This is a genomic window from Pantoea sp. BRR-3P (assembly GCF_039621635.1).
Taxonomy (GTDB): Bacteria; Pseudomonadota; Gammaproteobacteria; order Enterobacterales; family Enterobacteriaceae; genus Pantoea; species Pantoea floridensis.
The window spans coordinates 517676-979048 of sequence record NZ_CP155066.1; the positions used below are offsets into that span (position 1 = coordinate 517676).

A 461373-nucleotide genomic window follows, 5' to 3' on the forward strand; every position below is an offset into this window, starting at 1 on the left:
AATATGATGGTGAGCTGATTTCCCTCACCCTAACCCTCTCCCGCACGCGGGAGAGGGAATGTTTAGGTGGTGAGCATTGTTAAGCATGTGCTGGATCGGCTCCTTCTCCCGCGAGCGGGAGAAGGTTGGGATGAGGGCCAAGCCGCACCGTCCTAGAACCGACGATAGCTGCGCTGCGCCTGGCTCACTTTGTACAGATAACGACGCGATTCCGCCGATGGATGGTTAGTGGTCAGCGTCTGATATACCTCGGCTGGCGACATACCGTTAATCGACGAGAAGGCGCGATCTTTGTCGCTGGAGAACACGCGCAGCACGCTGCCCGCACCGCCGTTATACGCAGTGATCACCGCATAACGACGCGAGACCGGATCCTGAATCCCACCCAAATAGCTTCTCTGCAGCAGCGACAAATACGCGGTGCCCGCATCAATATTATTCTCAGGGTCAAGCAGATAGCTGCGGCTCGGCTTGCCGCCTTTGCCCTTCATGCGGAACACATCGACGCCGGCAGTATGCTGCACCACCTGCATCAGACCCAGCGCATCAGAATGGCTGACCGCATAGGGGTTGAAACTCGATTCAATCTGCATAATCGCCAGAATCAATGAGGCATCGACGCCATATTGTTCCGCCGCTTTACGCACCATCGGCAGATATTTGTGCGCACGCTTATCGAGGTGGTTCGGCACCATCGGAATGGTCACCGACCAGATGACATGCAATCCGGAAGTGCGCTTCTGCAGTTTGTTCTGAATCAGATAGTCAGCAAAGTTGCCGGCGCGGCCCTGCCAGCGAATCGGCTGGCCGGTGTTATCCAGCACCTGGCCGTACAGCAGCGGCTCTTTACTGATTTGAATATCGTTGGCATCAGAGTAGAGATCGACATTACCCGGGTCTTCGCCAATCAACAGCGTGGTGATGATTGCCTGGCGCAGGCTGGCCATCGGATCGGTGCCGGAAATGGTCTCAATGGTGATGCTACCGCTGTCAAAGTTGATGTGACTGCGGGTGTAATAACCATCGCTATATTTGACGTAGTCTTTCGGTCCGGCGATCAGAACCTCATTGATGCCCCAAATATTTTCAATGTTGTGGGCGAACTGACCCATCAGGATATCGAAACCGTTGGTGTCCTTGACCCACTCTTCATGATACTGCGATTTTTTTTGTCCGGAGCAGGAGACCAAAAGTGGTGCAATCACCAACAGTGCTATCAGTTTTTTATTCATTGTTAATGCGTGCCTGACTCGAAAAAGAGGGCTTCAAAGGGAAGCCCTGAACGGTTATTTTTCTGGCGGGGTGTAACCTTCAATGTGCACGTCTTTGCCTTCGAACAGGAAATTCACCATCTCCTTCTCCAGCACTTTGCGATCTTCCGGGTTCATCATGCTCAATTTTTTTTCATTGATCAGCATGGTCTGCTTGGACATCCACTGCTGCCAGGCTTCTTTGGAGATCTCATTGAAGATGCGCTTACCCAGTTCGCCAGGATAGAGCTGAAAGTCCTGGCCTTCAGCGTCGCGTTGCAGATAAGTACAAAAAATGGTGCGGCTCATTACTCTTCCTCTTCGGTCACGCCCGATCGACGCGTAAGCTGCTGGGGATGGCGCAGTTCATGCAACAAGCGCTCAACCGGCGCTGCCAACCCCACTGACGGTGGTTGCGCTAAGTTATACCAGAGACCGCCCGCTTCATCCATCAGCGACCCAGCGGAAGGCCACGCTAGCCACATAGGCACAATGTCTAAGTGGAAATGGCTAAAGGTATGACGAAACGCCGTGAGCTGCTGTGGCTTAGCCTGAATGCCACGCTCGCTTAGCCAGTCAGTTAGCGCTTGCTCACTGGTGAACTGCGGGAAGCAAAATAGCCCGCCCCATAAGCCGACCGGCGGACGCTGCTCTAGCCACACATCGTCGCCATCCTGCATCATCAGCATCCAGCCGCTACGTTCCGGCAAGGTCTGCTTCGGCTTCTTGCCGGGATAGTTGGCCCAGCTGTTATTGGCATAGGCCACGCAGCGGCTGTTCAGCGGGCAGATTTCACACTTAGGACGTGAGCGAGTACATACTAATGCCCCAAGGTCCATCATCGCCTGATTGAACTGGCTAACGCCTTCTGCGGGCGTAACCTCTTCGCTGATCTGCCACAGACGTTTCTCAACGTCTTTTTTGCCCGGCCAGCCGCCAACCGCGTAGCAGCGCGCCAGCACGCGCTTCACGTTACCATCCAGAATCGGGAAATGCAGGCCCAGCGACAGCGATAACACCGCGCCCGCAGTCGATCGACCAATACCCGGCAATGCCGCCACATCATCAAAGTTGCGTGGGAACTCGCCGCCGTGCTTCTCCACCACCTGCTTAGCCGCTTTGTGCAGATTGCGCGCCCGCGCGTAATAGCCAAGGCCGGTCCACAGATGCAGCACTTCGTCCAGCGGCGCGGCGGCCAGATCGCTGACCGTCGGGAAGCGCGTCATAAAGCGTTCAAAATAGGGAATAACGGTGGTCACTTGCGTTTGTTGCAGCATCACTTCAGAGAGCCACACTTTGTATGGCGTCTTCTCCTGCTGCCACGGCAGGGTTTTGCGACCGAAGCGCTGATACCAATCCAGCACTTGTTGCGCGAACGTCGGCGCTTGCATCATAAGAAGGAAATTTTCCGTGTTTACTCTACAATCAGGCAGGAATTCCAGCACAGAGACATCAGGGTGTAAACCGGAACATTGCAAAGGCTTGCTTCTGCTTTCTAACTTTGCATAATGCCCGTTTCCCAGAACAGGCTAACCAGCAGGCTTCAACATGATTAATGACGTCATCACCCCAGAATTTGATGAGAACGGGCGGCCATTACGCCGTATCCGCAGTTTTGTGCGCCGCCAGGGGCGCTTAACGAAAGGACAGCAGCTCGCGCTCGATAATTTATGGCCGGAGATGGGCGTTGAGTTCCAGCCGGAACCGCTGGATCTGGTGACGCTGTTTGGTCGTGACGCGCCGGTGGTGCTGGAAATTGGTTTCGGCATGGGCGCTTCGCTGGTGACCATGGCGCAGAATAATCCGCACCAGAACTTCCTCGGGCTGGAAGTCCATGCGCCGGGCGTTGGCGCTTGCCTGGCCTCAGCCAAAGAAGCGGGCGTTGAGAACCTGCGCTTGATGTGTCACGACGCGGTGGAAGTGCTGCAGAAGATGATTCCGGACAACTCGCTGCGTATGGTGCAGCTGTTCTTCCCGGATCCGTGGCACAAAGCGCGCCATAACAAACGTCGCATCGTACAGGTGCCGTTTGCTGAGCTGGTGATGCGTAAGTTGAAGCTGGGCGGCGTGTTCCACATGGCAACCGACTGGGAAGCCTACGCCGAACACATGTTAGACGTGATGAGCAGCATCGACGGATATAAAAATCAGTCGGAAAGTAACAATTACGTGCCGCGTCCCGAAACGCGTCCGTTAACCAAGTTTGAGCAGCGCGGGCAGCGACTGGGCCATGGCGTATGGGATCTGATGTTTGAGAGGGTAAAATAATGGCCGTACAGCGTAGCCGCCGTTTGCGTAAAAAACTGCATATTGATGAGTTTCAGGAATTGGGTTTCTCCGTGGCCTGGCGTTTCGCCGAAGGCACAACTGAGGAGCAAATTGATGCGACTGTTGATCAGTTCATTAATGAAGTGATCGCACCGAATGGTCTGGCGTATGACGGCAGCGGTTATCTGGTGTGGGAAGGTCTGGTTTGCCTGCAGGAAACCGGCAAGTGCACCGATGAGCACCGCGAGCTGGTGCGTAAATGGCTTGAGCAGCATAACCTTTCTGATATTCAAGTAACTGAACTCTTCGACGTTTGGTGGGACTAATCTTTAATGGTTGATGCGTGTTGGTGGCCATCAATGGCCACCTTACGAAATCCGTCGTAGGGTCGCCATTTTTGGCGACCTTTTTATTGTTCAGGAGATTTCATGGTTCGTAAGGCACTTATCGCCGCGCTGCTGCTGGCGGCAACTCAGGCTCAGGCTGCATACGAGTGCAGCGTCAAGCCACAGGATGATGTGATTGTTAAACCACAGAGCGTGCAGGTGGTGGGCAGCAACGGCAACCTTGAAATCACGCCGCAGGGCGATGTGCAGTTTAATGGGCAGAAGGTCAGCGTTGACAACGCAACGCGCCAGAAAGCCATTGATTATCAAACCGCGCTGCGTCGCGATTTGCCGTGGATCGACAGCGGCGCGACCTCGCGTCTGGAACGTAGCCGCGTGGCGCTGGACAAAGTGATTGTTGAGAAGCTTGGCGCTAACAGCAACGTACGCAATCGTCTCACCAAACTGGATGGCCAGCTCAAGCAGCAAATGAACCGTATCATCGAGCATCGCCCGGATGGATTAACCTTCCATCATCAGGCCATCGATCAGGTGCGTGCAGAAGGCGAGAAGCTGGTGCAGAGCACATTGGGCGGCATCATGCAGGATAGCCTCAACGAGATGGGCAGCAGCCAGGCGGCGAACGGCAGCAATCCGCTGCAGGCCATCATGGGCAACCTTGGCGGCTTACAGCAATCGGTGCAGGCGGAATGGAACAAGCAGGAACAGGATTTCCAGAATTTCGGCCACGAAGTGTGTAATCGCGTCACCGTGCTGGAAGATCAACGCAAAGGGTTGATGCAGGGCGTTAAAGGTTAACAAAGCAAAAGGCCGGTTTCCCGGCCTTCTGTTTATTCATCTTCGCTTAAAAACAGCTCCAGCAGCGAGTTCAGGAACAGCTTCCCTTTCTCAGTAATCTGCCAGTATTCAGCACTTTCCACCACGTATCCCGCCGCTATCGCGGCATCAATTTGCGGGCGAATCACCTGCTCATCCATACCGGTATAGCGACGGAAATCCGCGCGCGGAGCGGCTTCCAGCAGACGGAAACGGTTCATAAAGAATTCGAACGGTTTGTCGTTTTCCGCCACCTCGTGCTGCTTATCGAGATAATTGCCTTTCATAAAGCCGCGTGGATGGCGCGTTTTTACGGTGCGCACGATGCGGCCATCCGGCTGCGTCAGCTTGCCGTGTGCGCCGCAGCCAATGCCCAGATAATCACCAAAGCGCCAGTAGTTTAGGTTGTGCTCGCAGCGATAGCCGGGTTTAGCGTAGGCCGAGGTTTCATATTGCTGATAGCCAGCGGCGCTCAGCAGCTGATGGCCTTGCTCAAAAATATCCCACAGCGCGTCGTCATCCGGCAGTTGCGGTGGACGCGAGCCAAATAAGGTATTCGGTTCGATCGTCAGCTGATACCACGACAGATGCGGTGGATTGAGGGCAATCGCCTGGCGCAGATCGTCCAGCGCCTCTTCCAGCGACTGATCCGGCAAGCCGTGCATCAGATCGAGGTTAAAGCTGCGCAGACCTAAGCCTTCCGCCAGCTGCGCCGCGCGTACCGCTTCTTCCGGTCCGTGAATGCGGCCCAGACGCTCCAGCTTTTGCGGGCTAAAGCTTTGCACGCCAATCGAAATACGGTTAATCCCCGCGCGCTGATAACCGCTGAAGCGATCGGCTTCCACGGTTCCGGGATTGGCTTCCATTGTGATTTCTGCGTCGGCAGCCAACGGCAAACGCGCGCGTACGCCGTCCATTAGCATCTGCATCGCATTGCTGCTCAGCAGGCTTGGCGTACCGCCACCAATGAAGATAGTGCGCACCTCGCGCCCCGCGGTGAGCGGCAAATCCTGTTCGAGATCGTTCAGCAGGTGCTGCACATACTCTATGTGCGGCACCTCGCCTTTTAACGCGTGAGAGTTGAAATCACAGTACGGGCACTTCTGCACACACCACGGAATGTGGATGTACAGGCTTAACGGAGGTAATTCAGGCATTGCGCATCGCTTCCAGCAGCAGCGTCAATGCTTTACCACGGTGAGAGACGGCGCGCTTTTCGTCTTTACTCAGCTCAGCCGCCGTTTTACCTAATTCAGGGACATAGAAGATGGGATCGTAACCAAAACCGCCTTCGCCAGCGGCTGCGCGGGTGATTTCACCGGCCCAGCTGCCGTGAAACACCAGCGGCGTAGGATCGGCCGCATGACGCACATACACCAGCACGCAGTGGAACTGCGCCTGACGTTCAGCGTCCGGCACCTTTTCCAGCGCCACCAGCAGTTTATCCAGATTTTGCTGGTCGCTGGCGTCAACGCCCGCATAGCGCGCGGAGTAGATACCCGGCGCGCCGCCCAGCGCATCGACCGCCAATCCGGAATCGTCGGCAATGGCTGGTAATCCAGTTATAGCAGCCGCATGACGCGCTTTGAGAATGGCATTTTCGATGAAAGTCAGGCCGGTTTCTTCCGCTGACTCCACGCCGAGTTCAGTTTGCGCCACAATATCGAGTCCGAAGGCCGCTAACAGATCGGCCAGCTCACGAACTTTGCCCGGATTACCGGTCGCGAGAACAACTTTTTGCATAACAGTTCCAGATTAACGAATTACAGCAAATACCAGAGACCTGGGAACAGGTCCATGCCGAGGAAATTCAGCGCGTACAGCACCAGAATCACAATCATGGCAGAGAAATCGATGCCGCCCATCGCGGGCAGAATACGGCGAATTGGTGACATCAGCGGTTCAGTCAGCTGCAGCAACACCTGATCCATCGGGCCGCGCCCCTGGCTGATCCAGCTCATCAGCGAACGAATGATGATCACCCAGAACACCAGATAACCGGCGGATTTTATTAGCGACAGCAGGCCAACCAATAAATTGGTGGGGTCCACTGAGAACACGCCGACCTGAATCAGCAGCAGCAGCGGATATTTTAGCGTAGTCAGCACAAACGCCAGCAGCAGCGATGCAGTATCAATCGGGCCAATCGCCGGAATGATACGGCGCAGTGGCTTGATAATCGGTTGGGTGATCTTCACGACAAACTGCGCCAGCGGGTTGTAGAAGTCACAGCGCGACCACTGCATCCAGATGCGCAGCAGCAGCACCATCACGTACAAATCGATCAGCGTTTTGACTAAAAACGTCAGTGTTAACATGAGGTTCCTCAATTATTGTTGTGAAGGTCGCGCATAATCCCGCGCGCCAAAAATGGCGGTGCCAATCCGCACCATGGTGCTGCCTGCGGCGATTGCCGCGTCCATATCGTCGCTCATTCCCAGAGAAAGCGTATCGACGTCAGGATAATCCTGTTGTAAGGCATGAAACGCGGCGGCCATCTTTTCGCAAACCGCCAGCTGACGTGCGTATTCTGTTTCTGGCGCTGGTATGGCCATCAGTCCTCGCAGGCGCAGATGCGGCAATGCGGCGATGTGCTGCGCCAGCTCCGGCAGCGCCTCCAGCATGATGCCAGATTTGCTGTTTTCGTCACTGATATTTACCTGAATTAACACGTTGAGCGGCGGTAACGACGCCGGGCGCTGATCGTTCAGGCGCTGCGCGATACGCTGTCGATCAACGGTATGGCACCAGGCAAAGTTTTCCGCCACCAGACGGCTTTTATTGGATTGTAACGGACCGATAAAGTGCCATTGCAAATCAGGATGTGCGGCCAGTTCGGCCACTTTTTCAACCCCTTCCTGCACGTAATTTTCACCAAACGCGCGTTGCCCCGCATTGATGGCTTCTGCGACCGCGCTCGCAGGCTTGGTTTTGCTCACTGCAAGCAGCGTAATTTCTTCTGGCGCGCGCCCGCAACGTGCGGCGGCAGCGGCGATACGCTCACGCACTTGCTGTAAGTTGTGCTCAATGGAAGTCATAGTCAGGAGAAGTTAAATGGAGTTGGATGAAATGGTGGCGCTTAGTGTAAAGCATAACGCCGCCGATCTGCACCTTTGCAGCGGACATTTGCCGCACTGACGCCGACAAGGCGTGCTGGAGCCGATCCCGCAGCAAAGCGAGCTGGCAGGCGGCTGGCTGGAAAGCGTTATGCAGCAGTGGCTCACGGCACCGCAGCAGGCCGAGCTGGAGGAAAATGGCCACGTAGACTTTGCCATGACGCTGACCAGCGGCGTGCGACTGCGCGCCAACCTGTTTATGCAGCGTCACGGTTTATCGCTGGCGCTGCGGCTAATTGCCAGCAGTGCACCGGATCTCAACAGCCTGCATTTGCCCGAAGTGGTGAGCCAGCTATTACAGCTGGAGGAGGGGCTGATTTTGATTACCGGCTCCACCGGCAGCGGCAAATCCACCACGCTGGCGGCGATGGTGGATAGCCTTAATCGCCAACAGGCGCGGCACATCCTGACGTTGGAAGACCCCGTCGAATTTGTTCATCACAGTCAGCGATCGTTAATTCAGCAGCGCGAAGTAGGCGCGCACTGCGCCTCGTTTCAACATGGGCTAAAAGCCGCGCTGCGCGAAGATCCCGATGTGATTCTGCTCGGTGAACTGCGTGATAGCGAAACTATCCGCCTGGCGCTTACCGCGGCAGAAACCGGCCATTTGGTGCTGGCGACGCTGCATACGCGCGGTGCAACCCAGGCGGTGGATCGGCTAGTAGACGTGTTTCCCGCCGAGGAGAAAAACCTGGTGCGTACCCAATTAGCGGGCAGCCTTAAAGCGGTGCTGGCGCAACGTTTAGTGCCAGCAAAGGCGGGCGGACGCATTGGTTTATTTGAAGTGCTGGTGGCGACGCCGGCGGTGGCGAACCTGATCCGCGAGGGGAAAATGCACCAGCTGCCTGGCGTATTGCAAACCGGTGCGCAGGCCGGGATGCAAACCTTTGCCCAAAGCGAGCAGGCGCGTCAGCAGGCGGGGATGATTTGAACAGGGGTTGTAGCGGTCGCCATGAATGGCGACCCTACGAAAGTCACCCGTAGGGGGCGCATTTATGCGCACCTGGTTTTTGAATGCGTTTTAATGCGTATCGAACCAATCTTCGAGAATAATCACCGCCGATTGGGAATCGACCTGGCCTTTTTGCAGCGCACGAAAACCACCGCGTTCAAACAGGTCGGCACGCGCCTCAACGGTGCTCAGGCGTTCGTCCTGCAGCTCGACGCGTACGCCAAAGCGACCGTGCAGGCGATTGGCAAACTTACGCGCGCGCGCGGTGAGTTCTTGTTCGGTGCCATCCATATTCAGCGGCAATCCAACCACTACATAATTGGGTTGCCACTCTTTCAGCAGCTTTTCGATCAGGTTCCAGTCTGGCGTGCCGTCTTGCGCTTTCAGGGCCGTCAGCGCCCGCGCAGTGCCCGTAAGCTGCTGACCAATGGCAACGCCGATACTTTTGGTGCCGAAATCGAAGCCCAGTAAGGTTTCACTGGCCATCAGGCGTGCCCTGCATCGGTGGCGATATTGTGTATATCCACGCCTAAACCGCGCGCGGCTTCGCGCCAGCGCTCCGCAATGGGCGTCTGGAACAGAATGTTGGTGTTAGCCGGTGAGGTGAGCCAGGCGTTCTCCAGTAGCTCATCTTCAAGCTGACCTTTCTCCCAGGCACAATATCCCAGCGCGACCAGTACGTTATCTGGCTGCGAAGTGGTCCCGATCGCTTCCAGCACATCACGCGAGGTGGTAATGACGGTGGTATCGGAAATACGAATGCTTGAGGAGTAGATGCGCTGCGCGGAGTGCAGGATAAAACCACGATCCTCCGCCAGCGGACCACCGGCAAAGACCGGCTTATCCAGTTTGATGGCAGGGTCACGTTCGGATGCGCTAATTTTAAGCTTTTTAAGAATGCCTTCGACCGTCAGGTTTTCCATTGGTTTGTTTACGATCAAACCCATGGCGCCATCTTCATTGTGCTCGCAGATATACACCACGGAGCGTTTGAATAGCGGGTCCTGCAGCGACGGCATCGCAATTAAAAAATGATGCTGTAAATTCATTATCACTCGTATACCAAAAATAACCGACGCAGCCGCGACAGCGCCGGTTTTGGGTGTTCACGGAGCTTACACTCCGACGGCATCAGCCCAGGCGTTTCTCAATGGCATCCATCAGCATGCCAGTGATTGATATCGGGAACGCGGCCTCGATTTCACGTACGCAGGTTGGGCTGGTTACGTTAACTTCAGTCAGTTTATCACCGATGATATCCAGGCCGACAAAAATCAGCCCCTTGGCTTTGAGCGTTGGACCGACGCGACGCGCGATTTCCCAATCGCTATCGCTGAGCGGACGCGCTTCACCTCGTCCACCGGCGGCCAGATTACCGCGTGTTTCGCCACCTTGTGGAATACGCGCCAGGCAGTAAGGCACCGGTTCGCCATCCACGACCAGCACGCGTTTGTCACCCTCTTTAATCGCCGGCAGATAGTTCTGCGCCATGCAGAAGTTCTGGCCGTGATTGGTCAGGGTTTCGGTGATCACGCCAAAGTTCGGGTCATCCTGCTTCACGCGGAAGATGGACGCGCCGCCCATGCCGTCCAGTGGTTTCAGGATCACATCACCGTGCTCCTGCCAGAAGGCGCGCAGCTGCTCTTTGTTGCGCGTCACTAAGGTATCTGGCGTCAGGTCGGCGAACCAGGCGGTATACAGCTTTTCGTTGCAGTCGCGCAGGCTTTGCGGTTTGTTGACGATCAGCGTGCCTTGCTCTTCCGCGCGTTCCAGCAGGTAGGTTGCGTAGATAAATTCGGTGTCAAACGGCGGATCTTTACGCATCAGCACGACGTTGAGATCGGCCAGCGGAATAAGCTGCTCGTTACCAAAGGTGTACCAACTCTCGTAGTTCTGCTCAACGCTGAGCAAACGGGTGCGCGCGTAAGTCACACCACCGCGCAGGGAGAGATCGCTCATCTCCATGTAATGAATTTCGTAACCACGGCGCTGTGCTTCCAGCAACATGGCGAAGCTGGTGTCTTTTTTAATGTTGATGGACGAAATAGGGTCCATAACGATGCCAAGCTTGATCATTATTCTCTCCTCAAAGGGGTATTCAACCAAAAGTATCGCTTAACCGAGGTCGCCAAACCTCACCTGAAGTGCCGTGATGGCGGTGAGCGCGGTGGTTTCGGTACGTAACACGCGTGGTCCGAGCAAAATATCGGTGAAACCCTGCTGCGCAGTCATGGCAATTTCATCGGCAGATAAGCCGCCTTCCGGGCCAATCAGCAGACGAAGGCGCTCAACCGGCTGCGGCAGCGTATTAATGCTGTGGTTCGCGCGCGGATGCAAATTCAACTTCAGGCCTTCATCGGCTTCCGCACACCAGGCAAGCAGCGTCATCGGTTCGCGAATTTCTGGCACGCGATTGCGGCCGCACTGTTCACAGGCGGCAATCGCAATTTTCTGCCATTGCTGAATCTTTTTTGCCAGTCGCTCGGCATCCAGCTTTACGCCGCAGCGTTCAGAAAACAACGGCGTAATCACATTCACGCCAAGTTCGATCGATTTCTGGATGGTGAATTCCATTTTTTCACCGCGCGACATCACCTGGCCGAGGTGCAGATGCAGCGGGGATTCGCGGTCATCCGCCTGACTGGCAAGGACCCTTACTTTTACACGCTTTTTATCAGCCTGGGTGATTTCAGCGTGAAAAGTCAGATTACTGCCATCAAACAGTTCGATCTGCTGACCGGCCGTCATGCGTAGCACGCGTCCGACATGGTTAGCGGCGTCTTCATCAAGGAAGACTTCGCTGTTAACTTCGAGAGGTTCGGGATGATAAATGCGAGGTATACGCATGCGGTTCCTGCCAGCGTTATGCCGTGTCAGCGGACACGGCGCAATCGAAAAAAGCTAGTGTAGGGTAGCGCTTTCAGCGCTGGCAAGCCTGCTGAACGTAGGAATTATGATTTCCCTGTATTTTAGCGATGCGATTATCGCGCTCACACTCCCACTGCGTCACCGGATATTGCTTGTCCCAGGCGGTGAAAAGCTGGGTTTGCTGACGTGACAGGCGCAAATGATATTGATCGCGCATATAGAAGTAAGTGCGGGCAATCGCTCCGCGTGCCCGCTCTGGCGGTTGCGCCAGCTTCTGCTTGAAATCGACTTTCATGCTGCACTGGCCATACTGTTGCTCGCCTCCGTTCCACTGGCTGTACTGGAAGTTATTGCGATCGCCATTCACTTCGCCAATTGCCGGTTGCAGATTATGCAAATCGCTCTCGATACGGCGGTAATCGGCATCTTTACTGCAGCTTTTACGCCCGCCGTTCTGCCAGCACTGGCGCTGATGGCCGAATTCCCACGCCGGCATAACATGCTCCCACTCAATGCGCTCGGCGCGATTGGCGTTCTTACGCACGCTGTAGCCGCAACTGCTCAGATCCGGTACGCCTTTTTTGCCGTGCCAGCTGATTTTGCAGCCGCAGTAGAAGTCCGCAGGTGCATCAGCATTGATTTGTGCGGCATAGGCTTTGGCCTGCTGAAAGTTGTTTTGATGATAATTAGTGAAACTGAGGCTATAAGCACTAAGCGGAGCAACTAATAGGGTAAGAAACAGCAATGTTTTGCGAGACATATTCCAAAAATTAACCTGGTCCTGAAAAAGGGCGGCAGGGTAACAGAATGATGACGAACGGGATATGAGATTTCTGGACTAGGTTGCTGAGCTATGTTGCTAAAAACTCACCGGGTTGCAGCAGGGATTTGCAGTGTACGCAACGATATTCGCTTTCGCCGCGCAGCACACGGTTGTGACGACGCACAGTCAGCTGGTGCTGCTGACAGCGGCAGCGATAGGGGAACGTATTGCTGCGCACCGAGTCGATTTCAAACTGGTGGGTGCGACGTGCCGGGACACCGAGCACGCTCTCCATCATCCATTTCCACTCTTTGCCGTGCGGGGGCACGCGGCCAAAGGTTTTCCACACCAACAGATGCGCCAGTTCGTGCGGCACCACTTCATCAACAAACGCCTGTTGGTTCTCAAGCAGCAGCACAGGATTAATGCGGATTTCCCACTTTTCCAGCCATGCGGTGCCCGCCGCCGTGCCGCGCTGCTGATAAACCAGGTTGGGCTCATCAAAGCGACGCTCAAGTTTTTCATTCGCCAGCTGTAAAAAATGGCGCAGCGAGCGCATGACGGCTTGTTGTATGGCGATGGGAAGGCGCGGTGTTTTCATGTGGGGCAGCATAAAAGGTTGCAGCGGTTGAATCAACTTGTAGGGTCGCCATTAATGGCGACCTGGTGTTTGGTTAAATGTGAAGCGGTCGTCATAAACGACGACCCTACGAAAATTCCGCACCATAAACGTAGGGGCGCCATTTATATGGCGACCGCACGGTTATGTGGCGCGATGCGCAGTCCAAACAAAAAAAGGGCTGCCCGTTGGCAGCCCTTGCATTCGCTTAGCGGGATTATTTCTGCCCGATATCGCGCAGTTTCTTGCCTGACATCAGATTGCGTTCGATGTGTTCCAGCGAGACGTTTTTGGTCTCTGGAATCAGCGTCAGCGTCAGCAGAATGAAGAATACGTTCAGACCGGCGTACACCCAGAAGGTTGGTGCATTGCCCAGCGTATTCAGCATGGTCAGGAAGGTGGCACCGACAATCATGTTAGCAATCCAGTTGGTCGCGGTAGACACCGTAATACCAAAATCGCGGCCTTTCAGCGGCTGGATTTCTGAACACAGTACCCAAATCAGCGGACCGGCAGACATCGCAAAACCAACGATGAACATCAGCAGCATCGCAATAGCGAAGTACTGCGCTTCCGGCGAGTGAATGCCAATGTGCAGCATGGTACCCAGCACGCCCATACCGACGGCCATGACCAGGAAGCCGAGCAGCAGCGTAGGCTTACGGCCCCAGCGATCCACCAGACCAATCGCGATAAAGGTGGCCAGCACGTTCACCAGACCGACAATCACCGTGCCCCACATTTGTTGCGTGGTGTTGGCAAAGCCGGCGATTTCGAAAATTTTCGGCGCGTAATACATGATGACGTTCATACCGGTGAACTGCTGCATGACCTGCAACAGCACGCCGAGGAACACCGCGCGGCGGAAATTGCTGTTGCTCTGGAACAGCTGCCAGCCTGACTGTTTAATCTTCAGGCTTTCACGGATTTCATCCAGTTCGCGTTTTGCTTGTTCGCTGGTATCACGCAGACGCGATAACACACGTTCCGCACTGCGGAAATCCCCTTTGGCGGCCAGCCAGCGTGGGCTATTCGGCAGGAAGAACACGCCAATCAGCAGCAACACGGCAGGAATGGTGATAATGCCGAGCATCCAGCGCCATGCGCCAGCGTCACTGAACGCGGTATCGGAGAGATATGCGGCCAAAATACCGATGGTGATCATCAGCTGGTAGAGCGAAATCATACTGCCGCGAATTTTCTCCGGAGCGATCTCAGAGAGATACAGCGGAGCGGTATAAGACGCGACACCCACCGCCAGACCGAGCACCACACGTGCGGCGATCAGCATTTCTGGGCTGGTTGCACCCGCCGACCACAGCGAACCAATAACGAACAGAATGGCACCCGCCATCAGGCTCTTTTTACGACCCAGACGCGATGACATCCAGCCGCTACCAACCGCACCCACTGCAGCACCAAACATCATTGAGCTGACAATCCACTCTTGCTGGTGCGCAGTAACGTTAAAGTCTTTCGCGATGAAAGGCAGAGCACCGGCGATAACGCCGATATCCAGGCCAAACAGCAAGCCGGCCAGCGCCGCTAAAAAGCAGACGAACAAGGTCATGACCTTATTCGACGTTCTGCCCTTGTGATTATTATTAGGCATGATGCCTCCAAAGTTTATCCATCGTTGTTGTTATCAATGTTATGAAACCTGTCAGCGGAAAAAAGTGAGAGCGATCACACCAGTGTAATCGGTTACACACGCCGGAACCCTGCAATCCAGCATTTTCCGCCCGAAATAGTTACGTAACCAGTAAGGTATAGCACCCTTTAAGTTTCTGACATCGCACTAATTATCGGCTATCAGACGACGCTGAAAATAACGCATTTTCACAGCAATAACTACGCTGAAAAATCTCTAAATTGCCGATTGTTAAAGGATTTCAAAATGTAATCGTTAACACTAAGTTGTAAGCGGGGTGAAAGAAGTGTAGACGCTAGTTGAAAAGGAACAATGTGCGACAAAGCGTTATTTGCTGGGGCGTGAGGCACGCTGGTGGTCATAAATGACGCCCCTACAGTATGCTTTTTAATGCAGGTGCGCATGAATGCGCACCCTACGAAAACCCGGCGATATCCATGTAGGGTCGCCATTCATGGCGACCGGTTACACCTTCATGCGCTCATGGCATAAAAAAGCCCGCCAGAGGCGGGCTCGATAAACGATCTGATTCCTGAGCTTACTTCAAACCCGCCGCTTCACGCAGCTGCGCAGCTTTATCCGTCTGCTCCCATGGGAAGTGCTCACGACCAAAGTGACCGTATGCTGCCGTCTCTTTATAAATCGGCTTCAGCAGATCCATCATCTGAATCAGACCGTATGGACGCAGGTCGAAGAACTCGCGCACCAGTAAAGTCAGCTGTTCAGTTGGCACTTTTTCGGTACCGAAGGTTTCAACCATGATGGAGGTTGGCTCAGCCACGCCGATGGCATAGGAAACCTGGATTTCGCAACGGTCAGCCAAGCCAGCCGCGACGATGTTCTTCGCCACATAGCGCGCTGCATAAGCGGCAGAGCGGTCAACTTTTGACGGATCTTTACCTGAGAATGCGCCGCCACCGTGACGTGCCATGCCGCCGTAGGTATCCACGATGATTTTACGCCCGGTCAGGCCGCAGTCGCCCATTGGGCCACCGATCACAAAACGACCGGTTGGGTTGATGTGATATTTGGTGCTGGCGTTGATCCACTCCGTCGGCAGAACCGGCTTAATGATCTCTTCCATCACCGCTTCACGCAGATCGGCGGTGGTCACCTCTTCAGCGTGCTGAGTAGACAGCACAACCGCATCGATACCAACAATTTTGCCGTCATCGTACTGGAAGGTAATCTGGCTTTTCGCATCTGGACGCAGCCACGGCAGTGAACCGCTTTTACGCACTTCCGCCTGACGCTGCACCAAACGGTGCGCATAAGTGACCGGCGCTGGCATCAGCACATCCGTTTCGTTGCTGGCGTAACCGAACATCAGGCCCTGGTCGCCCGCGCCTTGCTCCAGCGGATCGGTGCGGTCAACGCCCTGGTTAATGTCTGGAGATTGCTTACCAATTGCGCTCAGTACCGCGCAAGAGTTGGCATCAAAGCCCATATCGGAATGGACATAACCGATTTCACGTACGGTATTACGGGTGATCTCTTCGATATCAACCCAAGCGCTGGTGGTGATTTCACCGCCAACCAGCACCATACCGGTCTTAACGTAAGTTTCGCAGGCCACGCGTGCTTTCGGATCCTGTTCCAGGATCGCATCGAGCACGGCATCGGAAATTTGGTCAGCGATTTTATCAGGATGTCCTTCTGATACGGACTCAGATGTAAAAAGGTGTTTAGCCATTCTGTTCTTTACCTTACAAATGGTTTGAATACGACTGCGTAGCGCAAGCTGGGCCAGGCCGACTCGACGCCCCTTCAGGCAAAGCCGCAAGCAGTAGGAAACGGGAGCATTGGCTCACACCGCCTGGATGTTAATCAGTTTAGATGGAAAACCATCTGGACGGCTATTCTAGGTTACTCAGTGAGCACTTTTCCAGTGCTTTTTCTGATCCCGCATTTTCCGCAACATTACAAGTGGAATAATTTCCTGACACCCCACGCAGTTAGCTGACAAAGATTTTGCATTTTCGCGCATCTGGCGGTATAAAACGCCGCTGCTGTTGCAGCGCAAAAAGGATGACGCCGCTGTGCGTCGCGCCGTCAGATGCCGTTTACTCTGACTTTCACCCAAGCCGTTTTTCGCATGCTGTCAGCAGGCGATGGAGGTGATTAAACTCAATGAACCACTCTTTCACTCTCTTTGGTTCACAGCGCGGCTTCAGCGCGCAGGCACTCCTTTCACATTCCCAATCTGTTCTTTTCTCCTGTCGATGTTTTGCCCGTTGCGGTAATCAGCCCGACACGAGCGCCGGTTAACATTTCTCTGCATCTATTACTGCATTTCGCTGTCTACTGACCGTGGACGTCTCAGGCTATTTTGCCCCGACTCCGGCGCGGTGTTTTACACTTACAGTCAGCATTGCACGTTGCAACCTTACAGAGGCAGCAAGCAGGATGAGGCAATTTTTACCCGGCGTCACCATGACAAAACTCGGTAACAAATTCATATTTCAACGGAAAATTGAGGTCCGCGATGTCTGACGACATGAAGAATATCAAGGGTTCGTCAGCTGGCGAACAAGGTTCACTCCGCTCCATGCAGGAGGTGGCAATGAACGATCAGGAAGCAAGCAGAATGCTGCGTACCTACAACATTGCCTGGTGGGGAAATAACTATTACGACGTCAACGAGCTCGGGCACATCAGCGTGTGCCCCGATCCGGATCGGCCGGAAGTGCGCGTTGACCTGGCGAAACTGGTTAAAGAGCGCGAGGCCGACGGACAACGTCTGCCTGCGCTGTTCTGCTTTCCGCAGATCCTCCAGCATCGCCTGCGTTCGATTAACGCCGCTTTTAAACGTGCGCGTGAATCCTACGGCTATAAAGGTGACTACTTCCTGGTTTACCCCATCAAGGTTAACCAGCATAAGCGCGTGATTGAATCGCTGGTCAACTCTGGTGAACCTTTGGGCTTAGAAGCCGGTTCGAAAGCCGAACTGATGGCGGTGCTGGCACATGCGGGTAAAACCCGCTCGGTGATCGTCTGTAACGGCTACAAAGACCGCGAATACATTCGTCTGGCACTGATTGGTGAAAAGCTTGGGCATAAAGTCTATCTGGTGATCGAGAAGATGACCGAAGTGCGCCTGGTGCTGGAAGAAGCCGAGCGCTTGAGCGTGATACCGCGTCTCGGTATCCGTGCGCGTTTGGCTTCGCAGGGCTCGGGAAAATGGCAGTCGAGCGGCGGCGAGAAATCCAAATTTGGTCTGGCGGCATCGCAGGTGCTGCAGCTGGTGGACATCATGCGCAAGGCCGGCCGTCTCGACAGCCTGCAGCTGCTGCACTTCCATCTCGGTTCGCAGATGTCGAACATTCGCGACATCGCCACCGGCGTGCGTGAGTCGGCGCGTTTCTATGTTGAGCTGGCGAAGCTGGGCGTTAACATCAAATGTTTTGATGTGGGCGGCGGTTTGGGCGTGGACTATGAAGGTACGCGTTCGCAGTCCGATTGTTCGGTCAACTACGGTCTGAATGAATACGCCAACAACGTTATTTGGGCGATTGGTGATGCCTGCGAAGAGAACGGGCTGGAACATCCAACGGTAATCACCGAATCCGGCCGTGCGGTAACGGCGCACCATACGGTGCTGGTATCCAACATTATTGGTGTGGAACGCAACGAATTCAGCACGCCAGTGGCGCCGGATGTGGATTCTCCGCGTCCGATTCAGAGCCTGTGGGATACGTGGCAGGAGATGCACGAACCTGATGTCCGCCGCTCGCTACGCGAATGGCTGCATGATAGCCAGATGGATCTGTTCGATATTCACACCGGCTACTCGTCAGGCACCTACGATCTTGGCCAGCGCGCCTGGGCTGAGCAGCTTTATTTGAGCATCTGCCACTATATTCAGCAGCATCTGGATCCGAGCAACCGCGCGCACCGCCCGATTATCGATGAGCTGCAGGAGCGGATGGCGGATAAGATTTACGTCAACTTTTCGTTGTTCCAGTCGATGCCGGATGCATGGGGCATCGATCAGCTGTTCCCGGTGCTGCCGCTGGAAGGGCTGAATAAAATGCCTAAGCGTCGCGCGGTGTTACTGGATATCACCTGTGACTCCGATGGCACCATCGATCACTACGTCGATGGCGATGGTATTGCGACCACTATGCCGATGCCGGAGTACGACATCGATAATCCGCCGATGCTTGGCTTCTTTATGGTGGGCGCGTATCAGGAAATCCTCGGTAACATGCACAACTTGTTCGGTGATACTGAAGCGGTTGACGTGTTTGCTTTCCCGGATGGCAGCGTAGAAGTGCAGCTTTCCGATGAGGGCGATACCGTGGCGGATATGCTGGAGTATGTGCAGCTGAATCCTAACGATCTGATGACGCTGTTCCGCGATCAGGTAACCCAGCAGACCGATATTGATGAAGAGTTACGCGCACAGTTCCTTTCCGAATTTGAAAGTGGATTGTACGGCTATACCTATCTTGAAGACGAGTAAGTCATCGTGACTTAGCCGAGCTTCGTAAGAAGCTCGGTTCTTTTCTGGCAATATCCTCACTTCACAGCTTCTTTTTTATTAATTTGTGAAGGCTATCACCCTTCAATACTTTGTAACGTCCTGCCCACTTATCTGCATTAATAGCGTTCTCGCTATCTCATTCTTTTTGCTAATAAAGCGAATCGTCTTGTTCATTCCTTGCAGCAATATCTTTTCATTAGCCGCTGATTTGTCAGCCATTGAACAGGTAATCTGTTATGAAACAAGCTTCATGTATAATGAAAATTTAAACATTAAGAGTTGAATAGTCACTTTGGGTAACTTTGTTTTCTGGTATCTTTTGGAATCATGGATTCTGAATGTCATTTAACGCATTTTAAGTCAAAAATAAAAATCAATAGATATTGCTTTAATTTTTATTATTAAAATTCAATTAGGTACTATTTTTCTTGCCTGTCAAGGTGAGCGATAACTTAAATTTTTCTAGGAATTATCTGATCATTATGTGAAATTTAAAGAAATTTACCTGCGTTATTGATTGGTTTAAACGATTAAAGGTGCCAGCAGTGTTTACTGAAAACTATTTCTCAAAGTGTTAGTTGTACGTTAACCTTCAGTTAAGGTATTAAGTTTTATCAATGTTTCCCTTACTTATTACATGAGTAATCCTGACAGTTTAGTGCTATCAGGCTGTTGCAGTAAGGAGCATGAAATGAGCAATCCACCGAAGAATCTCTTCATATTGGAGCCGGTGTACGATTTATCCGGTCAGGTGATTGCCCAAGAGTTATTAACGCGTTTTATCGATGACGCAGAGATCAATAATAAGCGTAACCCCAAAAGGGATGCAGGTTTCTTCAGTCAGCTTTCTGCTGACGTTAAATGGCAGTTATTCCTCCACCAGATCGAAAAACTTATTCAGCTATACCAGAAAGGGTTTGATCAGATTGTCAGTGTCAATGTTGATCGCGATATCGTAGCCAGCATTTTTAAAGATGATGAAATACAAGCAAAACTGGCTCAACTGACGCAACTGCGTCTGGAAATATCAACATTTTTCACCGCGCGTTTTAATAGTGCCGATCTGCTCATTTTAAAAGGTGTTGCGAAAGTGACGCCCGCCCCTTTATGGCTCGATGACTTTGGTCCGGGTTATTCCAACCTGAACATGCTCGATAGCGGAATATTTGAAATCGTCAAGATTGACAAAAGTTTTTTTTGGCAATTTGGCGACGGTCGCACCTTTGACATTCTGCTTGGCCATCTCAACGACTTATGCAACGGCGTGATCGTTGAGGGTGTTGAAACCCAACACCAGCTCGACCTGCTGTCGCACAAAGCGATTTTAGGCATGCAGGGCTATTTCTGGCAGAGCGTCTATCTCGATGATTTTATAGCGTAATTCTGATTGTTGTTGGATGGGTTTTATCCATTGGGAATGTGAAATATGTCTAAGTCTGGCCTCCAGGCATTTCATGTCATCTGTGCCCGGCCGGATGAAAATAAAACTATTTATCCCGTGGTGATTTTAAGAAATAAATCCAATCAGTTATCAGGATGGCGGCTAAGCAAAACTCAACGCGATTTCATCATGAGTTTGTATGAGATCGATCAAGAGAAGAAGTGAATAATCTTGATGATTATTCGCTGTAAAAGCCGGTATCTGCGGATGCCGGGTATTTTTATGGAATGAATATCTGCGCGGGATCTCGATAACATGAATAATATCTCAGTAACCCCAAAAGGTGGGACGATTGCTTCTGAGCTGAGTGGTAATCAAGTTAATTTGACCGCTCCGAGTGTGGTTCAGTTGCATCTTAATCAATCTGATATTAAGTCTTTCACACGCAATGGTAATGATTTAGTTGTTACAACAAAGTCTGGTGAAGTGGTTGTTATTCATAATTTTTACAGCCCGAATGGCGATAGCGATCTGGTTCTGTTAGACGATCGCGGCGCGATGTGGTGGGTTGAAGATCCCGGTACAGAAGGTTTCCATTACGTCTCTATCGATAGCACTGAAGGCCTGTTAGCCGAAAACACCACTAACGACGGCACCATCGCCGCCTTTGGTATCGGTGGCGCAGCCCTGGCCGGTTTAGGTGCACTGATTGCAGGTGGCGGCGGCGGTGGCGGGGGGGGGAATTCCACGCCGGGCGACAATGAGGGTGGCAACAATGGCGGTAATAACGGCGGAAATAATGGGGGTAATAACGGCGGTAACAATGGCGGGGGCGATACCACAGCGCCAGGCGCCATTAGTGACCTGGTGATCGGTGACAACGTTGGCCCGTATCAGGGCACGATTGGCGCTGGTGCCATTACCGATGACAATACCCCAACCCTGAGTGGCACCGCCGAAGCGGGTGCGATTGTTAGCGTTTACGATGGCACCACGCTGCTCGGTACCGTTACCGTAGGGGCCGATGGCCGCTGGAGCTTTACCACACCTGCGCTGGCAGACGGCCAGCACAGCCTAACGGCAACGGTGACGGACGCTGCCGGTAATACCAGTGCCGCTACAAATCCGGTGGATTTCACCGTTGATACCGTACCACCCGCGATTACTGGTGTGAGCGTGGAGAACAATAGCGGCTCTACCGTGCTGCCCGTGACCAACGGCGGCGCAACCAACGACACCACGCCAGTGCTCAGGGGCACGGCCGAAGCGGGCAGTATTATTACCATTCGTGATGGTGATACCGTGCTTGGCAGCGTTACCGTAGCAAGCAATGGCACATGGAGCTTTACCAGTCCAGCCCTCGATCAAGGCAGCCACACGCTGAGCATCACCGCCACCGATGCGGCAGGTAATTCCAGCCCCGCTACCACCATCACCTTTACCGTTGATACCGACGCGCCCGCCGCTGCGACGGGCCTCTCTCTTGGCGATGGTTCGGGCACGATAAATAACGGCGGCACAACGGATGACAGCACGCCAACGCTCAGCGGGATAGGTGAAACGGGTGCCACAATCAGCGTGTATGACGGGCAAACGCTGCTCGGCACGGCGGTAGTCGACGCGAATGGCGCCTGGAGCTTCACGACGCCAACATTAAGTAACGGCGCTCATAGCTTTACCGTCACCCAAACCGATGCGGCCGGTAACGTTGGCCCGGCTTCTACGGCCTATGGCGTGACCATTCAGGCGGATGCCCCTCCGGCCACCACCTCACTGGAAATCACCGATGACTCCGGCAATACGCTGGTCCAGCTCGGCAATGGTGCCAGCACGCACGACAGCACGCCAACGCTCAGCGGTCTGGCCACGGCGGGGGCACTGATTACCCTGTACAACGGCAGCACGGTGCTGGGAAGCGTCGTTGCGGGTAGCGATGGACAGTGGACATTCACACCCGCCGCGCTCGCGGATGGCTCTTATGCGTTCCACGCCTCAGTGGAAGACACCTCTGGCAATGTCACCCAAACGCCAATCATCACCATCACCATTGATACCATCGCCCCGGCCGCGGCCGGTGATTTACAACTGAGTGACAACGCAGGCAGCACGGCAGAGCCTATCGCTTCTGGCGGTGCGACCAATACGACTACGCCGGTGCTGAGCGGGACGGCTGAACCCGGCAGCACTGTCACCGTGCGCGATGGCGACACCGTGCTGGGCAGTGCTACCGTGGGCAGCAATGGCACGTGGAGTTTCACTTCACCCGTGCTCTCTGAAGGTGACCACAGTCTCACTACCACCGTCACCGATCCTGCGGGTAACGTGGGGCCGGCATCCGATCCGATCAACTTCAGCGTGGATACCCAGCCACCAGCGGCAGCCAGCAATGTGGTGGTAAGCGATGATGTCGGTGCTTCCACCGGCCCGCTGACCGCTGGCGCGACCACCGATGACAGCACGCCAACCTTAACCGGTAATGGCGAGGCGAACGCGATCGTTAAAATTTATGATGGCAGCACGCTGTTGGGCAGCGTTGCGGTGGGCAGCGACGGTAGCTGGAGCTTTACCACACCCGCGCTGAATAATGGCCCGCATACATTAAGCGTGACGATGACCGATGCGGCAGGCAACGTCAGCCAGGCGACGACCGGATTTGGTTTCACCGTGGATGCTGGCGTGCCGCCCACCAACAGTACGCTTGAGATCACCGACGACAGCGGTAATACCTTGAAAGTCCTGTCCGAGGGCGCCAGTACGCACGATACCACGCCAATCCTCAGCGGATTGGCCTCGGCAGGGGCGGTTGTCACACTGTACAACGGCACGGAAGTGCTGGGCAGCACCACGGCTGGAGCCGATGGGCAGTGGAGCTTCACGCCAGCCGCGCTGATCGACGGCACGTATGCCTTCCACGCAACGGCGACCGATACCGCCGGTAACGTAACCGATTCTGCTACTCTCACCATCATCATCGATACCGTGGCACCGTCCGCGACAGGCGATCTGCAACTGACCGCTAACAGCGGCAGCGTGGTGACACCGATTGAGTCAGGCAGCACCACCAACGACAACACGCCAATATTGCGTGGTACCGCGGAGCCGGGCAGCATCGTCACTGTCCTCGACGGCACGACGGTGCTGGGAAGCGCGACGGTAGGCAGCAACGGCAGCTGGAGCTTTACCTCGCCAACGCTGAGTGAGGGCAATCATAGCCTGACCACCACGGTCACCGATGCCGCCGGTAACACGGGCCCAGCTTCAACGCCGATTACACTCACTGTTGATACCACCCCGCCGGCGCAGGTGGGCGACCTGGTGATTGCGGATAACGTCGGCGCAATCCAGGGGCCCTTAATCTCCGGTGATATCACCGATGACCGTACCCCGACCCTCAGCGGCACCGGTGAGCCGAATGCCACTATCAGCATTTACGATGGCACGACGCTGCTGGGCATTACCAGCGTGGGCGCAGATGGCAGCTGGAGTTTTACCACGCCAACGCTGAGTAATGGCAGCCACACGTTCACCGTCACGGCCACCGATACCGCAGGCAACGTTGGTCCGGCCACGCCACCGGTAATCGTGACCGTGAACGCGGATATTCCACCCGCGAGCGCGTCACTGGAAGTTACTGATGAGAATGGCAACACCGTTGCACAGCTTACTGACGGTGCCAGCACCAATAACGACAGCCCGGTTCTCAGCGGTTTGGCGGGCGCGGGCAACATTATCACCTTGTATGACGGTAATACGCTGCTTGGTAGCACCACGGCCGACAGTAATGGTCAGTGGATTTTCTACACCCAAAACCTGTCCAATGGCGCGCACGCGCTGCACGGCACGATTACAGATGCGAACGGCAACGTCACCGATACGGCGACCATCAACATTACCGTTGATACCCTCGCACCGGATGCGGCGAGCGGTGTTGAACTGACCAATGACACCGGCAGCATCACGCAGCCGATTATCTCCGGCAGCGCCACCAATGACGCCACGCCAGTGCTAAGCGGTACGGCGGAAGCAGGCAGCAAAGTGACCATCCTTGATGGCACCACCGTGCTCGGTACGGTTACCGTAGGCGGCGATGGTAACTGGAGCTTCACGACTCCAGCGTTGGGCGACGGTAATCACAGCATCACCACCACCGTGACCGATGCGGCCGGTAACGTCAGCCCCGCGAGCGCGCCGATTGCCTTCAGTGTGGATACCAGCGCGCCAGCCGCAGTAAGCGGCCTTGTCGTGACCGATAATGTCGGCAGCAGCACGGGTCCGCTGACCTCGGGCGCAACCACCGATGACAGTACGCCAACCCTTACGGGTACCGCCGAAGCGGGATCGGTGGTGCGGGTTTATGACGGCACTACGCTACTGGGCTCGACGACTGTCGGCGGCAACGGAAGCTGGAGCTTTACGCCAGAGGCGGCGCTGACCAACGGCCAGCACAGCCTGACCACCACCGTGACCGACGCGGCAGGCAATGTCAGCCCGACTTCACCGGCCTTTAGCCTTAATGTTGACGCCGGTGTTCCGGCCACCAACAGCTTGCTGATCGTGACGGATGACAGCGGCAGCACGTTGGTTGAACTGCCAAACAACGCCAGCACCCACGACACGACGCCGATTTTGAGCGGGCAGGCGGGCGCGGGTGATGTAATCACGCTATACAACGGTACGACAGTTATTGGCAGTGTGGTAGCAGGAACCGATGGTCAGTGGAACTTTACTCCAGCGGCTCTGGATGACGGCACGTACGCCTTCCACGCCACCGCCACCAATGCCACCACCGGCGTGGTAACGGATACGCCAACCATTACCATCACCATTGATACCGTGGTGCCGACGGCACCCGCTGACGTGGGGCTGACCGACGGCTCAGGCGATCCGATCCCACAAGGCGGCAGCACCAATAACAACACGCCGACCCTGACGGGAACCGGCGAAGCGGGCAGTACGGTGACCATCTCAGATGGTACCACCGTGCTTGGCACCACTACGGTGGATAGCGACGGCAACTGGAGTTACACCACGCCTGCGCTGAGCGATGGTAATCATAGCCTGACATCTACCGTTACCGATCCGGCTGGCAACACCAGCCCGGCCTCTTCACCTGTGACGGTGACGGTTGATACTCAACCGCCAGCCGCAGCAGGCAATGTCCACTTCAGTAACGAGGACGGCACGCCGATTGCGGCGGGCGGTTCCACCAATGACACAACGCCAACCTTAAGCGGCAGCGCGGAGCCGGGCAGCATCGTAACGGTCTCTGATGGCACCACCGTGTTGGGTACCGCCACCACCGGCAGCGATGGCAACTGGAGCTTTACGCCAGACAATGCGTTAAGCGAAGGACAGCACAATCTCACCACCACGGTTACCGATACGGCGGGTAACGTTGGCCCGGCTTCTTCCGTGGTGATTGTGATTGTTGATACCACACCACCGGCTGCGGCTACCGATCTGCAGCTCGCGAACGATAGCAGTGGTACGCCGGTACCCGTGGCCGAGAACGGTGCCACCAACGATGTGACCCCCGTGTTGAGCGGTCGCGCGGAGCCGGGCAGTACCGTCACCGTTTCTGATGGCACGACCGTGCTCGGCACCGCCACCGTCGGCAATGATGGCAGCTGGAGCTTTACCTCTCCGACACTTGGCGATGGCCCGCATAGCCTGACCACCACCGTGACCGATTCTGCCGGTAACGTTGGCGCGCCAAGTGCGCCATTGACCTTTACCATCGATACCACCGCACCTGCCGCACCCGGTGGTGTGCAGCTCAGTAACGATACCAGCGGCACGCCAGTACCGATTAGCTCCGGCGCGGCGACCAATGATCCTACGCCGGTGCTGAGCGGAACCGCCGCAGCAGGCAGTACGATTACGGTCTCTGATGGCGGCACCGTGCTGGGCAGCGTTACCGTGGGCAGCGGCGGGGAATGGAGCTTTACCACCCCAGCGCTGAACGAGGGCAACCATAGCCTGACCGCGACGGTGACCAGCCCGGCAGGCAACACCAGCGCCCCATCGGCACCGATTTTGGTTACCGTGGATATCACGCCGCCAGCAGCGGCGACCGATTTGCAATTGAGCAACAACGAAGGTGGCACATCCGTGCCGATTGCGGCAGGTGGCACCACTAACGACACCACTCCAGCGTTGAGCGGTACGGCGGAAGCGGGCAGCACCGTGACGGTGCTGGATGGATCCACCGTGCTGGGTACCGCCACCGTCGGCAGTGACGGAAGCTGGAGCTTTACTCCGACGACGCCGCTCACCGCTGGCGAACATACGCTTACCACGACGGTGACCGATGCGGCAGGCAACGTGGGCGCAGCGTCCTCGCCTATCACCGTAAACATTGACACCACTCAGCCGCCTGCGGCAGAAAACGTGGTGCTCAATAATGACGATGGCAGCACGCCGGTGCCGATTGCCTCCGGCGGTGCGACCAACGACACCACACCGGCGATCAGCGGTACGGCAACCGAAGGCAGCATTGTCACCATACGTGATGGCAACACGGTGCTGGGCAGCGTCACCGTCGGCAGCGATGGAAGCTGGAGCTTCACCACACCAACGCTGAGCGAGGGCGCACACAGCCTGACCACCACGGTGACCAGCTCGTCCGGTAACGTTAGCGAACCATCAACGCCGATTGCCTTTACCGTCGACACGCAGGCACCGGCAACGTCAAGTGAACTGCAACTCAGCAACGATGGCGGTACGGCGATTGCAGCAGGCGGGGTCACCAACGACAGCACGCCAGTGCTAACGGGCAGCGCAGAAGCCGGCAGTATCGTCACGGTACGTGATGGCAACGCCGTATTGGGCACGGCTAACGTTGATAGCGAGGGCAACTGGACCTTCACGCCCGCGACGCCGCTGGGCGAGGGCAGCCACAGTCTCACCACCACGGTAACCGATGCGGCAGGTAACAGCAGCGGGGCTTCCACGCCAATTGTCTTCACCGTGGATACCACGCCACCCGTCGCGGCCACCGATCTGCAACTCAGCAATGACAACAGCGGCACGGCGGTGCCAATTGATACCGGCGGCCGTACCAACGACACCACGCCAGTGCTGAGTGGTAATGCCGAAGCGGGCAGCATCGTCACGGTGCTTGATGGCACCACGGTGCTGGGCAGTACAACCGTAGGGACCGATGGTCAATGGAGCTTTACGCCTGCAACGCCGCTGGACACAGGTTTGCACAGTTTCACCACCACGGTAACCGATGCGGCCGGTAACGTCGGTCCGGCATCGGCGGCCATCGCGGTGACCATCGATACCACGCCACCGCCTGCTGCGGCTGACGTTGTGCTCAATAACGATCAGGGCACGACGCCAACACCCATCGCCTCCGGTGGTGCAACCAATGACACCACTCCGGTGTTGAGTGGTTCTGCGGAAACCAACAGCATCGTCACCGTGCGCGATGGCAACACGGTATTGGGCTCAGTCATTGTTGGTAGCGATGGCACATGGAGCTTCACCACTCCGGCCCTGAGCCAGGGCCAGCACAGCCTGACGGCGACGGTAACCGATGACGCAGGCAACATCAGCACGCCTTCCCCAGCCATCACCTTTACCGTGGATACCGAAGCGCCGTCTGCGGCCATTGGTCTGCAGCTGAGCAATGATTCAGGTGAAACGGCGATACCGATTGCCGCAGGCGGCGCGACCAATGACACCACGCCACTGTTGAGCGGCAGCGCCGAAGCGGGCAGTACGGTCATTATTTCTGATGGTAGCAACGTACTGGGCTCCGTAGTGGTTGGCGACGACGGCAACTGGAGCTTCACCTCGCCAGCCCTCGGTGAGGGTCCACATAGCCTGACCACCACCGTGACCGATGCGGCGGGTAACGTTAGCGCACCATCCGCCGCACTGGAATTTAACATCGATCTTACGCCACCGGCGGCACCGAACGATATTACGCTGAGTAATAACAATGGCAGCTCGCCCGTCGCCATTGATGGGGGCAGCAGCACCAACGACGCCACACCGCTTATCACGGGAACGGCTGAAGCCGGTAGCACGGTAACCGTGCTGGATGGCGGCACCGTGCTAGGCACCGCGATTGTAGGCAGCGATGGTAACTGGAGCTTCACTTCGCCGCTGCTGGGCGAAGGCGGCCACAGCCTGACGGCGACGGTGACCGATCCTGCAGGCAACGTGGGCCCGGCCTCTGCACCGGTTACGTTTAGCGTTGATACCGTTGCACCGGCTGTGGCGACTGACCTCGTGCTGAACAATGATAATGGCAGCACGCCGGTACCGATTGCCAACGACGGCACGACCAACGACAGCACGCCAGTGTTGAGCGGTGTGGCAGAAGCGAACAGCATTGTCATCGTCTCTGACGGCACCACCGTGTTAGGAAGCGCCATCGCCAATGCACAGGGCGACTGGAGCTTCTCACCGACGCTGACCGATGGCACACATAATCTGAGTGTCACCGTGCGCGATGCCGCAGGTAACACCAGCGCACCGAGCGCCACCGTGACGGTGACGGTGGATACCGTTGCGCCGCCGGCCGCAACTGAGCTGACGCTGACCAATGATGTAGGCGGTGCGGCCATCGCCATTCCAAACGGCGGTCTGACTAACGACAACACGCCAGTGCTAAGCGGTGCGGGGCAAGAAGGCAGCATCATTACCGTCTCCGATCAGAATGGCGTGCTGGGATCGGTCGCCGTCGGCGCTGGCGGTACATGGAGCTTCACCCCGCCTGTGGCGCTGGCTGATGGCTCTCACACGCTGAGCGTGACGGCAAGCGATGCCGCTGGCAACGTCAGCGCACCGACCACCATTAACGTGGTAGTGGACGCCACGCCGCCGGCCGTCGCCGCAGAGATTATCGTCAGCAATGATGATGGTGCCTCACCGGTTGCTATTGCTAATGGCAGTATCACCAATGACAACACGCCATTCCTTACCGGCACGGCAGAAGCGGGCAGCACGGTAATTATTCGTGATGGTGACGCGATTCTTGGCAGCGCTTCGGTGGGCAGTAACGGCCAGTGGAGCTTCGCCTCACCGGTGCTGGGTGACGGTCCACATAGCCTGACCACCACGGTGGTTGATGCCGCTGGTAACGTGAGCCCGGCCTCAACGGCAATCGACTTCAACGTCGATACCTCGGTGCCTGCCGCCGCAACGCTGGAAGTCAGAAACGATGATGGTTCGACGCCAGTGCTGGTACCGAATGGCACCAGCACCAATGACAACACGCCGCTGCTGAGTGGCAACGCCGAAGCGGGTAGCGTGGTGACCATTTACGATGGCAATGTGGTGATAGGTTCAACCACCGCGATTGCCGATGGCACATGGAGCTTCAACTCCCCGACCCTGACCGATGGTTCGCATACGTTGACCGCAACGGTTACCGATGAGGTGGGTAACGTCAGTGCTCCGTCGGCCAGCTTTACCGTGCTGGTGGATGCCACGGCTCCGCAGCCGGCGGAAGGTCTGCTGCTGCAGAACAATAACGGCGGCACGCCAGTCACCATTGCTGACGGCGGCATTACCAACGACAGCACGCCGGCGATCAGCGGTACGGCGGAAGCCAATGCCATCGTCAGAGTCTACGACGGCACCACGCTGGTGGGGTCGGCGGTGGCAGACAGCGACGGCGCATGGAGCATCACCACCACGGCGCTGGCCGATGCGACTCATACGCTGAACGTCACCGTGACGGATGCTGCCGGTAACGTCAGTTCCAATGCTGCGGTATCGCTAACGGTGGATACCTCAATACCAGCAGCGGTACTGAGCTTTGCTGTCTATAACGACGCCAGCACCACGCCGGTACAGGTAGCGGATAATGGGAATACCAACGACAACACGCCAGTCATTAGCGGGACCGGTGTGGCGGGTACAACCATCAATATCTACGACGGCAATAACCTGCTCGGCACCACCACGGTGGGCGATAACGGAGTCTGGCGCTTCGTAACCGCAGAGCTGGGCGAGGGGCAGCATAGTTTCACCGTCTCGGTGACCAACGCAGCGGGTACCACCGGTGCGGAAGCGATACCGATTACGATTAATATCGATACCGTGCCACCGGTGGCGGTCACCGATGTGGTGATCACCGATAATGTCGGCACCAGCACCGGTGAACTTACGCAAGGCCAGACTACCGATGACAACACGCCAACGCTAAGCGGCTCAGCCGAGAGCGGAAGTGTGGTCTCCATCTACGATGGCACCACGCTGTTAGGCAGTGTGACGGCCGTTAACGGCGCGTGGAGCTTCACCACCGCCGCGCTGAGCAATGGCAGCCATAGCTTCACCGTAACGGTGAAAGATGAAGCTGGCAACGTGGGCCCGGCCTCGCCGGACTTCACCATCATCATCGAAGCCGGTTTACCGCCGGCCACCACCACGCTGGAGATTACGGATAACAGCGGCAGCACGCTGGTCGAGCTGACAAATGGCGCTTACACCAAAGACAGCACGCCAGCACTGAGTGGACTGACTGAAACAGGCAATATTGTCAGGATTTTCGATGGTGAAACCGAGCTGGGTAGCGTCACCGCCGATGCCAATGGGCAGTGGAGCTACACGCCTGCAGCATTGACGGAAGGGGCTCATGCTATCTCCGTGCTGGTGACGGATGCCACCGGCAACAACGGTGTCCAGTCAGATCCGATTACCATCAACGTTGACATCACGGCGCCCGTGGCGGTGACCGACCTTGAGGCCGCCAATAACAACGGCAGCACGCCGGTGCCGATTGCCAACAACGGCATCACCAACGACAGCACACCGCAGCTCACCGGTACGACGGAAGCGAACGGCATTGTCACCGTTTACGATGGCAACACCGTTATCGGATCGACCACGGCGAATGGCAGCGGGGAGTGGAGCTTTACTTCTCCAACCCTTAATCAGGGTAACCATGCGCTGAGCGTAACGGTGACCGATGCCGCAGGTAACGTCGGACCTCGCTCTGAGGTGGTGAATCTCACCGTGGATACCGTGGCACCTAACGCCTCAACGCTGCTGGTCACCAATGATGTGACCAGCACGACGGTGCCGAACGGAGGTGCTACCAACGACAACACGCCAACCCTGAGCGGTACGGCGGAAGTCGGCAGTGTGATCACCGTGTATGACGGTACGACGGTGCTGGGTTCTGTGGCTGCCGGAACGGGCGGCGCGTGGAGCTTCACCACCGCCGAACTGGGTGAGGGTAGCCATTCATTCAGCGTGCGTGTCACCGATGCTGCGGGTAATACCAGCGTGGCATCAAGCACTGCTACAGTGGTGGTCGATACGGTGGCACCAGCGGGCATCGACGACCTTATCGCGGTGAACAACAACGGCAGCTCGCCGGTGCAGATTGCCGCAGGCGGCACCACCAACGACAGCACGCCAAACTTGAGCGGTACGGCGGAAGCGGGCAGCATCGTTAAAATTTTCGATGGCAGCACGCAGATTGGTTCGGTGACGGCGGGCAGCAATGGCGCGTGGAGCTTCACGTCGCCAACGCTCTCAGATGGTCTGCACACGCTGAACGTCACGGCGACCGATGCGGCAGGCAACGTTAGCCCGAACGCATCGGTCAGCCTCACCGTGATCACTGCGGCACCGACGCCCGTCAGCGATCTGGTGGTTTCTGACAACGTGGGCGCAACGCAAGGAGCGCTTGTCAACGGCGCCGCAACCGATGACAACACGCCAACGCTGAGTGGCACCGCGACAGCAGGCAACGTGGTGATTATCTCCGACGGCAACACGGTGCTTGGCTCGGTAGTGGCGGGCAGCAACGGCGCATGGAGCTTTACCCCGGCAGCCCTGAGCGAAGGTGCGCATCCGTTGAGCGTCACGGTGCGTGATGCGGCGGGTAACACCAGCAGCGCCACCACCTTCACCGTTAACGTGGATACGGTGGCACCCGCTAACGCCACGCTGCAGATCACCAATGACGCGACGGGCAATACGGTGCCGAACGGCGGATCCACCAACGACAGCACGCCAACGCTAAGCGGTACGGCGGAAGCGGGCAGTAAAGTGTCCATTTATGATGGCGCTACGCTGCTGGGCACGGCGACCGCCAGCGATACGGGCACCTGGAGCTTCACTACGGCTGTACTGGGCCAGGGCGCGCACCCATTGAGCGTCACGGTGACGGATGCCGCGGGTAACGTCAGTGGCAGCACCTCGGCGACCGTCACCATCGATACCGTGGCACCGCCTGCGGTGACGGCGCTGGGCGCCGCCAACAACAACGGCAGCACGCCAATCGCAATTGCTGCGGGCGGTAGCACCAATGACAACACGCCAGCGCTGAGCGGCTCGGCGGAAGCGGGCAGTATCGTGAGAGTTTACGATGGCGGCACGCTGATCGGTTCGGTCACCGTAGGCAGCAACGGCAACTGGAGTTTCACCACGCCAACCCTGGCAGACGGCCCACACACGCTTAACGTTACGGCGACCGATGCGGCGGGCAACGTCAGTCCCAATGCTTCCTTCGCCTTGACGGTAGATACCGTGGTACCTGCGCCAGTGACGAACCTGGTGATCACCGATGATGTCGGTACCAGTCAGGGCCCGCTGGCCAACGGCGCGGTCACCGATGATGCCACGCCAACCCTGAGCGGCACGGCAGAAGCGAACGCGATTGTCACTATCTACGACGGCAGCACGGTGCTGGGTTCCGTTACTGCGGGCACCAACGGCGCCTGGACCTTCACCACGGCGACGCTCAGCAACGGGACCCACCCGCTGAGCGTGACGGTGAAAGATGCCGCGGGTAACACCAGTGCGGCCACCACGCCGGTTTCCATCACCGTGGATACCGTGGCGCCGACCGCCTCAACGCTGGTGATCACCAATGACGTCACCAATACCACGGTGCCGAGCGGCGGTGCCACCAACGACACCACGCCAACCCTGAGCGGCGTGGCGGAAGCGGGCAGCATTGTTAAAATTTTCGATGGCGGCACCCAGATTGGTTCGGTGACGGCGGGCAGCAACGGCGCGTGGACCTTCACCACCGCAGCACTGACGCAGGGCACGCATCCGCTGAGCGTGACGGTAACGGATGCCGCCGGCAACGTCAGCGGCACTACCTCGGCGTCGGTGATTATCGATACCACGCCGCCGGCAGCGGTTACCAACCTGGTGGCCTCGAACAACAACGGCAGCACGGCGGTGACCATCCCGAATAATGGTGCCACCAACGACAGCACGCCGCTGTTGACGGGTTCTGGTGAAATCGGTGCGAAGATCAGCGTCTACGACGGCAGCACGCTGCTGGGCACCACCACGGTGGGCAGCAACGGTACCTGGAGCTTCATTGCTACCACGCTGAGCAACGGAACGCACACGCTGAACGTCACGGCAGCCGATGCGGCGGGCAACGTGAGCCCGAATGCGTCAACGACGTTGACCATCGATACCGTCGCCCCTGCGCCGGTGACGAACCTGGTGATCACCGATGATGTCGGTACCAGTCAGGGCCCGTTGGCTAATGGTGCAATCACCGATGACGCCACGCCAACCCTGAGCGGCACGGCGGAAGCGAACGCGATTGTCACCATCTACGACGGCAGCACGGTGCTGGGATCGGTTACTGCGGGCACCAACGGCGCATGGACCTTCACCACGGCGACGCTCAGCAACGGGGCCCATTCGCTGAGCGTAACGGTGAGCGATGCAGCAGGTAACACCAGTGCAGCTACCACGCCGGTTTCCATCACCGTGGATACCGTGGCACCAATAGCTTCAACGCTGGTGATCACCAACGACGTCACCAACACCACGGTGCCGAGCGGCGGTGCCACCAATGACACCACGCCAACCCTGAGCGGCGTGGCGGAAGCCGGCAGCATCGTTAAAATTTTCGACGGCAGCACCCAGATTGGTTCGGTGACGGCGGGCAGCAACGGCGCGTGGACCTTCACCACCGCAGCACTGACGCAGGGCACGCATCCGCTGAGCGTGACGGTAACGGATGCCGCCGGCAACGTCAGCGGCACTACCTCGGCGTCGGTGATTATCGATACCACGCCGCCGGCAGCGGTCACCAACCTGGTGGCCTCGAACAACAACGGCAGCACGGCGGTGACCATTCCCAACAACGGCATCACCAACGACAGCACACCGCTGTTGACCGGTAGCGGTGAAGTTGGCGCGAAGATCAGCGTCTACGACGGCAGCACGCTGCTGGGCACCACCACGGTGGGCAGCAACGGCAGCTGGAGCTTCATTGCTACCACGCTGAGCAACGGTGCGCACACGCTGAACGTCACGGCAACCGATGCGGCGGGCAACGTGAGCCCGAACGTGTCGACCACGCTGACCGTCGATACCGTCGCGCCGGCGGCCAGTACGCTCACCATTGTTGACGATGCGGGCAGTACGCCTGTGACGCTGACCAATGGCGCGTACACCCGCGACACCACTCCGGTGCTGAGCGGCACCGCGGAAGTCGGCGCAGTGGTGACCATTTTCGATGGCAGCACCGCGCTCGGTTCCGTCACGGTAGGCGCAGGGGGAAGCTGGACCTTCACCACCGCCGCGCTGGCAAACGGTGCGCATCCGTTGACCACCACCGTGACGGACTCGGCGGGCAACGTCAGCACCGGTAATACAGCGGTAACGGTGAACGTTGATACCGTGCCACCTGCTGCAGTGAGCGGTCTGGCGATTGACGCGACAGGTACCACCGTAACCGGTAGCGGCGAAGTCGGCGCGACGGTCACCGTGCGTGATGCCAGCGGGGCATCGCTGGGTACTGCGACGGTAGGCGCGGGCGGTGCATGGTCGGTTAACCTGACCACAGCCCAGACCACCGGTGCTTCCCTGTCGGTTATCCAGACGGACCGTGCGGGTAACGTCTCAACGAGCACACCGCTCACCGGGGCGATTCGTATTGTGGCCACCAATGACACCAACGAGGTGGACTACAGCACCACGCAGGCGACGGTCAACAACGGTACCACCAGCGTTTCGCATGTGGCACTTGCCAACGTGGGATTGGGCAGCGTCCTCAATGCTACCGTGCTCTCCAACGGTAATGCCTATGTGTTTAGCGTCGGCAATGACGATACGCGCAGCGTGACCCTCAACGGTTCGGTGGGCGGGATCAGTCTGATCTCAACCTACTCCATGTACCTCTATGAGCAGCAGACCAATGGCACCTGGCTGTTGATCAATACCCGATCTAATTACCTGTCAACCGGCTTGATTTCTCTGGGTACGCAAACCGGCGCCAACGTGACATATAGCAATCTGGGCACCGGCACCTATGCCGTGGTGATTGGATCCAACGTGAGCGTCAACCTGCTGCCGACCACCACCATCAGCACGGTATCCGATTTCACCACGCTGGCGGTAACGGTGGCGGCAACGGTGACAGGTAACCTGCTGACCAACGACACCAGCTCCGTCGCCGGTACGATTCCGACGGGGACGGCGATTACCACGGTGTCCGGCAGCGTGGTGGGATCGAGCGGGAACACGGTGATCAACACCACGTACGGTACGCTGACCATCGACTCGCACGGTAACTACACCTATGTACTGAAGGCCGGTCTGGATATCGACACGCTGCCTACCGCGGACACCTTTAGCTACTCGGTAAGGGATGCCAGCGGTGCGGTGACCTCGGCAACCTTGACGGTAAACCTGCATAACGGTGCGTCAACCAGCTCGCTGGTGACCACCAACAGCCTGTTTACCGAAGCGGCAAATGACCACGATGCCAGCGGCAGCATCTACGGTTCGTCAACCGCCAGCCATAGCGGAACCTTGAGCATCACTAATGAACACGGCGATATCACCACCGTGCACAGCGTGGGCACAACGACGGTTGCGGGGGACTACGGGGTGCTGACGATTGCGGCCAACGGCAGCTATACCTACTCGCTTAATGCGGGCGTGGATGGACAATCTATCACGCACAAAGAGGTGTTCAGTTATACCCTGGCGGCCAGCGATGGCACCATCACCACGCAGTCGTTCACCATCGAGCTACACCCAACCATCACAGGCACCGCCGGGGCTGACACGCTTTCTGGTGGCGCTTACGACGACACCATCACCAGTGGTGCCGGCGCCGATACGTTGGTGTATCACTTACTGGCGAGCGCCGATGCGACCGGCGGTAACGGTCACGATACCTGGACCGACTTCAATGTTGCGCAGGGCGACAAAATTGACGTCAGCAACTTGCTAATCGGCTGGAATGATTCCACAAGTAATATTAATGATTTCGTGAAAGTGGACCATACTTCAGACGGTAATACGGTGCTCTCAATTGACCGTGATGGTAGCGGTACGGGTTACAGCGCAACGCAGCTGATTACGCTGGAAGGCGTGAACGTTTCGCTGGAGGAGTTGCTGCAACAACCGCACCAAACCCACACGGTCTAGTAACTCGGTGAAGCAGGGATGCAGTAAGGGCACAAGGATGTGCCCCTTTCTCTTTAATGACTGGTGGACTATCGATGGAACTGATGCACTCAGGCGCAACTTTTCGCCGTTCGTTTAAGCTCAGCGTTCTCTGTGCGGGCATGGCTTTACTTTACAGTTCTCAACTTTTAGCGGCCAGTGACGCGTTAACCCGCGCGGGGCAGATCACCTCGGCAGGTTTAGCGCAACAGCAAGAACTCCCTTCATTAACCGGTGAGGTGGCCGAACCCGCACTGGCAAACGTACCCGACTTTCTCACCATCAATCAGGCAGTACAGCGCGCTGTCCAGTGGCATCCGGATATCGCCGAGGCCGTGGGCAAGATGCTGGAACAGGCCAATCAGGTTGATGTGGCGAAAGCCAAATATTATCCGCAGATCAGCGCCGGTATGAACAACGGCTACAGCAACGCCTACAGCGAGAAGGGCTTCAGTCCGTCGTTTGTGCTGTCGGTGTCGCAGATGCTGTATGACTTTGGCAAGGTGAGCAGCTCGGTACGCTCCGCCGAAGCCGGCGTGGCGCAGGAGCAGGCCAACGTATTGGTCAGCATTGATACCGTCGCGCACGATACCGCTGCGGCATTGGTGGAAGTGCAGGGTTATCAACAGCTGGTGACAATTGCCCAGCAGCAGCTGGCGGCGCTGAGTAAAATTGGCGATCTGGCGCGGCAGCGTAATGAAGAGGGCGCGGCTTCACTCTCCGATGCCACGCAAACTGACGCGCGTATCGAAGGTGCGCGCACCACGTTAATCCAGTATCAGGCCAATCTTGACCGCTGGCGCGCCACGCTGGCGACCTATCTCGGCTGGCCGCTGGTGAAGAAGGTTAGCGATGATTTCCCCGCCAAACTGACCCAATCCTGTCAGGTGGCGAAAGCCGATGACAAGCTCAATCCCTCGGTATTAGCGGCCTGGGCGCAGGCTAATCAGGCGCAGGCCAAGCTCGATAATGCCAATGCGCAGAACATGCCAACCATCTCGCTGGAGCCGCAGGTAACGCACTATCTCAACAATCATTACTCCGGCAGCGAGACGCTGGATCGCACGCAATATTCGGCGTTTGTGAAAGTGGAAATGCCGCTGTATCAGGGCGGCGGTATCACCGCCAGCCGGGATGCGGCAGCCAATGCCTTGCAGGCCGCCAATGCGGCCGTCAACTCGGCGCGACTGAAAGCGCGCCAGCAGCTGAGTGAATCGCAGAACGAGTCGTAAAGCCTGTCGCTGAGCCTCGCGATTATGGGACGGCAGCAGTCGCTGGGCGAGAAAACCCAGTCGCTGTATCAGGATCAGTATCTGCAACTCGGCACGCGTCCTTTACTGGATGTTTTGAACGCCGAGCAGGAAGTGTTCCAGACGCGTTTCACCCTGCAGCAAACCATCAGCCAGTTACGCTCACTGCAGCTCGATTGCCTTTACAGCACCGGACATATGCGGTCAGCGTTTGCACTGAATAATCAGCGGATCCAGTCCGTGGAGATCCAGCCATGACGCAATTACAGATTCCCGATGCGCCCGACAGCGCCTCCGGGGGCAACGTGCCCTTACACGGATGGGCCACCGCCATCATCCTGATTGCCACCCACTATCGCTTGCCCTGTTCGCCGGGCATGATCATGGCCGCCGCCGAATGGCAGGGCAAACAGACGCGCGACAAAGCGCTGCGCCATCTGGCGCGTCAGGCGGGTTTATCGCTGCAGCTGTATGAAGAGAATAAGTGGGAGATCACCAGCTGGCGGCTGCCGCTGGCGATAGAGCTGGCCGATGGCCAGGTGGGCGTGATTACCCAGTTTGATGGGGACGATGAAGTGCGCGTGCACTTCGCCGGTGATGAGCAGCCCGCGCCGATTGCGCTGGCAACGCTGCTACCGGAAATCCGCTTTGCCGCCGCGCTGCGTCCGGTTACCGCGGCCAAGGACAGTCGCGTCGATCGCTATCTCGCCGGGGTAAAGCCGGACTGGCTGCGCCGCCTGGTGCTGCACGATCTGCGACCTTACGGCTACGTGATGCTGGGATCGTTCCTGATCAACCTGCTGGCGCTGGTTGGCATCATCTTCTCGATGCAGGTGTACGATCGCGTGATTCCGGCGCAATCCTATCCAACGCTGTATGTGCTGTATATCGGCGTGATTATCTCGGTGGTGTTTACCTACATCCTGCGCGTCGGGCGCGATCACGTGACCGATCTGCTGGGTAAGCGCGCCGATATGCGCGTTTCCGATCGGGTATTTGGTCACGCACTGCGGCTACGCAACAGCGCCGTACCGCGCTCGACCGGCACCTTTATCTCGCAGCTGCGCGAACTGGAGTCGATCCGCGAAATGGTCACCTCCACCACGGTGACGGCGATTGTTGATATGCCGTTCTTCCTGCTGTTCCTGCTGGTGATGGCGATTATCGCGCCGCAGCTGGCGTGGATTGCGCCAGTGGCGGTGCTGTTGATGGTGCTGCCGGGCGTGATGAGCCAGAAAAAGCTGTCAAAACTGGCGCAGCAGAATCTCAAGGAGTCGACGCTGCGTAACGCGGTGCTGGTGGAGAGCGTGCAGGGGCTGGAAGACATCAAGCTGATGCAGGCGGAAGATCGCTTCCTGCAACAGTGGAACAGCTACATTCGCATCACTGCGCAATCCGGCGTCGAGATGCGCAAGGTAATGCACTCGCTGATTACCTGGGGCGTGACGGTGCAAGGTTTGGTGTATGCCAGCGTGATTGTGATTGGTGCGCCGATGGTGATCGATGGCGATATCACCACCGGTGCGATTGTTGCCGCCTCGCTGCTCTCGTCGCGCATGATTGCGCCGATGGCCACGCTGTGCGGCGTGCTGGCGCGTTGGCAGCAGGTAAAAGCGGCAAAAGGCAGCCTTGATGCGCTGATGAACTTGCCAGTGGAAAACAGCAAGGAGGAGACGCGGATTCACTCGCCGGTGCTGTTTGGTCACTACCAATTTACCGACGCGATGTTTCGTTACTACACCGATTCGCTGACCATCGCGCTGCGCATCAAAAGTCTGACCATCAAGCCCGGCGAGCGGGTTGCGGTGCTGGGGCGCAACGGATCGGGTAAATCAACGTTGCTGCAGGCGATGATCGGCGGCATCGATCTCGTCGGCGGCGAGCTGCGGCTGGATAACCTCAGCCTGCCGCATATTGATGTGGCGGATGTGCGGCGCAACGTCGGCCTGCTGACGCAAAATGCGCGCCTGTTCCACGGCACGCTGCGTGAAAATCTCACCCTCGGCGCGGCGCACGCCACCGATGATGCGATCTTCGGCGCGCTGACCGTGAGCGGTGGGGCAGATTTTATTCGTCGTCTGCCGCTCGGCCTCGATCATCCGATCATGGAAGGCGGCACGGGATTGTCCGGTGGCCAGCGCCAGTCGCTGCTGCTGGCGCGCATGCTGTTGCGCGATCCCAATATTATCCTGCTGGATGAGCCGACGGCAGCGCTCGACGATCACACCGAGAAAGAGTTTATTGAGCGTCTCGGTCAGTGGTTGAACGGCCGCACGCTGATCGTGGCGACGCACCGCGCAGCGATCCTCGCGCTGGTGGATCGTGTGCTGGTGCTGAAGGAGGGACAGCTGGTGATGGATAGTCCGAAAGAGAATGCTCTGCCACCGCCGCGCGCCAGTGGCGGCCAGCCGGAGGCGCAAGCATGATAAAACAACTCCCGGCACGACTGCGGCTGGTGACCGCAGCAGAAGTGGATTCCTCCGACGATCTGTTGGGCGAGCTGCGATCCGAAACTCACTACACCGGCGCAGTGCGCCTGATTGTCATCAGTACCGCGTTGATCCTGATTACGGTGATCTGGGCGTGGTTTGGCGTACTGGATGAAGTTTCTACCGGCACCGGCAAAGTGATTCCCAGTTCGCGCGATCAGGTGTTGCAATCGCTGGAGGGCGGCATCCTGACTGAACTCTATGTGCATGAAGGCGATCAGGTGCAGGCCGGGCAAATCGTCGCGCGCCTTGATGCCACTCGCTCGCAATCCAACGTCGGAGAGAGTGCGGCACGCTATCGCGCTGCGCTGGCTGCGGCTGCGCGTCTGACTGCCGAGGTGAACGATCAGCCGCTGACGTTTCCGGCGGAGCTGGATAAATTTCCCGATCTGAAGGCCTCAGAAGCGCGGCTGTACAAAACCCGCCGTGCACAGCTCGCTGATGCCACCGCGCAGTTTAATCAGTCACTGGCGCTGGCCAACCGCGAGCTGGCTATCACTCAGCGGCTGGCGAAAACTGGCGCCGCCAGTAGCGTAGAGGTGCTGCGCCTGCAGCGCGATAAGTCGGATCTGGAGCTAAAGCTTACGGATATGCGGTCGCAATATTACGTGCAGGCGCGTGAAGAGCTGGCAAAGGCCAACGCCGAAGCTGACAGCATGGGACAAGTGGTGAAAGGGCGGGAAGACACGGTAACGCGTATGACCATTCGTTCGCCGATGCGCGGCATCGTGAAAAACATCAAAGTCTCCACCGTTGGCGGCGTAGTGCCACCGAATGGCGAGCTGATGAATATTGTGCCAATGAACGATCGCCTGCTGATTGAAGCGCGCCTTTCACCGCGTGATATCGCTTTTATCCATCCCGGCCAGCGCGCGGTGGTGAAGATCTCGGCTTATGATTACGCGATTTATGGCGGCCTTAACGGCGTGGTAGAGAGTATCTCGCCGGATACCATTCAGGATGAGGTCAAACCAGAGATTTACTATTACCGCGTGTTTATTCGCACCGATAACGACTATGTGCAGAATAAAGCCGGAAAACGCTTCTCCATCAGTCCGGGAATGGTGTCTACGGTGGATATCAAAACCGGTGAAAAGACGATAATGGATTACCTGATCAAACCGTTTAACAAAGGTAAGGAGGCGATGCGCGAACGCTGATTTACGCGGGTCGCCAGGGACGGCGACCTAACAATACCTCTACCCATTCAAGCCTGTTTCTTCTTCCCTCTTCAGAATAAATCAATCCTTTCAATAAGAACGGCCTCAAAGCTTGCTAAAGGCGACATAACTGTCAGGTAACCGCACTTTTAGCTACGCGCAAAAAGCATAAAAATAGCGCCTGTTCGAATTTTCGACTGATTACACATTACGTCTTATGTATCAATGCCGTCACTGGGATGAAGGGGTTGCTACAGAATCTGCAACACCTTCACACACAGGAACTGGTATGTCTGCAACTCGCGTCTCCGCTGGTTCGGCGCAGAGCGTCGAGCCGATCGCCTCTGTCACCGCTAGTGAGACAGGCTCCATCGGCATATTTTCCTCCGGCATTTGGCGCATTCCGCATCTGCGCACTTTTCTATCACAGCCGTGTCACAAGCTCTCTGCGCGCCGCGCGATACCTGACGACATCACCACCGTTGCGGTGTGGGGCCATCGGCCCAGCGCGCATAAGCCGGTGGAGATGGCGCTGGCGTCAGGTAAACCCATCTTGCGGCTGGAAGATGGGTTTATCCGTTCGCTGGATTTAGGCGTAAATGGCGCGCCGCCGCTCTCGATGGTGCTGGATAGTGAGGGCATCTATTACGATGCGCGCCAGCCCAGCACGCTGGAGCGATTGATCCAGGATCGTACTGGCAATCAGGCGCTGCATGCTGACGCACAGCAGGCGATGGATATTATCGTCGCGGGGGATTTGTCGAAATACAATCACGCCCCGGCGTTTAGCGCGGGCGAAATGCTAAAGCGCGAAATCGTGCTGGTGGTGGATCAAACCTTCAACGATGTGTCGGTGCAATATGGCAACGCGTGTGCAGAGCATTTTGCTGCGATGTTACAGGCTGCGCTGGATGAAAACCCGCGCGCTATGGTGTGGGTGAAAGTCCATCCGGATGTGTTGCAGGGCAAAAAAGCCGGCTATTTCGCCCATCTGCAAGCCTCTGCGCGGGTGCATCTGATGGCGGATAACGTTAGCCCGCAGTCGCTGCTGCGTCACGTCTCGCGGGTGTATGCGGTGACGTCGCAGTATGGCTTTGAAGCGCTGATGGCGGGTAAACCGGTGACCTGCTTTGGTCAGCCGTGGTATGCGGGCTGGGGCTTAACCGACGATCGCCATCCCAAGGCGCAACAGCTGGCGCAGCGTCGTGGCAACGCCACGCTGCATGAACTGTTTGCTGCCGCTTATCTGCGCTACTGCCGCTACATTCATCCGGTGAGCGGTACAGCCGGGACGCTGTTTGATGTGCTGAACTGGCTACAGTTGCAGCGCCGTCATCAGCAGCAGCGCCACGGACATTTATGGGCGCCGGGCTTAACGCTGTGGAAATCGACCATCCTCAAACCTTTTTTGCGTACGTCGGCTAATAGCTTGAGTTTTGCGCCGCGCAGCCGTCAGGCCACAGCCTGCGTGGTGTGGGGCGTGCGACATGAACAGCGCTGGCAGGACAAACTGCGCGGGCGGCATCTGCCGATCTGGCGTATGGAAGATGGCTTTTTGCGTTCCTCCGGTTTGGGCTCGGATCTGCTGGCGCCGCTGTCGCTGGTGCTGGATAAACGCGGCATCTATTACGATGCATCGCGGCCGAGCGATCTGGAAGAGTTGCTGAATAACAGCGATCTCACCCCGGCGCAGCGGCTGCGTGCGGAGCAGCTGCACCAGCGCTTAGTGGCAACCAAAATCAGCAAATATAACCTTGGTGCGGAGTTCATCCTACCGGCAGCAGCTAAGGGCAAACGCGTGCTGCTGGTGCCGGGCCAGGTGGAAGATGATGCTTCGATTGCAACCGGCACCTTCGCCATCAATACCAATCTGGCGCTATTGCGTACCGTACGTGAACGCAATCCTGACGCGTTCATTATTTATAAACCCCATCCCGATGTGCTTGTCGGCAACCGTAAAGGTGATATTGCCGCCGAAGAGGTAGCGCGCTTAGCGGATTATCAGGCACTCGATGCCGATATTATCCAGTGCATTCAGCGCGTTGATGAGTTGCATACCATGACCTCGCTGTCTGGATTTGAAGCGTTACTGCACGGCAAGCAAGTGCACTGTTACGGCATGCCGTTTTACGCCAACTGGGGCGTGACCGTTGACGAATATCGCTCCAGCCGTCGCCAGCGTCAGTTAACGCTAGCGGACCTGGTTTATCAGGCGCTGATTGCCTATCCCACCTATATCCATCCGGTACGACAGAACGCGATAAGCGTGGAAGAGGCGGTGACGTGGTTGCATGAAGCGCCGCGAGCGCAGATGCAGCTTTGCAGCGGCAAAAAAGGCTATGCCATACGGCAATCACGCAAACTGGCGATGGTGCTAAAAGTCGCGCTGCGTAAATATCAATTTTAAATGAAGGTAAGTGATGAAAGGGAATGCCTTTAAAAAACTGATGGCCGGTAAAAAATATCTTTTACTGCAGGGCCCAATGGGACCTTTTTTTAACGATATTGCTGAATGGCTGGAATCTCACGATCGTGAAGCCGTAAATGTGGTATTTAACGGTGCCGATCGTTTTTACTGTCGCCAGCGTAAATATCTGCCTTATTTAAAATCAGAAAAACAATTTCCGACATGGCTGCGCGATACGCATCAGGAATATAATTTCGATACGATTCTTTGTTTCGGTGATTGTCGGCCTATGCATTTGGCGGCTAAGCGCTGGGCACAGGCGAGAGGAATTCGTTTTATTGCGTTTGAAGAGGGCTATTTGCGTCCGCACTTTATTACGGTAGAAGAGGGCGGCGTGAATGCCTTCTCATCATTACCGCGCGATCCCGAGTTCTATCGCCAATTACCTGAAATGCATGCGGTGCAGATTGAACCCTTCCAGCCTTCCACCCAGAAGCGCATTGGCCACGCCATGTGGTATTACGCCGTCGGCTGGTTTTATCGCCATGAATTTAAAAACTATCGCCACCATAAGTCCTTCTCACCCTGGTATGAAGCCCAGTGCTGGGTAAGGGCTTACTGGCGTAAGCAGTGGTACGGCTGGCGTCAGCGCAATGTGTTATCCCAACTGCAGTCCAGCCTGGATCAGCGTTTTTTCCTCGCGGTTTTGCAAGTCTACAATGACAGTCAGATTCGCAATCATAGTCCGTATGAAGATGTGCGCGATTATATTAATGAAGTGATCTTTTCATTTTCAAAGGGCGCATCGCGTGATGCGTTTTTAGTGATTAAGCATCATCCCATGGATCGCGGGCACCGCTTATATGCACCTCTGATTAATAAGTTGTGCAAAGATTATGGCGTCGCGGGCAGAGTCATCTATGTTCACGATTTACCTTTGCCTGAACTGCTGAATCATGCAAAAGCCGTTATCACCATCAACAGTACCGTTGGCATCTCGGCATTAATCCATGGAAAGCCGCTAAAGGTCATGGGCAACGCGTTTTATGATATTCAGGGATTAACCTATCAGGGACAGCTGAATCAATTCTGGAATGCCAGCTTTAAACCGGATATGGGATTATTTAAGAAGTTTAGAACTCATATCATTGCTAATACGCAGATCAATGCGGTTTATTACGGTGGTGATAAACCGCGTGGTGAAGGGGAAAGAAGCGTGGTCTTCAGGGAGATGAATGAAAGAATGGATGTGGCATGATTTTTTTAAGTGAGCTCCGCAACCTATGCGGAGTTTTATTGTAATTAGACGGCACACGCCCCTCTGAAAGAATTCTGAATTAACTAATGTTTTCAATAAGAAAGAGCTCAAACCTCATGAAAGGCAGCATAACTGTCAGGTAACTGCACTATGAGCTACGGGCGAAAAGCATAAAAATAGCGCCTGTTCGAATTTTCTACTGATTTGAAATGACATCTTATGTATCAATGCCGTCACTGGGATGAAGGGGTTGCTACAGAATCTACACCACCTTCATTACAGGAAATGGTATGTCTGCAACTCTCGTCTCCGATCATTCGGCGCAGAGCGCCGAGCCGATCGCATCTGTGCGCCACACTCTGCAAGAGCAGGGCGCAGCGCTGCAAAACCTGGCACAGCAACTTGATGATGCACAGTATCAACGCGCTCTAAGGCTGATGATGCAGTGCCAGGGACACGTTATCCTCTCAGGAATGGGTAAATCCGGCCATGTGGGTCGCAAAATTGCCGCAACGCTGGCCTCTACCGGCACACCGGCTTTCTTTGTTCATCCAGCGGAAGCCTTCCACGGCGATCTCGGCATGATTACCCCTTACGATCTGATCATTTTGATTTCCGCCAGCGGTGAAACAGATGAAATCCTTAAGCTGGTGCCGTCGCTAAAGGCCTTTGGCAATCGCATTGTAGCCATCACCAATAACGCCGCATCGACGCTGGCGAAAAACGCCGATGCGGTGCTGGAACTCAACATGCGCAGCGAAAGTTGCCCCAATAATCTTGCGCCTACTACCTCCACCACGCTGACCATGGCGATAGGTGATGCGCTGGCAATTGCGCTGATGAAACAGCGCTGCTTTATGCCGCATGACTTTGCACGCTATCACCCTGGCGGTTCACTGGGGCGTCGTTTACTGACGCGTGTTGCGGATGTGATGCACACCGTTGTGCCGACGGTGCTGCCAGATGCCAGCTTTACCACTGTGATTCAGCGCATCACCAGCGGATGTCAGGGCATGGTGGCGGTAGCTGATAACCTTGGCCAACTTGTTGGCATTATCACCGATGGCGATCTGCGGCGTTTCATGGAGCGTGAGCCCACGCTGCACAACGCGACAGCAGCCCAGATCATGACTCATGCACCAATAACCGTCTCACAGGACATCATGATTTCGGAAGCCGAAGAGATGATGCAAAAACACCGTATCTCCGTGCTGCTTGCCACCAACGAACAGCAGCTGGTCACGGGCCTGGTGCGCATTTTTGACTGAACTGACGTTCTGCCAACCTTATTAAAATGAAAGATACATCAATGTTAATTGAGAAACTTAAAACCGCTGCGGCGCCTGTGCAGGCTTATGTGACGCTGGCAAATATGCAGAAGCATTTGGCCAAAATCGTCATTCTGCTGCCAATGGCGCTGTTGCTGATCTATCTGGCGGTATTTAGCCAGCCACGATTTATGAGCGAATCTAAAGTAGCGATTAAACGCGCCAGCGATATTGATGGTAATAGCCTGAATGTTGGGCTACTGCTTGGTGCTGCGAATCCTAGCTCGACCGAAGATGCGCTTTATCTCAAGGAGTACATCAACTCTCCCGACATGCTCACCGCACTGGATAAGCAGCTCAATTTCCATGAAGCCTTCAGCCACAGCGGCCTTGATTTCCTCAATTATTTGGGCGCAGAGCAAACCACCGAGCGCTTCCTGCGTTATTACCGCGATCGCATCAGCGTGGCATATGAAGATAAGACTGGATTATTAAGCATTCAGACGCAGGGCTTTAGTCCTGACTTTGCGTTGCGATTTAACGAGGCGATGCTGAAAGAGTCTGAACGTTTTATCAATGAGTTATCGCACCGCATCGCGCGCGACCAGCTCAATTTTGCCGAAGCGGAGATGGAGAAGGCGCGTAAGCGTTTGGATAGCAGCAAAGCAGAGCTGTTGGCCTATCAGAATAGCCACAGCGTACTCGATCCACAGGCTTCTGCGTTGGCCGCCAGCACCCTGGTGAACACCTTGATGGGGCAGAAGATTCAGATGGAAGCGGAGCTGCGCAATCTTCTAACTTATTTGCGCGATGATGCACCGCAGGTGGTCAGCGCACGAAATGCGATTCAGTCGCTTCAGGCGCAGATTGAAGAAGAGAAAAACAAGATCACCGCGCCGCAAGGCGACAAGCTAAACAGCATGGCACTGGCCTTCGAAGAGATTAAAGCCAGAGTCGAATTTGATACGCAGATTTACAAGCTGGCGTTGACCTCGATTGAGAAAACTCGCGTGGAAGCGGCACGCAAACTGAAAGTGCTATCGGTGATCAGTTCACCGCAGCAGCCGCAGGAAACCACCTTCCCTAATTATCCTTATCTGATCGCCTGCTGGTTACTGGTGAGCTGCCTGCTGTTCGGCACCATCAAACTGCTGCTGGCGGTGATTGAAGACCACCGCGATTAATGCGGTCGCTGAATGAGTTTGTGATGAAATTACTAAAACCTTTATTACTGATTGCCGCCAGTTTAGCGGCACAAACCAGCGCGGCGATTGACATTAACGCCGATGCCAACCTGACCGGTGCAGCCCCATTACCGCAGTTTATTACCGGACAACAGCCCGCAGTACAGAACAACAGCGGCTTTGATAATACGCCGCCGCCAATGGCACCCACGGTGTTAAGCCGCATGTTTGGTGCGCAGTTGTTTAACGGTACCAGCGCCGATAGCGGTGCCACCGTTGGTTTCAACCCGGGATATATTCTTAACCCTGGCGATAGCGTGCAGATTCGGCTGTGGGGTGCTTTCACCTTTGATGGCGCATTACAAGTTGATCCTAAAGGCAATATATTCCTGCCTAACGTTGGGCCAGTGAAAGTGGCGGGCGTTAGCAACAGCCAGTTAAATTCGCTTATTACCGCGAAAGTGAAAGAGGTCTATCAGGCTAATGTGAGCGTTTACGCCTCGCTGCTGCAGGCACAGCCGGTGAAAGTCTACGTGACTGGTTTTGTGCGCAGCCCTGGCTTATACGGTGGCGTCACCTCGGATTCCCTGCTTAATTATTTGATTAAAGCAGGCGGTGTTGATGCCGATCGCGGCAGCTATGTGGACATCAGCGTTAAGCGCGGGAATAAAGTACGTTCAAATGTGGATCTTTACGACTTCCTGCTCAACGGCAAACTTGGGCTAGCGCAGTTTGCCGATGGCGACACCATCGTAGTTGGTCCGCGCCAGCATACCTTTAGCGTGCAGGGTGATGTGTTCAACAGCTATGACTTTGAGTTCCGCAACAGCAGCATTCCAGTGACGGAAGCGTTGAACTGGGCACGGCCAAAGCCGGGTGCCACTAACATCACCATTATTCGTCAACAAGGGTTAGCTAAGCGCAGCGAATACTATCCGATTGGCACCGCAGCAGGTCGCATGTTGCAGGATGGCGATACGCTGATTGTTAGTACCGATCGCTACGCCGGCACCATTCAGGTACGCGTTGAGGGTGCGCACTCGGGTGAGCATGCCATGATCTTGCCGTATGGCTCGAGCATGCGTGCGGTGCTGGCGAAGATTCGCACTAACAGTATGTCGCAGATGGATGCGATCCAGCTTTATCGCCCTTCAGTGGCACTGCGTCAGAAAGAGATGCTGGATCTGGCGCTGCGTAAGCTGGAAGAGGCTTCGCTCTCAGCACAATCAGCAACCAAAGAAGAAGCCAGTCTGCGTATGCAGGAAGCACAGCTGGTGAGCCGCTTTGTGGCTAAAGCGCGCACCGTGGTGCCGAAAGGCGAGGTGATTCTCAATCCAAAAGATCTCGACAATGTCTTATTAGAAGATGGTGACGTGATCAGTATTCCGCAGAAAACCTCGCTGGTGATGGTACATGGCGAAGTGATGTTCCCGAATGCGGTGAGCTGGAAAAAAGGCCTGCGTCCGAAGGATTACATCGAGATGTGTGGCGGCCTGACGCAGAAATCGGGTAATGCCAAAATCATCGTGATTCGCCAGAACGGCGCGGCGGAAAACGCTGAGGATGTCGACCAGCTTAACGCGGGCGATGAGCTGATGGTGCTGCCGAAATATGAGTCGAAGAATATTGAAGTGACGCGCGGCATTTCCACAATTCTTTATCAGCTGGCAGTAGGCGCGAAAGTGTTGCTGACGATTTAAGGAGTGCATATGAGCAAAGCAGTGATAGTGATCCCCGCCCGTTTTGGCTCCTCGCGCCTGCCGGGGAAGCCGCTGCTGGATATTGTCGGCAAACCGATGGTCCAGCATGTCTATGAGCGAGCGCTTCAGGTAGCGGGAGTGGCTGAAGTGTGGGTCGCGACCGATGATGAGCGTGTGATCCAAGCGGTAGAGGGCTTCGGTGGTAATGCGATTATGACGCGTGCCGATCATGAATCCGGCACTGACCGCTTGGTCGAAGTGATGCAGAAAGTTGCTGCAGATATCTACATCAATCTGCAGGGTGATGAACCAATGATTCGTCCAGAAGATGTGGCGCATCTGGTACAGGGAATGCGAGATGATGCGGAGCTGCCAGTAGCAACTTTATGTCACCCCATCTCTGCTGAAGAAGCACTGGAAGTCAGTTCGGTAAAAGTGGTGGTGAATGCGCGTCGTGATGCGCTCTACTTCAGCCATTCACCGATCCCTTATCCGCGTCATGTCGATAAAGCGCGTTATCTGAAACATGTTGGTATTTACGCCTATCGCCGTGATGTGTTGCAGAACTACAGCAATCTGTCGGAGGCCATGCCTGAGCAGGCGGAATCACTGGAGCAATTGCGTTTAATGAACGCAGGGATTGCGATTCGTGTCTTTGAAGTAGCGCCTACCGGACCAGGCGTTGATACGCCTGCGTGTCTGGAAAAAGTGCGCAAGCTAATGACGCAGGATCTGTCAGAAAACACATGATTGGCATCTTCTCTTCCGGCGTCTGGCGTATTCCTCAACTGGAAAATTTTCTGGCTCAGCCGTGCCGAAAGCTATCGGTATTACGCCCGATACCACCGGAGATTGATGCTATTGCAGTATGGGGCCATCGACCAAGCGCAGCCAAATCGGTTGCGCTAGCTAAGGCCGCGGGTAAATCGGTCATTCGGCTTGAAGAGGGTTTTATCCGCTCATTGGATGCCGGGGTTAACAGTAGGCAGCCGTTGTCTATTGTGGTTGATGACATCGGTATTTATTACGATGCAAATCAGCCGAGTGCGCTTGAAACATTGATTCAAGACAAAACCGGTAATGCGGCTCTAGCCGATCAGGCGCACGAAGTGATGCAAAACATCGTGGCCGATCACCTGTTGAATAGTAACCAAGTATCGGTGTTGGCGGCGGGCGAAACACTGAATTGCGAACGGGTGCTGGTGCTTGATCAGAGCTACAACGACGTATCGGTAACGTACGGCAATGCCTTAACCATTCAGAAACCTTTCTTGAGTACTAAGTAAAATACAGTGCGTTTTTCTAATCGTTATATTAGTGCGACTGCCTGTGTTGTCTGAGGAATAAAGGGCGAGTACCGTTGGTGTAATACAGCAAATCAACGTTTACTGCCACTGTAACGTATGGAATATGGGTTTTTACGCTCATCAGGCTTCGGTTCAAACTTATTACCTCCGCTGTCTCTGGTGCTAGGTGAGCGGGGCATCTATTACGACGCTTCCCGTCCCAGTGATTTGGAAACGCTGTTAAGCTGTTAAATAGCAGCGATCTCACGCCGGCAAAGCAACTGTGAGCGCAGAAGCTTCAGCAACGATTGGTTGCGGCAAAGCTCAGTAAATACAACCTTGGCGCTGAATTTTGCCTGCCGCCAGAAGCATAGCGCAAACGCGTGCTGCTGGTGCCTGGCAGGTAGAGGATGACGCTTCGATTGCTACCGGTACTTTTTCCATCAATACTAATCAGGTGCTGTTACGCACCGTGCGCGATCGCAATCCAGATGCTTTCATCATCTATAAACATCATCCTGATGTGTTTGTCGGCAATCGTAAAGGTGAGGTTGCGGCGGATGAGGTGGCGTGTTTGGCCGATTCTCAGGCGCTAGATGCCGACATTATTCAGTGCATCCAGAGTGCCGACGAATTATACACAATGACTTCGCTTTCAGGTTTTGAAGCGCTGCTGCACGGCAAGAAAGTACACTGTTACGGCCTGCCGTTTTATGTCAACTGGGAAGTAACGGTTGATGAGCACCAATCCAGTCGTCGCCAGCGCCAGTTAACTCTGGCTGATTTGGTGTATCAGACGCTAAATACCTATCCCACTTATATCCATCCCGAAAGATAGGAAGCAATGAGTGTCGAAGAAGCTGTGACATGGCTGAGTTAAGCACCACGGGGTCAAATGTTTTATAGCCGACTAAAAGCGGGGCGCATGGTGCGCTATTTCCGCAAGTTGATGATGTTTTGTAAAGTGAAGGTTGGGTAAGTCGAAGGTCAAGAATGCAAGGTATTGCTTTTAGGAAACTGCTGGCAGCAAAAGATAACTGCAGTTAAAGGGGGAATAGTCTCTTTTTTCACTGGTCTTGCTGAGTATCTGGAATCCACTGATAAACAAGCCATAAATACTTATTTTATTTACAAACTCCACTCGAGTTTTCCAACAGTTTAAGTGAAAACCCATAAAGATTATGCGTTCGAAATTATTTTGTGTTTCGGTAATTGCTGTTCGCTGCATCAGGAAGCCAATCAGTGGGCGAAAGATAATGGGATTCGTTTCCTAGTATTTCAAGAAGGTTATCTACGGCCATATTTTATCACTCTGGAAGAGGTGGGGTAAATGCCTATTCATTTCTGCCACGTGACCTGGAGTTTTATCGCAATCTGCCGGATATATCGGTAAAGCCAATATCCAAAATTAAACCTTCAACGGCGAAACAGATTTGGCACAACTCGTGGTATTATCTGATCGGGCACTGTTACCATCGAAATATCCCCCATTATCAACACTACAAATCATTCTGCCCGTGGTACAAAGCGCGCTGCTGGTTTCGAGCGCTTATGAAGCGCAAGATATTACTGCGTCTGCAAAGGGAGTTAAGTCAACGCTTTTACCGTGTCGTTCTTTTGTTATATAAGGACAGCCAGATTAAACATAGCAGCCCGTACAAATATATGCGTGAATATATTAATGAGGCAGTGTAGTCATTTGCGGCGCATGCGCCAAAAGATACCTATCTGGTGATTAAACATCATCCGATGGATCGCGGGTATTGTTTCTACAGCCCGCTGATTAAACAATCGAGTTAGATGTTTAGCGTGGTAGGCAGAGTGATATACGTGCATGCCTTGCCACTACCAGAGTTGCTGATGCATATGAAGGGGAGGAGTGACGATTAACAGTACGGTAGGAATTTCAGCGTTGATTCATTTTAAACCGGTGAATGTGATGGGGAAGGCATTCTATGATATCGAAAAATTGTCTTATATGAATCGATTAAACACCTTCTGGATATGTCCCTCCAAGCCAAACCAGAATTTATTGCAAGAATTTAGATATCACATGATAAGTAATGCATAGGTGAATAATTTGTATTATTTGTGCTTTGTTAAATTATGGATTAAAACCTTTATTAATAAGTAAAGATCAGGCAATAAAAATATTTTAACTGTAGCTTGATTTTAAATTTTATTTATAAGAAGGCGAGAGATGCTCGCCTTCTTATGTTAACAGCTTCAACTTGTCAATTTATACCACATCCTAAGTGACTTATGCTTTGAATCTTTAAAGAAAGAATCTCTATCCCTATTATATTTATTTAGTTTGTTTTTTTTTAAAAAAATGTTAAACAAGTGTTTTTCTAAAGTATTGAATAATTTAGATTTGAGTTGATGCTTGACTTCAGTAGATTGGGAAAGGTTCTCACCTATTTTATTTTTATTTGAAATGTCACTTTCTCGTTCAACTGATGCTTTAGGTTTATTTGAAAAAAAACTTTTAGCACCGTTTAAAAAAACGGAGTTTTGGTTAGGTTTATTACCAATAATGAACTTCTCAGTCACTCCGCCGAAGGAATCTTCAAAGGCGTATCCAACTAACATTGCAGCGTCTTTTTTATCGGTGTTATTAATAAAATGAGAGTAGACTTTTTCTCCCAAAGCCCAGTCTGAATAAACAGTGTTGAAGTTGGTTCCAAAACGTTTTATTACATCTTGAGAAAATTCAATGGTTCCACGATGGATTTCGTCAATTAGCTGACTTCTTTTTGCATGATTAGGCTCGTCCCTGAAATTTTTCAACAGGTTTCCTGACTTATCGAAACTCATCGACACTAAACTCTTCTCAGTGTGGCATATGAAAAACTCTGTCAAATGTCTATGCTTTACGGCTGTGCTAGTGTGTTCACTCGAAACAAAATCGCCAACATAAGCTTTGATTTGGTGCCCTTTATTGAGCCATGCTTCAGCTCCTTGTAATGTAGCATAGTAATAGCCATTTAGAGGCCTGTTTATTAAGTTACCTAATGAAGCTTGCATATTTGCTTTCCAGCCAATATCGACTATACCTGGTTTTTCTTCATTACTAAAACCTATAAAATCCAGATAGTTTAAGTAAGCCTCTCTTTCAACTTCACTCTGTTTAAGTATTTCTTCTTCGAGGTTTAAACACAATTTGGAAAAGTTAACCTTTGTGTTTTTATTTGAATCAAGTTCCTCAGAGTGAGAAGAAAATCCATGCTTCTGAGCAAGCTCTGCAGTTAATATGTTTTCATCGAGACCAAAGCGATAGTTAACTAATTTTGAAAGTTTTATGCCAGAACTAAATGGTTGCGATGCAACATTGAGAATGTCATTTTTATTTTTAATCGATGCAACCCGTGAAGCTCTTCTGGAGCTATAAAGATAAAAGCTTTTCGGGGCATTTATGTCATTTTGAGTAAGTTCATCGTAGACCTGTTTTAAAAGCCAACCTTCTCTAGAAAGAAAATACAAACGAGAAATTTTATCTTTCTTTGCCTGGCGACTTACCCATTGTATATAACTCATAATCATTGGGCCAATCGCAGCATAGCCGAGATTAAATGGTTTTCCCATGAATAAAGAAGTTTCTTCATTCACTGGAGTTTCCAGGTCAAACAGTTTGGCTGCAATCAAGCCAGCAATTATACTACGAGGTTTTTCTCCTGAACCTTTTTTAGAGCTAAAAATGTCACAGTAACTTTTATGCCGACTCATCCTATCAATGGCGCGCATAATACGAAAAGTTGAAAAGCCCTTAGATCTAGGTATCTTAATATCAGCATCAATATTATCTCCAATATGAAGGATTTTATTTGCTGGAATGTTAAGGTCATTTAAAACGATATCGAAAAGGCCACCTTCTTTTTTTCTTTTCCCATAACTACTGGAAACATAGAGTTTTACATAATTGTGATATCCTGTTTTTTTTAAAATTCTCTCGACAGCATGGTGGGGTAAATACATGTCGGAAATAATAGATATTGGTTTTTTACTTCTTAATGCTGCATCCCACAATCTCTTTCCTGCAGGTCTAATATCAATTAGCTCTAACTCTAAATCGATCTCAGCCTTCATAATTTTATCAGTGGTTTCAGGGTCAAGATGATAATGATTTTTTATTACCTGATAAATTTCGTTTAGAGTTATTTCATCCCTGCTAGAGTTTTTTCTCGTGTCAATTTCTGCAGCTAATCTAACTTTTGAAAAATCTTCAGTTGCTCCATTTGATATTAATAGTGCTTTGTGCTCTAGGAATTTATAAACATCCGACGGCTTTTCAACAGCTCTGTTTATTAAAGTATCAAAAACATCAAATGTTATGTGTTCAATTTCATTGTTTTTTATTATTTTTTCAACTCTTAATGCATCTTCAATTATTGAAGAGAAATTTTCATTTGAATTTTTAAAGTCTCTAGATGCGCGTTCAACATTAAAACTATCAATCACACTCTTCGCGTAACCTGAATCTAAAGATGTAAATTCGGTATAAAGTTCTATTCCTTTTTTTCCTTCTTTCTTGTTTTTTAGCATTGATTTTATCAGTGAGTCTAAGAATTCTCCATCCGTTAATATTTTGCTTGCTAACACTTGTTGCTTGTTAAGAATAAACCCTATAAGTGCCGTATAAATATCTTCTTTATTCCATTTTGAAGAAATAATATTTTCTTTGCTGATGTTTTTAAGAAATGTATCATGAGGTATAATAATGTCTTTATTCCAGATCATGCTCTGAATCGCTATGGATGAAGAACAACTTACTACTTCATCAACAAGAGGAATTAAATATTGTGAAATGCTATTAATTTCATCGAATTTTTTATTGAAAATAACATTATCCCGTGTACTATTAATGGCATGCAACACTTCCTCATTGAGAAAAGTATCCTTAACTTTAGGTGTTACATATTGAGTAACTACTAACCCTGTATTACTCTCAGACTTTTGAAGAGTGTCGAATAGAAAGTCTGCTTGAGATTTATAAGGAGTATCTGCCTGAAATGCATAATGTCCGCTTGTTTGTAACGGCAATAATTTTAATTTTTTATATTTCGCATTCGGATTTAAATCATTGTGATTAAATGGAAGAAGTTTCGAAATTGATTCTTTTGATTTAGAACAAAAGTATTTGATAAATTCTTTATTATCTTTATTTAAAGTTGCTTCAATGATATCTTCAAAATGCTTAATTAATGGTCCGTTCCTATATAATCCTATCGGATCAAAAGTAACCATGTGAGGATATGGTGCTCGACAAAATGCCCCAGGCATTTGATGTATGATCAATGATTCTGGGAATAGGCTTTCTAGAAAAGGAACAGGAGTTTCCCATAAAAGTATTACATCATAATGAGTAGATAATTTTTTATCAATATAACCTTCAATTTTTTTTGATATATCACCATATGGGTTTATATACAGTTCTTCGGATGGATCGGAGACAAGATCAATGGATTCTGCCATGTGGCTTATATTTAAATCAATAATATTTATTTTTTTTGAAAGTTTTGAACATTCTGGAGATATTAAGTTATTCGTTACAACTTCAACATCATATCCAATTTTACTTAATAAGTTTGCTTGAGGTATTAAATGATTGGTAAAGCAGTTTTTATAAAAAAGTATATCTCCTTGCGCGAACCATGGTGAATTCCATATTAATGCTTTCATTTTGTTACCTTGTTATATTAACGGTTTAATTTAAAAGTTATTGATTAATAGTGATGTTTGATAAGTAATTATTTATTTCGGCATCTATATTTTCATTAATATATATTTCATTATTTTTTTTAATGTGAATGACGGTGTTGCAATGTTTTTTTAACAAGTTCATGTTATGAGAAACAAATAAAAAATTTGAATTTGTTTTTTTTGATGAAAATAAGTTTTCGCATTTTTCTTTGAATTTAGCATCTCCAACTGAAGTTATTTCATCAACTAAATAATAATCAAATTCAAATGCCATGCTTAATCCAAATCCTAAGCGAGACTTCATACCGGATGAATAAGTCTTTACTGGCATGTCATAATATTTACCCAAATCTGAAAACTCTTCTACAAAGTCAATCTTCTCATTCAATTCGTTTTTTTTTGCATAAAGACGTGTAACAAACTTAACATTTTCTCGCCCTGTCAGGCTGCCCTGAAATCCGCCTGATAATCCAACTGGCCACGAAATAGTTTTATCGGTAATAATCCTTCCGCTGTCTGGTCGGTCAATACCACCAATCATACGTAGCAAGGTCGATTTACCTGCACCGTTGCGCCCAATCAATGCCACACTTTTACCACTCGGGATCTCAAGATTAAGATCTTTAAATACATAATGTCGTCCCGCTGGGGTGCGGTACGATTTGGTGAGATTTTCAATTTTAATCATGAGGTCAACATTGCCTCTTCTCTTGTGCGATAAAGCATCAGGCCGATAAATAAGGTTAACAACGTAAATAAACCTAGGTATTCCAGGCTAACACCGTCACTAATATATCCGGGCATCACTGCCTCACGACTCAGTTCTACAGCATGCAAAATGGGATTCCACAATAAATACGGCCAATACTCTTTTGGAACAGCATGGAGTGGGAACATAATGGCGGAGATAAAGTAGAGAGGCTTCAAGAAAATAGGTAGAAACTTTTGCGTTTCCGGGATAGTTTTTCCCAGCACCATAAAAATTAAGCCTATGCCACAGGATAAAATAATTAACAACGACCAACTTAAAACGAGTTTTAGTAAATTGGTGATTTCAAAGTATTCTCCGGACATATATACAACCAGCATAAGAAGAATATACACAGTAACATAAATTACGCTTTCCAATAATGCGCGGGCGAGAATGGTATCAATCGGCTTAACTGGTCGGTAGTTAAATAATCCCTGGTTTGCTTCTATTGCACCTACCGAGCGCGTGCTAATATTACTGAAGATAAAATAAGGAATAATACCGTTTAACAGAAATACCGGGAATGAGATATCTGGCATGGTGCGATGCATTACGAAACCAAATATCGTTAACAACACAAGTAAATGTGCCGCAGGCTCAAGTACTGCCCAAAAATAGCCTAGCCGATACTTACCAAAACGCGTGCGTATTTCCCGAAAGAACAGCGCCTTGATAACGGCTTGCTGGACTTCAAATCCACTTCTGGCCATATCTATTAAAGCTCATCATTAATTGAAATTTAATACGCTACCGCCCCAGGCTTTACAGCTACCTGTGCACTGGAACGATTCGAATTGAGGTTAATGAGTAATTTCTCAAACATGAGAGATACGCTCAAAAAACAGCCGTATTATACGTGTCTTAAAATTATTGAATTTGCGTAAGAGCTGACAGAGTTGTAAGCATTTCGGTAACTAGAGGAGCGCGTGCGGAAAAGGGATTTTAAGCAGAGAGGAGTAACTTGCTGAAATGATGCTTGATTATTAAATCAGCACCTTCAGGAATTATCATTCGCGCGCCCGAAAATGCACGCTTATCGGCTAATTGAAGCTGCTAATTGAAAATACGGCTATATTCCGGTTTAAGATGTCAAATAATTAAGTTAATTGAAAATATCTTGTCCATTATCAATATTTCTTAGTGGCTATTTTGTTAATCGGCGTTGCAAGCGTCGATTGCAGGGCGAGGCAATCTTCGCGATAATCGCGCTTAACACATCCCTTCCTCGTCGGGCTAACGACGCGGAGGGGATTTTTTTCATCTATATCCGCCATACTTCATGCTGTAGGCGCGTTGGCTGCTCTCGTTCATCCCAATCACTTACCTAAGTAAGTTCATCGGGATTCGCTCGTTTGCCGCCGTCCTGCAACATGAATTATTGAGGGTATTAAACCTAGCCTTTATAAGGAAGAGGACGATTTATGTATAACACCCTGGGCAATCAGTACGATAACTCCCTGGTTTCCAACGCCTTTGGTTTCATGCGTTTCCCGGTTAACTTCCAGCCTTACGACAGCGACGCCGAGTGGGTGATCACCGGTGTACCTTTCGATGCGGCAACATCAGGCCGTCCGGGCAGCCGTTTAGGACCCGGCGCCATCCGTCAGATCTCCACCAACCTGGCATGGGAAGGCTGCCGCTGGCCGTGGGATTTCGATTTGCGTCAGCGTCTAAATGTCGTCGATTGCGGCGATCTGGTTTATGCCTTCGGCGATTCGCAGGATCTGTCAGATAAACTGCAGGCGCATGCTGAGAAGCTGCTGGCGAACGGCAAGCGCATGCTGACCTTCGGTGGTGATCATTACGTGACGCTGCCGCTGCTGCGCGCGCACGCTAAGCACTTTGGCAAAATGGCGCTGGTGCACTTTGATGCGCATACCGATACCTATTCCAACGGTCCAACCTTCGATCACGGCACTATGTTCTTCACCGCGCCGAAAGAGGGCCTGATCGATCCACAGCACTCTGTGCAAATTGGTATCCGTACTGAGTTCGATAAGAGCCTCGGTTTTAACGTGCTGGATGCGGCGCAGGTCAACGATCGCAGCGTTGACGATATTCTGGCGGAAGTGAAGCGCACCGTTGGCGATCTGCCGGTGTATCTGACCTTTGATATCGATTGCCTCGATCCTGCACACGCGCCGGGCACCGGTACGCCAGTGATTGGCGGCCTGACCAGCGACAAAGCTACCAAGCTGATTCGTGGTTTGCAGGGCATGAATATTGTCGGTATGGATCTGGTGGAAGTGGCGCCGGGCTACGATCATGCGGATCTGACTTCGCTGGCGGCGGCGACGTTGGCACTCGATATGCTGCACGTACAGGCGGCGAATAAAGGTTAATCCTTGCGCTTGCGGCTACACTTACTGGCAGTCAATTAATCTGCGGAGGCAACGATGGGCTTACTTGATGATTTAGTTGGATCGCTGGGAAATAACAACGGAAGCGGGCAGGGCAATCAGCTCCAGCAGCTTATGGCTATCTGGAACTGGGTGCAGGAGCAGGGCGGCGTTGAAGTGTTGCTGCAAAAGTTCCAGCAGGGCGGCCTTGGGCAGGTGCTGAATACCTGGATTGGCAGCGGTAACAATCAACCGGTTAATAGCGGCGAGATTCAAAATGCGCTCGGCCAGGATCAGCTGCAGTCGCTGGCGGATAAGCTGGGTACCGATGTGAATGGTGCATCCGGCACGCTGGCGGCGCTGCTGCCGCAGGTAATTGATAAGCTGTCGCCGCAGGGACACGTCGACACGTCCAGTACGCAGGATTTGGGCGCGATGGTGGACGGCTTGTTTAAGCGCTGAGTTTTGCCAGGTTGGCATGAATGCCAACCCTACGTGTTAAGGAGCGCTTTGATGCGCTCCTTTTTTATGCGCATTACTTACCCGATGCAATCCGGTCACGGATATGTTGCGCGCGGGCTGCAGAATCAGGATGCGAATCAAACATTGTGCTCTGATGACCCTGTTCCAGCTTCGACAGTTTCTCAAAACTGGTTGCTAAGCCGAGTGGATTAATGCCGCGCTTTTTCAGCAGATCGTAAGAGTAATCATCAGCTTGAGACTCCTGGGTTTGCGAGAATTGTGCATTCACTAATTTCTCACCCATTTCACCCAGTTCCGACTGCGATAGCGAGCCAATCACGCCGCCAACCGATGCCGCCGCGCTGCGCGTTGCCGTGGTGGTGAGCGCAACCTGCATCGCTTTGCGCGTATGGCCAAGCGCCACGTGGCCCATTTCATGGCCGAGTACGCCTTCCACTTCGTTGTCAGTCATCATATCCATCAACCCGCTGTAGACGCGGATGCAACCGTTCGCCATTGCCCAGGCATTGACGTCTTTGGTGAGATACACCTTGTAGTTGGCCGGCACGCCGTTGATGTTGTCGCCCAGCGCGGCAGCGATTTTGTTCAGTCGCTGCTGATATTCACTGTTAGCGGGGGCCAGTTGGTTGTCTTTATCCATCTGCGCACAGGATTGATCGCTTAACTCCTTCACCTGTGAATCGTTCAACGTATAGGCCTGATAGGCCTGTGCGCCAGATTGCAGCAGCGCGTTGTTATCGAATCCCTGGCAACCGCTTAATAGCGAAGCCATGCCCAGAGCGAGAACGGTGGCTCTCATTTTCATATCAGCATCCTTTGAGTAACAAGGTAAAGAAAACAAACACCTGAAACAGACACAGGCGTTTAAACGCTTTGGTTATAGCTCGCAAGTTGTTCACTTGCTAGCAGACAAGGCTGGAAATGCAACCGAATCGCCGTGATTTAGCACCCTGATGCATGTACTTTTGCCCTGATTTTCATGTACATTGATGTGCGACTTTTTTCTCGCTTCGCCTTATAACTGATTAATTACAATAAGTTAAGCGTGGCGGAGCATTAATCCGACCTGGAGTAGAAGATGCCCTCTCGTAAAGAGCTTGCCAACGCCATTCGCGCGTTAAGTATGGATGCAGTACAGAAAGCCAATTCGGGACATCCGGGTGCCCCAATGGGCATGGCGGACATTGCCGAAGTGCTGTGGCGTGACTTCCTGAACCATAACCCTACTAACCCGCTGTGGGCAGATCGCGACCGCTTCGTGCTGTCTAACGGTCACGGCTCAATGCTGATTTACAGCCTGCTGCATCTCACTGGCTACAACCTGCCAATGAGCGAACTGCAGAACTTCCGTCAGCTGCATTCTAAAACTCCAGGTCATCCGGAATACGGCTACACCGCTGGCGTGGAAACCACCACCGGCCCGCTAGGCCAGGGCATTGCAAACGCGGTCGGTTTTGCCATTGCCGAGCGCACGCTGGCGGCGCAGTTCAACCGTCCCGGTCATGACATCGTAGACCATAACACCTACGTGTTTATGGGCGACGGCTGCATGATGGAAGGCATTTCTCACGAAGTGTGCTCTATCGCCGGTACCCTGAAGCTGGGCAAACTGGTTGCCTTCTATGATGACAACGGCATCTCTATCGACGGCCACGTGGATGGCTGGTTCACGGACGACACCGCGAAACGCTTCGAAGCCTACGGCTGGCACGTAGTGCGCGGCGTGGACGGTCACGACGCTGACGCGATTAAGAAAGCGGTGGAAGAAGCCAAAGCGGTTTCCGATAAACCTTCGCTACTGATGTGCAAAACCGTGATTGGCTTCGGTTCGCCGAACAAAGCCGGCACGCACGACTCGCACGGCGCGCCGCTGGGTGCCGATGAAATCGCGCTGACCCGCAAACAGCTGGGCTGGAACCACGGTCCGTTCGAAATCCCTTCAGACATTTACGCGCAGTGGGATGCTAAAGAAGCCGGCCAGGCGAAAGAGTCTGCGTGGGATAAGAAGTTTGCTGCCTACGCTGTCGCGCATCCAGAGCTGGCTGCTGAGTTCAAGCGTCGCGTGAACAACGAATTGCCGGCTAACTGGGCCAGCGAGTCGCAGAAGTTCATTGAGCAGCTGCAGGCCAACCCGGCGAAAATCGCCAGCCGTAAAGCCTCGCAGAATGCCATTGAAGCATTTGGTAAAATCCTGCCGGAATACCTGGGCGGCTCCGCTGACCTGGCGCCAAGCAACCTCACCATGTGGTCGGGTTCTAAGCCGATCAATGAAGACGCGGCGGGCAACTATATTCACTACGGCGTGCGCGAATTCGGTATGACCGCTATCGCCAACGGTATTGCGCTACATGGCGGCTTCCTGCCGTACACCGCCACCTTCCTGATGTTCGTTGAGTACGCGCGTAACGCCGCACGTATGGCCGCGCTGATGAAAATCCGTCAGATCATGGTCTACACGCATGACTCGATTGGCCTGGGCGAAGATGGCCCAACGCACCAGCCGGTTGAGCAGATGGCCAGCCTGCGCGTGACGCCAAACATGAGCCTGTGGCGCCCGTGCGACCAGGTTGAATCTGCAGTGGCGTGGAAGTACGCCATCGAGCGCGTTGACGGTCCATCGGCACTGATCTTCTCGCGTCAGAACCTGGCACAGCAGGATCGCAGCGCTGAGCAGCTGGCTAATGTGGCGCGCGGCGGTTACGTGCTGAAAGACAGCCAGGGAACGCCTGAGCTGATCCTGATCGCTACCGGTTCCGAAGTGGAGCTGGCGGTGGCGGCGTATGAGCAGCTGACGGCCGAAGGCCGTAAGGTGCGCGTGGTCTCTATGCCGTCTACCGACGCCTTCGATAAGCAGGATGCGGCGTACCGTGAATCCGTGCTGCCGAAAGCCGTTGCCGCACGCGTGGCAATCGAAGCGGGCATCGCCGATTACTGGTTCAAATACACCGGCCTGAACGGCGCAATCGTCGGTATGACCACCTTCGGTGAGTCAGCGCCGGCGGATCAGCTGTTCAAAGAGTTTGGCTTCACCGTTGAGAACGTAGTTAAGACGGCGAAATCGATTCTGTAATTTTGCGTAATAAATTGCGCCGCTACCGGTTATGCACCGCCTGTAGCGGCGCGATTCATCGCGCGCATCTGTAACATATCTCCTACCTCTAACCTGAAACGGTTCAATTATTCCTGCAGTAATAATTTCTTCATGCAAAATTTGTGACGTAGATCCAATATTCTGCCACTCAATTGATCGCAATCATTCCCGTTATTCCTCTGTTGCATTACTCTAGCTGAACCGTTTCAGTCGTGAGCGAGTTTCTACATTTTGCCTCTGCTGACAGACAATAATTCCCTGTACAAAACGGTGTGAAACGCTCAGGCTAATCGGCACGTTTTTTCGGGTGTTGTTGAAGGTAGAGATGACCGTTCGCGTAGCAATAAATGGTTTTGGTCGTATCGGGCGTAACGTGTTGCGCGCTCTGTATGAAACCGGCCGCCGGGCTGAAATCACCGTGGTCGCCATTAACGAACTGGCGGACGCCGCCGGCATGGCGCATCTGCTGAAGTACGATACCAGCCATGGACGTTTTGCCTTTGATGTGCGCCAGGAGCGCGACCAACTGTTTGTTGGCGAGGACACCATCCGCATCCTGCATCAGGCCGAAATAGAGGTGCTGCCGTGGCGAGAATTGAATGTGGATATCGTGCTGGATTGCACCGGCGTTTACGGTAGCCGCGCCGATGGCGAGGCACATTTGCTGGCGGGCGCGAAGAAAGTGTTGTTCTCGCATCCTGGCGGTAACGATCTTGATGCCACCGTGGTGTTCGGTGTAAACGAACAAGCTCTTAAACAAACTGACCGCATCGTCTCCAACGCATCCTGTACCACCAACTGTATTATTCCGGTGATCAAATTGTTGGATGATGCGTTTGGCATTGAGTCGGGCACCGTGACCACCATTCACTCAGCGATGCACGATCAGCAGGTGATTGACGCCTATCACAGCGATCTGCGCCGTACCCGCGCCGCTAGCCAATCGATCATTCCGGTGGATACGCGTCTTGCTGCTGGCATTACCCGTATTTTTCCGAAATTTAACGATCGCTTCGAGGCTATTGCGGTGCGCGTACCCACCATCAACGTGACAGCCATTGATTTGAGCGTGTCTGTGCGCGAGGCGGTGAAGGCGTGTGAGGTCAACGCGTTGCTGCAAAACGCGTCAGAAGGGGCGTTTCGTGGTATAGTTGACTATACGGAATTACCGTTAGTCTCAGTAGATTTTAACCATGATCCGCACAGTGCCATCGTTGATGGCACGCAAACGCGGGTTAGTGGTCATCACCTTATCAAAACGCTGGTTTGGTGTGACAACGAGTGGGGCTTTGCTAACCGCATGATCGACACGACGTTAGCAATGGCCGCAAGCGGTTTCAGGTAAGACGCGGACTGCGTCTGGCAAAACTTATGAGAATCAACGAGAGGGTTCACCATGTCTGTAATTAAGATGACCGATCTGGATCTTGCTGGTAAACGCGTTCTGATCCGTGCCGATCTCAACGTGCCAGTGAAAGAAGGGAAAGTGACGTCAGATGCACGTATTCGTGCTTCTCTGCCTACCATCGAAGCGGCGTTGAAACAGGGCGCGAAAGTGATGGTTACCTCTCACCTGGGTCGTCCGACCGAAGGTGAATACAACGAAGAGTTCTCCCTGCTGCCGGTTGTTAACTACCTGAAAGAAAAACTGAACGGCACCAACGTAACCCTGGCGAAAGACTATCTCGAAGGCGTAGAAGTTGGCGCGGGTGAGCTGGTGGTGCTGGAAAACGTACGCTTTAACAAAGGCGAGAAAAAAGACGAAGAAACTTTGTCGAAGAAATATGCCGCGCTGTGCGACGTCTTCGTCATGGATGCGTTCGGCACTGCGCACCGTGCGCAGGCTTCTACCCACGGCGTGGGCAAGTTCGCGCCTATCGCTTGCGCCGGTCCGCTGCTGTCTGCTGAGCTGGAAGCATTGGGTAAAGTGATGAGCAATCCAGAGCGTCCGCTGGTTGCTGTGGTAGGCGGTTCTAAAGTTTCTACCAAATTTGACGTGCTGCAGTCGCTGGTTAAGATCGCCGACACCGTGATCGTGGGCGGTGGTATCGCGAATACCTTCGTTGCCATCGATAATAAAGTGGGCAAGTCACTGTACGAGCCAGACTTCGTTGAAGCGGCGAAAAAGCTGCGTGATGAGCACGGCATCCCGGTTCCTACCGATTCCCGCGTAGGCACGGAATTCTCTGAAACTGCACCGGCAACCGTGAAAAAGGTTACCGAAGTTGCGGATAACGAAGAGATTATGGACTTCGGCGACGAAACTGCGAACGCGATGGCTGCGATCCTGAAAGACGCGAAAACCATCCTGTGGAACGGTCCGGTTGGCGTGTTCGAATTCCCTAACTTCCGTAAAGGTACCGAGATCGTGGCCAACGCCATCGCTGATAGCAATGCATTCTCTGTTGCCGGTGGCGGCGATACGCTGGCCGCTATCGACCTGTTCGGTATCGAAGATAAGATCTCCTATATCTCTACCGGCGGCGGCGCATTCCTCGAGTTCGTGGAAGGCAAAAAACTGCCAGCAGTTGCTATGCTGGAAGAGCGCGCGAAGCAGTAACTCTTTGGGGGCGGCGCTTCGGCGTCGCCTGAAGGCTAGCCCTTTTTTGGGCAATCAAATCGCAATCCCTTCGGGGATGAACGGTAACGAAACGGGACACAACCATGTCTAAAATTTTTGATTTCGTAAAACCCGGCGTTGTCACTGGTGACGACGTTCAGAAAATTTTCCAAGTAGCGAAAGAAAACAAATTCGCTCTGCCTGCAGTTAACTGCGTTGGCACGGATTCCATCAACGCGGTACTGGAAACTGCGGCCAAAGTGAAAGCGCCGGTCATCGTTCAGTTCTCCAATGGTGGTGCTGCCTTCATCGCCGGTAAAGGTTTTAAAACTGATGAGCCACAAGGCGCGGCAATCGCTGGTGCTATTGCGGGTGCCTATCATGTGCATCTGATGGCTGAAAAATACGGCGTGCCGGTTATCCTGCACACCGACCACTGCGCGAAGAAACTGCTGCCGTGGATCGATGGTCTGCTGGACGCGGGCGAAGAGCACTTCAAGAAAACCGGTAAGCCACTGTTCTCCTCGCACATGATTGATCTATCTGAAGAGTCACTGGAAGAGAACATCGAGATCTCCTCTAAGTATCTGGCACGTATGGCTAAGCTGGATATGACCCTGGAAATCGAACTGGGCTGCACCGGTGGCGAAGAAGACGGCGTGGACAACAGCCACATGGACGCTTCTGCCCTGTACACCCAGCCAGAAGACGTTGATTACGCCTACACCGAGCTGAACAAAATCAGCCCACGTTTCACTATCGCGGCTTCCTTTGGTAACGTGCACGGCGTGTACAAGCCAGGCAATGTGAAACTGACCCCAACCATCCTGCGTGATTCTCAAGAATACGTAACCAAGAAACATAATCTGCCGCACAACGCGCTTAACTTCGTGTTCCACGGTGGTTCTGGTTCTTCTGCGGCAGAAATCGAAGAATCAATCGGTTACGGCGTAATCAAAATGAACATCGATACCGACACCCAGTGGGCAACTTGGGACGGTATCCTGCAGTACTACAAAAAGAACGAAGCCTATCTGCAAGGCCAGCTGGGTAACCCGAACGGCGCTGATAGCCCGAACAAGAAATACTACGATCCACGCGTTTGGCTGCGTTCAGCGCAGGCATCAATGGTTGTTCGTCTGGAACAAGCATTCAAAGAACTTAACGCTGTCGACGTCCTGTAATTATTCCTTACAGTACAAAAAAGGCCCGAAAGGGCCTTTTTTTATGCGTCTCGTCTGGAAAATCCCACGAATTCAGGCCATTTTTGGCGCTTCGCCCTATTTTTGTTTAACCTTGTAATCGGAGTGTCGGAGTCAATCTGGCAGTTTTTTGCATTTTCCCGCGGGAAACTCAATAACAGGGCTAACAAATGGAAGACTTAAATGTCGTTAATGGCATTAACAGTGCCGGTGGATGGCTGGTACGTAATCAGGCACTGATCCTTAGCTATGCGGTCAATATTGTGGCGGCGATCGTTACCATCATCATTGGTATGTTCATCGCACGCATTATTTCAAATGCCATTAACCGCGTGCTGCTGGCGCGTCATATTGATGCCACCGTGGCTGATTTCCTCTCGGCGATGGTGCGATACGGCGTTATCGCGTTCACCATTATTGCTGCATTGGGTCGCGTTGGCGTGCAAACCGCCTCGGTGATCGCCGTGCTGGGTGCCGCTGGTTTGGCCGTGGGTTTAGCATTGCAAGGGTCGCTGTCGAATCTTGCTGCCGGCGTGCTGCTGGTGACCTTCCGTCCGTTCAAAACCGGTGAGTTTGTTGATCTTGGTGGTGTGATGGGTACCGTGCAGAACGTACAGATTTTCTCTACGACCCTGAAAAGCGCCGATGGCAAAATTGTGGTGGTGCCAAACGGTAAAATCATTGCCGGCAACATCATTAACTATTCACGTGAACCGATTCGTCGTAATGAATTCATCATTGGCGTGGCCTACGATGCGGATGTTGATCAGGTCATTGCACTGTTACAGGAAGTGGTGGAAGCGGATGAGCGCGTCTTAAAAGATCTCGGCATTCAGATTGGCCTGAACGAACTGGCGGCTTCATCGCTCAACTTTGTCGTACGTTGCTGGAGCAAAAGCAGCGATCTGCAAAACGTCTATTGGGACCTGATGAAGAACTTCAAGCGCACGCTGGATGCGAATGCAATTGGTATTCCTTATCCGCAGATGGATGTGCATCTGCATCAGGTGAAAAGCGAGCAACAGCTGCCCGCTCGCACCGAGTAATTGAGCAAGAGGCACCTGCGGGTGCCTTTTTTATTAATGAAACTAATGAGTAATTAATTCTTTCAATTTCCTCTAATACTCTCACCTCACTATACTGCACAGCATCTTCTTATTGTTCAGGAATGACACTGTGTTATCTGTTTATTTACAAGGGCTTGCCCTTGGTGCCGCGCTAATCCTGCCATTAGGTCCGCAAAATGCTTTCGTGATGAATCAGGGCATCAAGCGCCATTACCATCTGATGACCGCTGCGCTCTGTACCCTTAGCGATATTGCGCTGATCTGTGGCGGAATTTTTGGCGGCAGCGCGTTGCTGAATCAATCACCCATCTTACTGATGATCATTACCTGGGCGGGCGTGGCATTTTTGCTGTGGTATGGTTGGGGTGCGCTGCGCAGTGCATGGCAAGGTGATGTGTCGTTGGCTTCTGAAGCCGAGCTGAAGCAGGGACGTTGGCGCATTATCGCCACACTATTGGCGGTAACCTGGCTCAATCCGCACGTCTATCTCGATACTTTTGTAGTACTTGGCAGCCTGGGCAGCCAGTTGCCATCAGTGGACGCACGCCGCTGGTTTGCCTTTGGCACCGTTAGCGCGTCAATTATTTGGTTCTTTGGCCTGGCACTGATGGCGGCATGGCTGTCACCACGATTGCGCACCGTGCGGGCGCAACGCGTTATTAATCTGCTGGTTGGTGGCGTGATGTGGTTTATCGCCATCCAGCTGGCGCGCCAGGGGATAGCTGCGTTCTAATGCAGATGTAAGCCGTAAAGTGCGGGCAGCGAACCCGCACTGGCGAGCAGTTCCAGCCGGATTTGGCGAAAACGCATTTCCTGCGGCACAAGGTGATGACACAGTGAATGGTGATTTTCCTGCACTTCAACCAGTAATGTGTCATCCAGCCACAAGCGATAATGCGTGGTGCAGTGTGGCGTTATCGACTGCGCATGCCCCATCTGCACCGTCTCCATCGCATGATCGAAATCGTTATCAAATAACAAGGTGAGTTGGCGCGCCTGCTGCGGTTCCCGCCATTGCCAGCTTACATGGGGATGTGCGTCGTCCAGCGCCGGCACCCAGCAGTTTGTGTGGCGTTCCGGACGTAACTTGCCATTCAGCAAATAATCGCGATGCCACAGCTGCAGCGGCGCTTCCAGCGCAAAGGCCAGCAGGATTTGCTGCGGCGCGCGACGCGGCAACCAAAAATCAAACTCATCAATCCCGTAATCACCATCATTAATCTGACGGGTACGTTTTGCTACGCGAGGGTTGAGGCTATTAAACACCATCATCACGCCCGGCAAACGCTGGCTGGTCAGCGCCATCTCAATATCCGGATTCTCTGCAAAAGCGATAAACAGATAGCGATCGCTATCGGCCAGATAATCAAAATTCAGGCGATAAGCGCCCTGATCGTTGACCTCGATGCGTTGCGCGGCGAGCGGGCGATCGCCGCAGGTATTGGCGGGGTTGTCACTGGTGAGCAGCGACACCTGTAAGGTTTGCGCCCGCGCGGCACGCAGTTGCACGGTGATGGCCGGCAACCGTTCGCCTGCTTTTATCGGCAGCAGCAGTGCGCAGCGAGATGTCATGGGCTGCCATCCTGCATCCGCGGGCAGGGCGCGCAGCTGTAGCGTACTGCTGACCGTAACCTGTGCGTCTCGGGCTGGATTCGCCAGCGGCACGCGCGGTATAAATGCGCCCTGACGCAGCAACTGTTGCTGCAGGTCTCCCACCCGATCCGGCTGCGCCAGCTCGGCGGGCGTAAGCTGTTGCCGCTGACAGATGACGGCTGCGCGTCCCACGACTTCACCCAGTACGCCGCAGGTACACATCACGCGTGCGCTGCCAAATGCCACGTGCGTTGCGGAGATAAGGCGGCCGGTTAACAGCAAATTATCCAGCGATTGGCTATACAACGCGCGGAATGGAATGGTGTAGGTGCCTTTGCTGTGAAACTGACGACACCCTTCGTGTTGGCTATAGACGCCGTCGGCCGGATGCAAATCAATCGACCAGCCGCCATACGCCACGGCATCGTAGTGATCGCGCTGCTCAATGATGTCCTGCTGGCAGAGCAGCGTATCGCCAAGAAAACGTCGGCTCTCGCGCTTGCCGGGAATGAGCCCAACCCATTCAATGGTGAGGTTAGCGGCATCCGGGAATTCACCGGCGTTTTTGATGTAATCCCACACGCCCCAGACAATTTTCCACAGTTCCCACTTAATGGCTTCGCTTTCGTGCACGGTATCCAGCCGTCCGCCCCATTCCAGCCACCATAAATCGCAACCGTTGAGAGTAGCATTCAGGCGTTGGTAGCGCGGAATAGCGCTGATCTCTTTCAGCGCAAAAGAGGGCGGTACAAAGCGGACGGGCTGTGCGGCGCGTTTGGTGTAAAAGTAGATCGAATGCCCGAGCTTGTGGCCAAAATTTTCGCCTGGCGCCATTTTCTCGCCAAACTCGTCAACGGATTCTGCGCCGACACGATGTGCGGCACCGGCCAGATAGCCCAGGACGCCATCTCCGCTGGCATCAATAAACTGCGCGGCCGAAACCCGATAGTGCGTCTGGTTGATAGCGTTAAATGCCTGTACGGCCTGCAGGCGGCGGCCAGATTTTTCGATATCAGTAACCACAGTATTGAGCAGTAAGGTCAGTCCCGGCTGTGCCTGCACAATATCCAGCAGCACCAGATCAAACAGTACGGGATTGCCCTCTTTATTACGCCACAGATTCTCCTCCATGATCTCGCCCATGATGCCGCCTTCGCGCGCCCAGCGGTTGTTGTTGCCCATGTGAGAAGTGGCACCGTTAGCCCACAGGCGTACCTCACTGGAGGCGTTGCCGCCCAGCACCGGGCGATCCTGAATCAACACCACGCTCAGCCCCTCGCGTGCAGCGGCTAAAGCGGCACACACGCCCGCTAAACCTCCACCGGCAACCAATAAGTCTGCCTGCAGCTGTTGCTGAGGAAAGTCGCGTGCATTTTGTGATGAGAAAATTTGCATCATTTCATTCCTCTATGGCTAAGGCTAAGATTGAGTTTTACCCGCCGCAGGTGATCTATGTCTTCTCAACCCAACCAAAGCCTGATTGATGGTATTCGCTGCCTGCAATATCTGGTTTCCAGCGACAAAGCCGTAGGTTGTCGTGAATTGGCACGTCAGATGGGGATGAATAGCACGCGGGTTAATCGGCTGCTGATGACCATGGCAGCAATAGGTCTGACGACGCAGGATGAACATCGGCGTTATCTGCCTGGTCCTGGCATTCACGCGCTGGCGGCGCAGGCGATACGCGGCTCTTCGCTGTTTGCGCAGGCTTTGCCACAGCTGGAACTTCACGCGCCGCGTGATATCGTGGTTGCCCTGGGCGTACTGTGGGAAGATCAGGTGATCTATATCTGGCACTCTGAGCCCGGCGAACGTACCAGCGCCAGTCAGGCGCTGGCTGGCTTTCGTATGCTGCCTGCCTGGCAATCGGTAATTGGCGTGTCGCTGCTGGCGGCTGAAAGTGATGAGGCGCTGCAACCGCGCTTTAGCGATGGACAGTGGCAACAAATTGCTCCGCTGCTGGCGCGCAAGCGTGGTGAAGACCATCTGATTTGGCATCGTGATGACGGTGAAATCAGCATGGCGCAGCCAATCGATAACAATCGCGCGGCGCTGGCCTTTGCTAAAATCTGGCAACCTGATGAGGCGCATCTCGCGGAGCGTCTGCAACAGCTGCAAACTCTGGCGCAGGTTTTGATTAGCCCGCACTAACATGGTCAATTTTCCCCACAATAAATAGATAGCTACCGATACCAATAGCGGCCAGCACGGCGATAAACGCCAAAGCTGGTGCGAAGTTGTCGCCATCAATCAAGGCGCCAATGGCAATTGGCACCACGATGGAAGAGAGCGCACCCGTAAAGTTAAACACGCCGCCCGCCAGGCCAATCAAATGGCGCGGAGCCAGTGCGGTGACAAAAACCCAGGTGATGGTTGCCAAACCGTTGCCGAAGAATGCCAGCGACATAAACACAATGATCAGCGTCGAATCGTCGGTGTAATTGGCACCGAGGATGAAAAGCGTCAGGAACAGCCCGAGGATCACCGGTAACTTGCGTGCCACGCTGGTGGATACCCCCCGTCGCATCATGCGATCTGAGGCAAATCCGGCCAGCAGCACACCGCAGAAAGCGGCGAAGTAGGGCACCGATGCCACATAGCCACTTTTGATGAACCCCATGTGGCGATACTCCACCAGATAGGTGGGAAACCAGGTGAGAAAGAACCAGAAGGTGGCGGAGATGGTGAATTGTCCAATATAGATGCCGACCAATTTGCGGCTGCGGAACATCTGCGCTAAATCACGCCAGCGTGCTTTGGTGGGGTGATGGCCTTGCTCGCTCTGCAGTAGCGCGCCGTTATGGCGCAAGTAGTTCAGTTCTGCTGCGGAGACCCGTTTATGTTGATGTGGCTCGCGGTAAAGCCAATACCACAGCAGCGCCCAAACCATGCCCGCCAACCCGGTGATGAGAAACAGGCCGCGCCAGCCAAACGCATCCTGCACGTGGAACAGCAGCGGCGTCATACAGGCCAGCCCGACAAACTGTGCGGATGAGTAGATACCAATGGCGCTGGCGCGCTCGTGCTCCGGAAACCAGCTGGAAATCACCCGATTATTGGCGGGCATCACCGGTGCTTCAAACGCGCCGACACCCAAGCGCAGGCCAAACAGCGCGGCGAACGTGCAGGCAAAAGCATGCAGTAGGGTAATGAGCGACCAGACAAATAAGCCAACCCCGTAGACCAGGCGAGCTCCGAGACGATCAATGAGAAATCCTCCGGGAATCTGCAAGGCGGCATAGATCCAGCCGAAGGCGGAAAAGATTAACCCCATCTCCATCGGCGTGAAGCGTAATTCGCCCGCCATCTCAGTGGCGGCAACCGACAGATTGGTGCGGTCCATGTAGTTGATAATGATATTAATAAACACCAAACCCAGCATCAGAAAGCGGGTACGACCTGCTCGCATGCTGGTAGCGGTTTGGCTAAGCGGTTGTTCAGTCATTATGCAACTCCCGAATGCCGAGTGTTTCTTTAATAGAAACGATTTAGTGGGGTTTTGGCGAATCTGTTCACCAAACTTTGCGATCGCGGCGACGTTAAAACAGCAGATTGCCCGAACTTTTTGTCAATTCAAAACTCAGACCATCACGCATGGTAATGTGTTTTGGGTTTAGCCATAGTGGCGACCTGCAAATTGAATCCCTCAAGGAGGACTTTCGTGAAACTGAAAGCACTGGCGCTAGCCGCCGTAATGAGCACTGGCGCAATGTCCGGTTTAGTCCAGGCGGGTGAATTGCCAAATGGACCGCATGTGGTGACTTCTGGGCAAGCAAGTGTTGATGCCAAACCCGATATTGCGACGCTCGCTATTGTGGTTAATGTTTCCTCGAAAGACGCGGCGGAAGCAAAAAAACAAGCTGATGACCGCGTGGCGCAATACTTCGATTTCCTGCAAAAGAATGGTATTGAGAAAAAAGATATCGATGCGGCAAACCTGAGTACGCAGCCGGAGTACGACTACACCAAAGAGGGTAAGTCAGTACTGAAAGGTTATCGTGCTGAGCGTCAGGTCCAGGTGACGTTGCGTAAGCTAGATAAGCTGAACGAACTGCTGGATGGTGCGCTGAAATCGGGCCTGAATGAGATCCGTTCAGTGGAGTTGGGCGTGGCGAATCCGGACAGCTATAAAGAGCAGGCGCGTAAAGTGGCGATCGCCAATGCGACGCAGCAGGCAAATGCGCTGGCAGAAGGTTTCAACGCAAAATTGGGTTCGGTGTACAGCATCCGTTACCACGTTGCTAACTACCAGCCAATGCCGATGGCGCGCATGTATAAAGCCGCCGCCGCACCCACAGACACCACCGCGCAGCAAACTTACGAGCAGCAGAGCATTCACTTCGACGATCAGGTGGATGTAGTATTCGAAATCAAACCGAATACGCCGTAACGCTTGATATCAGGTCGCCATTTATGGCGACCTGAACATTACACCGGCGAAACATCCTGACGCAGCACGCGATGGCCATGCGCGATCAGCGCATCTGTTACGCTGCGCATCAAGCGACTTTCCGGAGCAAAACGGTGCCAATACAGCATCCGACGCTGGTACAAGCCCGGCGTTAAATCCACCAGCTCACCTTGCGCCAGCTCGCGCTCAATTTGCAGATGCGGAATCATACAGCACACGGAACCCTGGCGGGCTAACTGCACAAAGGCTTCTGATGAGTTAACGATGTGGCAGGGCACGCTGCCCGGCGACAGGTCAAAGTTCTGCTGTAAAAATGCCTGATGCATATCATCCAAGTGGTCGAATGCCACCGCCGGCGCTTTCAGTAACGCCGAGCGCGTAACGCCGTTTGGGAAATAGCGTGCGGCAAATTCTGGCGATGCGCAGAACAGATAATCCAATGCGCCCAGTTGATCCACCAAACAGCTTGGTAGCGGTTGCGGCTGAATACTCACTGCACCAACCACTTCACCGCGACGCAGACGTTCCTGGGTGCGGGTTTCATCTTCCACCTGCAAATTCAGACGCACAGGCGAATCGGCCAGCACATCTTTTAGCGCCGGCAGCAGCCAGGTTGCCAGACTGTCGGCGTTGACCGCCAGCGACAGCAGCAGTGGCGTTGTTCCGCCGTTATCGTCACCTAGCCACTCCTCTTCCAGTAGCTCAACCTGATGCAATAACGCCAGCAATTTTTGTCCCTGCTCGGTGGGACGCGGCGGTACGGTACGCACCAGCAGCGGCTGACCGAATAAATTCTCCAGCTGTTTAATACGCTGAGAAACCGCAGATTGCGTAATACAAAGTTTTTGTGCCGCGCGCTCAAAGCCGCGCTCACGAATCACAGCATCCAGCGCCTGAAGCGTTCGATAATCCGGGCGTTTCATTGTTGTTCTCTCTCGTTCAGGTGGACATTACTATGCCATAAAACTGTCAAATTGTGCTGCGGCGCTTTTTTGCGGGCTGGCTTCCAAAGACGTAAATCGGCGGTTTAACAGTCGCGCTTTTTTACGACGCCTTGTTTTATACTACGCACACTTCGATGTCGCACAGGTTTTAAACATACCATGACCCAGGATGAACTGAAAAAAGCGGTAGGTTGGGCAGCGCTAAAATACGTAGAGCCGGGCACGATTGTCGGTGTTGGTACAGGTTCAACCGCAGCGCATTTCATTGATGCGCTCGGCACCATCAAGAATCAGATTGAAGGCGCGGTTTCCAGCTCGGAAGCCTCAACCGAGAAACTGAAAGCCTTAGGCATCCATGTCTTCGATCTTAACGAGATTGATGAGCTGTCGGTTTACGTAGATGGTGCTGATGAAATCAACCCGCAGATGCAGATGATCAAAGGCGGTGGCGCCGCGCTAACCCGCGAGAAAATCGTCGCCGCAGTGGCGAAGAAATTTATCTGTATTGCGGATGCATCGAAAGAAGTTGATGTACTGGGCCACTTCCCGCTGCCGGTTGAAGTCATTCCCATGGCGCGTTCCTTTGTGGCACGTGAACTGGTGAAGCTGGGCGGCTTGCCCGAGTATCGTCAGAACGTTATCACCGATAACGGCAACATTATTCTCGACGTACATAATCTGCGTATTCTTGATCCCATCGAGCTGGAAAAAACCATTAACGCGCTGCCAGGCGTGGTGACGGTTGGCCTGTTTGCCGCGCGCGGTGCCGATGTTGCGCTGATTGGCAGCGCTGAAGGCGTGAAAACCATCGTAAAATGATCTGTCCGGCGCAGGCAGTGCGCCGGTTATTTCCATGCGCAAAACATCTTTTCTCGCCAGGCTGAAATTTGGTGACTTATGTCACAAAAGGTTCATCAGCAGCAGGTTCGTACTCTGTCCTATAGAGATGCCATGATTTTGTACGGCTTTGTGCTGTCTACGCATGGGCGCGTGCTGGTCGCCAGGCAATCGTTTGTATTGCTGCGCACGAAATATTTGATATTTTGACAGAAGGCTACCTTATGGTAGTACTCGTTGAATTCTGAATAGGGTCGGGAAATGGCAAAGGTATCACTGGAAAAAGACAAGATTAAGTTCCTGCTGGTGGAAGGCGTTCACCAGAGTGCGCTGGAAAACCTGCGTGCAGCAGGCTACACCAACATCGAGTTTCACAAAGGGGCGCTGGATGCGGAGTCGCTGAAATCCTCCATCCGCGATGCGCACTTCATTGGTATCCGTTCCCGCACCCAACTGACTGAAGAGATCTTTGCTGCCGCTGAAAAGCTGGTGGCTGTCGGCTGCTTCTGTATCGGTACTAATCAGGTTGATCTTGGCGCTGCGGCGAAACGCGGCGTACCGGTGTTCAACGCACCGTTCTCGAATACCCGTTCGGTGGCTGAGCTGGTGATTGGCGAAATGCTGCTGATGCTGCGCGGTATTCCGGAGGCGAACGCCAAAGCACACCGTGGTATCTGGAATAAAGTCGCTAACGGTTCCTACGAAGCGCGTGGCAAAAAACTGGGTATCATCGGCTATGGCCATATCGGCATGCAGCTGGGTGTGCTGGCCGAGAGCCTGGGTATGCACGTGTTCTTCTACGATATCGAAAGCAAACTGCCGCTGGGTAACGCTACACAGGTTCGCCATCTCTCTGACTTGCTCAACATGAGCGATGTGGTCAGCCTGCACGTGCCAGAAACGCCATCGACGCAAAATATGATGGGTGCTGAAGAGCTGGCGCTAATGAAGCCCGGCTCGCTGCTGATCAACGCCGCGCGCGGAACCGTGATTGATATCCCCGCGTTGTGTAATGCGCTGGCAAACAAGCATCTGGCCGGTGCCGCTATTGACGTCTTCCCGGTTGAACCTGCCACCAACAGCGATCCTTTCAACTCTCCGCTGTGCGAGTTCGACAATGTGATTTTGACGCCGCACATTGGTGGTTCAACCCAGGAAGCGCAGGAAAATATCGGCTTAGAAGTGTCTGGCAAGCTGGCAAAGTACTCTGACAACGGATCTACTTTGTCTGCAGTTAACTTCCCGGAAGTGTCATTGCCGATGCACGCAGCCAGCGCCAGCCGTCTGCTGCACATCCATGAAAACCGTCCGGGTGTATTGACGGCTATCAACCAGATTTTTGCTGAGCAGGGCATCAACATTGCTGCGCAGTATCTGCAAACCACGCCGATAATGGGCTACGTGGTCATTGATATTGATGCGTCAGAAGATGTGGCGGATAAAGCGCTACAGGCGATGAAGGCCATTCCAGGCACCATTCGCGCTCGTCTGTTGTACTGATCGAACAGGGCGCCGTTGGCGCCCTTTGTTTTTTCTGCTTACGCTTCCCATTGCCACAGTTTAGATGGCGTCAATATTGCTGGCAGCGGGACATCCCATGCCGCGACGGGGAGTGCATCCACGCGCTGGCAATCATGCGCAATGCCCACCGGAAGAAAACCATGCTGCTGCCAGTTTTGCAGCGTGCGATCGTAGAATCCACCGCCCATCCCCAAACGTTGGCCCTGGTGGTCAAACGCCACCAGCGGCACCAGCATTACATCTAATTGGTCCAGCGTGGCCAGTTGCGTGATATCTAACGGCGGTTCCGGAATGCGCAGTTTATTAGGCATAAGGGTGGTTTCGGGCGTGTAGCGAATAAACAGCAGATTGCCTGGCGAGAAAGGGTGCAGCACCGGCAGATAAACCTGCTTTTTTTGCTGCCACAGTTTGGCGATCAGCGGTCGGGTATTGATTTCACCATCAACCGATAAAAACAGCGCGATGCGTTGGGCATTGGCGATCGGCGCAATATTAATGGCGTGTTCAGCCAGCTGATCGGCGGCCTGTTCCTGCTGCTCAGACGTGAGGTTGCGGCGCAAATGGCGCACATGTTGACGAATATCGTGACGGTCGAGAAGTGAGGGCGCTGGCATGGTATCTACATCCCCGGAATAATCGCTTTTTAAAAGCGATTATATCATGCGAACCGGGGAAACAGATTTACTACTGAAGGGAGATCTCCGAGATGCCGCCGCAGGCTGTAACCCTTGAACCCTTGGTTCAAGGTGAACATGCCGTCACAACTATTAGGCTTCTCGGACGGACCGAGCATGCGCACAAATTGTGGAGCGTCACATTCTGTTGGTATGAAATATCGGCTCAGGGGACTGGCCCGCTTGCAAACATCTCAGAGAAAATGTACTTCACCGTCACTCTAGCATGAGGACCATGAAGCTTTATTCAAAATTAGGGCCCTGGCGATCGGTTATGCGACCTTGCTCAACTAACGCTTGTTCAATGGTCTGTTGCAGCATGCGGATACGTTGTTCCATGTTTGCTGCATAGTCGCGCGTCTTACCTTTCTCTTGTGCCAACTCGTGGCAGATGTTTAACGCGGCGATGAACACCAGTTGCTCTGTATTGGTGACTCTAGTGCGAACTTTTAAATCTTGCAACCGTTGATTGAGATCCTCTGCGGCCAGATTCAGCGCATCTTGCTGTTCAGGCGGACAATTCACTCTCAATGAACGACCAAAAATTTGAATATCTACTGGTTGTGCAGACATGCCACCATCCTGACTGATTACTTCGATCGCATCTCCCTTACCGGTCAATGGGTTGGGAGGAGCGAAACTATATATACCCGAGTTATAACTTACAACCCCTTTTCTGGAAACCCAGAGGCACCTGGTGGTAGCATAACACGAACTTATTCTGTCAACGACGACCAAAGCTTATGTCTTTACCGAACGCATCGCCTAGTTACAACGCGCTGGCCGCGGCCCTTTCTCAGCAGGGCGTGGGTATGACGCCAGCCGAAATGCACGGACTTCTCTCTGGGATTCTGTGCGGCGGCAATCAGGATACCAGCTGGAAAACCATGGTTCACGATCTTACCAACGAAGGCATGGCGTTTTCACAAAGCCTGTCTCAGCCGTTGCAGGCGCTGCATGAAAGCCTGGCGAATACGCTGGAAGACGAAGGCTTTATGTTCCAGTTGATGTTGCCGGAAGATGATGACATCACGGTATTCGATCGCGCGGATGCGCTGGCCGGTTGGGTAAACCATTTCCTGCTCGGTTTAGGGGTTACACAGCCTAAGCTGGAAAAAGTCACCGGCGAAACCGGTGAAGCCATCGACGATCTGCGCACCATCGCGCAACTTGGTTATGACGAAGACGAAGATCAGGAAGAGCTGGAGCAGTCGCTGGAAGAGGTGATTGAGTACGTGCGCGTAGCCGCTCTGCTGTGCCACGACACCTTCACACGTCAGCATCAGCCAACGGCACCCGAAGTGCAGAAACCGACGTTACACTAAGCGCGTCAATGCGGGTACGTTGTGGCCCGTTTTCAACAGGGAGTGCAAACATGATTACTCTGGATACGTTTCAACAGCGTCGTCAGGCGCTGATTGCCCGCATGGCGCCAGGCAGTGCCGCATTGATTTTTGCTGCACCTGAAGTGACGCGCAGCAACGATACCGAATATAACTTTCGTCAAAACAGTGATTTTTGGTATTTCACGGGCTTTAACGAACCGCAGGCGCTGCTGGTATTAATCAAAAGCGATGACACGCATAACCACAGCGTGTTGTTCAATCGTGTGCGCGATCTGACCGCCGAAATCTGGTTTGGTCGCCGTCTTGGTCAGGACGCCGCACCGGCTAAATTGGGTGTCGATCGCGCCTTGCCTTGGGATGACATCGGCGAGCAGCTGCATCAATTGCTGAATGGTTTGGACGTGGTGTACCACGCGCAGGGCGAATACGCTGAGGCGGATCAGCTGGTGTTTAGCGCGCTGGATAAATTGCGTCGCGGCTTCCGTCAAAACCTCAGTGCGCCGGATACGATCACCGACTGGCGTCCGTGGGTGCATGAGATGCGCCTGTTCAAAAGTGCGCAAGAGATTGAGATTCTGCGCCGTGCGGGCAAAATCAGCGCGCTGGCGCACACGCGAGCCATGCAGGCCTGTCGTCCTGGTATGTTCGAATATCAGCTGGAAGGTGAAATTCATCATGAATTCAATCGCCATGGCGCGCGTTTTCCCTCTTACAACACTATCGTTGGTTCTGGCGAAAACGGCTGCATTCTGCACTACACCGAAAACGAATCGGAAATGCGCGACGGCGATTTAGTGCTGATTGATGCTGGCTGCGAATTCCATGGCTATGCGGGCGATATCACCCGCACCTTCCCGGTCAACGGCACGTTTAGTGAGCCGCAGCGCGCCATCTACGACATCGTGCTCGCTTCGCTGTACAAAGCGTTGTCGATGTTCCGCCCGGGTATCAGCATCCATGACGTTAATGACGAAGTGGTGCGCATCATGATTACCGGCCTGGTCGATCTCGGCATTCTGGATGGCAATATCGATACGCTGTTTGAAGAGCAGGCGCACCGCCCGTTCTTTATGCACGGTTTGAGCCACTGGCTGGGGCTGGATGTGCACGACGTCGGCCATTACGGCACGCCAAGCCGCGACCGCATTCTTGAGCCGGGCATGGTGCTGACCGTTGAGCCTGGCTTGTATATCGCGCCAGATGCCAAAGTGCCGCCGCAATATCGTGGCATTGGTATTCGCATCGAAGATGACATCGTCATCACCGCAGACGGCAACGAAAATCTTACCGACAGCGTGGTGAAAGATGCTGACGCGATCGAAGCGCTGATGGCGGCGGCACGCCACGCATGAGTATTTTAATTGCCGGCGGCGGCATGACTGGTGCGACTCTGGCGCTGGCGATTTCTCACCTGACGCAAGGCCAGCTACCGGTCACCTTGATTGAGCGTAGCCAACCCGATAGCCGTGCGCATCCGGGCTTCGATGGCCGTGCCATTGCATTGGCGGCTGGCACTTGCCAGCAATTAGCCGATATCGACCTATGGCGTTCACTGGCAGATTGCGCTACTCCTATCACCGATATCCACGTCTCCGATCGCGGTCATACCGGCTTCGTCTCGCTCAAAGCGGACGATCATCAATTGCCTGCGCTCGGTCAGGTGGTGGAGCTTTTTGATGTTGGGCAGCGCCTTTTTCAGCGTCTGAAAACGGCTCCCGGCGTTACGCTACGCTGTCCGGATCACGTCACTTCTGTGACACGCACGCCGGATAGCGTACAGGTTACGCTCAGCAGCGGCGAACAGCTGGATGGCGCATTATTAGTAGCCGCCGATGGCTCGCGTTCACCTTTGGGCGCCTCCTGCGGCATCACCTGGCAGCGCGATGATTATCAACAGTTGGCCGTTATCGCCAATGTTGCAACGCAATTGCCGCACCAGGGCCGCGCCTTCGAACGTTTTACCGAACATGGCCCGCTGGCGTTGCTGCCGATGTCCGGCAACCGTATGTCGCTGGTGTGGTGTCACCCGATTGCTGCGCAAGCAACCATTAAGCAATGGGACGAGGCGACTTTCCTGCAAGCGCTCCAGCGTGCGTTTGGCTGGCGATTGGGGCGTTTCACCCACGCTGGGCAACGCGAACATTATCCCCTGGCGCTGCAAACCGCCGAACGTCAGGTAACGCATCGGCTGGCGCTGGTGGGCAATGCGGCGCAGACGCTGCACCCGATCGCCGGACAAGGTTTCAATCTTGGCCTGCGCGATGTGATGTCACTGGCAGAGACGTTAGCAGGGGCGTGGCGTCAGCAGCACGATCCCGGCAGTTTTGCCGTATTGCAGCACTTTGCCGCGCGGCGTCAGCCCGATCGTGCCGCCACAATTGGCGTTACCGACGGTTTAGTCCGACTGTTTGCTAACCGCTATGCGCCGTTAGTAGCAGGACGAAATCTTGGGCTGGTGGCAATGGACCATCTGCCTTGGCTGCGAAACCCACTTGCCGCGCGCACGCTCGGCTGGGTGAAGCGTTAAGCACGAACTAAGGGGCAGCAATGCAAACTTTTGATGTGGCAATCGCCGGTGGCGGCATGGTGGGGTTGGCCGTCGCCTGCGGATTACAAGGTAGCGGCTTACGCGTTGCCGTGCTGGAAAAGGCACCTGAGCCACAATTTGATCCGGCGGCTAACGCGTCGATTCGCGTTTCTGCCATCAATGCTGCCAGCGAACGTCTGCTGCAAAAGCTTGACGTGTGGTCAAGCATTCTGGCCCTGCGTGCCAGCGCCTATCACGGTATGGAAGTGTGGGATCAGGACAGCTTCGGCTCGATCAGCTTTGATGATGAACAGCAGGGGCTATCGCATCTCGGCCATATTATCGAAAACGAAGTGATTCATAGCGCTTTGTGGCAGCGTGCCAGCAACAGCAGCGATATCACGCTGTTTGCACCCGCGCAGTTGCAGCAGGTGGCCTTTGGCGATAACGAAGCCTTCATTACGTTGCAAGATGGCAGCATGATGAGCGCACGTTTGCTGGTTGCCGCTGACGGCGCAAATTCCTGGCTGCGTGATAAAGCCGATATCCCGCTCACCTTCTGGGATTATGAGCATCATGCATTAGTGGCCAATATCCGCACCGACATGCCACATGATGCCATCGCGCGTCAGGTGTTTCATGGCGATGGCATTCTGGCGTTCCTGCCGATGCAGGATCCGCACCTGTGTTCAATTGTGTGGTCGCTCTCGCCGCAGGAAGCTAAGCGCCTGCAATCCATGCCGCAAGCGCTGTTTAACCAACAGCTGTCGGTGGCGTTTGATATGCGCCTGGGCCTGTGCCAGGTCGAGAGTGAGCGCAGAACCTTCCCACTGACGGCACGTTATGCACGTAACTTCGCCGCGCACCGCTTGGCATTGGTGGGTGATGCAGCACACACCATTCATCCGCTGGCTGGACAGGGTGTGAATCTCGGCTTTATGGATGCCGCAGAATTGATTGGTGAGATCCGTCGACTGCATCAGGAAGGTAAAGATATTGGGCAGCATCTCTATTTGCGCCGCTATGAGCGCAGCCGCAAGCACAGTGCCGCGATGATGTTGGCGGGGATGCAAGGTTTCCGCGAGCTGTTTGCCGGCACGCATCCGGCGAAAAAACTGCTGCGTGATGTCGGTCTGAAGCTGGCCGATACTTTACCGGGCGTTAAACCCATGATGCTTAAACAGGCAATGGGGCTGAACGACTTGCCCAGCTGGATCCGCTAATTCACCTTGCTGACGGCGCCCAATTGGGCGCCGTTTTTGTCTATTGCACCGTAAAGATGCGCCGCTGCACCGCGATCGCGCCTCGTTTGATTTATTCTAATTTTACCCCTTTATTCGCATTAGTTTTTCTCATGCTACATCAGTGCTGCTGCCATGCTCATCCTTAAGTTTGTGGTCCTGATTCACTCAGTTTGCTGCATGAAAGTAATTTAGTCGTATTTTGTGCGAGGCTAATCACAATAATGCAGTGATTTATGCTGTTCTGTGTTCGATGAGGTGTTGAAAGGTGCTAGGGTTTCACCCTCGTTTTGCTTATGGTTAATTGCCGCATTCGGTGATAACTTCAGCACAAAGAGAACGTTTGCGTCAGCCTGATAAGGCGACGCAGGCGCGTCACACTTACTTGTTTTCACAGGATGGTTATGACTCAGCAAACGCCTCTATTCGAACAGCATCAGGCATGCGGTGCCCGCATGGTGGACTTCCACGGTTGGATGATGCCGCTGCATTACGGCTCGCAAATGGATGAGCATCACGCGGTGCGCAACGATGCCGGCATGTTTGATGTTTCCCACATGACCATCGTCGATCTGCGCGGTGCACGTACCCGCGAGTTTCTGCGCTATCTATTGGCAAATGATGTCGCCAAATTGACTCAGCCCGGCAAAGCGCTTTACACCGGCATGTTGAATGCCTCGGCTGGCGTCATCGATGATTTGATTGTTTACTTTATGAGCGAAGATTTCTTCCGTCTGGTGGTTAACTCCGCCACGCGTGAGAAAGATTTGGCGTGGATTAAACAGCATGCGCAGCCGTTTGGCGTGGAATTGACTGAGCGTGACGATCTGGCGCTGATTGCGGTGCAAGGTCCGAATGCGCAGCAGAAAGCGCAAACGCTGTTTAGCGCCGCTCAGCGAGACGCCGTGACCGGCATGAAGCCGTTCTTCGGCGTACAAGCGGAAAACCTGTTCATCGCAACGACCGGTTACACCGGCGAAGCAGGCTACGAGATTGCCATGCCTGCCACTGAAGCCGCTGCTTTTTGGCAGCAGCTGTTGGCCGCAGGTGTTAAACCGGCGGGTTTAGGCGCGCGTGACACGCTGCGCCTGGAAGCGGGCATGAATCTGTATGGTCAGGAGATGGATGAAGGCGTTTCGCCGTTGGCTGCTAACATGGGCTGGACCATCAGCTGGGAGCCCGCCGATCGTGATTTTATTGGTCGTGATGCCCTGCAAGCGCAGCGCGAAAAAGGCACCGAAAAGTTGGTTGGTTTAGTGATGACCGAAAAAGGGGTGCTGCGTAACGGTCTCACTGTGCGCTTCACCGATGAACAAGGCCAGCCGCAGCAGGGTATTATCACCAGTGGTTCCTTCTCGCCAACGCTGGGTTGCAGCATTGCGCTGGCACGTGTGCCGGCGGGAATTGGCGAGCAGGCGATTGTGGAAATCCGTAATCGTGAAATGCCAGTAAAAGTCACTAAACCGATTTTTGTTCGCGCCGGTAAGCCGGTCGCCCAGTAATTTTTTTTCAGGAGAAATGGCCAATGAGCAATGTGCCAAGTGAATTGAAATACCGCGATAGCCACGAATGGGTCCGTAAAGAAGCTGACGGCACCTTCACGGTAGGTATCACCGAACACGCACAGGAACTGCTGGGCGATATGGTGTTTGTCGATCTGCCAGACGTCGGCGTCTCCTTCGCGGCCGGTGATGACTGCGCGGTCGCGGAGTCGGTGAAAGCCGCTTCTGACATCTATGCACCCTTAAGTGGTGAAATCGTTGCGGTGAATGATCAGCTAGGCGATTCGCCGGAACTGGTTAACAGCGCGCCGTACGCCGAGGGTTGGCTGTTCCGCATCAAAGCCAGCGACGAATCAGAGCTCGACTCCATGCTGGATGCCGATGCCTACAAAGCCGCGATTGACGAGTAACCGGTAGTGGCAGAAGGTGACGCACAGCGGCGCCTTCTTTTTTTATCTGCCTGACTTAACGCCATTTTTGTAACCCAGCCCGATTCAGGATTTACTGCAAATGACCCAGACTCTCAGCCAGCTCGAACATAACGGTGCTTTCATTGAGCGCCACATCGGTCCTACGCCGGAACAACAGGCCTTAATGCTGGAAGCGATTGGTGCCCGTTCGCTCTCATCATTGATCAGTTCTATTGTGCCTGCCGATATCCAGCTGCCAGGCCCGCCTGCAGTGGGCGATGCCGCGACCGAGCAGCAAGCGCTGGCAGAGCTGAAAGCCATTGCCAGTCAGAACCACCGCTACAAATCCTGGATCGGCATGGGCTACAGCGCGGTGATCACGCCGCCGGTTATCCTGCGCAATATGCTGGAAAATCCGGGCTGGTACACCGCGTATACGCCGTATCAGCCAGAAGTGTCGCAGGGCCGCCTGGAAGCGCTGCTGAACTTCCAAACCTTGACGCTGGATCTGACCGGTCTGGACATCGCGTCCGCCTCGTTGCTGGACGAAGCCACCGCCGCCGCAGAAGCCATGGCGATGGCTAAGCGCGTCAGCAAATTGAAAAACGCGACAAAATTCTTCATCGCCAATGACATTCATCCACAAACGCTGGATGTGGTGCGTACTCGCGCCGAGACCTTTGGTTTCGAATTGATTATTGATAGTGCAGACAAGGCGCTGGATCACGACGATCTGTTTGGCGTGCTGCTGCAACAGGTGGGTACGCACGGTGAAGTGCACGATTACCGTTCACTGATTGCCGAGCTGAAAAGCCGCAAAGTGGTGGTGAGCGTCGCGGCAGACTTTATGGCGCTGGTGCAGTTAGAAGCGCCAGGCAAGCAGGGCGCAGATATCGTGTTCGGTTCCGCACAGCGTTTCGGCGTGCCGATGGGTTATGGCGGACCGCACGCTGCGTTCTTCGCCAGTCGCGACGAACACAAGCGCTCGATGCCGGGTCGTATCATTGGCGTATCACGCGATGCCGCCGGTAACACCGCGCTGCGCATGGCGATGCAAACCCGTGAGCAGCATATCCGCCGTGAGAAAGCCAACTCCAACATCTGTACTTCGCAGGTGCTGTTGGCGAATATCGCCGGTCTTTATGCTGTTTATCACGGCCCGGCTGGCCTGAAACGCATTGCTTCCCGCATTCATCGTATGACCAGCATTCTGGCTGCTGGCCTGCAGAATGGTGGCCTTAAGCTGCGCCACAACAGCTGGTTTGATACGCTGACGGTAGACGTTGCTGATAAAGCCGCGGTGCTGAACCGTGCACTGAGCTTTGGCGTCAATCTGCGCAGTGATATCCATAATGCCGTTGGCATTACGCTGGATGAAACCACCACGCGTGAAGACGTGCTGGCACTGTTCGCCATCCTGCTGGGCGATGCGCACGGCCAGGATATTGATGCGCTGGATACGGCGGTGGCGGCGGAAAACAGTGCGATTCCGGCCGGTCAGGTGCGTGAAAGCGCCTTCCTGACGCATCCGGTGTTCAACCGTCATCACAGTGAAACTGAGATGATGCGTTATATGCACAGTCTGGAGAAAAAGGATTTGGCGCTGAATCAGGCGATGATCCCACTCGGCTCGTGCACCATGAAACTCAACGCCGCTGCTGAAATGATTCCGATCACCTGGCCTGAATTTGCCGAGCTGCATCCGTTCTGCCCGGCAGATCAGGCTTCGGGTTACCTGCAGATGATTGGTCAGCTATCGCAATGGCTGGTACAGCTAACTGGCTACGACGCGCTGTGCATGCAGCCAAACTCAGGCGCACAGGGTGAATATGCGGGTCTGTTGGCGATTCGTCGTTACCATGAAAGCCGCAACGAAGGCGGCCGTAATGTCTGCCTGATCCCAAGCTCGGCCCACGGCACCAACCCGGCGTCAGCGCAGATGGCGGGCATGTCGGTTGTCGTTGTGGCTTGCGATAAACAAGGCAATATCGATCTTGGCGATTTGCGTGAGAAAGCCGCACAGGTTGGCGAGCAGCTGTCGTGCATTATGGTGACTTACCCGTCAACGCACGGGGTTTATGAAGAGACCATTCGCGAAGTGTGCCAGATCGTGCATCAGCACGGCGGCCAGGTGTATCTCGACGGCGCTAACATGAACGCGCAGGTGGGGATCACCACGCCAGGTTATATTGGCGCGGATGTCTCGCACCTCAACCTGCACAAAACCTTCTGCATCCCGCACGGCGGCGGTGGCCCGGGCATGGGCCCCATCGGCGTGAAAGCGCATCTGGCGCCGTTCGTGCCGGGTCACAGCGTGGTACAAATTGACGGCGTGCTGACGCAGCAGGGCGCAGTTTCTGCAGCTCCTTTCGGTAGCGCCTCGATTCTGCCAATCAGCTGGATGTATATCCGCATGATGGGCGCGGAAGGCCTGAAGCAGGCGAGTTCAGTGGCGATTCTGAATGCCAACTACATTGCCAGCCGTCTGCAATCCGCTTATCCGATTCTGTACGCAGGTCGCGATGGCCGCGTGGCGCACGAATGTATTCTCGATATTCGTCCGCTGAAAGAGCAAACCGGCATTAGTGAACTGGATATCGCCAAGCGTCTGATCGATTATGGTTTCCACGCACCTACCATGTCATTCCCGGTTGCGGGTACGCTGATGGTTGAACCAACGGAATCGGAAAGCAAAATTGAGCTGGACCGCTTTATCGATGCGATGCTGGCCATCCGCATGGAGATCGACCGCGTTGCCGATGGCGAGTGGCCGCTGGAGGATAACCCCTTGGTGAACGCCCCGCACACGCAGACAGAAATCGTCGGCGACTGGGCACACCCGTACACCCGCGAGCTGGCGGTGTTCCCGGCAGGCAGCGCTAACAAATACTGGCCGACCGTTAAACGTCTGGACGATGTATTTGGTGACCGCAACGTGTTCTGTTCGTGTGTACCCATGAGCGAATACCAGTAATTTAGCCGTCATACCTTAAGCTGCAGCGGCGTTGGCTGCGCTCCTTCATCCCGGTCACTTACCGATGTAAGCTCCCGAGGATGTACGAGCTTGCCGCCTTGCTGCATCTCAAATTATTTAGGCTAAAATTCCGGATATATTTTATTAAGGGCCGACTATTCGGCCCTTTTGTTTTGGAGGCAAAAATGGATCTGGCATTGGTGACGGGCGGCAGTCGCGGCATTGGACGTGCAACGGCCTTATTGCTGGCGCAGGCCGGTTATCGTGTAGCGATTAACTATCGCCAGCGTGCAGCTGAAGCGGCGAGCGTGGTGGCAGAAATCGAAGCGCAGGGCGGCAGCGCTTTTGCGCTACAAGCCGATATCGCTGATGAGGCACAGGTGATGCGCATGTTTGCCCAACTGGATGAGCAAGACGGCGCGCTGCGCGTGTTGGTGAATAACGCCGGAATTTTGTTTACCCAGTGTCGGGTTGAAGAGTTGGATGCCGAGCGCATTCAGCGCGTGTTCGCCACCAACGTCCTCGGTACCTTTATCTGCTGCCGCGAAGCGGTTAAACGCATGGGCACGCATCATGGTGGCAAAGGTGGTGCCATCGTCAATGTGTCATCTGCCGCGTCACGCCTCGGTGCGCCAGGTGAATATGTGGATTACGCCGCGTCGAAAGGGGCGATGGATACGCTAACTAAAGGCTTATCGCTGGAAGTGGCGGCGCAGGGCATTCGCGTTAACAGCGTGCGTCCAGGCCTGATTTATACCGAAATGCACGCCGATGGCGGCGAACCGGGCCGAGTGGATCGTTTAGCAAGTGCGCTTCCCATGGCGCGCGGCGGCCAGGCGGAAGAGATCGCCGAGGCAATTGTCTGGCTGGCAAGTGATGCTGCGTCATACGTGACGGGCACTTTTATTGATGCCGCCGGCGGACGCTAATTAACCTGTTTGCCATGTATGCTGTCCCTATAAAAGCCGTTCCAAAATCGTACCCGAATATTGTAGGGTCGCCATTCATGGCGACTGATACCTGTTAATGCAGCCAAATTTGCGCGCTAGCCGTTCACACCCGCTGACACATTTATTTTAGCGTACATGTGTACTCTGAAATTTATCTTCGCTACTCTGGTTGCTCAGAAATAGCACACTCGCTTTTTCCGTTGTTCAGGAATCCCCTTCCATGGTACAGAACCGAATTATTGCCGAGGGCTACTCATTGGCAGAAGAGATTGCCAATAGCATCAGCCACGGAATTGGCTGCATTTTCGGCATCATCGGCTTGGTCTTAATGCTAACGCAAGCCGTCGAATCTCAAGCTAACATCACAGCCATTACCAGCTACAGTTTGTATGGCGGCAGCATTATTTTGCTGTACCTTGCCTCAACGCTTTATCATGCAATTCCGCATCAGAGAGCCAAATACTGGCTGAAAAAATTCGACCACTGCGCCATCTATGTTTTGATTGCCGGCACTTATACACCGTTTTTGCTGGTAGGCCTTAACTCGCCGCTAGCGCAGGGCTTGATGGTGGTGATCTGGAGTCTGGCGCTGATCGGCGTGCTGTTCAAAATTGCGTTTGCTCACCGCTTTGAAGCGCTGTCGCTGGTGACCTATCTCAGCATGGGATGGTTGTCGTTGGTGGTGATTTATCAGCTGGCAATCAAACTGTCGCCGGGCGGGATTTGGCTGCTGGCAGCCGGTGGCGTGGTCTATTCGCTCGGGGTGATTTTCTACGTCTCGCGCCGCATTCCTTACAGCCACGCTATCTGGCATGGCTTTGTGCTTGGCGGCAGCGTATTGCACTTCTGCGCAATCTATTTTTATGTGATGTAACTTGCGGCCCTACATGAGAACCGCACGAACTTCGTAGGGTGCGCATTCATGTGCACCTAAAACAGCGTCAATCATTCTGCCAATGAATACGGCAGCGGCTGAATCGTCAGTTTGCCGCTTTCGTCGCCTTCCACACGCAGCACGCTTTCCGGCTCCAGATCATTGTTCATCACCACTTGCACCCACACGCTGCCGTCATCCAGCTGCACGCCAGTGAGCACAGTACCGGTACGACGCCATTTGTCGCCCATTTGCAGCTCCAGCGAGCCACCAACATCGGGTACCTTGCTGGCGCTGCCAGCCAGCCAATAAAGTGCACGTTTGTTAGCGCCGCGGAATTTAGCGCGCGCAACCATTTCCTGGCCGGTGTAGCAGCCTTTTTTGAAACTGATGGCATCCAGCGCCTGCAGATTGGTGGCTTGCGGAATCAGCTGTGCACTGGTGGCGCTTTCAATTACCGGAATACCCGCTTCGATATCCAGCGCCAGCCACTGCAGGCTGTCGTTGAACTGTGCTTCACCGGCGAGTTTCTCTTTAAGCACCTGCGCTTGTTCTGGCGTCGTCACCAGCAGAAAACGCTCAGCGGGCTGCGCAAACCACAGCAGCGTGCTCTCATCCTGCTGCACCACCGGCGTTTCCGCATCCGGGAGCGTGCTGAACAGGTTTGCCAGCGCGGCACGTGCCTGGAAACCGGCGACGCCCAGCAACACCGCATCATCATCAGCGACGAGTGTTACCTTGGCGAACACCGCATATTTCTTCAGCTCAGTCAGCTGCTGCTCGCGCAGGTTGCGACGAACCGTGTAGGCATAACCTTCACCACGATGGAACAGACGAATGTTGCTCCACATCTTCCCCTTAGCATCGCAGTGTGCGGCCGGGCGATGTTGTGTTGCATCCATGGCGGCGACATCCAACGTCAACTGACCTTGCAGATAAGAGGTGCTGTCCTTGCCCTGCACCTTAACCAGTGCCCATTCGTCGAGCGACATCAGGGTTAAAGGCAGGCGTGCCGATGCAGCAGGCTGGCGGGGAGGAAGGGTAAAAATCGACATGGGTCATTCCTGATTAATGAGGTAATAGGTAGCAATGGTAAAAGAGCAGTGCGGCTTTGCAACCTGTTTACTGAATCTGGCGCACAAATCGCGTGATGTCCTTTGCAAATCAGGGGCCGTAACGCCGTGACATTGCACAGGGATAAGCACAGCGCCTGCAGCGAGAAAAAAAAGCAGGTACACTGAGCCCCACTGTTTTTAGCCATGGAATGAGAGACATGGAAATTAATGACAAAGCCCGCGTCCAATGGGCGTGCCGCCGCGGTATGCTGGAACTGGATATCGCTATTATGCCGTTCTTTAAGTACGAATATGATTCGCTTAATGATACCGACAAGCAGGTGTTTATCGCGCTGCTGAAGAGTGACGATCCTGACTTGTTCAACTGGTTGATGAATCACGGTGAACCGGTGGATCCCGAGTTCAAACGCATGGTGAAACTGATTCAGCAGCGCAATCGTGAACGCGGTCCGGTGGCGATGTAATCTGCGGGCGTCACCCAGTGCGCGAGCACTGAATGTGGCGCTGTTTGCGCTGTGCGTGGCTTTACTGCTGAGCCTGAGCTGGCCAGACGAATGGGCGTGGTGTAAAGCGCCGATTTTAGTACTGCTGCTGGTGGAAGGCTGGCGTAACGAGCGACATCTGGTGCAGCGCGTAGGCTGTCTGGCGTTAGACGTGAACGGCGAGTGGCTGTGGCGTGAGGCGCGCTGGCGAACAGAACGTAAAGCGGATTGGCTGCCGTTTGGCGTCTTGCTGGTGCTGCGTAATCAGCAGGGTAAGCGCTGGCGGCTGTGGCTGATGCACGATAATCTGCCGCCCGGTGAATGGCGCACGTTACGCGCCTGCTGTTTTCTGCATGAGGGACAAACGCTGCCTTAAAGCAGCGCCGCGGTTTCTGTCAGAATCTGTTCGCACCACTGTTCGATGCGCTCATCACTCAATTCGAACTGATTCACATCATCAAGCGCTAAACCCACAAACTGTACGCCGTCGGCAGTCAGCGGTTTTTTACTGGTGAACTCGTAGCCTTCCAGCGGCCAGTAACCGACAAACTGCACGCCCATTGGCTGCAGCAGCTCGTGCAGCATGCCGAGCGCATCGAGAAACCATTCGGCATATTCACCCTGGTCGCCCATGCCGTACAGCGCCACGATTTTGCCGCGCAGATTCAGGGCCGGGATTTGCGGCCAAATCGCTTCCCAGTCTTCCTGCAACTCACCGAAATCCCACGTGGGAATACCCAGGATCAGCAAATCGTACTGCTCCATCAGCGACGGATCGTCATCTTTCAAATTGTGCAGCGTGACTAATTCTTCGCCGATAAAGTCGCGAATTTTCTCCGCAGTCATCTCGGTGTAACAGGTACTGGAACCGTAAAATAATCCAATATTCATGCAATTAATGCTCTGACTGAAACTGACTCGGGGGCAATTGTACCAGAAGCAGGCTACTTTCAGGCATAATGAGCACGATTTCACACGGGCGGAGATAACAGTGCAGGACAGCGATCTGATCGAACAGTTTCTCGATGCGCTTTGGATTGAACGTAATCTGGCGCAGAACACGCTCGCGTCCTACCGGCAGGATTTGCAAACGCTGATCGGTTGGCTGCACCATCACGATCGTACGCTGTTGACGCTAGAAGCGCTTGATTTACAGCAGTTTCTCGCCGAGCGCGTCGAGGGCGGCTATAAAGCCACCAGCTCCGCGCGCACCCTCAGCGCCATTCGCCGCTTGTGCCAATATTTGTATCGGGAAAAAGTGCGCAGCGACGATCCCAGCGCGCTGCTTTCTGCCCCTAAGCTGCCGCAGCGCTTGCCGAAAGATCTCAGCGAAAATCAGGTTGAACGCTTGTTACAGGCACCCAGCATTGATGTGCCGCTGGAACTGCGTGACAAAGCGATGCTGGAGCTGCTGTACGCCACCGGATTACGCGTTACCGAGCTGGTAGGGTTAACCATCAGTGATATCAGCCTGCGCCAGGGCGTGGTGCGGGTCATCGGTAAAGGCAACAAAGAGCGCCTTGTGCCGTTAGGTGAAGAGGCGGTTTACTGGATTGAATACTATATGGAACATGGCCGGCCGTGGCTGCTGAATGGGCAAACGCTGGATGTGATGTTCCCCAGCCAGCGTGCGCAACAAATGACGCGGCAGACCTTCTGGCATCGCATCAAACACTATGCGACCCTTGCCGGTATTGATAGCGAAAAGCTGTCGCCGCACGTGTTGCGCCACGCATTTGCCACACATTTACTGAACCATGGCGCCGATTTACGCGTCGTACAGATGTTGCTGGGCCACAGCGACCTCTCGACGACGCAAATTTATACGCATGTCGCCACTGAGCGCCTGCGTCTGTTACATCAACAGCATCATCCGCGCGCTTAACAAGCGGTAACAAGGATTTAAGATGAAAAAGCAGCTCACGATGCTGGCTCTGCTGGTCAGCGCATTCACTGGATTGGCGCATGCCGATGACAACGCCATTCAGCAAACGCTGAAAAAACTGGGCCTGCAACAGGCGGAAATCCAGCCCTCACCGCTGCCGGGCATGAAAACCGTGCTGACAGAAAGTGGCGTGCTGTATGTTTCTGAAGACGGTAAACATATGATTCAGGGGCCGCTTTATGATGTTAGCGGCACTCAGCCGGTTAACGTCACCAATCAGCTGCTGGACAAAAAAGTCAGCGCGCTGGCGCCTGACATGATTGTCTACAAAGCGCCTAAAGAGCAGCACGTCATTACCGTGTTCACCGATATCACCTGTGGCTACTGCCGTAAGCTTCATGAGCAGATGGCGGACTACAATGCGCTCGGCATCACCGTTCGTTATCTGGCTTTCCCGCGTGAAGGGCTGAACGGTCAGGTTGAAAAAGCCATGCGTGCCATCTGGTGCAGCGCCGATCGCAACAAAGCTTTCGATGCCGCGATGAAAGGCGATGCGCCGCAAATGGATGCGCCCGCCACCTGCAAAATCAATATCGAACAGCAGTACAAACTGGGCATCCTGTTTGGTATTCAGGGCACGCCGGCCATTCTTACCGATAGCGGTATGATGATTCCTGGCTATCAGGGACCGCAAGAGCTGAAGCAAGTGCTTGACGGCCAGAAGCGTGGCGGTTAACGCACAGTGATTCATTCTGTTGAACTCCGTCGGCGCGAAGCTGAGGCCGACGCCAGCTTGCCCGCTGATTTGCCCCCTTTGCTTCGTCGTCTCTATCTGCAACGCGGCGTGAAAGATGCGCTGGAACTGGAACGTGGTGCCAAACATTTGCTGCCGTGGCAAACCCTCGGCGGTATTGAAGGCGCGGTTACGCTGCTGCATCAGATGCTGCAAACCGGCAAGCGCATCGTGGTAGTTGGTGACTTTGATGCCGATGGCGCCACCAGCACGGCGCTAACTGTGCTGGCACTGCGTAGCCTGGGCGGTAACGTTGATTATCTGGTGCCAAACCGCTTTGAAGATGGCTACGGATTGAGTCCGGAAGTGGTTGAGCAGGCCAAAGCGCGCGGTGCAGAGATGATCCTCACCGTCGATAACGGTATCTCCTCGCACGCCGGCGTCGATACTGCGCATCAGCATGGCATTCCAGTGCTGGTTACCGATCACCATCTGCCGGGCGACACCTTGCCCGCCGCCGAAGCGATTGTGAATCCCAATCTCAACGATAGCGCATTCCCTTCGCGCTCGCTGGCGGGTGTTGGCGTTGCTTTCTATCTGATGCTGGCGCTGCGTGCGCATCTGCGTCAGCAAAACTGGTTTAGTGCCGGTCGTGCGGAGCCAAATCTGGCGGAACTGCTGGATCTGGTGGCGCTGGGCACCGTGGCGGACGTGGTACCACTGGATGCCAATAACCGCATTCTGGTGTGGCAAGGCTTAAGTCGCATTCGCGCGGGTAAATGCCGCGCGGGTATTCGCGCACTGTTAGAAATTGCCAATCGCGATGCGCGTCAGCTCGCCGCCAGCGATCTCGGTTTTGCTGTCGGTCCGCGTCTCAATGCCGCCGGTCGTCTGGATGATATGTCGGTTGGCGTGGCGCTGTTGCTCACCGAAGACATTTCCCAGGCACGCATGTTGGCGAATGAACTCGATGCGCTCAATCAGACGCGCAAAGAGATTGAGCAGGGCATGAAGAGCGAAGCGCTGGCGTTGTGCGATGAGCTTGAGCGCCAGCATACCGATCTGCCGCTTGGCCTGGCGTTCTATCATCCGGAGTGGCATCAGGGCGTGGTCGGCATCCTCGCTTCGCGGCTGAAAGAGCGCTTTCATCGCCCGGTGATTGCTTTTGCGCCTGCCGGTGACGGCACGCTGAAAGGTTCCGGTCGCTCAATTGCCGGTTTACATCTGCGCGATGCGCTGGAGCGTCTCGACACGCTGTACCCCGGCATGATGATTAAGTTTGGCGGTCATGCGATGGCGGCAGGTTTGTCGCTGCAAAGCGAAAAGTACGAACCATTCCGTGAACGTTTTGCCGCGCTTATTGATGAGTGGCTGGATGGCGAAGCGTTGCAGGGCGTGATTTGGTCAGACGGCGAACTGCATGCGCAGGAGTTTACGCTGCACACCGCTGAAATGCTGCGCGAAGCGGGTCCGTGGGGGCAGGCATTCCCGGAACCGGTATTCGACGGTAAATTCAAACTACTGCAGCAGCGCCTGGTGGGCGAACGCCATCTGAAAGTGATGATCGAGCCTATCGGCGGCGGCCCGCTGTTAGATGGCATCGCCTTCAACGTGGATACTACGCTGTGGCCAGACACCAGCGTGCGGCAGGTGCAGTTGGCCTATAAACTGGATATCAATGAGTATCGCGGCAATCGCTCGGTGCAGCTGATCATCGATCATCTCTGGCCGATGTAGGAAAAAATGAAGTCGCCATCAATGCGTTACTGGTTGTCCGTTAAGGCATGAAAAATCCTCATTACCGAGAGCACACATGGTAGCGGCGCAATTCAATGCGCGATAAATCGCGCCGCTACAAAGTGGGTGTGCTTTCGGGTAAACTAGCGCGTTAGTTTTTATCTCCTTTCACCGAATCGTCAAAAAAGACTGAAAAGCCATGTTTGAAATTAATCCGGTCAAAAATCGTATCCAGGACCTCAGTGAGCGCAGCGACGTTCTTCGGGGGTATCTTTGACTACGATGCCAAGAAAGAACGCCTTGAAGAAGTAAACGCCGAGCTGGAACAGCCGGACGTCTGGAACGAACCCGATCGCGCGCAAGCGCTGGGTAAAGAACGTGCTTCGCTTGAGGCGGTGGTTGAAACCCTGGATCATATGCGTCAGGGCCTGGAAGATGTGCAGGGCCTGCTGGATCTGGCGGTAGAAGCCGACGACGAAGAGACCTTCAACGAAGCCGTTGCCGAGCTGGATGCGCTGGAAGTGAAGCTGGGCGAACTGGAATTCCGCCGCATGTTCTCTGGCGAATATGACAGCGCTGACTGCTACATGGATATTCAGGCCGGTTCCGGCGGCACCGAAGCGCAGGATTGGGCCAGCATGCTGCTGCGCATGTATCTGCGCTGGGCCGAAGCCAAAGGCTATAAAACCGAAATTATCGAAGAGTCAGACGGTGAAGTGGCTGGTACCAAATCCGCTACCATTAAAATCATCGGCGACTACGCGTTTGGCTGGTTGCGTACCGAAACCGGCGTCCATCGCCTGGTGCGTAAGAGCCCATTCGATTCCGGCGGCCGTCGCCATACCTCATTCAGTTCGGTGTTTATCTACCCGGAAGTGGATGACAACATCGATATCGACATTAACCCCGCCGATCTGCGTATCGACGTTTACCGTGCCTCCGGTGCGGGCGGCCAGCACGTTAACAAAACCGAGTCTGCGGTGCGTATTACCCACTTGCCGACCAACATTGTGGTGCAGTGCCAGAACGACCGTTCACAGCACAAGAACAAAGATCAGGCCTTCAAGCAGTTACGCGCCAAGCTTTACGAATATGAGATGCAGAAGAAAAACGCGGACAAGCAGGCAGCGGAAGATAACAAGTCTGATATCGGCTGGGGCAGCCAGATCCGTTCTTATGTTCTCGACGATTCACGCATCAAGGATCTGCGCACCGGCGTAGAAACCCGCAACACCCAGGCGGTGTTGGATGGCGATATCGATCGTTTTATTGAAGCAAGTTTAAAAGCAGGGCTATAAGGAACCGACATGTCTGAACAACAACCGCAGAGCGCTGATGCCGCCCTTGAGTTAAATAACGAACTGAAAGCGCGTCGCGAAAAACTCAACGCGCTGCGTGAAAAAGGCGTGGCGTTTCCCAACGATTTCCGCCGTGATACCACGTCCGATCTGCTGCACGCCAGCTATGACGAAAAGAGCAACGAAGAGCTGGAAGCGCTGGGCGTCGAAGTGAGCGTGGCCGGTCGTATGATGACGCGCCGCATCATGGGTAAAGCCTCCTTCGCCACCCTGCAGGATGTCGGCGGCCAGATTCAGATCTACGTATCTCGCGACGATCTGCCAGAAGGCGTTTACAACGAGCAGTTCAAAAAGTGGGATCTCGGCGATATCCTTGGCGCGCGCGGTAAGCTGTTCAAGACCAAAACCGGTGAGCTGTCGATCCACATCTCTGAGCTGCGTCTGCTGACCAAAGCGCTGCGTCCGCTGCCGGATAAATTCCACGGCCTGGCCGATCAGGAAACCCGTTATCGTCAGCGTTACCTGGACCTGATCTCTAACGACGAATCACGTAACACCTTCAAAGTACGCTCAAAGATCATGGCCGGTATTCGCCAGTTCATGGTTAACCGCGACTTCATGGAAGTGGAAACGCCAATGATGCAGGTGATTCCTGGCGGTGCCTCTGCGCGTCCGTTCATCACCCATCACAATGCGCTCGACATCGATATGTACCTGCGTATTGCGCCAGAGCTGTACCTGAAGCGTCTGGTGGTAGGCGGTTTTGATCGCGTGTTCGAGATCAACCGTAACTTCCGTAACGAAGGTATTTCGCCGCGTCATAACCCAGAGTTCACTATGATGGAACTTTATATGGCGTATGCGGATTACAAAGATCTGATCGAGCTGACCGAAAGCCTGTTCCGCACTCTGGCGCAGGATGTTTTGGGCACCACCGAAGTGCCGTATGGCGATCACAGCTTCGATTTCGGCAAGCCGTTTGAGAAGCTCACCATGCGTGAAGCGATCAAGAAATACCGTCCGGAAACCGACCTGAGCGATCTGGAAGACTTCGATAAAGCGGTGGCGATTGCTAACTCGCTGCATATCAAAGTTGAGAAGAGCTGGGGACTGGGCCGCGTGGTCACGGAGATCTTCGAAGAGACCGCCGAAGCGCACCTGATTCAGCCAACCTTCATCACCGAATATCCGGCTGAGGTTTCCCCGCTGGCGCGTCGTAACGACGAGAACCCGGAAATCACCGATCGCTTTGAATTCTTCATCGGCGGCCGTGAAATCGGTAACGGCTTCTCGGAGCTGAACGATGCAGAAGATCAGGCTGAGCGTTTCCTGCAGCAGGTGAATGCCAAAGATGCCGGTGATGACGAAGCGATGTTCTACGATGAAGATTACGTCACCGCATTGGAGCACGGCCTGCCGCCAACCGCAGGTTTGGGTATTGGTATCGACCGTATGGTGATGCTGTTTACCAACAGCCACACCATCCGCGACGTGATCCTGTTCCCGGCACTGCGTCCAACCGGCAAGTAATCCTCTCCGATATCTCGTAGGGTCGCCATTCATAGTGTAATGCCGCTCAGTTAAGCGCTGAGCGGCTTTCGTTCGCCCTCGGCTGGGGCAGTTTCAGCTATGCCGTGCGGCGACCGAGCAGAGGGCGCCTGGCCGCGCCCTCTGCACTCCCCGGCCTTGCGCCAGCCCAACCCGCCGCTGCGCGGTGCCTTCACTCGATCGCGATTCCTGACGGACCGGCGGCGATTCGCTCCTGCTCAGCGCCGCCTCTCGCCGCATCCCTGCGGCTCGCCCTGGAATCCCTCGCTCGCTCAGCGGGCTGGGATGTCGCCTCAACACCCGCGCTGAAGCATCAATGCCTATTTCCTGAATCACCCTCGCTGTAACGCTTGTAGGGGCGCCATTCATGGCGACCTTTTTTTATTCCAGCGGCATAAAACAAAATTCCTGATGACAACCCGGCACGCTCTGTGCAGGATGGTTTTTTTCATTTTCAGGGAAACACCATGAGTGCAAAAGCGGCAACGTTAGAGGGCCGGATTCGTCAGCACTGGGATCAGCTCTCCAGCCACGAACAGCGCTTAGCCGACGTGCTTCTCGCCGCGCCCGGGCAGTTAGCCATGAACACCGCCACTGAACTGGCGCACAGCGCAGGCGTTTCGAAAGCCACCACCACACGTTTCTTTCGCCATCTCGGCTATGAGAGTTATGAAGCCGCACGCCGTCAGGCGCGCGAGATGCAGAGCAGCGGTTCGCCGCTTTATCTGCAACCGGCACCCAGCGCATCGCCGCTGGCCAGCATCATGCAGCAGCACCTGGAAAAAGAGATCGCCAACCTGGTCAACAGCTATCGCACGCTGGATAGCGAACAGCTGCAGCAGGCGGTGACGGCTATCAGCCAGGCACGCCGTGTGGTAGTGATGGGCTGGCGCCACAGCCAAACCATTGCACATTTGATCTATCGCGATCTGATTCATATCCATTCTGATGTGCGCCTGCTGCCGCGTCCGGGCGATTCGCTGGCGGAACATATGGCAGCGCTGACGGCGCAAGACGTGGTGATTTGCGTCGGGCTGCGCCGCCGTATGCCGGCGCTGGAAACGGCCATGAATGCATTAGCCGAGCGCAATGTGCCCATGCTGTATATCGCCGACGTGCTCTCCGGCAAACCGGCGCGCCACGCGCAATGGGTGATTCGCTGCCATACCGATAGCAGCCTGATCTTCGATAGCACCGCCGCGCTCTCTGGCGTGTGTAATCTGCTCTGCTCACTGGTGGCCCGACAAATGGGTAAAGCCAGTAACGATCATCTCGCGCAAATTGAAGCGCTGCACCAATCCCTCGATGAACTAGAATAGTGCGCCGTGCTGGCGCACTGCGCGCCAGAAATCTCACCAAAGCAGTGCAATCCTGCCAACTCTCTCTCCAGCAACAGCCGCCATCCCGCTCGCTTGTGAAACCTAAGAAATTAAAAATAAAAATCAAGAAACAGTTGTTTCCAGTTGATTTTATTAGCTAAAGATTGACCTGGCGTGATGCCCTCTGCGCAGTGGTGAAAAAACTGGCACAAAACATGCTCAGTAGAAAAAGACATTTCACCAACACCAGGGAAACACCATAATGAAAAAAACAGCACTGCTGATCGCCGCACTTCTTTCCGTTGGCACCGTGGCGCAGGCGCAAGCCGACACGCTGTCCGACATCAAAAGCAGCGGCAAAATCACCGTCGGTATCGATCCAACCTTTCCGCCATACGAATACACCGACGACAAAGGCGAGATCACCGGTTACAGCGTGGCGATCATGCAATCCTTCGCAAAAGATCTCGGCGTGAAACTCGAGTTTCAGAAAACCGCCTTCAGCGGCATTCTGCCGGGCCTGATCTCTGGCTCCTTCAATGCTGAAGGCTCCTCTCTCAACGTTACCGCTGAACGCGCGAAGAAAGTGTTGTTCACCGTGCCGTACAGCAAAACCGTTAACGGCGTGCTGGTGCGCGAAGCAGAGGCGAAAACCTTCAGCGGTAAAACCCTGAGTCCGGAAAGCTTGTCTGGCCTGCGCGGCGCAGTGAAAACCGCCAGCGTGCCCGAACAGCTGCTCAAGGGTTTCAACGAGCAGCTGAAGAAAGAGGGTAAAAAACCCATCGTCATTATCAACGTGGATTCGCTGGACCAAACCGTCAGCACGCTGATGACCAAACGCGCCGATTTCGTCTATGACGACATCTCAGTACTGGCGCCGGTAGCGAAAAAATACGCCGGTAAAGTGGCACAGGTGGGCGAAGTTGGTCCGTCACAGTGGATGGGTTGGGCGACGCGTAAAGAAGATGGCAGCCTGAACAAAGCCATTAGCGATCATATTCTGGCGATGCAGAAAGATGGCGAGCTGACCAAACTGCAACAGCAGTATCTCGGCACCACCTTCACCGTGCCCGCCAGCGACTTCATTCCGCAGGAGTAACTATGTGCCAGTCCAACCTGACGGTGCCCGCCGGCTTTGGCAAAACCTTTCGCGTGCGTAAAGGCCAGTTTATTACCGTAATTGATAGCGCAGGGCAGCAGGCCGCCGATTTTGTCGCGGTTAACGCCGACGATCTCAACGAAAAGCTGTCGCCGGTGCATACGCGCCAGCAGCTGCGGTCGCTGTTCTTCAAACCCGGCGATGCGCTGTGGTCGAGTGAAAACCGCCCGATGCTGCGCATTCTTGCCGACAGCATCGGCATTCACGATGCCAACGTACCGGCCTGCGATCGCACGCGCTTTAGCGTCGATTTCGGCGTGGAAGGGCATCGCAACTGCGTTGATAACCTGCTGGAAGGGATGAAGGCATTTGGGGTGACCTACTTCTCGCTGCCGGAGCCATTCAACCTGTTCCAAAACGGTCCGGTTACCGCCGATGGCCGCATGGAAGTCACCGATCCCAACAGCAAAGCGGGCGATAGCATCACTTTTGAAGCGCTGTGCGACCTGATCTGCGCGGTGTCATCCTGCCCGCAGGACATCATTCCCGGCAACGGTTTGCAGGTGACGCCCATCGACATCGTGGTCAGCGACCATTTTCACGCTCAGGAGATGAATCATGCTGTTAATGCGTGAACGTTATGAAGAAACCACCGTGCGCACGCTGGCTGAACCGGTGCAGATTGCGCCGGGCAGCGTAGGTTCGATTCGCGTGCTGCGCGGTCAGCTGCTGCGCATCACCGCGCTGGGCGAGGGGGCCGTCGCGTCGCTGTTTGGCTTTAGCCTTGCCGATCCCGCCGTATGGTTGTCGGTGCACCACACGCGGGTGTTCAGCAACAGTTATCTGCTCGGTTCCGGGATGCGTCTGGTGAATAACCGTCGCCGTCCGATGATGGTGCTGGGCAAGGACAGCGTAAAGCGTCACGACCTGCTGCTGCCCGCCTCGACCACCGCGTTTCTCGCCGAGCGTGGCTATCAGGGCGAGGGTTGCCTTGAGGGCGTGCGCGGCGAGCTGGCGCGTCTTGGTCGGGTGGTGCCGAAGCTGCCCGATCCGATCAACTTGTTTATGCACGTCAAGCTCACGCGCGAGGGCGATATTCTGCCGGAAACCAATCAGACCAAAGCCGGCGACAGCATTACCTGTCGCGTGGTGATGGATACGGAATTCATCGTCTCCGCCTGCAACACCGGCATTGAGGATAACGATAAGCCCGCGCCGCTGCTGCTGTCGGTGGCGGAAAACCTGCACGACTTTAACGCGGAGTAACGCATGGGGCTGGATCAACAGGTAGTGGCCGCGCTGCCGGAACTTGGACGCGGACTGCTGATGACGTTGCTACTCACCGTGCTGGCGTCGCTCGTCAGCGTGGTAATGGGGCAGCTTGGCTGCTTCCTGCAGCTGCGTCGCGCCTGGATCTGGCGCACCATCGGCCGCCTGTATGTCAGCGTGATGCGCGGCACCCCGGCGATTGTGCAGCTGTTTGTGGTGTTTTTCACCTTGCCGCGCCTGGGGTTGGGTGGTCAGCCGATGCTGGCGGCGGTGATTGCTATCGGCCTCAACAGCGGCGCTTATGTGGCGGAAATCCTGCGCGTTAATCGCAGTTTGGTGACGCGCGGACAGCTTGAAGCGGCGCGCACGCTGGGCCTGAGCCGTTTTCTCAGCTGGTGGTATGTGATTAATCCCCAGGTGATGCGTGCCAGCCTGCCGATGCTGGTCAATGAGTTCACCATTCTGCTGAAAACCACGCCGCTGGCCTCGGTGGTGGCGCTGACCGAGTTGACCTACGCCGGGCAAATTGTCATCGCCCGCACCTACGAAGCCACCCAGGTGCTGCTGCTGGTGGCGGCCGGATATCTGTTGATCGCCATGCCGTTGATTGCAGCGGCGCGGCGTCTGGAAGCAAAACGGAGGATGGCATAATGGATTGGCAGGCAATTATCACTTCCTTGCCGTCGCTCGCTGACGGCCTGGTGGCTACCCTGCAGCTCTGTTTAGTGGCGGCACTTTGTTCACTGCTGTGGGGCGCGCTGTTGGCCGTACTGCTGATGCGCGCCTCGCCGTTCTGGCTGCGTCTGCTCAATCTCTACAGCGGCTTAACCCTCGCGCTGCCGCTGCTGGTGGTGATCTATCTGCTCTACTTCGTGCTGCCGGAATATGACATCACGCTGTCGTCGCCGGTAGTGGGTGTGCTGGCGCTAACGCTCTACTACGCGCCCTACATTGCGCAGGTGGTTCGCTCGGCGATTGATGCGCTGCCGAAAGGGCAGTGGGAAGCGTGCCGCGTATTGGGCTTAAGCCGCCGCGAGCAGCTGCGCGATGTGGTGCTGCCGCAAACCCTGCCGCAGATGCTGTCGCCGTTGGTCGGGCTGATGATCGGATTGATTAAAGACTCGGCGCTGCTATCGATTGTCTCGGTGCAGGAGTTTATGTACGCCGCCAAACAGGCGATTTCGGATACCTACGCGCCGCTGGAGATCTATCTCACCGTGGCGCTCTGTTACTGGCTGCTCAACAGCGCGATCGACTGGCTGGCGCGCGGCCTCGAATCCCGCATGACGCGCTATCGTCGCGCCATGCAGCATTAATCTGGAGAACAACATGTCAGCTGAATTTCAGCACCGTGAAGCGATTATCATCCCGGCACGCTACGGCAAAGCGGTGCGCCTGAAGCAGGGCGAAGCGGTACAGGTGATTAACCTGCACGGTACCCAGGTGGTAGATTGCTGGGCCTATAACGCCGAGGATGTGAGCGAATATATGTGTATGGAGGCGACGCGCGTGTGGAATCAGCGTCTCAATCCTAAAGTGGGCGACAGCTTCATCACCAGCCAGCGCCATCCGATTTTGACGCTGGTGGCGGATACGTCGCCCGGCGTGCACGACACCTTTATGGCCGCCTGCGACGCGCGGCGCTATGAGCTGCTCGGCTGTACCGAACCGCATCGCAACTGCCATGACAATCTGTTTGAGGGGATGCGCGAGCTGGGCGTGACGCTGCCGCACGGTAATCTGGCGTCATTTAATATCTTTATGAATATTCAGGTGCAGCCGGACGGCATTACGCTAAAGACGCTGCCGGTAGTGACCAAACCGGGCGACTACATCGTGCTGCGCGCCGAGATGGATTGTTTTGTGGCGTTCTCGGCCTGTCCGCAGGATATCGTTAGCATTCAGGGGCAGGGCGATAATACGCCGCGTGATGCCGAGCTGCGCATTTTGACCAGCGGATTCCCGCAGGTGCAGCTGAAGGGCGCGTGGGTTCCCTCACCCTAACCCTCTCCCGCAAGCGGGAGAGGGAACTGACCGAGCGAGCATGTGGCAGGGTATTTCTTTTATTCCCTCTCCCTGTGGGAGAGGGCTAGGGTGAGGGCATCAGCCCGCAGCAAATCTACGACTTAACCACCCCATCCAGCCACGCCTGAAAACGCGCATAGGGCACATACAGCGCCACATTTTTATACAGCGTTTTACCGCTCTCATTATCGTCGATCTGGCTGCTGTAGCCGACAATCACACCCGCCAATGTATCGTCGCTGGCGTTATACACGGCGCCGCCGGACATACCTTTCACCACGCCGGCATTGGCCGCCACCACTACGCAGCTGGCCTTATTCCAGTCATTCGCCAGCGTGGTGTTGATCAAATTCTTGCCGCTTGATGACACCGGCATCGCCGAAATAAAGCTGTAGCCATACAAATTCACGTTGTCGCCAATATGGCTGTTGCGAAAAGGCGGTGGCAGATTAGCTTCACTGTTTTTGTGGTACACCACCGCGATATCACATTCAGGATGCCAGGCTTTGACCCGATACAAGGAAAACTTCGCTACGTGCGCCGCCGTCAGGCTGTAGTCACGCGTAAGAGGAATGGTGGTGCCGAGCGCACCAATACCCAGAACGGTGGGAATACCGGTGACGGTCATATCGACGCGTTTTGCTGCTTCTTTGCTGTATTCGTAATGCCCAACAGAGCAGCCACTCAGGCAGCCAACCGTTAGCGCGATGAGCCATCGCATACGCTCTCCCCTCGATTTTTGACACCCCCTAACCGGGCAATCCATTGAGGTATCGGCAGTACGCGTCCATCCTTTACTGACTGATTTATTGCCAAAAACTGTTCCACTGTGACCACCGTCACATCCTGCTACAAGCGTAGCGTGAAAACGCCAATCTGTCTCAATGGTTGGTTTCGGTCATTTTTCCGCGCGGCGATTATTGCTGTGCGGGCAAAATAGCCTTGCGCCACGCGGGGTGGTTGCGGTGCAAGGGCTATGCTTTAATAACAATGTGACGTAGTTCAAATTTTAATAAGCGTCTGTTGTAACCGTACTGCGCTCGCAGTGCGGCCCGCCTGCAAAAAATTTATTGGGAGAGTGTGTTATGCCTGTTGCATTACTGGCGCTGGCGCTGAGTGCGTTCGCCATCGGCACCACGGAATTTGTCATTATGGGATTACTGCCGGATGTGGCGGGCGATCTTCAGGTGTCGATCCCCTCTGCGGGATGGTTGATCAGCGGTTACGCGCTGGGCGTGGCCATTGGTGCGCCGATCATGGCGCTGCTGACCGCTAAACTACCGCGGAAGAAGACGCTGATTCTACTGATGATCATCTTCATCATCGGTAACGTGCTCTGTGCGTTGGCCTACACCTATAACCTGCTGATGCTGGCGCGTGTGGTGACAGCGCTGTGTCACGGCGCCTTCTTCGGCATTGGCGCGGTGGTGGCCGCCAGCCTGGTGGCACCGAGTCGTCAGGCTTCTGCCGTGGCGCTGATGTTCACCGGCCTGACGTTGGCCAACGTGCTCGGCGTGCCGTTGGGCACCTGGTTCGGTCAGATGTTTGGCTGGCGTGCCACCTTCTGGGGCGTGGCGATTATCGGCATCTTCGCCTTTATCGCGCTGATTGTTAGCCTGCCGAACAACAAAGAAGAGAAGCCGGTGCATCTGGCGAGTGAAATCAGCGCGCTGGCGAATGGCAAACTGTGGCTGTCGCTGCTGATGACGGTGTTCTTTGCGGCGGCGATGTTTGCCCTGTTCAGCTATATCGCTCCGCTGTTGCTGCAGGTGACCGGGATTAGCGATCGTGGCGTCAGCTGGACGCTGTTCCTGATCGGCGCTGGTTTAACGGTCGGCAATATCCTCGGCGGCAAGCTGGCCGACTGGAAAGTGTCGTTCAGCCTGATCCTCAGCTTTGTACTGATTGCGGTATTCTCGCTGCTGTTCAGCTGGACCAGCCATGCGCTGTGGCTGGCGGAAATCACGTTGTTCCTGTGGGCAATGGCGACCTTTGCCACCGTGCCGGGCCTGCAGATTAACGTGGTGCGCCACGGTAAAGATGCGCCAAACCTGGTTTCCACGCTCAACATCTCCGCTTTCAACGTCGGTAACGCGCTTGGCGCATGGGTCGGTGGTGCGGTGATCGAGAAAGGTTACGGCCTGACGTCGGTGCCGGTTGCGGCGGCGGCGCTGGCGGCTATCGGATTGGTGATCTGCCTCGTCACCTTCCGCAAATCGGGCGGGCAGGGCGAAGCAGTCAACGCTTAAGCTAATTGCTCGGCAATACGTTGTGGAAACGCGGCTACCTGCTGTTGCAGGTGGTCGCAGAAGTGATCGACCAGCGCCGAAGCCGGTCGATGCTGTGGCCGCACCAGGCTGACGGTAAACGGTACGGCGATACTGAAGCGCCGCATCACCACTCCGCTGGCGGCGTAATCAAGCGCCGTCAGCGGATTCACAATCGAAATCCCCACGCCCGCGCGCACCATTGCGCATACCGACGCCGCACTGTGCGTCTCCAGCACCAATCGACGATCCACCTCCTGCTCATGAAACAGCGAATCCAATAGCTGGCGATAGCTATCGCTGCGCGACAGGCTGACGTAATTCTCGCCGTGGAAATCCTGCGGCGTCAGTACCGCGCGCTGGCACAGCGGATGCTGCGGCGGCAGCACGCACACTTCATCACAGGTCAGCAGCGGCAGGCGCTCGGTGCCGGCAGGTGCATGCTGGGTTTCGGTTAGACCGAGATCGTAGCGCTGCGCCGATAGCCACTCTTCCAGCAGCGGCGACTCCTGCGGAATGATATTCAGGCTAACCTGTGGATAGCGCTGCAAAAAAGGTTGCAGCAGCGGCGGCAGCAGCGACTGCGAAAATACCGGCAAACAGGCAATCGACAGTTCGCCCTGGCGAAACTCACGTAATCCTTCGGCGGCATCCATGATGCGATCGAGACCGTACCACGAGCGCTGCACCTCTTCGTATAGCCGCAGGCCTTGCACCGTCGGCTGCAGGCGTCCGCGCACTCGCTCAAACAGCTGCAGGCCGAGCTGCTGCTCCAGCCGCGCCAGCTCGCGGCTTACCGTCGGCTGCGAGGTGCGCAGCAGCGTCGCCGCCTGCGTCAGGTTGCCGCTGGTCATCACCGCGTGAAAAATTTCGATATGTCGCCAGTTAATTTTTGCCATTGCGCCCTCAGCTAAAGCCATATCATATTTGTATAGCTGTCGCTAAAACAGATATTTTTCTGAATCGCTGCGCTGTGGCTAAATACGTTCAATGACACAGGAGAATTGACATGCCCCGTCAACTGAACAACACCGAAACGGCGTTAACCGCCGCCCATTTACTGCCGCTGGCGCAGCGTTATGTCGGTCCATTTTGGGCTTACGATGCGGCGATCATTCAGCAGCGCATTGCCCAGCTGAGCGCGTTCGACGTGGTGCGTTTTGCGCAGAAAGCCTGCTCCAATATTCACATCCTGCGGTTGATGCGTGCGGCGGGCGTTAAAGTGGATTCGGTATCGCTGGGGGAAATCGAGCGCGCCATTGCCGCCGGCTATCAGCCGGGGGGCGAAGATATCGTCTTCACCGCCGACGTGTTCGACCAGCCCACGCTGGCGCGCATCGCCGAGCTGAAGGTGCCGGTCAACGCCGGTTCAGTGGATATGCTGCATCAGCTGGGCGAACTGTCGCCGGGCCACGCGGTGTGGCTGCGCATCAATCCCGGTTTTGGTCACGGTCATAGCCAGAAAACCAACACCGGCGGCGAGAACAGCAAGCACGGCATCTGGCACAGCGATCTACCGCTGGCGCTGGCGGCGATCCAGCAGCACGGTCTGCATCTGGTGGGCCTGCATATGCACATCGGTTCTGGCGTGGATTACGGCCACCTGCAACAGGTGTGTGACGCGATGGTCGATCAGGTGGTGGCGTTTGGTCAGGACCTCGAGGCGATTTCCGCCGGCGGCGGTTTGTCGATTCCTTATCGTTATGGTGAAGAGGCCATTGATACTCAACACTATTACGGCTTGTGGAACGGCGCGCGTGAGCGCATTGCTGCGCATCTTGGTCATCCGGTAAAGCTGGAGATTGAGCCGGGCCGCTTCCTCGTCGCGGAATCAGGCGTGCTGGTTTCACAGGTGCGGGCGGTGAAAGATATGGGCAGTCGCCATTTTGTGTTGGTTGATGCCGGTTTCAGCGATTTGATGCGTCCATCAATGTATGGCAGCTATCACCATATTTCGCTGCTGCCGGCAGATGGCCGTGCATTGGGTGATGACACGATTGAAAGTGTGGTGGCCGGTCCGCTGTGTGAATCGGGTGACGTGTTTACACAGCTGGAAGGCGGCAAAGTGGAAACCCGTGCGCTGCCAGCGGCGCAGGTGGGCGATTATCTGGTGTTTCATGATACCGGCGCGTACGGCGCATCGATGTCGTCGAACTACAACAGCCGCCCGCTGATTCCGGAAGTGCTGTTTGAGAACGGCAAGGCGCGGGAAATTCGTCGTGCGCAGACCATTCAGGAACTGCTGGCGCTGGAACTGCACGGATGAAGATCGTTGCGCTCAGCGCGGTGCCGCATCATGCCACACAGATCACCGATTGGTTGTGGCAGGCGTTTGGCGATGGCACCTCGCGCGAGTTTTACGACAGCATTGTGCGCAGCAGCCTTAACGACGCTGATTTTCCGGTGACCTTTGTGGCGCTCGATGGCGATACGCCGCTGGGTACGGTGGGATTTTGGCGCTGCGATTTGATCAGTCGTCAGGATCTCTATCCGTGGGTGGCCGCGTTATTTGTTGAGGAATCCGCGCGCGGCAAGGGATTGAGCGAAGCGCTACAGCAGCATGTGATTGCGTTCGCGCGTCAGCGTGGGTATGACAAGCTGTGGTTATGGTCGACGTTTGGTGGTTATTACGAACGTTTTGGCTGGCAGTATCAGTGCGAGGCGCTGGAGTTCCCGGACGTGCGGGTGAAGGTGTACGCGCGGGAGTTGTGATGGGTTGGGGCGGTGCGCGCTGTCCCTCACCCCAGCCCTCTCCCGCAAGCGGGCGAGGGAGCCACCCGAGCGATTTAGAAGTTAAGTGCCCGAGCGATTTCAAAGTAGTGTGCAATTCAGCAACACAGCTCAAATCGGTTCCCTCTCCCGCGTGCGGGAGAGGGCTAGGGTGAGGGGGCTGTTCGAGCGATTTAGAAGTTAAGTGCCAGAGCGATTTCAGAGCAACGTGCTTATCTCATCCCGTTCCGCGATCGGTTCCCTCTCCCGCGTGCGGGAGAGGGCTAGGGTGAGGGGCTGTTCGAGCGATTTAGTAGTTAAGTGACCGAGCGATTTCAAAGCAACGTGCTTATCTCACCCCGATCCGCAATCGGTTCCCTCTCCCGCGTGCGGGAGAGGGCTAGGGTGAGGGGCTGTTCGAGCGATTTAGAAGTTAAGTGCCCGAGCGATTTCAAAGCAACGTGCTTATCTCACCACGATCCGCGATCGGTTCCCTCTCCCGCGTGCGGGAGAGGGCTAGGGTGAGGGAAACCCCGCACCCAACCCCAATCAACCCGGTCCACTCACCGAATGCCGTCTCACCAGCGTTGGGCTAAACATGTTGGTGACTTCCGGCATCTCGCTGCCATTGGCTAACGCCAGCGCCAGCTGCGCCGCCTGTTGCGCCATGGTCACTATCGGATAGCGCACCGTGGTCAATCGCGGACGCACATAGCGCGACACCAGCACATCATCGAAGCCAATCAGCGACATCTCTTCCGGCACGCGGATGCCGTTATCGCTCAGCACCGCCAGCGCACCGGCCGCCATCGAATCGTTATAGCAGGCCACCGCCGTGAATTGCTTGCCGCGCCCCATCAACTCCGTCATCGCCTGTTCGCCGCCCACTTCGTCCGGTTCGCCCCACGCCACTAATCGATCGTTACACGGCAACCCGTGCTCTTTCAGCGCATCGTAATAGCCCTGCAGGCGATCTTCGGCATCGGAAATGGTGTGGGTGGAACAGATAAAGGCGATTTGCGTGTGGCCCTGCTGAATCAGATGACGGGTTGCCAGCCACGCGCCGTAGCGGTCATCCAGCGCGATGCAGCGATTCTCAAAGCCTTTTAGCAAGCGATTCAGCAGCACCATGCCCGGCACCTGCTTCATCAGCATCTCTAAATCGTCGTCGGGGATTTTCTTCGCGTGCACCACCAGCGCGGCGCAGCGATGACGCATGAGCTGCTCAATCGCCTGACGCTCTTTTTGCTCATTGTGGTAACCGTTACCAATCAGCAAAAAGTTGCCGGTCTGCCCTGCGACTTCATCCACCGCTTTGACCATCGCGCCAAAAAACGGATCGGACACATCGCCCACCACCAAACCCAGGGTTTCAGTGGATTGTTGCGCGAGGGCGCGCGCATTGGCGTTCGGGTGATACTGCAACTGCTCCATTGCCTGCGTCACGGCGAGGCGAGAGCTCTCGCTGGCTTTGGGCGAATTATTGATGACGCGAGAGACGGTTGCGACCGAAACCCCCGCCATGCGGGCAACATCCTTAATGGTAGCCATGCGATTATCGACATCCGGGAAAACGTTTACACATGCCATCAGTGTTACGGAAAACACCCCCTGTAGCAACCCGCCAGAATGCCAGCGCTGTCGCAAAAGCACGGAAAATCAGGCGCTCACGACCGCACTTTAGCTCATTGTTCGCCTCATGGTATGCTGCCAACCATAATTACACCTGCCTGCCGGACCAAAAACCATGAAAACTCGCGTGCCGCATCTGGCGCACTGGGGCGCCTTTACCGCCGTCACTGAAAACGATCGCCTGATTGGCTGCGAACCATTTTTTGCTGATGCCGATCCGTCGCCGATGCTCAACACCATCCCTGAACTGGTCTATTCGGATAAGCGTATCCGCCAGCCGATGGTGCGCCGTTCCTGGCTTAAGTCACGCGAGAACAGCGATCGTACCTTACGTGGCCGTGAAGATTTTGTGGCGGTGGATTGGGATACCGCGCTGGATTTGGTAGCGGAAGAGAATCGCCGCGTGCGCGATCGCTACGGCGCATCGGGCATTTTCAACGGCTCTTACGGCTGGTCATCGGCGGGACGCGTCAACCACGCGCGCACGCTGATTCGCCGCTTCTATTTTCAGGGCGGCGGCGGGGTGGATCAGCAAGGTAACTACAGCTGGGGCGCAGCGCAGTTCTTCCTGCCGTATGTGATTGGCACCTATATGCCGCTGACTGGCCGCGTGACTGACTGGCCGCAAGTGGTGGAACACGCCGACATCTTTATCGCCTTTGGTGGTCTGGCGCTGAAAAACGCCCAGGTGGCATCCGGCGGTGCCGGGCAGCACAGCCTGAAACCGGCGCTGGAACAGCTCAGCGCCAAAGGCACGCCGATCGTTAACATCAGCCCGATGCGCGATGATTGCCCGGCGTTCGTCAATGCCGAATGGATTCCGATTCGCCCCAACACCGATGTCGCGCTGATGCTGGCGCTCGGATATGAAATAACGCGCCGCAACGGCATTGATGAACGCTTCCTCGCCAGCCACTGCACCGGCTGGCCGCAGCTGCGCGGCTATTTGCTGGGCGAGAGCGATGGCATTGCTAAAACGCCGGCGTGGGCGAGTGCGATCACCGGCATTCCGGCGGCGCGCATTGCCCTGCTGGCGCAGCAGCTCATTGGCAAACGTAGCTTTATTACCTGCTCCTATTCGGTGCAGCGCGCGCATCGCGGCGAGCAGCCGTACTGGATGATGATTGCGCTGTCATCAATGCTCGGCCAGCCAGGTTTGCCGGGGGGCGGCTTCTCGTTTGGTCACGGTTCGATGAATAGCGTCGGCAATCCGCGTCAGGATGGCCCGGCACCGATGATGAGCACCGGGCCGAATCCGGGCAATCTGTCGATTCCGGTGGCGCGCATCAGCGACATGCTGCTCAATCCGGGCCAGCCCTATCATTTTCAGGGGGAAACCCAGCACTATCCGGATATCCATTTGGTGCACTGGGCGGGCGGCAATCCGTTCCATCATCATCAGCAGCTCAATCGTCTGGTGGAAGGCTGGCAGCGCCCGGACACCGTGATTGTGCAGGATATTGTCTGGACGCCGGCGGCCCAGATGGCGGATATCGTGTTGCCCGCTACCACGACGCTGGAGCGCAACGACATTGGCGGCTCATCGCGCGATCGCTTCGTGCTGGCGATGCATCAGGCGATCAAGCCGCAGCATCAGGCGCGTAACGATTTCGATATCTTCGCCGATATTGCCGATCGCCTCGGCTATCGCGATGTTTTCACCGAAGGCCGTAGCGAGATGCAGTGGATTGAACATCTGTATCAGCAGTGCGCCACCGCGCATGCGCGCAGAGATATTCATTTCCCAGAGTTTGGTGAGTTTTGGCAGCGCGGGTATGTCGAGATTCCGGAAGGCGGCAAACCTTACGTATTTATGGATGATTTTCGTGTTGATCCGCAAAGTCACCCGATTCAAACCGCCAGCGGCAAGATCGAACTGTTTAGCCAAACTATCGCGGACTATCAGCTGGAGGATTTCGCCGGCCATCCCGAATGGCGCGAGCCGCAAGAGTGGCTGGGCGCGCCGCTCAGCGCGCAGTTCCCGCTGCATATGATCTCCATTCAACCGTCGGATCGTTTGCACAGCCAGATGGATGCGACCGCCAGCGTACAAGCCAATAAAACCGCCGGACATGAAACCTTGTATATGCATCCGCAGGATGCCGCCGCGCGCGCGATTGCGGATGGCGATGAGATTGAGGTGAGCAACGCGCGGGGCCGCATGCTGGCTGGCGTACGCCTTACCGATGGTTTAACGCCGGGTGTGGTGATCATCGCCACCGGCGCGTGGTTCGATCCCGGATTTGGTCGCGCGTGGCAGCCGTGGGATCGCGCCGGCAACCCCAATGTGTTGACGCTGGATATCGGCACCTCGTCGCTGACGCAGGGGCCAAACGCAATGAGTTGCCTGGTAGAAATCAAAAAACATCGGATTTGCACAAACGGTTAACAATCTCACCGCTGGTTACATTTTGCGGGTAACTGTTGCGTTTAGGCGATGGTTTCTCATCATGCCGCCTTGCTACAGTCAGGGTCCCAGAGGTATTGATGGGTGAACATCAAAAAGTTTTCTTGATTACACCGACCTGCGCAGATGCGCAGGTTTTTTTTTGAAACATAGTTTTCCTGTCAACTCGCTTTACGTTTCTTTATAACTGCTGGCATTAAGCCTGATTTTCGCCTCAGTGGATTACCATGCCTCCTATTAAAAAATTTCTGGGAAAAGACCAGATCAAAGCCCCCTTTAACCCGTTTCGTTTTCGCCTGATTTGCCTCGGCGTTTTCTGCTGTCTGGTGCTATTACTGATCTGTGTCGGCGACCTGCAACTGATTAAACATCCGATGCTGGAACACGAGGCCGATCAGCGCTCGCTGCGCACCGTCACGCTGCCCACCAACCGTGGCACCTTGCTGGATCGCGACGGTCAGGCGCTGGCGCTGAGTGTGCCAGCGCGCGATATCATCGCCGATCCGATGCGCGTGCTGGAGGCCAATCCTGATTTCACCAGCGCCAAATGGGCCTATCTGGCGGCGGCGCTCAATCTGCGTCCGGAAGATCTGCGCGCGCAAATCACCGCTAACCCGAAAAAGCGCTTCCTTTATCTGGGACGCAAGATCGAACTCGGTATCGCTAAAGACATCGCCGAGCTGAAACTGAAAGGCATCAGCTCGGTGTATAACGACAGCCGTTTCTATCCGATGAGTGAAGCGGCCGCGCCGCTGATTGGTATCGTCGGCGCCGACAGCAATGGCCTAAACGGCATCGAAAAAGGCTTCGATCATGTGTTGCAGGGCGATCCGGGCAAAGAGGTTTATCGTCAGGATGGTGAAGGCAATATCATTGCGATGATCGATTACAAGCCGCCGCAGCAGCCGCCAACGGTGCAGCTCAGCATCGACAAATTCGACCAGTTCACGCTTTACAGCAAACTGCGCGACGGCGTGCTGCTCAACAAAGCGGATTCAGGCGCGGCGGTGCTGGTAAAAATCGATACCGGCGAAATTCTGGCGATGGCCTCTTATCCGTCTTTCAACCCGAACAATTATGAGAACGCCACGCCGGCACAGATGCGTAACTCGGCGATCAACGACAGCTACGAACCGGGCTCAACGGTGAAACCGCTGGTGGTGATGGAAGGGCTGGAGCGCCATTTGGTGCGCGCCGATTCGGTGATTGATACCACGCCCTACAGCGTAAATGGCCACCTGATCCGCGACGTTGGCCACTGGCCGCGACTTACCATGACCGGCATTTTGCAAAAATCGAGTGATATCGGCGTGTCGCACATTGCGCTGGCAATGCCCGCCGAAGCGCTGGTCAACACCTATCAGGCGTTTGGATTGGGTAAACCCACCGGACTGGGCCTGACCGGCGAAAGCGTCGGCTACTTCCCGCTGCATCGTGAACGCTGGGCCGACATCGAACGCGCTACCTTCGCTTTTGGCTACGGCCTGCGCGTAACGCCGCTGCAAATTGCCCGTGAATACGCCACGCTCGGTTCGTACGGTATTTATCGCCCGCTGTCGATCACCAAGGTGACGCCGCCGGTGCTGGGCAAGCAGGTGGCCAATCCGCAGGTGGTGCAAACCGTGGTGCACATGCTGGAGAGTGATGTGCTGCCGGGCGGCACCGGCGTGAGAGCCGCGGTGCCGGGATATCGTCTGGCGACCAAAACCGGTACGGCGGAGAAGATGGGCTCCAGCGGTAAGTACGATGGCGGCTACATCAACTATACCGCCGGCATCGCGCCGGCCAGCCATCCGGAAGTGGCGCTGGTGGTGATGATCAACCATCCCACCGCGGGCGATCACTTTGGTGGATCGGTTGCCGCCCCGATCTTCGGCAATATCATGGGCCCGGTGCTGAAGCACATGAATGTGGCACCCGATGCCATCTACAGTAAGCCGCCTTCAGATAAATCTCAGTGAAATCAAAATGTAATTAAGGTGTGGAGAAAATTCACACCTCGTTTCACTTCGCCGAACACCGTTGCTTTTTGCACCTGTCTTTCACCGGCGGTTCGGTGCCAATATGGTCATCCCAGAGGTATTGATGGGTGTGAAACAGCGCTGCTTTGCAGCATCCCTGTTATTACACCGACCCACGCAGATGCGTGGGTTTTTTTTGCCTGCAATTTACCAAAACGCGTAGGGCCGTCATTCATGACGACATTTAACTGACCGCACGGTGCGGCCAATAACCAAGTCGCCATGAATGGCGACCCTACGGTTAAACCCACAAAAGGCTAAAAATCCCAACGATTTATGGCACGAAAGGTTTACCATTTTCCTTTGGAAAATATATTTTACGCAACCTTAACAACCTCGCTTAACCCGCCTCCCTACAATGGCTTTTTAGCGTCATTACCTTCGTGACTATTCCCCTCCTATCTTTTAGAGAACAACTATGCGCCTGAAACTTCTTTCTGCCAGCGTGGTGTTTTTACTGGCAGCCTGTGACCAGGGCGGAGCTAAACCCGCCGCATCCGCCACGCCGCAAGTTGGCGTGGTAAACCTGAAAGCCGAACCCGTTACGCTTGTTACCCAATTGCCTGGCCGTACCACGGCGGTGCGAACGGCGCAGGTACGTCCGCAGGTAAGCGGCGTGATTGAAAAAATCCTGTTTACCGAAGGCGGTGAAGTGAAAGCCGGCCAGCCGCTGTATCAGATTGATCCCGCCACCTATAAAGCGGCCTACGATAAAGCCATGGCAACCTGGCAGAACGATGCCATGGTGGTGAAACGCTATCAGCCGCTGGCCAATGCGCACGCTATCAGCCAGCAGACATACGATGATGCAGTTGCTGCCGCGCGCGAAGCGCAGGCCGATGTTGAAACCGCCAAGGTCAATCTCGATTACACGCTGGTGAAAGCGCCAATTTCCGGCCACATCAGCCGTTCGCTGTACACCGCCGGTGCACTGGTGACCAATGGCCAAACCGATTATCTCGCCACCATTACCCAGCTCGATCCGATCTATGTGGATGTCAGTGAATCGGCAACCGATCTGCTGCGTCTGCGTCGCGCATTAGCCGACGGTAAAATTGCCAAAGTGGCCGATAACACCGCGGCAGTGGGGTTATCGCTGGAGGATAACAGCCAATATGCCGAACAGGGCAAGCTGGCATTTTCGGAGGTAAACGTTGATACCACCACCGGCACCGTGGTGCTGCGCGCGGTATTCCCCAATCCGCATAACGACCTGCTGCCGGGCATGTACGTGCATGCCAGTTTCCCGCAGGGCATTCAGCAGCAGGGGATTTTGCTGCCGCAAGAGGCAATCATGCATGACACCAAAGGCCAGCCGTATGTCTTCGTGGTCAAAAATGACAGCACTATTGAGCAGCGCAGCATCCATACCGGCGAGATGATCAAAGGAGAATGGCTGGTGACGTCGGGCTTGCAGCAAGGGGAAAACGTGGTGGTGAACAACCTGCAAAGCGTGCGCAGCGGAGAGAAAGTCACCACTACGGCGGCCAATACCGATGACACGCCATCCGCCAACGCGGTCAGCCTTTCCATGACCGACGCAGCAGCGCAATAGGGGGCGGCATGTCGAAGTTTTTTATTGAACGTCCCATCTTCGCCTGGGTTATCGCGATTATCGTGATGCTGGTCGGCGCGATTGCCGCCATCAGTCTGCCGGTTAATCAATACCCCAATATCTCACCGCCGGCAGTGTCGATCTCCGTCACGTATCCGGGTGCCAGCGCTGAAACCACGCAAAACACCGTAGTGCAGGTGATTGAGCAGCAGCTCAATGGTCTGGATGGCCTGCGTTATCTGGAGTCGAGCAGCGCCTCAGACGGCAGCGCACAGATCATCGCTACCTTTAATCAGGGCATCAATCCGGATATCGCCCAGGTACAGGTGCAAGACCGCGTGTCGCTCGCCGAGTCGCAGCTGCCAACTGATGTGACGCAGCAAGGGATTCGCATCCGTAAGTACCAGAAAAACTTCATGATGGTCATCGGCTTGATCTCCAAAGACGGCAAGCTGACCAACGGCGATCTGGCCGACATGCTGGTATCGAAGCTAGAAGATCCGATCTCGCGTACGCCGGGCGTCGGCGACTTTATGGTGCTGGGTTCGGAATACGCGATGCGCATCTGGCTCGATCCGGCAAAGCTGTACAAATACAACCTGATGCCAAGCGACGTTACTACCGCCATCGATAACCAGAACGTGCAGGTTTCATCCGGTTCTCTCGGCGGCTTGCCGACCATTCAGGGGGCAAAAACGCAGGCGACGATTCTTGGCAAAACCCGTTTCACTACCGTGCAGCAGTTTGAGAATGTGCTGCTGAAAGTGAACAGCGACGGTTCGCAGGTGCGGCTGAAAGACGTGGCGAGCGTGGCGCTGGGCCCACAGAGCTACGGCATTGATGCGACTATGAACGGCAAGCCCGCCGCCGGTATCGCACTGCGTCTGGCGACCGGTGCCAATGAACTGGATACCGCCAAAGCGGTGCGTCAAACCATCGCCGATTTAAAAGATTCGCTGCCGGACAACGTCGAAATTCAGTATCCGTACGACACCTCGCCGGTGGTGAGCGCCTCAATTGAGGAGGTGGTGAAAACGCTGATCGAAGCGGTGGTGCTGGTGTTCTTTGTGATGCTGATCTTCCTGCAAAACCTGCGTGCGACGCTGATCACCACGCTGGTGGTGCCGGTAGTGCTGCTCGGTACCTTCGGCATTCTGTCGGCGTTTGGCTACAGCATTAACACCCTAACTATGTTCGGCATGGTGCTGGCCATCGGGCTCTTGGTGGATGATGCGATTGTGGTGGTGGAGAACGTTGAGCGCGTAATGCACGAAGAGCAGCTTGACCCGAAAACCGCCACCATTAAATCGATGCAGCAAATTCAAGGCGCGCTGTTTGGTATCGCGCTAGTGCTGTCGGCGGTGCTGCTGCCGATGGCGTTCTTCTCCGGATCGACCGGTGTCATCTATCGTCAGTTCTCCATCACCATCGTGTCGGCGATGGCGCTGTCGGTGATCATGGCGCTGATCTTCACCCCGGCGCTGTGCGCCACCTTGCTGAAACCGGCGGCAGCAGAGCACAAAACCACCGGCTTCGCCGGCTGGTTCAACCGCAAGTTCGATAGCGGCGCGATGCACTACACCCATGGCGTCAGCAAAGTGATTTCCCGTCGCGGCCTGTTCCTGGTGATCTATCTGGTCATCGTCGGCGTGACGGGCTTTCTCTTCACCCGCGTGCCGACCACCTTCCTGCCGGGAGAAGATCAGGGCCTGATGATGGTGCAGATGACGCTGCCAGTGAATGCGTCTTCACAGCGTACTCAGCAGGTGATTAACGATCTCAATGATTATCTGGAGAAGAACGAAGCCTCGGTGGTGACCACCACCTTTGGCGTGGCGGGCTTTAACTTTGCCGGTCGCGGTCAAAGCAACGCCATGGCCTTCGTACGCCTGAAAGATTGGGGCGATCGTACCCACCGCGGGCAAAGCGTGCAGGATTTAGCGAACCGCGTGATGGCGCACTTTGCCAACTACCAGAACGCTAAAATCTTTGCCATGGTGCCGCCTGCGGTGATGGAGCTGGGGAATGCCACCGGTTTTGACCTTTATCTGCAGGATACCGGCGCGCACACCCATCAGCAGATGATGGATGCCGCACATCAGCTGATTACGCTGGCGAACAACGATCCGCATCTGGCGCAGGTGCGCCTCAACGGCCTGGAAGATGAGCCGCAGTATCAGCTGGAGATCAATGATGAGAGGGCGAGCGCGCTCGGCCTGAGCATGACCGATATCAACAACACCTTGTCGGTGGCGTGGGGATCCAGCTACATCGATCAGTTCATGTATAACGGCCGCGTCAAAGAGGTGTATCTGATGGGCAAAGCGGATTCCCGCGTCACGCCGTCAGATCTCGACAAATGGTACTTCCGCAACAGCAGCGGCACCATGGTGCCATTCTCCGCCTTTGCTTCCGGTAAATGGGTGTACGGTTCGCCGCACTTTGAACGCTTTAACGGCTTAACCGCCGAGGAGATCCTCGGATCGCCAGCGGCGGGCCAAAGCACCGGCGAAGCAATGAAGGCGGTGGAACAGCTGGCGAAGCAGCTGCCGCACGGTTTTCGCGTGCAGTGGTACGGCATCTCGTATGAGGAGCAGGCGTCTGGCAACCAAACCACCCAGCTCTATCTGATCTCGATTGTGGTGGTGTTCCTGTGCCTGGCAGCGCTGTACGAGAGCTGGTCGATTCCGTTCTCGGTGATCATGGTGGTGCCGCTCGGCATCCTCGGCACCATCAGCGCGGTGCTGCTGCGCGGCCTGCAAAACGATGTGTTTTTCCAGGTGGGCTTGCTGACCACGGTGGGGTTGGCGGCGAAAAACGCCATTCTGATCGTCGAGTTTGCCAAAGAGCTGCATGAGCGCGAGGGCAAAACGCTGGTGGACGCGGCGGTGGAAGCGGCGCGGCTGCGTATTCGACCCATCATCATGACGTCCATGGCGTTTATCCTTGGCGTGCTGCCGCTCACCATTTCTAACGGCGCAGGCGCGGGCAGCCAGCACTCGATTGGTACCGCGGTGGCGGGCGGCATGATTACCGCCACCTTCCTCGCCATCTTCTTTGTGCCGATGTTTTACGTGGTGGTTTCGCAGCTGTTTGCGCGCAAGAAAAAAACATCCACAGAGGTCGTGCACGAGCGTTAAGCGGTCGCCATGAATGGCGACCCTACGTGTGAGGTGTGTTACGTAGGCTGCGCATTAATGCGCACCTGGCAAACTGCACGGCGCAAAGAGTCGCGGCATAAATCAAGCGCGCAAGAACTTGTAGCGGCGCAATTTATTGCGCATGGCCGGGATGGGCAAGATGCGGGCATCAAGGCGCGCGATGAATCGCGCCGCTACGGAAGTGTGCTCGTATTAGTAGGGGGCGCATTAATGCGCACCTGGCAAACTGCACGACGCAAAGAGTCGCGGCATAAATCAAGCGCGCAAGAACTTGTAGCGGCGCAATTTATTGCGCAATGCCGGGATGGGCAAGATGCAGGCATCAAGGCGCGCGATGAATCGCGCCGCTACGGAAGCGTGCTCGTATTAGTAGGGTGCGCATTAATGCGCACCTGGCAAACTGCACGGCATAACCTATTGAGAATATTGACAATGAACAGTAAAAATTTCCGTCTGGCGCTATTGCCGCTGGCACTGGTGCTGGCCGGTTGCTCGCTGGCGCCGCACTATCAGCGTCCGGCAATGCCGGTAGACGCTAAATACGATCAGCCAACGCCGGTCGGCAACGTTGCCGATCTGCCGTGGCAGAACTTTTTCACCGACGCCACGCTGCGCAACCTGATTCAGCTGTCGCTCGACAACAACCGCGACCTGCGCGTGGCGGCATTGAATGTTGAAGAGGCGCAGCAGGGCGTCACGGTGCAGCGCGCGGCGATGATGCCGTCGATCAACGCCACTGCCAGTCAGACCTCAGCGCATGAGCCGGCCAATCTCTATAACACCAAAAGCACCGGCGCGGTGACCTATCACGAACTCAACAGCGGCTTGAGCGTCACCTCATGGGAGCTGGATTTCTTTGGCCGCCTGCAGAGCCTGAGCGATCAGGCGCAGGAAACCTATTTGTCGAGCGCGGCTACCGAGCGCGCCACGCGCATTTCGCTGATCTCGGAAGTGGCGACGGCATGGCTGACGTTGAGTTCAGATAACGATCTGCTGCATCTGGCGCAAAGCACGGCCAACAGCCAGCAGGAATCGTATCGCATCACCAAACTCAGCTATGACGGCGGCGCCAGCAGCGCGATGGATCTGGCGCAGGCCGAAAGTACGGTACGTGCGGCGCAGGCGGATGTGGCGAGCTATACCCGTCAGGTGCGGCAGGACGTTGATGCGCTGCGCCTGCTGGTTGGCACCGATCTGCCCGCCACGCTGCTGTCGCACGCCACGCTTGATGCCCACTGGCAGTTCCCGGCCACACCCGCTGGTTTACCGTCGGATCTGCTGACGCGTCGTCCGGATATCATGGCTGCCGAGCACTCACTGAAAGCGGCCAACGCCAATATCGGTGCGGCGCGTGCCGCCTTCTTCCCCAGCATCACGCTGACGGCATCCGGCGGCTCGACCAGCAGTTCACTCGGCAGTTTACTGGGCGGCGGCACCGGCGCGTGGTCGTTTATGCCATCGATTAACCTGCCGATTTTTGACGGTGGTAAAAACGAGGCTAATCTCAATATCGCGCATATCGAGAAACGTATTGAAATTGCTGACTATGAGAAGACGATCCAGACTGCGTTTAAAGAGGTGAATGATGCGCTGGCCGGCCAGGATACCTGGCAGGATCAGCTGACGGCGCTGCAGCAGGAAGTGGGCGCCAACCAACGCGACTACGACTATTCAGAATTGCGCTTTAAGCAGGGCGTCGACAATTATCTCAATGTGTTAGTGGCCCAGCGATCGCTTTACAGTTCGCAGCAGTCATTGATTAGCGCGCATCTGGGCCAGCTCAGCCAGAAAATTACCCTGTACAAGGCGCTGGGCGGCGGCTGGCAATCCTGACAATCTTAACGAAACCCTTACGGTTCGCGTATGGAATTCGCGCGGGCATTCAGCCGATAATGCGGCAAGTGATGATTTCCCATTGAAATAATCCCCTGTTTTGCAGGGGATTTTCCATTTCCTTGTTAACCTGAAGACTCTGATGACTAACAACGCTTCCCGCTCCTCCTCTTTCCGCTGGCTGAAATGGCTGCTTCTTTTGCTTGTGCTATTGATCGTAGCTGGCGTGCTCTGGCGCGTGGTGGGCGGACACGGCGGCATGCCGCCAGGCGCGGAGAAGGGCGCACGCGGCGGACATCGCGGTGGCGCGGGCGTTAGGCCTGGTATGGCGATGACGGGCGGTGCGACGCTGGTGCACAGCGGCGTAGCCAGCACGGCGGATGTGCCGCAGTATCTCAACGCGCTTGGCACGGTGATCCCTAACGCCAGCGTCACGGTCACCAGCCGCGTGGCCGGTCAGCTGGAAAAAGTGTTCTTTACCGAAGGGCAGAAAGTCAGCGCCGGTCAGCTGCTGGCACAGATCGATCCGCGCAGCTATCAGGCGACGCTGGCGCAATATCAGGGCGATCTCAATCAAAATCAGGCGTTGCTAAAAAGCGCCCAGTTAACCTTAACGCGCTATCAGAAACTGGCGGCGCAGGATTCGCTGTCGCGTCAGGATCTCGACACGCAAACCGCCACCGTCGGGCAATACAAAGGCGCGGTGGCCGCCGATGAAGCGCAGATCGCCAGCGCGAAGCTAGATATCGACTACGCGCGCATCACTTCGCCGATTAGCGGACGCGTCGGTTTACGCCTGGTCGATCCCGGCAACATGGTGCAAACCACCGACACCACCGGCATTGTGGTGGTGACGCAGATGCAACCCGCCGCCGTGACGTTTAGCGTGCCGCAGAGCAACATCCCGCAGTTGACCAAAGCGCTGCACGGTGGACAAAGCCTGCCCGCCACCGCCTTCGATCAGGACAACACCACACCGCTGGCGCAGGGCGAGGTGCAGTTCATCAGCAACCAGATCGATACCGCGACCGGCACCATTGCGCTGAAAGCCACCTTCCCGAATGAAGATGAAACGCTGTTTGCCAATCAGTTTGTTAATCTGCGGTTGCAAATCAACATCCTGAAAAATGCCACGGTGATCCCGGCGCAGGCGCTGCAACTGAGCAGTGACGGCAGCTTCGTGTTTGTCATCAATAAAGACAACACCGTGACGCGCAAAGCCGTCACCACCGGGCCGAGCTTTGGTGACGATCGGCAGGCGATCCTGAAAGGGGTGGAACCGGGCGATCGTCTGGTGACCGAAGGCATTGATCGTCTAACCAACGGCAGCAAAGTGCAGCTGGCCGATGAGAGCAAAACCAGCGCGGGCGCGGCGAGCCAATGAATCCGTCTCGCCTGTTTATCCAGCGTCCGGTCGCCACCATTCTGCTGATGGTCGGCGTGCTGATCGCCGGCATCTTCTCCTATCGCTTTCTCTCGACTTCGGCGCTGCCGCAGGTGGATTACCCGACCATTCAGGTCACCACGCTCTATCCCGGCGCTAGCCCGGATGTCATGGCGTCATCCGTCACCTCGCCGCTGGAGCGCCAGCTGGGGCAGATGGCGGGATTAAGCCAGATGACCTCGACCAGCTCGAGCGGATCGTCAATCATCACGCTGAAATTCAGCCTCGATCTGTCGCTGGATGTCGCCGAGCAGGAAGTGCAGGCGGCGATCAACGCCGCCAATAATCTGCTGCCGAGCGATCTGCCGAATCCGCCGACGTATAAAAAGGTTAACCCGGCCGATACGGCAGTGATCACGCTGGCGGTGAGTTCCGACACGCTGCCGCTGACGCAGGTACAGGATCTGGTCAATACCCGCGTGGCGCTCAAGCTGTCGCAGATTAACGGCGTCGGCATGGTGACGCTGGCAGGCGGCCATCAGCCAGCGATCCGCGTGCAGATGGATCCGAAAGCGCTCGCGGCGCACAAGCTGTCGCTGGAAGACGTCAATACGCTCATCAGCAACAGCAACGTTAACGGCTCGAAAGGTGGCTTTGACGGTAAATATCACTCGGTGACCATCGACGCTAACGACCAGCTGCGCACCGCCGATGAGTACGGCAATCTGATTATCACTTATCAGAACGGTGCGGCGCTGCGGCTGAAAGATATCGCGCATATCGAACAGGGCCCTGAGAACAGCTTCCAGTCGGCGTGGGCGAATAACAGCCCGGCGATTGTAGTTAGCGTGCAGCGTCAGCCTGGCGCTAACGTGATTCAGGTGGTGGACAGCATCAAAGCGCAGCTGCCGAAGCTGCAGGCGGCGCTGCCGGACGGCGTGAAGATGAGCATTCTGTCGGATCGTACGCAAACCATTCGCGCCTCCATCAGCGACGTGCAGTTTGAGCTGATGCTGTCGGTAGCGCTGGTGGTGATGGTGACGTTCCTGTTCCTGCGTAACGTGGCGGCGACCTTGATTCCGAGCGTGGCGGTGCCGCTGTCGCTGATTGGCACCTTCGGCGTGATGTATCTGGCCGACTTCAGCCTGAATAACCTGTCGTTGATGGCGCTGACCATCGCCACCGGCTTCGTTATCGACGATGCCATCGTGGTGGTGGAGAACATTTCGCGGCGGCTGGAAGAGGGCGAAACGCCGATGCAGGCGGCGCTGAAAGGCTCGCAGCAGATTGGCTTCACCATCATCTCGCTGACCTTCTCGCTGATTGCGGTGCTGATTCCGCTGCTGTTTATGGGCGATGTGGTCGGGCGGCTGTTCCGCGAATTCGCCATCACGCTGGCGGTATCCATTCTGGTGTCGATGGTGGTGTCGCTGACGCTCACGCCGATGCTGTGCGCCTATTTGCTGCAGCATATTCCGCCGGAGAAACAGTCACGCTTTTCACGCAAAGGCGGCGAGGTGTTCGACAAGCTGGTGCGCGGCTATGACCGGTTGCTGACGGTGGTGTTGAATCATCAGAAGCTGACGCTGCTGGTGGCGCTGGCGACCTTTGCGCTCACCGCGCTGCTGTATATCGCCATCCCGAAAGGCTTCTTCCCGACCCAGGATACCGGCCTGATTCAGGGTGTTACCGTGGCGTCGCAGGATGTGTCGTTTAGCGAGATGTCGAAACGTCAGCAGGCGCTGGCGCAAGTGATTTTGCACAACCCGTCGGTGGAGAGTTTGTCATCGACCATTGGCATCGACGGCAGCAACACCAGCCTGAACAGCGGGCGCATCCAGATCAACCTCAAATCGTTTGGCGATCGTGATGACAAAGCCGATGTGGTGATCACGCAGCTGCAGCAGGCGGCGGCGCAGGTGGCGGGCATTCAGCTCTATCTGCAACCGGCGCAGGATCTGACGGTTAACGATCAGGTCTCGCCGAGCCAGTACCAGTTCACGCTCGATGATGCCGACAGTGAAAATCTGGTGAGCTGGACGCCGAAGATGGTCGCCGCGTTGCAGCAGCGTCCGGAGTTCAACGGCGTGGTGAGCAACCTGCAGGATCAGGGCCGCGTGGCCTACGTGGAATTGAACCGTGATAAGGCGGCGCGCTACGGCATCACCGCCGCTGATGTCGACACCGCGCTGTATAACAGCTTCGGCCAGCGGCTGGTCTCCACCATCTTTACCCAGGCTAATCAGTATCGCGTGGTGCTGGAAGTGGCGCCGCAGTACCAGCAATCGCCAGCCTCGTTTGATGATGTCTATCTGCCGGTGACCAGCAGCAGCACTTCATCCAGTGACGACAGCAGCACGTCGTCGTCATCGTCGGATGACGCCAGTACAACGACCGGCATGGTGAAACTGACGTCCATCGCCACCATTCATCAGCGCACCGGCTCGCTGATGCACATGCGCCTCAACCAGTTCCCGGCGGTGATGGTGTCGTTCAACCTCAACAGCGGTTACTCGCTGGAGGATGGACAGAAGGCGATTGCCGAAGTGACGCAGCAGCTCAATCTACCGTCGAGCATCACCCTGCGCTATCAGGGCGAAACCTCGGCGTTCCAGAGCGCCACCGGCAACACGCTGTGGCTGATTCTGGCGGCGCTGATCACCATGTACGTGGTGCTCGGCATTTTGTATGAGAGCTTTATCCATCCGGTAACCATCCTCTCGACGCTGCCGTCGGCGGCGGTTGGCGCGTTGCTGACGCTGCTGCTGGCCGGCAGCGAGTTCAGCCTGATTGCGCTGATTGGTGTGATCCTGCTGATCGGCATCGTCAAAAAGAACGCGATTATGATGATCGACTTCGCGCTGGAAGCGGAGAACAAACAGCACATGAGCGCGCGCGAGGCAATTCATCAAGCCTGTTTGCTGCGCTTCCGCCCGATTTTGATGACCACCATGGCGGCGCTGCTCGGCGCGCTACCGCTGATGCTGGCGTCCGGTTCCGGTGCCGAACTGCGCCAGCCGCTCGGGTTGGTGATTGTTGGCGGCCTGATTGTCAGCCAGGTGCTAACGCTGTTCTCCACGCCAGTGATTTACCTGTGGTTTGATGGCATCGCCCAGCGCGGCAAGCGCTATATGCAGCGCAAGCAGCAACAGGCGCGGGGCGATCGATGAACTTAACCCGGCTGTTTATCTTCCGTCCGGTCGCCACGCTGCTGCTGACGCTGGCGATCCTGCTGCTTGGTGCGCTGGGCTATCGGCTGCTGCCGGTGGCACCGCTGCCGCAGGTGGATTTCCCCACCATCATGGTCAGCGCCAGCTTAGCGGGTGCCAGCCCGGAAACCATGGCGGCCACCGTGGCGACGCCGCTGGAGCGTTCGCTCGGGCAGATCGCGGGTGTCACCGAGATGACCTCGACCAGTTCGCAGGGATCGACCAGCGTGATTTTGCAGTTTGATCTCGATCGCGACATCAACGGCGCGGCGCGTGACGTGCAGGCGGCGATCAACGCCGCGCGCAGCCTGCTGCCAAGCGCGATGGAGTCATTGCCGACCTACCGCAAAGCTAACCCATCGGATGCGCCGATTGTGATGCTGGCGCTAACGTCCGCCACGCGCACGCCGGGCGAACTCTACGACCTTGCTGAAAGCAAAATCGAGCAGGCGCTGGGGCAGGTGCAAGGCGTGGGCGAAGTGTCATTGATGGGCAGCGCCTTGCCGGCGGTGCGTATCGATCTGCAGCCGCTGAAGCTGACGCAGTACGGCATTTCGCTCGATACGGTGCGCAGCGCCATCGCCAATGGCACCACCAATAAGCCGAAGGGCATTTTGCAGGGCAGCAGCCAATCCTGGGTGGTGGACAGCAACGGCCAGCTGGATAAAGCCGCGCAGTACCAGGATCTGATCGTCAGCTATCAGGACGGCAAAGCGGTGCGCCTGCACGATGTCGCCACGGTGTACGATTCGGTGGAAGATCAATATCAGGCCGGTTTTCTGGATTCGAAGCCGTCGGTGATGGTGGGCATTAAGCGCCAGGCCGGCGCCAATATGCTCGACACCATCGATGCCATCAAAGCGCAACTGCCGGCGTTGGAGAAAGATTTGCCCGCCGATACCCAGCTGAAAGTGGTGGTGGATCGTTCGCCAACGGTGCGCGCCTCGCTGTACGACACCGAAGAGACGCTGCTGGTGGCGATGCTGCTGGTGATCGCCGTGGTGTTTGTCTTCCTGCGCAACGTACAGGCGGTGGTGATCCCGGCGCTGGCGCTGCCGGTGTCGCTGGTTGGCACCTGCGCGGTGATGTATCTGCTCGGTTACAGCCTCGATAACCTGTCGCTGATGGCGTTGATTATCGCCACCGGCTTTGTGGTGGATGATGCGATTGTGGTGCTGGAAAATATCACCCGCCATATCGAAGAGGGATTGAGTCCGCTGCGTGCGGCGCTGCGTGGCGCGCAGGAAGTGAGTTTTACCGTGCTATCGATGACCATGTCGTTGATTGCGGTGTTTATCCCCATTCTGCTGATGGGCAGCATTGTCGGCCGCCTGTTCCGCGAGTTTGCCGTGACGCTGACGGTGTCGCTGCTGATCTCGATGTTTGTGTCGCTGAGCCTAACGCCGATGCTGTGCGCGCGCTTACTCAAGCCGAAAGCGAAAGTCACTCAGCGGCCGCATCCGCTGTATCAGTTTATCGAAAACCAGCTTAATGGTTTGTTGGCGGCCTACTCGCGCGGCTTAAGCTGGGTGATGGCGCACCAAAAGCTGACGATGTTTAGCCTGGTGCTGACCGTGCTGCTCAATCTGTTCCTGTTTTCGGTGGTTCAAAAAGGCTTCTTCCCCAATCAGGATACCGGCCTGCTGATGGGCGCGCTGCGTGCCGATCAGAACATCTCCTTCCAGGCGATGAAGCCGAAAATGCTGCAGTTCACCCACATCATCCAGTCCGATCCGGCGGTGGAGAGCGTGATGTCGTCGATGGGCAGCGGCATGTTCGGTTCGCGCAACAGCGCCAACTTCTTTGTGCGGCTGAAGGATTTTGATCAGCGTGATGCCACCGCCACCGAAGTGGCGAATCGCCTGAGCATGAAAACCAGCCACATCGCCGGGGCGCAGATGTTCCTGATGGCGGCGCAGGATTTGCATATCGGCGGGCGCAGCGCCAACGCCACCTATCAGTACAGCCTGCAGGCCGACGACCTCGATCTGCTGCGCACCTGGACGCCAAAAGTGCAGGCGGCGCTGGCGGCGATCCCGCAGCTCAACAGCGTGGATTCCGATGCGCAAACCGGCGGTCAGGAGGTGGTGATCAACATCGATCGCGATCGCGCCATGCGGCTGGGCGTTAACGTGCAGATGCTCGACACCATGCTGAATAACGCCTTCAGCCAGCGCCAGGTCGCCACGCTGTACCACACGCTCAATCAGTATCATGTGGTGATGTCGCTGCAGGACAGCTACACGCGCGATCCGGCGATTCTCCAGCAGCTGTATGTGATCAACGACAGCGGCGATCGCGTGCCGCTGGCGGCGTTCGCCAGCTTCAAAGGCGGCAACGCGCCGCTGTCGGTGGCGCATCAGGGGCAATCGGCCACCAGCACCGTGGCGTTCAACCTGAATGATGGCGTATCGCTGGAGCAGGCGCAGGGATTGATCAAGCAGGCGATGGCGCAGCTCGGCTTGCCGTCCACCATTCAGGCCGGTTTTGCCGGCACCGCCGCGGCGTTTTCACAGCTCACTGCCACCATGCCATGGCTGATTATCGCGGCGCTGGCGGCGGTGTATATCGTGCTCGGCGTGCTGTATGAGAGCTATATCCATCCAATCACTATTCTCTCAACGCTGCCGTCGGCGGGCGTTGGAGCGCTGTTACTGCTGCTGCTCACCAATACGCAGCTGACGGTGATCGCGCTGATCGGCATCATCCTGCTGATCGGTATCGTGAAAAAGAACGCCATTATGATGATTGATTTTGCCATTCACGCCGAGCGTACGCAGGGCATGTCGCCGCAGCAGGCGATCACCCAAGCCTGTTTGATGCGCTTCCGCCCGATCATGATGACCACGCTGGCCGCCTTCTTCGGCGCGCTGCCGCTGGCGCTGGGCAGCGGTGGCGATGCCGACTTGCGCAGCCCGCTCGGGCTGGCGATTGCCGGTGGTCTGGCGCTCAGCCAGCTGCTGACGCTGTTTACTACGCCGGTGGTTTATCTCTGGCTCGATCGTTTAAGCCGTGCCACGCAGCGTCAATGGCTGCGGTTGCGTCATGTGGAATCCCGATAGATGAAAATGTCCCTGAAAATTACCCCCGTACTGTTGGTGTTATTGCTGGCCGGTTGCGCGGTTGGTCCGGATTATCAGCGCCCGACCATGGCGATGCCGACCCATTTTAAAGAAGCCAAAGGCTGGCAGCAGGCCACGCCGCAGGATGCCGTGAGTAAAGGCGAGTGGTGGCAGGTGTATCACGATGCCACGCTGGATAGCCTGCTGAAGCAGGTCAGCATTTCCAATCAGAATGTCGCCAACTATGCCGCGCAGTATCGTGAAGCGCAGGCGCTAACGTCGCAGTCACGCGCCGCACTGTTGCCGTCCGTTGGCTACGACGCCAGCAGCACGCGCAGCGGTAGCCGTGCCAGTACCAGCGGACAGCGCAGCGTCAGCAACAGCCATGCCGCCGATCTCAGCGCCAGCTGGGAGCTGGATTTGTGGGGTAAACTGCGCCGCACGCTGGAGGAGAACAACGCCAGCGCCGAAGCCAGCAAAGCTGAACTGGCGAATATCACCCTGAGCGCGCAGTCCGAACTGGCGCAGGACTATTTCCAGCTGCGCATCATCGACGAGAAAATTGCGCTGTATCAGCGCAGCATCGAGGCGTATCAGCGCTATCTGACGGTGATTGAAAACAAATATGCCGCTGGCAGCGAATCACGCGCCACCTTAGCGCAGGCGCAGATGCAGCTGGAGAGCGCGCGCGCTTCGGCGCAGGATTATCAATGGCAGCGCGCCCAGATGGAGCATGCGATTGCGCTGCTGCTGGGCCGCGCGCCGGCCGATTTTTCCCTGCCGGTGGCGAAGCTGGATGCCGCGTTACCTGCGATCCCAAATAGCGTGCCCTCGCAGCTGTTGCAGCGCCGTCCCGATATCGCCTATGCCGAGCGTAACGTGGCGGCGGCCAATGCGGCGGTGGGCGTGGCGATTGCCGGTTACTATCCCGACCTGACGTTGAGCGCCAGCGGCGGCGTGAGTTCATCGGCGATTAATAGCTTGTTCTCACTGCCCAATCGCGTCTGGTCATTGGGGCCGGAGCTGAGCGGTACGCTGTTAGACTTCGGTGCCACCTCGTCGAAGGTGGAGCAGGCGCGTGCGGCTTATGATGCCAGCGTCGCCAGCTATCGCCAGTCGGTGCTGGAAGGGATGCAGGAAGTGGAGGATTATCTGGTGCAGCTGAATACCCTGCAAGGCGAAATCGCCTCGCAGCAGCGCGCCACCGACGCGGCGCAGGAATCGGCGCGCGTGACGCGCAATCAGTATGAGGCGGGCATGATCGATTATCTCGACGTCGCCACTACCGAAAACAGCAGCCTGAGCGCGCAGCAGAGTTTGCTGTCATTGCAGAGCACGCAGTGGGTCAGCAGCGTGGCGCTGATCGCCGCACTGGGCGGCGGCTGGCAGGCGGATCCGCAGTAACCCAGGTCGCCATAAATGGTGTAATGCCGATCGGTTAAGCGCCGTATCAAATCACCGCACCTTCCGTAGCGGCGCGATTTATCGCGCAATGAATTGCGCCGCTACAATGTGTGCGCTCAGTAATAGGGGTTTTCATTTCTTAACTGACAAGCATTACGCCAAAGATGGCGACTCTATTTAGAAAGTGCGGACTGTGTCCAGAAAATTATCCTTACAGTTTAAATGGTCTCATGATATTTTTTGCATCAGGACGATTTTTAACCACAAGGATGAATTATGTATCATAGTAAATTGATAATCGAGGATATTCAGGCTGATAAGTTGATAGCCCTTCAACTCGAAAAAGCTTTTTATGGTGTAAAAAAGCAGGTTCTGGAGCAGGCCAATAAAATCGGTGATGGTGCAACTCGCTTATCGTATTACATATCATGCTTTACTGATAATTATCAGGATGTTTGCGCCCGATTGAAAGAAGAGGACCTAAAATTTCTTGAGGGTGTCGCAGAGCTTGTAAAACACCGCGACATTATATACAGAATGTTGCATATCTATTTCGAAGATATTTTTATATTCAAAAATCGTAGCCAGCTCGAAGCCATTAAATCAAAACTATTAAAGGCTGGCGTGATGACTTCAGCCAGTGCTTTAAACAATCAGGCGTTTGTTATTGGAATAACGACGACAGTTTGCCTTGGCACCAGTCTCAGTACTACGGCTTTCAAATGGACAGGCAAAGCAACAACGCTTGCTGTAACTGGGCTGGGATTGTACGGCATAGTCCAGCACGCGGCAGAAAGTGCAGAGCGTCTGCAATTGTTGGCCCCCATGTATTATCACGCGCTGTCTCTGCAGAAACTCGATATGATGTATTTTCTTATTGAGCCGCTATTTATGAAAGCTCGTGCATTCGATAACGATGTTGTTAGCACCATAATAAATATGGTGAATTAATTATGCTGATCTTCTTGAGGAAATGGGTAAAAGCTCAGGCTTCATACTTTTTTTGGGGGTATGTTCCACTTATTTTCATTGTTGCATTCGGAGCCTTTGCCGTAACTTATTTTCGGCCTTATGCCCTACAAGCAACAGGCATTGTCATAGTTTTAACTTTCGCTTTTGTCATCTGGTTCAATCGACCCCGTTAAGTTTTAAAAGGATTTTAATTATGTCAACCCCGGCCCATTTATGGTTAACAGACGAAAACGGCTCGCCTATTATCGGTGCATGCTTAATGCCGACACGTTTAGGTTCGATAGAAATGCGTACATTAACGCATAACGTCACGATTCCTGTGGATGCACATTATGGGAAACTCACAGGCACGAGAGTACATACTCCCATCGTGTTTCAAAAAGAATTTGACCGTACAACTCCGCTATTGTTTCGAGCGCTTTGTCAGGGGCGAATGCTAAAATCAGCCACCATAAAAATGTACCGAATCACAGAGGCGGGGATTGAAGCAGAATATTTTAATATTCTGCTCGACAACGTAAAAATCACCAGTATTGCTCCATCTCTACTGCCAACGGGTGTAACAGGTACTCATATGGAGGGCATTGAAATGCGTTATGAATCGATAACGTGGAAGTACGTTGATGGAAACATTCAGTACAAAGATAGCTGGAACGAGCGAATGATAGCTTGAGATAAAAGTGAACTATTTCGCCGTTAGCCAATATGTACGCATAACGCAGCGGCGCAATTTATTCCCCTTAAAAAGCGTCTAAACCCCGCGAAAATCACCACGCCACTTGTCGAAAAACCTGAGATCCTGCATCGTAAGAGCCATTTTTTACGATTGCTAGGGAGCTGGCATGCTACTCACCTTTTTCCGTTTCCTGTTCCGCCTGCTGTGGCGCGTGGAACTGCGTGGCGACCTCACTGCACTACACAAAGAAAAAGTGCTGATCACACCTAACCACATGTCATTTCTTGATGGGGTGCTGGTGGCGCTGTTTCTGCCGATCAAACCGGTGTTCGCCGTCTACTCGTCGATCAGCGAACAGTGGTACATGCGCCTGCTGAAGCCGATTATCGACTTCGTGCCGCTCGATCCTACCAGGCCGATGTCAGTCAAACATCTGGTGCGGATGATTAACGAAGGCCGTCCGGTGGTGATCTTCCCGGAAGGGCGCATTACCGTGACCGGCTCGCTGATGAAGATCTACAGCGGTGCGGGTTTTGTGGCGGCAAAATCCGGCGCGACCGTGGTGCCGATGCGTATCGAAGGGGCGGAATATACGCCGTTTGGTCGGCTGGCGGGCGTGTTTAAACGTCGCTTGTTCCCGCGCATCACCTTAACGGTGCTACCGGCGACAGTGATTCCGATGCCTGAAGCGAAACGCGCGCGCGATCGCCGCCAGCTGGCGGGTGAGCACTTACATCATGTAATGATGGAAGCGCGCATGGCGGTGCGTCCACGTGAAACGCTGTTCGAAGCGTTCCTCAGTGCGCGCCAGCGTTATGGGCTGATGAAACCGTGCATTGAAGACATCAATTTCAAGCCCGACAGCTATACCGGCCTGCTGAAGAAATCGCTCGGCGTGGGTCGCATTCTTGAACGCTATAGCCAGCAAGGCGAATACGTGGGCCTGCTGCTGCCGAACGCCACCGTCACCGCGGCGGCGATTCTTGGCGCGTCGCTGCGCGGACGTATTCCGGCCATGCTGAATTACACCGCTGGCGTAAAAGGTATGCGCGCGGCGCTCACCGCTTCACAGGTGAAAACCGTCTTCACCTCGCGCCAGTTCCTCGAAAAGGGCAACTTGTGGCACTTGCCGCAGGGCCTCAGCGACGTGCAGTGGATCTATCTGGAAGATCTGAAAGATACCGTCACGCTGAAAGACAAGCTGTGGATTGTGGCGCATCTGCTGATGCCGCGCCGTGCACAGGTGCAGCAGCAGCCGGAAGATGCGGCGATGGTGCTGTTTACCTCGGGTTCGGAAGGCAATCCCAAAGGTGTGGTGCATTCACACAAAAGCCTGCTGGCGAACGTGGAGCAGATTCGTACCGTGGCGGACTTCACGCCGCGTGACCGCTTTATGTCGGCGCTGCCGCTGTTCCATGCTTTCGGTCTGACCGTTGGCCTGTTTACGCCGCTGCTGACCGGCGCGCAGGTATTTCTCTATCCGAGCCCGCTGCATTACCGCATTGTGCCGGAGCTGGTGTATGACCGTAACTGCACCGTGCTGTTTGGCACCTCGACCTTCCTTGGCAACTACGCGCGCTTCGCCAGCCCGTATGATTTTGCGCGGCTGCGCTATGTGGTAGCCGGCGCAGAGAAACTGCAGGAAGCGACGCGCCAGATTTACATGGAGAAGTACGGCATCCGCATTCTTGAAGGCTACGGCGTGACGGAATGCGCGCCGGTAGTGGCGATCAACGTGCCGATGGCGGCAAAAAGTCACACGGTAGGCCGTATTCTGCCCGGCATGGATTCGCGTTTGATTTCGGTGCCGGGCATTGAGCAGGGCGGTCGCCTGCAGTTGCGTGGTCCAAACGTGATGAACGGTTATCTGCGCGTAGAGAATCCAGGCGTGTTGGAAGTGCCGGTGGCCGATAACGGCGAAGGCGAGATGGAAGCAGGCTGGTACGACACCGGCGATATCGTCAGCTTTGATGAAGGCGGTTTCTGTCAGATTCAGGGCCGTGCGAAGCGCTTCGCAAAAATTGCCGGTGAGATGGTATCGCTGGAAATCGTTGAGCAGATTGCGCTGAAAGCCTCGCATGAGAAGCAGCATGCCGCATCGTTGCGTCCGGACGGCAATCGTGGTGAAGCGTTGGTGTTGTTCACCACCGACACGGTATTGAGCCGCGACACGCTGCTGAAAGCCGCGCGTGAGATTGGTGCGCCGGAGCTGGCGGTGCCGCGCGACATCCGCGTGATGAAGCAGCTGCCAATGCTGGGCAGCGGCAAACCGGACTATGTCAGCCTCAGACAGCTGGCGGAAGAGGAGCAGGTATGAGCCAGCCGTTAAATAGGGATACACCGCTGCTATCGCGCAGCATGCTGGCGGTAATTGTGGCGCAGTTCTTCTCGGCATTCGGTGATAATGCGCTGCTGTTCGTGACGCTGGCGGTGCTGAAAAATCAGTACTATCCGGACTGGAGCCAGCCGATCCTGCAAATGCTGTTTGTGGCGACTTACATTCTGCTCGCACCGTTTGTCGGTCAGATGGCGGATAGCTTCGCCAAAGGCCGGGTAATGATGTTTGGCAACAGCCTCAAGCTGCTGGGCGCGCTAATCATCTGCTTTGGCTTCAATCCGTTCCTCGGCTACACGCTGGTGGGAATTGGTGCGGCGTCCTATTCACCCGCTAAGTACGGCATCCTGACGGAAATCACCCACGGTGAACGCTTAGTTAAAGCCAATGGCTTAATGGAAGGCTCGACCATAGCGGCGATTCTGCTGGGCTCCGTGGCGGGCGGTATTCTGGCGGACTGGAATCTGGTCGCCGCGCTGGTGGTGTGCGCCATGACGTATGCGATGGCGGTGGTGGCGAATATCTTTATTCCGCGTCTAACGGCGGCGCGTCCGGGCCAGAGCTGGCACTTTGGCGCGATGCTGCGCAGTTTCGTGGCGGCGACTAAAATACTGTGGCGCAACGGCGAGACGCGTTTCTCGCTGCTCGGCACCAGCTTGTTCTGGGGCGCGGGCGTGACGCTGCGTTTCCTGCTGGTGCTGTGGGTGCCGGTGGCGCTCGGCATCAGCGACAATAAAACCCCAACCACGCTGAATGCGATGGTGGCGATTGGCATCGTAATTGGTGCGGCGGCGGCGGCGAAACTGGTGACGCTGCAAACCGTGCGCCGTTGCATGCCAGCTGGCGTGCTGATTGGGGTGATGGTGGTCGTGTTCGCGCTGCAACAGAGTTTGCTGAATGCCTATCTGATATTAATGCTGATTGGTGCACTGGGCGGTTTCTTCGTGGTGCCGCTCAATGCGCTACTGCAGGAGCGCGGCAAGGATACCGTGGGTTCGGGTAACGCGATTGCGGTGCAGAACCTTGGTGAGAACACCGCCATGCTGCTGATGCTGGGATTGTACACGGTGGCGATCAAGCTGGGTGCGCCAGCAGTGGCGACCGGCGTAGGATTCGGTGCGATCTTCGCCGTGGCGATTGCGCTCTTATGGTGGAAAAGCCGTCGTTAAATCGTGCAGTAAATGAATGGGTCGCCATGAATGGCGACCCTACGATTGACATGTAGGGTGCGCATTAATGCGCACCTGGTTTTAAGGCGCGGGATAAGTAAACTGGCGGTGAATCGCTTCCAGCTCCTCTAACACCTCGGCGTTCAGCGTCAGATTGAAACTCTCCACGTTAACCTTCAGTTGCTCCATCGTGGTGGCGCCCAATAGGGTGCTGGCAACAAACGGCTGCTGACGCACATAGGCCAGCGCCATCTGCGAGGGATCCAGGTTGTGCTTCTTCGCAAGATCCACGTAGGCAGCAATCGCCTGCTGTGACTGATCGCCGCTGTAGCGCGTGAAGCGGCTGAATAGCGTATTGCGCGCACCGGCCGGTTTTGCCCCGTTCAGATATTTACCGCTCAAGGTACCAAACGCCAGGCTGGAGTAAGCCAACAGCTCAACGCCTTCATGCTGGCTGATCTCTGCCAAACCCACCTCGAAACTCCGGTTCAGCAGGCTATACGGATTCTGGATGGTGACGATACGCGGCAGCTCATGCTTTTCCGCCAGCTGCAGGTAGCGCATCACGCCCCACGCGGTTTCATTCGATACACCAATGTAACGAATCTTACCGGCGCGCACTTGTTCCGTCAGCGCTTCCAGCGTTTCCAGCAGCGTCACTGGCACGCTGGAATCGGTATATTGATAGCCCAGCTTGCCAAAATAGTTGGTCTGGCGCTGCGGCCAGTGCAGCTGATAGAGATCGAGATAGTCGGTATTCAGGCGTTTCAGGCTGGCATCCAGCGCTTCACGGATGTTTTTGCGATCCAGAGCCTGGTGCGGGCGAATCGATGCATCGGCACCGCGCACTGGCCCCGCCACTTTACTGGCCAGAATGATTTTGTCGCGGCTGCCGCGCTTTTTCAGCCAGCTACCAATGTACTGTTCAGTTAAACCCTGGGTTTCCGGGCGCGGCGGCACCGGATACATTTCCGCAGTATCAATCAGATTTATGCCGCTGCTAACTGCGTAATCGAGTTGTGCGTGGGCGTCGGCTTCGCTGTTCTGCTCACCAAACGTCATGGTTCCAAGCCCCAGCTGACTCACTTCCAGCGTGCTATGGGGAATACGGTGATAGTGCATGTGCCGGCATCCTATTTTCATTATGAAAGGGAATGTTGTGTCCTGTGGGACTATAGCGTGTGAAGCGGCGCGGAAGGAAGGGGGGAAAGTTCGGGAAATCGCCTGCACAGGGAGAAAACGTGTGCAGGCGATGTAATTTGGCACTTAACGCTCAATGATGGTCGAGACCTCATCACCATTGATCTGCATCTGATGGCCTTGCTCATCGGTGTACTGCACTAAACCGGTCTCTTTATCAATGGCGGGCTTACCATCGGTCATAATCATACGACCATCTTTGGTCGCCATCACGTAATCACTACTGCAACCACTCATCAATACCGCAGCCAACATGACACCCACTGCACTTACCAACCCTTTCATTCTTCTCTCCTTCCAACGACTTCAACAGCAAAAGTGTAGTAATAAATGCTTTCGCCGTTAGGAGTAATCGCATCATTCCTAAAATTTATCGGCAGAAAAGTGCATTTACATTAGAAAATGACGGGCGAGCAAAGGACCGGTGAAGCTTTTCTTTAAATAAAAACCGCGTGGCAGCGTCATGATAGGCTCGCCGTGTTGGCCAATGGCTTCCGTCAACGCTTTGCTGTTCGCCGCTTTAGGACGGATTTGTAGCCAGGCGCCGTGACGTGCGGTGATGCGCTCTACCTGACCCAGCACAATCATATCCATTAGCTCTTCCCAATCCTCACGCAGCTGCTGTTCCTCTTCTTCGCTGGGATGCCACAGCAAAGGCGATCCCACGCGGCGATCGGCTAGTGGTATGCCACGATCGCCTTCGATCGGGATCCACAGCACGCGCGCCAGCTTGTGGCGCACATGGCTGGTTTCCCAGGTGACGCCGCTGTTACCGGTAAGCGGCGCAACGCACACGAAGGTGGTTTCCAGCGGTTTGCCTTGCGCATCCACCGGAATGGTTTTCAATTCAATGCCGAGATGGGCGAAATCCTGCTCGGCTTTGCTGCCCGCGCTGGCGCCCAGATGCAGCTCTAACAGCATACCCACCCAGCCTTTGTCACGCTTCAGGTTTGGCGGAATGGGCAGGTTAAGCTGTGCCGCCAGCGCGGCAAATGTTTGGCCGGCCAGTCGCTGTGCGCGCTGCAGTAATTCCGCTTCATTTTCCGGTGGCGACGGCAATAACGGTGAGGAGTGCATGGTAAAACTCACATTGGTTGAAGAGTGAACAGTAAAAGCTGGCTGAATTTGTCCACATGGCAGATACGTGAATAAGTGTGATAATAGCATGATTCAGCGTGCTTTTTTTAGATTGATGCCCGTTAACAGCAGAAGTGCTATTAAGGTTATCCCAGCTTGTTATCGACAATGAACAGATGTTGAACCTAGTTATCCACAGAAAAGTGGGATAACCCCTGGTTATGAAGATACCTGTTTCCATTTACAGCCTTGACTTTCGCGTTTTGAACGCTTTTTTTCCTTTCTTTGACCAGGTTTAGGGCATTCTCTGTGGATAAAAACGCCGCTGATGGATCTTTAACCGATCGCCAAAAAGCAAATGTGAGTAAAGGACGATCCTCTTAGGATTTAGTCGACGATTTTTTAATAACTCGCTGAAAAATAATTTTTTTTGTGCGTTTCACTTATTGTTTTGTAAGAGTTTTCTGAAGTGGTTATTCACTTCATTCCCGTGTTCTGCACAACGCTATCCACAGAAAAGGTGAATAAGATCGGCCATAATTCCCGCTTGCTGTTTATAACTTGGCTTATCTCTGTGAGTTATCCTGTTTTTATTCCGTTATCACCCTCAGTATCCAGTGGTTTACCGCCTGTAAGGAGTGTGAAACAATCAGGCTATTCAAATTTAGCTTTGAGGTAGTCCAGTGATCGATGATGATGGCTACCGCCCGAATGTTGGTATCGTAATCTGCAACAGGCAAGGACAAGTGTTATGGGCCAGGCGCTTTGGACAGCACTCCTGGCAATTTCCTCAGGGAGGCATCAATCCGGGTGAAACTGCTGAACAGGCGATGTATCGCGAACTGTTCGAAGAAGTGGGCTTACACCGCAAAGATGTTCGAATACTTGCTTCAACCCGTAACTGGTTACGTTACAAGTTGCCAAAACGTTTGGTGCGTTGGGACACAAAGCCGGTGTGTATCGGCCAGAAACAAAAGTGGTTTCTTCTGCAGTTAATGTGTAGTGACGCGAAGATCAATGTGCAGCACAGCAGCACGCCCGAGTTTGATGGTTGGCGCTGGGTTAGCTTCTGGTATCCGGTACGTCAGGTCGTCTCTTTCAAGCGCGATGTTTATCGCCGCGTAATGAAAGAATTCGCTGGCGTGGTGATGTCTATGCAGGAGAGTGCGGGGCAGCGCAATAACGCCGCCCAACGACGTAAAAGAGGATAGGCCACGCCCTTTATGCTCACTCAGTTGCGCGAAATAGTAGAAAAAGTGGCGAGTGCTCCACGTCTGAATGAAGCACTCGACATTCTGGTAAACGAAATTTGCCTTGCGATGGAAACCGAGGTTTGCTCGGTTTATCTCGCCGATCACGATCGTCGTTGCTACTACCTGATGGCGACACGCGGACTAAAAAAGCCGCGTGGTCGTACGGTCACGCTGGCATTTGACGAAGGCATTGTTGGCCTTGTCGGACGCTTAGCCGAGCCGATCAACCTCGCCGATGCTCAGAGCCATCCCAGCTTCAAATACATTCCTTCTGTTAAAGAGGAGCGTTATCGCTCCTTCCTCGGTGTCCCGATTATCAGCCGCCGCCAGCTGCTTGGCGTGTTGGTTGTGCAGCAGCGCGAGCACCGCCAGTTCGATGAAAGCGAAGAGTCGTTTCTCGTCACGCTTGCCACGCAAATGGCCGGCTTGCTGTCGCAATCGCAGCTTGGCCAACTGTTTGGCCAATTCCGCCAGACGCGCGTCAAAGCGATTGCCGCTGCGCCTGGCGTGGCGGTTGCGCCAGGTTGGGTAGATGAAACCCAGCCGCTGCTCGATCAGGTCACTGCCGCTTCCACGCTGGACGTGCAGCGCGAGCGCGAGCGCCTGGTGCTGGCAATGGGTGAGGCGGGCAACGAATTTCGCCGCTTCAGTAAACGCTTTGCCGCCAGCGTGCAGAAAGAGAGTGCGGCGATCTTCGATCTCTATTCGCATCTGCTCACGGATGCGCGGCTGAAAAAAGATCTTTTTGACGAGATCGATCGCGGATCGGTCGCGGAATGGGCAGTCAAGACGGTGATCGAGAAGTTCGCCGAACAGTTCGCTAATCTGCAGGATCAATATTTACGCGAGCGCGCCGGCGATTTGCGCGTGCTCGGTCAGCGTCTGCTCTTTCACCTCGATGATTCGCTGGTGGGCACCAATGCCTGGCCGGAACGCTTCGTACTGGTTGCCGATGAACTCACAGCCACCACCCTGGCCGAACTGCCGCAGGAGCGTTTAGCCGGCGTGGTGGTCCGCGACGGTGCGTCAAACTCGCATGCGGCGATTTTGACGCGCGCGATGGGCATTCCAACCGTGATGGGCGCGGATATCCTGCCCGCGCAGCTTAACAAACGGCTGCTGATTGTTGACGGCTACCGCGGCGAAGTGCTGATCGATCCTGAACCGGTGTTGGTACAGGAATATCAGCGTTTGATCAGTGAAGAGAACGCGCTGAGCAAAATGGCTGAAGGCGTGGTTGAGCAATCCGGTGAGCTGAAAAGCGGCGAGCGCGTGCAGGTGATGCTGAATGCAGGCCTCAGCCCGGAACATGAACAGGCGCTCGACAGTTGGGTTGACGGCATTGGCCTGTATCGCACCGAAATCCCGTTTATGCTGCACAACGGCTTCCCTTCCGAAGAGGAACAGGTGGCGCAGTACCAGGGCATGCTGCAGCTGTTTTACGATAAGCCGGTCACGCTACGCACGCTGGATGTGGGGGCTGATAAACAGCTGCCGTATATGCCGATCAGTGAAGAGAATCCCTGCCTTGGCTGGCGCGGCATTCGTTTAACGCTCGATCAGCCGGAAATCTTCCTGGTGCAGGTGCGTGCCATGCTGCGTGCCAATGTGGCGTCTGGCAACCTGAGCATTTTACTGCCGATGATTAGCCATATTGATGAGATCGATGAAGCGCGTCGTCTGATTGATCGTGCTGGTCGTGAAGTGGAAGAGATGCTGGGGTATGTGATTCCCAAGCCGCGGATTGGTATTATGATCGAAGTGCCCTCGATGCTATTTATGATCCCGCATCTGGCGGATCGCATTGATTTTATTTCGGTGGGCACCAACGATCTCACGCAATATTTGCTGGCAGTGGATCGCAACAACACGCGCGTGGCGAACCTGTATGATTCGCTGCATCCGGCAATGCTGCGGGCGCTGCACACCATTGCCAGCGAAGCCCGCGAGGCCAAACTGGAGCTCTGCTTGTGTGGTGAAATGGCCGGCGATCCGATGTGTGTCGCGCTGTTAGTGGGCATGGGCTATCACCACCTCAGCATGAACGGCAAGAACGTGCCGCGCGTGAAATATCTGCTGCGTCATCTCGATTTCGAGGAAGCGCAGAAATTGAGCGAGCATGGATTGGCGGCGCATACGGCATCAGAAGTACGTCACCTGGTTTCAACCTTTATGGAGCGTCGCGGTTTAGGCGGCCTGATTCGCGGCGGGCGTTAACGGTTACATCTTGCCGACCTGTGTACAACCCGGCTGTGCTATTATGCGCAGCCTTTTATTGTCCCGTTTAAGGGCAGAAGAACGATGGTGAAAGATGACTAACGGCTACATTTCGTTTCCCCAATTCGATCCGGTGATTTTCTCAATCGGACCGATTTCGCTTCACTGGTACGGTTTGATGTATCTGGTGGGCTTTATTTTTGCCATGTGGCTGGCGACGCGCCGTGCTAACAAACCTGGCAGCGGCTGGAAAAAAGAGGAAGTGGAGAATCTGCTGTACGCAGGTTTCCTCGGCGTGTTCCTCGGCGGACGTATTGGCTATGTGCTGTTCTACAACCTGCCGCTGTTCCTGGAGAATCCGCTTTATCTGTTTAAGGTCTGGGATGGCGGTATGTCGTTCCACGGCGGCTTAATCGGCGTAATTGTGGTGATGCTGATCTTTGCACGTCGTACCAAACGCACTTTCTTCCAGGTAGCCGATTTTATTGCGCCACTGATCCCGTTTGGTTTAGGTGCCGGTCGTCTGGGCAACTTCATCAACGGCGAACTGTGGGGCCGCGTGGCGCCAGATTTCAAATTCGCCATGCTGTTTCCGGGTTCGCGTAGCGAAGATATCGCGCTGGCGGCCAATAATCCGCAATACCAGGAATTGCTGAACACCTACGGCGTGCTGCCGCGTCATGCCTCGCAGCTGTATGAGCTGTGCCTCGAGGGCATTGTGCTGTTCATCATTCTGAATCTGTTTATTCGCAAGCCGCGTCCGATGGGCAGCGTATCTGGCCTGTTCCTGATTGGCTACGGCGCATTCCGCATCATCGTTGAGTTCTTCCGTCAGCCTGATGCGCAGCTTGGTCTGTTCGAAGGCGGCGTCAGCATGGGACAAATTCTCTCAATCCCCATGATTCTGGCCGGTGTGATTATGATGGTTTGGGCGTATCGTCGTCGCCCGCAGCAACAAACGCGTGAGGTAAAATGAAACAGTATCTGGACTTAATGCAACATGTGCTGAATGAAGGCGCAGAAAAGGCCGACCGTACCGGAACCGGCACGCTCTCCATTTTTGGCCACCAGATGCGTTTCAATTTGCAGGACGGTTTTCCGCTGGTTACGACCAAGAAAGTGCATCTGCGCTCAATTATTCATGAGCTGCTGTGGTTCCTCAAAGGCGAAACCAACATCTGTTATCTGAAAGAGAACAAGGTAACCATTTGGGATGAGTGGGCCGATGAGAACGGCGATCTTGGCCCGGTGTACGGTAAGCAGTGGCGCAGCTGGGGCAACGCTTCGGGCGAAGAAATCGATCAGATTAGCAAAGTGATTGAGCAGCTGAAGCGCGATCCGGATTCCCGCCGTATCATCGTTTCGGCGTGGAACGTGGGTGAGCTGGACCAGATGGCGCTTGCACCTTGCCATGCCTTCTTCCAGTTCTACGTCGCTAACGGTAAGCTCTCTTGCCAGCTGTATCAGCGCTCGTGCGATATCTTCCTCGGTCTGCCGTTTAATATCGCCAGCTATGCGCTGCTGGTGCATATGGTGGCGCAGCAGTGCGACCTCGAAGTGGGTGATTTTGTCTGGACGGGGGGCGATACGCACCTCTACAGCAACCATCTGGAACAGGCACGCCTGCAATTGACGCGCGAACCGCGTCCGTTGCCGAAGCTGGTGATCAAGCGCAAACCGGCCTCCATCTTCGATTATCAATTCGAAGATTTCGACATCGAAGGCTACGATCCGCATCCGGCGATTAAAGCACCCGTAGCGATTTAACGCTATTTATCCGTAGGGTCGCCATTTATGGCGACCACTTACCAACCGCACCTCAATTCCCAACCGCACCTCAGTTCTGAATCCGCCTCGCAAAAATCTGTATCTCTCTGCACCTCTCAGCGATTTCCTGCGCAGCATTTTCCAAAGCACTAATCCTCCGCTTGTTGAGCGTCATCCCAACCGGCAAATTACCCGGCATGAACAGAAACATTCACCACGGATTTACCTTGCCTGAACTGTTATTGGTGATGGTGATTGCCGGCATACTCAGCGTGGGTGCCTTACAAGGCTGGCAGCGCTGGCAGCACTATCAACAGCTACGCGAAAGCGTTGCGCAACTGCAGGGATTTCTGCTGCGGGCCCGCGCTTACGCGAGCTGGCACAATCGCGATCTTGTTCTGTGGTTGCAGCCAGGGGAAAACGGCTGCCTTGGCGCGGGGCAAAAGCCTGCGAAAGGCTGTGCGTTGGCATCTCGTTGGCTATTCAGGCCGCCACATGCCAGCGTGCGCATTGCCGGCATGACGGGTGAAGTGGGGTTTTATGGGCGACGTGATGTGGCACGCCCTGGCAGTATCGATCTCATTAGCGATGCCGGACACTGGCGTCTAATCATCTCCGCCAGAGCGCGTATCCGCGCCTGTCAGCCGGGAGAGAAAGGATGCGAATAGCGCAAAGGGGTTTTAGCCTGCTGGAAATGCTGATTGCGATGGCGATTGGTGCCGTTTTGATGCTCAGCGTAGGGCGTTTTTTACCCCTGCTACTGGAGCAGAATCTGCGCCTGCAGCAGCGTGTGCAGCTGCAACAGGAACTGCAGCAGATCACTAATACCTTACAGAAGGCGCTGCGACGAGCGGGCTATTGTCACGGGCAGTGCAACGGTGCCGCGCTAACGCTTGCGGCGAATGGCAGCTGCGTTTTACTGCGCTGGGATGAGAACAGCAACGGGCGCTGGGAAGGTGTGGGGCACAGCGAAAGTGACTATTACGGCTATCGGCTGCGCAGTGGACAGCTGGAAATGCAGCGTGGTGTGGATGAGTGCAGCAGCAGCGGGTGGGAGAGAGTGTCCGATCCGGCCTTTCTCACCCTCGACGCCTTCAAACTTGAACGACAGGGAACACGCCTTATCCTGCAACTGGCAGGGCATGCGGCTAGCCAAAGCGTGACGTTGGAACACTGGATTGAAGGAATCAATCTATGAAGCAACGCGGCAACAGCACATTGGGTATGGTGCTGATGATGTTAATCATGGGTGGACTGACGTTGCATGCTACGCGCAGCCAGCTGTCGCAAGGGATGGTATCAGTGGCGGACGAGCAGCAGCATCACCAGGATTTCTGGCAGGCGCAGTCCGCACTGGAGTGGGGGAGCGTGCAAAACTGGCCGCAGGCGACCGGCTGGCAGTGCCAGCAGTGGGCGGCAGAGCAGTGGCAAAGCTGTTTATTACATATGGAGGATGACAATGCGTTGTTATCAGCACATGGAGAAGGGCGAGCGCTGTGGCTCTATCGTTGGGTTTCTCTACGTAACTCGCAAACCCAGCGGCAAGAACATGGCTGGATCGATTATTGCCCGCTTTCGCAGCCGGAGCTGTGTCAGCCAGAAGCAACAGGGCTTTAGCCTGGCGGAAACGCTGGTTGCGATGCTGCTGCTGGCAATGACCATCAGCACTTTGTTGCAATATCATCGGGCGCTGGCACTGGGTTTTAGCCAGCAGTGGCAGCAGCGGCAGGCCTGGCGTGCTGCGGGGCAGGCGCTGCTTGGTCATGACGTAGCGGGCTGGCAGAGCCAGCGCCAGCAGCAAAGCATCGCAGGCGGCTGTACACTTGAGCACGTCACGGTGACGGGACCGCAACAGCGCTCGGCCTCATTAGGACAGCTCAATTGCCGCTGAGATGGCCTCAGCGGTAGGCATCAATGGCGATAAACGGTAGAGTGGCTCGGCTGAGTGCGTGCAGCTAACGTACCTGCAGCTTGAAGTAGGGTGGGTATATCTTTGAAGGAGAGTTATGTTCCGGGTCTATCATTCCAATCAGCTCGATCTGTTGAAAAATCTGGCAGGTATTCTGATTGAAAACCAGCCGCTAGCCGATCCGCTTGCTGCTGAACAGGTGCTGGTACAGAGTCCCGGTATGGCGCAATGGCTGCAAATGGAGCTGGCTAACAGTTTCGGTATCGCCGCCAACATCGAGTTCCCTTTGCCCGCCAGTTTTATCTGGAACATGTTCGTTAAGGTGTTACCCGATATCCCTGAAGAGAGCGCCTTCACCAAAGCCAGCATGAGCTGGAAGCTGATGCATCGGCTGCCGACCTTGCTGGAGCAGGAGGCCTTCCAGCCGCTGCGGCACTATCTCAATGACGACGATGATAAGCGTAAGCTGTATCAGCTCAGCGCCCGCGTCGCCGACCTGTTTGACCAATATCTGGTGTACCGCTCGGACTGGCTCAATAGCTGGGAGCGCGGTGAACGAATTGATGGCTTAGGCGAATCACAGCATTGGCAGGCACCGCTGTGGTGCGATCTGGTCAGCTTTACGGAGAGCCTCGGCCAGCCGATGTGGCATCGTGCCAATCTTTATGCGCGCTTTATCCGTGAACTGGAACAGGCAAACACGCCGCCGCCAGGTCTGCCACAGCGCGTATTTATTTGCGGTATTTCCGCGCTGCCGCCGGTCTATCTTCAGGCGCTAGAAGCGCTGGGACGGCATATCGATATCCATCTGCTATTCACCAATCCATGTCGCCACTATTGGGGTGACATTCAGGATTATGCCTTCCTGGCGAAGCTGCAAAGCCGCCAGCGGCGTCGTTTACAATCAGATGAGCTACAGCCGCTGTTTCGCGATCCGGCTAGCGCCACGTCGTTATTTAACGATCTCGGCGAGCAACAGCTCACCAATCCACTGCTCGCGTCATGGGGCAAGTTGGGGCGCGATAATCTGTTTTTACTGAGCCAGATGGAATCCGCCGCCAACGACATTGATGCCTTTGTGGAATTGCCCCAAGACAATCTGCTGCACAGTCTGCAGGCGGACCTGCTCAATCTCGACGATAAAGCGGTGATTGGACTGAACGCCGGTGAACTGGCCGACAGCAGTGAGAAACGCCAGCTTGATCCGCACGATCGCTCGATCACGCTGCAGGTGTGCCATAGTGCGCAGCGTGAAGTTGAAGTGTTGCAGGATCACCTGCTAACGCTAATGGAAGCCGATCCCGAGCTCAAGCCGCGCGACATCATTGTCATGGTGGCAGACATTGACAGTTATGCCCCCTTTATTCAGGCCGCTTTTGCTAGCGCGCCGAGTGAGCGCTATTTACCCTTTGCCATTTCAGACCGCCGCGCCAGCCAGGCGCACCCGGCTATATTGGCGTTGATCGGTTTACTGGCATTGCCGGAAAGCCGTTTTGCTTCGGAAGATGTGCTGGCGTTGCTGGAAGTGCCAGCGTTGGCGCAACGCTTCTCAGTGGATGAAAGCGGGCTGCGACTGCTACGCCGTTGGGTGATGGAATCCGGTATCCGCTGGGGGTTGGATGATGCCAGTGTGGAAGCGTTGGCGCTGCCGGTGACCGGACAACATACCTGGCGTTTTGGCCTGCAGCGCATGCTGCTGGGCTACGCGCTAGAAAGTGGCAACGGCGACTGGCAGGGTATTTTGCCGTATGACGAGTCCAGTGGCCTCATCGCTGAGCTGGCGGGACATCTGGCCGAATTACTCTCTCGGCTTGAAGAGTGGCGCGCACGTCTGGCTCAAGAGCGCACGCTTGAGGATTGGTTGCCATTATGTCGCGAGCTGATCACCAGCTTCTTCAGCGGTGATGCCGAAAGTGACGCCGCACTGCTGCTAGTGGAAACGCAGTGGCAGGAGATTATTGAACAGGGTATGCAAGCGGCTTATCACCAGCCGATTCCGGTCACATTGCTGCGCGATGAGCTGCGTTCGCGCCTCGATCAGCAGCGGATTAGCCAACGTTTTCTTGCCGGCCCGATCAACTTTTGTACGCTGATGCCAATGCGCTCTATTCCCTTCAAGGTGGTGTGTTTGCTGGGCATGAACGACGGGGTTTACCCGCGCACATTAGCGCCACTTGGTTTCGACCTCATGCAGCAGCAGATGCGTAAGGGCGATCGCAGTCGCCGTGATGATGACCGCTACCTGTTCCTCGAAGCGTTAATTTCGGCGCAGCAGCAGCTGTATATCAGCTATATCGGCCGCGCTATTCAGGACAACACCGAGCGCTATCCCTCAGTATTAGTGAGTGAGCTGGTGGATTATCTTGGGCAGAGTTTCTGTTTACCCGGCGACGAAGCCTGTGAGCCTGACGTCAGCGAGCAGCATGTGCGTGAACATCTACAAACGCTACATAGCCGAATGCCTTTTGCGGCGGAGAACTTCCAACCGGGCGCATATGGCCAAAGTTTTGCGGCGGAATGGCTACCTGCCGCAACCGGCAGCGGGGTCGCGCAACCTGATTTTGTCCAGCCTTTACCGCCGGTGCCATTGGAAACGTTGTCGCTGGAGCAACTGCTGCGTTTCTGGCGCCATCCGGTGCGCGCCTGGTTCCAGCAGCGCTTAGGCGTCGCATTTTGGATGGAAGAGAGCGAACTGCCCGACAGCGAACCCTTCGCTCCCGACAGTCTGGAGCGTTATCAAATCAACGCCCAGCTGTTAAATACGCTGGTCAACGGTGACGATCCGGCGCAGCTGTATGCTCGCCATCGTGCCGCAGGCAATCTACCGTACGGCGCTTTTGGGGAAATTTTCTGGCAGAGCCAGACCGAAGAGATGCAGGAAGTGGCGGCGGAGGTGAGCGGTCAACGCCAGCCGGCGGAGAGTTGGGAGATCAATCTGAGGCTGGGCGATGTGCAATTGACCGGCTGGCTGACCCAGGTGCAAGCTGATGGGCTGCTGCGCTGGCGTCCGGGCGTGCTTAATATGAACGATGGACTGTTGTTATGGATCGAACATCTGGTGTATTGCGCGTTAGGCGGTACGGGTGAAAGCCGTATGTACGGTCGTAAACAGAGTCACTGGCGTTTTACGGCACTGGATGCCGATCGGGCATTAGTTTTGCTGAGCGAGTATGTTGGGGGTTATCAGGCGGGGTTAGTACAGCCGCTGATGCTGCTCAATAAATCGGGTGGGGCCTGGCTGGAGGCCAGCTTTGATAGCAAGGCGCACCTGCTGCTGGAAGACGAAGCAACGCAGAAAAAGGCACTTAACAAACTGCTGCAAGCCTGGCAGGGTGGTTTCCAGGTTGAAGGCGAGGGCAGCGATCCCTATCTTCAGCGCCTTAGCCGAACACTTGATGAAGAGGCTATCCAGGCGATTACCGCTGCCGCACGGCAATGGTATTTGCCGGTGCGCCTTGCGCATCAACATGATGAATAGCAATCGGGAACAGCCTCGTTAACGCTGTTCTCACTACTATAAAAAAGTTTTTCTATTTCACCGCTGGGCACACAGACAGCGGAAAAGGGTAACGTAAGGGGTTTAAATGCGGATTTACGCACGCTGGATTGGAGCGCTGCTGCTGAGCATGCTGGCGCTGAATGCCTTTGCCGATACCGATCGCGGCTGGCAACCCATTAATGACACCATTCGTAAAAGCGATCACGATCCACGCAGCTATCAGGCGATTACCTTAAGTAACGGCATGACCGTGCTGCTGGTCTCGGACGCAGAAGCACCGAAATCCCTGGCGGCGCTGACGTTGCCGATAGGTTCGCTGGATGATCCTAATCAGCAACTGGGCCTGGCGCACTATCTGGAACATATGGTGCTGATGGGATCTAAGCTTTATCCGCAGCCTGACAATCTTGCAGAATTTCTGAAGAAGCACGGCGGTAGCCATAATGCCAGCACGGCCTCCTATCGTACGGCGTTCTATCTTGAAGTGGAGAACGATGCACTGCAGCCGGCTGTCGATCGCCTGGCTGATGCGATTGCTGAACCGCTGTTGGATCCGATCAATGCCGACCGTGAACGCCACGCTGTTAACGCTGAGCTCACCATGGCCCGCTCGCGTGATGGTTTGCGTATGTCGCAAGTGGGTGCAGAAACCCTGAACCCTGCACATCCGGGTTCACGTTATTCCGGCGGTAACCTCGATACGCTGAGTGATAAGCCCGACAGCAAATTACATCAGGCGCTAACCGATTTTTATCACAGCCATTATTCGGCGAATCTGATGAAGGCGGTGATTTACAGCAACAAGCCGCTGCCAGAGATGGCCGACATTGCGGCAAAGACCTTTGGTCGCGTGGCCAATCATCAGACGGCAGTGCCTGAGATAGATGTCCCCGTGGTCACCGATGCACAAAAGGGCATCATTATTCATTACGTGCCTGCACAGCCGCGCAAGCAGTTAAAAATCGAATTCCGTATTGCCAATAATAGCGGCCAGTTCCGCAGTAAAACGGATACGTTGATTAGTTATATTCTGGGCAATCGCAGCAAGAATACCCTTAATGACTGGCTGCAAAAGCAGGGGCTGGCTGACGGTGTCAGCGCGGGTGCCGATCCGATGACCGAGCGCAACAGCGGCGTGTTTGCTATCAGCGTATCGCTCACCGATAAAGGGTTGGCACAGCGCGATGAGGTCGTAGCCGCAGTATTTAGCTACCTGGATCTGCTGCGTAGTAAAGGCATCAGCAAAGAGTACTTTGATGAAGTCTCTCATGTACTGGCACTGGATTTCCGCTATCCATCAATCACGCGCGATATGGATTACATCGAATGGTTAGTGGACACCATGCTACGTGTGCCGGTTGAACATACGCTGGACGCGCCATATCTGGCCGATCAATTCGACCCAGCCGCCATCAAATCACGTCTTGATGAGATGACGCCGCAGAACGCGCGTATCTGGTACATCAGTCCGCAGGAGCCGCACAACAAAGAAGCCTATTTTGTGAACGCGCCTTACCAGGTGGATAAAATCAGCGCCGCGCAGTTCAGTGACTGGCAGCAGCGTGCCACTCAGCTGCAGCTATCGATGCCGGCCCTGAATCCCTATATTCCGTCTGATTTCACCATCATGCCTTCCACAGGTAAAACCTACGATCATCCCGTGGCGCTCACCAGCGGTGACAGCATGCGCATCTACTGGATGCCAAGCCAGATGTTTGCCAGTGAACCCAAAGCGGCGATCACCCTGGCACTGCGTAACAAAGCCGCAATCAGCGATGCCCGCCAGCAGGTGCTGTTTGGGTTGAATGACTATCTCTCCAGTCTGGCTCTGGATCAGCTCAACTCGCAGGCATCGGTTGGCGGCATCAGCTTCTCCACCGGTGAAGATGATGGCATCGTGTTTAGCGCCAGCGGCTTTACCCAACGCTTGCCGGAACTGCTGAAAAAACTGGTGGAAGGCTACGCCACGTTTACTCCGGATCAACAGCAGCTGGAACAGGCCAAATCCTGGTATCTGGATCGATTGGAGGCGGCTGAAAAAGGCAAAGCGTTTGAGCAAGCCATTCAGCCAATGCAAATGCTCTCGCAGCTGCCCTATACCCAGCGCGAAACGCGCCGCAAGCTGGTCAAAGAGATCACGTTGAAAGAGGTCACTGACTATCGTGATGCGCTGATTCATCACGCAACACCAGAGATGATGGTGGTGGGGAATCTATCAGCCGATCGCGTTATACAGTTGGGTGATGAACTTAAACAGCAGTTGCAGAGCGATGGCCACGGCTACTGGCACAGTGATTATGTGGTCGTCGATAAGGCGATGAAGTCCAACCTGCAGAAAGCAGGTAGCAGCACCGATTCCGCGCTGGCGGCGCTGTATGTGCCGTTGGGCTACAGCGAGTATCAAAGCATGGCTAACAGCACCATGCTCAGCCAGATAGTGCAGCCGTGGTTCTACAATCAGTTGCGTACCGAAGAGCAGCTCGGCTATGCGGTGTTTGCCTACCAGATGCCGATTGGTCGCCAATGGGGGATCGGTTTCTTACTGCAAAGTAACAGCAAACAACCCGCCTTCTTACTGCAACGCTTCCAGGCCTTTTATCCGCAGGCTGAACAGCGTCTGCGCACCATGAAACCGGAAGATTTCGCCCAATATCAGCAGGCGTTGATCAACGATATGAAGCAGCGCCCGCAAACGCTGGATGAAGAGGCGAACCGCTTTAACCGCGACTTCAATCGCCAGAATTTTGCTTTCGATACGCGTGAAAAAGCGATTGAGCAAATTCAAAAGCTGACGCCAGCGGGTCTGGCCGACTTCTTCCATCAGGCGGTGTTAGCGCAGCAGGGCATGGCGATGATTTCGCAGATTGGCGGTAGCCATGATGGTGCGACCAAAGAAGATTACGCGCCATTGCCGGACTGGACAACGTGGGATGAGGTGCAGAAATTGCAGCAATCATTGCCAGTGAAGAGTGATGCGCAATGAGTTTGTTACCTGAAACCCTCAATCCCCTGACGCTGCCGCTGCGCGGTGAGCGTCTGATTGAAGCCTCAGCCGGAACAGGCAAGACCTTTACCATCGGTCTGCTCTATCTGCGCCTGCTGCTCGGGTTAGGTGGACAAAATGCGTATTCCCGCCCACTGTCGGTAGAAGAAATTCTGGTGGTGACCTTTACCGAGGCTGCTACCGCCGAGCTGCGTGGACGTATTCGTGCCAATATTCACGAACTGCGATTGGCCTGCCTGCGCGGCGTCAGCGGCAACCCGATGCTGATGCAACTGTTGCAGGAGATTCCGCAACCTGCCGATGCGGCTTCACTGCTGCTTGCTGCCGAGCGCCAGATGGACGAAGCGGCGATATTCACTATTCACGGCTTCTGCCAACGCATGCTCAATCTCAATGCCTTTGAGTCAGGGATGCTGTTTGAACAGCAGCTGATTGAGGATGAACAGCTTCTGCTGCGACAGGCGACGGCCGATTTTTGGCGTCGCCACTGCTATCCACTGACGCTGGATGTTGCGCGCGTGATTGTCAGCGAGTGGAGCGGCCCGGAGCAGTTGTTGGCAACCTTGCGTCCATGGTTACAGGGCGAGTCTCCCAGCCTGCGTCTTCCGCCTGCCGAGGGTGAAACGCTGGCCTCACGCCACAGTGAAAATCTGGCGCGTATCGCCGCCATGAAAGCGCAGTGGCTGGCGGTCGGCGAAGAGGTGCTGACGCTGGTTGGACAATCGGACGTGGATAAGCGTAGCTACAGCAGTAAAAATTTGCCGGTTTGGGTTAACAAGGTCAGCTTCTGGGCACAAAGCGAAACGTGCGATTATCAGGTTCCTGCCGAGCTGGCGCGCTTTGGCCAGCAGGTGCTGATAGAAAAGACCAAAAAGGGCCTTCCGCCACAGCATGGCTTATTTGACGCCATTGATAGCTTTATCGCGCAGCCGCTGTCGCTGCGTGATTTGGTAATTGCCCGTGCGCTGGTTGAGGTGCGTGCTGCGGTACGTAAAGAAAAGCGCCAGCAGGCACTGCTAGGTTTTGATGACCTGCTAAGCCGTCTGGACGAAGCGCTGCAGCAGCCCAGTGGTGAACAGCTGGCGCAGGCCATCCGTCAGCGTTTTCCGGTGGCGTTAATTGATGAATTTCAGGATACCGATCCGCTGCAATACCGCATTTTCCGCACGCTTTACATCAATCAACCAGCGCATGCGCTGCTGCTGATTGGCGATCCAAAACAGGCGATTTACGCGTTTCGTGGCGCGGATATTTTTACCTATATTCGGGCACGGAGTGAGGTCAGCGCGCACTATACGCTGGATACCAACTGGCGCTCATCGCCGGCGATGGTTAGCAGCGTCAATCAGCTGTTTATGCGTCTTGAAGCGCCATTTTTGTTCGCCGACATTCCCTTCCAGCCGGTGCAGTTCGCGCCACCTAATCAGCGCCTGTCGCTCAGCATCGATCAGGTTGAGCAAGCGGCATTGCGCTTCTGGCTGCAACCCGGGACAGGTTGCAGCGTGGGAGACTATCAGCAACGGATGGCGCAGCAGTGTGCGGCTGACATAAGCCGCTGGCTACAGGCTGGGCAGCAACAGCGCGCGATGCTGGGCAAAGCTCCTGCACTGCGCCCGGTACAAGCTTCAGATATCACCGTGCTGGTGCGCAGCCGTAACGAAGCCAATCTGATTCGCGAAGCGTTAAATCTGCTGGGGATTCCGTCGGTGTATCTCTCTAACCGCGACAGCGTCTACACCACGCCGGAAGCGCGCGAGCTATTGTGGCTGCTGCAGGCGGTGCTGGCGCCGGAACAGGAGCGTATGCTGCGTACGGCGCTGGCTACCTCGCTGTTTGCCTTTGATGCCTCGCAGCTGGATGCGCTGGATCAGGATGCTCGTGGTTGGGATGAATTGGTCGATACCTTTGCTCGCTGGCAGCTGGTGTGGCAGCAACGTGGCGTGTTGCCGATGCTGCGCGAGATGATGCTGGAGCGTCAGCTGGCAGAGAATTTGCTGGCATCAGACAACGGTGAACGCCGCCTGACCGATTTACTGCATCTGGGCGAACTGTTACAGGAGGCGGCAGCACAGCTGGATAGTCCGCATGCGCTGGTGCGCCATCTGGCGCAGCAGATCGCACGTCCGGATAGTCAGTCTGCCAGCCAGCAGCTGCGTCTGGAGAGCGATCGACATCTGGTACAGATTGTCACCATTCACAAGTCCAAAGGACTGCAATATCCGTTAGTGTGGCTGCCATTCGCCGCCGGTTTCCGCGAAGCCGATACCGCGCTGTATCACGATCGTGAAAGTTTTGGATCGGTGTTGGATCTGCAAGCGGATGAGGCGAGTCTGGCGCTGGCCGAGCAGGAGCGTCTCGCGGAAGATTTGCGTCTGCTGTACGTGGCGCTGACCCGCTCGATTTATCACTGCAGCGTTGGGGTGGCGCCGCTGTTTCGTGGCACGCGTAAGAAAGAGGGCGCGAGCGATGTGCACAAAAGCGCGCTCGGGTTCTTGCTGCAGCGTGGTGAAGCGGCCACGGCAGAGCAGTTGGCTATTCTGCTCAATGATATGGAGGCAGTAGGCACCGATGTGGTGCTGGCGGATGATATTCATGCCGAGCGCTGGCAGAATGATGCCGTTGCCGATAGCGAACTTGCCGCGCGTGCCGTAACGCGTGTGTTGGCCGATCCGTGGCGGGTAACCAGCTACTCCGGTTTGCAGCAGCATGGCACTCATCGCCTGTTGGATGTGATGCCAAACTTCGATGTAGAAGCAGCGGGCGAGGAGAACCATGAGGAGACGCTGGAAGCGACGTTAACACCCCACCATTTCCCGCGCGGTGCTGCACCGGGGACGTTTTTGCATGAGCTGTTTGAATCACTGGATTTCCCACAGCCGCCCTCCGCAGAGAAACTGACGCAGCATCTGCAGCAAAACGGTTACCCGCTCCATTGGCAGCCGATGCTCAGCGAGTGGATTGCACGCGTGGTCACTACGCCGCTGAATGCGCAGGGCATCCATCTGGCGGGCGTTCACCGTCACGATTGTTTGGTTGAAATGGCCTTCTATCTGCCAATTGATAACGTGCTGACGGCGCATGAACTCAGTGCATTAATCGCTCAGGATGCGTTATCGGCACAGGCTCCGCCGCTTGATTTCCGTCAGGTGCAGGGCATGCTAAAAGGCTTTATTGACCTGGTGTTTCGCTGGCAGGGTAAATACTACCTGCTGGATTATAAATCCAACTGGCTGGGTGACAGCCACGAAGCTTATACACCGCAGGCGATGGCGCAAGCGATGATCGACCACCGCTACGATTTGCAGTACCAACTCTATACGCTGGCGCTGCATCGCTATTTACAGCATCGTGTGCCTGATTACGATTATGAGCAGCACTTTGGCGGCGTGTTCTATCTTTTCCTGCGCGGCATGGATGGTAGCTCACCCAATAATGGCGTGTTCCATACGCGCCCAAGCTTCGATTTTGTTTCACAACTGGACAGCCTGTTTCGCGGGCCTGGAGAGTCTGCATGAGCGGTATGACGGCGCTTTTGGCACAGGCGGCTGAGCTGCGCTTGCTGCGGCCGCTGGATGTCCAGTTTGCCCAACTGTTGGCCGATGATGATTATCCGGCGCGATTACTCCTGGCAGCATGCCTGAGCGCAGAAGCAGGGGATGGGCATGTCTGTTTACCGCTGACGCAGCTGAGCCGCGACAACCTGTTTAATGGTCGTCATGCGGAGCTGGCGCACGCTATCTGGCAAGCTGCCGGGGAGCCGCAAGATTGGCACGCAGAACTGAGTGACTGGCCTGCGTTGCACAGTCACGATCGGGCGGCGCCGATCGTGTTGAGCGAGAATCGTCTCTATCTGCATCGCTTATGGCATAACGAAGGGCAGGTGGCACGCTTCTTCCAGTCACAGGCCACAGCACAGCAGTTTGCATCTGAGCAGGTAAGAGAAGTACTGGATCAGCTGTTTGGTATCGCGCCGGATAACTGGCAGAAAATTGCGGCCGCAGTAGCATTGACGCAAAAAATCGCGGTTATTTCTGGCGGCCCCGGCACCGGAAAAACCACTACGGTGGCAAAACTGCTGGCAGCGCTCATTCGCCTGAGTGGGGACGCACTTCGTATTCAATTGGCTGCTCCAACCGGCAAGGCCGCGGCGCGTCTCACCGAATCGCTGGGTAAGGCGCTGCAAAAGCTGCCGGTTAGCGAGGCGGAACGACTACGCTTTCCGGCTGAGGCCACTACGTTGCACCGTCTGTTAGGCGCACAACCGGAAACGCAGCGTCTGCGCTATCACGCGGGAAATCCATTGCATCTGGATGTGCTGGTGGTGGATGAAGCCTCCATGGTCGATCTCGGTATGATGGCCAATCTTATCGCCGCGTTGCCTCCGCAGGCGCGAGTCATTTTCCTGGGCGATCGCGATCAACTTGCATCCGTTGAAGCGGGCGCGGTGCTCGGCGATATCTGCCGCTGCGCTGAGGCCGGCTACAGTGCCGCGCGTGCGTTACAACTCAGTGAAATTACTGGCTGTGCAGTGGCAGGCAATGATGAGCACAGCGCTCCCGCTGTGCGCGACTCTATTTGCCTGCTGCGCAAAAGTTATCGCTTTGACGCCAACTCCGGCATCGGGCAGCTGGCCAGCGCCGTTAACGCAGGTGATGCGAAAGCAGTCGAGGCGGCATTGCAGGCAGGATTTAGTGATATCGCGCGTAAACCTTTAAATGATGCGGAGGCTTATCAGGCGATGCTGGCGGAGATTGCAGCAGGCTACCAGCCTTTCCTGAAACTGATTAGCCAGCGAGCAGATCCGGCAGAGATTATCGCGGCATTTGGTCGCTATCAGCTGCTGTGTGCGCTACGCGAAGGGCCTTTTGGCGTGCAGGGGCTGAATCAACGTATTGAACAGAAGCTGATGCAGCTGCAACTGATTCGTCGTCCCACCGGCGGCAGTCGTTGGTATCAGGGACGTCCGGTGATGGTGACGCGCAACGATAGCGCGTTGGGCCTGTTTAACGGCGATATCGGCATTACGCTGTTTGATGATGAAGGTCTACTGAAAGTGTTTTTCCCATTGCCAGATGGCAGCATCAAAGCGGTACAGCCAAGTCGTTTACCCACGCACGATACCGCGTGGGCAATGACGGTGCACAAATCGCAGGGATCGGAGTTTGATCATACGGCGTTAGTGATGCCGGCGCAGTTTTTACCGGTGCTAACGCGTGAACTGATTTATACCGCCATTACGCGTGCGCGAAAGCAGCTGACGTTGTACAGCGATGAAAACGTATTCCGCCGGGCGGTGCAGCTGCGCACCCAACGGCGCAGCGGATTGCTGGAGCGGTTGAGCGGGGAATAAACCCAGGTCGGCATAAATGCCGCCCCTACAAATGCACCATAGGGTCGCCATTCATGGCGACCTCTTCCCGATGCGCATAAATGCCGGCCCTACAAATGCACCGTAGGGTCGCCATTCATGGCGACCTCTTCCCGATGCGCATAAATGCCCACCAGCAAGTGCTAACCCAAGTCTGCCATCAGCACTTTCGAACGGCGCTGATAGTTGTACATCTGCTTTTTGCTCTCGGGCAGCGACTCAATATCCACCGGCGTAAAACCGCGTTCCTGGAACCAGTGAATACTGCGGGTCGTCAACACAAACAGCTTTTTCAGCCCCATTTGACGCGCCTGCAGCGCTACGCGTTCTAAGAGCAATTCGCCGCGCGATGAGCTGCGATAATCCGGATGTACCGCGACACAGGCCATCTCACCAATCTGCTCGTCCGGGAACGGATACAGCGCTGCACAGGCAATGGTCAGATTATCGCGCTGGATGATGGTGAATTTATCAATCTCCATCTCCAGCTGCTCGCGTGAACGGCGCACCAGAATGCCCTGCTGCTCCAGCGGACGAATCAGCTCCAAAATACCGCCGATATCATTGATGTTGGCGCGGCGAATCTGCTCGGCCGATTCCATAACAATCTGCGTGCCGATACCGTCGCGGGAGAACAGCTCTTGCAGTAACGCTCCGTCTTCCTGATAGCTGATCAGATGGCTGCGACGCACCCCGCTGCGGCAGGCTTTAACCGCACCGCGCAGGAAGCGTACGGTGCCCGAAAGGAAATCGCCATCGCTCTCCATTTCGTCAATGCGCGCCTGGGCTTCATTGGGAAACAGCTCGGAAATGATGTTACCTTCGCGATCGGTGACGCCCTGCTCGGAGCAGAAACCAATCATTTTCTCGGCCTTCAATTTGATGGCCAGCTGCGTCGCGACTTCTTCTGACGTCAGGTTAAAGCTTTCGCCGGTCACTGAAACGGCCACTGGTCCCAGCAGCACGATCGCATCATTATCCAGTTGGCGATGAATCGCCTCTTCATCAATACGACGGATACGGCCGCTATGGCAGTAATCGACGCCATCATCCACGCCTAGCGGCTGCGCAATAATAAAGTTGCCGCTCACGACATTAATATGAGCACCTTGCAGCGGCGTGTTATTGAGACTCATCGAGAGACGCGCGGTGATATCCAGCTGCAGTCGACCAGCAGCCTGCTTGACCAGCTCAAGCGACTGCGCATCGGTGACGCGCGTGTGTTTATGGTAAATCGGTTCCAGCTGTTGCTGCGCCAGGCTGGCATCAATCTGCGGACGGGCACCGTAGACCACCACCAGCCGAATGCCAAGACTATGCAACAGGCCGATATCATTTACGATGCTTGAGAAGTTCTCATGCTCGATGGCTTCACCACCCAGCATGATGACAAAGGTCTTGTCGCGGTGGGTATTTATATAGGGAACGGTATGGCGAAAACCCTGAACCAGTTCTGTACTGCGTTCCTTCACGGCAAACCCTCTTTGCATTTTTATTCGTAATTTTCGTATTTTTATGCTCTTTCGCAGATTAATGCAAGTGCCCGGCCTGACGTTACTTTACGATTTTCCTGATGCAACACTCGCTAACAGACTGCATTATCTGGTTTTTCCGGCAAGACAAGACATTTCTGACCGAACAAAGTTTTCGCTTTCTTGCCATCATTTGACGTTTTTTTAGACATAACATAGCAAGTGGAGCGGCATGTCCGAAGCTTTTACACGACGACGATTATTACAGGGCGCTGGGGCATTATGGCTGTTGAGCGTCACGCGCACTGGAGTGGCAGCCAGCCAGCATATTGTGGCGGTGCGCATCTGGCCATCCTCAACATACTCCCGCGTTACACTGGAATCGAATGTTCCCCTCAAGTACAAGCAATTCACGCTGAGTAATCCCGATCGTCTGGTTATTGATATCGAAAATATGCACATCAATCCGGTACTAAAAGGCGTGGATAAGCTGGTGCGTATGGACGATCCCTACATCAAAACCGCGCGCGTTGGTCAATTCGATACGAATACGGTGCGCATCGTGCTGGAGCTCAAGCGCAGTATTGCGCCGAAGACCTTCACTCTGGCGCCGGTGGCGGGCATTAAGCATCGTTTAGTCGTGGATCTCTATCCCAGCCAAAAGTCACAGGAGGAGGATCCGCTTCTGGCGTTACTGCAGGATTACAATCAGGGCGATCTCGAACGCGATCAGCCCGTGCAGGCTGCGCTGCCGGGCAAAGCAGGGCGAGATCGGCCAATTATTATCATGATCGATCCTGGGCATGGCGGTGAAGATCCGGGCGCACATGGTAAATATAAAACGCGTGAGAAAGATATCGTGCTGAAAATCGGGCGCTATCTGAAGGCGCTGATCGATAAAGAGCGCAACATGAAAGCCTACATGACGCGCAACGAAGATGTCTTTATTCCATTACGTGTAAGGGTCGCGAAAGCACGTAAGCAGCGTGCTGATCTGTTTATCTCGATCCACGCCGATGCCTTCACCAGCCGGGCGGCGCGTGGATCATCGGTGTTTGCACTCTCAACGCGGGGCGCAACCTCGACGGCAGCGCGCTTCCTGGCGCAGACGCAGAATGAAGCCGATTTGATTGGGGGTGTCAGCATGAGCGGCGATCGCTATCTCGATCACACCATGTTCGATATGGTGCAGCGTCAAACGATCAGCGACAGCCTGAAGTTCGGCAAAGAGGTGCTGGCGCGTATGGGGCACATTAATCATCTGCATAAGCGCACGGTTGATCAGGCTGGATTTGCCGTGCTGAAAGCGCCTGATATTCCTTCCATTCTGGTAGAAACCGCGTTTATCAGTAATGTGGAGGAGGAGCGTAAGCTGCGTACCGCGCGCTATCAGCATCAGGTGGCTGAGGCGATTTTGCATGGTATCAAGGCGTATTTTGATAAAGGGGCGGCGCTGGCGCATCGTTGAAGCGGGCGGCAGAAATGCCGCTTTTAGCGTATGGCAGAAACAAAAAAACACCCGTTAAGGTGTTTAAATGATTGGTTGCGGGGGCCGGATTCGAACCGACGACCTTCGGGTTATGAGCCCGACGAGCTACCAGGCTGCTCCACCCCGCGTCCGTCTGTCGCGTTAAGCGACAATTCACATTGTATTCTTCTTATAGACAATTGGTTGCGGGGGCCGGATTCGAACCGACGACCTTCGGGTTATGAGCCCGACGAGCTACCAGGCTGCTCCACCCCGCGTCCGTCTGACGCGTTACACGACACTTCACATTGTCTCTTCACTTAAGAAGAATTGGTTGCGGGGGCCGGATTCGAACCGACGACCTTCGGGTTATGAGCCCGACGAGCTACCAGGCTGCTCCACCCCGCGTCCGTGGATGCGCACTATACTCTGGACGCGCGGCGATGCAACTCCTTTTTGAGACAAATCACTAAATTTACAGTTAGTTGATGAATAAAGTCGCCAATCGTCGCTTTATTATACAGATGTGAGCAAGGCAGGTTGTGGTGGATTTCATTCTCTCCGCCCGTTTGCTATCGTCGCCGGGCAAACCATCGATAAAAAGAGAAGGGTATGAAAGGACATTGGGCGAAGTATGCACTGACTGGCGCATTTTTCGCGCTGTTAGCGGGTTGTAGTTCTAAACCGACCGATCGTGGTCAGCAATATATCGATGGCAAGCTGGAGCAGCCGCTCGGGCTGGTGAATCAGCCCAATGCCAAAGGGCGTCCGGTCAACGGTAAAGACTTTAGCGATCAGGTTGTGCAGATTCAAACGGCCTCTTCCGGTCTGTTCGGACGCAACAACGGCACCTATAGCGCGGTGCAAAACTGGCTGCTGTCCGGTGCCGATACGCGCCAGCTCAACCAGTTTGGTTTGAATGCTTATCAGATGGAAGGCACCGACAATTATGGCAACGTGCAATTCACTGGCTACTACACGCCGGTGGTGGAAGCGCGTTATACCCGTCAGGGCGAGTTCCAGTATCCCATCTATCGCATGCCACCACGTCCGCGCGGACAGAAACTGCCGAGCCGCGCTTCTATCTATAGTGGCGGCCTTGATGAGCGCTACGTGATCGCTTACAGCAATTCGCTGATCGATAATTTCATGATGGATGTGCAGGGCAGCGGTTATGTTGATTTTGGTGATGGTCGACCGCTGCGCTTCTTTGGCTACGGCGGCAAAAATGGCTGGGCGTACCACAGCGTCGGAAAAGAGCTGATCGATCGCGGTGAAGTGAAGCGCGAAGATATGTCGATGCAGGCGATTCGTCAGTGGGCGCAAGAACATTCGCCGCAGGAAGTGCGTTCGGTGCTGGAAACCAACCAATCCTTCGTGTTCTTCAAGCCAGAAGAGTACGTGCCGGTTCGCGGTGCCAGCGCGGTGCCGCTAATCGCTAAGGCTTCGGTTGCATCCGATCGGTCGCTGATCCCTGCCGGGACCGTGCTATTAGCGGAAGTGCCGCAGCTGAACGAGAAGGGTAAATTCAACGGAAAATATGAGATGCGCTTGATGGTGGCGCTAGATGTGGGCGGCGCGATTAAAGGCCAGCACTTCGATATCTATCAGGGCGTGGGCCCGGATGCCGCGCATCTGGCCGGATTTTACAACCATTATGGTCGCGTTTGGGTGTTGAAAGCCGCGCCGGGCACCGGTCAGCCGGTGTTTAGCAACCCACAAAATGGCAACAATGGTTCACTGCTATTGGGGTCTAATTGATGTTCTGTCTTGTTGAGAAAGGTTTGTTATGGCTGTGGTAAGCGATGCCTGGCGTCAACGTTTTGGCGGCACGGCGCGTCTATATGGGCAGGATGCGTTACAGCGTTTTGCCGACGCCCATTTTTGTGTGATTGGTATTGGCGGCGTGGGCTCGTGGGCGGCGGAAGCGCTAGCGCGCACTGGCATCGGTAGAATCACCCTGATCGATATGGACGATATTTGCATCACCAATACCAACCGGCAAATTCATGCGCTGCAGGGTAAAGTCGGCCAGGCGAAAACCGAGGTCATGGCGGAGCGGATGCGTGCTATCAACCCTGAATGCGAAGTGATTTGCATTGATGATTTCATCACGCCGGAGAATACCGCTGAACTGTTGTCCGCAGGGTTTGACTATGTGATTGATGCGATTGATAGCGTGCGTCCGAAAGCGGCGTTGATTGCCTGGTGTCGGCGTAACAAGATCCCGTTGATCACCACTGGCGGCGCAGGCGGCCAGATCGATCCCACGCAGATCCAGGTTAGCGATCTGGCGAAAACCATTCAGGACCCGCTGGCAGCCAAGCTGCGCGAACGATTGAAAGGCGATTTTGGCGTGGTGAAGAACAGTAAAGGAAAGCTCGGCATCGACTGCGTGTTTTCGACAGAAGCGCTGATGTATCCGCAGCCCGATGGAAGCGTGTGTACCTCACGGAGTACCGCCGAAGGGCCAAAACGCATGGATTGTGCCGCCGGGTTTGGGGCTGCCACCATGGTGACCGCCACCTTTGGCTTTGTGGCGGTTGCTCATGCGCTGAAGAAGTTTCTTGCTAAGGCGGCGCGTCAAACGGCCTGAGTGTGCTCGCGTGCGGCGCGTTGCACCGCATCCGCCAGCGCCTGTAAACCGCTGCTGCGCGATGCACTCAGCTGCGCGCGCAAACCTAACGTATCAAACAGCGCCAGCGGATCTTGCTCAAGCAAGTCGGCTGGCGTTTTGCCTTCTACCGCCGTCAATAACACCGCCAGTAAACCACGCACGATACGTCCTTCACTGTCGCCGTAAAAGTGCAGCGTGCCGTTGTTCAGCAGCTGGCTACTCAGCCAGACGCGGTTCTCACAGCCACTTAGCTCGATTTCCGCTGTCTTTAATTCTTCCGATAATGCAGGCAGCTGGCGGCTGAGCTGGATCAGCTGACGATAGCGATCTTCCCACTGATGAAAATGGGTAAATTTCTCTGTCAGGCTGGCTTCAGTAATCAAATCGCCAAACGGATGCGGAGCGAGCAGGGATGATGTCATGGGATTATTCACTCAGTAGGTCAATGGCGTGGTGCATGGCGCGCACCAGCGCATCCACGTCCTGCAGATTATTATAGGGGGCGAATGAGACGCGCAATGTGCCAGTGACGCCCAGCGCCGCCATTAAGGGTTGCGCACAGTGCTGCCCGGCGCGTAACGCAATACCTTGCTCGGCGAGTAGCGTAACGATATCGCTGTGGTGAATACCTTCTATATCAAACGCCAGCAGGCTGGCATTGCCACAGCGAAAGCTACGGAAGCCGGGGATCTCGCTCAATTGCTCTTCAGCCAGACTTGCCAGTTGCTGGCTCCACATTTCGGCCTTTTCGGCATGATGCTGCGCCAGCCACTCCAATGCAGCGCTTAATCCCACCACGCCCGCCACATTCGGCGTGCCAGCTTCAAAGCGCCACGGCACCGGCTGCGGTGTGAACCCGTTAAAATCAACCTGCGTCAGCATCTTGCCGCCACCCTGCCATGGCTGCATCGCCTCCAGCAATTCAGCCTTGCCATACAGCACGCCAATGCCCATTGGCCCATAAAGCTTGTGACCTGAGAACGCATAGAAGTCGATATCCTGCGCCTGTACATCGGGGGTGCAATGCACCACGCCCTGCGCGCCATCGACCATCACTTTCGCGCCCACGTCATGGGCTAAACGAATCGCCTGCGCCAGATCGGGGCAGCCGCCGGTGACGTTCGACATCTGACCCACGGCGAGTAATCGGGTGCGGGCGTTGAGCAAAGCGGGCAGTTGAGCGATATCCGGCAGGCGATCGGCACCCAGCGGCCATTTCACCACTTTTGCGCCGCAGGCCTGCGCCACCATCAGCCACGGCACCAGATTGGCATGGTGCTCGGCTTCGCTCACCACAATCTCATCACCTGCCTGCAGGCGCGGTGCCAGCCAGCCATTGGCGACCAGATTAATCGCCTCAGTGGTGCCGCGCGTCCAGACAATCTGACGATCGTCAGTCGCGTTAAGCCAGCCAGCAACCAGACCGCGCGCCTGCTCATACTTTTCCGTTAGTGCGCGGGCAGCGGCGAATTGGCTGCGATGTACGGTGCCGGCGCTTAAGCTATAAAACTGCGTGGTAGCGTCAATCACGGCCTGCGGTTTTAATGCAGTGGCAGCGCTATCAAGATAGATACCGGCATCGCTCAGCGCGGGAAACTGCTGGCGAAAGGCGCCAGGGGAAAAAATGGTCATACTCAGCCCACTCTTAATCATGTTAGGACCAGGACGAAAGCTGGCCGGTTGCCTGGCAAAGCTGGAAAAGCGCGTTATGCTAATTATTGCAAGGTTTGAACCGAAACCCGCATATCGAGTCGCGATTCTTGGTCGATTTCACTAGTGCCACCGCTGGTTGGCGCATGCGGGTGGTTTAATGCAATCAATCTGCAAGGAGATAGAAGATGAATAAACTCACCGCAGTGCTGGCCGTGTGCACCATGGCCTTTACCCTGACCGCTTGTTCCAGCAATTATGTCATGCACACTAACGATGGTCGCACTATCGTAGCCGATGGCAAACCCAAAGTTGATGATGAAACCGGTATGATCAGCTATAAGGATGCCAATGGCAACAAGCAGCAGATTAACCGCTCTGATGTCAAAGAGATGGTAGAGATGGGTCAGTAAAGACGTAAAAAAAAGCACCGCAATTTGCGGTGCTATTTAAAATCACTATGGACAGACAGGGTAAATCTACAGGAATTAAAAGCTTGATCTGCAAGCGTCAGATCAAAATGCAAACACAACATCACGACCACAAGCCAAAAGCTCTCCAAAAGTCTGCGATCTCTCGCACGTTTCTAGAAATCTTTTCGTTCCGGCTTAGGAAGTGCGGCAACTATAGGTATTTGCTGGAGCTTCCTCAACGGACAAATTATAATGTCTCGGATTAAAAAAACTAATACGTAGCGACTTTGTATAAGTTGAAGTATTACCTTATCAATCCGGATACGGAAAACCATGTCTAAACGCCTTCCGCCGCTCAATGCCTTACGCGTCTTTGATGCTGCTGCCCGTCATTTAAGCTTTACCAAAGCCGCTGAAGAGCTGTTTGTTACCCAGGCTGCTGTCAGCCATCAGATTAAATCTCTGGAGGATTTCCTTGGTCTAAAGCTGTTTCGCCGGAGGAATCGTTCACTTTTACTGACGGAAGAAGGGCAAAGCTACTATTTGGATATCAAGGAGATTTTCTCCGCACTGAATGATGCAACGCGCAAGTTACAAGCGCGTAGCGCGAAGGGCGCGCTGACCGTTAGTTTGCTACCAAGCTTCGCCATTCAGTGGCTGGTGCCTCGCCTTTCCAGCTTTAATATGGCTTATCCGGGCATCGACGTACGCATCCAGGCGGTGGACCGCGACGAAGAGAAATTAGCCGACGATGTCGACGTGGCAATTTTCTATGGTCGCGGTAACTGGCCGGGCCTGCGCGTGGAAAAATTGTACGCCGAATATTTGCTGCCGGTTTGTTCTCCGATGTTGCTCACTGGCGATCACCCCCTCAAATCGCCTGCGGATTTGGCGCACTGCACGTTGCTGCATGATGCGTCGCGCCGTGATTGGCAATCGTATATTCGCCAGCTCGGCCTGCAGCATATTAATGTGCAGCAGGGGCCGATTTTTAGTCACAGTGCCATGGTGCTACAGGCGGCCATTCATGGCCAGGGCGTGGCGCTGGCCAACAATGTGATGGCGCAGAGTGAAATTGAAGCAGGGCGTCTGGTCTGTCCTTTTAACGACGTATTGGTCAGTAAAAATGCTTTTTATCTGGTTTGTCATGACAGCCAGGCAGAACTGGGTAAAATAGCCGCCTTTCGCCAGTGGATCTTGGAAAAAGCGGCCAATGAACAAGAAAAATTCCGTTTTCGCTACGATCATTAACGCGTTAATGGCTGCACGGTAACGTGCGCAATACCTTGAGGATTCTTTGATGTCCAGTCGTGCCATGTTTGTTTTTGCTGCCATTAGCGGATTTCTGCTGGTGGCATTTGGTGCTTTCGGGGCGCATGTGCTGAGCAAATCGCTCGGTCCTGCTGAAATGGCGTGGATACATACCGGCCTCGAATATCAGGCTTATCACACGCTTGCGGTCATTGGCTTGGGAGCCGCTATGCTGCGCCGCGCCAATATCTGGTTTTACTGGAGTAGCGCCGCGATGGCGTTGGGTACCGTGTTGTTCAGTGGCAGTCTCTATTGTCTGGCGCTGTCGCATATGAAGTTTTGGGTTTTTGTTACGCCAGTGGGCGGCTTGTGCTTCCTGATTGGCTGGTTCTTGATGTTGATTGGCGCACTGCGTCTGAAACGAAAGGCAGATCGCCATGAATAAAGTTTTACTCTATTGCCGTCCGGGATTTGAGAAAGAGTGTGCGGCAGAAATCAGCGCGAAAGCGGCTGAACGCGAAGTTTACGGTTTCCCACGCGTAAAAGATGACTCGGGTTATGTGCTGTATGAATGCTATCAACCGGAAGACGCGGAGAAGCTGATCCAAACGTTGCCGTTTGCTGAGCTGATTTTTGCGCGTCAGATGTTAGTGGTTGGCGAATTGCTGCGTGATTTACCCCAGGAAGATCGCATCACCCCGATTGTCGGTATGCTGACCGGCGTGGTGGAAAAGGGCGGCGAACTGCGGGTTGAAGTGCCGGACACCAACGAAGCGAAAGAGCTCACCAAATTCTGTCGCAAATTAACCGTGCCGCTGCGTGCCAGCCTGCGTGAAAGCAAAATTCTGCTTAACTACGAAACGCCGAAGCGTCCGGTGGTGCACGTCTTCTTTATTGCGCCGGGCACCTGCTATGTCGGCTATTCTCTGCCGGAAAACAACTCGCCGTTCTACATGGGCATCCCGCGTCTGAAGTTTCCTTCGGATGCACCGAGCCGTTCGACGCTGAAGCTCGAAGAAGCTTTTCACGTGTTCGTGCCCGCCGATGAGTGGGATGAGCGTTTAGCCAGCGGCATGTACGCCGTCGATCTCGGCGCTTGCCCGGGCGGTTGGACCTATCAATTGGTGAAACGCAGCATGTGGGTTTTTGCGGTCGATAACGGTCCAATGGCGCCAAGCCTGATGGATACCGGACAGGTCACTCACTGCCGTGAAGACGGATTTAAATTTCGTCCGCCGCGTACCAACATCAGTTGGCTGGTGTGCGACATGGTGGAAAAACCGGTGCGCGTGGCCAGTCTGATGACCGAATGGCTGGTGAATGGCTGGTGTCGTGAAGCCATCTTCAATCTCAAGTTGCCGATGAAGAAGCGCTACGAAGAGGTTACGCAGAACCTGGCAATGATTGATGACGCGCTGAAAGCGCAGGGCATCAATGCGCAAATCCAGGCACGCCAGCTGTATCACGATCGCGAAGAAGTCACCGTTCATGTACGTCGTCTTTGGGCGGCAGTTGGCGGCCGTCGCGACGAGCGCTAATCCTGCTTCATACTTTGCGCTACAGCCGCGTTGGCTGCGTTTGCTCGCCCCGGTCACATACTGATGTATGCTCCCGGGGACTCGCGCACTTGCCGCCTTGCTGTAGCGCAAATTATTTCGCAGGATGCGTTTGATAACGAAACGCAGGATGCGCTTGATAACGAAACGCAGGATGCGTTTGATAACGAAACGCCAGGATGCGTTTGATAACGAAACGCAGGATGCGCTTGATAACGAAACGCCAGGATGCGTTTGATAACGAAACGCCAGGATGCGTTTGATAACGAAACGCAGGATGCGTTTGATAACGAACTGTTTCGTAGGGTCGCCATTTATGGCGACCGCTATTTAGCTTGATATCTCAACGTGTTGAGATTGCCCTGCAACACCAAATCCCGCTTTAATGTTGATACTTGCCGACAAATTTCTGCCATTTCCCGCTGTTCCTGCAATTTTCCCTGCCACTTGCTCGGTACTTTTTCCCATTGCTGATAGATCGCATCCAGCGAGCCAAACTGCATTAACAACTCGCGCGCGCTTTTTGGGCCAATCCCTGGAACGCCCGGGATTTTACTGCTGCTGATGCCGCATAATCCCCAGTAATCCGGTAACTGCACCGGTGAGACACCAAACTCCTGCTCGATAAAAGGTACATCCAGCCAGCGCTTCTGGAAGTAGTCGCGAATGCGAATATTGGGTGCCAGCAGCTGGCAGTAGCCTTTATCGGTGGACACAATCGTCGCCTGATGACCGGCATCCGCCATTTTTACCGCCAGCGTAGCGGCGAGATCGTCGGCTTCATCGGTATCGGCTACCCAGCAGCTGACGCCCGCGGCGCGAAAGGCTTCCTGTAAGGCCGGCATTTCATGATGTAAATCGTCTGGCATTGGCGGGCGGCCCGCTTTGTAATCCGGCAGAAGTTGATGACGCCAACCCGGTTGACGCTCAACGCCATCAAAAACCGCCACCACGTGCGTGGGCTGTGTGTGACCTAATAGCTGATGCAAAGCCGCAACACAGCTATCACGGCACGGCGAGCCTTGAACGGCATGCAGGCGACGAATCAGGTTTAATGCATCAATAATAAGAAGATGAAACGACATAGCGATAGCGGCAGCCCGCAGGCTGCCTTCCTGAGAGGTTATTTGATGATTTCATAGCAGGGCGTGTAAGCACTGCCCGGCAGCTTCATACGTTGCTGCGCAACAAAGCCCTGCAGCAGTTCGTCCATGCGGTGCATAAGATCCGCATCGCCATGCAGCTTGTACGGCCCTTTTTCACGAATCTCGCGGATACCCACCTCTTTAACGTTACCGGCCACAATCCCGGAGAAGGCGCGACGTAAGTCTGCCGCTAACTGCTCGGCTGGTTGATTCGGGAACAGCTTCAGGTTAGCCATGTTCTCGTGCGTTGGCAGGAAGGGCACCTGTAGATCGGGGGCGATACGAATTGACCAGTTGAAGCTGTATGCATCGCCGGTTTCGCGACGATACTCTTTCACCTGCGGCATGGCCTTCTTCATCAAACGCGCCACTTCAGCTGCGTCATCAATGATGATTTTGTAATGCTTACGCGCGTCTTCGCCCAGCGTGTTAACAATGAAGTCATCCAGCACGCGGAAGTAATCGGCGCTCTCTTTTGGTCCGGTTAGAATCAGCGGCAATACCTGATCGCGATTGTGCGGATTCATCAGAATACCCAGCAGATACAGCAGCTCCTCGGCCGTCCCTACGCCGCCGGGGAAAATCACGATGCCGTGGGCGATACGCACGAAGGCTTCGAGGCGCTTTTCGATATCCGGCATAATGATCAATTCATTAACCAGCGGATTCGGTGGCTCAGCGGCGATGATTGAAGGTTCAGTCAGGCCGATAAAGCGGCTGTCATGATAGCGCTGCTGTGCATGGCCAACCGCGGCACCTTTCATTGGCGCTTCCATCACACCCGGCCCGCAGCCGGTACAGATGTTGAGTTCGCGCAGGCCCATTTGGGTGCCGACATTACGGCAATATTGATACTCCACCGCATTAATGGAGTGGCCACCCCAACACACCACTGTGTTCGGGTATTCGCCGATATGAAGTGCGCGTGCGTTACGCAAAATCGAGAATACCTGGTTAGTGATGTGCGCGGAATCTTCGGTATCTTCTGGCTGGAAACGCTCGATCGCGGAGAGATGACCATTTACAAACAGAATGTCACGCAGCACGGCGAAGAGGTTGGCCTGCAGCGAACGGATGATACGGCCATCAACAAAGGCTTCTTCCGGCGGGTTGATGAGCTCTAACTTCACACCGCGTTCACGGCGCAACACATTGATATCAAAGTTTTCGAAGCGTGAAAGCAATTCGTGGCTGCTATCGGTCTGGCTACCAGAATTAAGTACCGCAAGAGAACAGTTGCGGAAAAGCTGATACAGGTCGCTGCTCGCCGTGCGTTTCAGCATATCGACTTCAAGTTGTGAAAGCAGATCCATCGAGCCAAGGGGGCTGATATGTGTAATCAAGAGAACTCCTTTACACGCAAATGCGTGACTGATGACGCTACGCTTAACGTATTGAGCGCAGTGACGAAAATCCCTGGTCGCGCCTGCTGTAACGATCGCGCCTTCACCAGAGTAACGTTGTCCGCCGTGAATGCTCAAGAGGAACCGCGCATCCGTGCAGCGGCCTGCGAGGCGTCTCGCAATCTGTTACTGGCGAACCAGGCGGGAAAATCCCGGAGAGAAGGGCACGTTGCTGCGCCATGGGTTGATATCCAGGCCACCACGACGGGTATAGCGCGCATAAACGGTTAAAGCTTCTGGCTGACAAAAGCGCTGAATATCATTGAAAATGCGCTCAACACACTGTTCATGGAACTCATTGTGCTGGCGGAAGGAGATCAGGTAACGCAGCAGTGCTTCGCGATCGATACGTGGACCTTTATAGCGAATCATCACCGATCCCCAATCGGGTTGATTGGTGATTAAACAGTTGGATTTCAGCAAATGGCTGACCAGCGTTTCTTCGACACTCTCGCGTCCTGTTGCCTGCGCCAGATAATCCGCATTGAAAGCGTAGTCGTGAATTTCGATATCTTGTTCGTCAATCACTTCACCGCTGAAGTGACCAATAGGCTGGCCTTCCACTTCGTTCAGACGAAACAGTGCCACGCTGACGTCGCCGTTGGCACAGGCGCTGAGATCGCGCTCTAACGTCTGGCGTACTTCGCCCCAGTCAGCGAAAACTGTCTGGTTAAAACTGTTAAGATAAAGCTTGAAGCTCTTGGACTCGATCAGGTTCTGGCTATCGGCGCGCAGTACCACTTCACCTACGGCCACTTGCGGTACGCCTTTGCTATTCAACCAGGAGAGTTCATACAGCGTCCAGATATCTGCGCCCGTAAAAGGCAGACTATCAGGGTAAAGTCCTAGCGGTTCACGGTTCAGGCTGCGCGGTACGGATTGCAGCAGCGTGTTATCGTAGCGATCGACATAAGCCGTGGGCTTGCCTAAGGTCAGGCCGCTTAGTGCCGGATCGCGGTTTTCAGAAGACATAACGGTTACCACTAAATTTCATCAAAGTGGATAAGTGTAACCCAACACCGACGAGAATATGAATGATGCAGCAAACCGCAGAGGCTCTGCGTGAGTTTACCGCCCGCTACGTAAGCCATTGGCAGCAACACACAGGGCATTTACCTGCCAGCACAGATCTACTTGGCGTTCCTTCCGAATGTATTATCAGCACGCTGAACGATCGCGTGCTGTGGCAGCCGCAGCCCTTTACTCTGCCCGCTACGCTTGAAGCAGTAGAGCGTGCGCTGGATATTCAGCTGCAGCCCGAAATCACGGCGTTCTATACCACGCAATTTGCCGGCGATATGACGGCCTCATTTGAGCAGCAGCCGGTGACGCTGCTGCAGGTGTGGAGCGAGGCTGATTTCACTCGCTTGCAGGAGAATCTGATTGGGCACCTGGTTATGAAGCGCCGCTTAAGACAAGCGCCAACCCTATTTGTCGCCACAACCGACTCGGAGAGTGAGGTGATTGCCCTGTGTAATCTTACCGGGGAGGTTATTCTAGAAGAGCCTGGTACTAAAAAGCGTGAGGTGTTGTCACAAAGCATTAAGACATTTCTTAATGATTTACAACCGGTTAGTGGATGAGCTACAGATTTTTCGCGTGGCTGCTGTGAGAGATCTCTCACGTGAGGTGTAAGAGATCGCTTGATCATTCTGCAGACTTCCGGAAACCGGAGATGTAAAAAGATTGTGAATCATGAACTTATGGTATCAATCTGAAAAACAAGACAGGACTTGATCCATTAACACCTCTTACCTGGTTGTTATTGTGATGGTTTCTGGGAGAATAGTCACCACTGGCAGGATGCTAAGGATTAAGAGACGTTCAGGAGAAAGTCAGCCAGGAGGCGGGAACGTAACGGAGTTTACGGCACATGGAAGGCTTCAGGATGAAGCAGGACACTCAGGATTGAGTCAGGGACACCTCCAGGACGGAGAATGAGAGCCACGCGGATTGTGGCGGGCCAGGATGCTAAGGATTCATGTCATGATGACAAGCGATGGATAGCGCAGGAAAAGTTGTCATGGATGAGCAGGGAGCACTGCGGTGGCTGGAATGCTGCGAACGAAAACCGGGAGCACTGTAACAACAGTGCTCCCTTTTTTTATGCGTTTTTTGCGCATCGCGCGACTGATGATATGCTTGCCGCCCAATTTTTCTCTGGAGGTGGCGCATGTCGTCGCAAATGATTATTCAGCGCCTGCAGCAGGTCGAAACGGTGATGCGCGAGCACGACCATTGGCAGACGCAATCGCCTGAGGCGAATGCCTTCGCCAGTACCGAGCCTTTCTGTCTCGACACCATGGAGCCGCTGCAGTGGCTGCAATGGGTATTGATGCCGCGTTTTTATGCGCTACTCGAGAGCGGTGCTCCACTGCCGCAAAACTTCGCTATCGCACCCTATTATGAAGTGGCACTGCCGAACGATACGCCCGGTTATGCTGCATTATTATTGGTTCTCAATGAGTTTGACGCGCTCTTCCAGGACGCTGCTGTCTGATGCTCGAAATCCTCTATCAAGATGAATGGCTGGTCGCGGTGAATAAACCGGCTGGTTGGCTGGTGCATCGCAGCTGGCTCGACCGCAACGAAAAAGTGGTGGTGATGCAAACGGTGCGCGATCAAATTGGTCAGCACGTTTTCACTGTGCATCGTCTCGATCGTCCAACGTCCGGCGTGCTGCTGATGGCCTTATCAAGCGAGGTTGCCCATTTACTGGCGCAACAGTTTGAGCAGCATCACATGCAGAAAACCTATCATGCGGTGCTGCGCGGCTGGCTTGAAGGTGGTGCGACGCTGGATTATCCGCTGGTGGAAGAGCTGGATAAGATTGCCGACAAATTCGCCACGCAAGAACCCGTAGCACAACCAGCAGTAACGGATTATCAGGCGCTGGCGCACGTTGAGATGCCGGTCGCAATCAGTCGTTATAACACCGCGCGCTATACGCTGGTGGAGATGGCGCCACATACCGGCCGCAAGCATCAGCTGCGTCGTCATATGGTGCATTTACGGCACCCGATTATTGGCGACAGTGCACATGGCGATCTGCGGCAGAATCGTGGCGCGGCGGCGCATTTTGGGCTTAACCGTCTGATGTTGCATGCTAGCGCGCTCAGCTTCACGCATCCGGTAACCGGTGAGCCGCTAATAATCCGTGCCGGATTGGACCGCGTCTGGCAGCAGATGCTCGAGCAGTTTGGCTGGCAGGATCAGATCCCTGATGTTCCCAGGGTTGAGTTTGCCCTTGATGCAGTCCAGGATAAGCCGACAGAATAAAGGGAGCGGCAAGATGGCAAAGATTGGCATTTTTACAGGTACGGTTTACGGCAATGCGCTGCTGGTGGCTGAAGAAGCACAGACGGTGCTGGAAGAGCAGGGCCACGAGGTGAAGGTATTTGAAGATCCGTCGCTGGCGGATTGGCAGGCTTACAGCAAAGACGTGGTGCTGATCGTGACTTCAACCACCGGTCAGGGCGACTTCCCGGACAACATTGCCCGCCTGTATGTCGCGGTGCGTGATGATCTCGGTTATCAGCCTGAGCTACGTTATGGCGTGATTGGGCTGGGCGACAGCAGCTATGACAATTTCTGCGGTGCCGGTAAAACCTTCGATGTCACCTTGCAGGATCAAAGCGCCAAGCGTGTTGGAGAGGTGTTGCTGGTGGATGCGACGGAACATCCTGAGCCAGAATCGGTAACGTCACCGTGGGTGGAGAGCTGGGGTAAGTTGCTGTAATTGCTTTGCCCTCGCCCTAACCCTCTCCCGCAGGCGGGAGAGGGAACCGATCGCGGATTGGTATGAGAGATGCACTTCATTTCGACTTCGCACGGACTGCTCCCTCGCCCGCTTGCGGGAGAGGGCTGGGGTGAGGGGCAATCACGTCACCGGCGCAGGATTAAACACCGCCAGCTGATTGCGGATCCCCCATCGATCTGACCACGTTTGTTTGCGCCCGCTGGCAATATCCAGAATCAACTCAAACAATCGCCAGCCGACCTGCTCAATACTCTCTTCGCCCGTCGCAATGGTTCCGGCATTGATATCCATCAAATCATGCCAGCGTTCGGCCAGCGCATTGCGCGTCGCCATTTTAATCACCGGAATCGCCGCCAAACCGTAAGGCGTGCCGCGCCCGGTAGTGAACACTTGCAACGTAATACCCGATGCCATCTGCTGCGTGCCGCATACGAAATCACTGGCGGGCGTCGCGGCATAAATCAGCCCGCGCTGGGTTGGACGTTGGCCTGGCGACAACACCTCGACGATCGGACTACGGCCCGATTTGGCAATCGATCCCAGCGCTTTCTCAACCACGTTTGCCAGCCCACCTTTTTTATTACCCGGTGAGGGATTTGCACTGCGATCGGTCTGGCCCTGGCTGAGATAATCGTCATACCACGCCATCTCTTCCAGTAGCCGCTTGCCGACGGTTTCATCCACCACGCGTGGCGTCAGCAGATGAATGGCATCGCGCACTTCAGTCACTTCCGAGAACATCACCGTCGCGCCGCAGCGCACCAGCAAATCAGAAGCAAAGCCTACCGCCGGATTCGCCGTTACACCAGAGAAGGCGTCGCTGCCGCCGCACTGCGTGCCGATCACCAGCTCAGAGGCCGGGCAGGTTTCCCGCTGGCGTTGATTGAGCTTTTTCAGATGACGTTCGGCGACCTGCAGGATTTCATCCACCATCGCTCCAAAGCCCACCAGTCGCTCATCTTGCAGACGCACAATGTTGTTATCATCGAGCGAAATGGCCTGCACGTCCGGCGTACCGGTCAGCAGACGCTCCGGCTGTAATTTTTCGCAGCCGAGGCTGACGATCATCACTTCACCGCCAAAATTAGGATTGAGCGCGAGATTATGAATGGTGCGAATCGGCACCACCGCGGCAGGCGCATTGATCGCGACCCCGCAGCCATACAGATGATTCAGCGCCACCACGCCATCGACATGGGGATAACGCGGCAGCAAATCTCGTTCAATGATCTGCACCACGTAATCCACTACCCCAGCCACGCAGTGCACGCTGGTAGTGATACCGAGCAGGTTGCGTGTTCCTACGCTGCCATCGGCGTTGCGATAACCCTCAAAGGTATAACCCTCCAGCGGTGGCAGGGCGGGCGGCACATTGTTTGCCAGCGGCAAACTGTTGAGCGGCGGCGCTTCGGGTAGCGCCACCAGCGATTCTTCAATCCAGCTGCCTTGTGCAATCGGGCGTAGCGCGTAGCCAATCACTTCACCGTAGCGCAGGATAGCGCCATCCTGTGGGATATCGCTCAGCGCGACTTTATGCCCCTGCGGCACATGTTCGGTTAGCTGCAGTCCGTCGTCGAAACGTGTGCCGGACGGCAATCCCTGATTATTGACCACGATCGCCACGTTATCGGCATCGTGTACTTTGATATAGAGCGGTTTTTCAGTCAGAGGACGGTTCATTGCTCACCTTCCAGTTCGTCGCGCGGTACATAGCGGCGCGGTTTAAAAATGCTTCCATCACGTCATCGTTTTTTGCCAGCCTCAGTATATGCAGGGGTATTGGCCTGCGCATTGTGCAACTGACTGGCTTTAAGGGGATTTATCACGGCAAATTGGTTCGTTTAACCAAAAGCAAGTGAAGAGACTCACAAAGTATCGTTAGCTTGTGCGTTTAATGAGCAACTTTACGGGGTAACGAACCGTTCCGTGAGCCACGCCGCAGCGTTATGTGCAGATGCCACAAAAACAGTACTAATAACCCCGAATCCTCATGCGTTCTTCCAGTGTATCGCCGCCTGGCTGTTCCTATACTGATTCTCGTTCTTCAACGTTAGGTTATTCGTCACGACGCATCATCGTATTGCCACTATAAAAATCGCCGTGTTTAACCCAACTTCTCTCTGATACCCAACGCGATGTGTATGCAGTCAGAGCGAATGTAGCTCACGCTATATTTCAGGAGTGCATCATGAATAGTTTCAGCCAGACAGCGGAAGCGGTGCAAAAGCGCACCAATGCCCGTTACTGGATTGTGGTGATGTTATTTATCGTTACCTCGTTCAACTACGGTGACCGCGCCACCATTTCGATCGCCGGTTCGGCGATGTCTAAAGAGATCGGTCTCGATTCAGTCGGATTAGGCTACATCTTCTCAGCGTTCTCATGGGCTTACGTTATCGGTCAGATTCCGGGCGGCTGGCTGCTTGACCGCTTCGGCTCGAAACGCGTCTATTTCTGGAGCATCTTTACCTGGTCGCTGTTTACCCTGCTGCAAGGGTTTGTCGACGTGTTCAGCGGCTTTGGCATCATCGTTTCGCTGTTTATGTTGCGCTTTCTGGTGGGGCTGGCAGAAGCACCTTCCTTCCCTGGCAACAGCCGCATTGTCGCGGCCTGGTTCCCGGCGCAGGAGCGTGGCACAGCGGTGGCCATTTTCAACTCGGCGCAATATTTCGCCACGGTAATCTTTGCGCCAATCATGGGCTGGCTGGTGTCAGAAGTGGGCTGGGCGCACGTGTTCTGGTTCATGGGCGGATTGGGCATCATCCTCAGCTTCATCTGGCTGAAAGTGATCCACGATCCCACCGATCATCCGGGCGTCAACAAAGCCGAACTGGAGTACATGGAGCAGGGCGGTGCGCTGATCAACATGGATGCTAAAAAAGCCGAACGCAAAGTGAGCTGGAGCGAGAAGTGGTTCCAGATTAAACAGCTGCTCACTTCCCGCATGATGCTGGGCATCTACCTCGGCCAATACTGCGTCAACGCCTTAACCTACTTCTTTATTACCTGGTTCCCGGTATATCTGGTGCAGGCGCGCGGCATGTCGATTTTGAAAGCCGGCTTTATTGCCTCGATTCCGGCGGTATGCGGCTTCCTCGGCGGCGTATTGGGCGGAGTGATCTCCGATTACCTGATGCGTAAAACCGGCTCGCTGAATATCGCACGTAAAACGCCGATTGTGCTCGGCATGCTGCTCTCCATTTCGATGGTGATGTGTAACTACACCGACACCGAATGGGTGGTGGTGTTCTTCATGGCGCTGGCATTCTTCGGGAAAGGCATTGGTGCGCTGGGGTGGGCGGTGATGGCGGATACCGCACCGAAAGAGATCAGTGGCCTAAGCGGCGGTCTGTTCAACATGTTCGGTAATTTCTCCGGCATCGTCACGCCGATTGCCATCGGGTACATCATCGCCACCAGCGGATCGTTTGAAGGCGCGCTGATTTATGTCGGTATCCATGCCTTTGTCGCCGCGTTTAGCTTCCTGGTGATTGCGGGCGATATCAAACGCGTCGAACTGAAAACCCGAGCATAAGGACGGACTATGACTACGCAAAGCACGCCGGTGATCACCGAAATGCAGGTGATTCCGGTTGCCGGTTACGACAGCATGCTGCTGAACATCGGGGGCGCGCACAGCGCCTGCTTCACCCGCAATATTGTGGTGCTCACCGATAGTGCGGGACATACCGGCGTGGGGGAAGCGCCCGGCGGCGAAACCATCTACCAAACGCTGGTTGAAGCGATTCCGCAGGTTAAAGGCCAGCAGGTGGCACGCATGAATCGCCTGGTGCAGCAGGTGCACAAAGGCAATCAGTCGGCGGACTTTGATACCTTCGGCAAAGGCGCCTGGACCTTCGAACTGCGCGTCAACGCGGTTGCTGCGCTGGAAGCGGCGCTGCTCGATTTACTCGGCCAATGCCTTGGCGTACCGGTGGCAGAGCTGCTTGGTCCGGGCCAGCAGCGCGATGAAGTGACGGTGCTGGGTTATCTGTTCTATCTCGGCGATCGTCGTAAAACCGACTTACCGTATCTGACCGGCGAAGGGGCTAGCCACGATTGGTATCACCTGCGTCATCAGGAAGCGTTGACGCCGCAATCCGTGGTGCGTCTGGCGGAAGCGGCACAGGACAAATACGGCTTCAAAGATTTCAAACTCAAAGGCGGCGTGCTGCCCGGTGAACAGGAGATTGAATCGGCGGCGGCGTTGAAAAAGCGCTTCCCCGATGCGCGCATCACCGTTGATCCCAACGGTGCCTGGACGCTTGATGAAGCGATTCGCTTATGTAAGGGCATGGGCGATGTGCTGACCTACGCCGAAGATCCGTGCGGTGCCGAGCAAGGCTACTCCGGGCGCGAAATGATGGCTGAATTCCGCCGCGCCACCGGTTTGCCGGTGGCTACCAATATGATCGCCACCAACTGGCGCGAGATGAACCACGCGGTAATGCTCAACTCAGTCGATATCCCGCTGGCCGATCCGCACTTCTGGACGCTGAGCGGTGCGGTGCGCGTGGCGCAGCTGTGTGATGACTGGGGCTTAACCTGGGGTTGCCACTCCAACAATCACTTCGATATTTCGCTGGCGATGTTCACCCACGTGGGCGCGGCTGCGCCTGGCAAACCCACCGCCATTGATACGCACTGGATTTGGCAGGAAGGCGATCAGCGCCTGACCAAAGAGCCGCTGCAAATTCGCAACGGCAAAATCGCCGTGCCGGATAAGCCGGGCCTTGGCGTCGAGCTGGATTGGGATCGCCTGCATCAGGCTAACGCGCTGTACACATCACTGCCGGCTGGCGCGCGTAATGACGCCACTGCGATGCAGTATCTGGTGCCCAATTGGTCATTCGACCGCAAGCGTCCGGCCTTCGGTCGCGATAAAGTCTAAGGAGCAGGAAATGAGTCAGACACCGAAAATTACATCGCTGCAGGTCATCCCAGTGGCCGGTTACGACAGCATGTTGCTCAATCTGAGCGGCGCACATTCGCCGTTCTTTACCCGCAACATTGTCATTATTAAAGATAACGCCGGGCATATCGGCGTGGGGGAAATCCCAGGCGGCGAAAAGATTCGTCAGACATTGGTCGAGGCTGAAGCGCTGGTGGTGCAGAAAACCGTCGGCGAATACAAAAACATTCTCAATCTGGTGCGCAGCACCTTTGCCGACCGCGACGCCAGCGGGCGCGGTAATCAAACCTTCGACCTGCGTACCACCATTCACGTGGTGACCGGCATTGAAGCGGCGCTGCTCGATCTGCTGGGTCAGCATTTAGGCGTTAACGTTGCATCACTGCTTGGCGATGGCCAGCAGCGCGATCGCGTTGAGATGCTGGGCTACCTGTTCTACGTCGGCGATCGCAAGAAAACCGCGTTGCCGTATCAGAGCCAGGAAAATGACAAATGCGATTGGTATCGTCTGCGTCATGAAGAGGCGCTCACGCCGGAAACGGTAGTGCGTCTGGCGGAAGCGGCCTACGAAAAATACGGCTTTAACGATTTCAAATTGAAAGGTGGCGTGCTGCGCGGTGGCGAAGAGGCTGAAGCGGTAACGGCGCTGGCGAAACGCTTCCCGCAGGCGCGCGTGACGCTTGATCCCAACGGTGCCTGGTCACTGAACGAAGCGATTCTGCTCGGCAAGCAGCTGAAAGGCGTGCTGGCCTATGCGGAAGATCCGTGCGGTGCTGAGCAGGGCTATTCCGGTCGTGAAGTGATGGCTGAATTCCGCCGCGCCACCGGCATGCCGACCGCCACCAATATGATTGCCACCGACTGGCGTCAGATGGGCCACACGCTGTCGTTGCAATCGGTCGATATCCCGTTGGCGGATCCACACTTCTGGACGATGCAGGGCTCGGTGCGCGTGGCGCAGATGTGCCATGACTTCGGCCTGACGTGGGGCTCGCACTCTAACAATCACTTCGATATCTCGCTGGCGATGTTCACGCATGTGGCCGCCGCCGCGCCGGGGGCGATTACCGCTATCGATACGCACTGGATTTGGCAGGAAGGCAATCAGCGACTGACCAAAGAGCCGTTCCAGATTAAAGGCGGCATGGTGCAAGTGCCGCAGAAACCGGGACTGGGCGTCGAGCTGGATATGGATCAGGTGATGCAGGCCAACGCGCTATATCAGCAACACGGTTTGGGCGCGCGCGATGATGCGCAGGCTATGCAGTTCCTGGTACCGAACTGGACCTTTGATAACAAGCGTCCGTGCCTGGTGCGCTAACTTTTCCGGCTCCCCGTGCGGGAGCCTGCTGTAACCGACAGGAGTGAAAACAATGAGCAATGCCTGGCCGAACAATTTTCGTCGCCGTTTGCTGGCAGGAGAAACCCTGATTGGCAGCTGGTGTGCGCTGGCTAATCCACTCACCACCGAAGTGCTGGGACTGGCGGGCTTTGACTGGCTGGTGCTGGATGGCGAACATGCGCCGAACGACATCACTACCTTTGTGCCGCAGCTGATGGCGCTGAAGGGCAGCCACAGCGCGCCGGTGGTGCGTCCGCCGTGCAACGAACCGATTATCATCAAGCGTTTGCTGGATATTGGTTTCTACAACTTCCTGGTGCCGTTTGTGGAAACCGAGGAAGAGGCGATTCGCGCGGTGGCTTCCACCCGCTACCCACCGGCTGGCATTCGCGGCGTATCGGTTTCGCATCGCAGCAACATGTACGGCACGCTGCCGGATTACAACAGCACCATCAACGACAACATTACCGTTCTGGTGCAGATCGAAACCCAGCAGGCAGTAGACAACATTGATGCCATCGCTGCGGTGGATGGCGTTGATGGCATCTTCGTCGGACCGGGCGATCTGTCGGCGGCGCTGGGCTATCTCGGTCAACCGGCACATCCTGAAGTATTGAAAGTGATTAAACACGTATTTGAACGCGCCAAAGCCGCGGGTAAACCGAGCGGCATTCTGGCGCCGGTTGAAGCCGATGCACGTCGCTACCTGGAGTGGGGCGCCAGCTTTGTGGCGGTCGGCAGCGATCTGGGTGTTTTCCGCAACGCCACGCAGGCGCTGTGTGACAAATTCAAAAAATAACTGACGTAGGGGAAAGGCAATGAAAATTGGATTTATCGGCCTCGGTATCATGGGCAAACCGATGAGTAAGAACCTGGTGAAAGCCGGTTATACGCTGGTGGTGCGTGACCACAATGCCAGCAACGAAGCAGAATTAGTTGAGCTGGGTGCGACCGTGGCCAAAACGGCTAAAGAGGTAGCCGAGCAGGTTGACGTGGTGATTACTATGGTGCCGAACTCACCGCAGGTAAAAGAAGCCTGCCTGGGACCCAACGGTATTATTGAAGGCGCGAAGCCTGGCCTTATCGTCATCGATATGAGCTCCATCGCACCGTTAGCCAGCCGCGAAGTGCACGATGCGCTGGCGGCGAAAGGCATCAAAATGCTCGATGCGCCAGTGAGCGGCGGCGAGCCGAAGGCGATTGAAGGCACCTTGTCAGTGATGGTTGGCGGTGATAAAGCGGTATTCGACCAGTGTTACGACATCATGAAAGCGATGGCGGGTTCGGTGGTACAAACCGGCGACATCGGCGCGGGTAACGTCACGAAGCTGGCCAATCAGGTGATTGTGGCGCTGAACATCGCGGCGATGTCGGAGGCGCTGTCGCTGGCAACCAAAGCGGGCGTAAATCCGGAACTGGTGTATCAGGCCATTCGTGGAGGCTTAGCGGGCAGCACCGTGCTGGATGCCAAAGCGCCGATGGTGCTGGATCGTAACTTCAAGCCGGGCTTCCGTATCGATTTACATATCAAAGATTTGGCCAATGCGCTGGACACTTCACACGAGATTGGCGCGCATCTGCCGCTGACTGCCGCGGTGATGGAGATGATGCAGGCGCTAAAAGTGGACGGACAGGGTACGTCGGATCATAGCGCGCTGGCCTGCTATTATGAAAAATTAGCAAAAGTTGAGATCACCCGGTAGTGCATGCGTCCGGCGTCTGCGGATGCCGGGCGGCTCGCTGCCATAGCAAGGACGGATGTCCGTCATCAACCGCGCTGGATTGCCTATGAAAATTGTCATCGCACCGGATTCATATAAAGAGAGTTTATCCGCCCTGGAAGTGGCTTCGGCGATTGAAGCGGGTTTCCGCGAGATCTTTCCTGAAGCTGACTACGTGAAAATACCGGTTGCCGACGGTGGCGAAGGCACGGTTGAAGCGATGGTGGCGGCAACGCAGGGAAACATTGTCCGGCTGACGGTTACAGGACCGCTCGGCAAACCCGTGGATGCGTTCTACGGCTTATCAGGTGACGCGCGCACCGCGTTTATCGAAATGGCGGCGGCCAGCGGGCTGGAACTCGTGCCGGCCGCGCAGCGCGATCCGCTGATTACCACCTCATTTGGCACCGGTGAGCTGATTAAAGATGCGCTCGATCGCGGTGTCGACCACGTCATTATCGGCATTGGCGGATCTGCCACCAACGATGGCGGATCCGGCATGGTGCAGGCGCTTGGTGCGCATTTACTGGATGAGCATGGCGAGCAAATTGCCTTCGGTGGCGGCGCGTTGCCACAGCTGGTGCGGATTGATATTGAGCAGCTTGATCCACGCATCAAGCAGTGTCGCTTCGAAGTGGCCTGCGATGTCACCAATCCATTGACCGGTGATAAAGGCGCCTCGGCGATATTCGGCCCGCAAAAAGGGGCGACGCCAGCGCTGGTGCAGCAGCTGGACCAGGCTTTGGCACACTACGCCGACATTATTCACCGCGATTTGGATATTGACGTGCTGCATATTGACGGCGGTGGTGCGGCGGGTGGCATGGGCGCGGCGTTGCACGCATTTTGTCAGGCCGAGCTACGCAGCGGTATTGAGATTGTTACCGAAGCATTGGGTTTGGCCGAGCAGGTAAAAGATGCTGATTTGGTGATTACCGGTGAAGGGCGCATTGATAGTCAGAGCATCAACGGCAAGGTGCCGATTGGCGTGGCTAAAGTTGCGAAGCAGTTTAACAAGCCGGTGATTGGTATTGCCGGAAGCTTGACGGCTGACGTCAGCGTGGTGCACGAACACGGGCTGGATGCGGTGTTTAGCGTACTGTTTAGCATCTGCACGCTGGACGACGCGCTGGCTAATGCCGAGCAGAATGTGCGGCTCACGGCGCGCAATGTGGCGGCGACGATAAAGGCGGGGCAGGGGTTATGATGGTTTTTCCTGTTGCCCTCACCCTAACCCTCTCCCACAAGTGGGAGAGGGAACCGTTCGGACAGGCGATGTATTTTGCACTCAAATTCAACTTCGTATAGGACGGCCCCGTCGGCCGCTAGTGGGTGAGTGAACCGTTCGTAGAGGTGAAGTATTTTGCACTCATCTCCAACTCCGCATAGGACAGTCCCCTCGCCCGCTTGCGGGAGAGGGCTGGGGTGAGGGGAAACGTGGCACAACATTAACCCAACGCTAACAGCTTCCTCGCCTCACGCGCGACGTTCGCCATCTCATCGCTTAACTCCAGCAGCTCCGGCTCAAGCGCCTCGATATCGCTCTCATGATGCAGACTCTTCTCCAGCTGCTGACACAGCTGTTTCAAACGCGGTACGCCGCTGTAGCTGGCGCTGCCGTGCAGCTTGTGAATAATCTCGCGCAGGCCAACCACATCGTTCCTCGCCATCGCGCTTTCAACGCGCTCTTCCACTTCCGGCAGGAAATCGAGCAGCATTTGCAGCAGGTCGCGGGCTAAATCGGGTTTATTCGCGGCCTGACGCAGTGCCAGCGCCCAATCCAGCGACGGCGCAACATCCGGCCGCAGCGGCTGTGGCGCCGCGCGAGGTGGCGCATAACGCTGCAGTAACTGGCTGAGTTTATCTTCATCAATCGGCTTGGCCAGATAGTCATTCATGCCAGCATTAATCAGCTGCTCACGCTCGCCATCCAGCGCGTGCGCGGTAACGGCAACAATCGGCGTGGTGGCATGCAGCGGCAGGCTGCGGATGATTTCGCTGGCGCGAATGCCATCAATATCCGGCATTTGAATATCCATCAAAATCACATCCAGTTTGTGCAGGCGTGCCTGGCGAATGGCCTGCTCGGCGTTATCACACAGAATAATGTGCTGTACCTGCTCCTCCAGCAGGGCGCCAATCAGTTTCAGATTGGCGGGATTGTCATCCACCGCCATTACCGTGAGCGGCTGCCGCGTTCCTCGCGGCTGCGCATCACGCTGCCAGTCATCTAAATCCAGTAACATTGGCAGCAGGCGCGTGAGTGATACCGGTTTCGCAATGCAGCCCGCAATGCCGCGAGCCCGCAGATCGTCGGCAAACAGCATCATTTCGCTGGGCAGCGCCAGCAGCACGGAATCAGCGCGCGCGTGCAGCTGTTTTATTAAGGCATCGGATAGCGTGGCAGGATGGGTCTCTGAAACCGGCAATCCCATCAACAGCAGCGGGAAGTGCGTATCGGGCATCTCTTCCAGAGTGGTGAAATGCTGCACCTGTAACGGCGTGATGCTCAGCATCTCCTGCACCGCTTTGGCGACTGCAGGATGTGGCTCAATATAGGCGAGCGGCGTGGCGCGTAAATCGCCCAACATGCGCGGAATGGTGGGGGCGTTCGGATTGAGATCGAGATGAATGTGTACCCAGAACGTCGAACCCTGATTTTGACGGCTGTGGAACGCAATCTCACCGCCCATTTCACTCACCAGTTTTTGCGTGATAACCAGGCCTAAACCGGTACCGCCGTGGCGGCGTGTAATGCTGGCATCGGCCTGGCGGAATGCCTGGAACAGCTGCGACTGCTGCTGTTCAGAAATGCCGATACCGGTGTCATGTACCTGTATTTCCAGCTCGACACGTGTCGTGTTAATGCTGCGCAGTTCAACGCGCAGATCAATATGACCGTGCTCGGTAAATTTGATGGCGTTGCCAATCAGGTTGATCATGATTTGCTGTAGACGCAGCGGGTCACCAATCACATTGTCTGGCACCTGTTTTTCCAGGCAGACGGTGATTTCCAACCCTTTGTCATGCGCGGAGGGTGCCAATAACACCAGCGTTTCATCCAGCGTGGCGCGTAGCGGGAAGGGAATGGATTCCAGTACCAGCTTGCCGGCTTCCAGCTTCGAGAAATCCAGCACATCGTTGATGATACTGAGCAAATTATTGGCCGAGCGCTCAATGGTGCTCATGTAATCGCGCTGGTTGGTACTCAGCCCGGTTTTTAGCATCTGACGGGTAAAACCGATGACGCCGTTGAGCGGCGTGCGTAACTCGTGCGACATATTGGCAAGGAACTCGGACTTAATGCGCGCCGCTTCCTGGGCGCGCTTCTTCGCCAGATCCAGCTCAACGTTTTGAATCTCCAGCTGTTCCAGCGTTTCACGCAGATCGTAAGTTGCCTGATCGATATTCTGCTGCATCTCTTCGTGATAAGCCGTAAGCGACATCGCCATGGCATTAATGCCGTTCTTCAGGATGCTCAGTTCACCCAGCATGTAGCCATCGACGCGGCTATCGAGCTGACCGCGGCGAATGCGGTCAACGGTGGTCACCATATTACGAATCGGCCCGGTGACATCGCGCATCAGGCGATAGGCAAACAGCATGGCGATGCACAAGCAAAACAGCAGCAGCAGCGTGGCAACAAATACCTCTTTGTACTGCTCCAGCCGCACCGATTGCAGATCCAACTCGATGGCCACATAACCTAACGGATTGCCCGCAGGTTTAGCATCTTCGCCCGGGAGTTCATCTACCGAGTAGCGTTCAGAAATAATCGGCGTGCGCAGGATCATCAAATTGCCCTGGCGCTCAACGGAGACGCTATCTTCCAGCGTGGAGATGTCCTCTTTTTGCAGCAGTGCCAGATTCTGATTGTTATTCGAGGTGACGTAGACGTGATTATTGTTGTCGAAAATGGTGATGGCACGGACAATATTAGAGTGGCGACGATGTAGCAGGCTCACTAACTCGCGAATGGCATCGCGATTGTGCCACGTCATGCCGTATTCACTGGAGACCGCCAATGGTTCGATAATATTCGCCCCGGCGTCCTGCACTTGGTGTTGTAATTCGTTATAGCGGTGAACCACGAAGAAGGTACTGAGCAGCAGGCCAATCATCAGCGTTGGCGCCAGTATCAAAATCATCATTCGCGCCCGCAGGCTATATTTGGTCATAATTGTGGCCTGGCGACTCCTGGCATTTTTTATCCCTGTGCAACGGCCGTGATTGGCTGCACACCCAATAAAATAGAGATTTCACAATACTATGGCGCAATTTTACTCGGCAAAACAGCGTGTGGCGACAAAGCAACGCTTATCCGTCACCATCGAAGACCTTGATCCCTTTGGACAAGGTGTTGCGCGCCATAAAGGCAAGGCGATGTTTGTTAGCGGTGCGCTGCCGGGTGAACAGGCGGACGTTACGGTGCAGGAAGATAAGCGTCAGTATGCGCGCGCCAAAGCTACCAAGATTATCAATCCTAGCCCACAGCGTGAAAAACCGCGCTGCGTTCATTTCGGCGTGTGCGGCGGTTGCCAGCAACAGCATGCCTCGGTGGCGTTACAACAGGAGAGCAAAGCGCGCGCATTAAGCCGTATGTTGAGCCGTGATGCGCCACTGCCGGTTACCGTTGATGAGATTATCAGCGGCGATGCCTGGGGCTATCGCCGTCGTGCCCGTTTAGGGGTGCAGTGGCAGCCAAAACAGCAGCGTCTGCAAATGGGTTTTCGTCAGGCGGCCAGCAATGATTTGGTTGAACTGAAGCAATGCCCGGTTTTGGTGCCCGAACTTGAAGCGTTGTTAGCGCCGTTGTACCGCTGTCTGAGTGAACTAAGCGCGGCTCGACGTTTGGGCCACGTTGAATTGGTGCTGGCAGACAATGGTCCGCTGATGGTACTTCGTCATCTTGATGCGTTATCGCTAGGCGATCGTGCAAAGCTGGAACGCTTTTCGCATGAGCAGCAGGTAATGCTCTATTTGGCTGATGGCAGTGACACTTTGCAGGCCCTGAGCGATCGCGAACCGTTTTATCGTTCTTATGATTTACCTCTCACTTTTAGCCCGCAAAATTTTATTCAGGTGAACGATAGGGTGAACCAGCAGATGGTGGCAAAAGCCATTGAGTGGCTGGATTTACAGCCAGAAGATCGCGTGCTGGATCTGTTCTGTGGCATGGGAAATTTCACTTTGCCTGTGGGAAAATTCGTACAAAATGCAGTAGGTGTGGAGGGTGTTGCAGCATTAGTGCAACAGGCAGCGTATAATGCATCCCAGAATAATCTTGGGAATGTTCGCTTTTTCCAGCATAACCTGGAAGAGGACGTGACGCGTCAGCCTTGGGCGACGCAGGGATTTAACAAGGTGTTACTGGATCCAGCACGTGCTGGGGCTGCGGGCGTAATGGCGCATGTGGTTAAACTTGCGCCGGAACGTGTGGTCTATGTTTCCTGTAACCCAACAACACTTGCACGCGACAGTCAAACATTGCTGTCAGCGGGCTACCAATTGGAAAGGGTTGCGATGCTGGATATGTTCCCACATACCAGTCATCTCGAGTCCATGGTGCTATTTAGCAAAACATAAGCGATGTCCACATCGCTGTGGCAGGAGAGGATATGGTTGCGGTTAGAAGTGCGCATTTAAATACGGCGGGTGAGTTTGCCCTTGACCAGTGGATCGCCAGTTTAAGTATCAACAATCCGCAATCTTGCCAGCGACTGGCGGATGCGTGGCGCTACTGTGAAGCCGAAACGCACAACCATCCTGATCAGGCTCTGCTGCTGTGGCGTGGCATTGAGATGGTGGAAATCCTCACCATGCTCAGCATGGACATTGATAGCCTGCGCGCTGCGCTGCTGTTTCCGCTAGCCAATGCCGATGTGGTGAGCGAAGAGGATCTGGAGCAAGCGTTTGGCAAAGGCATTGTCATGCTGGTGCACGGCGTACGCGATATGGATGCCATTCGCCAGCTGAAAGCGATTCATAACGATTCGATGGCCTCTGAGCAGGTGGATAATGTCCGCCGTATGCTGCTGGCGATGGTGGAAGATTTCCGCTGCGTGGTCATCAAGCTCGCCGAACGCATTGCGCATCTGCGTGAAATGAAAGATGCGCCTGAAGATGAGCGCGTGCTTGCGGCGAAAGAGAGCACCAATATCTACGCGCCGCTGGCCAATCGCCTGGGTATCGGTCAGCTCAAATGGGAGCTGGAAGACTACTGCTTCCGCTATCTGCACCCCGATGAATATAAGCGCATCGCTAAATTGCTGCATGAGCGCCGTATCGACCGCGAAGGGTATATTGAGAGCTTCGTTGAGAACCTGCGCGCAGAAATGCAGAAAGAGGGCGTGCGGGCAGAAGTGTACGGCCGCCCGAAACACATCTACAGCATCTGGCGCAAGATGCAGAAGAAGTCATTAGCGTTTGATGAACTGTTTGACGTACGCGCGGTGCGTATTGTCGCTGAGCGTCTGCAGGATTGCTACGGCGCGCTGGGAACGGTGCACACGCTGTACCGCCATTTGCCGAGTGAGTTTGACGATTACGTCGCTAATCCGAAACCCAACGGCTATCAATCCATTCATACCGTGGTGCTGGGCCCGCAGGGCAAAACGGTTGAAATCCAGATTCGTACGCGTCAAATGCACGAAGATGCGGAACTGGGCGTAGCGGCGCACTGGAAGTACAAAGAAGGGCCGACCACCAGCAACGCGCGCGGCGCGGCGGGACACGAAGAACGCATTGCCTGGCTGCGTAAGCTGATTACCTGGCAGGAAGAGATGGCCGATTCTGGCGAGATGCTGGAAGAGGTGCGCAGCCAGGTGTTTGACGATCGCGTGTACGTGTTTACGCCGAAAGGCGACGTGGTCGATCTGCCAGCGGGCTCAACGCCGCTCGATTTCGCCTACCATATTCATAGCGATATCGGCCACCGCTGCATTGGCGCTAAGATCAGCGGACGCATCGTACCGTTCACCTATCAGCTGCAGATGGGCGATCAGATTGAAGTGATCACCCAAAAGCAGCCAAATCCAAGCCGCGACTGGCTGAATCCGAACCTCGGCTATATCACTACCAGCCGCGGCCGTTCGAAAATTCACGCCTGGTTCCGTAAGCAGGATCGTGACAAAAATATTATTGCCGGCCGTCAGATCCTCGAAAGCGAGCTGAATCAGATGGATATCAGCATGCGCGAGGCCGAGAAACTGCTGCTGCCGCGCTATAACGTCAGCTCGCAGGATGAATTGCTGGCGATGATTGGCGGCGGTGATATTCGCCTCAATCAGATGGTGAACTTCCTGCAGGGCAAGCTCAACAAGCCGAGTGCGGAAGAGGAAGATCGCGAAGCGCTGCGCCAGCTGACGCAGAAGTCGCATGCATCGTCTTCACGCAAAGAGAGCGGACGCGTGGTGGTGGAAGGCGTGGGCAATCTACTGCACCACATCGCACGCTGCTGCCAGCCGATTCCCGGTGATGATATCGTGGGCTTTATCACGCAAGGTCGCGGCATCTCGATTCACCGCGCGGATTGCGACCAGTTAACCGAACTCATTTCCCACGCGCCGGAACGTATCGTTGATGCCGTGTGGGGCGAAGATTACTCCAGCGGTTACTCGCTGGTGGTGCGCGTCACCGCCAACGATCGCAGCGGTCTGCTGCGTGACATCACCACGATTCTGGCTAACGAAAAGGTCAATGTACTGGGCGTTTCCAGCCGCAGCGATACCAAAAAGCAGCTTGCCACCATCGATATGGATATTGAGATCTATAACCAGCAGGTGCTCGGCCGCGTGCTGGCGCGTCTTAATCAGGTGCCGGATATTATCGACGCGCGCCGTTTGCATTGATTTAGCGGGTCGCCATAAATGGCGTAATGCTCGTCAGTTAAGCATGAATCGGTCACCATGAATGGTGACCCTACGTGGATATCGCCGGGTTTTCGTAGGGTGCGCATTCATGCGCACCTGCATAAACAGGCATTTTTTTGCTTAAGTGAGCGGCATTACGCCATAAATGGCGGCCTTACAAATGTAGCCGTGGGGTCGCCATTCATGGCGACCTTTTTACATAGCAGCCCCAAAGGATCCCTTCATGACCCCGTTAAACCGCCTGCTCACCATCATGCAAACCCTGCGCGATCCGCAACGTGGCTGCCCGTGGGATCGTCAGCAGACCTTCTCCTCCATCGCGCCTTACACGCTGGAAGAAACCTACGAAGTCATCGATGCTATTCAGCGCGAGGATTTTGATGATTTACGCGGTGAACTCGGCGATCTGCTGTTTCAGGTGGTGTTCTACGCACAAATGGCCGATGAGCAGCAGCGCTTTAATTTCGACGATATCTGCAATGCCATCAGTGACAAACTTGAGCGGCGTCATCCGCACATTTTTGGCGACGTTCAGGCTGAAACCAGCGAAGACGTGCTGAAAAACTGGGAAGCGATCAAACACAGTGAACGCGCGGAAAAATCGCAGCATTCAGTTTTAGATGACATTCCCAAAGCGTTGCCTGCCTTAATGCGCGCGCACAAAATTCAGAAGCGTTGCAGCACGGTCGGTTTCGACTGGAACAATCTCGGCCCGGTGCTGGATAAAGTGCATGAAGAGATTGATGAAGTGATGCATGAAGCGCAGCAAGCGGTGGTCGATAACGACAAGCTGGAAGAGGAAATCGGCGATTTACTCTTCGCCACCGTCAATTTGTCGCGCCATTTAGGCAGCAAAGCGGAAGTTGCTTTGCAGAAAGCTAACGATAAGTTTGAGCGCCGCTTCCGCCAGGTTGAGTCAATTATCGCATCGCAAGGGCTAGCGATGAGCGATGCAACTTTGGCTCAGATGGAAGAGGCCTGGCAGCAGGTTAAAGTTAGCGAGAACAAAGGTTAAGCGTAATCTGGTGATTATTCCAGCGCTGCGCATAATTTCACCGCTTGAGCTTACTCGATTCAGCCTTGCGGTGACTTTGTGACGTACATCAACATTTCACCCCCCGCTATCCGCTATGTTACCGGCCTACATGCGTAGGAGGATGGTGTGATTCATCAATTGTGGCTTAAGACGACTTCGGGTATACTATTTTCCCGTCTTGGTTATTCCACCGTCTTTAAACCTAAACTCTCAGGTTCAGCATGACAACGAATTATATTTTTGTGACCGGCGGGGTCGTTTCCTCTCTGGGGAAAGGCATTGCCGCAGCCTCCCTCGCAGCCATCCTTGAAGCACGTGGTCTGAATGTGACCATCATGAAACTCGATCCGTACATCAACGTCGATCCGGGTACCATGAGCCCTACGCAGCACGGTGAAGTGTTTGTTACCGATGATGGGGCCGAAACCGATCTGGATTTAGGTCACTACGAGCGCTTCATCCGTACCAAAATGTCGCGCCGCAATAACTTTACTACCGGTCGTATCTACTCAGAAGTGCTGCGCAAAGAGCGTCGCGGCGACTATCTGGGCGCCACGATTCAGGTCATCCCGCACATCACTAATGCCATCAAAGAACGCATTATTGAAGGTGGCGAAGGTCATGACGTCGTTCTGGTTGAGATCGGCGGTACCGTGGGTGATATCGAATCTCTGCCGTTCCTCGAAGCGATTCGCCAGATGGCGGTCGATGTCGGTCGTGAACACACCATGTATATGCACCTGACGCTGGTGCCCTATATGGCGGCCGCAGGCGAAGTGAAAACCAAGCCAACCCAGCATTCAGTGAAAGAGCTGTTGTCGATCGGGATTCAGCCAGATGTGCTGATCTGCCGTTCGGACCGTGCGGTGCCTGCCAACGAACGCGCTAAAATCGCGCTGTTCTGTAACGTGCCGGAAAAAGCGGTTATTTCCCTGAAAGATGTGGATTCCATCTACAAAATTCCAGGCATGCTGAAGTCGCAAGGTCTGGATGATTACATCTGCAAGCGTTTCAATCTGAACGCGCCGGAAGCGAACCTGGCCGAATGGGAACAGGTTATCTACGAAGAAGCTAATCCGGGTGGCGAAGTGACCATCGGTATGGTCGGCAAATATGTCGAACTGCCGGATGCGTACAAATCGGTGATTGAAGCGTTGAAACACGGCGGCCTGAAAAATCGCGTGACCGTGAATATCAAGCTGATCGACTCGCAGGATGTGGAAACGCGCGGTGTCGAATTACTGAAAGATCTTGATGCTATTCTGATCCCTGGCGGCTTCGGCTACCGCGGTGTGGAAGGCAAAATGATGACGGCGCAATACGCCCGTGAGAACAATGTGCCTTATCTCGGTATTTGCCTGGGTATGCAGGTTGCGCTGATGGAATTTGCCCGCAACGTTGCCGGTATGGAAGGCGCGAACTCTACTGAATTTGTGCCAGACTGTAAGTATCCGGTGGTGGCGCTTATCACCGAATGGCGTGACGAAGAGGGCAACGTGGAGCAGCGTACTGAGCAGAGCGATCTGGGCGGCACCATGCGTCTAGGCAGCCAGCAGTGCCAGTTGACGCCGGAAAGCAAGGTGCGTCAGTTGTACGGTTCTGAAATCATTACCGAACGCCACCGTCATCGTTACGAAGTAAACAATATGCTGTTGAAGCCGATTGAAGCGGCGGGTCTGCATATTGCCGGTCGTTCCGGCGACGATCAGCTGGTTGAGATCATTGAGATCCCGAATCACCCGTGGTTTGTTGCCTGTCAGTTCCACCCGGAATTCACATCGACCCCGCGTGATGGTCATCCGCTGTTCGCTGGCTTTGTAAAAGCCGCGCAGGAGCACCAGAAGCGTTTAGCGAAGTAAGTTTCACGAGCAGCGCGCGAACTTTTCGCGCGTTGTTTGTCTTAGGATTGACTAACTTGTACTGAGGAAAATCGAATGTCCAAAATCGTAAAAGTCATCGGTCGCGAAATCATCGACTCCCGTGGCAACCCAACTGTTGAAGCAGAAGTGCATCTGGAAGGCGGTTTCGTTGGTCTGGCTGCTGCGCCATCAGGTGCATCTACCGGTTCTCGTGAAGCACTGGAGCTGCGTGACGGTGACAAATCTCGTTTCCTGGGCAAAGGCGTAACCAAAGCTGTTGCTGCGGTTAATGGTCCGATTGCTGAAGCGGTAAAAGGCAAAGACGCGAAAGACCAGGCGAACATCGATAAGATCATGATCGAGCTGGACGGTACTGAGAACAAATCTAACTTCGGTGCAAACGCCATTCTGGCGGTTTCACTGGCTGCTGCTAAAGCTGCTGCTGCCTCTAAAGGCCTGCCGCTGTATGCACACATCGCTGACCTGAACGGCACTCCGGGCAAATTCTCTATGCCATTGCCAATGATGAACATCATCAACGGTGGTGAGCATGCGGATAACAACGTCGACATTCAGGAGTTCATGATTCAGCCGGTTGGCGCGAAAACCCTGAAAGAAGCCGTGCGTATGGGTTCTGAAGTGTTCCATCACCTGGCGAAAGTGCTGAAGTCTAAAGGCATGAACACCGCAGTCGGTGACGAAGGTGGCTATGCACCAAACCTGGGTTCTAACGCCGAAGCACTGGCTGTTATCGCTGAAGCGGTAAAAGCAGCGGGCTATGAGCTGGGCAAAGACATCACTCTGGCGATGGACTGCGCAGCATCTGAATTCTACAAAGACGGCAAATATGTGCTGGCTGGCGAAGGCAACAAAGCCTTCACTTCAGAAGAGTTCACGCACTTCCTGGAAGACCTGACCAAACAGTACCCAATCGTTTCTATCGAAGATGGTCTGGACGAATCTGACTGGGCTGGTTTCGCATACCAGACCAAAGTGCTGGGCGACAAAATCCAGCTGGTTGGTGACGATCTGTTCGTAACCAACACCAAGATCCTGAAAGAAGGTATCGATAAAGGTATCGCTAACTCCATCCTGATCAAATTCAACCAGATCGGTTCACTGACCGAAACCCTGGCTGCAATCAAGATGGCGAAAGATGCTGGCTACACCGCGGTGATTTCACACCGTTCAGGTGAAACCGAAGACGCCACCATCGCTGACCTGGCGGTAGGTACTGCGGCTGGCCAGATCAAAACCGGTTCTATGAGCCGTTCTGACCGCGTTGCTAAGTACAACCAGCTGATTCGTATCGAAGAAGCGCTGGGCGAAAAAGCACCGTTTAACGGTCTGAAAGAAGTTAAAGGCCAGGCATAATCGCCTGAGTATGCTGCCTGCGGGCAGCATCGTCCGAATGAAGCCCCGCCTTGTGCGGGGCTTTTGCTTTTATTTGGCACGAAGCAGCTGTTACTCGGCGCGCAAGATCTGCCATAATCTGCGCCTCAAATTTTAGATGTGAGTGAAAAATGTTCTACCCGATTAACGAAATGTTCCAGACGCTGCAGGGCGAAGGTTTTTACACCGGTGTTCCGGCGCTGTTCATCCGCTTACAAGGATGTCCGGTGGGCTGTAGCTGGTGTGATACCAAACATACCTGGGAAAAGCGGGCGGATCGGGAGACCTCGCTGGGTGATATTTTGGTGAAGACCGTGGAGAGCGATGCGTGGGGCAGCGCCGATGCCGCGATGCTTCTCGACACTATCCAGCGTCAAGGCTGGACCGCACGTCATGTCGTGATTACCGGCGGTGAACCGGCGATTTTCGACCTGCGTCCATTGACGGAAGCGTTAGAAGTGGCGGGATTTGCGTGCCAGATCGAAACCAGCGGCACGCATGAAGTGCAGTGTTCAGAGGCGACCTGGGTGACGGTTTCACCAAAGGTGAATATGCGCGGTGGTTACGATGTGCTGCCGCAGGCGCTACAACGTGCGGATGAAATTAAACATCCGGTAGCGCGTGAGCGTGACGTCGAAGCGCTGGATGCGTTGCTGGCAGGATTGCACGACGATAAAAAGCGCATTGTGGCGCTACAGCCGATCAGTCGCGGTGATGCTGCCACCAAACTGTGTATTGAAACCTGTATCGCCCGTAACTGGCGGCTTTCAATGCAGACGCACAAATATCTGAATATTGCCTGAGTCGGCACGGTACGCATGAATGCGCACCCTACGAAAAACCCAGCTCTGTAAACGTAGGGTCGCCATTCATGGCGACCTCACTCAACGGTTACTGCTTCACTGACCTCAACCGCGATACACGCAACCTGCGGTACAGGTCTCTTTAATCATCACCGCACTCAACTCGGGCAGAAGCGGCTTCATTTGATCCCAAATCCACTTGGCCAGCACTTCGCTGGTAGGATTCTCCAGTCCCGGAATGTCATTCAGATAGTGATGATCGAGACGTTCATATAGAGGCTTAAATGCCGCCTTGAGTTCGGCAAAATCCATTACCCAACCGGTATGCGCATCCACTTCGCCGGTAATTTCTAATCGCACCAGGAACGAATGGCCGTGCAAGCGTCCACACTTGTGGCCTTCCGGCACATGTGGCAGACGATGTGCAGATTCAAACTGGAACTCTTTAAATAAGGTGGTAGACATAATGGCTCTCAGACTTAAAAACCGCTGAAGTCTACCTGAAATGCAGATTTTTCGCACCCGCTCGCCGTGAAAAGGGCATTTTACGCTGGCGCACCGCGAAAAACGCCTAATTAACTCATTGAATCGTATCGCCTTCATTTACCACTTTTGCTGGTTAACTTTACCCGAAAAACCACTTAGTCATTTTGGTTATTTAATATGTCGAAGGCGTATTTAATCGTTAATATACAGCCCGGTAACCTACGCACTCTTCCGCAACATATTGATCCGGACTTCTGACACTGGAATTTTTAACGCAATGACGACTCAGGCACCAGGTTCACTGCTTCCGCTTTCACCGGAGCAACTCGCGCGCTTACAGGCGGCGACCACGGATTTCAACACCACGCAGATGGCCTGGCTCTCTGGCTACTTTTGGGGCATGGTCAACCAAACGCCGGGTGCGGCTGCCGCCCCCGCGCCGATTCAGTCAGAAGCACCGACCATCACGCTGATCTCCGCCTCGCAGACCGGTAACGCACGTCGCCTCGCTGAGCAGCTGCGCGATGACCTATTGGCCGCGAAGCTGAGCGTTAACCTGGTGAATGCCGGCGATTATAAATTCAAGCAAATTGGCCAGGAAAAGCTGCTGGTGGTCGTGACGTCCACGCAGGGCGAAGGCGAGCCGCCGGAAGAGGCCGTCGCGCTGCATAAGTTCCTGCTATCGAAGAAAGCGCCGAAGTTCGCAGGCACTGCCTTTGCCGTCTTCGGCCTTGGCGATACCTCTTATGAATTTTTCAGCAAAGCCGGAAAAGATTTTGATGAACGTCTGGCTGAGCTGGGCGCAGAGCGCCTGCTGGATCGCGTGGATGCCGATGTTGAATACAAAGAGCAGGCCAGTGCCTGGCGTCAGCAGATTACTGAGATTCTCAAAGCCCGCGTGCCAAGTGAGTCGCCAGCGCAGGCGGCCGTCACCGCGGCGGGCGCCGTCAATGAAGTCGACAGCAGCCCCTATACTAAAGAAGCGCCATTAACCGCCAGCTTTGCCGCTAACCAGAAAATCACTGGCCGTGATTCAGATAAAGATGTGCGTCACATCGAAATCGACCTTGGCGATTCGGGCCTGCGCTATCAGCCGGGCGATGCGCTCGGGGTGTGGTTTGAAAACGATGTCGAGCTGGTGCAGGAACTGCTGCAGCTGGTGTGGCTGAAAGGTGACGAGCCGGTTGAGGTGCAGGGCACAACGCTGCCGCTGACTGAAGCGCTGCAAAAACATTTCGAATTGACGGTGAACACGCCGCAAATTGTCGAGCAGTATGCTGCCTTGTCACGCAACGATGCGCTGCTGGCGCTGGCCGGCGACAAGCCGAAGTTGCAGAGCTATGCGCAGAGTTTCCCGATTGTCGATATGGTGCGTCAGGCACCTACTGAATTGAATGCAGAACAACTTACCGGTCTGCTGCGTCCGCTGACGCCGCGCCTTTACTCCATCGCCTCTTCGCAAGCGGAAACCGAAAGCGAAGTGCATATCACCGTGGGTGCGGTGCGCTTTGAGATCGATGGTCGTCAGCGCGGCGGCGGGGCATCCACCTGGCTGGCGGATCGCATTGAAGAAGAGGGCGAAATCCGCGTCTTCATCGAGCATAACGACAATTTCCGCCTGCCGGCAAATCCGGAAACCCCGGTGATAATGATTGGCCCGGGCACCGGCATCGCGCCGTTCCGCGCCTTTATGCAGCAGCGTGATAACGATGGCGCAGGCGGCAAAAACTGGCTGTTCTTTGGCAACCCGCACTTCACCGATGATTTCCTCTATCAGGTGGAGTGGCAGAAGTACGTCAAAGATGGCTTGCTGACAAATATCGATCTGGCATGGTCGCGCGATCAGGCCGAGAAAGTTTACGTACAAGATAGAATCCGTGCGAAAGGCGCGGAAGTGTGGCGCTGGATTGAAGAGGGCGCGCACCTTTACGTCTGCGGCGATGCTAATCGCATGGCGAAAGACGTTGAGCAAGCATTACTGGATGTGGTGGTCGAACACGGCGGCATGGATCGTGAAACGGCTGACGAATTTTTGAGTGAGCTGCGCATTGAGCGCCGTTATCAGCGAGACGTTTACTAATGAGCGAAAAACATCCTGGACCGCTGGTCGTTGAAGGCAAGCTGGTCGACGCTGAGCGTCTAAAAAAACAGAGCAACTATCTGCGCGGTACCATCCTCGACGATCTCGACGATGGCCTGACCGGCGGTTTCACTGGTGATAACTTCCTGCTAATCCGTTTCCACGGCATGTATCAGCAGGATGACCGCGACATCCGTGCCGAGCGCGCCGCGCAGAAGCTTGAGCCGCGTCACGCCATGATGCTGCGCTGCCGTCTGCCGGGCGGCATCATCACGCCAACGCAGTGGCTAGCGATTGATAAGTTCGCCACCGATAAAACCATTTACGGCAGCATTCGTTTAACCAACCGCCAAACCTTCCAGTTTCACGGCATTCTGAAGAAGAACGTGAAACCGACGCACCAGATGCTGCACGAGGTCGGACTGGATGCGCTGGCAACGGCGAACGATGTAAACCGTAACGTGCTATGCACTTCAAATCCGGTTGAGTCAGAACTGCATCAGGAAGCGTACGAGTGGGCGAAGAAGCTCTCTGAACATCTGCTGCCGCAAACCCGTGCTTATGCTGAGATCTGGTGGGATAAAGAGAAAGTCGCCACCACCGATCAAGAACCGATTCTGGGTGAAACCTATCTGCCGCGAAAATTCAAAACCACGGTAGTGGTGCCGCCGCATAACGATGTCGATCTGCATGCCAATGACATGAACTTCATCGCTATCGCCGAGCAGGGCAAGCTGATTGGTTTTAACCTGCTGGTCGGCGGGGGGTTGTCGATCGATCACGGTAACAAAGCCACCTATGCGCGCACCGCCAGTGAATTCGGTTTCCTGCCGCTGGAAAAGGTGCTTGATGTAGCGGCCGCAGTTGTCACCACCCAGCGTGATTGGGGTAATCGTACCGATCGTAAAAATGCCAAAACCAAATACACGCTAGAACGTGTCGGCGTCGAAACGTTTAAAGCTGAAGTGGAAAAACGTGCCGGTATTACCTTTGAGCCAATCCGCCCCTATACCTTCACCACGCGCGGCGACCGCATCGGCTGGGTGAAAGGCATTGATAAAAAATGGCACCTGACGCTGTTCATCGAGAACGGGCGTCTGCTGGATTATCCGGGCCGCCCGCTGAAACGCGGTATCGCCGAAATCGCCAAAGTTCATCAGGGTGATTTCCGTCTGACTGCTAATCAGAACCTGATTGTGGCTGGCGTACCCGAGAAGCAAAAAGCACAGATTGAAGCCATCGCCCGTGAACACGGTTTGATGGAAGCCGTGACGGCGCAACGTGAAAACTCGATGGCGTGCGTGGCGTTCCCGACCTGTCCGCTGGCCATGGCCGAGGCCGAGCGCTTCCTGCCGTCGTTCGTCACCAAGGTGGAAGAGATCATGCATAAGCATGGCGTGGGTGAAGAGCACATAGTGCTACGCGTTACCGGTTGCCCGAACGGTTGCGGACGTGCTTTGCTGGCGGAGTTGGGTCTGGTGGGTAAAGCGCCGGGTCGATACAACTTACATATTGGCGGCAACCGCGTGGGTACGCGTATTCCGCGCATGTATCGCGAGAATATCAACGAAGGCGAAATCCTCGCCAGTATCGATGAACTGGTGGCGCGCTGGGCAACCGAGCGTCAGGCCGATGAAGGTTTCGGTGACTTTGTGATTCGTGCAGGCATCATTAAAGCCGTGGTTGATCCCGCCCGTGATTTTTGGGACTCGGAGGCAGTATGACGGTACTCGATCTCGCAGCACTGAATGGTTCATCAAAAGTGGATCGCATTATGGCGTTGGCAGAGAGCAACGTGCAGCTGGAGAAGCGCTCGGCCGAAGAGCGCGTCAGCTGGGCACTGGAACATCTGCCGGGTGCATTTGTACTGTCATCCAGCTTTGGCATTCAGGCGGCGGTTTTGCTGCATATGGTAACGCAGCAAAAACCGGACATCCCGGTGATCCTGACCGATACCGGCTATCTGTTCCCGGAAACCTATCGCTTTATTGATGAGCTGACGGACAAGCTCAATCTCAACCTGCAGATCTTCCGTGCGGAGACCTCCGCGGCGTGGCAGGAAGCGCGTTACGGCAAACTGTGGGAGCAGGGTGTCGAAGGGATTGAGCAGTACAACCAGATTAATAAAGTCGAGCCGATGAACCGCGCGCTGGAAACGCTGGGGGCGCAAACCTGGTTTGCTGGCCTGCGCCGCGATCAATCGGGCAGTCGCGCCAGTTTGCCAGTGTTGGCGGTGCAGCGCGGCGTGTTCAAGATTCTGCCGATCATTGATTGGGATAACCGCCAGGTGCACCAGTATCTGAAGCAGCACGGACTGAAATACCATCCGCTGTGGGATGAAGGGTATCTGTCAGTCGGCGATACGCACACCACCAGGAAGTGGGAGCCGGGCATGGCAGAAGAAGAGACGCGTTTCTTCGGCCTGAAGCGCGAGTGCGGGTTACATGAAGGGTGATTAGGTCGTTTTTCCCCTCACCCCAGCCCTCTCCCGCAAGCGGGCGAGGGAGCCAATCGAGCGAAGATTTAATACGCAGCACCACCTAAACAGTTCCTTCTCCCGCTTGCGGGAGAAGGTTAGGATGCGGGAAAAATCGCACCCAACCTAAACCCCCTGCAACCCCGCAAACGCCTCCGCCGCCCGCGTCACATTCACCTTCGTCACCTCATAATGCGCCACCGCGACAAACGGATCTTCCGCCAGGATGGTATCCAGTCGTGTGCGATCGATATCCTTAGCCAGGATCACGCCGCCGGTGCGCGGCTCTTTACGTCCCGCCGCGATAAACACACCATTGGCGAAATAGCGGTCCAGCCACTCGATATGCGGTGCCAGCAACGCTTCGACTTCTTCTACCGGACGAAAATAGTTCAGATATACCACGTACATAGTGAATCCTTAGGTTGTCGGATTGGCGAGTTCGGTCAGCAGCGGCAGCAAAATCTTTACGCTATCGCGCGTGCGTTGGGTAATACGGCCTGGCAGCCAGCGATCGAGATAATTCAGGTTATCGCGATCGGTTTGATGGCGCACGTTGCCTTCCGGAAAATGGCTGGAACGCGCGCGCTGCTGCTGTCCATCTTTGTTGCCCAGCGTCCAGTTGGCGGCGGTGACATCCATTAACGGCATACCGGCTTTATCAAACGGATTCACGCCCGGATAATCACGTGCGGTCATAATATGGCTGGCGGCGGAAATACCATAACGACGTGCGATCTGCACCGCACGCGCGCTGGTTTGCTTGCGCACCGCCGACGGCGTATTGATGCCGCTATTAAAGTAGAGATGATCGCCCACAATCAGGCTATTGAGATCAACCACCAGCAGCGTGTTCTTCTTCTCCTGCGCGCTCATGCGCGCCAGGTAATCATCCATGCCGTGCAGGCCCGCCTCACCGGCGCTCAGCGCCACAAAGCGCACGCCATAGTGTAGCGGGGTTTTGCTCAGCGCCTGCGCCAGCTCCAGCATCACGCCAAGGCCAGACGCATTGTCATCTACGCCCTGCAAACGCAGGCCGCCGAGATTGTTATCGGCCTCATGGCGGCTGAGCGGTGTCCAGGTATCCAGGTGGGTAACGATCAGGATCTCCTGCGGCACCTCCCCGGCACGTGCGGCAATCACCGACGTGGCGGTGACTTTATGGGTGCGGCTCTCACCCTTTTTCTCCACCCATTCATAGCGGGTGTTGAACTGGCGGGTGTTGCTCTGATAACCGAGCTGGTCAAACTGCTGCTGTAAATAATCGGCGGTCAGCAATTCGGCCGGACTGCCGCTCATGCGGCCAGGAAAATAGGTGGCGATATGGCGTAGCTGCTGTTCTGCAAAGTGTCCCGGCGCGAGGGGATTCGCTGCCTGAACAAAGAAAGGCAAACCGCCCGCAATCAGTGCAGCCAGCACGGTGCGGCGGAGAGTGGCAAACATAGTTATTATCCTTTTCTGACATCCCGTCATGCTAAAAAAATTCCGAGATAGTATGAAACTGTGACGACGCTTGCACAATTTGATTTGCTCCGAAACACCAGCAATATCATTTGTTAAGCACAAAATGTTATCAGTAATCCTGGGTCGTTATTCCATTCGGTAACTACTCATTCCAATTCGTAATTTCATCTGCCGGAAGGGCGGGACGTATAGTCGCGTTAACTTATTGTAAAACTAGCAAGGTTAACGTGGATTATCTGCCTCTCTTTGCCGATCTCAAAAGCCGTCCGGTGCTGGTTGTCGGCGGTGGCGACATTGCTGCGCGCAAAATTGAGCTGCTGCGGCGCGCCGGCGCGCGCGTGCTGGTCGCGGCGCGCGATCTCGGCCATGAACTGCAGGCGTTGCTGGAGATTAAGGCGATTGAATGGATCGCCCTCAGCTTCGATCCGGCCCAGCTGGACGGCGTGTTCCTCGTGATTGCCGCTACCGATGACAACGCGCTCAATGCCCAGGTATTTGAAGCCGCCAACGCGCGCCACAAGCTGGTGAACGTGGTGGACGATCAGCCGAGATGCAGCTTTATCTTCCCATCGATTGTCGATCGCTCGCCGCTGGTGGTTGCGATCTCCTCCAGCGGCACCGCGCCGGTGCTGGCCCGTCTGCTGCGTGAAAAGATTGAGGCGTTGTTGCCTGCCAACCTTGGGCAGATGGCCGAAGTGGCGGGGCAGTGGCGCGACAAAGTGAAGCAGCGCTATCACCGCATGTCTGAACGTCGTCGTTTTTGGGAGCGCGCCTTTAACGGGCTGTTCGCCAGCCAGATGGCGGCGGGCAATGTGAACGAAGCGCGCCGCACGCTCGATCATGAGCTGGAGAATGACAGTGATAACCAGGGCGAAATTACGCTGGTTGGCGCCGGTCCAGGCGACAGCGGGTTGCTGACGCTGCGGGGCTTACAGGTGATGCAGTTGGCTGATGTGGTGCTGTATGACCATCTGGTCAGCGATGAAGTGTTAGAGCTGGTGCGCCGCGATGCCGATCGCATCTGCGTCGGCAAACGCGCCGGTGCGCATTCGGTGCCGCAGGAAGAGACCAATCAGCTGTTGGTGAGCCTGGCGCAGCAGGGTAAACGCGTGGTGCGTCTGAAAGGTGGCGATCCGTTTATTTTTGGTCGCGGTGGCGAAGAGCTGCAGGCCGCGCAGGCCGCCGGGATTCCCTTCCAGGTGGTGCCCGGCATTACCGCGGCAGCGGGCGCAACCGCCTATGCCGGTATCCCGCTCACTCATCGCGACTACGCGCAGAGCGTGTTGTTTATTACCGGGCACTGCCGCGCGGAGGGTGACGGCATTGATTGGCCGTCGCTGGCGCGCGCACGGCAAACCTTAGCGATTTACATGGGCACGGTGAAAGCAGCGGAAATCGCCGCCGGGCTTATCGAACATGGGCGCGCGGCCTCCACGCCGGTGGCGGTGATTGGCCGCGGCACGCGTCAGGATCAGCAGGTGCTGACCGGGACATTAGATCAACTGGAGTCGCTGGCAGCCGCCGCGCCCACGCCCGCACTGTTAGTGATTGGCGAAGTAGTGAATTTGCACGGGCAATTGGCCTGGTTCCAACATTCGGCACAGCAGGGGGCTCGTGAGTCCGCCGTTGTCAATTTGGCTTGAGGAAAAATTATGGACCAAAATCGTCTTACTCATCTGCGCCAGCTGGAGGCAGAGAGTATCCATATCATCCGCGAGGTGGCGGCCGAGTTCAGTAATCCGGTGATGATGTACTCCATCGGCAAAGACTCCTCGGTAATGCTGCATCTGGCACGCAAAGCCTTCTATCCAGGCACGCTGCCATTTCCGCTGCTGCATGTTGATACCGGCTGGAAATTCCGTGAAATGTACGAGTTCCGCGATCGCACCGTGAAAGCGATGGGTGCGGAGCTGCTGGTGCACCGCAACCCGGAAGGCGTGGCGATGGGCATAAATCCCTTCGTACACGGCAGTGCCAAGCATACCGACATCATGAAAACCGAAGGCCTGAAGCAGGCGCTCAATAAATATGGCTTCGATGCGGCCTTTGGCGGCGCACGTCGTGACGAAGAGAAGTCGCGCGCTAAAGAGCGTATCTACTCGTTCCGCGATCGCTTCCACCGCTGGGACCCGAAAAACCAGCGCCCGGAGCTGTGGCACAACTATAACGGCCAGATTAACAAAGGCGAAAGTATTCGCGTGTTCCCGCTCTCCAACTGGACCGAGCTGGATATCTGGCAGTACATCTTCCTGGAAAATATCGAAATCGTGCCGCTGTACCTTGCTGCGCCGCGCCCGGTGCTGGAACGTGACGGTATGCTGATGATGATCGATGACGACCGTATCGATCTGCAGCCCGGCGAAGTGATCAAACAGCGTATGGTGCGTTTCCGTACCCTCGGCTGCTGGCCGTTAACCGGCGCGGTGGAATCCGAAGCGCAGACGCTGCCGGAAATTATTGAAGAGATGCTGGTCTCCACCACCAGTGAACGCCAGGGGCGCGTGATTGACCGCGACCAGGCCGGTTCGATGGAAATGAAAAAACGTCAGGGTTATTTCTAAGGAGACGCAGATGAATACCGTTATTGCACAACAGATTGCCGATCAGGGCGGCGTAGAAGCCTGGCTGACCGCGCAACAACACAAAAGCCTGCTGCGTTTCCTCACCTGTGGTAGCGTCGACGACGGCAAAAGTACGCTGATTGGTCGCCTGCTGCACGACACGCGTCAAATTTATGAAGATCAGCTTTCCTCGCTGCACAACGACAGCAAACGTCATGGTACCCAAGGCGAGAAGCTTGACCTCGCCTTGTTGGTCGATGGTTTGCAGGCCGAGCGCGAGCAGGGCATCACTATTGATGTGGCATACCGCTACTTCTCCACCGAGAAGCGCAAATTTATCATTGCCGACACGCCGGGACACGAACAGTACACGCGCAATATGGCGACGGGCGCCTCGACCTGCGATTTAGCGATCCTGCTGATCGATGCGCGAAAAGGCGTGCTGGATCAGACGCGCCGTCACAGTTTTATCTCCACGCTGCTGGGCATCAAACATCTGGTGGTCGCCATCAACAAGATGGATCTGGTGGAGTATAAGCAAGAGACCTTCGAGCAGATCAAACAGGATTATCTCGATTTCGCCGCGCAGCTGCCGGACGATCTTGATATTCGCTTTGTGCCGATGTCGGCGCTGGAAGGCGACAACGTGGCGACGCCGAGCGTGACCATGCCGTGGTACAGCGGCCCAACTCTGCTCGACGTACTGGAAACCGTTGAACTGAACCGCGTGGTGGATCATCAGCCGATGCGTTTCCCGGTGCAGTATGTCAATCGTCCGAACCTCGATTTTCGCGGTTATGCCGGTACGCTGGCATCTGGCGTGGTGAAAGTGGGCCAGCGCGTGAAAGTGCTGCCATCAGGCGTGGAATCCACCATTTCGCGTATCGTGACCTTCGATGGCGACTTGCCTGAAGCGGGTGCCGGTGAAGCCATTACGCTGGTGCTGAAAGATGAGATCGACATCAGCCGTGGCGATCTGCTGGTAGATGCCGCTGCCGATCTGCAAGCGGTGCAATCCGCCACGGTGGACGTGGTGTGGATGGCCGAGCAGCCGCTGCAGCCGGGTCAAAGCTATGAAGTGAAGATCGCCGGGAAGAAAACCCGTGCGCGCGTGGAGAAAGTGATTCATCAGGTGGAGATTAACTCGCTAGAGAAACGCACGGTTGATAGCCTGCCGCTCAACGGCATCGGCCTGGTGGAACTGACCTTTGACGAACCGATGGTGCTGGATGCCTATCGTCAGAATCCGGTCACCGGCGGCATGATCTTTATCGATCGCCTGAGCAACGTCACGGTCGGCGCGGGGATGATCAATCAGCCGCTTAGCGATGTGCGTACGCAAGCAGGTCAGTTCAGCGATTTCGAGCTGGAGCTGAACGCGCTGGTGCGTCGTCACTTCCCGCACTGGAACGCGCGTGACCTGCTGGGTGGTAAGTAATGGCGCAGCACGATGAAAACGTGGTGTGGCACGATCATCCGGTAACGCGCGAGGAGCGCGAACAGCAGCATGGCCATCAAGGCGTGGTGCTGTGGTTCACCGGACTTTCCGGCTCGGGCAAATCCACCGTGGCCGGCGCGCTGGAGCAGGCGCTGCATCGCGCCGGGGTGAACACTTACCTGCTGGATGGCGACAACGTGCGTCACGGCCTGTGCCGTGACCTTGGTTTTAGCGATGACGATCGTAAAGAGAACATCCGCCGCGTGGGCGAAGTGGCGAAATTAATGGTCGATGCCGGTTTAGTGGTGTTGACCGCCTTTATCTCGCCGCATCGTGCCGAGCGCCAAATGGTGCGCGATCTGCTGGGCGACGGGCAGTTCGTTGAGGTGTTTGTCGATACGCCGTTAGCGGTGTGTGAAGCGCGCGATCCCAAAGGCCTCTACAAAAAAGCCCGTGCCGGCGAGCTGCGTAATTTCACCGGTATCGACAGCGTGTATGAAGCGCCAGAAGCCCCTGAAATCCATCTTGATGGCGAACAATTGGTTACAAAACTGACCGGCCAATTGTTAGACCTGCTGCGTCACCGCGATATCATCAAATCCTGAATCGACAGCGGCGAATCCTCTTGGGTTTGCCGCGCTTAGCGTCAACAGGATCTCTATGCAGAACGTAACGCCCATGCTAGCCCGTAAAGATGAACGCACCCCAGATGAGCCTCGCTCATCGCTGCCGGGCGGCGTGATTGGCTTTCTCTCGTACTGGTGCGCGCTGGCGATTCCGTTCTTGCTCTACGGCTCCAATACGCTGTTCTTCTTCCTCTACACCTGGCCCTTCTTCCTCGCGCTATTACCGGTTTCGGTGCTGATTGGCATCGTGCTGAGCCTGACTTTCCGCACCCACTTATTCTGGAGCGGTATCGCCACGGCGATGGTGGTGGTGTGCCTGTTCTGGCTGCTGTTCTCATTTCTTTCAGGTTGGTAACCCGCACCTGATGTGCAAACGCATCGGCTGGTTACAAAACTTTACCTGCCGTCTCGCGCCTCTCTCTGTCATTATTTGCCCGGATCATCGCGGGTACGCAGCATTTTCGCCGCCGCAGTGGAGTCCTGCGTCAAGTTATGGGATGATTGGGCCGTTTTTCAGGGGGCGGGGATGGGAAAACTGACGTTACTGCTACTCGTGCTGCTGGGATGGCTCCAATATTCCCTGTGGCTGGGTAAGAACGGTATTCATGACTATACGCGCGTCAACGATGACGTGGCGTCACAACAGGCGAATAACGCCAAACTTAAAGCGCGTAACGATCAGCTGTTTGCCGAAATTGACGATCTCAATGGCGGCTCTGAAGCGATCGAGGAACGCGCACGCAATGAACTGGGCATGATTAAGCCCGGTGAGACTTTCTATCGTCTGGTGCCAGACCAGAACAAACGTAACGCGCAACAAGCTGCGCAAAACCAACAACGATAAGCCATGAACCAGCGCCCGATCCTTGCGGATGTGATTGCCGTGGTGCCCGCCGCAGGTGTGGGCAGCCGTATGCAGGCTGCCTGCCCAAAACAGTATCTGACCATTGGTCAATTCACCCTTCTTGAACACAGCGTCGCACGGCTTCTGGCTCATCCGGCGGTTAAACAGGTCATTGTGCCGGTCAGTAACGACGACGGCTGGTTTGATTCGCTGCCGCTGGCGCAGGATTCGCGAATTGTCAGAGTGACGGGTGGCGACACGCGCGCCGAATCGGTGCTGGCGGGTTTAAACGCCATTCAGCATCACGAATGGGTGCTGGTACACGACGCTGCGCGCCCGTGTTTGCATCCTGACGATTTAGCGCGCCTGCTGGCAATACGTGAATACAGCAAGGTGGGCGGGATTTTAGCCGCGCCGGTACGCGACACCATGAAACGCGGCGAGCCGGGCAAAAACGCCATTGCGCATACCGTGGATCGCGAAGATTTATGGCATGCGTTAACACCCCAATTTTTCCCGCATCAACTGCTCACCGCTTGCCTGACGCGCGCACTCCATGAAGGCGCTACCATTACTGATGAAGCGTCAGCGCTGGAGTATTGCGGTTATCATCCTGAGTTGGTGAGCGGGCGCAGTGACAATATTAAGGTGACGCGGCCAGAAGATCTGGCGCTGGCGGCCTTCTATCTTACCCAGATTCAGTTACAGGAGAGCGCATGATGCGTATCGGTCACGGTTTTGACGTTCACGCTTTTGGCGGCGAAGGTCCGTTAGTGATTGGTGGGGTGCGTATTCCCTTCGAACACGGTTTTATCGCCCATTCCGATGGCGATGTGGCGCTGCATGCGTTGACAGACGCCTTGCTCGGCGCCGTGGCGATGGGCGATATCGGCAAGTTATTCCCCGATACCGATCCGGCGTTTAAGGGCGCGGACAGCCGCGGCCTGCTGCGCGAAGCCTGGCGTCGTATCCAGCAGAAAGGCTACCGCATCGGCAACGTTGATGTGACGATTATTGCGCAGGCCCCCAAAATGCTGCCACACGTGCCACAAATGCGCGTCAATATCGCCGAAGATCTCGGTTGTCACATGGATGAAGTTAACGTTAAAGCGACGACCACAGAAAAGCTCGGCTTTACCGGTCGCGGTGAGGGCATTGCCTGTGAGGCGGTTGCGCTGCTGATTAAGGCCGATCGGGCATGAGTGAGCTGCGTTACCTGCACGGCGTCCCCAATGCCAGCGGCGTGATTAAAGCCAATCCCGAAGATTTTGTCGTGATTGAAGATCTTGGCTATCCGTTCGATGGCGAAGGGGAGCAGGTTTTAGTTCGCATTCGTAAAATTGGCTGCAACACCCGCTTTGTTGCCGAAGCTATCGCTAAATTCCTTAAGGTGCCGGTACGCGATCTCAGCTTTGCCGGCATGAAAGATCGTCATGCCGTCACCGAGCAGACGCTGTGCTTCCGCGTGCCAGGCAATGCGATGCCCAATCTGGCCGGTTTTCAGCTGGAGGGCGTCGAAATTCTGCAGGTGATCCGTCACAAACGCAAACTGCGCACCGGCGCGCTGGCAGGCAACGCCTTTCGGTTAATCGTGCGCCAGATTTCCGATCGCAGCGACGTTGAAACGCGCCTGCAGCAAATCCAACAGCACGGCGTGCCGAACTATTTTGGCGAGCAGCGCTTTGGTCGCGGTGGTAACAACCTGACGCAGGCGAAATTGTGGGCTGAGGGTAAATTCCGCCCGCGCGATCGCAGTATGAAAGGCATTTTACTCTCCGCTACGCGCAGCCAGCTGTTCAACCAGCTCACCAGCGCGCGACTGGTAAGCGAAGGTTCCCTCGATCGCGTACAGGTAGGCGATGCACTGCAGCTGGCCGGTCGCGGCAGTTGGTTTGTCGCGCAAGCTGAAGAGCTGCCGTCGCTGCAACAGCGCGTTGCGAACCATGAGCTGCGTATCACCGCGCCACTGGCCGGACGCGGGGAATTAGGGACCCAGGGTGAGGTGCTGGCGTTCGAACAGGAACAGCTGGCGACCGCATCCGATCTGCTGGCTTTGCTGGATCGCGAACGCGTTGATGCGGCACGTCGCGCCATGCTCGTGGTACCAAAAGATCTGCGCTGGAGCTGGTGGGATGATGTCACGCTGGAGATGCAGTTTTGGCTACCCGCCGGAAGCTTTGCTACCAGCGTCGTACGTGAGCTGCTGAGCAACGGTGCGGCAGCGCCGATTGGCGATGAATAGGCTCATTCGGCAATCATGAGCAAAAATCTCACTATTAAGGATATTGCGCTGCTCGCCGGTGTTTCCATTACTACCGTCTCGCGCGTGCTCAATAAGCATGCGTGGGTTTCAGAAAAGACGCGCGCGCGCGTCGATAAAGTGATTGCTGAGCATCAGTTCAGTCCTAACCTGATGGCGCGCGGCATGATTTCGCGCCAGAGTTACACTCTGGCTGTCATCGTTTCCGATATCACCAACCCCTACTTCGTTACGCTGGTGGCGCAGATTCAGCAAGCCTGCCTGGCCATCGGCTATAAAATTACGCTTTACGATACGCAGTCCGCCAACCGCAGTCAGGACGCTTCAGGCGACGAAAGCGCTATTTTTCAATCAATTATTGATAGCCAAATTGATGGCGTGATCGTGTTGGGTGGTCATAGCGACTATGCGCCTATTCCTCCAAGCTATCTGGCGATGCTGGACACGCTGATGAGCAAAATGGCGGTGGTAGTGGTGGGGCAACCTCATCCGGATAATCTCTGGCCGTGCGTGATGCGCGACCACCAACACTGTGTCGAGCTGGCGGTTAATCATTTGCTGTCGCGTGGTCTGCGTGATATCGCCTTTATCGGCGGGTCGCGCAAAGTATGGGTTACGCGCGAGCGCGTCAGCCATTTTCGTCGCGCTCTTGAACAGGGGGGCGTTACGCCGTGCGAGGCGTGGATTTGCCTGAATAACTTCTATCCGCAGCACGGTTATCAAGCAGTTGAAACGCTATGGGATTTGCCTCAGCCGCCGCAGGCGCTGGTGGCTATCAACGATCGTGTGGCGATGGGGGCCATTCGCGCCCTCAACGATCGCGCCATTCAGGTGCCTCAACAGGTTGCCGTGATCAGCTGCGAGCGCTTTCCCGGTAGCGAATTCTTCATTCCCCGCATCACCAGCGTCGATCATCAAAATCCGCTTCTTGGGCAGAACATCATCACGATGATGATGGCCCAACTCGACGGGATCTTAGCCGATGAGGCGCGTCGAACTGCACCGCCGCTACCGGCGCTGATCGCCGGCGAATCCGCCTGATTCTTTACGCGCTCCTTTAATTCCCAGCGATCCACGCTTTGTTAGCGCGATCGCATTTTGTCGATCATCTCGTTGACTTAATCTGCGCCATTAAATAAGTTTGCCTGCAACCTGAAAACGTTTTCAGGTTTTTTCAGGAAATCGGTTTAAGGAGCGGCAATGAAACCCACCATGATGACTTACATCCACCAGCAGCCTGAGGTGCTGAGCAACCTGCTAGCGAACTATCCAGAAGGTTTGCCCGCGCTTGGCGCTGCAAAATCGGTGCTGGTGCTTGCCACAGGCTCCAGCATTAACGCCGCGCTAAGCGCAAAATATTATGTTGAACGGCTAACGGGCGTGCGCATCAGCGTGCAGGAGCCGTTTCATTTCCAGCATTACGAGCACTGGGATCCCACCACCGATCTGGTTTTCGCGATTTCACAAAGCGGTGAAAGCACTTCAACGTTGGCCGCCATTGAGGCGCTCAAGCAGCAGCACGGCGTGGCAACCTGGGGAATGACCAGCAAGATGGCGAGTCCTCTCGCTCAGACGGTGGATCACGCCGTGGAGATCCGCAGCGGCGAAGAGCGCGTTGGCTACGTTACGAAAGGCTATTTAGCCACCATCATGACGCTGATGCTCATCGGCCTGCATAGCGCTCGCCAGAGCGGCCGTTTGAGTGCTGAACAAGAGCAACAAGAACTCGCGATGCTGCAGCGCGGTGCGGCAGCCCTTCCAGACATCATTGCGCGTACTGAAACCTTCTGGCAGCGCTGGCAGGCGGATCTTACCGCCGCGCCACGTTTTATCTCGATTGGCTTTGGTCCAGCGTTGGGTGTGATTAAGGAGATGGAGACCAAGTTCAGTGAAACGGTACGCGTGCCTTCGCAGGGAATTGAGCTAGAGGCGTTTATGCACGGCCCCTATTTTGAGATTAACCCGCAGCACCGCCTGTTCTTTATTGATGTTGATGCACCTGTTCGCGAACGTCTGCGCCTGCTACGTGACTATGAACAGCGCGTGACGCCTCATGTCTGGAGCCTGTGCCTGGGCGAAAGCAATGACGAACGCACGCTGGCGCTGGGTGTAGAAGTGAGCGAATGGATCGCGCCGCTGCTGCTGGTGGTGCCCTTCCAAATCCTGGCGCACCACATTGCGGAAGCGAAGGGCAACAATCTGCCGCAGCGTATTTTCACCGACTTTGGTGTGTCGATGAAGAGCAAAACCAAACCGGGCGATTACGACTAACATCGGGCGCGATGTAATAAGGATAACAACGATGAAACTCGATTACGTGAAGCTGGCGCAAGCCATCAAAGAGCAGATCGGCGGCGACGATAATATCAGCCATATCTCGCACTGCGCGACTCGCTTACGCCTGGCTATTCACGATATAGCCAAGGTCGATATTCCCGCAATTAGCGGTTTGCCGGGGGTGATTCGCGTCGTGAATGCACCAGGACAACTGCAGGTAGTCGTAGGCCCGCAGGTAGAGCAGCTGTATCAGGCCATGCAGCACGGTGCTGCACCGGTAGTGGAGCCCGCTAAACCGGGTACTGACGAACGCGGCCTTGCTGGAAAAATGCTGGCGACGCTTGGCGCTATTTTCACCCCCTATATCGGCGTGCTGGCTGGAATTGGCGTCATCAAAGGGGTTATGGTGCTGCTGCAAACGCAGGGTCTGGTTTCCAGTGATGACCTGCTTTTTGCCATGTTCAATGCCCTGGCCAGCGGCGTATTTGTCTTCTTGCCGCTGTTTATCGCCGTGACTGCCGCCGATCGTTTCGGGGCCAGCCGCTTCACCGCGCTGGCGCTAACCGCAGCAATGGTATTTCCTCTTACGCAGCCCGATCTGCCGCAGCACTTCGCCCTGTTTGGTTTGAGTATCAGCCTGAAAATTTACGGTGGAGCGGTGATCCCCGCGATTCTGGCGGTCCTGCTGCTGAGCAAAGTTGAACGCAAACTGAAGCAGTGGATTCCGGACGTCGCGGCGCTGGTTTTTGTGCCGTGTCTCGCGCTGATTATCTGTGGCTTTGTGGTATTTACCATCATCGGCCCGCTGGCCGATTACGTGGGGATCGGTATCGCCAATGGTTACAGCTGGCTATATCAGCTCAGTCCTATGATCTCCGGCGCTCTACTGGCGGGTATTGGCCAGCTGTTCGTGGTATTCGGTGTGCATTGGGGCATCATCCCCCTCGCGCTGATTAATATTCAGGTGCAGGGCTATGACACCATCATGGCGATGTTCATGTCGGCGGTGATGGGGCAGTTTGGCGCGGTGAGCGGCGCGATCTTTATTGCCCGTAATCTTCGTGACCGCCAGATTGCCATCTCGGCTTCGCTCTCCGCTTTCTTCGGCATTACTGAACCCGCGCTGTACGGCGTAAACCTCAAATTCCGCATGTTGTTTATCTTCGGCTGCATCGGTGCGGCGTTGGGCGGCGGCATTACCGGACTGCTACAGGTAAAAACCTACAGCTTCCTGCCAGTACTAAACGTGTTTGAACTCGGTCTGTTTGAAGGACCCGAGTCGAAAATGATTTATGAAGTGGCGGCAATTGCCGTGGCCTTCCTGGTCCCCTTCATTCTAACGCTGATTTATGGTCGCTGGACGCGGCCGAGTGTGACGACGCCCCGCGCCTGACGCGCAACATTTTTAAATACTGACCAACAGGGAATAGGTATGCGGCCGCTATCGCAGGGTTGCGTACACCTTAAGGAAATATAATGAACGCTTTACTTCAGGGAAAAAAAGTGGCGCTGCTGCCGTTGGCAACGTTGATGTTGTTTGCGGCACCGCCCGCGGTTGAAGCCGCAGGTTTTATTGAAGACAGCAAATTAGATGGCACGCTGTACTACTGGCAGCGCCATCGCGAACGCAAAGATCTCAATCCCGATAGTAGCCATTACCAGCACTATCAAACCAATTTGCATCACAGCACGCTGACTGGCGCGCTGGATTATCAATCGGGCTATCTGGCGGACGTTGTCGGCGTTGATATCGCCGCCTTTGGAACCTGGGATCTGTTTGAAGGAAGCCCGGCACATCCTAACGAAATTAGCTTTAGCCATGGTCCCTCTATGTGGGAAGACCGCGGCGTCGGCGAAAAAAATAGCCTCGATCTTTATCGTGCAGCGCTGAAGTTCAAGGCCGGTGATTATTGGCTACGTGCCGGTTATATCCAGCCGAGCGGCCAGACGTTGTTGGGTACGCAGTGGGGATTTTTACCCGGCACCTATCAGGGTGTTGAAGTCGGAGCTGTATATGATTATGGCTCAGCCGGGGCGCTGTCGCTTTCATGGATGGGAGCCAACAAATATAAAGCGCCGTGGTATCGCAAAATGTACGAGTTTCGCGAAATTGACCGCCAGACGCGCATTCGCTATTTGCATTCGTTAGGCGGCAAATACGACTTCAAAAACGGCAACACGCTTGAGCTGGCGTGGGGAGAATCACCGCACTATCTCGATAAATATTTCGCCAAGGCCGCGCGTCAAACCACGCTTTGGGAAAATCCGCTGAGCATGAGCTGGCAATTTTACGGCTCGCAGGATCGTACGGGCCGCCATGATGTTTATGATGAATTCGCCTGGCAACAAGGGTTAACGCTGGCGTATCAGGTGGATCGTTATCAGTTCCGTCTGGAGGGCAGTGTGGTGCACTCGCCGGGTAAACAGGGCTATTACACCGTCGCGATGACACCGATTTACCCTAACTCCGCAGGCCGCATCGATATGTGGTGGGACTCGCGTTCTGACTTCAATGCCGACGGCGAGAAGGCGTTGTTTGCCGGCATGATGGTCGATCTCAGCGATATCCTCTGGCCTGGCGTTAGCATCGGCGGCTCCTTTGCCTGGGGCTGGGATGGCAAACCAGCGCGCGGTGGTGATTGGTCACAGAACCAGCGCCTGACCGAAACCGCCATTAATGGCGATCTGGTCTGGCAGGTGCAATCCGGCTGGGCTAAAGACACCGTATTTAAACTGCATCTCACCGCCTTCAATAATCATAGCGATAACCCAAGTTGGGGTGGTGGCTATGGCAACGTTTTCCAGGACGAAAAGGACATCAAATTCCTGATGATTGCCCCTTTTAGCCTGTTTTAATCACTCACGACACAAAGGATGATGAGTATGAGGATTCGTTTCTCCGCGCTAACCGCAGCGCTGCTGGTGGCCGGTCTCGCGCACGCCGAAACCCAGGTTTTAATTAATCAGGTGGGCTACGACATTGCCGCACCGAAAAACGCGATAGTGCAATTGACTGGCGAATCACGCGTTAAACCGCCGGTCAACTTTGTATTGCTCGACAGTGAAACCAATCAGCAAGTACTGAGCGGCACTTTACAACCGCAGGGGGAAGTGCAGAGTTGGGGCGATCGCACCTTCTACCGTGCCGATTTCTCGGGTTGGAAAAAAGCGGGGCGCTACGTGCTGCAAACCACCAGTAGCGATGGTGACGTCCGTTCGGGGCCCTTTATCATCGGTGCCGATTTGCTGGAGCGCTACACGCTTTCTGATGTGATTGCTTACTTCAAAAGCCAGCGCGTTACCGGCCTGTTTGACAAAGCCGATCGGAAACTCCCGCTGCCAGCCGGCACAGGATCGGGCACCGTTGATGTGCACGGTGGCTGGTATGATGCCACCGGCGATTACGGTGTACACCTGTCACACCAAAATCTAACCTCCTATTTTAATCCACAGCAGGCTCCGCTGGTGGCCTGGAGCCTCTTGCGTGGATATCAACATCTTGGCGAAAGGCATAATCAGAATTTTGATGAGTATCGCCGACGTATGCTGGATGAAGGTCTCTACGGCGCAGATTTCCTGGTACGCATGAAACGTCCTGGTGAATCGTTCTTCCAGGCCATCTCCTCTCCGGGTAAAGAGAAGCTGGCGCAGGATCGGGTCATTGCTAATCCGAATTGGCGCACGCAGATTAAAGAGAAAGAGTCAGATTCAACCATTGTTGAGGAAGATGCCGTTGGGCCATTGGCGTGGCAGGCAAGCTTCCGTTCCGGTGCCGGTATGTCGATTGCCGCGCTAGCGCTGGCTAGCACCATGGAAAATGACGGTAACTTCAGTCGCAAACAGTATCTGCAAACCGCCGAAGACGCCTTTGCTTTCCTGCAAAAACACAATGTGCAGATGGTTAACGACGGTAAGGAAAATATCGTTGATGACTATACCGCGCTGTTGGCTGCAACTGAACTGTATCGTGCTTCGCATAAAGCTGACTATTTGGCGGCAGCACAACAGCGGGCGCAAAGCCTGATGGCGCGCCTGACATCCCTGGATAACTGGCATGATTACTGGAGAGCGGATGCGCAGCAGCGTCCCTTCTTCCACCCATCGGATGCTGGCCTGCCGGTGATCGCGCTGCTGGAGTATGCCCGCATTGCGTCCCCCGATCAGCAGACAAAAATCAAAGATACGGTGAAACGTTCACTGGGCTTTGAGCTGGCGGTGACAAAAGAAACCAGTAATCCGTTTGGCTATGCACGCCAGCTGATTCAGCTTAAAAATGGCGAAAAGCGCACCAGCTTCTTCTTCCCGCATGACAGTGAAGCCGCGCCGTGGTGGCAGGGTGAAAATGCGCGCGTCGCGTCGCTTGCTGCGGCGGCACGTCAGGCAATGCCGCTGTTTGCTGAAGACAAAGCCTTTACGCTGCAGCTGCAAAATTATGCCTGGGATCAGCTTAACTGGATTCTGGGGAACAATCCGTATGATGTCAGCATGCTGACTGGCAGCGGTTATCGCCATATCAGCTATCTGTTCTTCAATTCATGGAAATACACCACGCTGCCGGGTGGCATTGTTAACGGTATTACCGGTGCATCCAATCAGGTTGCCGATGGCATCGCCTTCGACGAAGGTTATGCGGTTACACGAAAAGACGATGACTGGCGCTGGGCGGAGGGTTGGTTGCCTCATTCGGCCTGGTACTTGTATGCGGTCAGCTTACCTGACCGTCAGTAATCTTCACATTTGCCCGGCTTTTTCGCCGGGCATTTCTGTTTCACGCATCATCACTAATTGCATATTGTTACGGCAAACACCGGCAGTTCCTTGATTTTCGCCTACCACTTCCCGCGCCTCACCGCTAGAATGCAAACATCCTTGTCCCGCCAGATTGCCTCTTTTTACGGTTGAGCTGCGTTTAGCAGGTGGGTTGAGGGCCAGTTGAATGAACAAAGGTCAGGAATAGATGCGGATATTGCTCAGCAACGACGATGGAATTCATGCTCCCGGCATTCAGACGCTGGCTCGCGCGCTACGTGAGTTTGCTGAGGTGCAGGTGGTTGCGCCCGATCGCAATCGCAGTGGCGCATCAAACTCTCTGACATTAGAAACCCCGTTGCGCACTTTTACCCATGAAAATGGCGATATTGCCGTACAGATGGGTACGCCGACCGATTGCGTGTTTCTCGGTGTCAACAAGCTGATGCAGCCGCGTCCCGACATTGTCGTGTCGGGTATTAACGCCGGGCCTAATCTTGGCGATGACGTGATCTATTCCGGAACGGTTGCTGCGGCCATGGAGGGCCGGCATCTTGGACTGCCTGCACTCGCCGTCTCGCTCAATGGACATCAGCACTATGCTACCGCTGCGAGCGTAACCTGCACTCTGCTGCGCGCGCTCTCGCGGGCGCCATTACGTACCGGCCGCATTCTCAATATCAATGTCCCCGATCTACCGTTAGCCGAAATCAAAGGTTTTCGCGTCACACGCTGTGGTAGCCGCCATCCGGCCGATCAGGTGATCTGTACCGAGGATCCGCGCGGCCAGCCACTGTACTGGATTGGTCCGCCGGGTGAGAAGCTGGATGCTGGTCCGGATACGGATTTTGCCGCCGTCGATGCGGGCTATGTATCGCTTATCGCGCTACATGTGGATCTGACTGCACATGCTGCGCAAGAGGTATTGAGCGACTGGCTGCTGCAAGCCGAGGTAAAGCTGGCATGGTGAATCGGCGCATCGAAACGCTTTTGGAGCAACTGCGCGCGCAGGGCATTCATGATGAAAACCTGCTGAAAGCCATTGCTGAAGTGCCTCGTGAGCGTTTTATCGATGAGGCATTTGAGCATAAAGCGTGGGAAAACGTTGCCCTGCCCATTGGCAGCGGTCAGACCATCTCACAGCCTTATATGGTGGCGCGGATGACCGCACTGCTCGAACTCACACCGGAATCGCGCGTGTTGGAAATCGGCACCGGTTCGGGTTATCAGACCGCGATTCTGGCGCATCTGGTCAATCATGTTTACTCCGTAGAACGAATCAAAGGGTTGCAGTGGCAGGCTAAGCGCCGCCTCAAGCAACTCGATCTGCATAACATTTCAACGCGGCATGGTGATGGCTGGCAGGGCTGGGCAGCGCGCGGTCCGTTCGATGCCATTATCGTGACTGCAGCGCCACCTGAAATTCCGACTTTGCTGATAGCGCAATTGGGCGAAGGCGGCAAAATGGTGCTGCCGGTGGGCGAGGACCAGCAAGTGTTGAAGCGTTTACGTCGCCAGGGTGGAGAACTGATTGAAGAAATCATAGAACCTGTCCGGTTTGTACCGCTGGTGCAGGGCGATCTGGCCTGAGCCGTTATTACGCAATTCTTCACAACTGTTACATGGCACGGCACAGTTGATATTGTTACTATCCTTGTTTATCAATGCTAAAAACCGTTTTTGACGTTACGCGCAGTGAATAATGCGGTTTCAGTCGTTACACATTAATATTCAGGGTTGCCATCACGGGGGATCAGTGAGCATGGGAAGCACAGTATTTCAATTACGCCGTTTGGCGGCACTTTCTTTGGTAGGTTTTTGGCTGGCGGGCTGTAGCTCAGGCGATAATACTCAGGCACCCATTAGCCAGGTAGGCAGTAACGGCGGCGACAGCGGTATGGCTTCAGCCCCAAGTGGTGGCATGATCTCCTCGCAAAACAGCGGTGTGCCAGCGATGCCGCGTGGTGGAATGTTAAGTGGTGGTACTTCTTCAGCGCCAACCTCTGGTGCAATGGTTAGTGATAATAATAATGTGACCACAGAAAATGGTCATATTGTGTACAATCGAAATTATGGGAATATTCCGAAAGGTAGCTACGGTGGCGAGACTTATACCGTAAAACGCGGTGATACCCTGTTCTATATTGCCTGGATTACCGGCAACGATTTTCGCGATCTGGCTCAGCGCAATAACATTGCAGCCCCATATGGCTTGACCGCAGGCCAAACGCTGCAGGTAGGTAACGCGAATGGCCAGACGATTACCGGCGGCAATGCGATAACCGTAGCGGATGCAACCCAGGGGGGCGTGCCTGCAACGCCAAACCAGACGCAAATTAAATCGACCCCTGTTGCACAGCAACCTGTTATTACGTATTCTGATGATTCGGGTAATTCGTCAGGTAGCAAATTGCTGCCGTCGAAAGGAGCAAATAATGTGGCAACGACCACAGCTCCGGTTGTCGCACCACCTACAGTCAGCAGCACGACAAATAGCACAACTCCAGTGGGAAGCTGGCGTTGGCCGACTGATGGGAAGATCATCGATAACTTCTCCGCTGCGGAAGGCGGAAACAAAGGAATCGATATCGCCGGTTCGCGTGGACAACCTGTTGTCGCCACAGCTTCGGGAAGAGTGGTGTACGCAGGCAACGCGCTCCGCGGGTATGGCAATTTAATCATCATCAAACACAATGATGACTACCTGAGTGCCTACGCCCACAACGACTCTATGCTGGTCCGGGAACAACAGGAAGTTAAGGCGGGGCAAAAAATCGCTACCATGGGTAGCACCGGTACCAGTTCAGTAAGATTGCACTTTGAAATTCGTTACAAGGGGAAATCCGTAAACCCGTTGCGTTATTTACCGCAGCGATAATCCGGCAGAACCTTGGTTCTGCCCTTGGATCACGGGTAGGAGCCGCTAATGAACCAGAATACGCTGAAAGTTACCGATTTAAATGAAGATGCGGAATTCGAGGAAAACAACGGAGCTGAGGTTTTTGATGAGAAGGCTCTCGTTGAGAACGAACCTAGTGATAACAACGACGTAGCGGAAGAAGAGCTGTTGTCACAGGGTGCGACGCAACGCGTTTTGGATGCGACGCAGCTTTACCTCGGAGAGATTGGTTACTCACCACTGCTGACGGCAGAAGAAGAAGTCTTCTTTGCGCGCCGTGCACTGCGGGGTGATATTCCTTCTCGCCGCCGCATGATTGAAAGTAACTTACGCTTGGTGGTAAAGATTGCCCGCCGTTATAGCAATCGTGGTCTGGCTCTGCTGGATCTGATTGAAGAGGGTAATCTTGGCCTGATTCGCGCTGTAGAGAAGTTTGACCCAGAACGTGGGTTCCGTTTCTCAACATACGCCACCTGGTGGATTCGTCAGACAATTGAACGGGCGATCATGAATCAAACCCGTACTATCCGTCTGCCGATTCACATTGTTAAAGAGCTGAATGTTTATCTGCGTACCGCGCGTGAACTTTCGCACAAGCTTGATCATGAGCCAAGTGCTGAAGAAATTGCCGAGCAGTTAGACAAGCCAGTTGATGATGTCAGCCGTATGCTGCGTCTCAACGAGCGCATCACCTCGGTTGATACACCTTTAGGTGGCGATTCCGAAAAAGCGCTGCTGGATATCCTGGCCGATGAAAAAGACAACGGCCCGGAAGACACCACGCAGGACGATGATATGAAACAAAGCATCGTTAAGTGGTTGTTTGAACTGAATGCCAAGCAGCGTGAAGTGTTGGCGCGTCGTTTCGGCCTATTAGGCTATGAAGCGGCAACGCTGGAAGATGTGGGCCGTGAAATCGGGTTGACCCGTGAACGTGTCCGTCAGATTCAGGTGGAAGGGCTGCGTCGTCTGCGCGAAATCCTGCAGACACAGGGCCTGAACATTGAAGCACTGTTTCGTGAATAAGCGTTAACTAACCAGTAAAAAAGGTGACCTTTAGGTCACCTTTTTTTTTCCTGGATTCAGACGATTATGAGGATACGCAATGCACTGATTGTTTATCCCCAGCTAATGCTAGACCAGCGTTTTGAGCCGGTAAATCCATTCCAGCGCTTGTTTTGGCGTTAGACTATCGGGATCCAGCGCCTCAAGAGCGTCGACTGCCGGAGAGGTTTCAGCGACCAAAAGCTGCATTTGTGATCCTTCAACCGTTGATGCAGCAGAACTGCCAGATAACGCTTCCAGCTCTTTAAGCTTGTTACGCGCGCGCTTAATTACCTCTTTAGGTACGCCCGCCAACGCTGCTACAGCAAGACCATAACTTTTACTCGCCGCACCATCCTGTACGCTGTGCATAAAGGCGATGGTATCGCCATGCTCAACGGCATCCAGGTGCACATTCACCACGCCTTCCATTTTCTCAGGCAGGGTTGTCAGCTCAAAATAGTGGGTGGCGAACAGCGTCATGGCCTTAATGCGATTTGCCAGGCTCTCGGCGCACGCCCATGCCAGCGATAGCCCATCATAGGTAGAAGTGCCGCGACCAATTTCATCCATCAACACCAGGCTATTTTCGGTGGCGTTATGCAGAATGTTGGCGGTTTCAGTCATCTCTACCATAAAGGTTGAGCGACCAGAAGCCAGATCGTCGGCTGCACCAACGCGGGTAAAAATACGATCAATTGGGCCGATGACCGTCTCTTCCGCCGGCACATAGCTGCCAATCCACGCCATTAATGCAATCAATGCAGTCTGGCGCATATAGGTACTTTTACCACCCATATTCGGCCCGGTGATGATCAACATGCGACGCTGGGGTGAGAGCGATAGCGGGTTAGCGATAAAGGGCTCTTTTAGCACCTGTTCAACCACAGGATGGCGCCCAGCAGTAATACGAATGCCGGCTTTTTCTTGTAACACCGGACGGCAGTAATTAAGTGTCCAGGCACGTTCGGCCAGGTTTGCTAACACATCCAGTTCTGATAGCGCGGCCGCGCTGATTTGCAGCGCTTCGAGATGTGGCAATAAGCGATCGAATAACTCATCATAAAGGCCTTTTTCCAGCGCCAGCGCTTTGCCTTTCGATGTCAGAACTTTATCTTCGTACTCTTTCAGTTCAGGAATGATATAACGCTCGGCATTCTTAAGCGTCTGGCGGCGTACGTAGTGAATTGGTACCAGATGACTTTGTCCGCGACTAACCTGAATGTAATAGCCGTGGATGGCATTAAAGCCGACTTTTAGCGTGTCCAGCCCCAGCTTTTCACGCTCACGGATCTCCAGACGATCAAGATAATCGGTCGCGCCATCCGCCAAAGCCCGCCATTCATCCAGTTCTGCATTATAGCCGGGTGCAATCACGCCACCGTCGCGCACCAGTACCGGCGGAGATTCAATGATGGCCTGCTCCAGCAGCTCGCGCAGTTCCTTGAACTCACCCATTTGCGATCGCAGATTGACCAGCTGAGTTGCCTCAGCCCCTTCAAGCAGCTGATTTAATTCCGGGAGCTGTTGGAAAGCATGGCGCATACGCGCTAGATCGCGTGGGCGAGCGGTGCGGAGTGCCAGGCGCGCCAGAATACGCTCCAGATCGCCTACCTGCCGCAACACCGGCTGCAAATCCTGACTAAGCGATTGCAACTCAGCGATAGATTCCTGACGGCGTGCGATAGTGGTGACATCGCGCAGCGGCATATGCAGCCAGCGTTTCAGCATGCGGCTGCCCATTGGCGTAACTGTTTTATCCAGGATCGCCGCCAGCGTATTCTCGATGCCGCCTGCCAGATTCTGAGTGATCTCCAGATTACGGCGCGTAGCAGCATCCATAATCACGCTGTCCTGCTGACGCTCCATACTCAGCGAGCGGATATGCGGCAGCGAGGTGCGCTGCGTATCTTTGACATATTGCAGCAGGCATCCTGCGGCGCGCAGGGCAAGGTGCGCCTGTTCGACGCCAAAGCCACTGAGATCGCGGGTACCAAATTGCAGATTGAGCTGCTGGCGCGCAGTATCGATTTCATACTCCCAAAGAGGACGACGGCGCAGGCCGCGGCGCTGGTCAATCAGCGCCATGGCCTGAAAATCTTCGGGGTAGAGTAACTCGGCCGGATTAGTGCGCTGCAACTCGGCTGCCATGGTTTCCAAATCGGCAGGTTCACTTAGGCGGAATCGACCAGAACTGATATCCAGTGTTGCATAGCCAAAACCGCGCTGGCTCTGGAAGATGGCGGCGAGGAGATTATCCTGACGCTCTTGTAGCAACGCTTCATCACTGATGGTGCCGGGCGTAACAATGCGCACGACTTTGCGCTCTACCGGGCCTTTGCTCAGGGCGGGATCGCCAATCTGCTCACAGATCGCCACTGATTCGCCGAGTTGGACCAGTTTTGCCAGATAACCTTCTACTGCATGGTAAGGCACGCCGGCCATTGGAATCGGTTCACCCGCGGATGCACCGCGTTTGGTTAACGAGATTTCCAGCAGCTGCGAGGCGCGTTTCGCATCATCGTAAAACAGCTCATAGAAATCGCCCATGCGATAAAACAGCAGAATGTCAGGATGATCGGCCTTCAGGCGCAGGTATTGCTGCATCATCGGCGTATGGGTTGAAAAGTCCTTATCTGTAGACTCTTTCATATTGAATTAACTCATTTTTATGGCTTTAGAAGTACTCAAGTGGCCCCATTTGAAACCCTGATAAATCCATCTAAATCCGAAAGTTTGTATGCCAGATGTATTCTAGCTACTATCAAGAATACAACATGGCTCTTTTGGTATACTTGAGGCAACAACAGTGAAGATGACTCTGAATCAATCAATAATTATCAATAAGTTATCGATAGAAACCAAACCTGAGTTAGATTCAGACGGACGAGTTGTGTATGTGCCTAACATTTCTGGTAAGCCGTATCTTATCACTGACAGCCACCGTGATTCACCCGTAGGCTTTGGTGTAAAGATCAGTGCAACGAAGAAGACCTATATCATCCAGAGAAGAGTTTCAGGAGGGGACAGAAGTCCTTCAGAGGGCAAGTCACCTTCACAGGTAATCAGAGCGACGATAGGTAATGTATCGGATTTTGCATCGATTGATCAGGCTCGTGAAGTTGCGAGAACCTATGCACAATCGATGAAATCTACTAAAAGAAACCCAAATACAGTTAAACGAGAAGCTGATATCGCAGAGCTAACCCTCAGTGAGATTTTTACTCAATATCGTCAGCACCTGCTAGGACGAAGCAAACCAGCAAAACCAAATTCAATCCGGGTGCTGGATAAAGCGGAACAAAAGCTTAAAGAGTGGGAGCGGTATAGGGTCCGTGACCTCACAGGAAGCCTCATTCTTAAGAAGTTTGATGAGATAGCCTCAAAAACCAGAACGACGGCTGAGCAGACTTTCAGGTGGGCAAATGTGGCAGTTCAACATTCTATCGATGTAGAGGCGATGAATGCACAGAGCCAGCAACGACTTCCTGTTCTCACTTACAACCCATTCACTGTGCTCAGAGTGCAAAAGAAATATCGTAGTCGCTCTGAACTGGAAGAAAGCTATCAGTCAAAAGGTGTGAGAAATCCGCTTTCAGCAAAAGATACATTGGGTAAGTTTCTGGAGGCGCTGAACAACAAGAGAAGCTTTAACCGCCTTGGTTGCGATTATCTCCTTCTAACGGTGTTGCTTGGTGCGAGAAAGGAAGAAACGGCTTCTCTATGCTGGAGAGAGGAGCTATCGGCAGAAGAAGCAAAGTCTACGAGCTATGTCGATTTGGTTAATAAGAAAATTTTCTTCTTTGATACCAAGAACAGGACTAATCATGAGCTTCCCATCTGTGATGCTGTCAAGTGTTTATTAGAGCAAAGAAGGGATATCGTTTTTGATAAAGAAGTAAAAGCGAGTCGCAGAAAATGGGTGTTTCCAGCACGATCACCTCGAAGCAAAAGCGGGCACTATAGTGATAGTAAAACACTTAGAGAATACCTATGTGCAGAAGCCGGAATCGCTAAGGTAGGCACTCATGACCTGAGAAGAACCTTTGGCAGGATCGCTGAAGAGATTGGCTCCTATGCTGTTGTAAAGAAGCTCCTGAATCACCGTAACACAACCGATCCTACCGAGAGGTATGCTGAACCGGACAAAAACCGAGTGTTTGAGGCACTACAGCGGATTGAGCTACATATACTGATGACTGCGCCAGGGTTATATAATAATTTACTGGCTTCAGCAAAATACCCACCAATACCTGAATATTCTGGGAAGCAAGCATGAGTGCTATTGAAACCTTGAGAGAGATGTCAGAGGTCTGGAGTTTGTTCGGCGACATGCCGGATGATGCCACCATTGGTGTAGATTTAGCGGCATTGTATTTAGGGGTAAGTGTTAAAACCCTTGCTCGTTATCGCCAGAATGGAGATGGCCCACCCTATGTGCAGTATCAGTCTTCTGAAAGCAAAGCCCGAAATCAGCGAGTAAACTATCTTCTTGGCGATCTTAGAGCTTGGCGAAACAATCATAGAGTTAGTGGCACCATGCAGGCCGCTCAGGTTAGGGGATTGGCATTCACATCCCTATCAGATTTTACTTGCCCGCAACCATTTTGGACCATAAGTAACGGGAGGGCGATTGTCGGTCATGCTCTCAGGGTTACAGATGACTATTTTAAAATTTACATGAAAGATAGTGATTATGGTTTGATATGGCTTTCAATTGAAGAAGCTCTACTTAAAGATTGGGTATGGGCAGATGAGAGAGAAATTTGGCATTCAACATTTGTTAAATTCTTAAAGCGAATGATATTGAATTCTATTACGATGCAAGAAAAGCACGAAATAAATAAATTTCTGAAAAATTCTTTGGAACTCTAAAAGAATCTCTAGATTTGATCTTTCTTACATAATTTTAGTTTTATAGGGTGACACTCAGAATTCTTCGTCTAAAATCATTGAGTAAACCACTTGTAGTTCTTATTGTAGTTCTTAAAAATTTTAAAATGGGAAAATTTGCAATGAGTGAAGAGTTTAAAGCATTTAGCAACATTCGGACTTTAAGAGCAAAATCACGTGAAACCTCACTAGAAATTCTCGAAGAAATTCTTGAAAAACTGACATCAATCGTTGAAGAAAAACGTCACGAAGAAGAGTCAGGCATGAAAGAAAAAGAAGAGAGGAAAGTAAAACTTGACGCTATCCGAGAGCAACTCCTTGCAGATGGAATCGATCCACAGGAATTACTTGGTCATTATGGTTCAAGCTCAGCTTCAAAAAAACAAAAGTCAAGCCGCAATCCTCGACCTGCAAAATATAAATATACCGACGAAAATGGCAATGAGAAAAGCTGGACAGGGCAGGGGCGTACACCTAAAGCTATAAAAAGCGCTCTCGACACTGGTAAAAATCTTGATGATTTTATGATCTAGAAAATATTTTAGCCAATCCATTTTATTGGGTTGGCCTTTCTTTAATTTTGTTTTTAATGAAATTATTTTTAGTGCTAAGCTAAACCCCTTCTATTAATACTCCCTTATTAAAATTGGTTCTTATCATTATAACTACCATCCTCATCCATGATTATCAATGTTAGTAAAATATCAACTTTAAAAATCTTTTAAAAGATCCTTAATTCGGTAGTGGACAAATAGAATGGCATATTAAATTTGACTAAGTGTTTTTGGTGTGCTAATTAAATAATCATTCTAAGGAATAAATGAATTAAAATTAATTTAAAAATGCAAGATATAAATGATTTATTCAAGGGTATGTTGCAAAATACTTTACTGGAATTATTTAAAAGTGAGAGATACCAAGGGATAAAGTAGTGAATAGTTAGTATCAGGTAAATAGAATAAACCATCTATCTACCATATATATAAATGTAAAAATAATTTTAGATCCACTTGATATTACTGGATTTATTAAGTAAAAGACAATAATTTATTTGCAAGATACTTATAGGTCATTTTCTATGTAGGTTATACATATACCTATTTTGCAAGATTTTTAATTAAGAATGGAACTAAAATAATGTAAATAAAATAAGGAGACGTATGGATAGAATAGTAACTAATACAATAAAAATGGATACTGGAGAGAGATGTTGTTTGATCACTGATAAAGTTTCAAAAGTGCCGCTTTATTATCCGTGTTTGTATATATCAACTGAGTTAAGAAAGAAAAACGAATCAATTTCAACTATTGAGCTACATTCAGCGAGTATAGCTCTTTTTTATAGATTTCTGAATCTCAAGAACATAGACATAGAAGCAAGGATCAGAACAGCAGAGTTTCTTCATCTTCAAGAGATTGATGGACTAAAAGAATTTATAACTAAGAGAATGAAAAAAGAGAAGGTTGCAAATCTTGATAGCGGGTGCAGGGTTAATAGTAATACTCAGTACTTCAGATTAACAGCAATTATTAAATATCTTGAATGGTTATGTGACTTCTTCACAGTGAGTTATAAAAGAGATCACAAACTTATTGAAAAATTCATTGCGAAATTGAAAAGTCACAGACCTAAGATCAGATTCAGGAACCAAGAACCAGCAAAAGATAGAAACCTCAATCAAAATCAAATTAATATTTTGTTTGAGATTTTGAAAATAGGGTCAGAAATGAATCCATTTAATTCTGATGTTCAAAGGCGAAACAGACTAATGATACTGATTCTTTATAACTTGGGATTAAGGGCAGGAGAGTTACTAAACATCAAAATCGCAGATATTGATATAGGTTCTCAGACAATTTTTATCAACAGGAGAGCTGATGATCCTCATGACTCAAGGATTAAACAACCACTTGTTAAAACCCTAAGTAGGAAGTTATCAATATCTGATGACTTAAGTCAGGAAATTTCCAATTATATTAAAGTAGAAAGAAGAAAGCACAGAATGAAAAAAGATAATGGTTATCTTTTTATTTGTCATAAAAAGGGAAATACGTTTGGAGAACCATTATCTATTCAGGCATATCATAAAATAATTAATGCCTTAAGGATATCTTGCCCCGACCTTTCTAGAATGACAGGGCATAAATTAAGACACACCTGGAATTATGAATTTTCTTCAAAGATGGACCGTATGGAGAGTCCACCTAATCAATATGAGCAAGAACAAATGAGGTCTTTACTCATGGGCTGGAAAGAGGGTTCGGGGACTGCTTCTACTTATAACAGAAGATTCATCGAAAACAAGGCCGCAGAGTTAGCTCTGAATATGCAGAAAGATATGATCAATAGAGGAGGTGTTTAATGTTAAAAGTATATGTTAATGGTGAAGATAATGGGAGCGCTTATGAAGCTAAAACGAAAGGTTATTACTTTTTCCTAAATGATGAGGCATGGAGACTAAGCCGAAATGTGACGGTAAATATCAAAATGGTTAAGGATGTAATTGATAAAGAATTAATGGAAGGATATTTAAAGGTGCTTAAATATCTGGCTTGTGAATTAAGCCCTGCTTCAGTTAAAGTAATAAATAATAATTTCAGGAGGTTTATTGTAAGTGTAGAGCCAAAGCGAGTTGATGAGTTTTCCCTTGTGAGGTTTAGAGGATCTGATGGCAAGAACAATAATATTATGTCATCGGTAAGGATACTCATAAAAAAATGGTATGAATTGGGTTACTCTGGAATAGATGAAGATGCATATGATTTCTTGTGTAAATTGATAATCACTGACAACAAAAAAGGAGAAGTTGTAAGAAGAAGAGATAAAGTTAAAGGCCCACTTACTGATATAGAATTACAATCTTTTCTTGAAGCTTGCTATAGAGCATATGAAAAAGGAAACATAGATATTACTCAATTAGCGATGGCTTTGCTGACAAGCGCAACCGGAAGAAGGCCACTACAGATTTCACAGATGAAGGTATCTGATATAAGAAGGCTAAAAGTAAATGAGAATAGCTATTCATATGTCATTAGCATCCCAAGGATAAAGCAAGGCTTGGGATTCAGGGAAGCTTGCAGAAATTTTCAAGTGACAAAAGAATTATACGATTTACTCCGTAAGCAGTGCGATTTGAGCATCGAGCAAATTCGTAGCATACTTAAAAGAGAGCTAACTAACAAAGAGATTGAAAATACACCGCTATTTATATCAATGCAAAAGTTAGAAAGCTTCAAAATAAATAATGAATTGAGAGAGATATTTGTATCGGATAAAGCTCACGAATACTCTGTAAAGATAAATAAGACACTTGCTTTTATTGCTAAAACAGAAAATGTTATTTCGGAAAGAACTTATGAAAGATTAAATGTAAACCCTCGACGATTTCGTTATACGGTTGGCACAAGAGCTGCGAGAGAAGGTGCCAGCGAATTAGTTATTGCAGAACTATTAGATCACTCTACAACTCAATATACGGGGGTATACGTTGAATTTAATGCTGATCATGTTGCAAGAATTGATGATGCAGTGGGAAATCATATGAAAAAATATGCTGGTTTTTTCCAAGGTAAAATTCAGGGTGATGACTCAATAAAGAAAAATGAATTAGCAGTTAGGGATTTATCAGGGGATGTCACTGGAGCATGTGGTGGTTGTAAATCATGTCGGGCTAATGTTCCTGTCCCTTGTTATACCTGCCATCACTTTCGCCCATTTATTGATGCACCACATATAGAACTACGAGATCATTTATTAAAACAAAGAGAAAGAATTATGACTGATACTAATGATGAAACTATGAGTAAAACATTAGACAGAACAATAATGGCTGTAGAAGAAGTAGTGAAAAAATGTGAGACTTTAAAATTACAAAGGAGCAATAGGTATGAATGAAAGTGATATAATTAATTTTAGGAATAAAACAGAAATCTTAGCAGGGGAAAATCTTAACGAATTTATTCTAAATTGTAAAGAACAAGTAAGTGGCAATCTACTTGATAACAAATGGGAGAGTAATCATTGGAAGAAAATATTTAAATTTTCTAAATTTAAGATGAAGAATGTCAAGTTGGATTCGTTCATTAAAGCTGAAGATCTTGATTCCTCTTACATTGAATTTTGCAAATCATATGTAGCTTATATTTTTTGCTCTAATCTTAAAGGATTTGATAAACTAACTTTTCCAATTGTGCTTAGGGTGATTGAAAAAAATTTATTAGTTTTTACTGGGTCTGGTGATATAAAATCACTAAACCCAGTCATTCTCGATGAGTGCTTGTCCGACATTAATAAAAACTACACTAAAGGAGTTGCATATAGTTGTGGTAAATTTATGGAGAGATTGGTTGCTTTCCTGAATGAGAAAGAATTCCTTAATTGTGGATTAATGAAGTGGAGTAGTTACATCAGACCACCTGAATCAAGGCTGTCGATTTCTGATAATGCAGACAATACCAGATTAGCGAAACTGCCTAATGAAAGAGCATTACGAGCAATTGGTGAAATCTTTTCAATGCAGGATTATGACCTTCACGAAAGAGACCTGTTTGTTACTTCAGTGTTTGCATTGCTGATGTGCGCACCCAGTCGTATATCTGAAATATTATCACTTAGAGCTGATTGTGAAATTGTTGAGAAGAACAGGGAAGGAAAGGAATGCTATGGCCTGAGATTCTATTCACTGAAAGGTTTTGGGGCAAACATTAAGTGGATACCTGAAATTATGGTTCCTACTGCCAAACTTGCAATTAAGAGATTGTTAAAGTTATCTGAAAATTCAAGAGCAAGAAGTAAGATGCTTGAGGAAGAAATAAAAAATGGGTCAGGTGGAACAATCTGGTTTGATAAAGAGAAAGATGTTCGCTTCAGTAATGCTCTATGTGCTCTCCTCAATAACCAGCTCAGTATGAAACGACGAACAGGTAATGATCTGTTTAAAATAACAAATGCTTTCTTCTCTAAAGAGTTAGGCTATTCAAAAATCAGTAAGCATAAGAATCTTTTCGAAAGGCATGGTTATCACGATGAGGATAATAAACCTTTCTTTCTTAGAACTCATCAAGCCAGACATCTACTTAACACTCTCGCCCAAAGAGGGGGCCTCGGAGAACTGGACATAGCAAAGTGGTCAGGCAGAGTGTCCATTACCCAGAACAGAGTTTACAACCACATCACTGAAGACGAAATGATTGAAAAAGTGAAAGCTCTGGGCATTAATCAAAATAATATAATTCCCTGCGATAGTGATGTGAATGGGAACTTTGAAATTTCAACTATTCATGAATTAAAAAATGAGTTAGAGCATGGTGCTGTTCATACTACTGAGTATGGATATTGTGTTCATGATTATACTTTTGCTCCCTGTAGCAAATACTTTGATTGTATCAACTGTAGTGAGCAGGTATGTGTCAAAGGGGAGAAGCAGAAACTTGAAAGGCTCAGGTCCTTACTTGATACGACTGAAGACCTCGTTGATAAGGCTAAAGAAGCTATCAGTGAAGAGGAACTTGGAGCTGACAAGTGGTATCAGCATCAAACGAAGACACTTGAAAGAGTGAAGGGGATTATTGCATTGATGGAATATCCCGAACTACCTGATGGTTCGCTTGTAAGAACGCATGGGGACGATTTTTCACACTTTTCTCGTATTTTAGAAATGAAGAAGGATAACAAGATAACTAACAAGGAGAGTAATAATGGCCAAACACCTTACTAATAAAGATCTACAAATAATTATAAATTCTATAGCAGGATGGCAGACCTTAAGGCAGGGGAAGTTTACCTGGGAAAACCTTTGTGACTCTGTTACCGAGCTTTTGGGTAAGAGACCAACGAGACAGTCTCTAAGTCAGCATACAGCTATAGTCAGGGCTTTTGAGCTTCAAAAGAAGAACATAAAATCTGGAGCATCTGAAGTCAAAAGACCTGCAAACCTCAGCATAGCTTCACAGCAGATAAAAAATTTGCAGTTGAAAAATGAATCGCTCAAAGAAGAAGTCAGAGTTTTAAAACAGCAATTTGTGATATGGCAATATAATGCTCACAAACATGGAATTAAAGAACATCAACTCAATGAACCCTTAATTTCAGTTGATAGAGAAAGGAGTTAAGATTAGGTTTAATTTATGTAAGTAATTGAATTTTGATGATTAATATTGCACTTTAAAGTTAAGTAACTTTTATTGATCACCGTGTTGTCATTTCGTTACTATGTTGTTAAAGGCAACTTAACGAGGGCATGAGTTTTGACGGTAGCGAAGGATAGTTCAACTGATGATATTGTGCATGGTAATGACCTTAGGGGTATGGATGATTTTTATGTTCGAACAACTGAATTTTTATGCCCCTATCTGAAGTGCAGAATAAAAGCGACACCTTGCAGTTACAGATCCGAGAATGTTAATCAATCATATTTCAAATATACTGGCGAGCACAAGTCAGGTTGTGGCATACATGATGCAAAAAATCGCAACCGAAACAACTCTAATGATGAAAAAACACATAACTCTCCTCCAGCTCCATTCATTTCAATTCTTCGTCTGGAAAATGATGAAAGAATTCACAGAGAAAAAAACGATAATAGGACCAGAAAAGTAAACGATGAAGAAGTTGTTGTAAGAGAACATCCTGTTTCGTCTTCAAGTATTAAACCAATAGTTGATTACTATCTTTCAGGAGTCAACAATAACGAGTTCCTTTCAATACCGCCCTATGAAAAAAGGACTTATAATGAGACATTTCAGAAGTTAAAATATAAACCAGATGTTAAGTATTTTAAACCCGCAATATATTTTGGTGCACTACAATCTAATCTTACTTTAGATCCTAATGCAGATGAGTATGAGATTGTTTTTCTTGCTCGCAAAAAAGGAACAAAAGAAGCCTTTAAGCTTAAAGTTGATGCATCAAACTGGAACTCAAGCCAGAAAGATGTTTTCTTTAAAGAGTATGAAAAGCAAAGAGAGAAAGCTGAGAGGTACAGGAAGTCCCTTTTTGATAAAAAAACAAAGTCCTATAAAAAAGCTAATAAGTTTCTAACTGTTTTCTTTTTTGGTTTTCCTGATGATAAAGAACCACTGTTGCTACATACAAATCATTTCAAATTGATTTATGTTTCTTTTATCGATGATGTTAAAGATACTTTCAATACGAGTAATGAAATTTCGATAGTTTCACAAACTAACTTATACGAACTGACTGCGAATGAGACAAATATATCGGATTTTGAAGCTAATGATGTTAGCTATGTTGACTCAGACTATCTAAATTCAGCATCGTTCCTGCCTGAGCCTGAGCCTGAGCCTGAGCCTGAGCCTGAGCCTGAGCCTGAGCCTGAGCCTGAGCCTGAGCCTGAGCCTGAGCCTGAGCCTGAGCCTGAGCCTGAGCCTGAGCCTGAGCCTGAGCCTGAGCCTGAGCCTGAGCCTGAGCCTGAGCCTGAGCCTGAGCCTGAGCCTGAGCCTGAGCCTGAGCCTGAGCCTGAGCCTGAGCCTGAGCCTGAGCCTGAGCCTGAGCCTGAGCCTGAGCCTGAGCCTGAGCCTGAGCCTGAGCCTGAGCCTGAGCCTGAGCCTGAGCCTGAGCCTGAGGCAGAAGAACCAAAATCGCGCGGAGGTTTTTTAAATGGTTTGAAAGCAATTATTGAAAAGTTTCGAAGATAGTTTAGCTATTGATTTTTAGTTCATATGCGTTATAAGTAACATGTCAAGGATGACAACTTAGCAAGGATGCTTATTATGGATAAATTACAAAAATATTTGCCTGATCAAAGGTTTTTGATTCTTCTTAATCGATTTATCATACGATACGATGAGTCACAATGTAATAAAAATAAAGTTGTTAAAGATGCCTATCTTTTCTGTGTGGGTTACTTCTTTAAATATCAGCAAGATTACGAAAATCCTTATCTAAAAGGGCCCAGCAATATTATTGCTATTTTGAGTTCGGCTTTACTTAGTCCAAACTTCTATGCAATACCTTCGAACATTAGTCTTGATCGTGTTTTATATTTTTATAAATTCATTATTGAATACATAATATGGAATGAGTATGAAGTTGAGGCTGTATTCAGAACTCAGAAGCTAATTTTTAGAAAAGAGATTCCCTATGAAATTAAAGACCCAACTTCTTGTAAGAAAAAGAGGTTGTAATAACTTTTCATTAGTTAATCCCAGGTTAATAACTTCTTCAGTAATGGCTTTTCGACTTTCTCAAAGGGCAGTCATACAGGCCATTTTTTTAAGCATTTACAGCTCCTCACTCACTTGTCCTGCTTCCTGCTTCCTGCTTCCTGCTTCCTGCTTCCTGCTTCCTGCTTCCTGCTTCCTGCTTCCTGCTTCCTGCTTCCTGCTTCCTGCTTCCTGCTTCCTGCTGAACCCTGAACCGTGCTGTCATAAGTTTACCAACTAAGTAAGAATTCTAACTATTTCTTAGGGTTACTAATGAGTGCTTTTCAAGTTGCACTTTTTAAGTGCATGTTAACAAAATGCTGATAAAAACATTATTGGCATGATCTAAGTTCTGAATTTTCTTGTAAATATAGGGGGTTGTTCTTTTAAGATTTCAAATTAACAAAGAGTATGGCTTTTTACCGCTAGGGTTATTGACGAGGAAATCATTAATGTTGTTTATTGGAGTGGTATCGATACACAAACACAACTTTACAAACCTAACTGAACAAGCAAGAGGGTATCACTATGATCAAGTTCTCTACTCTGTCTCAGCGCATTTCTGCTATCACTGAAGAAAATGCTATGTATACCAAAGGTCAGGTTATCGTCCTTAGCTGATAACGTATGACAAAGGCCGCATCTCGTATGCGGCCTTACTTTTTTTGGAGCACACCATGTCACTAACGAATATTAAACCCCTCATTAAAGAATCTCATCACATCATTCTCGCAGATGATGGAGATATTTGTATTGGAGAAATCCCAGGAGTATCTCAGGTCATCAATGATCCTCCTTCCTGGGTAAGACCAGCTCTTGCCAAAATGGATGGTAAAAGGACAGTTCCCCGGATTTTTAAAGAACTGGTCAGTGAGGGTGTCCAGATTGAAAGTGAACATCTGGATGGACTGGTTGCGGGCCTGGCGGAAAGGAAGCTCCTTCAGGACAACTCCTTCTTCTCAAAAGTGCTGTCTGGTGAGGAAGTAGAAAGGTACAACAGGCAAATTCTTCAGTTCTCCCTGATAGATGCTGATAACCAACATCCTTTCGTGTATCAGGAACGGCTAAAGCAAAGTAAGGTAGCCATCTTCGGGATGGGAGGATGGGGCACATGGTGTGCACTTCAACTGGCTATGTCAGGTATAGGCACCTTAAGACTCATTGATGGGGATGATGTCGAGTTGTCAAACATCAACCGGCAGGTGTTGTATCGCACAGATGATGTAGGCAAGAACAAAGTTGATGCGGCCAAAGATACGATCCTTGCCTATAACGAAAACGTGAATGTGGAGACATTCTTTGAGTTCGCTTCTCCCGACAGAACAAGACTTGAAGAACTCATTGGTGACAGCACCTTCATCATCCTTGCCTGGGCAGCACTGGGTTACTATCGTAAGGACACTGCTGAAGAAATCATCCATAGCATAGCTAAAGACAAAGCCATCCCTGTTATTGAGCTGGGTGGTGATCCTTTAGAGATCTCCGTTGGTCCCATCTACCTCAATGATGGTGTTCATAGTGGATTCGATGAAGTTAAGAATTCTGTTAAGGATAAATATTACGACAGCAATTCAGACATTAGAAAGTTTCAGGAAGCCCGCCTTAAGCACTCGTTCATAGATGGTGACAGGAAGGTAAATGCCTGGCAAAGTGCTCCCTCATTATCAATCATGGCTGGTATTGTTACGGATCAGGTTGTCAAAACTATAACTGGCTACGACAAACCACACCTTGTGGGTAAAAAATTCATTCTTTCATTGCAAGATTTCAAGTCTCGCGAAGAAGAGATTTTTTAAATGAGCATTGATAGTATTGCCTTTAACGACAAAGGTTATCTTACCAAAAACATACAATCTCAATTCGCTTCAAAAATTTATGAGATTATGGAGTCGTCACAGGATTCATCAGAGGAGTCCTGGACTTACATATACAAAAATTCCTTAGAACAAAAAGATCTCTCATTCTTGACTCCGGCAGATGAGATTGAAAAGAGTTTCAATTCTTGTTTTGCAGATTTTTGCGATAATAAATTCAGTTTCTTCTTCAGAAGAATCTCCAATGAAGTGAAAGATAATGTTGCTTCATGTGAAGCTTCAACAATTGCTTATAACTTTTGTAACTCCGATGAGTTTAAAGATCTGATTACTTGCTTAACCGGAAGGAAGATAGGGAATACCGACCTTTTCTATATCAATCGTTTCGATAAAGGCCATTTTCTCAACACCCATACGGATTCAGGTAACAATGTCGGGGTGGCCTTGAATATTACTCAAAATTGGGACCCGAACTTTGGTGGTTTAACACATATACTTGATCAGGATAGAAAGAAGGTAGTTGATACATTGACCCCAGGTTTTGCTGAGTTGTTTCTTTTTGATACATCAGAGAAACAGGTTCCTCATTTCGTATCGATGGTTACAGCTAATCAGAAAAGCAGGCGAATGTCTGTTATAGCAAGGTATGGGAAGGCATAGATTAATGACTAAAAGTTCTTTTTGGCTTACGATGTTAATGGCTTCAATATGGGGCACTTCATTTCCTGTTTCAAAAATTGCGATCAATGTGATAGGGCCTTATGCATTCCGAATGGCGGGTTCTCTTGTATCATGTAGTATTATTTTTTTGATATTCAACAAAAGTATCCGTGAAAGCCTTAAAACCCTTAACTATGATGAATTTTTAAGAATCGCAATAATTGCGGTGCCAAATGTTTTCCTGGTTCCAACGCTCAATAGCATCGCACTTCACTTCACCTCTGTTACGAATGCGACAATCCTTGTTTACACAATGCCTTGCTTTACCTCGATTATCCTGATGGGCTTAGCAAGAAAGCTGAACTTACTCTCCCTGTTCTCACTCCTTCTTTGTATCTCGGGGATCTTGTTGATACTTAAAGAAGTGCATGTTGGGTTGGGTGAGGTTGTAATTCTGTGTAGTGCCATTTTCTGGGCTATGGGAGCTGTCGTTTCTCAAAAGATAGTGACTGTCACTCCATTTAAGGCGAGATTATTCTGGCAGATATTGGTTTCAACTATTCTGGTTTCCATTACTTATCCTTTCTTTCAATCAGGTCCATTATTACAACCTATTGTCACTGCTTTCACTAATACTGAGTGTCTTCTTTGTGTTCTCTATCTCGGTATTGTAGGTAATGCACTGGTATATTTCATCTGGTTTTATCTCATTCAGAACGAGAGTGCAGAATTCGCAAGCTATGCGACTCTGCTATCACCCGTTATAACAGTAATTATTGCTTCAACATTTCTCGATGAACAACCTACAAGCAAGCAAGTAATTGGTTTTAGCCTGATTTTAGTTAGTGCTCTTTTGGTGAATGTTATAAGGCCATATTTTTTTAAAAAATCTTAGCATTATATTTTTTATGATTATTTCATTTTAGCATGGTTATAAAAACGTGCTAAATTTAATGCATTCTAAAATGTTATTAGGAGAGGTGAAGTAATTTAATAAACGGGGTTGTCACTGAAAGGCAAGACCTTGACAGCATTTAACTTTCATTTGGCAAGCTCATGCTAAATGCGAAAGTTTCGCCAATTAAAATAAATAAAGATTTTTTATCATGTATTTTTCATCTTATTTATATTTCTAACCCTAACTATTTTGTTTAATTGTATCGATTTTTTAATTTATTTTTTTATGCGGAGTTTTTTATATATTGCATTAAGCTTTTTATAAGAGGTTTGTTCTTACTAACATGCAAAAAGATAGGTTTTTTTAGTTTTTACGACATTGTTGCTTTGATAATTAGGGTTAAAATTAATCGAAGTATTTTTCAATATTCGCAATCATCGTCAAGGCTAAGGTATATTTCAAACATATTCTTAAGCAGGTGGTGGGGTATTTATCTAATATAATGGTATGTTAAATCTAACTTGATTCAGGCGATAACATAATCATTAACATAAAATGATGTTTGTCTGTGGAGTGAATTATGCTAGCTAAATCACTCCATAAATTCTTATTTTACTTAGTTAAGTAGTGAAATAAATCGTTCACTATATTCTTCTTCAGACTCCGTGTCATTATTAAGTATCCATATTGTTTGTCCTTTATAATAAATCATGAAAATAATATCTAAGTTCTTGCGGTATTCAGCTATTTTCCATAACAAAATATGGCAACGTTTAAATAAATGGTCAAATCTTTGATTAAAAAGATAGTTGTAAACATTTCTCAATTTAGCAATATCTTCATCCTTAATGTTTTCAAGCATATTATTTTCTTCGAACGTTTCATACTTAACGAGAAGTGCACGGCATTGATTATATGAGCTTGTTTCATAATGCAAAACTTCATCAAGAGATGATATTCTATCCTGTGGTTTTCTTTCCTTGTTCAAGTCAAGAGAAATGTTATTTGCAAGAGTGTGGAAGTTGAGTTTTCTGGATTTTCTAACTAATGAAGTTAGCGATTTAATACGTTCTTGTTTTGGCTTATTTAAGGACAAAACGCTATCAGATACAATATGTGCTATTGAGCTTGTTCTGAATTCTTTCTTTCTCCTTTTTGCTAATTCAATAGCTTTGCCTTCATCTGTTTTCTCTAAAAGATAAAGTTCCTGAACGTAACATTCAGATAAGGTAGGTTTGTCATCTGAAGGACATGTATTAAGACATTTTTCTAAGTATGTTTTAGCATCTTTATACTTGCCAAGAATACGAAATGATGATGCTATAAATAAATAGTATTTGTAATAATGTGGAGGCGGAGTATCACCATAAGCCTCAAGCAGTTCAAGGCTAGAAGATATTACTTCATTATAGACGCAGGCGTTCTTTAAAGCATATACATATCTTAATGATAAAGTTGATAGTCGTGATAAATGACGAAGATGGCGCTCATACTCTTCAGGTGTGTCAACGAATTTATCTAAATTATGCTTACATTCGAATATATTTCGAACAAGTAAATAACATCCATTGTCTCCTTCTGTGCTATAACCCTGCTCAAGAACTCTTCTGTTTGTAGAGTTTATTTTTAAGCCATCTTTAGTTTCAACAATAGTTATATTTAAAAACTCACTCGAAATAGCATTAATTTCTTCTATTTGCATTCCCGAAATAATATAGTCTTTTACAATAGGATTGATTTTTGCTATGTGAGTGTTATTGTCTATCATGATGGTTTTTGCTATACCCATATCAACAATTTTTTTGATGTTATCTAAGTCTATATCTCTGCCAATTTTGCTTTTTGTAATATTTTTTAATGACTCCCCATTTTTTAAAATTGAGAGTATTTTTATTAGAGTGAAACTTAAAGTATCACTTGTGGATGTTTTTAAAGTTTCTATCTGTTTTAAAGTTTTTTCAGATATGGTTTCAAAATAGCTAACGCCAACAAAAAGTGATTTTTTTTCAATTACGTCCTGTGCAGATGCATCATCCAAGTAGTATATAATACGGTCAAGTTTCTTTACAATACCTTCTGATAATGTATGAAAAGAGTGAAGTTCTTCATGAGAGAAAGTTCTTTCTTCAAAGCGGTTTTTAAGTATTAATGATACTTCATTGTAGGAAAGACTATCGAGCTTGACTGAAATGTCTCTAAATGCCCTGATAAATACATCAGAGGAGAAAACTATTATTGAATTTGGGTTGGTAGATGATATCTGATTTGTTAAGGATCGTAGATAGGATACTGCATCTTCGTCGAGATCATTCGAGCAGTTTTTAAAATGTAAAATTATTTTCTCATCGTGATGACTTATATAATGAAAAATTATCTGCGAAATATCTGCTCCAGCATCTGTTTTTATCTTGGATTCAAGCTGTTTTTTAGATATAACTTCAGAGAGATCAATCTGAATTAGCGCAGAGTCATCAAAATCCATTGCATCTGCTATTGAGTATAAGAAATCAGATAAGCCATAACCAAGACCTGACTCAATAAAAACATTTTGCTTTTCAGTTAGAAAAGTCAGAGCCTTATTTTTTTCATTTTGTCGAGTATACAAATAATGAGTTCTTCTATCGAAATGAGAAAAGTTAAAGCTCTGTGAGATGTTAGCTGCTGCTTTAGATACTACTTTTTTTTTTGAACTTCTACTAAGTTCTCATCTTTAAAAAATACTGAACAGTCGATACCTTTGAAAAACTGAATTCTTCCTTGTGCGATTGCGGGTGATAGCCGATCAAACCATTTTTCAAAGCTATCTTCTATCGTTTCAATTGAAGTTGGATAAAAACACCATGCAATTTTATAATCAGCATTTGGAAAATTTACTATATTGCTTAATGTACGTGTAAAGCTATCCTCCCATCCTCCATAAGCCATTATGACAACTGAAGTATTTAAAAATAACTCGTGTAGAGAACCTTCCAGTTTTTCTCTTTTGACATTTAACTGGCTATGCGAGTGCATAGTATCATTTTTGCTCCAGACACCATGAATATGGAATATATTTAATTCATCGTTGTGTCCTTCTGACAGGTGCGAATCTGAAACCATGCTGAAGCAATTAGTCTTAATGTTTTTTTCTTCAAAAGATTCTTCAATTAAAGTGTCAAAGTTTGTAGTAACGATGTTTGCTACTCTATATTCTCCGTTTGCTATTGAAGATGTAAACTCATCGATAGCAGTAGGTATCCTGTGTTTATTTGTGCTGAGATCAATGTTGTCAGTAACAATTTTTTTTATAATATCATTTATACCATTCTGACCTTGAATTGATGAAATAAATTCAAAGAGAGATTTGTACTCATCATTAAGACTGTTTTCTAATAGAAATTCTTCGTACTCGAAGGTTCTGTTTCTTTTCGAAATTACGTCTTTGATTAGAGCCGATGTTTCTTGAACATCACATATACCAACGCCTTCTTTTTTTCTTGAAATAGCAGAGCCCAGAACAAAAGTTATGGGTTTTTCTTCATCTCTAAGTCTGACTTTTAACGCATTTTGATTGTGATAAATTCTTTTTTTTGTCACGATTACAATCCTTTATATTAGGTGTTTTTTAGGTTGTTATAATTAATAAAAAAGATTAAATGTTGCAAATCTTTTTTTAAAGTATTTTTAAAGATTATTTTTCCAACAATTATTCTTTTTTTTGAAAGATTAGAAGGCTTTTCGTTCGTGTATCAGACGCTCTAAACTGTTAATCTTTAATTCTTTAGCAATGCACTGCTATCAATGAAGGTTTTACGTGCTACATTTCCAACAATATTAGTTGAAATTCCATCGAAAGTACCGCCTATGATTCCACCGACTACGGGTATCATCTTGCCTAAGTTTATGGCTCCTTTTTCCCCAAATTTCGTTAGTAATCTAAAACCCACCTGCTTATTGATAGCAAAAATAGTTTCCTTTGAAATACTTTTGATCAACTGAGTAGACATTTTGGAACCGATGATGATGCCTGTACTTTTTAGTATGTCTTTAGCGGCATTTCCAGCAAGGCAGCTATAGACAATGGTTTTTACACGATCATCTTTTACATCATATCCGCCCATGATAGCGATGGCTGTAATCATACGGATTTGGACGTAAATGACTGTAGCTATACTGGCAGGGATTGCAACCGGGAGGGTGATGACTCCACCAACACCTGAGATGAATCCAGCAGTGGCTGATTTGGTATTTTGCCAACGAATTAATGATTTTACTTTTTCTGCTAAACTGTCGTTACTTTTAAGATAGCTTTCGGCCATTTCATAGGCTGAATCTGTTCCTGGTAAGCTTCCATCCAGAGCCTTATCGTAAGCCCAATTGAGAGCCTGCATGATTTTACCTTCGTTTAATGCTTCAGACATTTTATTTCCCTATTAAAATTTGATGAAACATATAACTTATCGGGATCGTTAAGATAATCTTTAGGGTGGTGAGCCAAAAAAAAACCAATCATAAGATTGGTTTTTATAATCTATTGATAAGTAATCATTTTTAAATTTATCGATTGATGATTTTATCGAAGATGTGCATCCACCGCTTAAGTTGCAGTTCCGTATCACGGATACCTTCCTGTGAGTTGAAGTCACCTTTTTGAGGAAAGAACATTACCCGCCATTCTGGATACTGAACATCGTCTACTGCGATGTAAAACCCTGATTCTCTGAAGTCATGGGTGCGGTCGAGTTCTCTATCCAAGCCTGTTCTTTGTCTTGTGGTAGACAAGTTGTATCTCCACTCCTTGACCGCAGAGAAGGGATAGGTCTTATGTTTATTCTCTTCCCTGAGATGAATCAGTCCTCTGTGCTGGTCGAGCTTCATTGAAGTAGGGCCAAATTCATGGCTCCACATCCCGTCCTGCTCGCCAAAATGGTCCCTGGTGCTGGCATTCCACTTTTTGATGCGGAATTTTTTATAAGCAAACATCAAAAGCATGATGCTTGCGAAAACCCAAATAATAGCGAGTTGCACTAATCCTCTCATACCCAAGAAGTAGAAGATGACAATTGGCAGAGCGATGGCAATCCATACTCGTTTCATCATTAGGAAATTAGGCTGCTTAACTTCAGTCATTGTTGTCATAAGACCATCCGGTATCGTTTCGTTGTATTCAGATCGCACTGATCCTTCAGTTTATTTTGCTGATAAATCAGTGAGCTATATCGCTTCGTTTGAAGTTACATTACGGCCAGTAATGAGTGTCTAGCAAATCATTTGTACCGATCGATCAGATCTTTTTGATAGTTATAAACTATCATGATATAAAAATTGATCTGTAAAAACGATCGATCGGTTTTTCCTATCAATATGATTATTAATAAGGATATAAAGCGTATTTGACTTAATGTTTAGTTTTAAGCTACTGATAACTAGAAGGTTTAAGAGGCATCAAATAGAAAATCTTTTTTTCCCGGTGGTGCTTTCTTTGATGATTGCGAGTGATTTTTTATCGCCAGTGTTTTGGGTGGGAGTAACGATGTGGAAAGGTTTCATCTTGATTGACGGCTTAAGAATACTCAGACCCGTTGCTTTCAAGGCTTGGATAATCTGTTTCAGGTATGGGACCCATAGTAGCCAGCGAACCTGTTTAGTATTCGTCTCCTCAATATGTGGAATAGCAGGGGAGTGGAACACAGGCTCGTCTTCTATGTCCGTCACTCTTTCCACTGCTACTAACTCCTCTTCAGGCAACTCTGTATCAGCTATCTTCTGAGGCTCGACAGCAGCGGTGAGGATAACCCTCTTACTCAGGCTCGACCATGAGTAGGCTTTACCTAACTGAGATGCTTTGAAGGCGATTCCTGCATACTCAAATGAGAAGCCATTCATTTTACCCGTAGAAGCAATGCTCGCTTTGGCTGTTATCTTTAGCTTGCTGAGTTCATAAACAAAATCTTCAATGGTGATGGTGCCATAGAAACTGAGCACCGCCTCAATTGCTTCCTGGATGATTTTTTTTGGTGCTTTGTTGCCTGTCCTTGCTTCCATCATTTCTTCATTCCTGCCAGTTTTCCTGACTTTGGGTGTTGAAGGAAGAGATAGACCTTTAGTCCGAGTAAGATTATGGTCTCGCTCAAGTTCCTGAATGATACGAGTGCTCTTAAGGTTCTCGTTCCTACCCAAGTAAAACAGGCCATCTGCTAAAACGTTTATGCGAGAAGCAATTATATGTATGTGCTGGCCGGCCTCATCATCGTGTAGGACATAACAACGAAGATGAGTGTCACAGAAGCCCATTCGCTTCATGTAGTCGTCAGCAACAAGCTTCCACTGCTCATTACTGATTGATTCTCCTATAGGAAGGCGAAGGGAGTTGTGCCAGACAGGTTTCTGCACATCTGGGCGGAGCTTATGTGTTCGCATGAACTCAACAGTCAGCTCAACGACAGATAAGCCAATCATGTTACCGCCGATTATCATGGGATCTGTCTTGTGATGAGGTGCTGGGGCAAGTACATATGAGACGACACCTTTGAAGCTCTTACCCCTGCGGATTTTCTGCATTCCTTTCACGAGCAGAGCATCACTTATCGAGTGAGAGCAGGGCATTTCTCACATGAGACAGCTTTAGCTTGAGAGTATCTACCTCATTACTCAAAGGCTGAGCATCAGTTCCGCGACGAATGAGATATGAACCGAGGTCATTCAATTTTTGCAGAGAAGCCGTCAGTTGATGCCAGGCTTCTTTGTTTACCTCTGGAACTGAGGGAGGCAATTGTTTGAGAGCTGAAGATCTCAGCCAACAGCTCCTGCTTAGCTGTCCTCTGGACTGGTTTACTTGACTCAGCTCAACTTCATTTAATCTTACAGTTACTGAGTAACTGCGACGACGATTGGGTGGTAGCTTCTTTGCGATAGGAACATTGGTAAACGAAGAAGGAAACTCATCATCGAAAATAATATTTAATTTTTCCATATCAACTCCTTTTGATATTTAGGCTTAATAGCAAACCCATATGCTATATATAATAAATACCATAAAGAACAATGGTGTCAATGGTTTGGCATTTGATTGCGGGGTGGCTTTGATCTTTCTTTTTCAACCGAAGGGCGGAAAAAGCAAGGCAACTGAGCATCGCTCAGTTAGCCCTTGCTTTTTCACAATATTATTCTCTTCAAATCTTGACAAAATTATTTATTATTATATTGATATTAGATGTTATTTAATTAATTCGGAGGTTTAATGATAATTTTTACATTGATAGTGGTCCTTATAAATATAATTGTTACTTTTTTTTCGCCTGAATATATACGTGGCATGGTAATGATGGACATAACAGCTGTTATAATAATAGTTGCTTATATGTGTTCAAGGGTTATGCCTAACGATGAATAACCACATAAATGAAAGGAGATGCTGATAGCAAAATCGCAATGGTTACAAGTGAAACAATAATTGATTTTTTTGAAGGGGGGACGTATAGAATCGACAGAATATTGTTTACTTTTCCGTATTTATTCGAATGTGAGGTAATGGACTCGCCACTTATACTCTTGTTTTTTTTATTAGATAGAGATACGGATATTTTTTCATGTAAAACCATACCATCTTTTGAATGCTCAATTGCATAATCAAAGGATAAATTATCGAGTTCGTTTTTTGGGAAAGAATCTAGTGCAATGATGGGTGTTACAGGGTTACCTTCCAACATGATGGGAGAAATTACTGTTTTTTTTTCTAATAAGCCAGCAGTAGTTTGATCAATAATTTTAATTGGTATATTCCTTTGGTTATCTTCATTCTTTATATCTTTTTTCTTTCGTGATTCTGCGTCTTCTTTTGTCCATTCAGTGATGAACTCACTAAACGTGATAATGGTTTTGCCAATAGTGCAAATTAATATAGATATCTTTGAGTAAAATAATAGAGGATCGACCAATACTTCGGTTATATTTTTGGTTTTATCATAAAGGGAAGTGTCGAATAAAAAAAGATATAAGGCATATGCAGATGTAGAAAATAAAACACAATCATTTAGAGATTTTATAGATTTTCCTCGATAAAGAAATAAAGCTGTTATAAATAGTCCACCCGAAAATGCAGGGAGAATGCTTATGTAATCTGGTAAATTTTTGAAGCTTTCAGATAAAGAAATGAATTTAGGATTCTTGATCATCATTTCACCAAATAACCAACCACCTGATAGTATTAAAAACAGTAAAATCAAGTCGTATGGTAATCTTGGTTTAATTTCGTTTTTGGAGGGTTCGATAGATGTGGCAGTATTTTTTTCTTTACTCATGCTATTTTTCTCTCGACAAGATTGTAATCTAATACGCAATCATTAATTAACTTAATGTAATAAAACGATTAAATCAACATGTTTATTAAAAATTAGCAAAAAAACTAAGAGTAATATTATTTCTTTGAAATTAAAGGTTTTTTTATTTTTCTGGTTGATTTTCAGTTGGATAAGACGTTATCTCTTTCTATTTTTAAGGTTGAAAAGTGATTGTAAAATGAACTTCTAACACTGCTTACGATTATTCACTCAGAAGTTACATTAATTAGTAGGTTGCCTAGCAAAAATAAAACTTAATAAAAAAAACCAATAAAAACAACTGGTTGTATTTTTCTCGGTTGAGCTTCACATCCTGAAAAAAATTAAATCATGTAAAAATAATGCACAGTAATTTATAAAAAATATTTACATTTTAATTTTAATGGTTAAGATAAATTAAGAAATATCCTACTAAAAAATAAAAGTTAACATAAATCAATCGGTTATTATCTTATTTCTAAGCTTGCTGTGTGGTTTTTTCACTATAGCGAAAGAAAATTCTGTATTTTGCATTTTACTTTATTGGTGATGATGTGATTGAAAAAAATATAGATAAAACAGTGCATTCTGAGTGGGTGGTGAGGAGTAGTCTCTATTGGATGAGCACTGTCACCCGCTGGAAGCTGGATGAAGACAATGAGTACTGGCTCGTCTCGTTCGATGACTGGAATGACGGGGTTGAGTTCGAGTTTGAGCGACTTCTGAATGATTACAAACTTAGAGAGAAGCTTCAGGCACAAACCGGCCAAGTCAGGTCTTCTATCATCGATAATGTTCTGAGGAGTATTGATTCGAGACTCTCTCAATGAACACTATGCCATTCAACTTTGACCGCCTGAGCAATGGCAAAGTCTTCATCAGCAACCTTGCTGGCTTTCACAGCTTCGTTAATAACGAAGAACTGAGCTTACTTGCCGATAACAGCTTTCCTCCAGAGCAAACCACCTCCCGACTACTTGAAAGCCGATTGTTCATTGCTGACGATGCAACTCAGGCAGTTTCAAAAGCTTCTCTGAGTTCAGCCTTTGCCAAACGACTGATGAATGAACTGGCCGTCCGTCCAATCTTCATGATAGTGCCGACTCTCAGGTGCGATCACACTTGCAAGTATTGCCAGGTCAGCAGAGCATCGGTCACCGCTGATGGTTACGATCTGAATCCAAAACTGATACCACAAATCGTAAGCACCATTAAGAAGCTGGGCATCCCACCTTACAAGATTGAAGTGCAGGGCGGAGAACCGCTTCTCAGGTTCGATCTCGTCCAGTCAATTTATGATGAGTGTGTGAGTTCGTTAGGTAGTGATGCTTTCGAAATGGTTATTGCTACCAGTCTCTCAATACTGGATGAAGGCATTCTCTCATGGGTGAAAGAACGGAATATCACCTTCTCCGCTTCTCTTGATGGTAATGAAGCTGTCCACAATAAAAACCGTATCCTTACCGATTATCAGGCTCACAACAAAGCCGTCACGGGCATTAGAAAAATCACAGAAGAGCTGGGAGCAAACCGGGTAGCTACGGTAACCACAGTTACTAAGGAGCTGACAAAAGAGCCAGCTTCCATAGTGGATGCTCATCTGTCTCTTGGCATCACTGACATGTTTATCCGGCCTGTAAGTCCCTACGGGTTTGCTCAGAAGCAGAGCTTTGCTTTTTCAATGCCTGAATATTTTGAGTTTTATAAAAAGTTAATGCAGGAAGTGTTGCTTCAGAACCAGAAGGGCATACCTGTCGTTGAGCATTCGGCTTCAATCCATCTAAAGCGGATTTTCAATCCGGGTTTCAGTGGTTATGCAGATCTGAAATCACCAAGCGGAGTAGTGCTGAACTGCATCCTGTTCAACTATGACGGTAAGGTCTACGGTAGTGACGAAAGCCGTATGCTCCAGAAAGTAAATCCCGAAGCAGATTTCAGTGCCGGAGAGTTTGCCTCACTCTCATTCAGTAGCAACGAATACTACCGTTCCGCTCTCTCATCATCATTCAACTTCGCCATGCCAGGTTGTGACACCTGCGCTTATCAGCCTTTCTGTGGAGCAGATCCTTGCCAGAACATCAGTGTTCATGGGGAGCCTGTTGGAGATAAGAGTCGATCAACCTTCTGCCAGTATCACAAGGGGATGTTCCGCTTCCTCCTGAATGAAATCTCTCAGGATGGACCAATGGCTGAGATGCTCAAAAGGTGGGCTTATGTCTGAGGTGCTGAGAAACGATATTTTCCGGTTTTCATCAGATTTACCCGTTCAGCAAGGCTTCTATTGCCTGTGTAAAACCAAGCCCGAGAATCCTCAATTCTATCTGCCAAATTTGCTTGTCACTTCAACACAACTCGATTCCAGACTGCCTGCATATTTTGCAGACTCGATTGTGAGCCAGGAACTTTTCGATTCCATTGAAAATGGTGACATTGGGATTGTGAACAACGGAAACATGCTCCGGGTGATACTGTCCCGTAGAGCAAACCACAACACTGTCCTTGTCACTGAAAGGTGCAACAACAGTTGCCTGTTTTGTTCTCAGCCTCCTAAAGCTGGAAACGATGACTGGCTTCTTAACAAGTCAGCTCTGGCTATAGCTTCCTTTTCTCTGAATGGAGTAGTGGGAGTGAGCGGGGGAGAGCCTTTGCTCTATGGCGAAGACTTCCTGCATTTTCTGGACTTCATAATCGAAAATTCCCCTGACACAGCACTGCATGTTCTTACCAACGGACGGAAATTTGCGGATGTCAGCTTTACCCAGCAGATGAAAGAAAGAAGCGAGAAGATCAAAATCACGTTTGGGATACCGCTTTATTCCTCAAGAGCATCAGTGCACGACTACCTTGTCGGAAGCGAGGGAGCATTTGATGAAACAGTCAGGGGAATGATCAATGCCGGTAACTCAGGGATCAACATAGAACTGAGAGTCATCCCTACTCAGGCGAACTTCAAAGAGCTTGATGACATAGTAGAGTTTGCTGGTCGTGTGTTCTCGAACATTAACCAGATCTCCCTGATGGGACTTGAGTCGATTGGATGGGCCCGTAAAAACTGGTCATCAATCTTTATAGAGCACGACAACTACAGCGAACAAATCCTTTCGGCTGTAGACACTGCACACAGGTCAGGTATCCCTCTTACCATCTTCAATTATCCACTGTGTCACCTTCCTGAAAGGGCATGGGATTTTGCTACACAGTCCATCTCAGACTGGAAAAATTACTATCCCAAAGAATGTGATGAATGCACTCAGAAGTCTTCCTGTACTGGTTATTTCAGTTCGTCAAAAGGCCGTTTTCATCAACCTCCGAGACCAATAATATGAAAAAGTTTAATTTCGCGGCTCTGCTTCCTGGATTTTTGGCTCTTAATAACTCTGTATGGGCAAGTGATTCATCTACTGGTGCCAGTGATTTACCTGGCATGACCCTGAACGAACATGATTTGGTGATAGCCCCGCTCAACACCGAAGTGCCGTTCTACATTGCAGGACACAGAAGTCACAGTTCTCACCGTAGCCACAGCTCACACCGTTCCTCATCAGGCGGTGGTTACTATGGCGGAAGCACTCCTTACTATCCCAAAACATACAGCTCGCCAAGCACTTCAGACTCATCCAGTTCAGGAACTCGTTCGTCGTCCTCCTCCTCCTCAGTCCGTTCGCTTCGTTCTAATGACACGGATAGCTCAACTACAACAAGCTCAGCAGGAACCACAGGTGCCAACCGTGCAAGTAGTGGGCTGACTGCTGATACAGAAAAACGTAAGCGGTTAATCATGAGAGTGCAGTTCGCCTTGCTCGATAAAGGTTTTTACAACGGTAATATTGACGGGAGCATGGGGCCAGCCACAAGGACAGCAATTAAGAATTATAGGGTTGCGAATGGATTGCCTACTCCAGTAAGAGAAACATTAGACACTCAGCTATTGAACTCCTTAAATATACTGGCCCGATAAGACATTGGGAGTAAATATAATGAAGATAAAACTTTCAATTTATAAAACAAAAAAAATTAATGATGACATTGATCAGGTTTTGAATTTGGAAAAAGTCCAAAAACCTATTGAATTTGAAATGGATGATGCAAGAGCATACCTCTTTGCAAAGCAAATTTCTGACCCAGTGCTACCTGAATGGACTACTTTATTTACAAGCCAAAAGGCAGACATAAAGCCCGATTTTTTTGGTATGAATAGTAGCACTGGAGCAGTACTGGTGGTTGAGGTTGATAACTCAAGGTATCTTATTCCGTTTGGAACTGGTCATCACTTAATTAATGATAGTTGCATTGTCAAAGGTTTTGGACTGAAAACAACCCTTAAATGTATTGAACATAAAAAAATCCGTAGCCTGGATAAAGGTAGTCATAACGAAACCAATCTTTTAACCCGTAGTCAGAGTAGTAAAGAAGTCGATATATATAATCTTAAAATAGATTCTGAGATGGATATTCTCACGACCCTCACGGGCACTTCCACTGAAGATGTTTTAGGAAATAAAATAACTGGAAAAGATGCTTTTGTAATTATGCCTGATATTGAATTGAAAGCTATTCCCGAATTGTTATCTAAAATAAATTCTATTTATCTTTTACCACTTCCTGAAGAATTCGAGTGGGTTAATAATATTAAAGAAGCCGACGAAGAAGAAATTGAAATATTGGATCTCATTTTAATTGAGAAAATAAAATCAAGAGAATTTGATGATGTATGGATTGGAGAGCCTGAAATAGTTGACTGGGAAAATCAAATAGGTTATTGCTTCGAGAAGAGACAACGATTTGTACATGAAAACTTGTCAGTAGAACAAGTTTGTGATTTTTTCGACAGTAAAAATACAGAGATAACTATTGACGATCTTAAAAAAAATTGCCTGCATGTTTTGAATGCCGATTTTGAATCCATAAAAAAATGGTCCCTATATAGATGCTTTTATGCTGAGATAAAAGAGGGCGACCAGAACTATATTTTAAGAGACTCGATATGGTATGTTGCCGATAGAAAATTCGTAACAACCATTGATGATGAGATGAAAAAGATTCTACATTATGAGGAGTCTGATAAGTTTCCGGTATACTCTTATAAAAGAGAAGAAGATTACAATAAAAATGTTTGTCTTGGTGACACATCATTTACACATATGGATCAAAAATTTATTCATCATGGTGGAGGAAAAAGTAAAATTGAATTTTGCGACCTTATAAAAGATGCATCAGATTTTATTCATGTGAAATATTATAGTGGTTCACAAAGTATGAGCCACCTTTTCTCACAAGGATTTGTCGGTTCTGAACTTTTTATAAGCGATTCAGAGTTCCGTGGGAAACTTAATGAGAAGCTTCCTGACCATATAAAATTAGCTGATCATGTAAAGCGACCTGATGCCAAAAATTATAAACTAGTTTTCGCCATAGCTACGAACAAAAAACTGCCTGAAGATTTGCCTTTGTTTTCAAAAATCAATTTAAAAAACTTTCACAAGAGTATTAGAAATTTTGGTTACGAAGTCAGGATCTGCAAAATAGATGTAGATCCTAATATTTACAAAAGGAAATTATGTAAGCCACAAAAAAACAAGCTTTAAGTTAGTTTGTTAATGTCGGAGATTTCTGTCAGCTCATTCAAGTAATCGCTTTTATTTCTCAGAAGCCAATGAAAAACTTTTGGGTTCTCAAGCAGTTTCTTAATATGAGATATGATAATCGTGAGCTTTAAACTATTCGAGCCGTAGGTTTCTTTGATTTTTTGAGTGTCAAAATGAACTTGAGCCATTTCTTTCTCAAGTCGTTCTATCGCTTTCCTGTTCGCAAGTTTTGAGTCTGATTTCTTTTTTGGGAGCTGTATAAGGTATTCAGGAGAGGAACTGTGATATAGCGATTCTGAAAATAGGGTTGAATAATTTTCAAACTTTACCATCAGGTTCGCACATTCTATCTGTCTTAAAGGAACCATTTTTTTTAATGTTCTAAAAGTATTAACTGGGATATCTTTATCGTTAAACAAATCTATCACTTCCGGGCAGATCCCCTTTAAAACTGACAGGTTAGATTTCAGAGACTCAATACTTATATTTAATGCGGTGCAAAGCATTTCAACAGGAACTCCTACTCTTACTGCTTCTTTTAGCATTCGTTGAATCTGTATAATTGTTATCCGGTTGACTTTTTTATTTGGTGTGTAAGTATCGTATGTGGTCGAAATAAGACAGTTAACTTTATCTTCGCCTAAGTCTTTAAGGGCCTCAACCCTAAGGTGACCATCGAGAATCTTCACAGAGTTGTCTGTTTGATCAATGAAGACAAGTATTGGTTCTACTAAGCCGATGGCTAATATAGTGCTTTTTATTTGTGTGAATTTCTTACTTATTTGAAAATTTACAGGTAGCTTTTTTGTGTAAGTTAGGTCGGTAAGTTTGAAACTAACTGATTTATCATTGAAACAGTATTTTATCATGTTACACCTCAATTAGTGGTATTTTTAACTATAACTTTGACTACATCTTGTAAACTCTCTTCGTCTACTATTTTAGAAAAATTCTCATTGCTGGTAAGTTCTTTGAAAATCTGACTTGTAACCAGTAATTTAATCTCTACATATTCAGCTTTATTTTTAATTTTTTTATGTTGAGAGATATTGTCCTGATAAAGTTGCTGCAATTCATCAGTAGTCATCTTCTTCTTTTTCTTAGCAACTCCAAAATTATTATTAATGAAACCTTTAAGACCTTCATCACGCGAGTCGAGAATTTCGCGAATTTTACCAACATCTTTATGCTTTATCAGACCTTCGTCAAAAGCTTTTAGCAATAGTTCTTGACCACCCTCGAAGTCCACTCTTGCAATCTCTACCGCAAAAGATATAGGTATGCATCCTGATTCAACAGCCGATAAAAGTTTGTTTTCACCTTTATTAATAAGCATGGTTAAGCTTGTAATCCAGTGTAAAGATAGGCCGGTAGAGCTTGATATCTCCTTATTAGTTAAACCTTGTTCAGCCATTTCTTTTATTCGTTGAAACTGTTCCCCTGCTCTAGGAATTACTCGGGCCATGTTTTCGACCAAACTCATGATGTAAGCCTGGTTTTCGTCTATATCCAATATAAAAGCGGGAATTAACTCCTCACCCAATGCAGTCAACGATTCAAGTCGGCCCTGACCGCAAATAAGTGCGAAGTCGTATTTTTTATCAACGATCCTTCGAATCGTTATTGGTTTCCTTAGCCCGCTTGCATCAATGCTTTCAGTTATTTCTGCATGACGAAATTTGTTCCTCGACCGAGGGATCACCACCTTAATAGAAGATATTTTAACCATGTGAACATTTTGATCTTGCATTTATATTACATCCTTATTATCAGTTGATAGCATATTAAAGAATGGTTTGATATCATCAAAACGATACATTTCGAACAAAAGGTTATTGTTATCTTTGAGTTTTAATTCATTTTCAAAAAAATCTAATGACGGTAATATGTAGTAATCAACAGGCTCTGTGTTGAGACTGTTCATTCTTGCAATGATACTAATTTCTGGATTTAGACTTCTGTCCAATCGCACTATCCATCTATGCTTGTTTAAACCTACTTTTTTACATCGTGAAAGCACTATGGAGAAGCTTAAAGATTTATTAATTGAAACCAGTTTATTTTCAAGTATGTTCACTTCACTACTTAGAATTTCATTTTGTATTTTGTTAACAATATCACCGTGTTTTTTTCGTAGGTAAGAGTTTATCTCTAAGTATTGATAATCTCGATCAGGGGTGTAATCTATTAATTTATATGCATTAAGAAGACCTCCAAAGCGGTTTGCAATTACACTGCTTGATGGACTACCATCCTCCTCATCTATAATAAAGCCTGATATTTTTCCATGCTTGGAAAGAATTTTTCTCAAACAATCAAGGATTTTTTCATTGCTCATTTTTATAGAACGATTATCAATTATTTCCTTAGCTAATTTAAATTTTTCTTCTGAAATGATTGGTTTGAAAAAGGAACTATACTCAATCCATTCATCTTCAGGGTTGCTAACCTTTTTTGTCTTTAACTTTTGTGACGTTCGGTTGTATGTGTATTTGCCTGTATATCTGCTATTGATAAGAACGGAGTGAATTCGACCTCTTGTCCATTCTGTTTTATCGCTGAATCTATACCCCTCCTGATTAAGTCGTGAAGCGATAAGATACTCATTTAATCCGTCAAAAATGAACATATTAAAAATCTTTTTTATCAGCTCAATTTCTTTTTTTGTTCCAGGAGTGAGAACTATTCTGTCTGTTTGAAGGCTCTTTCTCTCGCCATGAGCGAGTATCATCTTTGGTTTATTATTATTATCAAGTAACTTTCTTTTAAGCCCATATCCGGGTTTTCCTCCTTGATAGTATCCTCTTTTCACCAGGTTAACATGTCCTGCAAATACCTTTATTGAAAGGTTTTTACTTAAGGCTCCCGCTGCGTACATAAGTGAAGAAAGTATGAATGTTTCAGTTTCACTATTTTCCGGGAGGTTTTCGGCACAATAGATGACATTCACATTATTCATTTTAAGGAGATATTTATAGTAAATGCCTTCTTGGGGATCCTTGAATCGACCAAAACGACTTACATCGTATACAAGGACTGCATCGATATTAATAACCTTTGTCAGAACATCATTAACAAGTTTATTAAAGTCATGCCTTCCAGTAGTAGTTACACCACTCTTACCTGCATCGTCATAGGTATGTATGATTTCCATATTGTGCGTATCAGCATACTTTTTGATGAATTGGGCTTGATTATCCAGCGAAAACTCTTGGAGGTTTGTAGACATCCGTAGATACTGGGCAACCTTAAGCTTATGAATGTAATCAGTTTTATCAGTCATTTAAGTTCCTTGATGGAACAGCAAAAAAACTATTGGTTAAAAATTGATCAATTTTCTATCGGTTGCAACTCTTTTTTTCTCCTCGCCAGGTATATGTGAATGGTCCATCTAATAGCTTCTCTTTGAGTGTAAGTGCTTGAGTGGAAGGGAGTCAGGATAGTATGAAACAAGATGAATTTATAGAAATCCATCTTTTAAGCATGAATCACTAATTTGAGATTTTAAGATTAGAGTCACATTATGAAAGAGTTAATAAAAAAGGTTTTCTGAAAACATGCTTGATTAATATTAAGTATAGAAATCAATAAGACCAATTGATGAATTAAAATTGGATACCTCACTTTCTTCTTAGGAGAAGTATCTATGAATATAAAGTAAAATGCTACTTTATAAATTCTTAAACCTCGTTCTTCTTAGCCTTTAATAAATGTGGCGAGTTTGACTTTATTTTAAAATCAGATAAAAAATTATATAGCATTAAATCAAAGAGAGGGATTGAAATGGATAAGACAGAAGTCACAGATGATGATATAAAAGAGGTAGTGGTTAGGCTTGGAGAGACTACATCACAATTATTAAGTGAAAGGGGGGTAAGTGACAATTTCTTAGACTTTCCAAGTGGAAATATAGTGATTGAGTTATTTTTGAAACATTTTGAACTTAGCTTTGCTGAAAAAGCACTATTCATAATAAATAACTTCGATTTATCAATTTATTATACCGGAAAAAATGGCGAGATTGAGCATTGGATCGTAGAAGAATTGCTTGATTCTAATTTTGATAACACCCTTGAGGATATGTTGGTTAGGAGAAGAGTTAAGGAAGAAAAGAATAAGGTAAGTAGTATATTGAATCCTGAAAATGGTGAGTGTGATGATTGTAGAAAAAGACTATAAATTTTCAAAAATTATATTTTGGAAAAGATAAAAGCCAGCAATGAATGACTGGCTTTTATTAGGTTTAAACTTACTGTCCCAGATCGCGAAGCTTCTTACCAGACATCAGATTTTTTTCAATGTGCTCAAGAGTAACCCCTTTAGTTTCAGGGACGAGCAGAAAAGTTATCACGATGAAGACCAGATTGAACCCTGTATAGAGCCAGAATGTCCCTGCCGGACCTATGCTACCCAGAAGTGAAAGGAAGGTCGCACCGATAATCATGTTTGCAACCCAGTTCATCGTGGTTGAACAGGTAATCCCAAAGTCCCGGCATTTCAGGGGTTGTATCTCAGAACACAGTATCCAGACCACAGGAGCCGCGCTCATAGCATAACCACCGATGCATAACATCGTCATACCCACTGACACCCATGACAGACCCGTACTGATTTCTCCCTGACCCGCTTTCATCAGACAGTATCCCAAAACCATTGTGGCGAAGGCCATTACACTAAATCCTATCTTCAGGATTGGCTTCCTTCCTGTTTTATCAACGGTGAAAACTGCAATGAAGGTGGCGAACATGAAGGTCAGACCCACGACAATGGTCGCAATCATTTGCTCTTGAGTGCTCTGGAAGCCAGCCATTTTAAAAATCTGAGGGGCGTAATACATGATAATGTTCATACCCGTAAACTGTTGCATACCCTGTAGCAACATACCGAGATAAACGGCTCGTCTCACATTGCTGTTCTTCCTGAAAAGTGCAAACCCTCCCTGCTTCATACGGAGGCTTTCCCTTATCTCATTCAGCTCCTGTCGTGCTTTCTCAGATGTGTCTCTGAGCATTCTGAGTACTTCTTCCGCTTCTACATGCAAGCCTTTAGAAGCCAGCCAGCGGGGACTGTTAGGCAGGAATATCACCATAACGAAAAGAATAACCGCTGGTATAGCGAGAACTCCAAGCATTGCTCGCCAGTTGCCACTGTAACTGAATGCAGTATCCGACAGGAAAGCTACGACAATTCCAAAAGTGATCATGAGCTGATAAAGACTGATCATTTTTCCGCGAACATTCTCTGTTGCCATCTCTGACAGGTAGAGTGGGGCTGTATAGGAAGCAATGCCAACGGCCAGCCCGAGCAGAACCCTGAATGTAAGAAGAACTTCGACACTGTTTGCGAATGCAGAACCAAGTGATCCCACAATGAAGAGGATGGCTCCAGCCATAAGGCTGTATTTTCTTCCCAGACGATGCGAAACCCAGCCGTTGCAAATTGCTCCAATCGCGGCTCCCAGCATCATACTGCTGACAACCCATTCCTGTTCATGACTGGTTAACTGAAAATGTTTTGTGATGAAAGGCAGGGCACCTGAGATTACCCCTATATCCAGTCCAAAAAGAAGCCCTGCGAGAGCAGCAGAAATGGATACAAAGAGATTCATTCTTCTGACTTTTGATTGATGGTCACTATCGTAGGTGACTGTCTGATTTACATGAGACATCATTAAGCTCCGCTCATACAGCATGTAATAGTGCTCAAGCTTACTCAGGGGTTTCAGGCAGGATTAGGGCAACTGTCTCTCAAGATATGGACTTTATTGCTATGGCTGTAGTTTGTGTGATGAGGATCTCACTACGATCCTCATCATTAATATTTTTTCAACTAAATAATATTTACAGGCTTGTCCCAGTCATATCGAGTCAGCACAAGTTTGATTTTACCTTCAATTTCACCATATCTTTTTTCTGAGTGTGAAAGGAAATACTCTCTAATGAGTGGTGGCAATTTATTAGATTTATATCTCAATATAGTCGTATGCCAGAAGTCAGGGGGTAGGGCTTTACCCAGATATCGATCCTGTAACTTTAACTGCCAGTCAGAACTCATAAGATCATCCCAAAATATTTTTCGCAGGTTGATTGAGTTACTATCAGGGATTCCAGCCAATAATAACTGATTAGGCAATGCTACAAGCTGAAGCTCTTTCACTTTAAGCTCGTTATTTCTTATGGTAAGGCTGAACCGTTCTGTCAGATCGGCAATTTCAGAAATGTCATTATAGGCTTCATAGATGGACTGAGTTATAGCGAGGAAAGTCATGTGAAAATTTTCTTCGCTCATAACCTCTGCTAACGGATCATTATCAACGAGTAATTTAACATCAGATAACAGTGCTTTTATTTGCGGGTTTAATTCGGGCTGAATACCACTTGTCAGAGCTAACAGTTTTTCAGGATAGAACATCACACCCTTTTCATTAAAGTGATTTTCTAGTTCCAGTAACCATTCATGAATAGTTTCCTGAGAACGATTAGTGTATATGTTCTGAAGGTAGTTATCATTGTCCAATGTCTGCTCCCTAAAAAATGAATTTTCAAAACATGGTTAATATTAATTAACAGATTATATGTTTGACTGAACATTGCTTTGTTCTAAGTTTAGACTAAAATTTCTCTGTCTAATTAGAAATTAAAAAAACAGGTTCAGTAAGAGGTTACAAATGCTTAGCTTCACTCGTCAGGGGAATCAGGAAGGACCGACATTAGTTTTTATGCATTATCTTGGTGGTTCTGCTAACACCTGGACTCCTGCAATTAACAATCTCAAACATGATTACGATTGTATTGCTTTTGATATGCCCGGTTTTGGTAACTCTGGGGCCTTAAAAGATATGAGTATTCAATCGCAGGCTAAAACTGTGTGGGAAAATATTCGTGATCTTAAGATAAAAAAACCGTTCCTGATTGGTCACTCAATGTCTGGTAAAATCGCGGCCATTATTTCTTTACAGTTCCCCGATGCAATTAGTGGACTTATTCTCGTTGCTCCATCACCACTTACTCCACAGCCTATGACTGTCCAGCAATACCTGCAACAGAAAGAATGGACGGGAAGTTCAGAAGAAGCCAAAGCATTTGTAGACGGTGCATGTTCACAGCCGTTGAAACCGGAATTAAAAGAACTCGCTATTGAAGACACCCTACGAGCTGACTGTAAAGCATTTCATAAATGGGCTGATAATGGAAGTCAGGAGGATTATGAAGGTGTCTTTGATAAAGTTAAATTACCAGTTAAGTTAATAATTGGTAATGATGATAGAAGTGTTCCTAATATCACCGAACAAATCAAAAGGACTTTGGTGTACTTCAATCCTTATTCTTTTAAAATTATAGAAGATTGTGGGCATCTCTTACCTTTAGAATGCCCTAAGGAACTTTGCAAAGAAATAGATATTTTTGTGAGTTTGATTTATAAGTGATTTTTTTTGGCAAATTTTCAGGTGGTTGATTTAAAAACTATTAATATTTGCCTTAAAAATTCCTTTCTGAAATTTTTAGCTTTTTGATAGGGGTAGTTCTTACTAAGTGAGAATAAAATAAATTTCAACTATTTTAAGTAATGATAATTTTCAGATGACAATTATAGTATTGACATGTTTATAATTTGTGTTAAATAAAAATAAAAAAGGAGAGTTAAATGAAAGGTGAAATAGCTTTAGAAAAAGAAAGTTTATCCTTAGAAGGTGCTAAGGTGTTTTTAGCAAAGATTCATAATGATTTGCAGGCATTCCTTGAGAAAATCAATATAATTGAGGACTATGAAATGTACCCTGCTGAGGATGTTGTTTATATCATGCTCAGAGATTTTTACAACTCGGAAGAGTGTTTAAAGCTTTTTACTATTGTTCATGGTTTTGAATTGACCGAACTTGCCGAATATAAAAGTGTTGATTGGTGGTTCTTATCTTCTTTAGTATTCGATGTAGATATTGATAAAGTTAGAGGTATTATAGAAAAAAAGATTGCTGAAGAAGAAAAGATTAAAATAAAATCGATTGTTGTTAGTGAAGAAGATGTAAGTATCAGAAAAAGGATCTGATATATATTTTGAAGACTCTTTATACCCTGTAAGCATTATGTCTCTTAACATAAAACATGAGTTTTAGGGTTTATTTTGCACTGTTTGAAGTTTTTCTTAGCAAAATCCATTCAAAATAAGTATTCCTTAGGTAGCTCAGCAGTAATTACCTCCATTTATTTTTTTTATAATCATTTAGTTATCAACTCATTCTTAATACTGCTGCATCATGGGCGTGTGGATGGCCAGATCCTTGTCAATAGACTCTTTCATAATACCCTAACTTGTTTTATTGATTTCAGGTGCACGTAATGGCTAACCATAAGCTTTTGATTTAACTTCCTAAAATCGAAATTTTATCTCTAAAGTATCCAGGTTACTTTGCAGAAGAGTGCCTGGTGGTGCTGAACGGATGGAGGCAAAAGTAAGTGAAAATCATCATCATGGCCGACTGCGGTCAAAATGCGACCGGTTAACATCAAACCAGAAATGATTACCATTAGCCGTATCTTATCACTGACAACAACTGAGTTTCACCAGCGGGATTGAGGATAGAGGGATGTGTTACCCAAACGGCCTGGCCCTTCTCTCGATGCATATCCAGCGGGAAAGACGTTAACAGAGTAACCACCGGAAATGCATCGGATTTTGCTAGTTTTGGTCACGCACGCGAGGCGGCTCGCAAGATTACACGCTTGTCTAAGCAATCACTTCGGAACGGGAGTAGAGGTGAATGACTTACCTATCAAAATGGGCTAGTTGTTGTATCTTTCCCGGCAGGTAACGCAAAAAGTGGGAGGATAGTAATCTTGCTTGGGGTTTGGTCGCCTCAATTATAGGCCATAGTAAATGTTGCGTTGGCATTGGCGGTTCCGCCATCAATAGGGTCGCTGAGCTGATAATAGCGAGCAATCAAAGGCACACTAAAGTTTCCCGCTCTAGTCACCGTGCCGAAATCTACTGGCGAACCCAATTTTATAGGTGTTGTACCTTTTAATAACTGAATGCCAATCCCTTTCGCCTGATCTTCACCTGCATTTAAGGCTAAGACACTAGCTGGACCAGCGATGGGGCCATCAAGCGTAACGCTGACTCTGACATTTTCATCACAGTCGAGGTCAATATTAAACCCTTTCGGTTTTGCTGTGGTTCCAACGCCCTTAAAGTCTAAACTACTTACATTAGCGAGTTTGACATCAATTACGGTGTTTTTTACGCTGCAAGCAACAGGAATGATTTTATTGCTGCCGGTTAAGGATAATGAGGTGTAATATCTTGGATCAGTCACACTCAGCGCCCGACCAATTTCCCCCGTTGTAATTTCACCTGCTCCAACCGAGTTAGCACTCGTTTTGACTAGTTCAACCAGGTAACTTTGTAAATAGAACGGAGTGTCTGCCTCACCATTTTCTTCAAAAGGATATGCCCATCCATCGTGTCCTGACTGCTTAATTCTGATCCCAATACCGTTAATGTTAGTATTGAATACCCGATTGCCATAAGAGCTAAGCGTATTGAAAAGCACAGTTCTTCCTCCCCAGATCCACGCCGTAGTGCATACAAACACATTATTCTTTGAACCTGCTACATACTCAGACGCAACAATGTGCCCAACCGGTGCGTCGCGGGGGACATATATATCACCAAAATTTACTGAGGTTTTTACCGGTCCGGTGTGGCCGGGCATCCATTTACAAACGGCTAAAGCTGAGTCTGAGATTATTAATAATGTCACCAGAATAAAATAGAACAGTGAGATTCTCGTTTTCATTTTGTTCCCTGGTTATCCTTCTTACCTATCATTTTTTTGATTTTTTAAATGTTACTTCCAAAAACAAAAGTGACATTAAATACTATTCTTTTTGCCGCGCATAAATCTGCTATTGCTACACTCTTCATTCTAAAATCAGCGCTGAGTGCTGTTGAAGATAATTGCCTGTAATATTTTAAGGCTGCCGCTGTAGATAGTTTAAATTCTTTTCCGTTTTAGCGGCAACAGGGGGATGTCCTGGGTTTGCGTGGGAAAATGCTTAAGTTTTGAGTGTAAAAAAATCAGCTCTTCCTGCTCGAGGTAGCAAGAATCGCGGATATGGCATACATGATTATTGCAATCCTCTAAAACGGCGAAAAAATGACACCTTTTTAAGACATAGCTCTGTATCCCTCTCCGATGAACGATTACCATTAGTGATTACGTTTTCACTTGGCTTATGGATATCCAATGCGTTTTAAGGTTGCTCTTCTCCCGCTTATTATTCTGCTCGCTGCCTGCAGCAGTAAGCCTGCATCCCATCAGCAACCCGCCGTTGTTCCTGCACCAAAAGGCGGTTTCTTACTTGAGCCTTCACATGCTGTTCAACCCATGTTTGGCGATTTTGCCGGTAACCCTGCCGCCGAGCAGTTTATCGACCAAATGGTGGCAAAACATGGCTTTAACCGTGAACAACTGCATGCCGTTATTGGCCAGGCGAAGCGATTGGATTACGTGTTACGTCTGATGGATCAGCAGGCCCCGAGCTATACGCCGCCAACCGGTCCAAATGGCGCGTGGATACGCTATCGCAATAAATTCATTACGCCGGATAACGTGCAGAATGGCGTGGCATTCTGGAATCAGTATCAGGATGCGCTCCAACGCGCCCAGCAGGTTTACGGCGTACCGCCAGAAATCATTGTCGGCATTATTGGCGTGGAAACACGTTGGGGCAGGGTGATGGGTAAAACGCGTCTGCTAGATGCACTAGCAACGCTGTCATTCAGCTATCCACGTCGTGCGGCCTACTTTAGCAGCGAACTGGAGACCTTCCTGCTGATGGCGCGCACAGAACAAGATGATCCGCTGGATCTACGCGGCTCATTTGCCGGGGCGATGGGCTATGGGCAGTTTATGCCGTCTTCATATAAAGAGTATGCCGTCGACTTTAATGGCGACGGACATATCAATCTTTGGGATCCGGTTGATGCGATTGGCAGCGTAGCTAATTACTTCAAAGAACATGGCTGGCGTGCGGGCGAAAACGTAGCGGTGCCCGCCAGCGGTCAGGCTCCGGCACTTGAGAATGGTTTTAAAACCCGCTACCCGGTAAGCACATTAGCCGCAAGTGGTTTAACGCCGCAGGGCTCCCTGGACGGAAACAATCAGGTTAGCTTATTGCGTTTAGATCTCGGCACCAGTTATCAATATTGGTATGGCCTGCCTAACTTTTACGCCATCACGCGCTATAACCACAGTACGCACTATGCCATGGCGGTGTGGCAGCTGGGTGAAGCCGTCGCGAAAGCGCGCCAGGGCAACATGTTTTAATGCTGTCCATGTAAAGTGTATGGGTATAAGATGGCGCCCCTTTTGCGGTGCCATCTTCACCGCATCCGACTTCTGAGGAGCGCTTATGAGTACCGTACCTGCTTGCCCTGTCTGCCAGGCTGATTACACCTGGCAAGATGGCGATAACCTGAATTGCCCATCTTGTGGACATATCTGGACCGCAAATGCCGATGATGCAGCGGAGGCTTTAGTGGTCCGCGATGCGAATGGCAACCTGTTAGTGGATGGCGATAGCGTTACCGTGGTCAAAGATCTTAAGGTTAAAGGCAGCTCGTCCACGCTGAAAATTGGTACCAAAGTAAAAAGCATTCGCTTAGTCGAAGGCGATCATAATATTGATTGCAAAATTGATGGCTTTGGTCCGATGAAACTCAAATCTGAGTTTGTGAAAAAGAACTAATGACAGGACGGCACTGCGCCGTCCTGCCTGTTTCAACTCAGCAAACGATCCACGTCCTCGCACTGTTCCGCTGTCAGCTCGCCACCATAATTGCGCGAGTAAGCGTTCATGGAGCCAAATCGGCGAGCAACGGCAGTTTTAATGGTGGTAACAAAATCATCACCAATGCTGTAAATCGCCATCAGTTTTCCGATGTGCTGTTGGATCTCACAGAGCTGTGCTAAATCGTCCGCGCGCCAGGCCTGCATCGCGCGAGCAAACAGTTCGGGCACAATATTATTCAATCCTGAAATCACCCCGGATCCGCCCGCTAAAAGATTGGGCAGTAAATATTCGTCGTAGCCGGAAAGCACGGTGAAATCGCTGCGCACCTTTTTCGTTTCTTCAATTAACGCACGGTTGTGCGACAAACAATCCATAGTGTCTTTAATACCGATAAAATTAGGCAACTCTGCCGCCAGTTCCGCCACCAGGTTAGGCGTTAAATCGCAGCCGGTGCGTGCAGGAAAATTATAGGCAAACCATTTGCCGCCTAACTGTTTATCCAGAGCTTTGAAATAGCTCAGCAGCTGTTTCTGTGTCTGCCCATAATAATAGGGGGGTAACACCATCACAGCATCAAACCCGCTTTGCCAGGCGGCATTTGCTAGCTGCAACATATCCGGGATGCAGGTGCTTGAGACATTGGCCACCATCGTCAGCGGCGAAAGTTGTCTCGCTTCGCGTATCAGTAATAGCCGCTCCTGCTGAGTAAGCGATGCAAACTCGCCAATGCTGCCCATCAACAGCAGGGTATCAATACCCGATTGACTGAGACGTGAAAAGTGTCGCCCGAGCGCATCCATATCCAGATTATTGTTGCTGTCAAAGGGCGTCACTGATGGACACCATACGCCGGTTAATACAGGTTGCGCAGACATAGCTATCTCCACCATAAAAATGAAACATTGTTTTAATTTAATGTTATCTACGTACGCTAACCAGTCGGCGGGGCCAAAAAGGTGAGGTATCGCACTTTTCTCTTTCTATTCTGAAGAGAAAAGCAGGTAGTGTGTGCCTCTTCAGCCAAGACAGGAGCATTGCCATGCAAGACTGGAATCCACAGTTGTATCGTCAATTCGAATCTGAGCGTACGCGTCCGGCGCGAGAGCTATTGGAGCGTATACCGCACACAGATGTGCGCTTTGCTGTCGATCTCGGCTGCGGCCCTGGAAACAGTACGGAGTTGTTGACCCACGCCTGGCCGAATGCGCAGATAACCGGCATTGACAGCTCTGAAGCGATGTTGGTGCAGGCACGTGAGCGGCTACCAAATTGCCATTTTCAGCAGGCGGATATTCGCACCTGGCAAGCCGAGCAACCGCAGCAGGTCATCTATGCAAACGCTTCATTACAGTGGTTAACCGATCACCCTACGTTACTGCCACATCAGGTGAACCAGCTGGCCGTCGGTGGCGTATTGGCTATTCAAATGCCCGACAATCTTGAAGAACCATCACACCGCTTGATGCGTGAAGTCGCTGCGAGTGAAAAATGGCAGGGGCTGATTTCGCCGCAGGCGGCCGACCGCAAACGGCTGCTTACCACCGATCGCTATTACGATCTGTTAACTGATGCGGGCTGTCAGGTTGATATCTGGCGTACGACCTATTATCACCTGATGGCGGATACGCAGGGCATCATTACCTGGTTGCGCGCCACCGGGCTACGACCTTTCCTCTCGGCGCTGGATGAAGCGCAGCAAGCTGCCTTTCTCCATGATTACCATCAGGCACTGATTCCTGCCTATCCTGTTCGCAATGATGGCCGGGTTTTGCTGGCTTTCCCGCGACTGTTTATGGTTGCAGTGAAAACCCGTTAAGGTAACTGGAAGCGAGTGCGCAGAATTGGTCGATCAAGGTTGAAAAGGGCTTTTCGGCGCACCATTTACTGCTAACGTTAAGCGCCACACCGGGAGAAGCCAATGAACGATGAACAGTTACAGCACTTAAGTCGCCACATTGGCGAGCAGTTGAAGAGACGTAAGGCCACGGTAACCGCGGCGGAATCGTGTACCGGGGGCTGGATTGCCAAAGTGTTTACTGACATTAGCGGAAGCTCCGCCTGGTTTGAGCGCGGTTTCGTGACGTACAGTAATGAAGCTAAGCAGCAGATGGTGGGCGTACATCGTACGACATTAGAGCAGTATGGCGCCGTTAGCGAACAAACTGTGCGTGAAATGGCAAGCGGCGCCAGACAGGCAGCGTCGGCAGAATACGCAATTTCTGTCAGTGGCATTGCGGGACCGGATGGCGGCTCTGTCGATAAACCAGTGGGTACCGTCTGGTTTGCTATTGCGGGTCCAGAGGGGCGCGTATTAGCGCAGCGTAAGATCTTTGCCGGTGACCGGGATGCAGTACGTCGTCAGTCAGTAGCTTGGGCGCTACAAACACTTCTTGATGAATTTCTGACAAATTAAACTTGATACTGTATGACCATACAGTATAATTAGCAGCAACAGAACGAGCGACATACTTGATGTCGGCTCACCCAGTATGATTAGGAGTAGAAATGGCGATCGACGAGAATAAACAGAAGGCTTTAGCTGCCGCACTGGGCCAGATTGAGAAGCAATTTGGTAAAGGCTCCATCATGCGCTTGGGTGAAGACCGCTCAATGGATGTCGAAACCATCTCTACGGGTTCACTGTCACTGGATATCGCGCTTGGCGCGGGTGGCTTGCCGATGGGACGTATCGTTGAGATTTACGGACCAGAATCTTCAGGCAAAACTACGCTGACCCTGCAGGTTATTGCTGCCGCGCAGCGCAAAGGCAAAACCTGCGCCTTTATCGATGCTGAACACGCGCTGGATCCCGTGTATGCAAAAAAACTGGGTGTCGATATCGACAACCTGCTGTGCTCGCAGCCGGACACCGGCGAGCAAGCGCTGGAGATCTGTGATGCGCTGGCACGCTCAGGTGCGGTTGACGTGATCATCGTCGACTCCGTGGCAGCACTGACGCCGAAAGCGGAAATTGAAGGCGAGATCGGTGATTCGCATATGGGTCTGGCCGCGCGTATGATGAGCCAGGCGATGCGTAAGCTGGCCGGTAACCTGAAGCAGTCCAACACGCTGCTGATCTTCATAAACCAGATTCGTATGAAAATTGGTGTGATGTTCGGTAACCCAGAAACCACAACCGGTGGTAATGCACTGAAATTCTACGCCTCTGTCCGCTTGGATATCCGCCGCATCGGTGCGATCAAAGAGGGCGATGAAGTGGTGGGTAGCGAAACCCGCGTGAAAGTCGTGAAGAACAAAATTGCGGCACCGTTTAAGCAGGCTGAATTCCAGATCATGTACGGCGAAGGTATTAACACCTTTGGTGAATTGGTGGATCTTGGCGTGAAACACAAACTGGTTGAAAAAGCCGGTGCGTGGTACAGCTATAACGGTGAGAAAATTGGTCAAGGTAAAGCGAACTCAACCAACTTCCTCAAAGAGAATCCGGCGATCGCTAATGAAATCGACAAGAAGTTACGTGACTTGCTGTTGAGCGGAGATGCCGCGGCGGCAGAGACTGCGACTATCTCTGCTGAGGATCGCGAAGAAGCTAGCGAAACCAACGAAGATTTCTAAAATAACAACGGGAGCAGAAATGCTCCCGTTTTGCTTTTCCCCCGCCAGCGCTTTTCCTCCTCGTCTTCTTGCTTTACCCTGCGACCCTGCACGACGGTTAGAACAAGGTTGATCACATGTCATCATCATCATCAGCGGCACCTGCACCAACATATTCCCGTTTACTCGACCGTGCCATGCGCATTCTTGCGCATCGTGACCATAGCCGCGAAGAGTTGAAGCGTAAACTTCAGCTCTCTTCCCAACGCGCCGCTTACCTACAGCAGCAAGAAAACATACCGATTCCAGAAGAGTTACTGGAGAAAGTTCTCGACTGGTGTCAGGAAAGCGGATGGTTAAACGACCAGCGCTTTACTGAACGCTTCATTCAAAGCCGTGCCCGCAAGGGGTATGGTCCTCAGCGCGTCCGGATGGAGCTGCAGCAAAAAGGGATCGACCGGGACGAGATTAACCAGGCTCTATTTGATACAGAGGTTGACTGGAGCCAGTGTGCTGCCGATCTCGCCAGGCGCAAGTTTGGCGAGCCATTGCCCCAAACCTGGGCTGAGAAAAGCAAAGTGCAGCGCTTTTTAATGTCAAAAGGCTTTATGATGGAAGATATTCAGGCTGTTTTCAGAAATAGTGACGACTGAAAGGCGATGTGATTTTACTTCCCACTGAAGAAAATTTATCTTATTCCCACTTTTTGTTCCTCAATCAGCGGCAGGCCGGATGGATGTGGTTTGTCTGCGAAAGGGAACGTTCGTTAGCGTGATTCCAGGAATTTTATGAGCAAGAGCACTGCTGAGATCCGTCAAGCGTTTCTCGATTTTTTTCATAGCAAGGGGCATCAGGTTGTAGCTAGTAGCTCCCTCGTGCCAAACAACGATCCGACGTTGCTGTTTACCAATGCCGGAATGGTCCAGTTTAAAGACGTTTTCCTCGGGCAGGACAAGCGCGACTATAGTCGTGCAACTACGTCCCAACGTTGTGTACGTGCCGGTGGCAAGCATAACGATTTAGAAAACGTGGGCTACACGGCGCGTCACCACACCTTCTTTGAAATGTTGGGCAACTTCAGCTTTGGCGATTACTTCAAGAAAGAGGCGATCGCTTATGCATGGGAACTGCTGACGGGTGAGCAGTGGTTTAAGCTGCCAAAAGAGCGTCTCTGGGTGACCGTCTATGAAACTGACGATGAAGCCTTTGAAATTTGGGCCAACGATATTGGTGTACCGCGTGAGCGTATTATCCGTATCGGTGACAACAAAGGCAGCGCCTACGCATCTGATAATTTCTGGCAGATGGGCGACACTGGCCCTTGTGGCCCGTGTACCGAGATTTTCTACGATCATGGCGATCATATCTGGGGTGGCCCTCCGGGCAGCCCGGAAGAGGATGGCGATCGTTACATCGAGATCTGGAACATCGTCTTTATGCAGTTTAACCGTCAGGCCGACGGTACCATGCAGCCGCTGCCAAAACCTTCCGTCGATACCGGTATGGGGCTGGAGCGTATTGCTGCGGTGTTGCAGCACGTTAACTCCAACTACGAAATCGACCTTTTTGCCAAATTGATCAAATCCGTTGCGCAGGTGACTGGTGCGACCGATCTGGATAATAAGTCGCTGCGCGTTATTGCTGACCATATTCGCTCTTGCGCCTTCCTGATCGCCGATGGTGTGATCCCGTCGAATGAAAACCGCGGCTATGTATTGCGTCGTATCATTCGTCGCGCAGTGCGTCATGGCAACATGCTGGGGGCGAAAGATGCTTTCTTTTACAAGCTGGTAGCGCCATTGATTGAAGTGATGGGCGCAGCGGGTGAAGATCTGAAGCGTCAGCAGAAGCATGTTGAAAATGCGCTGAAAAATGAAGAAGAGCAGTTTGCTAAAACTCTGGAGCGTGGACTGGCGCTGCTGGATGATGAACTGGCGAAATTGCAGGGCGATACGCTTGACGGCGAAACGGTCTTCCGTTTGTACGATACCTTCGGCTTCCCGGCGGATCTGACGGCTGATGTGTGCCGCGAACGCAATCTGAAGATCGATGAAGCGGGCTTTGAAGCGGCAATGGAACAACAACGCCAGCGCGCGCGTGAAGCCAGTGGTTTTGGTGCTGACTACAACAATGTTATCCGCATTGACGCTGCGACCAACTTTAAAGGTTATGACCATCTGGAACTGAATGCTGTTGTTCAAGCGCTGTTCGTTGATGGCCAGCAAGTTGAGCAGATTGACGCAGGCCAGGATGCGGTTGTCGTTCTCGAGGAAACGCCATTTTACGGCGAGTCGGGTGGACAGGTTGGCGATACCGGCGTGCTGACTGGGCAGAATGCTGAATTTAGCGTTCAGGATACGCAGAAGTATGGTAAAGCAATTGGTCATATCGGTAAGCTGAGCCACGGTCAATTACGCGTTGGCGATCGTTTACATGCGCAGGTTGATGAAGCTCGCCGCGCACGCATTCGACTGAACCACTCTGCCACGCACTTGCTGCATGCTGCGCTGCGTCAGGTTTTAGGTGACCACGTTGGACAGAAAGGCTCACTGGTTAACGACAAGTATCTGCGTTTCGACTTCTCGCATTTTGAGGCGATGAAGCCGCAGGAAATCCGTCAGGTTGAGGATATTGTCAATGCGCAGATTCGCCGCAACCTTGCGGTTGAAACGGAGATCATGGACCTCGACGACGCGAAACAGAAAGGCGCAATGGCGCTGTTTGGCGAGAAATATGATCAGCGCGTCCGTGTGCTGACCATGGGCGATTTCTCTACCGAGCTGTGTGGTGGTATCCACGCACTTCGTACCGGTGATATCGGTCTGTTCCGTATTCAGTCTGAATCGGGTACTGCGGCCGGTGTACGTCGTATCGAAGCCGTAACGGGTGAAGGCGCACTGGCGCAAATTAATGCGCAGAGCCAACAGCTGCAGGATGTCGCGCAGCTGGTGAAGGCCAACAGCAGTAATCTCAACGAGAAAGTGCGCGGCCTGGTTGATCACGTCCGCGCGCTGGAAAAAGAGTTACAACAACTTCGCGATCAGCAAGCAGCGCAGGAAAGCGCTTCACTGAGCAGCAAAGCAGTTGAAATTAAAGGCACTAAGTTGTTAGTGAAAGAACTGAGCAATGTTGAGCCAAAAATGTTGCGTACCATGGTTGACGATCTGAAAAACCAGTTAGGTTCTGCCATTATCGTGCTGGCAACCGTTGATGAAGGAAAAGTTTCACTGATTGCTGGCGTGACCAAAGATCTTACTGACCGCGTAAAAGCTGGCGAACTGGTGGGCGAACTGGCTTCTAAGGTTGGCGGTAAAGGCGGTGGTCGTCCAGATATGGCTCAGGCAGGCGGAACCGATCCGCAGGCGCTGGCTGGCGCGCTGGCTGGCGTGCAGGAATGGGTCAGTAACCGACTGTAACGTATAAAACTTCGCATTGTGATAAGCGCCAGAAGCCCGTTTTCTGGCGCTTTTTTAACGCGGTGCGCACCAGGTAATGACAAAGTCCGGTTGATGTAGTGTATTTCGGCTAAACTAACTATCAGCAGAATGTATTGGCATGGCGAAGCACAATGGTGTATTTGTCATAGGCATTGTTCAGCGTTATATGATGGATACGGCCGGGAGACCGAACAAGCCCGACTCTTTTAATCTTTCAAGGAGCAAAGAATGCTTATTCTAACTCGTCGAGTTGGTGAAACCCTCATGATTGGCGATGAGGTGACTGTAACGGTGCTGGGTGTTAAGGGTAACCAAGTCCGCATTGGTGTTAACGCGCCTAAAGAAGTTTCGGTTCATCGCGAAGAGATCTATCAGCGTATTCAAGCCGAAAAAACTCAGCAAACGAGTTACTAACGGATTCAGCGCCTCGCTAATCAGCGAGGCGCTACCGGTTTCCTCTATCTTTCTGCCTTTTCTCTCTCTTTCTCTCTCATCTTCCTTTCGCGTTCCTGAATGTCTTTGTTCCCATTTTATTATCTGTAACGTCCTTTCTTTGTTGATAAATCACTCTTTTTGTCGTCAAAACATCCGAATTGAGTGTCATTTGTGCAATCAAACAAATGGCTGGAAATAAATGTTTGACTTATAAGTCCGGGAAAGTAATATGTGCGCCACGCAGTGCCGATGAGCAGAAACAAGTTCAGAAGCACGGTTCGGAAGAACGCGTAAGGTGAGGTGGCCGAGAGGCTGAAGGCGCTCCCCTGCTAAGGGAGTATGCGGTCAAAAGCTGCATCCGGGGTTCGAATCCCCGCCTCACCGCCATTTCCGATGCATCCATAGCTCAGCTGGATAGAGTACTCGGCTACGAACCGAGCGGTCGGAGGTTCGAATCCTCCTGGATGCACCATTCGGAAAGATGAAGTAAGAGTGAACGAGCAGTTCCTTTCATGGTGAGTTGTTAGCACCCTGCGTTGTACAAGAATTAATTCGATGCATCCATAGCTCAGCTGGATAGAGTACTCGGCTACGAACCGAGCGGTCGGAGGTTCGAATCCTCCTGGATGCACCATATTCTCGAATATGGAAAAGTGCCTCAGTGTGTCATGGCGTGATAAACGTTCAGTAAACACTAAGGAGGATAACGTTGCTTCAGCAACGGCCCGAAGGGCGAGGCGATAGCCGAGTAATCCTCCTGGATGCACCATTCTTCGTATCATCCTCAGGTTGTTTCAGTTAGTCCATCGTAAGAAAACCTCAATGCATCCATAGCTCAGCTGGATAGAGTACTCGGCTACGAACCGAGCGGTCGGAGGTTCGAATCCTCCTGGATGCACCATTCCTCTTCAAACCTCTCAAAATTTTCTTCAGCGGTAACTCGATGCATCCATAGCTCAGCTGGATAGAGTACTCGGCTACGAACCGAGCGGTCGGAGGTTCGAATCCTCCTGGATGCACCATCTCTTCTTCGATACCTTTCTGTTTTTGACTCTCAGTTTCTGAATCCTGCGGCAATCAAATCAACTTGTAAAAAAATCGCTGAATTAACCGGCGTTTATCTTCGGCATTGCACTCTGACCTTTTTCCTAAAACGAAAAATGCTAATGCTTTCAAAGCATTTGCGGTTAAGCGCGCCTGGCGACAACCTGAGCGCATTACGCTAAAGTAATGGCTCATTTTGTGGTACTCGACGGAGTGACAATGTACGACCAATATGACGCCCTGATTTTCGATATGGACGGCACCATTCTCGATACTGAGCCGACACATCGAAAAGCTTGGCAGCAGGTGTTGAGCCGCTATGGTTTCACCATGGATGAAGAAAAAATGGTGGGTTTCAACGGTGCGCCAACCTGGCAACTGGCGCAGTTCATTGTTGAGCAGAATAATGCCAGTCACGATCCACATCTGCTGGCGGCGGAAAAAACCGCTGCACTGAAAGCAATGCTGTTGGATGATGTGCGCCCGCTTCCGTTGATGGACGTCGTCAAGGCTTATCATGGTCGTCGTCCGATGGCGGTAGGCACCGGCAGCGAGCACAGTCTGGCGAAAGCACTGCTTGAAGAGTTAGGTGTTTACCACCTGTTTGATGCGGTTGTCGGGGCTGATGACGTACAGCGTCATAAACCGCAACCGGATACCTTTTTACGCTGCGCCGAATTGATGGGTATCGCGCCCGAGCGCTGTGTGGTGTTTGAGGATGCTGACTTTGGCGTACAAGCCGCTAAAGCAGCAGGCATGGACGTGGTTGATGTCCGTTTACTGTGAATGAATTCCTGACCTATGGATCGTTATTCGGCAGTAGCTTTCTGAGCGCAACCCTGTTACCGGGAAGCTCGGAAGCGGTGCTGGTAGCACTGCTGATCGCTCAAAAGGGCTCGGTTTATGGATTGTTATTGGCCGCATCAGTGGGAAACACGCTGGGTGGCCTGACCAACATTCTTCTTGGTCGCCTGATGCCGCTTAAAAAGCAAGGGCGATGGCACGACACAGCAATGACGTGGTTACACCGATTGGGACCTGCAGCACTGATGTTTAGCTGGCTGCCGGTAGTGGGCGACTTACTTTGCGTGCTTGCAGGTTGGTTACGCTTTGCCTGGCTGCCTTCGGTGCTGTTCCTCACCATCGGTAAAACGCTGCGTTATATCGTTATAGCGACTGCCACCTTACAAACTTTGCAATGGTGGCATTGATTCGCACAGATTCGAGGCTACGGTTAACATTATGCTGAACAAAAATAAATTATTCACACAGCGGGAGGTTAATGTGATCCCGGACGTATCAAAGGCGCTTTCCTGGCTGGAAGCGCATCCTGACGCGTTAAAGGGTATCGGCCGTGGTATTGAGCGCGAATCATTACGCGTCAAGCCCGATGGTCACCTGGCAACGACAGGACATCCTGAGTCACTCGGTTCCGCGCTCAAGCACGATTGGATTACCACCGATTTTGCTGAAACGCTGATGGAGTTCATCACGCCAGTTGATCAGGACATCGATCGATCGCTGGCCTTCCTGCGTGATATTCACCGTCATGTGGCGCGTGAATTGGGCGAGGAACGTTTGTGGCCGTTTAGCATGCCTGGCTACATTGATGACGTTAATAGCATTGAGCTAGCGCAGTATGGCAGCTCTAATATCGGCAAAATGAAAACGTTGTATCGACAGGGGCTTAAAAACCGTTACAGCGCGCTAATGCAGATCATCTCTGGCGTGCATTACAACTTTTCGCTGCCGCTGTCGTTCTGGCAGGAATGGGCGGATGTGAAAGATGCAGAAAGCGGTAAAGAGACCATCTCTGCTGGCTATCTGCGCTTAATTCGCAACTATTATCGCTTTGGCTGGGTGATTCCGTATCTGTTTGGTGCCTCACCGGCAATCTGCTCCTCTTTCCTGCAGGGGCGTGAAAGTACGTTGCCGTTTGAAACTGATGGCAAGGGGACGTTGTGGCTACCTCACGCTACGTCATTGCGCTTAAGCGATCTGGGTTACACCAATAAATCGCAGAGCGGATTAGGCATCACCTTCAACTCGCTGGAAGGCTACGTAGCGGCTCTGAAAGCAGCGATTAAAACGCCGTCGGAAGAGTATGCGGCGATGGGCACCAAAGATGCCGAAGGCAACTGGCTACAGCTGAATACCAATGTGCTGCAGATTGAAAATGAGCTGTATGCGCCGATTCGTCCGAAACGCGTGACGCGTTCAGGCGAGGCACCGTCCGATGCGTTGCTGCGCGGCGGTATCGAATACATAGAAGTGCGCTCACTTGATATCAACCCATTCTCCGCAATCGGTGTAGATGCCGATCAGGCACGTTTCCTCGATCTGTTCCTGATTTGGTGTACGCTGGCCGATGCGCCAGAAATGAGTTCAGATGAGCTTCTGTGTACGCGTAATAACTGGAATCGCGTCGTGATGGAAGGGCGTAAGCCGGGTCAGGTTATTGCTGTGGGCTGTAGCGAAACAGAACACACGCTGGTTGAAGTGGGCAAGGCTCTGTTTGCCGATCTGCGTCGTGTGGCGGAAGTCCTCGACAGCAATCATGGCAACACGCAATATCAACAGGTTTGCGATCAACTGGTGGCATCATTTGACGATCCTGAGCTAACCTATTCGGCACGCATCCTTCATGCCATCAAAGAAAACGGTTTGACCGGCGCAGGCGTGGCATTGGCGGAACAATATCGTCATCTGTTGTGCGAGGAGTCGCTAGAAATTCTTACTGAAGATGATTTTAGTCGTCAGGCGCGGGAATCGGTACAGGCACAAGAGAAGCTGGAAGAGAGCGATACGCTGGATTTCGAAAGCTACCTTGCAGGTCGCGAAGGCTAGAAAAGAAAATGGCCACATCAATGTGGCCAAAATTAACATCTCTGTTGTCAGGGATGATGATAACAAATGCGCGTCTTTCATATATTCAGACGTTGGGCGAACAGAAAAGTTTCATCGTTTTAAAAAAAATTCCAAAACAGGAGGTGACGTATGCCACTACTGGATAGTTTTACTGTTGATCACACCATCATGGGCGCACCCGCAGTGCGCGTAGCAAAAACCATGAAGACTCCGCATGGCGATACCATCACCGTTTTCGACCTGCGTTTCTGCCGTCCGAATATCGACATTCTGACTGAGCGTGGCATTCATACGCTGGAGCATCTGTTTGCCGGCTTTATGCGTAATCACCTGAATGGTGATGGCGTAGAAATCGTTGATATCTCGCCAATGGGCTGCCGCACCGGTTTCTACATGAGCCTGATTGGTACGCCTGACGAGCAGCGCGTGGCAAAAGCCTGGAAAGGCGCGATGGAAGATGTTCTGAAGGTTAAAGAGCAGAGCCAGATTCCTGAACTGAACGAATACCAATGCGGTAGCTACAAGCTGCACTCACTGGATGAAGCGCAGCAGATCGCGCGCAATGTGCTGGCTCACGACATTGGCGTGAACCGCAACGAAGATCTGAAGCTGCCGGCTGAGAAGTTGAAAGAGCTGCACATTTAGTTGAAATGGTGCTTATGCACAATGAAAAACGCCGCGATTATCGCGGCGTTTTTGTTTGCTGACTTCAGGATCCAATGGAGGATTTCAGCGCATGATGCGGCGTGATGCGTATCTGCTTAACCATGTTGTCCTGCACATCGAGGATATCAATATCGTAAGCACCTAGCGTAACGCGCGTATCGACCAGCGGAATCTCTTCCAGCGCTTCCAGCAGCATGCCGTTAATGGTGCGGGCATCCTCTTCCGGCAATGTCCAGTTGAAGGCTTTATTGATTTCACGCACGTTGGCGCTGCCTTCAATGATAACGGAGCCGTCATTCTGCGGCATCACCTCTTCGGCGAGAGACGGCGACATTGAAGTGGTGAAATCGCCCACGATCTCTTCCAGAATGTCTTCAATGGTCACTAATCCTTTGATATCACCATATTCATCCACGACAAGACCGACTTTCTTCTTATTACGCTGAAATTTTACCAGCTGTACGTTAAGCGGCGTGCCTTCAGGCACATAGTAAATTTCATCGGCAGCACGCAACAGACGATCTTTGTTGAACTCTTTTTTCTCGGTCATCATGCGCCATGCTTCACGTACGCGCAGCATGCCGACGCAATCGTCCAGTGAATCGCGGAACAGAACGATGCGTCCATGTGGCGAATGACTAAGTTGACGCACAATGGATTTCCAGTCGTCATTAACGTTGATGCCGACGATTTCATTGCGTGGCACCATAATGTCGTCCACGCTGACTTTCTCCAGATCGAGTACTGAGAGCAGCATGTCCTGATTGCGACGCGACATCAGCGAGCGTGACTCATGCACAATGGTGCGCAGCTCTTCTTTGCTGAGCGCTGAATTGATTGAACCATCGGTTTTAATGCCCACCATACGCATTAAAATCCTGGTGATGGTATTCAGCAGCCACACCAGCGGCAGCATCACATATTGCAGTGGCGCCAGTAACACACTGCTTGGATAGGCCACCTTCTCTGGATAAAGCGCAGCAATCGTCTTCGGCAGCACTTCAGCAAATACCAGCACCACAAACGTCAGGATACCGGTAGCAATCGCTACGCCAGCATCGCCATACAGGCGCATACCAACAATAGTGCCGAGAGCGGAAGCGAGGATATTGACGAGGTTGTTGCCGATTAAAACCAGGCTGATCAGGCGATCGGGGCGACGCAGTAATTTTTCCACACGGCGTGCGCCGCGGTTACCGCTTTTCGCTTTATGGCGCAGTTTGTAACGGTTGAGCGTCATCATACCGGTCTCTGAACCGGAGAAATACGCAGAGACCAGCACCATGATGACCAGCGTAATGATCAGCGTGGTGGTTGAAACGTGTTCCAACACAAAATCCTTAGTGAGATGTGAGCAGGTGCTGAAGCACGCGACTGCCAAAGTAGGCCATGGTCAGCAGCAGCGCACCGCCGCAGTTAAACCATACGACGCGGCGTCCGCGCCAGCCTTCGTGATAGTGTCCCCAGAGCAAAACAATATAGACAAACCAGGCAATGATGGAGAGAACCGCCTTATCCACGTTCTCGGCGCTAAACAGGTTGTGCATAAAGAACAGACCGGTGCAGAGCACCAACGTTAATAGCACCACGCCGATTTGCGTAATGTGAAACATCTTACGCTCAATACTGAGCAGCGGTGGCATATCCTGGGTGAAAGCCAGCTTCTTATTTTTCAGCTGGTAGTCAATCCACGCCAACTGCAATGCATAAAGTGCAGCAATAATTAACGTGGCATAGGCAAACAGCGACAGGCCGATGTGCACCATCATGCCCGGAGTGGTTTCCAGATGAGTGATAAAGGCATTCGGCACAAAAGTGGCAAAGGCCAGATTGATCAGCGCAAAGCCGTAAACAATCGGTAGCAGCAGCCAGCCGCGATTACGCGAGGCGACAATCGTCATGATGGCGCAGATCAGCAGGCTAACTAACGAGCCAATATTCAGCAGGCTAAGGTTTTGCCCGTTATCGACGGCAAAAATGCGCTGCTGCAAGGCAACGGCGTGCGCAATCAGCGCCACGCAGGCTGAAAGTACGGCAAAACGACGCCAGCCACCATTGCGTTTAAGCAGGCTGGGAATGATCAATGCAAGGCTGAGGGAGTAGGCGAACAGCGCCACGATCGCGAAAACGAACATAGATCCTTTCAGGTATCGGTCAGATAAGGAAAAAAGCAGTATAGCGCCAGCAGCAGCAGGCTCCAAACGATCTGACGGTCAATTGCAGAGATCGCTCCATCTTCGTGTTATAATCCGCCGCATTGTGTCGCCTATGGCGGCCTCGCTACGGTTCTAAGTGAGAGAGCATGTTTGATAATTTAACCGATCGTTTGTCGCAAACCCTGCGCAATATCAGCGGCCGCGGAAGGCTGACCGAAGACAACATCAAAGACACACTGCGTGAAGTACGCATGGCGCTACTGGAAGCCGACGTTGCGCTGCCGGTGGTACGTGAATTTATTAATCGCGTAAAAGAAGCCGCCGTTGGCCACGATGTGAACAAAAGCCTGACGCCAGGCCAGGAGTTCATCAAAATCGTGCGCAACGAACTGGTTGCGGCGATGGGCGCCGAAAACAATGCGCTCAATCTGAATGCGCAGCCGCCAGCCGTGGTGCTGATGGCGGGTTTGCAGGGTGCCGGTAAAACGACCAGCGTGGCGAAACTGGGTAAATTCTTGCGCGAGAAGCACAAGAAGAAAGTCTTAGTGGTTTCTGCTGACGTTTATCGCCCCGCGGCGATCAAACAGTTAGAAACCCTGGCACAGCAGGTTGGCGTCGATTTCTGCCCATCTGATTTGAGCCAGAAGCCAGTTGATATTGTTCAGAACGCGCTGAAAGAAGCCAAACTGCAATTCTACGATGTGCTGCTGGTGGATACCGCCGGTCGTTTACACGTTGATGAAGCGATGATGGATGAAATCAAACAGGTACACGCCGCGATTAATCCGGTGGAAACCCTGTTTGTAGTCGATGCGATGACGGGTCAGGATGCCGCCAATACGGCAAAAGCCTTCAATGAAGCGCTGCCACTGACCGGTGTCATCTTGACGAAAGTCGACGGTGATGCGCGCGGTGGTGCGGCGCTGTCGATTCGCCACATTACCGGCAAGCCAATCAAATTCATGGGGATGGGCGAGAAGACTGAGGCGCTGGAAGCATTCTATCCAGACCGTATCGCGTCGCGCATTCTCGGCATGGGCGATGTGCTGTCTCTGATTGAAGATATCGAAAGCAAAGTTGACCGCGATCAGGCGGAGAAACTGGCTAAGAAGTTGAAAACCGGCGACGGTTTCGATCTCAACGACTTCCTTGAGCAGCTGAAGCAGATGCGCAACATGGGCGGTATGGCGAGCCTGATGGGCAAACTGCCGGGCATGGGTCAACTGCCTGATAACGTTAAATCGCAGATGGATGACAAAGTACTGGTTCGCATGGAAGCCATCATCAACTCGATGACGCGTAAAGAGCGTGAGAAGCCAGAAATCATCAAGGGTTCGCGCAAACGTCGTATTGCGCTGGGCTCAGGTATGCAGGTGCAAGACGTCAATCGACTGCTGAAACAGTTCGATGATATGCAGCGCATGATGAAGAAAATGAAGAAAGGCGGCATGGCCAAAATGATGCGTGGCATGAAAGGTATGATGCCGCCTGGATTCCCTGGTCGCTAACGCGACCGCCGAAAAGCCGGAAATTTAGCACGCTCAGGTTGCTTTTTGCGCCAAAATGAGTAAAATTTTAGGGCTTTTTATATCGCGCTCGGGCCCCGTTCCTCGATGGGGCCCGAGCGCTTTATTAACTAATGAGGATGTTATGGTAACAATTCGTTTGGCACGTCACGGCGCTAAAAAGCGTCCGTTCTATCAGGTCGTCGTTACTGACAGCCGCAATGCGCGTAACGGTCGTTTCATCGAGCGCGTTGGTTTCTTCAACCCGATCGCTTCTGGTCAGGCTGAAGGTCTGCGTCTGGATCTGGACCGTATTGAGCACTGGGTTGGCCAGGGCGCAACGCTTTCTGATCGCGTTAACGCGCTGATCAAAGAAGCAAAAAAAGCAGCTTAATCTGTCACGGTGGTGAGCATGAGCATTAAACCTGCCGGGCAGCCTCCCGTTAACCCGATCGTATTGGGAAAAATGGGCGCGGCTTACGGCATTCGAGGTTGGCTCAAAGTGTTTTCCTCCACTGAAGACGCTGAAAGCATCTTCGACTACCAACCCTGGTTCATCCAGCGCGCCGGTAAATGGCAGCAGGTCGAACTTGAGGGCTGGAAGCACCACAATCAGGACCTGATCATCAAAGTCACAGGCATTGACGATCGGGACGCTGCGGCGCAGTTAACCAATTGCGAAATCACGGTTGACTCCACGCAGCTGCCAGCGCTGGAAGCAGGCGATTACTACTGGAAAGACCTTATGGGTATGAAAGTAGTCAACCTCGAAGGCTATGAGATGGGCAAAGTCATTGATTTGATGGAAACCGGATCAAACGACGTTCTCGTCGTTAAGGCAAACCTGAAGGATGCATTTGGTGCGCAAGAGCGGTTAATTCCGTTTCTTGATGAACAGGTTATCAAGAAAGTCGATCTCTCTACTGGCCTTATTGAAGTAGATTGGGATCCTGGTTTTTGATCTCCGGACAATCCGGTAACGTAACGGCGAACGCGATGTGGATTGGTGTTATTAGCCTGTTTCCAGAGATGTTTCGCGCTATTACCGAGTACGGGGTAACTGGCCGGGCAGTAAAAAATGGCCTGCTCAACATTCAAAGCTGGAGTCCTCGTGACTTCACGCACGACCGGCACCGTACCGTGGACTACCGTCCTTACGGCGGCGGACCGGGAATGTTGATGATGGTGCAACCCTTACGGGATGCCATCTCCGCAGCGAAAGCGGCGGCGGGAGAGGGCGCTAAGGTGATTTATCTTTCACCTCAGGGACGCAAACTGGACCAACAGGGCGTTTGCGAGCTGGCGACGAATCAGAAGTTGATTCTGGTTTGTGGTCGCTACGAAGGGATAGATGAGCGCGTAATTCACACTGAGATTGACGAAGAATGGTCAATCGGTGATTACGTTCTCAGTGGCGGTGAGCTGCCAGCCATGACGTTAATTGACTCGGTCGCCAGGTTTATTCCCGGCGTGTTGGGGAAACAGGCGTCAGCCGATGAGGATTCGTTCTCGGATGGTTTGCTGGATTGCCCGCACTACACCCGACCTGAAGTGTTAGAAGGGATGGAGGTTCCGCCAGTTTTACTGTCGGGCAACCATGCCGATATTCGCCGCTGGCGTCTGAAACAGTCGTTAGGCCGTACCTGGCTAAGAAGACCTGAACTTCTGGAAAACCTGGCTCTGACTGAAGAGCAAGCACGGTTGCTAAATGAGTTCCAGCGTGAACATCAGCAGCAACAAAACGATGAGGCGGGAGAGTAATCTTCCCTCACTATCAGTTTACCCAGGATAAGAGATTTAATTATGAGCAACATTATCAAGCAACTTGAACAAGAGCAGATGAAGCAGGACGTACCTTCATTCCGTCCGGGTGATTCCGTGGAAGTGAAAGTATGGGTCGTAGAAGGTTCTAAGAAGCGTCTGCAGGCATTCGAGGGCGTGGTTATCGCTATTCGTAACCGCGGTCTGCATTCTGCATTCACTGTTCGTAAGATTTCTAACGGCGAAGGTGTTGAGCGTGTCTTCCAGACTCACTCACCAGTAATTGACAGCATTGCTGTTAAACGTCGTGGTGCTGTACGTAAAGCCAAACTGTATTACCTGCGTGAGCGTACCGGTAAGTCAGCTCGTATCAAAGAGCGTCTTGGCGCGTAAGCGACTTCTCAAAGTTAATAGCAAACAAGGGGTTGGCCATTTGGCCAGCCCCTTTTTTATTGGCGCTGCAAATGATAAATCGCGGTGTTGGCGGCTCCGCTCTCTAGAATGATCAGTCCATAGCGATAATCGACAAACTTAAAGCCACTGCGTAATGCCACTGCGCGACTAGCATGATTATTTTCCGCCGCCAGAATCTCTAACTGATTAATGTGCGGATGCTGAAAAGCAAACTTGACCAGTTGCTCTACCGCGCGGGTTGCTACCCCTTGCCGTTGAGCATCGCTACGCACCCAATATCCTAATGCGCTAAATTCGCCCGGCTGCCTCGCGAAGCGAATACCGGCACCGCCTAATAGTCGATCGCTACCATCAATGATGGCGAACTCTTCTGCCTCACCTTTACTGCGTTGGAGCTCAGTGAAATCGATCCAACTGGCCGCTTCATCACTACGATAATCATCGTGTGCCCAAGCCATCCAGGGCTTAAGGCTGCTAAGAGATTCGTTTACGGCATGCGTGAATTCATCGATATCCTGCCGGGTGAAGGGGCGTAATTTTACTAAAGATATAGACATGACCTCTCCTGAAAAATAAATGAATAACATAATGTTATCTGCCTTTTTGCCTAAGGTCATCATCAAAAGCTGATGGGTTGTAATTTATTGTTTACACTATCGAATTGGATGGTTTGTGATTATGTTGCTGATATTTAATAAAATAAATATGCTTATTGTGCATTTGTATTTTAGTGGTAATAAAAGTGTACGCTTGTGGATTGCATGGCGTACATGTTGTGGTAAAGTAAGTCCCATCCTCAGTGAGGATCTCAAACCGCATAAACGAGTAAAAAGGATCGTAATCATGCAAAAAGACGCGCTGAACAATGTGCATATCGCCGACGAACAAATTTTAATTACCCCGCAAGAGCTGAAAGCTAAATTCCCGCTTACTGCGACGCAGGAAGCGCAAATTGCGTCTTCTCGCCAAACCATCGCCGACATTATTGCAGGCCGCGATCCGCGCCTGTTGGTGGTTTGTGGTCCTTGTTCGATTCACGATACCGAAGCCGCACTTGAATATGCCCGTCAGTTGCAATCTCTTTCTGCACAGTTGAAGGATCAGCTGTACATCGTTATGCGCGTGTATTTTGAAAAACCTCGAACCACCGTCGGCTGGAAGGGGTTAATCAACGATCCTTATATGAACAACTCGTTTGATATGGAAGCCGGGCTGCATATTGCGCGCCAGCTACTGGTTAATCTTGTTGAAATGGGTTTACCGCTGGCAACTGAGGCGCTGGATCCAAACAGCCCGCAATACTTAGGCGATCTATTTAGCTGGTCGGCGATTGGTGCGCGCACCACCGAATCACAAACCCACCGTGAGATGGCTTCAGGTCTTTCAATGCCGGTTGGCTTTAAAAATGGCACGGATGGCAGCCTCGGTACTGCCATCAATGCGATGCGTGCCGCCGCGATGCCACACCGTTTTGTCGGCATCAATCAGGCAGGTCAGGTTTGTCTGCTGCAAACGCAGGGCAACCCGGATGGGCATGTCATTCTGCGCGGTGGGAAAGCACCAAACTATGGTCCTGAAGATGTCGCTCAGTGTGAAAAAGAGATGCTGAAAGCGGGACTGCGCCCAGCCTTAATGATAGATTGCAGCCATGGTAATTCTAACAAAGACTATCGCCGTCAGCCTGGCGTAGCCGAATCGGCTATCGCGCAGATTAAGGATGGAAACCGCTCCATCATTGGCCTGATGCTGGAAAGCAACATTCATGAAGGCAATCAGTCTTCTGAACAGCCTCGTAGCGAAATGAAATATGGCGTTTCCGTGACTGATGCTTGCATCGATTGGGAAACTACGGAAACCTTGCTGCGTGAAATCCATCAGGATCTGCAGGGAGTGCTGTCGGCGCGTCTGTCACACGAGGTGTAATGAGTCATGGTGGCTGAACTGACCGCGCTACGCGATCAAATTGATGAAGTCGATAAAGCACTGCTGGGTTTACTGGCAAAACGGCTGGAGCTGGTAGCCGAAGTCGGGGAAGTTAAAAGCCGCTACGGTTTGCCAATCTATGTTCCTGAGCGTGAAGCCAGCATGTTGGCTTCACGTCGTCAGGAAGCCGAAGCGCTCGGCGTATCACCGGACTTGATTGAAGATGTGCTGCGTCGTTTAATGCGCGAATCCTATGCGCATGAGAATGATAAAGGCTTCAAAACCCTTTGCCCAACATTGCGTCCAGTGGTGATCGTCGGTGGTCGTGGCCAGATGGGACGTTTGTTCGAAAAGATGCTCACGCTGTCTGGTTATCAGGTGCGTATTCTGGACAAAGGCGATTGGGATCGTTCAGACGCGTTGCTGCAAGATGCAGGCATGGTGATCATCAGTGTGCCTATCCATCTGACAGAGCAGATCATTGGTGAGTTACCGAAGTTGCCAGAAGACTGCATCCTGGTCGATTTGGCGTCGGTGAAGAACCGTCCGCTGCAGGCAATGCTTGCTGCGCACACCGGACCGGTGTTGGGACTGCACCCCATGTTCGGCCCAGACAGCGGGAGCCTGGCGAAGCAGGTTGTTGTCTGGTGTGATGGCCGTCAGCCGGAAGCGTATCAGTGGTTCCTGGAACAGATCCAGGTTTGGGGAGCGCGATTGCATCGCATTAGTGCGGTGGAGCATGACCAGAATATGGCATTTATTCAGGCGCTGCGTCACTTTGCGACTTTCGCTTACGGTCTGCATCTGGCAGAAGAGAACGTTAATCTCGATCAGCTGCTGGCGTTGTCCTCGCCAATCTATCGCCTTGAACTGGCTATGGTTGGACGTCTGTTCGCCCAAGACCCGCAGCTTTACGCGGACATCATCATGTCCTCGGAGAGCAATCTGGCGCTGATTAAGCGTTATTATCAGCGTTTTGGCGATGCGATAAAACTGCTCGAGCAGGGCGATAAGCAGGCGTTCATCGATAGCTTCGAACGTGTTGAGCATTGGTTTGGTGATTATGCTAAACGCTTCCTCGTAGAAAGCCGAAGTATGTTGCGATCGGCCAACGACAGCCGACAGTAAAATAAAAGGCATCCATAAGGATGCCTTTTTGCTTAGAGGCGTGGTTCGACGGGTACCACATTCTCGCCCGGATAACAGCCGAGCACTTTTAATGAACGGGTTAAACCACTTAACTCAGTTAACGCCAACTGCATACTTTCTGATTGCAGATTACCCTGCACATCAATGTAAAACATCTCTTCCCACGGATTGCCGTTGATGGGGCGATTCTCCAGCTTACTCATGATCAGACCATGGTTGCGCAGCACCATCAGTGCTTCAACTAATGCCCCCGCTTGCTGGCCCGTTGCCATGATCAATGTCGTTTTAGCGGGTACCTGACTGGAAACTTCGATCGCTTTACGCGCTAACACAATGAAGCGCGTGTGGTTCTGTTGCTGATTGGCTAGATTACGCTCTAACACCTGTAACCCATACAGTTCGCCACCGGCCTCACTACCCAATGCGGCAACCTTAGGTGAATTCATCGCTGCCACCTTTTCCATGGCAGCTGCCGTGCTTTCGGTATATTCAATTTTCCACTGCGGGAAGCGATTGATGAACTGGCTACACTGCTGGAACGGCTGAGGATGGCTGTAGACTGTTTCGATCTGCTGCAAATCAGTGCTGCCGCTAACCAGTACGCAATGCTCAATTGGAATGGTGAGCTCCCCCACAATTGATAGCGTGGTTTGTTGCAGTAAGTCGTAGACGTCATTGATCGAGCCAGAACTGGTGTTTTCAATAGGCATCACTGCATAGTCTGCCTGACCACTTTCAACCTGATGAATAATGTCGTGGAACTTTAGGCAGCCGAGCTCAACCATCGAATCAAAATGACGTGTGGCATATTTTCGTGCGGCAAGATGTGAGTAAGAGCCTTTCGGACCCAAAAATGCAATCCGCGGTGCGTGCGCATGCGGGTGGTTGAGATTCTTTTGCAGCAGGGCCTGCTGAGTTAGAACCGAATCTTCAATCACCAGCTGGAACAGACGGGTGATGTAATGCGCATCCAGCTGATGTTTTTTACCTAACGCTATCAGGTTTTCCAGCAGTGCACGCTCACGTTCAACATCGCGGATTGGGCGATGCGTAGCCAGTTTTGCTTGCGCCACTTCAACGGCCAGTGTGCGGCGCTCCGACAATAGCGTTAATAATTTTTCATCAACGGCGCTGATTTTGTCGCGTAATGCCAGCAGCGGGTTTTCGGGATTCATAGGGCTCACCTGTAAAATGTCCAATAAAAAAGCCTCCCATTTGGGAGGCTTTGTTGTTCGTCTTCGCATTCATTTTCACATGACGAATCGCCTCCCAATCAGGGGAAGGTAAAAAAGAATGCGAAGAAGAACGGGAGATGTTTCATGCTTGTTTCCAACATTAAAGTGGTTTGAGAGTAACCGTACTGATTTAAGGCTGTCAATAAAAAACGCGCCCTAAGGCGCGTTACTGGAAAATGTGTAGTTATCCTGCAGGGATAAAATCTTTGACGCTGCTGTTAGCGCGACGAGCTTCAGGTTTATGTTGCGCTTTATTGAGTTGTCGCTCCAGCTTAGCAATCAGGTCATTGATGGCCGTATACATATCATCATGTTTCGCACTGGCAACCAGTGTTCCGTTAGGTGTGTTGATGGTGGCATCTGCCACAAACTCCTTCGGCTCTTTCGATAACACAATGTGAGGGTTTATCAGATGTGTTTGCCATTTTTCCAGCTTGGCGAGACGCTCTTCGACATGATTACGAATGGCCTCGGTGATTTCCATTTGTTTGCTGGTAATGTTCAGAATCATAGTTAAACCTCTCTGTCATTTTCCGTCTGGGTAGGACCAGCATACCGCGGAGATTAAGAAATTATGTGATCTGGATCACATTGAAATGTCACATTTTGTCAATAAAGACGAATTGTGAGAAAGGCTCGGAAAGTAACGGGAAATGCTTGATGGAGCAGCAGTAAGGGCGCACTATTGATGGGTTAACCGCAGCGATAAAGAACGTTTTCAACCAGCTTTCAGCTAAAGCAGACATAAAAAAAGCAGCCATACGGCTGCTTTTTTGTGGGCTTGAAAATCAGGACTGATTATTAGCCGCGATGATTTTTGCCACTTTATCAGCTTCAGTCGTTAACTGAAGTTGGCGGTAAGCATTTTCCATCAGCGGCAGCGCTTCGTGAGTTGCTGCAGTATCAGGATAATCCTTCATCATACTTTCAACGCGGTTAACAACAGCGACATAAGCACCACGCTTGGTATAGAATTGCGCCACCGAGAGTTCATACTTCGCCAAACGTTCTTTCAGGAACGCTAAACGTTTCTGCGCATCCGCAGCATATTGGCTGTTTGGATAACCGCGCAGTAACTGCGAGAAGTCACGGAAAGCATCACGAGCGTGCGTCGGATCGCGATCGGAACGATCGATACCGAAGAAGCCCTGCAGTGCAGAATCGTCCAGCGCCATATCCGTCAGACCTTTCATATAGATGACATAGTCAATATTCGGATGGGTTGGATTCAGACGCATAAAGCGAGAAATAGCGGCTTGCGCCAGTGGCAGATCGGCATTTTTGTAATACGCGTAGATCAAATCCAGCTGTACTTGCTGCGAATAAGGGCCAAACGGATAGCGGTTATCCAGTGCTTCCAGTTGCTTAATTGCCGCTTTAAAGTTACCGTCCTGCAGCTTTTGCTGGGCCGTGGCGTAAATTTCAGACGGCGGGCTGTCCGGCACGGGATCCGATGAGCCGGAACAACCCACAAGCGCCAGGCTTAGGCTCAGTGTGGCAGCAGCCACCAGATGTTTCATACGCGTCATGACGAAATGATTATCCTCAAAGTGTTATAGCAGAAGCTGTCCGTATAGCTCCCGGTTATGGCCAGGTACGATAGCACATTATATTAAACGGCATCGCCGTGAAAACCCAACGTTAACGAAGAAGCTGTATATGGCACAACAAGTTCAACTCACCGCAACGGTGTCCGAAGCACAACTTGGACAACGCTTAGATCAGACTTTGGCAGAATTGTTCCCTGATTATTCACGTTCTCGCATAAAAGAATGGATTCTTGAGCGCCGGGTCAGCGTTAATGGCACCATCATCGATAAACCAAAAGAAAAAGTTTTTGGCGGTGAGCATGTCTCGATCGATGCTGAGATCGAAGAAGAGCAACGCTGGGAAGCGCAAAACATCCCATTGAATATCGTCTACGAAGATGACGATATTCTGGTTATCAATAAACCTCGTGGCTTAGTGGTGCATCCAGGTGCCGGTAATCCGGATGGTACAGTGCTTAACGCGCTGCTTTACCATTACCCGCCGATTGCTGATGTTCCCCGTGCCGGTATTGTTCATCGTCTTGATAAAGACACAACCGGCCTGATGGTAGTCGCGAAAACCGTTCCTGCGCAAACTCACCTGGTTGAAACGCTACAGCTGCGCGAAATTACCCGCGAATATGAAGCCGTAGCGATTGGTACCATGACGGCAGGCGGTACTGTGGATCAGCCAATGGCGCGCCACTCTACCAAACGTACACACATGGCGGTGCATCCGATGGGAAAACCAGCTACTACGCACTATCGCATCATGGAGCATTTCCGTGCCCATACGCGTTTGCGCCTGCGCCTGGAAACCGGTCGTACGCACCAGATTCGTGTGCACATGGCGCATATCAATCATCCGCTGGTGGGCGATCCCCTTTACGGCGGTCGCCCTCGTCCGCCAAAAGGCGCATCTGAAGCTTTCATTACTACGCTGCGTGGTTTTGATCGTCAGGCGCTGCATGCCACGATGTTACGTCTCTATCACCCTATTACCGGTATTGAGATGGAGTGGCATGCGCCGTTGCCGCAGGATATGGTCGATCTGATTGATGCCCTAAAAGCCGATACGCACGAATTCCGCGATCAGATGGATTGGCTATGAGTGAGTGGATCATCCCGGACTGGCCTGCACCGCAGCGTGTTCGGGCATGTTCCACTACGCGTCACGGCGGTATTAGCGCTGCGCCATGGGATTCGCTGAATCTCGGTACGCACGTTGGTGATGTTGAGGCGCACGTAATGCACAATCGCCACTGCCTGGCTGAGCAGCTTGCCTTACCGGCAATGCCGCAATGGCTTGATCAAATTCATGGTCAGGATGTTGCGCGTTTGCCCGCCAGTGAGCGGCTACCCAGGGCGGATGCCGCAATCACGCGTGAAAGCGGGGTGGTTTGCGCCGTCATGACGGCAGATTGTTTGCCGGTGCTGTTTTGCAGCAAAGATGGCAGTGAAGTGGCTGCAGCACATGCTGGCTGGCGCGGGCTCTGCAACGGCGTGCTGGAACAGACGTTGTCACAGTTCCATTGTGCGACGAAGGACATTCATGCATGGCTTGGTCCAGCAATTGGTCCGCAGGCTTTTGAAGTGGGAGCGGAAGTCAAAACGGCGTTTATGGCTCACGATCCGCAAGCGCAAGAGGCTTTTCGCCCGGTTGGTAACAAATACTTTGCCGATATTTGGTTGCTGGCTCGCCAACGTTTACTGACCGCCGGGGTGCGTTCCATCAACGTTTCTACGCGTTGCACTTATCATGAGCGCGAGGATTTTTTCTCCTTCCGACGCGACGGAATCACTGGGCGTATGGCAACTTTGATTTGGCTGAGATAATCTTACGCCACAAGACGGTCCAGTTAGCGTATTTTTTGCTCACAACTCAGGTCATTAACCTTGAAAAATTTGAGGGATGACCTCATTTAATCTCCAGTAGCATTTTGACCTGTAATGGGAGGAATTATGCGTCTGGATCGTCTTACTAATAAATTTCAACTGGCACTTGCCGATGCACAGTCCCTTGCTCTGGGGCAAGACAATCAATTCATAGAACCCCTTCATTTGATGAGCGCGTTGCTTAATCAGGAAGGCGGATCGGTACGTCCGCTGCTTAGCGCAGCAGGGGCCGATGTGGCTGGTTTACGTACCAGTATCGAACAAGCGATTAATCGACTACCGCAGGTGGAAGGTACTGATGGCGACGTGCAGCCATCCGCCGATTTAATTCGGGTACTGAACCTGTGCGACAAGCTGGCGCAAAAGCGCGGCGACAACTTTATTTCATCAGAACTCTTTATTTTGGCGGCCCTCGATTCTCGTGGCTCGCTGGCTGATATTTTAAAATCGGCTGGTGCGACAGCGGAAAAACTCTCTAAGGCCATTGACCAATTACGGGGAGGAGACAACGTGAACGATCAGGGTGCTGAAGATCAGCGTCAGGCTTTAAAAAAATACACTATCGACCTTACCGAGCGTGCTGAACTTGGCAAGCTCGACCCGGTAATTGGTCGTGACGAAGAAATCCGTCGCACTATTCAGGTGTTGCAGCGCCGTACTAAAAATAACCCGGTGCTGATTGGTGAACCTGGCGTTGGTAAAACGGCTATCGCCGAAGGATTAGCGCAGCGCATCATTAATGGCGAAGTTCCTGAAGGTCTGAAAGGTCGTCGCGTGCTGGCTTTGGATATGGGCGCGCTGGTGGCTGGTGCTAAATATCGCGGCGAATTTGAAGAGCGTCTGAAAGGCGTGCTTAGCGATCTGGCTAAACAGGAAGGCAACGTCATCCTGTTTATCGATGAACTGCATACCATGGTGGGTGCCGGTAAAGCTGACGGTGCAATGGATGCAGGCAACATGCTGAAACCAGCGTTGGCGCGCGGTGAACTGCATTGCGTTGGCGCCACTACGCTGAATGAGTATCGCCAGTTCATTGAGAAAGATGCGGCGCTGGAACGTCGTTTCCAAAAAGTGTTTGTTGCTGAGCCGAGTGTGGAAGATACCATCGCCATTTTACGCGGACTGAAAGAACGCTATGAGTTGCATCATCATGTGCAGATCACCGATCCCGCGATTGTGGCTGCGGCAACGTTGTCGCATCGTTATATCTCCGATCGTCAGCTGCCTGATAAGGCGATTGACCTGATTGATGAAGCGGCATCCAGTATTCGTCTGCAGATGGATTCGAAGCCAGAATCACTTGATCGTCTTGAGCGTCGCATCATCCAGTTAAAACTTGAGCAGCAAGCGCTGAAGAAAGAATCTGATGATGCCAGCGTGAAGCGTCTGGAAATGCTCGAAGCCGAACTCGACCAGAAAGAGCGAGAATACGCTGAGCTGGAAGAGGAATGGAAAGCGGAAAAGGCCTCCTTAACCGGTACGCAGAATATTAAAGCGGAGCTGGAACAGGCGCGTCTGACAATGGAGCAAGCGCGTCGCATGGGCGATCTTGGCCAGATGTCTGAGTTGCAATACGGCAAAATTCCGGAATTGGAAAAACAGTTAGCTATCGCTACGCAGTCTGAAGGCAAAACCATGAAGCTGTTACGCAATCGCGTAACAGATGTGGAGATCGCTGATGTGCTGGCGCGTTGGACCGGAATTCCAGTCGCACGCATGATGGAAGGCGAGCGAGAGAAGCTGCTGCGCATGGAGCAAGAGTTGCATGCTCGAGTGATTGGACAGAACGAAGCGGTGGAAGCGGTATCGAATGCCATCCGTCGTAGCCGCGCCGGCTTGTCGGATCCAAACCGTCCGATTGGTTCCTTCTTGTTCCTCGGACCAACCGGCGTCGGTAAAACCGAATTGTGTAAGGCGCTGGCCAACTTCCTGTTCGACAGCGATGACGCGATGGTGCGCATTGATATGTCTGAGTTTATGGAAAAACACTCGGTGTCACGCCTCGTGGGTGCTCCTCCGGGTTATGTTGGCTATGAAGAGGGCGGTTATCTGACAGAGGCGGTGCGTCGTCGCCCTTATTCGGTAATTCTGTTGGATGAGGTTGAGAAGGCGCATCCCGATGTATTCAACATCTTATTGCAGGTGTTGGATGATGGGCGTTTGACCGATGGTCAGGGGCGTACGGTCGATTTCCGTAACACCGTAGTGATCATGACCTCGAACCTTGGTTCCGATCTTATTCAGGAACGCTTCGGCGCGCTGGATTATGCGGAAATGAAAGAAGTGGTGATGACGGTTGTTGGACAGCATTTCCGTCCGGAGTTTATTAACCGTATCGATGACATGGTGGTGTTCCACCCACTGGGCGAAAAGCACATTGCTTCTATTGCACAGATTCAGCTGCAGCGCTTGTATCAGCGTCTTGAGGAGCGCGGTTACCAGCTGCACATCTCTGATGCGGCGCTCAAACTGCTTGGTGAAAATGGTTATGACCCGGTTTATGGTGCGCGTCCATTAAAGCGTGCTATCCAGCAGCAAATTGAAAACCCGCTGGCGCAGCAGATTCTTTCTGGTGCTTTAGTTCCGGGTAAAACCATTGAAATGGATGTTAAAGATGAGGTGATTGTTGCGCATCAATAATCCATTCTGATTAAAACGGGCCTGCGGGCCCGTTTTTTATGCGCTTTACGCAATAATTCGCTGCTTTTTGCAACGTATAGCCTGGAAAGTGAGCGGTCGCGCAAAAACTGCAAATTAGCACTTGTCAGTTGAAATGAACTGCCTATAATGCGCCACCACTGAGACGGCAAAGCGGCAACGCAGGCGGCTCAGCAGGGAGTGAAGAAATTCATCCCGCCGGATGAAAACGCTGAAAAAAGTGTTTGACTCTGAAGAGGGAAAGCGTAATATACGCCACCTCGCGACAGGCGGTTAACCCGCTGTTCGCAACGCTCTTTAACAATTTATCAGACAATCTGTGTGGGCACTCGCAGGATTGATATCAGCGTCTCCGGACGCAAAAAAATATCAAGTCTCACGAGTGAACACATAATGAAATTCATTATGGCGTTTTACAGATGAGCATCGCTGCACTTGTTGCAGCAAATCAAACTTAAATTGAAGAGTTTGATCATGGCTCAGATTGAACGCTGGCGGCAGGCCTAACACATGCAAGTCGAACGGTAGCACAGAGAGCTTGCTCTCGGGTGACGAGTGGCGGACGGGTGAGTAATGTCTGGGAAACTGCCCGATGGAGGGGGATAACTACTGGAAACGGTAGCTAATACCGCATAACGTCGCAAGACCAAAGTGGGGGACCTTCGGGCCTCACACCATCGGATGTGCCCAGATGGGATTAGCTAGTAGGTGGGGTAATGGCTCACCTAGGCGACGATCCCTAGCTGGTCTGAGAGGATGACCAGCCACACTGGAACTGAGACACGGTCCAGACTCCTACGGGAGGCAGCAGTGGGGAATATTGCACAATGGGCGCAAGCCTGATGCAGCCATGCCGCGTGTATGAAGAAGGCCTTCGGGTTGTAAAGTACTTTCAGCGGGGAGGAAGGCGGTGAGGTTAATAACCTTACCGATTGACGTTACCCGCAGAAGAAGCACCGGCTAACTCCGTGCCAGCAGCCGCGGTAATACGGAGGGTGCAAGCGTTAATCGGAATTACTGGGCGTAAAGCGCACGCAGGCGGTCTGTCAAGTCGGATGTGAAATCCCCGGGCTTAACCTGGGAACTGCATTCGAAACTGGCAGGCTAGAGTCTTGTAGAGGGGGGTAGAATTCCAGGTGTAGCGGTGAAATGCGTAGAGATCTGGAGGAATACCGGTGGCGAAGGCGGCCCCCTGGACAAAGACTGACGCTCAGGTGCGAAAGCGTGGGGAGCAAACAGGATTAGATACCCTGGTAGTCCACGCCGTAAACGATGTCGACTTGGAGGTTGTTCCCTTGAGGAGTGGCTTCCGGAGCTAACGCGTTAAGTCGACCGCCTGGGGAGTACGGCCGCAAGGTTAAAACTCAAATGAATTGACGGGGGCCCGCACAAGCGGTGGAGCATGTGGTTTAATTCGATGCAACGCGAAGAACCTTACCTACTCTTGACATCCACGGAACTTGGCAGAGATGCCTTGGTGCCTTCGGGAACCGTGAGACAGGTGCTGCATGGCTGTCGTCAGCTCGTGTTGTGAAATGTTGGGTTAAGTCCCGCAACGAGCGCAACCCTTATCCTTTGTTGCCAGCGGGTAATGCCGGGAACTCAAAGGAGACTGCCAGTGATAAACTGGAGGAAGGTGGGGATGACGTCAAGTCATCATGGCCCTTACGAGTAGGGCTACACACGTGCTACAATGGCGCATACAAAGAGAAGCGACCTCGCGAGAGCAAGCGGACCTCATAAAGTGCGTCGTAGTCCGGATCGGAGTCTGCAACTCGACTCCGTGAAGTCGGAATCGCTAGTAATCGTAGATCAGAATGCTACGGTGAATACGTTCCCGGGCCTTGTACACACCGCCCGTCACACCATGGGAGTGGGTTGCAAAAGAAGTAGGTAGCTTAACCTTCGGGAGGGCGCTTACCACTTTGTGATTCATGACTGGGGTGAAGTCGTAACAAGGTAACCGTAGGGGAACCTGCGGTTGGATCACCTCCTTACCTGAAGATACCTTCCCGCGAAGTGCTCACACAGATTGTCTGATAGAAAGTAACGAGCAGAAAAAACCTCTACAGGCTTGTAGCTCAGGTGGTTAGAGCGCACCCCTGATAAGGGTGAGGTCGGTGGTTCAAGTCCACTCAGGCCTACCAAATTTCTTCTCATGCTGCGTTAAAGCGCCGCTCGTATAGTGAACTATACGTCGCGACACTTTGCCCTGCCTGAAAAGAAATTACCGTTTGTGAAAGCGGGACTCCTGGTGAGTGGTAGTAGCGGTCTCTGCAGTAACTGTATGGGGCTATAGCTCAGCTGGGAGAGCGCCTGCCTTGCACGCAGGAGGTCAGCGGTTCGATCCCGCTTAGCTCCACCATTACAGTGACTCAAAACAATACTTCAGAGCAAACCGGAAACGGTGTGCTGCGAAGTATTATGCTCTTTAACAATCCGGAACAAGCTGAAAATTGAAACGACGCGTCGTATTCATTCTCCGTAATAAGAATGAAGTCACGATGCGTTCGAGTCTCTCAAATGCTTACAGTCCCAAGCGTTGCAAAACGCCTGTGGGTTGTGAGGTTAAGCGACTAAGCGTACACGGTGGATGCCCTGGCAGTCAGAGGCGATGAAGGACGTGCTAATCTGCGTAAAGCGTCGGTAAGGTGATATGAACCGCTACAGCCGACGATGTCCGAATGGGGAAACCCGGTGCACTCAGTGCATCATCGCAACATGAATACATAGTGTTGCGAGGCGAACCCGGGGAACTGAAACATCTAAGTACCCGGAGGAAAAGAAATCAACCGAGATTCCCCCAGTAGCGGCGAGCGAACGGGGAGCAGCCCAGAACCTGAATCAGTTTGTGCATTAGTGGAAGCGTCTGGAAAGTCGCACGACACCGGGTGATAGTCCCGTACACGAAAGTGCACATTCTGTGAGTTCGAAGAGTAGGGCGGGACACGTGGTATCCTGTCTGAATATGGGGGGACCATCCTCCAAGGCTAAATACTCCTGACTGACCGATAGTGAACCAGTACCGTGAGGGAAAGGCGAAAAGAACCCCGGCGAGGGGAGTGAAACAGAACCTGAAACCGTGTACGTACAAGCAGTGGGAGCCTCTTTATGGGGTGACTGCGTACCTTTTGTATAATGGGTCAGCGACTTATATTCTGTAGCAAGGTTAACCGTATAGGGGAGCCGCAGGGAAACCGAGTCTTAACTGGGCGTTAAGTTGCAGGGTATAGACCCGAAACCCGGTGATCTAGCCATGGGCAGGTTGAAGGTTGGGTAACACTAACTGGAGGACCGAACCGACTAATGTTGAAAAATTAGCGGATGACTTGTGGCTGGGGGTGAAAGGCCAATCAAACCGGGAGATAGCTGGTTCTCCCCGAAAGCTATTTAGGTAGCGCCTCGTGAACTCATCTCCGGGGGTAGAGCACTGTTTCGGCTAGGGGGCCATCCCGGCTTACCAACCCGATGCAAACTGCGAATACCGGAGAATGTTATCACGGGAGACACACGGCGGGTGCTAACGTCCGTCGTGAAGAGGGAAACAACCCAGACCGCCAGCTAAGGTCCCAAAGTCATGGTTAAGTGGGAAACGATGTGGGAAGGCACAGACAGCCAGGATGTTGGCTTAGAAGCAGCCATCATTTAAAGAAAGCGTAATAGCTCACTGGTCGAGTCGGCCTGCGCGGAAGATGTAACGGGGCTAAACCATGCACCGAAGCTGCGGCAGCGACACTATGTGTTGTTGGGTAGGGGAGCGTTCTGTAAGCCGTTGAAGGTGTGCTGTGAGGCATGCTGGAGGTATCAGAAGTGCGAATGCTGACATAAGTAACGATAAAGCGGGTGAAAAGCCCGCTCGCCGGAAGACCAAGGGTTCCTGTTCAACGTTAATCGGAGCAGGGTGAGTCGACCCCTAAGGCGAGGCTGAAAAGCGTAGTCGATGGGAAGCAGGTTAATATTCCTGCACTTGGTGTTACTGCGAAGGGGGGACGGAGAAGGCTAGGTTATCCGGGCGACGGTTGTCCCGGTTTAAGCGTGTAGGCTGACACCTTTGGTAAATCCGGGGTGTCTTAAGGCTGAGGCGTGACGACGAGCCACCACGGTGGTGAAGTAACTGATGCCCTGCTTCCAGGAAAAGCCTCTAAGCTCCAGGTAACACGAAATCGTACCCCAAACCGACACAGGTGGTCAGGTAGAGAATACCAAGGCGCTTGAGAGAACTCGGGTGAAGGAACTAGGCAAAATGGTGCCGTAACTTCGGGAGAAGGCACGCTGGCGCGTAGGTGAAGGGACTTGCTCCCGGAGCTGAAGCCAGTCGAAGATACCAGCTGGCTGCAACTGTTTATTAAAAACACAGCACTGTGCAAACACGAAAGTGGACGTATACGGTGTGACGCCTGCCCGGTGCCGGAAGGTTAATTGATGGGGTTATCCGTAAGGAGAAGCTCTTGATCGAAGCCCCGGTAAACGGCGGCCGTAACTATAACGGTCCTAAGGTAGCGAAATTCCTTGTCGGGTAAGTTCCGACCTGCACGAATGGCGTAATGATGGCCAGGCTGTCTCCACCCGAGACTCAGTGAAATTGAAATCGCTGTGAAGATGCAGTGTACCCGCGGCAAGACGGAAAGACCCCGTGAACCTTTACTATAGCTTGACACTGAACATTGAGCCTTGATGTGTAGGATAGGTGGGAGGCTTTGAAGCGTGGACGCCAGTCTGCGTGGAGCCAACCTTGAAATACCACCCTTTAATGTTTGATGTTCTAACGTAGGCCCGTAATCCGGGCTGCGGACAGTGTCTGGTGGGTAGTTTGACTGGGGCGGTCTCCTCCCAAAGAGTAACGGAGGAGCACGAAGGTTGGCTAATCCTGGTCGGACATCAGGAGGTTAGTGCAATGGCATAAGCCAGCTTGACTGCGAGAGTGACGGCTCGAGCAGGTGCGAAAGCAGGTCATAGTGATCCGGTGGTTCTGAATGGAAGGGCCATCGCTCAACGGATAAAAGGTACTCCGGGGATAACAGGCTGATACCGCCCAAGAGTTCATATCGACGGCGGTGTTTGGCACCTCGATGTCGGCTCATCACATCCTGGGGCTGAAGTAGGTCCCAAGGGTACGGCTGTTCGCCGTTTAAAGTGGTACGCGAGCTGGGTTTAGAACGTCGTGAGACAGTTCGGTCCCTATCTGCCGTGGGCGCTGGAGAATTGAGGGGGGTTGCTCCTAGTACGAGAGGACCGGAGTGAACGCACCACTGGTGTTCGGGTTGTCATGCCAATGGCACTGCCCGGTAGCTAAGTGCGGAAAAGATAAGTGCTGAAAGCATCTAAGCACGAAACTTGCCCCGAGATGAGTTCTCCCTGACTCCTTGAGGGTCCTGAAGGGACGTTGAAGACTACGACGTTGATAGGCCGGGTGTGTAAGCGCAGCGATGCGTTGAGCTAACCGGTACTAATGACCCGTGAGGCTTAACCTTACAACGCCAGAGGCGTTTTGATGAGAGAGACCCGATTTTCAGCTTGTTTTACCGGATAAAGAATTCAGTTTTGTCCTGCGGAGTTAGGTCCGAAGGATTTTGCGCTGAAGCAAGGCGGCAAACGAGACGCTACGAGGGAGCATACGAGGGTATGTGACGGAGTAGCGCGAGAGCGGCCAACGCAGCAGCAGCGTAAAAGACACAGGACAGAGCGAAAAGAATTTGCCTGGCGGCTTTAGCGCGGTGGTCCCACCTGACCCCATGCCGAACTCAGAAGTGAAACGCCGTAGCGCCGATGGTAGTGTGGGGTCTCCCCATGCGAGAGTAGGGAACTGCCAGGCATTAAATAAGTGAAAAAGCCCCGAACGGAAGTTCGGGGCTTTTTTACGTTTTTTTGCAAAGATGCAATGAAGCAGTACGCTGAATTCGCATGAAAAAGGCGTAAATTACATTCCAAAATTCCCCTCTTGTCACAATTTGTGATCCAGGATTACAGCCAATTCCCGCAAATAGCGAATAGATGCTTTACTCAATCCTTTGGCGTTAATTCTTCGCAAGGAAATGAGGTAAGTATGACAGACTCCCTACAACAAAAAGTGGCACAGCCGGAAACAGCAGCCGTCAGTAAACAACGCATCTGGGCGATCGTTGGCGCATCTTCGGGTAATTTAGTCGAATGGTTCGATTTCTACGTTTACTCCTTCTTCTCACTCTATTTTGCCCATATCTTCTTCCCAAGTGGCGATACCACAACGCAGCTACTGCAAACCGCAGGCGTTTTTGCCGCAGGATTTCTCATGAGGCCGATTGGCGGCTGGTTGTTTGGCTATATTGCCGACCGGCATGGACGAAAAAGATCCATGTTGATCTCGGTATGCATGATGTGTTTGGGATCGTTAGTGATTGCCTGCCTACCGGGTTATGGCGAAATAGGATTAGCTGCACCCGTTATTTTGTTGTTGGCGCGTATGTTTCAGGGACTGTCTGTCGGTGGGGAATATGGCACCAGCGCGACTTATATGAGCGAAGTAGCACTTGAGGGGCGCAAAGGTTTCTATGCTTCGTTTCAATATGTGACGTTAATTGGTGGTCAATTACTGGCGGTACTTACCGTGGTCGTTTTACAGCAAATTCTAAGTGATGAAGCGTTGCGGAGTTGGGGCTGGCGCATCCCCTTCTTCCTGGGAGCGGCATTGGCAATTGTTGCTTTGTGGCTGCGTCGCTCTCTCAATGAAACTTCTGAGAAAAAAAACCGTGAGCACTCTGATGCTGGCAGCATTATAGGGCTGCTGCGCAATCACTCTCGTGCTTTTATTATGGTACTGGGCTTTACCGCCGGCGGTTCGCTGAGTTTTTATACCTTCACTACATACATGCAAAAATACCTGGTTAATACTGCAGGCATGGATGCGCGCAGCGCCAGTGGGTTAATGACCGGTGCTTTATTGGTCTTTATGCTGATTCAACCAATTATTGGCGCACTGTCAGACAAAATCGGGCGTCGCGCCTCTATGATGATCTTCGGCGCTGGTGCAGCAATTTGTACTGTTCCCGTTCTCATGCTGTTGCAAAATGTGCAGAGCAATTGGCTGGCATTTGCATTAATCATGCTGGCACTCATCATCACCAGTTTCTACACCGCGATCAGCGGCATTTTAAAAGCAGAAATGTTCCCACCAGAAGTGCGGGCGCTAGGTGTCGGACTGTCATATGCGGTAGCGAATGCGATATTTGGCGGTTCGGCGGAGTATGTGGCGTTACTGCTGAAGAGGGAAGGCATCGAAACCAGTTTCTTCTGGTATGTATCGGCAATGGGGGCATTGGCATTCCTGGTCTCGCTGATGCTTCACCGTAAAGGAAAGGGGATTGCGCTGTAATTACTGGCTAAGATTCCATAACGCAATACCGCTGGCAGCGCCAGCGACGTCCCAGCTTAGATCTTTCCAACTCCAGCCGCTCCCCGATGAGCGGCTGTCATACCACTCTTTACCGACACCAAAGCTAAGGGAAAATAGAAAGCCGAAGCGCAAACTTTGCCTGCGACCTTGATGTTGATGCTGAGAGATTTCACTGCCTGCTGCAGCCAGAGCGGCGGAAGAAAAGAAGTGTTCCGCTTTATCTTTGCCCGTCCAGTTATCCTGGGCCACATGCGCACATCCACTACACAGCAAAACTACGCAGAGGATGAGCGCACGCATCGGTTAAAGCAGACGGCTAATCAAACGGTCAATACGAATACGGCGCAGGCGGCGAATCAGTTTGCGTACCTTAGCCGGATAATCAGAGATGCTCTCCAGTTCGCGGAAATGCTGCACCACCGATGTGTGCTGGCGAATCAGCGCCAGTTCTTTTTCACGCTGCTCCGCTAATTCATTGAGAGGATCGTGAATTAACACCGCGTTTTCCAGGTCAAGTCGCCATGCGCGTGGATTGAGGTTGTTGCCGGTAATCATCATCCATTCGTCATCAACCCAGATACCTTTTAGGTGATAACTGTTTTCACCATCTTTCCACAAGCGCACGGTCAGCTGGCCATTATTCACGTAATACTGGAGGCGGCTCAGGAAGCGACGTAGATTGATCTCATAAAGATAGGGTAACGCCCCAATAATTTTGAAGGGCTGTTCTGGCGGGATGTAGAAGTCATTAGCGGTTTTGTCACCGATGATAATCTCCACTTCTTTACCCTGACGCAGTAAATGAATCAGATTGCGCACCAGAATGGCTGGCAGGTTGAAATAAGGCGTGCATAGCGTCAGCTTATGCTCCGCGCACGGCATCAAATGGAAAATGGTTTTGTTCAGCAGGCTGCGTTTACCCAAGCCAACCAGCGGCGTTACGGTAAGTGATTCATTATCCGCATTGCCCGTGAACTGATAGTTAAAGCTGCGCAGCTCCTGGCGGAACTGACGTGTTTCATTCTTAATTTCAGGACTTGAAGGGCGCTCGCTTCGATCGAGACGATTGACCGCCTCAGACTCTTTAAGATTCTCACAGATCCATGCATACATCGTATCGGTCAGCTGCGGATTGCGGATCAGCTGGTAACGATCATAACGATATTTATCATGCTGATGCAGATAGACATCGTTCAGGCTTGCGCCGCTATAAAGCAACGTATCATCAATAATAAAACCTTTCAGATGTAACACGCCAAGCGCTTCACGCGTGTTTACCGGAATACCGTAAACGGGAATCGCGATATCAGGATGCTGCGCAGCCATTTCACAATACCAATCGGCATTGGTTACACTACGCGCGGCACCTATGCGTCCACGCTGGGCACGATGCCAATCAACCAGAATGCAGACATCCAGCTCTGGTTTTGCCTGACGCGCCGCGTATAGCGCCTGCATGATTCCCCGGCCACCGTCATCATTTTCCAGATACAGCGCCGTAATGCAGATACGCTTTTCTGCCGCGGCAATTTTCGTCAGCAAGGTTTCACGAAACTCGGCAGGCGAATAAAGCGTGGTCAGATCCGACACGGATTGTGACAGTTTAGGCAGCTGTGCGAGGTGTTGTTGGTGTTTATTACGTTTAAATTTAGACAACATCACAGTGCACTTCTTCTTTGTTCATTGCATGGCCTTTTGCCATCAAATCATGATCCTAACGTTAAATAATACCATCAACCGGCCTGTTAAGGAGGATTTTTACCTTTCTCTACAGGTTAGCCGATGGCGTCGCTAAGCGGCAAATTCAGGCTAACAATGCCGTCATCCAGTTGAATATTCACACGAAAATTAAGTTTTCTCGCCAACGTAATCATGCCGGTATTGTGCGGCATGGTGATACCGTTCAATTGTTGCAGGCCATGATCGCGTGTATAGCGGATCATCTTTTCCAACAGACGCCGCCCCATGCCTAACCCTTTCAAATCGGAGCGGACCAAAACGGAGAACTCTGCGTCGATATTGTCAGCATCAGAAATGGCGCGCGTGACACCGATAATCTCGTCGGCGCCATTGTGCTGACGTACTGCAACAATCGCCATCTCACGGTCATAATCGATTTGCGTCATATTTGCCAAGTCTTCATGAGTGAACTCATTGATTTCGCTGAAGTAGCGATAGTAGAGATCTTCTTTGGTTACTTGAGCGATGAAGGCACGTAGCTGCGGCTCATCTTCTGGCAGAATGGGACGGAACAAACAATGTTGGCCATCTTTTAGCTGCACCTGCTCTTCCAGATGATGGGGATAAGGGCGGATCGCCAGGCGTGTTTCGTTATCGCCGCTAAAAGGCGCCAGCTGCAAAGTCACATCCAGAAGCGTGAATTCATTCGCCGATGCCAGCAGCGGATGAATATCCAGGCGTTGAATCTCGGGGCAATCGACTATCAGGTTTGAAACCTGCACTAACAGCTGGCTAAGCCCGGTGATATCCAACGGCCTCAGCGCGCTACGACTGCGCACCTTGCCACTCTTCATCGCTTGAATCACCAGATAGCGCGCCAGCGTCATATTCAGCGGTGGTAAAGCAACCGCGGCTTGTTTATCTGGCTGCCACTCTACGCCGCCTTCACCCAGCAGGATAATGGGGCCGAACAGCGGATCTTGCTCTACCACCACGCGCAATTCCTGCGCTCCAGCGCGATTCGCCATGCTCTGTACTAGCAGGCCATCAACGTGTGCTTGTGGATGGGTTTCGCGCACGCGATCGAAAATCGCTTCGGCCGCTTGTTCCACTTCCGCGGCGCTGCGCAGATACAACATGACACCTTGTACTTCAGACTTATGGGGAATATCTGGCGAACGCAGTTTCAGCGCGACCGGATAACCAATCTGTTCGGCGATTTTGCCAGCGGCAGCACTGTCACTGGCAATCCAGGTTGGCAAGGTAGCTAATCCATAAGCCTGCAACACCGGCTGCACTTCATGGGTATCAAGCGTGGTAATACCCTGATCCAGCGCCTGTTGAATCAGCTGATGCGCCTGCTTGCTGTTCTGGGTTAAACCGAGCGGCAGTGCGGGCGTCTCGCGCAGTTGCTTTTGGTTACGGCGATATTCCACCTGATGCATGAACGCGGTGATGGTTCCTTCCGGCGTACGCCAGGTGGGAATGCCAGCTTGCGTAAAGGCGCGCCGCGCAGCCTGTGAGGAGTATTCGCCGCACCAGTTAGTCAGTAGCGTGACCTGTTTGCCACGCGGATGTTTGGCAACCGCAGCGATAATCTGCTCGGCGGTTTCGCTGGAAGGCGATACGGCACTTGGCGCATGAATGATCATCAGCGCATCAAGTTCATGGCTATCCAGCAGCCGTTCAATGCAGGCCACATAACGTGCCGGTGTTGCATCATCTTTTAAGTCGAGCGGATTACCGCGACCGACACCTTCCGGCAGCAGCGCCGCCAGCGCCTGTAATGTCTCTTCATTCAGCGTCGCCAGCTTGCCGTTGCGCGCATACAGCTCATCGAGCGCCAGCGCAGCCGGTGCTGCGCCGTTGCTGAGAATCATCAGCCGATCGCCGCGTAATGGGCGCATATGGCTGAGCGACTCTACCGCCGTAAAGAGTTCGTGCGTATCCTGCACGCGTAGTAAACCAGCGCGTTGAATCGCCGCATCCCAGGCCGCATCCAATCCGCTACGGGTGCCGATCATTGCCTGCGCCTGATGGCTACGGCCACTTTTTATCACCAGAATGGGTTTATTGCGTGAGGCGCTGCGTGAGGCGGAAACAAAGCGGCGCGCGTCGCTCAGATGTTCGAGATAGAGCAAAATGGCGCTGGTTTTACCGTCGCGCGCGAGGAAATCTAACAGGTCATCGACGTCGATATCCAGGCTGTCACCCAGTGCGATAAACCACGAGAAACCGAGGTTTCGCTGCTGCGCCCAATCCAGGATGGTATTAGAGACCGCGGCCGATTGTGAAATAAAGGCAATACGTCCTTTTGCAATCGGCACCGGTGAGAAGCTAGCATTCAGCCCTTGCCATGGCGCCAGCAAACCTAAGCTATTCGGGCCGAGCAGGCGGATTTGCCATTGGCTGGCACAGGCTTTCAGTTCTTCCAATTGACTGGCCGGTGCTGAAAGAATAATGCACGCCTTGCAGCCTTTTTCGCCCAGCTGTTGCAGTAGTTCGAGATTACGTTTGGCGTGGGTGCAGATGATGGCGAGATCGGGCGCGAAGGGCAGGCTGGCGATATCAGGCCAGGCCAGCACGCCGCTCACTGCTTTATATTTCGGCGTCACCGGCAACACCGGACCACTAAACCCGCCGGCCAGCAGATTACGCATCATAAAGTAGCCGGCGCGCCCCGGGGTAATCGAGGCACCGACTACCGCGATTGATTTAGGTCGTAACAGCGCTTCCAGTCCGCGTTGGCTCATCATCCGCTCCTGCTATCAAGATTGGCATGATTGTAAACGCTTTTTAATGCGCTTGCTGATTCGCCGATCGCAGGCCAAGGATCTCTTTTAGATTCCAGCGTTTTAAATGGCCGACATACTGCATATTCTGCTGCGCCCGCCATGCTGAGACATCGCCGTCACGTAAATGCAGTAAATCTGCCGGGCTGACCCAATTGGCCTGCCCCTGCAACAGTTCAATACCCGCATGACGATAGCCCGCCAATACAAATTCGGAGCAGAAGAAGCGATTGGCTTGAGGATCGTCAACATCAGCTAACTGCACGCGGGCCATTGCGGTAAGGCAGGCACTGCGAACCTCTTCATTGACGAGTGGCAGTTCACACAGACGGCGTGACACCATAAACGGCATAAACATTACGATGCCCTTGAAGTTGTATTTTTTGCCTTGCTGTAAATCGGCAAACTCCCGTAAGCGCAGCATCTGCTCGCTGGTCATGCCGGGTACGCGCAGCACCAGCAGACTATTGCTTTCATCAATAGCATGATTTAGCGGAATAATTTTAACGCCGCTGCCAACCGCTTCCGCAACCTGTTCATCGCCAAGATAAATCGCTGCATGGCTTACGCCAGTCAGAGTAAACAGGCGAATTCCCCACGATTGTGGTGACGTGGCGGATGAGAGCAACAAATCACCGGGCATCAAAGCGCTGCTTGAAATCAGTGCGGTTGGGCGGGTGCTGGCAGATTGCAGCTGCGGCGGAAAAGCGCGGTCGGGTTGTGGGGCGGTGCTGCAGCCGGTGAGCAGCAGCATCAGCAGCCAGAAAGTTTTCATCGTGCATCCTTTGCATATAAGGCCAACTCCGTGGCGATGCGCGACTATAAATCAAACTGGCTGGTTACAAAAGCTGCAAATCCTTAAAGGACATTTTCGAGGCTATGCACGGGATGGTGCGGCTTGCCCGCCAGATAAGCGTGACGGAAGCGTTCGAAATAGTGATGTAGTTCCGCAGCCGCGGCAAGATCGCCGGCCTGCTCCAGTAGCGCAGCGGCAACTTCTGCGGTGCAGTGTTGACCCACGCCGTGCGCTTCACGCAGCGTATAGCGCGATGGCATGGTCACGTTCAGCGACATCACCGGGAATGCATCGAGCCACGGACTTTTACGGAACATCTTACGCGCTTCGGTCCAGGTGCCATCGAGCAGGATAAACAGCGGCGGTTTGCCGGTCAGAGGCGGGCGGGTTAACACGTCACGATCGGCATCAGCGTACGACGCGGGAAACACCACCAGCGGCTGATAATGTTCGCTTTTAACTGCGGCCAGCAGCTGAGGATCTGGCTCGGTGCGTGACCAACCGAACGCCTGCGTATCCGGCAGCACATCGGCAATCAGCCTGCCGGTATTGCTGGGCTTCATCGGCTCGGTATCGAACATAACCAGGCAAAAGCGGCTACGCGCTGGCTGTGGCTGGATGGACGCGCACAGACAATTTTTCTGCGGTAGCAAACAGCGCTGGCAGCGCAGCACGCGATTACCGCGCGCCAGAAACGGCCGCGTAGCGCGCGCTAAACGTTGCGCACGTAAGCGCAGGACGGCATTTTCAAACATAGATTCGCTGGCAGGAGGAAAAACGTCAGTGTAATGGAATTAGCAGGGAAAGGTAATAATAAGGAAGGCCAGCACGCGGCTGGCCATCAGCGATTTACAGCGATTCGTCGAGCCATTCATTGAACGGCGCTTTCGGCATGGCGCCATTCAGCATGTCGACCATTTCGCCGTTCTTAAACAGCATAATGGTCGGAATGCTGCGAATGCGGAACCGCGAGCTTAACGCTGGTTCAGCTTCCGTGTTTACCTTCACAAAACGCACTTTGCCGCGCCGCTCGTCGGCGACATCTTTAAACACTGGCGCAAAGTTTACGCACGGGCCGCACCACGGTGCCCAGAAGTCGATCACTACCGGCAGATCGTCCTGCAGATATTTATCCAGCGTGGCGGATGTCGCGTTGGCGACTTCACCGTTAAACAGCTCACCGCCGCAACGCCCACATTTTGCTCCATCGGCAATGCGCGACTCGGGCACGCGATTAGTTGCCTGACAGGAGGCACAGACTGTATTCATATTTACCTCAACCCGGACCTGTAAATCTGATGATTGCCGGACATTATGAAAAGGTTGAGTGCTATGCTCAATCTGGATTGCCCAATAGGTTCAATAGTTGATAGCTAAGCACCGACACATCAGGTAATCTTCGCGCTCTCAATGCTGGAGGAACAGATGAACGACGAATTTAAAGGCAAAAGCGGCAAGGTAAAAGTGATGTATGTACGTGATGAGGAGGGTGGTCAAAAGCCTAATCCCCGTACCGGCAAAGGCGGCCGTCCTGCTGCGCGCCAGGAAGATAATCGTCGTTCTGGTCCTCGCAGCGCACGTGGTAATGAAGAGAGTGGCCGTAGCGGCGCACGCAGCGAAGCCGGCGGACGTGGTTCTGCCCCGCGCGACGCACGCAACAGTGAACGCGGCCGTAGCTTTGGTCAGCGTGACGATCGTGGCAGTGATAACCGCAGTTTCGGTGATTCACCGTGGCGCACCGTTTCGCGTCCACCAGTTGCAGATGACAGCCAGCTGGATGATGCAGCCAGCAATAAGCCGGTAATCGATCCCGAGCAGATTCGCCGCCAACGTCAGGAAGAGACGCGCGTTTACGGTGAAAATGCCTGCCAGGCACTGTTCCTGAGCCGCCCTGAAAGCATCGTGCGCGCCTGGTTTATCCAGAGCGTGACGCCGCGCTTCCGCGAAACCCTGCGCTGGCTGGCGGCTAACCGCAAAGCCTACCACGTGGTAGACGATGCCGAACTGACCAAAGCATCCGGTACCGAACACCACGGCGGCGTGTGCTTCATTATTAAGAAGCGCATGGGCATGCCGGTTAGCGAGTGGCTGACCAAGGCACCGACCAAAGATTGCGTGCTGGCGCTGGAAGATGTCAGCAACCCGCACAACCTCGGCGGTATTATGCGTAGCTGCGCGCACTTCGGTGTGAAAGGATTGCTGGTTAATGATGCTTCGCTGCTGGAGTCGGGTGCGGCAGTACGTACCGCCGAAGGTGGTGCTGAGCACGTACAGGCGATCAGCGGCGAAAGCTTCGCTGAGGGCCTGGAAGCTTTCCGTAAAGCAGGTTATACCATCGTCACCACCTCCAGTCATGAAGGCACACCGCTGGCAAAAGCGGAGCTGCCGGCCAAAATGGTGCTGGTGTTAGGTCAGGAGAGCGAAGGTCTGTCGGACAGCGCGTTCCAGCAGGGTGATCTCAGCCTGTCAATTGGCGGTACGGGCAACGTTGAGAGCCTCAACGTCTCAGTGGCAACCGGTATTCTGCTCGCCGAATGGTGGCGTCAGAACGCATAAAAAAACGGGCCGCAAGGCCCGTTTTTGTTGTATCGCTTAGTGAGCGCCACCGCCGCCGCCGCCGGCACCAAAGGGTGGGCGCGCAAACCACACCAGCACCAGCAAGATCAAAAATACGCCCGCCGATGCCCAGAAGATCTCATTCGCCGAAATAATCAGTCCCTGATTGGTAATCTGTTGTGCGATATACGCCGATGCCTGCTGTTGGGTCATCCCCAAACTTTCCAGCTGGTCATACATCTGCTGTGAATTGACGTTGAACGGATTCACCGACTCCGACAAATAGCTGTGGTGCATTGATTCACGATTGCTCCACATGGTGGTGGTAATCGAGGTCCCGATAGAACCCGCCAGTGTACGCACGAAGTTCGACAGGCTCGATGCTGCAGCCATACGTTCCGGCGGTAAGCCCGAAAGCGTAATGGTGGTCAGCGGCATAAAGAAGCACGCCACTGCGAAGCCCTGAATAAACTGCGGCCACGCCGATGCACCAAAATCCATCCCCGGTTCAAACGTGTAGGCGCGCCAATAGAAGCACACGGCGTACATAATAAAGCTAAAGGTCACCAGCTTTCGCATATCCAGCTTATGTGCGAAACGACCAATGATCGGCGACAGGATGACTGGCAGAATGCCAACCGGCGCCGACGCCAATCCGGCCCAGGTGGCGGTGTAGCCATATACCTCCTGCAACAGCTGCGGCAGCAAGACGATTGAGCCGAAGTAGAGCATATACGCCAGGCTTATCGATAAGCAGCCAATGGTGAAGTTGCGCATCTTGAACAACGACAAATCGACTATTGGGTGATCGTCGGTGAGCTCCCACACCAGCAACACCAGTAGCGCCACCACGGCGACCACCGTTAGCACAATGATTTCGCTGGAGCTAAACCAGTCGAGCTCTTTCCCGCGGTCGAGCATCACCTGCAGCGAGCCAATGCCCACCACCAGCAGCACCAGACCAATCATATCGATCGGGCGGATTTCGGTTTTGGTTTCACGTCCGCGCAGCGTTTGCAGCGTCAGTAACACCACGACCACACCAATCGGCACGTTGATGAAGAAGATCCAGCCCCAGTGATAGTTGTCGCTAATCCAGCCGCCGAGAATCGGGCCACAGATCGGTGCCACAATCACCGTCATCGCCCACAGCGACAGCGCTACGCTGCGTTTCGCCGGGGGATAGTTATTGAGCAACAAACTCTGCGACAGCGGAATCAACGGGCCGGCCACCACGCCCTGAATGACGCGGAAGAAGATCAGCATTTCCAGGCTTTCGGACATGCCACAAGCCCAGGACGCGAGCACAAACAGGATGGTTGCCCAGGTAAACAGCTTCACTTCACCGATGCGTTTCGCCAGCCAGCCGGTAATAGGAATCGAGATGGCATTCGCCACCCCGAAAGAGGTAATCACCCACGTACCTTGTGAGTTCGAGGCACCGAGATTACCGGCGATAGTCGGAATCGCCACGTTAGCGATGGTGGAGTCGAGTACCTGCATAAACGTCGCCAGCGACAGGGCGATGGTCATCAGGACTAACGGCGCACCTTCAAGCGGTTTTTGTGCCATACCAGCCTCCCGCGGCGTTAGTCAGCGTTGGCACGAACGATGTCAGTAATCAGCTGGTTAACCGGCGCAAGGTCGATTGCCAAAGCATTACTTTCATAAGCGGCTTGTGGGCGTACAACACTCGCCAGCGTAGCGCCATCTTTGTTCTGCGTATCCACTTTCACCAGCGTAGAGAGACCAATACGCAGCGGATGCTCGGCAACTTGTTGTGCATCCAGCTCAATACGTACCGGCAGACGCTGAACCACTTTGATCCAGTTACCCGTGGCGTTTTGCGCCGGCAGCAGAGAGAAGGCGCTACCGGTACCCATATCAAGCCCCACCACTTTACCGTGATACTCCACGTCATCGCCGTAGATATCGCTGATTACCGTGGCCGATTGTCCAATACGTACGCCAGAAAGCTGCGTCTCTTTAAAGTTGGCATCAACCCATAGATTGGTGGCCGGAACTACCGCCAGCAGCGGAGTAGTAGAAGAGATCTGCGAGCCAACCTGCACGCTACGACGTGATATAAAGCCATCAATTGGGCTACGGATGTCGGTGCGCTGCAGCGCCAGCCAGGCATCACGCAGCTCAGCCGCACTTTGTTGTACCGCAGGCTGATTTTCCAGCGAAGTATTCAGGATCATCGCCTGATTGGCGTTATATTGCTGCACCGCAACATCCAGCTGTGCTTTCGCCGTGGCGACAGCATCACGCGAGTGTTGCAGCTCTTCGCGACCAATCAGGTTTGATGCACCCAGCGGCTCGCGGCGTTTCAGGTCAGCTTCGGCCTGATCCAGCGCGGTTTGCTGCAGCTTGATGGTGGCTTGATATTGCTTGCCATTGATCATCAGCTGATGGGTTTGACGCACGCTGGTGGCCAATGCGGTCTGCGCTTTTTCAAACGCCTGCTGCGCATCGGTTTTATCCAGCGAAACCAACACGTCACCTTTTTTGACCCTGTCAGTATTATCAAACCAAACTTTATTTACGCTGCCAGAAACCTGTGCCATCACCTGCACCTGGTTACCCGCCACATAGGCATCATCGGTTTCCTGGAAGTGACGCAGCACCAAATACCAGTAAGCCAGATACGAAATACCAATAATTACAAACACGATAGCCAGCAGGATCAGCACACCTTTGCGCTTCTTCTTTTTATTTGCTGGCTGTTGCGGGCTTTGAGCTTCCGCTGTCGCACTCATGTTGTTCTCCAGGTTGCCATTTAGTCGGGATGCGTTGATCCTTCAACACGGATGCCCGAGTCGAAAAAGCCAGCGCTGAAGCGCTGGCCGGATAAAAGGGGATTAAAATAGCGATTTCGGAAGGTGATTGTGTCGCACTTCTTGCTATTAGCGCGACAGAGAGGCGATAACCTGATCTTCGTCCATTTTATCCAGACGGTTAAGTAACTTACGGGTGATGGTTTCCAGCTGATCCTGCTCGTTAGTCGAGAGCGAAGACCACAGATATTGCAGACTCTGATGCTGTGGTGGCAGCAGCTGACGCAGGAACTCATTGCCTTTTTCGGTCAGGTGCAGGTGCAGGCAGCGACGATCGTTCTCGCTTTCACGGCGTTCAATCCAGCCACGCTTCTCCAGCTCATCGGCGATACGTGTGGCGTTGGTACGGGAGGAGCCTAATGCAGAACTGAGTTCTGATGGCTGAATGCTCTGATTTTCCTGTGCATCAAGGGTAATCAGCGCCATGAATAAGGTTTCGTTAATTCCCTGCGCCTTCAACATTTTGTTGCGATTATCCAGCAGTTTACCCTGCATATGCATACACAAGCGGGTCAGAATGATCTCCTGCAGCGGAAAATCTTTATGGCGGTTAGCACGGATGTTTAGCATCTGTTCAATGGGAGTAAACGAACTTTCCATTTTTAAAAAAACCTCTTAGTTGCAACTGGTATAGTAATGATGGTGACAGATAAAGCGTAGTCATATTTTCCGTGCGTGATTGTTCGCACGATCACATTGTCAACATCTGACATTCCAGGTTATTCCTTAACCCTGGGCATCTGGCCCTGACATACCGCCGGATATTAAGACGGATGATGTCATCAATTCATTTCGGGAAACCTTTTTGCAGATAAATAATTTCGCGCGAAAAAATAACTCTGGTGAATAACTGCTCTGCTAACCATAACAAACCCAATCATTAATGAACAGTATCGCTCATCAGATAGTGCCCATCTTTACGATTTCTAAACACTTTTTCTGCCCAGGGAATGCAGGTAAATCAACGGCTTGATTAACATGTTCTTAACAAAGCCCACGCAACCCAGTTCTATCCACAGGCTGAAATTCAACAGTCAAAGCAGGAGCGTTCATTGCGCGGAAGTGAGAGAGATAATCATTTGTGGGTAATAGTAACCCAAAAAATTATTTCATTGATGGGTTAATTAACAGGACGTACCAGTGCGCTATAGCGCACGCTTCGCTTATCGAGAAGGGTAAACGAGAAAGGTTTCACGCTTTGTAGCGGCACGGTTTATCCAGTCTTTGGCTGGTGGAGCCTTTTTCTCATAAAAAACGGCGCGAAAAATCGCGCCGCCACACTACAAACGCTAATGTAAATCTGGCGTTTTAATGCGTTATTTAGCCGCCGCCAGCGCGTCCTGAATCCACTTATCAAATTCCGCCTGATGACCTTTAATCCAGCCATCGACGTGGCCGTTGATATCGGCTTCAGAAGCGTGACCAGCATGCATCGCTGCGTTTTCAGCGTTGATATCGCTAATCGGCAGCTTCATCTCTGCAAACAATTTCGCCGCTGCCGGGTTCTTCTCGGTCCAGGCTTTGTTGGCCACGATGTGCATGGTGTTCACCGGGAAACCGTAGTTGGCACCATTGGCCAATTTAGTATCCACTTTGCTCTGCTCGCCTGGCAGGGAGGAGAACGGCACCTGCAGCCACACCACATCTTTACCCGGCTTCAGCACGTCGCTGACCCAATACGGGGTCCAGGTGTAATAGAACACCGGTTTACCCTGCTTAAAGCGCGTGATGGTATCGGCGATCATCGCCGAATAATTACCCTGATTATGTTCAACGGTGTTGCTCAGCTTATAAGCATCGATCTGGTGATTAATCACCGCTTCACAACCCCAGCCCGGCGTACAGCCGGTCAAATCCGCTTTACCATCGCCGTTGGTATCAAATAGTTTGGCGATCTTTGGAACTTTTAGCTGCTCGATATTGGTGATGTGGTACTGCTCAGCGGTTTTCTTATCGATCAGATACCCCTGCGCAGCACCACCCACGTAGGTGCCCTGACGATAAAATTTCGCATCGCCGCCCGCCGCTTTATACATATCATCGTGCAGCGGCTGCCAGTTGGTGGCAATAAAGGTGGCATCGCCAGCAGCGATGGTGGTGTAAGCCACGTTGTAATCAATCTCGCTGGGTTTCTCGACGGTATAGCCGAGTTTTTCCAGCGCACGGCTCACCAGCAGCGTCTGAAAGGTCTCTTCAGAAATGGTGCTCTGAGTCGGTTTTACGGTAATGCCTTTACCCGGCAGGTCGGCGGCGGACACGTGCGTCGCGGCGAACGTCGTCAGGACGGCGGCGAATAGAGCTGTCTTGCGCATAGTCATTCCTTATTTTACGTGTTACGTCGGAGACGAGCGATCCCGGCGGATCGCTCATTGAAATCAGGCTTTTTTACTGAAAGGGCGGAGCAGCAGACCAAGCGGCCCGGTGCTATACCAGTGACGGCTGCCACGGCTGCGGCTGTCGCGGCCCATCGATTGCGTCAGACGATCGAGGATAATGGCGAGAATAACGATGCCCACGCCGCCCACGGTGGCGAGGCCCATATCGAGACGTCCAATGCCACGCAGTACCATCTGGCCGAGGCCGCCAACGGCAATCATCGAGGCGATCACCACCATCGACAACGCCAGCATCAGCGTCTGGTTCACGCCCGCCATGATGGTGGGCATCGCCAGCGGCAGCTGTACTTTAAACAGCATCTGACGCGGGCTGGCGCCGAAGGATTCACTTGCTTCAATCAGGTCGGCTGGCACCTGCTTAATGCCGAGAATGGTCAGTCGCACAATCGGCGGCAGCGCAAAGATGATGGTCACCACCACGCCCGGCACGTTACCGATACCGAACAGCATGACAATAGGCACCAAATAGACGAACGCCGGCGTAGTCTGCATCGCATCCAGCAGCGGACGAATAATGCGCGCGGCACGTTCGCTGCGCGCCAGCCAGATGCCAAGCGGCAAGCCGATCACGATACAGAACAGCAGGGCGGTCAGCACCAACGCCAGCGTCACCATCGCCTGCGACCAGGCGCCTATCGCACCAATCGCAATCAGCGAGACAAGCGTCGCAATCCCCATCGCTGGGCTAGCAATCTGCCAGGCGATCAGCGCAAACACCACGATCGCCACCGGCGCAGGCATACCGAGCAGCAACTGCTGGAACGCGCTGAGAATGTAATCCACCGGCACGCGAATGCCCTGAAACAGCGGGCGGAAATGGCTCACCACCCAGTCGATGCCTTCGGTTACCCAGCTATCGAGTGGAATCCAGGTTTTATGGAACGGGTCCATGATGTTGAAATGCTCAGGTGCGGGAGCGGGTGCGCTGCTGAGCCAGTCGCTGCTGCTCGCTGCATGACTGGCAGCATCGTGCCCGCCGCTGCTGGCGGCCGCCGGATCGCCCCACGCATCGGCAGAGCCGTTCGCTGAACCGCTATCTGCGGGGGCGGCACTGCCGCTCGCCCAGGGATCGCTGTTACTGGCTGCGGCGTTGGCATCAGGCGTTGCGGGTTGCTGCGTGGTCTGGCTGGCGCTATCCCATGGATTAGACGTTTGTTCACTCATGATTGGGCTCCTTCACGATCTAAAGCGCGCAACAGCATGCTTTTCGAAATGATACCGACGTACTGATTCTCTTCACTGACGACCGGCACCGCGCAGGGCGCTTGCGCCACATGGGAGAGCAGATCGTTGAGGGAAGTATCGGCAGGAACCGCTAACGGCGTCTCCAGCAGTGCGCTATCCAGCCCTTCACCGGCCGCCAGGGCAGCTTTCAATGAATCGGTAGAAACCACGCCGACAAACTTCTGTTTTTCCAGCACATAGCCATATTCACGATCTTCATCCTGCAACAGCTTGATGGCAGATCGCGGACCAAAACCGGCGGCTTTACGAATCAGGGAACCAGCGCTACGACGGGCAATGTCTTTAGCGCTGAACACATGGCTAATATCGACGCCACGGAAGAAGGTGCGCACATAATCGTTGGCAGGATTATTGAGGATTTCATCCGGCGTGCCGACCTGAACGACTTCGCCGCCTTGCATAATCGCAATACGATCGCCAATACGCATGGCTTCATCAAGGTCGTGCGAAATAAATACGATAGTACGCTGATGTTTCGCCTGCAGTTTTACCAGCTCATCCTGCATTTCAGTACGAATAAGCGGATCAAGTGCCGAGAAGGCTTCATCCATCAGTAAAATATCCGGATTAATGGCCAACGCGCGGGCTAATCCTACACGCTGACGCATGCCACCAGAAAGTTCGTCTGGATACGAATGGGCATAATTATCCAGGCCAACCTGACGCAAAGCATCCAGCGCTTTTTCCTGACGCTCCTGCAACGGTACGCCGGCTAATTCCATGCCAAAAGCAGCATTATTTAGTACGGTCATGTGTGGCATGAGCGCAAAGGATTGAAATACCATGCTGATCTTATTTCTGCGGACTTCACGCAGTTCCGCATCTGATATTTTGGCGATATCGACACCGTCTATAATTACCTGGCCACGGGTGGGCTCGATCAGACGATTGAGAAGGCGAACCATGGTGGACTTACCAGAACCTGAGAGCCCCATGATGACGAAGATCTCGCCTTCTTCAATGGCCAGACTGGCATTCTTAACGCCGACGGAGAGACCGGTTTTCGCCAGAATACTCTCTTTGCTTTCGCCTTTATCAATCAGCTTAAATGCCTTTTCGGGATTATCCCCAAATACCTTATATAAATTCTTTACTTCGAGTTTAATTGCCATGCAGTAATTAATTTCCCGGTTAAATGTTTAACTATTTCTTGTTGTGGTCCTGATTAAATTTAAGCGCCCTATACCCTAGCATAGTGAAATTATCTGACAACCCTGAATGGCGATATTTGGCGGCGCGCGTCTGCACGAATAGCTAAAATCGCCAGTGCTCACAAGGGATGAGCGTGGATTAATTTTTTATGAAAGAGAGTGTGATTTATTGCTATTTCGCAACAGAAATGGTGTCAATGGCGTGAAAAAAGATATGCAGAATGAAAATAGAGCGGGAATATATGGGCGTTTTTTCGTTATTAATAAATCAATGGAGGAGTTCAATGTAGGGTGCGCATTAATGCGCACCGGGAATCCTGGTCGCCATGAATGGCGACCCTACAAGAGCAGAGCGTTATTTGATAAATACGCTTAGAAGTTCCAGTCTTCGTCTTCGGTCTCTACTGCTTTCCCCATGACATAGGAAGAGCCGGAACCTGAGAAGAAGTCATGGTTTTCATCGGCGTTTGGCGACAGCGCAGAGAGAATTGCCGGGTTAACCGCAGTCAGCTCCGCCGGGAACAGCGCTTCATAACCAAGGTTCATCAACGCTTTATTGGCGTTGTAGTGCAGGAAGGTTTTCACCTCTTCCGCCCAGCCTACTTCACCGTATAAGGCTTCGGTATACACCACTTCGTTTTCATACAGCGCCAGCAGCAAATCAATCGCGAACTGCTGCAGCTCTTCGCGTCGGCCAGCATCGACGGTCTCTAACGCTTTTTGGTACTTGTAACCGATGTAGTAGCCGTGCACCGCTTCGTCACGAATGATCAGCCGGATCAGGTCGGCGGTGTTGGTCAGCTTGCCACGGCTCGACCAATACATTGGCAGCCAGAAACCGGAGTAGAACAGGAACGATTCAAGGAACACGCTGGCGATTTTTTTCTTCAGCGGATCTTCGGCGCGATAGTGTTCCAGCACAATCTTCGCCTTGTTCTGTAAGGCTTGATTCTCTTCGCTCCAGCGATAGGCCGCATCGACATCCGCGGTATTACACAGCGTGGAGAAAATCGAGCTGTACGAACGCGCATGCACCGCTTCCATAAAGGAGATGTTGGATAGCACCGCCTCTTCGTGTGGCGTAATAGCGTCTTCCATCAGGCCCGGTGCGCCGATCACGTTCTGGATGGTGTCGAGCAGCGTCAGGCCGGTAAATACCCGAATGGTCAGCTGCTGCTGCTGGTGGTCCAGCGACTGCCAGGCTGGCAGATCGTTGGAGAGCGGCACTTTTTCCGGCAGCCAGAAGTTGCTGGTCAGGCGGTTCCACACTTCGAGGTCTTTCTCATCCTGGATGCGGTTCCAGTTAATCGCTTGAATTTGTTTTAGTTGCATAGTTTTTATCACAGTGAGCAGGAGACGCAGCCCTGCACCTCGGTGCCTTGCAGCGCCATCTGGCGCAGACGAATGTAATAGAGCGTTTTGATACCTTTCTTCCACGCATAAATCTGCGCTTTGTTGATATCGCGCGTAGTCACGTCATCGCGGAAGAACAGGGTTAATGACAAGCCTTGATCGACGTGCTGCGTGGCTTCGGCGTAGGTATCAATAATCGCTTCCGGACCAATCGAGTACGCATCCTGATAAAGGTCGAGATTGTCGTTGGTCATAAACGGTGCCGGATAATAGACGCGGCCGGTTTTGCCCTCTTTACGAATCTCAATGCGCGACACGATCGGGTGAATGCTTGAAGTGGCGTGGTTGATGTACGAGATCGAACCGGTTGGCGGAATCGCCTGCAGGTTCTGGTTGTATAACCCATGCTGCATTACCGCTTCGCGCAGCGCTTGCCAATCAGCCTGCGTCGGCAGGGCAATCCCGGCATCGGCAAACAGTTGTGCCACACGCGCGGTACGCGGCTGCCAGGCTTGCTCGACATACTTATCGAAATATTTGCCATTGGCGTATTGCGACTCGGCGAAACCGTCGAAACTTTTCTGCTGTTCCTGCGCCAACAGATTCGAGGTGCGCACGGCGTAATAGGTGACGCAATAGAAGTAGAGATTGGTGAAATCCAGCGCTTCTTCTGAACCGTACGCCATACCTTCACGCGCCAGATAACCGTGCAGGTTCATCTGACCAAGGCCAATCGCATGGGAACGACGATTACCTTCCGCTACCGATGGCACCGAGTTAATCTCACTCATCTCAGAGACGGCGGTCAACGCGCGCACCGCGGTTTCTACGGTTTGCGCCAGATTGCGTGAATCCATGGCATGCGCAATATTGAGCGAGCCGAGGTTGCAGGAGATATCCTTGCCGACGCGGCGATAGCTGAGATCGTCATAGAACTCGCTGGCGCTGTTGACCTGCAAAATTTCGGAACACAGGTTGCTCATGTTGATGCGGCCGGCAATCGGATTGCTGCGGTTAACGCTATCCTCGAACATGATGTACGGATAGCCCGATTCAAACTGAATCTCCGCCAGCGTCTGGAAGAAATCGCGCGGTTTAATGAACGTCTTGGTGATGCGATCGTCTGCCAGCATTTCGTCATAAAGCTCGCTGATGCTGATATCACCAAACGCCTTGCCGTAAATACGCTCAACATCGTACGGCGAGAACAGCGCCATATCGCGATTCTCTTTCGCCAGCTGGAAAGTGATATCCGGGATCACCACGCCAAGCGACAGGGTTTTGATACGAATTTTCTCGTCAGCGTTTTCGCGTTTGGTATCGAGGAAGCGGAAAATGTCCGGATGGTGGGCATTCAGCCACACCGCGCCCGCGCCCTGACGCGCACCAAGCTGGTTAGCGTAGGAAAACGCGTCTTCCAGCATTTTCATTACCGGAATCACGCCGGACGATTGGTTTTCAATACGCTTGATCGGCGCACCGGATTCACGCAGGTTTGTGAGCAAGAACGCCACGCCGCCGCCGCGTTTAGACAGCTGCAACGCGGAATTCACCGCGCGTCCAATCGATTCCATGTTGTCTTCGATGCGCAGCAGGAAGCAGGAGACCAGCTCGCCGCGCTGCTGCTTACCGCAGTTGAGGAAGGTTGGCGTAGCGGGCTGGAAGCGGCCGCTAAGCATCTCCGCCAGTAACTCGCGCGCTAAGGTTTCATTGCCACGAGCCAGCGTCAGCGCCACCATGCAGGCGCGCTGTTCAAAACTTTCCAGATAGCGTTTGCCGTCGAATGTTTTCAGCGTGTAGCTGGTGTAAAACTTCCACGCACCCAGGAAGGTGTGAAAACGGAAACCCGCTGCGTCCGCTTCGTCGTGCAGCTGGCACAGGAAATCGAAAGCGTACTGATTCAGCACGTCGGCTTCGTAGTAGCCTTCGGCCACCAGATAACGCAGGCGCTCGCCTGGCGAGGCGAACTGCACGGTGTTGGGCTGCACATGTTGCAGGAAGAACTGGCGCGTGGCTTCGTGATCTTTGCTGAACTGGATGCGGCCATCGGCATCATACAGGTTCAGCATCGCGTTGAGCGCGTGATAGTCCAGCTGCGTGCTGTTCAGGGTGTCTGTCGTTGCCAAAATTGGGTCACTCCCGCTTTTACATTAGCGATATCGTCGGGGGTTCCCATTAGCTCAAAGCGGTAGAGATAGGGAACCTGACATTTCTGCGCAATGATGTCGCCCGCCAGGCAATAGCCTTCACCAAAGTTGCGGTTACCGGCAGCAATCACCCCGCGGATCCCGCGTCGGTTGGCATCATCATTGAGGAATTGAATCACTTGTCTGGGCACTGCGCCGCGCGAACTGCCGCCGCCGTAGCTCGGCACCACTAAAATATAGGGCTGTTCAATATGCAGGTGCTGCGTGCCGTCAACCGGAATGCGGCGGGCGGGCAGGCCCAGACGAGTAATGAATCGGTGCGTGTTTTCCGACTGGCTAGAAAAGTACACCAGTGGAAACATGGCCTTATCCCCCGATTGTCGCGAGCTGGCGCAGACCGGCGATTTTATCGGGGCGGAAGCCACTCCAGTGATCGTCCTGCGTCATCACCACGGGCACCTGGCGATAGCCGAGGGATTTGAGGTTGTCGATAGCTTCGGGTTGGGTATCAAGGTTGATCAGCTGGTAATCGATACCTTTGCGGTCCATGGCATTTTTTGTCGCATTGCACTGGACACAGTTGTCTTTGGTGTAAATAATAATGCGCATGATTCGTATTTCCCTTTGATTGCGGTCAGATTGCGAGATACGAAGCAAAATCCGGTTTGCATCGAACTTCGTCCTTGACGACATTTGGTAGCTGGTTGATGAGTTAGATACTAGATGTAGTGCTCTTTAGGGTCAAGCCCACCAGATATAGGGTTTTGTTATTTTGATCTTCAGATAATCGCTAAGTCCAGAGATCATGCGCCTTCCAGGCCGGAAAAATTTTTTGTAAAGGGAATGAGGTGGGAGATTAGGTCGGATTTTGTGCGATTGGGCCCTCACCCTAACCCTCTCCCGCAAGCGGGCGAGGGGATAGTTAGGTGGTACTCAATAGTTTTTTTACGAAGCGCGATCGGCCCTTTCTCCCGCAAGCGGGCGAGGGGATAGTTAGGTGGTACTCAATAGTTATTTACGAAGCGCGATCGGCTCCTTCTCCCGCAAGCGGGCGAGGGGATAGTTAGGTGGTACTCAATAGTTATTTACGAAGCGCGATCGGCCCCTTCTCCCGCAAGCGGGCGAGGGGATAGTTAGGTGGTACTCAATAGTTATTTACGAAGCGCGATCGGCCCCTTCTCCCGCTTGCGGGAGAAGGTTGGGATGAGGGAAAGCGCGCACAGATCGCACCCACAAAAAAGCCCCGCACGAGGCGAGGCTATTTACCTGCACTGGCAAGCTTATCGGCGAGAAGACACCAACAGTGCGCCGAGCACCAGACCGACTGCAGCACCCACACCAACGCCGTGCCACGGTTTGTCATGTACATAGGCATCAACCTGCGTACCCGCATCACGTGCCGCTTGTGACACGCGACTCTGTCCGCCGCTCAGTTTGGCACGCGTCTGTTTCAGCAACGCCTGCGCCTGGCTGCGTGCATTATCAACCTCATCTTTAGCTTCACTGCCATAAGATTTAAGTAACGCCTCTAGCGAATCGGCCAGTTCGTTTACATCCTGATTGATATCAATGTCATCGTTTTTTGCGCTTCGATTAAACATTTTTTAGCTCCCTTTGATTTAAAACGTAATACTGAGTGTAGACGAAGCGTGACTAAACGCAGGGATGTGCCAGGCTTTAGGGAAAATTCCGAATGCCCATGCCATCCTGCTGTTGTAAGGTTGCGGGGCTGTGAGAAGAGAGGAGCAAGCATGTATTTACGACCCGATGAGGTAGCACGCGTACTAGAGAAAGCGGGCTTCGAAATGGATACCCAGACGCCAAAGATTTACGGTTATCGTCGCGGCGAAAACTATGTCTACGTCAATCGTGAAGCGCGTATGGGACGTACTGCGTTGATTATTCACCCTACGCTGAAAGAGAAAAGCCATGGCTTTGCTGAACCAGCGTCAGAAATGAAAACCTGCGATCACTACACCCAATTCCCGCTCTATTTAATGGGCGATTCGCAGGAGCATTACGGCATTCCGCACGGCTTCAGCTCGCGCGTGGCGCTTGAGCGTTATCTGCAAGGCGTTTTCGGCGCCTGATGCTGCGCCCCGTGTTCGCGGGGCCGCACACCTTTCCCCTAAATCCTTACCTTCTGCCACGTTGCAAATCGTCACGCCGACGCGTATAACCCTGTGTCCATATAGATGTTCAGACGTCCATACGGATAATATTGATGCAAACTCAGGATCTCCCTCCACAGGAAAACTTTAAGCGCACCATGAAGGTACGGCATCTGGTCATGCTGTCGCTGGGCGGTGTGATTGGTACCGGATTGTTTTTCAATACCGGTTACATCATTTCAACTACCGGCGCTGCCGGCACCTTGCTGGCCTATCTGATTGGCGCGCTGGTGGTATGGCTGGTGATGGTGTGCCTCGGCGAACTGGCGGTGGCGATGCCGGAAACCGGCGCGTTCCACGTCTATGCTGCACGTTATCTCAGCCCGGCAACCGGTTATACCGTCGCCTGGCTGTATTGGCTGACCTGGACGGTTGCGCTGGGATCCAGCCTGACTGCCGCCGGCTTTTGTATGCAGTACTGGTTCCCGAGCGTGCCGGTATGGCTGTGGTGCTTGGTGTTCTGTAGCGCCATTTACCTGTTAAATATCGTCTCGACGCGTTTCTTTGCCGAAGGCGAATTTTGGTTCTCCATCATCAAAGTGGTTACCATCATCGCCTTTATTATCCTTGGCGCGGGCGCGATCTTCGGTTTTATTCCGATGAAAGATGGCAGCGCGGCGCCGGGATTACACAATCTCACCGCATCAGGCTGGCTGCCGCACGGCACCTTGCCGATTCTGATGACCATGGTGGCGGTGAACTTCGCTTTCTCCGGCACGGAATTGATCGGTATCGCCGCCGGTGAAACCGAACAGCCACAAAAAGCGCTGCCGCTGGCGATCCGTACCACGGTTGCACGCTTGATCATCTTCTTTATCGGCACGGTGTTCGTGCTGGCGGCGCTGATCCCAATGGATCAGGCGGGCATTGTCAAAAGTCCGTTTGTGCTGGTATTTGAAAAGATCGGCATCCCTTACGCGGCGGATATCTTTAACTTTGTGATCCTGACCGCCATCCTGTCAGCGGCTAACTCCGGCTTGTACGCTTCCGGCCGCATGCTGTGGTCGCTGGCCAATGAGAACACCTTGCCGCGCTGTTTTGCGCGCGTGAACCGGCGTGGCATTCCGGTGCTGGCGTTAACGGTAAGCATGCTGGGCGGGCTGCTGGCGCTCTTCTCAAGCGTGATTGCGGCGGACACGGTGTTTGTCGCACTGTCGGCGATTGCGGGTTTTGCCGTGGTGGCAGTGTGGTTGAGTATTTGCGCCTCGCATTATGTGTTTCGTCGTCGCCATCTGCAGGCGGGCGGCACATTGCAACAGCTTGCCTATCGCGCGCCGCTTTATCCGCTCACGCCGATTCTCGGTTTCCTGTTGTGCTTGTTAGCATGTGTCGGTTTAGCGTTCGATCCGTCGCAGCGTATTGCGCTATGGTGCGGCATTCCCTTTGTGCTGTTCTGCTATGCCGCCTACCATGTCACGCAACGACGTAAATCATCTCTTAAGGCTGAGGAGGCCAACGATGCCGCGTAATCCCATCGCCCAGGCACTAACCCACACTGACACGCTGATTCTGGATGGTGCGCTGGCCACCGAACTGGAGGCGCGCGGCTGCAATCTGGCCGATGCGCTGTGGTCGGCTAAAGTGCTGATGGAAAATCCTGAGCTGATTTATCAGGTGCATCACGATTATTTTGCCGCAGGTGCGCACGTGGCAATCACCGCCAGCTATCAGGCCACGCCGCAGGGGTTTGCCGCGCGTGGATTAGATGAAGCGCAGGCGCTGGCCCTGATCAAACAAAGCGTGCAGCTGGCGCAGCGTGCGCGCGACGACTATCGCGCATCATCTGCCAGCACCGCACCGCTGTTGGTGGCCGGTTCTGTCGGGCCGTACGGTGCGTTTCTGGCCAATGGCGCCGAGTATCGCGGTGATTACGCGCTGCCGGAAGAGGAGATGAAAGCGTTCCATCGTCCACGCGTAAAGGCGTTGCTGGAGGCGGGTGTTGATCTGCTGGCGTGTGAAACGCTGCCGTCGTTTGCCGAAGCGCAGGCGCTGATAAGCTTGCTGGCCGAGTTCCCTGACAGCTGCGCATGGTTCTCCTTTACCCTGCGCGACGCTGAGCACATCAGCGACGGAATGCCGCTGAGCCAAGTGGCCGAGCTGGTGAATGGCGCGCCGCAGGTGCTAGCAATTGGCATCAACTGCGTGGCGCTGGAGAGCGTAACGCCAGCCCTGCGCAACTTGCAGGCGCAGAGCGATAAGCCACTGCTGGTTTATCCCAATTCCGGTGAGCAGTACGATGCCAGCAGCAAAACCTGGCACTCGGCACCGTCGGGTTGCACGCTGCACGACAAGTTCCACGAATGGCAACAGGCCGGCGCGCGTCTGATTGGCGGCTGCTGCCGCACCACACCGCAGGATATCGCGGCGATTGCCGCCTGTTGTCAACCGTAATAAAGCGCAGAAAAGCATCAGTACTAGCGCGATTAAGCACAGAAGGGCGGGGTAAACTCTCCTTTCTGATGCTGAAGCGGACCTGCTATGAACCTGCGACACCTTTTTCCTGCCTGTGCGCTGCTGTTGAGCGGTTGCGCCACCATTGTCGGCACTGAAACGCAACCGGTAAAAATTGACTCTGTGCCGCAAGGCGCACGTTTCACCGTGCAGGATGAGACCGGCCGCGCGGTAGCGCAGGGGTATACGCCGCAAACCGTCGAGCTGGCAAAATCCACCGGTAACTACTTTGGCAAGAAGCACTATCAGGTGATGCTGGAGAGTCCGGGCTACGTGCCGGTAACGCTGCCGATCGAGGCCAACGCGAATCTGTGGTATTTGATCGGCAATATCCCGCTGCTGGGCTTCCCCGGCTGGCTGCTGGTCGATCCTTTCTATGGCGGCATGTACGATCTCAAACCTGAACATCCGCAGCCGAAGCTGAACGTAGTAGGCGCGCGCGGCTGATATTCAGGTGCGCATGAATGCGCACCCTACGAAAACCCGGCTGCATTAACGTAGGGTCGCCATTCATAACGATCAAATCGTCATCACTGCGCGGTAGGTTTCACCATCGCCGTGGCGGGTTTATGCTGCGCCAGATATTGCTGCTGGAAAATGCACATGCGGATAGTATTGCGGTACTCGCCATTAATGAAAAATTCGTGCTTCAGCACGCCTTCCACTTCAAAGCCGAGCTTGGTGTAGATGTGAATCGCCTTCTTATTCTCCTGATCAACAATCAGATAGAGTTTGTAGAGATTCAGCACCGAAAAGCCGTAATCCATGGCTAATTTTGCCGCTTTGGTGGCTAATCCTTTGCCCTGATGAGAGGGATCGATAATGATCTGGAACTCTGCGCGGCGATGCACGTGATTAATTTCGACCAGCTCCACCAGACCCGCTTTATGCCCATCATGCTCCACGACAAAACGACGCTCGGTTTGATCGTGAATATGTTTGTCATACAGATCGGAAAGCTCGACAAACGCTTCATAAGGCTCTTCAAACCAGTAACGCATCACGCTGGCGTTGTTATCTAATTGGTGCACAAAGCGCAAATCTTCCCGCTCCAGCGGACGTAACTTAACCGTCATACGGTGTTCCTTGTGGTTGAATGTTGCTCCACAATGCGGCCCTGCGCCATACGCGCCGCGCGATCGCACATGTGATCGATCACGTCGGGATCGTGGCTGACCAGCACCATGGTTAACCCATCTTTCTGTTTCAGATCGTTGAGCAGGTTGAGGATCTCGGCCTGCACTGACATATCCAGCGCCGAAGTCGGCTCATCCAGCAGCAGGATCTTCGGCTCCAGCAGCAGGGCACGCACAATGGCTACGCGCTGACGCTGGCCGCCCGAAAGCTGATGCGGATAACTATCCGCCAGCGCCGGATCCAACCCGACATGGCGGAAACCGGCGTTAATACGATCGTCGATATTATCACGCTTCAGCATTTTCAGCGGCTCTGCCAGGGTGCGGCGCAGACGATGACGTGGATGCAGCGAGGCATAGGGATCCTGAAATACCATCTGCACATCGCGGCGCAGCTGTCCGGTAAACGCTTTGCCCGGTTGCACGGCGGTGTTTGCCAGCGACATGCTGCCGCTCCAGTGCGGATTCAATCCGGCCAGCACCCACAGCAGCGACGACTTGCCGCAGCCCGACGGACCGACCAGACCAAAGCATTCCCCCGCGGCCACCTGCAGCGACACATCATGCACTACGGTGCGCAGCTCGTAACCTTGCTTGTGCGACACGCTCAGGTTGGCTAACTCAATCATAATTTCTCTCCAGCGCGGCACGGTCCAGCACCGGTAAACGTTCGCCGTGCGTGGCTTTGCTCGGACGACAGGCCCACAACGTGCTGGTGTAAGGATGGCTGGCGTTGGACAGCTCAGACGCCGGTAAGGTATCCAGCACCCGGCCCTGATACATCACCATCACGCGTTCGCAGTGTTCGGCAACCTGTTGCAGATCGTGGCTGATCAGTAGCAAACCCATATTGCGCTGTTCTACTAAACGGCGAATCAGCGCCAGCACCTGATCGCGCATAGCATGATCGAGCGCCGACGTCGGTTCATCGGCAATCAGCAATTCGGGATCGGTAATCAGGGCGATCGCCAGCATCACGCGTTGTCCCATGCCGCCAGACAGTTGATGCGGATAGCGCTTCATTAACTGACGCGGATCGGGCAAGCCGACCGCATCGAGCATTTCACACACCTTCTCTTTGCGCTCGGCGCGGCTCAATTTGTGGTGCAGCACCAGCGGCTCTTCCACCTGCCAGCCAATAGTGCGCGTGGGATTGAGCGCGTATTTTGGATCCTGCATCACCATCGCCACTTTACTGCCGCGCAGCTGGATCCAGTCGCGCTCGCGCAGGCTCAATGCATCGGTGCCGACAATCTGCAAACGGTCGGCCTGCAGCTGCAGCGAAGGCGACAGCAAGCCCATTAGCGTGCGGGCGGTCAGCGATTTACCGGAACCGGATTCCCCCACTAGCGCAACGCGTTCGCGGCCAATTTGAAAGCCGATATTGTCAACCAGCAGCGCATCATCGCTGCGGATCGTCAGGCCTTGTACATCAATTAACAGGTCATTTGGCATGGCGAGTATCCAGTCGATCGCGCAGGCCATCGCCTGTCAGGTTAAACGCCAGGCTGGCGAACAGAATGGCTCCGCCGGGCGCGGCGGCAACCCACCATTGGTCGAAAATCACTTTACTGCCTTCGGCCACCATCGAACCCCATTCGGCGGTTGGCGGTTGCACGCCCATGCCGAGGAAGCCCAATCCGGCGGCAGACAAAATAATACCGCCGAGGCTCAGCGCGGCGCGTACCACCGCCGTTGGCATACACAGCGGCAGAATGTGGCCAAACATCAGGCGCAAGCCGGTAATGCCCTGCATCCGCGCGGCCGCAAGATAATCACTGCGGCGCAGCGCCAGCGTTTCGGCACGCGCCTGACGCGCGAACGGCGGCCAGCTGGTGAGCGCCAGCGCCAGCGCGCCATTCATCAAACCAGGACCAAGCATGGCGACCAGCGCCAGCGCGATCACCAGATTCGGCAGCGACAGGAAGATATCGGTGATGCGCATTAATACGCGTTCGGTCCAGCCGCCCACGTAACCGGCAGTGATGCCGACCAGCAGGCCAACCGGAATGGTCAGCACCAGAATCAGCGACACCAGCAGCAACGTCGGGCGCGCACCATAAATCACGCGCGACAGCAAATCGCGGCCAAAGCCATCGGTGCCAAACCAGTGCAGCGCCGACGGCGCTTGTAAACGCTGGGAGATGATCTGCGCATTGGGATCAAACGGCGCCAGCAAGGGGGCGAACAGCGCCATCGCCACCACAATCAGCACCAGCGTCAGGCCGATAGTGAGCGAGGTCACGCGGGCGCGCCGGCGGCGCGGGCGCAGCGTTTCCAGTTCAGAGAGTTGTTGAGTCATCGGGTTCTCGGATCGGTTAACCAGGTCAGGGCGTCGGCCAGCGCGTTGAGCAGAATGAAGCAGCTGCCAATCAGCAAGGTCGAGCCGAGAATCGCCGGTACATCAGAGGAAAACAGCGCGTTAGTCATATAACGACCGACGCCCGGCCAGGCAAATACCGTTTCGGTCAATACCGAACCTTCCAGCAGCGTGGCGTAGGAGAGGGCGATGACGGTAATCAGCGTGCCCAGCACGTTAGGGAAAATATGGCGCAGCAGGATGCGGCTGCGGCTGGCGCCTTTGGCGCGCGCCAGTACCACATACTCTTTGTTGCTCTCTTCCAGCAGCGCAGCGCGCAGCAGGCGCGTAATGCCCGCCATCGCCAGCAGACCAAGAATCACCACCGGCAGCCACAGGTGGGCAATCGCATTGCGAAACATTTCGGGATCGCCGGACATCCAGCTATCAATCAGCACAAAGCCGGTTTTTGGCTCCAGCGTGTAGATCCAGATGTCGTCGAGCTGGCCCGGTCCGGCCGACCAGTGCAGCACGGCGTAAAATAGCAGCAACCCCAGCAAACCCAGCCAGAACACCGGCACAGAATAGCCGAGTAGCGAAACAAAACGTGCGATGTTGTCGATAATGCTGCCCGGTTTCCACGCTGCCAGCAGCGCCAGGGCAATGCCGAACACCGCGGCAAAAATCATCGCACAGGTCGCCAGCTCAAGGGTGGCCGGGAAAGTACGCATCAGATCGGCGCTAACCGGCTGGTTGGTGAGATGCGATAAGCCGAGGTCGCCGCGCGCCAGATGGCTGATGTAGCGCCAGAACTGCACCAGCACCGGCTGATCGAGCCCGAGATCGTGGCGTACCTGCGCATAGGTGGCCTCGCTGGCGTGATCGCCGGCGATCTGCTGCACCGGATCGACAGGCGACAGATGCGACAGCATAAAAGTGAACGCTAACAAACCGATCAGCGTCACCAGCAGAGAAAGCAGGCTGGTGACGAGGTGGCTAACGCGTTGCCAGAGCGGCCGGGCGAACCCGGCCTGTGAAGCTGACACTGCCATTACTTAGAAACCTGCGAGTAATACACCATGTCTGGGTTGATGCCCTGCACATAGCCTTGCAGATTGTCGCGCAGCGCAATCAGGTTTTTTGCCTGCAAGCCAATCACGTACGGCGAGTTTTTCAGCACTTCACGCTGCATCGCCTGATACAGCTCAACGCGCTTATTGGTATCGCTCTCGGCGGTGGCGGCCAGGGTTTGCTTGTTCAGCTCTGGAATGTGCCAGTCAGAACGGTACGCCACGGTTTTACTGCCATCTTCCGGGTTGTAGGCGAAGGAAGCGGCGTTGGTGTTCGGATCGAAATAGTCCGCGCCCCAGGCGTTCAGAGTGGCTTGATATTTGTGCGCTTTCACGCGGGTAGAGACTTCCGAACTCAGGCCCGGCTGCACTTCCACTTTCACACCACCTTTAGCGAAGCTGCCCTGCAACGCCTGTGCGATATCAAGATAAGGCGGCTGGTTGCTGGTGGAGAGCGTAAAGCTGACGTTGGTCAGGCCGGCTTTCTTCAGAATCGCTTTGGCTTTCTCAGGATCGTAGCTGTATGGCGTGTCGTTAATTGCACCGAGGAAACCTTTCGGCAGGAAAGTTTGGTGCACGTCGAACTGGCCTTTCAGCAGGTCGTTGGCGATGCCTTTATAATCGAACAGGTAACGTGCCGCTTCCCACAGTGCCGGGTTTTTCAACACCGGGTTATCGCCGGTATTGAACTGAATGTAATAGAGCGACGCCATAGGAATGGCTTCCGTCTTCACGCCCGCTTTGCCTTTTAATGAGGCAATCTGGTCGGCACCAAGATTACGTGCGATATCCACATCACCTTGTTCCAGCAGCAGGCGACGCGCAGCCGGTTCCGGCACGTTTTTGATCAGGATATTTTTCAGCTTCGGTGCGCCCGCTGGAGAGGTTGGGTTCGCCGCCAGCAGAATCGCTTCATGTAGCACCACTTTGCGAATCTGATACGGGCCGCTGCCGGCCGAATGGGTGCCGAGCCAGGCGTGGCCAAAGTCGCCGTTTTTCGCATTCGCCTGCGCAGTTTTCTCATCCACAATTGAGGAGACTGGCGCAGACAGCAGGCTCAGTACATAGGCCGGGCTGACGTTGGCGCTCCAGCTAATCTGTACATGATTGTCATCGACCTTTTTCAGGAAGGTATCAACATTGTCTTTATTCCAGCCGAGCTGGGTAAGAATAAAGGAGGGATCGAGGTTCAGTTTAACTACGCGACCGAGTGAGAAGATGACGTCTTCCGGACGCAGCGGGTTGCCGCTGGCGAACTGTGCGCCTTTGCGCAGTTCAAACGTCAGGCTGCGATTATCATCGCCGGCTTTCCAGGAGGTGGCCAGCGTTGGCTGCAAATCGGTGGGATTAGTGGGATCGGACTGAACCAGACGTTGATAGATGTTAGTGAACGCTTGCACCGTCGTGAGCTCAAAGCCCTGGGCGGGATCGAAGCTATCGGCATCATCCGTTGACTGCGCAATAACCAGAGTATCTTTTGGTGTTGCTGCCTGAACCGAGAAGGCGGCCGCCAGCGATAGCGCCAGCAGTGAGGGAATGATTTTTTTCATGTTGTTTCCTTGCCTTAAAAAGTAACGCGAGTTTACGAGAGCGCGGCAGTGAAGAATAGTCAATTTGAGGCTATGCATATGCATTAATGGTCTAAGTCGTGTGGTTCAGTTATAAGGCTTGTTCTAGACCTAAAGCTGTTTGCCCGGTGCGCATAAATGCGCACCCTACGAAAAACAAATTTCCTTGTAGGGTCGCTATTAATGGCGACCGGAATAGTTAATATCAACTCAACTACAACGGAATTTAAATGAGTGTTGAGTTACAGATAATTAACTTTACTTCGCCTTTGCCAGGAATATAATAGCCGCAATTTCAAAGCAGGAGAATTCAGTTGGACAGTCACCCTTTTAGATGGCAACACAAGGCAAGCTGACGCGCGAATTCTTTTGTCGCTGCTTGCCACTATGGCGGGCAGCAATCCTCCTCTTTCTGATGATTGTTCCCTCTGATACGACACTGTAGCGGGCTAAAGCCCGTGGGAATAGCATCATGCACATGATTTTAAACGCACTTTTCCCTCCGCCTCGATGCGCGCGCTGAATCTCAGCGTGCTAAATTTCCCTGCGCACGAGTCAGGTTGTTACTGACTTATTGCGTGGTGTTTTCCATCGTCATTAATAATGACTCGTTATTTAACGAGGACGTCGATCCGCCATTAATTTCCGGGAGGTGATATGGAAATTCCCGACAGGTTATTTTTAATTTAACAACGCTTAAGCGTTAATTTAATTCCCCCTTTTTGTGTGCCCGGCACGCAGGGATATTTATTGCCGTAAATAAGAGGAATGTCATCATGACTGACATGAAACTCAACCAGGACAAAAAAGCCTGGAACACTATGCGCCAGCCGCGTCAAAAAACGCCTCGTTATCTGATTGAAGATGAAGCCGGTTTTACCGCCGATGAAACGCTGGTACGCCTGCGCAGCGATGCGCTTGGCCTGAATGAGCGTGAAGCCGAAGCGCGCTTAGCGGTGTATGGCCGTAATCAGGTGGAACATGACAAAGCGCCACCGGCGCTGGTGCAACTGCTGCAAGCGTTCAACAACCCGTTTATCTATGTTTTGATGGCGCTGGCGCTGGTGAGCTTTTTCACCGATTACTGGCTGCCGCTGCGCAAGGGGGAGGAGACCGATCTGACCGGTGTCATCATCATTGTGACGATGGTAACGCTCAGCGGTTTGCTGCGTTTCTGGCAGGAGTTCCGCACCAACAAAGCGGCGCAGGCGCTGAAATCCATGGTGCGCACCACCGCTACCGTGCTGCGTCGCGAATCGGCGCAGGAACCACCTGTTAAACAGGAAGTGGATATCGCCACACTGGTACCGGGCGACATTATCTATCTTTCCGCAGGGGATTTAGTTCCTGCCGATGTGCGTCTGCTGGATTCGCGCGATCTGTTTATCAGCCAGGCGATTTTGACTGGCGAATCTTTGCCGGTTGAAAAGTATGACGTCACGGCCAATGTCACCAGCAAAAGTAGCAGCACCAGCGAGCAGGGCGCTTCACTGCTGGAATTGGGCAGCGTATGCCTGATGGGCACCAACGTCTCCAGCGGCAGCGCCAAAGCCGTGGTGGTGGCGACCGGCAGCGAAACCTACTTCGGCAGTCTGGCGAAATCGATTGTTGGTAACCGCTCACAAACCGCCTTTGACCGCGGTGTTAACAGCGTCAGCTGGCTGCTGATCCGCTTCATGCTGGTGATGGTGCCGATCGTTCTGTTAATTAATGGCCTAACCAAAGGGGACTGGCTGGATGCCTCATTGTTTGCGCTGGCAGTGGCGGTAGGTTTGACGCCGGAAATGCTGCCGATGATCGTCAGTTCCAATTTGGCGAAAGGCGCGATTGCCATGTCACGCCGCAAAGTGATCGTCAAACGCCTGAACGCGATTCAAAACCTAGGCGCGATGGACATACTGTGTACCGATAAAACCGGCACGCTGACGCAGGACAACATCATTCTCGAGCATCATCTGGATTGTGCTGGAGTAGAAAACTCACGCGTGCTGATGCTGAGTTGGCTCAACAGCCACTATCAAAGTGGCACGCTGAACCTGATGGATCGCGCCATTTTGCAGTACGGCAAAAACCGCGTCAGTGAGGCGGTAGGCGACAGCTACATCAAAGTGGATGAACTGCCGTTTGATTTCATCCGTCGTCGCGTCTCGGTGGTGGTACGCGATCGTCGCCTGAATCAGCAGATGCTGATCTGCAAAGGGGCGGTGGAAGAGATGCTGAGCATCGCCACCGCCGAGCGTGAAGGCAAGCTGGTACAGCCGCTGAACGAAACGCGCCGTGCAGAACTGCTCGCGCTGGCGCATCAATATAATGAACAGGGCTTCCGGGTGCTGCTGGTGGCCAGTCGCGTGCTGGCGGAGCCTGGTTTACAGCAGCCGCTAAGCGTGGCGGATGAACAGGGATTAACCGTTGAAGGGCTGCTGACCTTCCTCGATCCGCCGAAAGAGAGCGCGGCTAAAGCGATCGGCGCACTACGTGAAAATGGCGTCAGCGTTAAAGTATTAACCGGCGACAATCCTGTGGTGACGGCGCGCATCTGCCAGCAGGTTGGCATTGATAGCGGTGCGATTGTTACCGGCGATCAAATTGCCCTGATGAGTGACGAGCAGTTGGCGGCCGCGGCGGCGCAAAGTTCCGTCTTCGCTAAACTCACGCCGCTACAGAAATCTCGCATCCTGCGTGCGCTGCAGCAGCAGGGACATACCGTTGGCTTCCTGGGTGATGGCATTAATGATGCGCCAGCGCTGCGTGATGCCGATGTGGGGATTTCCGTCGATAGCGCGGCCGATATCGCGAAAGAATCTTCCGATATCATTCTGCTGGAGAAGGATTTGATGGTGCTGGAAGAGGGCGTAATGAAAGGACGCGAAACCTTCGGCAATATCATCAAGTACCTGAATATGACCGCCAGTTCTAACTTTGGCAATGTGTTCTCGGTGTTGGTCGCAAGCGCCTTTATTCCGTTCCTGCCGATGCTGGCGATTCATCTGCTGATCCAGAACCTGATGTACGATCTGTCCCAGCTGGCGCTGCCGTGGGACAAAATGGACCGCGAATTCCTGCGTAAACCACGCAAATGGGATGCGCGTAATATCAAACGCTTTATGTTGTGGATTGGGCCAACATCGTCAATTTTTGATATCACCACTTTTGCGCTGATGTGGTACGTATTTGCGGCGAATACGCCAGAAATGCAGTCGCTGTTCCAGTCAGGCTGGTTTATTGAAGGCTTGCTGTCACAAACGCTGGTGGTGCACATGCTGCGCACGCAGAAGATTCCGTTCATTCAGAGCCGTGCTGCGCTGCCGGTGCTGTTGACTACCGCATGTGTGATGATCGCCGGTATTCTGCTGCCGTTCTCGCCGCTTGGCACCATGGTGGGTTTAGTGCCGCTGCCGTGGACCTACTTCCCATGGCTGCTGGCAACGCTTCTCGGCTACTGCGTGGTCGCGCAGGGCATGAAAATGCTCTACATCAAGCGTTTCGGTCAGTGGTTTTAAGCACATGGAGACGATATGCGGAACCGGAATCTCAATAAGGTGGTGTTCCATCTGATCTTAATGATGGTGATCATCGTGGTGTTAACGCTGGTGTTTCGTTAACAAAAATAAAGGGCAGGATTTCCTGCCCTTTTCTTTACTCTTCGTCTGGCTGGTAATACTGCACGCCGATTTCAATGCGCTCGCGACCGCTGGCAACGCGATGTCGATTACTGTCGCGCAGCGAATAAATGCAGCCGCAATACTCCTGCTGATAGAAACGTTCACGCTTGCTGATTTCGATCATGCGTGACGATCCCCCGCCTTTGCGCCAGTTAAACTCCCAATAAAGCATGTCAGGATAGTGTGCTGCGGCACGAACACCGCAGTCGTTAATCTGCTGCATATTCTTCCAGCGCGAAATGCCGAGAGAACTGGTGATTACCGGGAAGCCGTTTTCATGCGCATACAGCGCGGTACGCTCAAAGCGCATATCAAAACACATGGTGCATCGCACGCCGCGCTCCGGCTCCCACTCCATGCCACGCGCACGTTCAAACCAGTTATCTTTGTCGTAATCGGCATCAACAAACGGCACGCCAAACTGTTCGGCAAAGCGGATGTTCTCCTCTTTGCGTAGCTCATACTCTTTCAGCGGATGAATGTTCGGGTTGTAGAAGAAAATGGTGTAGTCAATGCCGGAAGCCAGCATCGCTTCCATCACTTCGCCCGAGCAGGGGGCACAGCAGGAGTGCAGCAGTACTTTATTGTGGCCATTGGGTAAGGGCAGCGGTTGGCGTTTAAAGGTGTCAGACATAAGAGGAACTGGTTGATTGGGTGATGGGTAAAGTCTAAGGGGATTGGATGGAAGATGCAAAAATCACTGATTATTTCACCGCTTTGCGCTGAAGGGCGCTTTCTGTTCGGGGACACTTACAAGGGGTAATTAATGATATAAATTAAAGTTATAGTAATTTTAAGGTGATGTTTATTTAAAGGTTTGCGGTTAATGGCTTATTTAAAAAAGCATAGTGGTGTTAATTTTAATCAAGCATTCATCTATTTTCTTACAACATAAAAGCGCATTAAAATTAAATTTATTACAATCAAATGATTAATCTTTATTCGTCAATGATTGAGCTGTTTTTGTGAGCCTTACCGCACTAATTACATGTCGATCTTTAGGTTGAGAGGGTTATTGATAGGCGTCAAAAAAATGTCACCGGGCTCCTCGCTATGATGCGTGCTGTTTCAGATAAGGTGTGCGTAATAAATAGAATCAACAATCACGCACCGGGAAAGGGATGTGTTAGCCGGGACAAGTGGTAAAGGATGATGCGTTATACTCTCAATGCCTGCTTAATATTCGATGCGGTAGACGGCACCCTAACTCCGTGTGACAGCGCGACATCTGAAAGTCATCTTTCTGTCACCGCCAGTACATTATTACTTTTCTTTCTGCAAAATACCGGCGTTGTTAATCGAGACGAAGTACTTAAGCGCGTCTGGGATGATAACGGCCACACCTCATCCAATAGCAACCTGAATCAATATCTCAGCATGCTGCGTAAGACATTCCGCCTTTACGGCGTAGACAATGTTATCGTGAGCATCTCGCGAGGCAATCTTCAGCTAAATCCGGCTATTAGCGTTGAAGTTATGACATCCTCAGCCAATCTTTTACCTGATATTGTCATCAATACACCGGATACCTTCTCCACCGCGGATAATTTCTCGTTAAGTACAACCTTCTGGTATCTCGCCAGCGTAATATTATTGAGCCTGGCTTTTTTACTGATGATATTCACGTTTTATGACGGATTGGCTGCGTCAGCCACAACGTTGACACATTTACATCAGGAGCAATGTGAATTATCTGTAGAAGAAGAGATGTTGGCGACATTCAATCAAACTGCCTATGTCAAAAATTTTAATACCGTGCGAAAAAACCTCAATGTTGAGTGTTTACCTGGTCGGAAATTTATTTTCTTCTATGGGGATAAATTGCAAAAGCAAGGTCTTGGTCGCGTTTTCTTAGCCCACTGTGCTAAACAGAGAGGGAATGACTTCAGCTACTGCGATAGCTATTTCTATTATTCATGGAATCCTACATGAAAATCGCGCCGCGTCCGTTTTTTATCGCTTCTGCGTTTGTTACTGCAGCAACTGCACTCATTTCAGGTTGGCATTTTTTATCAGAGCGCCAGGTAGATGAGTTGAGTTGTGCAACCAAAGCCATTATGCGTTTTGAAGGCATGCAATATGAGAACATCAATGCGAATGTTCATTTTAATTTTCGCGAGCAGGGTAAGGGTTCACTGATCGTTGAGGGATATACCCACTCAGCATCAGGATCGCTGTATTTACAGCGCTATGTTTCGTTCAATTATTCCAGTCAACGTATTTCGCCCGCTGAACGTCACTATCGTATTGTTCAGTGGCAAGCGAGTGCCTCCTCTATAGATGAATCTCCCGATGTGATATTCGATTACTTCATGCGTGAGATGTCCGATAGCCATGACGGCCTTTTTCTTAGCGTACAAAAGCTAAACGACAAAGCAGTATTGATCGGTTCTATCAATTCCCCTCTTTTTGTTTGCACTCTGAAACCGGGTAACAAACTCAGCTGAACGCTCTTTTCTTACGACGACACTGCAGTGCTCATTTACAGCTCTCTCCAGCCCCAAAGCATCCGTCCTTAATCCCACACGAAATAATGATGTTGCCCACACTTTTCCCAAGGTGGCGAACCTCTTTTTATCACCCAGGCAGCATTTAAATAACAAAGCTTATAGACCGTATTCGGCGCTTCAATGCAGGCAGTGAGCTTGTCTGAGGGAACAACTCAAACAGGATGAAAGGATAAAAAACCCGTATCAGAGACATAAAAAACAGAGTTTATATCTAAATATCTCAAGGTTGTGGATTTATGTTTCGTTAAGTTTTGCATTCCCTATATTGAGTTTCGAACCGGTAACGACGGTTTACTGCGGCCAGTTAGGCGCTCGACAACCATGAAGGAGGGGTTATGGGAGATGCATTAGGGCTGATCGAAACCAAAGGATTAGTCGCCTGTATTGAAGCAGCAGATGCAATGTGTAAATCCGCCAATGTACAGCTGATTGGTTATGAAAATGTGGGGTCTGGTTTAGTTACCGCCATGGTGAAAGGAGATGTTGGCGCCGTGAAAGCCGCAGTGGAATCCGGTGTGGAATCTGCAGAACGGCTGGGTGCTGTAGTGACGTCGCTGGTGATTGCGCGTCCTCATAACGATATCAACAAAATTGTCATCAAACACAAAGCTTAAACGGGAGACGCAAATGGGCGATGCATTAGGTCTGATTGAAACCAAAGGCTTGGTGGCCTGTATCGAAGCCGCTGATGCCATGTGTAAAGCCGCCAACGTAGAGCTGATTGGCTATGAAAATGTCGGTTCGGGGCTGGTGACGGCGATGGTCAAAGGGGATGTCGGCGCGGTGAAAGCGGCGGTGGATTCGGGGGTGGAATCTGCACAGCGTATCGGTGAAGTCGTCACCTCATTAGTCATTGCGCGTCCGCACAACGACATCAACAAAATCATTATGCAGTACAAAGTGGCTGAATAAAGGGAGACACAATCATGAAAGAAGCACTCGGTTTGATTGAAACCAAGGGATTGGTGGCCTGTATCGAAGCCGCCGATGCGATGTGTAAAGCCGCCAACGTAGAGCTGATCGGCTATGAAAACGTTGGGTCCGGCCTGGTGACCGCCATGGTGAAAGGCGATGTTGGCGCTGTTAATGCTGCGGTGGATTCCGGTGTTGAAGCGGCCAAACGCATTGGCGAAGTTGTGACGGCCCGCGTCATTGCGCGTCCGCATAACGACATTGAAAAAATTGCGGCGCAACACAAAGCCTGATGCATTCCGCCATTTGTGCGCTGATGAAGGATTGACTCATGAATGAACTAGACCGCGATTTAAGCTCCCGCCAGCAGGCGCGGGAGTTAGTGCGTAAGGCGAAAAGTGCCCAGACGCAATTCGCCATGTTTACTCAGCAGCAGATAGACAAGGTGGTTGAACATATTGCACGTCAGGCTGCACAGCACGCTGAAGCTTTGGGCCGCATGGCCTGCGAAGAGACCGGCTTTGGCAACTGGCAGGATAAAACCTTAAAAAATCAGTTTGCGTCACTGCAGGTTTTTGCGGCCATCAACGCGATGAAAACCGTGGGTATTATCCACGAAGACTCCGCAAAGCAAGTGATGGATATTGGCGTGCCGTTAGGTGTGATTTGTGCGCTGGTACCCTCGACCAATCCTACCTCGACCATTTTTTACAAGACGCTGATCGCACTCAAAGCCGGTAATGCGATTGTTTTCTCACCTCATCCTGGCGCACGCCAGTGCAGCTTGCGCGCTATCGAAATAGTCGCGCAGGCTGCCGCAGAAGCAGGCGCTCCTGCGGGTATCGTTAGTGGGCTAAGCCTACTCACTCAGGAAGCCACTGCTGAACTGATGCACAGCAAAGATATTTCACTGATTCTTGCAACTGGTGGTGAAGGCATGGTGCGGGCGGCCTATGCCTCAGGGACACCAACGATCAGCGGCGGGCCAGGTAACGGTCCCGCATTTATCGAACGCAGTGCAGACATTAAGCAGGCCGTCTCGGACATCATCACCAGTAAGACCTTCGATAACGGCGTTATTTGCGCCTCAGAGCAGTCGATCATCGTTGAACGATGCATCTATGCCGAAACGCGACGCGAATTAGAAGCTCAAGGTGCCTGGTTCATGAATCCAGACCAGGCGGCAAAAATGGCGGCATTACTGCTACGAGCTAATGGCAGCATCAATCCGCAAGTGGTCGGTAAAAGCGCCCAGGTACTGAGCAACATGGCTGGATTCAGCGTGCCGCCCACTACGCAAGTGTTGATTGCTGAGCAAACTGAGGTATCGCGTGCGAACCCTTATGCGCGCGAGAAATTGTGTCCGGTACTGGGAATGTATGTCGAAGAAGATGGACATCATGCCTGTCAGCGCGTGGTTGAGCTGCTGACAAACGAAGGTGTTGGGCATACGTTAGTTATTCATACCCGCGACCAGCAGGTTGTTCGCCAGTTCAGCCTGGAAAAACCGGTCCATCGCATTTTGGTCAACACCCCTGCGGCACTGGGCGGCATTGGCGCAACCACCAATATCATGCCCGCTCTAACGCTGGGTTGTGGCGCGATTGGCGGGGGTTCCAGCTCGGACAATGTTAGCCCGCTCAATCTTATCAACATTCGTAAAGTGGGATATGGCGTGCGGTCGATGACCGATTTACGTCCTCCGCAAACCCCAATAACCACAGTACTGCCTGAAGCGGTTACCGCCAGCCCTTCGCCAGCGAGCATTTTTGATGATGCGCGTTTTAAACAGGGTGCGGATGACCAGCGCTTTAACCACGTGGCAACGGAAACAGCGTCAACCGGTGACGTCAGCTCGCAACAGGTTGAACGCATCATCCGCCAGGTTCTGGCTAAACAATCTCCGGCAACTTTTTGAATAAAGGCGGTTAATACGATGATTCTCGCAAAGGTTACGGGCCATGTGGTTGCAACGCAAAAATGTGATGCGCTGCGGGGCAGTAATTTATTGCTGATTACCGCTCTGGATGATGATCAGCAGACGATGCCGGACCGAACCTGGGTTGCCGTCGATAGCGTTGGGGCAGGAATGGGCGATGTGGTGTTGGCTGAAAATTATTTCGCCCTGAACAAAGAGCAGTACAAAGCGATGTCGGTGGTTGCCATTGTCGAGAAAGTGTTCCGTGACGTAAGGGAGTGAACAAAGCATGAGGGAGTTTCAGCTAAAGCCGCGAATCCAGTTTGGCAAGGATGCTCTGGCGCTACTTGAACGATTACCGGCTCTCAATGCGCTGTTAGTGACTGACAGTGCAATGGTCAAGCTGGGATATGCGCAGAAAATAACCCAAATATGGCAGCAGCAAGGCATCAGCTATCAAATATGGGATGACGTGACAGCCGATCCGGATGTAGCCACCGTGGCGCGCGGCATCCGGCTGATGGAAAGCCACTTTCCTCAACTCATTGTCGCACTCGGGGGCGGATCGGTAATTGATGCGGCGAAAGCGGTGCTGTTCACTCTGGCTAACGATACGGCAGCACCAAAGCGTGAGCGCCCCTGTTTTGTCGCCATTCCAACGACTAGTGGGACAGGCTCGGAAGTGACTGCTTTTTCAGTCGTGAAAGCGCAGGGCGAAAAACTGGTATTGGTGGATACCGAGATGCTGCCCGATATCGCCATTCTTGACCCGGCGTTTGTTGCATCGGTACCACCCGCCATCACCGCAGATACCGGCATGGATGTGCTATGTCATGCGCTTGAAGCCTATGTCTCGCTTCACGCAAGTGACTTCTCAGATGCACTGGCAGAGAAAGCGGTACAGCAGGTGTTCTGCTATCTGCCGTCCTGCTGGCGCAACGGCGATGACGCATTAGCACGCGAGAAGATGCATAACGCCTCTTGCATGGCCGGCATGGCCTTCACCAACGCGTCGCTCGGTATCACCCATAGTCTTGCGCATGCACTGGGTGGCGTATTCAGCATTCCGCATGGGCGCGCTAATGCCTTGCTGATGGCACATATTGTGGCCTGGAATGCGGATTATGCCGGTGAGTGCGACAACGCCGCGGCGCAAAAATATGCCCGTCTTGCACGCTTGCTCGAACTACCGGCGGACACCACGCAACAGGGCGTTAGCAGCTTGCTGCTGGCGATTCGCGCCATGCAAGAGGAGATGAAGTTGCCGCTCGGCATTAACGAATTATCGATTAGTGCAGAGCAATTTGAGCAGCAGCTGGCGGCGATGGCCCAACAGGCTATGCGCGACAGTTGTACCCCCACAAACCCACGCAAGCCTGACCTGTCCTCGCTTATCGCATTATTGCGCCAGGCGTGGAGCAATCGTGCCTTAGCTCTGCGTGCTCAGGAATACAAATAAGAACATCAGGAGATCCTCATGTCACACTACAGCCTAACGCCGCGCGTCAAAGTTCTGGCGGATCGTTTACTTACCCACAAAAGTACACTGTGTTCCGAGCATGCGACTTTACTTCATGCTATCGACGCCCAGATGAGTGGGGTGCCTGCAGCCGTGAAACCGGCGCGTCGTTTCTATGAGTTGATGCGCCAGGTGCCTGCCACCATCGAAGCCGATCAGCTGATTGTTGGCAATGCGACTGCCAGGCCGCATGGTTCGATATTTCATGATGAAGTGACACGCAACCGCACTTCAGTGTTCCAGTTTTTAAGCCTTGATGCGCCACTGGTTTCTCCGGACTACAACGTGGTTATTGAGCAAGGCGTGCAGGCCATGCGTAATCAACTTGAAAAACAGTGTGAGACGTTAAGCAGTAGCATTAGCCGCAGCAGTATGGATGAAGCCAATGCGTGTCGTGCCGCCATCTATGCTTGCGATGCACTGGTTACACTGGCAAAGAATCTGGCAGATCGTGCGGAGACATTGGCTATCGCTGAGCCGAATAGTTATCGACAGGCTGAACTGCGTGAAAGTGCCGAGATGTTACGTCATGTGCCCGCGTATCCTGCCCGTAGTTTTAAAGAAGCTTGTCAGGCTTTCTATCTGTTTCAACTGGCGGTGTTAATGGATAACGGGGAGTATGCCGTGAATCCATGCGGTGCTGATAAAGCGCTTTTCCCATGGTATCAACATGATGTAACAAGCGGCAAAATCACCGCGCAGCAGGGTTATGAGATTGTTGAAAGCCTCTGGTTTAAGCTGGCAGAGCTGAGCGAAGTCCGCGCTGATCATGCCATTCAAGGCTACCCTATGTTTGATGCGATGCTGCGTGGCCACACGATCGATGAAAGCCATATCGTTATCAATGAACTCTCTTCGTTATTTCTCAGTGCCCAGCACAACCTCAGTGCGCTGAATCTGCCTGTACGCCTGTTCAGCAGCACCCCTTCCGCAGACAGCCGCGCCGGCACTCCTGATGACATGCCCGTGATGGAGGGGTTAACACCGCGCGTGCAGCGCTTACGCAACCATTATTTGCAGGCGCGTCCGAGCGTTTCCATCTTTAGGGCGCTGGCATTCACCGAGGTGGTGAAAAATAATCCGGGTTTGCCCGTAGTTTTACAGCGAGCAAAAGCCTTCCGTCGTGCCTGTGAGACGGCGCCCATCCTGATTCAGAAAGATGAATTGATCGTCGGACATCCGTGCGGTAAGCCACGCGCCGGCGCTTTTTCACCCGATATCGCCTGGCGCTGGGTGCGTGATGAGCTGGATACGATGGGCACACGTCCACAAGATCCTTTCGTGATCAGCGAAGAGGACAAGAAAACTATTCGTGAAGAGATCGTCCCGTTTTGGGAAGGGCGCTCGCTGGATGAGATCTGCGAAGCGCAGTATCGTGAAGCGGGTGTGTGGTCGTTCAGCGGTGAAACCTTTGTTAGCGATCTTTCCTATCACCAAATCAACGGCGGTGGCGATACTTGCCCAGGTTACGACGTGCTGCTGTTCACTAAAGGCATGAACGGTATTAAAGCCGATGCGCAGGCCCATCTGGCTTCGCTCAGCATGGAAAATCCTGAAGACATCGATCGTATCTATTACTACAAAGCGGCGATTGAAACCTGCGAAGGTGTAATGAGTTACGCTCGTCGTATTGCAGCCCAGGCGCGTGAACTTGCCGTATCGGAGCCAAATGCCCAGCGCCGTGCAGAGTTGCTCACCATTGCTGAGGTCAACGAAAATGTACCCGCTAATCCACCTAAGACTTTGCAGGAGGCACTGCAAAGCATCTGGACGGTGGAGTCATTGTTTGAAATTGAAGAAAACCAAACCGGATTATCGCTGGGGCGCGTTGATCAATACTGCTATCCCATGTTTGCGGAAGACATCCGCGAAGGGCGTTTAACTGCAGAAACCGCAGTTGAAATGCTGCAGGCCTTCATTATCAAATGCGCTGAGCTGATGTGGATGTCTAGCGAGGCAGGAGCGAAGTATTTCGCTGGCTATCAGCCGTTTATCAACCTGACAGTGGGCGGACAGAAACGTAGCGGCGGCGATGCCTGTAACGATCTGACCTATCTGATTATGGATGCCGTGCGATTTGTGAAGGTGTATCAGCCTTCATTAGCCTGCAGAATTCACAATCAGTCGCCGCAAAAGTACATGGAAAAAATCGTCGATGTTGTAAAAGCAGGTATGGGCTTCCCGGCCTGCCACTTCGATGATTCTCATATCAAAATGATGCTGCGCAAAGGTTTTGATTTTGACGATGCGCGCGACTACTGCCTGATGGGCTGCGTAGAGCCACAAAAATCGGGGCGTATTTATCAGTGGACCTCTACCGGCTATACGCAATGGCCGATCGCCATTGAGTTTGTGTTGAATCGCGGCCGTATGGTGCTGTTTGACAGCTATCAAGGTCTTGATACCGGCGAGCTTAGCGAGCTTAAAACCTTCGCAGATTTTGATACCGCAGTGAAAAAACAGGTGGCCCACATTGTGCGTCTGTCCGCTGTAGGTACCGTGATCAGCCAGCGCGTCCATCGTGACGTTGCCCCAAAACCCCTCATGTCACTGCTGGTGGAAGGTTGCATGGAGAGTGGAAAAGACGTTGCGTCGGGCGGCGCAATGATCAATCACGGTCCGGGTCTCATCTTCTCCGGTCTGGCCACCTACATCGATTCCATGGCGGCAATTCGCAAACTGGTTTACGAAGATCGTAAATACACCCTGGAACAGATGCGTGATGCGATGCTGGCAAATTTCGTCGGCTATGATGCCCTGCGTCGTGATTGCCTGAACGCGCCGAAATATGGCAACGACGATAAAAGTGTCGATCTGCTGGCGTTGGATATTACGGAGTGGACGGAAAAAGAGTGTCGCCAGTATCAAATGCTCTATTCCACACTCAGTCACGGTACGCTTTCAATTTCCAATAACACTCCCATCGGGGAACTCACCAATGCCACGCCAAATGGGCGGTTGGCCTGGATGCCGCTTTCTGATGGCATCAGCCCAACCCAGGGGGCTGATAAACAGGGGCCGACTGCAGTTATCAAGTCAGTGAGTACCATGAATGTTGAAACGATGAATATCGGCATGGTGCATAACTTCAAATTCCTCAAAGGATTATTAGACACGCCGGAAGGGCGGCAGGGCTTGATTACACTGTTGCGCACGGCTTCCATCCTCGGTAACGGGCAGATGCAGTTCAGCTATGTAGATAATGAAGTGCTGAAAAAGGCACAGCTCGAGCCGGAAAAATACCGTGATTTAATTGTGCGTGTGGCGGGTTACAGCGCCTATTTCGTTGAGCTGTGTAAAGAGGTTCAGGACGAAATAATCAGTCGCACCGTGATTGAGAAATTTTAATTATCAGGATATTTAGCGACAAGGATGTCTGATAAGGAGCGCGGTATGGAAGCAGTGGCTGAATCAAAAGGGCGGATTTTTAATATCCAAAAGTACTCCATTTATGATGGTGATGGTATTCGTACGCTAGTTTTTTTTAAAGGCTGCAATATACGTTGCCCCTGGTGTGCGAATCCAGAGGGTCTGGTTAAAAACTTTCAGGTAATGTTCTCACGTGACAAGTGCATTGATTGTGGTGAATGCGTAAATATTTGTCCGGTAGGTATTCATAAAAATATTGATGGCAAACATATTGTCGATCGTGACATAGATTGTATTGGTTGCCGACAATGTGAAAATATTTGCACCAAAAATGCATTGGATATTCTAGGTAAAGATGTCACCGTCTCTGAGTTGATGGACATTATCATGCAGGATTACGATTTCTATATCTCATCCGGTGGTGGTGTCACGATTGGTGGCGGTGAAATGAGCTTGCAAACGGATTTTGCTGTGGCGCTGTTCACTGAATGTAAAAAAATGATGATCAATACGGCGGTTGAAACGCAAGGAACAACATCTCTTGCTAACTATCAAAAGCTTCAGCCCGTTACAGATACCTTTTTATTTGACCTTAAACAAATCAGTAGCGAGCAGCATAAAAGCTTATTCGGTATTGGCAACGAGTCTGTGCTGCGTAACCTTGAATGGCTGGTGGATTCAGGCGCGAAGGTGATAGTCAGAATGCCGCTAGTTCGTGGTTATAACGATTCGTATGATTCAATTACGGGAGCGATTGACTATATTTGCAGGCTTGCTAAGCGGGGCAATATTCAACGTATCGATTTTTTACCTTATCACCAATTAGGAAAAATGAAATATGAACGACTGGGAATGGAATATCCCATTCTAAATGATCCTTCTTATAGTGCAGAGGAGTTGCATCGTCTCGAGCAATTCCTTGCGCAGTTTGATTTTGATATTCGCTTAGTTCGTCATTAACTGGAGGCGTAATGAAAAGTTTAGGCATCATTGAAACGATAGGCTTGGCTGCCGCAATAAAAGCAGCCGATGCTGCCTGTAAAGCCGCCGATGTGCAGTGTATTGGCTATCGCACGGTAGGTTCCGGACGGGTAAATATTTGCTTTGAGGGGGAGATCAGTGCCATCCGTGCGGCCATTGAACACGGCACCGGCGTAATTGAAAAAAAACAGCTGCTGGCCTCGTTGGTTATTGCGCGTCCCGAGCGGAGCGTGATAACGGCGTTGCAAAAGTTGAAAGGCAAAGGATTCTGCCAGCAAAACGCGCCATCGGCATTCAAAGCGCCTGCTATGCCGGAAGTGATGGATTCTCAAATGAGTAGAGAAGAAAAAGCGTCGGTGAAGAAAGGGAACAAATCATGATTGATGCACAGGTTTTACAGCGCATTGACCATCAGCTATCTACATCTAACGCCTTAATACCGGTCGGTATTTCAAATCGTCATGTTCATTTATCGCATGATGATGTGGAAGCGTTGTTTGGTAAAGGCTATCAGCTTACCCCCTTCAAGCCGTTACGTCAGCCTGGTCAGTTCGCAGCGAAAGAAACCATCACCGTTGTTGGACCAAAAGGTAGCTTGCAGCACGTTCGTGTTCTTGGACCGCAACGGCCTGCCTCGCAGTTGGAGATTTCCCGCGCAGACTGTTTTGTCTTGGGCATCAAAGCACCAATACGGGAATCTGGCGCGCTGGAAAATGCCGGTAGTGCGCTGTTAATCGGCCCTGCTGGCCATGTTGAGCTGCGTTCGCAGGTGATTTGTGCCTGGCGACACATTCATATGTCACCCCAGGATGCGAGCAGATTGAATGTGTGTAATGGGCAACAGGTTAAAGTACGAACCCAGGGAAAGCGCAGTTTACTGTTCGATGCTGTGATTGTACGGGTCAATGAGAACTTTGTTCTTGAGTGCCATCTTGATACGGAAGAAGCGAATGCGGCAGGTTTAAATAACGGCGAGATGGTGTCTCTGGTGCATTAAAGAGGATGTGTCATGACGGAAAAGGATATTGAACGCATTGTCGCGTTGACACTGCAGCGTTTGCGCCCTCCAACGTTGCTTTTGATATCTGAAGCGCAGGAGTACCAAAAGATCATTCATGCGCGACTTGAAGCCTGTCACTGCGTTTATCATCTCGCTTTTGAAGGGGGAGCAGAAGAGGCGCTGTGGCACTCATTAGGAAATGTACACGAGGACGAAGGCTGGCTGCGAACCTTATCTTCCGTTCCTTATCGGGCCATGGTTATTCCGTTTCTCAGTTATGCGCTGGCGGCGGATGTAGTCAATGGCGTTATGCACCGGTCATTTGCTAAGGCAATACATCAGGCTCTCAGTTGTGGTCTACCCGTGTTTGCATTGCCTTATTACTGCGATCCTGACAGTGAAATTAATCGGTTGAAAGGTAATAGCGCACATCCTGGTTATGTTAAACATGTTCAGGCAACGCTGCTGGCCTTAAAAAACATGGGTGTCACATTATGTTCTTTAGATGAACTGATCGCTAATTTGATGGGAAGTGAAATTCCTGATGCTCGTGAATCTGTGCGTCGTTATATCACGGTTAATGACATCATTAATAAGAAAGTGAAAACGGATATACCAGGGGCATTGTTAACTGATGCTGCATCCGACTACTTAAAGAATCAAAAAAAGAATACCTAACGTTACTTAAAATCAGGAGTTAATTATGTCTGCTAAAAATAAATGCTGGCTTTGGCTACTGCTGGTCATTATTTCTGAAACCTCTGCAACTTCAACGCTGAAGTTTTTTGATTCCAGTGAAGGCATAACAAAAGGATTGTTGTTGATATTTCTCATCCTGTTTTATGCTGTTTGTTATTATTCATTGTCTCGTGCAGTTAAGGACATCCCCGTTGGGCTCGCGTATGCAACATGGTCTGGCACAGGGATTTTATTGGTTTCGACTTTAGGCATGCTATTTTACGATCAGCATCCCGATGCGGCATCAATTATCGGCATGGTAATTATTGCAAGCGGCATTGTTATCATGAATCTTTTCTCAAAAATGGGCGAGCACGCAGAGAGTTAAAGTCACATCCCTAAATGCATAATGATGATACTTAAAATATAAAAGGAATATTATATGCTTAATCTCGGATTTTTATGGTTAGCGTTGTCTATAGGTTCGGAAATTACCGGTACGTCGATGATTAAAAAAACTCAGGGCTTTAGTAAGCCAGGGCCTTCATTATTAGTTATCTGTGCCTATGGGCTCTGTTATTTTGCACTTACGCGCGCGATGAGTACGATTCCTGTTGGGGTAGCTTATTCACTCTGGTGCGGATTTGGCATTGTGGGCGTCACGTTGTGTTCAATGCTCATTTATAAACAGAAGCCTGATATCATTGCGGTCTTTGCGATGATCTTAATAATTTCGGGTGGGGTGATTATGAATGTTTTTTCCGCAGCCTGAATCGATATCACCTTAGCGATGTCAAAGCATTAAAAAAGGCCGCTGGCGCGGCCTCATTGTGGAGCGTGGAAAGTTATTCGCTAACTTTCTTTTTCAGATCGCTGGCACCTTCTTTGGTTTTATTCCAGCCTTTCTGGGTGCCTTCTTTAGTGGCATCCCAACCTTTTTCAGAGCCTTCTTTGGTTTTGTTCCAGGCCTTTTGCGTACCTTCACTTGCTTTGCTGCTCAGGTTATCGCTTTTACCTTCTGCGGCATGCTTAGCTTTCAGCTGCTGCTCTTTGCCTTCGTTCTGCGCCTGATGCAGTTTCTCTTTGGCAGTGTTTGCGCCAGCCTGCGCGTTAGCGACGGTTTCATCAGTTGCATGTGTAGTGGCGGCAAAAGCCGAAGAAGCCAGCAGAAGAGCCGATACTGCAATAATTGTCTTTTTCATAATTCCCTCTTTCATGAAATATGTCGTCTCAGGTATTCATCCTGGCATAAGCCACGATGGAAAGATTTAAGAATAAACCAGGAATGAAAAAGGTCTAGTTTCGGTGGGAAAATCACGCATACATAGCATTTTAGGTTATCGAAGAGAAAACAGAGCCATCCTGGTGATGGCTCAAAAGTTTCAGTCCGCTAACTGCTGCGCAATCGCGCTGTACATGAGTGCGGCTTCCAGCGGCTGAGCATTCATTTTCGGCTCCGCTTCAGGCCAGGTCGACCACTGCACGATAACCAGCTTTTCAGCACGATTGACCATAATCACCTGACCATAAATACCCAGTGCCCACAGCGAATTTTTCAGCGATTTATCAGCGCTGGGTGAAACATTATGCGCGTTGGCGGCAACGGCGTTGTTCCACCACTGATAACCATAGGTGCCATCAGGATGGGCGGCTGACACCGAATTGCGCGCCTGCGTCCAGCTGGATGCCTCATCCAGCCAGCCGTCGGGCAGCATTTGCTGACCATTCGGCAAACGACCATTATTCATGATGAATAAACCGAAGCGGCCCCAGTCTTCCAGCGTCGCGTTAAAGCCATGCGCGCCAACGTCGTGCTTTCCTTTTTCATAGGCGTGCCAGACGCCATCACTTGCCATGCCGTAAGGTTTCCAGAGACTTTGCTCAAGCCACGCTGCGATAGACATGCCAGTCGCTTTTTCCAGTACGTCACCAAGCAGCCATGCACCACCGGATGAGTACGACCACGATTCTCCGGCCGGGTGGGCCCGATGCAACTGCTTGATGATGTTACGTACACAATCATAGGTGCCTGGACGTGCTTCGCACTGCGTCAGATGCGCAAAGTCAGAGTCAGGATTGGTGTAATCCTCATTCCAGGCGACACCTGAAGTATGTTGAATCAGTTGCTTCAGCGTCACGCCATTCCAGGCGGTTGTTTTTAGGTCCGGCTCATAATCGGTGACGCGATCGTTAAGTGAATGGATTTTACCCTGTTTGATGGCGATGCCCACTAACGTTGAAACCACGGATTTTCCCACGGAGCGTGAAGTCCATAACGTGTGATCGCTATTACCTTCACCCAGATATTTATAGGCGATCTGACCCTTTTTCAGCACCAGCATACCGCTGACATTTTCCCGTTTCAGGTAATCTTGCAACGAATAGTTTTTGCCGTTAAAGGTATAGCTGGCGTTGCTTAGTGACTGGTTGGCCGTTTTTAACGGCGTTGACTCGCCGTGATGAAAAACATCACCCGCGTAATTGCGGTAATCATTACGAAATCCTACCACGCGATCCGCCTGGCTCCAGCTCAACATCTGGTGGGGATCCGGCAGCTTTTTATCAAAAGGCTGCGGGCAAGACGCGAGCATCACGCCACCACAGTTTTGCGTTTCCGCCGCGAAGACAGGTGAAGCGAATGACAAAGTAAGAGTGCTCAGTGAGGCGGCCAGCAGCATCGGTTGTAAAAGACGTTTACTCATTATGTTCTCTACCATTTCAGAAATGAATGCGTAGCAGTATATGAATGGTTTATCCCCTGATAAAATCATTCAACGGGGGATCATCCCCTCAATTATTGGAGCGTTATATGTCTGCTTTACGCTATTCATTTTCGCAAATTGAAGCGTTTGCCATGATCGCTGAAACTGGCAGCGTGTCGAAAGCTGCTCAGCTGCTGGGAAAGGACCGCACTACGGTGCGCGACCTGCTGGATTATCTGGAAGATGCACTGGGTTATACGCTGTTCTTACGGGAGGGGCGCAGGTTGCGCCTGACTGACAACGGCCAACAGCTGCATCGTCAGGCACATCTTTTTCTTCGTCAGGCGCAGGCATTTGAATCGTTTGCACGTGGTCTACCTGCCGCAGTCGAAGAAGAGTTAGTGCTGGTTTACGATCCATTCGTGCCGCACGCATTTCTCCATGCCTTAATTGAACATATGGCAGCGAATAAAATCCGGTTCAGCGCATGGAGCGGCACACGTGACGAGGCTGAAAGGGCGCTTAAAAATGGGCAAGCGCATGTTGCCATTTGCCAGGCACAGCATCGAACGTTGGGTAATGAGATGGAGTGGCAGGCATTGGGAACCGTCGAACTCAATTTCTACGCTGCCAGGGGATTGTTTAATGATCAACCTCAGCCGGTGACGCTCCTCAATCTTTCCCTGGTTCCGCAGCTGGTGATGCATCACGTCAGCGATGAACAAGTTAGCCGACGATTGCAAATCTCGGGCAAATCACTGTTCGTTAACGATCGTGCCATTCTACAGCAATTGCTGGAAAGCGGCGTAGGTTGGGGATTCTTGCCGACGCATTTTCAGGCGCAGCAATGGCATGATGTGCAGATATTGTGCACTGAAGTGGGCAATCAGGGGTTGAATATTACGATGGTGACGTTGTGGAATCCAGGCGGCAACAAAAATGCTGTCGCCCAAGCGTTCATTGCAAGTTTGCCTGAAATCTGGCGCAGTATTTATTCATCTTCACGTTCCTTTGCTGCGCGCTGACGTTCGTAGAACTCATCCTCGGCTGCAATGATTTCATCCATCAGCGAATCCACATCAACCTCGTGCACTTCCTCGACGAAGAGACCGGTAAGCGGCGTTTCAGGCGTTAGTTTTCCATCTTCATAGAGCTGCCAGATTTCTTTCGCATAGCGTGTTTGCAATAACTGCGGTGCAAACTGACCGTAGTAAGCGGTGATGTTATTAACATCGCGCTCAAACATCGATTCGGCGTGGTTATTGGCAGCGGCATCGACCGCTTGTGGCAGGTCGATGATGACCGGCCCGTTGGCGTCTTGCAACACGTTAAACTCCGACAGATCGCCATGCACAATGCCTGCACACAACATGCGCACGATGTTACGAATCATGGTGTCGAAATCTGTAATGGCGTCCTTTTCCGAAAGCATCACGTCACTCAGCCGAGGCGCAACCATGCCTTCTGCGTCCGTGACCAGCTCCATTAACAGCACGCCGTCAATGCAAATATAGGGCTGAGGCACGCGTACGCCAGCATTGGCCAGGCGGAATAACGCATCAACTTCTGCGCTTTGCCAGGTCTCTTCTTGTTGCTTGCGCCCGAATTTGGAGCCTTTTTGCATCGCGCGGGTATTACGCGAGTTGCGGACCTTGCGTCCTTCCTGGTAATGCACCGCCTGTTTGAAGCTACGCTGTGTGGCTTCTTTATACACTTTGGCGCACTGGATTTTGCCGCCAGTTAAGACGGTATAAACGTCAGCTTCTTTGCCGCTTCTCAGTCGCTGGAGTACTTCGTCGATCAGGCCATCATCAACGAGGGGTTGGAGTCTATTTGGAATTTTCATGCGGCTTTATACCTTATTTCGGCCGCTTTTCGTATCAATAACACAAACGGCAATACCAGAATGAAGGGATAACCCAGGTCGTCAAACTCACTGATAAAATGCTTAAATTTCAATGGGAAGCCCTTCAGTGATTGACTAGATGCTTATCCATTTTGTCTTGATTGAATGGGATTGTCTCAAAGAATTCAGGCACAAAAAAGCCCGCAGGGTTTACACCGTGCGGGCTTTCAGGACTTAACCCAATGACTCTGGTAATCATTGGTCAAGAATTTTGGTGGGCTGGCGGAGTCTGAAAAAGCAAAATAACCTTATGAAAATAAAATGTTTTATTCAATTCAAGTTTCCGTCGTATACCTAAACGTATACCAATTCAGGAAAGTAACAGGTCAAAACTCGAAATTGGGCCATCTTATCTCATCAGCGAAATAGCTGATTTAATATACTCTTCATGAGGTTTAAACCTCGACATATGCCGCACGCACACAACCGGAACCCGGTGGGTGTGGAATTTAGCATAAAAGGCGTATGTGGTGTAATACCCTTTAGGATGGGAATACTTCAACGTACCTGCCTCTCCAAAATATTTGAGCAACAAACTGGCGGCGGACAGTGAGGTCAGCCCATTGCTATAAGCGATAATCACCTCTGGGTTGCAAAGCTGTAGCGTTACATTCTCGAAGAAGCCCATTGAGTTTTTCACCAGTTGCTCAACGGATAGATTCTGCTTCAATGCTTCCTTTTGTATGGATGCTGCATTTTGGGAGCACATCATAATAGCATTAGTGTAAACGACATCCTGCCAATCATAACCAAGCCCTACAGGGATTTGTTGCAACCGCTTCGCGAGGTGAGTTATTCCCCAGGCACCCTCGATTCCGTTCTGAACATTAGAGATGGTGGGGGACTCGAAATCTTTCTCAATGGATTGCGCGTTGGTGATGTGAGCGTCTGCGAGGGAGCCATTGAATCCCATCATTATCACGCGCTTTCTAACTGGAGGGGATGCTAAAAGTTCGAACGCACTGTCGTAAGGCCTTCCTGGTAGATCGCTTAAACCAAAGTCCGCTAAACCATCTAAGATGAATTTTTTTGTTGCTTCCATTTAAATCCCTTCTACGAAAATCATCATTTAATAATACGTGAAAAAAGTTTTTTAAATTTATCCTTCACACTGTTCACCTTGTGTCTTTTGCAAATAATAACAATGCATTAGATGGTGAATGGTCTGTGAATATTGAGAGTTATGTTTCACCGCTGGTGAAGTATGGTCGTAAAAAAACCGGCTTTCGCCGGTTCTGGTTAGTCATGCTGCTGTGGGATCATCGCACTTCGGCAACCAGTCGCTGCTGCTTTCTTCTGTGAGATCGAGGTTGGTTTGCATCCCTGATTTTGTGCGCCGCTTCAGGTAGTGATGCCCTTACTCCCTCATGATGCTCTCAAGTGACAGGCCGAACATCTTCATGCTGAGTGGGTTCTTGTAACCGTTGGCCTCCATGTAGGCCAGATAAGCGTGGTAGAGGTAGCGCTTAGGCTGGAGCGGCCTGATGCTGGCATTTCCCATATAGAGCCCATTCGGTTCCGGTGTGGTGAACAGGTAGCCGCAGAAATCCACCATTGGATCGGCGTCGCACTTGATGCGCATGGCTTCATCTGAGTTCTGCTGTGACCTAAGCAATACTCTGGCGTCCTGTGGCTGGCTGAACTGTTGCATCAGCTGACGTAAGATAACGGCCAGCTCGCCGCTGATTTTTTCCTTCAGCTGGGGATCGCGTTCGTTTGGTGGGATAATCTCAGGAAAGTGCAGGATTACCCGGCGGCGTGATACTCCGCCGCTGCGGTCAGTGAAGCGCATCGGATTGTTATTCACTGCCAGTATCACCGCCGGGATATGCGTTGAGTAGGCATCCCGGTATTTCGGATCGACTGACACCGCATCGCCCACGGTAATGGCCTTCAGGCCAGCGCCGTCGCCGCTCCATTTCTTTTGGTCGGGCAGCCTTATAAGCGAGTAGCCAATCACCGCCGCGTGCTCACGGGATGATTCCAACGTTTCGATGGAGGCTGACACGGCGTTGTCCGCACAGGCCAGCATGGTGGCGATTTCCGCCATAATGCTTTTGCCGTTGCTGCCGGGTCCGGTGACTTTCAGAAACAGCTGCCAGTCGCAACGGTTTGCCAAAACCATAAACAGTGCAGCCAGGATAATGTTGCGTTTTTCCGCGTTACCTCTGGTGGCGCGGTCTAGTCACTCCCAGAAAATTGACGCCTAAGTTTGCAGTGTTTCACCTTCTGCAGGGTTTATATAGGCGACTGTCAGCTTAGTGCCAAAAGCGGGCATTCCCCAGCTCTGATTTGATAGCTAAGTTCAGTGCACCACTATAGAATTGTTCAATCCAATCAAAGGCTCACAATAATAGTTAATAAACACTCCTAGGCTGAGGGCTTATATGGGCGATGTATCAATTATTACTAATGCTCTTGGGCGTTTTGCTAACAACATGCGACTCTATGGGGAAGCCTTCTCTAAATATCGAGAATTGGCAGCAATCGACCACGAAGAGGCTATCCACAACCTTGATCGAGCATTCGAGCAAATTCTTGAGGGTTTTCATACGTTATATGATGTATCACAGGCAATGTTTGACTTTCATGAACATCCTGATACAAGTCTCCTAATTTCTATTCGAAATGCTCTTCATCACCGTGATCATCCTCTGTTCCATAGTTTTCTCCAGACTATTTGGTTGGATGGGGAGCCAGAGCGCCTAATTGGGGCTGAATATTTAATTGCTAGGCATCGAACGACAGGCGGTAACCCCCCTCCGATGATGCATCTGATAAAGTTAGAAGATGTGTACAGTCGCTTAGATCCACGTTATATATCGGGCTACTTAAACCCAATGGGTAAAGCAAATGCATTAGCCAGATTCGTCTCTTTGGAAAATAGTCTTGCCTTCGAAAAAGTGTGGGAAAAAACAAAAAAAGATCGATATCCCACAAAGCAAGTGTATTTGGACTTATTGCCGATATTCAATTCTGCAGTTTCAAGAGTTTTTACCGCATTGGATAATGCTGGAGTAATGTTCCAGGGATTTGATGCAAATGCTTATAAATCCGTATTCATTGACGAGTTAAAGACAGATCTTCAGCATTTTGATTTCTTTGGTGTGAGAATGCACGCGCTACAGATTGAGTTGGGCCCAAAATTGACAATCCAAGAGGCTTCTATCAGACGAGGTTGTACCTATCAAAAGATGATGGTAGACGAATAGATACCGTTCAACTTAAGGATGAATGAATGTAATGGCACACTGAATTTGGGTCGAAAGCATTTATTTGTCCATTAAAAAGTTGGAACGTGGACTAATTAATGGGGCTATAAGTCCCTTGATTAATACGAACGGGGAGGTGGGATGGAACATTGTCACTGCGAGACGCTCGAAGAACTCAAGTTAACTATTAAACAATATGGGACAGGAGTTCTCTACAGAGGACAGACTCATCATTACCTCTCTTCAGATGGGTCACCCTCAATGCCTACGTCATTTCAGCGTCATGGATGCATACCCGACCTGATGATTATATGGACATATTATGCAAAGAAAGCCTTACAACACTTAGTACGCGGCTGGAATGATACCGGCGATAGTGCAACCAACCAAGCAATCCTTCAGCATTATGGCTTTCGTTCCTTTTTCCTTGATGCTAGTGGAGATCCGCGTGTCGCTGCTTGGTTTGCATGTAATAAGTTTGATTCTAAATATGTGGTTAATTTGGTAGAGGATTGCTTTGAAGATCCTGTTTGGCTGCGTACTCTGAATGCTTGGTTTGTTCCATCCGAAGACATTGGCCACCTTTACCTAATAAGCCAGAAGTTACTAAGGCAATACGAACTTCAGGCTGTTCATCTATCCGAAATTGCGACAGATCATGGCGCTCCGAGGTATGTACGACAGGATGCGTACATGGTTGGGCCTTTAGTTCGGGAAGGATTAGACGGAGACTGTATTATTTGTCATATCAGCGCTCCAGCAGAAGTCCTGCGTAAATTTGCGGAGGGGTATAGTGCTGGCTGGCTATTTCCAGACCCATCTGAGGATCCTGTGTATCGTGAACTTTTATCAATGCCATGGGTGAAGATGCGACATCTTTCGAATGAAGGGCTTGAGGCATTCAAGAGATCATTGGAGTTACCTGAGTATGCTTGTCACCTTCAAAAGCACATGCCTTCAAGTAGCGCAATGTATAGACCCTTTTGGACTAGGGACCTTCCCCCGCCTCCAGACTGTCAGACAATTATCACTTCACAAATAGTTCAGATTCTATGTGGGGGAGCCCTATATCATGGTGCAAGTGATCCTTGTTTTACTCTTCCAGAAATCAACAAGCTGCTAGAAAAATATAATGAGATATCAATTGAACTTGATGGGCTTGTTTACCATGGTATGGGTACAAAATATGGGAAGGGCGTGGGAATAGTAAAAATGCCTGTAAATATTGTATGTGTATTTGAATATGGTATTGATCATCCGGGTTTGCGCATTATGGGTATTGGGCGCTTCTTTGGGATGCACTATCGAATCGATGATAACGGCTATTGGAAGCGTGTTATTCATGAAGAAGACTGCAAGTGTGGTTCAGATCATATTGACAATATGTCCCTACTTGGCCGGATTGATTATTCGCTGCGGAACAGGCTATTAGAAGATATTGGTTCAGATTTATATGTTCAGAAAGGTATTGACCCGACCTCTGATACATTGGCTACATGGGGGGAGCCTTACTAGCGTGCTCAAACTGGCAAGGAAATATCTAGATTATCCCCATGCCGATTCATAATTTTTTATTGATGGGACACCTTGAGAACGATACTCCAGTACTGCTAATGTTCGCTTATCGCTTATCGCTTATCGCTTATCGCGGACCTTTAGAGCGAGTATCTTGTTTGCTCTGTGCCAAAAGCGGAAATCACAATCGCTACAGCGGCTTAGATCAGAGTTCTAAAATAATCTGAGGTGTTTGCAATTTATTTAGTGATTGCTTATTGAAATTAAGCTGTCCAGGAAGAAAAGAACAGCTTGTAATTAAAATCACTATAAATTAGAACATCGCGTATGCCTTTGTCACTTGTTGTCCTAAAATTTGAGCTGTTAATAAATATAGATATTGCTTAGGTTGTGTTTTCAAAAATTCACTCACCAACCATTGTTCTTTATTTGAAAACAAGCTATCAAAGAGGTGTGGGCGATATCTTGTGATAGAGCCAAGATAAAACATCATCATATAAATAATGGATTCCTGACTATATCTGAATGACGGGTCCATACATTTCGATATATAAAGTGTATAACCATTTGAGCCAATGTAGTACCAAACTCCATCTTTTCTTATCTCCTTGGAAAGGTTGTAATATTCTGAGTGAGTAGGATCTTTAGAATAGCGCATAGTGATTGAACAAAAGTAATAATAATGTCCATTTTTAAAGTTTGGGTAAATTACCCCGGTATCTAAACTCCAATGAACATTAGAACCATTTTGTATGCTTGGTGAATAGCAGATATCATCCTCAAACTTTATGATGTTATATCCAGCCTTAACTAATTTTTCTGCATCTGTCTCACTTAAGCACCCCAAGTCACCACGGAAATATAATGTTTTACCTTTTCTAAATAATGTGTGGTCAATGATTTTAATAAAAAACTCCGGTTTTTTATATATTTCACTATATGACCTGTGTATGCCTATGCAATGTGATAGTATATCTCTGATATTTAAATTTTTCGGTCCAAAATTATAGGGCGGAGCTTTCGATAAATCAAAAAGACGCAACATCTCATGGGCAACTTGAATATCACCGTTATTACTTGTTTTTATGGTTACGCTCGATTTAGAAAATTCACTCTGATAATCTTCAGAAATACCATGTGTATATCCCTTAAATAAAATATTGTCCGACCTAGAAATGTTTATTGCGATTTTTGAGAGGTTAAGAAATGCATAGTAATATAATAACGGCTGGGATTTTACCGGGCTATTTTCTGCTGACTCGTAAAAGTTTTTTGCCTGCTCTAGAAAAGAAAATAGTACTTTTTCTTTTTTTAGTTTATCAGTAGTCGTTTTGGTTGTTTTCTCGATGTAACGTTTCAAGATATAGTCCCAAAAAGCCCATATGTCAGAAATAATTATTTTTTCACCTGACCCAATTTTTAATTTATTATAATCCATGGAGAATAACGGGAAACCATTAAGATACTTCCTTATTTGTATAATTGACATATACCACCTCAGTACGTAACTGTGTAATTTGAAGAAACAAACAAGCTAATTGGTTTTATATGATCATGACTTATCCTTAAGTGCAAAAAAACACCTACTTAACTTTTTCACCAGTTATCTTCGAATAGCCTTCCGATACATAATATGCGCATTTCACGTTGAAAACAGGGCATTTTGCATCTTCATGTACTAATCCTCGAAAACTATCTAAGTTACCTGACACATTTTTAAGATATAATCTTTCTAATTGCTCTTTGTTCAACTCTATTTTAATTTTATTTGAATAAACAGTGATTACCACGTGCTTCTCCATTAGTTAACGTTAAAATAATGCAGGGTTCTCTTGTTGAGCAGGTAAGTCCAAGGATCTTCAGCCAGTTGTTGTACCAATACTGGTTTATGTTTCATTATATTACTGCCATAGGGGTAAAAGTGGAAGCCAGTACGATCACAACTTGCGTTCATTATACGTTTTCTGTCCCATAGCTACAGTAAGAAGTAAAGTCTCAGCTAAACAGGTCCGATAAGCTCCATCAAATAGGAAACATTTCTGTAAATGATTTCATCATAAGTCCCTTACTGTGTTTACAGATTAGTCAGCTACTCGCTTAAAACAGTCATTTATATTTTCACTATGACTTGAATATAGCGCCTAAAACAATATCGGGGCTACTTAGTAATAGTAATTAGATCTTTATTCTTGAGAAGCCACTTTCTCTTTGAAACAAAATCTGCCGCGCCGCGCCGCGCCGCGCCGCGCCGCGCCGCGACAACGGCTTGCCTGCTGACGAGCGAGCACAAAGTCGAGCTTACAAATAATGGTATGAGCACCTCCCACCACCGGGAGCATGTGAGATTAACTCTGCGTGACAGTCCGCTCAGTGCCAGAAGCGGACAGTGAAAGTATCCGTTTGCCAGTAAGCGATCGCAGGAAAAATTGTCATGCCTGTCCACAGAGAGTGAAAGACTATCAGGTTGTCTCTAAGATGGCTGTCTAAAGCGTTCGCGTTAATAAGAGTACAGGCGGGATAATCACAGAAATGGACGACCCCGCTTCGAAAAGTGTTCTTAATATAAAGAGCTTTTATTCTGCAAATTTCAGCAGTGCTTCACCATCAAGTCGATAGCGTACCCATTCAGACTGCGGCAATGCACCAATGCTCAGGTAAAAATCAACGGCGGGCTGGTTCCAGTCCAGCACACTCCATTCAAGGCGGCCGCACTCTCTTTTCACTGCGCATTGCGCAATATTTTTCAGTAACGCTCTCCCCGCACCTTTGCCGCGATAATCAGGGGAAATGTACAAATCTTCCATATAAATACCGTTACGTCCAAGCCATGTGGAATAGCTGGTGAAAAAAACGGCATACCCTACAGTTTTACCTTCAATCTCGGAGATCAACGCTTCGGTTTTACTACCTGCGCCAAACAATGTTTCCTGGATCTCGTCCGGCGTGGTGACGACTTCTTCCGGAGCTTTTTCATACACAGCCAGCTCATAAATCATCCTATAAATTGCCACTGCATCTTCCGGGCGGGCCGGGCGAATCGTGATACTCATTAGTTTTCCTGTCATTGCTGAATTTAGGCGACATTGATGGCGCTAAGCATAAGGGTTATTGTCAGGAGAATTAAGTGCAATGAAATCACTAAATGATGAATATTATGCATCCGGCGCTGAGGCGTCTTGATTTAAACCTGCTGCCTGTTTTTGACGCGATTTATCGTCACTGTTCCGTTCGTCTGGCGGCGGACGAACTGGCGATGAGCACATCGGCACTGAGCCATGCGCTGTCGCGGCTGCGCAACAGGCTTAATGACCCACTATTTTACCGGGAAGGCCACCGTATGTGCCCCAGCGCGTATGCTACGCAGATCGCGCCTTCTATTGCTTCGGCACTAAAATTCCTCAACCAGGAATTGATTCCGCAAACGGAGTTTGACGCCGCCGATAGTACGGAGCGCTTACAAATTGCGATTACGGATTTTACGGCGTTGTGTATTTTCCCTGCTCTGATGCACAAACTGCAGCATGAGGCACCCGGTTTGCGCTTTGAGTTACTCTATTTGCCGCACAGCCCGGCTCTGATGGAACTGCTGGCGGGCGAAGTGGATCTGGCGCTTGGATTCAGCACGTCAGATAATATCCGACATCCGGAACTGGAAGAGATCAACTGGTTTGAAGATGAATATGTCGTCATCAGCAATACAAACCGAACACAGCTGACGCTGGATGATTATCTTGCCGCACGACACCTTGTTGTCACGCCCTGGAGTGAGAAGCGGGGTGTTCTGGATTTACAGCTTGAGCAGATGGGATATATACGTCAGATAGCGCTCAAAACGCCGTCTATGCTTAGTGCGCCGTTTATTGTTGAGGAAAGCGACCTGCTGATGGCGATCCCCCGTTTTGCCGCTGAAAAGCTGATTCCGGCAGTGAATATCAAGATTTTTTCATTACCCTTCGCGGTACGCTCGTTTGAAGTGAAGATTTATTCACATAAACGGAGTGGTCAGCGAGGCGCGACTACCTGGCTAAAGGCGAAACTTCAAATGCTGGCAAAAGAGGTTAATTCAGGGCGGTGAATGCAAAAACATCTTGGGGATAGTTCAGGAGAAAATTCGCAGAGCATCGCTATCTGAGGAAGATAACTGTGGGCTGCTTCGTGTCAGAAGCGGATATTAGTGCTGGAACAAATAGCTGTTTAAGGTGCTTATTGAGATATTCAGGAAACATAATTAAACAGGTCAAGACTTTATAAGAGGAAGATAAATGCTTTTCACACTAAGGTTTACCGATCACCCAACAGCATTCGATATCAGAAAAGAATATCTCAATCCTCATCTGAAGTGGCTAAAGCAGAGACAACATGTGGTTAAGGCTGCCGGTTCACTGCGTGAACAGCACAATGATCAGCCTGTCGGAGCTTTATGGATTGTTAAGGCTGAGAATGAGGAAGATGCTCTATCAATATTTTCCGATGATCCCTTTTGGGTACATGGCTTGCGAGCATCAGTTGAAGTTTTATCCTGGAGCCTTGCCTTTGAAGACATGCTGAATGATTGATTACACGGCATTCATATTCGCTGTTCCTGATAGCTACGCTTTGTCTTGATATGCGCAACCGAAGCTACTGGTCCGGAGGATAGTTACGGGAATTAAATGTCCGCTTTTCGTTCAGGCTGTGTGAAAACTGTTTTGGCCACTTAATCTGCGTAAAACAGGGTTGAGAAAAGCGCTCATACGTAAAATTTGGCTCAGCTAACCTGTTGATTAGCTCCATATTTTGCGTAAATGCGCGCACTTCAGTTTTAGGTCACAGTTTTCACACAGCCTGCGCTCATAGTGGACTTGTGTCCCGCAAGCATGTCTGCTTAGTGCCAATAGCAGACGTTCAAGTTATTCTGTCCAGTGCTGGCATTCTGGTTGCACCAACTACACGGACAGACTGAAAAATGCTGGCATAACTTTCGGCCGGGCGCGCAGTCAGTAGCTGAACCGATGGTAAATATGCTCTGCAACGTTCTTACCACGCCATATTGGACGCTCAGGTTATTCTGTCCAGTTAACGCGCAATGCTGTTAGCGTCTAGAAACATTGCGCGATTTAAACCAACGCGCTCCTGCACTGTAAGGTTCGCGTAGAAAGCCTGATATTTTTCTGTTTTCTCAGGAAGAAATAGTGATACAGACTCACCTGCAATCGTCATCATAAAACAGATGTTATTCAGAAGATTTATCAGCCTTAAGTAGTTTCCTTTAGTATGATATTCATCCATGAACCCATGCAGAATACTGTGTCTGTTCAGCTTACTTAAGCCAATATCTTTTTTAGAACTCTGATAAAGATGCTTCTCAAAATAATTCCTACCATTTAAGCCTATCTGAAAACGCTCATCAAACCCTCCAAAAAACTTACGCTCACGGATTGATTGCGGCATCCAGTCATAATCACGATACATATAATCGTAAATATAATATTTTAGCCATGCATCATAAATACTAAGGAAGAATTGCGTCCCCACGTTTTCTGGCTGATTAATATTCAATTGAACACCTAATGCACGTATAGCATTTTCTATGCAGGGTAGTAAGGTTGTGATTGCAGAACGATATAATCCGAGACAGTAAGCCTCGGTTGTTTCCCTGATCTGTACTATGCACTGCTCTAAAGCCGAAAATTTAGGGTAGTGCTCTGTTACCAGAAGTGACAGGATTTCTGGCGGAAACATGGCAGTAAGGGCGCGTTCCCCAAGCATCAGCTTATCCTCCTTGTTGGAAGCATTTTTTATGCCATCAGCCAGCGTCCCAAGAACGCCATAGCCAATATAATTGGGCGTGATAATTTCAGCTTCGTTGAGGATATTACCAATATATTCGAATACTGTCTTTGGGTGGTTGAATACTGATCGTTGCGGCATAAATGCTTTGTGATTGTTATAGCAAACACAGAATCCATTTAAATCTCTAATGCCGGTTATGACCGATGGAGTAACAGAATATCCACCTATACCTAATTCAGCATTCAAAACAGTTATCAATATATCTATATTATCGCATGATGGATTTCTATTTTTAAAATTCCGGTACACTGCCCTGAATGTGTTTTCAGTTGAAAGAGTCATTAATGGAACGTCTCAGCATATGATCATCGAATAAACTCTAACACCAGTGATAGTATGAGGCTATGTAAATTGTATGTGAATACAAGCCTTTTCATTAATCCAATCTGGTCATACAGGTTTAGTGTCCAATGCTGGCATTCGTATACCTGCAGCTGTGAGGCCAGCACCTGAATTGCTGGCAGATCGGACCGGTGCCAGCTGCCGCCGGTCGCAGAAATGCTGGCTGACGCCAAGTTTAACGTTTTTTTACACCGCACTTGGACGCTCAGGTTATTCTGTCTAGCGCTGCTGGCTAAGCCCGAAAAGGCGTTTCAGTGAATGAATATTCGACATCTGAGTATCCATTGCAGTTAAGTAAAAAACCTATCCCTTCAAGCAAAAAATCCCGGTTTTTGCATGGCCCAATCCTTACGCTTCTCAGTGGCAATAACCCTGTATGAGGCGTGATTTGTTTAGCCTTGATCTGGATATACGGTATAAGACCGAGTCCATTAACACGAAAACATACTTGGTCTGACTTCGTTTCTGGCTGTATGACAATCCGGTATTCGCATTCTTCCTGAAAACTTTCATGCTTGAAAAAAGGTGTCAGGCTATTAACCAGCTCGGATGTACCAACAAATTCATGGATAGCTGAGTTATTTTTTTGTTCAAGGAAATCGGCATCGTTCAGGAATTTGAGAATTTCCTCTTTTGCTTTTAATGTCGAATCCGGCTTTGTATAAAATACATCGCCAGAAAAAAATCTGGATGTTCCGAAATCCAAAGCTTCAATTAACTCATCGCTGTCAAACTCAAGACACACGCCCTGCGATGAGCCATACCCGCGCCACTGGCTGAGGAGATCAGGGTTCTGGCAGAATGAAATATTATAATTATGTCTTGCCTGATGTAAGCGATGGCCTTCTATTGCTATACGCAATATCCCTATGCTCTTATCGCTAAGATCATCCTTCAGGTGAATAAGCGTATTTTCAAAAGCGGAAATACCATGATGCATTTCATCTTCATCGTTGAGAAAATTAATATTGGTTGCCCACAGAGAATTACTTTCAATAATGCCTTTAAGTCCATTTAGGTCAGTGTAATGATAAACCTTCATTTTCGCGTAAGCCTCTGCCGGGAATATGAAGCCAGTATAATGCAGGAGGCCTGTCACGATCTCGACATAAATTTCCCGGATGTGTCATCTTTGCACACTGGATAGAACAGCTATCCTTTCCTTTGCTGTCATTCATCTGGCTGCAGCTGCACAATCAGTTAAAAACTGCTGGCAAATTCCGACTTTGCTGCACCAGTGCGGTCGCATTACTGCTGGCAAACTCTTCTCTGTGACGTAATCCCCGCGCTACTCTGGACGTTCAGGTAATTCTGTCCAGATGCAATAGTGAGCCTCAGAACTGGGCTATCACGACTCTGGTCTTTCCTTCTTTATCATCCCCCTCCAGATCGCTTATGACGCCTTTCGGGTTTTTAACCCACTCTTCAGGATCATACACGAAACAGATAAGCGTCTCGCATTCAGGATGTGCACGGTAGCGTGCCATATCTGTAATCAGCTCCTCGCCGATTTGACGCGCGCCCAGATTCTTTCGGGTTTTTTTCACCTCTATGACTATTTTCTCCGCCTTCAGAAGAAAGTCCTGCCTGGACGACGCACCGGCATGGCTGGGTGAAGGCTCTTCATCCCTGATATCATCAAAATGCAGCATCAGAAGGGCATGAACCAGATCCTGTACGTCATACTCGTCGTTAATTTCAAACGCTGCCCTGTCGTTGTGCCGTTTTTTTAACTGACGGCAGAACGCAGGGAATCGCTCAAGAATCCCGATAACCCATTCCAGCGATGTATTTTCCGCTTTATTAATACTGGTCGCAGGTAAATTTTCTAAATCATCTTTGGCTGCATCAAAGAGAGGTTTGTAATGGTTTACTAATTTTCCATAATTAGTAAACCATTTCACCTTTGCAGTATTATTGAAATCTATATAATAATCAGATTCCTTTCCATAGCTGTCCTCAAGCAATTTTTTAACTCTTGCAATCCACTTATTACTTTTGGCCGAATCGACATATTCATCGTCTCCTCCTGAAGCATCTATAATTCTTTTTTTTGTTGAAACGACTGCGTGATAATCTTCATCCAGTGCTTTAAATCTCTCAACTAAACTCGTTGTTGTCATGTTGCCATCCGGGCTGTTGTGTCTGCCATAAACGCAGGGGATAAGCGAAATCATACCATAATCAGCTCTCGCTCCTTTGCACTGGACACTACAGTCATTCTGTCCAGTAATCCCGCCTTTATCCTCCCACTTCTGTGAAAAAACACACTTGGCCCCCCTGTGCCGGTCTCTACAGTGTTGATAGCTTTCGCATCGTACAAATCGTGCTTTTCTATATGGACGAAAGAGCATATTCGGAAAGAATGTCTAGTGACAAAGTCAGTCAGATCGGAATTAATCATCTTGCATGATTGCGTAATTTTAAAACCACCAGTATCTGTACATGATATGTCCGTTATTCGCTCATAGCAGACCTTGCCAAGCGCGCATGTCGCTCTATGCCAGAAGCGTACGTTTGCAACATCTTCAAAGTCAGGAGCTAATCAGACCAAGAAAAAACTTCATAGGATTTCGATCTCGCTCTCTTGGAGCCAGCCAGCAGCAACAACGTTTCGCTTGACCAGTGCCGGCTGAGGTGTGTATACGACAATCGCTAAGCTATTTTCAGCACGACTACACGTTACGTAGAGAAGCCTGCGAGTACGAGCCAGTGCGTGGTCCTTGCCATCACGCTCATTGTTTTGATCAGTTTTTGTTGGTTCTTTCACACCCAGCAATTTGTCGTAGCTGAACAAAAAGCCGTCTGCCTCATCATCGTTGATGACAACCATAACTCGAGGGAACTCGAGTCCCTTTACGCCTTGGTGCGTACCATAGGGTGAAAGGCCATCTGTATAAGTTGTAAAAGCTGCCAGCTCCGAAAATGGGCGCTCAAGAAATAGCTGATAGGCATAATTGGTTATCGCGTTCGTATCTTCAGGATCGGGCGCTTCTCCAGAAGATTCAAACACCATTGCCTCAACCAAATTTTCTGGTACATCAAGCAGTTGAGTTTGCAACAGAAGCGTTGCAACTTCGCTCAGTGTTGGATCGTTTCTTTCGAAAAGAGAGAGCAGGGCGTGCGTCGCGTCCTCTATACGCTGCATGTGGGCCGATTGATCCACTGTTGACTGCATAGCGTCCTTGCTGAGCAAGGAGGAACGAGATCGTACTGCTTCAAGCAGAAGGAAGTGATCGTCCTTTGCGGTAAGGATAGGAAGAACGCCTTCGCTGAAAACGCGAAGTGCGGTCAGGGTTCCATCCAACAAGCCTGTTTGAAGGTGCTCAACTGCGTAGAGGGGCGTAAACAGCTTTTCGAACCCCATCCGCCGTCCAGCCATCTTATGTTCGAGAATCAATGTCTTTCGGCCTTTAGGGCCGGTAGCCTCGACGAGTGAGTGGGTTTTTCCTGAGCCCGCTCCTGCGTAAAGAAAAAAACTCTTCGGATCTGCCAGATTCAGACAAGCCTGCATAATTGTGTCGGCATCTGCGACAACTGCTTCGCTCATGACGTCACCTCCGCGCCCTCGGGCGGAATTACCAGAAGCTCTTTTTGCTTGCTTCGCAATTTGGACTCAAGCCAGTTGAGGCCTTCGATGATGTATTCAGGGATTTTGAGGCTGGGAAAATCTTTGTCGCCCAAAACAAGCAACACAAACTCTGCTTTCTTTCCTTCGCGTAATTCTTTGAAAAAACCTTCTCCGACGGCTTCTGATGTTTGCGCCTCATTCAAAACTTTTACGAAAGCCTTCATCAGACCAGTACCATTTGTCTTTTCCGCAAAGTAACCAGCGTTGCTAAGCACAAAGCTGTCTTCAAAGGTATTTGGAAGAGCTTGTATTTCTTCACCAGTAGCGGGCAGATGGGTTGAAATAGGAGTTTGATAGGCTATGCGTACAGAGTACAGGTCGTCGATTTTGTGCTCTTTTTGGTTCGCTGGTAACTCAAGCAGTTCATTCACTGTGCTGCCCAGATGCATCAGTTTCATCCAGCTCCGCAATGTCGGATTGTTCGTAATCTGATCTGAGTTTCTTTGCACCGGTTTTGCAGCTTTATTAAGCCCTGCATCAAGGTCTGTAATAACCAGGGTGAGGATGCCAAGGGCGTCAATTAAAGGCCTTAATCGGTGTGCGTGACTGCCACCGATATCGAGGGTTGTGATGTAGCAGCGGTCAAGGAATGGAAACTTATTTCGCAAAAAATGCGGCAGCATCATTCGCTCTGCTGAACCCTCTACCAATATGACGGCATCGGCGAAGAATATATCTGCATGCTGTGCCCGCAGATACCTGGTAACGAACTCCTTCGTCTTTGTTCCTTCACCGAACACGTTAGAGAGATTAGAGACCGTCGACACCGGTACACCGATATCATACATCCCGGCTGGAAGTCGCCTGAAATACCTAAGATTCTGGTACTCCACTTCATGTGTTACATGGCTGGAGTGAGTGCTCACCAAAAGCTGAGTCTTCAGATTTGGGTAGCGTTCAAGCAAAGCGTCTCGACATAGAACTTGGTAAGCGTGCCGCACGAACACTTGCTGCACTTGAACATGAAGGTGGGCTTCAGGTTCTTCAATGAGCACGAGGTGGATGGGCTCGACGCGGTCTATTACTTCCGTGCTGGCTGCTCTGGTTTTTCTCAGCCACTCGTCCCTGAAGCCCATCAGCCGGAAAATCATAGATATCAGGTTTTGATATCCTAACCCGTTAGCGGTCTCTGGTAAATGAAGAGGAGGGGATCCAGGGGCACCCTGGATTGAATCCAACTCAAAAAGGACGGCCGCTTCATGGTTCATGCCGTCGGTTGTTGCTAGGCGACTTGCGACTTTAATGCGTGGGTCATTACGGCCTGGGTAGCCCAATCCCTCAACCTCTCTAATAGCAGGTTCGAAGCTGCTACTAAGCCTCGTATCGAATGCCGATTGAGCTGCTTCTATCGCCCGCAACGCTTCGAGGTCTGAGACATCTGGGCTGTCACCTGGGTCAAGGTGTCGGGAGTAATAAGATCTGAGTTGTTCCGAGAGTTTTTGAGCGCCGCTGGGTCTAATGTAATCTCCCTGTTTGTCGTCAGAATGGTCGCCGAATCCCCGCTGTGCATTGATTTCATGTACTCGAATTAATCCACTGAGAGGATTGCTTTCCAAGGGATGGGCAGTAGGGCTCAATTGCTGCATTTGCGCCATTCTAGTCGACTTGTTAGGCTTTTTAAGTTGTTGCGGATCTAGGCGGTACCAACGTATTTTGAATTTATCTCCCAGCCGACGGGTCAGGTAATCATGTAGGCTCTGCGGCCATAGCTTCAGCGGCCTACCGGGTGTTTCTTCCATCTCTAGAGCATCCTCAAGCTCTACAACCCTCGTGCGCTCCTTACGATAGTCAGTGTACAGCGTATTCATATCATCAGGTTCAAGCAGAAAACGCATTCCCACTAGCCCCCCGCGCCACGCAAAGTTGGGTATGAGATCCCGGATGTAATGAAACTCCCCTTGATCTGCCGACACCCAGATATCCAGACTAGGGAGCCAGTCAGCCCAGTCCTTGGCTGTAGGGATTTCATAGTTTTCCGGCGCGTTCTCCCACACTTTACCAATCTCATCCAGCTTGGCGAGATGACAAAGAGTCAGATCCTGGAGCCGAAAAGCTGAAGCCTTAGAAACCAAAAATCTCCGTAGTGCCAGCATGGCAGAGGATTTGCCGCTGTTGTTTGCACCTACAAGCAGCGTGGTCTCGTTAGCGAAATCAATTCGCACAGAAAGTAGCTTTCGGAAATTAGATATCTCTATGTGCTGGATGTACATGGGCCGTCCTTGAAAGCCTAAGTAATATCAATTTGCCATCAGTAATATATCTTGTCGCCTATAGCAATCAAAAGAGATTAAAATGGAGGCACTGCTCTAAATGTACGCACCCCGCTCATAGCAGACTCGATTAATTTAAGATGTGGCAAGCGAAATTCTCTTGCATAACAGAGAATGTGTTTTTTATATGCATCTGGATGAATTTAACGCCTATAACGAGCGCAAAAAAAACCGGCTTTCGCCGGTTCTAAATATTATGAGTTTCAGGTGGCATCACACTTGGGCAGCCAGTCAGAACTGCTTTCCTCAGTCAGATCAAGATTGGTCTGCATCCCCAGCTTCGTGCGCCGCTTCAGATAATGATGCCCGTACTCGCGCATAATGCTCTCCAGCGACAGACTGAACATCTTCATGCTGAGCGGATTCCTGTAGCCGTTCGCCTCCATGTAAGCCAGATAGGCATGGTAAAGATAGCGTCTCGGCTGTAAGGGCCTGATGCTGGCGTTCCCCATGTAAAGCGAAGTAGGTTCCGGCGTGGTGAACAGATAGCCGCAGAAGTCCACCATCGGATCCGCGTCGCGCTTGATGCGCATCGCCTCATCGGAGTTCTGCTGCGACTGAAGCAACGTCCTTGCGTCCTGCGGCTGGCTGAACTGCTGCATCAGCTGGCGCACGATAACGGCCAGCTCGCCGCTGATTTTTTCCTTCAGCTGTGGGTCGCGTTCGTTTGCCGGGATAATTTCCGGGAAGTGCAGAATAACCCGGCGGCGCGACACGCCGCCGCTGCGGTCGGTGAAGCGCATGGGATTGTTGTTTACCGCCAGAATCACCGCCGGAATGTGCGTTGAGTAGGCATCGCGGTATTTCGGGTCCACGGATACCGCGTCGCCGCCGGTAATCGCTTTAATGCCCGCGCCGTCGCCGCTCCACTTCTCCTGGTCGGGCAGAATTATCAGCGAGAAGCCAATCACCGCCGCGCGCTCGCGCGATGACTCCAGCGTCTCGATGGTCGCGGAGGTGGTGTTGTCCGTTCCGGCCAGCATGGTGGCGATTTCGGCCATGATACTTTTGCCGCTGCCGCCGGGGCCCGTGACCTCCAGAAACAGCTGCCAGTCGTAGCGGTTTGCCAGCACCATAAACAGCGCGGCGAGAATAATATCGCGCTTTGCCGCGTCGCGTCCGGCCGCGCGGTCCAGCCACTGCCAGAAGTGCGGCGCGTGGCTCGCCAGCGTCTCACCCTTGACGGGCGGGGTAAAGTCCACCTCGCTGACCGTGCGCAGCCAGAAGCGTTTGCTGTGCGGGCTGAAGCTGCCGGTGCGCGTGTCCAGTACGCCGTTGCGGAAACCTATCAGGCGGCGCGCCGGGTCGGACTGCTGCGGCAGCATCAGCTTCAGCGTATCCACCACGCCTGAAATCTTGCCCGCCGAGAACGGCGCGCGCAGCCGCTGGAACAGTTTCGCTACGTCGCGCTCAAACTGCTTACCCGAAATGACCTTCCACGCGCCCGCCTTATAGCGTGACAGGATTTCGCCGCTGGCATCCACCGCCAGCGCATTGCGGTAGTGCTCAGCAACGCGCTCCGCTTTTTCGCTGGCGCTCATCGCCGAAAACTCCGCTTCGCTCATCACGTCAAACGGGCAGGCGGTGGCGGGCGCGGCGGCCTCAGCAAGCGCCTGCTTTGTCGGGACGTCGCCGTGCTGCACAAAGGCGTCGTTCCAGTCGCCGAACACGGGCGGCAGCGCGACGACGGCGTTACTGACATCAGCGGCCTTCTTCGCCTTGTCCTGACCGTTGCCGTTAAGGTCGCGGTCGGCGGCAATCATCAGCTGCAGCGTGGCGTGCTTTTCCCGGGCAAGGCCAGCCAGAGAAAGGAGGTTGCCCGATGAGAGCGCAACCCACACCTCATCACCGGTCAGGTTGTGCACCGTCAGGCCGGTCGCGTAGCCCTCTGCGAGCCAGATGCGCTTTGCAGGCTTAGCGCTGCTGAGAACGTGGCAGGCGCCTTTCACCTGTCCGCCCTTGAGCGTGCGCTTCTCTCCGCTGGCATTGATGAGCTGCACGTTAACCAGCCGGCCGCTCATGTCGTGCAGGGGCACAACCACATCGCCGGTGCGGTAGGTCGTTAACGCCACCTTATGCGCCTTTGAAAGCGTAAGGCACGCCTGCTCTGGCAGCCCCTTCCGGGACAGATAGGCGTTGCCCGCCGCTTCCTTTGCCGTGCTGACCAGCTGCTGCGCCAGTGCAGCCGCTGCGGCGCGGGATGCCTCGTCCGTTTCGGGACCGGCTGCGGTACTGTTGCCGGCCGCTACCGGCGGCAGGTTGCCGGTCAGGTCGTTTACGCGCGCGGCGGCCTCTCTGAACGTAATGCTGAGCGCCTTTTTCACCAGGTCCATGCCGTCACCGGCTCCGCACTGATTACAAATCCACGTGCCGCGACCGTCCTTATCGTCGAAGCGAAAGCGGTCCGTTCCCTGACAGACCGGGCACGGCATGTGGCGGTTTTTGATTACCTTCACGCCCAGCGCGGGCAGAATGCGGGGCCAGTGGCCCCGCGCAGCGGTGGCCGCCTCTGATACGGTCATTTTCATCGTTCTGTTCTCCCTCAGTGCAGCACCGGGGCGTCTGTCATGCGCCCGCAGAGTTCATCCATCATTACCTGGCCGAGAAAGCTCAGGCGCGGGGCCGACTTCAGCGGCCCGGTGGACAGCAGGTCGTCCAGCAGCGCGCAGGCAATTTCCTGACCGCGCAGGCGTCCGTGCTGGCGCAGGTAAAAGCCCTCCAGCTCGGTTTCGATAATGTGCTCAAGGCGCGCCAGCGTCAGGCCGGGGTAGCGCTGCTGCTCGCGGCAGACGGTCAGCCACGCGCAGGCGACGGCGCGGCGAGAAAGCGCGGCGCGCAGTTCAGGCGAAAGGGTGCGGTCTTTCATGATTCATCCTCCGCGTTCATCCAGTTGTTCTGGCAGCGCGTCACCACGTCATCCAGCTGCTCGGTGATGAGAAAGACCAGCGAAGCCAGCTGCGCGCGCTGAGCGGGCTGCGGCAGTTCGTGGCACTCCTGAAAGGCGGTCATGTCGCTGACGAAGCGCCCGGCGTTACGCAGGTGCTCAAGGCGTACCAGGTCGGCGTGAGAAATCGTGGCGTGAGTCATGCGCGCACCTCCCGGACCGGCAGGCGGGCGGCAAAGGACAGCACGTAGTCGCGGGCCAGCAAAAGGCGGGCGGCGCGCTCATCGGCGGCAACGGTGCGGAGCATATGAATATGCTGCTGGCGCTCGCAGCGGCGCACGGCGGCAAAGACGAAAACAAACTGAGGGTATGGGGAATTAAGGACCGTAGCCATGATGGCAGTCTCCAGAGAGTAGCGGTTATCGCTACCACCGGAGTTCCTACACTCATGGGTGGTAGCCCGAACGGGGGTAGGAATACCGGCCTCAATGGATACCGGCCAGCCCGAAGGCTGCCCCGCCCGGGCCACCATTACGCAGACGGCGCAACGGATACAGAACCGTTGCCCGAAAAATGGGTGCACTGAGGCTTGGACACAAAAAAAGACGCATGGCGCGTCTGGTGTCGCCATTGAGTAACTCGGGTTCCTACGCCCGGCTGCCGATTTTGCGACAGCGGATTTACTGTACCAGGGAATGGCCCCGGCGCGCAAGCCGGAGGCAGCAGTTAAAAGTGACATCAGGCAACCTCAGCAGCTGGCGGGAGAAATGTCGCCACGGGAAACAGTCCGGATACCGGAGGGCGGGACGCCTGCACATTGCAGGCTTAAGGCTGGCTTCGTTGCGCGAAAGCGCTGCGGCTGTAGCGGTTTACCCATCCCGGCGCCAGTCACATGCACAGGCGGCACTGTATGCGCGACAGAGGGTTCGCGTGATTTACCTGCACGGTTTAAAAACCTCATGCGGTGCGCTCCTGACCGCGTGCTGCAATGCGATCGCTCATCCAGACGCTGATTTCACTGGCGAGCCATGCCACGTTCTTGCCGCCAAGCGACACCTGCGCCGGGAAGGCGTTGCGGCTGATAAGGTCGTAAATGGTGGAGCGGGACAGGCCGCAGACGTGCATGACTTCCGGCAGCCGCAGGAAGCGGTCATTTAGCACCGGGTTTACGGGTAAAGCCGGGGCCGCAGGAGCGGAGGAGTTTGCGGATAATACGGTGTGCATGAGCTACCTCTTATTGAGTCCGTGGTGATACGGACAGATACGTCCGGAGTCGGGTAGCTCTTTATTCTCAGCATATTTACTGCCAAAGCAACAAGGCGAGATGGTGCTGCGGCTGGCACAGGCGCGCAAAAATTAACCGCCTGTTTTTTGCTCAGGTAAATATAGGGCAATATAGACCAATAGTGCTGAGATGAATTATGCAAATCGTTTTCAATGATTAATTATGTTTAAACCAATCGAAATAAACACTCGATAAAGTTTATCTGCATAAAAAGCCAGGTGAAGCATGGTGAACACTGGGTGAAGGGATAACCATTAATTGTTCACCCTTTAATATACTGTATTTACTCTCTTTTTTATTAAGGTGAAGAATGGTGAAGGATATATATAAATTTAAAAGTTGAGCAGGGAGCCAATATGTCACCTTGCCGCCAGCCAGAAGAAGGTCATTTTGTCTGGGCCATCACACAACGCCATCCGATAGCTCGACTGTGCCAGCAACGGCACAATGCATTCACCGGAGCCGCCATTGGCTCTCCCCCTACAAAGAAAGCTAACGATAACGGCTTTATAAACCGTAACTCCAGCCTGGACGGGGACTGGCGTTAAACAGAAGGAAAAAAACGTGATGGCAATGAAATGCCCTGAATGCAGCATGACCGCACACACGCGTACCAGCGAATATCAGACAGGTACGTTAAAAAAGACGTGGTATCAGTGTCGTAATATCGACTGCTCCTGCACGTTCACTACTCTGGAGAGTCTGGACACCATTATCATGAAACCGCAGAAGGTAACTGAAGATGTCCCCGAGAAAGAATTACCGCCACAACGGCAGACGCTAAACCGTTATGGATCAGCCAGCAGACTATCGAACCGCCAGAACGCCCCCAGCTGAGTTTTTATCAGCCACACTTTACCGGTCATCGTGCCGGTTTTTTACATCCCTTTTCTCTGGCCAGCCTGAAGCGCATGAGTGCATGCCTATGCTGCATGAAAACGCATGAATAAATGCAGCTGACTTAATGCAATTCAGGCCAGCAGTGGCGCGGCCTGAAGGGACTCATGCAACCGCATGATAACTGCTACATAAAGCGGGCAGGCGTGGCGGGGGTACGAGTGCGCGCTGCGGGGGATCACTTACCCTCAATCACTTTTTCAAGGGTAGTCTTTAGCTCAGAAATTGAAGGGCGATTCGTTGGCGTATAACTTGTGCAAGCTGAGATTATTTCGTCCAATAACTCAACATTCTCAAGCTTACAGTAAGTTGATATTAAGGCCTCAGGACGGTCTAAGCGGAGTTCTCCAGCTATGGGGAATCTATTTCCACTTAATAGAGCCCATAATGACTTTGCATAGCTATATACATCTGCATGTGAACCTGAGTTTTCAGGGGAGTTGCTTAACATTTCCGGCGCATAGTAATGCAATGATCCCATCTTAGTCCCTTCCTTCGTTACTTTTTCCTTATCAGGGAATGTTGCAATGCCGAAATCACCTAAAGCCCATTTGTTTTGATGAATAAGAATATTGTCCGGCTTAATGTCTCGGTGGAATATGTGGTTTGCGTGAAGTCTTTCAATGGTTATACAAATGTCAATCATGCCTTTTAGAATACTCAGGGGAGTTGACGAGTGTTTCTCGAAATAGTTATCTAATGGAATGGCTTCAGGCATAGTAAACCAAGCTAATCCATCATCATCCAAGTTTGAATAATTGCTTATTATGGGTATTGTGTGAATGTTGCTGTCATTGATGGCGGCTAGTTTTTTTAATGTAGCGATCTCATCATTGAATCTTGATAAAGATATGCCTTTGGCGCGTCTCGCGATTTTCATTACGTGGAATTTATTATTCTCATCCCTCGTTTTCCAAACTACTGCATTCCCTCCATTTCCTATCTGACGAAGTAAAAAATGACCTGCGACTGATATTCCCTGTAGGGTGCCATGATTATTAATGTCATTAGGAAGACGTTCAAAAAAACTAATCATAGAATTCAATGATGAAGCTGAGATTTGTATTAATTTGCAAAGTTTGTTTTTTGAGCCTGATGATGATATTGCAAGTTCAACCTCGGCAAGTGCTCGAGTTCGACCGACTATGACCCCCCAGTTTTGTATTTGAACATTTCTAGCCATTCCGGAAACCATGCCTCCGGGTTTATAGTGAGAATTGATTTCCTCTAAAGCCTGTAAGAAGCCCCAGTCTCTATCTAACCGAAAATAGCCACTCATCATTAATCCTTAATATGCACGAATATTATGTAGTGTAACTTCATCGTTGAGCTGTTCTTTTAAATATACAATCCAATCATTTGTATAAAGGTAGTTATTGAATCCCAAAACAAATCCAGAGTAAGGTCCTTTGAAGTCAACGTTCACTTCTATCGGTCTGGCTTCGAAAAATTTCCAGCACTTGGTATGCAGTGCCATATTAAAGAACTGATGTGTGTCCTTTATCTTTAATACGATGTCAGATGGCTTATGTATAAACGGAGTCCTTACTTCCTTTATAAAGGTTATTCCTTGTTCATATTGCTCTTTTTCTTCATCATTAAGCTTCCTAAAGTTAACAAACTCTATTGATAAATCTGATGTGGAGGCGTGGTTTCCAATTTTAGGAATTAAAAAGGCTTTGATACGATACTCTTGACTCTCCAATGTTTCTTGGTCTAGCTCATGATGTTGGGCACTCATAAACTCCCTCACAACGGAGTAGTTTTGTGATTGGAATTGTTTTAATGCTTCAACCTTAGCTTCGGTAGATGCTCGGCTAAGTTGCATAGATACAGCTAGGTTTACCAGCAAAGCATGCTCATCGCCAAACTCTTTAGTAATGATATTTTCAAAATTAGTTAACGCTGCTTGACATTCCCCACTACACATCAAGTCAATTACAGGTAAGAAACGATGTTCAATTTTATTTCTAAGGCCAATTAAGAAGTGAAGATTCGACTTAATTGGAGAGGTTGTGCCTGGCCAATATTTCTCTGTACATTCCTTTAGTTCCCATGCTTTTTCTTCTCCATCTATGAATATAGTAACCCCAAGTCCATCTTTGTAAAAGTAATCAACTCCATTTTTCTCAAATATGGCGTGAAACAACGATGTGAAAGCTATGTTCATGTTCACTATAAAACCATAAGTTTTGAATTTTATGGTTGGGTTGTTATAGGTGGAAACAGCAAGCACTGCAAATTCTTTGGCTTTGTTAAGAAGGATCCCCTTTCTGGAGTAATTATTCGACAGTGTCGATATTTGACTTAGTGTTGCTCTGAAGTCATTTTTACTCAAAAAAAGAATACCATTGGTTATATAATCTTCACCTTCTCTTTGGAAATAGGTGCTAAGCTTTTTTGATATATGTGTTGAGCAGGTTTTCAGTGACCACGTGCTTGCCGCTGACAACTCAGTCAACTTAAAAGTGGCTCCTTCCTTTTCCTTCTCAATTAGAAAGTTATATGCTAAATCTATTTTTTGATATTTACTCATTTCGGCTCCCTTTTAAAGAAATCAATTGAATAAATGGCGTCGCCCCACCAACTCATTAACTCGGTTCGTTGCATTAAATATGTTGTTCGGTTGTAGGCTTTTCTGACCTCATTTTTGTCGCTATGAGCAAGTGCAGCTTCGATAACATCAGAGTTGAAACCCATTTCATTCATGGCTGTACTAGCTATTGAACGTAAACCATGTGCAACTAACTTGCCTCCATATCCCATTCGTTTCAAAGCGGCGTTAGCCGTCTGGCTATTCATTGCTTGCTTCGGATCATTCCTGCTTGGAAAAACGTATTCTCGATGTGAACTAATTGGAATCATCAGTTCAAGAATATTTAAAGCTTGAGTCGGCAACGGAATGATGTGCTCCCGCTTAGCCTTCATTCGTTCAGCTGGGATAGTCCATAGTTTTGCATCGAAATCTATCTCAGCCCAGCGCGTCCCTGAAGCCTCCGAAGGCCGGACAAGAGTAATTAGTTGCCATTCAATCAGGCACCGTGTCGAAACTGAAAGATTTGATAAGGCTAAAGAGCGCATTAATTTTGGAAGTTCTTCTGGCCTTAAAGTTGGCATATTTTGTTTTTTAGGTTTCTCAAAAGCCATGCCAATCCCAGATGCTGGATTGGCATCGATTAGACCTGTATTTACAGCATAAATCATTATTTCGTTTATACGCTGCACTAATCGGCGAACCGTTTCTAAAGCACCTCTGGCTTTGATGGGTTCAAGTGCCTCAACTAACGTTCTGGCTTTAATTTTCTGAACAGGTATTTCACCAACGGCAGGAAATACATCTTTCTCTAATGAGCGCCAAATATCTTTCGCGTAATCAGGTGTGACGCTTTTGCTTTTAAGCTGGAACCAGTTAGCAGCGACAGTTGAGAAAATGCTATCCAGAGCAATCTGATGCTGCTCCTCTGCAACCTCTGCCTGTACTTGCGGATCGATCCCATTAGCTAATAGGGAAAGATAATCCGCTCTTAAGCTACGGGCATTGGCAAGTGAAAGGGCAGGGAAGGGCCCTAATCCGATCATGGTCCGTTGCTTCGTTACCGGGCGTTGATAGCGAAAGCGCCAAAGCTTTTTTCCACTGGTTTTTATGACCAGAAAAAGCCCATCGCCATCATGCAGGGTCATATCTTTATCATCTGCTTTAGCGCGTTGAACTTCTGTGTTGGTTAATGGGCGCGTAGTCCTTGCCATGTCTGTATTTCCTGCATGAATTGGTATACGGAATTGGCATACATTCTAGCGTATACCAATTCGTATACCAATTATCACTGGATTCAGGCGGATCGTCTCGGAAGATTACAGACACAAAAAAGCCCGCAGGGCTTGTGCCGTGCGGGCTTCTAGGACTTCTACGGATGACTCTGGAATCATCTTCGAAGGATTTTGGTGGAGCTGGCGGGAGTTGAACCCGCGTCCGAAATTACTACACCGTCGGCACTACATGCTTAGTCAGTCTTTACATTCGCCGGCCAGCTGCGGACAGACACGCCACTGACAAACTAGCCTGATTAGATTTAGTGCTTCAACCCCAGGCAAGGCATCCACACGATCTCTTTTGGGTTTGACCTCTCTTGATCCCCGTCTTAAGAGCGGAAGCTAGGGAGAGAGGGCTTCAAAGCAGGTTATTAAGCTGCTAAAGCGTAGTTTTCGTCGTTTGCGACTATTTTTTTGCGGCTTTTTACGAGGCAAACCGCCCCTCGGCATGCTCCTAAGGCTTCACAATCCCGTCGAGTCCAGAATCAGCCCCAAGAAATTTCTATACTACAGAAAACAGACGTTGAAATCCAGCGCTTAACGCTTTGAATTCTTCATGATACGTGCTTTATCCATTTTCCATTCACGTTCTTTAACATCGTCACGTTTGTCATGTTCTTTCTTGCCGCGTGCCACGCCGATTTTCAGTTTGGCCCAGGCATTTTTCCAATACATTGATAGTGCAACCACGGTAAAACCTTCGCGGTTAACACGACCGTACAGCGAATCAAGTTCGCGCTGGTTCAGCAGCAGCTTACGGTTACGCGTGGGATCACACACCACATGTGTTGAGGCAACGGCCAGCGGCTGGAAAGTCGAGCCGAACAGATAAGCTTCGCCATCGCGCAGCAGTATGTAGCTATCGCTGATGTTAGCCTTACCGGCACGGAGTGATTTGACTTCCCATCCTTGTAACGACATACCCGCCTCAAACTCTTCTTCAATGAAGTATTCATGGCGTGCGCGTTTATTGAGGGCAATAGTGGCTGAACCGGGTTTGTTAGCTTTTTTCTTTGTCATAGTGCGGCGTAGTCTACATCACTCAGTTTATGGGCGCATCCCCTGTCCTGCAGGGCGGTAAAAAACACTCCATTTTAGCACACCAGGCAAAGCCGTGAATTTTTGTTTGGTGACCGAAAATGGTATTATTCAATGGTTTTGTGACGAACAGGAACCATTATGGCCCAGATTAGTCGTTCAGCGCTGGTCCCTTATAGCGCTGCGCAAATGTACCGTCTTGTGAATGATGTGGACGCATATCCTCAGTTTCTGCCGGGCTGCACGGGCAGCCGCGTGCTGGATAACAACGGAGATCAAATGACTGCGGCGGTTGATGTCTCGAAAGCGGGCATCAGTAAAACCTTCACCACCCGCAATACGTTGATCAGTAATCAGAGTATTTTAATGCAGCTGGTGGATGGCCCATTTCGAAAATTGACAGGCGGTTGGCACTTCACTTCATTAGGTGATGATGCTTGTAAAGTTGAGTTGAATCTCGATTTTGAATTTACCAATATGCTGGTTGAAATGGCATTTGGCCGTATCTTTAAAGAGCTTGCTAATAGCATGGTGCAGGCGTTCAGTCAGCGCGCGAAAGAGGTTTATCGTGCCTGATATCAGCGTCGAGGTGGTTTACGCGTTGCCCGATAAGCAGTATTTGCGCTCGATAAAAGTGGCAGAGGGCACAACGGTTGAGCAAGCCATTAACGCATCGGGTTTGTTGTCGCTACGTAAGGATATTGACCTAAATAGCAACAAAGTTGGTATTTATAGTCGCCCTGTGAAGCCAGGCGATGTTGTGCAGGATGGGGATCGTATTGAAATCTATCGTCCACTGATCGCTGACCCTAAAGAATTGCGTCGTCAACGTGCAGAACGTTCCGCTGAGAAGAAATAGCTGAGATTAAAACAAAAAAGGCGCCCAGGCGCCTTTTTTTATGGTGTTCACTTAGCCTTCGCTACCAGAGAGCTTTGGTTTGTTATCAATGTTGGTCAACGTACCATTGCTGTCGAAGGTCAAGGTCAGCGTCTGCTGTTTAACGCCTTCATGGCCTGGTTCCTGACGGAACACGTAATACCAAACGTTGCTGCCAAAGGGATCATGCATCATCGGCGTGCCAAGGGTATAGGCGACCTGCTGCTGCGTCATACCGTTATGAATCTTCGACACATCGTTGGCGACCAGGTAGTTCCCCTGATTGATATCCGGACGATACACAACGCGCTCAAGGGTGGAACATCCGGCGGTCATCATCAACATTACTACTGCCGCGGCAGTCAGCGTTTTACAGCGCATCTATACATTCCTTTTCTGGGGCCAAACGCCTTTCAGCAGGCTATTTTTCTGCCATCAAATTCTGAACTCTGCCTGCGGCAGGCTTTATCACTCGATCTTTATAACAGCCGATGATAATAAACCTTTTCGCTATTTGAAACCTCTACAGAGCAAGCATAAGACCACCAGTCGGAAAAAAAGTGCGTTATCAGGCGGCTAAAAGTTCTTTAGCGTTAGCCAGCGTGTTACGCGTGACTTCGCTTCCGCCCAGTAAACGGGCCAACTCTTGTAAGCGGGCACGTTTGTCCAGCGGCTGCATATGGGTTTCCGTCATCGCACCATCTGTTTCTTTGCTGACATAGAAGTGCTGATGTCCACAACCGGCAACCTGCGGCAGATGCGTTACACACATCACCTGCGTTGACTCACCAAGCTGACGGAGCATTTGCCCCACGACAGCGGCGGTTGGGCCGCTGATGCCGACATCCACTTCATCGAAAATCATCGCTGGCGTTTCCATTTTCTGGGCGGTGATCACCTGAATCGCGAGAGCTATACGCGACAGTTCACCACCTGAAGCCACTTTACCTAGCGGCTGTAAGGGTTGGCCTGGGTTAGTGGTTACGCGAAAATCAATGCGCGTCGCGCCATCAGCGGTGAGTTGATCGGCATTGAACTCCAGCACAATGGCAAACTGGCCGTGCGGCATGGCTAAGGTGCGCATGCTTTGTGTGATCAGTTGGCTCAATTCCTGCGCCGAATGTTCACGCAGTTGATGCAGTTTTTCCGCACTGGCTAATGCTGCCTGATGATGGGCTACCACCTCAGACTGCAGAAGCTCCTGGTCGCTCTCTTGCTGCGACAACTGCTCCGCTTCATCAAGCAGTTGCTGGTAAAGAACGGGTAAGGCTTCAGGGGAAACGTGATGCTTACGCGAAAGGGCAATCTGTCGTGACAGACGTTGCTCCAGTTCATGCAGACGGTTGGGATCGAGATCCAGACGTTCACAATAATGGCGCAGTTCGTCGCTGGCTTCACTGAGCTGAATTGCCGCTTCTTCCAGCAGATTGAATACGCCGCTGACTTTATTATCCAACGTCAGCAGCTCACCCAGCATATTGCGAGCGCTATACAGCAGGCTTTGCAGATTCGTGTCATCACCATCGGCCAAGATTTGGAGCGCCTGCTGGCTGGTCGAAAGCAGTTGGCCGCTGTTTGCCAGGCGTTTGTACTCTTCATCAATCTGTTCAAATTCGCCTGACTGAGGGGCAAATTCATTGAGTTCTTTTAATTGATACTGCAGCAACTCACGACGCGATTCGCGCTCTTGTGAAAGCTGCTGATGCTGCGCCAATGCCCGGCAGCTCTGATGCCAGCGCTGGTAATGCTGGCGCATCTCAGCCAGCACGCCATCATGTGCAGCGTACGCATCCAGCAGATGTTTTTGATGATCCGATTTCAGCAGCAATTGATGGGCATGCTGGCCGTGAATTTGAATCAATAATTGACCCAATTCACGTAACTGCGACAACGGCACCGATGTGCCATTGATAAAGCCACGCGACCGTCCGTCGGCACTAATCACGCGACGCAGCAGGCATTCGTTTCCTTCATCCAGCTGATTTTCTACCAGCCAGCGTTGCGCTGAGGGGGACGATTTCAACTGGAAGCGGGCGCAGATATCCGCGCGACTGGCACCCTGACGCACCATATCTGCTTCAGCGCGGCCGCCCAAACACAGACCCAGCGCATCGATTGCGATGGATTTACCTGCGCCGGTTTCTCCCGTGATCGCCGTCATACCACGATGAAAGTCGATCTCCAGTTCACGAACGATAGCAAAGTTACTGATGGTCAATTGTGCCAACATAGAATCACCTGTATGTAAAAACAGATATGGTTTTACATACAGTATAAACTGGTTTTTTATACAGTAAAGTGCTCAGCGGTGATTTTCAGAACAATTTTTTTGACCAGCCTAGCTTTGAACTTAACGTATTAAAATAGTTATAGTTTTTTGGGTGGATGAGGTTCAAATGATTGGCGCTGCGACGAATGAGGACATCTTCACCTTCCTGGATTGGTAGGGCGATCTGGCTGTCGCAGCTGATCTCCAGATCGCTACGCAAAGATGAAAAGCGCAGGCGAATCGTACTGCTGCTATTGATCACCAGCGGACGCGCGGAGAGCGTATGCGGGAACATCGGCACCAGGGTAATCGCGTCCAGCGATGGCGTAAGAATAGGGCCGCCAGCCGAGAGCGAATAGGCTGTTGAGCCGGTTGGCGTAGAGATAATCAGTCCATCGGAACGCTGTGAAAAAGCGAAAACCTCATCAATATAGACTTCAAATTCAATCATGTGCGCCACTTTACCGGGATGTAGCACGACCTCATTGATGGCGCTGCCAATTCGCGGTGAACACGCTTCCTTGCACACCTGCGCCTCCAGCAAGAAGCGGCTTTCAACGAAATAGTCGCCCTGCAACACATCATCAAGCTGCTGTTGTGCGTTGTCTGGATCGAGATCGGTGAGAAAACCGAGATTGCCACGGTTTATGCCGATGACTTTGATGTCATAGCGCGCCAATACGCGTGCCGCGCCGAGCATATTGCCATCACCACCAACAACCACGGCTAAATCGGCACGTTGGCCAATGTCCGCCAGGCTGCCGGTTTCGGCGTTTTTTAAATCCAGCTCGCGCGCAATCTGCTGCTCAACAATCACCTCATAGCCCTTCGCTGTTAGCCAGCGCCAGAGCATTTCATGGGTGGTTAACGCCGTAGGATGACGCGGATGACCGACAATCCCGATGCAGTTAAAGTGTTTGTTCATTTAGCGCGAGTTCCTTATAAGCCAAAACGGCCAGGCAATGTGATGGGTTTACTTGAAACCGTCAAACTGATCCCCATAATAAGCCAACCAGCGAGATGAATGTGCAAAACGCGGAGAAATTCATGAGTAGTAAAGAACAGAACACCCCAAACGAGCAAGTCTCAGAAGAAATTCAACAGGATCAGCAGCACGTGGACGCAGAGACAACCGCTGAGGTGGATCCTCGTGATGAACGTATCGCGCAACTGGAAGCTGAATTAGCACAGTCGCAGACCGGCGTGCGTGATGCACAGCTGCGTGCGCAAGCGGAGATTGAAAACATCCGCCGCCGTACCGAGATGGATGTAGAAAAGGCGCATAAGTTTGCCCTGGAAAAATTTGCCAACGAGCTGCTGCCAGTGATTGATAGCCTGGAGCGCGCGCTGGAAGTTGCAGACAAAGATAACGCCGAACTGGCTTCGATGATTGAAGGCATTGAGCTGACGCTGAAGTCGCTGCTGGGCGCGGTGCGTAAGTTTGGTGTAGAAGTGGTTGGCGATACTAACGTGCCGTTCAACCCGGAAATCCATCAGGCGATGTCAATGATGGAGTCTGACGATATGGCGCCAAACCATGTGCTGATGGTGATGCAGCGCGGTTACACCCTTAACGGCCGCCTGTTGCGTCCGGCGATGGTGGCAGTGACGAAAGCCAAAGGCTAATCTGTTACTGTAATGACAACGGCCGCTGAATGCGGCCGTTTGTTTTTCAGGGCAAAATCGGCATCCAGTCAATCGGCGTTTGACCTGATTGGCTTAGCAGCGCGTTAGCCTGAGAAAAGTGTTTACTACCAAAAAAGCCGCGATGTGCGGAGAGCGGAGAGGGATGTGGCGCCTTCAATACGTGATGTCGCTGAGTATCGATGATGCTGCCTTTCTTCTGCGCGTGCGATCCCCACAGCAAGAAAATCACGCCTTCGCGATGTTGATTGATGGCACTGATGACGTTATCCGTAAAGGTTTCCCAGCCAAAGCGCGCGTGTGAATGCGCCTTACTGGCCTCCACCGTCAACACGGTGTTCAACAACATCACGCCTTGCGTCGCCCAGCTTTCAAGAAAACCGTGCTGCGGACGAATAAAGCCGGGAATATCCTGCTCTAATTCTTTGTACATATTTAGCAGTGACGGCGGAATAGCCACGCCTGGCAGCACCGAAAAGGCCAATCCATGTGCCTGATTTGGGCCGTGATAGGGATCTTGCCCTAAAATGACCACTTTGATATCGCCCAATTCAGTTAGGCGGAAGGCGTTAAATACATCCTTCTGCGGCGGATAAACCGTCACACCCGCGGCGCGTTCATTGGCAACCGCTTTGAGCGTCTCAACGAAGTATGGTTTCTCTTTCTCTTCAGCCAGCACGTCGTGCCAGGTTAGCTTCTCAGCCATCATTGACTCCCTGCAAAATTTTGCAACTAGCTTAACGTGTCATGCTCAACAGCAGAAGGGTAAAAATAATTTGAATAATTGCAGAAAAAGTTAATTACTTAAATTGTTATGAATCAATTTGTTAGATTTAAATCGCTGATTGATGATTGGGCGAAATTGATACAGGTCAAAACAGCGGTCTTCTCGCGGTGATATACCAGAGCATTCGATAACGTCATTAACCTCGCCGTCCTGATGCGACGGCGTAATGCCCTGGAGGCCTTCTATGATTACCGGTATTCAAATTACTCAGGCAAACAATCCACAGCTATTGAACTCATTCTGGTTGCTGGATGATGATAAAGCCGAAGCGCGCTGCCTGTGCGCCAAAGGTGATTTCGTTGAAGATCAAATCGTTGCGGTCAGCGATTTGGGTGAAATTGCCTATCGTGAAATCCCGCTGGAACAGAAACCGCAGGTGCGCATTGAAGGTGGCCAGCACCTGAACGTTAACGTGCTGCGTCGTGAAACGCTGGAAGATGCGGTAAACCATCCAGAAAAATATCCGCAGTTGACCATCCGCGTTTCTGGTTATGCAGTTCGTTTCAACGCGCTGACGCCAGAACAGCAGCGTGATGTGATTACCCGTACGTTCACCGAAAGCCTGTAATTTTAGCGCTGACGAAAATACACACAGCAATACAAGCCGCGTGGAGGCCTATCGACGCGGCTTTTTTGCTTTTTAGGGGTTCAGTTCAGTGGACCGGATCGTAGTCTTAAAGTAATTCCACTGCGAAAGCAGTATTTCGCTACGCTTAAATAAAAAAATCGCCTCAAAAGAGGCGATTAAATGTAGTGAGTGCTGTTTTATTCCGCACCGGATTCTGACGCCTCGCTGCCGCTTGGCTTGCGGCGTTTACCGACATTTTTGGTATCGCGATGGCGTTTTTTCACGCGCGGTTTCTCTTCTTCTTTCTCTTTCTTCTCTTTACGCTTCGCCAGCGCCTTTTTCGACGGTTTTCCGGTTACTTTGGCACTTGGCGCGCGGCTTGCTGGACGCAGCTCTTCAATCACGCGCGCTTTCAACGGTTCGTTGATGTAACGAGTGATTTTGCCCAGCAGCACGTGATCGTGCGCTTCAACCAGAGAGATCGCGTTACCTTTACGGCCCGCACGCGCAGTACGACCGATACGATGCAGGTAAGTATCAGCGGTGCGCGGCAAATCGTAGTTAATGACGTGCGAAATATCGTCAATGTCGATACCGCGCGCGGCAACGTCAGTGGCGATCATCACCTTAACGCGGCCATCATTCATGCGCTTGATGGCTTCGTTACGGTTCACCTGCACCATTTCACCTTCAAGATAGCTCGTGCGAATGCCGGCTTCGTGCAGCCAGGTAACCAGCTCATGCAGACGCTCACGTTTGCGTACAAACACGATAACGCGCGTTGCATCGGGCTGGTTCAGCAGGTGAATCAGCAGCTTGTTTTTATGCTCGAGGTCGTCGGCGCGGTAATACCATTGCTGAATCTTTTTACGTTCGCTTTTGCTTGGGTCGGCCTCAATGAAAACCGGCTCGTTCAGCAAGCGCTCAGCGAAGTCTTTAATGTGTTCGCCTTCCAGCGTCGCAGAGAACAGCAGCGTCTGTTTGCGCCAGCGGGTTTCTGCGGCGATGGTCTCGATATCCTGAGCGAAGCCCATGTCGAGCATGCGGTCAGCTTCATCAAGAATCAGCGTTTCGACGGCGCGGCAGTCGAAGTTCTCTTCTTTGATGTACTGTAGTAAGCGGCCGGTGGTCGCCACCACGATATCCTGGTTTTCGCTGAAGACTTCAGCATGGTTCATATACGCCACGCCGCCGGTGATAGTGGCGATATCAAGGTGCGTATGTTTAGCCAGTTCACGTGCGTGATCGGCAACCTGCATCGCCAGTTCACGCGTCGGGGTAACAATCAGAATGCGCGGTGGGCCTGACTTTTTGCGCGGAAAATCGAGCAAATGCTGTAAAGCGGGCAGCAAAAACGCTGCAGTTTTCCCCGTCCCGGTTGGAGCCGAACCCAGAACGTCACGGCCTTCCAGCGCGGCAGGAATGGTCTCGGCCTGAATAACAGTAGGGCGAGTGAAGCCTTTTTCCTGCAAAGCTTGTAGCAGGCTTTCGTCGAGTTCGAGTTCGGAGAATGTGGTTACGGTCATGGTCTACCTCAGTTTGGGGCGCTGATTATAGACAGAACGAATATAATCTTCATCTGTTTGTGTAGGTATTACAGGCGCAGGTGAATTCCCATCCCCACCACGTTACACTTCCGGCAGTAAAAAATTCAATGGTAGTTAAGCATGTCTCAGGACCAACCGCCGGTGCGGGCGACGTTAAGAAAAGATGGTTTTACCTTTAAGCAGTTTTTTGTAGCGCACGATCGCTGTGCGATGAAAGTCGGTACGGATGGCGTATTGATCGGTGCCTGGGCACCGGTTGCGGGTGTGCGCCGCATTCTCGACATTGGCTGCGGTAGCGGGCTAATTGCGTTAATGCTGGCCCAACGCACGCCGCAACCGGTTGAAATTGATGCGGTTGAACTGGAAGCCAATGCGGCGAGCCAGGCGCAGGAAAATATGCAGGCCTCGCCATGGGCGGATCGAATAACGGTACATCATCAGGATATCGTGAGCTGGAGCGAGCAGTGTGAAAAGCGCTACTCACTGATCGTCAGTAATCCGCCTTTCTTTGCACCAGGCATGGCTTCCAGCAGCGCAGAGCGAGATGCCGCGCGCAGCACCACCACGCTCGATCATCGCACGCTGCTGCGCTGTGCCGCACAGCTGATCGAAGAAGAGGGCCTGTTTTGCGTGGTGCTGCCCGCTGAGGCGGGTGAAACGCTGATTTCGCTGGCGCAGGCGGATGGATGGCATCTGCGTTATCGTTACGACGTTGCCGCTTATGCCCAGCGTCCGCCGAATCGCCTGGTGCTGGGCTTTTCACCCACCGCTGGCGAAACGTTGCTGGAACGTCTTGCCATTCGTAATGAAGATAAAAGCTATTCGGCTGATTGGCTCAGCCTGGTCAAAGCGTTCTACCTATTCCGCTAACTTTTAGGCTGCAGGATGGTGGGTAACGCGTCGGCAAGGAGCTCGGGATTGTCGAGGGTGAAGTGCAGCCCGCGGCTCTCTTTGCGCTCCAGCGCGCAGCGCACCATCAGCTCGGCTACCTGTACCAGATTGCGCAGTTCCAGCAGATTGTTAGAGAGGCGGAAGTGAGCGTAGTACTCATCGATCTCCTGCTGCAGCAAATTGATACGCCGTAGCGCGCGCTCCAGACGTTTGGTGGTGCGCACAATGCCCATGTAATCCCACATAAAGAGCCGCAGCTCATGCCAGTTGTGCTGGATAACAACCCGTTCATCTGCATCATCTACGCGGCTCTCATCCCATGCAGGCAAATGTTCGACTGCGGTGACATCGGGTAGGCTAGCGATCATGTCTTCAGCCGCTGACCATCCATAAACCAGGCACTCCAGTAGCGAATTTGATGCCATCCGATTCGCGCCATGCAAACCGGTGTAGCTGACTTCGCCAATGGCATACAGCCCGTCAACGTCGGTACGGCCCTGTTGATCGACCATCACGCCGCCGCAGGTGTAGTGTGCTGCGGGTACGATGGGAATCGGATCTTTGGTGAGATCGAGGCCAAACGTCAGCAGCTTTTCATAGATCATCGGGAAGTGCGCACGCACAAAACTCTCCGGCTGATGGCTGATGTCGAGATACATGCAATCAACGCCCAGGCGTTTCATCTCGTGATCGATGGCACGGGCCACGACGTCGCGCGGCGCCAGCTCGGCGCGTTGATCAAAATCTGGCATAAAGCGCGTGCCGTCGGGACGCAACAGCCAGGCACCTTCACCGCGCAATGCTTCGGTTAACAGGAAGTTCTGCGCCTGCGGATGGAATAAACAGGTGGGATGGAATTGATTGAATTCCAGATTGGCCACGCGGCAGCCGGCGCGCCATGCCATGGCAATACCATCGCCCGATGCGACATCGGGGTTGGTGGTGTACTGATACACTTTCGCCGCACCGCCTGTCGCTAGCACCACGGCGCGCGCGCGGCAGGTTTCTACCTGTTCACGATTGCGGTTCCAGATCCACGCGCCCACTACGCGACGTTTCCCTGGCAGGCCGAGTTTATCGGAGAGGATCAAATCCACCGCATTAGTGCGTTCAATAATACGGATATTGGGATGGCTAAGCGCCTGACTTACCAACGTGGTTTCCACCGCGCGACCGGTGGCATCGGCACTGTGCAGAATGCGACGATGACTGTGGCCGCCTTCACGCGTGAGGTGGTAACGTGCTTCCCCATCACCGTGCGGCTCTTTGTCAAAGGCTACGCCATTATCAATCAGCCATTGCACGCAATGACGCGCGTTGCTGGCAATAAAGTTTACGGTGTCGCGATCGCACAAACCTGCACCGGCAATCAGCGTATCTTCCACATGCGATTCAATGCTGTCGGTTTCATCAAATACTGCCGCGATTCCGCCTTGGGCATACAGGGTTGAACCCTCATTGACCTGGGCTTTACTCAGCACGGTAACCTGATAATGCGGTGCCAGGCGTAATGCTAATGACAAACCTGCGGCACCGCTTCCGACGATAAGCACATCACACTGATATTCAGGGAGCGTAGTCATAATGTTTAATTTACTAAACAAAAGGTGGCTTGAGCATAAGCCCGGATGCGGTTGCTGTGAAGTATTTTGAACAAGATACGTGGAAAAATTATCCAGCAAAGAGAGATTGTAACGCGATATCAGTGAGTTAAGTTGAAAAATAAACAGAACGTGTTTTTTATATCAAACACTCTGAAAATTCAGGTAATAAAGATGAAAATGCAGGCGTCATAAGGTACTCTGCCAGCGATTATCGGTGCCGCAAAAGACACCGCCAGTGTGGCAAGTCGCTACACTGAAAGACAATCAACAACAATGATGTCGTGGTTCCGATACGGAAAAATTCTGGTCGTAGTGAACTTCAGGCCAACAGATCACTCTAAGCGCATGCTTGCTCAGAACAATGAGATGTGCTGGCAGTTCACTTACGCATAAAAAAGTTTTGGGGAGACATTACCTCGGATGAGCGAGCAGTTAACGGATCAGGTTCTCGTTGAGCGGGTTCAGAAGGGAGATCAAAAGTCCTTTAATCTACTGGTGATTCGTTACCAGCATAAAGTGGCGAGCCTGGTTTCACGCTATGTTCCTTCAGGCGATGTGCCTGACGTGGTTCAGGAATCTTTTATTAAAGCGTATCGCGCACTGGAATCATTCCGTGGCGACAGCGCCTTTTATACATGGCTGTACCGCATTGCGGTTAACACAGCGAAAAATTATCTGGTTGCTCAGGGGCGACGTCCACCATCCAGCGATGTGGATGCGATTGACGCGGAAAATTTTGAAAGTGCAGGCGCACTGAAAGAAATTTCGAACCCTGAGAACTTAATGTTGTCTGAGGAACTGAAACAAATCGTCTTTCGCACCATTGAGGCGCTTCCCGAAGATCTTCGTATGGCTATTACCCTCAGGGAATTGGATGGCCTAAGTTACGAAGAGATTGCCGTCATCATGGATTGTCCGGTTGGTACCGTACGTTCGCGTATCTTCCGTGCACGAGAGGCTATTGATAATAAAGTTCAACCGCTTATCCAACGTCAGTGATAACGGCTACTGGAAGGGTACCAAAGCATGCAGAAAGAAAAACTTTCCGCTTTAATGGATGGTGAAACTTTAGATAACGAAGTGTTGGCATCGTTGTCCAGGGATACGGATCTTCAGCAAAGCTGGGAAAGCTACCACCTCATCCGCGACACCTTGCGAGGTGATATCGGAGAAGTGCTGCATTTTGATATCTCCGCACGCGTGGCTGCGGCCATCGAAAATGAGCCAGCGCGCAAAGTGACTCCGCTGATCCCTGAAGCGCAGCCTGAGCCGTCTCGTTATGAGAAAATGCCGTTCTGGCGCCGCGGTGGGAGCTGGGCTGCTCAACTGACTCAGGTTGGTGTGGCGGCTTGCGTATCACTGGCAGTCATCGTTGGTGTTCAGCATTTCAACAGTTCTCCATCGGGCAGTGCTACTGAAGCCTCTGATTCACCAGCGTTTAATACGCTGCCAATGATGGGTAAAGCATCGCCAGTTAGCTTGGGCGTGCCTTCAGAAGCATTTGATACCAACAGCTCTAACCAGCAGGTGCAGGAACAGCGTCGTCGCGTGAATGCCATGCTGCAGGATTATGAGTTGCAACGTCGTCTGCATGCCGATCAGGTTCAGTTTGAAAAGAACGATCCGCAACAGGCTCAGGCTAATGTTCCCGGAAATCAGTCGTTAGGAACTCAGCAGCAGTAATGAAGCAGCTTTGGTGTGCCGTTAGCCTGCTGGCAGGCAGCCTGTTTTGCTCATCTATCGCCTCGGCGCAGACCTCTGCGTCCGGGGCGTTGTTGCAACAGATGGAGCAGGCAAGCCAGAACCTCAACTACGAATTTGCCTACATCAATGTCTCGCGCCTTGGCATTGAATCTCTGCGTTATCGTCACGCGGTTATCGACAATCGTATCTTCGCCCAACTCTTGCAGATGGATGGGCCGCGCCGTGAAGTCATCCAGCGTGGTAATGACATCAGCTATTTCGAGCCAGGATTGGATCCTTTCTCTCTGCCGGGCAATCACATTATTGATGCGCTACCTGGGTTAATGTTCGCGGACTTCTCCCGTTTGGGTGAGGCCTACGATTTCATCCCGGTGGGGCGCTCGCGCATGGCCGATCAGCTGTGTGAAGTGGTGCGCATCGTGTCACGTGATGGTACGCGCTACAGCTATGTGGTGTGGCTGGATGTCGATACCAAATTGCCGCTGCGGATCGATCTGCTGGATCGTGATGGCGAAACGCTGGAGCAGTTCCGCGTGATCAGTTTTGCCGTCGATGAAGGCGTACGTAATTTGATGCAGGGGCTGGAAAAGGCCAACTTGCCGCCTTCGCTATCGTTACCGGCTGGTGACAAAGTTGAACTCAGTTGGCAGCCAAACTGGCTTCCGGCGGGCATGAAGCTGATTTCACAAAGCCGACGTGATATTCCGTCGATGAACAAAACCGTTGAATCTCGTCTGTATAGCGATGGCTTATTTAGTTTTGCTATCAATATCACCCCTGCCGATAAAAGCAGTAGCGTGCAAGCATTGCGCACTGGGCGTCGTACGGTGCAGACAGAAGTGCGCGATAATCGTGAAATTACGGTGGTGGGTGAATTACCGCCCGCCACTGCCAAACGTATTGCGGACAGTATAGATTCGGGTGCACAAAAATGATGAGAGAATGGGCCACCGTTGTGGCGTGGAAAGAAGGTGTTGCCACGCTGCACACGGAAGCAAAAACCTCGTGTAATAGCTGCTCAGCACGCAAAGGCTGTGGCAGCCACGCACTTAATCAGCTGGGCCCTAAAAACGCACACGTAATGACAATCGCCAGCGCTGAGCCGCTCCAACCGGGTCAGCGTATTGAGTTGGGCATCCGTGAAAGTAGCCTTTTGGGTTCAGCGTTGCTGGTTTACATGACGCCGTTGTTTGGCCTGTTTTTAGTTGCAGGGATTTTTCAGATGCTGTTCCACAGCGATTTAGCGGCGGCCTGTGGCGCGCTGTTAGGCGGAATCGGTGGCTTTATTGTCGCTAAAGGTGTTTCTAACTTATTTGGCGATCGCGAGGCTTTTCAGCCCGTGATTCTCAGCGTTGCGTTACCTCCTGATGCATTGCGTGTGGAAAACGAAGCTTGATCCCCATCAGGCCGCGTCTAGTGCGGCCTTTTTCGTTCTGCTTAATCTCTGAATTCTGTTGCGATTCCCCACAGTTCCATTCTTTAACGCGCGACGTTAACAGTGTAATATGCGTCGTCATTAATGAGGCCGACAAGGTTTCGGGGAAAGCTCCCTTTCCTGAAAGTGTCTGTGCTCAAGTTTTCCACTGATTTTTTACGTGAAGATATTCATATAAATGAAGCACATACGAAATTTCTCCATCATCGCTCACATTGACCACGGCAAATCAACGCTCTCTGACCGTTTGATTCAAATTTGTGGTGGCCTGAGCGATCGTGAGATGGCTGCGCAAGTTCTTGACTCAATGGATTTGGAACGTGAGCGCGGCATTACCATTAAAGCGCAGAGCGTAACGCTCGATTACAAAGCGCTGAACGGTGAAACTTACCAGCTCAATTTTATCGATACTCCGGGTCACGTTGACTTCTCCTATGAAGTATCCCGTTCGCTGGCGGCGTGTGAAGGAGCATTGCTGGTGGTCGATGCAGGACAGGGCGTTGAAGCACAGACGCTGGCAAACTGCTACACCGCAATGGAAATGGATCTGGAAGTGGTACCGGTACTGAACAAAATCGACCTGCCTGCGGCCGATCCTGAGCGTGTGGCGGAAGAGATTGAAGATATCGTCGGCATCGATGCGACCGATGCGGTACGCTGCTCGGCGAAAACCGGCATCGGCGTGCCCGATGTGTTGGAACGTTTGGTGCGTGATATTCCGCCGCCAGAAGGCGATCCAGAAGGTCCTTTACAGGCGCTGATCATCGACTCATGGTTCGATAACTATCTTGGTGTGGTGTCGCTGATTCGCATTAAGAACGGCACGCTGCGCAAAGGCGACAAAGTGAAGGTCATGAGCTCTGGCCAAAGCTATAACGCTGACCGCTTAGGTATCTTCACGCCAAAACGCGTTGATCGCAACGAGTTGAACTGCGGTGAAGTAGGCTGGTTGGTGTGCGCGATTAAAGACATCCTCGGCGCGCCAGTGGGCGATACGCTGACCTTGCAGCGCAATCCGGCGGAAAAAGTGTTGCCGGGCTTCAAAAAAGTGAAGCCACAGGTTTACGCTGGCCTGTTCCCAATCAGTTCCGACGACTATGAAGCATTCCGTGATGCGCTGGGCAAACTGAGTCTGAACGATGCGTCACTGTTCTACGAGCCAGAGAGCTCAACCGCGCTGGGCTTCGGTTTCCGCATCGGCTTCCTCGGTCTGTTGCACATGGAGATCATTCAGGAACGTCTGGAGCGCGAGTACGATCTCGATCTGATCACCACCGCGCCAACCGTAGTGTATGAAGTGGAAACCACCGACGGTCAAACGATTTACGTCGACAGCCCGTCGAAATTGCCACCGCTGAATAATATCGCCGAACTGCGCGAGCCGATCGCTGAGTGTCATATGCTGCTGCCGCAGGAGTTCCTCGGCAACGTCATTACGCTGTGCATCGAAAAACGTGGCGTGCAAACCAACATGGTTTACCACGGCAAGCAGGTCGCGCTGACGTACGAAATTCCGATGGCTGAAGTGGTACTCGATTTCTTCGACCGTCTGAAATCAACGTCACGCGGTTATGCGTCGCTGGATTATAACTTCAAACGTTTCCAAACCTCTGACATGGTGCGTGTCGACGTGATGATTAACTCAGAACGTGTTGATGCGCTGGCGCTGATTACTCACCGTGATAACTCGCAATATCGTGGCCGCGATCTGGTGGAGAAGATGAAAGATCTGATCCCTCGTCAGCAGTTTGATATTGCGATTCAGGCGGCAATCGGCAACCACATTATCGCTCGCTCAACGGTCAAGCAGCTGCGTAAAAACGTCCTGGCGAAATGCTATGGCGGTGACGTTAGCCGTAAGAAGAAACTGTTGCAGAAGCAGAAAGACGGTAAGAAGCGAATGAAGCAGGTCGGCAACGTTGAGCTGCCGCAGGAAGCATTCCTTGCCATTCTGCATGTCGGTAAAGACAGCAAATAAGGATTTTTAATGGCTAACATGTTCGCCCTGGTTTTAGTGATCGCCACGCTGGTCACTGGCATTATCTGGTGTATCGATCGCTTTAAATGGGCTCCGGCTCGTCGTGCTAAACAAGCTGCGGCACAAGCGCAGGCAGGCAACGCGCTCGACAGTAAAACGTTGGCGAAAGTCGCAGCGCAACCGGGTTGGGTTGAAACTACGGCATCGGTATTCCCGGTGCTGGCAGTGGTGTTGATCGTGCGTTCATTTATTTTTGAGCCGTTCCAGATTCCATCAGGTTCAATGATGCCAACGCTGCTGATTGGCGACTTCATCCTCGTAGAGAAGTTTGCCTACGGTATTAAAGATCCGATTGCGCAAAATACGCTGATCCCTACCGGTCATCCGCAGCGTGGTGATGTCGCGGTCTTCAAATACCCGAAAGATCCAAGCGTCGATTACATCAAGCGCGTGATTGGTTTGCCGGGCGACAAAGTGGTGTTTGATCCGTACAGCAAAACCCTGACTATCAATCCGGGTTGCAGCAGCGGCAATTGCGACACGGCACTGCCGGTGACGTACACTAACGTTGAGCCAAGCAACTTCATTCAGACCTTCAGCGGTTTCGATGGTAATGAAACCGGCAACGGCTTCTTCGAAGCACCGCAGGGCGAAACCATGAAGGGCGGCCTGCGTCTCGGCACGCGTAAAGAGACATTGGGCAACGTAACGCACGATATCTTGTTAGTAAACGAAGCGCAGAGTCAGGCAAGCATGTATTATCAGCAGCCGGGTCAGCCGCAATCGACATGGATTGTGCCGGAAGGGCAGTATTTCATGATGGGTGATAACCGTGATAACAGCGCCGACAGCCGCTACTGGGGCTTTGTGCCCGAGAAGAATCTGGTCGGCAAAGCGGTTGCTATCTGGATGAGCTTCGAGAAACAAGAAGGACAGTGGCCGACCGGCGTGCGCTTTAGCCGCATTGGTGGGATTCACTAATTAGCTTTAAAAAAAGGTTGGCCTTCCGTAAGGGAGGCCAGTGCACACGAAACAGAACAGGTTGGTACGCAGCCCTGTTTCGTATGCAGAGTGACAGACGCACAGAACAACTGGAATCGCATGAACCCCATCGTCATTAACAAGCTGCAGCGCAAACTGGGCTACACTTTTACTCATCCGGATTTATTGCAGCAGGCATTGACGCACCGTAGTGCCAGCAGTAAACACAATGAACGTCTTGAATTCCTTGGCGATTCTATTCTCAGCTACGTGATCGCTAATGCGCTTTATCACCGCTTCCCGCGCGTCGATGAAGGCGATATGAGCCGCATGCGTGCCACGCTGGTGCGCGGCAATACGTTGGCAGAGATGGCGCGTGAATTTGACCTCGGCGAATGTTTACGTCTTGGTCCGGGCGAGCTGAAAAGCGGCGGTTTCCGTCGGGAATCGATTCTCGCGGATACCGTTGAGGCGCTGATTGGCGGCATTTTCCTTGATAGCAGCATTCAGACCGTCGAAAAGCTGATTCTTGATTGGTATCACTCGCGTCTGGAGCAGATCAGCCCAGGCGATAAGCAAAAAGATCCGAAAACGCGCCTGCAAGAGTATTTGCAAGGGCGTCACCTGCCGCTGCCCTCATATCTGGTGGTGCAGGTGCGTGGCGAAGCCCACGATCAGGAATTCACCATTCACTGTCAGGTGAGTGGCATGGCAGAACCGGTGGTGGGCATTGGTTCCAGCCGCCGTAAAGCCGAGCAAGCTGCCGCCGAACAGGCATTAATTAAGCTTGGCCTCGAATAAATAAGTCACATCGCAGCGTCGAAAGCGGCGCTGCCCAAGTCAGGACTCGAATGAGCGAACTCGAAACATATAGCGGCTTTGTCGCGATTGTAGGCCGACCAAACGTCGGTAAATCCACTTTGCTGAACCAGTTGCTGGGGCAGAAGGTGTCGATCACTTCACGCAAGCCGCAAACCACGCGTCACCGCATTATGGGCATCCACACCGAAGGCGCTTATCAGGCGATCTACGTGGATACGCCAGGGCTGCACATGGAAGAGAAGCGGGCGATCAACCGCTTGATGAACCGTGCAGCCAGCAGCTCCATCGGAGATGTTGAGCTGGTGATCTTTGTGGTTGAAGGCACGCGCTGGACGCCAGACGACGAGATGGTGCTTAACAAGCTGCGTGATAACAAAGTTCCTGTGGTATTGGCGATCAATAAAGTCGATAACATTCAGGATAAGAGCATTCTATTGCCCCATCTGCAGTTCCTCAGCCAGCAGATGAACTTCCTTGAAATCGTACCAATCTCTGCGGAAAGCGGCAAAAACGTTGACGCTATTGCAGCGATTGCGCGCAAATGCCTGCCAAAATCTGAGCATCATTTCCCGGAAGATTACGTCACCGACCGATCGCAGCGTTTTATGGCATCTGAGATCATCCGTGAAAAATTGATGCGCTTCCTTGGCGCTGAGCTGCCTTATTCCGTCACCGTAGAAATTGAGCAGTTCGTCTCTAACGATCGCGGCGGCTATGACATCAATGGCCTGATCCTCGTTGAGCGCGAAGGCCAGAAGAAGATGGTGATCGGCAATAAAGGCGCCAAGATCAAAACCATCGGCATTGAATCGCGTAAAGACATGGAAGAGATGTTTGAGGCGAAAGTGCATCTTGAACTGTGGGTTAAAGTGAAATCTGGCTGGGCGGACGATGAACGTGCGCTGCGCAGCTTAGGTTACTCTGACGAAGGTTAATCAATGGAAGGCTGGCAACGCGCCTTTGTGCTGCATAGTCGCCCTTACAGCGAAACCAGCCTGCTCCTCGATCTGTTCAGCGAAAGCGAAGGGCGCGTCCGCGTCCTTGCCAAAGGCGCCCGTTCGCGCCGCTCTCAATTAAAAGGCGCGCTGCAACCCTTCACGCCACTGCTGGTGCGCTGGGGCGGCCGCGGCGACGTCAAAACGCTGCGCAACGCCGAAGCCGTTTCACTGGCATTACCGCTGAGCGGCATCACGCTCTACTGCGGGCTGTACGTTAATGAACTGCTTTCACGCGTGCTGGAGCAGCAAATTCCCTTCTCTGACATGTTCTTCGATTATCTGCATTGCATCCAAACGCTGGCGGCAGGCAACGGCTCGCCTGAACCGGCGCTACGCCGCTTTGAGCTGGCGCTACTGGGACATCTTGGTTACGGCGTGGATTTCCTGCACTGCGCCGGCAGCGGCGAAGAGATCGCCGATGAGATGACCTACAGCTATCGTGAAGAGAAAGGGTTTATTGCCAGTTTGGTGGTGAACCAGCGTAGCTTTACCGGCCGTCAGCTGCGGGCAATATGGGAACGTGATTTTCCGGATGCTGATAGCCTGCGCGCTGCTAAACGCTTTACGCGCATGGCACTGAAGCCCTATCTTGGTGGTAAGCCGCTGAAGAGTCAGGAGCTGTTTCGCCAGTTTGTGCCAAAAAAGAAACCCGATGTGGCAAACGACTAGCGCTGGTTCTACCGCCTGATATATTCAGCACGGTACACTGCAAACACACTGAACACATTTAAGGATTGTCATGGCTGAGTTGCTGTTAGGCGTCAACATTGACCACATTGCTACCGTGCGCAATGCGCGTGGCACAAACTATCCCGATCCGGTACAGGCCGCGTTTGTTGCCGAGCAGGCCGGTGCCGACGGCATTACCGTGCATCTGCGTGAAGATCGTCGCCACATTACCGACCGCGACGTGCGCATTCTGCGTGATACCATTCAGACGCGCATGAATCTGGAGATGGCGGTCACGGACGAGATGATCGACATTGCCTGCGAAATCAAACCACACTTCGTTTGTCTGGTGCCGGAAAAGCGTCAGGAAGTCACCACCGAAGGTGGGCTGGATGTGGCTGGCCAGCAGGATAAAATCAATGCGGCGGTGCGTTTGCTAAGTGAAGCGGGGATTTTGGTGTCGCTGTTTATCGATGCCGATCATCGCCAGATTGAAGCCGCCGTTGCCAGTGGCGCGCCCTATATTGAAATTCACACCGGCGCGTACGCCGAAGCGCCAGAAGGACTCGAGCGCCAGGCTGAGCTGTCGCGTATCCGAAAAGCCGCTACCTTCGCGGCCAGCCTTGGCCTAAAAGTGAATGCCGGCCACGGTTTGACCTACCATAACGTACAGCCGATTGCTGAACTGCCTGAGATGCATGAGCTGAATATCGGTCACGCAATCATTGGTCGCGCGCTGTTTAGCGGTTTGGCGGATGCGGTTACTGAGATGAAACAACTGATGCGGGAAGCGCGTCGCTAATGGCGATTCTCGGACTTGGCAGCGACATCGTAGAGATCGAGCGTATCGCGGGCGTGATTGAGCGTTCCGGCGATCGCCTGGCGCGCCGCGTATTGAGCGAAGCCGAGTGGCAGCAATATCAGGCGCACCAGCAGCCGGTGCGTTTTCTTGCCAAGCGTTTTGCGGTAAAAGAAGCGGCCGCGAAAGCGTTCGGTACCGGCATTCGCGGTGGCCTGGCGTTCAATCAGTTTGAAGTGTACAACGACGCGCTGGGCAAGCCGGGGTTACGTTTCTTTGAACAGGCTAAAGTGATTGCCAGCCAGCTCGGCGTACAGCACGTGCATGTGACGTTAGCGGATGAACGCCATTACGCTTGCGCGACGGTAATTATCGAGAACTAAGGGTGCAACACCACAAACTTCTCCCACAGCATCTCACGACTTTCCGGGTGCTGTGGATCCGCAATAATGGTGTTATCAATCGGGCAGACGCTTTGGCAGGTCGGCACATCATAATGGCCCACGCATTCGGTGCAGCGGTCAACATCAATCTCATAGATCGCGTCGCCTAAGCTGATTGCCTGATTTGGGCATTCAGGTTCGCACATATCGCAGTTGATGCATTTTGTGGTGATGAGTAAAGCCATGGCTGCTGTCGAAGTATTGAAAGTAGCCGCGCACTTTATCACAAAAGGTGTGACTTTTGATCGCTGGTTTACTGCTTTAAATCAATCAATGTTGAAATAAAACAGTAATGCCAAGGTCAGAGTATGGTTTCATCTGAGGCAATATTACAAAGTGTTAATTTGGGTGGAGGTCTCCTGGTAGGTAGATTATAAATATGCACTTATTAAATGCATCTTGTCTTTTTACCCAATGGAACAGCAGGCTTCAATTGTTACAGATTATTGGTTGTTAACAACGCTTGATTATCTTACGTATCATAGGATGAATAAATATAAAAGCCATGAGCGTAATAAGCCTGTTAATGACGTGACGGAAAAATATAGATCAATTTTAAGGTGCTTCCCATAATGAATAAACGCCTTTTTTTACCGATGCTTTTTTTACTCAGTGGATGCGTTGGCGATAGGCTGAGCTATCATCTAAAAGGTGATGCCTTTATAGGACGAAATCAGCTTTGCATAAAAACTGTTCCTGAAGATCAATTGGAGTATTACATGTTGAGTTCTTCTGAAAATAATTATGCTAAACCATTAGTCGTTAAAGATGACGTTGAAACGAAACGACTAAATACTTGCATTCCATTTGTCCTTAAAGAGCATGAGAGTTACGAGTTAATTTATGTGTTAAATGGTGGTAAATATCGCCTCGAATTTAAAACTGATGCACATTTCAACGTAATAAAAACATATAGCAAGTCCTGAAATTTCAATGTGCCGCATAATCAAAAGGCCGTTGAGCGGCCTTTAAAATTGTTACACCAGCTTTTTCACCAACGCTTCGCTGTGACGAATATGGCTGGACGCGCGTTCGGGATCGTTTTGTACTAGCGCCATAAACAGCAGATCGGTCAGCGCCAGTTGTGCGCTGGTGGATGATATCGCCGCGCTACGCGTACTTTGCTCTTCGGCCACGGTATACAGACAAATGGTTGCACACTGCTGTAACGCATTTGGCGTGAAGCCGGTGAAGGCCAGCACATCGGCGCCTACCTGTGCCGCTTCCTGCGCTGCCAAATTGATTTCACGCCGTTCGCCGGTATAGGAAATTGCCAATAACACATCGCCGGGTGCCATTGCCTGCACGCTGGCCAGTAGCGCATGCATATCCTGTTCAGCCACCGCATTGATGCCGATTTTCATCAGCTTCCACGAGAAATCTTTTGCCACCAACCCAGATGCGCCAATACCCACCAGTAAAATACGATTGGCATTTTTCAACAGCTGCAACGTTTGCATCAGCTTCTCTTCGCTGTTGATATCCAGCGTGGCGCGGATCGCGGAGATCTTCTCGGTGAGCAGTTTCTCACCCACCACTTTAAGCGGATCGTCGCTAAGAATATGATTGTGTACCGTAATCGCATCGCGGTCGGCCATCGATTCGCTCAGCGCCAACTTCAGCGCCGGAAATCCTTTATAGCCCAGCTTTTGCGCAAATTTCACCACGCTGGACTGGCTAACGCCGGCTTCTTCCGCCAGCTTTTGCGAACTCAGATGCCGTGCCCGATCCGGCTGCGACAGCAAAAAATCCGCCAATCGACGCTCATTTAGCGCCAGTCGAGGATAAAGTTGGCGAATTCGCAGCAATGAACTCATGGTTAGATCCTTAATTCAGCTTTCCAGATAGCGCGGAGCGCTTTGCACTCATGGTGCTGGCAGGCTTCGGCCAGATAACAACGCGCGGGCAAAGAGAATAAACTATTCAGCTGGCATTGTAGTCATTGGAATTAAAAATAGCAGTTTTCGCCCCGAACGCTGAAGCTGGCTACACTGTAGTGCAGAAACCGCGAAGGATAGAAAAGGAGTGTTGTTTGACAAAAGGTACGCAACGACGCGTGGTGTTCTTCGATCTGGACGGCACGCTGCATCAGCAAGATATGTTTGGCACCTTTATGCGCTACCTGCTGCGACGTCAGCCGATCAATGTGCTGTTGGTGGTGCCGTTGTTACCGGTGATTGGGCTCGGCATGCTGATCAAAGGTCGCGCGGCGCGCTGGCCGATGAGTTTACTGCTATGGGCGATTACTTTTGGCCACAGTGAAACACGCCTGCGTCAGCGTGAAGCCGAATTTGCTGACTGGTTCCGCGAACGCGTGACCGCCTTTCCGGTGGTGCAACAGCGACTTACCGATTATCTCAGCAGCAATGATGCCGATGTCTGGCTGATTACCGGTTCTCCGCAGTCGCTGGTAGAAAAAGTTTATTTTGATTCAGCGTTCCTGCCGCGCGTGCAACTTATCGCCAGCCAGATGAAACCGGGCCGCGGTGGACGTTTGTTGGCCATGCGTTGCCTGGGGCACGAAAAGGTGGCGCAGCTGGAGGAGAAAATTGGCACGCCTCTTCAGCTGTATAGTGGCTACAGCGACAGCAAGCAGGACAACCCGCTGCTGTTCTTTTGTCAGCATCGCTGGCGCGTTACGCCGCGCGGCGAGCTGCAACAGCTGGAATAACGCTTCGATTCCGGCAGTAGCATCGCTATAATGCGCCGCCTTTGATGCCCGCAGGAGTTGCCCGGTGAACCCACAAACAGATGAATATTGGATGCGTTATGCGCTGGAGTTGGCGCGTCGTGCGTGGGAGCAGGGCGAGGTTCCAGTGGGTGCGGTGCTGGTGCAGGGCGATAACGTGATTGGAGAGGGCTGGAATCGTCCGATTGGTCAGCACGATCCTACCGCGCATGCGGAGATCATGGCGCTGCGTCAGGGCGGCAAAGTGCTGGAAAACTATCGTTTACTGGATACGACGCTGTATGTGACGCTGGAGCCTTGCGTGATGTGCGCCGGTGCGATGGTGCACAGTCGCATCACGCGGTTAGTATTTGGCGCCAAAGATGAGAAAACCGGTGCGGCGGGTTCTTTACTGGACGTTATTGGTCATCCCGGCATGAATCATCAAATCCAGATTGATTGCGGTGTGTTGGCAGACGAGTGTGCCGGGATGCTGAGTGACTTCTTCCGCATGCGTCGCGAGCAAAAGAAAGCGCTGCGACAGGCGCAGCGCAGCGGTTAATTCATCGCAATTTTCGGTTCGACTGCCGGGTAACCGGCGCCTAATTCCGCTTCCAGCGCCGACTGTTGCGCGATGCGCTTCTCTTGCTCCTGCAAATATCCCACCAAACTGATCTGATACTTACGAATATTTTCCACGTAGTTATAAGCTTCGTGGCCGCGTGCGTAACCGTAAGTGGTTTGCGTGTAGTAACGTTTCTGGCTCAGCATTGGCAAGCGCAGCTTCACATCTGCCCAGCTATCCGGGTTGCCGCCCTGTTTCGCCGTCAGCTTACGCACGTCCAGCATGTGCGCGTAGCCCATGTTGTAGGCCGCCAGCGCGAACCAAATGCGCTCATCTTCAGGTATCGTCTCCGGCACCTTTTCCATCATGCGCTTGAGATATTCACTGCCGCCGCGAATACTCTGCTCGGGATCGAGCCGATCGTTCACGTCAAGGCTGTCCGCAGTATTGCGCGTCAACATCATCATGCCGCGCACGCCGGTGGGCGAGGTGGCCTGCGGATTCCAGTGCGACTCCTGATAAGAGATCGCCGCTAACAAGCGCCAATCCATGGTGGCGGAATATTTCTCAAACAGCGGTTTGATATCGGGCAGCGTATTATCAATGGCGCGCAGAAAAGTACGCGTATCAACGTAATCGAAAGTGCCGACGTGACCAAGATACTTCTCTTCCAGCCGCGCCATCGCGCCTTCTTCACCCATTTGGCTATAGAAGTCGAGCATGGCCGCATTCAGACTGTCATCATCGTTACGCGGCAAATACCATGTCACCGGCTCTTCATCCGTCACATCAAATGCCACCGCCAGCTGCGGATGAATGCGTTGCAGCAAGCCAATGGTGACCGAATCACCCACGGTATAATCCAGCTTACCGTCGGCGACGGCTTCAAGCAGCGCTTTCTGCCCTTGATCGGTGGAGATCGCCCAGTCGAGATCGGGATAGCTGTCAGCTTTGGCGGAACGTAAAGTTGACAGATATGCCGAACCGGACTGCACAATCAGGCGGCCTTTAAGATCGCCGAGATTTTTCGGGCGAGGCTTATCAATGCGGTACACCAGCTGCTGCGACACCGAATAGTAGCTCGGGCCACTTTGATAGTGCGCAAGGCGTTCGCTGTTATAGATCAAACCGGCGGCAAGCAAATCCGCTTTACCATCATCCAAATCGTCAAACAGATCGCCAAGGTTAGGACGCACCTCAACTTCCAGTTTCACGCCAAGATAATCGGCGAAGCGCTTCGCCAGCTCATAATCCATTCCGGCTGGTGCATTGTTAATGGTGTAGTAAGTCAGCGGAGAGTTCACCGTGCTGATGCGCAGTACTCCGCGTGATTTGATCTGTGATAGCGCGTCTTTTCCTCCCCCGTACCACGGGATGGAGGGCCACAGTGCTAGCGCAAGCAGCACGGTGATCAGACCGATAAACAGATAGTTTATTTTTAGGCGTTTCAAATAGTTGTCTCGTAATGGCTCACAGGCCTCTGTCTTTTAAAAGGCAGTATTTATGTTGTTTTAACTCCCAGAGCGAGGGGCATTTTGCGCAACAAAAAGAGGCAGGGCAACTTTTATAGCAAGAATTGTGCAAAATTCAGCCAAACGCCAGGTGCCAGAATTTATGCGCAAACGGTTTCGTATCCCGTGCTGTTTCTCTATAATACCGCCCGTTTTCCCCTGTTGCGCCCAATGAAGCGTCGCCCGGCACTTCAAAGACGAGAGATCTTTAATGATGGAAATTCTGCGTGGTTCGCCCGCTCTGTCGGCATTTCGTGTAAACAAACTGCTGACCCGCTTTCAGGACGCTCACCTTCCAGTGAGTGATATTTACGCCGAGTACGTCCATTTTGCCGATGTCAGCGCACCGCTCAGCGCGGACGAACACGCCCGCCTGCAACGCCTGCTGAAATACGGTCCTTCTCTCGCCGAACATGCGCCACAAGGGCGTCTGTTGCTGGTTACGCCGCGTCCCGGCACCATCTCGCCGTGGTCATCGAAAGCCACCGACATCGCACACAACTGCGATCTGCCCCAAGTGTTACGCCTTGAGCGCGGTATGGCTTTCTATGTGCAGGCCCCCGAGCTGACGGAAGCGCAGTGGCAGCAGCTTGCCAGCCTGCTGCATGACCGCATGATGGAAACCGTATTCGCTGACCTCAGCGATGCGCAGCAGCTGTTTGCCCATCATCAGCCGCAGCCGCTGAAAAGCATCGACGTGCTGGGCGCAGGCCGCCGCGCGCTTGAACAGGCCAATACCACGCTGGGCCTGGCGCTGGCCGATGATGAGATCGATTACCTGCTTGATGCCTTTACTAAGCTGGGGCGTAATCCTAACGACATTGAGCTCTACATGTTTGCGCAGGCAAACTCCGAACACTGCCGTCACAAGATCTTCAACGCCGACTGGATTATTGATGGCGAAAAGCAGCCGAAATCGCTGTTTAAAATGATCAAAAACACCTTTGAACATAACCCTGAGCACGTGCTGTCGGCCTATAAAGACAATGCCGCGGTGATGGAAGGTTCTGAGGTTGGTCGCTTCTACGCGGATGCGCAGCAGGGCGAATATCAATTCCATCAGGAAGAAGCGCACATCCTGATGAAAGTCGAAACCCACAATCATCCAACCGCCATTTCGCCATGGCCGGGTGCCGCGACCGGTTCCGGTGGCGAAATCCGCGATGAAGGCGCAACCGGCCGTGGCGCGAAACCAAAAGCCGGACTGGTCGGTTTTTCGGTTTCGAACCTGCGCATTCCAGGCTTCGAACAGCCGTGGGAAGAGGATTTCGGCAAGCCGGATCGCATTGTCACTGCGCTGGATATCATGACCGAAGGCCCGCTGGGCGGCGCAGCATTCAATAACGAGTTTGGTCGTCCGGCCCTCAACGGCTACTTCCGTACCTATGAAGAGCGCGTTAACAGCCACAATGGCGTGGAACTGCGCGGCTACCACAAGCCAATCATGCTGGCGGGCGGCATCGGTAACATCCGTGCCGATCACGTACAGAAGGGCGAGATTGTGGTGGGCGCCAAGCTGATCGTGCTGGGCGGTCCGGCCATGAACATCGGTTTGGGCGGCGGTGCGGCTTCTTCTATGGCTTCAGGCCAGTCAGATGCCGATCTTGATTTTGCTTCGGTACAGCGCGACAACCCGGAAATGGAACGTCGCTGCCAGGAAGTCATTGACCGTTGCTGGCAGCTGGGTGAAGCCAACCCGATTCTGTTTATCCACGACGTCGGCGCTGGCGGTCTCTCGAATGCCATGCCTGAACTGGTCAGCGATGGTAACCGCGGCGGTAACTTCAACCTGCGCGACATCCTGAGCGATGAGCCAGGCATGAGCCCGCTGGAAGTGTGGTGCAACGAGTCGCAGGAACGTTACGTGCTGGCGGTGGCGCCAGAGAAGCTGGCGCTGTTCGATGAGCTGTGCCAGCGTGAGCGCGCGCCGTATGCGGTGATTGGTGAAGCGACTGAAGAGCTGCATCTGAACCTCGCCGACAGCCATTTCGACAATAAGCCAATCGACATGCCGCTCGACGTGCTGCTGGGCAAAACGCCGAAGATGACGCGCGATGTTGCCAGCCAGCAAGCCAAAGGCGATGCGCTGCAGCGTGAAGGTATTACGATTGCTGATGCGGTGCATCGTGTGCTGCATTTGCCAACCGTGGCGGAAAAAACCTTCCTGATCACCATCGGCGATCGCAGCGTAACCGGCATGGTCGCGCGCGATCAGATGGTGGGTCCATGGCAGATCCCCGTTGCCAACTGCGCCGTCACCACCGCCAGCCTCGATAGCTATCATGGTGAAGCATTCTCCCTTGGTGAACGTGCACCGGTCGCGCTGCTCGACTTCGCGGCTTCCGGTCGCCTGGCGGTAGGCGAAGCGCTGACCAACATCGCAGCCACCTCAATTGGTTCACTGCAACGCGTCAAGCTGTCTGCGAACTGGATGGCCGCAGCCGGCCACCCGGGAGAAGATGCGGGTTTATATGCCGCAGTGAAAGCGGTTGGCGAAGAGCTGTGTCCGGCGCTGGGTATCACTATCCCAGTAGGCAAAGATTCGATGTCGATGAAAACCCGCTGGCAGCAAGGCACCGAGCAGCGTGAAATGACCTCGCCGTTGTCATTAGTGATCACCGCGTTTGCGCGCGTTGAAGATGTGCGTCGCACCGTCACGCCGCAGCTGCAGGCCGATCAAGACAATCTGCTGCTGCTGGTGGATCTGGGTAACGGCGCTAATACCTTGGGCGCAACCGCGCTGTCGCAGGTTTATCGCCAACTTGGCGACAAGCCAGCCGATGTGCGTGATGCCACTCAGCTGGCTGGCTTCTTCAATGCTATTCAGGCGCTGGTGGCCGAGCAGAAACTGCTGGCCTACCACGATCGTTCCGACGGCGGCCTGCTGGTGACGCTGGCAGAAATGGCCTTCACCGGACACTGCGGTATCGACGTTGATATCGCCGCGTTGGGCAGCGATGCTTTGGCAGCGCTGTTCACCGAAGAGCTGGGCGCGGTACTGCAAATCAACGCCGCGGATCGCGCTGCAGTGGAGCAGGTGTTCGCTGACCACGGCCTGAGCGCTAACGTGCACGTGATGGGTAAAGCGCTGCCGGGCGACCGCTTCGTGATCCGTTCTGGCGACAGTGCGGTGTACAGCGAAAGCCGCACCACGCTGCGTACCTGGTGGGCAGAAACCACCTGGCAGATGCAGCGTCTGCGTGATAACCCAGCCTGTGCCGATCAGGAGCATGAAGCGAAGAAAGATGACAAGGACCCAGGTCTGAACGTGCATCTAACCTTTAAGCCAGAAGAGGACGTTGCGGCACCGATGATCGCCACCGGCGCGCGTCCGCGTGTGGCGGTGCTGCGTGAGCAGGGCGTCAACTCCCACGTGGAGATGGCGGCGGCTTTCCATCGCGCTGGCTTTACTGCGGTTGACGTGCACATGAGCGATCTGTTGGCCGGTCGTCGCGGCCTGGAAGAGTTCCAGGCGCTGGTTGCGTGCGGTGGTTTCTCTTACGGTGACGTACTGGGTGCGGGTGAGGGTTGGGCCAAATCCATCCTGTTCAACGGCCGCGTACGTGATGAGTTTGAGAACTTCTTCCATCGTCCACAAACGCTGGCACTCGGCGTGTGTAACGGCTGCCAGATGATGTCGAACCTGCGTGAACTGATTCCAGGCAGCGAACTGTGGCCACGCTTTGTGCGTAACCAGTCCGAGCGCTTTGAAGCGCGTTTTAGCCTGGTCGAAGTGGCGGCGAGCCCATCGCTGCTGCTGGACGGCATGGTAGGATCGCACATGCCCATCGCCGTATCACACGGCGAAGGTTTTGTCGAAGTGCGTGACGGTGCGCATCTGGCACAGCTGGAGAGCAAAGGTCTGGTGGCGCTGCGCTTCGTCGATAACTTTGGCAAAGTGACGGAGCGCTATCCGGCGAACCCGAATGGCTCTCCAAACGGCATCACCGCAGTCACCAACGAAAGCGGTCGTGTGACCATTATGATGCCGCATCCTGAGCGCGTGTTCCGCACCGTGAGCAACTCATGGCACCCGGCAGAGTGGGGCGAAGACAGTCCGTGGATGCGTATCTTCCGCAATGCGCGTAAGCAGTTGGGCTAAGCGTTAATCTTGAGTTGTTTTGCTGGTGCGCATCAATGCGCACCTTACAAGGCCGCCTAACCGCGGCCTTTATTTTTTTGTATGGTCGCCATTAATGGCGACCTGGCTAAAAACCGCACAAGTATGCAAGCTGTCGGAAAAAGGCGACAATCCCGCCATGTCAGTGTCGTCAAAAGGTGACATTTAACCCATTGATTTATAATGTTGAAAAATGAGGGCTCTTAACGCGTTGCTAATTGGCGACACTTGTATCTGACCAATCGGTCCGCTTTACCGACAATTCTCGCTGCCTTGTTGGCACTCCTCTGATAATCAACACTATTTATTTTCTGGCACGTTACTTGCTATACTCACATCGTGGCTCATTCTCCTGTTTATGATTGCCCCGCTTCAGCGGTTGAGCTCATAAAAACTGAATGACGCACCAAACGGAGCCTGTCGTCCACCTCACCGATAATCGCTTGCTTTGCAACGTTATCAAACATCGGGCGCAACGTTGAGTTAGGCTCCACCTATTTTGCAAGCGATGCTGCGGCGTCGCTCTCACGGCAGGCCAAAAGGCCTGCCGTTTTCATATCCGGCCTTTCTTCCGTTTTGATACTTCGCTAGCATGCCTGCAGCTCACATTTAAGGAAGCGCGGTTGTGAAGAAATGGCGTTTGTTCCCCCGATCCCTGCGGCAGTTGGTGTTGATGGCCTTTCTGCTGGTACTACTGCCATTGCTGGTGCTGGCATGGCAAGCGTGGGAAAGCCTCTCGGCGCTGAGCAATCAGGCGGCGGATACCAACCGCAATACCTTCACCGACGTTCGTCGTAGCGAGGCAATGGCGCGTACCGCCCTTGAGCTGGAGCGTAGCTATCGCCAATATTGCGTATTAGGTGATGTGTCACTGGCGAAGCTATATCAAACACAGTGGACGCGCTACGGCCAGATGCTGAGCAGCCACGCCGCCAGTTTGCCCGATCTTCCCTCTTTTAAAGTGCTGCAAACCACTTTGCCGCAGCTGCAGCAGATGCAATGCGATAACGGGAATCCCGAAGCTCAGGCTGGTAGTGCGCTGGAACGATTTTCCGACGCCAACACGCAAATGGTTCAGGCGACGCGTGAAGTGGTGTTTTCGCGCGGCCTCCAGCTGCAGCGTGAAATTGCCGATCGCGGTCAGTTCTTTGGCTGGCAGGCACTGATTCTCTTCCTGATTAGCCTGGTGCTGGTTTTGCTGTTTACCGGCATGATCATTGGCCCAGTAAAACGTGTTGAACGCATGATTAATCGTCTGGGCGAGGGCAGATCGCTGGGTGATAGCGGCAGTTTTCGTGGCCCGCGCGAGATTCGCTCGCTGGGACAACGCATTGTCTGGTTGAGTGAGCGTCTGAGCTGGCTCGAAGCGCAGCGCCATGAATTTTTGCGCCATCTCTCCCATGAACTGAAAACGCCGCTCGCCAGCCTGCGCGAAGGGACAGAACTCCTGGCCGATCAGGTCGCTGGACCGCTGAATGCCGAGCAGCAGGAAGTGGTGGCGATACTCGATACCAGCAGCCGTCATTTACAGCGGCTGATTGAACAATTGCTGGATTACAACCGCAAGCTGGCCGATGGCCCCCTGACGCTGGAACCGGTTGCGTTAAATGACATCATCGCTGCGGTACTGAAAGTACATTCACTGCCGGCTAACGCGCGAGCACTGACAACGCACGTAGATTTGCAAGTTCATCACTGCCTGGCGGAAGCCACGCTGCTGCAGCGCGTCATTGATAACCTCTATTCGAACGCCGTGAACTACGGCAGCGAATCCGGTAACATCTGGCTGCAGAGCCAGCAGAAAGGCAACCAGGTGTGGATTGAGGTGGCAAACACCGGCACACCAATTCCGGCTGAAGAGCAGGCGATGATTTTCGAGCCCTTTTATCAGGGCAGCCAACAGCGTAAAGGGCCGGTTAAAGGCAGTGGGCTAGGTTTAAGCATTGCCAAAGATTGCCTGCGCAGGATGCAAGGTGATTTGCAGTTGGTAACGCGCAAGGATGCGGATGTCTGTTTTCGTATAATTTTGACGACCAGCGCCGGGAATGCCTGATTAATGAAATTAACCCTATGCAAATTTGTGAGCTGTGCATTGCTGGCGTTGGGCCTTAGCGCCTGCCAGGCCCCCTCACGCGATCCTGCGCAGCATAATGGCGCCAGCTTGCCTGAGCCGGACGTGCGTCTGCCCGATTATCTGGCGACCGATTGCCAAAACCTGTGGCAAATCGAAACGCCAGCCGCTGTAAGTAACCCGCTTTACTGGCAGCGCGCCATTGATTGTGCAGAGCGCTTATCACCTGCTGAAGCGCGCGCCGAAGCGCGTCGCTGGCCGGTACAGGGATGGGCGCGCGCCTTTAAGCAAGGCATCTTACTGTCGAACGGCAACGTGACGCCGGTTGAGCGCCGCACTTATGTCGATACCTTAGATAGTTACGGCACCTTTTATCCGGCGTCAGTTCGGCCGTTGCTGCAGCTGTGGCGCAGTAATCAAGCGGCCCAGCTGCAGCTGAGTGAAGCGCGTGGACGTTACGCTGCCCTGCAGCAGAGCAACGATGCTGAAATGGATAACCTGCGCCAGCAGCAAACCAAAATGCGTCAGTCGCTGGTGGATACCCAACGCAAACTCGAGCGTTTAACGGATATTGAACGCCAGTTGTCATCGCGCAAAGCCGCAGACAGCAGCGACACATCGCACGGTAGCGATGTGCAAAGTGAGGATCAGTAATCATGAAACAAGCCGCACGCTTACTGCTGGTGGATGACGATCCGGGCTTACTGAAATTGCTCGGTATGCGTCTGAGCAGTGAAGGTTATCAGGTGGCGACGGCGGCCAGTGGCCCGGAAGCGTTGCGTCATCTGCAAAAAGAGAAGGTCGATTTAGTGATAAGCGACCTGCGCATGGATGAGATGGACGGTCTGGCTCTGTTCGGCGAAGTCCAGAAACGTCACGCGGGATTACCGGTCATCATCCTCACCGCCCACGGTTCGATTCCGGAAGCCGTCTCGGCGACCCAGCAAGGCGTGTTTAGCTTTCTGACAAAACCGGTGGACCGTGATGCGCTCTACAAAGCGATTGATGAAGCGCTGGCGCAGCGTGCGCCCATCGGCGATGAGGGATGGCGTGAAACGATTGTGACGCGTAATCCGCAAATGCTGCGTCTGCTGGAGCAGTCACATATGGTGGCGCAATCCGACGTCAGTATTTTGATCAATGGTCAAAGCGGCACCGGTAAAGAGGTATTGGCGCAGGCGATTCATGCGGCCAGCCCGCGCGCGACAAAACCGTTTATTGCGATTAACTGCGGCGCGCTGCCGGAGCAACTGCTGGAATCTGAGCTGTTTGGCCACGCCAAAGGCGCGTTTACCGGTGCCGTTAGCGCACGCGAAGGCTTGTTCCAGGCTGCGGAAGGCGGCACGCTATTCCTTGATGAAATTGGTGATATGCCGCAGGCGCTACAGGTGAAACTGCTGCGTGTTCTGCAGGAGCGCAAAGTGCGCCCGCTAGGCAGCAACCGCGATTTAACTATTAATGTGCGTATTATTTCGGCGACGCATCGCGACTTGCCGAAAGCGATGGAGAAAAAAAGTTTCCGCGAGGATCTTTACTATCGCCTCAATGTGGTAAATCTCAGAATTCCCGCGCTGCATGAGCGCGCGGAAGATATCCCGCTGCTGGCCAATCATCTGCTGCGTCAGTCCGCCGATCGCCATAAACCCTTTGTGCGCAGTTTCTCTGTCGATGCCATGAAACGGCTGGTGGGCGCGTCGTGGCCGGGTAATGTACGCCAGCTGGTGAATGTGATTGAGCAGTGCGTAGCGCTAAGTACCGCACCGGTGATCGGGGATGCGCTAGTGGAGCAGGCGCTGGCCGGAGAAAATACTGCGTTGCCTACTTTCGTTGAGGCACGCAATCAATTTGAGCTGAACTATCTGCGCAAGCTGCTGCAGATGACCAAAGGAAATGTGACTAACGCCGCGCGTCTGGCTGGACGTAACCGTACTGAATTCTATAAGCTGCTGTCGCGCCATGAATTGGACGCCAGCGAATTTAAAGAGTAGCTTGCTGCGGCAGCGTCAGGAACAATTATACTAACGGTATCCGTCCATCATGGAGGGAGTTAAAAAGGATCTGTCATGAAAAAGATCGATGCAATTATCAAACCATTCAAACTCGATGATGTACGTGAAGCTTTAGCCGAGGTAGGCATCACCGGGATGACCGTCAGTGAAGTGAAAGGTTTTGGGCGTCAGAAGGGCCATACTGAACTGTATCGCGGTGCCGAGTACATGGTCGATTTTCTGCCAAAGGTGAAAATCGAAATGGTGGTGGGTGACGACATCGTCGACACCTGCGTAGAAACCATTATGAAAACCGCGCAAACCGGCAAAATTGGTGATGGCAAAATCTTTGTCTTCGACGTGGCGCGCGTGGTACGTATTCGTACCGGTGAAGAGGACGAAGAGGCAATTTAAGCCCCTCCGCGCATTACCTGAAAAAGCCTGCCTTGCGCAGGCTTTTTGTTTTACAACACTTTGTGTGGGCCAAACACTTCGTAGTGAATGCGATTGGCGTTTACACCCGCATCAATTAACTGACGTGCGACAAACTGCATGAACGACAGCGGGCCGCAGATCCAGAATTGACGATCGGCCTGATTGAGTGCGGAAGAGATACTCGCCAGATCCATCAAGCCTTGCGCATCAAAGCGCCCGGCATCGGTGGCTGCCGGCTGGCGATACCAGATGTATGGCGTGAAGTTTGGCAGACGTGCACCGAGTGCCTGCACTTCTTCAGCAAAGGCATGTTGTGAACCCGCTTCAGCCGCGTGCAGCCAGTTGACTGCGGCAGGGTGTTGTTGCTCGGCAAGATTTGCCAGCATCGCCAGCATGGGCGTTTGACCAACGCCAGCCGAAATCAGCGTAACGGGCGTCGTAGGTTGCGCCTGCAGGAAGAAATCGCCAGCTGGCGCAGCGCACTGCACGATATCTCCGACCCGCGCCTTATCGTGCAGCCAGCCCGAGACGCTGCCTAAAGCTTCGCGCTTCACGGCAATTCGATAAAATTTGCCGTTAGGCTGATGCGTCAAAGAATACTGGCGGTGCTGGATATTTTCACTGCCCGCTGGATGCAGGCTAATGGCCAGATATTGCCCGGGCAGAAAGGCCGCCACCGGCATGCCATCATTTGGCACCAGCTCAAAGCTTTTGATCACGGAGCTTTCCTGTTTGATGGCGCGAATACGGAAATCACGCGCGCCGCGCCAGCCGCCTATTTTCTCTTCGGATTCACGATAAATGGCTTCTTCTCGCTGAATAAACACATCCGCCAGCACGCCATAAGCTTTACCCCACGCGGTTAGCACCTCTTCACCCGGATGCAGCAGCTCATCAATGGTTGCCAGCAAATTTTCTCCGACGATGGCGTACTGATCGGGCTGAATATTTAAGCTGGCATGCTTCTGGGCAATTTTTTCTACTGCAGGCAGCAGTACGGCCAGATTTTCCAGATTGCTGCCATAAGCGACGATCGCATTGAACAGCGCTTCCCGTTGATTACCACTGCGTTGATTGTTCATGTTGAACACATTTTTCAATTCGGGATGCTGCGTTAGCAGGCGCTGATAAAAATGGCCGGTAAGCTGGGGGCCGATTTGCGCTATAGCAGGCAAGGTCGATTTGATAATGGCGATAGTTTGGGCATCAAGCATGGTGAAATCCTTAGGGTGAACTTAAACATGTATTTTAAATGCATCTTAAGTTCAATCTAAGCGCCTGTAAATCCCTCGTAATGCTTAAGGATTAAGCAAGAAAGGTGCGGGCTGGGCCGCAAACCTGAAATTTTATCGGGACTAGAGTGAGGAAATATCATGATTTACTGGCTGCAAAAAAAGCGTAAAAAACCCGTTCCAACGCCATGCCAATCGATTGCGCAAAAAGAGGGTGTTGGCGCTACCGTCACCTGGCAAAACCGTTTACACTGTTCGCCTTCGCCCCTTTGCCGGGGCCTAAACTGCCGTTAAAAAGTAAGCTGAGTCAGGAGAGTCCGGATGTTAAAGCGTGATATGAACATTGCCGATTATGATGCCGCGTTGTGGCAGGCGATGGAGCAAGAGAAAGTGCGTCAGGAAGAGCACATTGAACTGATTGCTTCTGAAAACTACACCAGCCCACGCGTAATGCAGGCACAAGGTTCACAGCTCACCAACAAATATGCTGAAGGCTACCCGGGCAAGCGCTACTACGGCGGCTGCGAATACGTTGATATCGTTGAGCAGCTGGCAATTGATCGTGCTAAAGCGCTGTTCGGCGCAGACTACGCTAACGTGCAGCCGCACTCGGGGTCACAGGCCAACTTCGCGGTATATACCGCGCTGCTGCAGCCGGGCGACACCATCCTGGGTATGAACCTGGCGCACGGTGGTCACCTGACGCACGGTTCTCCGGTTAACTTGTCTGGCAAGCTGTATAACGTTATCCCTTACGGCATCGATGAAACCGGCAAAATCAATTACGACGAACTGGCTGAGCTGGCGCAAACCCACAAGCCGAAAATGATCGTAGGCGGATTCTCTGCTTACTCTGGTATTTGCGACTGGGCCAAAATGCGTGAAATCGCTGACAGCGTTGGCGCGTACCTGTTTGTTGACATGGCACACGTTGCGGGTCTGATCGCGGCAGATGTCTATCCAAACCCTGTTCCACATGCTCACATCGTCACTTCGACCACCCATAAAACCCTGGCGGGTCCACGTGGCGGCCTGATCCTGGCGAAAAACGGTGACGAAGAGCTGTACAAAAAACTGAACTCCGCGGTGTTCCCGGGCGGTCAGGGTGGTCCTTTGATGCACGTGATTGCTGGTAAAGCGGTGGCGTTCAAAGAAGCGATGGAGCCAGAGTTCAAAACTTATCAGCAGCAGGTTGCTAAGAATGCCAAAGCGATGGTGGAAGTACTGCTTGAGCGCGGCTACAACATCGTTTCGGGTGGCACGCACAACCACTTGTTCCTGATCGATTTGGTAAGCAAAAATCTGACCGGTAAAGAAGCGGATGCTGCTCTGGGCCGCGCCAACATTACCGTAAACAAAAATAGCGTACCAAACGATCCGAAAAGCCCATTTGTGACGTCTGGCGTCCGTATTGGTACTCCAGCCGTTACCCGTCGCGGCTTCAAAGAAGCTGAAGTCCGTGAATTAGCGGGCTGGATCGCCGACGTGTTGGACAACATTAACGACGAAGCAACTATCGAACGCACTAAGCAGAAAGTGTTGGATATCTGCACTCGTCTGCCGGTATACGCGTAAGTTTTACGCTTGCCGATGCGGTATAAAAAAGGATGGCGTAAGCCATCCTTTTTTTATTGCCGTGGCCGCGGGGCTCTGACAAAGTAGCGGCCACTCATGCTGCTGAGCAGCATTTTTTGCTGGAGGGAATATGGCAATCGGCTCGGCCAAATGGCTCGGATTAGGCTACTTTACTTACTTCTTTTGCTACGGTATTTACCTGCCTTTCTGGAGCGTCTGGCTAAAAGGCACCGGTCTGGATGCCGAAAAAATTGGCCTGCTCATTGGCTGCGGCATGGTGGCTCGTTTTGTGGGGAGTTTGCTGATTGCTTCCCAGGTGAAAAATCCCTCGCAGCTCATCACCGCGCTACGCCTGCTGGCGTTAATGACATGTCTGTTTGCGATCGGCTATTGGATTGGACAGCAGTGGATGTGGCTGCTGTTAGTCATGGTGGGCTTTAACCTGTTTTTCTCGCCTTTGGTGCCCCTCAGCGACGCATTAGCCGCAACCTGGACCCAGCAAATCGGCCTGGCTTACGGCCCGGTTCGCCTTTGGGGATCGCTGGCATTTGTCATCAGTTCCGCCTTGACCGGCATGTTAGTCAGCGCCTTTTCATCACAGGCAATTCTCGTGCTGCTGTCATTGGGGGCGATGAGCATGTTAGGCGGCATGATGTTAACGCCAGCGACGAAGCCACAAGGCAATGAACGTCAGGCAACGACCGACGGAGGCTGGCAAGCATGGCGTGAGCTGCTGCGTGAAAATGCCGTATGGCGTTTCATGCTGTGCGTAACGTTATTGCAGGGCGCGCATGCAGCCTATTACAGTTTTAGCGCTATCTGGTGGCAAGAGAGTGGCTATTCAGCATCAATTGTCGGTTATTTGTGGTCGCTGGGCGTGGTGGCCGAAATCGTTGTTTTTGCCCTCAGCAGCAAGCTGTTCCGCCGCTGGACCGCGCGCGATCTATTACTGCTGTCTGGCGTATGCGCCATTGTGCGCTGGACGTTGCTCGGTTCCAGCACGGCGTTGCCGCTGCTGATCGTGGCGCAGATTCTGCACTGTGGTAGCTTTACCGTTTGCCACCTGGCTGCGATGCGCTTTATTGCCGCACGCAAAGGCGCAGAAGTGATTCGTTTGCAGTCGCTTTACTCCGCGCTGGCGATGGCCGGCGGTATTGCGGTAATGACGATGATTTGCGGCGTACTTTTCACCCATCTGCAAGGACACCTGTTTTGGGTAATGGCCCTCGTGGCGCTTCCGGCACTGTTCCTGCGCCCACGCGTGGCTTAAGTCTCCAGCAGCTGGCGAATGCGCTGCTGCTGATGGCTACTCAGCGGCAGCTCGGCATGAATCAGCGGCGGTGAAAAAAGCGGTAACGAGATAGCATAGGGCGTGATGACCAGCGCAATATCACGTGATGCCCCTTCACGCTGAAAGTGCATCACGTCTTGATAAGTGATGTTGATCGGCAACAGCGTCATCTCACGTAGCTGCTGCTCCAGCAGCTCTTCCAGCGCCGAATCTGCGCCGGTCAGCAGCAGGACCTGTTTTTCCTGCAGCGCACTTTCCTGCATCAGCCAGGCACCAAATAACACCGCCACCAGGCTCACTTCCTCAGCGCTAAAACGCGTGCCAAAATCACTGCTGAAATGCTGCAGTGCGCGCTCCGTAGTGCGCAGCAGGCGTGGGTAAAGCCGTGCCACATCCAACGCCACGCTGTTATCGATACCGATAGCGAAATGGCTGCGGTCCAGCGCCTGCGCCAGATGGGTAAAGAGTTGCAGGGTGAGCTCAGGCTGATTCCTAAACTGCGTCTGCGCCAATTGTTCAAAGCGTGCAATGAGCGCGTGTACCGCACCCATCAGTTTCACCGCCTGAGGATCGCGGAGCTGCGCACCATCAGGCGCGTGAATCAGGCTAAACAGCAGCGTCCAGAAATCGGCTTCGCTCACATCAGGCGCTATATGGCAGCGTTTCTGCCAATGGTGGATAACATCATCAGCGGCGCTTCGTTCTATCTTCTCTGCCAGCCACGCGCGCTGCGCCTCGCTAAAGATGGCGTTTTGGCGCTGGCACAGGGAATACTTCATAAAGATCTGCAAAAACAGACGATCGCGTGGGCTAAACTCACGCGCGAGTCGCAGGCTACAGTGCTGAATTAACGCCTGCAGATTGGTTTCATCCCAGAGCGCTTTCTCAATTTTCAATACTTTCAGGCGCTGGCGCAGAACCGGGGCAAAATGCTCGCAGACGAAATCCTGCGACAAACGCAGCGCGCGTCGCAGCCAGTGGATCAGGCAGAGTCGCCTGTCCAGTTCCGTCCCGTGAATGCGGAAGCTGCCATCTACCATCTGGTGTAGCTCCAGTTGATGGTAACGCTGTATCTCCTCTCCCACATCCGCGATATCCTGTCTGGCGACAACAGGCGCCACGCCATTTAACTGGCAGAGCTTTTCAAGCGTCAACGCGGGAGCGGGCAGAAATAGCAGCAGTAGCAGATGACAACGACGCTGGGAACGGCTGAAGAGTGGTGCAGAAGAAGGTGCAGAACTCATCAAGGGTTAATCCGCAGGTCATTTTTGAGCTAAGAATAGCTAACTCCACGTGGTAGCCCTGTACTTTGTCGTGACTTTTGTTCAGAGCTTTAGGGCGGGTCACAATTTTTCTGGACCACTCTCCACTTCACTTTAAAATTGTTACGTTATAACACATGAAAATTGCTCTCATTACGTTTACGCTGTTATTCAGCACGCTAGCCTGGTCTCATCCGCATAGCTTTATTGATATGAAAACCCAGTTCATCAGTGAAAACGATCGTTTAAGTGGTATGAAAATGGTCTGGACCATGGATGAAATCACCTCGGCTGACCTGCTCTACGACGCAGGAAAAGCGAAGCCCGGCGACGTGGTGTGGAAAAAGCTGGCGGCGCAGGTGATGGCTAATGTGCTGGGTCAGCACTATTTCACCGAAGTGTGGCAAGACAAAAATCGGGTTAAATTCCTCAACTTGCCGAAGGAGTACAACTTGTCGCGCGCGGGTAACAAAGCGGTGCTGGAGTTTATTGTGCCGCTGGGGGAGCCGCAGTCATTAAGCGCGAAGCAGTATCGCATTCAGACGTTTGATCCAAGCTATTTCGTGGATATGTATTACGACAATCCGCAGGCATTAACCATGGACGACACCGTTAAATCACACTGCCAAATCGATTTGCATACGCCTAAACCCGATGACTCGCTCAAGCAGTATGCGCTGTCGCTGGATAAGGCCGATGCGCCGCCGGAAGATATGGATCTCGGCCAGCAATTTGCCCAAACGGTAACCCTGACATGTCATTGATTTCTTCTCCTTCACGTCGTCTATGGCCGCTGTGGCTAATGGCGGTGCTGCTGCTGCTGGCTGGCGTGCTGCTTTGGCAGCATTGGACGCAAATTTTGCTGCAAAGCGTGCTGTGGCAAAAAGTTCTCAATCGCGAGATGACGCAACTCTTGCAACAGGTGGCTGAAAAACCGCAGCAGGCGGGGGGAACGCTGATGCTGTTTAGCCTGGCGTACGGCGTGCTTCACGCGCTTGGCCCGGGGCATGGCAAAGTGGTGATCAGTACGTTTCTCGCAACGCATCCCGCGAAGCTCAAAACCAGCCTGAAGCTGACGCTATTGGCGGCATTGTTACAGGGCGGCGTGGCGATCGGTTTAGTCACGATGATGCTGGTGGTGCTGCAGACCTCATCACGTCAGCTGCATCTCGGCAGCTACTGGCTGGAGAAGGGCAGTTATCTGCTGGTGATTGCGCTTGGCGTGTGGGTAGGCTGGCGTGCACTACGTTTGCTGAGCCAATATTTACGTCCTGCGCAGAGAATGCAGATTCGAGCGATTCATCTGCAGCATCAGCATGATGAACACTGCGGTTGCGGCCACGCGCATCTGCCAACGGCGGCGCAGATGGACAAGGCAGTGAGCGCTAAAACGCAGGCGCTGGTGGTGCTCTCCATGGGGCTGCGGCCCTGTTCCGGTGCCATTATGATGCTGCTGTTTTCTAAAGTAATTGGTGTTTATGTCTGGGGTGTGGCATCAGCCGTGGCGATGGCGGCGGGCACGGCATTAACCGTTTCGGCACTGGGTTTATTGGTGCAGTGTTCACGTACACTGGCGCTACGTTTAGGAAATTCACGTGGCACCGGCCAGTCAGCAAAGCTGCTGATGCCGCTGCTCGCTTTATTGGGAAGCGTGCTATTAATCGCTGCAGGCGTTGCTTTGTGGCAAAGTGCTTCGCCGGGTATTGGCGGCGGAATTCGTCCTTTCATTTAAGTAAAAAAATAATAAGCGCGGCGGGAACATCCTTCCGCTGCGTTTATTTTTGTTCTCTACTTCATATAATTAAATATCTCATTCGTCGTTATCTGGTGAAAATAGCGTTCTCTTACTAAGCTCAATTACACCAGTGAGACTTCTGGTCCATTTAGCAATAATAAAAAATTATCGTGATATTTTGCGAGGAGAGAACGATGCCTGAATCTCGGATTAATAATGGCAGCGTGGAAACTGTGCATGAAGCCCATGTCGGTTTACCGTTGAAACGTATTTCCTGGAGCGCAGTATTTGCCGGCGTTATCGCTGCGCTAATCATCCATATATTATTAGGTATTTTAGGTACAGCCATTGGCGCGACATCCATCGATCCGCAACAGGAACAAAATCCGCTGCAACATCTGGGCACGGGGGCGTTAATTTGGACCGGCGTAAGTATGCTGTTGGCGATTGGTGTAGGTAGCTATGTCGCTGGACGGCTGGCGCAACGGGAGGGCGCACTACATGGGTTATTGATGTTTGGTGTGAGTACCATTTTAACCCTGTGGCTGGCGATAACCTTAGCAACCGGTATTATTGGCGGTGCTTTTAATATTTTAGGTGCGGGTGTTAATGCCGTAGGCAGTGGAATTTCAGCCGTTGCGCCATCGGTAACCAATATGGCAAAACAACAGCTTCAGGAAAATAACATTAATCTGGATGATTTAAAGAATGAACTGCAAACGACCCTTCGTCAGACGGGTAAGCCGGAATTGCAACCTGAGAATTTACAAAAAGAGGTAAATAGCGAAGCAAATAATGCGCAGGATCAGGCGAAACAAAGCGCGCAAAATCCACAAAATGCGGATACCGATCTGGCAAATTGGCTGAAAGGGGTAATGAGTCGTCATTCCGATACCTTACAAGCGGCCGATCGCGACGCACTGAAAAATATTATTAAAGCTCGTACCGGTAAAAGCGATCAGGAAGTTGATCAAATTGTTACGCAGACCGAGCAAAGTTACCAAAAAGCCGTACAGCAGTATCAGCAGTTGAAACAGCAAGCGGAGCAGAAAGCACGTGAAGTTGCTGAGAAAGCGGCTGCGGCAACGGCAAAAGCAAGCTGGTTTACCTTCTTTATGCTGATCATCGAAGCGGTTCTGGCGGGCGTTTTGGGGCGGATTGGTCGTAAGACACAGCCGCATCAGGTATTAAGTCACGAACGTCGGTAATAAAAAAGGCGGCTGATTCAGCCGCCTTCTCTTACTTAGCGCTTCAGCGCTTCACTTAATTCTTCACGCATGGTGGCCAGCATCGCTTTAACCACGCGTGGGTTACCGGCGACAATGTTACCTGACATCAGGTAACCGTGGTTGCCGGTAAAGTCAGTCACCAGGCCGCCCGCTTCGCGTACCAGCAGTTCGCCCGCCGCAAAATCCCACGGCTTCAGGCCAATTTCAAAGAAACCATCCACGCGTCCAGCCGCCGTGTAAGCCAGATCCAACGCAGCCGAACCGGTGCGACGAAAATCTGCACACTGGGTGAACAGTTTGCCTACGATATTAATGTAAGGAGTGGCATGCTGCTTCAGCTTGAACGGGAAGCCGGTAGCCAAAATGGTGCCGTCCAGATCGCGAGCGGTGCTGCCGCGCAGACGATAACCGTTCAGCTGTGCGCCCTGACCGCGTACAGCGGTGAACAGTTCGTTGCGCATGGGATCGTAAACCACAGCCACTTCGGTGCGGCCTTTGATGCGCACAGCGATAGATACTGAGAAGTGGGGTAAACGTTTAATGAAGTTGGTGGTGCCATCCAGCGGATCGATTACCCATTGAATGTCTTGATCTTCGCCCGCCAGTTCACCGCTTTCTTCGGTGATGATGGTGTGTTTCGGGTACGATTTACGAATTACTTCGATAATCAGACGTTCTGCGTCGCGGTCAACATTGGTAACGAAGTCGTTGCTGCCTTTTTGGCTGGCTTCGACAGCGTCCGGGGTTTCGTAATTCTTGGCAATTAAATTTCCGGCCTTGCGCGCTGCGCGCACGGCGATGTTGAGCATCGGATGCATCGGTATCTCTCGCTGGATGTTAAAGAACGGGGAAAACGGCGCGGAGTATATCAGTGTGTTCAGCAAATGTCCTCCTTTTATGTTAGGATGCGCGCCATCATTTCCCTGATCGCCTCTAATTATGCTGCAAAATATCCGAATCGTACTGGTAGAAACGTCTCACACCGGCAACATGGGCTCTGTCGCACGCGCCATGAAAACCATGGGTTTAACCAACCTTTATCTGGTCAACCCGTTGGTAAAACCTGATTCTCAGGCCATTTCCCTCGCCGCCGGCGCCAGCGATGTCATTGGCAATGCGCGCATTGTCGATACCATGGATGAAGCCATTGCCGGTTGTAGTTTAGTCGTCGGCACCAGCGCCCGTTCGCGTTCCCTGCCGTGGCCCATGCTTGACTCGCGTGAGTGCGGCATTAAAAGCGTGGAAGAGGGCCAGCAGGCACCGGTTGCGCTGGTATTTGGCCGTGAGCGTGTGGGGTTGACCAACGAAGAGTTGCAGAAGTGTCATTACCATGTGGCGATTCAGGCCAATCCGGAATACAGCTCGCTAAATCTGGCGATGGCAGTACAGATCATCGCTTACGAAGTGCGGATGGCGTGGCTGGACGCGCAAGATAAAGCGGCGCCGGTTGCCGAGCCTGAAGAATCCCCGTATCCATTGGTCGACGATCTGGAGCGCTTCTATCAGCACATTGAGAAGATGATGTTGAACAGCGGTTTTATTCGTGAAGGCACGCCAAGCCAGGTGATGAGCAAGCTGCGTCGTTTATACACGCGCGCACGTCCGGAACGCGATGAGCTGAATATCCTGCGCGGCATGATGGCCTCATTCGAAAAGCGCAAAGGTAATGGGGATAATAGTTGAGTGAAACAGTTGGTTAAATAGTTGAGTAAATTACTTGGTTAAATAGTTGACCGTTTTACTCGGGAATGTCAGACTGGCGTCAATTCATCAGATAACCCGCCGATAACCGGACGGACGCTTACGAGGTTGTATGCTATGAGACTGACATCCAAAGGACGTTATGCCGTAACCGCTATGCTGGACGTTGCACTGCACTCACACGAAGGCCCTGTGCCGCTAGCTGACATTTCTGAGCGTCAGGGCATTTCGCTATCCTATCTGGAGCAGTTATTCTCACGCTTACGTAAGCATGGCTTAGTGGCCAGCGTTCGTGGTCCGGGCGGCGGTTATCTGTTAGGTAAAGACTCTGGCGCCATTGCCGTGGGTGCGGTAATCACCGCCGTTGATGAATCTGTCGACGCCACCAAATGCCAGGGTAAAGAAGGCTGCCAGGGCGGCGAGCGTTGCCTGACGCACGTTCTGTGGCGCGATCTGAGTGAGCGCATCAGCGACTTCCTTAACAACATCACGCTGGCGGAACTGGTGAATAATCAGGAAATCCTCGATGTTGCCGATCGCCAGAACGCGATCGATAATCGCCGCTTCCAGCAGCATCGTGTGCAAGAAACCATCAACGTTAATCTCCGCGCGTAATTGATCTCACTTCGGCCTTTCCTGCTAAGGTAGGTTAGGCCGAAGCATGCTATAAAGACGTATGATTTTTTATACGGAGTTTTAGCGCAATGAAATTACCGATTTACCTGGATTACGCAGCCACCACGCCTGCCGATCCACGTGTTGCCACCAAAATGATGCAGTTCCTCACCATGGATGGCACCTTCGGTAACCCCGCTTCCCGTTCTCACCGTTTTGGCTGGCAGGCTGAAGAGGCCGTTGATGTTGCTCGCAATCAAATTGCTGAGCTGGTCAATGCCGATCCGCGTGAAATCGTTTTTACCTCTGGCGCAACAGAAGCTGATAACCTGGCAATTAAGGGAGCAGCACAATTCCATCAGGCGCGCGGCAAACACATCATTACCAGCCAAACCGAACACAAAGCGGTGCTCGACAGTTGTTTGCAGCTGGCGCATGAAGGCTTTGATGTCACTTTCTTACAGCCGGGCAGCGACGGCATTGTCACGCCGCAGATGCTTGAATCTGCACTGCGCGACGATACGGTGCTGGTGTCGCTGATGCACGTTAATAATGAAACCGGTGTGATTCAGGATATCGCTGCCCTCGGCGCGCTGTGCCATGCGCGAGATGTGCTGTTCCACGTTGATGCCACCCAAAGCGTCGGCAAGTTACCGATTAACGTCAGTGAACTGCCGGTGGATTTGATGTCGTTCTCGGCGCACAAGCTCTATGGCCCCAAAGGCATCGGTGCGTTGTGGGTGCGACGTAAACCGCGTCTGCAAATCGATGCGCAGATGCACGGTGGTGGACACGAGCGTGGTATGCGATCAGGCACTTTGCCGGTGCACCAGATTGTTGGCATGGGCGAAGCCTATCGCATTGCGCGTGAAGAGATGAGCAGCGAAATGGCGCGTCTGGCTGAGCTGCGCCAGCGTCTGTGGAGCGGCATCAGTAAACTGGGTAATGTGAACCTCAACGGTTCGCTCGAACAGGGCGCACCAAACATCCTCAATATCAGTTTTGCCCACGTTGATGGCGAATCGCTGATTATGGCGCTGAAAGATCTGGCGCTCTCATCCGGTTCCGCCTGTACCTCGGCCAGTCTCGAACCCTCATATGTACTGCGCGCAATGGGCGTTGAGCAGGAGCTGGCACACAGCTCGCTGCGTTTTTCGCTCGGACGTTTCACAAGCGCAGAAGAAATTGAGTACGCTATCGAGCTGGTTAATAAAGCGGTAACGCGCCTGCGGGCAGTATCGCCTGCGGCAACCTCCCGCTAATTCATGCACCCCTTGCGCCGGTTCTGGCGCAAGGTGACACCTAACGCAAACGGAGCCACGCGATGACAACACAACCGATGATAATTACGCTCAGCTCCCAGGCCGCCGACGCGCGCTGGGGTGACAAAGCATTGCTGAGCAGCAACGAAAGTGGCATGACCGTTCACCTGACTGGCGCCGACGCGCTGATGAGCATCCAGCGCGCCGGGCGCAAGCTGGACGGTCAGGGCATTCGCCACGTTGCGCTGCACGGCGAAGGCTGGGATTTGGAAAAATGCTGGGCATTCTGGCAAGGCTATCGTAGCCCGAAAGGCAAGCGCCAGGTCGAGTGGCCGGAATTCAATGAAGCCGATCAAGCTGAATTTGAGCGTCGTTTGAAGATCGTTGATTGGGTTCGCGACACCATCAACCTGCCGGCGGAAGATCTCAGCCCCGAGCAGCTGGCGCATAACGCGGTTGATTTGATTAGCGAAGTCGGCGGCAAAGCGGTGAGCTACCGCATTACCAAAGGTGACGATCTGCGCGAGCAGGGATATGCCGGCATCCACACCGTTGGGCGTGGTTCCTCGCGCGTACCGGTACTGCTGGCGCTTGATTTCAACCCAACCGGCGATGAAGCTGCACCGGTTTATGCGTGTCTGGTGGGTAAAGGTATTACTTTTGATACCGGCGGTTACAGCCTGAAGCAGAGCGCTTTTATGGATTCAATGAAGTCCGACATGGGCGGCGCGGCAACGCTGACCGGCGCACTGGCGTTAGCGATTTCGCGTGGTCTGAACAAGCGCGTGAAACTGTTCCTGTGCTGCGCAGACAACATGGTGAGCGGCAACGCGTTCCGTCTGGGTGACATCATCCGCTATCGCAACGGTAAAACCGTTGAAGTAATGAACACCGATGCGGAAGGCCGTCTGGTGCTGGCCGATGGCCTGATCGATGCCAGCGAGCAAAATCCAGAGCTGCTGATTGATGCCGCCACGCTGACGGGCGCAGCAAAAACGGCCTTGGGCAACGATTACCACGCGCTATTTACCTTTGACGATGTGCTGGCCGAATCGCTGCTCGGCAGCGCAACCGGTGAGAACGAAGCCTTCTGGCGTCTGCCGCTGGCGGAATTCCATCGGAGCCATTTGCCTTCGAACTTTGCCGACTTGAATAACATCGCCAGCCCGTCACACGCGGCGGGTGCCAGCAGCGCGGCCGCGTTCCTGTCGCATTTCGTCAGCAAATACCAGCAGGGCTGGCTGCATATTGACTGCTCTGCCACCTATCGCAAAGGTGCGGTGGATCAGTGGTCCGCCGGTGCAACCGGTTTAGGTGTGCGTACCGTCGCCAATCTATTGCTGAAATAATCCCCATCACGGCAGGCGCAGGCCTGCTTTTTTTGGAAATGACTACATGAGTAACCGTCTTGAAGAGGTGCTGAAGTTGGCCGCCACTGAGCCTGCGCACCGTCCGGAATTTTTCCAACTGCTGCTGGAAGCCGATGTTTGGGTACCTGGCGAAAGTCCTGCCGAACAGTTTGATGCCACCTCACCGGTTGAGTTACAGCACTGGGAAAAAGAGGGCGGCGGCAGCGTAATCCCGTTCTTCACTTCCGAAGAAGCGATGGGCGAGGCGATCAAAGGTGAACAGCCGTATCTGCGCATGCCGGTGCGTACGCTGTTTGAGATTACACAGGGCGACACGCTGTTTCTCAATGCGAAACTGCCTGCCGGCAAAGAGTTTTCGCCGGGCGAAATTGCCCATTTGCTGAGTGAAGAGGGCAGTGCGCTGAGTCAGCAAACCGTGCTGGAAGGCGGACAAGCGCTGCTGCTCTCCGAAGTGGCAGAGCCACCGGCGCAGATGATTGATTCGCTGACGCAGCTGTTTGCCAAGTATAAGCAGGTGCGCCGTGCTTACGTTGCCAGCATTCGTGAAAGCGCAGCGGAAGAGCCGAATCTATTGATTGGCATCGAAGCGGATAGCGATATTGATGAGATTATTCAGGCAGCGGGCGGGGTGGCAACCGATACGCTCGCCGACGATGCACCGATTGATATCTGTGAAGTGGTGAGTGAAGATCGCGGCGTCAGCCATTTCTTTACTGCCCACATTACGCCTTTTTACGAGCGTCGCTGGGGCAGTTTCCTGCGCGATTTCAAAGGCAGCCAGCGGATTATTTGATGTATTGCCTGGTGCGCATGAATGCGCACCTTAGATGTAGGGGCGCCATTCATGGCGACCTGATCATCACTTCTCAATCGGTAAATCGTCGCGGCTGCCCCATTCCCCCCACGAACCGTCGTACAGCGTCACATCGCGTACGCCAAGTGAGGTCAGCGCCAAAATCACCACCACCGCCGTCACACCGGAACCACAGCTGGCAATCACCGGCTGATCCAGCTTCACGCCTGCTTTTTCAAACAAATCGCGCAGTTCTGCCGCCGGTTTCAGTTCACCGTTCGCCACCAAACTGTTCCACGGCACGTTGAGGCTATGAGGTATATGACCGCGCAGCAGCCCTGGACGCGGCTCATCTACTTCGGCGTTAAAACGGTTAGCCGCGCGCGCATCCACAATCTGTGCGCCGCCTTCATGGCTAATCAGCAGCACGTCGGTCAGACGTTTTACCTGCGTACTGTCATAGGTCGCCTCAAATTCCGCTTCTGGCAGAGTAACCGGCCCGCTGGCTAATTCGAAACCGGCGGCCTTCCAGCCCTGTAATCCCGCGGCGAGAATTGACACGTTTTCACAACCGAAGGCGCGCAGCATCCACCACGCGCGCGGCGCGGAGAACAGGTTGCCTTCGTCATACACCACCAGATGTTTATCCCGGCTGATGCCCAGCTCGCGCATTGCTACCGCAAAGGCTTCGGCGCGCGGCATCATATGCGGATAGGGGCTGGTATGATCTGAAAGCGCTTCGATATCGAAGAACGGTGCATTCGGTAAATGGCCGGCAAGATATTCAGCCTTCAGATCCCTTACGGCTTCCTGGCCGGGTGGCAACATGCGGGCGTCAATAACCTGCAACGTTTCCTCGTTGTAATGTTCTTTCAACCAATCGGCGGACACAAATATGGCTGTCATAGCAACCTCTTCTCAGCAAACGGGAAAAGACCAGTCTCCGGGAATGTGAACGCTATCTCAAGGGCATGATTGCTAAAGTTGGCGGGTTGATGTGAAATTGCGCAACATTACGTTTTCTTAACTTGAGAGTGGTGAGGGATTTACCATGGCAAAACCTTCTAACCGGTTGCTGCTCAGCATGCTGATCGGTGGTGTACTAGTGGGCGGCACAGCATCGACGCTCTACGCGGCGGAAACTGCAGCCGCAACAGCAACGCAGAAATCACTCTCCGTTATCGATCTCTCCGAACTGCAACTCGACGGTGCCGCAGCGCTGGTGTTGACCTTTAACGCGCCGCTCGATAGCCAGCAGGATTTCGCGGCACGCGTGCAAATTATCGATGACAAAAGTGGCAAAGTTGATGGCGGCTGGGAGCTGGCGCAAAACGGTAAAGCGCTACGTTTTCGCCATCCTGAACCCTCTCGCAAATTGACCGTCAATGTCGATGCTGGCCTCAAAGCGATCGATGGCAGCACGTTATCTGCGCCCTTTAGCCAGACCCTGACCACGCGTGATATCCAGCCGATGGTGGGTTTTGCCAGCCGCGGTTCGCTGCTGCCGCTGCGCCTGACACAGGGATTACCGGTGCTGGCACTGAATGTGAACAACGTCGACGTGGATTTCTTCCGCGTGAAGAAGGCCACGCTGGCGGATTTCCTCGCTCAGTGGAATTACGGCAATAACATCTCGTACTGGGAATCACGCGATCTGCTCAAAAACGCCGATCTGGTCTATAGCGGGCGTTTCGATCTTAATCCGGCGCGTAACACGCGCGAAAAAATGCAGCTGCCGCTGGGCGGTGTCGAGGCGCTAAAACAGCCGGGCGTGTATCTGGCGGTGATGAAACAGGCTGGAACTTACAGCTACACGCAACCGGCGACACTGTTTACCCTGAGCGACATCGGTCTGTCGCTGCACCAATTCCCTGATCAGTTGGAGCTGTTTGCCCAAAGTCTGGTTAATGGCGCACCGCTTGATGACGTCAGCGTGCAGTTGCTGGATGAAAAGGGCAAGCAGCTGGCGAGCGGCACCAGCGACCGCAACGGCCATTTGCGTTTACCCGCGCATGCCAAAGGCAAGTTGCTACTGGCAACACAAAAAGGCCAAACTTCGCTGATCGATCTCGCTCGACCCGCGCTGGATCTGGCGGAGTTCCCGATTGATGGCCCGCAAGGCTATGACAAACAGTTCTTCATCTTTGGCCCGCGCGATCTCTATCGTCCCGGTGAAACGGTGATCGTCAATGCGCTACTGCGTGATGCTGATGGTAAACCTTTGCCGCCGCAGCCGGTGAAAGCCGAAGTGGTGCAGCCGAATGGTGAAGTATCGCAAACCTTCGTCTGGCAGGCGGACAACGGCGTTTATCAACATCGCTTCGCGTTACCTCCCTCAGCCATGACCGGTGAATGGACACTGCGCATTAACAGCGGTGACAACCAGCCGCGTAGCTGGCCGTTCCACGTCGAAGATTTCCTACCCGAGCGCATGGCGCTGGCGCTGAGTAACAACGCCCAGCCGCTCAATCCGGCTGCAGACGTTACCTTTGATGTGGACGGGCGCTATCTATACGGTGCGCCTGCTGCTGGCAATGAACTACAAGGGCAACTGTTCCTGCGCCCAGCGCGTGACGCGGTTGCGGCGCTGCCGGGTTATCAGTTTGGTGACATCACCGAAGATGTGAAACGTACGCTGGATGACGTAGACGAGAAGTTGGATGAGAGCGGAAAGCTGCAGCTTAAGGTTGAGAGCAGCTGGAAGGAGAGCCATTCGCCGCTCAACCTGATTCTGCAAGCCAGCCTGCTGGAAACCGGCGGCCGTCCGGTGACGCGTCGCGCTACCCAGGCAATCTGGCCCGCGCCTGCGCTGCCGGGGATTCGTCCGCTGTTTAACAGTGAATCGGTATATGACTATCGTACCGATCGCTATCACGATGAGCCCACGGTGGCGGAAAACAGCCTCGCCGAGTTCGATGTGGTATACGCAAATGCGCAGGGTGAAAAACTGGCGGCGCAGGATCTGGATGTACGCTTGATCCACGAACGCCGCGACTATTACTGGAGCTTCTCCGACAGCGAAGGTTGGCAATCGCGCTACGATCAAAAAGATCTGCAGGAAGAGCAGCAGCGCATCACTCTTCCCGCTGGCGGCAGTCAGAAAGTGAGTTTCCCGGTGGAGTGGGGCAGCTATCGTCTGGAAGTACATGCCGGTGACAACATCATCAGCAGCGTACGGTTCCAGGCCGGATATGGCTGGCAGGACAACACCAACGGCACCGGCGCGCTGCGTCCGGATCAGGTCAAACTGAAGATTGATAAAACCGCCTATCAAGCGGGCGACACCGCGCATGTGCAGGTTGAATCACCCGCCGCCGGTAAAGGCTATCTGATGGTGGAATCCAGCAGCGGCACGCTGTGGTGGCAACCGTTGGATGTTCCGGCGGGCGGCGCAACCATTGATGTGCCGATTAGCGACAGCTGGCAGCGACACGATCTCTATCTCAGCGCCATCGTAGTCCGTGACGGCGACAAAGCCAGCGGCGTTACGCCGAAACGTGCGGTCGGCTTGTTGCATCTGCCGATGGCCACTGAAGCGCGCCGCCTCAGCTTAGCGTTGGACGCGCCGGATAAAATCCGCCCTGAGCAGACCTTAAAAGTGAAGGTAAAAGCCAGCCGTGAAGGTGGCGCATTGCCGAAGCAGGTTCAGGTATTGCTGTCTGCTGTAGACAGCGGCGTGCTTAACATCACCGATTACAAAACCCCCAACCCATGGGACGCCTTCTTTGGTCGTAAGCGCTATAACGCCGATCAATACGATGTATTTGGTCAGCTAATTGAAGGCGGCGGCAAGCTGGCCGCGCTGCGCTTTGGCGGTGACGGCGACGAGGCGGACGCGCTTTCGCGCGGCGGTAAAAAGCCGATTACCGACGTGCAGATCATCGCACAACAGCTGCAGCCGGTGACGCTGGATGCCAACGGTGAAGGCACGCTGGAACTGCCGATCCCGGCTTTTAATGGTGAGCTGCGTTTAATGGCACAGGCCTGGAGCGACGATAGCTTTGGCGCTGCCGATCGCAAGCTGGTGGTTGCCGCACCGTTGATCAGCGAACTGGCGACGCCGCGCTTCCTTGCCAGCGGCGATCAATCCACGCTGGCACTGGATCTCACCAATCTCACCGATCAAGCGCAAACGCTAAAAATTAACGTCAGCGCCAGCGGCCTGGTTGCTCTTAACGGCCAGATCCCCGCCAGCGTGCAGCTAGCGAAAGGCGCACGCACCACGCTGCAGATCCCGGTGAAAGCGCAGGGCGGCTTTGGCGAAGGCAATGTGCAGGTCAACGTATCCGGCATGAGTTTGCCGGGCGAAACCCTGGCAGCGAGTGAGCGCAGTTGGAAAATTGGCGTACGCCCGGCTTATCCGGCGCAAACGCTGAGCTTCGATAACGTGATGCAAACCGGCCAGAACTGGCAGGTGATGGCGAGTGCTTTTAATGGACTACAGCAGGATACCCTGAGCGGACAACTGTCACTCAGCAACCGTCCACCGCTGAATATCGCCAGCTTCATCAGCTCGCTGTATGCCTATCCTTACGGCTGTCTGGAGCAGACCGCCAGCGGCATTTGGCCCTCGGTGTTCACCAACCATGCGCAGCTGACAGCGATGGGCATTAAAACCAGTAGCGATGAGGCGCGCCGCGCGTCAATTGATACCGGCATCGCGCGTCTGGCTGGCATGCAGCGTGGCAACGGGAGCTTTGGCCTGTGGAGCAAAGAGAGTCAGGAAGAGTTTTGGCTGACCGCTTACGTCACCGATTTCTTGTTGCGCGCCAGCGAAGCGGGCTACAGCGTTCCGGATGGCGTGATCAGCCGCGCCGATGAACGCTTGCTGCGCTACCTGCAGGACCCGGCGCAGATCGAAACCAGCTGGAGCAGCGATGCCGATGGTTTACGTTTCAGCGTGCAGGCCTATGCTGGATTGGTGCTGGCCCGCCAGCAACAGGCTCCACTTGGCGCATTGCGCGCACTGTATGAAAAGCGTGAGCAGGCCAAATCCGGGCTGGCAATGGTGCAGCTTGGCGTGGCGCTGAAAATGATGGGCGATCAGCAACGCGCACAGCTGGCGCTGGCGCAAGGTATTGGTCTTGAACGTAAGCCGAACAGCTGGCTTGGCGATTACGGCAGCCCGGTGCGCGATCGCGCGCTGATTCTGTCGCTACTCGCCGAAAACCAACTGCTGCCGGAGATGCAAGGTCCGCTGCTGATCGAGCTGGCGAAAGCCGTTCATGGGCAACGTTGGTTCTCCACCCAGGAAAACAATGCGTTGTTCCTTGCCGCTCGCACCTTGCAGCAGCACAAAGGTGAAAACTGGCAGGCGACACTGCAAGGCAACGCGCAACCGCTGAGTAGCAATCAGCCACTGAATATCGGCATGACTGAAGATCAGCTGCGAGAAGGCGTGTCGGTAAAAAGCGACAACGCGTCGCCACTTTATGGCACGCTGAATGTGGTGGGCTATCCGCGCAACGCACCGGCGCCAATGAGTAATGTGCTGAACATCAGCCGGGAATACTTTTCACTGGACGGTAAGCCAGCCGACCTCACCAACCTGAAAAGTGGCGAACTGCTGGTGGTGCGATTGAAGGTTGCGGCCAGCGAGCGGGTCAGCGATGCGCTGGTGGTGGATCTGCTGCCTGCCGGACTCGAGCTGGAAAACCAGAACCTGAGCGACAGCAGCGCCAGCTTGGGCGACAGCGCCGATGCGCTGAAAGAGAGCATGATGGATATGCAGCAGGCCAATATTAAACATATCGAGTTCCGTGACGATCGCTTTGTCGCCGCGCTGGCGCTCGACGGCTACACGCCGGGCACGCTGCTGTATCTGGCGCGTGCGGTCACGCCGGGCAGCTATCGCCTGCCGCCGCCGCAGGTGGAGTCGATGTATGTGCCTGAGTGGCGCGCGATTGGTACGACGCCTGAAAAAATCAATGTGCGATAAGTGTTGATGGGTAGGAGGAACCGCTCAAAGCGGTGGCGCTGGCTGCCGCTTTGTTTACTGCTGCTGGTGGCTGCGCTGTGGCTGCTGGATCGCCTCATGCCATTGCCGCTGCGTGAAGTACAACCGGCGCGCGTGGTGGTGGCAGAAGATGGCACGCCGCTGTGGCGCTTTGCAGACCCGCAAGGCATATGGCGCTACCCGGTCACTCTTGATGAGGTGTCACCCGCCTACATCGAGGCGCTGCTCACCTACGAAGATCGCTGGTTCTGGCGCCATCCCGGCATTAACCCACTGGCGATTGTTCGCGCCATTGGGCAAAACGTGTTGCACCGCGGGGTGGTTTCCGGTGGCAGCACTATCACCATGCAGGTAGCACGACTTATCGATCCACAGCCGCGCACCGTGCGCGGTAAAGTGGTGCAGGCGTGGCGTGCGCTGCAGCTGGAATATCATCTCTCCAAACGCGATATTCTCACGCTCTATCTTAATCGCGCGCCTTTCGGCGGCACGGTGGAAGGCGTTGGCGCGGCGAGCTGGATTTGGCTGGGAAAGCCGCCGTCACAGCTTACCAAAGGTGAAGCCGCGCTGCTTGCGGTGCTGCCACAGGCGCCGAGCCGCTTACGTCCGGACCGCTGGCCGCAGCGCGCCGCAGCGGCACGCAATAAAGTGCTGGATCGGCTGGCTGAGTATCACGTCTGGTCGATGCAAGATGTCGCCGAAATCAAACAAGAAGCCGTTTGGCTACCGCCGCGCCAGATGCCACAACGTGCGCCGCTGCTGGCTCGGCGCTTATTGTCGCTATCACCCGACAACAAAATTACCTCCACAATTGATCTGTCGCTCCAGCGCGAGCTGGAAAATCTGGCGGCGTCGCTAAAAAGCAACCTGCCGCCGCGCACCTCGCTGGCGCTGCTGGTGGTGGATCACCAGAGCATGAAGGTGCGGGGCTATGTGGGATCGGCGGATTTCACTGACGACAGCCGCTTTGGTCATGTGGACATGATAGCCAGCGTGCGATCGCCGGGCTCGGTGCTAAAACCCTTTGTTTATGGCATGGCACTGGATGAGGGGCTGATTCATGGCGAATCACTGTTGCAGGATGTACCGCGCCGCTTTGGCGACTATCGTCCTGGCAACTTTGATTCGGGCTTCCATGGGCCAGTAAGCGCCAGTGAAGCGCTGGAGCGATCGCTGAATCTGCCAGCGGTGCAGCTTTTGGATGCCCTGGGGCCGAAAACGGTCGCTGCACGACTGCGTAATGTGGGGCTAAACCTACGCTTCCCGGCCGGAGCAGAACCTAATCTGTCGCTGATCCTTGGCGGTACCGGTGCGCGGATGGATGACATTGTGGCGGCCTACAGCGCTTTTGCCCGACACGGTAACGCGGCGCAGCTTCGCTGGCTGACGACACAGCCGTTGCAAGAAAGGCGGCTGTTGTCGCCAGGTGCCGCATGGATTGTACGGCGAATTCTGGCGGGTGCAGCGCAACCGCCGGCCAGCGGCGCAGTCGCCGATGTTACGCCGCTGGCGTGGAAAACCGGCACCAGTTACGGCTATCGCGATGCGTGGACCATAGGTATCACGCCGCGCTATTTGATTGGCGTGTGGGTGGGACGGCCGGATGCCACGCCGGTCGCAGGACAGTTTGGATTTGCTTCGGCAGTGCCAGTGATGAATCAGGTCAATCATCTGCTGGCCGGACACGGGGCGGTGAGCGTGCCACGCGATCCTCGTCCAGCTTCTGTCAGCGCAATGAGCATTTGCTGGCCCGGCGGACAGCCGTTGCCATTAGGCGACGAAAATTGCCGTCAGCGCCGTCAAAGTTGGGTACTGAATCAAACCGTGCCGCCGACGCTGCTGGCGCCGGGCCAGGAAAGCGTCAATGGCTTGCTTCAGCGCTACTGGCAGAATAGCCACGGTTTGCGGGTGGCGGCCGATTGTCCAGACGCGCAAAGCCGCGAGCGTGTAATGTGGCCATTGCCGCTTGAGCCATGGCTGCCGATTGCAGAGCGGCGTACGCAGCGTTTACCGCCCATCGATCCCGCCTGTCCGCCGCTCAATCAGGGTAATGCGCCGCCGCTGGTGATCACCGGTGTCATCAGCGGCCAGCGTGTGCAGCCGCTGCCGGGCAAAGTAGTGCTGGTAATGCCGGTCGCCGTTCAGGGCGGGCAAGGTACCGAGCGCTGGTGGTTTTTGAATGGAGAGCCGCTGGAGCGGGATGCCGGGAAAAATAGTGCGGCGTTAGTGCTGGACCAACCGGGCAACTATCAATTAGTGGTGATGGATGAAGCCGGGCAGCTGTCATCGGTGGTATTCACTCGCGGTTAAGTAGAGCGATATGGCATATTTTTTGCCTGCGCGCCCCGACAAAAATCAATTATTTTCAATAATTCCACCAATCGCCAATAGGCAACGCCCAACGATATCCCTATAATCGGCGCGTTTTCTTACCGGGAGCGGACTCCCGGATTCTTCAGGATGCTAACTAGAGGTCAACATGGCAATCGAACGTACTTTCTCAATCGTGAAACCAAACGCCGTCGCTAAGAACGTGATTGGTGCAATTTATAACCGTTTTGAAAGCGCGGGCTTCAAAATCGTTGGCGCAAAAATGCTGCACCTGACCAAAGAGCAGGCTGAAGGCTTCTACGCTGAGCACAAAGGTCGTCCATTCTTCGATGGTCTGGTTGAATTTATGACTTCTGGTCCAGTTGTGGTTTCTGTGCTGGAAGGCGAAAACGCCGTTCAGCGTCACCGCGATCTGATGGGTGCAACTAACCCAGACAACGCGCTGGCAGGCACTCTGCGTGCTGACTACGCAGACAGCTTCACCGAGAACGCAACCCACGGTTCTGACTCTGCTGAATCTGCAGCACGCGAAATCGCGTACTTCTTCGCAGAAAACGAAGTCTGCCCACGCACTCGCTAAGTCGCGTTGATGCCTAAGCGGACACGCGCGTTTACAGCTGTTCAACATCTGTGAAACGGTTCCCCTGGCATCATGCAGCAGATGTAGTACAATTATGCGCCCTTGTTGAGTCCGACTCAGCGAGGGCGCTGTTTTTTTCCTACTATTAACCAGAGCCGTAACGTGTAACAACGAGGCCAGAGAACATTATGTCCGAACAGATTGTGACGCCGTCGTCCGCTTCCCCCGTGGTTGTTTCCCCAAAAAACGAAAAAATTAACCTGCTGGATCTTAACCGTCAGCAGATGCGCGAATTCTTTCTTGAAATGGGCGAAAAGCCATTCCGTGCCGATCAGGTTATGAAGTGGATGTACCACTACTGCTGCGATGATTTCGAGCAGATGACCGACATCAACAAAGTGCTGCGTGGCAAACTGATGCAGCGCGCTGAAATTCGTGCGCCGGAAGTGGCGGAAGAGATGCGTTCCAGCGATGGCACCATTAAATGGGCGATTCGCGTAGGCGATCAGCTGGTGGAAACCGTGTATATCCCGGAAGCTGACCGCGCCACTTTGTGCGTCTCCTCGCAGGTGGGATGTGCGCTAGAGTGCAAATTCTGTTCGACGGCGCAGCAGGGCTTTAACCGCAATCTGCGCGTGTCTGAGATTATCGGCCAGGTGTGGCGCGCCGCCAAAATTATCGGTGCGGCGAAAATCACCGGTCAGCGCCCCATTACCAACGTGGTAATGATGGGCATGGGCGAACCGCTGCTCAATCTGAACAACGTGGTACCGGCGATGGATATCATGCTGGATGACTTCGGTTTCGGTTTGTCAAAACGTCGCGTGACGCTGTCAACGTCAGGCGTGGTGCCGGCGCTGGATAAGCTGGGCGATATGATCGACGTAGCGCTGGCAATCTCACTGCACGCGCCGAATGATGCCATTCGTGATGAAATCGTGCCGATCAACAAAAAGTACAACATCGAGACTTTCCTCGCGGCGGTAAAACGCTACATCGGCAAGTCTAACGCCAATCAGGGCCGTGTGACGATCGAGTATGTGATGTTGGATCACGTTAACGATAGCACCGACAATGCCCATGAGCTGGCAGCGTTATTGAAAGAGACGCCGTGCAAAATCAACCTGATTCCCTGGAACCCGTTCCCAGGCGCGCCCTATGGCCGCAGCTCTAACAGCCGTATCGATCGCTTCTCTAAAGTGCTGATGGATTACGGTTTCACCACTATCGTACGTAAAACCCGTGGTGATGATATCGATGCCGCCTGCGGTCAGCTGGCGGGCGATGTGATTGACCGCACCAAGCGGACATTGCGTAAGAAAATGGCGGGTGAAGCCATCTCTGTGAAGGCGCTCTGAAAGCCAGCGCCTGGTGATACTCACCGGGCGTAACTCGTGTCAGTCTCTCCGCACACTTTTTAGGGAGAGACTGAAATGCGTAACGGATTACCCGCAGCGATTCTGGCTGGTTTTGTTGTAACCGGTTGTGTCAATCATCCTGTACAGCAGAGTGCAGCGGATATCCGCCTGCAGCTCGGATTGCACTACCTGGCGGTGAAGGATTATGCCGCAGCACAGCGTAATTTATTGCGTGCTCAGCAGGCAGCACCGGATGATTATCGTGTCTCGCTGGCCCTGGCTCGGGTGGCGCAGGCGCAGCAGAATAGCGCGCAAACACGTTGGCACTATCAACGGGCGCAGCAATTAGCGCCGCTGAATGGTTATGTGGCTAACAATTACGGTGCGTTTCTCTGCGGTTTAAGGCAGTATGACGAAGCGCATCAACAGTTTAAGCTGGCAATTACCGCGCAGGAGATCGACGCTCGTCAGGATGCTTTTCTGTTTTCGGGCTATTGTTACCTGCAAGCTGATGAGAGTGCCGCAGCGCGCGAGCAGTTAGGTTACGCGCTGGATGCCGCACCGGAGCAGGGCAATCAACTGCTAAGGGAAGTGGAAAGGCGGCTTGAACAGCCGGAACATACGTCGGTTCCGCTGCTTTTAGAAGTGTACCATCAGCATTTGCCTGCAACGGCAGAGAGCACATGGTTACAGATACGTTTCGCCGCGCAACAGGGAAACGCTGCTGACGTTACACGTTATGGCGACCGGTTGGCGCGAAGTTTTCCACAATCGATACAGTACCAGCGTTATTTAGCTAATGAATACTGAAGCCACTCAAGAGAATTCTGCAGTACATTCCACAGGTGAACGCCTGCGTCTGGCCCGTGAGCAAATGGGGCTGACCCAGCAAAACGTCGCTGAACGCCTGTGCCTGAAACTTACTACCGTGCGTGATATTGAAGAGGATAAATCACCCGCTGATTTAGCTTCTACCTTCCTGCGCGGCTACATTCGCTCCTATGCCCGATTGGTGCATGTGCCGGAAGATGACCTGCTGCCGATGATGGCAAAACAGGCTCCGGTGCGTGCCGCTAAGATCGAGCCAATGCAGAGCTTCTCATTGGGTAAGCGTCGTAAAAAGCGCGATGGCTGGCTGATGATCTTCACCTGGTTGGTGATTTTTGTCGTAGTGGGTTTAACCGGTGCGTGGTGGTGGCAGAACCATAAAGCGTCACAGGCGGATCTGGTGTCGATGGCCGACCAAAATGGCAGCGGCGACAACAGCCAATCCATTCCACTGGGTGATAACAGCACCGACAGCAATACCGATGCGGATACCAATGCAGCCGGTACGCCAGTCGATAACGGTGCGGGTGCCGTCGCAACGCCTGAAAGCAACACCGCGAGCAGCGCGCCTGCTGCGAGCAATACTGCGCAAACCAACGGTAGCGATAACGCCGTGGTTTCACCAAGCCAGGCACCGATTGATAATGCGCCGCCAGCGGCCACGTCTCCGGCTCCTGCTAACAGCGTTCCGGCCGGCCAAATGCCTACCGCTAATGCGGCAGTCAGCCAGCCGGCAGGCGATCCGAATACCGTAGTGATGAACTTCAAGGCAGATTGCTGGCTGGAAGTGAGCGATGCAACCGGCAAGAAATTGTTCAGCGGTTTACAACGTAGCGGCGGTAAACTGAGTTTGTCTGGTACGGCTCCGTATCGTCTGAAAATTGGCGCACCGAGTGCGGTTGACGTGCAATATCAGAATCAGCCCGTTGATTTAAGTCGTTTTATCCGTAATAACCAGGTTGCCCGTCTGACGCTGGGTGCGCAATAACGCGCAGCGCGCTTTCCGGGGAATTGTGGAGAGAGAATATGCATAACGAAGCACCCATTATCCGTCGCAAATCAACACGGATTTACGTCGGCAAGGTGCCAGTTGGCGATGGTGCGCCCATCGCCGTTCAGTCAATGACTAACACCCGCACCACCGATGTGGACGCGACCGTCAACCAGATTCGCCAGCTCGAGCGCGTCGGGGTGGATATTGTCCGCGTTTCCGTTCCGACCATGGATGCGGCTGAAGCCTTCAAACTGATTAAGCAACAGGTCAACGTGCCGCTGGTAGCGGACATTCACTTTGACTATCGCATTGCGCTTAAAGTCGCCGAGTATGGCGTGGATTGCCTGCGTATCAACCCGGGCAATATTGGTAACAATGAGCGTATCCGCCAGGTGGTGGATTGTGCGCGCCATTACAACATCCCCATTCGTATCGGCGTTAATGCCGGTTCGCTGGAAAAAGATCTGCAGGAAAAGTACGGTGAGCCAACGCCGCAGGCGCTGCTCGAATCCGCTATGCGCCATGTGGATCATCTCGATCGCCTCAACTTTGATCAGTTTAAAGTGAGCGTCAAAGCCTCGGACGTCTTCCTCGCCGTTGAATCCTACCGCCTGCTGGCGAAAGCCATCGATCAGCCGCTGCACCTCGGTATTACCGAAGCGGGTGGCGCACGCGCCGGTTCGGTGAAGTCGGCGATTGGCTTAGGCCTACTGCTGGCCGAAGGCATCGGTGATACGCTGCGTATATCACTGGCAGCCGATCCAGTTGAAGAAGTAAAAGTGGGCTATGACATCCTCAAATCCCTGCGTATCCGCTCGCGCGGCATCAACTTTATCGCCTGCCCAACCTGTTCACGTCAGGAGTTTGATGTTATTGGCACAGTGAATGCGCTGGAAGAACGTTTGGAGGACATCATCACGCCAATGGATATTTCGATCATCGGTTGTGTGGTGAATGGTCCGGGCGAAGCCACGGTTTCTACCCTCGGCGTAACCGGCGGAGCCAAGAAAAGTGGCTTCTACGAAGATGGCGTGCGACAGCGCGATCGCCTCGATAACGATGACATGATCGATCAGCTGGAAGCGCGTATTCGTGCTAAAGCTTCCATGCTGGATGAAAGCCGTCGTATCAACGTACAGCAGCTGGAAAAATAACCAAGGTACGCGCGCATCGCGTACCAGTTTGTGATTGAACCTGTGCGGTTTCATCCTCATAAGGTATGATGCCGCTCAGGTTTTTTTGTCTTAAAGAGATTCTAACGTGGCGAAGAATATTCAAGCGATTCGCGGGATGAACGATTACCTGCCGGCGGATACCGCGATTTGGCAGCGTATTGAAGGCACCCTGAAGCAGGTGCTGGCCAGCTATGGTTTCAGTGAAATCCGTCTGCCAATCGTTGAGCACACCCCGTTGTTCAGCCGTGCAATCGGTGAAGTCACCGACGTGGTTGAGAAAGAGATGTACACCTTTGAAGACCGCAACGGTGAAAGCCTGACGCTGCGTCCGGAAGGCACCGCAGGTTGCGTGCGCGCCGGTATCGAGCACGGTCTGCTGTACAATCAGGAACAACGCCTGTGGTACGTTGGCCCTATGTTCCGCTATGAACGCCCACAGAAAGGTCGCTATCGCCAGTTCCATCAAATTGGTGCGGAAGTTTTTGGTCTGCAGGGCCCGGATATCGATGCCGAACTGATCATGATGACCGCTCGCTGGTGGAAAGCGCTGGGAATAGCCGATCACGTTGAGCTGGAACTGAACTCTATCGGTTCGCTGGAGGCGCGCGCTGACTACCGTAATGCGCTGGTAGCGTTCCTTGAGCAGCATAAAGAAGCACTGGACGAAGATTGTAAGCGCCGCATGTATACCAATCCGCTGCGCGTACTCGACAGTAAGAATCCTGATATTCAGACACTGCTCAACGATGCACCGACGCTCGGTGAATTCCTTGATCAAGACTCACGTGAGCATTTCAGCGGCCTGTGCGCGCTGCTGGACGACGCCGGCATCAAATATCGCGTCAATCAGCGTTTAGTGCGCGGCCTCGATTACTACAACCGTACGGTATTCGAGTGGGTCACCAGCAGTCTTGGCTCGCAAGGTACCGTATGCGCTGGTGGACGTTATGATGGCCTGGTCGAACAGTTGGGTGGCCGAGCCACGCCAGCCGTCGGATTTGCCATGGGCCTGGAACGTTTGGTGTTGTTGGTGCAGGCGGTTAATCCAGAATTTGAACCGACGCGCATTGTTGATGTCTATGTTATCGCTTCGGGGCAGGGCGTTCAGTCCGCCGCGATGCAACTGGCGGAAAAACTGCGTGATGCCGAGCCGGCGCTGAAGTTGATGACCAACTTTGGTGGCGGTAACTTCAAGAAGCAGTTTGCCCGTGCAGACAAGTGGGGCGCACGCATTGCACTGGTGCTGGGCGAAGATGAAGTGAAAGCGGGCCAGGTGGTAGTTAAAGACTTGCGTACCGGCGATCAACAGACGCTGGCTCAGAGCGACGCCGCTGCGACGTTGCGCACGCTGCTGCAGTAATCGCAGCACTGCAACAGCCATTTTAAAGAGAGGGATTGCGTGGAAGTTTACAGCAACGAAAACGAACAAGTTGACGCGCTGCGTCAGTTCTTTGCCAACAATGGCAAATTCCTGGCCGTTGGCGTGATCATCGGTATCGCTGCGCTGGGTGGCTGGCGTTTTTGGTCCAGCCATCAGGAAGGAACCGATAAAGCGGCATCAACAGAGTACCAGCAGTTGACCAGCGCGATGCAGGCTGACAAGCCGCAAACGCTGGACGCGGTAGCCAAATTCGCCAGCGAAAATAACAACACCTACGGTGCGCTGGCATCGCTGGATCTGGCTAAGCAGTACGTTGAAGCCAATCAGTTAGACAAAGCAATCGCTCTGTTACAGAGTGGGCTGAAAGATACCAAAGATGCCAACCTGCAGGCGGTAATTAACCTGCGTCTGGCACGCATTCAATTGCAGCAAAGTCAGGCCGATGCCGCCCTTTCTACCCTTAACAATGTCAAGGGTGATGGCTGGACAGCCATTGTGGCGGATATTCGCGGAGAAGCACTGCTGAGCAAAGGCGATAAGCAGGGCGCACGTGATGCCTGGAGCAAAGGTGCTGAATCGCAGGCCTCTCCTGCGCTGAAGCAAATGCTGCAGATGAAGATGAATAACTTAAGTTAAGCCAGTCAAGAGAGCGCACATGGAATTACGTAAATACCTGCTGCCAGGGCTGATTTCAGTCACTCTGCTCAGCGGTTGCTCGCTGTTCAGCGGCGAAGAAGATGTAGTGAAAATGGCCCCGCTGCCAAAGGTAGAAAACCAGTTTACGCCGCAAACGGCGTGGAGCACGTCTGTCGGCGATGGCGTGGGTGATTTCTATTCCAATCTGCATCCAGCCTGGCTAGATGGCACCGTGTATGCCGCGGATCGTTTTGGCGTGGTTAAAGCGCTTGATGCCAGCAATGGCAAAGCGAAATGGAAGGTTAATCTCTCTGAGAAAACCGGCTTCTTCTCTAAAAACATCTCTGCACTGCTCTCGGGTGGCGTAACCGCCAACGGCGACCGCATCTATATCGGTAGCGAACGTGGTCAGGTATTTGCGCTGAATACCAGCGACGGTGGCATTGCCTGGCAGACCAAAGTCGCCGGTGAAGCGTTGTCGCGTCCGGTTGTGAGCGATGGTCTGATTCTGATTCACACCAGCAACGGTATGTTGCAGGGACTTGATCAGAGCACTGGCGCGATCAAGTGGAGCGTAAACCTCGATATGCCTGCGCTGTCGCTGCGCGGTGAATCTGCACCTACTGTTGCCTTCGGCGGCGCGATCGTTGGCGGTGATAACGGCCGTGTGAGTGCAGTCATTCTCAATCAGGGCCAACTGATCTGGCAGCAACGTATTTCTCAGCCAAGTGGCGCCACTGAAATCGATCGTCTGAGTGATGTCGATACCACGCCTGTCGTGGTTAACGGTGTGGTATATGCGCTGGCCTATAATGGCAACCTTACCGCGCTGGAACTGCGTTCCGGTCAGATCTTGTGGAAACGTGAGATTGGTGGCGTGAAAGACATGGTGGTCGATGCGGGACGTATCTATCTGGTCGATCAAGATGACCGTGTGATTGCGCTTAATGCTGACGGTGGCGTGGCTATCTGGCGTCAAAGCGACCTGTTGCATCGCAACCTGACTTCGCCCGTGCTGTTCAACGGTTATCTGGTGGTGGGTGACAGCGAAGGTTATCTGCACTGGATCAACACGCTTGACGGACGCTTCGTGGCGCAGCAGAAACTGGATAGCGATGGCTTCCAGACTGAACCGGTTGTTGCCGGTGACAAGCTGCTAATCCAGGCGAAAGGCGGTGAGGTTTACGCCATTACCCGTTAAGGATTTGGCTCTGCGGGAATCCATTTTCCGCTCGCTTAAACGGCTCCTGATTCGTCAGGGGCCGTTTCGTTTTTAGTCAGGCATGGTATTCTTTGCGCCTTCAGCCTGACGTCTGGCGTCAAATATCGTTATAATCACGCCATTCGGGCGAATTATTTAAAAAACTGAGGCAAGTCTTATGGTACCTGTGGTCGCGCTGGTTGGGCGTCCCAATGTGGGAAAATCTACGCTATTTAACCGTTTAACACGCACACGTGATGCGCTGGTAGCGGATTTTCCTGGACTGACTCGCGATCGCAAATATGGTCGCGCCGAAGTGGAAGGGCGCGAATTCATTGTTATTGATACCGGCGGTATTGATGGCACCGAGGAAGGCGTTGAAAACCGCATGGCGGAACAGTCGCTGCTGGCGATTGAAGAAGCCGATGTGGTGCTGTTTATGGTTGATGCGCGCGCGGGCGTCATGCCGGCGGATCAGCAAATCGCCAATCATCTGCGTGCACGCGAGAAAGCGACCTTTGTCGTCGCCAACAAAACGGATGGAATTGATCCTGAAGCGGCAGTGCTGGATTTCTATGCGCTGGGCTTAGGTGAAATTCACCCGATTGCAGCGTCGCATGGCCGCGGCGTGAATAGCCTGCTGGAAACCGCCTTGCTGCCGTGGATGGACGAAATCGTTCCAGAAGTGGAACTCACGGAAGAAGAACAGAACGCCGCCTATTGGGCCGCATTAGAAGAAGATGGCGAGAAGGCGCTGGAGGAAGAGGAAGAAGAAGATTTCGACCCAACTACACTGCCGATCAAACTGGCTATCGTTGGTCGTCCAAACGTAGGTAAGTCAACGCTCACCAACCGTATTCTTGGTGAGGACCGCGTTGTGGTCTACGACATGCCGGGCACCACGCGCGACAGCATCTACATTCCGATGGAACGTGACGAGCGCGAGTATATTCTGATTGATACGGCTGGCGTCCGTAAGCGCGGTAAAATTACCGAGACGGTAGAAAAATTCTCTGTGATCAAAACGCTGCAAGCAATTGAAGACGCTAACGTGGTGATGCTGGTGATTGATGCGCGTGCCGGAATTTCCGATCAGGATCTGTCGCTGCTTGGCTTCATCCTGAATAGTGGGCGCTCACTGGTGATTGTGGTCAACAAGTGGGACGGCATGACGCAGGAAGCGCGAGATGAAGTCAAAGAGCAGCTGGACTTCCGTCTGGGCTTTATCGATTTTGCGCGCATCCACTTTATTTCAGCTCTCCACGGCAGCGGCGTGGGTAACCTGTTCGAATCCGTGACTGAAGCCTACGACTGCTCCACCAAGCGTGTGGGCACGGCAATGTTGACGCGTATCATGACCATGGCAGCCGACGATCATCAGCCACCGCTGGTGCGAGGCCGCCGCGTGAAGCTGAAATATGCGCACGCCGGTGGTTATAACCCGCCAATCGTGGTGATCCACGGTAACCAGGTGAAGGATCTCGCGGATTCTTATAAGCGTTACCTGATGAACTACTTCCGTCGTTCACTCAACGTGATGGGCACGCCAATTCGCATTCAGTTCAAAGAAGGCGATAACCCGTACGCGGGCAAACGCAACCTGTTGACGCCAACGCAGCAGCGTAAACGTCAGCGTTTGATGTCGCATCTGAAGAAAAACAAGCGTTAAAATGAGAAGGGCCCAGCAGGGCCCTTTTTTTATGCAGGTGCGCATGAATGCGAACCCTACGAAAACCGAGCGCTTTAAACGTAGGGCGCCATTTATGGTGACCAACCGCCAAATACAGAGGATGATCTATGAATTCTCCATGCCCAATCTGCCAGCAGCCGCTGACCCACGATGAAACCGGATTTAACTGCTCAAGCTGTGAACGTCATTTCGAACACATCGCCTTATGTCCTGATTGCCATCAACCCTTACAGGTGCTGAAAGCCTGCGGCGCCGTGGACTATTTTTGTCAGCATGGCGACGGTTTAATCTCGAAAAAACGCGTGGAGTTTGTGCCTGATCTGCCTGCCTCCTAAGAAATGTCTTTCAACGCCGGTCTATTTATTAATAGGTTACGACCCGGTTTGTAGCAAAAATGCTATTAACCAGTAACTACCGCGTTATGGATGTTCACTTTTTAATGTACCAGGTGGTACAATCCTGCCGCCTTGGGGCGAGAATCACTCTCATCTGCGTTGTGTCCTCGCTCACAAGCGACGAATCACGGGCCTTGCTCCCGTACCAATAGATATAAAATAAAGCGTAAAGGTATGTTCTTGTCTCCCGCCTCGGCAGGAGCCAATACCGGCTGCCACAGGCTTACCGGCACCAGCGCGTTATTTTTTCAGGAGAGTTTTTGTTATGGCAGAAAATTCCGCTCGTCCCGGCAAAGGGCTGAGCATCTGGTCTGTACTGTTAGGCCTGGTCCTGGTTGCAATCGGCTTGTTCTTCGCTATCGGCGGTGGCAAGTTGGTGGCGCTGGGCGGCAGCTGGTACTTCCTCATCGCCGGTATTGTGATGCTGCTGTCGGCCGTCCAGTTCTTCCGTCGCAAATCATCCGCCGTCACGCTGTTTATTCTGGTGTTTGCCGGTACGTTGATTTGGTCACTGTTTGATGCTGGTTGGCATTTCTGGCCGCTGGTATCACGTCTGATGGTTCCGGCTGGCTTGATGCTGCTGGCATTCATCACCTGGCCAGCCCTGCGTAAGCGTGAAGGCAAAAACTCTCTGGCGAAAGTCTCCTATGTACTGTCCGCGGTTATCGCGGTTGGCATGGTGGTGACTTTCGTGCAGATGTTCCAGCCGCATCCTACCGTGGCGTTTGATGGCAAAGAGCTGCCGCTGATTCCGGTGGATAAATCAAAACCGCAACAGGACTGGAGCAGCTACGGCCGTACGCCGGGTGGCGACCGTTTCGCAGCCATCGATCAGATTACCCGCGATAATGTGAAAGATCTGCAGGTTGCCTGGACGTTCCATACGGGCGATACGCCGATCAGCCCAACGGGCAACGGTGCGGAAGATCAGCAAACTCCGCTGCAGATTGGCAACACGCTGTATCTTTGCACTCCACACAACAACGTGATTGCGGTAGCCGCTGATAGCGGTAAGCAAATTTGGAAACGTGAAATCAACGCGCAGGCTGAAGTGTGGAACCGCTGCCGTGGTTTAGCCTACTTCGATGCGACTAAACCCTTGCAGCAGCCAAGCCAGCCGGGTTCAACGCCGGTCACGGCCGCCGTGCTGCCCGCAGGCGATACCTGCCAGCGTCGTATTCTGATGAATACCATTGATGCGCGCCTGATTGCTATCAACGCCGACAACGGTGAGCTGTGTGACAGCTTTGGTACGCACGGTGTGGTTGATTTGAAAATCGGTCTGGGCAACGCGCCCGATCCGCAATATCAGCTGACGTCGCCTCCTGCGATGGCCGGAACCACGGTAGTAGTGGGTGGTCGCGTCGCGGATAATGTCCAAACCGACATGCCTGGCGGCGTGCTGCGTGGTTTTGACGTGATCACTGGCCAGATGCGTTGGGCGTTTGACCCAGGCAACGACGATCCTAATGCGGTCCTGATGCCGGGCAAAGATTACACCCGCAGCACACCAAACTCGTGGGCGCCGATGTCTTACGATCCGGCGATGAACACCGTGTTCCTGCCGATGGGTAGTTCGTCAGTGGATCTGTGGGGGGCGAACCGTACCAAACTGGATCACACTTACGGCGCATCCATCCTGGCGCTGGATGCAACCACCGGTAAGCAGAAGTGGGTTTATCAGACCGTACATAACGATCTGTGGGATTTCGATCTGCCAATGCAGCCGAGCCTGGTCGACTTCCCGATGAAGGATGGCACCAATAAGCCAGCCGTGGTCATCGGCGCCAAAACCGGCATGATTTGGGTGCTGGATCGCCTGACCGGCAAGCCTTTAACGAAAGTTGAAGAGCAACCGATGCCGCAGGGCCATATCCCGAACGAGCAGTACACCAAAACCCAGCCGCACTCAGTGGAGATGCCGGGCATTGGTAACCAGAAGCTGGCCGAGTCTGACATGTGGGGCGCAACGCCGTTCGACCAGCTGGTGTGCCGTATTGCCTTTAAAGGCATGCGTTACGATGGGCTGTTCACCGTGCCAGATACCGATAAATCCCTCAGCTTCCCTGGTTCCCTGGGCGGTATGAACTGGGGCGGTATTTCGTTTGATCCGAACAATCAGTACATGTTCGTCAACGATATGCGTTTGGGCCTGTGGGTACAGATGATCCCGCAGGACACCAGCAAAACGGCTGCCAGCAACGGTGGTGAAGCGATCAACACCGGTATGGGTGCGGTTCCGCTGAAAGGCACGCCTTACGCGGTGAATAAAAACCGCTTTATGTCTCCGCTGGGTATTCCTTGCCAGGCACCGCCGTTCGGTACACTGTCGGCGATTGACATGAAAACGCGCCAAATCGTTTGGCAGGTGCCAGTTGGTACCGTAGAAGATACCGGTCCGTTCGGCATCAAAATGCGCGCGAAAATGCCAATTGGTATGCCGACCTTAGGCGGCACGCTGGCCACGCAGGGCGGCCTGGTATTTATCGCCGGTACGCAGGATTACTATCTGCGCGCTTTCGATAGCTCAACCGGTAAAGAAGTGTGGAAAGCACGTCTGCCAGTGGGCAGCCAAGGCGGTCCAATCAGCTATGTTTCGCCAAAAACCGGCAAACAGTACATCCTGATCTCCGCAGGTGGCGCACGTCAATCGCCAGATCGTGGTGATTACGTGATTGCTTACGCGCTGCCAGACAGCAAATAAGTTCCACTATGAGAAAGGCCGACATCATGATGCCGGCCTTTTTTTTACCATCCTTAGCGCACTTTATCCCTCAAGGTACCTTATTCACTGCTGCTTAGAAGGGCGGCGGCTTTTTTGACCTCCTTTTCTTCCAGCTTCCCTGGCTCTTTCAGGATCGTTTCTGAAATTACCCCCGCTGACTTTGCCGCCAGCGCTACCTGCTTCCCTGGCGCGCTCCGGGTCCTCTGCAAAGTTCCCGGCACCACCTCGTTGCTTTTTTTGTGTCATAGCAGAGACCTCATCTAAGGGTGTTTTCTTCGACGTGGACTAGCTAGCCACATAATGAGTATAGTCAATAAGTTATGTCTTTCCTTGAGAGATATCTTATAACTTATTCGCCGTCGCGCCACAGCGATTGCAGCTCGGGTGGCGCCAGCTGCTCGGGAATTAACATCACTAATGTTCTGGCCTCACGGTGGGTGGCATAGGTGATTTGAATGCGATAGTAACGCTGGTCTCCGTGCCCCAGATTGGCAGCCTGATCCTCTGGTTCGCCGAGCGGCATGGCCTGTTCCAATACCTGGCAGACGCGCTGCTTTTGCGGTTCAGGCAATTCTGACAACGCAAAGCGCCGCTCACCGCGCAGCTTGGGAATAAAGGCGATACCGCCTTCACGTGCCAGCTCGATGATGGCGTCGTCGGTCAGTTGGATGTCCACGTTACGCCCACCTGCTGCCAGGCGGATTGAATTTTTTCCGCCACTGATTGATTAAACTGTTGATTGGCGTGCTGCACGGTAAAGCGCGCAAAGGTGCTGAAATCAGCATCCTGCGGCAGGGTTTTATCGCACAACGTGTCGTACCAGGTCTGCCCGGCGATTTCCCACGCAAAGCCACCCAGCGCTTTTGCCGCCAGATAAAATGCCCGATTGGGAATACCGGAATTCAAATGCACGCCACCGTTGTCGTCGCGCGTTTCGATGTAGTGTTGCATATCGGCCGGCTGCGGATCTTTGCCTAACACCGGGTCGTCATAAGCGGTGCCAGGTGACGACATCGAGCGTAGCCCGCGACCATTAACGCCCTGTGCCAGCAATCCTTCGCCGATAATCCAGTCAGCTTGATCGGCGCTCTGCTTGAGATGGAACTGCTTCACCAGCGAGCCAAACACATCCGACATTGATTCATTCAGGGCGCCAGCCTGCTGGAAGTAAATCAGTCCGGCTTCGGTTTCCGTTACGCCGTGCGTAAGCTCGTGGGCCACCACATCCAGTGCGATGGTGAAGCGATTAAATATCTGGCCATCACCGTCGCCAAATACCATCTGTTGACCGTTCCAAAAGGCGTTCTGGTACTCCTTACCGTAATGCACGGTGCCATCAAGCTTCAGGCCTTTATTGTCCAGTGAATTGCGTTGGTAGGTTTGCCAGAAGAAATCGTAGGTAATGCCAAGATAATCCCAGGCTTCCTGGGCAGCGACATCACCGTTTTCCGGCTGACCCTCTGCGCGGATTAACGTACCCGGTAGATTTTGCGTGCCTTCGGCGTCGTAAATCGCGCGCTGTACGATGCCTGGTTTGGCAATGGCGACGCTGGGGGCTTGATGGTTATGTTCACCCATCAGTTGTTGCACGTGCGTTAGAGTGCGGCGCGCGTAGTCTTGCTGCGCACCGGTGCAGTTATCAATGATATTGCGCAGCATGTAGGGAGGAATAACGCTAAAGGGCATACTAACTCCTGATCATAAATGAATATGTCAAAAGTATAGTTTTTAACCTATCAACGCGCTTTACGGCTCCGGGATTTCTGCGGTTCCAGTGCGGTAACCTGGCTTTCCACCCAGCCATCATCCAGCCGGGTGCGTAGCAGATCGCCTTTACTCAGCTGCTGGGTTTTCTTCACCACCTGACCTTGCGTGTCAGTGGTGACGCTGAAGCCACGCGCCAGCGTCGCCAAAGGGCTCACGCCTTCCAGCTGCGCGGCCAGGTTGCCAAAGCGCTGACGATTATGATTGAGCTGTTTTTCCATGCCCTGCTGTAAACGATAGTGCCACTGCTGCAGCTGCTGCTGAGCGCGCAGAATACGTCCCTGCGGCTGCTGTGCGTTCAGGCGTTGCAGCAGGCGGTCCTGCTGACGATTCGCCACACGCATGCGCTGGTCCATTGCTTCGCCCAGACGGCGCTGCAGCTGAAACAGCGCGGTTTGCTGGCGAGCCAGACGCAGCTGCGGATGCTGCTGCTGTAAACGATGCTGGATACGGGTGAAGCGGCGCTGCTGCTGTGCCAGATAGAAATCCATCGCCATCTCCATACGCTGCTGCTGCGATTGCAAACGGCGTAAGAGCTCCAGCTGGTTCCGGCTCACCAGTTCTGCCGCCGCAGAAGGCGTTGGCGCGCGTAAATCTGCAACGAAGTCGGCGATGGTGACATCGGTTTCGTGCCCGACGGCGCTGACGATGGGCAGGCGACTGGCAAAAATCGCCCGCGCCACGCGTTCGTCATTGAAGCTCCACAAATCTTCCAGTGAACCGCCGCCACGTCCCACAATCAGCACATCACACTCATCACGCTGGTTGGCTAGCTCAATGGCGCGCACAATCCCGGCTGGCGCATCCACGCCTTGCACCGCCGTGGGATAGATGATGACGGGCAAGGAGGGATCGCGACGATGCAGCACGCGCAGCACATCGTGCAGCGCCGCACCGGTGGCGGAGGTAATCACGCCCACCTGACGGGCTGGATCCGGCAGCGGCTGTTTGAACTGTTGATCAAATAAACCTTCTGCCGCCAAACGCGCCTTCAGCTGTTCGAACTGCTGTTGCAGCAAGCCTTCGCCTGCCGGATGCATGCTTTCGATAATCAGCTGATAGTCACCACGCGGTTCATACAGCGTAATGCTGGCGCGCACTAAAACTTGCTGGCCGTGTTGAGGACGGAAAGTGACGCGACGATTGCTGTTGCGGAACATCGCGCAGCGCACTTGCGCACCATCATCCTTCAATGTGAAGTACCAGTGGCCGGAAGCGGGCTGGGTAAAATTTGAAATCTCAGCGCTGAGCCACACCAGGCCCATCTCATTTTCCAGCAGTTGACGCACCGTGGTGTTCAGGCGGCTGACAGTAAAAATATTGGCGGTTGGCGGTAGCGACATGTGATGTAGATCAAATTTTAAATCAGAGGGTTAATCAACTGATACTACATTGCTCACCCTGAGGATCAAGACTTTTTCTGAAAAAACACTGGAGGCAATCGGTTTCGGCCTGTATAATGCCGCGGCAATATTTTATCTGTTTTAATCGCCCCCAGGTGGAGATATTGCAATGTTAAGAATCGCGAAAGAAGCCCTCACATTTGACGACGTTCTGCTCGTTCCCGCTCACTCCACTGTTTTACCCAACACCGCTGATCTCAGCACGCAACTGACAAAAAACATTCGTCTGAACATCCCAATGCTCTCGGCGGCAATGGACACCGTAACTGAAGCGGGTCTGGCTATTGCGCTGGCGCAGGAAGGGGGATTGGGCTTTATCCACAAAAATATGTCAATTGAGCGCCAGGCGGATGAAGTTCGCAAGGTGAAAAAACACGAAAGCGGCGTGGTAACCGATCCACAAACCGTATTGCCGACCACCGCGCTGGCGGCGGTTAAAGAGCTGACCGAGCGTAACGGTTTTGCCGGTTATCCCGTGGTGAACACCGACAACGAACTGGTGGGCATCATCACCGGTCGTGACGTGCGTTTTGTGACTGACCTGACCTTGCCGGTTTCTGCAGTGATGACGCCGAAAGAGCGCTTAGTGACGGTGAAAGAGGGTGAAGCACGTGAAGTCGTGTTGCACAAAATGCACGAAAAGCGTGTTGAGAAGGCGCTGGTTGTTGATGACAGCTTCCACCTGCTGGGCATGATTACCGTTAAAGATTTCCAGAAAGCCGAACGTAAACCTAACGCCTGTAAAGATGCGGAAGGCCGTCTGCGCGTCGGTGCAGCGGTTGGCGCAGGCGCGGGCAACGAAGAGCGTGTTGATGCGCTGGTGGCTGCCGGTGTTGACGTGCTGCTGATTGACTCTTCACACGGCCACTCAGAAGGCGTATTGCAGCGTATTCGTGAAACCCGCGCAAAATATCCAAACCTCGAAATCATCGGCGGCAACGTAGCGACCGGCGCAGGCGCATTGGCGCTGGCGGAAGCCGGCGTGAGCGCGGTGAAAGTGGGTATCGGCCCGGGCTCAATCTGTACCACGCGTATCGTCACTGGCGTTGGCGTGCCACAAATCACAGCCGTTTCTGACGCGGTTGCCGCGCTGGAAGGCACCGGTATTCCGGTGATTGCAGATGGCGGTATCCGCTTCTCTGGCGATATCGCTAAAGCGATCGCAGCCGGTGCAGCAGCCGTTATGGTGGGCTCAATGCTGGCCGGTACCGAAGAATCCCCGGGCGAAATCGAGCTTTATCAAGGCCGCTCGTTCAAATCTTATCGCGGCATGGGTTCACTGGGCGCAATGTCAAAAGGTTCCTCAGATCGTTACTTCCAGAGCGATAACGCGGCAGACAAACTGGTACCAGAAGGTATCGAAGGGCGCGTTGCCTACAAAGGCCGCCTGAAAGAGATCGTGCACCAGCAAATGGGCGGCCTGCGCTCTTGCATGGGTCTGACCGGCTGCGGCACCATTGACGACCTGCGCACCAAGGCAGAGTTCGTACGTATCAGCGGCGCGGGCATCAACGAAAGCCACGTGCATGACGTGACCATCACCAAAGAGTCACCAAACTACCGCATGGGTTCATAATCCCGTAAAATTTAGCGCCCGGCACCAGCCGGGCGCTTTTATTATTAAGTCCATCCCAATGGAAACGCCTCAATGACGACTGAAAATATTCATAAACATCGTATTTTGATCCTCGATTTTGGTTCTCAGTACACGCAACTGGTTGCGCGCCGCGTGCGCGAGCTGGGCGTCTACTGCGAGCTCTGGGCGTGGGATGTCACCGAAGAGCAAATTCGCCAGTTCAACCCAAACGGCATCATTCTTTCTGGCGGTCCGGAAAGCACCACCGAGCAGAACAGCCCGCGTGCGCCGGAATATGTGTTCAACGCTGGCGTTCCAGTGCTGGGTGTTTGCTATGGCATGCAGACCATGGCGATGCAGTTGGGCGGCAAGGTTGAAGGCTCCAACGAGCGTGAATTTGGTTATGCGCAGGTAGAAGTGCTGACCCAGAGCGCGCTGGTGCGTGACATTGAAGATGCGATTAGCGCGGCAGGTAAACCGCTGCTGGACGTGTGGATGAGCCATGGCGATAAAGTTACCGCTATTCCCGCCGGTTTCGAAACCGTTGCCAGCACCGAAACTTGTCCGTTCGCCATCATGGCGAATGAAGAAAAGAAATTCTACGGCGTGCAGTTCCACCCGGAAGTGACGCACACGCGTCAGGGCTTGCGTATGCTGGAGCGTTTCATTCGTGACATCTGCGGCTGTGAAGCGCTGTGGACGCCAGCCAAAATCATCGAAGATGCGGTTGAGCGTATTCGTCAGCAGGTGGGTAACGATAAAGTGATCCTTGGCCTATCTGGCGGCGTTGACTCTTCGGTGACCGCGATGCTGCTGCACCGCGCCATCGGCGATCGTCTGACCTGCGTGTTCGTGGACAACGGTCTGCTGCGTCTGAATGAAGCTGAGCAGGTTCTGGAGATGTTTGGCGACCACTTTGGTTTGAACATCGTACACGTTGCGGCTGAGGCGCGTTTCCTTGATGCGCTGGCTGGCGAGAACGATCCGGAAGCCAAACGTAAAATCATCGGCCGTGTCTTCGTTGAAGTTTTCGACGAGCAAGCACTGCGTTTGGAAGACGTGAAGTGGCTGGCTCAGGGCACCATCTATCCTGACGTGATTGAATCTGCCGCTTCAGCGACCGGCAAAGCGCACGTGATCAAGTCGCACCACAACGTGGGCGGTCTGCCGAAAGAGATGAAGATGGGGCTGGTTGAGCCGCTGAAAGAGCTGTTCAAAGACGAAGTGCGCAAAATTGGTCTGGAACTCGGCCTGCCGTACGACATGCTGTATCGCCACCCGTTCCCGGGCCCAGGTTTAGGCGTACGCGTGTTGGGCGAAGTGAAGAAAGAGTATTGCGATCTGCTGCGCCGTGCCGATGCTATCTTCATTGAAGAGCTGCACAAAGCCGATCTGTACAACAAGGTCAGCCAGGCCTTCACCGTATTCCTGCCGGTACGTTCTGTGGGCGTGATGGGCGACGGTCGTAAATATGATTGGGTAGTATCCCTGCGCGCAGTGGAGACCATCGACTTCATGACCGCGCACTGGGCGCACCTGCCGTACGATTTCCTCGGCCGCGTCTCCAACCGCATCATCAACGAAGTGAACGGCATCTCCCGCGTGGTTTATGATATTTCGGGTAAACCACCTGCGACGATTGAGTGGGAATAAATCCTGCTTTGAGTCATGCGTAAAAACGAAGCCCGCTTAATTGCGGGCTTTTTTATATTTGTATTTTGGTTAGTAATAGTGTGTTCGTTCAATAAAGTCCTATCGCATAGTTCGTGAATACAAACGCGCCCCTTTCGTTGCACTATAGCGCGTGATTATTACTCATCAGGATGCCGTCGATGTTGCCTTTCAAAGCCGTACTCATCTCCTTTCTATGCATCATCTTGCTCTCCTTAGGCGCCAGCTTGGCGCAGGCAACGCGGGGTGGTGAGTTAACCTCAGAACGCGGCGGTTGGGCATCTGCGCGGCGCGATTCTGCCGGCATCGCACCGGATCCTAAGCGTTACGCATCCGAAGCTATCGTACAGGTCTATGCCGCGCCGACGTATGGCTGGAAAGGCGCAGTGGCGGTGCATCCGTGGATAATCTTCAAGCGTGCCGGTGAAACCCGCTATACGCGTTATGAAGTGATTAGCTGGGGCAGCGGCGATAAAGTGCGGCGTAACAGTAATCTGCCGGATGGCTATTGGTACGGTGCCAGACCTCGTTTATTGGTTGATCATCGTGGCAGCGCGGCACAGGCGATGATTCCACAGATCGAAGCGGCGATTAAATCGTATCCATGGCCAACTACCTATCACGCCTGGCCGGGGCCCAACAGCAATACCTTTATGGCGCATATTGGCCGTGAAGTGCCCGTGCTGAAACTGGATCTGCCAGCCAATGCGCTCGGCAAGGATTATCGCTCACTGTTGAATCCGGTGGGGTTACCGCCTTCAGGACGCGGCGTACAGCTCTCTGTACTCGGTGTGCTTGGCGTAACGGTGGGAGCGGAAGAGGGATTAGAGGTGAATGTGCTGGGTCTGAATATGGGACTGGATTTCACCCCATTCAGGCTGCGTCTGCCGTTTATCGGCGGTATCGGTCAAAATAACGTGCAGCGCGACAATCCGTAAAAGCGGCCCCGAAATGGGGCCGCTCTTTTAGCAGACGCCGAAATCGCCGTCTTCGTGATACAGATTCACGGTATCGGCTTTGAGTTCAATTTCTCGCTTAATGTGATCGTCAACGCGTGCGCACCACAGCATATCGCCTTCCACGCGCAGCACCTGCATCTTTGGGCCACCGGTCTTCGACTGTACAAAATCATCTACCTTAAACATGCTTTTTCTCCATCAGGTCAGTGATATTTACAGAGTTTATATGTACTTCACTGGCTGTGCGCTTGATTTTGTGCCTTAGTGATGCAGCAAAAACACCGTCGCCAGACCGAGGAAAATAAAGAACCCGCCGGTGTCGGTGATTGCCGTAATCAGTACGCTGGAGCCAACGGCAGGATCGCGTTTCATCTTAGTCATGATTAACGGAATCAGCACGCCCATCAGCGCGGCCAGCAGCAGATTGAGCACCATCGCCAGCATCATCACGCCGCCCAATTGCAGATTGTCGTACATCAGCCAGGTGACGCCGCCCATAATACCGCCCCAGAACAGGCCATTAATTAGCGCCACGCCGAGTTCACGCATAATCAGAAACGAGAAGTTACCCGGTTCCACCTGGTGCAGCGCTAGCGCACGCACAATCATGGTGATGGTTTGATTGCCGGTATTGCCGCCGATGCCCGCAACGATCGGCATCAGTGCGGCCAAGGCCACCAGCTGTGAAATCGTCGCTTCAAACAGGCCAATCACGCGGGACGCAACAAACGCGGTGCACAGGTTTACCGCCAGCCAGGCCCACCGTTTACCAACCGCTTTACGCACCGGCGCAAACACATCTTCGCCCTGGCTGATACCGCCCATTTTACGAATGTTGCTTTCATTCTCTTCATTGACCAAATCAACCACGTCTTCGATGGTGATACGACCAATAAGCTTGCCTTGCGCATCGGTAACGGCGGCGGAGATCAGGTTATAACGTTCGAACGCACTGGCAGCGTCTTCGGCTTTATCGTTGAGCTGGAAGGTAGTGGGATGTGAGTTCATCACCTCGGCAACTAACATCTTTGGTTTGTTCAGCAGAATATCAGTGAGGGTTAACTCACCCAGCAGTTGGTTTTTTTCATCAGTAATGAAGATCTTATCTGTGCCGTCCGGCATCTTTTTGCCTTTACGCAGATAGCGCTGCACCGTAGCCAGAGTGACGTCCGATCGCACCGTCAGGATGTTGAAATCCATGATCTGGCCAACGCGATCGCGATCCAGCTCTATCACGCTCAGCAGACGCGCACGCAAACTCGGTTCCAGCGTAGTAAGCAGACGGCCGGTTAAATCACGCGGCAAATAGCGCGCCAGATATACCTGATCGTCGATATCCAGCGGCTCAATGGCATGCAGAATATCGCGATCAGACATTTCTTCCGTCAGGCTGGCCCAAACGGTTTCCGAAGCTTCAACCAGCACGCGGCCGCGCTGTTCTGTGGGAACTAAGCGCCATAGCGCCTGACGTTCCTCTTCAGGTAAGGCTTCAAGGATATCGGCTAAATCCGCAGCGTGCAGCTGCTGAAGTTCATCTTCTAGCTGCTGGCGCCAATCGGTGATGTTGCGCAGCTCGGCAGCATTAAGATCGACGGATTTATCCAGCAGCACATCGACTAGATCATGCTCATTAAGCAGCAGAGTAAGAATATGGTGGCGGGTTTCAGCTAATTTTTGCGAATGCACAGCAGACATAACGCGTTCCTTGTGTCTGTAAAGTCAGCTCACAGTGTAGCGCGTTGCGGGTAACAGAGCGTAAAAAGCAGCATTGTCTCAAAGAACAATGTCGAGAAGCGATCGGCACCCGCAGCGAATTTAACGGGAATCGCTGGTGCTTAGCGTGACCGGCTCAGGAATGGCTTTCTTTTGCTGATGATGCTCAATGGCACCGGGAATGATGAAAAGCAGGCGGCCAATCAAAATAAAGAAGCTGATCAGCAAAATAATGCGGCTCATGGTGCTGGTTTTGGGACGTCTTCGTGTAGATATAGCGCTATTCACGCGGGGTGGTTCCTGTAATTACCCATCAGGGCGGAGGCAACATTTAGTCATACCTTCATCGCTAAATCAATCGCTGTGTGAAAAATGAGCAATAAAGGGGCAAAGTGTTGATCGAAGTCAGACAAAAAACGGCCGCGCGCGGCGGCCGTTGTATCAGTAGCTGGCTTTCTGCGCCAGCAAGGTGGCAAAACGGGTTTTAATGCGATTACCGTTTTCATCACGCCGATGCAGTTCACCAACATCTTCGTTGTACTTCACGATGTGCCAGTTACGGTAGTAATGGCTCAGTTCGCCGGATTTAAAGGCGAACGGAAAGTTCTGCGTATTAGGATAATCATCGGTGTTCATCGCCGCCACAATCAGGTTGTAGCCGTACTTGCGCGTGCTGGCCTGCATATCGGCAATCAGCTGTGGGATGGTGGACGGCTGCAGGAACATCATCACCACAGTCGAAAGTACAAACTGATAGTCACCGTTAAACCGTACGCTATTGAGGTCGCACAATTCGGTGTGAATATTCTGCAGATTCTCTTCAGCGATGATGCTGTTCAGGCGATCCAGGCTCGTCGGATTGCTGTCCCAGGCCGTGACTTCAAAGCCATGCTGATTGAGGAAAAGGCTATTTCGGCCCTGGCCACAGCCTAAATCCAGCGCTTTCCCCATTTCAAGGTGGGGAAGGGCCGCCAGGACTTCAGAATGCGTCGGCGTCAGACCGTACTTTTCAGCGAAATAGTTATCGGGGCGTGTTGTCATGGTGATACGACGGGCCAGCAGCCCGTTTTACTCCTCTTCCAGCATCAGTTTCCAACCGGTGACATCATTCCAGTAGGCTTGCTCACGCTCCAGATCCAGCTGCACCAGCGTGTTCTGGCTCATGAAGCCCGCCGGGAAAGTGAGCGTCCAATGACCATCGTCCGTGCTCAATTTGAGCGAATCCGGTTTGGTGGTCGCCTGGCGCTGGTTATTCAGCAGCGTGCCGAGGCGCAGCAGGAAGACCATCGGTAGAAACTGTTTCTTTTTAAACAAGGTGAAGCGTGGCATCTCATCCTGCTTCACCGCTTTGCGATGGAAGCGTACCAGCGTGGCCAGCAGCATCTGTTGATCCTGATTAAAACCCGGCATATTTGAGTTTTGCAGGATATAGGCCGAATGGCGCTGCATGCCGCTGTGATTGATGGTTAATCCCACTTCATGCAATAGCGCCGCCCATTTCAGCAGCGCTGACAGCTGCGGATTAGCATGCTTAGGATTCTGTTCCTGCCACTGCAGATAGAGCTGCTCGGTGGTTTCCAGCACGCGACGCGCCTGGTCGCTATCAATCGCATAGTGATTTGCCAGGCTTTGCGCAGTGCGACTACGAATATCCTGATGGCGGAAACGTCCTTCCATCTCATACAGCACGCCTTCGCGCAACGCGCCATCAGAGAGACGCAGCTCGCGAATCGCTAACGCATCAAACACGCCACACAAAATTGCTAAGCCCGGCACGAACACCGCTTTACGCTCTTCCGATAATCCCGGCAGGCTCAGTGCGTTAAAAGATTTATGCTTCAGCACTTCGCTGGTGAGCAGCTCCAGCGTTTCCGGGGTAATCAGCTTCTCTTTTTCGCCCATCGCCAGCAGCACTTCACAGGCGGCTTTAATCGAGCCCGACGCGCCCAGCGCATATTGCCAGCCATGCAGACGATATTGCCACGCCATGGTTTCCAGCTTCTGCGCAGCGGACAGGCGCGCACGGCGGAAGTTCTCCGCTGAGATTTCTCCTTTTGGGAAATAGAGATTGGCGAAGCTGACACAACCCATGCGGCGGCTTTCCACCAGCTGTGGCTCAAAATCTTCACCAATGACCAGTTCCGTTGAGCCGCCGCCGATATCAATCACCAGCTTGCGGCCTTTTTCCGGCTGCGTATGCTCCACGCCCATGAAAATCAGACGTGCTTCTTCATTGCCGGAAATGACCTCGATAGGGTAGGGGATCACTTCGGCAGCGCGCTGCAAGAACTCTTCTGCATTGCTGGCGATACGTAGCGTGTGCGTGCCGACGATGGTGACGTTGGCCGGGCTGAAGCCCTGCAAACGTTCAGCGAACAACGCCAGACAGCTCAGCCCGCGTTCAATCGCCTCTTCGCTTAGGCGATTTTGTGCATCCAGCCCATCGGCCAGATGTACGCGCTGTTTCAGGCGGCCCAGCACTTGCAAAGCGCCATCCACCACGCGGGCAATGACCATATGGAAGCTGTTCGAGCCGAGGTCGATTGCCGCGAACTCCTGAGGTTTCGGCGTACTTTTATGTGAGATTGGCATAGGCGTTATTCGGGTTGTTCCAGTTTCTTGATGTAGTCGTAAATGGCCAGCTGCGAGCGGACTTTTTTACGGTTGCCACGCGGCACATAACGGTTACTCAGCTCTTTATCGACGATGCGGGCTTTCACCGTATCGCTAAACAGAATGGCAATGATGTCCAGTATGCGCTGCTTCACGCGTGGATCAAGAATCGCCACAGCCACTTCAATGCGGTGATCAATGTTACGCGTCATCCAGTCCGCGGAAGAGAGGAATACCTTTTTCTCGCCGCCATTCTCAAAAATATAGACGCGGTCGTGCTCGAGATAGCGGTCAACAATACTGGTAATACGAATATTTTCACTGATGCCCGGTAAATCCGGAATCAGGGAACACATGCCGCGCACCAGCAGATTCACTTTTACACCCGCTGATGATGCTGCATATAGCCGATCAACCAAACCATTATCCACCAGGTTATTGATTTTCAGCGTAATGCCCGAAGGATTCCCCTGCTGCGCATTGGCGATTTCCGCGTCAATCAGCTTATACAGCACGTCACGCGAGTTCTGCGGCGACACCAGCAGGTGCTCGAAGGTGACCGGGCGATACGGGTTTTCAATAAAGTTAAATACGCGACGTACTTCATTGGTAATGCGCGCATCGGCGGTCAGCAATGAATAGTCAGTATAAATGCGTGCGGTTTTTTCGTTGAAATTCCCGGTGCCGATATGCGCGTAACGCACCACCTCTTCCCCTTCGCGGCGCGATATCAGGAACAGTTTGGCGTGAATTTTCAGACCTGGCGCAGAGAAAATGACGTGCACGCCGGCTTCGGTGAGGCGTTTTGCCCAGCGAATATTGGCTTCTTCATCGAAGCGCGCCTGCAGTTCAACCACCACCGTCACTTTCTTGCCGTTGTAGGCGGCGTGAATCATCGCATCCATGATGCGCGAATTCTTCGCCACGCGGTAAATGTTGATCTTAATGGCCAGCACGTTCGGGTCGAACGAAGCCTGGCGCAGCAGCTCCAGCACGTGCTCAAAGGTGTGATACGGATAATAGAGCAGCACATCGCGATTGCGGATGGCATCGAAGCCGTTGCGGAAGCCATCGAAACCAATATGACGAATCTGCGGCAGCGGGCGGTTTTCCAGATTACTTTTACCGACGTTCGGGAAGCCAATGAAATCTTTGAAGTTATGATAACGGCCGCCGGGCACAATCGAATCATAGTTTGAAATCGACAGCTTATGGCGCAGCATTTCTACCATCGCATCCGGCATATCGCGCTGATAAACGAAGCGCACTGGCTCGGCATTAAGACGCTGCTTCAGGCTCGATGACATCAGCTCCAGCAGGCTTGATTCCATCTCCGTCACCAGATCGTACTCGGCATCGCGCGTCATCTTCATTGAATAGGCATTCAGCGTATCGTAATCGAAGAAGCCTTTAAAAATTTCATCCAGGCAATAGCGCAGAATGTTATCCAGCAGAATCATTGGCTTGCGACGGCGTGGCGATTCAGCCGGCAAGTTAATAAAGCGCGGCACTTTATCCGACGGGATCTCCAGCAGCGCATAACGCACATCGTCGCCGCGAATGATCTCGACCGCCAGATAGGTGTAATCGTCTTTCAGGAATTCGATCAGGTCGGTATCATGGTTGATCAGAATTGGCGTAACGTGCTGGCGTAATTGATGTTTGAAGTAGTAGCGCAGCCACTCTTGCTGATTCGGTGACAGCTGGCGTTCGTTGATCAGGAAGATCTGATTACGCGCCATCTCCAGTAGCAGATCGTTGTAGAGTGCATCAAACTCTTGATCCGATTTCTGCACGCGCAGCTGAATTTTTTTTAATAAATGACGCAGGGAAGTGGGCTTGCCTTGCTCTTCACTGATCAAAATTCGCCGCTTGAGATCGGCAAAGCGAACTTTGTAGAACTCTTCAAGGTTATTGGAATAGATTCCCAAGAAGCGCATCCGCTCAATCAGCGGATTACTTTTGTCCGAGGCTTCCTGCAATACGCGTTCATTAAAGCTTAACCAGCTTAATTCTTTTTCTATATACAGCTTATCCTGACCCATTCTGACTCCGAGATGCTGATGCTGGACGGAATGTCCGGCGGAAAAAGCGCAAAAATGCGGTACCGCTCAGTGTCCGTCACCATTATGGCGAGAGTATGGCAGGCTTGTCCAACGTCAAAGGTTGTCTTATCAATCAGCTACGGGCAACATAGCGACTTGTTTCCACCGGTAACCTGGCCTGCATGAGCATAAATCGTATTCCTGTCCACTTTAGCGACCGTCGTCGACGCGCCACTGATACTTTTGTGCGCCGCGTAGTCACTGCCTGTGGCGTGGGAATTTTGCTGCTGATGCTGCTGCTATTCTTTTGGTTGATCTGGGTGGTAGTGCCGTTGTTCAGCGCGCCGGGCATGCACGCCACCACCAACATCCAGCTCTGGGATAAAGCCCCGACGCTGGCGATGGGCAGCGATGGCCATCTGGGCTGGCGCATTAGCCGCAACGAAGCACGTTTTATTCCGCTTGATGGCCAGCCGGCCGGACCGGCGCTGGCACTTAATGGCACGCCTAATGCGGCGGTCACCAGCAGCGATAACCGCAGCGTGCTGCTCAATATGCAGGGCGAACTGCTGTTAATGCAACCGGTTATCAACAACGACAGCGGCGAATGGCGTTTCCCACTTGGCGATCGGCCGCTGCATCTCCCTCAGGGGCCGGTCAGCAACATGGCGTTGACGTCGCTCAGCGATAATCGCTGGCTTATCGCCGCGCAAACCGCCGCGGGCATCACTCTGTTAACGCTGGAAAATCAAAAACCAGTACAACAGATTCTTTTGCCGCAGCAGCAGGCTGAGCATCTGCTGCTATCGCCAGATGGCACGCTGCTGTACGCCAGCAGCGGACGTTTGCTGCGCGTTTGGCAAATCACCGCGCAGGCTGCGCAGCTGCGCGAAACCCAAACCCTTAATCTGCCGCCGCAGAGCCTGCATATGCTGGCGGGCGGTCGTAGCTTGCTGATTCAGGATGCGCGTGGCGTGCAACAATGGTTTGCGATTGCGGGTGATAAAGGGCCGCGCCTGCAGGCGATTCATACTTTCAACGGCAGCCAGAATGCGCTCGGCGTTGCGCCTGAAGCGCAGCGTCGTGTCTTTGCCACTTATGACGCACAGGGCAACATTCAGCTGTTCGCCAGCAAGCAGCTGGGCGCGATATTAACGCGTCAGCTGGCACCGGGCATTCAGGCGCTGGCGTTCTCGCCGCGTGGTGATGGCTTAATCATTGAGCGAGCCGGGCAATGGCAACAGTTTGCGCTGGATAATCCGTGGCCAGACTTCACCTGGCGCAACCTATGGCAAAAGATCTGGTATGAAAACTATCCGCAGCCCGACTGGGTATGGCAATCCACGGCGGCGGGAGATAGCTATCAGGCCAAGTTCAGCCTGATGCCGCTGGTGCTGGGCACGCTGAAAGCCGCCAGCCTGGCGCTGCTGTTTGCTACGCCGCTGGCGTTGGCCGCGGCAATGTATACCGCGTGGTTCATGTCGCCCGCTTTACGCCGTTGGGTGAAACCTGGCATTGAAATGATGGGGGCACTGCCGAGCGTGGTGATTGGTTTAATCGCCGGCGTCTGGCTGGCGCCGCATATCAGCACCGCGCTGGTCGGCGTTTTGCTGCTGCCGCTGGTACTCGCCGCCACGTTATTATTATGCGGCGTGCTCAGTCCGCGTTTGCCTGCAAGTTGGCGACGTCCGGGTTTTGAAGTGATTCTGCTGCTGCCGGTGCTGTTCGTCATGACGTTACTCACGCTGTGGCTGCCAACGCTGTTTTGGCCGGAAATGGGTGAACGCTTAGCGCATTACGAACAGCGCAACCTGCTGGTAGCCGCGCTGGCGATGGGTTTTGCGCTGGTGCCGCTAATATTCACCTTATCTGAAGATGCGTTATTCAGCGTACCGGGTGCGCTGGGGCAGGGTTCGCTGGCGCTGGGCGCCACGCCGTGGCAAACCCTGACGCGCGTCGTGCTGCCGGGCGCCTCGGCGGGTATCTTTGCCGCCTTAATGATTGGTTTTGGCCGAGCCGTCGGCGAGACGATGATTGTGCTGATGGCCACCGGTAATACGCCAGTGAGCGAAGGTGGCCTGTTTACTGGCCTGCGTGCGCTCTCCGCCAATATCGCCATTGAAATGCCCGAAGCGGCGGCCGGCAGCGCGCATTACCGCATTCTTTTCCTCAGTGCCTTGCTTCTGCTGATCTTCACTTTAGTGATCAACACCATTGCCGAATTGATTCGTCAGCGCCTGCGCCAACGTTACAGCCAGCATGAGGGCCAGGGATGAAAGCGATGCAACAGAACGATCGCTGGCGCTGGCTGACGGCCGGGGCTGTCGCGGTGTGTCTACTGGCGTTTACCTTGCTGATTGGTCTCCTGGGTTGGCAGGGCGTACGCGCCTTCTGGCCACAACCAGTCGATCAATATCAGTTCCAGCCGCCGGAAGGCAGCGCGGTGATGGTGCTGGGTGAAACGCTGCAAAAACAGCAGCAGGGCGCGCAGTGGCGTTACGTGGTGAAAACCGGCAACCGCGATTTTGCTGCGCCGGATTTTCGCGTGCTGTATAGCCAGGGCGCAGCGAAAACCCGTCGACCTGCTGATGTGATAGTGCTGCAGCGCCGTAATGGCGGCAATGCGTACGGCTGGCTGGTGGAGCTGCGTCAGGATAATGAAGTGATGACCGCACGCAGCCGCGATGCCTTGCTGCATCAGCGTTTGCAGCAGGTGCATGAGCAACTGCGCCAGGCGAGCCAAATTCGCCGCATTGATATGGCGCGTCTTAACGCGCAGCTGGAGAGCCTGCAACAGCAGGCCGATGAGCAGCAGCGCAACGGCACTTTCAACCTCGAAGTGCAGTCCGAGTTTGATGCTAATCGCACAGCGTTACAGCGCCGCTTTAACGCGCTGGCGCAGCAGTTAACGCATCTGCAGCAGGAAAGTCAGCGCGATACGCTGGTGCTGCGTGATGTACAGGGCGTTGATCATACCCTTCCGCTGGCGCAGGTTGTTGATGCGTGGTACCCGAATGCCATGACATTAACCAACAAAATGCTGCACTTTTTCAGTCAGATTTGGCAATTTGTCAGCGATTCACCGACCTCCGGCGGCGGCGAAAGTGGCGCGTTTCCGGCGATCTTCGGTACCGTGCTGATGGTGCTGCTGATGTCGATAATTGTGATGCCGCTTGGCGTTATTGCCGCGCTTTGGTTGCATGAGTATGCCGGGCGCAACGCATTGACGCGCCTGGTGCGCATCGCGGTGGTTAACCTGGCGGGCGTGCCATCCATTGTTTACGGCGTGTTTGGTCTCGGCTTCTTTGTCTGGCTAATCGGCGGCACGATTGATCAGCTGTTCTTCGCCAGC

378 protein-coding genes, 10 tRNA genes, 3 rRNA genes, 2 other RNA genes, 5 pseudogenes and 1 other annotated feature (2 of these 399 only partly in view) are annotated in these 461373 nt (G+C 52.4%); of the genes and pseudogenes, 260 read left to right on the top strand and 138 right to left on the bottom strand.

From position 1 onward, the window contains the following. On the top strand, positions 1–18 hold the 3' end of the coding sequence (locus AAGR08_RS02460; RefSeq protein ID WP_345828358.1) for an ornithine decarboxylase. Its footprint begins 2133 nt before the window's first position; only the last 18 of its 2151 coding nucleotides appear in the window; its start codon lies beyond the left edge, outside the window; its stop codon occupies positions 16–18. Positions 19–152: 134 nt separating this feature from the next. Here the strand turns inward: AAGR08_RS02460 and mltC are convergent, their stop codons facing one another. Genes mltC through mutY form a run of 3 tightly spaced genes read right to left on the bottom strand, consistent with a single transcriptional unit; the run spans position 153 to position 2644 of the window. Next, entirely contained in the window at positions 153–1232 is a 1080-nt protein-coding gene (gene mltC / locus AAGR08_RS02465; protein WP_097096087.1) for a membrane-bound lytic murein transglycosylase MltC, read from the bottom strand. A gap of 54 nt (positions 1233–1286) precedes the next feature. Next, a complete protein-coding gene (locus tag AAGR08_RS02470; RefSeq protein ID WP_097096088.1) occupies positions 1287–1559 on the bottom strand; it encodes an oxidative damage protection protein in 273 nt (90 codons plus the stop codon). Continuing rightward, positions 1559–2644 carry an A/G-specific adenine glycosylase gene (mutY, locus tag AAGR08_RS02475; RefSeq protein ID WP_345828359.1) on the bottom strand — a complete coding sequence of 362 codons (1086 nt, stop codon included), beginning with the start codon at positions 2642–2644 and terminating at the stop codon, positions 1559–1561. The genes AAGR08_RS02470 and mutY overlap by 1 nt, the downstream gene beginning before the upstream one ends. Before the next feature lie 154 nt (positions 2645–2798). Here mutY and trmB point away from each other — a divergent pair, with 154 nt between their 5' ends. The 3 genes from trmB to AAGR08_RS02490 all read left to right on the top strand — a co-directional run bounded on the left by trmB (position 2799) and on the right by AAGR08_RS02490 (position 4663). Beyond that, positions 2799–3518 carry a tRNA (guanosine(46)-N7)-methyltransferase TrmB gene (gene trmB, locus AAGR08_RS02480; RefSeq protein WP_345828360.1) on the top strand — a complete coding sequence of 240 codons (720 nt, stop codon included), beginning with the start codon at positions 2799–2801 and terminating at the stop codon, positions 3516–3518. Further along, the gene (locus tag AAGR08_RS02485; protein WP_097096091.1) at positions 3518–3844 is read left to right on the top strand and encodes a YggL family protein; all 327 of its coding nucleotides are present in this window, start codon (positions 3518–3520) and stop codon (positions 3842–3844) included. The genes trmB and AAGR08_RS02485 overlap by 1 nt, the downstream gene beginning before the upstream one ends. Before the next feature lie 102 nt (positions 3845–3946). Further along, positions 3947–4663, top strand: a complete 717-nt coding sequence (locus tag AAGR08_RS02490) for a DUF2884 domain-containing protein (protein WP_097096092.1) — start codon at positions 3947–3949, stop codon at positions 4661–4663. Positions 4664–4695: 32 nt separating this feature from the next. Here AAGR08_RS02490 and hemW read toward each other — a convergent pair whose 3' ends face one another. Genes hemW through AAGR08_RS02510 form a run of 4 tightly spaced genes read right to left on the bottom strand, consistent with a single transcriptional unit; the run spans position 4696 to position 7719 of the window. Then, the gene (gene hemW, locus AAGR08_RS02495) at positions 4696–5838 is read right to left on the bottom strand and encodes a radical SAM family heme chaperone HemW (protein WP_345828361.1); all 1143 of its coding nucleotides are present in this window, start codon (positions 5836–5838) and stop codon (positions 4696–4698) included. Further along, complete coding sequence (locus AAGR08_RS02500) at positions 5831–6424, bottom strand: XTP/dITP diphosphatase (RefSeq protein WP_345828362.1); 594 nt, start codon at positions 6422–6424, stop codon at positions 5831–5833. The genes hemW and AAGR08_RS02500 overlap by 8 nt, the downstream gene beginning before the upstream one ends. Positions 6425–6444: 20 nt before the next feature. Continuing rightward, positions 6445–6999, bottom strand: a complete 555-nt coding sequence (locus AAGR08_RS02505) for a YggT family protein (RefSeq protein ID WP_097096095.1) — start codon at positions 6997–6999, stop codon at positions 6445–6447. A 12-nt stretch (positions 7000–7011) separates the two neighbouring features. Continuing rightward, the gene (locus tag AAGR08_RS02510) at positions 7012–7719 is read right to left on the bottom strand and encodes a YggS family pyridoxal phosphate-dependent enzyme (protein ID WP_345828363.1); all 708 of its coding nucleotides are present in this window, start codon (positions 7717–7719) and stop codon (positions 7012–7014) included. 16 nt (positions 7720–7735) lie between these two features. On the opposite strand from AAGR08_RS02510, the pseudogene AAGR08_RS02515 reads away from it, so the two are divergent. After that, a pseudogene (locus tag AAGR08_RS02515) lies at positions 7736–8728 on the top strand (type IV pilus twitching motility protein PilT). A 90-nt stretch (positions 8729–8818) separates the two neighbouring features. On the opposite strand, the gene ruvX reads toward AAGR08_RS02515, so the two are convergent. The 8 genes from ruvX to metK all read right to left on the bottom strand — a co-directional run bounded on the left by ruvX (position 8819) and on the right by metK (position 16343). Next, complete coding sequence (gene ruvX / locus AAGR08_RS02520) at positions 8819–9235, bottom strand: Holliday junction resolvase RuvX (protein WP_097096098.1); 417 nt, start codon at positions 9233–9235, stop codon at positions 8819–8821. Then, entirely contained in the window at positions 9235–9798 is a 564-nt protein-coding gene (locus AAGR08_RS02525; protein ID WP_097096099.1) for a YqgE/AlgH family protein, read from the bottom strand. Before AAGR08_RS02525 ends, ruvX begins: the two co-directional genes overlap by 1 nt. Before the next feature lie 82 nt (positions 9799–9880). Further along, a complete protein-coding gene (gene gshB, locus AAGR08_RS02530) occupies positions 9881–10825 on the bottom strand; it encodes a glutathione synthase (protein WP_097096100.1) in 945 nt (314 codons plus the stop codon). A gap of 39 nt (positions 10826–10864) precedes the next feature. Next, complete coding sequence (gene rsmE / locus AAGR08_RS02535) at positions 10865–11596, bottom strand: 16S rRNA (uracil(1498)-N(3))-methyltransferase (protein ID WP_345828364.1); 732 nt, start codon at positions 11594–11596, stop codon at positions 10865–10867. 73 nt (positions 11597–11669) lie between these two features. Beyond that, positions 11670–12377 (bottom strand): deoxyribonuclease I, encoded by a 708-nt coding sequence (gene endA / locus AAGR08_RS02540; RefSeq protein WP_345828365.1) that lies wholly within the window; start codon positions 12375–12377, stop codon positions 11670–11672. A 91-nt stretch (positions 12378–12468) separates the two neighbouring features. Then, positions 12469–12981 (bottom strand): SprT family zinc-dependent metalloprotease, encoded by a 513-nt coding sequence (locus AAGR08_RS02545; protein WP_141400239.1) that lies wholly within the window; start codon positions 12979–12981, stop codon positions 12469–12471. 235 nt (positions 12982–13216) lie between these two features. Next, positions 13217–14611: a sugar porter family MFS transporter gene (locus AAGR08_RS02550; RefSeq protein ID WP_097096103.1), complete on the bottom strand. Its 1395-nt coding sequence runs from the start codon at positions 14609–14611 to the stop codon at positions 13217–13219. A 577-nt stretch (positions 14612–15188) separates the two neighbouring features. Next, entirely contained in the window at positions 15189–16343 is a 1155-nt protein-coding gene (gene metK, locus AAGR08_RS02555) for a methionine adenosyltransferase (RefSeq protein ID WP_097096104.1), read from the bottom strand. 792 nt (positions 16344–17135) lie between these two features. On the opposite strand from metK, the gene speA reads away from it, so the two are divergent. The 14 genes and pseudogenes from speA (at position 17136) to AAGR08_RS02625 (ending at position 52997) form a co-directional block, all read left to right on the top strand. Then, positions 17136–19115 carry a biosynthetic arginine decarboxylase gene (speA, locus tag AAGR08_RS02560; RefSeq protein WP_097096105.1) on the top strand — a complete coding sequence of 660 codons (1980 nt, stop codon included), beginning with the start codon at positions 17136–17138 and terminating at the stop codon, positions 19113–19115. A gap of 712 nt (positions 19116–19827) precedes the next feature. Further along, positions 19828–20517, top strand: a complete 690-nt coding sequence (locus AAGR08_RS02565) for an EAL domain-containing protein (protein WP_345828366.1) — start codon at positions 19828–19830, stop codon at positions 20515–20517. Positions 20518–20832: 315 nt separating this feature from the next. Then, entirely contained in the window at positions 20833–36906 is a 16074-nt protein-coding gene (locus AAGR08_RS02570; protein WP_345828367.1) for an Ig-like domain-containing protein, read from the top strand. Between the two features lie 74 nt (positions 36907–36980). Then, positions 36981–38432 (top strand): annotated as a pseudogene (locus AAGR08_RS02575) (TolC family outer membrane protein). Continuing rightward, positions 38429–40600 (top strand): type I secretion system permease/ATPase, encoded by a 2172-nt coding sequence (locus tag AAGR08_RS02580; protein ID WP_345828368.1) that lies wholly within the window; start codon positions 38429–38431, stop codon positions 40598–40600. The pseudogene AAGR08_RS02575 and the gene AAGR08_RS02580 overlap by 4 nt, the downstream one beginning before the upstream one ends. Beyond that, positions 40597–41823 (top strand): HlyD family type I secretion periplasmic adaptor subunit, encoded by a 1227-nt coding sequence (locus tag AAGR08_RS02585; protein ID WP_345828369.1) that lies wholly within the window; start codon positions 40597–40599, stop codon positions 41821–41823. Before AAGR08_RS02580 ends, AAGR08_RS02585 begins: the two co-directional genes overlap by 4 nt. A 289-nt stretch (positions 41824–42112) precedes the next feature. Then, entirely contained in the window at positions 42113–44230 is a 2118-nt protein-coding gene (locus AAGR08_RS02590) for a capsular polysaccharide biosynthesis protein (RefSeq protein WP_345828371.1), read from the top strand. Positions 44231–44243: 13 nt separating this feature from the next. Then, entirely contained in the window at positions 44244–45488 is a 1245-nt protein-coding gene (locus AAGR08_RS02595) for a capsular biosynthesis protein (RefSeq protein WP_345829848.1), read from the top strand. A gap of 290 nt (positions 45489–45778) precedes the next feature. Then, positions 45779–46756 carry a KpsF/GutQ family sugar-phosphate isomerase gene (locus tag AAGR08_RS02600; protein ID WP_345828372.1) on the top strand — a complete coding sequence of 326 codons (978 nt, stop codon included), beginning with the start codon at positions 45779–45781 and terminating at the stop codon, positions 46754–46756. Positions 46757–46797: 41 nt separating this feature from the next. Further along, positions 46798–47940, top strand: coding sequence for a capsule biosynthesis protein (locus tag AAGR08_RS02605; protein WP_345828374.1), 1143 nt, complete (start codon positions 46798–46800; stop codon positions 47938–47940). 23 nt (positions 47941–47963) lie between these two features. Continuing rightward, positions 47964–49640 (top strand): polysaccharide biosynthesis/export family protein, encoded by a 1677-nt coding sequence (locus AAGR08_RS02610; protein WP_345828375.1) that lies wholly within the window; start codon positions 47964–47966, stop codon positions 49638–49640. Positions 49641–49649: 9 nt separating this feature from the next. Continuing rightward, entirely contained in the window at positions 49650–50390 is a 741-nt protein-coding gene (gene kdsB / locus AAGR08_RS02615) for a 3-deoxy-manno-octulosonate cytidylyltransferase (protein ID WP_345828376.1), read from the top strand. Beyond that, a pseudogene (locus tag AAGR08_RS02620) lies at positions 50387–51905 on the top strand (hypothetical protein). Before kdsB ends, AAGR08_RS02620 begins: the two are co-directional and overlap by 4 nt. 24 nt (positions 51906–51929) lie before the next feature. Continuing rightward, positions 51930–52997, top strand: a pseudogene (locus AAGR08_RS02625) (capsular biosynthesis protein). Positions 52998–53152: 155 nt separating this feature from the next. Here the strand turns inward: AAGR08_RS02625 and AAGR08_RS02630 are convergent. Genes AAGR08_RS02630 through AAGR08_RS02640 form a run of 3 tightly spaced genes read right to left on the bottom strand, consistent with a single transcriptional unit; the run spans position 53153 to position 58087 of the window. Beyond that, positions 53153–56605 (bottom strand): hydrolase, encoded by a 3453-nt coding sequence (locus AAGR08_RS02630; RefSeq protein ID WP_345828377.1) that lies wholly within the window; start codon positions 56603–56605, stop codon positions 53153–53155. Positions 56606–56642: 37 nt separating this feature from the next. Continuing rightward, positions 56643–57314, bottom strand: coding sequence for an ABC transporter ATP-binding protein (locus AAGR08_RS02635; protein WP_345828378.1), 672 nt, complete (start codon positions 57312–57314; stop codon positions 56643–56645). Beyond that, positions 57311–58087 carry an ABC transporter permease gene (locus AAGR08_RS02640; RefSeq protein WP_345828379.1) on the bottom strand — a complete coding sequence of 259 codons (777 nt, stop codon included), beginning with the start codon at positions 58085–58087 and terminating at the stop codon, positions 57311–57313. The genes AAGR08_RS02635 and AAGR08_RS02640 overlap by 4 nt, the downstream gene beginning before the upstream one ends. Positions 58088–58798: 711 nt before the next feature. On the opposite strand from AAGR08_RS02640, the gene speB reads away from it, so the two are divergent. Both speB and AAGR08_RS02650 read left to right on the top strand, forming a co-directional pair. Beyond that, a complete protein-coding gene (gene speB, locus AAGR08_RS02645; protein WP_097096129.1) occupies positions 58799–59719 on the top strand; it encodes an agmatinase in 921 nt (306 codons plus the stop codon). 54 nt (positions 59720–59773) lie between these two features. Beyond that, on the top strand, positions 59774–60178 hold the full coding sequence (locus tag AAGR08_RS02650) for a YidB family protein (RefSeq protein WP_345828381.1): 405 nt from the start codon (positions 59774–59776) through the stop codon (positions 60176–60178). A 73-nt stretch (positions 60179–60251) separates the two neighbouring features. Here AAGR08_RS02650 and AAGR08_RS02655 read toward each other — a convergent pair whose 3' ends face one another. Next, positions 60252–61004: a M48 family metallopeptidase gene (locus AAGR08_RS02655; protein ID WP_345828383.1), complete on the bottom strand. Its 753-nt coding sequence runs from the start codon at positions 61002–61004 to the stop codon at positions 60252–60254. A 273-nt stretch (positions 61005–61277) separates the two neighbouring features. On the opposite strand from AAGR08_RS02655, the gene tkt reads away from it, so the two are divergent. From tkt to argO, 6 genes are all read left to right on the top strand, one after another. Beyond that, complete coding sequence (tkt, locus tag AAGR08_RS02660; RefSeq protein ID WP_345828384.1) at positions 61278–63269, top strand: transketolase; 1992 nt, start codon at positions 61278–61280, stop codon at positions 63267–63269. A 346-nt stretch (positions 63270–63615) separates the two neighbouring features. After that, the gene (epd, locus tag AAGR08_RS02665) at positions 63616–64635 is read left to right on the top strand and encodes an erythrose-4-phosphate dehydrogenase (RefSeq protein WP_097096133.1); all 1020 of its coding nucleotides are present in this window, start codon (positions 63616–63618) and stop codon (positions 64633–64635) included. A gap of 51 nt (positions 64636–64686) precedes the next feature. Beyond that, complete coding sequence (pgk, locus tag AAGR08_RS02670; protein WP_345828385.1) at positions 64687–65850, top strand: phosphoglycerate kinase; 1164 nt, start codon at positions 64687–64689, stop codon at positions 65848–65850. A 104-nt stretch (positions 65851–65954) separates the two neighbouring features. After that, on the top strand, positions 65955–67034 hold the full coding sequence (fbaA, locus tag AAGR08_RS02675) for a class II fructose-bisphosphate aldolase (protein WP_345828386.1): 1080 nt from the start codon (positions 65955–65957) through the stop codon (positions 67032–67034). Between the two features lie 188 nt (positions 67035–67222). Beyond that, positions 67223–68098 (top strand): small-conductance mechanosensitive channel MscS, encoded by an 876-nt coding sequence (mscS, locus tag AAGR08_RS02680; protein ID WP_345828388.1) that lies wholly within the window; start codon positions 67223–67225, stop codon positions 68096–68098. Positions 68099–68228: 130 nt separating this feature from the next. After that, positions 68229–68852, top strand: coding sequence for an arginine exporter ArgO (gene argO, locus AAGR08_RS02685; protein WP_097096137.1), 624 nt, complete (start codon positions 68229–68231; stop codon positions 68850–68852). Here argO and AAGR08_RS02690 read toward each other — a convergent pair. Continuing rightward, positions 68849–71110 (bottom strand): FAD-dependent oxidoreductase, encoded by a 2262-nt coding sequence (locus tag AAGR08_RS02690; RefSeq protein WP_345828390.1) that lies wholly within the window; start codon positions 71108–71110, stop codon positions 68849–68851. The two genes, argO and AAGR08_RS02690, sit on opposite strands and share 4 nt — an antisense overlap. Before the next feature lie 54 nt (positions 71111–71164). Between AAGR08_RS02690 and AAGR08_RS02695 the strand changes: the two genes are divergently transcribed. Beyond that, a complete protein-coding gene (locus AAGR08_RS02695) occupies positions 71165–71863 on the top strand; it encodes a helix-turn-helix domain-containing protein (protein WP_345828391.1) in 699 nt (232 codons plus the stop codon). On the opposite strand, the gene AAGR08_RS02700 is transcribed toward AAGR08_RS02695, so the two are convergent. Then, entirely contained in the window at positions 71850–73157 is a 1308-nt protein-coding gene (locus tag AAGR08_RS02700) for an MFS transporter (protein ID WP_345828393.1), read from the bottom strand. The genes AAGR08_RS02695 and AAGR08_RS02700 overlap by 14 nt on opposite strands. 216 nt (positions 73158–73373) lie before the next feature. Here AAGR08_RS02700 and AAGR08_RS02705 point away from each other — a divergent pair, with 216 nt between their 5' ends. Then, positions 73374–74102: an oxidative stress defense protein gene (locus tag AAGR08_RS02705; protein ID WP_345828395.1), complete on the top strand. Its 729-nt coding sequence runs from the start codon at positions 73374–73376 to the stop codon at positions 74100–74102. A 38-nt stretch (positions 74103–74140) separates the two neighbouring features. On the opposite strand, the gene AAGR08_RS02710 is transcribed toward AAGR08_RS02705, so the two are convergent. Continuing rightward, positions 74141–75046, bottom strand: a complete 906-nt coding sequence (locus AAGR08_RS02710; protein ID WP_097096142.1) for a LysR family transcriptional regulator ArgP — start codon at positions 75044–75046, stop codon at positions 74141–74143. Between the two features lie 180 nt (positions 75047–75226). Here AAGR08_RS02710 and rpiA point away from each other — a divergent pair, with 180 nt between their 5' ends. After that, positions 75227–75886, top strand: coding sequence for a ribose-5-phosphate isomerase RpiA (gene rpiA / locus AAGR08_RS02715; protein ID WP_345828397.1), 660 nt, complete (start codon positions 75227–75229; stop codon positions 75884–75886). Positions 75887–76165: 279 nt separating this feature from the next. Beyond that, positions 76166–77404, top strand: a complete 1239-nt coding sequence (gene serA / locus AAGR08_RS02720; protein WP_345828398.1) for a phosphoglycerate dehydrogenase — start codon at positions 76166–76168, stop codon at positions 77402–77404. A 38-nt stretch (positions 77405–77442) separates the two neighbouring features. On the opposite strand, the gene AAGR08_RS02725 is transcribed toward serA, so the two are convergent. From AAGR08_RS02725 to zapA, 3 genes are all read right to left on the bottom strand, one after another. Beyond that, positions 77443–78039, bottom strand: coding sequence for a 5-formyltetrahydrofolate cyclo-ligase (locus AAGR08_RS02725; protein WP_345828399.1), 597 nt, complete (start codon positions 78037–78039; stop codon positions 77443–77445). 80 nt (positions 78040–78119) lie between these two features. Next, positions 78120–78303, bottom strand: a non-coding RNA gene (ssrS, locus tag AAGR08_RS02730) — 6S RNA. Between the two features lie 39 nt (positions 78304–78342). Beyond that, positions 78343–78672, bottom strand: coding sequence for a cell division protein ZapA (gene zapA, locus AAGR08_RS02735; RefSeq protein WP_007890288.1), 330 nt, complete (start codon positions 78670–78672; stop codon positions 78343–78345). A gap of 170 nt (positions 78673–78842) precedes the next feature. Between zapA and AAGR08_RS02740 the strand changes: the two genes are divergently transcribed. The 9 genes from AAGR08_RS02740 to AAGR08_RS02780 all read left to right on the top strand — a co-directional run bounded on the left by AAGR08_RS02740 (position 78843) and on the right by AAGR08_RS02780 (position 89923). Beyond that, positions 78843–79424 carry a YecA family protein gene (locus AAGR08_RS02740; protein ID WP_097096146.1) on the top strand — a complete coding sequence of 194 codons (582 nt, stop codon included), beginning with the start codon at positions 78843–78845 and terminating at the stop codon, positions 79422–79424. Between the two features lie 50 nt (positions 79425–79474). Further along, complete coding sequence (gene pepP / locus AAGR08_RS02745) at positions 79475–80797, top strand: Xaa-Pro aminopeptidase (protein WP_097096147.1); 1323 nt, start codon at positions 79475–79477, stop codon at positions 80795–80797. Continuing rightward, positions 80794–81972 carry a 2-octaprenyl-6-methoxyphenyl hydroxylase gene (ubiH, locus tag AAGR08_RS02750; RefSeq protein WP_345828403.1) on the top strand — a complete coding sequence of 393 codons (1179 nt, stop codon included), beginning with the start codon at positions 80794–80796 and terminating at the stop codon, positions 81970–81972. The genes pepP and ubiH overlap by 4 nt, the downstream gene beginning before the upstream one ends. A 20-nt stretch (positions 81973–81992) precedes the next feature. Further along, on the top strand, positions 81993–83195 hold the full coding sequence (gene ubiI / locus AAGR08_RS02755; protein ID WP_345828405.1) for an FAD-dependent 2-octaprenylphenol hydroxylase: 1203 nt from the start codon (positions 81993–81995) through the stop codon (positions 83193–83195). 422 nt (positions 83196–83617) lie between these two features. Continuing rightward, positions 83618–84715, top strand: a complete 1098-nt coding sequence (gene gcvT / locus AAGR08_RS02760; RefSeq protein WP_345828406.1) for a glycine cleavage system aminomethyltransferase GcvT — start codon at positions 83618–83620, stop codon at positions 84713–84715. A 23-nt stretch (positions 84716–84738) separates the two neighbouring features. Further along, complete coding sequence (gene gcvH, locus AAGR08_RS02765) at positions 84739–85125, top strand: glycine cleavage system protein GcvH (protein WP_097096151.1); 387 nt, start codon at positions 84739–84741, stop codon at positions 85123–85125. Positions 85126–85225: 100 nt separating this feature from the next. Continuing rightward, a complete protein-coding gene (gene gcvP / locus AAGR08_RS02770) occupies positions 85226–88099 on the top strand; it encodes an aminomethyl-transferring glycine dehydrogenase (protein ID WP_345828407.1) in 2874 nt (957 codons plus the stop codon). A 185-nt stretch (positions 88100–88284) separates the two neighbouring features. Continuing rightward, positions 88285–89028 (top strand): SDR family oxidoreductase, encoded by a 744-nt coding sequence (locus tag AAGR08_RS02775; protein WP_097096153.1) that lies wholly within the window; start codon positions 88285–88287, stop codon positions 89026–89028. Positions 89029–89269: 241 nt separating this feature from the next. Continuing rightward, positions 89270–89923: a hemolysin III family protein gene (locus AAGR08_RS02780; RefSeq protein ID WP_097096154.1), complete on the top strand. Its 654-nt coding sequence runs from the start codon at positions 89270–89272 to the stop codon at positions 89921–89923. Positions 89924–89994: 71 nt separating this feature from the next. Here the strand turns inward: AAGR08_RS02780 and ygfZ are convergent, their stop codons facing one another. After that, positions 89995–90978 carry a tRNA-modifying protein YgfZ gene (gene ygfZ / locus AAGR08_RS02785; protein ID WP_345828410.1) on the bottom strand — a complete coding sequence of 328 codons (984 nt, stop codon included), beginning with the start codon at positions 90976–90978 and terminating at the stop codon, positions 89995–89997. A 218-nt stretch (positions 90979–91196) separates the two neighbouring features. Between ygfZ and sdhE the strand changes: the two genes are divergently transcribed. Continuing rightward, positions 91197–91463, top strand: coding sequence for an FAD assembly factor SdhE (sdhE, locus tag AAGR08_RS02790; RefSeq protein ID WP_007890277.1), 267 nt, complete (start codon positions 91197–91199; stop codon positions 91461–91463). Beyond that, positions 91438–91857: a protein YgfX gene (locus AAGR08_RS02795; protein ID WP_345828412.1), complete on the top strand. Its 420-nt coding sequence runs from the start codon at positions 91438–91440 to the stop codon at positions 91855–91857. Before sdhE ends, AAGR08_RS02795 begins: the two co-directional genes overlap by 26 nt. On the opposite strand, the gene fldB is transcribed toward AAGR08_RS02795, so the two are convergent. After that, positions 91854–92372: a flavodoxin FldB gene (gene fldB / locus AAGR08_RS02800; RefSeq protein WP_345828414.1), complete on the bottom strand. Its 519-nt coding sequence runs from the start codon at positions 92370–92372 to the stop codon at positions 91854–91856. The genes AAGR08_RS02795 and fldB overlap by 4 nt on opposite strands. A 94-nt stretch (positions 92373–92466) precedes the next feature. Here fldB and xerD point away from each other — a divergent pair, with 94 nt between their 5' ends. The 12 genes from xerD (at position 92467) to AAGR08_RS02860 (ending at position 104373) form a co-directional block, all read left to right on the top strand. Further along, positions 92467–93366, top strand: coding sequence for a site-specific tyrosine recombinase XerD (gene xerD, locus AAGR08_RS02805; RefSeq protein ID WP_097097653.1), 900 nt, complete (start codon positions 92467–92469; stop codon positions 93364–93366). 22 nt (positions 93367–93388) lie between these two features. Further along, positions 93389–94102: a bifunctional protein-disulfide isomerase/oxidoreductase DsbC gene (dsbC, locus tag AAGR08_RS02810; RefSeq protein WP_097096158.1), complete on the top strand. Its 714-nt coding sequence runs from the start codon at positions 93389–93391 to the stop codon at positions 94100–94102. 6 nt (positions 94103–94108) lie between these two features. Next, a complete protein-coding gene (gene recJ, locus AAGR08_RS02815) occupies positions 94109–95836 on the top strand; it encodes a single-stranded-DNA-specific exonuclease RecJ (protein WP_097096159.1) in 1728 nt (575 codons plus the stop codon). Between the two features lie 199 nt (positions 95837–96035). Beyond that, a protein-coding gene (prfB, locus tag AAGR08_RS02820) for a peptide chain release factor 2 (protein WP_097096160.1) occupies positions 96036–97134 on the top strand; the annotation gives its coding sequence in 2 pieces (ribosomal slippage) (positions 96036–96110 and positions 96112–97134; 1098 coding nt in all). Positions 97135–97143: 9 nt separating this feature from the next. Beyond that, on the top strand, positions 97144–98664 hold the full coding sequence (lysS, locus tag AAGR08_RS02825) for a lysine--tRNA ligase (RefSeq protein ID WP_345828416.1): 1521 nt from the start codon (positions 97144–97146) through the stop codon (positions 98662–98664). Positions 98665–99149: 485 nt separating this feature from the next. After that, positions 99150–100001: a MurR/RpiR family transcriptional regulator gene (locus AAGR08_RS02830; RefSeq protein ID WP_097096162.1), complete on the top strand. Its 852-nt coding sequence runs from the start codon at positions 99150–99152 to the stop codon at positions 99999–100001. A 262-nt stretch (positions 100002–100263) separates the two neighbouring features. Then, a complete protein-coding gene (locus AAGR08_RS02835; RefSeq protein ID WP_097096163.1) occupies positions 100264–101100 on the top strand; it encodes a transporter substrate-binding domain-containing protein in 837 nt (278 codons plus the stop codon). Positions 101101–101102: 2 nt separating this feature from the next. Beyond that, entirely contained in the window at positions 101103–101735 is a 633-nt protein-coding gene (locus AAGR08_RS02840) for an urea carboxylase-associated family protein (RefSeq protein WP_097096164.1), read from the top strand. Further along, positions 101719–102366 (top strand): urea carboxylase-associated family protein, encoded by a 648-nt coding sequence (locus tag AAGR08_RS02845; RefSeq protein WP_345828418.1) that lies wholly within the window; start codon positions 101719–101721, stop codon positions 102364–102366. The genes AAGR08_RS02840 and AAGR08_RS02845 overlap by 17 nt, the downstream gene beginning before the upstream one ends. A gap of 3 nt (positions 102367–102369) precedes the next feature. Continuing rightward, on the top strand, positions 102370–103020 hold the full coding sequence (locus AAGR08_RS02850) for an amino acid ABC transporter permease (RefSeq protein WP_097096165.1): 651 nt from the start codon (positions 102370–102372) through the stop codon (positions 103018–103020). Further along, complete coding sequence (locus AAGR08_RS02855) at positions 103020–103685, top strand: amino acid ABC transporter permease (RefSeq protein ID WP_345828420.1); 666 nt, start codon at positions 103020–103022, stop codon at positions 103683–103685. The genes AAGR08_RS02850 and AAGR08_RS02855 overlap by 1 nt, the downstream gene beginning before the upstream one ends. 13 nt (positions 103686–103698) lie before the next feature. Next, entirely contained in the window at positions 103699–104373 is a 675-nt protein-coding gene (locus AAGR08_RS02860) for an urea carboxylase-associated family protein (RefSeq protein ID WP_345828422.1), read from the top strand. A gap of 115 nt (positions 104374–104488) precedes the next feature. On the opposite strand, the gene AAGR08_RS02865 is transcribed toward AAGR08_RS02860, so the two are convergent. After that, entirely contained in the window at positions 104489–105115 is a 627-nt protein-coding gene (locus AAGR08_RS02865) for a serine protease (RefSeq protein ID WP_345828423.1), read from the bottom strand. Positions 105116–105479: 364 nt separating this feature from the next. On the opposite strand from AAGR08_RS02865, the gene AAGR08_RS02870 reads away from it, so the two are divergent. Then, positions 105480–106643, top strand: coding sequence for an MFS transporter (locus AAGR08_RS02870; RefSeq protein ID WP_097096169.1), 1164 nt, complete (start codon positions 105480–105482; stop codon positions 106641–106643). On the opposite strand, the gene AAGR08_RS02875 is transcribed toward AAGR08_RS02870, so the two are convergent. Next, positions 106640–107560, bottom strand: coding sequence for a LysR family transcriptional regulator (locus AAGR08_RS02875; protein WP_345828426.1), 921 nt, complete (start codon positions 107558–107560; stop codon positions 106640–106642). The genes AAGR08_RS02870 and AAGR08_RS02875 overlap by 4 nt on opposite strands. Positions 107561–107670: 110 nt before the next feature. Here AAGR08_RS02875 and lysA point away from each other — a divergent pair, with 110 nt between their 5' ends. Beyond that, a complete protein-coding gene (gene lysA, locus AAGR08_RS02880; RefSeq protein WP_345828427.1) occupies positions 107671–108927 on the top strand; it encodes a diaminopimelate decarboxylase in 1257 nt (418 codons plus the stop codon). Then, a complete protein-coding gene (locus AAGR08_RS02885) occupies positions 108924–109373 on the top strand; it encodes a GNAT family N-acetyltransferase (RefSeq protein ID WP_345828429.1) in 450 nt (149 codons plus the stop codon). Before lysA ends, AAGR08_RS02885 begins: the two co-directional genes overlap by 4 nt. A gap of 546 nt (positions 109374–109919) precedes the next feature. Here AAGR08_RS02885 and galR read toward each other — a convergent pair. After that, on the bottom strand, positions 109920–110921 hold the full coding sequence (galR, locus tag AAGR08_RS02890; protein WP_097096173.1) for an HTH-type transcriptional regulator GalR: 1002 nt from the start codon (positions 110919–110921) through the stop codon (positions 109920–109922). Between the two features lie 196 nt (positions 110922–111117). Here galR and AAGR08_RS02895 point away from each other — a divergent pair, with 196 nt between their 5' ends. From AAGR08_RS02895 to lplT, 13 genes are all read left to right on the top strand, one after another. After that, positions 111118–113391 (top strand): molybdopterin-dependent oxidoreductase, encoded by a 2274-nt coding sequence (locus AAGR08_RS02895; protein ID WP_345828431.1) that lies wholly within the window; start codon positions 111118–111120, stop codon positions 113389–113391. A 245-nt stretch (positions 113392–113636) separates the two neighbouring features. Further along, on the top strand, positions 113637–115370 hold the full coding sequence (locus tag AAGR08_RS02900) for a penicillin-binding transpeptidase domain-containing protein (protein WP_345828432.1): 1734 nt from the start codon (positions 113637–113639) through the stop codon (positions 115368–115370). A gap of 478 nt (positions 115371–115848) precedes the next feature. Next, complete coding sequence (locus AAGR08_RS02905; RefSeq protein WP_345828434.1) at positions 115849–116985, top strand: efflux RND transporter periplasmic adaptor subunit; 1137 nt, start codon at positions 115849–115851, stop codon at positions 116983–116985. An 8-nt stretch (positions 116986–116993) separates the two neighbouring features. Further along, positions 116994–120125, top strand: a complete 3132-nt coding sequence (locus AAGR08_RS02910; RefSeq protein ID WP_345828437.1) for an efflux RND transporter permease subunit — start codon at positions 116994–116996, stop codon at positions 120123–120125. 453 nt (positions 120126–120578) lie between these two features. Beyond that, positions 120579–121979: an efflux transporter outer membrane subunit gene (locus AAGR08_RS02915; protein ID WP_345828439.1), complete on the top strand. Its 1401-nt coding sequence runs from the start codon at positions 120579–120581 to the stop codon at positions 121977–121979. Between the two features lie 142 nt (positions 121980–122121). Then, positions 122122–123363: an MdtA/MuxA family multidrug efflux RND transporter periplasmic adaptor subunit gene (locus AAGR08_RS02920; RefSeq protein ID WP_345828440.1), complete on the top strand. Its 1242-nt coding sequence runs from the start codon at positions 122122–122124 to the stop codon at positions 123361–123363. Then, positions 123360–126533: a multidrug efflux RND transporter permease subunit gene (locus tag AAGR08_RS02925; protein WP_345828442.1), complete on the top strand. Its 3174-nt coding sequence runs from the start codon at positions 123360–123362 to the stop codon at positions 126531–126533. The genes AAGR08_RS02920 and AAGR08_RS02925 overlap by 4 nt, the downstream gene beginning before the upstream one ends. Further along, positions 126530–129634: an efflux RND transporter permease subunit gene (locus AAGR08_RS02930; RefSeq protein ID WP_097096181.1), complete on the top strand. Its 3105-nt coding sequence runs from the start codon at positions 126530–126532 to the stop codon at positions 129632–129634. The genes AAGR08_RS02925 and AAGR08_RS02930 overlap by 4 nt, the downstream gene beginning before the upstream one ends. Beyond that, on the top strand, positions 129635–131038 hold the full coding sequence (locus AAGR08_RS02935; protein WP_097096182.1) for an efflux transporter outer membrane subunit: 1404 nt from the start codon (positions 129635–129637) through the stop codon (positions 131036–131038). Between the two features lie 276 nt (positions 131039–131314). Beyond that, complete coding sequence (locus AAGR08_RS02940) at positions 131315–131989, top strand: hypothetical protein (RefSeq protein ID WP_345828445.1); 675 nt, start codon at positions 131315–131317, stop codon at positions 131987–131989. Positions 131990–132203: 214 nt separating this feature from the next. Beyond that, positions 132204–132683 carry a type VI secretion system tube protein TssD gene (gene tssD, locus AAGR08_RS02945; protein WP_345828447.1) on the top strand — a complete coding sequence of 160 codons (480 nt, stop codon included), beginning with the start codon at positions 132204–132206 and terminating at the stop codon, positions 132681–132683. 169 nt (positions 132684–132852) lie between these two features. After that, positions 132853–135003 (top strand): bifunctional acyl-ACP--phospholipid O-acyltransferase/long-chain-fatty-acid--ACP ligase, encoded by a 2151-nt coding sequence (gene aas, locus AAGR08_RS02950; RefSeq protein WP_345828448.1) that lies wholly within the window; start codon positions 132853–132855, stop codon positions 135001–135003. After that, positions 135000–136190, top strand: a complete 1191-nt coding sequence (gene lplT, locus AAGR08_RS02955; RefSeq protein WP_345828449.1) for a lysophospholipid transporter LplT — start codon at positions 135000–135002, stop codon at positions 136188–136190. The genes aas and lplT overlap by 4 nt, the downstream gene beginning before the upstream one ends. Before the next feature lie 81 nt (positions 136191–136271). On the opposite strand, the gene AAGR08_RS02960 is transcribed toward lplT, so the two are convergent. From AAGR08_RS02960 to mutH, 3 genes are all read right to left on the bottom strand, one after another. Further along, complete coding sequence (locus AAGR08_RS02960; protein WP_097096186.1) at positions 136272–137312, bottom strand: NADP(H)-dependent aldo-keto reductase; 1041 nt, start codon at positions 137310–137312, stop codon at positions 136272–136274. Between the two features lie 144 nt (positions 137313–137456). Further along, positions 137457–137675, bottom strand: coding sequence for a YgdI/YgdR family lipoprotein (locus AAGR08_RS02965; RefSeq protein ID WP_097096187.1), 219 nt, complete (start codon positions 137673–137675; stop codon positions 137457–137459). Between the two features lie 105 nt (positions 137676–137780). After that, positions 137781–138467, bottom strand: coding sequence for a DNA mismatch repair endonuclease MutH (mutH, locus tag AAGR08_RS02970; RefSeq protein ID WP_097096189.1), 687 nt, complete (start codon positions 138465–138467; stop codon positions 137781–137783). 683 nt (positions 138468–139150) lie between these two features. Between mutH and rppH the strand changes: the two genes are divergently transcribed. The 12 genes from rppH (at position 139151) to recD (ending at position 157466) form a co-directional block, all read left to right on the top strand. Further along, entirely contained in the window at positions 139151–139678 is a 528-nt protein-coding gene (gene rppH, locus AAGR08_RS02975; protein ID WP_345828450.1) for an RNA pyrophosphohydrolase, read from the top strand. Positions 139679–139690: 12 nt separating this feature from the next. Continuing rightward, entirely contained in the window at positions 139691–141937 is a 2247-nt protein-coding gene (gene ptsP / locus AAGR08_RS02980; protein ID WP_097096191.1) for a phosphoenolpyruvate--protein phosphotransferase, read from the top strand. Between the two features lie 94 nt (positions 141938–142031). After that, positions 142032–142913, top strand: a complete 882-nt coding sequence (lgt, locus tag AAGR08_RS02985; protein WP_097096192.1) for a prolipoprotein diacylglyceryl transferase — start codon at positions 142032–142034, stop codon at positions 142911–142913. Further along, entirely contained in the window at positions 142910–143704 is a 795-nt protein-coding gene (thyA, locus tag AAGR08_RS02990; RefSeq protein WP_345828451.1) for a thymidylate synthase, read from the top strand. The genes lgt and thyA overlap by 4 nt, the downstream gene beginning before the upstream one ends. Positions 143705–143901: 197 nt before the next feature. Further along, the gene (locus tag AAGR08_RS02995) at positions 143902–144372 is read left to right on the top strand and encodes a prepilin-type N-terminal cleavage/methylation domain-containing protein (protein WP_345828452.1); all 471 of its coding nucleotides are present in this window, start codon (positions 143902–143904) and stop codon (positions 144370–144372) included. Continuing rightward, on the top strand, positions 144363–144902 hold the full coding sequence (locus AAGR08_RS03000; protein ID WP_345828454.1) for a prepilin peptidase-dependent protein: 540 nt from the start codon (positions 144363–144365) through the stop codon (positions 144900–144902). The genes AAGR08_RS02995 and AAGR08_RS03000 overlap by 10 nt, the downstream gene beginning before the upstream one ends. After that, positions 144899–145321, top strand: a complete 423-nt coding sequence (locus AAGR08_RS03005) for a DUF2509 family protein (protein ID WP_345828456.1) — start codon at positions 144899–144901, stop codon at positions 145319–145321. The genes AAGR08_RS03000 and AAGR08_RS03005 overlap by 4 nt, the downstream gene beginning before the upstream one ends. Further along, on the top strand, positions 145254–145595 hold the full coding sequence (locus AAGR08_RS03010; protein ID WP_345828457.1) for a prepilin-type N-terminal cleavage/methylation domain-containing protein: 342 nt from the start codon (positions 145254–145256) through the stop codon (positions 145593–145595). The genes AAGR08_RS03005 and AAGR08_RS03010 overlap by 68 nt, the downstream gene beginning before the upstream one ends. A gap of 115 nt (positions 145596–145710) precedes the next feature. Next, positions 145711–149091 carry an exodeoxyribonuclease V subunit gamma gene (gene recC / locus AAGR08_RS03015; protein ID WP_345828459.1) on the top strand — a complete coding sequence of 1127 codons (3381 nt, stop codon included), beginning with the start codon at positions 145711–145713 and terminating at the stop codon, positions 149089–149091. A gap of 106 nt (positions 149092–149197) precedes the next feature. Beyond that, the gene (gene ptrA / locus AAGR08_RS03020; RefSeq protein WP_345828460.1) at positions 149198–152095 is read left to right on the top strand and encodes a pitrilysin; all 2898 of its coding nucleotides are present in this window, start codon (positions 149198–149200) and stop codon (positions 152093–152095) included. After that, on the top strand, positions 152092–155631 hold the full coding sequence (recB, locus tag AAGR08_RS03025; RefSeq protein WP_345828462.1) for an exodeoxyribonuclease V subunit beta: 3540 nt from the start codon (positions 152092–152094) through the stop codon (positions 155629–155631). Before ptrA ends, recB begins: the two co-directional genes overlap by 4 nt. Beyond that, complete coding sequence (gene recD / locus AAGR08_RS03030; protein WP_345828464.1) at positions 155628–157466, top strand: exodeoxyribonuclease V subunit alpha; 1839 nt, start codon at positions 155628–155630, stop codon at positions 157464–157466. Before recB ends, recD begins: the two co-directional genes overlap by 4 nt. A 161-nt stretch (positions 157467–157627) precedes the next feature. Here recD and argA read toward each other — a convergent pair whose 3' ends face one another. Beyond that, complete coding sequence (gene argA / locus AAGR08_RS03035; RefSeq protein ID WP_176519152.1) at positions 157628–158974, bottom strand: amino-acid N-acetyltransferase; 1347 nt, start codon at positions 158972–158974, stop codon at positions 157628–157630. Between the two features lie 214 nt (positions 158975–159188). On the opposite strand from argA, the gene amiC reads away from it, so the two are divergent. After that, a complete protein-coding gene (gene amiC / locus AAGR08_RS03040; protein WP_141400241.1) occupies positions 159189–160424 on the top strand; it encodes an N-acetylmuramoyl-L-alanine amidase AmiC in 1236 nt (411 codons plus the stop codon). Positions 160425–160496: 72 nt separating this feature from the next. Here amiC and AAGR08_RS03045 read toward each other — a convergent pair. The 3 genes from AAGR08_RS03045 to AAGR08_RS03055 all read right to left on the bottom strand — a co-directional run bounded on the left by AAGR08_RS03045 (position 160497) and on the right by AAGR08_RS03055 (position 160832). Next, positions 160497–160573, bottom strand: a tRNA-Met gene (locus tag AAGR08_RS03045). Between the two features lie 52 nt (positions 160574–160625). Next, positions 160626–160702 (bottom strand) — tRNA-Met (locus AAGR08_RS03050). Between the two features lie 53 nt (positions 160703–160755). Next, a tRNA-Met gene (locus tag AAGR08_RS03055) sits at positions 160756–160832 on the bottom strand. A 204-nt stretch (positions 160833–161036) separates the two neighbouring features. On the opposite strand from AAGR08_RS03055, the gene mltA reads away from it, so the two are divergent. Then, on the top strand, positions 161037–162185 hold the full coding sequence (gene mltA / locus AAGR08_RS03060; protein ID WP_345828467.1) for a murein transglycosylase A: 1149 nt from the start codon (positions 161037–161039) through the stop codon (positions 162183–162185). Between the two features lie 28 nt (positions 162186–162213). Next, positions 162214–163020, top strand: a complete 807-nt coding sequence (gene tcdA / locus AAGR08_RS03065; RefSeq protein WP_345828469.1) for a tRNA cyclic N6-threonylcarbamoyladenosine(37) synthase TcdA — start codon at positions 162214–162216, stop codon at positions 163018–163020. On the opposite strand, the gene csdE is transcribed toward tcdA, so the two are convergent. Both csdE and csdA read right to left on the bottom strand, forming a co-directional pair. Then, entirely contained in the window at positions 163008–163463 is a 456-nt protein-coding gene (gene csdE, locus AAGR08_RS03070) for a cysteine desulfurase sulfur acceptor subunit CsdE (protein WP_097096207.1), read from the bottom strand. The genes tcdA and csdE overlap by 13 nt on opposite strands. Before the next feature lie 4 nt (positions 163464–163467). After that, positions 163468–164673, bottom strand: coding sequence for a cysteine desulfurase CsdA (csdA, locus tag AAGR08_RS03075; RefSeq protein ID WP_345829849.1), 1206 nt, complete (start codon positions 164671–164673; stop codon positions 163468–163470). A gap of 206 nt (positions 164674–164879) precedes the next feature. Between csdA and AAGR08_RS03080 the strand changes: the two genes are divergently transcribed. The 5 genes from AAGR08_RS03080 (at position 164880) to AAGR08_RS03100 (ending at position 168100) form a co-directional block, all read left to right on the top strand. Beyond that, positions 164880–165104 (top strand): YgdI/YgdR family lipoprotein, encoded by a 225-nt coding sequence (locus AAGR08_RS03080; RefSeq protein WP_097096208.1) that lies wholly within the window; start codon positions 164880–164882, stop codon positions 165102–165104. Between the two features lie 333 nt (positions 165105–165437). Next, on the top strand, positions 165438–166355 hold the full coding sequence (locus tag AAGR08_RS03085) for a transcriptional regulator GcvA (RefSeq protein ID WP_097096210.1): 918 nt from the start codon (positions 165438–165440) through the stop codon (positions 166353–166355). Positions 166356–166404: 49 nt separating this feature from the next. Then, positions 166405–166800: a DUF423 domain-containing protein gene (locus AAGR08_RS03090; RefSeq protein ID WP_008109570.1), complete on the top strand. Its 396-nt coding sequence runs from the start codon at positions 166405–166407 to the stop codon at positions 166798–166800. Further along, on the top strand, positions 166793–167893 hold the full coding sequence (gene rlmM, locus AAGR08_RS03095) for a 23S rRNA (cytidine(2498)-2'-O)-methyltransferase RlmM (RefSeq protein ID WP_345828474.1): 1101 nt from the start codon (positions 166793–166795) through the stop codon (positions 167891–167893). Before AAGR08_RS03090 ends, rlmM begins: the two co-directional genes overlap by 8 nt. Positions 167894–167956: 63 nt before the next feature. Continuing rightward, positions 167957–168100, top strand: coding sequence for a hypothetical protein (locus tag AAGR08_RS03100; RefSeq protein ID WP_345828475.1), 144 nt, complete (start codon positions 167957–167959; stop codon positions 168098–168100). A 137-nt stretch (positions 168101–168237) separates the two neighbouring features. On the opposite strand, the gene xni is transcribed toward AAGR08_RS03100, so the two are convergent. From xni to queF, 3 genes are all read right to left on the bottom strand, one after another. Continuing rightward, positions 168238–168996 carry a flap endonuclease Xni gene (gene xni / locus AAGR08_RS03105; protein ID WP_345828477.1) on the bottom strand — a complete coding sequence of 253 codons (759 nt, stop codon included), beginning with the start codon at positions 168994–168996 and terminating at the stop codon, positions 168238–168240. Positions 168997–169034: 38 nt separating this feature from the next. Continuing rightward, positions 169035–170399 (bottom strand): nucleotide 5'-monophosphate nucleosidase PpnN, encoded by a 1365-nt coding sequence (gene ppnN / locus AAGR08_RS03110; RefSeq protein WP_345828479.1) that lies wholly within the window; start codon positions 170397–170399, stop codon positions 169035–169037. 186 nt (positions 170400–170585) lie between these two features. Next, entirely contained in the window at positions 170586–171431 is an 846-nt protein-coding gene (gene queF, locus AAGR08_RS03115) for an NADPH-dependent 7-cyano-7-deazaguanine reductase QueF (RefSeq protein ID WP_097096216.1), read from the bottom strand. Between the two features lie 62 nt (positions 171432–171493). On the opposite strand from queF, the gene syd reads away from it, so the two are divergent. The 4 genes from syd (at position 171494) to AAGR08_RS03135 (ending at position 174198) form a co-directional block, all read left to right on the top strand. Further along, on the top strand, positions 171494–172042 hold the full coding sequence (syd, locus tag AAGR08_RS03120; protein ID WP_097096217.1) for a SecY-interacting protein: 549 nt from the start codon (positions 171494–171496) through the stop codon (positions 172040–172042). Between the two features lie 590 nt (positions 172043–172632). Beyond that, on the top strand, positions 172633–172959 hold the full coding sequence (locus AAGR08_RS03125) for a YqcC family protein (protein WP_097096219.1): 327 nt from the start codon (positions 172633–172635) through the stop codon (positions 172957–172959). After that, on the top strand, positions 172959–173738 hold the full coding sequence (truC, locus tag AAGR08_RS03130) for a tRNA pseudouridine(65) synthase TruC (protein ID WP_097096220.1): 780 nt from the start codon (positions 172959–172961) through the stop codon (positions 173736–173738). The genes AAGR08_RS03125 and truC overlap by 1 nt, the downstream gene beginning before the upstream one ends. Before the next feature lie 13 nt (positions 173739–173751). Next, complete coding sequence (locus AAGR08_RS03135) at positions 173752–174198, top strand: flavodoxin (protein ID WP_097096222.1); 447 nt, start codon at positions 173752–173754, stop codon at positions 174196–174198. 141 nt (positions 174199–174339) lie between these two features. Here AAGR08_RS03135 and garD read toward each other — a convergent pair whose 3' ends face one another. Continuing rightward, the gene (gene garD, locus AAGR08_RS03140; protein ID WP_345828481.1) at positions 174340–175899 is read right to left on the bottom strand and encodes a galactarate dehydratase; all 1560 of its coding nucleotides are present in this window, start codon (positions 175897–175899) and stop codon (positions 174340–174342) included. Positions 175900–176407: 508 nt separating this feature from the next. Here garD and AAGR08_RS03145 point away from each other — a divergent pair. The 6 genes from AAGR08_RS03145 (at position 176408) to AAGR08_RS03170 (ending at position 183401) form a co-directional block, all read left to right on the top strand. After that, complete coding sequence (locus AAGR08_RS03145; protein ID WP_097096225.1) at positions 176408–177754, top strand: MFS transporter; 1347 nt, start codon at positions 176408–176410, stop codon at positions 177752–177754. Positions 177755–177763: 9 nt separating this feature from the next. Continuing rightward, the gene (locus AAGR08_RS03150; RefSeq protein WP_345828482.1) at positions 177764–179110 is read left to right on the top strand and encodes an enolase C-terminal domain-like protein; all 1347 of its coding nucleotides are present in this window, start codon (positions 177764–177766) and stop codon (positions 179108–179110) included. A gap of 10 nt (positions 179111–179120) precedes the next feature. After that, complete coding sequence (gene gudD / locus AAGR08_RS03155; RefSeq protein ID WP_345828483.1) at positions 179121–180452, top strand: glucarate dehydratase; 1332 nt, start codon at positions 179121–179123, stop codon at positions 180450–180452. 52 nt (positions 180453–180504) lie between these two features. Next, positions 180505–181272, top strand: coding sequence for a 2-dehydro-3-deoxyglucarate aldolase (gene garL, locus AAGR08_RS03160; RefSeq protein WP_007891731.1), 768 nt, complete (start codon positions 180505–180507; stop codon positions 181270–181272). A 19-nt stretch (positions 181273–181291) separates the two neighbouring features. Then, positions 181292–182176 (top strand): 2-hydroxy-3-oxopropionate reductase, encoded by an 885-nt coding sequence (gene garR / locus AAGR08_RS03165; RefSeq protein WP_345828484.1) that lies wholly within the window; start codon positions 181292–181294, stop codon positions 182174–182176. Between the two features lie 85 nt (positions 182177–182261). Then, the gene (locus AAGR08_RS03170; protein WP_345828485.1) at positions 182262–183401 is read left to right on the top strand and encodes a glycerate kinase; all 1140 of its coding nucleotides are present in this window, start codon (positions 182262–182264) and stop codon (positions 183399–183401) included. A gap of 241 nt (positions 183402–183642) precedes the next feature. On the opposite strand, the gene barA is transcribed toward AAGR08_RS03170, so the two are convergent. Next, entirely contained in the window at positions 183643–186372 is a 2730-nt protein-coding gene (gene barA / locus AAGR08_RS03175; protein ID WP_345828487.1) for a two-component sensor histidine kinase BarA, read from the bottom strand. 91 nt (positions 186373–186463) lie between these two features. Between barA and rlmD the strand changes: the two genes are divergently transcribed. The 6 genes from rlmD to queE all read left to right on the top strand — a co-directional run bounded on the left by rlmD (position 186464) and on the right by queE (position 195155). Continuing rightward, positions 186464–187780 (top strand): 23S rRNA (uracil(1939)-C(5))-methyltransferase RlmD, encoded by a 1317-nt coding sequence (gene rlmD, locus AAGR08_RS03180; RefSeq protein WP_345828489.1) that lies wholly within the window; start codon positions 186464–186466, stop codon positions 187778–187780. Between the two features lie 32 nt (positions 187781–187812). Beyond that, on the top strand, positions 187813–190044 hold the full coding sequence (relA, locus tag AAGR08_RS03185; protein ID WP_097096237.1) for a GTP diphosphokinase: 2232 nt from the start codon (positions 187813–187815) through the stop codon (positions 190042–190044). 244 nt (positions 190045–190288) lie between these two features. Continuing rightward, entirely contained in the window at positions 190289–191080 is a 792-nt protein-coding gene (gene mazG / locus AAGR08_RS03190) for a nucleoside triphosphate pyrophosphohydrolase (RefSeq protein WP_345828490.1), read from the top strand. Between the two features lie 242 nt (positions 191081–191322). After that, positions 191323–192960 carry a CTP synthase (glutamine hydrolyzing) gene (gene pyrG / locus AAGR08_RS03195; protein ID WP_007891723.1) on the top strand — a complete coding sequence of 546 codons (1638 nt, stop codon included), beginning with the start codon at positions 191323–191325 and terminating at the stop codon, positions 192958–192960. Between the two features lie 75 nt (positions 192961–193035). After that, entirely contained in the window at positions 193036–194334 is a 1299-nt protein-coding gene (gene eno / locus AAGR08_RS03200; RefSeq protein WP_097096241.1) for a phosphopyruvate hydratase, read from the top strand. A gap of 149 nt (positions 194335–194483) precedes the next feature. Continuing rightward, complete coding sequence (queE, locus tag AAGR08_RS03205) at positions 194484–195155, top strand: 7-carboxy-7-deazaguanine synthase QueE (RefSeq protein WP_097096243.1); 672 nt, start codon at positions 194484–194486, stop codon at positions 195153–195155. A gap of 105 nt (positions 195156–195260) precedes the next feature. On the opposite strand, the gene queD is transcribed toward queE, so the two are convergent. Continuing rightward, complete coding sequence (gene queD / locus AAGR08_RS03210; protein WP_097096245.1) at positions 195261–195620, bottom strand: 6-carboxytetrahydropterin synthase QueD; 360 nt, start codon at positions 195618–195620, stop codon at positions 195261–195263. 298 nt (positions 195621–195918) lie between these two features. On the opposite strand from queD, the gene cysJ reads away from it, so the two are divergent. From cysJ to AAGR08_RS03225, 3 genes are read left to right on the top strand one after another with little or no spacing between them, the layout of a single operon-like run. Then, positions 195919–197721 carry an NADPH-dependent assimilatory sulfite reductase flavoprotein subunit gene (gene cysJ, locus AAGR08_RS03215; protein ID WP_345828495.1) on the top strand — a complete coding sequence of 601 codons (1803 nt, stop codon included), beginning with the start codon at positions 195919–195921 and terminating at the stop codon, positions 197719–197721. Then, a complete protein-coding gene (gene cysI, locus AAGR08_RS03220; RefSeq protein ID WP_097096248.1) occupies positions 197721–199445 on the top strand; it encodes an assimilatory sulfite reductase (NADPH) hemoprotein subunit in 1725 nt (574 codons plus the stop codon). The genes cysJ and cysI overlap by 1 nt, the downstream gene beginning before the upstream one ends. Next, the gene (locus AAGR08_RS03225) at positions 199442–200176 is read left to right on the top strand and encodes a phosphoadenylyl-sulfate reductase (protein WP_345828498.1); all 735 of its coding nucleotides are present in this window, start codon (positions 199442–199444) and stop codon (positions 200174–200176) included. The genes cysI and AAGR08_RS03225 overlap by 4 nt, the downstream gene beginning before the upstream one ends. A gap of 147 nt (positions 200177–200323) precedes the next feature. Here the strand turns inward: AAGR08_RS03225 and AAGR08_RS03230 are convergent, their stop codons facing one another. Together AAGR08_RS03230 and AAGR08_RS03235 are read right to left on the bottom strand one after the other, a co-directional pair. Further along, positions 200324–200608 (bottom strand): YciI family protein, encoded by a 285-nt coding sequence (locus AAGR08_RS03230; RefSeq protein ID WP_345828500.1) that lies wholly within the window; start codon positions 200606–200608, stop codon positions 200324–200326. Positions 200609–200617: 9 nt separating this feature from the next. Beyond that, positions 200618–201640: an aminopeptidase gene (locus AAGR08_RS03235; protein ID WP_345828501.1), complete on the bottom strand. Its 1023-nt coding sequence runs from the start codon at positions 201638–201640 to the stop codon at positions 200618–200620. Between the two features lie 248 nt (positions 201641–201888). Here AAGR08_RS03235 and cysG point away from each other — a divergent pair, with 248 nt between their 5' ends. From cysG to rpoS, 18 genes are all read left to right on the top strand, one after another. Next, positions 201889–203304: a siroheme synthase CysG gene (gene cysG, locus AAGR08_RS03240; RefSeq protein WP_345828503.1), complete on the top strand. Its 1416-nt coding sequence runs from the start codon at positions 201889–201891 to the stop codon at positions 203302–203304. Positions 203305–203313: 9 nt separating this feature from the next. Then, complete coding sequence (gene cysD, locus AAGR08_RS03245; RefSeq protein ID WP_007893231.1) at positions 203314–204222, top strand: sulfate adenylyltransferase subunit CysD; 909 nt, start codon at positions 203314–203316, stop codon at positions 204220–204222. 10 nt (positions 204223–204232) lie between these two features. After that, entirely contained in the window at positions 204233–205660 is a 1428-nt protein-coding gene (gene cysN / locus AAGR08_RS03250) for a sulfate adenylyltransferase subunit CysN (RefSeq protein WP_345828505.1), read from the top strand. Then, positions 205660–206265, top strand: coding sequence for an adenylyl-sulfate kinase (cysC, locus tag AAGR08_RS03255; protein WP_345828506.1), 606 nt, complete (start codon positions 205660–205662; stop codon positions 206263–206265). The genes cysN and cysC overlap by 1 nt, the downstream gene beginning before the upstream one ends. A 55-nt stretch (positions 206266–206320) precedes the next feature. Then, positions 206321–206641: a DUF3561 family protein gene (locus AAGR08_RS03260; RefSeq protein ID WP_097096257.1), complete on the top strand. Its 321-nt coding sequence runs from the start codon at positions 206321–206323 to the stop codon at positions 206639–206641. A gap of 171 nt (positions 206642–206812) precedes the next feature. Further along, entirely contained in the window at positions 206813–207130 is a 318-nt protein-coding gene (gene ftsB / locus AAGR08_RS03265) for a cell division protein FtsB (protein WP_013510229.1), read from the top strand. A gap of 3 nt (positions 207131–207133) precedes the next feature. Further along, positions 207134–207850 (top strand): 2-C-methyl-D-erythritol 4-phosphate cytidylyltransferase, encoded by a 717-nt coding sequence (gene ispD, locus AAGR08_RS03270; RefSeq protein ID WP_345828513.1) that lies wholly within the window; start codon positions 207134–207136, stop codon positions 207848–207850. After that, positions 207850–208332, top strand: a complete 483-nt coding sequence (gene ispF / locus AAGR08_RS03275; protein ID WP_097096259.1) for a 2-C-methyl-D-erythritol 2,4-cyclodiphosphate synthase — start codon at positions 207850–207852, stop codon at positions 208330–208332. The genes ispD and ispF overlap by 1 nt, the downstream gene beginning before the upstream one ends. Continuing rightward, positions 208329–209372, top strand: a complete 1044-nt coding sequence (truD, locus tag AAGR08_RS03280; protein WP_345828515.1) for a tRNA pseudouridine(13) synthase TruD — start codon at positions 208329–208331, stop codon at positions 209370–209372. The genes ispF and truD overlap by 4 nt, the downstream gene beginning before the upstream one ends. A gap of 15 nt (positions 209373–209387) precedes the next feature. Further along, positions 209388–210431 (top strand): LacI family DNA-binding transcriptional regulator, encoded by a 1044-nt coding sequence (locus AAGR08_RS03285; RefSeq protein WP_061719934.1) that lies wholly within the window; start codon positions 209388–209390, stop codon positions 210429–210431. Positions 210432–210590: 159 nt separating this feature from the next. After that, on the top strand, positions 210591–211661 hold the full coding sequence (locus tag AAGR08_RS03290) for an SIS domain-containing protein (RefSeq protein ID WP_345828518.1): 1071 nt from the start codon (positions 210591–210593) through the stop codon (positions 211659–211661). Positions 211662–211692: 31 nt separating this feature from the next. Next, positions 211693–213060, top strand: a complete 1368-nt coding sequence (locus tag AAGR08_RS03295) for a PTS transporter subunit EIIC (protein ID WP_097096263.1) — start codon at positions 211693–211695, stop codon at positions 213058–213060. A gap of 83 nt (positions 213061–213143) precedes the next feature. Further along, positions 213144–214523: an OprD family outer membrane porin gene (locus tag AAGR08_RS03300; RefSeq protein ID WP_345828520.1), complete on the top strand. Its 1380-nt coding sequence runs from the start codon at positions 213144–213146 to the stop codon at positions 214521–214523. Between the two features lie 27 nt (positions 214524–214550). Further along, the gene (locus AAGR08_RS03305; RefSeq protein ID WP_345828522.1) at positions 214551–216395 is read left to right on the top strand and encodes a glycoside hydrolase family 9 protein; all 1845 of its coding nucleotides are present in this window, start codon (positions 214551–214553) and stop codon (positions 216393–216395) included. A 229-nt stretch (positions 216396–216624) separates the two neighbouring features. Beyond that, positions 216625–217386, top strand: a complete 762-nt coding sequence (gene surE / locus AAGR08_RS03310) for a 5'/3'-nucleotidase SurE (protein ID WP_345828523.1) — start codon at positions 216625–216627, stop codon at positions 217384–217386. Beyond that, complete coding sequence (locus AAGR08_RS03315; RefSeq protein WP_061719940.1) at positions 217380–218006, top strand: protein-L-isoaspartate(D-aspartate) O-methyltransferase; 627 nt, start codon at positions 217380–217382, stop codon at positions 218004–218006. The genes surE and AAGR08_RS03315 overlap by 7 nt, the downstream gene beginning before the upstream one ends. A gap of 172 nt (positions 218007–218178) precedes the next feature. Next, positions 218179–219294, top strand: a complete 1116-nt coding sequence (nlpD, locus tag AAGR08_RS03320; RefSeq protein WP_097096267.1) for a murein hydrolase activator NlpD — start codon at positions 218179–218181, stop codon at positions 219292–219294. A gap of 48 nt (positions 219295–219342) precedes the next feature. Next, entirely contained in the window at positions 219343–220341 is a 999-nt protein-coding gene (rpoS, locus tag AAGR08_RS03325) for an RNA polymerase sigma factor RpoS (protein ID WP_097096268.1), read from the top strand. 108 nt (positions 220342–220449) lie between these two features. Here the strand turns inward: rpoS and mutS are convergent, their stop codons facing one another. Beyond that, entirely contained in the window at positions 220450–223011 is a 2562-nt protein-coding gene (gene mutS, locus AAGR08_RS03330) for a DNA mismatch repair protein MutS (protein ID WP_345828525.1), read from the bottom strand. A 157-nt stretch (positions 223012–223168) separates the two neighbouring features. Between mutS and AAGR08_RS03335 the strand changes: the two genes are divergently transcribed. From AAGR08_RS03335 to AAGR08_RS03395, 13 genes are all read left to right on the top strand, one after another. Next, positions 223169–224638, top strand: a complete 1470-nt coding sequence (locus tag AAGR08_RS03335; protein WP_097096270.1) for a tyrosine-type recombinase/integrase — start codon at positions 223169–223171, stop codon at positions 224636–224638. Further along, entirely contained in the window at positions 224635–225234 is a 600-nt protein-coding gene (locus AAGR08_RS03340; protein ID WP_097096271.1) for a hypothetical protein, read from the top strand. The genes AAGR08_RS03335 and AAGR08_RS03340 overlap by 4 nt, the downstream gene beginning before the upstream one ends. 140 nt (positions 225235–225374) lie before the next feature. Next, positions 225375–225785, top strand: a complete 411-nt coding sequence (locus tag AAGR08_RS03345) for an H-NS family nucleoid-associated regulatory protein (protein ID WP_097096272.1) — start codon at positions 225375–225377, stop codon at positions 225783–225785. Positions 225786–226412: 627 nt separating this feature from the next. Beyond that, positions 226413–227615, top strand: coding sequence for a site-specific integrase (locus AAGR08_RS03350; RefSeq protein WP_345828529.1), 1203 nt, complete (start codon positions 226413–226415; stop codon positions 227613–227615). After that, positions 227615–229147: a site-specific integrase gene (locus tag AAGR08_RS03355; protein WP_097096274.1), complete on the top strand. Its 1533-nt coding sequence runs from the start codon at positions 227615–227617 to the stop codon at positions 229145–229147. Before AAGR08_RS03350 ends, AAGR08_RS03355 begins: the two co-directional genes overlap by 1 nt. Then, entirely contained in the window at positions 229140–230969 is a 1830-nt protein-coding gene (locus AAGR08_RS03360) for a hypothetical protein (protein ID WP_345828530.1), read from the top strand. The genes AAGR08_RS03355 and AAGR08_RS03360 overlap by 8 nt, the downstream gene beginning before the upstream one ends. Then, positions 230950–231363 (top strand): hypothetical protein, encoded by a 414-nt coding sequence (locus AAGR08_RS03365; protein ID WP_097096276.1) that lies wholly within the window; start codon positions 230950–230952, stop codon positions 231361–231363. Before AAGR08_RS03360 ends, AAGR08_RS03365 begins: the two co-directional genes overlap by 20 nt. 135 nt (positions 231364–231498) lie before the next feature. After that, entirely contained in the window at positions 231499–232908 is a 1410-nt protein-coding gene (locus AAGR08_RS03370; RefSeq protein WP_345828531.1) for a hypothetical protein, read from the top strand. Positions 232909–232983: 75 nt separating this feature from the next. After that, positions 232984–233397 carry a hypothetical protein gene (locus AAGR08_RS03375; RefSeq protein ID WP_320204483.1) on the top strand — a complete coding sequence of 138 codons (414 nt, stop codon included), beginning with the start codon at positions 232984–232986 and terminating at the stop codon, positions 233395–233397. Between the two features lie 546 nt (positions 233398–233943). Beyond that, the gene (locus tag AAGR08_RS03380) at positions 233944–234036 is read left to right on the top strand and encodes a pantocin A family RiPP (RefSeq protein ID WP_012770338.1); all 93 of its coding nucleotides are present in this window, start codon (positions 233944–233946) and stop codon (positions 234034–234036) included. Positions 234037–234092: 56 nt separating this feature from the next. Further along, complete coding sequence (locus AAGR08_RS03385; protein ID WP_345828537.1) at positions 234093–235211, top strand: ThiF family adenylyltransferase; 1119 nt, start codon at positions 234093–234095, stop codon at positions 235209–235211. Beyond that, positions 235212–235889 carry a 2OG-Fe(II) oxygenase family protein gene (locus AAGR08_RS03390; RefSeq protein ID WP_097096279.1) on the top strand — a complete coding sequence of 226 codons (678 nt, stop codon included), beginning with the start codon at positions 235212–235214 and terminating at the stop codon, positions 235887–235889. 4 nt (positions 235890–235893) lie between these two features. Next, a complete protein-coding gene (locus AAGR08_RS03395) occupies positions 235894–236784 on the top strand; it encodes a DMT family transporter (protein ID WP_320204484.1) in 891 nt (296 codons plus the stop codon). Between the two features lie 619 nt (positions 236785–237403). On the opposite strand, the gene AAGR08_RS03400 is transcribed toward AAGR08_RS03395, so the two are convergent. The 7 genes from AAGR08_RS03400 to AAGR08_RS03430 form a co-directional block, all read right to left on the bottom strand. Continuing rightward, positions 237404–239392 (bottom strand): hypothetical protein, encoded by a 1989-nt coding sequence (locus AAGR08_RS03400; protein ID WP_345828540.1) that lies wholly within the window; start codon positions 239390–239392, stop codon positions 237404–237406. A 68-nt stretch (positions 239393–239460) separates the two neighbouring features. Continuing rightward, the gene (locus AAGR08_RS03405) at positions 239461–240363 is read right to left on the bottom strand and encodes an SIR2 family protein (protein WP_176519153.1); all 903 of its coding nucleotides are present in this window, start codon (positions 240361–240363) and stop codon (positions 239461–239463) included. Between the two features lie 176 nt (positions 240364–240539). After that, positions 240540–241187, bottom strand: coding sequence for an EcsC family protein (locus tag AAGR08_RS03410; protein ID WP_097096283.1), 648 nt, complete (start codon positions 241185–241187; stop codon positions 240540–240542). A 136-nt stretch (positions 241188–241323) separates the two neighbouring features. After that, positions 241324–241905 (bottom strand): DUF4755 domain-containing protein, encoded by a 582-nt coding sequence (locus AAGR08_RS03415; RefSeq protein ID WP_097096284.1) that lies wholly within the window; start codon positions 241903–241905, stop codon positions 241324–241326. Positions 241906–242211: 306 nt separating this feature from the next. Beyond that, positions 242212–243336, bottom strand: a complete 1125-nt coding sequence (locus tag AAGR08_RS03420) for a relaxase/mobilization nuclease domain-containing protein (RefSeq protein ID WP_097097658.1) — start codon at positions 243334–243336, stop codon at positions 242212–242214. A gap of 10 nt (positions 243337–243346) precedes the next feature. Continuing rightward, complete coding sequence (locus AAGR08_RS03425; protein ID WP_097096285.1) at positions 243347–243739, bottom strand: hypothetical protein; 393 nt, start codon at positions 243737–243739, stop codon at positions 243347–243349. A 406-nt stretch (positions 243740–244145) separates the two neighbouring features. Beyond that, positions 244146–245066, bottom strand: coding sequence for a hypothetical protein (locus tag AAGR08_RS03430; RefSeq protein WP_097096286.1), 921 nt, complete (start codon positions 245064–245066; stop codon positions 244146–244148). A 572-nt stretch (positions 245067–245638) separates the two neighbouring features. Between AAGR08_RS03430 and hxsD the strand changes: the two genes are divergently transcribed. The 5 genes from hxsD to AAGR08_RS03455 are packed head-to-tail and all read left to right on the top strand — an operon-like array spanning position 245639 to position 250669. Further along, positions 245639–245914, top strand: a complete 276-nt coding sequence (gene hxsD / locus AAGR08_RS03435; RefSeq protein WP_097096287.1) for a His-Xaa-Ser system protein HxsD — start codon at positions 245639–245641, stop codon at positions 245912–245914. Then, on the top strand, positions 245911–247305 hold the full coding sequence (gene hxsB / locus AAGR08_RS03440) for a His-Xaa-Ser system radical SAM maturase HxsB (protein ID WP_097096288.1): 1395 nt from the start codon (positions 245911–245913) through the stop codon (positions 247303–247305). Before hxsD ends, hxsB begins: the two co-directional genes overlap by 4 nt. Next, positions 247298–248410, top strand: a complete 1113-nt coding sequence (gene hxsC / locus AAGR08_RS03445) for a His-Xaa-Ser system radical SAM maturase HxsC (protein ID WP_345828545.1) — start codon at positions 247298–247300, stop codon at positions 248408–248410. Before hxsB ends, hxsC begins: the two co-directional genes overlap by 8 nt. Beyond that, positions 248407–249042 (top strand): His-Xaa-Ser repeat protein HxsA, encoded by a 636-nt coding sequence (gene hxsA / locus AAGR08_RS03450; RefSeq protein ID WP_097096290.1) that lies wholly within the window; start codon positions 248407–248409, stop codon positions 249040–249042. The genes hxsC and hxsA overlap by 4 nt, the downstream gene beginning before the upstream one ends. A gap of 19 nt (positions 249043–249061) precedes the next feature. After that, a complete protein-coding gene (locus AAGR08_RS03455) occupies positions 249062–250669 on the top strand; it encodes a TIGR04141 family sporadically distributed protein (protein WP_345828547.1) in 1608 nt (535 codons plus the stop codon). Here the strand turns inward: AAGR08_RS03455 and AAGR08_RS03460 are convergent. Genes AAGR08_RS03460 through AAGR08_RS03470 form a run of 3 tightly spaced genes read right to left on the bottom strand, consistent with a single transcriptional unit; the run spans position 250666 to position 253952 of the window. Further along, positions 250666–251538: a plasmid partitioning protein RepB C-terminal domain-containing protein gene (locus tag AAGR08_RS03460; RefSeq protein ID WP_097096292.1), complete on the bottom strand. Its 873-nt coding sequence runs from the start codon at positions 251536–251538 to the stop codon at positions 250666–250668. The genes AAGR08_RS03455 and AAGR08_RS03460 overlap by 4 nt on opposite strands. Positions 251539–251546: 8 nt before the next feature. After that, positions 251547–252419 carry a plasmid partitioning protein RepB C-terminal domain-containing protein gene (locus AAGR08_RS03465; RefSeq protein WP_097096293.1) on the bottom strand — a complete coding sequence of 291 codons (873 nt, stop codon included), beginning with the start codon at positions 252417–252419 and terminating at the stop codon, positions 251547–251549. Beyond that, a complete protein-coding gene (locus AAGR08_RS03470; RefSeq protein WP_345828549.1) occupies positions 252420–253952 on the bottom strand; it encodes a recombinase family protein in 1533 nt (510 codons plus the stop codon). Between the two features lie 500 nt (positions 253953–254452). Here AAGR08_RS03470 and AAGR08_RS03475 point away from each other — a divergent pair, with 500 nt between their 5' ends. Continuing rightward, complete coding sequence (locus tag AAGR08_RS03475) at positions 254453–254848, top strand: hypothetical protein (RefSeq protein ID WP_097096295.1); 396 nt, start codon at positions 254453–254455, stop codon at positions 254846–254848. A gap of 70 nt (positions 254849–254918) precedes the next feature. On the opposite strand, the gene AAGR08_RS03480 is transcribed toward AAGR08_RS03475, so the two are convergent. Continuing rightward, positions 254919–256337: a sugar porter family MFS transporter gene (locus tag AAGR08_RS03480; protein WP_141400271.1), complete on the bottom strand. Its 1419-nt coding sequence runs from the start codon at positions 256335–256337 to the stop codon at positions 254919–254921. A gap of 161 nt (positions 256338–256498) precedes the next feature. After that, positions 256499–257185 (bottom strand): hypothetical protein, encoded by a 687-nt coding sequence (locus AAGR08_RS03485; RefSeq protein WP_097096296.1) that lies wholly within the window; start codon positions 257183–257185, stop codon positions 256499–256501. A 151-nt stretch (positions 257186–257336) separates the two neighbouring features. On the opposite strand from AAGR08_RS03485, the gene AAGR08_RS03490 reads away from it, so the two are divergent. Next, positions 257337–258095 carry an alpha/beta hydrolase gene (locus AAGR08_RS03490; protein WP_097096297.1) on the top strand — a complete coding sequence of 253 codons (759 nt, stop codon included), beginning with the start codon at positions 257337–257339 and terminating at the stop codon, positions 258093–258095. Positions 258096–258313: 218 nt separating this feature from the next. Further along, positions 258314–258715, top strand: a complete 402-nt coding sequence (locus AAGR08_RS03495) for a hypothetical protein (protein WP_097096298.1) — start codon at positions 258314–258316, stop codon at positions 258713–258715. An 808-nt stretch (positions 258716–259523) separates the two neighbouring features. On the opposite strand, the gene AAGR08_RS03500 is transcribed toward AAGR08_RS03495, so the two are convergent. Next, entirely contained in the window at positions 259524–260465 is a 942-nt protein-coding gene (locus tag AAGR08_RS03500; protein WP_345828552.1) for a fimbrial protein, read from the bottom strand. A 450-nt stretch (positions 260466–260915) separates the two neighbouring features. Here AAGR08_RS03500 and mltB point away from each other — a divergent pair, with 450 nt between their 5' ends. Continuing rightward, positions 260916–261998 (top strand): lytic murein transglycosylase B, encoded by a 1083-nt coding sequence (gene mltB, locus AAGR08_RS03505; RefSeq protein WP_097096300.1) that lies wholly within the window; start codon positions 260916–260918, stop codon positions 261996–261998. An 85-nt stretch (positions 261999–262083) separates the two neighbouring features. Continuing rightward, positions 262084–262419, top strand: a complete 336-nt coding sequence (locus AAGR08_RS03510) for a zinc ribbon domain-containing protein YjdM (RefSeq protein WP_345828553.1) — start codon at positions 262084–262086, stop codon at positions 262417–262419. A 32-nt stretch (positions 262420–262451) separates the two neighbouring features. On the opposite strand, the gene AAGR08_RS03515 is transcribed toward AAGR08_RS03510, so the two are convergent. Further along, positions 262452–263339, bottom strand: coding sequence for a dihydrodipicolinate synthase family protein (locus tag AAGR08_RS03515; protein ID WP_097096302.1), 888 nt, complete (start codon positions 263337–263339; stop codon positions 262452–262454). A 164-nt stretch (positions 263340–263503) separates the two neighbouring features. Between AAGR08_RS03515 and tam the strand changes: the two genes are divergently transcribed. The 15 genes from tam to luxS all read left to right on the top strand — a co-directional run bounded on the left by tam (position 263504) and on the right by luxS (position 274448). Continuing rightward, positions 263504–264280, top strand: a complete 777-nt coding sequence (tam, locus tag AAGR08_RS03520; RefSeq protein ID WP_345828554.1) for a trans-aconitate 2-methyltransferase — start codon at positions 263504–263506, stop codon at positions 264278–264280. Positions 264281–264382: 102 nt separating this feature from the next. Further along, positions 264383–264877, top strand: coding sequence for a nicotinamide-nucleotide amidase (gene pncC, locus AAGR08_RS03525; RefSeq protein ID WP_345828556.1), 495 nt, complete (start codon positions 264383–264385; stop codon positions 264875–264877). Positions 264878–264969: 92 nt separating this feature from the next. Further along, a complete protein-coding gene (recA, locus tag AAGR08_RS03530) occupies positions 264970–266040 on the top strand; it encodes a recombinase RecA (protein ID WP_345828557.1) in 1071 nt (356 codons plus the stop codon). Between the two features lie 116 nt (positions 266041–266156). Continuing rightward, on the top strand, positions 266157–266672 hold the full coding sequence (locus AAGR08_RS03535; protein ID WP_345828558.1) for a regulatory protein RecX: 516 nt from the start codon (positions 266157–266159) through the stop codon (positions 266670–266672). 135 nt (positions 266673–266807) lie between these two features. After that, positions 266808–269435 (top strand): alanine--tRNA ligase, encoded by a 2628-nt coding sequence (alaS, locus tag AAGR08_RS03540; RefSeq protein ID WP_345828559.1) that lies wholly within the window; start codon positions 266808–266810, stop codon positions 269433–269435. Positions 269436–269684: 249 nt separating this feature from the next. After that, complete coding sequence (gene csrA, locus AAGR08_RS03545) at positions 269685–269870, top strand: carbon storage regulator CsrA (protein WP_004155916.1); 186 nt, start codon at positions 269685–269687, stop codon at positions 269868–269870. A gap of 315 nt (positions 269871–270185) precedes the next feature. Further along, positions 270186–270278, top strand: a tRNA-Ser gene (locus AAGR08_RS03550). An 8-nt stretch (positions 270279–270286) separates the two neighbouring features. Further along, positions 270287–270363 (top strand) — tRNA-Arg (locus tag AAGR08_RS03555). A gap of 85 nt (positions 270364–270448) precedes the next feature. Then, a tRNA-Arg gene (locus tag AAGR08_RS03560) sits at positions 270449–270525 on the top strand. Positions 270526–270715: 190 nt separating this feature from the next. After that, positions 270716–270792, top strand: a tRNA-Arg gene (locus tag AAGR08_RS03565). Between the two features lie 44 nt (positions 270793–270836). Further along, positions 270837–270913: transfer RNA gene (locus AAGR08_RS03570), tRNA-Arg, on the top strand. Positions 270914–271154: 241 nt separating this feature from the next. Continuing rightward, complete coding sequence (gene yqaB / locus AAGR08_RS03575) at positions 271155–271721, top strand: fructose-1-phosphate/6-phosphogluconate phosphatase (protein WP_097096307.1); 567 nt, start codon at positions 271155–271157, stop codon at positions 271719–271721. Continuing rightward, on the top strand, positions 271718–272146 hold the full coding sequence (locus AAGR08_RS03580; protein WP_345828578.1) for a YqaA family protein: 429 nt from the start codon (positions 271718–271720) through the stop codon (positions 272144–272146). Before yqaB ends, AAGR08_RS03580 begins: the two co-directional genes overlap by 4 nt. 31 nt (positions 272147–272177) lie before the next feature. Next, complete coding sequence (gshA, locus tag AAGR08_RS03585; RefSeq protein ID WP_097096309.1) at positions 272178–273782, top strand: glutamate--cysteine ligase; 1605 nt, start codon at positions 272178–272180, stop codon at positions 273780–273782. A gap of 150 nt (positions 273783–273932) precedes the next feature. Then, complete coding sequence (luxS, locus tag AAGR08_RS03590; protein ID WP_097096310.1) at positions 273933–274448, top strand: S-ribosylhomocysteine lyase; 516 nt, start codon at positions 273933–273935, stop codon at positions 274446–274448. Positions 274449–274512: 64 nt separating this feature from the next. On the opposite strand, the gene AAGR08_RS03595 is transcribed toward luxS, so the two are convergent. After that, positions 274513–275799, bottom strand: a complete 1287-nt coding sequence (locus tag AAGR08_RS03595; protein WP_345828580.1) for an HlyC/CorC family transporter — start codon at positions 275797–275799, stop codon at positions 274513–274515. Positions 275800–275809: 10 nt separating this feature from the next. Then, positions 275810–276604, bottom strand: coding sequence for an inner membrane protein YpjD (locus AAGR08_RS03600; protein WP_007893311.1), 795 nt, complete (start codon positions 276602–276604; stop codon positions 275810–275812). 167 nt (positions 276605–276771) lie between these two features. Here AAGR08_RS03600 and ffh point away from each other — a divergent pair, with 167 nt between their 5' ends. The 5 genes from ffh (at position 276772) to rplS (ending at position 280284) form a co-directional block, all read left to right on the top strand. Then, positions 276772–278133, top strand: a complete 1362-nt coding sequence (gene ffh / locus AAGR08_RS03605; RefSeq protein ID WP_097096312.1) for a signal recognition particle protein — start codon at positions 276772–276774, stop codon at positions 278131–278133. 142 nt (positions 278134–278275) lie between these two features. After that, entirely contained in the window at positions 278276–278524 is a 249-nt protein-coding gene (gene rpsP, locus AAGR08_RS03610; RefSeq protein ID WP_007893313.1) for a 30S ribosomal protein S16, read from the top strand. An 18-nt stretch (positions 278525–278542) separates the two neighbouring features. Next, on the top strand, positions 278543–279091 hold the full coding sequence (rimM, locus tag AAGR08_RS03615; protein ID WP_097096313.1) for a ribosome maturation factor RimM: 549 nt from the start codon (positions 278543–278545) through the stop codon (positions 279089–279091). A gap of 35 nt (positions 279092–279126) precedes the next feature. Beyond that, positions 279127–279891: a tRNA (guanosine(37)-N1)-methyltransferase TrmD gene (gene trmD / locus AAGR08_RS03620; RefSeq protein ID WP_345829852.1), complete on the top strand. Its 765-nt coding sequence runs from the start codon at positions 279127–279129 to the stop codon at positions 279889–279891. Positions 279892–279933: 42 nt separating this feature from the next. Beyond that, complete coding sequence (rplS, locus tag AAGR08_RS03625) at positions 279934–280284, top strand: 50S ribosomal protein L19 (protein WP_007893316.1); 351 nt, start codon at positions 279934–279936, stop codon at positions 280282–280284. A 56-nt stretch (positions 280285–280340) separates the two neighbouring features. Here the strand turns inward: rplS and AAGR08_RS03630 are convergent, their stop codons facing one another. After that, the gene (locus AAGR08_RS03630) at positions 280341–280862 is read right to left on the bottom strand and encodes a GNAT family N-acetyltransferase (protein WP_345828602.1); all 522 of its coding nucleotides are present in this window, start codon (positions 280860–280862) and stop codon (positions 280341–280343) included. A gap of 286 nt (positions 280863–281148) precedes the next feature. On the opposite strand from AAGR08_RS03630, the gene AAGR08_RS03635 reads away from it, so the two are divergent. Together AAGR08_RS03635 and tyrA are read left to right on the top strand one after the other, a co-directional pair. Next, positions 281149–282228, top strand: a complete 1080-nt coding sequence (locus AAGR08_RS03635) for a 3-deoxy-7-phosphoheptulonate synthase (protein WP_097096315.1) — start codon at positions 281149–281151, stop codon at positions 282226–282228. A 6-nt stretch (positions 282229–282234) separates the two neighbouring features. After that, positions 282235–283356, top strand: coding sequence for a bifunctional chorismate mutase/prephenate dehydrogenase (tyrA, locus tag AAGR08_RS03640; RefSeq protein ID WP_097096316.1), 1122 nt, complete (start codon positions 282235–282237; stop codon positions 283354–283356). Between the two features lie 32 nt (positions 283357–283388). On the opposite strand, the gene pheA is transcribed toward tyrA, so the two are convergent. The 4 genes from pheA to bamD all read right to left on the bottom strand — a co-directional run bounded on the left by pheA (position 283389) and on the right by bamD (position 286141). Continuing rightward, positions 283389–284552 carry a bifunctional chorismate mutase/prephenate dehydratase gene (gene pheA / locus AAGR08_RS03645; protein ID WP_097096317.1) on the bottom strand — a complete coding sequence of 388 codons (1164 nt, stop codon included), beginning with the start codon at positions 284550–284552 and terminating at the stop codon, positions 283389–283391. Between the two features lie 22 nt (positions 284553–284574). After that, positions 284575–284699: a sequence feature (Phe leader region), on the bottom strand. Continuing rightward, positions 284651–284698, bottom strand: coding sequence for a pheA operon leader peptide PheL (gene pheL, locus AAGR08_RS03650; RefSeq protein ID WP_100703679.1), 48 nt, complete (start codon positions 284696–284698; stop codon positions 284651–284653). Its footprint overlaps the feature before it by 48 nt. A 97-nt stretch (positions 284700–284796) precedes the next feature. Next, complete coding sequence (gene raiA, locus AAGR08_RS03655) at positions 284797–285123, bottom strand: ribosome-associated translation inhibitor RaiA (RefSeq protein WP_097096318.1); 327 nt, start codon at positions 285121–285123, stop codon at positions 284797–284799. A gap of 277 nt (positions 285124–285400) precedes the next feature. Continuing rightward, positions 285401–286141: an outer membrane protein assembly factor BamD gene (gene bamD / locus AAGR08_RS03660; protein WP_097096319.1), complete on the bottom strand. Its 741-nt coding sequence runs from the start codon at positions 286139–286141 to the stop codon at positions 285401–285403. Positions 286142–286271: 130 nt separating this feature from the next. Here bamD and rluD point away from each other — a divergent pair, with 130 nt between their 5' ends. The 9 genes from rluD (at position 286272) to AAGR08_RS03705 (ending at position 298043) form a co-directional block, all read left to right on the top strand. Then, a complete protein-coding gene (gene rluD / locus AAGR08_RS03665; protein ID WP_097096320.1) occupies positions 286272–287252 on the top strand; it encodes a 23S rRNA pseudouridine(1911/1915/1917) synthase RluD in 981 nt (326 codons plus the stop codon). Next, complete coding sequence (gene yfiH, locus AAGR08_RS03670; protein ID WP_097096321.1) at positions 287249–287977, top strand: purine nucleoside phosphorylase YfiH; 729 nt, start codon at positions 287249–287251, stop codon at positions 287975–287977. Before rluD ends, yfiH begins: the two co-directional genes overlap by 4 nt. A gap of 126 nt (positions 287978–288103) precedes the next feature. Next, positions 288104–290677 (top strand): ATP-dependent chaperone ClpB, encoded by a 2574-nt coding sequence (gene clpB, locus AAGR08_RS03675; RefSeq protein ID WP_345828608.1) that lies wholly within the window; start codon positions 288104–288106, stop codon positions 290675–290677. A gap of 474 nt (positions 290678–291151) precedes the next feature. Then, a 16S ribosomal RNA gene (locus AAGR08_RS03680) occupies positions 291152–292692 on the top strand. Between the two features lie 73 nt (positions 292693–292765). Continuing rightward, positions 292766–292842: transfer RNA gene (locus AAGR08_RS03685), tRNA-Ile, on the top strand. A gap of 142 nt (positions 292843–292984) precedes the next feature. Next, positions 292985–293060: transfer RNA gene (locus AAGR08_RS03690), tRNA-Ala, on the top strand. A 201-nt stretch (positions 293061–293261) separates the two neighbouring features. Then, positions 293262–296166, top strand: a 23S ribosomal RNA gene (locus tag AAGR08_RS03695). Between the two features lie 225 nt (positions 296167–296391). Next, a 5S ribosomal RNA gene (gene rrf / locus AAGR08_RS03700) occupies positions 296392–296507 on the top strand. Together the 16S, 23S and 5S rRNA genes with 2 tRNA genes alongside form the textbook arrangement of a ribosomal RNA operon. 231 nt (positions 296508–296738) lie before the next feature. Continuing rightward, positions 296739–298043, top strand: a complete 1305-nt coding sequence (locus tag AAGR08_RS03705; RefSeq protein ID WP_345829855.1) for an MFS family transporter — start codon at positions 296739–296741, stop codon at positions 298041–298043. On the opposite strand, the gene AAGR08_RS03710 is transcribed toward AAGR08_RS03705, so the two are convergent. The 6 genes from AAGR08_RS03710 to trxC form a co-directional block, all read right to left on the bottom strand. Beyond that, entirely contained in the window at positions 298044–298364 is a 321-nt protein-coding gene (locus AAGR08_RS03710) for a YfiM family lipoprotein (protein ID WP_345828609.1), read from the bottom strand. 3 nt (positions 298365–298367) lie between these two features. Next, positions 298368–299723: a CDP-diacylglycerol--serine O-phosphatidyltransferase gene (gene pssA, locus AAGR08_RS03715; RefSeq protein WP_345828611.1), complete on the bottom strand. Its 1356-nt coding sequence runs from the start codon at positions 299721–299723 to the stop codon at positions 298368–298370. 116 nt (positions 299724–299839) lie between these two features. Beyond that, the gene (locus tag AAGR08_RS03720) at positions 299840–302497 is read right to left on the bottom strand and encodes a bifunctional acetate--CoA ligase family protein/GNAT family N-acetyltransferase (protein WP_345828612.1); all 2658 of its coding nucleotides are present in this window, start codon (positions 302495–302497) and stop codon (positions 299840–299842) included. A gap of 43 nt (positions 302498–302540) precedes the next feature. Continuing rightward, positions 302541–303311, bottom strand: coding sequence for a YaeF family permuted papain-like enzyme (locus AAGR08_RS03725; RefSeq protein ID WP_345828614.1), 771 nt, complete (start codon positions 303309–303311; stop codon positions 302541–302543). A gap of 83 nt (positions 303312–303394) precedes the next feature. Further along, a complete protein-coding gene (locus tag AAGR08_RS03730; RefSeq protein WP_345828615.1) occupies positions 303395–304087 on the bottom strand; it encodes a tRNA-uridine aminocarboxypropyltransferase in 693 nt (230 codons plus the stop codon). A 94-nt stretch (positions 304088–304181) separates the two neighbouring features. After that, entirely contained in the window at positions 304182–304601 is a 420-nt protein-coding gene (trxC, locus tag AAGR08_RS03735) for a thioredoxin TrxC (protein WP_007886387.1), read from the bottom strand. Positions 304602–304757: 156 nt separating this feature from the next. Here trxC and AAGR08_RS03740 point away from each other — a divergent pair, with 156 nt between their 5' ends. Then, positions 304758–305888: a tRNA/rRNA methyltransferase gene (locus AAGR08_RS03740; RefSeq protein WP_097096329.1), complete on the top strand. Its 1131-nt coding sequence runs from the start codon at positions 304758–304760 to the stop codon at positions 305886–305888. A gap of 36 nt (positions 305889–305924) precedes the next feature. Here AAGR08_RS03740 and emrB read toward each other — a convergent pair whose 3' ends face one another. The 11 genes from emrB to AAGR08_RS03795 all read right to left on the bottom strand — a co-directional run bounded on the left by emrB (position 305925) and on the right by AAGR08_RS03795 (position 318621). Beyond that, positions 305925–307460 (bottom strand): multidrug efflux MFS transporter permease subunit EmrB, encoded by a 1536-nt coding sequence (gene emrB, locus AAGR08_RS03745; RefSeq protein WP_097096330.1) that lies wholly within the window; start codon positions 307458–307460, stop codon positions 305925–305927. Between the two features lie 17 nt (positions 307461–307477). Next, positions 307478–308650: a multidrug efflux MFS transporter periplasmic adaptor subunit EmrA gene (gene emrA / locus AAGR08_RS03750; protein ID WP_345828620.1), complete on the bottom strand. Its 1173-nt coding sequence runs from the start codon at positions 308648–308650 to the stop codon at positions 307478–307480. 147 nt (positions 308651–308797) lie between these two features. Then, entirely contained in the window at positions 308798–309328 is a 531-nt protein-coding gene (gene mprA, locus AAGR08_RS03755; protein ID WP_007886395.1) for a transcriptional repressor MprA, read from the bottom strand. 716 nt (positions 309329–310044) lie between these two features. Continuing rightward, complete coding sequence (gene proX / locus AAGR08_RS03760; RefSeq protein ID WP_345828622.1) at positions 310045–311040, bottom strand: glycine betaine/L-proline ABC transporter substrate-binding protein ProX; 996 nt, start codon at positions 311038–311040, stop codon at positions 310045–310047. A gap of 63 nt (positions 311041–311103) precedes the next feature. Beyond that, positions 311104–312288, bottom strand: coding sequence for a glycine betaine/L-proline ABC transporter permease ProW (gene proW / locus AAGR08_RS03765; RefSeq protein WP_345828624.1), 1185 nt, complete (start codon positions 312286–312288; stop codon positions 311104–311106). Then, positions 312285–313481, bottom strand: a complete 1197-nt coding sequence (proV, locus tag AAGR08_RS03770) for a glycine betaine/L-proline ABC transporter ATP-binding protein ProV (protein WP_345828626.1) — start codon at positions 313479–313481, stop codon at positions 312285–312287. The genes proW and proV overlap by 4 nt, the downstream gene beginning before the upstream one ends. A gap of 411 nt (positions 313482–313892) precedes the next feature. After that, on the bottom strand, positions 313893–314852 hold the full coding sequence (gene nrdF / locus AAGR08_RS03775; RefSeq protein ID WP_345828628.1) for a class 1b ribonucleoside-diphosphate reductase subunit beta: 960 nt from the start codon (positions 314850–314852) through the stop codon (positions 313893–313895). An 8-nt stretch (positions 314853–314860) separates the two neighbouring features. Next, positions 314861–316999 (bottom strand): class 1b ribonucleoside-diphosphate reductase subunit alpha, encoded by a 2139-nt coding sequence (gene nrdE, locus AAGR08_RS03780; protein ID WP_345828630.1) that lies wholly within the window; start codon positions 316997–316999, stop codon positions 314861–314863. Beyond that, on the bottom strand, positions 316978–317382 hold the full coding sequence (gene nrdI / locus AAGR08_RS03785) for a class Ib ribonucleoside-diphosphate reductase assembly flavoprotein NrdI (RefSeq protein ID WP_097096336.1): 405 nt from the start codon (positions 317380–317382) through the stop codon (positions 316978–316980). The genes nrdE and nrdI overlap by 22 nt, the downstream gene beginning before the upstream one ends. Positions 317383–317386: 4 nt before the next feature. Continuing rightward, entirely contained in the window at positions 317387–317629 is a 243-nt protein-coding gene (gene nrdH, locus AAGR08_RS03790; protein WP_345828632.1) for a glutaredoxin-like protein NrdH, read from the bottom strand. A 671-nt stretch (positions 317630–318300) separates the two neighbouring features. Further along, positions 318301–318621 carry a DUF883 family protein gene (locus AAGR08_RS03795; protein ID WP_097096338.1) on the bottom strand — a complete coding sequence of 107 codons (321 nt, stop codon included), beginning with the start codon at positions 318619–318621 and terminating at the stop codon, positions 318301–318303. Between the two features lie 150 nt (positions 318622–318771). Here AAGR08_RS03795 and AAGR08_RS03800 point away from each other — a divergent pair, with 150 nt between their 5' ends. The 4 genes from AAGR08_RS03800 to AAGR08_RS03815 all read left to right on the top strand — a co-directional run bounded on the left by AAGR08_RS03800 (position 318772) and on the right by AAGR08_RS03815 (position 322089). Then, a complete protein-coding gene (locus AAGR08_RS03800; RefSeq protein WP_007886422.1) occupies positions 318772–319110 on the top strand; it encodes a DUF2002 family protein in 339 nt (112 codons plus the stop codon). 134 nt (positions 319111–319244) lie between these two features. Beyond that, positions 319245–320660, top strand: coding sequence for an S-methylmethionine permease (gene mmuP, locus AAGR08_RS03805; protein ID WP_345828634.1), 1416 nt, complete (start codon positions 319245–319247; stop codon positions 320658–320660). Then, positions 320650–321582: a homocysteine S-methyltransferase gene (gene mmuM / locus AAGR08_RS03810; protein ID WP_345828636.1), complete on the top strand. Its 933-nt coding sequence runs from the start codon at positions 320650–320652 to the stop codon at positions 321580–321582. The genes mmuP and mmuM overlap by 11 nt, the downstream gene beginning before the upstream one ends. A gap of 87 nt (positions 321583–321669) precedes the next feature. Further along, on the top strand, positions 321670–322089 hold the full coding sequence (locus tag AAGR08_RS03815; RefSeq protein WP_097096341.1) for a hypothetical protein: 420 nt from the start codon (positions 321670–321672) through the stop codon (positions 322087–322089). Between the two features lie 83 nt (positions 322090–322172). Here the strand turns inward: AAGR08_RS03815 and speG are convergent, their stop codons facing one another. The 6 genes from speG to AAGR08_RS03845 are packed head-to-tail and all read right to left on the bottom strand — an operon-like array spanning position 322173 to position 327697. Then, positions 322173–322718, bottom strand: coding sequence for a spermidine N1-acetyltransferase (gene speG / locus AAGR08_RS03820; protein WP_007886431.1), 546 nt, complete (start codon positions 322716–322718; stop codon positions 322173–322175). Continuing rightward, entirely contained in the window at positions 322715–323407 is a 693-nt protein-coding gene (locus tag AAGR08_RS03825; protein WP_345828638.1) for an ABC transporter ATP-binding protein, read from the bottom strand. Before AAGR08_RS03825 ends, speG begins: the two co-directional genes overlap by 4 nt. Beyond that, positions 323400–324233, bottom strand: coding sequence for an ABC transporter ATP-binding protein (locus tag AAGR08_RS03830; protein ID WP_097096343.1), 834 nt, complete (start codon positions 324231–324233; stop codon positions 323400–323402). The genes AAGR08_RS03825 and AAGR08_RS03830 overlap by 8 nt, the downstream gene beginning before the upstream one ends. Then, positions 324223–325080, bottom strand: coding sequence for an ABC transporter permease (locus AAGR08_RS03835; RefSeq protein WP_008101592.1), 858 nt, complete (start codon positions 325078–325080; stop codon positions 324223–324225). The genes AAGR08_RS03830 and AAGR08_RS03835 overlap by 11 nt, the downstream gene beginning before the upstream one ends. Beyond that, positions 325077–326129, bottom strand: a complete 1053-nt coding sequence (locus tag AAGR08_RS03840; protein WP_345828640.1) for an ABC transporter permease — start codon at positions 326127–326129, stop codon at positions 325077–325079. The genes AAGR08_RS03835 and AAGR08_RS03840 overlap by 4 nt, the downstream gene beginning before the upstream one ends. Further along, on the bottom strand, positions 326129–327697 hold the full coding sequence (locus AAGR08_RS03845) for an ABC transporter substrate-binding protein (protein WP_097096345.1): 1569 nt from the start codon (positions 327695–327697) through the stop codon (positions 326129–326131). Before AAGR08_RS03845 ends, AAGR08_RS03840 begins: the two co-directional genes overlap by 1 nt. 794 nt (positions 327698–328491) lie before the next feature. Here AAGR08_RS03845 and mgtA point away from each other — a divergent pair. Beyond that, the gene (gene mgtA, locus AAGR08_RS03850) at positions 328492–331215 is read left to right on the top strand and encodes a magnesium-translocating P-type ATPase (RefSeq protein ID WP_345828641.1); all 2724 of its coding nucleotides are present in this window, start codon (positions 328492–328494) and stop codon (positions 331213–331215) included. Positions 331216–331351: 136 nt separating this feature from the next. Here mgtA and AAGR08_RS03855 read toward each other — a convergent pair whose 3' ends face one another. Beyond that, the gene (locus AAGR08_RS03855) at positions 331352–332011 is read right to left on the bottom strand and encodes an epoxyqueuosine reductase QueH (protein WP_097096347.1); all 660 of its coding nucleotides are present in this window, start codon (positions 332009–332011) and stop codon (positions 331352–331354) included. A gap of 518 nt (positions 332012–332529) precedes the next feature. Between AAGR08_RS03855 and AAGR08_RS03860 the strand changes: the two genes are divergently transcribed. From AAGR08_RS03860 to AAGR08_RS03930, 15 genes are all read left to right on the top strand, one after another. Next, the gene (locus AAGR08_RS03860; protein ID WP_345829856.1) at positions 332530–333309 is read left to right on the top strand and encodes a winged helix-turn-helix domain-containing protein; all 780 of its coding nucleotides are present in this window, start codon (positions 332530–332532) and stop codon (positions 333307–333309) included. Beyond that, the gene (locus AAGR08_RS03865; protein WP_097096349.1) at positions 333306–333824 is read left to right on the top strand and encodes a FidL-like protein; all 519 of its coding nucleotides are present in this window, start codon (positions 333306–333308) and stop codon (positions 333822–333824) included. The genes AAGR08_RS03860 and AAGR08_RS03865 overlap by 4 nt, the downstream gene beginning before the upstream one ends. A 398-nt stretch (positions 333825–334222) precedes the next feature. After that, entirely contained in the window at positions 334223–334501 is a 279-nt protein-coding gene (locus tag AAGR08_RS03870; protein WP_064739612.1) for a BMC domain-containing protein, read from the top strand. Positions 334502–334514: 13 nt separating this feature from the next. Continuing rightward, positions 334515–334799, top strand: coding sequence for a BMC domain-containing protein (locus AAGR08_RS03875; protein ID WP_097096351.1), 285 nt, complete (start codon positions 334515–334517; stop codon positions 334797–334799). A gap of 14 nt (positions 334800–334813) precedes the next feature. Next, a complete protein-coding gene (locus tag AAGR08_RS03880; protein WP_064739610.1) occupies positions 334814–335092 on the top strand; it encodes a BMC domain-containing protein in 279 nt (92 codons plus the stop codon). 38 nt (positions 335093–335130) lie between these two features. Continuing rightward, on the top strand, positions 335131–336717 hold the full coding sequence (locus tag AAGR08_RS03885; RefSeq protein WP_345828646.1) for an acetaldehyde dehydrogenase (acetylating): 1587 nt from the start codon (positions 335131–335133) through the stop codon (positions 336715–336717). Between the two features lie 18 nt (positions 336718–336735). After that, positions 336736–336999, top strand: coding sequence for a EutN/CcmL family microcompartment protein (locus AAGR08_RS03890; RefSeq protein ID WP_097096353.1), 264 nt, complete (start codon positions 336736–336738; stop codon positions 336997–336999). A gap of 7 nt (positions 337000–337006) precedes the next feature. Next, positions 337007–338176 carry a 1-propanol dehydrogenase PduQ gene (locus AAGR08_RS03895; RefSeq protein WP_345828647.1) on the top strand — a complete coding sequence of 390 codons (1170 nt, stop codon included), beginning with the start codon at positions 337007–337009 and terminating at the stop codon, positions 338174–338176. An 18-nt stretch (positions 338177–338194) separates the two neighbouring features. Next, positions 338195–341584 (top strand): choline trimethylamine-lyase, encoded by a 3390-nt coding sequence (gene cutC, locus AAGR08_RS03900; RefSeq protein ID WP_345828649.1) that lies wholly within the window; start codon positions 338195–338197, stop codon positions 341582–341584. Between the two features lie 45 nt (positions 341585–341629). After that, positions 341630–342565: a choline TMA-lyase-activating enzyme gene (cutD, locus tag AAGR08_RS03905; protein WP_345828651.1), complete on the top strand. Its 936-nt coding sequence runs from the start codon at positions 341630–341632 to the stop codon at positions 342563–342565. A gap of 11 nt (positions 342566–342576) precedes the next feature. Beyond that, the gene (locus AAGR08_RS03910) at positions 342577–342966 is read left to right on the top strand and encodes a BMC domain-containing protein (protein ID WP_345828653.1); all 390 of its coding nucleotides are present in this window, start codon (positions 342577–342579) and stop codon (positions 342964–342966) included. Next, positions 342963–343583 carry a phosphate propanoyltransferase gene (locus AAGR08_RS03915; RefSeq protein ID WP_097096358.1) on the top strand — a complete coding sequence of 207 codons (621 nt, stop codon included), beginning with the start codon at positions 342963–342965 and terminating at the stop codon, positions 343581–343583. Before AAGR08_RS03910 ends, AAGR08_RS03915 begins: the two co-directional genes overlap by 4 nt. Positions 343584–343595: 12 nt before the next feature. Next, positions 343596–344264 carry a hypothetical protein gene (locus AAGR08_RS03920; protein WP_345828655.1) on the top strand — a complete coding sequence of 223 codons (669 nt, stop codon included), beginning with the start codon at positions 343596–343598 and terminating at the stop codon, positions 344262–344264. A 25-nt stretch (positions 344265–344289) separates the two neighbouring features. Continuing rightward, positions 344290–344652: a multidrug efflux SMR transporter gene (locus AAGR08_RS03925; RefSeq protein ID WP_097096360.1), complete on the top strand. Its 363-nt coding sequence runs from the start codon at positions 344290–344292 to the stop codon at positions 344650–344652. A 54-nt stretch (positions 344653–344706) separates the two neighbouring features. Further along, positions 344707–345036 carry a multidrug efflux SMR transporter gene (locus tag AAGR08_RS03930; protein WP_345828658.1) on the top strand — a complete coding sequence of 110 codons (330 nt, stop codon included), beginning with the start codon at positions 344707–344709 and terminating at the stop codon, positions 345034–345036. Between the two features lie 73 nt (positions 345037–345109). On the opposite strand, the gene AAGR08_RS03935 is transcribed toward AAGR08_RS03930, so the two are convergent. Together AAGR08_RS03935 and AAGR08_RS03940 are read right to left on the bottom strand one after the other, a co-directional pair. Then, positions 345110–345466, bottom strand: a complete 357-nt coding sequence (locus AAGR08_RS03935; RefSeq protein WP_064739688.1) for a hypothetical protein — start codon at positions 345464–345466, stop codon at positions 345110–345112. Positions 345467–345646: 180 nt separating this feature from the next. After that, complete coding sequence (locus AAGR08_RS03940; protein ID WP_345828659.1) at positions 345647–346966, bottom strand: serine hydrolase; 1320 nt, start codon at positions 346964–346966, stop codon at positions 345647–345649. A gap of 107 nt (positions 346967–347073) precedes the next feature. Between AAGR08_RS03940 and AAGR08_RS03945 the strand changes: the two genes are divergently transcribed. Then, the gene (locus AAGR08_RS03945; RefSeq protein WP_345828660.1) at positions 347074–347991 is read left to right on the top strand and encodes a LysR family transcriptional regulator; all 918 of its coding nucleotides are present in this window, start codon (positions 347074–347076) and stop codon (positions 347989–347991) included. Here AAGR08_RS03945 and AAGR08_RS03950 read toward each other — a convergent pair. The 3 genes and pseudogenes from AAGR08_RS03950 to AAGR08_RS03960 all read right to left on the bottom strand — a co-directional run. Beyond that, positions 347958–348812, bottom strand: a complete 855-nt coding sequence (locus tag AAGR08_RS03950; protein ID WP_345828661.1) for a PA4780 family RIO1-like protein kinase — start codon at positions 348810–348812, stop codon at positions 347958–347960. The genes AAGR08_RS03945 and AAGR08_RS03950 overlap by 34 nt on opposite strands. A 409-nt stretch (positions 348813–349221) precedes the next feature. After that, entirely contained in the window at positions 349222–349914 is a 693-nt protein-coding gene (locus AAGR08_RS03955) for a hypothetical protein (RefSeq protein WP_345828663.1), read from the bottom strand. A gap of 201 nt (positions 349915–350115) precedes the next feature. After that, positions 350116–351108: pseudogene (locus AAGR08_RS03960) on the bottom strand (primase-like DNA-binding domain-containing protein); the annotation flags it as partial. 151 nt (positions 351109–351259) lie between these two features. Between AAGR08_RS03960 and AAGR08_RS03965 the strand changes: the two are divergent. Next, positions 351260–352084 carry a hypothetical protein gene (locus AAGR08_RS03965; RefSeq protein ID WP_345828665.1) on the top strand — a complete coding sequence of 275 codons (825 nt, stop codon included), beginning with the start codon at positions 351260–351262 and terminating at the stop codon, positions 352082–352084. A 141-nt stretch (positions 352085–352225) separates the two neighbouring features. Then, positions 352226–353599: an FRG domain-containing protein gene (locus AAGR08_RS03970; protein WP_345828666.1), complete on the top strand. Its 1374-nt coding sequence runs from the start codon at positions 352226–352228 to the stop codon at positions 353597–353599. A gap of 313 nt (positions 353600–353912) precedes the next feature. Here AAGR08_RS03970 and AAGR08_RS03975 read toward each other — a convergent pair whose 3' ends face one another. Together AAGR08_RS03975 and AAGR08_RS03980 are read right to left on the bottom strand one after the other, a co-directional pair. Next, positions 353913–355088 (bottom strand): YaaC family protein, encoded by a 1176-nt coding sequence (locus AAGR08_RS03975; protein WP_097096367.1) that lies wholly within the window; start codon positions 355086–355088, stop codon positions 353913–353915. A gap of 1084 nt (positions 355089–356172) precedes the next feature. Next, complete coding sequence (locus AAGR08_RS03980) at positions 356173–356649, bottom strand: GNAT family N-acetyltransferase (RefSeq protein WP_312354180.1); 477 nt, start codon at positions 356647–356649, stop codon at positions 356173–356175. A 92-nt stretch (positions 356650–356741) separates the two neighbouring features. On the opposite strand from AAGR08_RS03980, the gene AAGR08_RS03985 reads away from it, so the two are divergent. Both AAGR08_RS03985 and AAGR08_RS03990 read left to right on the top strand, forming a co-directional pair. Next, complete coding sequence (locus tag AAGR08_RS03985; RefSeq protein ID WP_345828671.1) at positions 356742–357674, top strand: LysR family transcriptional regulator; 933 nt, start codon at positions 356742–356744, stop codon at positions 357672–357674. Between the two features lie 187 nt (positions 357675–357861). Then, complete coding sequence (locus AAGR08_RS03990) at positions 357862–358155, top strand: YciI family protein (RefSeq protein ID WP_312354177.1); 294 nt, start codon at positions 357862–357864, stop codon at positions 358153–358155. 499 nt (positions 358156–358654) lie between these two features. Here the strand turns inward: AAGR08_RS03990 and AAGR08_RS03995 are convergent, their stop codons facing one another. From AAGR08_RS03995 to AAGR08_RS04040, 10 genes are all read right to left on the bottom strand, one after another. Next, entirely contained in the window at positions 358655–359713 is a 1059-nt protein-coding gene (locus AAGR08_RS03995; protein ID WP_258143780.1) for a hypothetical protein, read from the bottom strand. A 292-nt stretch (positions 359714–360005) separates the two neighbouring features. Further along, entirely contained in the window at positions 360006–360815 is an 810-nt protein-coding gene (locus AAGR08_RS04000; protein ID WP_258143779.1) for a DUF2971 domain-containing protein, read from the bottom strand. Between the two features lie 292 nt (positions 360816–361107). After that, the gene (locus AAGR08_RS04005; RefSeq protein WP_258143778.1) at positions 361108–361896 is read right to left on the bottom strand and encodes a malate dehydrogenase; all 789 of its coding nucleotides are present in this window, start codon (positions 361894–361896) and stop codon (positions 361108–361110) included. A 440-nt stretch (positions 361897–362336) separates the two neighbouring features. Then, positions 362337–363323, bottom strand: coding sequence for a hypothetical protein (locus AAGR08_RS04010; protein WP_345828678.1), 987 nt, complete (start codon positions 363321–363323; stop codon positions 362337–362339). Continuing rightward, positions 363320–365614: an AAA family ATPase gene (locus AAGR08_RS04015; protein WP_097096374.1), complete on the bottom strand. Its 2295-nt coding sequence runs from the start codon at positions 365612–365614 to the stop codon at positions 363320–363322. Before AAGR08_RS04015 ends, AAGR08_RS04010 begins: the two co-directional genes overlap by 4 nt. A gap of 263 nt (positions 365615–365877) precedes the next feature. Next, a complete protein-coding gene (locus tag AAGR08_RS04020; protein WP_345828680.1) occupies positions 365878–368202 on the bottom strand; it encodes a phage/plasmid primase, P4 family in 2325 nt (774 codons plus the stop codon). Between the two features lie 14 nt (positions 368203–368216). After that, positions 368217–368540 carry a DUF5375 domain-containing protein gene (locus AAGR08_RS04025; protein WP_097096376.1) on the bottom strand — a complete coding sequence of 108 codons (324 nt, stop codon included), beginning with the start codon at positions 368538–368540 and terminating at the stop codon, positions 368217–368219. Then, positions 368537–368761, bottom strand: coding sequence for a hypothetical protein (locus AAGR08_RS04030; protein ID WP_097096377.1), 225 nt, complete (start codon positions 368759–368761; stop codon positions 368537–368539). The genes AAGR08_RS04025 and AAGR08_RS04030 overlap by 4 nt, the downstream gene beginning before the upstream one ends. After that, positions 368758–369297, bottom strand: coding sequence for a host cell division inhibitor Icd-like protein (locus AAGR08_RS04035; protein WP_097096378.1), 540 nt, complete (start codon positions 369295–369297; stop codon positions 368758–368760). Before AAGR08_RS04035 ends, AAGR08_RS04030 begins: the two co-directional genes overlap by 4 nt. 218 nt (positions 369298–369515) lie before the next feature. Beyond that, on the bottom strand, positions 369516–369782 hold the full coding sequence (locus AAGR08_RS04040) for an AlpA family transcriptional regulator (RefSeq protein WP_097096379.1): 267 nt from the start codon (positions 369780–369782) through the stop codon (positions 369516–369518). Between the two features lie 628 nt (positions 369783–370410). Here AAGR08_RS04040 and AAGR08_RS04045 point away from each other — a divergent pair. Continuing rightward, positions 370411–370680, top strand: a complete 270-nt coding sequence (locus AAGR08_RS04045) for an ogr/Delta-like zinc finger family protein (protein WP_345829857.1) — start codon at positions 370411–370413, stop codon at positions 370678–370680. A gap of 238 nt (positions 370681–370918) precedes the next feature. On the opposite strand, the gene AAGR08_RS04050 is transcribed toward AAGR08_RS04045, so the two are convergent. The 5 genes from AAGR08_RS04050 to smpB form a co-directional block, all read right to left on the bottom strand. Further along, complete coding sequence (locus tag AAGR08_RS04050) at positions 370919–372019, bottom strand: protein kinase (protein WP_345828682.1); 1101 nt, start codon at positions 372017–372019, stop codon at positions 370919–370921. A 9-nt stretch (positions 372020–372028) separates the two neighbouring features. Then, positions 372029–373276, bottom strand: a complete 1248-nt coding sequence (locus AAGR08_RS04055) for a DUF3644 domain-containing protein (protein WP_097096382.1) — start codon at positions 373274–373276, stop codon at positions 372029–372031. After that, positions 373273–374487 (bottom strand): integrase domain-containing protein, encoded by a 1215-nt coding sequence (locus tag AAGR08_RS04060; RefSeq protein ID WP_345828684.1) that lies wholly within the window; start codon positions 374485–374487, stop codon positions 373273–373275. The genes AAGR08_RS04055 and AAGR08_RS04060 overlap by 4 nt, the downstream gene beginning before the upstream one ends. 193 nt (positions 374488–374680) lie before the next feature. After that, positions 374681–375043, bottom strand: a transfer-messenger RNA (tmRNA) gene (ssrA, locus tag AAGR08_RS04065). A 44-nt stretch (positions 375044–375087) separates the two neighbouring features. Further along, entirely contained in the window at positions 375088–375570 is a 483-nt protein-coding gene (gene smpB, locus AAGR08_RS04070; RefSeq protein ID WP_097096384.1) for an SsrA-binding protein SmpB, read from the bottom strand. 159 nt (positions 375571–375729) lie between these two features. Here smpB and AAGR08_RS04075 point away from each other — a divergent pair, with 159 nt between their 5' ends. Together AAGR08_RS04075 and AAGR08_RS04080 are read left to right on the top strand one after the other, a co-directional pair. Continuing rightward, positions 375730–376164: a type II toxin-antitoxin system RatA family toxin gene (locus tag AAGR08_RS04075; protein ID WP_097096385.1), complete on the top strand. Its 435-nt coding sequence runs from the start codon at positions 375730–375732 to the stop codon at positions 376162–376164. Then, positions 376157–376447, top strand: coding sequence for an RnfH family protein (locus AAGR08_RS04080; RefSeq protein WP_097096386.1), 291 nt, complete (start codon positions 376157–376159; stop codon positions 376445–376447). Before AAGR08_RS04075 ends, AAGR08_RS04080 begins: the two co-directional genes overlap by 8 nt. A gap of 51 nt (positions 376448–376498) precedes the next feature. Here AAGR08_RS04080 and bamE read toward each other — a convergent pair whose 3' ends face one another. The 3 genes from bamE to nadK form a co-directional block, all read right to left on the bottom strand. Then, complete coding sequence (gene bamE, locus AAGR08_RS04085) at positions 376499–376846, bottom strand: outer membrane protein assembly factor BamE (RefSeq protein ID WP_097096387.1); 348 nt, start codon at positions 376844–376846, stop codon at positions 376499–376501. A 187-nt stretch (positions 376847–377033) separates the two neighbouring features. Further along, on the bottom strand, positions 377034–378695 hold the full coding sequence (recN, locus tag AAGR08_RS04090) for a DNA repair protein RecN (RefSeq protein WP_345828685.1): 1662 nt from the start codon (positions 378693–378695) through the stop codon (positions 377034–377036). An 85-nt stretch (positions 378696–378780) separates the two neighbouring features. Next, positions 378781–379659 carry an NAD(+) kinase gene (gene nadK / locus AAGR08_RS04095; RefSeq protein ID WP_097096389.1) on the bottom strand — a complete coding sequence of 293 codons (879 nt, stop codon included), beginning with the start codon at positions 379657–379659 and terminating at the stop codon, positions 378781–378783. A 122-nt stretch (positions 379660–379781) separates the two neighbouring features. Here nadK and grpE point away from each other — a divergent pair, with 122 nt between their 5' ends. Beyond that, a complete protein-coding gene (gene grpE / locus AAGR08_RS04100; RefSeq protein ID WP_097097663.1) occupies positions 379782–380360 on the top strand; it encodes a nucleotide exchange factor GrpE in 579 nt (192 codons plus the stop codon). Between the two features lie 46 nt (positions 380361–380406). Here grpE and ung read toward each other — a convergent pair whose 3' ends face one another. Continuing rightward, positions 380407–381084: a uracil-DNA glycosylase gene (gene ung / locus AAGR08_RS04105; protein WP_345828688.1), complete on the bottom strand. Its 678-nt coding sequence runs from the start codon at positions 381082–381084 to the stop codon at positions 380407–380409. Positions 381085–381349: 265 nt separating this feature from the next. On the opposite strand from ung, the gene grcA reads away from it, so the two are divergent. Further along, entirely contained in the window at positions 381350–381733 is a 384-nt protein-coding gene (gene grcA / locus AAGR08_RS04110; RefSeq protein ID WP_345828690.1) for an autonomous glycyl radical cofactor GrcA, read from the top strand. Positions 381734–381930: 197 nt separating this feature from the next. On the opposite strand, the gene srmB is transcribed toward grcA, so the two are convergent. Continuing rightward, positions 381931–383259 carry an ATP-dependent RNA helicase SrmB gene (gene srmB, locus AAGR08_RS04115; protein WP_345828692.1) on the bottom strand — a complete coding sequence of 443 codons (1329 nt, stop codon included), beginning with the start codon at positions 383257–383259 and terminating at the stop codon, positions 381931–381933. 141 nt (positions 383260–383400) lie between these two features. Here srmB and AAGR08_RS04120 point away from each other — a divergent pair, with 141 nt between their 5' ends. Continuing rightward, complete coding sequence (locus AAGR08_RS04120) at positions 383401–384150, top strand: tRNA1(Val) (adenine(37)-N6)-methyltransferase (RefSeq protein WP_345828694.1); 750 nt, start codon at positions 383401–383403, stop codon at positions 384148–384150. On the opposite strand, the gene nadB is transcribed toward AAGR08_RS04120, so the two are convergent. After that, positions 384147–385754, bottom strand: coding sequence for an L-aspartate oxidase (gene nadB, locus AAGR08_RS04125; RefSeq protein ID WP_097096394.1), 1608 nt, complete (start codon positions 385752–385754; stop codon positions 384147–384149). The genes AAGR08_RS04120 and nadB overlap by 4 nt on opposite strands. Positions 385755–386195: 441 nt before the next feature. Between nadB and rpoE the strand changes: the two genes are divergently transcribed. From rpoE to acpS, 11 genes are all read left to right on the top strand, one after another. Beyond that, a complete protein-coding gene (rpoE, locus tag AAGR08_RS04130) occupies positions 386196–386774 on the top strand; it encodes an RNA polymerase sigma factor RpoE (RefSeq protein ID WP_007886161.1) in 579 nt (192 codons plus the stop codon). 27 nt (positions 386775–386801) lie between these two features. After that, the gene (rseA, locus tag AAGR08_RS04135) at positions 386802–387458 is read left to right on the top strand and encodes an anti-sigma-E factor RseA (RefSeq protein ID WP_345828700.1); all 657 of its coding nucleotides are present in this window, start codon (positions 386802–386804) and stop codon (positions 387456–387458) included. Further along, positions 387458–388414 carry a sigma-E factor regulatory protein RseB gene (gene rseB / locus AAGR08_RS04140; RefSeq protein WP_097096396.1) on the top strand — a complete coding sequence of 319 codons (957 nt, stop codon included), beginning with the start codon at positions 387458–387460 and terminating at the stop codon, positions 388412–388414. The genes rseA and rseB overlap by 1 nt, the downstream gene beginning before the upstream one ends. Beyond that, positions 388411–388875, top strand: a complete 465-nt coding sequence (gene rseC, locus AAGR08_RS04145; RefSeq protein WP_097096397.1) for a SoxR-reducing system protein RseC — start codon at positions 388411–388413, stop codon at positions 388873–388875. Before rseB ends, rseC begins: the two co-directional genes overlap by 4 nt. A gap of 217 nt (positions 388876–389092) precedes the next feature. After that, the gene (gene lepA, locus AAGR08_RS04150; protein ID WP_097096398.1) at positions 389093–390892 is read left to right on the top strand and encodes a translation elongation factor 4; all 1800 of its coding nucleotides are present in this window, start codon (positions 389093–389095) and stop codon (positions 390890–390892) included. 9 nt (positions 390893–390901) lie between these two features. Beyond that, positions 390902–391873 carry a signal peptidase I gene (gene lepB, locus AAGR08_RS04155; protein WP_097096399.1) on the top strand — a complete coding sequence of 324 codons (972 nt, stop codon included), beginning with the start codon at positions 390902–390904 and terminating at the stop codon, positions 391871–391873. A 120-nt stretch (positions 391874–391993) separates the two neighbouring features. Next, on the top strand, positions 391994–392674 hold the full coding sequence (gene rnc, locus AAGR08_RS04160; RefSeq protein WP_036620136.1) for a ribonuclease III: 681 nt from the start codon (positions 391994–391996) through the stop codon (positions 392672–392674). 50 nt (positions 392675–392724) lie between these two features. Continuing rightward, positions 392725–393630, top strand: coding sequence for a GTPase Era (era, locus tag AAGR08_RS04165; RefSeq protein WP_008101512.1), 906 nt, complete (start codon positions 392725–392727; stop codon positions 393628–393630). A 3-nt stretch (positions 393631–393633) separates the two neighbouring features. Then, complete coding sequence (gene recO / locus AAGR08_RS04170) at positions 393634–394362, top strand: DNA repair protein RecO (RefSeq protein ID WP_097096400.1); 729 nt, start codon at positions 393634–393636, stop codon at positions 394360–394362. A gap of 70 nt (positions 394363–394432) precedes the next feature. After that, positions 394433–395164, top strand: a complete 732-nt coding sequence (gene pdxJ / locus AAGR08_RS04175; protein WP_097096401.1) for a pyridoxine 5'-phosphate synthase — start codon at positions 394433–394435, stop codon at positions 395162–395164. Next, complete coding sequence (gene acpS / locus AAGR08_RS04180; protein WP_007886180.1) at positions 395164–395544, top strand: holo-ACP synthase; 381 nt, start codon at positions 395164–395166, stop codon at positions 395542–395544. Before pdxJ ends, acpS begins: the two co-directional genes overlap by 1 nt. Here the strand turns inward: acpS and AAGR08_RS04185 are convergent. Continuing rightward, positions 395541–395789, bottom strand: a complete 249-nt coding sequence (locus tag AAGR08_RS04185; protein ID WP_345828705.1) for a YfhL family 4Fe-4S dicluster ferredoxin — start codon at positions 395787–395789, stop codon at positions 395541–395543. The two genes, acpS and AAGR08_RS04185, sit on opposite strands and share 4 nt — an antisense overlap. A gap of 387 nt (positions 395790–396176) precedes the next feature. Between AAGR08_RS04185 and AAGR08_RS04190 the strand changes: the two genes are divergently transcribed. Next, entirely contained in the window at positions 396177–396530 is a 354-nt protein-coding gene (locus tag AAGR08_RS04190; protein WP_345828706.1) for a putative T6SS immunity periplasmic lipoprotein, read from the top strand. 51 nt (positions 396531–396581) lie between these two features. Here the strand turns inward: AAGR08_RS04190 and AAGR08_RS04195 are convergent, their stop codons facing one another. Then, positions 396582–397421, bottom strand: a complete 840-nt coding sequence (locus tag AAGR08_RS04195) for a MurR/RpiR family transcriptional regulator (protein ID WP_097096403.1) — start codon at positions 397419–397421, stop codon at positions 396582–396584. A gap of 215 nt (positions 397422–397636) precedes the next feature. Between AAGR08_RS04195 and yfhb the strand changes: the two genes are divergently transcribed. After that, positions 397637–398275 carry a phosphatidylglycerophosphatase C gene (yfhb, locus tag AAGR08_RS04200; RefSeq protein WP_097096404.1) on the top strand — a complete coding sequence of 213 codons (639 nt, stop codon included), beginning with the start codon at positions 397637–397639 and terminating at the stop codon, positions 398273–398275. Between the two features lie 64 nt (positions 398276–398339). Further along, positions 398340–398834 (top strand): tRNA adenosine(34) deaminase TadA, encoded by a 495-nt coding sequence (tadA, locus tag AAGR08_RS04205; protein WP_097096405.1) that lies wholly within the window; start codon positions 398340–398342, stop codon positions 398832–398834. Here the strand turns inward: tadA and mltF are convergent. Continuing rightward, positions 398831–400288 (bottom strand): membrane-bound lytic murein transglycosylase MltF, encoded by a 1458-nt coding sequence (mltF, locus tag AAGR08_RS04210; RefSeq protein WP_097096406.1) that lies wholly within the window; start codon positions 400286–400288, stop codon positions 398831–398833. The two genes, tadA and mltF, sit on opposite strands and share 4 nt — an antisense overlap. 271 nt (positions 400289–400559) lie before the next feature. On the opposite strand from mltF, the gene purL reads away from it, so the two are divergent. The 5 genes from purL to glnB all read left to right on the top strand — a co-directional run bounded on the left by purL (position 400560) and on the right by glnB (position 408941). Next, a complete protein-coding gene (gene purL / locus AAGR08_RS04215) occupies positions 400560–404450 on the top strand; it encodes a phosphoribosylformylglycinamidine synthase (RefSeq protein WP_345828709.1) in 3891 nt (1296 codons plus the stop codon). Between the two features lie 643 nt (positions 404451–405093). Continuing rightward, positions 405094–406521 carry a HAMP domain-containing sensor histidine kinase gene (locus AAGR08_RS04220; RefSeq protein ID WP_345828711.1) on the top strand — a complete coding sequence of 476 codons (1428 nt, stop codon included), beginning with the start codon at positions 405094–405096 and terminating at the stop codon, positions 406519–406521. Between the two features lie 3 nt (positions 406522–406524). After that, complete coding sequence (gene qseG / locus AAGR08_RS04225; RefSeq protein ID WP_345828713.1) at positions 406525–407193, top strand: two-component system QseEF-associated lipoprotein QseG; 669 nt, start codon at positions 406525–406527, stop codon at positions 407191–407193. Between the two features lie 2 nt (positions 407194–407195). Continuing rightward, entirely contained in the window at positions 407196–408527 is a 1332-nt protein-coding gene (gene glrR / locus AAGR08_RS04230) for a two-component system response regulator GlrR (protein ID WP_345828715.1), read from the top strand. 75 nt (positions 408528–408602) lie between these two features. Continuing rightward, positions 408603–408941: a nitrogen regulatory protein P-II gene (gene glnB / locus AAGR08_RS04235; RefSeq protein ID WP_007886217.1), complete on the top strand. Its 339-nt coding sequence runs from the start codon at positions 408603–408605 to the stop codon at positions 408939–408941. Between the two features lie 50 nt (positions 408942–408991). Here the strand turns inward: glnB and hmpA are convergent, their stop codons facing one another. Next, entirely contained in the window at positions 408992–410176 is a 1185-nt protein-coding gene (gene hmpA, locus AAGR08_RS04240; RefSeq protein ID WP_345828727.1) for an NO-inducible flavohemoprotein, read from the bottom strand. 339 nt (positions 410177–410515) lie between these two features. On the opposite strand from hmpA, the gene glyA reads away from it, so the two are divergent. Continuing rightward, the gene (glyA, locus tag AAGR08_RS04245) at positions 410516–411769 is read left to right on the top strand and encodes a serine hydroxymethyltransferase (protein ID WP_097096412.1); all 1254 of its coding nucleotides are present in this window, start codon (positions 410516–410518) and stop codon (positions 411767–411769) included. Positions 411770–411899: 130 nt separating this feature from the next. Next, a complete protein-coding gene (locus AAGR08_RS04250; RefSeq protein WP_345828730.1) occupies positions 411900–413039 on the top strand; it encodes a 3-phenylpropionate MFS transporter in 1140 nt (379 codons plus the stop codon). Here the strand turns inward: AAGR08_RS04250 and csiE are convergent. After that, positions 413036–414304, bottom strand: a complete 1269-nt coding sequence (csiE, locus tag AAGR08_RS04255) for a stationary phase inducible protein CsiE (RefSeq protein ID WP_097096414.1) — start codon at positions 414302–414304, stop codon at positions 413036–413038. The genes AAGR08_RS04250 and csiE overlap by 4 nt on opposite strands. A 155-nt stretch (positions 414305–414459) precedes the next feature. Here csiE and AAGR08_RS04260 point away from each other — a divergent pair, with 155 nt between their 5' ends. The 3 genes from AAGR08_RS04260 to AAGR08_RS04270 all read left to right on the top strand — a co-directional run bounded on the left by AAGR08_RS04260 (position 414460) and on the right by AAGR08_RS04270 (position 417265). Next, a complete protein-coding gene (locus tag AAGR08_RS04260; protein ID WP_097096415.1) occupies positions 414460–415086 on the top strand; it encodes a DUF1007 family protein in 627 nt (208 codons plus the stop codon). After that, entirely contained in the window at positions 415077–416054 is a 978-nt protein-coding gene (locus tag AAGR08_RS04265) for a nickel/cobalt transporter (RefSeq protein WP_097096416.1), read from the top strand. Before AAGR08_RS04260 ends, AAGR08_RS04265 begins: the two co-directional genes overlap by 10 nt. 197 nt (positions 416055–416251) lie before the next feature. Further along, positions 416252–417265 (top strand): hypothetical protein, encoded by a 1014-nt coding sequence (locus AAGR08_RS04270; RefSeq protein ID WP_097096417.1) that lies wholly within the window; start codon positions 416252–416254, stop codon positions 417263–417265. A gap of 35 nt (positions 417266–417300) precedes the next feature. Here AAGR08_RS04270 and suhB read toward each other — a convergent pair whose 3' ends face one another. Continuing rightward, positions 417301–418104 (bottom strand): inositol-1-monophosphatase, encoded by an 804-nt coding sequence (suhB, locus tag AAGR08_RS04275; RefSeq protein WP_345829858.1) that lies wholly within the window; start codon positions 418102–418104, stop codon positions 417301–417303. Positions 418105–418225: 121 nt separating this feature from the next. On the opposite strand from suhB, the gene trmJ reads away from it, so the two are divergent. The 5 genes from trmJ (at position 418226) to sseB (ending at position 423027) form a co-directional block, all read left to right on the top strand. Further along, on the top strand, positions 418226–418969 hold the full coding sequence (gene trmJ / locus AAGR08_RS04280; protein ID WP_097096418.1) for a tRNA (cytosine(32)/uridine(32)-2'-O)-methyltransferase TrmJ: 744 nt from the start codon (positions 418226–418228) through the stop codon (positions 418967–418969). 135 nt (positions 418970–419104) lie between these two features. Further along, on the top strand, positions 419105–419602 hold the full coding sequence (iscR, locus tag AAGR08_RS04285; protein WP_097096419.1) for a Fe-S cluster assembly transcriptional regulator IscR: 498 nt from the start codon (positions 419105–419107) through the stop codon (positions 419600–419602). Between the two features lie 89 nt (positions 419603–419691). Next, positions 419692–420864: an IscS subfamily cysteine desulfurase gene (locus AAGR08_RS04290; RefSeq protein WP_097096420.1), complete on the top strand. Its 1173-nt coding sequence runs from the start codon at positions 419692–419694 to the stop codon at positions 420862–420864. A 62-nt stretch (positions 420865–420926) separates the two neighbouring features. Next, on the top strand, positions 420927–422213 hold the full coding sequence (gene pepB, locus AAGR08_RS04295) for an aminopeptidase PepB (RefSeq protein ID WP_097096421.1): 1287 nt from the start codon (positions 420927–420929) through the stop codon (positions 422211–422213). A 46-nt stretch (positions 422214–422259) separates the two neighbouring features. Further along, on the top strand, positions 422260–423027 hold the full coding sequence (sseB, locus tag AAGR08_RS04300; RefSeq protein ID WP_097096422.1) for an enhanced serine sensitivity protein SseB: 768 nt from the start codon (positions 422260–422262) through the stop codon (positions 423025–423027). Positions 423028–423093: 66 nt separating this feature from the next. Here the strand turns inward: sseB and sseA are convergent, their stop codons facing one another. After that, a complete protein-coding gene (gene sseA, locus AAGR08_RS04305; RefSeq protein WP_097096423.1) occupies positions 423094–423933 on the bottom strand; it encodes a 3-mercaptopyruvate sulfurtransferase in 840 nt (279 codons plus the stop codon). A 145-nt stretch (positions 423934–424078) separates the two neighbouring features. Here sseA and AAGR08_RS04310 point away from each other — a divergent pair, with 145 nt between their 5' ends. The 13 genes from AAGR08_RS04310 to AAGR08_RS04370 all read left to right on the top strand — a co-directional run bounded on the left by AAGR08_RS04310 (position 424079) and on the right by AAGR08_RS04370 (position 444256). Then, entirely contained in the window at positions 424079–428965 is a 4887-nt protein-coding gene (locus tag AAGR08_RS04310; RefSeq protein WP_345828733.1) for an alpha-2-macroglobulin, read from the top strand. A 6-nt stretch (positions 428966–428971) separates the two neighbouring features. Then, positions 428972–431293, top strand: coding sequence for a peptidoglycan glycosyltransferase PbpC (gene pbpC, locus AAGR08_RS04315; protein WP_345828734.1), 2322 nt, complete (start codon positions 428972–428974; stop codon positions 431291–431293). Positions 431294–431462: 169 nt separating this feature from the next. Continuing rightward, on the top strand, positions 431463–431894 hold the full coding sequence (gene ndk, locus AAGR08_RS04320) for a nucleoside-diphosphate kinase (RefSeq protein WP_007884899.1): 432 nt from the start codon (positions 431463–431465) through the stop codon (positions 431892–431894). A gap of 188 nt (positions 431895–432082) precedes the next feature. Further along, a complete protein-coding gene (locus tag AAGR08_RS04325; protein ID WP_097096425.1) occupies positions 432083–433252 on the top strand; it encodes a bifunctional tRNA (adenosine(37)-C2)-methyltransferase TrmG/ribosomal RNA large subunit methyltransferase RlmN in 1170 nt (389 codons plus the stop codon). Positions 433253–433327: 75 nt separating this feature from the next. Further along, positions 433328–434062: a type IV pilus biogenesis/stability protein PilW gene (gene pilW, locus AAGR08_RS04330; protein WP_097096426.1), complete on the top strand. Its 735-nt coding sequence runs from the start codon at positions 433328–433330 to the stop codon at positions 434060–434062. Beyond that, positions 434052–435068: a cytoskeleton protein RodZ gene (gene rodZ / locus AAGR08_RS04335; protein ID WP_097096427.1), complete on the top strand. Its 1017-nt coding sequence runs from the start codon at positions 434052–434054 to the stop codon at positions 435066–435068. The genes pilW and rodZ overlap by 11 nt, the downstream gene beginning before the upstream one ends. Positions 435069–435106: 38 nt before the next feature. After that, positions 435107–436228, top strand: coding sequence for a flavodoxin-dependent (E)-4-hydroxy-3-methylbut-2-enyl-diphosphate synthase (ispG, locus tag AAGR08_RS04340; RefSeq protein ID WP_097096428.1), 1122 nt, complete (start codon positions 435107–435109; stop codon positions 436226–436228). 106 nt (positions 436229–436334) lie between these two features. Further along, complete coding sequence (gene hisS / locus AAGR08_RS04345; RefSeq protein WP_097096429.1) at positions 436335–437609, top strand: histidine--tRNA ligase; 1275 nt, start codon at positions 436335–436337, stop codon at positions 437607–437609. A 39-nt stretch (positions 437610–437648) separates the two neighbouring features. Next, complete coding sequence (locus AAGR08_RS04350; protein ID WP_345828741.1) at positions 437649–438266, top strand: YfgM family protein; 618 nt, start codon at positions 437649–437651, stop codon at positions 438264–438266. Between the two features lie 19 nt (positions 438267–438285). Beyond that, positions 438286–439467, top strand: a complete 1182-nt coding sequence (gene bamB / locus AAGR08_RS04355) for an outer membrane protein assembly factor BamB (RefSeq protein WP_345828742.1) — start codon at positions 438286–438288, stop codon at positions 439465–439467. 178 nt (positions 439468–439645) lie between these two features. Beyond that, on the top strand, positions 439646–441136 hold the full coding sequence (gene der / locus AAGR08_RS04360) for a ribosome biogenesis GTPase Der (protein WP_345828743.1): 1491 nt from the start codon (positions 439646–439648) through the stop codon (positions 441134–441136). Positions 441137–441264: 128 nt separating this feature from the next. Next, on the top strand, positions 441265–441492 hold the full coding sequence (locus tag AAGR08_RS04365) for a zinc ribbon domain-containing protein (protein WP_097096433.1): 228 nt from the start codon (positions 441265–441267) through the stop codon (positions 441490–441492). A 325-nt stretch (positions 441493–441817) separates the two neighbouring features. Beyond that, on the top strand, positions 441818–444256 hold the full coding sequence (locus AAGR08_RS04370; protein WP_345828744.1) for a glucose/quinate/shikimate family membrane-bound PQQ-dependent dehydrogenase: 2439 nt from the start codon (positions 441818–441820) through the stop codon (positions 444254–444256). 84 nt (positions 444257–444340) lie between these two features. Here the strand turns inward: AAGR08_RS04370 and AAGR08_RS04375 are convergent, their stop codons facing one another. The 4 genes from AAGR08_RS04375 to xseA all read right to left on the bottom strand — a co-directional run bounded on the left by AAGR08_RS04375 (position 444341) and on the right by xseA (position 447384). Further along, positions 444341–444523 (bottom strand): general stress protein, encoded by a 183-nt coding sequence (locus AAGR08_RS04375; protein WP_045814915.1) that lies wholly within the window; start codon positions 444521–444523, stop codon positions 444341–444343. 103 nt (positions 444524–444626) lie between these two features. Next, the gene (locus tag AAGR08_RS04380; RefSeq protein WP_097096435.1) at positions 444627–444953 is read right to left on the bottom strand and encodes a protealysin inhibitor emfourin; all 327 of its coding nucleotides are present in this window, start codon (positions 444951–444953) and stop codon (positions 444627–444629) included. Further along, positions 444938–445963 (bottom strand): M4 family metallopeptidase, encoded by a 1026-nt coding sequence (locus tag AAGR08_RS04385; RefSeq protein ID WP_345828745.1) that lies wholly within the window; start codon positions 445961–445963, stop codon positions 444938–444940. The genes AAGR08_RS04380 and AAGR08_RS04385 overlap by 16 nt, the downstream gene beginning before the upstream one ends. Positions 445964–446013: 50 nt before the next feature. Beyond that, a complete protein-coding gene (xseA, locus tag AAGR08_RS04390) occupies positions 446014–447384 on the bottom strand; it encodes an exodeoxyribonuclease VII large subunit (RefSeq protein ID WP_097096437.1) in 1371 nt (456 codons plus the stop codon). Between the two features lie 169 nt (positions 447385–447553). Here xseA and guaB point away from each other — a divergent pair, with 169 nt between their 5' ends. The 3 genes from guaB (at position 447554) to AAGR08_RS04405 (ending at position 451629) form a co-directional block, all read left to right on the top strand. Further along, positions 447554–449020, top strand: coding sequence for an IMP dehydrogenase (gene guaB, locus AAGR08_RS04395; protein ID WP_097096438.1), 1467 nt, complete (start codon positions 447554–447556; stop codon positions 449018–449020). Positions 449021–449092: 72 nt separating this feature from the next. After that, positions 449093–450673: a glutamine-hydrolyzing GMP synthase gene (gene guaA, locus AAGR08_RS04400; RefSeq protein ID WP_097096439.1), complete on the top strand. Its 1581-nt coding sequence runs from the start codon at positions 449093–449095 to the stop codon at positions 450671–450673. 179 nt (positions 450674–450852) lie between these two features. Next, positions 450853–451629 (top strand): DUF3750 domain-containing protein, encoded by a 777-nt coding sequence (locus AAGR08_RS04405; RefSeq protein WP_345828747.1) that lies wholly within the window; start codon positions 450853–450855, stop codon positions 451627–451629. A gap of 27 nt (positions 451630–451656) precedes the next feature. On the opposite strand, the gene AAGR08_RS04410 is transcribed toward AAGR08_RS04405, so the two are convergent. The 6 genes from AAGR08_RS04410 to ppk1 all read right to left on the bottom strand — a co-directional run bounded on the left by AAGR08_RS04410 (position 451657) and on the right by ppk1 (position 458021). Further along, positions 451657–451836, bottom strand: coding sequence for a DUF2158 domain-containing protein (locus tag AAGR08_RS04410; RefSeq protein WP_097096441.1), 180 nt, complete (start codon positions 451834–451836; stop codon positions 451657–451659). 75 nt (positions 451837–451911) lie between these two features. After that, complete coding sequence (gene mgtE, locus AAGR08_RS04415) at positions 451912–453345, bottom strand: magnesium transporter (protein ID WP_345828748.1); 1434 nt, start codon at positions 453343–453345, stop codon at positions 451912–451914. A gap of 120 nt (positions 453346–453465) precedes the next feature. Beyond that, entirely contained in the window at positions 453466–453651 is a 186-nt protein-coding gene (locus AAGR08_RS04420) for a YfgG family protein (RefSeq protein WP_345828749.1), read from the bottom strand. A gap of 153 nt (positions 453652–453804) precedes the next feature. Further along, positions 453805–454404, bottom strand: a complete 600-nt coding sequence (gene tehB, locus AAGR08_RS04425; protein WP_345828751.1) for a tellurite resistance methyltransferase TehB — start codon at positions 454402–454404, stop codon at positions 453805–453807. A gap of 27 nt (positions 454405–454431) precedes the next feature. Next, a complete protein-coding gene (gene ppx / locus AAGR08_RS04430; protein ID WP_097096445.1) occupies positions 454432–455955 on the bottom strand; it encodes an exopolyphosphatase in 1524 nt (507 codons plus the stop codon). A gap of 5 nt (positions 455956–455960) precedes the next feature. Beyond that, complete coding sequence (gene ppk1, locus AAGR08_RS04435; protein WP_097096446.1) at positions 455961–458021, bottom strand: polyphosphate kinase 1; 2061 nt, start codon at positions 458019–458021, stop codon at positions 455961–455963. Positions 458022–458203: 182 nt separating this feature from the next. Here ppk1 and AAGR08_RS04440 point away from each other — a divergent pair, with 182 nt between their 5' ends. Continuing rightward, entirely contained in the window at positions 458204–460297 is a 2094-nt protein-coding gene (locus AAGR08_RS04440; protein WP_097096447.1) for an ABC transporter permease subunit, read from the top strand. Continuing rightward, positions 460294–461373, top strand: partial view of a phosphate ABC transporter permease PstA gene (pstA, locus tag AAGR08_RS04445; RefSeq protein WP_345828752.1) — the 5' portion only. It continues 519 nt past the right edge of the window; only the first 1080 of its 1599 coding nucleotides appear in the window; the start codon lies at positions 460294–460296; the stop codon falls past the right edge of the window. The genes AAGR08_RS04440 and pstA overlap by 4 nt, the downstream gene beginning before the upstream one ends.

Coding starts and splice junctions, on each gene's coding strand:
- AAGR08_RS02600 (WP_345828372.1), top strand. CDS start 45,779: ATGTCTGCAACTCTCGTCTCCGATCATTCGGCGCAGAGCGCCGAGCCG.
- srmB (WP_345828692.1), bottom strand. CDS start 383,259: ATGACCGTAACCACATTCTCCGAACTCGAACTCGACGAAAGCCTGCTA.
- AAGR08_RS04040 (WP_097096379.1), bottom strand. CDS start 369,782: ATGCACACCGTATTATCCGCAAACTCCTCCGCTCCTGCGGCCCCGGCT.
- hmpA (WP_345828727.1), bottom strand. CDS start 410,176: ATGCTTGATGCCCAAACTATCGCCATTATCAAATCGACCTTGCCTGCT.
- pyrG (WP_007891723.1), top strand. CDS start 191,323: ATGACAACGAATTATATTTTTGTGACCGGCGGGGTCGTTTCCTCTCTG.
- AAGR08_RS03915 (WP_097096358.1), top strand. CDS start 342,963: ATGATTGATGCACAGGTTTTACAGCGCATTGACCATCAGCTATCTACA.
- ispF (WP_097096259.1), top strand. CDS start 207,850: ATGCGTATCGGTCACGGTTTTGACGTTCACGCTTTTGGCGGCGAAGGT.
- csdE (WP_097096207.1), bottom strand. CDS start 163,463: ATGACATCATCCCTGCTCGCTCCGCATCCGTTTGGCGATTTGATTACT.
- AAGR08_RS04290 (WP_097096420.1), top strand. CDS start 419,692: ATGAAATTACCGATTTACCTGGATTACGCAGCCACCACGCCTGCCGAT.
- AAGR08_RS02850 (WP_097096165.1), top strand. CDS start 102,370: ATGGGGCTGGATCAACAGGTAGTGGCCGCGCTGCCGGAACTTGGACGC.
- AAGR08_RS03815 (WP_097096341.1), top strand. CDS start 321,670: ATGAACCTGCGACACCTTTTTCCTGCCTGTGCGCTGCTGTTGAGCGGT.
- AAGR08_RS03285 (WP_061719934.1), top strand. CDS start 209,388: ATGAGCAAAAATCTCACTATTAAGGATATTGCGCTGCTCGCCGGTGTT.
- AAGR08_RS02695 (WP_345828391.1), top strand. CDS start 71,165: ATGTCTTCTCAACCCAACCAAAGCCTGATTGATGGTATTCGCTGCCTG.
- rsmE (WP_345828364.1), bottom strand. CDS start 11,596: ATGCGTATACCTCGCATTTATCATCCCGAACCTCTCGAAGTTAACAGC.
- proX (WP_345828622.1), bottom strand. CDS start 311,040: ATGCGCAAGACAGCTCTATTCGCCGCCGTCCTGACGACGTTCGCCGCG.
- pbpC (WP_345828734.1), top strand. CDS start 428,972: ATGGGTAGGAGGAACCGCTCAAAGCGGTGGCGCTGGCTGCCGCTTTGT.
- tcdA (WP_345828469.1), top strand. CDS start 162,214: ATGGCTGTGGTAAGCGATGCCTGGCGTCAACGTTTTGGCGGCACGGCG.
- AAGR08_RS02580 (WP_345828368.1), top strand. CDS start 38,429: ATGACGCAATTACAGATTCCCGATGCGCCCGACAGCGCCTCCGGGGGC.
- sdhE (WP_007890277.1), top strand. CDS start 91,197: ATGGAAATTAATGACAAAGCCCGCGTCCAATGGGCGTGCCGCCGCGGT.
- AAGR08_RS03980 (WP_312354180.1), bottom strand. CDS start 356,649: ATGAGTATCACGATTCGCCCGGCCCGCCCGGAAGATGCAGTGGCAATT.
- pepP (WP_097096147.1), top strand. CDS start 79,475: ATGATTACTCTGGATACGTTTCAACAGCGTCGTCAGGCGCTGATTGCC.
- AAGR08_RS02920 (WP_345828440.1), top strand. CDS start 122,122: ATGACTAACAACGCTTCCCGCTCCTCCTCTTTCCGCTGGCTGAAATGG.
- acpS (WP_007886180.1), top strand. CDS start 395,164: ATGGCGATTCTCGGACTTGGCAGCGACATCGTAGAGATCGAGCGTATC.
- ung (WP_345828688.1), bottom strand. CDS start 381,084: ATGGCTGAGAAGCTAACCTGGCACGACGTGCTGGCTGAAGAGAAAGAG.
- serA (WP_345828398.1), top strand. CDS start 76,166: ATGGCAAAGGTATCACTGGAAAAAGACAAGATTAAGTTCCTGCTGGTG.
- speA (WP_097096105.1), top strand. CDS start 17,136: ATGTCTGACGACATGAAGAATATCAAGGGTTCGTCAGCTGGCGAACAA.
- ubiI (WP_345828405.1), top strand. CDS start 81,993: ATGCAAACTTTTGATGTGGCAATCGCCGGTGGCGGCATGGTGGGGTTG.
- AAGR08_RS04270 (WP_097096417.1), top strand. CDS start 416,252: ATGCCTGAATCTCGGATTAATAATGGCAGCGTGGAAACTGTGCATGAA.
- AAGR08_RS02845 (WP_345828418.1), top strand. CDS start 101,719: ATGCTGTTAATGCGTGAACGTTATGAAGAAACCACCGTGCGCACGCTG.
- tam (WP_345828554.1), top strand. CDS start 263,504: ATGCAAGACTGGAATCCACAGTTGTATCGTCAATTCGAATCTGAGCGT.
- AAGR08_RS02910 (WP_345828437.1), top strand. CDS start 116,994: ATGTCGAAGTTTTTTATTGAACGTCCCATCTTCGCCTGGGTTATCGCG.
- mgtA (WP_345828641.1), top strand. CDS start 328,492: ATGACTGACATGAAACTCAACCAGGACAAAAAAGCCTGGAACACTATG.
- AAGR08_RS03830 (WP_097096343.1), bottom strand. CDS start 324,233: ATGCCAAATGACCTGTTAATTGATGTACAAGGCCTGACGATCCGCAGC.
- AAGR08_RS02925 (WP_345828442.1), top strand. CDS start 123,360: ATGAATCCGTCTCGCCTGTTTATCCAGCGTCCGGTCGCCACCATTCTG.
- garL (WP_007891731.1), top strand. CDS start 180,505: ATGAGCAATGCCTGGCCGAACAATTTTCGTCGCCGTTTGCTGGCAGGA.
- pheA (WP_097096317.1), bottom strand. CDS start 284,552: ATGAATCCCGAAAACCCGCTGCTGGCATTACGCGACAAAATCAGCGCC.
- hxsA (WP_097096290.1), top strand. CDS start 248,407: ATGAAAAAGTTTAATTTCGCGGCTCTGCTTCCTGGATTTTTGGCTCTT.
- AAGR08_RS03910 (WP_345828653.1), top strand. CDS start 342,577: ATGAAAAGTTTAGGCATCATTGAAACGATAGGCTTGGCTGCCGCAATA.
- AAGR08_RS03300 (WP_345828520.1), top strand. CDS start 213,144: ATGAACGCTTTACTTCAGGGAAAAAAAGTGGCGCTGCTGCCGTTGGCA.
- AAGR08_RS02545 (WP_141400239.1), bottom strand. CDS start 12,981: ATGAAAACACCGCGCCTTCCCATCGCCATACAACAAGCCGTCATGCGC.
- AAGR08_RS03135 (WP_097096222.1), top strand. CDS start 173,752: ATGGCAAAGATTGGCATTTTTACAGGTACGGTTTACGGCAATGCGCTG.
- AAGR08_RS02510 (WP_345828363.1), bottom strand. CDS start 7,719: ATGACTTCCATTGAGCACAACTTACAGCAAGTGCGTGAGCGTATCGCC.
- pssA (WP_345828611.1), bottom strand. CDS start 299,723: ATGTTGTCTAAATTTAAACGTAATAAACACCAACAACACCTCGCACAG.
- AAGR08_RS02710 (WP_097096142.1), bottom strand. CDS start 75,046: ATGAAACGCCCGGATTATCGAACGCTTCAGGCGCTGGATGCTGTGATT.
- AAGR08_RS02895 (WP_345828431.1), top strand. CDS start 111,118: ATGAAAACTCGCGTGCCGCATCTGGCGCACTGGGGCGCCTTTACCGCC.
- AAGR08_RS03600 (WP_007893311.1), bottom strand. CDS start 276,604: ATGTTCGTTTTCGCGATCGTGGCGCTGTTCGCCTACTCCCTCAGCCTT.
- AAGR08_RS03090 (WP_008109570.1), top strand. CDS start 166,405: ATGTCCAGTCGTGCCATGTTTGTTTTTGCTGCCATTAGCGGATTTCTG.
- AAGR08_RS02610 (WP_345828375.1), top strand. CDS start 47,964: ATGAAATTACTAAAACCTTTATTACTGATTGCCGCCAGTTTAGCGGCA.
- tkt (WP_345828384.1), top strand. CDS start 61,278: ATGCCCTCTCGTAAAGAGCTTGCCAACGCCATTCGCGCGTTAAGTATG.
- mmuM (WP_345828636.1), top strand. CDS start 320,650: ATGCCGCGTAATCCCATCGCCCAGGCACTAACCCACACTGACACGCTG.
- nlpD (WP_097096267.1), top strand. CDS start 218,179: ATGGGAAGCACAGTATTTCAATTACGCCGTTTGGCGGCACTTTCTTTG.
- AAGR08_RS03225 (WP_345828498.1), top strand. CDS start 199,442: ATGACGGTACTCGATCTCGCAGCACTGAATGGTTCATCAAAAGTGGAT.
- AAGR08_RS02595 (WP_345829848.1), top strand. CDS start 44,244: ATGAAAGGGAATGCCTTTAAAAAACTGATGGCCGGTAAAAAATATCTT.
- ndk (WP_007884899.1), top strand. CDS start 431,463: ATGGCAATCGAACGTACTTTCTCAATCGTGAAACCAAACGCCGTCGCT.
- AAGR08_RS03380 (WP_012770338.1), top strand. CDS start 233,944: ATGATCAAGTTCTCTACTCTGTCTCAGCGCATTTCTGCTATCACTGAA.
- AAGR08_RS02855 (WP_345828420.1), top strand. CDS start 103,020: ATGGATTGGCAGGCAATTATCACTTCCTTGCCGTCGCTCGCTGACGGC.
- AAGR08_RS03730 (WP_345828615.1), bottom strand. CDS start 304,087: ATGTTTGAAAATGCCGTCCTGCGCTTACGTGCGCAACGTTTAGCGCGC.
- AAGR08_RS02885 (WP_345828429.1), top strand. CDS start 108,924: ATGAAGATCGTTGCGCTCAGCGCGGTGCCGCATCATGCCACACAGATC.
- yfiH (WP_097096321.1), top strand. CDS start 287,249: ATGAGTGAGTGGATCATCCCGGACTGGCCTGCACCGCAGCGTGTTCGG.
- rlmM (WP_345828474.1), top strand. CDS start 166,793: ATGAATAAAGTTTTACTCTATTGCCGTCCGGGATTTGAGAAAGAGTGT.
- AAGR08_RS03890 (WP_097096353.1), top strand. CDS start 336,736: ATGATTCTCGCAAAGGTTACGGGCCATGTGGTTGCAACGCAAAAATGT.
- gudD (WP_345828483.1), top strand. CDS start 179,121: ATGAGTCAGACACCGAAAATTACATCGCTGCAGGTCATCCCAGTGGCC.
- AAGR08_RS03500 (WP_345828552.1), bottom strand. CDS start 260,465: ATGAAAACGAGAATCTCACTGTTCTATTTTATTCTGGTGACATTATTA.
- AAGR08_RS04120 (WP_345828694.1), top strand. CDS start 383,401: ATGTCTCAGGACCAACCGCCGGTGCGGGCGACGTTAAGAAAAGATGGT.
- cutD (WP_345828651.1), top strand. CDS start 341,630: ATGGAAGCAGTGGCTGAATCAAAAGGGCGGATTTTTAATATCCAAAAG.
- AAGR08_RS03895 (WP_345828647.1), top strand. CDS start 337,007: ATGAGGGAGTTTCAGCTAAAGCCGCGAATCCAGTTTGGCAAGGATGCT.
- AAGR08_RS03490 (WP_097096297.1), top strand. CDS start 257,337: ATGCTTAGCTTCACTCGTCAGGGGAATCAGGAAGGACCGACATTAGTT.
- recB (WP_345828462.1), top strand. CDS start 152,092: ATGAGTTTGTTACCTGAAACCCTCAATCCCCTGACGCTGCCGCTGCGC.
- AAGR08_RS03480 (WP_141400271.1), bottom strand. CDS start 256,337: ATGTCTCATGTAAATCAGACAGTCACCTACGATAGTGACCATCAATCA.
- lepA (WP_097096398.1), top strand. CDS start 389,093: ATGAAGCACATACGAAATTTCTCCATCATCGCTCACATTGACCACGGC.
- AAGR08_RS02525 (WP_097096099.1), bottom strand. CDS start 9,798: ATGAATTTACAGCATCATTTTTTAATTGCGATGCCGTCGCTGCAGGAC.
- ppx (WP_097096445.1), bottom strand. CDS start 455,955: ATGCCAATCTCACATAAAAGTACGCCGAAACCTCAGGAGTTCGCGGCA.
- surE (WP_345828523.1), top strand. CDS start 216,625: ATGCGGATATTGCTCAGCAACGACGATGGAATTCATGCTCCCGGCATT.
- pgk (WP_345828385.1), top strand. CDS start 64,687: ATGTCTGTAATTAAGATGACCGATCTGGATCTTGCTGGTAAACGCGTT.
- AAGR08_RS03725 (WP_345828614.1), bottom strand. CDS start 303,311: ATGAAAACTTTCTGGCTGCTGATGCTGCTGCTCACCGGCTGCAGCACC.
- cysC (WP_345828506.1), top strand. CDS start 205,660: ATGGCGCAGCACGATGAAAACGTGGTGTGGCACGATCATCCGGTAACG.
- nadK (WP_097096389.1), bottom strand. CDS start 379,659: ATGAACAAACACTTTAACTGCATCGGGATTGTCGGTCATCCGCGTCAT.
- ptsP (WP_097096191.1), top strand. CDS start 139,691: ATGCTCACTCAGTTGCGCGAAATAGTAGAAAAAGTGGCGAGTGCTCCA.
- AAGR08_RS04375 (WP_045814915.1), bottom strand. CDS start 444,523: ATGACACAAAAAAAGCAACGAGGTGGTGCCGGGAACTTTGCAGAGGAC.
- AAGR08_RS03355 (WP_097096274.1), top strand. CDS start 227,615: ATGTTAAAAGTATATGTTAATGGTGAAGATAATGGGAGCGCTTATGAA.
- rpoE (WP_007886161.1), top strand. CDS start 386,196: ATGAGCGAGCAGTTAACGGATCAGGTTCTCGTTGAGCGGGTTCAGAAG.
- AAGR08_RS02650 (WP_345828381.1), top strand. CDS start 59,774: ATGGGCTTACTTGATGATTTAGTTGGATCGCTGGGAAATAACAACGGA.
- mutH (WP_097096189.1), bottom strand. CDS start 138,467: ATGCACTCCTCACCGTTATTGCCGTCGCCACCGGAAAATGAAGCGGAA.
- cysI (WP_097096248.1), top strand. CDS start 197,721: ATGAGCGAAAAACATCCTGGACCGCTGGTCGTTGAAGGCAAGCTGGTC.
- hxsB (WP_097096288.1), top strand. CDS start 245,911: ATGAACACTATGCCATTCAACTTTGACCGCCTGAGCAATGGCAAAGTC.
- proW (WP_345828624.1), bottom strand. CDS start 312,288: ATGAGTGAACAAACGTCTAATCCATGGGATAGCGCCAGCCAGACCACG.
- purL (WP_345828709.1), top strand. CDS start 400,560: ATGATGGAAATTCTGCGTGGTTCGCCCGCTCTGTCGGCATTTCGTGTA.
- ppk1 (WP_097096446.1), bottom strand. CDS start 458,021: ATGGGTCAGGATAAGCTGTATATAGAAAAAGAATTAAGCTGGTTAAGC.
- xni (WP_345828477.1), bottom strand. CDS start 168,996: ATGTCGTTTCATCTTCTTATTATTGATGCATTAAACCTGATTCGTCGC.
- AAGR08_RS02585 (WP_345828369.1), top strand. CDS start 40,597: ATGATAAAACAACTCCCGGCACGACTGCGGCTGGTGACCGCAGCAGAA.
- AAGR08_RS03455 (WP_345828547.1), top strand. CDS start 249,062: ATGAAGATAAAACTTTCAATTTATAAAACAAAAAAAATTAATGATGAC.
- AAGR08_RS03395 (WP_320204484.1), top strand. CDS start 235,894: ATGACTAAAAGTTCTTTTTGGCTTACGATGTTAATGGCTTCAATATGG.
- AAGR08_RS04185 (WP_345828705.1), bottom strand. CDS start 395,789: ATGGCTTTACTCATCACCACAAAATGCATCAACTGCGATATGTGCGAA.
- garD (WP_345828481.1), bottom strand. CDS start 175,899: ATGAACCGTCCTCTGACTGAAAAACCGCTCTATATCAAAGTACACGAT.
- proV (WP_345828626.1), bottom strand. CDS start 313,481: ATGGCAATTAAACTCGAAGTAAAGAATTTATATAAGGTATTTGGGGAT.
- hemW (WP_345828361.1), bottom strand. CDS start 5,838: ATGCCTGAATTACCTCCGTTAAGCCTGTACATCCACATTCCGTGGTGT.
- der (WP_345828743.1), top strand. CDS start 439,646: ATGGTACCTGTGGTCGCGCTGGTTGGGCGTCCCAATGTGGGAAAATCT.
- AAGR08_RS03000 (WP_345828454.1), top strand. CDS start 144,363: ATGCGAATAGCGCAAAGGGGTTTTAGCCTGCTGGAAATGCTGATTGCG.
- AAGR08_RS03260 (WP_097096257.1), top strand. CDS start 206,321: ATGCAGAACGTAACGCCCATGCTAGCCCGTAAAGATGAACGCACCCCA.
- lplT (WP_345828449.1), top strand. CDS start 135,000: ATGAGCCAGCCGTTAAATAGGGATACACCGCTGCTATCGCGCAGCATG.
- alaS (WP_345828559.1), top strand. CDS start 266,808: ATGAGCAAGAGCACTGCTGAGATCCGTCAAGCGTTTCTCGATTTTTTT.
- AAGR08_RS03425 (WP_097096285.1), bottom strand. CDS start 243,739: ATGGAAAAATTAAATATTATTTTCGATGATGAGTTTCCTTCTTCGTTT.
- glnB (WP_007886217.1), top strand. CDS start 408,603: ATGAAAAAGATCGATGCAATTATCAAACCATTCAAACTCGATGATGTA.
- AAGR08_RS03515 (WP_097096302.1), bottom strand. CDS start 263,339: ATGTCTGCGCAACCTGTATTAACCGGCGTATGGTGTCCATCAGTGACG.
- AAGR08_RS02565 (WP_345828366.1), top strand. CDS start 19,828: ATGAGCAATCCACCGAAGAATCTCTTCATATTGGAGCCGGTGTACGAT.
- AAGR08_RS03705 (WP_345829855.1), top strand. CDS start 296,739: ATGACAGACTCCCTACAACAAAAAGTGGCACAGCCGGAAACAGCAGCC.
- AAGR08_RS04050 (WP_345828682.1), bottom strand. CDS start 372,019: ATGAGTGGCTATTTTCGGTTAGATAGAGACTGGGGCTTCTTACAGGCT.
- gshB (WP_097096100.1), bottom strand. CDS start 10,825: ATGATCAAGCTTGGCATCGTTATGGACCCTATTTCGTCCATCAACATT.
- grcA (WP_345828690.1), top strand. CDS start 381,350: ATGATTACCGGTATTCAAATTACTCAGGCAAACAATCCACAGCTATTG.
- AAGR08_RS02630 (WP_345828377.1), bottom strand. CDS start 56,605: ATGAAAGCATTAATATGGAATTCACCATGGTTCGCGCAAGGAGATATA.
- smpB (WP_097096384.1), bottom strand. CDS start 375,570: ATGACAAAGAAAAAAGCTAACAAACCCGGTTCAGCCACTATTGCCCTC.
- AAGR08_RS03970 (WP_345828666.1), top strand. CDS start 352,226: ATGGAACATTGTCACTGCGAGACGCTCGAAGAACTCAAGTTAACTATT.
- AAGR08_RS02690 (WP_345828390.1), bottom strand. CDS start 71,110: ATGATGCAAATTTTCTCATCACAAAATGCACGCGACTTTCCTCAGCAA.
- AAGR08_RS02870 (WP_097096169.1), top strand. CDS start 105,480: ATGCCTGTTGCATTACTGGCGCTGGCGCTGAGTGCGTTCGCCATCGGC.
- AAGR08_RS03740 (WP_097096329.1), top strand. CDS start 304,758: ATGAACGACGAATTTAAAGGCAAAAGCGGCAAGGTAAAAGTGATGTAT.
- AAGR08_RS04325 (WP_097096425.1), top strand. CDS start 432,083: ATGTCCGAACAGATTGTGACGCCGTCGTCCGCTTCCCCCGTGGTTGTT.
- mprA (WP_007886395.1), bottom strand. CDS start 309,328: ATGGAAAGTTCGTTTACTCCCATTGAACAGATGCTAAACATCCGTGCT.
- AAGR08_RS02775 (WP_097096153.1), top strand. CDS start 88,285: ATGGATCTGGCATTGGTGACGGGCGGCAGTCGCGGCATTGGACGTGCA.
- AAGR08_RS04015 (WP_097096374.1), bottom strand. CDS start 365,614: ATGTACATCCAGCACATAGAGATATCTAATTTCCGAAAGCTACTTTCT.
- AAGR08_RS04310 (WP_345828733.1), top strand. CDS start 424,079: ATGGCAAAACCTTCTAACCGGTTGCTGCTCAGCATGCTGATCGGTGGT.
- AAGR08_RS03350 (WP_345828529.1), top strand. CDS start 226,413: ATGGATAGAATAGTAACTAATACAATAAAAATGGATACTGGAGAGAGA.
- AAGR08_RS03720 (WP_345828612.1), bottom strand. CDS start 302,497: ATGAGCCAACGCGGACTGGAAGCGCTGTTACGACCTAAATCAATCGCG.
- argA (WP_176519152.1), bottom strand. CDS start 158,974: ATGCAAAGAGGGTTTGCCGTGAAGGAACGCAGTACAGAACTGGTTCAG.
- rpsP (WP_007893313.1), top strand. CDS start 278,276: ATGGTAACAATTCGTTTGGCACGTCACGGCGCTAAAAAGCGTCCGTTC.
- AAGR08_RS04035 (WP_097096378.1), bottom strand. CDS start 369,297: ATGTCACTTTTAACTGCTGCCTCCGGCTTGCGCGCCGGGGCCATTCCC.
- nrdH (WP_345828632.1), bottom strand. CDS start 317,629: ATGCGCATTATTATTTACACCAAAGACAACTGTGTCCAGTGCAATGCG.
- AAGR08_RS03935 (WP_064739688.1), bottom strand. CDS start 345,466: ATGAAAAAGACAATTATTGCAGTATCGGCTCTTCTGCTGGCTTCTTCG.
- barA (WP_345828487.1), bottom strand. CDS start 186,372: ATGACCAAATATAGCCTGCGGGCGCGAATGATGATTTTGATACTGGCG.
- AAGR08_RS02780 (WP_097096154.1), top strand. CDS start 89,270: ATGGTACAGAACCGAATTATTGCCGAGGGCTACTCATTGGCAGAAGAG.
- AAGR08_RS03235 (WP_345828501.1), bottom strand. CDS start 201,640: ATGTTTGCCACTCTCCGCCGCACCGTGCTGGCTGCACTGATTGCGGGC.
- mutY (WP_345828359.1), bottom strand. CDS start 2,644: ATGATGCAAGCGCCGACGTTCGCGCAACAAGTGCTGGATTGGTATCAG.
- AAGR08_RS03855 (WP_097096347.1), bottom strand. CDS start 332,011: ATGTCTGACACCTTTAAACGCCAACCGCTGCCCTTACCCAATGGCCAC.
- AAGR08_RS02900 (WP_345828432.1), top strand. CDS start 113,637: ATGCCTCCTATTAAAAAATTTCTGGGAAAAGACCAGATCAAAGCCCCC.
- AAGR08_RS03375 (WP_320204483.1), top strand. CDS start 232,984: ATGGATAAATTACAAAAATATTTGCCTGATCAAAGGTTTTTGATTCTT.
- mscS (WP_345828388.1), top strand. CDS start 67,223: ATGGAAGACTTAAATGTCGTTAATGGCATTAACAGTGCCGGTGGATGG.
- AAGR08_RS03170 (WP_345828485.1), top strand. CDS start 182,262: ATGAAAATTGTCATCGCACCGGATTCATATAAAGAGAGTTTATCCGCC.
- speB (WP_097096129.1), top strand. CDS start 58,799: ATGTATAACACCCTGGGCAATCAGTACGATAACTCCCTGGTTTCCAAC.
- trmB (WP_345828360.1), top strand. CDS start 2,799: ATGATTAATGACGTCATCACCCCAGAATTTGATGAGAACGGGCGGCCA.
- AAGR08_RS03940 (WP_345828659.1), bottom strand. CDS start 346,966: ATGAGTAAACGTCTTTTACAACCGATGCTGCTGGCCGCCTCACTGAGC.
- mltC (WP_097096087.1), bottom strand. CDS start 1,232: ATGAATAAAAAACTGATAGCACTGTTGGTGATTGCACCACTTTTGGTC.
- AAGR08_RS03430 (WP_097096286.1), bottom strand. CDS start 245,066: ATGAGTAAAGAAAAAAATACTGCCACATCTATCGAACCCTCCAAAAAC.
- emrA (WP_345828620.1), bottom strand. CDS start 308,650: ATGAGTGCGACAGCGGAAGCTCAAAGCCCGCAACAGCCAGCAAATAAA.
- AAGR08_RS03860 (WP_345829856.1), top strand. CDS start 332,530: ATGCGTTATACTCTCAATGCCTGCTTAATATTCGATGCGGTAGACGGC.
- endA (WP_345828365.1), bottom strand. CDS start 12,377: ATGTCTCGCAAAACATTGCTGTTTCTTACCCTATTAGTTGCTCCGCTT.
- ffh (WP_097096312.1), top strand. CDS start 276,772: ATGTTTGATAATTTAACCGATCGTTTGTCGCAAACCCTGCGCAATATC.
- AAGR08_RS03100 (WP_345828475.1), top strand. CDS start 167,957: ATGTATGCTCCCGGGGACTCGCGCACTTGCCGCCTTGCTGTAGCGCAA.
- rpoS (WP_097096268.1), top strand. CDS start 219,343: ATGAACCAGAATACGCTGAAAGTTACCGATTTAAATGAAGATGCGGAA.
- AAGR08_RS03460 (WP_097096292.1), bottom strand. CDS start 251,538: ATGATAAAATACTGTTTCAATGATAAATCAGTTAGTTTCAAACTTACC.
- AAGR08_RS03365 (WP_097096276.1), top strand. CDS start 230,950: ATGGCCAAACACCTTACTAATAAAGATCTACAAATAATTATAAATTCT.
- tyrA (WP_097096316.1), top strand. CDS start 282,235: ATGGTGGCTGAACTGACCGCGCTACGCGATCAAATTGATGAAGTCGAT.
- pdxJ (WP_097096401.1), top strand. CDS start 394,433: ATGGCTGAGTTGCTGTTAGGCGTCAACATTGACCACATTGCTACCGTG.
- trxC (WP_007886387.1), bottom strand. CDS start 304,601: ATGAATACAGTCTGTGCCTCCTGTCAGGCAACTAATCGCGTGCCCGAG.
- mgtE (WP_345828748.1), bottom strand. CDS start 453,345: ATGTCTGCTGTGCATTCGCAAAAATTAGCTGAAACCCGCCACCATATT.
- AAGR08_RS03885 (WP_345828646.1), top strand. CDS start 335,131: ATGAATGAACTAGACCGCGATTTAAGCTCCCGCCAGCAGGCGCGGGAG.
- guaA (WP_097096439.1), top strand. CDS start 449,093: ATGACGACTGAAAATATTCATAAACATCGTATTTTGATCCTCGATTTT.
- AAGR08_RS04075 (WP_097096385.1), top strand. CDS start 375,730: ATGGCCCAGATTAGTCGTTCAGCGCTGGTCCCTTATAGCGCTGCGCAA.
- nadB (WP_097096394.1), bottom strand. CDS start 385,754: ATGACTACGCTCCCTGAATATCAGTGTGATGTGCTTATCGTCGGAAGC.
- AAGR08_RS02930 (WP_097096181.1), top strand. CDS start 126,530: ATGAACTTAACCCGGCTGTTTATCTTCCGTCCGGTCGCCACGCTGCTG.
- AAGR08_RS04005 (WP_258143778.1), bottom strand. CDS start 361,896: ATGACAACAACGAGTTTAGTTGAGAGATTTAAAGCACTGGATGAAGAT.
- AAGR08_RS02835 (WP_097096163.1), top strand. CDS start 100,264: ATGAAAAAAACAGCACTGCTGATCGCCGCACTTCTTTCCGTTGGCACC.
- AAGR08_RS04440 (WP_097096447.1), top strand. CDS start 458,204: ATGAGCATAAATCGTATTCCTGTCCACTTTAGCGACCGTCGTCGACGC.
- suhB (WP_345829858.1), bottom strand. CDS start 418,104: ATGCATCCGATGCTCAACATCGCCGTGCGCGCAGCGCGCAAGGCCGGA.
- lysS (WP_345828416.1), top strand. CDS start 97,144: ATGTCTGAACAACAACCGCAGAGCGCTGATGCCGCCCTTGAGTTAAAT.
- AAGR08_RS02960 (WP_097096186.1), bottom strand. CDS start 137,312: ATGCACTATCACCGTATTCCCCATAGCACGCTGGAAGTGAGTCAGCTG.
- AAGR08_RS02485 (WP_097096091.1), top strand. CDS start 3,518: ATGGCCGTACAGCGTAGCCGCCGTTTGCGTAAAAAACTGCATATTGAT.
- cysJ (WP_345828495.1), top strand. CDS start 195,919: ATGACGACTCAGGCACCAGGTTCACTGCTTCCGCTTTCACCGGAGCAA.
- AAGR08_RS03955 (WP_345828663.1), bottom strand. CDS start 349,914: ATGGAAGCAACAAAAAAATTCATCTTAGATGGTTTAGCGGACTTTGGT.
- syd (WP_097096217.1), top strand. CDS start 171,494: ATGATGCAGCAAACCGCAGAGGCTCTGCGTGAGTTTACCGCCCGCTAC.
- AAGR08_RS04365 (WP_097096433.1), top strand. CDS start 441,265: ATGAATTCTCCATGCCCAATCTGCCAGCAGCCGCTGACCCACGATGAA.
- csrA (WP_004155916.1), top strand. CDS start 269,685: ATGCTTATTCTAACTCGTCGAGTTGGTGAAACCCTCATGATTGGCGAT.
- emrB (WP_097096330.1), bottom strand. CDS start 307,460: ATGGCACAAAAACCGCTTGAAGGTGCGCCGTTAGTCCTGATGACCATC.
- AAGR08_RS02915 (WP_345828439.1), top strand. CDS start 120,579: ATGAACAGTAAAAATTTCCGTCTGGCGCTATTGCCGCTGGCACTGGTG.
- AAGR08_RS02500 (WP_345828362.1), bottom strand. CDS start 6,424: ATGCAAAAAGTTGTTCTCGCGACCGGTAATCCGGGCAAAGTTCGTGAG.
- AAGR08_RS03315 (WP_061719940.1), top strand. CDS start 217,380: ATGGTGAATCGGCGCATCGAAACGCTTTTGGAGCAACTGCGCGCGCAG.
- ftsB (WP_013510229.1), top strand. CDS start 206,813: ATGGGAAAACTGACGTTACTGCTACTCGTGCTGCTGGGATGGCTCCAA.
- AAGR08_RS03865 (WP_097096349.1), top strand. CDS start 333,306: ATGAAAATCGCGCCGCGTCCGTTTTTTATCGCTTCTGCGTTTGTTACT.
- pilW (WP_097096426.1), top strand. CDS start 433,328: ATGCGTAACGGATTACCCGCAGCGATTCTGGCTGGTTTTGTTGTAACC.
- rpiA (WP_345828397.1), top strand. CDS start 75,227: ATGACCCAGGATGAACTGAAAAAAGCGGTAGGTTGGGCAGCGCTAAAA.
- yqaB (WP_097096307.1), top strand. CDS start 271,155: ATGTACGACCAATATGACGCCCTGATTTTCGATATGGACGGCACCATT.
- rimM (WP_097096313.1), top strand. CDS start 278,543: ATGAGCATTAAACCTGCCGGGCAGCCTCCCGTTAACCCGATCGTATTG.
- AAGR08_RS03965 (WP_345828665.1), top strand. CDS start 351,260: ATGGGCGATGTATCAATTATTACTAATGCTCTTGGGCGTTTTGCTAAC.
- AAGR08_RS03385 (WP_345828537.1), top strand. CDS start 234,093: ATGTCACTAACGAATATTAAACCCCTCATTAAAGAATCTCATCACATC.
- dsbC (WP_097096158.1), top strand. CDS start 93,389: ATGAAAAAGCAGCTCACGATGCTGGCTCTGCTGGTCAGCGCATTCACT.
- ispG (WP_097096428.1), top strand. CDS start 435,107: ATGCATAACGAAGCACCCATTATCCGTCGCAAATCAACACGGATTTAC.
- AAGR08_RS03290 (WP_345828518.1), top strand. CDS start 210,591: ATGAAACCCACCATGATGACTTACATCCACCAGCAGCCTGAGGTGCTG.
- AAGR08_RS03870 (WP_064739612.1), top strand. CDS start 334,223: ATGGGAGATGCATTAGGGCTGATCGAAACCAAAGGATTAGTCGCCTGT.
- recD (WP_345828464.1), top strand. CDS start 155,628: ATGAGCGGTATGACGGCGCTTTTGGCACAGGCGGCTGAGCTGCGCTTG.
- speG (WP_007886431.1), bottom strand. CDS start 322,718: ATGACGGTTAAGTTACGTCCGCTGGAGCGGGAAGATTTGCGCTTTGTG.
- AAGR08_RS03510 (WP_345828553.1), top strand. CDS start 262,084: ATGAGTACCGTACCTGCTTGCCCTGTCTGCCAGGCTGATTACACCTGG.
- relA (WP_097096237.1), top strand. CDS start 187,813: ATGGTTGCGGTTAGAAGTGCGCATTTAAATACGGCGGGTGAGTTTGCC.
- AAGR08_RS04045 (WP_345829857.1), top strand. CDS start 370,411: ATGGCAATGAAATGCCCTGAATGCAGCATGACCGCACACACGCGTACC.
- rseA (WP_345828700.1), top strand. CDS start 386,802: ATGCAGAAAGAAAAACTTTCCGCTTTAATGGATGGTGAAACTTTAGAT.
- AAGR08_RS03835 (WP_008101592.1), bottom strand. CDS start 325,080: ATGACTCAACAACTCTCTGAACTGGAAACGCTGCGCCCGCGCCGCCGG.
- nrdF (WP_345828628.1), bottom strand. CDS start 314,852: ATGCAACTAAAACAAATTCAAGCGATTAACTGGAACCGCATCCAGGAT.
- AAGR08_RS02965 (WP_097096187.1), bottom strand. CDS start 137,675: ATGAAAGGGTTGGTAAGTGCAGTGGGTGTCATGTTGGCTGCGGTATTG.
- AAGR08_RS02505 (WP_097096095.1), bottom strand. CDS start 6,999: ATGTTAACACTGACGTTTTTAGTCAAAACGCTGATCGATTTGTACGTG.
- AAGR08_RS03145 (WP_097096225.1), top strand. CDS start 176,408: ATGAATAGTTTCAGCCAGACAGCGGAAGCGGTGCAAAAGCGCACCAAT.
- AAGR08_RS04370 (WP_345828744.1), top strand. CDS start 441,818: ATGGCAGAAAATTCCGCTCGTCCCGGCAAAGGGCTGAGCATCTGGTCT.
- fbaA (WP_345828386.1), top strand. CDS start 65,955: ATGTCTAAAATTTTTGATTTCGTAAAACCCGGCGTTGTCACTGGTGAC.
- AAGR08_RS02700 (WP_345828393.1), bottom strand. CDS start 73,157: ATGACTGAACAACCGCTTAGCCAAACCGCTACCAGCATGCGAGCAGGT.
- truC (WP_097096220.1), top strand. CDS start 172,959: ATGCTCGAAATCCTCTATCAAGATGAATGGCTGGTCGCGGTGAATAAA.
- iscR (WP_097096419.1), top strand. CDS start 419,105: ATGAGACTGACATCCAAAGGACGTTATGCCGTAACCGCTATGCTGGAC.
- AAGR08_RS03345 (WP_097096272.1), top strand. CDS start 225,375: ATGAGTGAAGAGTTTAAAGCATTTAGCAACATTCGGACTTTAAGAGCA.
- AAGR08_RS02605 (WP_345828374.1), top strand. CDS start 46,798: ATGTTAATTGAGAAACTTAAAACCGCTGCGGCGCCTGTGCAGGCTTAT.
- luxS (WP_097096310.1), top strand. CDS start 273,933: ATGCCACTACTGGATAGTTTTACTGTTGATCACACCATCATGGGCGCA.
- metK (WP_097096104.1), bottom strand. CDS start 16,343: ATGGCTAAACACCTTTTTACATCTGAGTCCGTATCAGAAGGACATCCT.
- AAGR08_RS03125 (WP_097096219.1), top strand. CDS start 172,633: ATGTCGTCGCAAATGATTATTCAGCGCCTGCAGCAGGTCGAAACGGTG.
- rlmD (WP_345828489.1), top strand. CDS start 186,464: ATGGCGCAATTTTACTCGGCAAAACAGCGTGTGGCGACAAAGCAACGC.
- epd (WP_097096133.1), top strand. CDS start 63,616: ATGACCGTTCGCGTAGCAATAAATGGTTTTGGTCGTATCGGGCGTAAC.
- AAGR08_RS03295 (WP_097096263.1), top strand. CDS start 211,693: ATGAAACTCGATTACGTGAAGCTGGCGCAAGCCATCAAAGAGCAGATC.
- cutC (WP_345828649.1), top strand. CDS start 338,195: ATGTCACACTACAGCCTAACGCCGCGCGTCAAAGTTCTGGCGGATCGT.
- pncC (WP_345828556.1), top strand. CDS start 264,383: ATGAACGATGAACAGTTACAGCACTTAAGTCGCCACATTGGCGAGCAG.
- mltB (WP_097096300.1), top strand. CDS start 260,916: ATGCGTTTTAAGGTTGCTCTTCTCCCGCTTATTATTCTGCTCGCTGCC.
- recO (WP_097096400.1), top strand. CDS start 393,634: ATGGAAGGCTGGCAACGCGCCTTTGTGCTGCATAGTCGCCCTTACAGC.
- rplS (WP_007893316.1), top strand. CDS start 279,934: ATGAGCAACATTATCAAGCAACTTGAACAAGAGCAGATGAAGCAGGAC.
- thyA (WP_345828451.1), top strand. CDS start 142,910: ATGAAACAGTATCTGGACTTAATGCAACATGTGCTGAATGAAGGCGCA.
- mazG (WP_345828490.1), top strand. CDS start 190,289: ATGACCCCGTTAAACCGCCTGCTCACCATCATGCAAACCCTGCGCGAT.
- ispD (WP_345828513.1), top strand. CDS start 207,134: ATGAACCAGCGCCCGATCCTTGCGGATGTGATTGCCGTGGTGCCCGCC.
- AAGR08_RS02905 (WP_345828434.1), top strand. CDS start 115,849: ATGCGCCTGAAACTTCTTTCTGCCAGCGTGGTGTTTTTACTGGCAGCC.
- glrR (WP_345828715.1), top strand. CDS start 407,196: ATGAAACAAGCCGCACGCTTACTGCTGGTGGATGACGATCCGGGCTTA.
- csiE (WP_097096414.1), bottom strand. CDS start 414,304: ATGAGTTCTGCACCTTCTTCTGCACCACTCTTCAGCCGTTCCCAGCGT.
- AAGR08_RS04060 (WP_345828684.1), bottom strand. CDS start 374,487: ATGGCAAGGACTACGCGCCCATTAACCAACACAGAAGTTCAACGCGCT.
- csdA (WP_345829849.1), bottom strand. CDS start 164,673: ATGACCATTTTTTCCCCTGGCGCCTTTCGCCAGCAGTTTCCCGCGCTG.
- kdsB (WP_345828376.1), top strand. CDS start 49,650: ATGAGCAAAGCAGTGATAGTGATCCCCGCCCGTTTTGGCTCCTCGCGC.
- AAGR08_RS02860 (WP_345828422.1), top strand. CDS start 103,699: ATGTCAGCTGAATTTCAGCACCGTGAAGCGATTATCATCCCGGCACGC.
- AAGR08_RS04265 (WP_097096416.1), top strand. CDS start 415,077: ATGTCATTGATTTCTTCTCCTTCACGTCGTCTATGGCCGCTGTGGCTA.
- AAGR08_RS04000 (WP_258143779.1), bottom strand. CDS start 360,815: ATGAAGGTTTATCATTACACTGACCTAAATGGACTTAAAGGCATTATT.
- hxsC (WP_345828545.1), top strand. CDS start 247,298: ATGTCTGAGGTGCTGAGAAACGATATTTTCCGGTTTTCATCAGATTTA.
- AAGR08_RS03875 (WP_097096351.1), top strand. CDS start 334,515: ATGGGCGATGCATTAGGTCTGATTGAAACCAAAGGCTTGGTGGCCTGT.
- recA (WP_345828557.1), top strand. CDS start 264,970: ATGGCGATCGACGAGAATAAACAGAAGGCTTTAGCTGCCGCACTGGGC.
- tehB (WP_345828751.1), bottom strand. CDS start 454,404: ATGACAACACGCCCCGATAACTATTTCGCTGAAAAGTACGGTCTGACG.
- eno (WP_097096241.1), top strand. CDS start 193,036: ATGTCCAAAATCGTAAAAGTCATCGGTCGCGAAATCATCGACTCCCGT.
- AAGR08_RS02840 (WP_097096164.1), top strand. CDS start 101,103: ATGTGCCAGTCCAACCTGACGGTGCCCGCCGGCTTTGGCAAAACCTTT.
- AAGR08_RS03800 (WP_007886422.1), top strand. CDS start 318,772: ATGTATTTACGACCCGATGAGGTAGCACGCGTACTAGAGAAAGCGGGC.
- AAGR08_RS02570 (WP_345828367.1), top strand. CDS start 20,833: ATGAATAATATCTCAGTAACCCCAAAAGGTGGGACGATTGCTTCTGAG.
- queF (WP_097096216.1), bottom strand. CDS start 171,431: ATGTCTTCTGAAAACCGCGATCCGGCACTAAGCGGCCTGACCTTAGGC.
- ruvX (WP_097096098.1), bottom strand. CDS start 9,235: ATGGCCAGTGAAACCTTACTGGGCTTCGATTTCGGCACCAAAAGTATC.
- AAGR08_RS03470 (WP_345828549.1), bottom strand. CDS start 253,952: ATGACTGATAAAACTGATTACATTCATAAGCTTAAGGTTGCCCAGTAT.
- AAGR08_RS02490 (WP_097096092.1), top strand. CDS start 3,947: ATGGTTCGTAAGGCACTTATCGCCGCGCTGCTGCTGGCGGCAACTCAG.
- AAGR08_RS03825 (WP_345828638.1), bottom strand. CDS start 323,407: ATGATTGAGTTAGCCAACCTGAGCGTGTCGCACAAGCAAGGTTACGAG.
- AAGR08_RS03845 (WP_097096345.1), bottom strand. CDS start 327,697: ATGAAAAAAATCATTCCCTCACTGCTGGCGCTATCGCTGGCGGCCGCC.
- glyA (WP_097096412.1), top strand. CDS start 410,516: ATGTTAAAGCGTGATATGAACATTGCCGATTATGATGCCGCGTTGTGG.
- clpB (WP_345828608.1), top strand. CDS start 288,104: ATGCGTCTGGATCGTCTTACTAATAAATTTCAACTGGCACTTGCCGAT.
- AAGR08_RS04250 (WP_345828730.1), top strand. CDS start 411,900: ATGGCAATCGGCTCGGCCAAATGGCTCGGATTAGGCTACTTTACTTAC.
- AAGR08_RS03635 (WP_097096315.1), top strand. CDS start 281,149: ATGCAAAAAGACGCGCTGAACAATGTGCATATCGCCGACGAACAAATT.
- gshA (WP_097096309.1), top strand. CDS start 272,178: ATGCTGAACAAAAATAAATTATTCACACAGCGGGAGGTTAATGTGATC.
- bamD (WP_097096319.1), bottom strand. CDS start 286,141: ATGACGCGTATGAAACATCTGGTGGCTGCTGCCACACTGAGCCTAAGC.
- AAGR08_RS03360 (WP_345828530.1), top strand. CDS start 229,140: ATGAATGAAAGTGATATAATTAATTTTAGGAATAAAACAGAAATCTTA.
- trmJ (WP_097096418.1), top strand. CDS start 418,226: ATGCTGCAAAATATCCGAATCGTACTGGTAGAAACGTCTCACACCGGC.
- rnc (WP_036620136.1), top strand. CDS start 391,994: ATGAACCCCATCGTCATTAACAAGCTGCAGCGCAAACTGGGCTACACT.
- AAGR08_RS03340 (WP_097096271.1), top strand. CDS start 224,635: ATGAGTGCTATTGAAACCTTGAGAGAGATGTCAGAGGTCTGGAGTTTG.
- AAGR08_RS03005 (WP_345828456.1), top strand. CDS start 144,899: ATGAAGCAACGCGGCAACAGCACATTGGGTATGGTGCTGATGATGTTA.
- sseA (WP_097096423.1), bottom strand. CDS start 423,933: ATGACAGCCATATTTGTGTCCGCCGATTGGTTGAAAGAACATTACAAC.
- garR (WP_345828484.1), top strand. CDS start 181,292: ATGAAAATTGGATTTATCGGCCTCGGTATCATGGGCAAACCGATGAGT.
- pepB (WP_097096421.1), top strand. CDS start 420,927: ATGACAACACAACCGATGATAATTACGCTCAGCTCCCAGGCCGCCGAC.
- AAGR08_RS03975 (WP_097096367.1), bottom strand. CDS start 355,088: ATGTCAATTATACAAATAAGGAAGTATCTTAATGGTTTCCCGTTATTC.
- AAGR08_RS03150 (WP_345828482.1), top strand. CDS start 177,764: ATGACTACGCAAAGCACGCCGGTGATCACCGAAATGCAGGTGATTCCG.
- AAGR08_RS03475 (WP_097096295.1), top strand. CDS start 254,453: ATGGATAAGACAGAAGTCACAGATGATGATATAAAAGAGGTAGTGGTT.
- AAGR08_RS02830 (WP_097096162.1), top strand. CDS start 99,150: ATGAGTGCAAAAGCGGCAACGTTAGAGGGCCGGATTCGTCAGCACTGG.
- AAGR08_RS02740 (WP_097096146.1), top strand. CDS start 78,843: ATGTCTTTACCGAACGCATCGCCTAGTTACAACGCGCTGGCCGCGGCC.
- AAGR08_RS04055 (WP_097096382.1), bottom strand. CDS start 373,276: ATGAGTAAATATCAAAAAATAGATTTAGCATATAACTTTCTAATTGAG.
- AAGR08_RS04385 (WP_345828745.1), bottom strand. CDS start 445,963: ATGCCCTTTAGCGTTATTCCTCCCTACATGCTGCGCAATATCATTGAT.
- grpE (WP_097097663.1), top strand. CDS start 379,782: ATGAGTAGTAAAGAACAGAACACCCCAAACGAGCAAGTCTCAGAAGAA.
- AAGR08_RS03390 (WP_097096279.1), top strand. CDS start 235,212: ATGAGCATTGATAGTATTGCCTTTAACGACAAAGGTTATCTTACCAAA.
- lgt (WP_097096192.1), top strand. CDS start 142,032: ATGACTAACGGCTACATTTCGTTTCCCCAATTCGATCCGGTGATTTTC.
- AAGR08_RS03945 (WP_345828660.1), top strand. CDS start 347,074: ATGTCTGCTTTACGCTATTCATTTTCGCAAATTGAAGCGTTTGCCATG.
- AAGR08_RS02940 (WP_345828445.1), top strand. CDS start 131,315: ATGTATCATAGTAAATTGATAATCGAGGATATTCAGGCTGATAAGTTG.
- AAGR08_RS03465 (WP_097096293.1), bottom strand. CDS start 252,419: ATGCAAGATCAAAATGTTCACATGGTTAAAATATCTTCTATTAAGGTG.
- AAGR08_RS03535 (WP_345828558.1), top strand. CDS start 266,157: ATGTCATCATCATCATCAGCGGCACCTGCACCAACATATTCCCGTTTA.
- AAGR08_RS02640 (WP_345828379.1), bottom strand. CDS start 58,087: ATGGCCAGAAGTGGATTTGAAGTCCAGCAAGCCGTTATCAAGGCGCTG.
- recN (WP_345828685.1), bottom strand. CDS start 378,695: ATGTTGGCACAATTGACCATCAGTAACTTTGCTATCGTTCGTGAACTG.
- AAGR08_RS02470 (WP_097096088.1), bottom strand. CDS start 1,559: ATGAGCCGCACCATTTTTTGTACTTATCTGCAACGCGACGCTGAAGGC.
- queE (WP_097096243.1), top strand. CDS start 194,484: ATGTTCTACCCGATTAACGAAATGTTCCAGACGCTGCAGGGCGAAGGT.
- AAGR08_RS04195 (WP_097096403.1), bottom strand. CDS start 397,421: ATGAGTTCATTGCTGCGAATTCGCCAACTTTATCCTCGACTGGCGCTA.
- AAGR08_RS03985 (WP_345828671.1), top strand. CDS start 356,742: ATGATGAATATTATGCATCCGGCGCTGAGGCGTCTTGATTTAAACCTG.
- rluD (WP_097096320.1), top strand. CDS start 286,272: ATGGCACAACAAGTTCAACTCACCGCAACGGTGTCCGAAGCACAACTT.
- truD (WP_345828515.1), top strand. CDS start 208,329: ATGAGTGAGCTGCGTTACCTGCACGGCGTCCCCAATGCCAGCGGCGTG.
- AAGR08_RS02875 (WP_345828426.1), bottom strand. CDS start 107,560: ATGGCAAAAATTAACTGGCGACATATCGAAATTTTTCACGCGGTGATG.
- AAGR08_RS03410 (WP_097096283.1), bottom strand. CDS start 241,187: ATGTCTGAAGCATTAAACGAAGGTAAAATCATGCAGGCTCTCAATTGG.
- cysN (WP_345828505.1), top strand. CDS start 204,233: ATGAATACCGTTATTGCACAACAGATTGCCGATCAGGGCGGCGTAGAA.
- rseC (WP_097096397.1), top strand. CDS start 388,411: ATGATGAGAGAATGGGCCACCGTTGTGGCGTGGAAAGAAGGTGTTGCC.
- AAGR08_RS02865 (WP_345828423.1), bottom strand. CDS start 105,115: ATGCGATGGCTCATCGCGCTAACGGTTGGCTGCCTGAGTGGCTGCTCT.
- AAGR08_RS04405 (WP_345828747.1), top strand. CDS start 450,853: ATGTTGCCTTTCAAAGCCGTACTCATCTCCTTTCTATGCATCATCTTG.
- ubiH (WP_345828403.1), top strand. CDS start 80,794: ATGAGTATTTTAATTGCCGGCGGCGGCATGACTGGTGCGACTCTGGCG.
- AAGR08_RS03630 (WP_345828602.1), bottom strand. CDS start 280,862: ATGTCTATATCTTTAGTAAAATTACGCCCCTTCACCCGGCAGGATATC.
- AAGR08_RS02590 (WP_345828371.1), top strand. CDS start 42,113: ATGTCTGCAACTCGCGTCTCCGCTGGTTCGGCGCAGAGCGTCGAGCCG.
- AAGR08_RS03795 (WP_097096338.1), bottom strand. CDS start 318,621: ATGTTTAATCGAAGCGCAAAAAACGATGACATTGATATCAATCAGGAT.
- gcvP (WP_345828407.1), top strand. CDS start 85,226: ATGACCCAGACTCTCAGCCAGCTCGAACATAACGGTGCTTTCATTGAG.
- mutS (WP_345828525.1), bottom strand. CDS start 223,011: ATGAAAGAGTCTACAGATAAGGACTTTTCAACCCATACGCCGATGATG.
- ygfZ (WP_345828410.1), bottom strand. CDS start 90,978: ATGTCGATTTTTACCCTTCCTCCCCGCCAGCCTGCTGCATCGGCACGC.
- amiC (WP_141400241.1), top strand. CDS start 159,189: ATGTCCGAAGCTTTTACACGACGACGATTATTACAGGGCGCTGGGGCA.
- lepB (WP_097096399.1), top strand. CDS start 390,902: ATGGCTAACATGTTCGCCCTGGTTTTAGTGATCGCCACGCTGGTCACT.
- AAGR08_RS04190 (WP_345828706.1), top strand. CDS start 396,177: ATGAATAAACGCCTTTTTTTACCGATGCTTTTTTTACTCAGTGGATGC.
- AAGR08_RS03710 (WP_345828609.1), bottom strand. CDS start 298,364: ATGCGTGCGCTCATCCTCTGCGTAGTTTTGCTGTGTAGTGGATGTGCG.
- AAGR08_RS03415 (WP_097096284.1), bottom strand. CDS start 241,905: ATGACAACAATGACTGAAGTTAAGCAGCCTAATTTCCTAATGATGAAA.
- xseA (WP_097096437.1), bottom strand. CDS start 447,384: ATGTCGCTACCGCCAACCGCCAATATTTTTACTGTCAGCCGCCTGAAC.
- gcvT (WP_345828406.1), top strand. CDS start 83,618: ATGACTCAGCAAACGCCTCTATTCGAACAGCATCAGGCATGCGGTGCC.
- era (WP_008101512.1), top strand. CDS start 392,725: ATGAGCGAACTCGAAACATATAGCGGCTTTGTCGCGATTGTAGGCCGA.
- rodZ (WP_097096427.1), top strand. CDS start 434,052: ATGAATACTGAAGCCACTCAAGAGAATTCTGCAGTACATTCCACAGGT.
- AAGR08_RS03880 (WP_064739610.1), top strand. CDS start 334,814: ATGAAAGAAGCACTCGGTTTGATTGAAACCAAGGGATTGGTGGCCTGT.
- AAGR08_RS03950 (WP_345828661.1), bottom strand. CDS start 348,812: ATGAAAATTCCAAATAGACTCCAACCCCTCGTTGATGATGGCCTGATC.
- AAGR08_RS02550 (WP_097096103.1), bottom strand. CDS start 14,611: ATGCCTAATAATAATCACAAGGGCAGAACGTCGAATAAGGTCATGACC.
- AAGR08_RS04260 (WP_097096415.1), top strand. CDS start 414,460: ATGAAAATTGCTCTCATTACGTTTACGCTGTTATTCAGCACGCTAGCC.
- AAGR08_RS04020 (WP_345828680.1), bottom strand. CDS start 368,202: ATGAAAATGACCGTATCAGAGGCGGCCACCGCTGCGCGGGGCCACTGG.
- bamB (WP_345828742.1), top strand. CDS start 438,286: ATGGAATTACGTAAATACCTGCTGCCAGGGCTGATTTCAGTCACTCTG.
- mltA (WP_345828467.1), top strand. CDS start 161,037: ATGAAAGGACATTGGGCGAAGTATGCACTGACTGGCGCATTTTTCGCG.
- fldB (WP_345828414.1), bottom strand. CDS start 92,372: ATGAATATTGGATTATTTTACGGTTCCAGTACCTGTTACACCGAGATG.
- AAGR08_RS02935 (WP_097096182.1), top strand. CDS start 129,635: ATGAAAATGTCCCTGAAAATTACCCCCGTACTGTTGGTGTTATTGCTG.
- AAGR08_RS03080 (WP_097096208.1), top strand. CDS start 164,880: ATGAATAAACTCACCGCAGTGCTGGCCGTGTGCACCATGGCCTTTACC.
- AAGR08_RS03230 (WP_345828500.1), bottom strand. CDS start 200,608: ATGTACGTGGTATATCTGAACTATTTTCGTCCGGTAGAAGAAGTCGAA.
- qseG (WP_345828713.1), top strand. CDS start 406,525: ATGAAATTAACCCTATGCAAATTTGTGAGCTGTGCATTGCTGGCGTTG.
- guaB (WP_097096438.1), top strand. CDS start 447,554: ATGTTAAGAATCGCGAAAGAAGCCCTCACATTTGACGACGTTCTGCTC.
- AAGR08_RS02635 (WP_345828378.1), bottom strand. CDS start 57,314: ATGATTAAAATTGAAAATCTCACCAAATCGTACCGCACCCCAGCGGGA.
- AAGR08_RS03495 (WP_097096298.1), top strand. CDS start 258,314: ATGAAAGGTGAAATAGCTTTAGAAAAAGAAAGTTTATCCTTAGAAGGT.
- ptrA (WP_345828460.1), top strand. CDS start 149,198: ATGCGGATTTACGCACGCTGGATTGGAGCGCTGCTGCTGAGCATGCTG.
- tssD (WP_345828447.1), top strand. CDS start 132,204: ATGTCAACCCCGGCCCATTTATGGTTAACAGACGAAAACGGCTCGCCT.
- AAGR08_RS03085 (WP_097096210.1), top strand. CDS start 165,438: ATGTCTAAACGCCTTCCGCCGCTCAATGCCTTACGCGTCTTTGATGCT.
- sseB (WP_097096422.1), top strand. CDS start 422,260: ATGAGTAACCGTCTTGAAGAGGTGCTGAAGTTGGCCGCCACTGAGCCT.
- AAGR08_RS03990 (WP_312354177.1), top strand. CDS start 357,862: ATGCTTTTCACACTAAGGTTTACCGATCACCCAACAGCATTCGATATC.
- zapA (WP_007890288.1), bottom strand. CDS start 78,672: ATGTCTGCACAACCAGTAGATATTCAAATTTTTGGTCGTTCATTGAGA.
- AAGR08_RS02725 (WP_345828399.1), bottom strand. CDS start 78,039: ATGCCAGCGCCCTCACTTCTCGACCGTCACGATATTCGTCAACATGTG.
- AAGR08_RS04410 (WP_097096441.1), bottom strand. CDS start 451,836: ATGTTTAAGGTAGATGATTTTGTACAGTCGAAGACCGGTGGCCCAAAG.
- AAGR08_RS03305 (WP_345828522.1), top strand. CDS start 214,551: ATGAGGATTCGTTTCTCCGCGCTAACCGCAGCGCTGCTGGTGGCCGGT.
- mmuP (WP_345828634.1), top strand. CDS start 319,245: ATGCAAACTCAGGATCTCCCTCCACAGGAAAACTTTAAGCGCACCATG.
- trmD (WP_345829852.1), top strand. CDS start 279,127: ATGTGGATTGGTGTTATTAGCCTGTTTCCAGAGATGTTTCGCGCTATT.
- recC (WP_345828459.1), top strand. CDS start 145,711: ATGTTCCGGGTCTATCATTCCAATCAGCTCGATCTGTTGAAAAATCTG.
- AAGR08_RS04025 (WP_097096376.1), bottom strand. CDS start 368,540: ATGAAAGACCGCACCCTTTCGCCTGAACTGCGCGCCGCGCTTTCTCGC.
- bamE (WP_097096387.1), bottom strand. CDS start 376,846: ATGCGCTGTAAAACGCTGACTGCCGCGGCAGTAGTAATGTTGATGATG.
- AAGR08_RS03920 (WP_345828655.1), top strand. CDS start 343,596: ATGACGGAAAAGGATATTGAACGCATTGTCGCGTTGACACTGCAGCGT.
- gcvH (WP_097096151.1), top strand. CDS start 84,739: ATGAGCAATGTGCCAAGTGAATTGAAATACCGCGATAGCCACGAATGG.
- raiA (WP_097096318.1), bottom strand. CDS start 285,123: ATGATTCTGAACATTACCAGCAAACAAATGGAAATCACCGAGGCCATT.
- aas (WP_345828448.1), top strand. CDS start 132,853: ATGCTACTCACCTTTTTCCGTTTCCTGTTCCGCCTGCTGTGGCGCGTG.
- nrdI (WP_097096336.1), bottom strand. CDS start 317,382: ATGTTTCCACTGGTGTACTTTTCTAGCCAGTCGGAAAACACGCACCGA.
- AAGR08_RS03930 (WP_345828658.1), top strand. CDS start 344,707: ATGCTTAATCTCGGATTTTTATGGTTAGCGTTGTCTATAGGTTCGGAA.
- AAGR08_RS03925 (WP_097096360.1), top strand. CDS start 344,290: ATGTCTGCTAAAAATAAATGCTGGCTTTGGCTACTGCTGGTCATTATT.
- rseB (WP_097096396.1), top strand. CDS start 387,458: ATGAAGCAGCTTTGGTGTGCCGTTAGCCTGCTGGCAGGCAGCCTGTTT.
- galR (WP_097096173.1), bottom strand. CDS start 110,921: ATGGCTACCATTAAGGATGTTGCCCGCATGGCGGGGGTTTCGGTCGCA.
- AAGR08_RS02995 (WP_345828452.1), top strand. CDS start 143,902: ATGAACAGAAACATTCACCACGGATTTACCTTGCCTGAACTGTTATTG.
- lysA (WP_345828427.1), top strand. CDS start 107,671: ATGCCCCGTCAACTGAACAACACCGAAACGGCGTTAACCGCCGCCCAT.
- AAGR08_RS02655 (WP_345828383.1), bottom strand. CDS start 61,004: ATGAAAATGAGAGCCACCGTTCTCGCTCTGGGCATGGCTTCGCTATTA.
- AAGR08_RS03840 (WP_345828640.1), bottom strand. CDS start 326,129: ATGGCAGTGTCAGCTTCACAGGCCGGGTTCGCCCGGCCGCTCTGGCAA.
- cysD (WP_007893231.1), top strand. CDS start 203,314: ATGGACCAAAATCGTCTTACTCATCTGCGCCAGCTGGAGGCAGAGAGT.
- AAGR08_RS04010 (WP_345828678.1), bottom strand. CDS start 363,323: ATGAGCGAAGCAGTTGTCGCAGATGCCGACACAATTATGCAGGCTTGT.
- AAGR08_RS03995 (WP_258143780.1), bottom strand. CDS start 359,713: ATGACTCTTTCAACTGAAAACACATTCAGGGCAGTGTACCGGAATTTT.
- queD (WP_097096245.1), bottom strand. CDS start 195,620: ATGTCTACCACCTTATTTAAAGAGTTCCAGTTTGAATCTGCACATCGT.
- AAGR08_RS04030 (WP_097096377.1), bottom strand. CDS start 368,761: ATGACTCACGCCACGATTTCTCACGCCGACCTGGTACGCCTTGAGCAC.
- AAGR08_RS03010 (WP_345828457.1), top strand. CDS start 145,254: ATGGCTGGATCGATTATTGCCCGCTTTCGCAGCCGGAGCTGTGTCAGC.